The 338,740-nt window shown below is 72.6% G+C and carries 308 protein-coding genes, 8 tRNA genes, 1 rRNA gene and 2 pseudogenes; 214 read left to right on the top strand and 105 right to left on the bottom strand.

Annotation, left to right across the window (positions count from 1 at the left end; translation table 11 throughout):
• The first annotated feature begins 130 nt into the window (after nucleotides 1–130).
• The 3 genes and pseudogenes from rrf (at nucleotide 131) to IE248_RS24100 (ending at nucleotide 2,503) form a co-directional block, all read left to right on the top strand.
• Nucleotides 131–247 (top strand): 5S ribosomal RNA (gene rrf / locus IE248_RS24110).
• Between the two features lie 171 nt (nucleotides 248–418).
• A pseudogene (locus IE248_RS37510) lies at nucleotides 419–1,444 on the top strand (hypothetical protein); the annotation flags it as partial.
• 231 nt (nucleotides 1,445–1,675) lie between these two features.
• A complete protein-coding gene (locus tag IE248_RS24100; protein WP_194552804.1) occupies nucleotides 1,676–2,503 on the top strand; it encodes a tetratricopeptide repeat protein in 828 nt (275 codons plus the stop codon).
• 69 nt (nucleotides 2,504–2,572) lie between these two features.
• On the opposite strand, the gene IE248_RS24095 is transcribed toward IE248_RS24100, so the two are convergent.
• Complete coding sequence (locus tag IE248_RS24095) at nucleotides 2,573–3,844, bottom strand: DUF1015 family protein (protein WP_073797209.1); 1,272 nt, start codon at nucleotides 3,842–3,844, stop codon at nucleotides 2,573–2,575.
• 88 nt (nucleotides 3,845–3,932) lie between these two features.
• On the opposite strand from IE248_RS24095, the gene IE248_RS24090 reads away from it, so the two are divergent.
• From IE248_RS24090 to IE248_RS24075, 4 genes are all read left to right on the top strand, one after another.
• Complete coding sequence (locus IE248_RS24090) at nucleotides 3,933–4,973, top strand: HAD hydrolase-like protein (protein WP_190031630.1); 1,041 nt, start codon at nucleotides 3,933–3,935, stop codon at nucleotides 4,971–4,973.
• Between the two features lie 71 nt (nucleotides 4,974–5,044).
• Entirely contained in the window at nucleotides 5,045–6,094 is a 1,050-nt protein-coding gene (locus IE248_RS24085; protein ID WP_190031629.1) for a FecCD family ABC transporter permease, read from the top strand.
• 2 nt (nucleotides 6,095–6,096) lie between these two features.
• Nucleotides 6,097–7,161, top strand: coding sequence for a FecCD family ABC transporter permease (locus IE248_RS24080; protein ID WP_047960968.1), 1,065 nt, complete (start codon nucleotides 6,097–6,099; stop codon nucleotides 7,159–7,161).
• Entirely contained in the window at nucleotides 7,158–8,024 is an 867-nt protein-coding gene (locus IE248_RS24075) for an ABC transporter ATP-binding protein (RefSeq protein ID WP_073797206.1), read from the top strand. Before IE248_RS24080 ends, IE248_RS24075 begins: the two co-directional genes overlap by 4 nt.
• Nucleotides 8,025–8,073: 49 nt before the next feature.
• On the opposite strand, the gene IE248_RS24070 is transcribed toward IE248_RS24075, so the two are convergent.
• The gene (locus tag IE248_RS24070) at nucleotides 8,074–8,421 is read right to left on the bottom strand and encodes an SCP2 sterol-binding domain-containing protein (RefSeq protein WP_037799459.1); all 348 of its coding nucleotides are present in this window, start codon (nucleotides 8,419–8,421) and stop codon (nucleotides 8,074–8,076) included.
• Nucleotides 8,422–8,485: 64 nt separating this feature from the next.
• On the opposite strand from IE248_RS24070, the gene IE248_RS24065 reads away from it, so the two are divergent.
• From IE248_RS24065 to recN, 4 genes are all read left to right on the top strand, one after another.
• The gene (locus IE248_RS24065; RefSeq protein WP_190031628.1) at nucleotides 8,486–8,755 is read left to right on the top strand and encodes a hypothetical protein; all 270 of its coding nucleotides are present in this window, start codon (nucleotides 8,486–8,488) and stop codon (nucleotides 8,753–8,755) included.
• A gap of 7 nt (nucleotides 8,756–8,762) precedes the next feature.
• A complete protein-coding gene (locus IE248_RS24060; protein ID WP_008742731.1) occupies nucleotides 8,763–9,578 on the top strand; it encodes a TlyA family RNA methyltransferase in 816 nt (271 codons plus the stop codon).
• An 8-nt stretch (nucleotides 9,579–9,586) separates the two neighbouring features.
• Nucleotides 9,587–10,528, top strand: a complete 942-nt coding sequence (locus IE248_RS24055; RefSeq protein ID WP_124290154.1) for an NAD kinase — start codon at nucleotides 9,587–9,589, stop codon at nucleotides 10,526–10,528.
• Nucleotides 10,529–10,610: 82 nt separating this feature from the next.
• Nucleotides 10,611–12,338 carry a DNA repair protein RecN gene (recN, locus tag IE248_RS24050; RefSeq protein WP_190031642.1) on the top strand — a complete coding sequence of 576 codons (1,728 nt, stop codon included), beginning with the start codon at nucleotides 10,611–10,613 and terminating at the stop codon, nucleotides 12,336–12,338.
• Nucleotides 12,339–12,362: 24 nt separating this feature from the next.
• On the opposite strand, the gene IE248_RS37505 is transcribed toward recN, so the two are convergent.
• On the bottom strand, nucleotides 12,363–13,373 hold the full coding sequence (locus IE248_RS37505) for an HNH endonuclease signature motif containing protein (protein WP_229895478.1): 1,011 nt from the start codon (nucleotides 13,371–13,373) through the stop codon (nucleotides 12,363–12,365).
• Between the two features lie 206 nt (nucleotides 13,374–13,579).
• Between IE248_RS37505 and IE248_RS24040 the strand changes: the two genes are divergently transcribed.
• The 4 genes from IE248_RS24040 to IE248_RS24025 all read left to right on the top strand — a co-directional run bounded on the left by IE248_RS24040 (nucleotide 13,580) and on the right by IE248_RS24025 (nucleotide 17,674).
• Nucleotides 13,580–14,692, top strand: coding sequence for a glycosyltransferase family 4 protein (locus tag IE248_RS24040; RefSeq protein WP_037797343.1), 1,113 nt, complete (start codon nucleotides 13,580–13,582; stop codon nucleotides 14,690–14,692).
• Between the two features lie 162 nt (nucleotides 14,693–14,854).
• The gene (locus tag IE248_RS24035; RefSeq protein WP_100582328.1) at nucleotides 14,855–15,250 is read left to right on the top strand and encodes a hypothetical protein; all 396 of its coding nucleotides are present in this window, start codon (nucleotides 14,855–14,857) and stop codon (nucleotides 15,248–15,250) included.
• Between the two features lie 8 nt (nucleotides 15,251–15,258).
• The gene (locus tag IE248_RS24030; protein WP_100582329.1) at nucleotides 15,259–17,070 is read left to right on the top strand and encodes an alpha/beta hydrolase; all 1,812 of its coding nucleotides are present in this window, start codon (nucleotides 15,259–15,261) and stop codon (nucleotides 17,068–17,070) included.
• Between the two features lie 43 nt (nucleotides 17,071–17,113).
• Entirely contained in the window at nucleotides 17,114–17,674 is a 561-nt protein-coding gene (locus IE248_RS24025; protein ID WP_008742724.1) for a hypothetical protein, read from the top strand.
• Nucleotides 17,675–17,729: 55 nt separating this feature from the next.
• Here the strand turns inward: IE248_RS24025 and IE248_RS24020 are convergent, their stop codons facing one another.
• From IE248_RS24020 to IE248_RS24010, 3 genes are all read right to left on the bottom strand, one after another.
• The gene (locus IE248_RS24020; protein ID WP_190031627.1) at nucleotides 17,730–19,349 is read right to left on the bottom strand and encodes a PucR family transcriptional regulator; all 1,620 of its coding nucleotides are present in this window, start codon (nucleotides 19,347–19,349) and stop codon (nucleotides 17,730–17,732) included.
• 22 nt (nucleotides 19,350–19,371) lie between these two features.
• The gene (locus tag IE248_RS24015) at nucleotides 19,372–20,754 is read right to left on the bottom strand and encodes an FAD-binding oxidoreductase (protein WP_190031626.1); all 1,383 of its coding nucleotides are present in this window, start codon (nucleotides 20,752–20,754) and stop codon (nucleotides 19,372–19,374) included.
• Nucleotides 20,755–20,863: 109 nt separating this feature from the next.
• Nucleotides 20,864–22,669, bottom strand: coding sequence for a glycoside hydrolase family 15 protein (locus IE248_RS24010; protein WP_008742720.1), 1,806 nt, complete (start codon nucleotides 22,667–22,669; stop codon nucleotides 20,864–20,866).
• A gap of 486 nt (nucleotides 22,670–23,155) precedes the next feature.
• Here IE248_RS24010 and pyrG point away from each other — a divergent pair, with 486 nt between their 5' ends.
• The 13 genes from pyrG to IE248_RS23945 all read left to right on the top strand — a co-directional run bounded on the left by pyrG (nucleotide 23,156) and on the right by IE248_RS23945 (nucleotide 39,141).
• Nucleotides 23,156–24,808, top strand: coding sequence for a CTP synthase (gene pyrG, locus IE248_RS24005; RefSeq protein ID WP_008742719.1), 1,653 nt, complete (start codon nucleotides 23,156–23,158; stop codon nucleotides 24,806–24,808).
• An 86-nt stretch (nucleotides 24,809–24,894) separates the two neighbouring features.
• Nucleotides 24,895–25,527: an NUDIX domain-containing protein gene (locus IE248_RS24000; RefSeq protein WP_073797199.1), complete on the top strand. Its 633-nt coding sequence runs from the start codon at nucleotides 24,895–24,897 to the stop codon at nucleotides 25,525–25,527.
• 56 nt (nucleotides 25,528–25,583) lie between these two features.
• Nucleotides 25,584–27,638, top strand: a complete 2,055-nt coding sequence (locus tag IE248_RS23995) for a tetratricopeptide repeat protein (protein ID WP_100582331.1) — start codon at nucleotides 25,584–25,586, stop codon at nucleotides 27,636–27,638.
• Nucleotides 27,639–27,790: 152 nt separating this feature from the next.
• Complete coding sequence (ald, locus tag IE248_RS23990) at nucleotides 27,791–28,906, top strand: alanine dehydrogenase (protein WP_100582332.1); 1,116 nt, start codon at nucleotides 27,791–27,793, stop codon at nucleotides 28,904–28,906.
• A gap of 459 nt (nucleotides 28,907–29,365) precedes the next feature.
• Entirely contained in the window at nucleotides 29,366–30,403 is a 1,038-nt protein-coding gene (locus tag IE248_RS23985; RefSeq protein WP_229895477.1) for a ParA family protein, read from the top strand.
• Nucleotides 30,388–30,849 carry a hypothetical protein gene (locus tag IE248_RS23980; RefSeq protein WP_063781014.1) on the top strand — a complete coding sequence of 154 codons (462 nt, stop codon included), beginning with the start codon at nucleotides 30,388–30,390 and terminating at the stop codon, nucleotides 30,847–30,849. The genes IE248_RS23985 and IE248_RS23980 overlap by 16 nt, the downstream gene beginning before the upstream one ends.
• 1,703 nt (nucleotides 30,850–32,552) lie before the next feature.
• Nucleotides 32,553–33,413, top strand: coding sequence for a segregation and condensation protein A (locus IE248_RS38695; protein ID WP_417810654.1), 861 nt, complete (start codon nucleotides 32,553–32,555; stop codon nucleotides 33,411–33,413).
• Complete coding sequence (gene scpB, locus IE248_RS23970; RefSeq protein WP_037794354.1) at nucleotides 33,410–34,030, top strand: SMC-Scp complex subunit ScpB; 621 nt, start codon at nucleotides 33,410–33,412, stop codon at nucleotides 34,028–34,030. Before IE248_RS38695 ends, scpB begins: the two co-directional genes overlap by 4 nt.
• Nucleotides 34,030–35,490: a pseudouridine synthase gene (locus tag IE248_RS23965; protein WP_073797196.1), complete on the top strand. Its 1,461-nt coding sequence runs from the start codon at nucleotides 34,030–34,032 to the stop codon at nucleotides 35,488–35,490. The genes scpB and IE248_RS23965 overlap by 1 nt, the downstream gene beginning before the upstream one ends.
• Before the next feature lie 144 nt (nucleotides 35,491–35,634).
• The gene (pnuC, locus tag IE248_RS23960) at nucleotides 35,635–36,255 is read left to right on the top strand and encodes a nicotinamide riboside transporter PnuC (RefSeq protein ID WP_229895475.1); all 621 of its coding nucleotides are present in this window, start codon (nucleotides 35,635–35,637) and stop codon (nucleotides 36,253–36,255) included.
• The gene (locus IE248_RS23955) at nucleotides 36,252–37,346 is read left to right on the top strand and encodes an AAA family ATPase (protein WP_190031624.1); all 1,095 of its coding nucleotides are present in this window, start codon (nucleotides 36,252–36,254) and stop codon (nucleotides 37,344–37,346) included. The genes pnuC and IE248_RS23955 overlap by 4 nt, the downstream gene beginning before the upstream one ends.
• Nucleotides 37,343–38,122 (top strand): NUDIX hydrolase, encoded by a 780-nt coding sequence (locus tag IE248_RS23950; protein WP_190031623.1) that lies wholly within the window; start codon nucleotides 37,343–37,345, stop codon nucleotides 38,120–38,122. Before IE248_RS23955 ends, IE248_RS23950 begins: the two co-directional genes overlap by 4 nt.
• Nucleotides 38,119–39,141: an ADP-ribosylglycohydrolase family protein gene (locus tag IE248_RS23945; protein WP_190031622.1), complete on the top strand. Its 1,023-nt coding sequence runs from the start codon at nucleotides 38,119–38,121 to the stop codon at nucleotides 39,139–39,141. The genes IE248_RS23950 and IE248_RS23945 overlap by 4 nt, the downstream gene beginning before the upstream one ends.
• A gap of 4 nt (nucleotides 39,142–39,145) precedes the next feature.
• On the opposite strand, the gene IE248_RS23940 is transcribed toward IE248_RS23945, so the two are convergent.
• The 3 genes from IE248_RS23940 to IE248_RS23930 form a co-directional block, all read right to left on the bottom strand.
• Nucleotides 39,146–39,856 carry a nucleotidyltransferase domain-containing protein gene (locus IE248_RS23940; RefSeq protein WP_190031621.1) on the bottom strand — a complete coding sequence of 237 codons (711 nt, stop codon included), beginning with the start codon at nucleotides 39,854–39,856 and terminating at the stop codon, nucleotides 39,146–39,148.
• A gap of 42 nt (nucleotides 39,857–39,898) precedes the next feature.
• Nucleotides 39,899–40,357, bottom strand: a complete 459-nt coding sequence (locus IE248_RS23935; RefSeq protein ID WP_073774834.1) for a Rieske (2Fe-2S) protein — start codon at nucleotides 40,355–40,357, stop codon at nucleotides 39,899–39,901.
• Between the two features lie 80 nt (nucleotides 40,358–40,437).
• Nucleotides 40,438–40,779, bottom strand: coding sequence for a DUF952 domain-containing protein (locus tag IE248_RS23930; protein WP_190031620.1), 342 nt, complete (start codon nucleotides 40,777–40,779; stop codon nucleotides 40,438–40,440).
• Between the two features lie 139 nt (nucleotides 40,780–40,918).
• Here IE248_RS23930 and IE248_RS23925 point away from each other — a divergent pair, with 139 nt between their 5' ends.
• The 5 genes and pseudogenes from IE248_RS23925 (at nucleotide 40,919) to der (ending at nucleotide 45,680) form a co-directional block, all read left to right on the top strand.
• A complete protein-coding gene (locus IE248_RS23925; protein ID WP_073797191.1) occupies nucleotides 40,919–41,377 on the top strand; it encodes a YidB family protein in 459 nt (152 codons plus the stop codon).
• 117 nt (nucleotides 41,378–41,494) lie between these two features.
• A pseudogene (locus IE248_RS23920) lies at nucleotides 41,495–42,601 on the top strand (prephenate dehydrogenase); the annotation flags it as partial.
• A 200-nt stretch (nucleotides 42,602–42,801) separates the two neighbouring features.
• Complete coding sequence (cmk, locus tag IE248_RS23915; protein ID WP_008742702.1) at nucleotides 42,802–43,500, top strand: (d)CMP kinase; 699 nt, start codon at nucleotides 42,802–42,804, stop codon at nucleotides 43,498–43,500.
• A gap of 56 nt (nucleotides 43,501–43,556) precedes the next feature.
• Entirely contained in the window at nucleotides 43,557–44,144 is a 588-nt protein-coding gene (locus IE248_RS23910) for a lysophospholipid acyltransferase family protein (protein WP_229895482.1), read from the top strand.
• A 75-nt stretch (nucleotides 44,145–44,219) separates the two neighbouring features.
• Nucleotides 44,220–45,680, top strand: a complete 1,461-nt coding sequence (gene der, locus IE248_RS23905) for a ribosome biogenesis GTPase Der (protein ID WP_008742700.1) — start codon at nucleotides 44,220–44,222, stop codon at nucleotides 45,678–45,680.
• Nucleotides 45,681–45,707: 27 nt separating this feature from the next.
• On the opposite strand, the gene IE248_RS23900 is transcribed toward der, so the two are convergent.
• Nucleotides 45,708–46,178 carry a hypothetical protein gene (locus tag IE248_RS23900; protein WP_008742699.1) on the bottom strand — a complete coding sequence of 157 codons (471 nt, stop codon included), beginning with the start codon at nucleotides 46,176–46,178 and terminating at the stop codon, nucleotides 45,708–45,710.
• Nucleotides 46,179–46,330: 152 nt separating this feature from the next.
• Nucleotides 46,331–47,146: a DUF8842 C-terminal domain-containing protein gene (locus IE248_RS23895; protein ID WP_037794344.1), complete on the bottom strand. Its 816-nt coding sequence runs from the start codon at nucleotides 47,144–47,146 to the stop codon at nucleotides 46,331–46,333.
• A 297-nt stretch (nucleotides 47,147–47,443) separates the two neighbouring features.
• On the opposite strand from IE248_RS23895, the gene IE248_RS23890 reads away from it, so the two are divergent.
• The gene (locus IE248_RS23890) at nucleotides 47,444–48,103 is read left to right on the top strand and encodes a LysM peptidoglycan-binding domain-containing protein (RefSeq protein ID WP_190031619.1); all 660 of its coding nucleotides are present in this window, start codon (nucleotides 47,444–47,446) and stop codon (nucleotides 48,101–48,103) included.
• A 429-nt stretch (nucleotides 48,104–48,532) separates the two neighbouring features.
• Here the strand turns inward: IE248_RS23890 and IE248_RS23885 are convergent, their stop codons facing one another.
• Nucleotides 48,533–49,597 carry a phosphatase PAP2 family protein gene (locus IE248_RS23885; protein ID WP_190031618.1) on the bottom strand — a complete coding sequence of 355 codons (1,065 nt, stop codon included), beginning with the start codon at nucleotides 49,595–49,597 and terminating at the stop codon, nucleotides 48,533–48,535.
• 193 nt (nucleotides 49,598–49,790) lie between these two features.
• Complete coding sequence (locus IE248_RS23880; RefSeq protein WP_373301599.1) at nucleotides 49,791–50,909, bottom strand: putative hexosyltransferase; 1,119 nt, start codon at nucleotides 50,907–50,909, stop codon at nucleotides 49,791–49,793.
• Between the two features lie 281 nt (nucleotides 50,910–51,190).
• On the opposite strand from IE248_RS23880, the gene IE248_RS23875 reads away from it, so the two are divergent.
• Both IE248_RS23875 and IE248_RS23870 read left to right on the top strand, forming a co-directional pair.
• Complete coding sequence (locus IE248_RS23875; protein ID WP_373301596.1) at nucleotides 51,191–52,873, top strand: MFS transporter; 1,683 nt, start codon at nucleotides 51,191–51,193, stop codon at nucleotides 52,871–52,873.
• Between the two features lie 157 nt (nucleotides 52,874–53,030).
• Nucleotides 53,031–54,203: an acyl-CoA dehydrogenase family protein gene (locus tag IE248_RS23870; protein WP_073774814.1), complete on the top strand. Its 1,173-nt coding sequence runs from the start codon at nucleotides 53,031–53,033 to the stop codon at nucleotides 54,201–54,203.
• A 9-nt stretch (nucleotides 54,204–54,212) separates the two neighbouring features.
• On the opposite strand, the gene IE248_RS23865 is transcribed toward IE248_RS23870, so the two are convergent.
• Nucleotides 54,213–54,674, bottom strand: coding sequence for a cell division protein SepF (locus tag IE248_RS23865; RefSeq protein ID WP_008742692.1), 462 nt, complete (start codon nucleotides 54,672–54,674; stop codon nucleotides 54,213–54,215).
• Nucleotides 54,675–54,956: 282 nt separating this feature from the next.
• On the opposite strand from IE248_RS23865, the gene IE248_RS23860 reads away from it, so the two are divergent.
• From IE248_RS23860 to IE248_RS23845, 4 genes are all read left to right on the top strand, one after another.
• Entirely contained in the window at nucleotides 54,957–56,282 is a 1,326-nt protein-coding gene (locus IE248_RS23860) for a DUF5685 family protein (RefSeq protein ID WP_190031616.1), read from the top strand.
• A gap of 77 nt (nucleotides 56,283–56,359) precedes the next feature.
• The gene (locus IE248_RS23855; RefSeq protein WP_190031615.1) at nucleotides 56,360–57,175 is read left to right on the top strand and encodes a DUF1684 domain-containing protein; all 816 of its coding nucleotides are present in this window, start codon (nucleotides 56,360–56,362) and stop codon (nucleotides 57,173–57,175) included.
• Between the two features lie 168 nt (nucleotides 57,176–57,343).
• Nucleotides 57,344–58,240 carry a S1 family peptidase gene (locus IE248_RS23850; RefSeq protein ID WP_008743956.1) on the top strand — a complete coding sequence of 299 codons (897 nt, stop codon included), beginning with the start codon at nucleotides 57,344–57,346 and terminating at the stop codon, nucleotides 58,238–58,240.
• Between the two features lie 110 nt (nucleotides 58,241–58,350).
• Nucleotides 58,351–58,830 carry a hypothetical protein gene (locus IE248_RS23845; RefSeq protein ID WP_037797332.1) on the top strand — a complete coding sequence of 160 codons (480 nt, stop codon included), beginning with the start codon at nucleotides 58,351–58,353 and terminating at the stop codon, nucleotides 58,828–58,830.
• A gap of 55 nt (nucleotides 58,831–58,885) precedes the next feature.
• On the opposite strand, the gene IE248_RS23840 is transcribed toward IE248_RS23845, so the two are convergent.
• The 7 genes from IE248_RS23840 to IE248_RS23810 all read right to left on the bottom strand — a co-directional run bounded on the left by IE248_RS23840 (nucleotide 58,886) and on the right by IE248_RS23810 (nucleotide 69,732).
• Nucleotides 58,886–59,773, bottom strand: coding sequence for a DUF4231 domain-containing protein (locus tag IE248_RS23840; protein ID WP_073797217.1), 888 nt, complete (start codon nucleotides 59,771–59,773; stop codon nucleotides 58,886–58,888).
• 86 nt (nucleotides 59,774–59,859) lie between these two features.
• Entirely contained in the window at nucleotides 59,860–63,840 is a 3,981-nt protein-coding gene (gene fxsT / locus IE248_RS23835; RefSeq protein ID WP_190031614.1) for an FxSxx-COOH system tetratricopeptide repeat protein, read from the bottom strand.
• A complete protein-coding gene (locus tag IE248_RS23830; RefSeq protein ID WP_229895474.1) occupies nucleotides 63,824–65,200 on the bottom strand; it encodes a TIR-like protein FxsC in 1,377 nt (458 codons plus the stop codon). Before IE248_RS23830 ends, fxsT begins: the two co-directional genes overlap by 17 nt.
• An 80-nt stretch (nucleotides 65,201–65,280) precedes the next feature.
• Nucleotides 65,281–66,108, bottom strand: coding sequence for an AAC(3) family N-acetyltransferase (locus IE248_RS23825; protein ID WP_190031613.1), 828 nt, complete (start codon nucleotides 66,106–66,108; stop codon nucleotides 65,281–65,283).
• Nucleotides 66,105–68,429, bottom strand: coding sequence for a radical SAM/SPASM protein FxsBH, inactivated beta-hydroxylase extension form (gene fxsBH / locus IE248_RS23820; RefSeq protein ID WP_190031612.1), 2,325 nt, complete (start codon nucleotides 68,427–68,429; stop codon nucleotides 66,105–66,107). Before fxsBH ends, IE248_RS23825 begins: the two co-directional genes overlap by 4 nt.
• A gap of 28 nt (nucleotides 68,430–68,457) precedes the next feature.
• Nucleotides 68,458–68,622, bottom strand: a complete 165-nt coding sequence (gene fxsA, locus IE248_RS23815; protein WP_229895473.1) for an FxSxx-COOH cyclophane-containing RiPP peptide — start codon at nucleotides 68,620–68,622, stop codon at nucleotides 68,458–68,460.
• 207 nt (nucleotides 68,623–68,829) lie between these two features.
• Entirely contained in the window at nucleotides 68,830–69,732 is a 903-nt protein-coding gene (locus tag IE248_RS23810; protein ID WP_073797183.1) for an alpha/beta fold hydrolase, read from the bottom strand.
• A 169-nt stretch (nucleotides 69,733–69,901) separates the two neighbouring features.
• Between IE248_RS23810 and IE248_RS23805 the strand changes: the two genes are divergently transcribed.
• Entirely contained in the window at nucleotides 69,902–70,312 is a 411-nt protein-coding gene (locus IE248_RS23805; RefSeq protein WP_190031611.1) for a hypothetical protein, read from the top strand.
• Nucleotides 70,313–70,420: 108 nt separating this feature from the next.
• Here the strand turns inward: IE248_RS23805 and IE248_RS23800 are convergent, their stop codons facing one another.
• Nucleotides 70,421–71,026 (bottom strand): TetR/AcrR family transcriptional regulator, encoded by a 606-nt coding sequence (locus tag IE248_RS23800; protein WP_190031610.1) that lies wholly within the window; start codon nucleotides 71,024–71,026, stop codon nucleotides 70,421–70,423.
• Nucleotides 71,027–71,179: 153 nt separating this feature from the next.
• On the opposite strand from IE248_RS23800, the gene IE248_RS23795 reads away from it, so the two are divergent.
• A complete protein-coding gene (locus IE248_RS23795) occupies nucleotides 71,180–72,595 on the top strand; it encodes a purine-cytosine permease family protein (protein ID WP_190031609.1) in 1,416 nt (471 codons plus the stop codon).
• Nucleotides 72,596–72,633: 38 nt separating this feature from the next.
• The gene (locus tag IE248_RS23790) at nucleotides 72,634–74,286 is read left to right on the top strand and encodes an amidohydrolase (protein WP_190031608.1); all 1,653 of its coding nucleotides are present in this window, start codon (nucleotides 72,634–72,636) and stop codon (nucleotides 74,284–74,286) included.
• 109 nt (nucleotides 74,287–74,395) lie between these two features.
• Here IE248_RS23790 and IE248_RS23785 read toward each other — a convergent pair whose 3' ends face one another.
• Nucleotides 74,396–75,478 (bottom strand): YhgE/Pip domain-containing protein, encoded by a 1,083-nt coding sequence (locus IE248_RS23785; protein ID WP_190031607.1) that lies wholly within the window; start codon nucleotides 75,476–75,478, stop codon nucleotides 74,396–74,398.
• Nucleotides 75,479–75,647: 169 nt separating this feature from the next.
• Between IE248_RS23785 and IE248_RS23780 the strand changes: the two genes are divergently transcribed.
• The 3 genes from IE248_RS23780 (at nucleotide 75,648) to IE248_RS23770 (ending at nucleotide 81,270) form a co-directional block, all read left to right on the top strand.
• The gene (locus IE248_RS23780; RefSeq protein ID WP_190031606.1) at nucleotides 75,648–79,118 is read left to right on the top strand and encodes a DNA polymerase III subunit alpha; all 3,471 of its coding nucleotides are present in this window, start codon (nucleotides 75,648–75,650) and stop codon (nucleotides 79,116–79,118) included.
• Nucleotides 79,115–80,155, top strand: coding sequence for a DNA polymerase Y family protein (locus tag IE248_RS23775; protein ID WP_190031605.1), 1,041 nt, complete (start codon nucleotides 79,115–79,117; stop codon nucleotides 80,153–80,155). Before IE248_RS23780 ends, IE248_RS23775 begins: the two co-directional genes overlap by 4 nt.
• Nucleotides 80,156–80,412: 257 nt before the next feature.
• On the top strand, nucleotides 80,413–81,270 hold the full coding sequence (locus IE248_RS23770) for an esterase/lipase family protein (protein ID WP_008744122.1): 858 nt from the start codon (nucleotides 80,413–80,415) through the stop codon (nucleotides 81,268–81,270).
• 47 nt (nucleotides 81,271–81,317) lie between these two features.
• Here the strand turns inward: IE248_RS23770 and IE248_RS23765 are convergent, their stop codons facing one another.
• From IE248_RS23765 to IE248_RS23750, 4 genes are all read right to left on the bottom strand, one after another.
• Complete coding sequence (locus tag IE248_RS23765) at nucleotides 81,318–82,343, bottom strand: lytic polysaccharide monooxygenase (RefSeq protein ID WP_190031604.1); 1,026 nt, start codon at nucleotides 82,341–82,343, stop codon at nucleotides 81,318–81,320.
• A 212-nt stretch (nucleotides 82,344–82,555) separates the two neighbouring features.
• A complete protein-coding gene (locus IE248_RS23760; protein WP_124290019.1) occupies nucleotides 82,556–83,614 on the bottom strand; it encodes a vWA domain-containing protein in 1,059 nt (352 codons plus the stop codon).
• Nucleotides 83,615–83,761: 147 nt separating this feature from the next.
• Nucleotides 83,762–84,118: a hypothetical protein gene (locus tag IE248_RS23755; RefSeq protein ID WP_037797323.1), complete on the bottom strand. Its 357-nt coding sequence runs from the start codon at nucleotides 84,116–84,118 to the stop codon at nucleotides 83,762–83,764.
• A gap of 118 nt (nucleotides 84,119–84,236) precedes the next feature.
• A complete protein-coding gene (locus tag IE248_RS23750; protein ID WP_037797322.1) occupies nucleotides 84,237–84,725 on the bottom strand; it encodes a ribonuclease FAU-1 family protein in 489 nt (162 codons plus the stop codon).
• Nucleotides 84,726–84,831: 106 nt separating this feature from the next.
• Between IE248_RS23750 and IE248_RS23745 the strand changes: the two genes are divergently transcribed.
• Nucleotides 84,832–85,191, top strand: coding sequence for a GntR family transcriptional regulator (locus tag IE248_RS23745; RefSeq protein ID WP_123082368.1), 360 nt, complete (start codon nucleotides 84,832–84,834; stop codon nucleotides 85,189–85,191).
• A gap of 43 nt (nucleotides 85,192–85,234) precedes the next feature.
• On the opposite strand, the gene IE248_RS23740 is transcribed toward IE248_RS23745, so the two are convergent.
• Together IE248_RS23740 and IE248_RS23735 are read right to left on the bottom strand one after the other, a co-directional pair.
• On the bottom strand, nucleotides 85,235–85,777 hold the full coding sequence (locus IE248_RS23740) for a heme-binding beta-barrel domain-containing protein (RefSeq protein WP_073774782.1): 543 nt from the start codon (nucleotides 85,775–85,777) through the stop codon (nucleotides 85,235–85,237).
• Nucleotides 85,778–85,938: 161 nt separating this feature from the next.
• Nucleotides 85,939–87,045 (bottom strand): DUF5925 domain-containing protein, encoded by a 1,107-nt coding sequence (locus IE248_RS23735; protein WP_037797317.1) that lies wholly within the window; start codon nucleotides 87,043–87,045, stop codon nucleotides 85,939–85,941.
• Between the two features lie 200 nt (nucleotides 87,046–87,245).
• Between IE248_RS23735 and IE248_RS23730 the strand changes: the two genes are divergently transcribed.
• Nucleotides 87,246–88,055, top strand: coding sequence for an SGNH/GDSL hydrolase family protein (locus IE248_RS23730; protein WP_373301593.1), 810 nt, complete (start codon nucleotides 87,246–87,248; stop codon nucleotides 88,053–88,055).
• A 41-nt stretch (nucleotides 88,056–88,096) separates the two neighbouring features.
• Here IE248_RS23730 and IE248_RS23725 read toward each other — a convergent pair whose 3' ends face one another.
• A complete protein-coding gene (locus IE248_RS23725; protein ID WP_073797169.1) occupies nucleotides 88,097–89,779 on the bottom strand; it encodes a serine/threonine-protein kinase in 1,683 nt (560 codons plus the stop codon).
• 273 nt (nucleotides 89,780–90,052) lie between these two features.
• Between IE248_RS23725 and IE248_RS23720 the strand changes: the two genes are divergently transcribed.
• Complete coding sequence (locus IE248_RS23720; RefSeq protein ID WP_190031603.1) at nucleotides 90,053–90,322, top strand: hypothetical protein; 270 nt, start codon at nucleotides 90,053–90,055, stop codon at nucleotides 90,320–90,322.
• A gap of 79 nt (nucleotides 90,323–90,401) precedes the next feature.
• Here IE248_RS23720 and IE248_RS23715 read toward each other — a convergent pair whose 3' ends face one another.
• From IE248_RS23715 to IE248_RS23705, 3 genes are all read right to left on the bottom strand, one after another.
• Nucleotides 90,402–91,613 carry a CaiB/BaiF CoA transferase family protein gene (locus IE248_RS23715; protein WP_190031602.1) on the bottom strand — a complete coding sequence of 404 codons (1,212 nt, stop codon included), beginning with the start codon at nucleotides 91,611–91,613 and terminating at the stop codon, nucleotides 90,402–90,404.
• Between the two features lie 85 nt (nucleotides 91,614–91,698).
• Nucleotides 91,699–92,487, bottom strand: a complete 789-nt coding sequence (locus IE248_RS23710; protein ID WP_190031601.1) for an ABC transporter permease — start codon at nucleotides 92,485–92,487, stop codon at nucleotides 91,699–91,701.
• On the bottom strand, nucleotides 92,484–93,503 hold the full coding sequence (locus IE248_RS23705) for an ATP-binding cassette domain-containing protein (RefSeq protein ID WP_190031600.1): 1,020 nt from the start codon (nucleotides 93,501–93,503) through the stop codon (nucleotides 92,484–92,486). Before IE248_RS23705 ends, IE248_RS23710 begins: the two co-directional genes overlap by 4 nt.
• 70 nt (nucleotides 93,504–93,573) lie before the next feature.
• Here IE248_RS23705 and IE248_RS23700 point away from each other — a divergent pair, with 70 nt between their 5' ends.
• Nucleotides 93,574–94,314, top strand: coding sequence for a TetR/AcrR family transcriptional regulator (locus IE248_RS23700; RefSeq protein WP_037797313.1), 741 nt, complete (start codon nucleotides 93,574–93,576; stop codon nucleotides 94,312–94,314).
• Nucleotides 94,315–94,317: 3 nt separating this feature from the next.
• On the opposite strand, the gene IE248_RS23695 is transcribed toward IE248_RS23700, so the two are convergent.
• The gene (locus tag IE248_RS23695; RefSeq protein ID WP_159032070.1) at nucleotides 94,318–95,442 is read right to left on the bottom strand and encodes a type ISP restriction/modification enzyme; all 1,125 of its coding nucleotides are present in this window, start codon (nucleotides 95,440–95,442) and stop codon (nucleotides 94,318–94,320) included.
• A 148-nt stretch (nucleotides 95,443–95,590) separates the two neighbouring features.
• On the opposite strand from IE248_RS23695, the gene IE248_RS23690 reads away from it, so the two are divergent.
• The gene (locus tag IE248_RS23690; RefSeq protein ID WP_164496457.1) at nucleotides 95,591–95,755 is read left to right on the top strand and encodes a hypothetical protein; all 165 of its coding nucleotides are present in this window, start codon (nucleotides 95,591–95,593) and stop codon (nucleotides 95,753–95,755) included.
• An 18-nt stretch (nucleotides 95,756–95,773) separates the two neighbouring features.
• Here IE248_RS23690 and IE248_RS23685 read toward each other — a convergent pair whose 3' ends face one another.
• Nucleotides 95,774–96,523 (bottom strand): GntR family transcriptional regulator, encoded by a 750-nt coding sequence (locus IE248_RS23685; RefSeq protein WP_124290016.1) that lies wholly within the window; start codon nucleotides 96,521–96,523, stop codon nucleotides 95,774–95,776.
• Nucleotides 96,524–96,605: 82 nt separating this feature from the next.
• Nucleotides 96,606–97,919: a homogentisate 1,2-dioxygenase gene (hmgA, locus tag IE248_RS23680; RefSeq protein ID WP_073797163.1), complete on the bottom strand. Its 1,314-nt coding sequence runs from the start codon at nucleotides 97,917–97,919 to the stop codon at nucleotides 96,606–96,608.
• Nucleotides 97,920–99,005: 1,086 nt separating this feature from the next.
• Here hmgA and IE248_RS23675 point away from each other — a divergent pair.
• The 8 genes from IE248_RS23675 (at nucleotide 99,006) to IE248_RS23640 (ending at nucleotide 110,712) form a co-directional block, all read left to right on the top strand.
• A complete protein-coding gene (locus IE248_RS23675; RefSeq protein WP_190031599.1) occupies nucleotides 99,006–101,156 on the top strand; it encodes a right-handed parallel beta-helix repeat-containing protein in 2,151 nt (716 codons plus the stop codon).
• On the top strand, nucleotides 101,153–102,139 hold the full coding sequence (locus tag IE248_RS23670; RefSeq protein ID WP_229895472.1) for a cupredoxin domain-containing protein: 987 nt from the start codon (nucleotides 101,153–101,155) through the stop codon (nucleotides 102,137–102,139). The genes IE248_RS23675 and IE248_RS23670 overlap by 4 nt, the downstream gene beginning before the upstream one ends.
• A gap of 56 nt (nucleotides 102,140–102,195) precedes the next feature.
• The gene (locus IE248_RS23665; protein WP_190031636.1) at nucleotides 102,196–103,491 is read left to right on the top strand and encodes a hypothetical protein; all 1,296 of its coding nucleotides are present in this window, start codon (nucleotides 102,196–102,198) and stop codon (nucleotides 103,489–103,491) included.
• A gap of 35 nt (nucleotides 103,492–103,526) precedes the next feature.
• Nucleotides 103,527–104,147, top strand: a complete 621-nt coding sequence (locus IE248_RS23660; RefSeq protein ID WP_073797161.1) for a TetR/AcrR family transcriptional regulator — start codon at nucleotides 103,527–103,529, stop codon at nucleotides 104,145–104,147.
• 109 nt (nucleotides 104,148–104,256) lie between these two features.
• Entirely contained in the window at nucleotides 104,257–106,455 is a 2,199-nt protein-coding gene (locus IE248_RS23655) for a molybdopterin oxidoreductase family protein (protein WP_190031598.1), read from the top strand.
• 73 nt (nucleotides 106,456–106,528) lie between these two features.
• Entirely contained in the window at nucleotides 106,529–107,983 is a 1,455-nt protein-coding gene (locus tag IE248_RS23650) for a CitMHS family transporter (RefSeq protein ID WP_190031597.1), read from the top strand.
• Between the two features lie 108 nt (nucleotides 107,984–108,091).
• Nucleotides 108,092–109,504 (top strand): aldehyde dehydrogenase family protein, encoded by a 1,413-nt coding sequence (locus IE248_RS23645; protein ID WP_190031596.1) that lies wholly within the window; start codon nucleotides 108,092–108,094, stop codon nucleotides 109,502–109,504.
• A 122-nt stretch (nucleotides 109,505–109,626) separates the two neighbouring features.
• Entirely contained in the window at nucleotides 109,627–110,712 is a 1,086-nt protein-coding gene (locus tag IE248_RS23640) for a zinc-binding dehydrogenase (protein WP_073797157.1), read from the top strand.
• A gap of 30 nt (nucleotides 110,713–110,742) precedes the next feature.
• On the opposite strand, the gene IE248_RS23635 is transcribed toward IE248_RS23640, so the two are convergent.
• Nucleotides 110,743–111,396, bottom strand: a complete 654-nt coding sequence (locus tag IE248_RS23635) for a TetR/AcrR family transcriptional regulator (protein WP_073797156.1) — start codon at nucleotides 111,394–111,396, stop codon at nucleotides 110,743–110,745.
• Between the two features lie 79 nt (nucleotides 111,397–111,475).
• Here IE248_RS23635 and IE248_RS23630 point away from each other — a divergent pair, with 79 nt between their 5' ends.
• The 3 genes from IE248_RS23630 (at nucleotide 111,476) to IE248_RS23620 (ending at nucleotide 113,664) form a co-directional block, all read left to right on the top strand.
• On the top strand, nucleotides 111,476–112,627 hold the full coding sequence (locus tag IE248_RS23630) for an acyl-CoA dehydrogenase family protein (RefSeq protein WP_100582361.1): 1,152 nt from the start codon (nucleotides 111,476–111,478) through the stop codon (nucleotides 112,625–112,627).
• A 100-nt stretch (nucleotides 112,628–112,727) separates the two neighbouring features.
• Nucleotides 112,728–112,940, top strand: coding sequence for a YiaA/YiaB family inner membrane protein (locus IE248_RS23625; RefSeq protein WP_073797154.1), 213 nt, complete (start codon nucleotides 112,728–112,730; stop codon nucleotides 112,938–112,940).
• Between the two features lie 61 nt (nucleotides 112,941–113,001).
• Complete coding sequence (locus tag IE248_RS23620; protein ID WP_073797153.1) at nucleotides 113,002–113,664, top strand: TetR/AcrR family transcriptional regulator; 663 nt, start codon at nucleotides 113,002–113,004, stop codon at nucleotides 113,662–113,664.
• Here the strand turns inward: IE248_RS23620 and IE248_RS23615 are convergent.
• Complete coding sequence (locus tag IE248_RS23615) at nucleotides 113,655–114,116, bottom strand: MaoC family dehydratase (protein ID WP_008743969.1); 462 nt, start codon at nucleotides 114,114–114,116, stop codon at nucleotides 113,655–113,657. The two genes, IE248_RS23620 and IE248_RS23615, sit on opposite strands and share 10 nt — an antisense overlap.
• A gap of 111 nt (nucleotides 114,117–114,227) precedes the next feature.
• Between IE248_RS23615 and soxR the strand changes: the two genes are divergently transcribed.
• Nucleotides 114,228–114,671 carry a redox-sensitive transcriptional activator SoxR gene (soxR, locus tag IE248_RS23610; RefSeq protein ID WP_037797301.1) on the top strand — a complete coding sequence of 148 codons (444 nt, stop codon included), beginning with the start codon at nucleotides 114,228–114,230 and terminating at the stop codon, nucleotides 114,669–114,671.
• On the opposite strand, the gene IE248_RS23605 is transcribed toward soxR, so the two are convergent.
• From IE248_RS23605 to IE248_RS23590, 4 genes are all read right to left on the bottom strand, one after another.
• The gene (locus IE248_RS23605) at nucleotides 114,652–115,440 is read right to left on the bottom strand and encodes a 3-keto-5-aminohexanoate cleavage protein (RefSeq protein ID WP_190031595.1); all 789 of its coding nucleotides are present in this window, start codon (nucleotides 115,438–115,440) and stop codon (nucleotides 114,652–114,654) included. The two genes, soxR and IE248_RS23605, sit on opposite strands and share 20 nt — an antisense overlap.
• Nucleotides 115,437–116,042 (bottom strand): hypothetical protein, encoded by a 606-nt coding sequence (locus tag IE248_RS23600; RefSeq protein WP_190031594.1) that lies wholly within the window; start codon nucleotides 116,040–116,042, stop codon nucleotides 115,437–115,439. The genes IE248_RS23605 and IE248_RS23600 overlap by 4 nt, the downstream gene beginning before the upstream one ends.
• Nucleotides 116,043–116,196: 154 nt before the next feature.
• A complete protein-coding gene (locus IE248_RS23595; RefSeq protein WP_190031593.1) occupies nucleotides 116,197–117,513 on the bottom strand; it encodes a serine-threonine protein kinase in 1,317 nt (438 codons plus the stop codon).
• Between the two features lie 107 nt (nucleotides 117,514–117,620).
• On the bottom strand, nucleotides 117,621–118,934 hold the full coding sequence (locus tag IE248_RS23590) for an exo-beta-N-acetylmuramidase NamZ family protein (RefSeq protein WP_100582363.1): 1,314 nt from the start codon (nucleotides 118,932–118,934) through the stop codon (nucleotides 117,621–117,623).
• A gap of 85 nt (nucleotides 118,935–119,019) precedes the next feature.
• Between IE248_RS23590 and IE248_RS23585 the strand changes: the two genes are divergently transcribed.
• From IE248_RS23585 to IE248_RS23575, 3 genes are all read left to right on the top strand, one after another.
• The gene (locus IE248_RS23585; RefSeq protein ID WP_190031592.1) at nucleotides 119,020–119,793 is read left to right on the top strand and encodes an SDR family oxidoreductase; all 774 of its coding nucleotides are present in this window, start codon (nucleotides 119,020–119,022) and stop codon (nucleotides 119,791–119,793) included.
• A gap of 122 nt (nucleotides 119,794–119,915) precedes the next feature.
• Nucleotides 119,916–121,526, top strand: a complete 1,611-nt coding sequence (locus IE248_RS23580; protein WP_190031635.1) for an AMP-binding protein — start codon at nucleotides 119,916–119,918, stop codon at nucleotides 121,524–121,526.
• Between the two features lie 64 nt (nucleotides 121,527–121,590).
• A complete protein-coding gene (locus tag IE248_RS23575; protein WP_037797295.1) occupies nucleotides 121,591–122,199 on the top strand; it encodes a TetR/AcrR family transcriptional regulator in 609 nt (202 codons plus the stop codon).
• A gap of 133 nt (nucleotides 122,200–122,332) precedes the next feature.
• Here IE248_RS23575 and IE248_RS23570 read toward each other — a convergent pair whose 3' ends face one another.
• From IE248_RS23570 to IE248_RS23535, 8 genes are all read right to left on the bottom strand, one after another.
• The gene (locus tag IE248_RS23570) at nucleotides 122,333–123,532 is read right to left on the bottom strand and encodes a S8 family peptidase (protein WP_037797293.1); all 1,200 of its coding nucleotides are present in this window, start codon (nucleotides 123,530–123,532) and stop codon (nucleotides 122,333–122,335) included.
• A 188-nt stretch (nucleotides 123,533–123,720) separates the two neighbouring features.
• Entirely contained in the window at nucleotides 123,721–124,980 is a 1,260-nt protein-coding gene (locus IE248_RS23565) for an acyl-CoA dehydrogenase family protein (protein ID WP_037797291.1), read from the bottom strand.
• Between the two features lie 9 nt (nucleotides 124,981–124,989).
• Entirely contained in the window at nucleotides 124,990–126,042 is a 1,053-nt protein-coding gene (locus tag IE248_RS23560) for a phosphotransferase family protein (RefSeq protein ID WP_190031591.1), read from the bottom strand.
• A 202-nt stretch (nucleotides 126,043–126,244) separates the two neighbouring features.
• The gene (locus IE248_RS23555) at nucleotides 126,245–127,156 is read right to left on the bottom strand and encodes an MBL fold metallo-hydrolase (RefSeq protein ID WP_190031590.1); all 912 of its coding nucleotides are present in this window, start codon (nucleotides 127,154–127,156) and stop codon (nucleotides 126,245–126,247) included.
• A gap of 85 nt (nucleotides 127,157–127,241) precedes the next feature.
• Entirely contained in the window at nucleotides 127,242–127,538 is a 297-nt protein-coding gene (locus tag IE248_RS23550; RefSeq protein WP_037797286.1) for a hypothetical protein, read from the bottom strand.
• 93 nt (nucleotides 127,539–127,631) lie between these two features.
• Nucleotides 127,632–127,952 (bottom strand): DUF202 domain-containing protein, encoded by a 321-nt coding sequence (locus IE248_RS23545; protein ID WP_100582367.1) that lies wholly within the window; start codon nucleotides 127,950–127,952, stop codon nucleotides 127,632–127,634.
• Nucleotides 127,949–128,347 (bottom strand): YidH family protein, encoded by a 399-nt coding sequence (locus IE248_RS23540; RefSeq protein WP_073774723.1) that lies wholly within the window; start codon nucleotides 128,345–128,347, stop codon nucleotides 127,949–127,951. The genes IE248_RS23545 and IE248_RS23540 overlap by 4 nt, the downstream gene beginning before the upstream one ends.
• Before the next feature lie 9 nt (nucleotides 128,348–128,356).
• Entirely contained in the window at nucleotides 128,357–128,887 is a 531-nt protein-coding gene (locus IE248_RS23535; protein ID WP_190031589.1) for an NUDIX domain-containing protein, read from the bottom strand.
• A 93-nt stretch (nucleotides 128,888–128,980) separates the two neighbouring features.
• On the opposite strand from IE248_RS23535, the gene IE248_RS23530 reads away from it, so the two are divergent.
• A complete protein-coding gene (locus IE248_RS23530; RefSeq protein ID WP_190031588.1) occupies nucleotides 128,981–130,636 on the top strand; it encodes an FAD-binding dehydrogenase in 1,656 nt (551 codons plus the stop codon).
• Nucleotides 130,637–130,703: 67 nt separating this feature from the next.
• On the opposite strand, the gene IE248_RS23525 is transcribed toward IE248_RS23530, so the two are convergent.
• On the bottom strand, nucleotides 130,704–131,135 hold the full coding sequence (locus IE248_RS23525) for an ASCH domain-containing protein (RefSeq protein WP_037797279.1): 432 nt from the start codon (nucleotides 131,133–131,135) through the stop codon (nucleotides 130,704–130,706).
• Nucleotides 131,136–131,357: 222 nt separating this feature from the next.
• Here IE248_RS23525 and IE248_RS23520 point away from each other — a divergent pair, with 222 nt between their 5' ends.
• The 3 genes from IE248_RS23520 (at nucleotide 131,358) to IE248_RS23510 (ending at nucleotide 135,585) form a co-directional block, all read left to right on the top strand.
• Nucleotides 131,358–132,305: a hypothetical protein gene (locus tag IE248_RS23520; protein WP_100582369.1), complete on the top strand. Its 948-nt coding sequence runs from the start codon at nucleotides 131,358–131,360 to the stop codon at nucleotides 132,303–132,305.
• A gap of 76 nt (nucleotides 132,306–132,381) precedes the next feature.
• Nucleotides 132,382–133,926: an APC family permease gene (locus IE248_RS23515; protein WP_073797145.1), complete on the top strand. Its 1,545-nt coding sequence runs from the start codon at nucleotides 132,382–132,384 to the stop codon at nucleotides 133,924–133,926.
• A gap of 219 nt (nucleotides 133,927–134,145) precedes the next feature.
• Nucleotides 134,146–135,585 carry an amino acid permease gene (locus IE248_RS23510; protein ID WP_037797277.1) on the top strand — a complete coding sequence of 480 codons (1,440 nt, stop codon included), beginning with the start codon at nucleotides 134,146–134,148 and terminating at the stop codon, nucleotides 135,583–135,585.
• Between the two features lie 137 nt (nucleotides 135,586–135,722).
• Here the strand turns inward: IE248_RS23510 and IE248_RS23505 are convergent.
• Nucleotides 135,723–135,807, bottom strand: a tRNA-Leu gene (locus tag IE248_RS23505).
• Between the two features lie 164 nt (nucleotides 135,808–135,971).
• Between IE248_RS23505 and IE248_RS23500 the strand changes: the two genes are divergently transcribed.
• The 3 genes from IE248_RS23500 to IE248_RS23490 all read left to right on the top strand — a co-directional run bounded on the left by IE248_RS23500 (nucleotide 135,972) and on the right by IE248_RS23490 (nucleotide 138,552).
• Nucleotides 135,972–137,297, top strand: coding sequence for a M20/M25/M40 family metallo-hydrolase (locus IE248_RS23500; protein ID WP_037797276.1), 1,326 nt, complete (start codon nucleotides 135,972–135,974; stop codon nucleotides 137,295–137,297).
• Nucleotides 137,298–137,427: 130 nt separating this feature from the next.
• Nucleotides 137,428–137,661, top strand: coding sequence for a chaplin ChpH (gene chpH, locus IE248_RS23495; protein ID WP_037797273.1), 234 nt, complete (start codon nucleotides 137,428–137,430; stop codon nucleotides 137,659–137,661).
• Nucleotides 137,662–137,811: 150 nt separating this feature from the next.
• Nucleotides 137,812–138,552, top strand: coding sequence for a chaplin (locus IE248_RS23490; RefSeq protein WP_190031587.1), 741 nt, complete (start codon nucleotides 137,812–137,814; stop codon nucleotides 138,550–138,552).
• A 37-nt stretch (nucleotides 138,553–138,589) separates the two neighbouring features.
• Here IE248_RS23490 and IE248_RS23485 read toward each other — a convergent pair whose 3' ends face one another.
• Nucleotides 138,590–138,778: a DUF5703 family protein gene (locus tag IE248_RS23485; protein ID WP_073774709.1), complete on the bottom strand. Its 189-nt coding sequence runs from the start codon at nucleotides 138,776–138,778 to the stop codon at nucleotides 138,590–138,592.
• Nucleotides 138,779–138,825: 47 nt separating this feature from the next.
• On the opposite strand from IE248_RS23485, the gene IE248_RS23480 reads away from it, so the two are divergent.
• Nucleotides 138,826–139,509, top strand: coding sequence for a hypothetical protein (locus IE248_RS23480; protein WP_190031586.1), 684 nt, complete (start codon nucleotides 138,826–138,828; stop codon nucleotides 139,507–139,509).
• 79 nt (nucleotides 139,510–139,588) lie between these two features.
• Here the strand turns inward: IE248_RS23480 and IE248_RS23475 are convergent, their stop codons facing one another.
• Nucleotides 139,589–141,910 carry a helix-hairpin-helix domain-containing protein gene (locus tag IE248_RS23475; RefSeq protein ID WP_190031585.1) on the bottom strand — a complete coding sequence of 774 codons (2,322 nt, stop codon included), beginning with the start codon at nucleotides 141,908–141,910 and terminating at the stop codon, nucleotides 139,589–139,591.
• The gene (locus tag IE248_RS23470) at nucleotides 141,907–142,899 is read right to left on the bottom strand and encodes an aldo/keto reductase (RefSeq protein ID WP_100582372.1); all 993 of its coding nucleotides are present in this window, start codon (nucleotides 142,897–142,899) and stop codon (nucleotides 141,907–141,909) included. The genes IE248_RS23475 and IE248_RS23470 overlap by 4 nt, the downstream gene beginning before the upstream one ends.
• A gap of 99 nt (nucleotides 142,900–142,998) precedes the next feature.
• On the opposite strand from IE248_RS23470, the gene IE248_RS23465 reads away from it, so the two are divergent.
• Both IE248_RS23465 and IE248_RS23460 read left to right on the top strand, forming a co-directional pair.
• A complete protein-coding gene (locus IE248_RS23465; RefSeq protein ID WP_008741942.1) occupies nucleotides 142,999–144,048 on the top strand; it encodes an LLM class F420-dependent oxidoreductase in 1,050 nt (349 codons plus the stop codon).
• 256 nt (nucleotides 144,049–144,304) lie between these two features.
• Nucleotides 144,305–145,093, top strand: a complete 789-nt coding sequence (locus IE248_RS23460) for a hypothetical protein (protein ID WP_008741940.1) — start codon at nucleotides 144,305–144,307, stop codon at nucleotides 145,091–145,093.
• A gap of 10 nt (nucleotides 145,094–145,103) precedes the next feature.
• Here the strand turns inward: IE248_RS23460 and corA are convergent, their stop codons facing one another.
• Entirely contained in the window at nucleotides 145,104–146,087 is a 984-nt protein-coding gene (gene corA, locus IE248_RS23455) for a magnesium/cobalt transporter CorA (protein WP_008741939.1), read from the bottom strand.
• Between the two features lie 62 nt (nucleotides 146,088–146,149).
• Between corA and IE248_RS23450 the strand changes: the two genes are divergently transcribed.
• The 4 genes from IE248_RS23450 (at nucleotide 146,150) to mshC (ending at nucleotide 149,680) form a co-directional block, all read left to right on the top strand.
• Complete coding sequence (locus IE248_RS23450; RefSeq protein ID WP_008741938.1) at nucleotides 146,150–146,872, top strand: histidine phosphatase family protein; 723 nt, start codon at nucleotides 146,150–146,152, stop codon at nucleotides 146,870–146,872.
• 77 nt (nucleotides 146,873–146,949) lie between these two features.
• Nucleotides 146,950–147,540, top strand: a complete 591-nt coding sequence (locus IE248_RS23445; RefSeq protein ID WP_190031584.1) for a DUF3090 domain-containing protein — start codon at nucleotides 146,950–146,952, stop codon at nucleotides 147,538–147,540.
• Between the two features lie 5 nt (nucleotides 147,541–147,545).
• Nucleotides 147,546–148,340, top strand: coding sequence for an SCO1664 family protein (locus IE248_RS23440; RefSeq protein ID WP_008741936.1), 795 nt, complete (start codon nucleotides 147,546–147,548; stop codon nucleotides 148,338–148,340).
• A 110-nt stretch (nucleotides 148,341–148,450) separates the two neighbouring features.
• Nucleotides 148,451–149,680 (top strand): cysteine--1-D-myo-inosityl 2-amino-2-deoxy-alpha-D-glucopyranoside ligase, encoded by a 1,230-nt coding sequence (mshC, locus tag IE248_RS23435; protein WP_008741935.1) that lies wholly within the window; start codon nucleotides 148,451–148,453, stop codon nucleotides 149,678–149,680.
• 143 nt (nucleotides 149,681–149,823) lie between these two features.
• On the opposite strand, the gene IE248_RS23430 is transcribed toward mshC, so the two are convergent.
• From IE248_RS23430 to IE248_RS23410, 5 genes are all read right to left on the bottom strand, one after another.
• Nucleotides 149,824–150,819 carry a PAC2 family protein gene (locus IE248_RS23430; protein ID WP_073774691.1) on the bottom strand — a complete coding sequence of 332 codons (996 nt, stop codon included), beginning with the start codon at nucleotides 150,817–150,819 and terminating at the stop codon, nucleotides 149,824–149,826.
• A 127-nt stretch (nucleotides 150,820–150,946) separates the two neighbouring features.
• A complete protein-coding gene (locus IE248_RS23425; RefSeq protein WP_008741933.1) occupies nucleotides 150,947–152,554 on the bottom strand; it encodes a glycerol-3-phosphate dehydrogenase/oxidase in 1,608 nt (535 codons plus the stop codon).
• A gap of 40 nt (nucleotides 152,555–152,594) precedes the next feature.
• Nucleotides 152,595–154,121 (bottom strand): glycerol kinase GlpK, encoded by a 1,527-nt coding sequence (gene glpK, locus IE248_RS23420; RefSeq protein ID WP_190031583.1) that lies wholly within the window; start codon nucleotides 154,119–154,121, stop codon nucleotides 152,595–152,597.
• Between the two features lie 79 nt (nucleotides 154,122–154,200).
• Entirely contained in the window at nucleotides 154,201–154,983 is a 783-nt protein-coding gene (locus IE248_RS23415; RefSeq protein ID WP_008741931.1) for an MIP/aquaporin family protein, read from the bottom strand.
• A 314-nt stretch (nucleotides 154,984–155,297) separates the two neighbouring features.
• Complete coding sequence (locus IE248_RS23410; protein ID WP_073796019.1) at nucleotides 155,298–156,065, bottom strand: IclR family transcriptional regulator; 768 nt, start codon at nucleotides 156,063–156,065, stop codon at nucleotides 155,298–155,300.
• Nucleotides 156,066–156,314: 249 nt separating this feature from the next.
• On the opposite strand from IE248_RS23410, the gene metH reads away from it, so the two are divergent.
• The 4 genes from metH (at nucleotide 156,315) to IE248_RS23390 (ending at nucleotide 164,381) form a co-directional block, all read left to right on the top strand.
• Nucleotides 156,315–159,827, top strand: coding sequence for a methionine synthase (gene metH, locus IE248_RS23405; protein WP_190031582.1), 3,513 nt, complete (start codon nucleotides 156,315–156,317; stop codon nucleotides 159,825–159,827).
• A 115-nt stretch (nucleotides 159,828–159,942) separates the two neighbouring features.
• Complete coding sequence (locus IE248_RS23400) at nucleotides 159,943–160,644, top strand: HAD family hydrolase (RefSeq protein ID WP_073796015.1); 702 nt, start codon at nucleotides 159,943–159,945, stop codon at nucleotides 160,642–160,644.
• 479 nt (nucleotides 160,645–161,123) lie between these two features.
• Complete coding sequence (locus tag IE248_RS23395; RefSeq protein WP_190031581.1) at nucleotides 161,124–162,728, top strand: ABC transporter substrate-binding protein; 1,605 nt, start codon at nucleotides 161,124–161,126, stop codon at nucleotides 162,726–162,728.
• A 72-nt stretch (nucleotides 162,729–162,800) separates the two neighbouring features.
• On the top strand, nucleotides 162,801–164,381 hold the full coding sequence (locus IE248_RS23390) for an ABC transporter substrate-binding protein (protein ID WP_190031580.1): 1,581 nt from the start codon (nucleotides 162,801–162,803) through the stop codon (nucleotides 164,379–164,381).
• A 69-nt stretch (nucleotides 164,382–164,450) separates the two neighbouring features.
• Here the strand turns inward: IE248_RS23390 and IE248_RS23385 are convergent, their stop codons facing one another.
• Complete coding sequence (locus IE248_RS23385) at nucleotides 164,451–165,125, bottom strand: response regulator (RefSeq protein WP_008741925.1); 675 nt, start codon at nucleotides 165,123–165,125, stop codon at nucleotides 164,451–164,453.
• Nucleotides 165,126–165,235: 110 nt separating this feature from the next.
• Nucleotides 165,236–166,123, bottom strand: a complete 888-nt coding sequence (locus tag IE248_RS23380) for a RecB family exonuclease (RefSeq protein ID WP_106433364.1) — start codon at nucleotides 166,121–166,123, stop codon at nucleotides 165,236–165,238.
• A 255-nt stretch (nucleotides 166,124–166,378) separates the two neighbouring features.
• On the opposite strand from IE248_RS23380, the gene IE248_RS23375 reads away from it, so the two are divergent.
• The 3 genes from IE248_RS23375 (at nucleotide 166,379) to IE248_RS23365 (ending at nucleotide 169,282) form a co-directional block, all read left to right on the top strand.
• Nucleotides 166,379–167,512, top strand: coding sequence for a site-2 protease family protein (locus tag IE248_RS23375; RefSeq protein WP_100582477.1), 1,134 nt, complete (start codon nucleotides 166,379–166,381; stop codon nucleotides 167,510–167,512).
• A gap of 18 nt (nucleotides 167,513–167,530) precedes the next feature.
• On the top strand, nucleotides 167,531–168,451 hold the full coding sequence (locus IE248_RS23370) for a tRNA (adenine-N1)-methyltransferase (RefSeq protein ID WP_008741922.1): 921 nt from the start codon (nucleotides 167,531–167,533) through the stop codon (nucleotides 168,449–168,451).
• A 297-nt stretch (nucleotides 168,452–168,748) separates the two neighbouring features.
• Complete coding sequence (locus tag IE248_RS23365) at nucleotides 168,749–169,282, top strand: hypothetical protein (protein WP_229895481.1); 534 nt, start codon at nucleotides 168,749–168,751, stop codon at nucleotides 169,280–169,282.
• A gap of 15 nt (nucleotides 169,283–169,297) precedes the next feature.
• On the opposite strand, the gene IE248_RS23360 is transcribed toward IE248_RS23365, so the two are convergent.
• Nucleotides 169,298–169,618 carry a ferredoxin gene (locus IE248_RS23360; RefSeq protein ID WP_037793608.1) on the bottom strand — a complete coding sequence of 107 codons (321 nt, stop codon included), beginning with the start codon at nucleotides 169,616–169,618 and terminating at the stop codon, nucleotides 169,298–169,300.
• Between the two features lie 264 nt (nucleotides 169,619–169,882).
• On the opposite strand from IE248_RS23360, the gene arc reads away from it, so the two are divergent.
• The 6 genes from arc (at nucleotide 169,883) to prcA (ending at nucleotide 176,041) form a co-directional block, all read left to right on the top strand.
• The gene (arc, locus tag IE248_RS23355) at nucleotides 169,883–171,649 is read left to right on the top strand and encodes a proteasome ATPase (RefSeq protein ID WP_008741919.1); all 1,767 of its coding nucleotides are present in this window, start codon (nucleotides 169,883–169,885) and stop codon (nucleotides 171,647–171,649) included.
• 248 nt (nucleotides 171,650–171,897) lie between these two features.
• Nucleotides 171,898–173,409: a depupylase/deamidase Dop gene (gene dop, locus IE248_RS23350; RefSeq protein WP_073774675.1), complete on the top strand. Its 1,512-nt coding sequence runs from the start codon at nucleotides 171,898–171,900 to the stop codon at nucleotides 173,407–173,409.
• Between the two features lie 190 nt (nucleotides 173,410–173,599).
• Nucleotides 173,600–173,812, top strand: a complete 213-nt coding sequence (locus tag IE248_RS23345; RefSeq protein WP_030759619.1) for a ubiquitin-like protein Pup — start codon at nucleotides 173,600–173,602, stop codon at nucleotides 173,810–173,812.
• A gap of 118 nt (nucleotides 173,813–173,930) precedes the next feature.
• On the top strand, nucleotides 173,931–174,443 hold the full coding sequence (locus tag IE248_RS23340; protein WP_190031579.1) for an endonuclease VII domain-containing protein: 513 nt from the start codon (nucleotides 173,931–173,933) through the stop codon (nucleotides 174,441–174,443).
• On the top strand, nucleotides 174,395–175,234 hold the full coding sequence (prcB, locus tag IE248_RS23335) for a proteasome subunit beta (RefSeq protein WP_008741915.1): 840 nt from the start codon (nucleotides 174,395–174,397) through the stop codon (nucleotides 175,232–175,234). The genes IE248_RS23340 and prcB overlap by 49 nt, the downstream gene beginning before the upstream one ends.
• A gap of 45 nt (nucleotides 175,235–175,279) precedes the next feature.
• Nucleotides 175,280–176,041: a proteasome subunit alpha gene (gene prcA, locus IE248_RS23330; RefSeq protein WP_008741914.1), complete on the top strand. Its 762-nt coding sequence runs from the start codon at nucleotides 175,280–175,282 to the stop codon at nucleotides 176,039–176,041.
• A 77-nt stretch (nucleotides 176,042–176,118) separates the two neighbouring features.
• Here prcA and IE248_RS23325 read toward each other — a convergent pair whose 3' ends face one another.
• The gene (locus tag IE248_RS23325) at nucleotides 176,119–177,114 is read right to left on the bottom strand and encodes a LacI family DNA-binding transcriptional regulator (RefSeq protein ID WP_190031578.1); all 996 of its coding nucleotides are present in this window, start codon (nucleotides 177,112–177,114) and stop codon (nucleotides 176,119–176,121) included.
• A gap of 135 nt (nucleotides 177,115–177,249) precedes the next feature.
• On the opposite strand from IE248_RS23325, the gene IE248_RS23320 reads away from it, so the two are divergent.
• The 12 genes from IE248_RS23320 to IE248_RS23265 all read left to right on the top strand — a co-directional run bounded on the left by IE248_RS23320 (nucleotide 177,250) and on the right by IE248_RS23265 (nucleotide 189,714).
• Nucleotides 177,250–178,497 (top strand): MFS transporter, encoded by a 1,248-nt coding sequence (locus IE248_RS23320; RefSeq protein ID WP_037799428.1) that lies wholly within the window; start codon nucleotides 177,250–177,252, stop codon nucleotides 178,495–178,497.
• 177 nt (nucleotides 178,498–178,674) lie between these two features.
• Nucleotides 178,675–180,036: a Pup--protein ligase gene (pafA, locus tag IE248_RS23315; RefSeq protein ID WP_008741910.1), complete on the top strand. Its 1,362-nt coding sequence runs from the start codon at nucleotides 178,675–178,677 to the stop codon at nucleotides 180,034–180,036.
• A gap of 141 nt (nucleotides 180,037–180,177) precedes the next feature.
• Entirely contained in the window at nucleotides 180,178–181,182 is a 1,005-nt protein-coding gene (locus IE248_RS23310) for an FKBP-type peptidyl-prolyl cis-trans isomerase (RefSeq protein ID WP_073774665.1), read from the top strand.
• A gap of 33 nt (nucleotides 181,183–181,215) precedes the next feature.
• Nucleotides 181,216–181,608 (top strand): FKBP-type peptidyl-prolyl cis-trans isomerase, encoded by a 393-nt coding sequence (locus IE248_RS23305; RefSeq protein WP_037793602.1) that lies wholly within the window; start codon nucleotides 181,216–181,218, stop codon nucleotides 181,606–181,608.
• A gap of 138 nt (nucleotides 181,609–181,746) precedes the next feature.
• Complete coding sequence (locus IE248_RS23300; RefSeq protein ID WP_037793599.1) at nucleotides 181,747–182,703, top strand: helix-turn-helix transcriptional regulator; 957 nt, start codon at nucleotides 181,747–181,749, stop codon at nucleotides 182,701–182,703.
• Nucleotides 182,704–182,758: 55 nt separating this feature from the next.
• On the top strand, nucleotides 182,759–183,727 hold the full coding sequence (locus tag IE248_RS23295; protein WP_008741906.1) for a helix-turn-helix transcriptional regulator: 969 nt from the start codon (nucleotides 182,759–182,761) through the stop codon (nucleotides 183,725–183,727).
• A gap of 93 nt (nucleotides 183,728–183,820) precedes the next feature.
• Nucleotides 183,821–184,147, top strand: a complete 327-nt coding sequence (locus tag IE248_RS23290; RefSeq protein ID WP_229895471.1) for a hypothetical protein — start codon at nucleotides 183,821–183,823, stop codon at nucleotides 184,145–184,147.
• A 27-nt stretch (nucleotides 184,148–184,174) separates the two neighbouring features.
• Entirely contained in the window at nucleotides 184,175–184,375 is a 201-nt protein-coding gene (locus IE248_RS23285; RefSeq protein WP_008741904.1) for a hypothetical protein, read from the top strand.
• A gap of 165 nt (nucleotides 184,376–184,540) precedes the next feature.
• The gene (gene tatA / locus IE248_RS23280; protein WP_037793597.1) at nucleotides 184,541–184,834 is read left to right on the top strand and encodes a Sec-independent protein translocase subunit TatA; all 294 of its coding nucleotides are present in this window, start codon (nucleotides 184,541–184,543) and stop codon (nucleotides 184,832–184,834) included.
• Nucleotides 184,835–184,896: 62 nt separating this feature from the next.
• On the top strand, nucleotides 184,897–185,871 hold the full coding sequence (gene tatC / locus IE248_RS23275; RefSeq protein WP_073774661.1) for a twin-arginine translocase subunit TatC: 975 nt from the start codon (nucleotides 184,897–184,899) through the stop codon (nucleotides 185,869–185,871).
• Nucleotides 185,872–185,888: 17 nt separating this feature from the next.
• Nucleotides 185,889–186,809 (top strand): diacylglycerol kinase, encoded by a 921-nt coding sequence (locus IE248_RS23270; RefSeq protein ID WP_190031577.1) that lies wholly within the window; start codon nucleotides 185,889–185,891, stop codon nucleotides 186,807–186,809.
• Between the two features lie 70 nt (nucleotides 186,810–186,879).
• Nucleotides 186,880–189,714, top strand: a complete 2,835-nt coding sequence (locus IE248_RS23265; protein ID WP_037797260.1) for a DEAD/DEAH box helicase — start codon at nucleotides 186,880–186,882, stop codon at nucleotides 189,712–189,714.
• On the opposite strand, the gene IE248_RS23260 is transcribed toward IE248_RS23265, so the two are convergent.
• From IE248_RS23260 to IE248_RS23245, 4 genes are all read right to left on the bottom strand, one after another.
• Complete coding sequence (locus IE248_RS23260; protein ID WP_190031576.1) at nucleotides 189,711–190,685, bottom strand: pseudouridine synthase; 975 nt, start codon at nucleotides 190,683–190,685, stop codon at nucleotides 189,711–189,713. The two genes, IE248_RS23265 and IE248_RS23260, sit on opposite strands and share 4 nt — an antisense overlap.
• Nucleotides 190,686–190,722: 37 nt before the next feature.
• Nucleotides 190,723–192,276 carry a serine hydrolase gene (locus IE248_RS23255; RefSeq protein WP_229895470.1) on the bottom strand — a complete coding sequence of 518 codons (1,554 nt, stop codon included), beginning with the start codon at nucleotides 192,274–192,276 and terminating at the stop codon, nucleotides 190,723–190,725.
• A gap of 118 nt (nucleotides 192,277–192,394) precedes the next feature.
• Entirely contained in the window at nucleotides 192,395–193,228 is an 834-nt protein-coding gene (locus IE248_RS23250; RefSeq protein ID WP_100582381.1) for a siderophore-interacting protein, read from the bottom strand.
• 49 nt (nucleotides 193,229–193,277) lie between these two features.
• Nucleotides 193,278–194,183, bottom strand: a complete 906-nt coding sequence (locus IE248_RS23245; RefSeq protein WP_190031633.1) for a 5'-3' exonuclease — start codon at nucleotides 194,181–194,183, stop codon at nucleotides 193,278–193,280.
• Between the two features lie 157 nt (nucleotides 194,184–194,340).
• On the opposite strand from IE248_RS23245, the gene IE248_RS23240 reads away from it, so the two are divergent.
• Nucleotides 194,341–194,952 carry a helix-turn-helix domain-containing protein gene (locus tag IE248_RS23240; RefSeq protein ID WP_073795993.1) on the top strand — a complete coding sequence of 204 codons (612 nt, stop codon included), beginning with the start codon at nucleotides 194,341–194,343 and terminating at the stop codon, nucleotides 194,950–194,952.
• A gap of 8 nt (nucleotides 194,953–194,960) precedes the next feature.
• A complete protein-coding gene (locus IE248_RS23235; RefSeq protein WP_073795991.1) occupies nucleotides 194,961–195,695 on the top strand; it encodes a helical backbone metal receptor in 735 nt (244 codons plus the stop codon).
• 76 nt (nucleotides 195,696–195,771) lie between these two features.
• On the opposite strand, the gene IE248_RS23230 is transcribed toward IE248_RS23235, so the two are convergent.
• Complete coding sequence (locus IE248_RS23230; RefSeq protein ID WP_190031575.1) at nucleotides 195,772–196,896, bottom strand: TDT family transporter; 1,125 nt, start codon at nucleotides 196,894–196,896, stop codon at nucleotides 195,772–195,774.
• Nucleotides 196,897–196,966: 70 nt separating this feature from the next.
• On the opposite strand from IE248_RS23230, the gene IE248_RS23225 reads away from it, so the two are divergent.
• A complete protein-coding gene (locus IE248_RS23225; RefSeq protein WP_047960519.1) occupies nucleotides 196,967–197,905 on the top strand; it encodes a LysR family transcriptional regulator in 939 nt (312 codons plus the stop codon).
• A 224-nt stretch (nucleotides 197,906–198,129) separates the two neighbouring features.
• Here IE248_RS23225 and IE248_RS23220 read toward each other — a convergent pair whose 3' ends face one another.
• From IE248_RS23220 to IE248_RS23210, 3 genes are all read right to left on the bottom strand, one after another.
• Nucleotides 198,130–198,831, bottom strand: a complete 702-nt coding sequence (locus tag IE248_RS23220) for a gamma-glutamyl-gamma-aminobutyrate hydrolase family protein (RefSeq protein ID WP_190031574.1) — start codon at nucleotides 198,829–198,831, stop codon at nucleotides 198,130–198,132.
• 45 nt (nucleotides 198,832–198,876) lie between these two features.
• Nucleotides 198,877–200,355 carry an ethanolamine permease gene (gene eat / locus IE248_RS23215; RefSeq protein WP_037793589.1) on the bottom strand — a complete coding sequence of 493 codons (1,479 nt, stop codon included), beginning with the start codon at nucleotides 200,353–200,355 and terminating at the stop codon, nucleotides 198,877–198,879.
• 129 nt (nucleotides 200,356–200,484) lie between these two features.
• Complete coding sequence (locus tag IE248_RS23210) at nucleotides 200,485–201,231, bottom strand: FadR/GntR family transcriptional regulator (RefSeq protein WP_073795988.1); 747 nt, start codon at nucleotides 201,229–201,231, stop codon at nucleotides 200,485–200,487.
• A gap of 77 nt (nucleotides 201,232–201,308) precedes the next feature.
• On the opposite strand from IE248_RS23210, the gene IE248_RS23205 reads away from it, so the two are divergent.
• From IE248_RS23205 to IE248_RS23190, 4 genes are all read left to right on the top strand, one after another.
• The gene (locus tag IE248_RS23205; RefSeq protein ID WP_008741886.1) at nucleotides 201,309–202,673 is read left to right on the top strand and encodes a glutamine synthetase family protein; all 1,365 of its coding nucleotides are present in this window, start codon (nucleotides 201,309–201,311) and stop codon (nucleotides 202,671–202,673) included.
• A 64-nt stretch (nucleotides 202,674–202,737) separates the two neighbouring features.
• Complete coding sequence (locus IE248_RS23200) at nucleotides 202,738–204,102, top strand: aldehyde dehydrogenase family protein (protein WP_190031573.1); 1,365 nt, start codon at nucleotides 202,738–202,740, stop codon at nucleotides 204,100–204,102.
• Between the two features lie 5 nt (nucleotides 204,103–204,107).
• Nucleotides 204,108–204,902, top strand: a complete 795-nt coding sequence (locus IE248_RS23195) for a 3-oxoacyl-ACP reductase (RefSeq protein ID WP_073795984.1) — start codon at nucleotides 204,108–204,110, stop codon at nucleotides 204,900–204,902.
• Nucleotides 204,903–205,046: 144 nt separating this feature from the next.
• Nucleotides 205,047–206,351 carry a haloacid dehalogenase-like hydrolase gene (locus tag IE248_RS23190; protein WP_229895469.1) on the top strand — a complete coding sequence of 435 codons (1,305 nt, stop codon included), beginning with the start codon at nucleotides 205,047–205,049 and terminating at the stop codon, nucleotides 206,349–206,351.
• 19 nt (nucleotides 206,352–206,370) lie between these two features.
• On the opposite strand, the gene IE248_RS23185 is transcribed toward IE248_RS23190, so the two are convergent.
• Complete coding sequence (locus IE248_RS23185; protein ID WP_008741882.1) at nucleotides 206,371–207,576, bottom strand: amino acid deaminase/aldolase; 1,206 nt, start codon at nucleotides 207,574–207,576, stop codon at nucleotides 206,371–206,373.
• Nucleotides 207,577–207,803: 227 nt separating this feature from the next.
• Here IE248_RS23185 and IE248_RS23180 point away from each other — a divergent pair, with 227 nt between their 5' ends.
• From IE248_RS23180 to IE248_RS23170, 3 genes are read left to right on the top strand one after another with little or no spacing between them, the layout of a single operon-like run.
• Entirely contained in the window at nucleotides 207,804–208,562 is a 759-nt protein-coding gene (locus IE248_RS23180) for a hypothetical protein (protein WP_190031572.1), read from the top strand.
• Entirely contained in the window at nucleotides 208,559–209,764 is a 1,206-nt protein-coding gene (gene mycP / locus IE248_RS23175; RefSeq protein ID WP_008741880.1) for a type VII secretion-associated serine protease mycosin, read from the top strand. Before IE248_RS23180 ends, mycP begins: the two co-directional genes overlap by 4 nt.
• A 12-nt stretch (nucleotides 209,765–209,776) precedes the next feature.
• On the top strand, nucleotides 209,777–210,523 hold the full coding sequence (locus tag IE248_RS23170; protein ID WP_037797254.1) for an SseB family protein: 747 nt from the start codon (nucleotides 209,777–209,779) through the stop codon (nucleotides 210,521–210,523).
• Nucleotides 210,524–210,620: 97 nt separating this feature from the next.
• Here IE248_RS23170 and IE248_RS23165 read toward each other — a convergent pair whose 3' ends face one another.
• Complete coding sequence (locus IE248_RS23165; RefSeq protein WP_190031571.1) at nucleotides 210,621–211,001, bottom strand: DUF1844 domain-containing protein; 381 nt, start codon at nucleotides 210,999–211,001, stop codon at nucleotides 210,621–210,623.
• A 324-nt stretch (nucleotides 211,002–211,325) separates the two neighbouring features.
• Between IE248_RS23165 and infC the strand changes: the two genes are divergently transcribed.
• The 9 genes from infC to IE248_RS23120 all read left to right on the top strand — a co-directional run bounded on the left by infC (nucleotide 211,326) and on the right by IE248_RS23120 (nucleotide 221,253).
• Nucleotides 211,326–212,057 (top strand): translation initiation factor IF-3, encoded by a 732-nt coding sequence (gene infC, locus IE248_RS23160; RefSeq protein WP_008741877.1) that lies wholly within the window; start codon nucleotides 211,326–211,328, stop codon nucleotides 212,055–212,057.
• A gap of 117 nt (nucleotides 212,058–212,174) precedes the next feature.
• Entirely contained in the window at nucleotides 212,175–212,369 is a 195-nt protein-coding gene (gene rpmI / locus IE248_RS23155; protein ID WP_008741876.1) for a 50S ribosomal protein L35, read from the top strand.
• A 99-nt stretch (nucleotides 212,370–212,468) separates the two neighbouring features.
• Nucleotides 212,469–212,861, top strand: coding sequence for a 50S ribosomal protein L20 (gene rplT, locus IE248_RS23150; RefSeq protein WP_008741875.1), 393 nt, complete (start codon nucleotides 212,469–212,471; stop codon nucleotides 212,859–212,861).
• Between the two features lie 146 nt (nucleotides 212,862–213,007).
• A complete protein-coding gene (locus tag IE248_RS23145; RefSeq protein WP_008741874.1) occupies nucleotides 213,008–213,874 on the top strand; it encodes a TrmH family RNA methyltransferase in 867 nt (288 codons plus the stop codon).
• A gap of 56 nt (nucleotides 213,875–213,930) precedes the next feature.
• Nucleotides 213,931–215,031 (top strand): sensor histidine kinase, encoded by a 1,101-nt coding sequence (locus tag IE248_RS23140; RefSeq protein ID WP_037793586.1) that lies wholly within the window; start codon nucleotides 213,931–213,933, stop codon nucleotides 215,029–215,031.
• A 149-nt stretch (nucleotides 215,032–215,180) separates the two neighbouring features.
• Nucleotides 215,181–216,308, top strand: a complete 1,128-nt coding sequence (gene pheS, locus IE248_RS23135; protein ID WP_008741872.1) for a phenylalanine--tRNA ligase subunit alpha — start codon at nucleotides 215,181–215,183, stop codon at nucleotides 216,306–216,308.
• Nucleotides 216,308–218,836: a phenylalanine--tRNA ligase subunit beta gene (gene pheT, locus IE248_RS23130; RefSeq protein WP_100582389.1), complete on the top strand. Its 2,529-nt coding sequence runs from the start codon at nucleotides 216,308–216,310 to the stop codon at nucleotides 218,834–218,836. The genes pheS and pheT overlap by 1 nt, the downstream gene beginning before the upstream one ends.
• 495 nt (nucleotides 218,837–219,331) lie before the next feature.
• The gene (locus tag IE248_RS23125) at nucleotides 219,332–220,669 is read left to right on the top strand and encodes an NsdA family TPR-like regulatory protein (RefSeq protein WP_073795973.1); all 1,338 of its coding nucleotides are present in this window, start codon (nucleotides 219,332–219,334) and stop codon (nucleotides 220,667–220,669) included.
• Nucleotides 220,670–220,722: 53 nt separating this feature from the next.
• On the top strand, nucleotides 220,723–221,253 hold the full coding sequence (locus IE248_RS23120; protein WP_073795971.1) for an NUDIX hydrolase: 531 nt from the start codon (nucleotides 220,723–220,725) through the stop codon (nucleotides 221,251–221,253).
• Nucleotides 221,254–221,267: 14 nt separating this feature from the next.
• Here IE248_RS23120 and IE248_RS23115 read toward each other — a convergent pair whose 3' ends face one another.
• Nucleotides 221,268–222,161 (bottom strand): 3-hydroxybutyryl-CoA dehydrogenase, encoded by an 894-nt coding sequence (locus IE248_RS23115; RefSeq protein WP_047960517.1) that lies wholly within the window; start codon nucleotides 222,159–222,161, stop codon nucleotides 221,268–221,270.
• A 154-nt stretch (nucleotides 222,162–222,315) separates the two neighbouring features.
• Between IE248_RS23115 and IE248_RS23110 the strand changes: the two genes are divergently transcribed.
• A complete protein-coding gene (locus tag IE248_RS23110) occupies nucleotides 222,316–223,611 on the top strand; it encodes a glycoside hydrolase family 10-like protein (RefSeq protein WP_190031570.1) in 1,296 nt (431 codons plus the stop codon).
• A 1-nt stretch (nucleotide 223,612) separates the two neighbouring features.
• On the opposite strand, the gene IE248_RS23105 is transcribed toward IE248_RS23110, so the two are convergent.
• Nucleotides 223,613–223,810: a DUF1918 domain-containing protein gene (locus tag IE248_RS23105; RefSeq protein WP_037797244.1), complete on the bottom strand. Its 198-nt coding sequence runs from the start codon at nucleotides 223,808–223,810 to the stop codon at nucleotides 223,613–223,615.
• Between the two features lie 61 nt (nucleotides 223,811–223,871).
• Nucleotides 223,872–224,789 (bottom strand): DMT family transporter, encoded by a 918-nt coding sequence (locus IE248_RS23100; protein ID WP_190031569.1) that lies wholly within the window; start codon nucleotides 224,787–224,789, stop codon nucleotides 223,872–223,874.
• Here IE248_RS23100 and IE248_RS23095 point away from each other — a divergent pair.
• Nucleotides 224,788–226,245, top strand: coding sequence for an aminotransferase-like domain-containing protein (locus IE248_RS23095; protein ID WP_190031568.1), 1,458 nt, complete (start codon nucleotides 224,788–224,790; stop codon nucleotides 226,243–226,245). The two genes, IE248_RS23100 and IE248_RS23095, sit on opposite strands and share 2 nt — an antisense overlap.
• Nucleotides 226,246–226,276: 31 nt before the next feature.
• The gene (locus IE248_RS23090; RefSeq protein WP_037799421.1) at nucleotides 226,277–226,852 is read left to right on the top strand and encodes a histidine phosphatase family protein; all 576 of its coding nucleotides are present in this window, start codon (nucleotides 226,277–226,279) and stop codon (nucleotides 226,850–226,852) included.
• A gap of 76 nt (nucleotides 226,853–226,928) precedes the next feature.
• Here the strand turns inward: IE248_RS23090 and IE248_RS23085 are convergent, their stop codons facing one another.
• Nucleotides 226,929–227,384: an SRPBCC family protein gene (locus tag IE248_RS23085; protein WP_190031567.1), complete on the bottom strand. Its 456-nt coding sequence runs from the start codon at nucleotides 227,382–227,384 to the stop codon at nucleotides 226,929–226,931.
• A 185-nt stretch (nucleotides 227,385–227,569) separates the two neighbouring features.
• On the opposite strand from IE248_RS23085, the gene argC reads away from it, so the two are divergent.
• The 6 genes from argC (at nucleotide 227,570) to IE248_RS23055 (ending at nucleotide 233,462) form a co-directional block, all read left to right on the top strand.
• Nucleotides 227,570–228,598: an N-acetyl-gamma-glutamyl-phosphate reductase gene (gene argC / locus IE248_RS23080; protein ID WP_073795966.1), complete on the top strand. Its 1,029-nt coding sequence runs from the start codon at nucleotides 227,570–227,572 to the stop codon at nucleotides 228,596–228,598.
• 91 nt (nucleotides 228,599–228,689) lie between these two features.
• Nucleotides 228,690–229,847: a bifunctional glutamate N-acetyltransferase/amino-acid acetyltransferase ArgJ gene (argJ, locus tag IE248_RS23075; RefSeq protein WP_073795965.1), complete on the top strand. Its 1,158-nt coding sequence runs from the start codon at nucleotides 228,690–228,692 to the stop codon at nucleotides 229,845–229,847.
• A complete protein-coding gene (argB, locus tag IE248_RS23070; RefSeq protein WP_229895468.1) occupies nucleotides 229,844–230,812 on the top strand; it encodes an acetylglutamate kinase in 969 nt (322 codons plus the stop codon). The genes argJ and argB overlap by 4 nt, the downstream gene beginning before the upstream one ends.
• Nucleotides 230,809–232,032, top strand: a complete 1,224-nt coding sequence (locus tag IE248_RS23065; protein WP_073795963.1) for an acetylornithine transaminase — start codon at nucleotides 230,809–230,811, stop codon at nucleotides 232,030–232,032. The genes argB and IE248_RS23065 overlap by 4 nt, the downstream gene beginning before the upstream one ends.
• 7 nt (nucleotides 232,033–232,039) lie before the next feature.
• Nucleotides 232,040–232,576 carry an arginine repressor gene (locus tag IE248_RS23060; protein WP_008743345.1) on the top strand — a complete coding sequence of 179 codons (537 nt, stop codon included), beginning with the start codon at nucleotides 232,040–232,042 and terminating at the stop codon, nucleotides 232,574–232,576.
• A 52-nt stretch (nucleotides 232,577–232,628) separates the two neighbouring features.
• A complete protein-coding gene (locus IE248_RS23055) occupies nucleotides 232,629–233,462 on the top strand; it encodes a hypothetical protein (RefSeq protein WP_190031566.1) in 834 nt (277 codons plus the stop codon).
• On the opposite strand, the gene IE248_RS23050 is transcribed toward IE248_RS23055, so the two are convergent.
• Complete coding sequence (locus tag IE248_RS23050; protein WP_073774907.1) at nucleotides 233,449–234,135, bottom strand: L,D-transpeptidase family protein; 687 nt, start codon at nucleotides 234,133–234,135, stop codon at nucleotides 233,449–233,451. The two genes, IE248_RS23055 and IE248_RS23050, sit on opposite strands and share 14 nt — an antisense overlap.
• Before the next feature lie 68 nt (nucleotides 234,136–234,203).
• Nucleotides 234,204–235,568 carry a hypothetical protein gene (locus tag IE248_RS23045; protein ID WP_190031565.1) on the bottom strand — a complete coding sequence of 455 codons (1,365 nt, stop codon included), beginning with the start codon at nucleotides 235,566–235,568 and terminating at the stop codon, nucleotides 234,204–234,206.
• Between the two features lie 170 nt (nucleotides 235,569–235,738).
• Here IE248_RS23045 and IE248_RS23040 point away from each other — a divergent pair, with 170 nt between their 5' ends.
• From IE248_RS23040 to bla, 3 genes are all read left to right on the top strand, one after another.
• The gene (locus IE248_RS23040; protein ID WP_037797237.1) at nucleotides 235,739–236,932 is read left to right on the top strand and encodes an argininosuccinate synthase; all 1,194 of its coding nucleotides are present in this window, start codon (nucleotides 235,739–235,741) and stop codon (nucleotides 236,930–236,932) included.
• A 105-nt stretch (nucleotides 236,933–237,037) separates the two neighbouring features.
• Entirely contained in the window at nucleotides 237,038–238,468 is a 1,431-nt protein-coding gene (gene argH, locus IE248_RS23035; RefSeq protein ID WP_008743342.1) for an argininosuccinate lyase, read from the top strand.
• A gap of 88 nt (nucleotides 238,469–238,556) precedes the next feature.
• Entirely contained in the window at nucleotides 238,557–239,510 is a 954-nt protein-coding gene (gene bla, locus IE248_RS23030; RefSeq protein WP_229895479.1) for a class A beta-lactamase, read from the top strand.
• A 51-nt stretch (nucleotides 239,511–239,561) separates the two neighbouring features.
• Here bla and IE248_RS23025 read toward each other — a convergent pair whose 3' ends face one another.
• Entirely contained in the window at nucleotides 239,562–240,077 is a 516-nt protein-coding gene (locus IE248_RS23025) for an HAD domain-containing protein (protein ID WP_073795958.1), read from the bottom strand.
• 85 nt (nucleotides 240,078–240,162) lie between these two features.
• On the opposite strand from IE248_RS23025, the gene IE248_RS23020 reads away from it, so the two are divergent.
• From IE248_RS23020 to IE248_RS23010, 3 genes are all read left to right on the top strand, one after another.
• Nucleotides 240,163–240,714: a TetR/AcrR family transcriptional regulator gene (locus IE248_RS23020; RefSeq protein WP_037794935.1), complete on the top strand. Its 552-nt coding sequence runs from the start codon at nucleotides 240,163–240,165 to the stop codon at nucleotides 240,712–240,714.
• A complete protein-coding gene (locus IE248_RS23015) occupies nucleotides 240,711–242,255 on the top strand; it encodes an MFS transporter (RefSeq protein WP_100582396.1) in 1,545 nt (514 codons plus the stop codon). The genes IE248_RS23020 and IE248_RS23015 overlap by 4 nt, the downstream gene beginning before the upstream one ends.
• Nucleotides 242,256–242,333: 78 nt before the next feature.
• Nucleotides 242,334–243,815 carry a membrane-associated oxidoreductase gene (locus IE248_RS23010; RefSeq protein ID WP_190031563.1) on the top strand — a complete coding sequence of 494 codons (1,482 nt, stop codon included), beginning with the start codon at nucleotides 242,334–242,336 and terminating at the stop codon, nucleotides 243,813–243,815.
• A 13-nt stretch (nucleotides 243,816–243,828) separates the two neighbouring features.
• On the opposite strand, the gene IE248_RS23005 is transcribed toward IE248_RS23010, so the two are convergent.
• Nucleotides 243,829–244,458 carry a lysophospholipid acyltransferase family protein gene (locus IE248_RS23005; RefSeq protein WP_037794947.1) on the bottom strand — a complete coding sequence of 210 codons (630 nt, stop codon included), beginning with the start codon at nucleotides 244,456–244,458 and terminating at the stop codon, nucleotides 243,829–243,831.
• Nucleotides 244,459–244,759: 301 nt separating this feature from the next.
• Between IE248_RS23005 and IE248_RS23000 the strand changes: the two genes are divergently transcribed.
• The 3 genes from IE248_RS23000 (at nucleotide 244,760) to IE248_RS22995 (ending at nucleotide 247,062) form a co-directional block, all read left to right on the top strand.
• Nucleotides 244,760–245,920, top strand: coding sequence for a glycerophosphodiester phosphodiesterase (locus IE248_RS23000; RefSeq protein ID WP_190031562.1), 1,161 nt, complete (start codon nucleotides 244,760–244,762; stop codon nucleotides 245,918–245,920).
• A gap of 76 nt (nucleotides 245,921–245,996) precedes the next feature.
• The gene (locus IE248_RS37495; RefSeq protein ID WP_073774597.1) at nucleotides 245,997–246,518 is read left to right on the top strand and encodes a sigma-70 family RNA polymerase sigma factor; all 522 of its coding nucleotides are present in this window, start codon (nucleotides 245,997–245,999) and stop codon (nucleotides 246,516–246,518) included.
• Between the two features lie 37 nt (nucleotides 246,519–246,555).
• Nucleotides 246,556–247,062: a GNAT family N-acetyltransferase gene (locus IE248_RS22995; protein WP_073795952.1), complete on the top strand. Its 507-nt coding sequence runs from the start codon at nucleotides 246,556–246,558 to the stop codon at nucleotides 247,060–247,062.
• A gap of 21 nt (nucleotides 247,063–247,083) precedes the next feature.
• Here the strand turns inward: IE248_RS22995 and IE248_RS22990 are convergent, their stop codons facing one another.
• Both IE248_RS22990 and IE248_RS22985 read right to left on the bottom strand, forming a co-directional pair.
• A complete protein-coding gene (locus IE248_RS22990) occupies nucleotides 247,084–247,533 on the bottom strand; it encodes a hypothetical protein (RefSeq protein WP_047960516.1) in 450 nt (149 codons plus the stop codon).
• A complete protein-coding gene (locus IE248_RS22985) occupies nucleotides 247,505–247,873 on the bottom strand; it encodes a hypothetical protein (protein WP_008743324.1) in 369 nt (122 codons plus the stop codon). Before IE248_RS22985 ends, IE248_RS22990 begins: the two co-directional genes overlap by 29 nt.
• 581 nt (nucleotides 247,874–248,454) lie before the next feature.
• On the opposite strand from IE248_RS22985, the gene IE248_RS22980 reads away from it, so the two are divergent.
• From IE248_RS22980 to IE248_RS22945, 8 genes are all read left to right on the top strand, one after another.
• Complete coding sequence (locus IE248_RS22980; protein WP_190031561.1) at nucleotides 248,455–249,540, top strand: methionine ABC transporter ATP-binding protein; 1,086 nt, start codon at nucleotides 248,455–248,457, stop codon at nucleotides 249,538–249,540.
• Entirely contained in the window at nucleotides 249,537–250,208 is a 672-nt protein-coding gene (locus tag IE248_RS22975; protein WP_008743322.1) for a methionine ABC transporter permease, read from the top strand. Before IE248_RS22980 ends, IE248_RS22975 begins: the two co-directional genes overlap by 4 nt.
• A 135-nt stretch (nucleotides 250,209–250,343) precedes the next feature.
• Nucleotides 250,344–251,210 (top strand): MetQ/NlpA family ABC transporter substrate-binding protein, encoded by an 867-nt coding sequence (locus IE248_RS22970; RefSeq protein ID WP_008743321.1) that lies wholly within the window; start codon nucleotides 250,344–250,346, stop codon nucleotides 251,208–251,210.
• A gap of 275 nt (nucleotides 251,211–251,485) precedes the next feature.
• A complete protein-coding gene (locus IE248_RS22965) occupies nucleotides 251,486–252,181 on the top strand; it encodes a GNAT family N-acetyltransferase (RefSeq protein ID WP_008743320.1) in 696 nt (231 codons plus the stop codon).
• An 89-nt stretch (nucleotides 252,182–252,270) separates the two neighbouring features.
• On the top strand, nucleotides 252,271–253,494 hold the full coding sequence (cbiE, locus tag IE248_RS22960; RefSeq protein WP_037797235.1) for a precorrin-6y C5,15-methyltransferase (decarboxylating) subunit CbiE: 1,224 nt from the start codon (nucleotides 252,271–252,273) through the stop codon (nucleotides 253,492–253,494).
• Nucleotides 253,495–253,763: 269 nt separating this feature from the next.
• The gene (cobT, locus tag IE248_RS22955) at nucleotides 253,764–256,979 is read left to right on the top strand and encodes a nicotinate-nucleotide--dimethylbenzimidazole phosphoribosyltransferase (RefSeq protein ID WP_190031560.1); all 3,216 of its coding nucleotides are present in this window, start codon (nucleotides 253,764–253,766) and stop codon (nucleotides 256,977–256,979) included.
• A 275-nt stretch (nucleotides 256,980–257,254) separates the two neighbouring features.
• A complete protein-coding gene (cobA, locus tag IE248_RS22950; protein WP_073795947.1) occupies nucleotides 257,255–258,463 on the top strand; it encodes a uroporphyrinogen-III C-methyltransferase in 1,209 nt (402 codons plus the stop codon).
• A gap of 58 nt (nucleotides 258,464–258,521) precedes the next feature.
• On the top strand, nucleotides 258,522–259,334 hold the full coding sequence (locus IE248_RS22945) for a TrmH family RNA methyltransferase (protein WP_037797223.1): 813 nt from the start codon (nucleotides 258,522–258,524) through the stop codon (nucleotides 259,332–259,334).
• A 28-nt stretch (nucleotides 259,335–259,362) separates the two neighbouring features.
• On the opposite strand, the gene IE248_RS22940 is transcribed toward IE248_RS22945, so the two are convergent.
• Nucleotides 259,363–260,634: a serine/threonine-protein kinase gene (locus IE248_RS22940; protein ID WP_190031559.1), complete on the bottom strand. Its 1,272-nt coding sequence runs from the start codon at nucleotides 260,632–260,634 to the stop codon at nucleotides 259,363–259,365.
• A 552-nt stretch (nucleotides 260,635–261,186) separates the two neighbouring features.
• Between IE248_RS22940 and IE248_RS22935 the strand changes: the two genes are divergently transcribed.
• The 3 genes from IE248_RS22935 (at nucleotide 261,187) to IE248_RS22925 (ending at nucleotide 262,944) form a co-directional block, all read left to right on the top strand.
• Nucleotides 261,187–261,372: a hypothetical protein gene (locus tag IE248_RS22935; protein WP_037797219.1), complete on the top strand. Its 186-nt coding sequence runs from the start codon at nucleotides 261,187–261,189 to the stop codon at nucleotides 261,370–261,372.
• Nucleotides 261,373–261,607: 235 nt separating this feature from the next.
• Nucleotides 261,608–262,552, top strand: coding sequence for a phosphotransferase (locus IE248_RS22930; protein WP_190031558.1), 945 nt, complete (start codon nucleotides 261,608–261,610; stop codon nucleotides 262,550–262,552).
• 65 nt (nucleotides 262,553–262,617) lie between these two features.
• A complete protein-coding gene (locus IE248_RS22925) occupies nucleotides 262,618–262,944 on the top strand; it encodes a TFIIB-type zinc ribbon-containing protein (protein WP_190031557.1) in 327 nt (108 codons plus the stop codon).
• A gap of 66 nt (nucleotides 262,945–263,010) precedes the next feature.
• On the opposite strand, the gene IE248_RS22920 is transcribed toward IE248_RS22925, so the two are convergent.
• From IE248_RS22920 to IE248_RS22900, 5 genes are all read right to left on the bottom strand, one after another.
• Nucleotides 263,011–263,082, bottom strand: a tRNA-Val gene (locus IE248_RS22920).
• 40 nt (nucleotides 263,083–263,122) lie between these two features.
• Nucleotides 263,123–263,194 (bottom strand) — tRNA-Val (locus tag IE248_RS22915).
• 20 nt (nucleotides 263,195–263,214) lie between these two features.
• Nucleotides 263,215–263,286 (bottom strand) — tRNA-Val (locus IE248_RS22910).
• Between the two features lies 1 nt (nucleotide 263,287).
• Nucleotides 263,288–263,361 (bottom strand) — tRNA-Cys (locus tag IE248_RS22905).
• Between the two features lie 38 nt (nucleotides 263,362–263,399).
• Nucleotides 263,400–263,472: transfer RNA gene (locus IE248_RS22900), tRNA-Gly, on the bottom strand.
• Nucleotides 263,473–263,652: 180 nt separating this feature from the next.
• Between IE248_RS22900 and IE248_RS22895 the strand changes: the two genes are divergently transcribed.
• From IE248_RS22895 to IE248_RS22885, 3 genes are all read left to right on the top strand, one after another.
• The gene (locus IE248_RS22895) at nucleotides 263,653–264,750 is read left to right on the top strand and encodes a chorismate-binding protein (RefSeq protein WP_008740515.1); all 1,098 of its coding nucleotides are present in this window, start codon (nucleotides 263,653–263,655) and stop codon (nucleotides 264,748–264,750) included.
• A complete protein-coding gene (locus tag IE248_RS22890) occupies nucleotides 264,747–265,568 on the top strand; it encodes an aminotransferase class IV (RefSeq protein ID WP_008740514.1) in 822 nt (273 codons plus the stop codon). Before IE248_RS22895 ends, IE248_RS22890 begins: the two co-directional genes overlap by 4 nt.
• Nucleotides 265,569–265,641: 73 nt before the next feature.
• Complete coding sequence (locus IE248_RS22885; RefSeq protein WP_073796029.1) at nucleotides 265,642–266,466, top strand: GNAT family N-acetyltransferase; 825 nt, start codon at nucleotides 265,642–265,644, stop codon at nucleotides 266,464–266,466.
• Nucleotides 266,467–266,476: 10 nt separating this feature from the next.
• On the opposite strand, the gene IE248_RS22880 is transcribed toward IE248_RS22885, so the two are convergent.
• Nucleotides 266,477–266,971, bottom strand: a complete 495-nt coding sequence (locus IE248_RS22880; RefSeq protein ID WP_037792343.1) for a DsbA family protein — start codon at nucleotides 266,969–266,971, stop codon at nucleotides 266,477–266,479.
• Nucleotides 266,972–267,165: 194 nt separating this feature from the next.
• Between IE248_RS22880 and IE248_RS22875 the strand changes: the two genes are divergently transcribed.
• A complete protein-coding gene (locus tag IE248_RS22875) occupies nucleotides 267,166–267,645 on the top strand; it encodes a hypothetical protein (protein ID WP_190031556.1) in 480 nt (159 codons plus the stop codon).
• A gap of 87 nt (nucleotides 267,646–267,732) precedes the next feature.
• On the top strand, nucleotides 267,733–267,906 hold the full coding sequence (locus IE248_RS22870; RefSeq protein WP_008740509.1) for a hypothetical protein: 174 nt from the start codon (nucleotides 267,733–267,735) through the stop codon (nucleotides 267,904–267,906).
• On the opposite strand, the gene IE248_RS22865 is transcribed toward IE248_RS22870, so the two are convergent.
• Entirely contained in the window at nucleotides 267,847–268,467 is a 621-nt protein-coding gene (locus IE248_RS22865; RefSeq protein WP_073795944.1) for a CGNR zinc finger domain-containing protein, read from the bottom strand. The two genes, IE248_RS22870 and IE248_RS22865, sit on opposite strands and share 60 nt — an antisense overlap.
• 210 nt (nucleotides 268,468–268,677) lie before the next feature.
• The gene (locus IE248_RS22860; RefSeq protein WP_030011909.1) at nucleotides 268,678–269,091 is read right to left on the bottom strand and encodes an SsgA family sporulation/cell division regulator; all 414 of its coding nucleotides are present in this window, start codon (nucleotides 269,089–269,091) and stop codon (nucleotides 268,678–268,680) included.
• Between the two features lie 177 nt (nucleotides 269,092–269,268).
• Here IE248_RS22860 and IE248_RS22855 point away from each other — a divergent pair, with 177 nt between their 5' ends.
• Together IE248_RS22855 and IE248_RS22850 are read left to right on the top strand one after the other, a co-directional pair.
• Nucleotides 269,269–269,727: a TIGR02611 family protein gene (locus IE248_RS22855; RefSeq protein ID WP_073774585.1), complete on the top strand. Its 459-nt coding sequence runs from the start codon at nucleotides 269,269–269,271 to the stop codon at nucleotides 269,725–269,727.
• 67 nt (nucleotides 269,728–269,794) lie between these two features.
• Nucleotides 269,795–269,866: transfer RNA gene (locus tag IE248_RS22850), tRNA-Val, on the top strand.
• Nucleotides 269,867–269,959: 93 nt separating this feature from the next.
• Here the strand turns inward: IE248_RS22850 and IE248_RS22845 are convergent.
• Entirely contained in the window at nucleotides 269,960–272,314 is a 2,355-nt protein-coding gene (locus IE248_RS22845; RefSeq protein WP_190031555.1) for an SCO7613 C-terminal domain-containing membrane protein, read from the bottom strand.
• Between the two features lie 141 nt (nucleotides 272,315–272,455).
• Here IE248_RS22845 and IE248_RS22840 point away from each other — a divergent pair.
• Nucleotides 272,456–272,527, top strand: a tRNA-Val gene (locus IE248_RS22840).
• Nucleotides 272,528–272,606: 79 nt separating this feature from the next.
• Here IE248_RS22840 and IE248_RS22835 read toward each other — a convergent pair.
• Nucleotides 272,607–273,332: a 3'-5' exonuclease gene (locus tag IE248_RS22835; RefSeq protein WP_008740499.1), complete on the bottom strand. Its 726-nt coding sequence runs from the start codon at nucleotides 273,330–273,332 to the stop codon at nucleotides 272,607–272,609.
• Between the two features lie 216 nt (nucleotides 273,333–273,548).
• Here IE248_RS22835 and IE248_RS22830 point away from each other — a divergent pair, with 216 nt between their 5' ends.
• Nucleotides 273,549–274,139 (top strand): DUF4365 domain-containing protein, encoded by a 591-nt coding sequence (locus tag IE248_RS22830; RefSeq protein WP_008740498.1) that lies wholly within the window; start codon nucleotides 273,549–273,551, stop codon nucleotides 274,137–274,139.
• Nucleotides 274,139–275,344, top strand: coding sequence for a hypothetical protein (locus IE248_RS22825; RefSeq protein WP_047960515.1), 1,206 nt, complete (start codon nucleotides 274,139–274,141; stop codon nucleotides 275,342–275,344). The genes IE248_RS22830 and IE248_RS22825 overlap by 1 nt, the downstream gene beginning before the upstream one ends.
• A 24-nt stretch (nucleotides 275,345–275,368) precedes the next feature.
• Here IE248_RS22825 and IE248_RS22820 read toward each other — a convergent pair whose 3' ends face one another.
• Nucleotides 275,369–275,851, bottom strand: coding sequence for a GNAT family N-acetyltransferase (locus IE248_RS22820; RefSeq protein WP_073795941.1), 483 nt, complete (start codon nucleotides 275,849–275,851; stop codon nucleotides 275,369–275,371).
• A gap of 159 nt (nucleotides 275,852–276,010) precedes the next feature.
• Here IE248_RS22820 and thrS point away from each other — a divergent pair, with 159 nt between their 5' ends.
• Nucleotides 276,011–277,987, top strand: coding sequence for a threonine--tRNA ligase (gene thrS, locus IE248_RS22815; protein ID WP_008740495.1), 1,977 nt, complete (start codon nucleotides 276,011–276,013; stop codon nucleotides 277,985–277,987).
• Nucleotides 277,988–278,001: 14 nt separating this feature from the next.
• On the opposite strand, the gene IE248_RS22810 is transcribed toward thrS, so the two are convergent.
• The gene (locus IE248_RS22810) at nucleotides 278,002–278,691 is read right to left on the bottom strand and encodes a potassium channel family protein (protein WP_008740494.1); all 690 of its coding nucleotides are present in this window, start codon (nucleotides 278,689–278,691) and stop codon (nucleotides 278,002–278,004) included.
• A gap of 67 nt (nucleotides 278,692–278,758) precedes the next feature.
• Between IE248_RS22810 and IE248_RS22805 the strand changes: the two genes are divergently transcribed.
• On the top strand, nucleotides 278,759–279,319 hold the full coding sequence (locus tag IE248_RS22805) for an HIT family protein (protein WP_008740492.1): 561 nt from the start codon (nucleotides 278,759–278,761) through the stop codon (nucleotides 279,317–279,319).
• A 37-nt stretch (nucleotides 279,320–279,356) separates the two neighbouring features.
• Here the strand turns inward: IE248_RS22805 and IE248_RS22800 are convergent, their stop codons facing one another.
• Together IE248_RS22800 and IE248_RS22795 are read right to left on the bottom strand one after the other, a co-directional pair.
• Nucleotides 279,357–281,021 (bottom strand): AbeC-like domain-containing protein, encoded by a 1,665-nt coding sequence (locus IE248_RS22800; RefSeq protein WP_100582404.1) that lies wholly within the window; start codon nucleotides 281,019–281,021, stop codon nucleotides 279,357–279,359.
• A 141-nt stretch (nucleotides 281,022–281,162) separates the two neighbouring features.
• A complete protein-coding gene (locus tag IE248_RS22795; RefSeq protein ID WP_190031554.1) occupies nucleotides 281,163–283,358 on the bottom strand; it encodes an elongation factor G-like protein EF-G2 in 2,196 nt (731 codons plus the stop codon).
• Nucleotides 283,359–283,630: 272 nt separating this feature from the next.
• Here IE248_RS22795 and pgsA point away from each other — a divergent pair, with 272 nt between their 5' ends.
• The 15 genes from pgsA to IE248_RS22720 all read left to right on the top strand — a co-directional run bounded on the left by pgsA (nucleotide 283,631) and on the right by IE248_RS22720 (nucleotide 299,188).
• Complete coding sequence (gene pgsA, locus IE248_RS22790; RefSeq protein WP_008740487.1) at nucleotides 283,631–284,296, top strand: phosphatidylinositol phosphate synthase; 666 nt, start codon at nucleotides 283,631–283,633, stop codon at nucleotides 284,294–284,296.
• Complete coding sequence (locus IE248_RS22785) at nucleotides 284,296–285,201, top strand: phosphatidylinositol mannoside acyltransferase (RefSeq protein WP_037792338.1); 906 nt, start codon at nucleotides 284,296–284,298, stop codon at nucleotides 285,199–285,201. The genes pgsA and IE248_RS22785 overlap by 1 nt, the downstream gene beginning before the upstream one ends.
• Nucleotides 285,198–286,361: a glycosyltransferase family 4 protein gene (locus IE248_RS22780; protein WP_100582406.1), complete on the top strand. Its 1,164-nt coding sequence runs from the start codon at nucleotides 285,198–285,200 to the stop codon at nucleotides 286,359–286,361. The genes IE248_RS22785 and IE248_RS22780 overlap by 4 nt, the downstream gene beginning before the upstream one ends.
• A 111-nt stretch (nucleotides 286,362–286,472) precedes the next feature.
• A complete protein-coding gene (locus IE248_RS22775; RefSeq protein WP_008740484.1) occupies nucleotides 286,473–287,015 on the top strand; it encodes a LemA family protein in 543 nt (180 codons plus the stop codon).
• Between the two features lie 163 nt (nucleotides 287,016–287,178).
• Nucleotides 287,179–288,096: a pyridoxal 5'-phosphate synthase lyase subunit PdxS gene (gene pdxS, locus IE248_RS22770; RefSeq protein WP_008740483.1), complete on the top strand. Its 918-nt coding sequence runs from the start codon at nucleotides 287,179–287,181 to the stop codon at nucleotides 288,094–288,096.
• 8 nt (nucleotides 288,097–288,104) lie between these two features.
• Nucleotides 288,105–288,695, top strand: a complete 591-nt coding sequence (gene pdxT / locus IE248_RS22765; RefSeq protein ID WP_037792337.1) for a pyridoxal 5'-phosphate synthase glutaminase subunit PdxT — start codon at nucleotides 288,105–288,107, stop codon at nucleotides 288,693–288,695.
• 57 nt (nucleotides 288,696–288,752) lie between these two features.
• Nucleotides 288,753–289,505 (top strand): YebC/PmpR family DNA-binding transcriptional regulator, encoded by a 753-nt coding sequence (locus IE248_RS22760; RefSeq protein ID WP_008740481.1) that lies wholly within the window; start codon nucleotides 288,753–288,755, stop codon nucleotides 289,503–289,505.
• A gap of 103 nt (nucleotides 289,506–289,608) precedes the next feature.
• Nucleotides 289,609–290,139, top strand: coding sequence for a crossover junction endodeoxyribonuclease RuvC (gene ruvC / locus IE248_RS22755; protein ID WP_073795938.1), 531 nt, complete (start codon nucleotides 289,609–289,611; stop codon nucleotides 290,137–290,139).
• Nucleotides 290,136–290,768 carry a Holliday junction branch migration protein RuvA gene (ruvA, locus tag IE248_RS22750; RefSeq protein ID WP_008740479.1) on the top strand — a complete coding sequence of 211 codons (633 nt, stop codon included), beginning with the start codon at nucleotides 290,136–290,138 and terminating at the stop codon, nucleotides 290,766–290,768. Before ruvC ends, ruvA begins: the two co-directional genes overlap by 4 nt.
• Before the next feature lie 486 nt (nucleotides 290,769–291,254).
• Nucleotides 291,255–292,316: a Holliday junction branch migration DNA helicase RuvB gene (gene ruvB / locus IE248_RS22745; protein WP_008740478.1), complete on the top strand. Its 1,062-nt coding sequence runs from the start codon at nucleotides 291,255–291,257 to the stop codon at nucleotides 292,314–292,316.
• Between the two features lie 164 nt (nucleotides 292,317–292,480).
• A complete protein-coding gene (yajC, locus tag IE248_RS22740) occupies nucleotides 292,481–292,960 on the top strand; it encodes a preprotein translocase subunit YajC (RefSeq protein WP_190031553.1) in 480 nt (159 codons plus the stop codon).
• Nucleotides 292,961–293,117: 157 nt separating this feature from the next.
• Entirely contained in the window at nucleotides 293,118–294,920 is a 1,803-nt protein-coding gene (secD, locus tag IE248_RS22735; RefSeq protein WP_100582408.1) for a protein translocase subunit SecD, read from the top strand.
• A 3-nt stretch (nucleotides 294,921–294,923) separates the two neighbouring features.
• Entirely contained in the window at nucleotides 294,924–296,003 is a 1,080-nt protein-coding gene (gene secF / locus IE248_RS22730; RefSeq protein WP_100582409.1) for a protein translocase subunit SecF, read from the top strand.
• Nucleotides 296,004–296,005: 2 nt separating this feature from the next.
• Nucleotides 296,006–296,551: an adenine phosphoribosyltransferase gene (locus IE248_RS22725; RefSeq protein WP_008740474.1), complete on the top strand. Its 546-nt coding sequence runs from the start codon at nucleotides 296,006–296,008 to the stop codon at nucleotides 296,549–296,551.
• Nucleotides 296,552–296,764: 213 nt separating this feature from the next.
• Nucleotides 296,765–299,188 (top strand): RelA/SpoT family protein, encoded by a 2,424-nt coding sequence (locus tag IE248_RS22720; RefSeq protein WP_073795932.1) that lies wholly within the window; start codon nucleotides 296,765–296,767, stop codon nucleotides 299,186–299,188.
• Between the two features lie 99 nt (nucleotides 299,189–299,287).
• On the opposite strand, the gene IE248_RS22715 is transcribed toward IE248_RS22720, so the two are convergent.
• Entirely contained in the window at nucleotides 299,288–300,517 is a 1,230-nt protein-coding gene (locus tag IE248_RS22715) for a DUF349 domain-containing protein (RefSeq protein WP_037792334.1), read from the bottom strand.
• A gap of 191 nt (nucleotides 300,518–300,708) precedes the next feature.
• The gene (locus IE248_RS22710) at nucleotides 300,709–301,455 is read right to left on the bottom strand and encodes a peptidylprolyl isomerase (protein WP_073795931.1); all 747 of its coding nucleotides are present in this window, start codon (nucleotides 301,453–301,455) and stop codon (nucleotides 300,709–300,711) included.
• Nucleotides 301,456–301,619: 164 nt separating this feature from the next.
• On the opposite strand from IE248_RS22710, the gene IE248_RS22705 reads away from it, so the two are divergent.
• The 5 genes from IE248_RS22705 to IE248_RS22685 all read left to right on the top strand — a co-directional run bounded on the left by IE248_RS22705 (nucleotide 301,620) and on the right by IE248_RS22685 (nucleotide 306,555).
• Nucleotides 301,620–302,330, top strand: coding sequence for an MBL fold metallo-hydrolase (locus IE248_RS22705; protein ID WP_008740462.1), 711 nt, complete (start codon nucleotides 301,620–301,622; stop codon nucleotides 302,328–302,330).
• A gap of 10 nt (nucleotides 302,331–302,340) precedes the next feature.
• Nucleotides 302,341–303,600: a histidine--tRNA ligase gene (gene hisS / locus IE248_RS22700; protein WP_073795929.1), complete on the top strand. Its 1,260-nt coding sequence runs from the start codon at nucleotides 302,341–302,343 to the stop codon at nucleotides 303,598–303,600.
• A gap of 173 nt (nucleotides 303,601–303,773) precedes the next feature.
• A complete protein-coding gene (locus IE248_RS22695; RefSeq protein WP_123076997.1) occupies nucleotides 303,774–304,388 on the top strand; it encodes a vitamin K epoxide reductase family protein in 615 nt (204 codons plus the stop codon).
• 41 nt (nucleotides 304,389–304,429) lie between these two features.
• Nucleotides 304,430–305,785, top strand: coding sequence for a replication-associated recombination protein A (locus IE248_RS22690; protein ID WP_008740456.1), 1,356 nt, complete (start codon nucleotides 304,430–304,432; stop codon nucleotides 305,783–305,785).
• Nucleotides 305,786–305,868: 83 nt separating this feature from the next.
• The gene (locus tag IE248_RS22685) at nucleotides 305,869–306,555 is read left to right on the top strand and encodes an HNH endonuclease family protein (RefSeq protein WP_190031552.1); all 687 of its coding nucleotides are present in this window, start codon (nucleotides 305,869–305,871) and stop codon (nucleotides 306,553–306,555) included.
• Here IE248_RS22685 and IE248_RS22680 read toward each other — a convergent pair.
• Nucleotides 306,552–307,166 carry a DUF2470 domain-containing protein gene (locus IE248_RS22680; protein ID WP_308438172.1) on the bottom strand — a complete coding sequence of 205 codons (615 nt, stop codon included), beginning with the start codon at nucleotides 307,164–307,166 and terminating at the stop codon, nucleotides 306,552–306,554. The two genes, IE248_RS22685 and IE248_RS22680, sit on opposite strands and share 4 nt — an antisense overlap.
• Nucleotides 307,167–307,554: 388 nt before the next feature.
• On the opposite strand from IE248_RS22680, the gene rpsD reads away from it, so the two are divergent.
• The gene (gene rpsD / locus IE248_RS22675) at nucleotides 307,555–308,166 is read left to right on the top strand and encodes a 30S ribosomal protein S4 (RefSeq protein WP_008740451.1); all 612 of its coding nucleotides are present in this window, start codon (nucleotides 307,555–307,557) and stop codon (nucleotides 308,164–308,166) included.
• Nucleotides 308,167–308,185: 19 nt separating this feature from the next.
• Here the strand turns inward: rpsD and IE248_RS22670 are convergent, their stop codons facing one another.
• Nucleotides 308,186–310,447 carry an ATP-binding protein gene (locus tag IE248_RS22670; RefSeq protein ID WP_190031550.1) on the bottom strand — a complete coding sequence of 754 codons (2,262 nt, stop codon included), beginning with the start codon at nucleotides 310,445–310,447 and terminating at the stop codon, nucleotides 308,186–308,188.
• Nucleotides 310,448–310,594: 147 nt separating this feature from the next.
• Here IE248_RS22670 and IE248_RS22665 point away from each other — a divergent pair, with 147 nt between their 5' ends.
• The 15 genes from IE248_RS22665 (at nucleotide 310,595) to nusB (ending at nucleotide 324,490) form a co-directional block, all read left to right on the top strand.
• The gene (locus IE248_RS22665; protein WP_037792333.1) at nucleotides 310,595–311,023 is read left to right on the top strand and encodes a DUF948 domain-containing protein; all 429 of its coding nucleotides are present in this window, start codon (nucleotides 310,595–310,597) and stop codon (nucleotides 311,021–311,023) included.
• An 8-nt stretch (nucleotides 311,024–311,031) separates the two neighbouring features.
• Complete coding sequence (locus IE248_RS22660) at nucleotides 311,032–311,373, top strand: DUF6167 family protein (RefSeq protein ID WP_073778945.1); 342 nt, start codon at nucleotides 311,032–311,034, stop codon at nucleotides 311,371–311,373.
• Complete coding sequence (gene alaS / locus IE248_RS22655; protein WP_073795922.1) at nucleotides 311,373–314,042, top strand: alanine--tRNA ligase; 2,670 nt, start codon at nucleotides 311,373–311,375, stop codon at nucleotides 314,040–314,042. Before IE248_RS22660 ends, alaS begins: the two co-directional genes overlap by 1 nt.
• A 2-nt stretch (nucleotides 314,043–314,044) precedes the next feature.
• Nucleotides 314,045–314,515, top strand: a complete 471-nt coding sequence (gene ruvX / locus IE248_RS22650; protein WP_037792326.1) for a Holliday junction resolvase RuvX — start codon at nucleotides 314,045–314,047, stop codon at nucleotides 314,513–314,515.
• Between the two features lie 129 nt (nucleotides 314,516–314,644).
• Nucleotides 314,645–316,456: an endolytic transglycosylase MltG gene (gene mltG, locus IE248_RS22645; RefSeq protein ID WP_190031549.1), complete on the top strand. Its 1,812-nt coding sequence runs from the start codon at nucleotides 314,645–314,647 to the stop codon at nucleotides 316,454–316,456.
• A gap of 6 nt (nucleotides 316,457–316,462) precedes the next feature.
• A complete protein-coding gene (locus IE248_RS22640) occupies nucleotides 316,463–317,287 on the top strand; it encodes a shikimate dehydrogenase (protein WP_190031548.1) in 825 nt (274 codons plus the stop codon).
• Nucleotides 317,288–317,325: 38 nt separating this feature from the next.
• Complete coding sequence (locus IE248_RS22635; protein ID WP_073795916.1) at nucleotides 317,326–317,520, top strand: hypothetical protein; 195 nt, start codon at nucleotides 317,326–317,328, stop codon at nucleotides 317,518–317,520.
• Nucleotides 317,521–317,634: 114 nt separating this feature from the next.
• Nucleotides 317,635–318,819, top strand: coding sequence for a chorismate synthase (gene aroC, locus IE248_RS22630; RefSeq protein ID WP_190031547.1), 1,185 nt, complete (start codon nucleotides 317,635–317,637; stop codon nucleotides 318,817–318,819).
• Nucleotides 318,816–319,334 carry a shikimate kinase gene (locus IE248_RS22625; RefSeq protein WP_008740431.1) on the top strand — a complete coding sequence of 173 codons (519 nt, stop codon included), beginning with the start codon at nucleotides 318,816–318,818 and terminating at the stop codon, nucleotides 319,332–319,334. The genes aroC and IE248_RS22625 overlap by 4 nt, the downstream gene beginning before the upstream one ends.
• Nucleotides 319,331–320,422 carry a 3-dehydroquinate synthase gene (aroB, locus tag IE248_RS22620; RefSeq protein ID WP_008740429.1) on the top strand — a complete coding sequence of 364 codons (1,092 nt, stop codon included), beginning with the start codon at nucleotides 319,331–319,333 and terminating at the stop codon, nucleotides 320,420–320,422. The genes IE248_RS22625 and aroB overlap by 4 nt, the downstream gene beginning before the upstream one ends.
• Entirely contained in the window at nucleotides 320,419–320,859 is a 441-nt protein-coding gene (gene aroQ, locus IE248_RS22615; RefSeq protein ID WP_008740427.1) for a type II 3-dehydroquinate dehydratase, read from the top strand. Before aroB ends, aroQ begins: the two co-directional genes overlap by 4 nt.
• Before the next feature lie 91 nt (nucleotides 320,860–320,950).
• The gene (locus IE248_RS22610) at nucleotides 320,951–321,715 is read left to right on the top strand and encodes an AAA family ATPase (RefSeq protein ID WP_229895467.1); all 765 of its coding nucleotides are present in this window, start codon (nucleotides 320,951–320,953) and stop codon (nucleotides 321,713–321,715) included.
• Nucleotides 321,716–322,320: 605 nt separating this feature from the next.
• A complete protein-coding gene (locus IE248_RS22605) occupies nucleotides 322,321–323,427 on the top strand; it encodes an aminopeptidase P family protein (RefSeq protein WP_008740421.1) in 1,107 nt (368 codons plus the stop codon).
• Nucleotides 323,428–323,486: 59 nt separating this feature from the next.
• Nucleotides 323,487–324,053 (top strand): elongation factor P, encoded by a 567-nt coding sequence (gene efp / locus IE248_RS22600; RefSeq protein ID WP_008740420.1) that lies wholly within the window; start codon nucleotides 323,487–323,489, stop codon nucleotides 324,051–324,053.
• 2 nt (nucleotides 324,054–324,055) lie between these two features.
• Nucleotides 324,056–324,490, top strand: a complete 435-nt coding sequence (gene nusB, locus IE248_RS22595) for a transcription antitermination factor NusB (RefSeq protein WP_008740417.1) — start codon at nucleotides 324,056–324,058, stop codon at nucleotides 324,488–324,490.
• 183 nt (nucleotides 324,491–324,673) lie between these two features.
• Here the strand turns inward: nusB and bldD are convergent, their stop codons facing one another.
• Entirely contained in the window at nucleotides 324,674–325,174 is a 501-nt protein-coding gene (gene bldD, locus IE248_RS22590; protein WP_007263032.1) for a transcriptional regulator BldD, read from the bottom strand.
• Nucleotides 325,175–325,421: 247 nt separating this feature from the next.
• Between bldD and pyrR the strand changes: the two genes are divergently transcribed.
• From pyrR to IE248_RS22525, 13 genes are all read left to right on the top strand, one after another.
• Nucleotides 325,422–326,000, top strand: a complete 579-nt coding sequence (gene pyrR / locus IE248_RS22585) for a bifunctional pyr operon transcriptional regulator/uracil phosphoribosyltransferase PyrR (protein ID WP_008740415.1) — start codon at nucleotides 325,422–325,424, stop codon at nucleotides 325,998–326,000.
• Nucleotides 326,001–326,113: 113 nt separating this feature from the next.
• Nucleotides 326,114–327,106, top strand: a complete 993-nt coding sequence (locus IE248_RS22580) for an aspartate carbamoyltransferase catalytic subunit (protein ID WP_073795910.1) — start codon at nucleotides 326,114–326,116, stop codon at nucleotides 327,104–327,106.
• Between the two features lie 2 nt (nucleotides 327,107–327,108).
• Nucleotides 327,109–328,395, top strand: a complete 1,287-nt coding sequence (locus tag IE248_RS22575; protein WP_008740413.1) for a dihydroorotase — start codon at nucleotides 327,109–327,111, stop codon at nucleotides 328,393–328,395.
• Entirely contained in the window at nucleotides 328,392–328,973 is a 582-nt protein-coding gene (locus IE248_RS22570; protein ID WP_073778923.1) for a PH-like domain-containing protein, read from the top strand. Before IE248_RS22575 ends, IE248_RS22570 begins: the two co-directional genes overlap by 4 nt.
• Nucleotides 328,970–330,112 (top strand): glutamine-hydrolyzing carbamoyl-phosphate synthase small subunit, encoded by a 1,143-nt coding sequence (gene carA / locus IE248_RS22565; RefSeq protein WP_008740411.1) that lies wholly within the window; start codon nucleotides 328,970–328,972, stop codon nucleotides 330,110–330,112. Before IE248_RS22570 ends, carA begins: the two co-directional genes overlap by 4 nt.
• Complete coding sequence (gene carB, locus IE248_RS22560) at nucleotides 330,105–333,413, top strand: carbamoyl-phosphate synthase large subunit (protein ID WP_100582418.1); 3,309 nt, start codon at nucleotides 330,105–330,107, stop codon at nucleotides 333,411–333,413. The genes carA and carB overlap by 8 nt, the downstream gene beginning before the upstream one ends.
• An 83-nt stretch (nucleotides 333,414–333,496) precedes the next feature.
• The gene (locus IE248_RS22555; RefSeq protein WP_037797215.1) at nucleotides 333,497–334,606 is read left to right on the top strand and encodes a quinone-dependent dihydroorotate dehydrogenase; all 1,110 of its coding nucleotides are present in this window, start codon (nucleotides 333,497–333,499) and stop codon (nucleotides 334,604–334,606) included.
• Nucleotides 334,603–335,442: an orotidine-5'-phosphate decarboxylase gene (gene pyrF, locus IE248_RS22550; protein ID WP_037792320.1), complete on the top strand. Its 840-nt coding sequence runs from the start codon at nucleotides 334,603–334,605 to the stop codon at nucleotides 335,440–335,442. The genes IE248_RS22555 and pyrF overlap by 4 nt, the downstream gene beginning before the upstream one ends.
• Before the next feature lie 316 nt (nucleotides 335,443–335,758).
• Complete coding sequence (locus IE248_RS22545; protein WP_008740406.1) at nucleotides 335,759–336,082, top strand: integration host factor; 324 nt, start codon at nucleotides 335,759–335,761, stop codon at nucleotides 336,080–336,082.
• 61 nt (nucleotides 336,083–336,143) lie between these two features.
• Nucleotides 336,144–336,707, top strand: coding sequence for a guanylate kinase (gmk, locus tag IE248_RS22540; RefSeq protein WP_073778917.1), 564 nt, complete (start codon nucleotides 336,144–336,146; stop codon nucleotides 336,705–336,707).
• A 63-nt stretch (nucleotides 336,708–336,770) separates the two neighbouring features.
• Nucleotides 336,771–337,043 (top strand): DNA-directed RNA polymerase subunit omega, encoded by a 273-nt coding sequence (gene rpoZ / locus IE248_RS22535; protein WP_004948662.1) that lies wholly within the window; start codon nucleotides 336,771–336,773, stop codon nucleotides 337,041–337,043.
• A gap of 100 nt (nucleotides 337,044–337,143) precedes the next feature.
• Entirely contained in the window at nucleotides 337,144–338,358 is a 1,215-nt protein-coding gene (coaBC, locus tag IE248_RS22530) for a bifunctional phosphopantothenoylcysteine decarboxylase/phosphopantothenate--cysteine ligase CoaBC (RefSeq protein ID WP_190031546.1), read from the top strand.
• A 194-nt stretch (nucleotides 338,359–338,552) separates the two neighbouring features.
• The coding region (locus IE248_RS22525; protein WP_268254101.1) for an S-adenosylmethionine synthetase N-terminal domain-containing protein at nucleotides 338,553–338,740 on the top strand (188 nt) is incomplete at its 3' end.

Raw genomic sequence — 338,740 nt, 5'->3', positions numbered from 1 at the left:
CTAATAGGCCGAGGGCTTGTCCTCAGTTGCTCGCGTCCACTGTGTTAGTTCTGAAGCAACGAACGGTTGCTGGTTTCTAGAGCTAGAACATAACTACAAAGTGTGCTTGTTCGCTCGAAACCGATAGGGTTTCGGTGGTCATAGCGTTAGGGAAACGCCCGGTTACATTCCGAACCCGGAAGCTAAGCCTTTCAGCGCCGATGGTACTGCAGGGGGGACCCTGTGGGAGAGTAGGACGCCGCCGAACAATCTTTCAAAGGACCCTTGGTCCAGCGTTCAACGCTGGACCAAGGGTCTTTTTGTTTTTCACCTTTTTTACGCCGAAGCGCGGCCATGGGTTGGTTGCGCGAGAATGACTAGCGGTACCCCGAAGACAGGAGTCACACCCATGTCCAACTCTCCCGACGATCGTCCGGAGCGCGAGCCTCGGCGCAACGACGGCGGTGACAGGGGCGGCTTCCGTCGTGACGACCGTGGCGGTGACCGTGGCGGTTTCCGTCGCGACGACCGCGGTGGCCGTCCGACCGGTGGTGGCGGCGGCTTCCGCCGTGACGACCGCGGCGGGCGTCCTGCCGGCAGCGACCGTCCTTCCGGCGGCGGCTTCCGTGGCCGTGACGACCGTGGTGGCGACCGTCCCTCGTACCCCCGTCGTGATGACGACCGTGGCGGCCGTCCCTCCGGTGGCGGCGGCGGTTTCCGCGGTCGCGATGACCGTGGTGGCGACCGTCCCTCGTACCCGCGCCGCGATGACGACCGTGGCGGCCGTCCTTCCGGTGGTGGCGGCGGTTTCCGTCGTGACGACCGTGGTGGGGACCGCCCGAGCTTCCCGCGTCGTGATGACGACCGTGGTGGGTTCCGCGGTGGCCGTGACGAGCGTGGTGGCGACCGTCCGTCCTACCCGCGTCGCGATGACCGTGGTGGCGAGCGTCCTTCGTACCCGCGTCGCGATGACGACCGTGGTGGTCGTCCCTCCGGTGGTGGCGGCGGTTTCCGTGGCCGTGACGAGCGTGGTGGCGACCGTCCGTCGTACCCCCGTCGCGACGACCGTGGTGGGGACCGTCCCTCGTACCCCCGTCGTGATGACGACCGCGGTGGGTTCCGTGGTGGCCGTGATGACCGTGGTGGCGACCGTCCGTCCTACCCGCGTCGCGATGACCGTGGTGGGGACCGTCCGAGCTTCCCGCGTCGTGATGACGACCGTGGTGGGTTCCGCGGTGGCCGTGACGAGCGTGGTGGCGACCGTCCGTCCTACCCGCGTCGTGACGACCGTGGTGGCGAGCGTCCTTCGTACCCCCGTCGTGATGACGACCGTGGTGGATTCCGTGGCGGTCGTGATGACCGTGGTGGCGACCGTCCGTCGTACCCGCGTCGCGATGACCGTGGTGGCGACCGTCCCTCGTACCCCCGTCGTGATGACGACCGCGGTGGGTTCCGCGGTGGCCGCGACGAGCGTGGTGGCGACCGCCCGTCCTACCCCCGTCGTGACGACCGTGGCGGCGACCGTGGTGGGTTCCGTGGCGGTCGTGATGACCGTGGTGGGTACCGCGGTGGGCGTGACGACCGCAGTGGCGACCGTGACTTCCGCGCGGACCGCGACCGGGACCCGGTCAAGCGGCTTCCGATCGACGAGGACGTCACCGGTTTCGAGATCGACGCCGATGTCCGTCAGGAGCTCCTGAGCCTGCCCAAGGGTCTGGCCGAGGAGGTCTCGAAGAACCTGGTCATGGTGGCCCGGCTGATCGACGAGGAGCCCGAGCAGGCGTACGCGTACTCGCGCATCGCCCTGCGGCTGGCCTCCCGTGTCGCCGCCGTCCGCGAGGCCGCCGGCTTCGCCGCGTACGCGACGCAGAAGTACAGCGAGGCGCTCGCCGAGTTCCGCGCCGCCAAGCGCATGACCGGTTCCGTCGAGCTGTGGCCCGTCATGGCCGACTGCGAGCGCGGCCTCGGCCGTCCGGAGCGGGCGCTGACCATGGCCGGCGAGCCCGAGGTCGCGAAGCTGGACAAGGCCGGCCAGGTCGAGATGCGTCTCGTCGCCGCCGGTGCCCGGCGCGACCTGGGTCAGCTCGACGCCGCGATCGTGACCCTGCAGAGCCCGGAGCTGGCCTCCAGCTCCGTCCAGCCGTGGACCGCGCGCCTGCGCTACGCCTACGCCGACGCCCTGCTGGCGGCCGGTCGTGAGGACGAGGCGCGCGAGTGGTTCGGCAAGACCCTCGAAGCGGACAAGGACGGCGCGACCGACGCCTCCGACCGGCTCGCCGAGCTGGACGGTGTCGAGTTCGTCGACGCGATGCACGAGGACGAGGCCGACGAGGTCGACGAGGACGACGACGAGGCGGACGCCGCCGAGGTCGCCGCCGCCGAGCGGGCCTCGGACCAGGCCGAGTACTACGACGAGGACGACGAGGAGTACGAGCCCCTCGACGAGGGCTCCGAGGCCGACATCGACGTGACCGACGAGGTCGTCGCCGACCTCGACGACGACCGGGCCGACGACAAGGCCTAGTCCGCGCCTGCCTGAACGAAAGGGCGGCACCCCCTCCGGGGGGTGCCGCCCTTTCGTGTTTTCCGGGTCTCAGTCGATGCTGCGCAGGACCAGCCCGGTGGCTGGTTTTGGTCCGAAGGAGGTCGACTTCCGGGGCATGGTGACGCCCTGGCGGGCCAGGTCGCGGACCACGGCCTCCCGTACGGGGTGGAGCAGCACCGCCGTACCGCCGTGGCGTTCGGCCATGGCGACCGTGGCTTCCGCGTCGTGGATGTAGGCGATGTGCTCGGGGGCGTCCGGGACGTGCCACAGCGTGTCGAGCAGCGTCGCGTGGAGCACGGTGGCGTCCAGCCGGCGCCAGGCCTCGGGGCGGTCGCGGCGGACGGTGCGCTCGATCAGGGCCGGGTCGGGGTCGGTGACCAGGTGGAAGGTGCCGTCGCCGGTCAGCAGGAAGGCGTTGCCGCGCTCGACGGCGTCCGAGAGGACCTCCAGGGCGAGCGGGAGCGGGCCGTCTACGGGGCGGACCTGGAAGGAGCCGTCGAGCGCGGCGAGGGCCTCGGCGAGCGGCAGGCGGCGCAGCATCCGGTGGATGGCGCGGACCTGGAGCGGGTAGCGGGCGGTGTCGACGAGCAGGACAAGGCCGAAGTCCCAGCCGGTGGGGGACTGGTGCTCCTCCTGGAGGCGCAGGTACGTCGCCCAGCGGTGGTGGCCGTCGGCGATGAGGGCCTGACGGTGGCCGAGGTCCGAGGTGACGGCGGCCAGGTCGGCGGGGTCGGTGATGGCCCAGAGGCGGTGGCGGAAGCCGTCCTCGGTGGTGGTGGAGAACAGCGGCGGCCGCTGGGCGGTGCGCTCGACGACCGCGGCGGTGCCCTGGTCGGGTCCGTCGCCGAGGTAGGTGAGCAGCAGGGGTTCGAGGTTGGCGGAGGTGGCCCGCATCAGGCCGGCGCGGTCGGTGACCACGTCGGGCATGACGTCCTCGTGGGGCAGGACGATGCCGGCGGCGGCGTCGGACAGGGCCAGGGCGCCGACCACGCCGCGCTGGAGGAGGCCGGCCCTGCGCTGCTCGTACACGTAGAGGGCGGGCTCGGCGTCGGCGCTGAGGACGCCCTCGGCGAGCCAGTCGCGGAGGGTGCGGGCGGCTTGGTCGTTGCGCGCCGCCGGGGTGTCGGCCTGGGGGAGGATCAGGCGGACGATGTTGTGCGGGTCCGCGGATTCGAGGTAGTCGACTCCGTCGGGGCGCACGACCACGTCGTACGGCGGGGAGGTGACGGCCGCGAGGCTGCCCACACGCTCCGGTACATAGCGCAGTCCGGGGAAGGGGATCAGCCGCAGCCCGTGCTCCGCAGGGTCAGAAGTGGTCATTGGTGCATCGTAAGACGCCTCTCGGCATGCGGGATGATCGGGGGAGTACGGAAATGAGACAAGATCGACTGTATGAGGAGAGGGCTCGATGACCTCGCAGAGCAGGACCCGTCCCGGGGGCAGTGAGCGCAGTCTGCACCGGGCGTACGACACGGCTCTCCTCGACCTCGACGGGGTCGTGTACGCGGGCGGGGAGGCCATCGCGCACGCGGTGGACTCGCTGGTGGCGGCCCGGGCGGACGGGATGCACCTGGCGTACGTCACGAACAACGCGCTGCGGACCCCGGACGCGGTGGCCGCGCACCTGACGGAGCTGGGCGTCCCGAGCGAGGCCGGTGAGGTGATCACCTCGGCGCAGGCGGTGTCGCGGATGATCGCGGAGCAGGTGCCGGCGGGCTCGAAGGTGCTGCTGATCGGCGGGGAGGGGCTGCGGGTCGCGCTGCGCGAGCGCGGGCTCGTGCCGGTGGAGTCGGCCGACGAGGAGGGCCTCGCGGCGGTGGTGCAGGGGTACGGGGGGCCCGAACTGGCGTGGGCGCGGCTCGCGGAGGCCTCGTACGCGGTCAACCGCGGGGTGCCCTGGTTCGCCTCGAACACGGACCTGACGATTCCGTCGGCCCGCGGGATCGCGCCGGGGAACGGGGCGGCGGTGGAGGTCGTACGGATCGCCACGGGCGCGGAGCCGCGGGTGGCGGGGAAGCCGCAGCCGCCGATGCACCGGGAGACGGTGCTGCGGACCGGGGCGGAGCGGCCGCTGGTGGTGGGGGACCGGCTGGACACCGACATCGAGGGCGCCTTCAACGGGGAGGTGGATTCCCTGCTGGTGCTGACCGGGGTGACGGACGCGGAGCAGCTGCTGCGCGCCGAGCCGAGGCACCGGCCGACGTACGTGGACCGGGACCTGCGCGGGCTGCTCACGGGTCAGCCGGAGGTCGAGGGCGAGGCCGACGGGGCCGGGTTCCGCTGCGGGGGCTGGACGGCGGTCGCGGCGGACGGGGCGCTGGAGCTGCGCGGGGAGGGCGGGGATCCGCTGGACGGGCTCCGGGCGCTGTGCGCGGCGGCCTGGACGCAGGCCGGGGACGGCTCGTGCGGTCTGGACGCGGGCGAGGTGCTGGGCCGGCTGGCACTTTAGGCCGGGTGGCCGGGTGGTGACTACCCATCCGGGGGATCTTGCGGATGGCAGGGTAGGCTAACCTAACTTCCGTGTTGGTCGAGAGTCCCCCAGAACAGAGCGCGGCGTCCCAAGCCGCTGCCACCCGGTCACGCCACGGCGCGCGCGCCGTCGGCCTGCTGGCCGCCCTCGCGGTGCTGGCCCTGATCGCGGTGGCGAGCGTCGCCGTGGGCGCCAAGCAGATGCCGCTCGACGAGGTCTGGCACGGCCTCTTCCACTACTCGGGAACCACCTCCGACGTGGTGGTGCGGGACCTGCGGGTGCCGCGCACCATCCTCGGGCTGCTGGTCGGGCTCGGCCTCGGCCTGTCCGGCGCGGTGATGCAGGCGCTGACCCGCAACCCGCTGGCCGAGCCCGGCATCCTCGGCGTCAACGCGGGCGCCGCGGCCGCCGTCGTGTCGGCGATCAGCTTCCTCGGGGCGAACTCCCTGAGCGAGTTCGTCTGGTGGGCGTTCCTCGGCGCCGGGGTCGTCTCCGTCGTCGTGTACGTCCTCGGCGGCAGCCGCAGCGCCACCCCGGTCCGGCTGGCCCTCGCGGGTACGGCTGCCAGTGCTGCCCTGGTCGGCTACATCAACGCCGTCCAGCTGATGGACAGCAAGGCGCTGGACAAGCTCCGCTTCTGGACGGTCGGTTCGCTGGCCTCGGCCACCATGGACACCGTCACGCAGGTGGCCCCGTTCCTGCTGGTCGGCGCGGTCCTCGCGCTGGCGCTCGGCCGGCCGCTCAACGCGATGGCCATGGGCGACGACACCGCCCGGGCGCTCGGGGCCAACCTGACGCGGACCCGGATCGGCGCCATGGTCGCCATCACCCTGCTGTGCGGGGCGGCCACCGCCGCGTGCGGGCCGATCGTGTTCATCGGCCTGATGATCCCGCACCTCGTACGGTTCTTCACCGGCCCGGACATGCGCTGGGTGCTCGCCTACTCGGCGGTCCTGTCGCCCGGGCTGCTGCTCGGCGCCGACGTCGTCGGACGGATCGTCACCCGGCCCGCCGAACTTCAGGTCGGCATCGTCACCGCCCTCATCGGCGGCCCCGTCTTCATCTACCTGGTTCGGCGCAAGAGGATGGCCCAGCTGTGACCGTGCCCACGAAACTCCGGGCGGGCCGGCCCGCCGGGCCCCGGCCGCTGCGGATCCCCGGCGGGATCTCCCTGCGTCTGGAACGCCGCGCGCTCGCGGTCGGGCTGCTGCTCGCCGTCACGGCGCTCGCGCTGGCCGTCGTACTCATCGGGACCGGCGACTTCCAGATAGCCCCGGCGGACGTCGTGCAGACCCTGCTGGGCAACGGCACCCCCGCCAACGACTTCATCGTCAACGACCTGCGGCTGCCGCGCGTCCTGGTCGCGCTGCTCGTCGGCGCCTCGCTCGGGATGTCCGGCGCCGTCTTCCAGTCCGTCTCGCGCAACCCGCTCGGCTCCCCGGACCTGCTCGGCTTCGGGTACGGGTCGGCGGTCGGCGCGCTCGTCGTCATCATCGTGTTCAAGGGCGGCGCCACCGAGGTGGCGCTCGGGGCCCTGGTCGGCGGCCTGATCGCCGGCCTCGCCGTGTACCTGCTCGCGTACAAGCGGGGCATCAACGGCTACCGGCTGGTGCTCGTCGGCATCGGCGCCTCCGCGATGCTCGTCGCGGTGATCCAGTACCTCCTGACGAAGGCCCAGCTCGTCGAGGCCACCCGGGCGATGGTCTGGCTGACCGGCTCGCTGGCCGGCCGGGACTGGGGGCAGGTGTGGCCGCTGCTGGCGGCCTGCGCCGTGCTCTTCCCGCTGGTCCTCGGCCAGGGCCGGGCCCTGCGGATGATGGAGATGGGCGACGACGCCGCGCACGCCCTGGGCGTGCGGGTGGAGCGGACCAGGCTGCTGCTGATGGTGGCGGGGATCCTGCTGACCACGGCGGCGAGCGCCGCGGCCGGGCCGATCAGCTTCGTCGCGCTGGCCGCGCCGCAGCTGGCCCGGCGGCTGACCCGCTCGCCCGGGGCGGGGCTGCTGACCGCGGCCCTGATGGGCGCCGTCCTGCTGATGCTGTCCGACTGGGCCTCACAGCGGGCCTTCGGCGCCGACCAGCTTCCGGTGGGCGTGGTGACGGGGCTCGTCGGCGGTGTGTACCTGCTGTGGCTGCTCGTCACCGAGCGCAAGGCGGGACGGATATGAGCGCGACCGTGAGCGGGGCGGCATCGGCCGCCGGGCTCGTCAACCCTAGGAGTACCCAAGTGCAGCGGCTGACCGCGGAGAACGTGACCCTCGGCTACGACCAGCGGGTCATCGCCGAGAACCTCTCGGTGGAGATACCCGACAACTCCTTCACGGTGATCGTCGGCCCCAACGCGTGCGGCAAGTCCACGCTGCTGCGCGCCCTGTCGCGGATGCTGAAGCCGTCCGCCGGCCGGGTGCTGCTGGACGGGCAGGCCATCGGGTCGCTGCCCGCGAAGAAGGTCGCCAAGACCCTCGGGCTGCTCCCGCAGTCCTCGATCGCCCCGGACGGCATCACCGTCTCCGACCTGGTCTCGCGCGGCCGCTACCCGCACCAGGGGCTGCTGCGCCAGTGGTCGCAGGAGGACGAGCGGATCGTCCACGAGTCGATGGCGTCCACCGGGGTCGCCGAACTCGCCGACCGGGCCGTGGACGAGCTGTCGGGCGGGCAGCGCCAGCGCGTGTGGATCGCGATGGCGCTCGCCCAGCAGACGCCGCTGCTGCTGCTCGACGAGCCCACGACCTACCTGGACATCCAGCACCAGCTGGACGTGCTGGACCTGTGCGCCGAGCTGCACGAGAACCAGGGCCGGACCCTGGTCGCCGTCCTGCACGACCTCAACCACGCCGCCCGCTACGCCACGCACCTGATCGCGCTGCGGGGCGGCGAGGTCATCGCCGAGGGGCCGCCGGCCGAGGTGGTCACGGCGGAACTGGTGGAGAAGGTGTTCGGGCTGCGCTGCCAGGTCATCGACGACCCCGAGACGGGGACCCCGCTGGTGATCCCGGCGGCCCGGCAGGCCCGGGCGAGGACCTCCGCCTAAGAGGTCTGCGAGGTTTGCGGGGCCTGCGGGGTCTGCGCGGCCTGCGGGATCAGAGCAGGCTCTTGAGCCGCAGCAGGTCGCGGAAGCCGGCCTCCAGCCTGACCCGGCCGGAGGCCCAGGCCTTGGCGAACTTCAGCTCGCCCGCCACCATCGCCACCAGGTCGTCGCCCGTCATCGCCAGCCGGATCTCGGCCTTGGCGGCGGGCGGGCCGGGCGCGACCGCGTCGACCCGGATCCGGCCGCCTTCGAGGCGGCCGGTGAAGGTCTGGTCGAGGTCGGTGATGTGGCAGCTCAGGGAGCGGTCGAGCGCGGCCGCGCCGCGCACGTCGCCGTCGGCCCGCGCCAGGTTGCCGGAGAGTTGGTCGAGTGCTTCGCGGCACTCCTCGATCGTAGCCATCGTGATCACGACCGTACCGCAGAGCCGTGTGTGGTCGCGGCGCGCTACGGGGTAGCGTCGGGGCATGACCGACGAAGTGCCCGCCTCCGCTCCGGACGTCCCCGAGGGGCCCGAGGACCTCGCGGCGCCCGCGGCGCCCGCGCCGCTGGGCCTCGTACGCACCCCCACCGGCCACGCCGGGGTGGACGCGCGCCTGGAGCGGCTGGCCGACGCCGACCACCTCACGGCGGACGGGCACGTCGAGGTGTACGAGGATGTGCACGGGGGACTGCGCGACGCGCTGACCGCGCTGGACGCACCGCCCGTCCCCGGACCGTACGAAAACAGGAGCTGAACCGAACGTGGCAGGAGTGGCACGACGCCGCCTGGACGCCGAACTGGTACGCCGCAGCATGGCCCGCTCGCGCGAGCACGCGGCCCAGCTGATCGCCGCGGGCCGGGTGACCGTCGGCGGCGCCACCGCGACCAAGCCGGCCACCCAGGTCGAGACCAGCGCGGCCCTCGTGGTCCTCAAGGACGACAGCGACCCCGACTACGTCTCGCGCGGCGGCCACAAGCTGGCGGGCGCCCTCGCGGCCTTCCGGCCGCAGGGGCTCGTCGTCGAGGGCCGCCGGGCGCTGGACGCCGGGGCCTCGACGGGCGGCTTCACCGACGTGCTGCTGCGCGCGGGCGTGGCCCACGTCGTCGCCGTCGACGTCGGCTACGGACAGCTCGCCTGGTCGCTGCAGAGCGACGAGCGGGTCACCGTCAAGGACCGCACGAACGTCCGCGAACTCACCGTGGAGCTGATCGACGGGGTACCGGCCGACCTGGTCGTCGGAGACCTGTCCTTCATCTCCATCGGGCTCGTCCTGCCCGCACTGGTGCGCTGCTGCGCCCCGGACGCCGACCTGGTGCTGATGGTCAAGCCGCAGTTCGAGGTCGGCAAGGAGCGTCTGGGCAGCGGCGGAGTGGTCCGCAGCCCCGAGCTTCGGGCCGAGGCCGTACGGGACGTCGCGGCGCAGGCGTGGAAGTCGGGACTGGGCGTGGCCGGGGTGACGGCGAGTCCGCTGCCGGGGCCCTCGGGCAACGTCGAGTACTTTCTGTGGCTTAGGGCGGGGGCACCGGCGCTCGACCCGGCGGAAGTTGACCGTGCAGTGGCGGAGGGGCCTCAGTGACAGATTCTGTGGGGGAACGGGCTTCAGAGGAACGAGCTCCGGAGGCGGGGGCCGCGGAGGGCCGAACCGTCTTCCTGCTCGCGCACACCGGGCGGCCGGCGGCCATCCGGAGCGCCGAGCTGGTCGTACGGGGCCTGCTGCGCAGCGGGCTGGGGGTGCGGGTCCTGCGGTACGAGGCCGCGGACCTGCCGCTGCCGCCCGAGGTGGAGCTCGTCGACGAGTGCACGCCCGAGGTGTTCGACGGCTGTGAGCTGCTGATCGTGCTGGGCGGGGACGGCACCCTGCTGCGCGGCGCGGAGTTCGCGCGCGGCTCGGGGGTGCCGATGCTCGGCGTCAACCTGGGCCGGGTGGGGTTCCTCGCCGAGGCGGAGCGGGACGACCTGGACAAGGTCGTCGACCGGGTGGTGACGCGCGAGTACGAGGTCGAGGAGCGGATGACGCTCGACGTGATCGTGCGGACCAACGGGGACGTCGTCCACCAGGACTGGGCGCTGAACGAGGCGGCCGTCCAGAAGGTGTCCCCGGAGCGGATGCTGGAGGTGGTCCTGGAGGTCGACGGGCGCCCGGTGTCCGGGTTCGGCTGTGACGGGATCGTCTGCGCCACGCCGACGGGCTCGACGGCGTACGCCTTCTCGGCGGGCGGGCCGGTGGTCTGGCCGGAGGTGGAGGCGCTGCTGATGGTTCCGATCAGCGCGCACGCGCTGTTCGCGAAGCCGCTGGTGACCTCGCCGGACTCGGTGCTGGCGGTGGAGGTGCAGACCGGCACCCCGCACGGGGTGCTGTGGTGCGACGGGCGGCGGACGCTGGAGCTGCCGTCGGGCGCGCGGGTGGAGGTCCGCCGGGGCGCGGTGCCGGTACGGCTCGCCCGGCTGCACCACGCCTCCTTCACGGACCGGCTCGTCGCGAAGTTCGCGCTGCCCGTGTCGGGGTGGCGCGGGGCACCGCATTAGCACATCCGTTCGGGAAACTCTCCAAGGGTGACGTCACATGGCACCGGTGAAACCTCGGTATCGTCGTCCCGTGCTTGAGGAGATGCGGATACGGTCGCTGGGTGTCATCGACGACGCGGTGGTCGAGCTGTCGCCCGGTTTCACCGCGGTGACCGGCGAGACCGGCGCGGGCAAGACCATGGTCGTCACCAGCCTCGGGCTGCTGCTCGGCGGCCGCGCCGACCCGGCCCTGGTGCGGATCGGCGCGAAGGCGGCCGTCGTGGAGGGCCGCCTCGTCATGCGCCCCGACGCGGCCGCCGCCGTACGCGCCGAGGAAGCCGGGGCCGAGCTTGACGACGGCGCCCTGCTGATCAGCCGGACGGTGTCCGCCGAGGGGCGCTCGCGCGCCCACGTCGGCGGCCGCTCCGTGCCCGTCGGGCTGCTCGCCGAACTCGCCGACGACCTGGTCGCCGTCCACGGGCAGACCGACCAGCAGGGGCTGCTGCGGCCCGCCCGGCAGCGCCAGGCCCTCGACCGGTACGCCGGGAACGCCGTCGCCGTCCCCCTGGAGAAGTACGCGGGCGCCTACAGGCGGCTGCGCGCGGTCGCCGCCGAACTGGAGGAGATCACCACCCGGGCCCGGGAGCGGGCCCAGGAGGCGGACCTGCTGCGCTTCGGGCTGGAGGAGATCGCGGCCGTGGAGCCGCTGGCCGGCGAGGACACCGAACTCGCGGCCGAGGCCGAACGGCTCGGGCACGCGGAGGGGCTGGCCTCGGCGGCGCAGCTCGCGCACGCGGCCCTGGCCGGCAATCCGGAGGACCCCGAGGGCATCGACGCGAACACCCTGGTCGCGGGCGCCCACCGGGCCCTGGAATCCGTACGCTCCCACGACCCGGCCCTCGGCGCTCTCGCCGAGCGGATCGGGGAGCTGGGCATCCTGCTCGGCGACGTGGCCGGGGAGCTGGCCGGGTACGCCGACGACCTGGACGCCGATCCGCTGCGGCTCGCCGCGGTGGAGGAGCGCCGGGCGGCGCTGACGCAGCTGACCCGCAAGTACGGCGATTCGATCGACTCCGTACTGGAGTGGGCCCAGCAGGGTTCGGCGCGGCTGCTGGAACTCGACGGCGACGACGGGCGGATCACCGAACTCACCGCCGAGCGCGACGGGCTGCGCGAGGAACTCTCCCAGCTGGCGCAGGCGTTGACCGACGCCCGGGTGGAGGCGGCCGCACGGTTCGCGTCCGCCGTGACGCAGGAGCTGGCCTCGCTGGCGATGCCGCACGCGCGGGTCACCTTCGACATCCGCCAGACCGAGTCCGCCGAGGGCGCCGAAAGCGTCGAGGTCGGCGGCCGCGACGTGGCGTACGGCCCCTCGGGCGCCGACGAGGTCGAACTGCTGCTGGCCCCGCACCCGGGTGCCCAGCCGCGGCCGATCGCCAAGGGCGCCTCGGGCGGTGAGCTCTCCCGGGTGATGCTGGCGGTGGAGGTCGTCTTCGCGGGCTCCGACCCGGTGCCGACGTACCTCTTCGACGAGGTCGACGCGGGCGTCGGCGGCAAGGCGGCGGTCGAGGTCGGGCGGCGGCTCGCGAAGCTGGCCAAGTCGGCGCAGGTCGTGGTCGTCACGCACCTCCCACAGGTGGCCGCGTTCGCCGACCGGCAGCTCCTCGTGGAGAAGACCGTCGACGGGGCCGTGACCCGAAGCGGCGTCACCGTCCTGGAGGGCGAGGACCGCATCCGCGAACTCTCCCGCATGCTGGCCGGCCAGGAGGACTCGGAAACCGCCCGCGCCCACGCCGAAGAACTCCTCGCGGCGGCCCGCGCGGACGCGTGACCGAGCCCCGGCCCCCGGTAGGCGTCAGTCGGGGGCCGTACCGGTGCTGCGCTTGCGGGCGATGTCGTACGCCCAGGCGTGCGTGGACACCTTCTTGTCCACCGAGAAGTGGCGGCCCGTGGCGGCGTCGAGCACCACGTGGAACTCCTCCATGAGCCGGGGCCAGTCCGCCCGTGCGAAATCCTCGTCGGACCAGCCGTACAGTCGCCGCAGCTCGTCCTTGACCTCGGCGAAGAACGTCCGGACCGGGCGCGCGGGCCTGCCCACCCGGACGCCGGCCGCGCTCAGGCGCGCCTGCTGCTCCTCGGTGGCCCGCAGCCACTTGGACCCGCTGTCCCGCAGCTCGGCGTAGTCGACCCAGGCCCAGAAGCTCTCCGCGTCGGCCACGTCGGGCGCCTCCCGGTGGTGGTCGGCGCACAGCAGCGCGAAGTTCCGTACGTCCATGGACCCGCCGAGCGAGGCGGGAACGACGTGGGCGCGCTCGACGGGAGTGGCCCAGCAGACGAGACAGCAGGCCTCCTCCATGCCGAGGTACTCGGCTATGGCCTTGACACTGGGCGCGGACCTGCGCTCGGCCGGTTCGTGCTCGCGCGGCCGCAGGGGCAGCGCGCCGTGGTCGTAGCCGTACCCGCCGCTGCCGTCGGCCGGGGGACCGATCACCAGCGACTCGGGGAGGTCGTCGCTCTGGTTCGGGTTTTCCACGTGGATCAGCGGGGTCCGGGCCTCGGTGAGGAACGGCAGCAGGTAGCCGAGGGTGAACTCCTGCATCAGCTCCCAGGCGTCGTCGTCGTAGCCGCCCGCCGAATTGCGGTGTCCCTGTACGTCGAGGAAGAGGATGCGGGGCACCCCCGGGTGCTGCCGCCGGACTTCCCGGACGAGCTGGAAGATGCGCTGCGCGGCGCGCTCGAAGTCCTCGTACACCGCCATGTCGTGGTAGATCGCGATCGGTTTCGCGGCTCCGCTCCGGCGGGGGTGCCGCTGCTTCTTCCTGCCCATCCGCCCGTATCCGCCCTCGTGGTAGTCGCCGGACCGCATTCGCCGACGGCAAGGATCTCAGGGGCCTCTGACAGGGCCTCTGACAGGGCGTCGGGGTGGGTCGGGGTAGTCCTTGTGGGTGAGGCTGGGGGGCGTCTCGCGGTATCTCGTACGGGATACGCACCCGTATGGTCCCGGAACGCGCGTGCGGACTGGCATTCTGGGCGTCGTCTCTGCCTCCCTCACCCACCCAGGAGCTTCGGCCCGTGAGCAGCTCCCCGGTCCCGGTACCCGCCCAGGCCCCGCCGTACGGGCGGACGCCGCTGCGCACCGTGCAAGTGCTCGACGGCGCCGGCGCGGGCAGTGGTACGCACGTGCGCTCGCTCGCGACCGGGCTCGCCGCGCGCGGGGTGCGGGTCACGGTGTGCGCCCCCGTCGAGGCGGAGGGGGAGTACGACTTCACCGGCGCCGGGGCCTCGTTCGCGCCGGACGCGGTGAGCGCGCTGCGGGCGGCGTGCGCCGGGGCGGACGTGGTGCACGCGCACGGCGTACGGGCCGGGCTGCGGGCCTCGCTGGCGCTGCGCGGGCACCGGGCGCCGCTGGTGGTGTCCTGGCACGGCGCCCCGGAGGCCGGGGGCGCGCTGGGGCGGCTGAGCCGGCTGCTGGAGCGGCGGGTGGCGCGGGCGGCGGCGGTGGTCCTGGGGTCCTCGTCGGACCAGGTGGACCTGGCGCGGCTGCGCGGTGCGCGGGACGCTCGGCTCGCGGCGGTGGCCGCCCCGGGGCCGGCGGCGGCCACCGCCGCGGATCCGGGGAAGGCACGGGCGGAACTCGGGGCGGTGGAGCGGCCGCTGGTGATCGCGGTCGGCGGTCTGGTGCCGCGGCGGGGCTACTCCGTACTGCTGGACGCGGCGCGGGAGTGGCGGGGACTGGACCCGGTACCGCTGCTGGTGATCGCGGGGGAGGGGCCGCAGCGGGAGGAACTGGCCCGGCGGATCGAGCTGGAGGCGCTGCCGGTGCGGCTTCTGGGCCGGCGCCGGGACGCGGCGGAGCTCCTCGCGGCGGCGGACGTCGCGGTGCTGACGAGCCGCTGGGAGGGCCGCTCGCTGCTCGCGCAGGAGGCGCTGCGGGCCGGGGTGGCGCTGGTGGCCACGGCGGTGGGCGGGGTACCCGAGCTGGTCGGGGACGCGGCGGTGCTGGTGCCGTACGGGGACCGGGGCGCGCTGGCCGCGGCGGTCGCCGGGCTGCTCGGTGACCCGGCCCGGCGCGCCGAACTCGCCGCGGCGGGCCGGGCGCAGGCGGCGACCTGGCCGTCGGAGGACGACACGGTGGCGCAGGTCCTGGCGGTCTACGACGAGCTGATGGAACGCCGGCCCCGCTGACGCTCCCCCGGGGCCGGAGCCACCTCCTGGCGTCCCCGGGAACGTCCTTGCGTAGGGTTGCCCCCGGGAATCCTGTGACGGGTACATGCAAGGGGGAACCGGGTGGGTTCGTTCGAGGAGGAATGGGCGCGTCTGAGGGGCGGCCCTTCGGGTGAGCCCGGCATGCGGCTCGCCAGCGTCCCCGCCGCGGACGGCGGCGGTGGCGGTGGTGGTGGCGGGGACGCTGACGTGCAGTCCACCAGGCCCGCGTGGACGGCGGCGGGCACCGCGGTCGGCGGCCTGGCCGGCGACGTGAAGAAGGCGCTGACCGGTCTCGAAACCGGCCAGACGGGCCTCGCCGCCAAGGGCGCGGTGGAGAGCGCGGGCGCGCAGTCCGAGGTGTACGCGAGCTGGAAGACGTACCTGGAGGCGCTCTCCGGCCGGTGCACCGCCCTGCAGGGCAAGCTGGAGCGGGCGGGCAACGATCTGTTCCTGACCGACGACAACCTCAACGGCCTCTTCACCGAGCTGGCGAAGCAGTACCAGGACACCCCGGCCACCGGCGGTCAGGAAAGGTGACCTGAGCCATGGACATCGAGGCACTGAAGACCTTCAAGCCGCACGAGTTCGAGGAAGCGGCGACCGGGTACCGCTCGGCCAGTGACATGGCGAGCCAGGCCAAGGACGCGCTGGAGCAGCGGATCACGGCCCAGATGCAGAAGGCCCTCAAGGGCAAGGCGCTCGACGCCGCGGTCACCCAGCTGCGCGAGGTGGCGAAGGACTTCCACTACGTCCAGGTCGAGTGCGGCCTGGTGGGCACCGCCCTGAACGCCTTCGCGGCCGACGTGCGCCCCGCGCAGAAGAAGCTGGAGCAGGCGCTGTCGGAGGCCGCCGAGCGGAAGTTCACGGTGGGCGCCGACGGTTCGGTGTCCTATCCGGCGGCGGGCGAGAACCCCGGCGGTTCGCCGCCCGGGCCCGGCTCGGCGAGCGGCACCCTGTCCGAGCAGGCCCGTGCGATCCAGCGGCAGGCGGGCAACTTCGACCCGAACCCGAACTACGCGCTCGCCCAGGACATCGCCAACCGCATCGCGGAGGCGGTGCGGGAGGCCACCGAGGCGGACCAGAAGTGGGCGCCGCAGCTGCGGGCGCTCAAGGCGGACGACGACCTGGTCGTCTCCGACGAGGACTGGGCGGACGTCGCGAAGGACGCGCAGGGCGTCAGCGGGGCGGGCCGGCACTACCTGGACTCGCTGCCGCAGCCCCCGAAGGACGGCAGCCCGCAGGCCAACGCGGACTGGTGGAAGGGGCTCGACGCGGACCAGCGCGCGGCATGGGTCTCGCTCCGCCCGGACGCCGTCGGCGGACTCGACGGCCTGCCCGCCACGACCCGCGACGAGGCCAACCGCGCAGTCTTCGACGAGAAGCGGGGCACGTACCGGACGACGCTGAACGGCATCCCCAAGCCGCCCGCCAACGAGTGGACGTGGATCACCGCCGGCATGTACCCCTCCAAGGTGCACACCGACGAGTGGATGGAGTGGGACAAGAAGTACGGCGACGAGTACCGGCACCTGGAGACCTCCCTCCACGGGATGGAGAGCATCCAGAAGCGGTTCGACTCGACGGGGCTGAACGACCTGCCCGAGGCGTACCTGCTCGGCTTCAGCCCGGAGGGCAACGGCCGCGCGATCGTCGCCAACGGCAACCCGGACACGGCCGTCCACCAGGCCGTCTACGTACCGGGCACGACCTCGAACCTGGGGAGCATCGGCGGGGACATCGGGCGCATGGAGAACGTCTGGCGCACGGCCACCGACGCGGCGGACGGCAAGCCGGTCTCCACGATCACCTGGCTCGGCTACGACGCCCCGCAGGACATCGTCAAGGACTCGCCGTTCAGCCACTACGCCAACGACGGGGCCCCGGCCTTCAACCGGTTCATGGACGGCCTCGACGCCTCGCACACCGGCGACTCGGAGCCGCACCGCACTGCGATCGGCCACTCGTACGGGACGACCCTCATCGGATCGGCGGCCCGGCAGGGCGACCTGAACGCGGACGACATCATCACCGCGGGCAGCCCGGGCGTCCAGGTGCCGAAGGCGGAACAGCTGGACGTGCCCAAGGGACACGTCTGGAACCAGGAGGCCGACGGCGACCCGGTACCGGACATCGGCCGCTTCGGACACGGCGGCACCGACTGGGACGGTCCGTGGCGGATCCCCAGCGACGAGGTGTTCGGGGCGAACCAGATGACTACCGGCAGCAACGTCTCCGGCCACAGCGAATACTGGAAGGAGGGGTCCGAGAGCCTGCGCAACCAGGGGCAGGTCGTGGCGGGCCACGGAGAGAACGTGACCCTGAAGCCGCCTCCGAACCACTGGGATCACATGAGGTGAGGCTTTCCCGCTCCCCGGTCCGACCGACGATTGAGACCCCGATTTGAAGATCAAACCGGGCGCCCCGGCGCTCCTCGTGTCCCTGGCCCTCATCACCCTCACTGGATGCGGCATGAACGACTCCTCCGGCTCCGCCACCCCCTCCGGCTCCGCCGACTCGGCCGAAGCCCCCCTCGTGGGCACCAGCACCTCGCGCGACGCGGCCGACGCCGTGGAGAAGGCGTCGAGCGAGCTCTACGACCTGATCGGGGTCAAGGGGAAGGGCTCCGAGAGCCGTTCCGGCGTGATGGAGTGCGAGGGCAAGGACCCGGCCACGTACTTCAAGGTCTTCCACCCGTGGAGCTTCTACCCGGCCTCGGCCGACCAGCTCGACGAGGCGATGGAGCGGCTCAAGAGCGAACTGCCCAAGCACGGCTGGAAGGTCGTCCGCTACGAGCCGGACACGAGCCAGGCCAAGAACCTGGTCCTCACCGCGGACAACACCGAGAAGAAGTACGGCGTCAGCGTCGTCCAGATGAAGAAGAACGATCCGCCGAAGCTGAGCCTGACCGTCGTCTCCGGCTGCTACCGGGTTCCCGAGGGCAAGGAAGTCGACAGGTTCTGACCCGGGCGCTCTGACCCGGGCGGCTCTGCGCCCGGGAGCTCCTGCCCGGGCGGCGTCAGGAAGCCGTGTGGCGGCGGGCGCGCAGCGCGAGGCTCAGGGAGAGGACCGTCTCCGGGTCGTCGAGGTCCGTACCCAGCAGCTCCGCGATGCGGGCCAGCCGGTTGTACAGCGTCTGGCGGTTCAGATGGAGCTCGCGCGCCGTCTCCGCCTTGCGGCCCGCATGGGCCAGGTACGTCTCCAGGGTCGGGAGCAGCGGCGGCCGCGAGGTGGTGTCGTGCACCCGGAGCGGGCCGATCGCGCGGTCCACGAACGCCGCCAGGTCGGGATGCTCCCGCAGCCGCCACAGCAGCAGGTCGATGTCCAGGCGCCGCGCGTCGTACCAGGGCCGGGCCGGCAGGCCGTGGGCGGCCGTCGCCGTCTCGGCGGCGTGGCGCAGCCCCGCGGAGGCCGCCGCCCAGCCGCCGGCGACGCCGACCACCACCGCCGGCGGGGCGGCGGCCCGGTCCAGGCCGGCCCGCTCCACGCCCGCCCGCAGCGCCGCCGCGACCCGGTCCGCGACCGCCGTGCGCTCCGATTCCGCGCGGAGCGAGACCAGCAGCGGGACCCGGCCCTCCACCGGGCGGACCCCGAGCAGGACGGGGACCCCGACCGAGGAGAGCTCCTCCAGGACCGCGCGGGCCAGGACGGCCCAGTTGCCCGACGGCCCGAGGTCCGAGGACAGCCGCATGACCACCGGCAGGAGCGGCCCGGAGCCCGGTTTGAAGCCCAGGACGCGTGCCTGCGCCGGTGCGTCCTCGGCCGAGATGCGGCCCTCCGCCAGGTCCGTGAGGAAGTCCCCGCGCCCGCGCGCCGCCAGCTCGTCCTCCTGCCGCGCCTGCATCAGTACGACGGCCAGCACCCCCGCCGTCCGCTCCGCCGCCATCCGGTGCACCGGCTGCAGCGGCGCCGAGACCCCGACCAGGACGACCCGCGCCCGGACCGATCCCGTGCCGTGCCCCCCGCCGGGGACGTCGATGACCACCGTGTTGGCAGACGGCTCCGCCTCGCGCTGGCCCCGCAGGCCCTCCCACACCTGGAGCGGGTCCGCGGCGGCCTCCCCGGAGACCGGGCCGGCCCCGTACAGCAGCTGCCCGTCGGGGGTCTCCAGGAACACCGGGTTCGCGGTGAAGTCCGCCAGGACGCGCAGCACCTGCGGGATGCCGCCGCCGCCCAGCAGGGCCTCCGTACAGCGCCGGTGGACCTCCTCGGCGCGCTGGAGCAGCGCGTAGTGGTGGTTGACGATCTCGGTGTGGACCTCCTCCGTCACCGCCACGAAGGGGACTTCCCGGTGCAGCTGGACCAGCGGCAGCCCCGCGGCCCGTGCCGTCTCGACGAGGGTCGCCGGGAGCCGGGTGAAGCGCGGGCCCAGCTCGACGACCAGCGCGGCGATCCCCCGGTCCGCGAGACGGCGTACGAAGGCGCGCTGTTCGGCGGGCCGGGTGCCGAGGCCGAGGCCGGTGGTCAGCAGCAGCTCGCCGCCCTTGAGGAGGGAGGCGATGTTGGGGACCTCGCCCGCGTGCACCCAGCGCACGGTCCGGCCGAGGCGGTCGGCGCAGGCCACCACCTCGGGCAGGCCGCCGCGCAGTCCCGGCAGTTCCAGCGCCCGCTGAACGGTGATGCCGCCCTGATTGTCCATGTCGCGGGACGCTACCAGGGGGTCAGGCCGGGATGATGTTGTGGTTGTAGCGGAACACGTTGTCCGGGTCGTACTCCCGCTTCACCGCGGCCAGCCTGGCCAGGTTGTCCGAGCCGAGCCCCGCGACCACCCGCTCGGGGCCCTCGTCGCCGGTGAAGTTCAGGTACACCGCGCCGGTGCTCCAGGGCTGGACGTCGGTCCGGGTGTCGCGGACCCACTGGATGGCGCGGGCGTCGTCCGCCGGGTCCTCCCAGATCCCGAACGGGTGCACGGCCCAGGGCGCCCCGCGGTACGGGACCGGCCACTCGGAGGGGCCCGCCGCGATCGCGCCGCCCTGCGGGAACAGGACGTGCTGGCAGCCCGAGGGCACCGGCATGGAGTCGGCCCGGGCGCAGAACACGTCGAGCAGTTCGTCCGGGGCCTCGTTCAGGTACTCGGCGGACCAGTAGTTGCGCAGGTCGGGCGGGTCGTCGAACTGGCACTGGAAGTCCGCGTACGGCAGGGCCGTGACCATCTCCACCTCGTGCGGGACCGCCAGCAGCGGCGCTGCGAGCGCGCGCACCTCCTCCTCGGGCCCGGTGTACGTGAGGAGGGCGCCGGCGAGCAGGCTGCCGACCAGGTGCGGCGGGATGAACTCCGCGGGCGGCCCGGTCAGGTAGAGGACCCCGCCACCGGCCTCGTCCGGACCGGAGGCGATGATGTCGCGGTACGCGCGGGTCAGCGCCGGCCCGTGCTCGGGCAGGGCCATCACCATGGCCACCGAGAACACCGGCAGGTCGTGCAGCCGCAGCGTCAGCGAGGTGGCGACGCCGAAGTTCCCGCCGCCGCCGTGCAGGGCCCAGAACAGCTCGGGGTTCTCCTCCGCCGTCGCCTCGATCACCTGCCCGTCGGCGGTCACCAGCTCGACGCCCAGCAGATTGTCCACGGCCAGCCCGAACTTGCGGTCCACCCAGCCGGAGCCGCCGCCGAGCACGTAACCGCCCAGGCCCGTGGTGGAGGCCCGGCCGCCGGTCGTCGCGAGGCCGTACGGCTGGCAGGCCCGGTCCAGGTGGCTCATCGTGGCGCCGCCCTGGGCCCGTACCGCCTTCGCCGCCGGATGGACCGTCACCTCGTGCATCCGGCGCAGGTCCACGACCACCCCGCCGTCGTTGAGGGACATCCCGGCGACACTGTGCCCGCCGCCGCGCACCGCGACGCGCAGGTCCAGCTCCCGGGCGAAGCGCACGGTGGTGGCCACGTCCGAGACGCTCTCGCACTGGGCGATGACGGCGGGTCTGCGGTCGATCATCGCGTTGAAGAGCGCGCGGGCCTCGTCGTAGCCCGGATCGTCCGCGGTGAACACGGCACCGGACAGATCCTCGCGGAGCGCGGCGAGCGCCGTGCCCGCCTTGGAGAGGGGAGCCATGGTGTGCCCCTCCTTCCGGAGGACGGCAGGACCATTCCAGCGTAGGCGGCGCCGGTTGCGGCGGCGCGGCGGGCCGGGGGCGGCCCATCGCGCCGCCCCCCACCGGCCGTCAGCCCCCGTACGCTCCGCTGGCCGTCAGGCGCAGGGCCGTGTCGATCAGGGGGACGTGGCTGAACGCCTGCGGGAAGTTGCCGACCTGGCGCTGGAGGCGCGGGTCCCACTCCTCGGCCAGCAGCCCGAGGTCGTTGCGCAGGGCCAGCAGGCGCTCGAACAGCCGGCGGGCCTCGTCGACCCGGCCGATCATCGCGAGGTCGTCGGCCATCCAGAACGAGCACGCCAGGAAGGCCCCCTCGTCGCCCGCGAGGCCGTCGACGCCGGCCTCCTCGCCGGAGGTCGGGTAGCGCAGGATGAAGCCGTCGGGCGTGGACAGCTCCCGCTGGATCGCCTCGATGGTGCCGATGACCCGCTTGTCGTCCGGCGGCAGGAAGCCCATCTGGGGGATGAGCAGCAGCGAGGCGTCGAGCTCCTTCGACCCGTACGACTGGGTGAAGGTGTTGCGCTCCTTGTCGTAGCCCTTCTCGCAGACGTCCTCGTGGATCTCGTCGCGCAGTTCGCGCCACCGCTCCAGCGGGCCGTCCGCGTCGCCGCTCTCGATCAGCTTGATCGTGCGGTCCACGGCCACCCAGGCCATCACCTTCGAGTGCACGAAGTGCCGGCGCGGGCCGCGCACCTCCCAGATGCCCTCGTCGGGCTGGTCCCAGTGGGTCTCCAGGTAGCGGATCAGCTTGAGCTGGAGCAGCGAGGCGTAGTCGTTGCGGGCCAGGCCCGTCATGTGGCCCAGGTGCAGGGCCTCGGTGACCTCGCCGTACACGTCGAGCTGGAGCTGGCCGGCGGCGCCGTTGCCGACGCGGACCGGCCGGGAGTTCTCGTACCCCGGCAGCCAGTCGAGTTCGGTCTCGCCGAGTTCGCGCTCGCCGGCGATGCCGTACATGATCTGCAGGTTCTCCGGGTCCCCGGCCACCGCGCGCAGCAGCCACTCGCGCCAGGCGCGGGCCTCCTCGCGGTAGCCGGTGCGCAGCAGCGAGGACAGGGTGATCGCCGCGTCCCGCAGCCAGGTGTAGCGGTAGTCCCAGTTGCGGACGCCGCCGATCTCCTCCGGGAGGGAGGTGGTCGGCGCGGCGACGATCCCGCCCGTCGGGGCGTACGTGAGCGCCTTGAGGGTGATCAGGGAGCGGATCACCGCCTCCCGGTAGGGCCCGTGGTACGTGCACTGCTCGACCCACTCGCGCCAGAACTCGGCGGTGGCCTCCAGCGCCGCCTCGGCGTCGGGGGACTCCGGGGCGTTGCGGTGCGAGGGCTGCCAGCTGATGCAGAACGCGCGCCGGTCGCCGGGGCCGACGGTGAAGTCGGAGTACGTCGTCAGGTCCTCGCCGTACGTCTGCGCGTCGGTGTCCAGCCAGACCGAGTCGGGGCCGGCGACGGCGACCGTGCGCCCGTCGGCCTTGTGCACCCAGGGCACGACCCGGCCGTAGCTGAAGCGCATGCGCAGCGCCGAGCGCATCCGCACGCGCCCGCTGACGCCCTCCACGATGCGGATGAGCTGCGGAGCGTGGTCCTCGCGGGGCGGCATGAAATCGATCACCCGGACCGTGCCGCGGGGGGTGTCCCACTCCGATTCCAGCACCAGCGAGTCACCGCGGTAGCTGCGCCGGCTCGCCGCCGGCGCCTCACCACCGGAGGGGAACGACGGGCCGATCCGCCAGAACCCGTGGTCCTCGGTGCCGAGAATGCCCGCGAAGACGGCATGGGAATCGAAACGTGGCAGACACAACCAGTCCACCGATCCGTCCCGGCAGACCAGCGCGGCTGTCTGCATGTCCCCGATCAGTGCGTAATCCTCGATGCGCCCGGACACGTTGCATCTCCAGTCGAACGGCCACGTCCGCCCCGAAGGGCGCTTGCAATGCGCGGTTGCGCGGTCTCCCGTGTGGAGAAACCCCCGCATCGAGCCATGATTCCTTAAGCCGGCGGGGTCGCGCCGTCTGCCGGACTGCTCGGGGGGCGATGTGCAGCGATTATCCGAGCAGGATATGACGGCACCCTAAGTGATCTCCGTAAGCCCGCGAACAATGTGGCTGGGCCGAACGGGTGACCCTGCGGATGACCAGGCAGGACGCTCCCGCCGGGCCTGTCGCGAAGCGGCCCGGCAGCGTGGCCGGAGGCGGACCCGTCCGGGCGCTGATAGGCTGGTACCCCGTGGACCGGTGGTCTGCCTGTGCGAATCAGGAGCCCCGAAACCGCAGCTTCGGCGCCCCCTGAGACCTGGGAACACCCCTCCGGATCGATGGTGGCCGGCGCCGGACGCACCTCACTTCGCGACCACGGGAGCCCCCTCTTGGCGATGCCGCCCAAATCTCTGACGACCAAGCACATCTTCGTCACCGGGGGTGTCGCTTCCTCCCTCGGCAAGGGCCTGACGGCCTCCAGCCTGGGTGCGCTGCTGAAGGCGCGCGGCCTGCGGGTCACGATGCAGAAGCTCGACCCGTACCTGAACGTCGACCCGGGCACGATGAACCCGTTCCAGCACGGTGAGGTGTTCGTCACCAACGACGGCGCCGAGACCGACCTGGACATCGGCCACTACGAGCGCTTCCTCGACGTCGACCTCGACGGCTCGGCCAACGTCACCACCGGCCAGGTCTACTCGCAGGTCATCGCCAAGGAGCGGCGCGGCGAGTACCTCGGTGACACCGTGCAGGTCATCCCGCACATCACCAACGAGATCAAGCACCGCATCCGGCGCATGGCGACCGAGGACGTCGACGTCGTCATCACCGAGGTCGGCGGCACCGTCGGCGACATCGAGTCGCTGCCGTTCCTGGAGACCGTCCGCCAGGTCCGCCACGAGGTCGGCCGCGACAACGTCTTCGTCGTGCACATCTCGCTGCTGCCCTACATCGGACCCTCCGGCGAGCTGAAGACCAAGCCGACCCAGCACTCGGTCGCGGCACTGCGCAACATCGGCATCCAGCCCGACGCCATCGTGCTGCGCGCCGACCGCGAGGTCCCGACCTCCATCAAGCGCAAGATCTCGCTGATGTGCGACGTCGACGAGGCGGCCGTCGTCGCGGCCATCGACGCCAAGTCGATCTACGACATCCCCAAGGTGCTGCACACCGAGGGCCTGGACGCGTACGTCGTGCGCAAGCTCGACCTGCCGTTCCGCGACGTGGACTGGAGGGTCTGGGAGGACCTGCTGGACCGGGTCCACAACCCCGACCACGAGGTCAAGGTCGCGCTCGTCGGCAAGTACATCGACCTGCCCGACGCGTACCTGTCGGTGACCGAGGCGCTGCGCGCCGGCGGCTTCGCCAACAAGGCCCGCGTCCAGATCAAGTGGGTCACCTCCGACGACTGCAAGACCCCGGCCGGCGCCGCCGCGGTGCTCGGCGACGTGGACGCGATCTGCGTGCCCGGCGGCTTCGGCGACCGCGGTGTCAACGGCAAGGTCGGCGCGATCACCTACGCCCGCGAGAACAAGATCCCGCTGCTCGGCCTGTGCCTGGGCCTGCAGTGCGTGGTCATCGAGGCCGCGCGCAACCTGGCGGGCATCGAGGACGCGAACTCCACCGAGTTCGACGCCTCCACCCCCCACCCGGTGATCTCGACCATGGAGGAGCAGCTGGCCTTCGTCGAGGGCGCGGGCGACCTGGGCGGCACCATGCGGCTCGGCATGTACCCGGCGAAGCTCGCCGAGGGCTCGATCGTCCGCGAGGTCTACGGCGACCAGGCGTACGTGGACGAGCGCCACCGCCACCGCTACGAGGTCAACAACGCCTACCGCGGCGAGCTGGAGAAGAAGGCGGGCATCGTCTTCTCCGGCACCTCCCCGGACAACAAGCTCGTCGAGTACGTCGAGTACCCGCGCGAGGTGCACCCCTACCTGGTGGCCACCCAGGCCCACCCGGAGCTGCGCTCGCGCCCGACCCGCCCGCACCCGCTGTTCGCGGGTCTGGTGAAGGCGGCCGTGGAGCGTCAGCAGGCGGCCAAGTAGCCTGCCGGGCCCGAACGCATAACGTAGGCAGCCGGGGTACGGAGTTCCGTACCCCGGCTGTCGCGCGTTGTGGAGGACTACGGGGCATGAACATCAAGGACACGCCGGAATCCTGGGAGACCGTGTCGACGCGGCGCCCGTTCGAGGGCGCGAAGACGTCGGTGAACTCCGACATGGTCCGGATGCCGGACGGGTCCACCGTCCGCCGCGACTACCAGGTGCACCCCGGCTCGGTGTGCGTGCTGGCGCTGGACGCGGCCGGGCGGGTGCTGGTGCTCAGCCAGTACCGGCACCCGGTGGGCCGCCGGCTCTGGGAGCTGCCGGCCGGGCTGCTGGACGTACCGGGGGAGAACCCGCTGCACGGAGCGCAGCGGGAGCTGTTCGAGGAGGCGTACGTCAAGGCCGACGACTGGCGGGTGCTCACCGACTACTACGCCTCGCCCGGCGGCTCGGACGAGGCGATCCGGGTCTTCCTCGCCCGGGGCGTCTCGGAGGCGGAGGGGGAGCGGTACGCGGAGTCCGGCTCGGAGGAGGCGGACATGCAGGTGGACTGGGTGCCGCTGGAAGAGCTCGTACGGGGCGTCCTCGCGGGCGAGCTGGGCAACTCCGGGCTGGTGGTGGGCGTACTGTCGCTCGCCGCCGCGCTGGCGGCCGAGGGCGGCGCCGACGCGCTGCGCCCGGCCACGGCCCCCTGGCCGGCCCGCCCGTACGAGGCCTGAGCCGTACGGGGCACCCCGGACGGCGTGGTGTGACCATCGGCTGATCCGATCGGGCGATGTGCCCGCCGCGCTCCACACGGGTCGTCGCTCTGCGTGAACTACGCTCGCAACCCGAAGGCAGGGAGAGGAGCGGATCCGTGACGGATTTCGTCGGGCGGCGGCGTGAGCTCAAGGAGCTTCGCGAGGACATCGCCCGGACCGGGCTCGACACCCTCTCCGGCCGGAAGGCGAAGGCGCCCCGCGCGCGGGTCCTGCTCGTCGCCGGACGCCCCGGTTCCGGCCGGACCGCGCTCGCCGAGGCGTTCGTCCGCGAGGTCGGCGCCGACTACCCCGACGGAGTCCTGCGCACCCGCCTCACCACCCCCGGCGGGGAGACCGTCGCCACGGAGCGGGCCCTGCGCGGCCTGCTCGAAACGCTCGGACGGCCCACCCCGCCCGGCGCCTCCGAGGACGAGCTCAGCTCCGCCCTGCGCACCGCCCTCGCCGACCGCAAGGCGATCCTGCTCGTCGACGACGCCGCGGACCCCTTCCAGGTCGACGCCCTGCTCCCCGACACGCCCGAGTGCCTGGTCGTCGTCACCGCCGAAGGACCCCTCACCGGGATTCCGGATGTCCGCCCCTGCACCCTCGGCGGGCTCGACACCACCTCCGCCGTGGCGATGCTCGCGCGCCGGATGGGGGACACCCGCGTCACCGTCGACCCGCGCGCCGCCGAGGGCCTCGCCGAGGAGTGCGGGGGCCAGCCCGCCGCGCTGGCCCTGGTCGGGGGCTGGCTCGCCGCCCACCCCAAGGCCGCCGTCGCCGACGTGGCCAAGCAGCTCCACGAGATGCCGCCGGGCATCAACGGCCCGCTCGGCCGGGCGTTCCGGCTCGTCTACGAATCCCTGCCGCAGCCCGCGCAGCGCACCCTGCGGCTGCTTCCGCTCGCGCCCGCCGGCGTCCTCGACTCGCACACCGCCTCCGCCCTCGCCGGCTGCTCCGTGAACGCCGCCCAGTCCACCCTGGAGGACTTCGCCGGGCTGGGACTCGTCCGGCAGGGAGAGGGCGGCCTGTTCCAGCTGCCCGGCTGCCTCACCCCGTTCCTGCGGGCCCTGCTGGAGGCCAAGGAACGCCCCGCCGAGGTCCAGCTGGCCCGGGCGCGGATGCTGGAGCGCACCGTCCGGCTGCTGCACTCCTGCCGGGCGATGGCCACCGAGGAGGAGGACCCGGGCATCGGCGGTCCCGAGAAGCTGGGCGGGCTGCCCCGCGCCCTGCGCTTCCCCGACCGGCGGGCCGCCGCGACCTGGCTGGACACCCGGCTGCCCGCGCTGTCGGCGGCCGCGTCCCTCGCGGTCGCGGACGGCGAGCTGGACACCCTGGCCCGCCGGCTGGTCGCCGCCCTCGTACGGGCCCTCGCCGAGCACCGCGGCACCGCCGCCGCCGCGCCCGAGCTGTACGGGCTGCACCGGCTGGTCCTGGACGTGGCCGAGCGCCGGAACCTGCACCGGGAGCAGGCCGCCGCGCTGCTGAACCTGGCCGACCTGGACGCCGAGACCGGCCGGACCCAGGAGGCGCTGGAGCGCTACCGGGCCGCGCTGGACGCGGGACGGGCGGCGAACGATCCGTACGCCACCGGCCGCGCGATGGAATCCGTAGGCGGCGCCTACCAGGAGCTCCGTGACTGGCACCGGGCCTCCGACTGGTTCGGCCGGGCCCTGTCCCACGCCCTCGCGCGGGGGGAGCGCGCGGACGAGGCCAGGCTGTACGGGCGGCTCGGCAACGTGCACACGTACGCGGGCCGCTACGGGGACGCGCTGCGCAGCTGGCGCACGGCCGCCGCGGGCTACCGGAAGCTGACCGATGTGCCCGGCCAGGCCAAGGCGTTGAGCGAGATGGCGCGGGTGCAGGAGTACGCCGGGCGGCCCGAGGAATCGCTGCACACCTGCCGCGAGGCGGTGGACCTCGCGCGCCGGGCCGGGGACCTGCGACTTCAGGCCGCGCTGGAGGTCCGGCTGGCCGACACGCTGGACCGGCTCGGCGATCCCGCGGCGGCCAGGCTGCACCGGTCCACGGCTGACAGATTGCTGGGAGACGACCCCGCAGCCTGCGAAATCCGCAGTGATTCCGACTGAAGTTATTTGTTTGCAAGGCTAGACAGCGCGTCGTCCTTCATTAGACTGGCTTCACCACGACAACCCGTGGTGCATCCCGTTGCGCGTTCTTGTGGGCGGGTATGTATGTAAGTGCCCTGAAAAATCCCCTGAGCCAAGGACCGTGATCGACGATGAAGGTCGGCATCCCCCGCGAGGTCAAGAACAACGAGTTCCGGGTCGCCATCACGCCCGCCGGCGTGCATGAGCTGGTCCGGGGCGGCCACCAGGTCTTCGTCGAGCAGAACGCCGGCGTGGGCTCCTCGATCACGGACGCCGAGTACGTCTCGGCCGGCGCCGAGATCCTCGGTACCGCCGATGAGGTCTGGGCCACCGCGGACCTGCTCCTCAAGGTCAAGGAGCCCATCGCGGAGGAGTACCACCGCCTCCGCAAGGACCAGACGCTCTTCACGTACCTGCACCTCGCGGCCTCCCGCGAGTGCACGGACGCCCTCCTGGCGTCCGGCACCACCGCCATCGCCTACGAGACGGTCGAGCTCGCCAACCGCGCGCTCCCGCTGCTCGCCCCGATGTCCGAGGTCGCGGGCCGCCTGGCCCCGCAGGTCGGCGCCTACCACCTGATGCGCTCGGCCGGCGGCCGTGGCGTCCTCCCCGGCGGCGTGCCCGGCACCCACGCGGGCGAGTGCGTGGTCATCGGCGGCGGCGTCTCCGGCTGGAACGCCGCGCAGATCGCCATCGGCATGGGCTTCCACGTGACCCTGCTGGACCGCGACATCAACAAGCTCCGCGAGGCCGACAAGGTCTTCGGCACGAAGATCAAGACGATCGTCTCCAACGCCTTCGAGCTGGAGAAGGCCGTCATCGAGGCCGACCTCGTCATCGGCGCGGTGCTGATCCCGGGTGCGAAGGCCCCGAAGCTGGTCACCAACGAGCTCGTCGCCAAGATGAAGCCCGGAAGTGTCCTTGTCGACATTGCGATCGACCAGGGCGGCTGCTTCGAGGACTCCCGTCCGACCACCCACGCCGAGCCGACCTTCATGGTCCACAACTCGGTCTTCTACTGCGTCGCCAACATGCCGGGCGCGGTGCCGAACACCTCCACCTACGCCCTGACGAACGCGACCCTGCCGTACATCGTGCAGCTCGCGAACCTCGGCTGGGCCGAGGCGCTGCGCCGTGACCCGGCGCTCGCCCTGGGTCTCAACACCCATGACGGCCAGGTCGTTTACGGCCCGGTCGCCGAGGCCCACGGCATGCCGACCCTTGAGCTGGGCACGCTGCTCGGCTGATCAGCCGGACCTCGTCAACGACTGACGTCAATCTCACGTCTCCGGCCGGACCTTGCCCGCAAGGTCCGGCCGGACGCGTTTGCGGAGGACCCGTCCGTACCGCTCAACTCGCCTCGAACGTAACCCTTTAACCCTTTCGCGCACCCGCGAAACTTCGCGGTGACAGCCCGCACGCCCTTGACAGAGTGGTGTTCGGTTGCCGACACAACGCGTCGGGTCCGGTGGATTGTGTTGCCGCTGGGCGGTGACACGCCATAGAGTCGCCAACCGTCGGCATGGTGCCACGCTGACCTATCGATAAGTGTCCTGGTCACGTCCGAGGAGGTAAGACGACTTGTGAATGAGTCGACATTTACTCCTGGAGGTGGTCGAGCAGGGACGCCTGAGCGGGGCCAGAGCCCAGCCGGGCTCGAAGCTGTCGGCTCCGTCGCAGTACGCACCTTCGCAAACCACCAGCACATGACGACGCCCCAAAAGAGCATGGACGGCCTAGACGTGAACTCCAGGGCCGGCGACCTGAGCGGCGAAAAGCCCGTGGGTTTCGCCGACTACGAAAACGTGCCCGAAGGGCACTTCTACGACCCGGACGCGGAGTACGAGCCCGACCCCGAGTACGCGGCCACCCTCGCCCCCGACGCTGCCCGCCAGCGCCGTGAGCGGATCGGCCCGACCGGACGGCCGCTGCCGTACTTCCCGATCCCGGGTCCGCTGACCGACCACGGTCCGGCGAAGATCATCGCGATGTGCAACCAGAAGGGCGGCGTGGGAAAGACCACGTCGACCATCAACCTGGGCGCCGCACTCGCCGAGTACGGGCGGCGCGTGCTGCTCGTCGACTTCGACCCACAGGGCGCGCTGTCCGTGGGCCTCGGGGTCAACCCGATGGAACTCGACCTGACGGTCTACAACCTGCTCATGGAGCGGGGCATGTCGGCCGACGAGGTGCTGCTCAAGACGGCCGTTCCGAACATGGACCTGCTGCCGAGCAACATCGACCTGTCCGCCGCCGAAGTGCAGCTGGTCAGTGAGGTCGCGCGCGAGTCGACGCTCCAGCGGGCCCTGAAGCCCCTGATGGCCGACTACGACTACATCGTGATCGACTGTCAGCCCTCGCTCGGTCTGCTGACCGTGAACGCCCTGACGGCGGCTCACAAGGTCATCGTCCCGCTGGAGTGCGAGTTCTTCGCGCTGCGCGGTGTGGCGCTGCTCACCGAGACGATCGAGAAGGTGCAGGAGCGGCTCAACCCCGAGCTGGAACTCGACGGCATCCTCGCCACGATGTACGACTCCCGTACGGTGCACAGCCGTGAGGTGCTGGCGCGCGTCGTCGAGGCCTTCGACGACCACGTCTACCACACGGTCATCGGCCGTACGGTGCGCTTCCCGGAGACCACGGTCGCCGGTGAGCCGATCACCACGTACGCGTCCAACTCGGTCGGTGCCGCCGCCTATCGCCAGCTGGCCAGGGAGGTGCTCGCGCGGTGTCCCGCCGAGTGAGTCTGCCCGGGGCCGACGAACTGTTCCGTACGACCGGGGGGATGGCACTCCAGTCGTCCTCGCCGAGGCGGGACGAACCGGCGGCCGGCGAGCAGGGGCCGGGACCGGGGCAGGCGGCGGGGCAGGCGGAGCCGGCGGTGGGCTCACCGCGACGCCCGCAGGAAGGTTCTGTCAGCCCGGAGTCCCGGCGGGGCAACGGCGGCGGGCAGGGCCGGGGCGCGAACCGGCGGCCGAGCGGGCGTGAACGGCACGACGAGAAGATCACGGTCTACGTCTCCGCCGAGGAGCTCATGGACCTGGAACACGCGCGGCTGGTGCTGCGCGGGGAGCACGGGCTGGCGGTCGACCGGGGCCGCATCGTGCGCGAGGCGGTGGCGGTCGTCCTGGCCGACCTGGAGTCCCGCGGCGACGCGAGCATCCTGGTCCGCCGCCTCCGCGGCCGCTAACCCCCGCCCGCCCCCGGCACCCGACCGCCGCCCCCGACCCGGGACACCCGGCCCAGGCCCCCGGCCCACCCGGTTCTGGCCCCCGACGCGCGTCCGGTCCCGGCTCAGGGCCCCGGCCCGGCCCCGGCTCGGGACACCCGACCCGCGCCCGGTTCTGCCTCAGGCCCCCGGCTGGCGCCCGTCTCAGGCCCCCGGCCCGTGCCCGGTCCCGGCTCCGGGTCCCCAGCTCGTGCCCGGTCCCGGCCCGCCCGGCTCTGCCTCCCGGCCCGTGCCCGGTCTCGGCTCCAGACGCCCGGCTGGCGCCCGGCCAGCGTCCGGTCTCGGATCCGGGCCACGGCCCGTGCCCGGTTCCGGTTCCGGTTCAGGGATGGATCCCGGTCCGTGCCCGGTTCAGAGCCCCCGTTCGCGCCCGGTTCTGGCTTTACTGCCCCGGCCCGCGTCCGGTCCCCGCTCACTGCCCGAGTCCGGTTCCGGCCCCCGGCTGGCGCCCGGTCTCGGCTTCGGCCCCCGGCCCGGTTCCGGCTCAGGATCCCGGCCCGCGCCTGGTTCTGGGTTCAGGGCCCCCGGCGAGCGTCCGGTCCCCGGCTCACTGCCAGCGTCCGGTTCCTGCTCAGGCCCCCCGGTCCGCCCCCCGGTCTCGGCGTGGCCCCGGCCCGCGGCCGGTTGGCTCAGGATCCCGGTCCGGCTCAGGTTCTGGCCCGCCCTGCGTCCGGTCCCGGCTCAGGACCCCGGCTCGCGTTCGGTTTCTGCTCAGGCCCTTGGGCCGCGTCCGGGTCCGGCTTAGGGGTCCTGGGCTCTGCCGCTTGCAGGCGCCACGGGGCTGTGTCCGCCCCGTGGGGGCCTTGAGGGCACGGTCCTCGACCCGTGGTCGTCCCGGCTGCCGCAGGCCCGCCTGTGCCGGCTCAGCCACTTCTGCGCCCCGCCGCCCCTTGGGGGCGTGCTCGGCATGCTCTGCCGATCCCTTCCGGCGGCTGTGCCGGTCACGGCTCTGGGGCGCTGCACCGCCGCCTTGTCCGGGTTCGGGCGTGCGGGTCTCGTGCCGGGTGCGGGTTTCCGCCGGGCGATGCGGGTGTGCGGGCGGGCCGGGCTTTAGGGTGCTCGTGGCGGCGGGGACTGCCCCTGGCCGCCCCGTCCGGACGCGAGTCGTGGCCGGCCGACCGGACGCCCCTTCCGCACCACCCTGGATCGCGATGCCCACTTCCGCCGAACCCGGCCGCCCGAACCGCCGCCGCCCGCTGGGCCGAGGCCCGGGTGCGGCCGCCCCCCAAGGTGCGGCCGAGCAGGAGGCTCTCCCCGATCCCGCCCTTTCCCGAAACCGGGGGGAGACCCCCGGCCCCCCTCCCGCCCCCGACGCGGAGGCGGACGCGGCTGCCGCCGCACCCGCACCGGCGCCCGCCGGCGCGGCCGGTGCGCCGGAGCGCGCCACTGTTACCGGACCGGGAGATGCCGCACCGAGGCCCGTGGACGGGGTCTCGGACCTGGCCCTGCGGGCGCCTGGGGCGGCACCAGGGCCGGGGGATGCCGCACCGGAGCCCGTGGGCGGGGGTTCGGACGAGGCTCTGCGGGCGCCGGGGCGGGCACCTGGGCCGGAGGGGACGCCCGCGTCGGCTGTCGCACCGGGGCCTGTGGATGGAGGCTCGGATGTGGCCTCGGGGGCTGCCGGACCGGGGCCCGTGGGCGGGGGCTCGGATGGGGTCTCGGGGGTGTCGGCGGGGGGTGTGGCCGCGGCGGGGCACGGGGAGGCGGGGTCGCGGGGGCGGGGTGGGTTTACGCTGCGGCTGGACAACTTCGAGGGGCCGTTCGATCTGCTGCTGCAGCTGATCTCGCGGCACAAGCTCGACGTCACCGAGGTCGCGCTGTCGAAGGTGACCGACGAGTTCATGGCGTACATCCGGGCCATGGGCCCCGACTGGGATCTCGACCAGACCACCGAGTTCCTCGTGGTCGCCGCCACCCTGCTCGATCTGAAGGCCGCGCGGCTGCTGCCCGTCGCCGAGGTCGAGGACGAGGCCGACCTCGCGCTGCTGGAGGCCCGGGACCTGCTCTTCGCGCGGCTGCTCCAGTACAAGGCGTACAAGCGGGTCGCCGAGATCTTCCAGGGCCGCGCCGAGGACGAGTCCCGCCGCTACCCCCGCACCGTCGGGCTGGAGCCGCACCTCGCCGGGCTGCTGCCCGACGTCGTCATCAGCATCGGCGCCGAGGGCTTCGCCCGGCTCGCCGTCCGGGCGATGCAGCCCAAGGCGAAACCGCAGGTCTACGTGGACCACATCCACGCCCCCCTCGTCAGCGTGCGCGAACAGGCCGGGTTCGTCGTCGCCCTGCTCAGGGCCCGGGGGGAGGCGACCTTCCAGGAACTCACCGAGGACGCCCCCGACACCCTGACCGTCGTCGCGCGCTTCCTGGCCCTTCTGGAGCTCTACCGGGAGAAGGCCGTCGTCCTGGACCAGGAAGAGGCTCTGAGGACGCTCACGGTGCGCTGGAGCGGCGGGGACGGGGACGGGGACGCGGGAGGGCCGCCGGGCGTGAGCGACGAGTTCGATCGGATCGTGGAGGTCAAGGAATGAGCGACGTGTCCGAGCTGGCGCTGAAGCCGGCCCTGGAGGCCGTCCTCATGGTCGTGGACGAGCCCGCGACCGAGGAACACCTGGCCAAGGTGCTGGAGCGGACCCCGAGGGAGGTCGCGGGCGCGCTGCGCGAGCTCGCCGACGACTACGCCGTCCAAGGCCGCGGGTTCGAGCTGCGGCTGGTCGCCGGGGGCTGGCGGTTCTACAGCCGCGCCGCCTACGCGTCGGCCGTGGAGGCCTTCGTACTGGACGGGCAGCAGGCCCGTCTGACGCAGGCCGCGCTGGAGACGCTGGCGGTCGTCGCGTACCGCCAGCCGGTCAGCCGGTCGAGGGTCTCGGCGGTGCGCGGAGTCAACTGCGACGGGGTCATGCGGACCCTCCTGCAGCGGGGTCTGGTGGCCGAGGCGGGGACGGAACCTGAAACAGGTGCGATCCTGTACAGGACGACGAACTACTTTCTGGAGCGGATGGGCCTGCGCGGCCTGGACGAGCTCCCGGAGCTCGCGCCCTTCCTCCCCGAGGCGGACGCGATCGAAGCCGAGACGCAAGAGGGTGTTCCGTCGTTCGATCCGGACTCTCCGGATACCGATGAAGACGACAAGACGACGGAACTTTGATGCGAAGCAGCGGCAACGGCAACGGTGGCAACAGGAACAGCGGCGGCGGTGGCGGCGGCGGGCGTGGTAACGCCCGCGGCGGCAGCTCCAGCGGCGGCGGGGGCGGCTACCGCGGTGGCGGCTCCGGCGGCGGCAGCGGCTCGGGAGGCGGCTCCCGCGGCGGCAGCTCCGGCGGCTACCAGGGCGGCGGCTCCCGCGGCGGCAGCTCCTCGCGTGGTGGCAGCTCCGGCGGCTACCAGGGCGGCAGCTCCTCCCGCGGCAGCGGCTCCGGCGGTTACCAGGGCGGCGGCTCGCGCGGCGGCAGCTCCGGCGGCTACCAGGGCGGCAGCGGTGGCGGTTACCAGGGCGGCGGTTACCAGGGTGGCGGCTCCGACCGCGACCGCGAGCCCGCTCCCCGCATCCGCAACCCCCGCCCCGAGGAGCGTCGCTACGACGTCGGCCCCGAGGGCGAGCGCAACGGCCGCGGCGGCGCCAAGGCCGGCGGCGGCGGTGCCCGCGGCGCGGCCGACGGCAACCGCGGCGGTGCCCGCGGTGACGCGGCGCGCGGCGGTGCCAAGGGCGGCCCCAAGACCTCCAAGACCCCCGGCATCGGCGGGGCCGGCGGCCCGCGCCGCGGTCCCGGCAGCCGCAGCGGCCAGTCCCGGCCGCGCGAGCTGGACGCGCGGATCGAGGAGCGCGTGCGCGACCGATACGCCGACAAGCCCGTGATCAAGACCCCGAAGACCTTCCCGGGCGCCGAGGAGGAGGGAGAGCGCCTGCAGAAGGTGCTCGCCCGTGCCGGCATGGGCTCGCGCCGCGCGTGCGAGGAGCTCATCGAGCAGGCCCGTGTCGAGGTCAACGGCGAGATCGTGCTGGAGCAGGGCAAGCGCGTCCAGCCGAAGGACGAGATCAAGGTGGACGGCCTGACCGTCGCCACCCAGTCGTACCTGTTCTTCGCGCTGAACAAGCCGGCCGGTGTCGTCTCCACGATGGAGGACCCCGACGGCCGCCAGTGCCTCGGCGACTACGTCACCAACCGTGAGACGCGTCTCTTCCACGTCGGCCGGCTCGACACCGAGACCGAGGGCATCATCCTGCTCACCAACCACGGTGAGCTGGCCCACCGCCTCACGCACCCCAAGTACGGCGTGAAGAAGACGTACGTCGCGGCCATCACCGGCCCGCTGCCCCGCGAGATCGGCAAGCGCCTCAAGGACGGCATCGAGCTGGAGGACGGCTACGCCCGCGCCGACCACTTCCGCGTCGTCGACCAGGTCGGCAAGAACTACCTGGTCGAGGTGACCCTCCACGAGGGCCGCAAGCACATCGTCCGCCGCATGATGGCGGAGGCCGGCTTCCCGGTCGAGAAGCTCGTCCGGACCTCCTTCGGTCCGATCGAGCTGGGCGACCAGAAGTCGGGCTGGCTGCGCCGCCTGACCAACACCGAGGTCGGCATGCTCATGCGCGAGGTCGGCCTGTAGTCGTCCGGCCGCCGGCGCGAGAGCGTCCGGCCGCCACGAGAAACCCGCGGTGCCTTCGGGCACCGCGGGTTTTTTCGCTTGTCCGGACCCCGATCACTGTTTATAGTCAGGGTGACTATTAAAGGGATGAGGGAGGGGCCCGGCATGAGCTGGACCATGAGCTGGACCGAGGTGCTCGGCTTCGCCACCGGCGCCCTGTGCGTATGGCTGGTCGCCCGGCAGCACGTCGCCAACTGGCCGATCGGCATCGCCAACAACGTCTTCTTCATCGTGCTCTTCGCCCAGTCCGGCCTGTACGCCGACGCCGGACTCCAGATCGTCTTCATCGCCCTCGCCGCGTACGGCTGGTGGTCCTGGACCCACGGGGGTGGACCGGGAAGCACCGAGGCCCTGCCGGTGCGCCGCACCACGCGCACCGAATGGGCCGCGCTCGCCGCGGCGGGGGCGGTGGGGGTGCTCGGCCTGACCCTCCTGCTGGACGCGGCCACCGATTCCAGCGTCCCGTTCTGGGACGCCCTGACCACCGGGCTCTCGCTGGCCGCCACCTACGGACAGTGCCGCAAGCTCGTCGAGTCCTGGTGGCTGTGGATCGCCGCCGACCTCGTCTACGTCCCGCTCTACGCCTACAAGGGGCTCTACCTGACCTCCGCCCTGTACGTCGGCTTCCTCGCGCTCTGCGTCGTCGGACTGCTCGGCTGGCGGCGCGCGCTGCCCGCGCCGGGGACCCGTACCGGTGGTGCGCAGACGGTGGGGGCGAGGGCATGAGGCGCTTCGGGCATGGGCTGGTGCTGGGCAAGTTCTACCCGCCGCACGCCGGGCACCACCACCTCGTACGGACCGCCCAGGACCAGTGCGAGCGGCTCACCGTACTGGTGTGCGCGGCCTCGGTGGAGTCGGTGCCGCTCGCGGACCGGGTCGCCTGGATGCGCGAGGCGCACCCCGGGGCGGAGGTCGTCGGCGCGGTGGACGACATCCCCGTCGACCTGTACGACCCGGCCGTCTGGGAGGCCCACATGGCGGTCTTCCGGGGCGCGGTCCCCGGCCGCGTCGACGCCGTGTTCACCTCGGAGGAGTACGGCGGCGAACTCGCCCGCCGGTTCGGGGCCGAGGAGGTCCTCGTGGACCGGGAGCGCACCCTGTTCCCCGTCTCCGGTACGGCGGTCCGCGCCGACCCCGTCGCGGCCTGGGAGTTCCTGGGGCCCGCGGTACGGGCGGCCCTGACCCGGCGGATCGTCGTACTCGGCGCCGAGTCCACCGGCACCACGACGCTGTCGCGGGCGCTGGCCGGGCACTACCGCTCCCGCGGCGGGGTCTGGGCGAAGACGGGCTGGGTCGCCGAGTACGGGCGCCGGTACAGCGAGGAGAAGCTGGCGGCGGCCCGCGCGGCGGACCCGGCGGCGTCCTGGCCGGACGTCTCCTTCACCTCGGAGGAGTTCCCCGTCATCGCGCGCCGCCAGGACGCGGACGAGGAGCGGGCGGCCCGCCTCGGCTCGCCGGTGCTGTTCTGCGACACGGACTCCTTCGCCACCGGGATCTGGCACGAGCGGTACATGGACGGCCGCAACGCGGAGGTCGAGCGGATCGCCGCCGGCAGGCTGCGGGACCTCTACCTGCTGACCGACCACGCCGACGTGCCGTTCGAGGACGACGGGCTGCGCGACGGGCCCCAGCTGCGGCCCTGGATGACCGGCCGGTTCCGGGAGGAACTGGAGCGGACCGGGCGCCGTTTCCTGGTCGTGGCCGGGGACCGGGAGGCGCGGCTGGCCCGGGCCGTCGCCGCGGTCGACGAACTGCTCGGCGAGGGCTGGCACTTCGCGGACCCGCTGCCCGAGAACGTCCGGGTGCAGGCCTCGTGACCGCCGGATACGATCCGCACGCCTTCGAGCCGTTCGCGGTGACCGTCGACCTCGCCGTCTTCACCGTCCGCGCCGGCGCCCTGCACGTGCTGCTGATCCGGCGCGGGCAGGAGCCGTACGCGGGCACCTGGGCGCTGCCCGGCGGTTTCGTGCTGCCCCGGGAGTCCGCCGAGACGGCCGCCCGGCGGGAACTCGCCGAGGAGACCGGGCTGGCGCCGGGCGTGGTCGCCGCCCTGCACCTGGAGCAGCTGCGCACCTACAGCGATCCGGACCGCGACCCCCGGATGCGGGTGGTCTCGGTGGCCTTCACCGCGCTGGTCCCGGACATGCCCGAGCCGGCCGCCGGGGGCGGCGGAGACGCCGACCGGGCCCGCTGGGTACCGGTGGGCGAGGCGGCCGCCCCGGGCGCGGACCCGGGCCCGGGCTCGGACCCCGGCGTCGGATCCGGGCTGGCCTTCGACCACGCCGTGATCCTCGCCGACGCGCGGGAACGGGTCGGCTCGAAGCTCGAATACACCTGCCTGGCCAGCGCCTTCTGCCCGCCCGAGTTCACCCTCGGCGAGCTCCAGGCCGTCTACGAGACCGTCTGGGACACCGCCCTGGACCGCCCCAACTTCCGCCGCAAGGTCCTGGCCACGCCCGGCTTCGTCGAGGCCGTGCCGGGAGCCGCCCGGCTCACCGGCGGTCGCGGCAAACCGGCCGCGCTGTACCGGCCGGGACCGGCGACCACCCTGCACCCGCCCCTGCTCCGACCCTCGGAAGGACCCACGCGATGACGAAGAAGGCGGCCAAGCGAGCCGCGACGGGCGCGCTGATCGGCCTGGCCCTGGGCGACGCCCTGGGCTTCCCCACGGAGTTCCACGACGTGCCGACGATCCTGGCCAAGACCGGCCCCTGGCGGGAGATGGGCCTGCCCCGCCCGGCGATCGTCACCGACGACACCCAGATGACGCTGGCCCTGGCGCGCGGCATACGCACGGCAGCCGACCGCGGCCGGGTGGGCCCGCTGCGCCTGGCCCGGCCGGTCCGGGAGGAGTTCGTCGACTGGTACCACTCCCCGGAGAACAACCGGGCCCCGGGCAACACCTGCCTGAAGGCCTGCCACCTGCTCGACCAGCCGGAGCGCGACTGGCGGGACGCCAGCCAGATCGGCTCCAAGGGCTGCGGCGCGAACATGCGGGTGGCGCCGGTGGGCCTGGTCCCCGGCTGGACGGAGGAGGAGCGGGCCGGCGCCGCCCAGCTCCAGTCGGCCCTCACCCACGGCCACCCGACGGCGCTCGCCGCCTCGGACCTCACGGCCCGCGCGGTGTACTTGCTGGCCGAGGGCACGGAGGTGACGGGTCTGGTGGGTCTGCTGCGCTCGTACGCGCTGGAGAACCGCACCCGCTACCACGAGCGGTGGCTCGGCGACCTCTGGATGCGCACCGCCTCCGACGCCTCGGCGGAGTCCTTCATCGCGCGGGGCTGGGACGAGTGCCTGGCCGTCCTGGACCGCCTCGCGGCGGCCCTGCGCGACCCCTCGCCGGAGACCGACCCCTGCCTGACCACCGGCGACGGCTGGATCGCCGAGGAGGCCTTCGCCACGGCCCTGCACTGTTTCCTGCTCTTCCCGCAGGAGCCGCTGCTCGCCCTGCGCCGGGCCGCCTGCACGCGCGGCGACTCGGACTCCCTCGCCTGCCTCGCCGGCGCCTTCGCGGGTGCCCACCTCGGCGCGGACGTCTGGCCCCGCGACTGGGAGGGCCGGATCGAATACCGCTCCGAACTCCTCACCTTCGGCGCCCTCTGGGACGCGTGAGGGCCTAGGAGGCGACCGAGGCGGCCGCCGAGGCGCTGCGGGCGCGGTGGAGGAAGTCCGCCACGCGGGCGTGGTCCGGGGACTCCGGGAGCGGGGTGGTGGAGAGGGCCGCCTCGGTCTCCTGCGAGAGGCGGGCCATCCAGGAGTCGACCTCGGCCCAGGACAGCTCGCCGCGCCTGACCGCGAGGAGGCGGTCGCGGTGCGGGCCGGCGCCGATGGTCAGCCGGCCCGTGCGCAGCAGGTCGCGGCAGGACAGCAGCAGCCGCAACAGGTGCATGGCGTGCTTCCAGCGCGGGGCGCCGTGGATGCGGACGTCCGCGACGAGTCTGGTGTGCTGCGATGCCGCATACCGGCTGAAGCTGGTGTGGGCCCGGCGGGAGAGGAACGCCCCGCGCAGGGAGAGGAGTTCCTCGCCCACCGGGGTCACCCGCTCCACGAGCGGGGAGTGCAGGCACTCCAGGATGTTCGGGTTGGCGCGCAGGGCGAGCTCGCAGAAGCGTTCCAGCTCCCAGGAGAACTGCTCCTCCCGCGGCCCCTCCACATGCGTCGGCGGCTTCTCGAACCGCCAGAACAGCGGCGTGGGGGCGAGGTAGACACCGCGCCGGTCGGTGTCGCTCGCCTCCGTCGCCAGGCCGAACGCCCGCGAGCCCATCACGCACGCGTACACCGTGTGGTCGCGCACCAGTTCCAGGGATTCGGGCGTCAGTTCGTTCATCGGGGGAGCGTAGCCAGAGCGCCGCCCGCCCCGCGAGGGGATTCAGGCGAGCTGGATCTCGCCGGCCGGGGTCACGTTGATCTTCTTCTCCGCGAGCGGGCGGGTCGACGGTCCCTTGACCACCGCGCCGTCGGTGACCTTGAACTCGCTGCCGTGGCAGGGGCAGTCGATGGTGCCGTTCTCGACCTTGTTCACGAGGCAGCCCTGGTGCGGGCAGACCGCCGTGAAGCAGCGGTAGGACCCGGCCGTCGGCTGGGTCACCACCAGCTTCTGCTCCTTGAGGACGGTCCCGCCGCCGACCGGGACGTCCGCCGTCTTCAGCAGCGCCTTCCCGGCGGCCGGGGCGGAGCCCTGCTCGCTCGCGGGCGGCTGCGGGGCCGGGCTGCCCGTCGCGGGCGCGGCCTTGTCCTCGCTGCCGCACGCGGTGAGGGCGCCGCCCGCCAGCGCGGCCGCTCCTGCCGCCAGAACCGTACGCCGGGCCGTGCGGTTGGGGTCGCTCATGACATCTCCTCGCTCATTGCCGGGATGGCGAGAGGCATCCTGGCAAGTGGCGGGCCCCATCAGAAGCCCGCCACACCGATTCAGGGCCCCGGCTGCCACGGCGCCAGTTCCGCCGGACCGCCAGGGGTACGTACCACCTGCCACACGCGGCTCACCGCGTCCCGGTTCAACGGGCCGTGGACATGCGGGTAACGGTCTCCGGATTCACCCTCACGGCGGACCTCCGACGTCAGCGCAGACTCGTCGAGTTCCACCGCGAGCAAGGTTCCCGGCGTCTCGCGGTAGTGGGTCCCGGCGATCGCGAGGACGGTCTCGGGATCCGCCGAACAGTGCACGAAACCCTGCGATTCCAGCGAGGACGGCGCGTACGGGAGGTCGGGCTCGGCGGTCCAGTCGGAGAGCGGGACGATGTGGAAGAACATGCCGAACGTTCTACCGCAGCGCCGGGCCGGCCGGCCCGCGCCAGGTGGCGGCGGTGTCCGGTCCGGGTGACATTGTCCGTGTCTCGAAGCCGGGGTGTACAGGGTTGTGCGGCCCGGCCCCTCTTCGAAAGGCGTGACCATGGCGGGAAATGACCTGGGCTCTCTGCTGGGCGGCCTCCTCGGCGGCAGCGGTGGCAGCGGCGGCGGAAGCGGCCAGGGCGGCGGCGGCAACATCCTCGGCGCGCTCCTCGGCGCCCTCATGGGCGGCGGCGGTGCGGGCGGCGGCGCCCAGGCGGCCGGAGGCGGCGGGAGCAACCCGCTCGGCGGACTGATGGACATGCTGACCAAGTCGGGCCTGACCGACCAGGCGCAGTCGTGGATCGGCAAGGGCGACAACCAGCCCGTCTCCGGCGCGCAGATCGCCGAGGCCCTGCCGGACGCGACCCTCCAGAAGGTGGCCGAGCAGACCGGCGTCAGCCCCCAGGAGGCCGCCGACCAGATCGCGCGGTCGCTGCCGACGGCCGTCGACAAGCTGAGCCCGGAAGGGCAGCTGCCGTCGGGATCGCTGGAGGACATCATCCGGCAGCAGAACCTCTAGCCGGTCCCCGGCCGGCATCCGGCCGGTCTGCGGGGCCCGGCGGCCGTCCGAGGGGCGGTCGCCGGGCCCCCGTCCCGTACGGGCTGGCTACCCTGAGTCAGGACTGCCCGTACGCGATCAACCCTGGAGCGCCCCGTGAGAACCGCCGTCGTCATCGGAACCGGACTGATCGGCACCTCCGCGGCGCTCGCCCTGACCGCCCGCGGGATCGCCGTCCACCTCGCCGACCACGACCCCTCCCAGGCCCGGACGGCCGCCTCCCTCGGCGCCGGTACGGACGACACCCCGGAAGGCAAGGTCGACCTGGCGATCGTCGCCGTACCTCCGGCGCACGTCGCTGCGGCGCTGGCCGACGCGATCGGCCGGGACCTGGCGCGGGCGTACGTGGACGTGGCGAGCGTCAAGGGCGGCCCGCGGCGGGAGCTGGAGGCGCTCGGCGTGGACGTCACCGCGTACATCGGGACGCACCCGATGGCCGGCAAGGAGCGCTCGGGGCCGCTGGCGGCGACGGCGGACCTCTTCGAGGGGCGGCCGTGGGTGCTGACGCCGACCCGGGACACCGACCACGAGGTGCTCAACCTGGCGCTGGAACTGGTGGCGCTCTGCAAGGCCGTACCGGTGGTGATGGACGCCGACGCCCACGACCGGGCGGTGGCGCTGGTCTCGCACACCCCGCAGCTGGTGTCGAGCATGGTCGCGGCGCGGCTGGAGGAGGCCGACGAGACGGCGGTCCGGCTGTGCGGGCAGGGGATCCGGGACGTGACGCGGATCGCGGCGTCCGATCCGCGGATGTGGGTGGAGATCCTCTCGGCGAACCCGGGACCGGTGGCGGACGTCCTGTCCGGGATCGCGGCCGACCTCTCGGAGACGGTGGAGGCGCTGCGGGGGCTCCAGTCGGCGGACGAGGCCAAGCGGCGCGGCGGCGCGGCGGGGATCGAGGACGTCCTGCGGCGCGGCAACGCGGGGCGGGTACGGGTGCCGGGCAAGCACGGGGCGGCGCCGATGGCGTACGAAACGGTCGGGGTGTTCATCAGCGACCAGCCGGGCGAGCTGGCGCGGATCTTCGCGGACGCGGGCCGGGCCGGGGTGAACATCGAGGACGTGCGGATCGAGCACGCGACGGGACAGCAGGCCGGTCTGGTGCAGCTGATGGTGGACCCGCGGGCCGTTCCCGGCCTCACGGCCGAACTCCGCGACCGCGGCTGGGCCCTGCGCCAGCAGTGACCCCCGGGGGGGCCGCCCCCCGGACCCCGGCCCCCCGCCTCGCACCCCTGCCGGTCCGGCGGGGCCGGGCGGGGGCGGGACGGGGGCCGGACGGGGCGGGAACGGGGGCGGGGCCGGGAGGTGCGCGGGGCCGGTAACCTTGGAGAGGGGCGCTTTGGCGCGCCCGGACACGTACGCGCAACCAGGAAGGTGCCCGCACCGTGGAAACCGCAGCTCCGTCCGCCGTGATCGTCGCCATCGACGGTCCCTCCGGCACGGGCAAGTCCAGCACCTCCAAGGCCGTGGCCGCCAAGCTCGGGCTGCGCTACCTGGACACCGGTGCCCAGTACCGGGCCATCACCTGGTGGATGATCACCAACGGCGTCGACACCGAGGACCCGCACGCGATCGCGGTCGCCGCGGGCAAGCCCGCCATCGTCTCCGGCACCGACCCCTGCGCGCCCACCATCACCGTCGACGGACTGGACGCCTCCGGGCCGATCCGGACCAAGGAGGTCACCTCCAAGGTCAGCGCCGTCAGCGCCGTCCCCGAGGTCCGCACCCGGATCACCGAGCTGCAGCGCACCATCGCCGCCGACGCGGACGGCGGGATCGTCGTCGAGGGCCGGGACATCGGCACCACCGTCCTGCCCGACGCCGACCTCAAGGTCTTCCTCACCGCCTCCGCCGAGGCCCGCGCCGCCCGGCGCAGCGGCGAGCTGAAGGGCAAGGAGGCCACCGACCTGGCGGCCACCAAGGAAGCCCTGATCAAGCGGGACGCGGCCGACTCCGGCCGCAAGACCTCCCCGCTGGCCAAGGCCGGCGACGCCGTCGAGGTCGACACCACCGAGCTCACCCTCGACCAGGTCATCGAGTGCGTCGTGACCCTCGTCGAGGAGAAGCGGGCGGGGCGCAAGTGAGCGAAACGCCCTCCCTCAAGGGTGCGGCGGTCGGCCGGCGGATCGGGATCGGCCTCATGTACGGGCTGTGGAGACCGCGCGTGCTGGGGGCCTGGAAGGTGCCGGCCTCCGGCCCCGTCATCCTGGCCGTGAACCACGCGCACAACATAGACGGCCCCATGCTCATGGGCACGGCCCCCCGGCCGCTGCACTTCCTGATCAAGAAAGAGGCCTTCATAGGCCCGCTCGGTCCCTTCCTGGAGGGGATCGGGCAGGTGAAGGTCGACCGGTCCGGCACCGACCGCACCGCGATCACCCGGGCGCTCGGCGTACTGGAACAGGGCGGGGCCCTGGGGATCTTCCCCGAGGGCACCCGGGGCGAGGGAGACTTCGCCTCGCTCCGCGCCGGGCTCGCGTACTTCGCGGTCCGCGGCGCGGCGCCCATCGTGCCGGTCGCCGTGCTCGGCAGCACCGACCGCCGGGGCCGGCTCGTCAAGGGCCTGCCGCCGCTGAGGAGCCGGGTCGACGTCGTCTTCGGCGACGCCTTCGACGCGGGGGACGGCAGTGGCCGCCGTACCCGTACCGCGCTGGACGAGGCCACCGTACGCATCCAGGACCGGCTGACCGCCCACCTGGCCGACGCCAAGCGCCTCACCGGGCGCTGAGCGAGACTTGACCTAGTAGTGGAACCGCGCTGCGCGGGTGCCACCGATCACCACGAACGACGAGGAACGGACTTCATGAACGACCAGCACGACCACGGAGCGCTTGGCGATGCCGAGTACGCGGAGTTCATGGAGCTCGCCGCGGAGGAAGGCTTTGACGTCGAGGACGTCGAAGGCGCGATCTCGGAGGCCGGCCACGGGCCGCTCCCCGTACTCGCCGTCGTCGGCCGCCCGAACGTCGGCAAGTCGACCCTGGTGAACCGGATCATCGGCCGCCGCGAGGCGGTCGTCGAGGACAAGCCGGGCGTCACCCGCGACCGCGTCACCTACGAGGCCGAATGGGCCGGCCGCCGCTTCAAGGTCGTCGACACCGGCGGCTGGGAGCAGGACGTCCTCGGCATCGACGCCTCCGTCGCCGCCCAGGCCGAGTACGCCATCGAGGCCGCCGACGCGGTCGTCTTCGTCGTGGACGCCAAGGTCGGCGCCACCGACACCGACGAGGCCGTCGTCAAGCTGCTGCGCCGGGCCGGCAAGCCCGTCGTGCTGTGCGCCAACAAAGTCGACGGCCAGAGCGGCGAGGCCGACGCGGCCTCCCTGTGGTCGCTGGGCCTCGGCCAGCCGCACCCGGTCTCCTCGCTGCACGGCCGCGGTACGGGCGACATGCTCGACGCCGTGCTCGAAGCGCTGCCGGAGGCCCCCGAGCAGACCTTCGGCGGCGCCGCCCTCGGCGGCCCGCGCCGCATCGCCCTCATCGGGCGCCCGAACGTCGGCAAGTCCTCGCTCCTGAACAAGGTCGCGAAGGAGGACCGGGTCGTCGTCAACGAGCTGGCCGGCACCACCCGCGACCCGGTCGACGAGCTCATCGAGCTCGGTGGCGTGACCTGGAAGTTCGTGGACACCGCGGGCATCCGCAAGAAGGTCCACCTCCAGCAGGGCGCCGACTACTACGCCTCCCTGCGCACCGCCGCCGCGGTCGAGAAGGCGGAGGTCGCGGTCATCCTGATCGACACCACCGAGACGATCAGCGTCCAGGACCAGCGCATCATCACCATGGCCGTCGAGGCCGGCCGCGCGATCGTGATCGCCTACAACAAGTGGGACGAGCTCGACGAGGAGCGCCGCTACTACCTCGAGCGCGAGATCGAGACCGAGATGCAGCAGGTCGCCTGGGCGCCCCGGGTGAACGTCTCGGCGCTCACCGGCCGCCACATGGAGAAGCTGGTCCCGGCGATCGAGACGGCGCTGGCGGGCTGGGAGACGCGCGTCCCCACCGGCCGGCTGAACGCCTTCCTCGGCGAGGTCGTCGCCGCGCACCCGCACCCGATCCGCGGCGGCAAGCAGCCCCGCATCCTGTTCGGTACCCAGGCGGGCAGCAAGCCGCCGCGGTTCGTCCTCTTCGCCTCCGGCTTCCTGGAGCACGGCTACCGGCGCTTCATCGAGCGCCGCCTGCGCGAGGAGTTCGGCTTCGAGGGCACCCCGATCCACATCTCGGTGCGGGTGCGCGAGAAGCGCGGTGCCCAGCACAAGAAGAAGTAGGGCGTACGCGGTGACGCCGGGCCGGGGTCAGTAGCCCCGGCGCGGAGCGGGCGGCAGGGCCGCCGGGACGTGGTGCGTCCCGGTCTGGTGCTGCCGCCCGTTGCCGTATCCGGCGGCGGGCGCCGGGGCGGTGTGCTGCGCGGTGACGCTCTGGCCCGCGTACGAGTAGGCGGGCTGCGGGACGTACGAGGGCTGCCAGGCCTCCGTCTGCTGCCACGCGGGGCTCCAGCCGGAGCCGCTGAGGCTGCCGCCGCCGTACGGGGATTCGCCGTGGGAGGCGTAGTGGGCGCCCCCGTACGAGAAGGCCGTGAAGCCGAGGTCCTCCTCGCCCGTACGGTCACCCGGCAGGGTCCGGAAGGCGCGCAGGTACTCCGAGTACAGGGTGTCGAAGATCGGGGTGTGCGAGGCGGCCGGAGCGCTCTGCCGGTCCCGTGCGGGGCGCAGCGGGGTGACGGTGCTCGGGTGGTACGGGGCGCGGGGTGGGTCGTATGGATGCACGTATCAGCCAACGAAAACGGCGCCCTGCGGATGCGGGCGCCGGGGGAGAAAACGCAGATCGCCGGGGGTGCGCGGGACGGACCGCGCAACCCCCGGCGCACGCCGTCCGGCGCCCTCGGCGGGGGCGGACGGCAGTTCGGGGCGGAGGGGGATCAGGCGCCCGGCGTACCGGCCAGGGGCATCGAGGCGGCGACGAGCTTGCCGTCGGCGGCGGCCTTGTCGAGGGCGTCGCGCAGCAGGTCCTCGCGGGGCTGCTGGCCGATGGAGCCGACCGGGGCGGCGTAGATGAGCACGCGCTGGGTCTTGTTGACGGCGGCTCGCCAGCCGTCGGTGACCGACAGGGCCTGGTGCGCCTGCCACCAGGCGACCTGACCGCCGCCGTCGGCGCCGGGCTGGAGCACGGCGTGCAGCTGGCCGGCGGCGAGCAGCACGGACCAGCCGCCCAGCGGCGAGGGGAGCTGGGCCGTGTCGGTGACCGGGATGAAGCCCTGCTCGATCAGGAGCGGCAGGAAGTCGTCGCCGGGGCCCGTGGTGCCGGGGCGGGCGATCGGCGCGGTCGGCTCGACCACGAGCGCGGGGTGCAGCTCGCCGCCGATCAGGACCAGGCCGCTGGTGATGCCGAGGACGGCCTGGCCGCCGGGGACGTTCTGCGGCGAGTCGGAGGGGGCCGCGGGGCCGGCGGGGGCCGGGCCGTCGCCGGTGATGCTGCGGACCGCGCCCTGGAGCTGCTCCTCGGAGACGGAGACGACCTGCGAGGGGATGCAGGTGGCGTGGGCGAACGCGAGGACGGCGGTCTCCTCCCCGACGAACAGCACCGTGCTGGTGGGGTCGTTCTCGGGGTCCCCGGGGGTGCGGCAGGAGGTGCAGTCGTAACTGCCCGGCGCGTCGGGGCCGACGAGCAGCCTGTCGGCTTCTTCGTCACCGATCTCGGCACGAACCTCATCACTGACGTCGAGCATGCGCGGCACGGGGTGGCTCCTCGGACTAGGCGTGCGGGGGCCGGGCGGTTCCCGGCTCGCCGGGCTCAACGGGGGATCGGCGGGTGGGGTCACGCCGATTGAGGGAACGGAATCGAACCTGGCACCCGCAGGAGTGAACGGTCGGACCGCACCTTCGTTTCCGTGCCAAGTGTTGTTTGGTTGTGCGCAGTTGGTGGCCGGTGCTGGCCGTTTCGGGTGGGGTGGCGGGTCGGCCGTCCGGGTGGGCCGCAGGGACGCGCCGCGTGGCGGGCCGGGGGGCCGGCGGGGGCCGCGTAGCGTGGCGCGGTGCCCGATCTGCGCTTCCGGCTCCGCCCGCGCCCCCACCGGGTCCGGCGGGCCGTGTCGGCGGCCGCGCTGGCCCTCGTACTCCCCTGGACCGTGGCGGAGCCCTCCGCGGCTTCGGCCCCGCCGCCACCGGCGCCCGGGCCCGCGGCGGCGCACCCCGGCTCGCCGGGGGTGATCGGGACCGGCCCCGGGGACTGCGGGCCGGGCGGTGAGTGGCCCTGGGACTGCGTGGCCGACTGCGAGAGCAGCGGGCGGTGGTCGGTCAACACCGGGAACGGGTTCTACGGGGGGCTGCAGTTCTGGCAGCGGACGTGGGAGGAACACGGGGGACTGGCCTTCGCTCCCCGGGCCGATCTGGCGACCCGGGCGCAGCAGATCGCGGTGGCCGAGGAGCTGCTGGGCACGCAGGGGTGGGAGGCGTGGCCGGTGTGTTCGAAGCGGTACGGGCTGGCGGGGCGGATGCACGTGGTGCGGGCCGGGGACTCGCTGGACTCGATTGCCCGGCTGCGCCGGGTACGGGGCGGCTGGTGGGCCCTGTACGAGATGAACCGCCCCGTGGTCGGCCCCCGGCCGCAGGCCCTGACGGCGGGCACCCTGCTGACCCTGCCCCCTGCCGACGACCCGGCGCGTCCGGCCCCGGCCCCGGCCCCGGCTCCGTAGGGGACCCCGGCGCGCCGCGCCGGGGCGGGGAATCCGGTGCCCGAAGGTGAAGGAGATGTAAGGAATCTGAGGGGGATTCGCCTGGTCTGAACCAGCGCGTCCGGCAATACTCCACGGTAATTAAATGGCACCGGGCGGGAATTCGAAACCACCGGTACGGCGGGCGTGTCGCGCCCTCCGAAACAATTGCCGGGGCACCTTTGCAGACGGAGTGGGGCGAACGCGCCTCTGTCAAAGAACTGTCGACATTCCGTGACCCAAGCGTGACCCGGGACGGGCGAACGCCCCGGCGTCACGCTGACGACTTGGCCAAATGGACGACCGCGCCCCAAATGCCCGCGGCGGGCCGGTCGGTGACCGGCCCGCCGCGAGGGTGGGCTGTGTGCGGCGCGGGGGAGTCGTGCGTACCGCCCCCGCGGGCCGGGCGGCTCAGCCGCCGGCGACCGGGCGGGCCGAGGTCCCCCGGGCGGCGGCTCCGGCCCGCTCGGTGTGCGCCGGGCGGCGGCTGCCGGCCGGGGTGACCGGGGTCCGCTCGGAGCGGATGACGTGCGGCCGTGGCAGGTGCGCGGCGGGCCGGACGGTGACCGGCGAGTGCCCCGCCCCGGCGGTGGCGGCCGGCGCGGGCTGGGCCGCCGGGGCGAGGGGCCCGACGGGACGGCGGCGCTGCCACTTCCCGCCCGCGGAGAGCAGCGGGGTGAGCGCGGCCGCGACCGGCTCGGGCACCAGCCCGGCCTCCACGCGGCGGCGCATCCGCTCGCGGACCTCGAACACGTAGGCCTCGATCCGGGCGATGAGCGGCTCGAACCAGGGCAGCGCCAGCAGGATCAGCAGGCCGGCGGACCAGCCGAGCAGCACGTCGCTGACCCAGTGGGTGCCCAGGTAGACGGTGGTGGCGCCGACGCTGAGCGAGACGACCGCGGAGACCACGGACAGCACCCGCCGGGTGACCGTGGTGGAGGCCAGATAGGCCAGGATCCCCCAGGTCACGACGGCGTTGGCGGTGTGGCCGGAGGGGAATATATCGCCGCCCGCGAAGAGCTCGGCCGAGCCGATCTCCCGGGCGTAGTGCGGGCCGAGCCGGCCGAGGCCGAGCTTGACGGCGCCGACGGTGATGTTGAGGAGCAGCAGTGACACGCCGAGGGTGATCAGCGGGCGCAGGGTGTGCTGCCGCCAGGAGCGCCAGCCGAGCCAGGCCGCGACCATGACGGCGGTGGGCCCGCGCTGGCCGAGCACGACGAGGTAGTCGAGGAAGGCGTGCAGCTGGGGCCACTGCTCGTAGGGCCGGAAGAACATGATCTGCCAGTCCAGCCGGACCAGCCAGGAGGTGGTCAGGACGGCCACCACGATGGCGAGGTAGAAGGCCAGGGTCGACCCCAGGAGCACGACGCGGTGCCGGCTCATCCGCGGCGTTTGCAGATGAGCCGGTCGCTCTGGTTCCCGGTCGAGCCGGGCGAACGCCCGGTCCAGACGGGTCAGGAAATGTTCGGTACGCACTGAATCGACGTTACCGCGCGGCGATGCTCGGCCCGTGCGAATCACGCGCTTTGTGATGACCATGTGATGTGGAGTTGGTCTCACGCGGGAGTTAATTCCCTTTATCGCGGCATTCGTTGGAGCCGCCTTGATCCATCGTCCGTACATTGTTTCTCATGCTTACCTGAACTTTATTTCGGCAGGCGGGATTTCCTTACGGGGGTCCCGACCCGTTCAGCCAGAACGCCCCGTACACCGCCGAGGCCGCGGCCACCGCCCCCAGGACCGCGGCCGCCCGCCCGGTCCGCCACCGCGCCAGCGCCACCGCGACCGGGAACATCAGCGGGAACGCCGGCAGCAGCAGCCGGGGCTTGGAACCGAAGTACCCCGAGGCGCAGAGCGCGAGCGCGACCACGATCCCGCAGTACACGAGGAGCGCGGCCGGCTGCCGCTGCCGTACGCACAGCGCGTACAGCCACAGCACCAGCGCGACCCCCGCGATCAGCCCGACACCGGCGAGGAAGGCGGAGGAGGCGAGGCGCGCCCCGATGAAGCGGGCGAAGGCCCAGCCCCCGTCGAAGCCGTTGCCCCAGCCGCCCTGTACGTCTAGGTACCCGAGCAGCCCGCCACCGGTGCGGGCCCCGACCCACAGCACGTACGCCGCCGCCCCCAGCGGGGCCAGCAGCACTCCGGCCGGCATCCGCCAGGACCGCTCCCCGCCCCGCCAGGCGAGGACGGCGGCCACCCACACCGCCGCCACCACCGCCGCGCCGACCGGGCGGGTCAGCCCGGCCCCGGCCGCGAGGAGGCCCGCCGTCAGCCAGTGCCCGCGCAGGGCCCCGTACAGCGCCCAGGCGGCCAGCGCGGTGAACAGCGATTCGCTGTACGCCATCGACTGCACGATGCCGACGGGCAGCGCGGCCCAGGCCGCCACCGCGAGCACCCCGGCCCGGCGGCCGTAGGAGAGGTCGGCGACCGCGAAGATCCCCCAGGCCGCCGCGAGGCCCGCGACCACCGAGACCACCAGGCCCGCCGAGCCGTACGACAGTCCGGTCGGCGCCGCGACCAGCCGCTCCAGCCAGGGCAGCAGCGGGAAGAACGCCAGGTTCGAGTGGACGGCCCCGCTCGGCAGGACCACCTCGTACCCGTACCCCTCGGCCGCGATCCGCGCGTACCAGAGGGAGTCCCAGCGCGCCGAGAGCAGCGTGTGCGGGCTGCTGCCGGCCACCGCCCCCCACACCCCGAGGGCGGCGAGCCCGAGCAGCCGGACCGCCGCGAAGACGGCCAGTGCGGGCGCGGCCCGGCGAAATCCAAGATCTTTCACAGGGACGATTATCGGTGGCCCTTCCAGGGCGGAACGGACGCAACCACGGGCCGTGAGCGGTCGTGTACACGGGGGGAGGGGCGGGCCCGGGGCGAGTGGCGCACGCCACACGGCGACCGCCGTCGGGATGAGAGCTTGACCACGTGAGGCGCTCACGAACTCGCGTACGCTGACCGTTCACTCGCACGTCGACGCCGGACCCCGTAGGACGCCGCACCGCGCACCACCCACAGCGGCTCCGCAAGACGCTGGTCCACCGAGTACGAGGGCTCACCCCGGGAGGTACATGCATGTCGGAGACGAACGCGGCCGGCCACAGGTCCGTCGGCAGCGCCGACGGCCACCCGGCCCCTTCTCTCCGGCAGCGGATGAGCGCTGCCTCCGGCGGCGCCAACCGCTGGTTCGTCCTCGCCGTCCTCTGCGTCAGCCTCGTCCTCGTCGCGCTCGACGCGACGATCCTGCACGTGGCCGTCCCCTCCGTCACCGAGGACCTGCGCCCCGGCCCGATGGAACTCCTCTGGATCGTCGACGCCTACCCGCTGGTCTGCGCCGCGCTGCTGATCCTGTTCGGCACCCTCGGGGACCGGGTGGGCCGCCGCCGGATCCTGCTCCTCGGCTACGGGCTCTTCGGCGTCGCCTCCGCGATCGCCGCCCTCGCCGACAGCGCGCAGGTGCTGATCGCGGCCCGCGCCCTGCTCGGCATCGGCGGCGCGATGATCATGCCCGCCACGCTGTCGATACTGCGCCAGGTCTTCCCCGACCGGCGCGAGCGGGCACTCGCCATCGGCATATGGACGGCCGTAGCCGCCGTCGGGGCCGCCAGCGGGCCCGTACTCGGCGGCTTCCTCGTCGAGCACTTCTGGTGGGGCTCCGTCTTCCTCATCAACATCCCGCTCATGGCGCTGATCCTGCCGCTGGGCCGCTGGCTGCTGCCCGAGTCGAAGGGCTCCTGCGACGGCCCGTGGGACGTGCTCGGCGCGTTCATGGCCGCCGCCGGCGTGCTCGGCGCGGTCCTCGGGATCAAGCGGATCGGGGCTGAGCGGCACCTCGCCGACGCCGGGGCGCTGGTCCCGCTGCTGCTCGGGGCGACGCTGCTGGTGCTGTTCGTCCGGCGGCAGCGGCGGCGCACGCACCCGCTGATCGACATGCGGCTGTTCTCGCGGGCCGCCTTCTCGACGTCCGTCGGCTGCATCGTGCTCGCCATGCTGGCCCTGGTCGGACTGGAGCTCATAGCCGTCCAGTACCTCCAGCTGGTGCTGCGGCTGAGCCCGCTGGAGACGGGGCTGCGGCTGCTGCCGCTCACCTTCGCCGCCATGGCCGCCGGCGCCACCGGCTCGTACACGCTCGCCCGGATCGGGCCGCGCACGATGGTGTCCGGCGGCTTCGTGCTGACGGCCCTCGCGGTGCTGCTGCTGACGCTGATGGGGCAGCAGGACCGGCCGGCGCTGCTCACCGTGGGGTTCATCCTGCTCGGCTTCGGCCTCCAGACCACGCTGTTCGCGGCCTACGAGTCGATGCTGAGCGAGGCCCCGGCGGCCACGGCGGGCGGTGCGGCCTCGATCGGCGAGACCTCGTACCAGCTGGGCGCGGGCATGGGCATCGCGCTGCTCGGCAGCGTCATGAACGCGGCGTACGCGCCGGGGCTCGTGGGGGTGCCGGGGGTTTCGGAACGGGACGCGGCGGGTGCGGCCCACTCGCTCGGCGAGGCCTACCAGATCGCGGCGCAGCTCGGCGGCCCCGCCGGGGCGGCCCTGCACGCGGCGGCGCGGCACGCGTTCGTCCACGGGCTGCACGTGACGCTGCTGGTCAGCGCGGGTCTGCTGCTGGCGGGGGCGGTGATGGCGCTGAAGCTGCCGAAGGTCATGGAGTGCGGGGGCGAGGCCTCCGGCGGTGACGGTGCCGAGGCCGAGGCGTGGGTGCCGGCGCAGACCGCCGGTGAGCCGTGCCCGGCTTCCTCGGGGCGAGTGGCCTGAGCGCCGCCGCCGGGGCTCCGCCCCGGATCCCGCGCCTCACACGCCGGCGGGGCTGGATTCGGGTGGGGGTTGATCGGGGGAGGGGCGGCGTCTAGCGTCGGGCGGGCGGTGCCAGACTTGCACTGCTAGGTAACGACTCAGGCCGCCGGGAGGCCCCGTGTCACCGTTCCTGCCCACCGATCCGCTCGGCCTCGACGAGCTCCTCACCGACGAGGACCGCGCCGTGCGCGACACCGTCCGCGGCTGGGCCGCCGACCGGGTGCTGCCGCACATCGCCGAGTGGTACGAGAACGGCGAACTCCCCGGCATCCGGGACCTCGCCCGCGAGCTCGGCTCGATCGGCGCGCTCGGGATGTCCCTCACGGGCTACGGCTGCGCCGGCGCCAGCGCCGTGCAGTACGGCCTGGCCTGCCTGGAGCTGGAGGCCGCCGACTCCGGGATCCGCTCGCTGGTCTCCGTCCAGGGCTCCCTCGCGATGTACGCGATCTGGAAGTACGGCTCCGAGGAGCAGAAGCAGCGCTGGCTCCCCGGCATGGCGGCCGGTGAACTGATCGGCTGCTTCGGCCTGACCGAGCCCGACGTCGGCTCCGACCCGGCGGCGATGCGCACGTACGCGAAGCGCGACGGCACCGACTGGGTGCTGACCGGCCGCAAGATGTGGATCACCAACGGAAGCGTCGCGGCGGTCGCCGTCGTCTGGGCGCAGACCGACGAGGGCATCCGCGGGTTCGCCGTGCCGACCGACAGCGCCGGCTTCTCCGCGCCGGAGATCAAGCACAAGTGGTCGCTGCGCGCCTCGGTGACCAGCGAGCTGGTGATGGACGACGTACGGCTGCCCGCCGACGCGGTGCTCCCCGGTGTCACCGGGCTGAAGGGGCCGCTCGGCTGTCTCAGCCACGCGCGGTACGGGATCATCTGGGGATCCATGGGCGCGGCGCGCGCCAGTTTCGAGTCCGCGCTCGACTACGCGAGGACGCGGGAGCAGTTCGGGAAGCCGATCGGCGGCTTCCAGCTCACCCAGGCCAAGCTGGCGGACATGGCGCTGGAGCTCCACAAGGGGATCCTGCTCGCCCACCACCTGGGACGGCGGATGGACGCGGGCACGCTGCGGCCCGAACAGATCAGTTTCGGCAAGCTCAACAACGTCCGCGAGGCCATCGAGATCTGCCGTACCGCGCGGACCGTCCTGGGAGCCAACGGGATCTCGCTCGAATACCCCGTCATGCGGCACGCCACCAACCTCGAATCGGTCCTCACCTACGAGGGCACCGTCGAGATGCACCAATTGGTGCTGGGCAAGGCGCTCACCGGGCTCGACGCCTTCCGGTGAGGGCCCGGCTCAGCTCTGGTTGAAGAAGTCGCGCGAGCGGCCGGCGGGCTCGCCGCTCACGATCTGGGTGTCGGCCGGGGTCAGCAGGAAGACCCTGGTCGCCACCCGCTCGATCGAGCCGCGCAGGCCGAAAGTCAGACCGGCGGCGAAGTCGACGACGCGCTTGGCGTCACCCGGGTCCATCGACGACAGGTTGACGATGACCGGAACGCCCTCGCGGAACAGCTCGCCGATGCCGCGCGCGTCACGGAAACCGTCCGGGGTGACGGTCGCGATCCGCCGGCCCTGCTCGACCGCCGACTCGGAGGCCACCTTGACCCGGGGGTCGGTGACCCACTGGTCGCCGGGGCCGGAGACCGACCCGCCGTGCTGCCGCTCCACCGCCTCCGCGTAGTCGTCGTCGTAGTACCGATCGTCGTCGCTGTCCTCCACGAGACCCAACCAGGCACTCGCCTTGCGCACCGAACCCATGGACGCCTCCCTTCACCGCGGTCAGTCTTCTTCTCTCAGCTGCCCCTATGGTCGTCCATGATGCTGACAACGCGCCAAGTGGATAGCCGCCGCGCAGGGGTTTCGTGACGGTACTGGTGCAGAACATCCGTTGCACGGCCGAGGTTCCCGGCGGCTACCGCTGCTGACTGAGTGAAAATACGACCGCCGCCGCCGTGCGGGTGAGCGGTGCGGGCGTACGGGTGAACGAACCGGCTGGATACGATGCCCCGCACGTACGCGTATGACACACGGGGGAACGCATTGTTCGGCATCGTCAGGCCCTGCACGCACCGCCTGGGCGAGCGTTTCAAGACAGAGTGGATGGCCCATCTCTGCGGTCTCTGCCTGGCACTTCGCGGTGACCACGGGCAATTCGCCCGGATCGTCACCAACTATGACGGGCTGCTGGTCTCCGTTCTGACGGAGGCTCAGTCCGGTCCCGCTCCCGGCGCCCGGCGCACCGCCGGGCCCTGCCCGCTGCGCGGGATGCGCACCGCCCCCGTGGCCAACGGCGAGGGGGCCCGGCTCGCGGCCGCCGTCTCGCTGGTGCTGGCCTCCGCGAAGGTGCGGGACCACGTGGCCGACCGGGACGGGCTGTTGGCCCGGGCCCCGATCGCCGCCGCCGCGCGCAAGGTGGCCCGGGGCTGGGACCGGGCCGGCGCCCGTACCGGGGCCTCGCTCGGCTTCGACACGGCGGTGCTGGTGGACGCCGTCGACCGGCAGGGCGGCATCGAGACCCTGGCAGGGCCCGGCACCCCCGTGCTCGTGGTGACCGAGCCGACGGAGACCGCGACGGCCGCCGCCTTCGCGCATACCGCGGTCCTCGCGGGACGGCCAGGCAACGCCGCCCCGCTCGCCGAGGCGGGCCGCTACTTCGGGCGGCTCGCGCACCTGCTCGACGCCGTCGAGGACCAGGCCGCCGACGCCGCGGCGGGCGCCTGGAACCCGCTCACGGCCACCGGGACCTCCCTCGCCGAGGCGCGCCGGCTGTGTGACGACGCCCTGCGGGGCATCCGGCTGGCGCTGCGCGAGGTGGAGTTCGCGGACGCGGGGCTGGCGCACCGGCTGCTCGTCCACGAGCTGCGGACCTCGGTGGACCGGGCCTTCGGGACCAGCGCCTGCGGGCACACCGTCACGGACTCGGCAGGGGGTTACGGCGCCCCGCCCCAGGGCTACGGCGCCCCCGGCGCGGGCACGGGCGCCGGTCCGTACGGCGGCGCCCAGGGGCCCTACGGTCACCAGCCCTACGGCCCCGCCGCCCCGCTCGCCCCCGGCGGCCCGGGGCTGCCGCCGCCCATGGGCCCGGGCGGTCCCGGTGGCTCCGGCGGGCACGGCGGTGGCGGGCTGCCGCCGCAGAAGCCGCGCCGCGGGCTGCTCGCCGGCTGCGCCGTCGCCCTCGGGCTCTTCTGCACCTGCCAGCTCTGCTGCACCGATCACGACGGCCCGTGGTCCCGCAAGAAGCGGGACCCGTGGTGCGACGCGTGCAGCGACTGCGGCGATCCCGGCTGCGGCGGCTGTGACGGCTGCTGCAACTGTGACGGCTGCTGCTGTGACGGCTGCGACGGGTGCGACTGCGGCTGTAGCTGAGGCCCTCTCAGATTCCGCGCGCCCGGACGGCGTACGGGGTGGTTCCCGTCCGGGCGGGCGTGGAAGGCTTGAGCGGCATGAACGATGACGCGCACGACCCGCACGCCGCCTGGCGGACCTGGCACGAGCACCGGGTGGCCACCGTGTCCGCCCCCTACGGCCCCCTCGCGCTGACCGGAACCTTCTGGCTCGCCGACTTCCCGGACGGTCGAATTCCGGCCGCTCCGGGGAACTGGCGCGCCGCCGGTGACGCGATGGAGCTCTCGGCGGCCCCCTCGGACGGCATCGCCCTCGACGGGAAGCCCTTCGCCGGAGAGGCCATACTCGCCGCCGACGAGGGTCCGCCCGCGCGGTCCCGGCTCACCGCCGGGGAGGCGCGGCTCGTCGTGCTGCGCCGTGAAGGGGAGTGGGCGGTACGGGTCTTCGACCCCGGCTCCCCGGCGCGGGCCGCCTTCGCCGGCATCGAGGCCACCCCGTACGACCCGGACTTCAGGCTGCCGGGCCGGTTCCGCCCGTACGGCGAGGACCGGACCGTGCGGGTGGAGAACGTCGACGGACGGGCGCGCGGACTGGACCTCGGCGGCGAGCTGAGCTTCGTCCACGCGGGCGCCGAACACACCCTCCAGATGGCCGTGGACGAGGACGACGGCAGTCTCTGGGCCGTCTTCGGCGATGCCACCGGCGGCCGCTCCAGCTACCGCTTCCGGTTCCTGAGGCCCGGCGTCCCCGATGCCGGGGGCGCGGTCGACGTCGACTTCAACCGGGCCGTGCTGCCGCCCTGTGCCTTCGCCGACCACTTCATCTGCCCGTTCCCGCCGCCCGGGAACACCCTGCCCTTCGAGGTCGCGGCGGGCGAGCGACGGCTGAAAGACGCCCTTGCGACCGGTAACTGACGCCAGGACACTCCCGACAGTGCTTGTCGAGGGCTGGCCAGGAAATTGTCAGGGGCGCGTCAGGAGCACGACCCGAGCCCATGCGCCCGCCGTGCCCCCGACCGCGCCTCACGGGCTCCGGCACCCCCACGTTCGCCGGGCCCCCGATCCCTCCCGGGAGGACGAGAAGTGAGGATCAAGCGCATCACCCGTACCAGGCTGCTCGCGGTGGCCACCGGCCTGGCCGCCGCCGCGGCCCTCGCCGCGCCCACCGCGGCGAGCGCGGACGGCCCCCGCGACGGCCAGGACCCCGGATTCAGCGCCGCCCGGCTCGCCTCGGCCGGCGCCTCCGTCCTGCGCGCCGACGTCGGCGGCACCGCCTGGCACACCGACCCCGCCACCGGAACCCTCGTGGTCTCCGCCGACTCCACCGTCAGCGAGGCGTCCCTCGCGAAGATCAGACGCGAGGCCGGGGCCGACGCCGCCGCCCTGCGCATCGAGCGCATCCCCGGCAAGCTGACCAAGCTCGTCTCCGGCGGCGACGCCATCTACGCGACCAGCTGGCGCTGCTCCCTCGGCTTCAACGTACGCAGCGGCAGCACCTACTACGCGCTGACCGCCGGGCACTGCACCGACGGCGCGGGCACCTGGTGGAGCGACTCCGCCCGCACCGCCGTCGTCGGCAGCACCGTCGGATCCAGCTTCCCGACCAATGACTACGGCCTCGTCAAGTACGCGAGCAACACACCGGTGCCGCCCGGCACCGTCGGCAGCCAGGACATCACCAGCGCCGTCGACCCCACCCTCAACATGTCCGTCAGCCGCCGCGGCTCCACCACCGGGATCCACAGCGGCACCGTCACCGGCCTCAACGCCACCGTCAACTACGGCGGCGGCGACATCGTCTACGGCATGATCCGCACCAACGTCTGCGCCGAACCCGGAGACAGCGGCGGCCCGCTCTACTCCGGCGCCCGCGCGGTCGGCCTGACCTCGGGCGGCAGCGGCAACTGCTCCTCGGGCGGGACCACCTTCTTCCAGCCCGTCGTCGAAGCCCTGAGCGCCTACGGAGTCAGCGTCTACTGACCGGGCACCGCGCGGGCGTCCGCTCCGCGCGCCCCCGTCGCACCCCTGGACGTCCTCCCGCCTTCTGGGAGGATGTCCAGGGCGTCCGTGTCCAGGGGGGCAGGTTCCGTATGAAACGCATCGGCGTGACCGGACACCGGTCGATTCCCGACGAGGCGCTCGGCCATGTGCGGGACGGTCTGCGGGCCGTACTGCGGGAGCACGAGGGACCGCTGGAAGCCCTCTCCAGCCTGGCCGAGGGAGCGGACCAGCTCTTCGCCGCGATCGCACTCGAATGCGGCGCCGACCTCACCGTGGTCATCCCCAGCGGGGACTACGAGGACCGCTTCGAGGACCCCGGGGCCCTGGCCGGCTACCGGCGGCTCAAGGGGCGCGCCTCCCAGGAGATCCGGCTGGCCTTCGCCCGCTCCACGGACGAGGCCTACTACGCCGCCGGCACCTACATCGCCGACTCCTGCGACCGGCTCGTCGCCGTCTGGGACGGCCTGCCCGCCCGCGGCCACGGCGGCACCGCCGAGATCGTCGCCTACGCGCGCGCCCTCGGCAAGCCGGTCACCGTCGTCTGGCGCGAGGGCGCGGCCCGCGACTGAGCCACGCCCGTCCGCCGCCGCCCCGGCAGCCGTCGGCCCCCGGGCCGCCGGGCCGTCAGCTGCTGTGCCGGGCCAGCCAGTCCGTGTGCTGGGGCGAGACGTAGCGCTCCGTCTCGTACACCGCGGTCGGCCACGAGACCTCGGTGATCGTCGTCTGCATCACGACCATCATCGCCGCCAGGTCCTGCTCGATCAGGGTGTGCGCCTCGATCAGCGGATGGTGGCGCCGCACCTCGTTCCAGGCGATCGCGGCCGCCGCCGCCGAACTCAGCAGCCCCGGCACCCCCGCGTCCACCCACAGCCCCGACAGGGCGAGCAGCAGGCCCAGGCAGGTCAGCAGCACGATCGTCCACGACCACAGCGACGTGGCCCGCCGCGACACCTCCGTCTTGCGCCGGTACCAGTCGCGCTGCTCGATCAGCCGGTCCCGTACGTACGTCTCGCGCCGCGCCTGGTAGCCCATCCCGCGCAGCCGCTCCATCGCACCGGTGACCTCCCCGCCCTCCGGGACCAGGCCCGCCGTCCGCGGATCCTCCCAGCCCATCTTGCGGAGCTCGTCCAGCCCCTTCTCCAGCCGCGTCCGGTACGTGGCCCGCGGGTCCGCGACCTCGCTGCCGAACGGCGCCCCGTGCACGGCGTACCGCCAGGCCAGGGACTTGATGAACTCGGCCGCGCTGCGGTTGAGCTGCCACTGCGGGCGGGCCCGCCGCCTGGTCGCCCGTACGCCCACGACCAGCACCCCCGCGTACGCGAGCGCGCTCAGCGCCGCGAACACGCGCGGCGGGCCCGCCGCGGACGCCGAGGTCAAGGTGGCCGCCCCGGCGGCCGCCACGAGCAGCAGCAACTGGGCGCGCGTGGCCTGGACGGACTCCCGCTGCCGGGAGATCGCCGCCCGGTCGGTGTGGTGGAAGAGGGCCGGCAGGTCCTCATGTCGAAAGGTCATGCTGTCGGTCACAGCGAACCCCCCAGTCTGCTGTCGGGTGGATGCGGGCGGCGGGGCTCCTCGTCGCCCCGCCGCCCGCGGTCGGATCACACCGCCAGCGGCTCCAGGTCACGGTGGACCCGTCGCTCGTCGCGGGCGTATCGGGTCAGGCCGTGGTCCTCGCCCAGCAGCCGCGTCAGTTCCGCGACGGCGTCCGCGCGGACCCGGGCCGCCTCCTCCTTGCGGCCCATCGCGTCCAGGCTGACCGCCATGTTGGAGGCGCTCGCCAGGGTCTCCGGGTGATGCGCCCCGAGCGCCTCGCGCAGCCGCGTCACCGCCGCCCGCTCCAGCTCCAGGGAGCCCTCGGGATCACCCTGGTCGGCCAGGGCGTTGGCCAGGTTCAGGTGGGCGAAGATGGTGTGCGGGTGGTGGTCGCCCAGTACCTCCTGCATGTACCCGATGGTCTGCCGCAGCATCGTCTCGGCCGTCTCCGCCGCCCCCGTGCCCCAGTGGAAGACCGCCAGGTTGTTCACCGCGGCCAGGGTGTACGGGTGCCGCTCGCCCGGCACCGTCACGTACTCGTCCACCACCTCCTGCGCCAGGTCCCGCGCCCCGCCCGGGTCCCCGGTCGCGAACAGGTCCGCCGCCAGGTTCAGCTCGCAGGCCAGCAGGTCCGGATTGACCGAGGTGTACTTGGCCCGGTAGCGGTTGCGGGTCGCCGTGGTCAGCCGCAGCGCGTCCTCCAGGTCGCCCGCCCGCCGCAGCGAGACCGCCAGGTTCTTCGCCGCCGACAGCGTCCCCGGGAAGGCCCGGCCCAGCTGCCGCTTGTAGATCTCGTACGTCCGGCTCAGCAACTGCACCGAATCGTCGTACCGGCCGACCTCGCGCAGGTCGCGCGCCAGGTTCTGCGCCGAGGACAGGGTGTACGGATGGTCCGGGCCCAGCACCTCGGTCCGCCGGTCGAAGACCTCCTGGTCGATCTCCCGGGCCCGCGCGTACTGCCCGACCATCCGCAGGTTCAGCGCCAGGTTGTTCGCGGCGGCCAGGGTGCGCGGGTGCGCCTCGTGGAAGATCTGGCCGAAGCCCTCGTGCGCCGCCTTCGCCAGGTCCATCGCCTCCCCGTACCGGCCGAGCGCGCCCAGGTCCATCGCCAGACCGCTGGTGGTCATGTACGTGTGCGGGTGCGAGGGGCCGAGCGCGGCGCGCTGCCGCTCCAGCGTGACCTCGTCCAGCTCCTTCGCCTCCACGAACCGGCCCTGCGAGCGCAGGATGTTGGAGAGGTGGAAGCGCAGGTACAGGTACTGGAGGTCGTCGTTGCCGAGGGTCTCCTTCCAGGTCTCGCGCAGCTCCTCGCCCAGCGCGTACGCGGCCTTGAAGTCACCGCGCTTCCACAGGTAGCGGACCCGGTCGATCATCAGCCGGCGGGTCTCCGGCTCCCGGCAGAACCGGGCCTCGGAGGGCGACAGGTGCGGCCAGATCGTGTTGAACCGCGGCCAGGTCTCCGGATTGTCTATGGGCTCGTCGTCGTCCGGCCGGGCTCCCGCCAGGATCCGGTGCACCGCGTGCCGGGCCTCGCGCTGCTCCTCCTCGGACAGCTGCGCCCGGATCACCGCCTGCACCAGCCGGTGCACCTGGATGCTGTTGCCGACCTGGTCCACCTTGGCCATGGCGAACCGGCCGATCTCCCGGATCACCCGGCCCAGCACCAGCTTCTCCTGGAGCGAGGAGTCGTACGGCTTGAGCGCGTCGATCATCTCCTTGCTGTAGAGGAGGTTCGCCGAGATCGGCTCCGGCGCGAAGAACGCGCACAGCTGGAGCAGCCGGACCGCGGCGGGGGAGCGGGACTGGAGCCGCTCGATCGACACGTTCCAGGTCGCCGCCACCGGCTCCGGGTACCCGGGCGGCTGGTTCAGCCCCAGCACGCGGGCGGCCTGCTGGGCCAGTTGCTCCAGGTACTCCGACACCGGCGTCGCCGTCTCCGCGATCCAGGCGCCCGCCTGCTCGACCGCGAGCGGCAGGTCGCCCACGGCTACGGCCACCTGCTCCGCGTCGTCCTTGGTCAGCCCGGGGGCCCGGCGCTGGAGGTGCTCGATGGACTCCTCGCGCAGGAACACGTCCACCGGGAGCGCGTCCCCGTACTGCGACCAGGACTGGTTGCGGGAGGTCACCAGCACGTGGCCCGGGCCGCCCGGCGGGAAGAACCGCTTGAGCGCCTCGGGATCGTCGGCGTTGTCGAAGACCAGCAGCCACCGCGAGGTGGGAACCCCGCGCCGCAGCAGGTCGATCGCCTCCTGCGAGGCCGCCGACATGTCCTCGCCGGTCTGCGCGCCCAGCCGTACGGCCAGCTCCGCGAGGGCCGCGACCACGTCGTCGGTCTGCTCCGAGGAGATCCACCACACCAGGTCGTAGTCCGCCATGAACCGGTGGACGTACTCCAGCGCCACCTGGGTCTTGCCGACGCCGCCGAGCCCGTACAGGGTCTGCGGCTGCGGCAGCACCACGGCCATGCCGCCGCCGAGCTGGTCGCGCATCCGCTCCAGCACGATGCTGCGGCCGGTGAACCCCGGGTTGCGGGGCGGGGCGTTCCAGATCTTCGGCACCGTCCCGGGGAACCGGGGCCCGGGGTGCGAGGCGCTGGCGACGCTGTCCGGCAGCGCCATGGGCCGCTCGACCGCGCGCAGCAGGGCGGTGGTGGCGTGCACCTCGTCGAGTCGGAAGAGGTCCACCGGGTTCCGGTCGATGTACGGCGTGGACAGGCGTACGTCGCCCACCCGCAGCGGCACCAGCTGCCGCCGGCCCCCGGTCGGGTCCTCGGCGGCCGCCCGCTCCCAGACGTTCACCGCCCGCGCCGACTTGAGGTAGGCGCTGGAGAGCAGCACCACGGTCCGGGCGGCGGTGTCGATGCTGAGGCCCGCGCCCAGGGTGTCGCCGGGGGCGGTGCCCGGGGGCCGCTCGGCGGAGACGTCCTTGGGGACGACGCGGAAACCGGCCCGGGTGAGCACCGACTCGATCCAGTCGGCCCACATCCGGTTCTCGGCGACGTAGGAGAGGAACAGGTCGGCGGGCAGTGCCGGGCGCCGCCGGGTGAACGCGTCGCGGATCCGCAGCCGGACCTCCTCCCGGATGGCCGGCATGGAGGTGGTCCCGCCCTCGGTGACCACGGCGGTGAGCCGCTCGAAGGCGGACAGCAGCGAGTTGGTCAGCCCGGCCTCGTCGCCGAAGGTGGCCAGGGTCTCCTCGTAGGCGTAGTACGGCCGGTACGGGATCTCCACCGCGCCCCAGTACGAGGTCAGCTCGTCCCCCACCAGGCCGCTCGGGAAGCGGTCGAACTTGATCCGGGCCAGGGCGCGGCCCGCGTCGGCCTTCTCCTTCTCGCCCTCGTCGATGCGCATCGGGACCGGGTAGATCTTGATGCCGCGGTCGCCGAACCGCTCGTCGATCTGGCGGGCGACGGCGGCGGCGCCGTCGATGGACTGGTCGGAGAGGGTGAAGCAGTCCACGAGGACGTCCGGGAGGTGCACGGTGCAGATGTCGGCGATGTCGGAGAGGCCCGTGCGGCTGTCGATCAGGACGTAGTCGTAGTTCCGCTTCATGTCCGCGCGCAAGGCGTCGAAGAAGAGGCCGCCGCCGAGGCGGTCGTAGAAGTTGTCCCAGTCGAAGGTGGAGACGGTCGCCGAGTACTCGCGGTTCTGCCGGCCCGCTGAGACGAAGTCGAGGGTGCCGCCGTCGGGGAACTCCCAGCCCAGTGTTTCGGGGGTGAGGGACACCGCGTGCGGCTGGATCCGCGCGTAGTCCTTGTGCCAGTCGTCGGCGCGCCGCGCCGGGCTGGTCGCGGCCCAGGCGTACTCGCTGATCAGGTCGATGACCCCGGTGGTGGCCCCGAGCGTGGAGGGGTCCAGGAAGGGGTGGAAGAACCGGTGCAGGCCGGGGGCCTCCAGGTCCCAGTCCACGGCGAGCACCCGCTTGCCGTTGGCGGCGAGGATCCAGGCGGTGTTGGCCAGGGCCATGGTGCGGCCCGTACCGCCCTTGTACGAGTAGAAGGTGACGATGCGTCCGTCACGGCCGCTGCTGTCACGACTCGCTGTCATCCGTGTCCCCCCGGTCGGTGTCGTAGTCGGCTGTGGCATCGCGTTCGCGGTGGCCGGGGCCGGTGGCGCCGTTCCCGGCCGCGTCGGGCGGGAAGGGGGCCCGGGGCGGCGGCGCGGGCGGCCCGTTCATCCCCATCGGGCCGAGCAGTCTCGGGCGTTCGGTGGGGGTGCCGCCGGCCGGCGGGTACACCTGGGCGTGCCTGAGGAACTGCTGGGCGGCCGCCTCCACGACCTGCGGCAGGATCTGCCCGAGGGTCTCCATGTTGGCCACCCCGTTGGCGGCGGCCCGGCAGGCGGCGCGGCCCTGGCTCATCTTGACGGGCATGGTGTCCTCCAGCCGGTGCGCCAGCTCGTTCTCCCTGGCGCGGCTCTGGTGGTCGTAGCGGTTCCACGGCACCACCACGTTGATCCAGGGCCGGGACTCCTGGTCGAAGGCGGCCAGCCGCTGGCGGCGCTGCTCGTCGTCCACCGCCCACCGGTCGATGAGCAGGATCTCGGGCCGGGTCGGCGGCTGTTTGCCGTCGAAGTGGCCCGCCTCGTCGTCGAAGGAGCTCATGGTGGTGCGGTAGTTGAGGTTGCGCACCAGGTCCTCGGCGACGTAGGCGATGGGCCGCTGCGAGGTCGGGTGGTACGGGTTCCAGTCCAGCGCGCTCTCCCCGTAGTACTCGGGGCTGCGGCCCTCCGGCAGGTCGTGGCGGGAGGCCGCCGCCACGGTGACGTGGAGGGTGCGGGCCGGTCCGCTCGGCGTCCCGAAGGCGCTCGGCACCACCCGGTAGTCCACCGGGCGCACCGATTCGAGGCGGACGCTCTCGGCGACCCGGACGATGCGCTTGGCCAGTTCGTACACGGCCCGCTCGTACTGCTCGGCGTAGCCGCGCAGTTTGATCAGCCCGTACAGGCCGTCGGTGACGTAGCGCTCCCCGAAGGTGTTGTGGTTGAACTGCAACCGCTCGGCGGGTCCCGGCAGTTGGGAGGGCGGCACCGGCACCCACAGGGCGGGCACGATGGCCTCGGCCGGCTGGTTGCTGATCGCGCCGTGCTGGATGGCGCGCTGCGCGAAGGCGAACCACTCCTTCCCGCACATCTCGCTGGCGAAGTACCGGGGCGAGAACAGGGGTACGAAGACCCGGCAGGTGGCGAGCGCCTGCGCGAGCCGTTCCGACCAGCCCTCGCCGCTGCGTATCTCCCGGTCCATGAAACCCGCGTCGGATCCGGCGGGCAGGTCGGTCAGGGCCATGACGTGGCTGCAGAGATCGCGATAGAGGCGCTCGACCCACATGTCGGGGTCGGGCCCCCCGGCACCGAATCTCGGCGTATGCGCATAACTGAGAAAAAAATAAGGCTGTACTGATGCGGGCACACGACCCCCGTCCCGAAGATGCCGAGCGAAGAAACATCATTCCGGAGCTGCTTCGCCACATCCCCTCATGGTTCAGTCAATCAGCATCTGTTTTCGGTCATCCAGTCCACCGCGTGATCGACGGCATCCGGGAGGGAGAAGAGCATGGCCGATACCCCTCCCACCCGCCCCCTGCGCACCCGGGATTCCGGGAACGCCCCGCCGATCTCCGCGAAATCGCCGTCATCCAGCACGACGTCCTCGTACGCGGTCCATCCTTCCCCCCGCTGAGCTCCCGGAACGTTCACCTTCACCACACACTCGTACATGCGCAAGGGGGGCTTCGGCATTCGATACTCCGCGAGATGGAAAGCGGTGCAGACCGCAAATCCCACATTGATCATGAGTACCTGGCCACCCTCCCAGCACAGCTTTCCCAGAGGCGACTCCTCCCCCAGATGACTTTCGAGCCGGTGCCCCGCGCACAGCCGTTCCGCGTCTTTCCCGAGCGCCGCGAAAGAGGTCTGCGGATGCCCGCTGCGCGCCGCCCCGGGGGTCGTACGGACGGTTTCCGCGAAGGCGCCCATCCCCTGGCTCGGGGTGCGCGCCGGGTCGAAGGCGGGCATCCGCTCGCGGAAGGCCCGTACCCCGTCCTCGGTCAGACCGGCGATCCTCGCCAGGTGGGCGCCGGAGGTGGTGGAGTTCTCCGGGGTGAACGCCGGCACCAGCAGGGTGCCGTGCGGCCCGAGGACCCCGGTGAGCGCGTCGCGCAGGGCGGTGGCCCGCAGGCCGGTGCCGCCGAGGGAGGCGTGCACGAGGAGCCGCGCCCGGGGGCGTACGCCGAGCAGGCGCAACTGGACGGCGAGCGAGAGGACCCCGGCCGGGGTCTCGGCGGGCGGTGGGGCCGCGGGCGGCGCCGGGGGAGTCATGCGCCGACCCCCTTGAGCTCCCAGCGGAGTTCCTCCACCAGCCGCTTGCCGGTGCTGGTCAGCTCGGCCGCCCCGGACAGCCGGTCCAGGGCCCGGTGGATCCGGTCCGCCCCGCCCGGCTCCGCCGCCGCGGTGGCCCGCCGGTACGCCTCCACCGCCACCCGCTCGTGTACGTCGGCCAGCAGCCGGGACACCGGAACCGGCCGCTCCCGCCACGGCGAGGGGTGCTGCCAGGCCCCGTCGAGCGCGTACAGGTCCGTCACCTCGGTCAGCGCCCGCAGCCGGGCCCGCCGCCGCCCCGTCAGCAGCGCGAGCGCCGTCTCCCGCACGCCCGCCGCGTACGGCACCCCGAGCGCCCCCGGCCCGTGCCGCCCGGCCTCGCCCCAGACCGCCGAGCGCGGGCCGCCCGCGAGCGGGGTCAGCGTCGTCAGCCCCGCCCGCGCGGCCCGGGCGAACTCCGGGACCGTCTCGTGCAGCAGCGCCCAGGCCCGGTCCAGCCTGGTCCGCCACTCCTCGGCCTCGCCGGCCCCGAGCCGCAGCCGGGGCGGCCGGGCGAAGCAGTTGCGGTACGGGTCGAGGTCCTCCAGCGCCACCGGCGGCGCCGGCGTACCCGGTGCACCGGGCGCACCCGGCGCCGCGTCCGGCGGCCCGGGCGGCCAGGTCCGTACGGGCAGCCAGCGGGCGTCCCCGGCGCCGGGCCCGAAGCGGTGCTCGGCGCGGCCGTCCCGTACGGCGTACCCCTCGCCGGTGGCGCGCAGCGCGGCCCGGCCGTCGGTGCCGGGCGCCCCGAGCCGCAGCAGCCCCAGCGTCGGCAGGTACACCTCGCCGTCCCGGTACGCCACCTCGGCCGGCAGCTCCAGCCCGCCGCGCAGCACGGCCGAGGCGGTCAGCGCGGCCAGCCTGCGCGCGGCCTCCCGGGCCGGGTCCTCGCGCTCCGCGCCGCCGCTCCGGCGTTCCCGGACGGCGTCCAGGGCCGCCAGCACCCAGGTCCGGGTGAACGGGTGGTCCACCACCGCGTCCACCGCGACCGCGGCCTCCTCCCGGCCGGCCCCGGCGCGCTCCTCCACCTCGGCCAGCAGCTCCCAGGCCCGCTCCCAGCCGGCGTGGCCCGCCAGGTCCTCGTGCAGCCGGGCCAGCAGCACCCGGGTCAGTTCCTCCTGGGACCGGGCGAGCGCGGCGGGGTCGGCGAGCTGCGGCGCGCTCTCGCGCGGCGCGGTGCGGGCCTGCACCCCGTCGACCAGTTCGCGCAGGTCGGCGCAGTACACGGAGGGGTTGTCGAAGCCGTTGTCCGCGCGGTAGCGGTGCGTGTAGAGGCCGCCGCCGCACGAGCGTACGACGGGGCAGCGGCGGCACGAGTCGCTGACCCCGGCCAGGCCCAGCTGCCGCGCCCGTACCCCCGGGTGGGCCGCGACCTGGTCGAACGCGTGGTCGAAGACGTTGAACCCGGTGGCCGCGGCCCCGTCGAAGGCGCTCTTCAGGGAGTCCACCTGCTCCAGCGTCCCGTCCGTCTCGACCACGACGAGGTCGGTCGGGGCGAGGCCCAGGGACTCGGTCAGGCTGGGCCCGCCGCGCAGGGTGGAGAGCAGGGACTCGAAGAGCCGTACGGGCACCGGTCGCTCGCGCCGCTCCCAGTGGTCGAAGACCCGCAGCAGCCAGCGCGCGTACGCGTCGGGGGCGCCGTCGGGCCGGGCCGGCGGGGTCTCCCAGGTGGCGTGCGGGAGCAGGAAGTCCACCCGGGGCGGCTCCAGCTCGACGAGGGCGTCCAGGACGGCGACGGGGTCGTTGGCCACGTCCACCGTGCAGAGCAGGCCCTGGTAGAGGTGGCGGTAGGGCTCCGAACGGAGCAGCGCGACGGCGGCGAGGACCAGGGGGTGGCTGGTGCGGCCGTCCGCGAAGCGGCGGTGCCGGTCGTTGGCGGCGCGGTCGCCGTCGAGGGAGACGCCGACCCGGACGCCGAATTCGGCGAAGAGGTCGAGATACCGGGGGCCGAGCTGAAGTCCGTTGGTGTGGACGCGCAGATCGAGTTCCGCGATTCCGGCGAGCGCCCGGGTGAATTCCTCGCAGACGAACCGGAGCCGGGCGGTCCCGGCCAACAGGGGTTCCCCTCCGTGGAGAATCACCGTGACGGAGGGGAGCGCATGGTCACGGGCATGCTCGGCGAGTCGTGACGCGGTGTGGGTGACGACCTCGGGGGAGATCACTTTGGGCCGGCCTCGCCAGCTCTGATCTGCGTGTTCGTAGACGTAGCAATGATCACAAGCAAGATCGCATCTGCTGTGAACTTTCAGGACGATCTCGCGAAAAGCGATCAGGCCGGTCATTCCGCCAGTCTAGAGCCGTACTTCCGGGTCAGAGCGCGGAGTTGAAGATCGGCGCCTGGACCGAACGGCCGGATTCCGTCGGCAGCACGCGGCCGAGCGTCGTGGTGGCGGAGGCACTGCGGACGTCGATCCGGGCGAGCGGGATCCGACGGGCCTTGACCGTGCTGGTCGGGGGGGTTGCGGAAGTGTTCACGACACCGTCCTCGGGGAAGCCATGTGGAATGGGCATGTGAATGGCACCAGCGGCATGCTGGTGTCAAGCGTGGACTTTACTCGCCCGCACCCCATTGGCAACCGGGACATGACGCCTGGTCAAGCGTTCTAAGAGAAGCTCCGGGCATTTCCGCGGCGCCGTATTCGGCCGTTCGCCTGAAGGCAAGATCCATTTCCCTAACGCCCCTCAGGCGGGCTGCTGTTCGCCGAGGGGCGGGGCGGGCAGCGGACGCAGCAGCCAGGTCAGTACGTCGGGCAGCGCGCGCAGCGCCGCGAAGTGCGCGGCGTGGGGGTCGATGGTGGTGGTCGCCCCCGGGATCCGGCGGCCCAGCCAGCGGGAGTGGCCGACGGGGGAGAACACGTCCAGTTCCCCGTGCCAGATCAGGACGGGGGTGCGGATGTCGGCGGGATCGAAGCCCCAGGGGCCGCTGAACGCGAGGACGTCGTCGATCCACCCCCACGCCGAGGTGCGCAGCCCCTCCCGGTAGTTCCGCAGCAGCATCGACCGCAGCCCCGAGTCCGAGACGATCATGCGGTCGTTCGCGGTCAGCTCCCGGCGCAGCTCGTCCAGCAGCCGCCCGGGGTCCTTGCGGATGCCGTCGGCGCGCGGGATCAGCCGGGCCGCGAGCTCCTCGGGGTCGGTGGAGGCGGTGGTGTACTCCCGTACGTTCGAGGCGGCCATTCCGGCGAACCAGTCCAGGTCCTCCGCGTCCCGGGGGGCGAGCGGGACCAGGGCGGCGGTCCGGGTGACCCGGTCCGGGAGCAGGGCGGCGCAGGCCAGGGCGCCGGGGGCGCCGCCGGAGCGGCCCGCCACGGCGAAGGTGTCCAGGCCGAGGGCGTCGGCGATCGAGGCCACGTCCTGGGCCACGTCGGCGACGGTGCGGCCCGGGTGGCGCTCGGAGCCGCCGTAACCGGGCCGGTCGTAGGCGATGAGCTGGGTCCGGCGCTGGTAGAGGACCATGCCCCGGGGGGCGGGGCCGAGCCGGCTGCCGGGCATGCCGTGGAGCAGGAAGACCGGCTTGCCCTCCGGGTCGCCCCAGCGCTCCACCGTCAGAGCGCGTCCGTCCGCGGCGCGCACCTGATCGCGCACGCGCTCCCTCCCTCACGGTCGACACGGGTCGTCACGGTGATTGTGCGCGCCGGGGGGAGGAGCGCGGTAGGGCGCGTTCACCGCGGAGTTCCGGCGTGAGCCGGTACTCAGGGGGCAGGTGAGTACCTGTGCTCTCCCCCGGGGCGGGGGTGGGCGGGAGGGTTGTGTCATGCGCCGGAAACCACTGAAGTCCGCTCTCTTGCTGCTGTCGCTGGCTCTCGTGCCGGTCGCGGCGTGGGCCGCCTGGCTGGGCTGGGACCAGCACCGCGACGTGCACCCCGACGGCTCGGTCACCGGGCCGTACGAGGCCTGGCAGGTGATCGGGCTGGTGCTGACCGTGGCGGTACCGGTGTGGTGGGCCGCGTCCCGGCGCCTGTTCGCGGGCGCCGTGCTCGCCACCACCGCCGGGCTGACGTTCGCCGCCGCCTACGACTGGTCGGACGACTCCAGCGGCCTGTTCGTGATCGGCGTGGGCCTGGTCGCGCTGGGGAGCCTCATCGGCACCTCGGCCCTCTGCGCCGTGGCCACCTCCGTGACCCGAGACCGCCGCCCGGCATCCCCGAGCCGGCCCGAAGCCTGACCCCGGCCCCGCCCGGGCCCGGGCGGGCGTGCCGCACGTGTGCCTGGGCCGTCCTTGTCGCGGGGGTGCCCGCTGCGCCCCGCCTTTCCGGCGCGGGCGCTTTCGGCGTCAGGGGCAGGGGACCAGCAGGGCCGCCGCCGTGCGGGCGCGGGCCAGGGCCTCGGTGCGGTCCGCGCCGCGCTGGCCCAGCACCACCCGGGTGCTCAGCCCGTCCAGCAGGGCGAGCAGCTCGGACGCCCGCGCGCCGACGTCCAGGGCGGCGTCGAAGCGGCCCTGGTCCACGCCCTTGGCCAGCAGGGCCTCCAGATCGCGCTGCCAGCCGCCGTCGATGTCCTGCTGGGCCGTGCGCAGTTGCTCGTTGGAGGGCGTACGGGCCCACAGCTCGATCCACAGCGTCCAGCGCGGGTCGCGGGGGCCGCGCGGCAGGTACAGCTGGAGGAACAGGTCGAGTTTGCGGTGGGCGGTGACCCGCCGGCCCAGCAGTTCGGTGCGCTCGGCGGTCAGCCGGTCCTCGCTCCAGCGCAGCGCCTCCAGCAGCAGCCGGTCCTTGCTGCCGAAGTAGTACAGGATGTGGCCGCCGCTGGTGCCGAGCCGCTCGGCCAGCGCCGACATGGTCAGTGCCGCCAGCCCGTCCTCGGCGATCGCCGCCATGGCCTCTTCCAGCATCCGCTCCTGGGCGATCTGCCCGTCGCGCCGCCGTGCCGCTCCCGCCACCGGTCCGCCTTCCTGATCTTCCTGTCCCGACCTTATCCCGGACAGGGTCTTGACGGGCCCCGGGTCGGCGGCGCATCTTGAATGCCATTCAAGAACTTAGAACGCCATTCAAGATCCCGTGAGGGCTTGGATCCAAGGTCAGGGGCACGGCCGATGACACAGCAGGAGACGGCGCGGCAGGAGACGACGGCCGACGTCGACGAGGTGTTCCGCGTCGAGACGCACGGCATCGACCCCATCCCCGACGCCGAGCGGCACGGCAGCGCCAAGGACCTCTTCTGGCTCTGGTTCGGCTCCAACCTCACCTTCACCTACGTGATCAACGGCGCCCTCGCCGTCGCCTTCGGGCTCTCCTTCCTCCAGGCCACCGCCGTCGTCGTGATCAGCGGGCTCGCCTTCTTCGCCGTCAGCGCCGCCGGACTCGGCGGCATCCGCACCGGCACCGCCACCCTGGTCATCTCCCGCGCGGCGTTCGGCGTCCGCGGCAACTTCCCGGCCGGCGTCCTCAACTGGGTGGTGAGCATCGGCTACACCATCGTCAACACCGTCGTCGGCACCCTGGCGCTGGAGGTGTTCCTCACCGGACTCGGCCTCGGCGACGGCGGCAACCCCACCCGGGCCGTCGCCCTGCTGATCACCCTCGCGCTGACCTTCGCCGTCGCCATGTGGGGCCACGCCACCGTGCAGTTCGCCGAACGCTGGATGGCCTACCTCCTCGCCGTCGGCTTCGGCGCGCTGCTGGTCTTCGTCCTGCCCGGCGCCGAGACCGGCGCCCCCGCGACCGCCGCGCCCGGCCTGTCCGGCTGGAGCCTCGCCTTCGTCGTCATGCTGGCCGGCCCCTTCTCGTACCTGCCGATGCCCGCCGACTACACCCGCTACCTGCCCCGGACCACCTCGCTGAAGTCGATCACCTGGAGCGGCGCCCTCGGCGGCTTCCTCTCCTCCGTGGCCCTCGGCGTCGCCGGCGTCGCGGCCGCCACCCAGACCGACATGACCGACGCCGTCGCGGGCGCCGAGGGCCTGCTGCCCGGCTGGTTCCAGCCGGTCTTCCTCGCCCTCGTCCTCGGCGGCTCCGTCACCAACTCGATCATCACGCTCTACTCCTCCAGCCTGAACCTCCAGGTCCTCGGCATCCCGTGGAGCCGCTCCCGGGCCATCGTGATCAGCGCCGCCGTGACCGCCGCCGGATCGCTCGCCGCGCTGTTCCTCACCGACTTCACCAGCGCCCTGCTCTCCTTCCTCTCCCTGCTGATCATCGTGTTCGCGCCCTGGGGCGGCGTCTTCCTCGCCGACATGCTGCTGCGCCGCTGCCACTACGACGCCGACGCGCTGCACGCCGGGCGCGCGGGCGGCTACTGGTACCGGGCCGGCTACCACCCGGCCGGGCTGGCCGCGCTGCTCGCCGGCATGGCCTTCGCCGCCCTGACCTGCGACTCCGAGCTGTGGACCGGGCCGCTGGTGGCGCCGCTCGGAGGCGCGGACCTCACGCTGGGCGGTTCGGTCGTCGCAGGACTCGTCTACTGGGCCCTGGCCCGCCGCCGGGTCACCGCGTACGCGCCCGCCGTCTGATCTCCCGTATCCCCTCTGTCGCACAGGAGTACCGCCCCATGTCCAGCCCCCGCCCCGCCGACCTGCTGCTCACCGGAGCCCGGATCCACACCGTCGACCCCGCGCTCCCCGAGGCCGAGGCCCTCGCCGTGCGCGACGGCCTGATCGTCTGGGTCGGCCCGGACTCCGGCGCCGCCGCCTGGGCCGGCCCCGACACCGAGCGGATCGACGCGGGCGGCCGGCTGGTGCTGCCCGGGTTCGTCGACGCCCACAACCACGTCCGGCTCGGCTCCGACGACGCCTGCGTCCAGCTGGCCGGGGTCCGCACCCTGGAGGGCATCCACGAGCGGATCCTGGCCTGGCGGAAGGCCAACCCCGGCGCCGAGTGGATCGAGGCCGAGGCCTTCGACTACTCGGCGATACCCGGCGGCCGGATGCCCGCCGCCGCCGACCTCGACCCGGTCACCGGGGACACCCCGGCGATCGTGCTCTCGTACGACGTCCACACGGCGTGGCTGAACACGGCCGCGATGCGGCGGCTGGGGGTCTCCAGGGACCGCACCGACCTGCCCTTCGGGACGGCGGCCGTCGATCCGGAGACGGGCGAACCCACCGGTTTCGTCAAGGACTTCGCGATCAAGGGGCTGTCCCGGGACGGCCACCGCGCCCTGCGCGACCTCGGCGTGCCGTGGGCCTCGCCCGACCGGCAGTACGGGCGGCTCGTCAAGAGCCTCGACGACGCGATCGGCTTCGGCATCACGACGGTGGTGGAGCCGCAGAACTCCCTGGACGACCTGGAACTCTTCGAGCGGGCCCGGGCGGAGGGGCGGCTGAGGTCGAGGATCGTCGCGGCGCTGTTCCACCCGCGCGGCACGGGCGACGCGGACCTCGACGCATTCGCCGACGCGGCGCGGCGGTTCGCCGGCGACCGGCTGCGGGTGGGCCCGCTGAAGCTGTACATCGACGACGTGGTCGAGCCGCGGACGGCGGCGCTGCTGGAGCCCTACACCGGGTGCGGGGCGCACCGCGGCGAGACCTTCTACCCGGCGGAGGAGTTCGCCGGACTGCTGGCGAAGCTGGACGCGCGGGGCTTCCAGTGCTTCGTCCACGCGACGGGTGACCGGGGGATCCGCACCGTGCTGGACGCGGTGGAGCACGCGCGGGCGGTCAACGGCCCGCGCGACGCGCGGCACCAGGTGGTGCACGTGGAGTGCCTCGACCCGGCGGACGTGCCGCGCTTCCCGGAGCTGGGAGTGGTGGCCTGCATGCAGCCGAGGCACTGCGCGCCGGAGATCGCGGGGCCGGGACAGGACTGGGCGCGGAACGTGGGCGAGGACCGCTGGCACAAGGCGTGGCCGATGCGGAGCCTGCACGGGGCGGGGGCGGTGCTGGCGTTCTCCAGCGACTGGAACGTCGCCGAGATGGACCCGATGATCGGCATCTACACGGCGGTGACGCGGCGTCCGCTGGGCGGCGGGCCGGCCTGGCAGCCGGGCGAGACGGTGGACGTGGCGACGGCGGTGCACGGCTACACGATGGGCTCGGCCTACGCCAACTTCCTGGAGGAGGAGCGGGGTTCGCTGACGGTGGGGAAGGCGGCGGACTTCGTGGTCCTGTCCCGGGACATCTTCGCGGTGCCGGTGGAATCCATCCCGGGCACGGTCGCGCAGACGGTGGTGGTGGCGGGCGAGGTGGTCCACCGCGCGCCCTGACCCCCTGCGCGCACCCTCCCCCCCCCCGGCGCCCTGACCCCCCGCCCTCCCGGCTCCATCCGCCCGGCCCCGCCCTTCCGGGGGTGGGGCCGTGGCTCGTGAAGGGGGATCACACCCCCGGGTGTTCCCCGGCGGGTGCCGCGCCGGGTTCGGGGCGCGGCGCGGCCGCGCGGTCCCGGCGCCAGAGCGTGCAGGCGACGGTGGCGACCGCGCCCAGGACCGCCCAGCCGGCCAGGACGAGGAAGGAGCCGAGCGCGTCGTTGCCCCGGAAGTACGCGATCGAGCGCGCGGCGTACGTACCCGCGCCCGGCGGCAGCGCGGGCCCGATGGCCTTCCAGAACGGCGGCAGCAGCGGGTACGGGTAGGCGCCGCCCGCGCTCGGGTTGCCGAAGACGACCACCACCAGGATCGCCAGGCCGATGCCGACCACCCCCGCCAGGCCCTGGAAGGCCAGGGTGATCGCGCCGACCGAGAAGACGACCAGGGTGCCGAGGCCCCACAGGGCCGCGACGCTGCCGGGCAGCGCGCCGAGGACCGGCCCCGCGATCACCGTGCCGAGGAGTCCGGCGACGACCGCGTACGCGAGCAGCACGCCGAGCCGGATGAGGGCGCGGTGGGGGTTGGCGGGCCGGGCCCCGGCGCTGATCGCGAGGATCGCGGCGCACAGGTAGCCGCCCACGCACCAGCCGACCACCAGGTAGAACGCGCTCAGGGCGCGCGCGTCCCCCGGGGCCGCCGGAACCACGTCGGTGATGCGCAGGTCGCGGCCCTGGGACTGCTCGACCCGGCTGACGACCGCGGCGAGGGCCTGGGAGAGCGAGGCCCCGCCGCCGCTGGCGACGAGCAGCCGGTCGGTGGTGCCGGCGGGGTCGATGATCAGCGCGCCGTCCACCTCGCGGTTCCCGATCTGTGCGCGCGCCGCCGCCTCGTTCTGGACGGTGTGGGCGTCGAGGGGCTTGCCGGGGAGGGCGTCGAGCTGTTCCACGGAACGCGCGGCGGCCGCCGGGGCCGGGGCGGTCACGGCGAGGGGGATCTCGCTCGGTTCGGGGTCGTGGAAGGCGCCCACGTAGGAGGCGATGAAGGCGAGCTGGAGCGCCAGCACGCCGAGGACCAGCAGGGCGGCCCGGGTGGTGACGGCGTCCTTGAGTTCGGCGAGGAATCCGGCGGGCGGGGCGTCGGTGGGCTGGGTCATGTCTCACACGCTCGGCGTACGGCGCGGCAGCCGCAGCAGGGGCGGTCCGAACGGCTGAGTGCCCCCGCTGCGACTCGAACAGGTGTTTCGCACGGGTATTCGAATTGCTCTATGGTGGAGACGGGACGAAAGAGTGTTGGGGGGTACCGAGCGAAGCAGGAGGCGGCGGGTGCCTGGTTTTACGCATCTGCACACCGTTTCGGGGTTCTCCATGCGCTACGGAGGCTCCCACCCGGAACGACTGGCGCAGCGCGCCGCCGAGCGCGGCATGGACGCCCTCGCCCTGACCGACCGGGACACCCTCGCGGGCGCGGTGCGGTTCGCGAAGGCGTGCGGCCCGGCCGGCATCCGGCCCCTGTTCGGCGTCGACCTGGCCGTACCGCCCGCGGTGTCCCCCCGTACGGGCGCGGGTACGGGCGCCGGCACCGGCCCGGAGGTCTCCCACCGCCGCCGTACCCCCGTCAAAGGCGGGGCCTTCGTCGACGAGTCCGCCCCCCGCGCCGTGTTCCTGGCCCGCGACGGGGCGGCCGGCTGGGCCGAGCTGTGCCGGATGGTCACCGCCGCCCACGCCGGCCCCGGCCCGCAGCCCGTGCTCCCCTGGGAGGCCCTGCGCGGCGAAGGCGTGCTCGTGCTGCTCGGCCCCGGATCCGAGGTGGGGCGGGCGCTCGCCGCCGGCCGCCCCGACCGGGCGGCCCGGCTGCTCGCGCCCTGGCGGGAGATCTACGGCGACGCCCTGCGCCTGGAGGCCGTCCACCACGGCCGCACCGGAACCGGCCCCGGCTCGCTGCGCCTGGCCGCCCGCACCGTCGGCTTCGCCGCCGAGCAGGGCGTCCCGGCCGTGCTGACCAACGCCGTCCGCTACGCCGACCCCGGCCAGGGCCCGGTCGCCGACATCCTCGACGCAGCCCGCCGGCTGGTCCCCGTAGACCCACGCAAGCCCCTGGACAGCGGTGAACGCTGGCTCAAGGACCCGGCGGCCATGGCCGCGGCCGCCGACCGGATCGCCCAGGCGGCCGGCCTGCGCCCCGCCGACGCGCGCCGGCTGCTCGCGGAGACCCGCCGCAGCGCCGAAGCCTGCGCGGTGGACCCCGAGGACGACCTCGGCATCGGCTCCGTCCACTTCCCCGAGGCCCGCCTCGTCGGCGCCGGGCACCGCACCGCCCAGCGGGTACTGGCCTCCCGCGCCTGTGCCGGCATGGTGCTGCGCGGCTACGCCGGCGAGCGCGCGTACTGGGAGCGGATGCACCAGGAGCTCGATGTCATCGCCTACCACGGCTTCGCCTCGTACTTCCTGACGGTTGCCCAGGTCGTGGACGACGTAAGGGCGATGGGGATCCGGGTGGCCGCGCGCGGCTCCGGAGCCGGCTCGCTCGTCAACCACCTGCTCGGCATCGCGCACGCCGACCCCGTCGCGCAGGGCCTGCTGATGGAGCGCTTCCTGTCCAAGCGCCGCCACGTCCTGCCCGACATCGACATCGACGTGGAGTCCGCCCGCAGGCTGGAGGTCTACCGGCGCATCATCGACCGCTTCGGCACCGAGCGCGTCGCCACCGTCGCCATGCCCGAGACCTACCGCGTCCGGCACGCCATCCGCGACGTGGGCGCCGCCCTGTCCATGGATCCGGCCGAGACCGACCGGCTCGCCAAGGCGTTCCCGCACATCCGGGCCCGCGACGCCCGCGCCGCGCTCGCCGAGCTCCCCGAGCTGCGCGACGTGCGCGGACGGGAACGCGGGCGGCTGTGGGAGCTCGTCGAGGCACTGGACGCGCTGCCGCGCGGGATCGCCATGCACCCGTGCGGGGTGCTGCTCTCCGACGCCTCGCTGCTCGCCCGTACCCCCGTGGTGCCCACCAGCGGCGAGGGGTTCCCCATGTCCCAGTTCGACAAGGACGACGTGGAGGACCTCGGGCTGCTCAAGCTCGACGTGCTGGGCGTACGGATGCAGTCCGCGATGGCCCACGCGGTCGCCGAACTCCGGCGCGCCACGGGGGAGGAGCTCGACCTCGACGACCCGGCGCAGGTGCCCCCGGGTGACGGGGCGACGTACGAGCTGATCCGCTCCGCCGAGACGCTGGGCTGCTTCCAGATCGAATCGCCGGGCCAGCGCGATCTGGTGGGGCGGCTCCAGCCGTCGACCTTCCACGACCTGGTCGTCGACATCTCGCTGTTCCGGCCGGGGCCGGTGGCCGCCGACATGGTGCGGCCGTTCATCGAGGCACGGCACGGGAGGGCCCCCGTCCGCTTCCCGCACGAGGACCTGGCGGACGCGCTGCGCGAGACGTACGGGGTGGTGGTCTTCCACGAGCAGATCATCGAGATCGTGCACGTCATGACCGGCTGTGGCCGGGACGAGGCCGACCGGGTGCGGCGCGGGCTGTCCGACCCGGAGTCGCAGGGCCGGATCAAGGTCTGGTTCGCGGCGACGGCCGCCGGGCGCGGCTACTCGCCCGAGGTGATCGGCCGTACCTGGGAGATCGTGGAGGCCTTCGGCTCGTACGGGTTCTGCAAGGCGCACGCGGTGGCCTTCGCCGTGCCCACGTACCAGTCGGCCTGGCTGAAGGCCCACCACCCGGCGGCCTTCTACGCCGGGCTGCTCACCCACGACCCGGGCATGTACCCCAAGCGGCTGCTGCTGGCGGACGCGCGGCGGCGGGGCGTGCCGGTGCTGCCGCTGGACGTGAACCGGTCGGCGGTCGCCCACCGTATCGAACTGGTGTCCGATGTGCCCCCGCTGTGGGGGCTGCGGCTCGCCCTGGCCGACGTCCACGGGATCAGCGAGGCGGAGGCGGGCCGGATCGAGTCCGGGCAGCCGTACGCCTCCCTGCGCGACTTCTGGGACCGGGCGCACCCGGGGCGGCCGGTCGCCGAACGGCTCGCGCAGGTGGGCGCGTTGGACGCCTTCGGCGCCAACCGGCGCGACCTGCTGCTCCACTTGACCGAACTGCACGGCGCGCAGCGTGCGGCGGGCGCCCGGGGTTCCGGTCAACTTCCCTTGGGAGGCGGGAAGTCCACGGCTGCCGTCGGGCTGCCGGACCTGACCGACGCCGAGCGGCTCAGCGCCGAGCTGGGCGTCCTCGGCATGGACGCCTCGCGGCACCTGATGGGCGACCACCACGCCTTCCTGGCCGAGCTGGGCGTGGTCCCGGCGCGCCGGCTGCGGGAGACCGAGCACGGGCAGACGGTCCTGGTCGCGGGCGCCAAGGCGGCCACCCAGACGCCGCCGATCCGGTCCGGGAGGAGGGTCATCTTCACGACCCTGGACGACGGGACCGGCCTGGTCGACCTGGCCTTCTTCGACGACAGCCACGAGGCGTGCGCGCACACCGTCTTCCACTCCTTCCTGCTGCTGGTGCGGGGAGTGGTGCAGCGGCGCGGTCCGCAGAGCCTGAGCGTGGTCGGCGCGGCGGCCTGGAACCTGGCCGAGCTGGTGGAACTGCGGGCGTCGGGCGGCGTGGACGCGGTGGCGGCCCGCCTGTCGGAGCCGATGCCCGGCCCCGGCCCCCGGCCCGCTGACAGCGGCCGACGGATCCACCTGCCGACGGGATATGAGATGAACCCGTGGTCCGACCTCCAGCCCCCGGGCACCCCCGCCGCGACGGGCCGCAAGCTGTGGCACTCCAGCCCGGGGAGCGCGGGATGACACGGCCGACTGCCGCGGGGGCTGCGGCCCGGGCCGGGGCCGGGGTGGTCGGCGGCTTCCTGCACCTGCGGTGCGCCCCGGCGTTGTCCGGGGAGGGGTACCGGGCGGTGCTGGAACTGCTGCGGGAGTTTTCGCCGCTGGTCCAGGCCCTGCCGCCGCGGGCCGCCCTCGTTCAGGTCCGGGGTGCCCAGCGGTACTTCGGGGTGGACGCCGAACGCATCGCGGAGGTGATCCGGCTGCGCGCGGTGGCCCGGCTCGGCACGGACGTCCGGATCGGCGTCGCCGGTACCTGGGCGGTCGCCGCGATGGTCTCCGCGCGGATCCCCGGCCCCGGCGGCGTCCTGGCCGTGCCCGGGGAGCGGGTGGCGGAGTTCCTCGGGCCGCTGCCGGTGGAGGAGCTGTACGGACTCGGCTCCCGCCAGGCCGAGGCGCTGCGCGGGTACGGGCTGCACACCGTCGGGGCGCTGACCGAGGTCCCGCCCGGGGTCGTCGAGCGGATCCTGGGCCGCCGGGCCGGCCGGGTGGTCGTCGAGCGCGCCCGGGGCATCGACCCGCGCCCGGTCACCCCGAGGGACCTGCCCTCCTCGGCGGCCGTCCGGAGCCGGTTCGCCCGGGAGGAGCTGGACGGCCCGTACGCCCGGGCCGAGCTGCTCGGCCTGGTCGTCCTGCTGGGCGCGACCCTGCGCGGCCGCCGTCAGGCCGCCCGGGCCCTGACCCTGACCCTGCGGTTCGCGGGCGGCACCCGCTGGGAGAAGACCCGGCGGCTGCCCGAGCCGTCCGCGCACGACGAGGACCTGCGGACCCTGGCGTACCGCCTGATGGACGCGGCCGGGCTGCAGCGGGCCCGGCTGACCGGGATGGTGCTCCGCGCGGAGGACCTGACCGGTGCCGAACGGGCGGCCCGGCAGCTCACGCTGGATCCGGTCCGGGAGGCCCGCCTGACGGTGGAGGCGGCCGTCGACCGCGCCAACGCCCGCTTCGGCCCGGGCACGGTCCGCCCGGCCGCCACGTTCCGCCGGGCACCGGCGGCCGCGTGAGCGGAGCGGGGACGTCAACTCCGTTGTCCCGCACGCCACTTCGCCGGGCGGCCGGGGGCTCCGTACCGCCGTCTCCGGTGCCGAGGGGGATTGTCCCGGGGTGGTACGGGGCCTGGCGTCCCCGACACGCATTTTTTACTGACGCGTAACTTCCAAGTTTTGCTACCCGCCCGTAATTTAGCCACAGCAGCACCCCTTGTGATCCGGATCACGGGATGAACCCCCACGTATGTCCCTGACCGCAAGGAGAACAATCGATGCTGCCCTGGCGACGCCTGCTCCGCCCGCTGGCCGTCCTCTCCCTCGCCGCCGCGCTCGTCGTCCCCACCGGCGCCGCGCATGCCGCCTCCGCCCCGAGCAGTGGCTGGAACAACTGGTCCTGCAAGCCGTCCGCCGCCCACCCCCGCCCCGTCGTCCTCGTGCACGGCACCTTGGGGAACTCGGTGGACAACTGGCTCGGTTTCGCGCCCTACCTCGTCCACCGGGGGTACTGCGTCTACTCCCTCGACTACGGCCAACTGCCGGGCGTGCCCCTCTTCCACGGGCTCGGGCCCATCGACAAGTCGGCCGGCCAGCTGGACGTCTTCGTCGACAAGGTGCTCGCCTCCACCGGAGCCGCGAAGACCGACATCGTCGGGCACTCCCAGGGCGGCATGATGCCGAACTACTACCTGAAGTTCCTCGGCGGAGCGCCCAAGGTCAACGCCCTGATCGGGTTCGCCCCCGACAACCACGGCACCACCCTGAGCGGACTCACCCAGCTGCTCCCGTACTTCCCCGGCGCCGAGGACCTGATCAGCGCGTCGACCCCGGGGCTCGCCGACCAGATCGCCGGATCAGCCTTCGTCACCAAGCTGAACGCGGGCGGCGACACCGTGCCCGGCGTGAAGTACACGGTGATCGCGACCAGGTACGACGAAGTGGTCACCCCGTACCGGAGCGCCTTCCTCAGCGGCTCGAACGTACACAATGTCGTCCTCCAGGACCTGTGCGCCCTGGACATCTCCGAGCACGTGACCATCGCCCTGACCGACCGGATCGCCTGGCACGAGGCCCTCAACGCCCTCGACCCCGCCCACGCCGAACGGACCACCTGCGCCTCGGTCTTCAGCTGAAGCCGAAGCCGGCGAGGCGCAGGCGGCCGCCGATAACGCCCCCTCGGTCAGCGGCCGCCCCGGCCCGTCGTCGTCGCACGGCGACGGGCCAGCCCGAACAGCACGATGGCACCGACACCCAGCGTCCCGGCCCCGGCGATCGCGATCATCGGGGTGACGCCGCTGCCACCCGTCTCGGCGAGGTTGCCGGACCGCGCCGGGGCCTCGGACGGCGCTTCGGCGAGCGGGGACGGCGCCGACTCCCCGTTCGTCTTGGGGTCGTTGTCGCCGTGCCCGCCGTGCTCCACGGAGGACTTGCCCGTCCCGGCGGCGATCTGCTGCTCGGTCGGCGCCTTGGCGGTGGGCGCGGCTGACGCCTCGGCCGACGGCGCGGCGCTCGCCTTCGCGCTGGGCTTGGCACTCGGCGCGACGACACCCCCGCTACCGGTGCCCCCGCTGTCCTTCCCGAACACCACGTCGGAACAGGTGTAGAAGGCCTCGGGGCTGTCCGACCGCTGCCAGATGCTGTAGATCAGGTGCCGGCCGGACTTCTTCGGGACGGTCCCCTTGAACACGTAGTCCCCGTTCTGCATGCCCGGGTCGGTGACCTTGGCGAACGGCGCGGGCTCCAGGTCCGACCACTTCAGCGGCTTGGACGGGTCATAGCCGTCCTTCGTCACGTACAGCTCGAACGAGCCCTTGTGCGGGGCGGTGCCCTTGTAGCGGAAGGTGTGTTCCCCGGCCTTCATCGGGCTCGACGGCCAGTCGCCGCGGGCGAGGTCGAGCCCCCGGTACTTGTCGTTCCCGGCGGAACACAGCTTCCCGTCCGGGATCAACGCCTTGTGCTTGCCGGCCGCGTTGGCGATGTTGACCGCGTTCCAGTCGTAGAAGGCCTGGGCGCCGCTCGCCTTGACGGCCTCCTTGCAGGCGGCCGACTTCGGCGACTCCGGCCCCTCCGCGTAGCACGCCGCGACCCGGCTGACCGGGTCCGTCATCGACCCGTGCGCGACCGCCGGCACGGCGGCGTACGCGGCCACCGCGAGCGGGGCGAGGCCAACGGCGGCGATTCGGGTCACGGTACGGCGTGCGGGCATGGGTGGATCTCCTCACAGACGGAATCGGACTGCGCGGCGCCGCCCTCACGGGTCCCGGCGCCACCTCCAGCCCTCCCTGGCCCGGCCAAACTAACCGCCCCCCACCCCCTCCCAGCCGCGTTCCCGCCCCCCGCCCCGATCCTTAGGCTCCCCTTAAGCCAGGGACAAGCACCACCTCAGAAAACGCATCCCACCACCTGCTCGGCGGGGGTTCAGAGCATGATGAGCAGGCGGGTCTTCGGCTTGAGCTTCCTGTTGACCGAGCGGCTCTGGACGTAGACCTCCAGGGCGGGGTTGTGGCCCGCCTTCACGGAGACGGTGCCCTGGATGCCCGCGCCGAACAGGAGGCTGCGCGCCGCGTCGCCGGTGTAGGCGCGGTCGGTGTCCTTCTCGACCACGATGACTTCCTTGTCGGGCTGGATCTGGACCCGGGTGCCCAACTGGTAGTAGCACGCGCCGCGCGCGTAGGTGACATCCGGCTGCGCGTCGACGAAGGGGCGGATCGCGACCTCCGCGTCGACCTCCAGCAGGCGGTACTTGTCGGCCGGGACCGGTTCGAGGTTCGCGCGGACCTGGTCGACGGACAGGTCCTGGCCGACCGCGAACAGGCTCTTCGTACCGCGCACGCCCTTCTCGCGGCCGCGCAGGAAGCTGGTGGCGGCGGCGCGCACGGTGCCTATCGCCTCCTCGACGCCCTCCTTGGAATCCGCGTCCCAGATGGCGATGTTCCCGGCGGGGAAGCCGTAGTTCTGGGCGGTGCGCTTCGCCAGGGAGTTCGGGACGAGGATCGCGGAGGTCCAGTGCTCCGGGAGCGCGCCCATCTTCGCCGCGATCTTGTCGAGCCAGGGGCCCAGGACGGTCATGTCGCCGTCGTGCCGCCTGTCGCCGCCGGAGGCGTTCTCCTCGCCGTCCGTCACCACGATCTGGAGGAAGCTGTGCTCGCCGTACTCCTCCCAGATGTGGCCCAGGTCCTCCAGCGACTTCAGCGATGCCTCGATGAGGGCGGTGGCGCCGTTGTTGACCTTGTACAGGCCCCGCATGGACGGCAGGTGCTTCACGTCCATGTCCCAGACCAGGTTCTCCACCCTGTGGTCGAAGGAGTAGAGGCTGATCCGGGTCTCGTGGCCGAGGCTGTCCGACTCGGCCTTCAGGCCCGCCACGAACTCGTCCACGACACGGATGAGTTGGCTCTGGTGCTGGTGCATGGAACCCGAACTGTCCACTACCAGCGCGACGTGGTTCACCTTGTGCTGGATCTTGTTGGTGGACATGGTTGTGCTCCTTCTCCGCAGCTCCCCGAGTGATGTCTCCACACTAGGAGGGGGCACTGACAACGCCGTTGGCCCCGCCGTCGTCATGACGGCGGGGCCAACGGGGTGCTGTGGAGCGCAGTCGCGGTCGCCGCGGGGCGGAGCCGCTCAGGAACCTTCCCGGCCCCGGGAGCCGGCCTCGGCCATGGCCTCGGCCTCGGATTCGGCCATGGCGATCGCGACGCCGAAGGCCTGTGCGATGTGACCCGCGGCGGACATGACGCGCGCGGTACCCACGACCGGAGCGATCGCGACCAGCACGTCCTGCAGTTTCTCCACCGTCATGTCGGCCTTGATCGCGGGATCCATGTGGGCCAGGTACGAGATCGCCGGTGCGTCCATCGCGACGAGCGCGGCGATGCGGGTGATGATCAGCGTCTCCCGGTCCATGGTGCAGTGCTCGATGGAGTCCAGGGTCATCGCGGCGAGCGTCTCAAGGACAGGTGCGTCAGAGGCAGTGGCCATGTGCGGACCGCCTTACGGTGCGGATGCGGAGCCGGCGCGCGCGACGCACCGGCACATTGCCCCTTCACCGTAAGGGCGCCCCGGGCCCCGCGCACGTCCTGGCTCCGGGCGCCGCCGGTCAGCCGAGGAGCGCGGGGAGGCCGGCGGGGGTGCGGGCCTGTTCGTCGAGGGCGACGAGGGCGGCCAGGGCCGCCGCCGCGGCCGCCGGGTCGGTCTCCGGGAGGCCGCTCGCCGCGAACTCGTCCTCGTCGAGACGGATCACGGTCGCGCCGTCCGCCGAGACCCAGAGGTCGAGGTCCAGGTCCTCCACGAGGATCCCGTCCTCGGCCACCACCGTCGGGCGGGTGATGTCGCAGTACCAGCCCTTGAGGACGCCCCCGCCGGTGCGGACCTCCTTGATCGCGTACCAGCGGCTGCGCCAGAAGTGCTCGGTGAACACGTCGCCCGGCTCGAAGCGCACGAAGCCGAAGTCCCGTACGCCCTCGGCCGCCCAGGGCGCGCGGACCGTGACCCGGTCGCCGGTGTCGGCGAGCAGCTCGGCCGGGTAGCGGATCTTGGTGCGGCCGGCCTTCGTGAGGGTGACGGGAATGGTGCGGGATGCGGTCATGCGACCGACCGTAGGCCGGGCGGCGCCCGGGCGCCCGCGAATTTCGCGGGGGCCGCGGCCGATGGGGGAGAATCGGGGCGTGACCTCGACGAACCTGAACATCCGGATGGACGGCTCGGCGGGCGCCGCCGCCCCGTACGAACAGCTGCGCACACAGATCGCGGAGGCGGCGCGGGCGGGGCGGCTGCCGGTGGGGTACAAGCTCCCGACGGTACGGGGGCTCGCGGAGGAACTGGGCCTGGCGGCGAACACGGTCGCCAAGGCGTACCGGGCCCTGGAGGGCGACGGGGTGATCGAGACGCGCGGGCGCAACGGCACCTTCGTCGCGGCGGCGGGCGACTCCGCCGCCCGGGAGGCGGCCGCCGCCGCGCAGGCCTACGCGGAGCGGGCGCGGCGGCTGGGGCTCAGCTTCGAGGAGGCCACGGCGGCCGCCCTCGACGGCCTGCGGGCGCGGTACGGGAAGTAGGCAGCGGGAAGCGGGAAGCCAGGAAACAGCCCCCGCCCTCGCGTCAGTCCTCGTGCCGGCGCAGTTCCGCCTTCAGGTGGTGGGTCATGGGCACTCCCATCGCCGCCATGTCCTGGGTGATCGTCAGCTCCCCGTCGCGGACGGTGTACCGGCGCCGCATGCCGGTGACCTCCTTGGCGCGGGGCGTGCGCGCCACGTGGTCCGTCGCGATCTCGATCTCCGTACCGGACACCCGGCCGACGTACGTCTCCACGATGCCGGTGGGGTGGGCGAGGGTGACCTCCACCGAGGCGTCGGGCATGATCCGCCACCACCCGGACTCCCGGCCCGACGGGCGCAGGACGGTGCCCGACTCGTCGATCAGCCACGCGCGCGACTCGTAGCGCAGGAACGGCCTGCCGTCGTGGCTGAAGGTGATCTCCTGCTCGTACCGGAAGCCCTGCTCCAGGGTCGGGTACTCGCCCCGCCCGCGGCCGTGCCAGCGCCCCAGCAGGGGCAGCACCGGCCGGAGCTGCGGGTGCGGTTCGGGGCCTTCGCCGAGGACGTGGCTGTCGGGGTACGGGTTCTGCTGCGCCGGTTCGGGCACGGTGGACTCTCCAGGTTCGGCGGGGCGGGGCGGTGCGCGGTGGCGCGCGGGGCCGGCCGGGCGGCCGGACGGGGCCTTCGCCCGTGGCCCATTGTCGTCGCCGTGCCCGGCGGGACCCGCGGGACCTGCGGGACGTCACCCCCGCCGCTCCACGCGCCCTCCTACAAGTACAGCCCCGCCTCGCTCGGCTGACCCTGCGGCGGCAGCAGGGCCGCAGGCCCCGTACCGCGCCGCAGCGCGAAGAGTTCGGCCAGGGTGGCGCCCTCGCGGGAGACGCCCTCGTCGGTGCCGAGCCAGTCCACCGCCTCGCCGTGCGTCAGCCGGCCCACCTCGATCCGCGCCAGGCAGCGGCCGGGCCGGACCACCGCCGGGTGGAGGCGCTCCAGGTCCTCGTTGGTCGTGACCCCGACCAGGACGTTGCGGCCCTGCCCCAGGAGTCCGTCCGTCAGGTTGAGCAGCCGGGACAGCGCCTGCCCGGCGGTGTGCCGGGCCTCGCCGCGGATCAGCTCGTCGCAGTCCTCCAGCAGCAGCAGCCGCCAGCGCCCCTTGGAGGTGCCCTCGTCCTCGCCGATCGCGATGTCCATCAGGTAGCCGACGTCGTTGAAGAGCCGCTCCGGGTCCAGTACGCAGTCCACCTGGCACCAGTCCCGCCACGACCGGGCCAGCGTGCGCAGGGCGGAGGTCTTCCCCGTCCCCGGCGGCCCGTGCAGCAGCAGCAGCCGGCCCGCGATGTCGTCCGGGGTGACCTTCATCAGCCGGTCCATCGCCCCGGCCACCGGCGCGGTGTAGTTGGGCCGCACCTCCGCCCAGGTCCCGGCCGCGATCTGGCGGGTCGTCCGGTACGGGCCGCGGCGCGGGGAGACGTACCAGAAGCCCATCGTCACGTTCTCCGGCTGCGGTTCGGGCTCGTCCTGCACCCCGTCCGTGGCCCGGCCGAGCACACCGGAGGCGAGTTCGTCGCTGACCGCCGTCACCGTGACGTCCGCGCCGCGGCTCCAGCGCGAGACCAGCATCGTCCAGCCCTCGCCCTCGGCGAGCGTGGCGCTGCGGTCGCTGTCGCGCGCCGAGCGCAGCACGGTGGCGTCGGGCGGCAGCAGGGTCGCTTCCGGTTTCACCCGCTCGATCGTCACGCTGTGCGAGTACGGCTGCTCGCCGGACGCGAACCGGCCGAGGAACAGCGCGTCGACGACATCCGAGGGCGAATCGCTGTCATCGACGTTGAGCCGGATCGGCAGCGCGTGGTGCGGGTCGTCCGCGGTGGCTGACATGGCGCCCATGATCCGGCACCAACTGTCCTCATGCACCCGTGTTTCGCTGGATCGGGTGCCCAAGTTCCCTCTTGAAACACCGTCGGAGTGAAGATTCCGGCCACAACTCCACCCCGAATATTCTTGGCATGAACGCTTCCGGCCAAGCGCGGCTGCTTGTACCACGGACTCAGGAGTAACCCCCACAAGGAGCCGCACACATGAGCTTGAACATGCCGCGCCTCGCCGCCCTGACCTCCTCCCTGTTACTCGCCGCCTCCGCCGCCCTGTTCGGTGCCGGCCAGGCCTCCGCCGCCCAGGCCGACTTCGGCTACGTCGCCCTCGGCGACTCCTACTCCTCCGGCGTCGGCGCCGGCAACTACGACAGCGGGAGCGGCGACTGCAAGCGCACCAGCCGCGCCTACCCGGCCCTGTGGGCCGCCGCGCACTCCCCGCAGAGCTTCTCCTTCACCGCCTGCTCGGGCGCCCGTACGGGTGACGTCCTCTCCGGGCAGCTCGGCCCGCTGAACTCCGGCACCGACCTGGTCAGCATCACCATCGGCGGCAACGACGCCGGATTCTCCGACGTCATGACGACGTGCGTGCTCCAGTCCGAATCCACCTGCGTGGGCCGCGTCAACCAGGCCAAGGGCTACGTGGACTCCACCCTCCCCGGCAAGCTCGACCAGGTCTACGACGCCATCCACAACCGCGCGCCCGGCGCCCGGGTCGTCGTCATCGGCTATCCCCGGTTCTACAAGCTGAACGGCACCTGCGTCACCGGCCTGACCGAGGGCGAACGCTCCGCCATCAACGGCGCCGCCGACTACCTCAACGCCGCCATCGCCAAACGCGCCGCCGACCACGGCTTCACCTTCGCCTCGGTCGCCGGCGCCTTCACCGGTCACGAGATCTGCTCCGGCAGCGCGTGGCTGCACAGCGTCAACTGGCTCAACATCGGGGAGTCCTACCACCCGACCGCGGCCGGGCAGTCCGGCGGCTACCTGCCGGTGTTCACCAGCGCGGCCTGACGCGCGCCGGACCGTAGGCCGGCCCGGGGCGCCGGGCCGGCCTACGGGCTGGTCTCCGGTTCCGGGCTCGGCGCCCCGCCGCCGGAGGCGCTCGGCTCCGGTGAACCGCTCGCGCCGGGGGAGGAGGCCCCGCCCGTCGGGGTCTCCTCCTCGCACGTCACGGAGAACTCCAGCCAGTCCGACACCGCCCGCTCGGGCGCCCGTACCTCCAGCCGGACCGCGTCCTCGAAGGTGCCGCCGGCGCGGCGGGCCGGCTCGGTGTGCTCCAGCTGCCGGCTCCTGGGCCCGCCCTCCTCGAAGGTGACGGACTGCCAGCCCGGCCCGGAGGCGACCCCGGAGCGCGCCGCCCAGCGGTACTCCAGCACGACCGGGAGCCGGGTGACCTCGACGGTGGCCGCGAAGGCCGGGGCCTGCGCGGCGGGCGGCGGGCAGCCGCCGCGGTAGTCGTCGCGCACGCTGCGGACGTACAGCGCGACCTGCTGCGCGGACCCGCTCCCGGACGCGGAAGCCGACGCCGACGCGGAGACGGACGCCGACTCCGACGGCGCGCCGGACGCGGTGTCCGACGGGGACCGCGAGGGGCTCTCCGCGGCGGACCGCGAGCTGCCGGCCCCGTCCGTCGAGGTGCCGCCCCCGCCGCCCCGGCCGCTGAACAGCAGCCACCCCAGCAGCGCCAGTACCAGCAGCAGCACCACGATCCCGACGGTCAGCAGCACCCCGGCCCGCCCCTGGCCCCGCGGCCCGGCGGCGGGCGGCGCGGGGAACGGGGGCGCGGGCACCGGTTCCGTGGGCCCGCCGTAGACCGCGCCGCGCGGCGTCCCGTACGGGTCCCGGCCCTCCGGGTGGCGGGCGACGGCGGTCGGCGAGTCCGGACCGGACACCGCCCCGCCCAGGGTCCGTACGTCCCCGCCCGCGCCGATGATCCGCAGCATCCGGGACGCCTCCGCCGCGGACAGCCGCTCGGCCGGGTCCTTGCGCAGCAGCCCCTCCAGTACGGGCTCCAGCGGCCCGGCGCGGCGCGGCGGCGGCAGTTCCTCGTCCACCACCGCGCGCAGCGTGGACAGCGGGGTGTCCTGCCGGAAGGGGGACACCCCCTCCACGGCCTGGTACAGCATCACCCCCAGCGACCACAGGTCCGACTCGGGACCCGGATCGCGGCCCAACGCCCGCTCCGGCGCCGTGAATTCGGGGGAGCCGATCACCTCGCCGGTCATCGTGATCGCCGAGGAGCCCTCCAGGCTCGCGATCCCGAAATCGCTGAGCACCACCCGGCCGTCATTGGCGACCAGGACGTTGGCGGGCTTGACGTCCCGGTGCAGCACCCCCGCCTCGTGCGCCGAGCGCAGCGCCGCCAGCACCTGCTCCCCGAAGTGCGCGGCGCGCTGCGGGGTGAGCGGCCCCTCGGCCTCCAGTACGTCGGCCAGCGAGAGCCCGCGCACCAGCTCCATCACGATCCAGGGCCGGCCGTCCTCGGTGGCCACGTCGTACACCGTGACCACCCCGCGGTGCGAGACCCGGGCGGCCGCCCAGGCCTCGCGCTCCAGGCGCCGGTACATCCGGGTCACCTCGGCCTGATCCAGTCCGGCGGGCGCGCGGACCTCCTTGACGGCGACCTCCCGGCCCAGGACCTCGTCCCGGGCCCGCCACACGATGCCCATGCCGCCGCGGCCCAGCGGGCCCAGCAACCGGTACCGGCCGGCGATGACACGCCCGCCGCCAGCCATGTCTTCCGTCACGCGAGACCCCCATGTGTGCCACCGGGCGATCACTCCAAGTTAGCGCAGAGCGGGCTTTTCGGCCCGCAGGACGGCACGGTTCGCCGCACCCGTCCCCAGAGGGCCCGATTTGTGCGGAGAGTGACGAATGACTCCACTGAGTAATCGTCAACTCCCCGTATAAGCAGGGGTAATTCACACCACCGGGATACCCGAGCGCGACGCGGGGACGATAGGGTTAACCTGCCCGGGCCGGGTGCCCTCGTACGGGTGGGGAGAGACATGGAACAGATAGCAATGCGCAGTAGGCCGCCTCGCGTGCCTGCCATCACCTGCGGCAGCAGCGCGACCAGCTCGCGCCTCGACCGCCATCTCGCCGTGCTGGGCGGCCCCGCCGTCCCGCACCACGAGGCGGCCGAGGCGACCCTGCTGATGCGCGAGCTCACTTCCCGCGACCACACGCACGTGCTGCGGAGCCGGAGCGCGCGCGTCGCGCTCTTCGCGCCGCTGCGCCGGCTGCGGCGCACGCTCTTCGGCGGCCGCCGCTCGTAACTGCCCCCGCAGCGCGGCCGGTTCGCCGGCTACGCCCGCACCCGGCCCCTCGTTCGCGCACCCTGGGGTATCCCCGGCCTCAGGCGACCACACCGTCCCGGCGCAGTGCTGTGATCTGCGCGCCCGTCATCCCCAGGGCGCGCAGCAGGGCCTCCGTGTGCTCACCGAGCGCGGGCACGGCGCCCATGACCGGCTCCGCGCCGCCCGGCAGCCCGATCGGCGGCAGCAGCGCGCGCAGCGGTCCGGCCGGTGAGCCCACCTCCCGCCAGCGGTCCCGGGCCGCCAGCTGCGGATGCTCCGCCAGCCGGGCCACCGAGTTCAGCCGTGCGCAGGCGATCCCCGCCGCCTCCAGCCGCGCCACCGCCTCGTCCGCGTCCAGCCGGCCCAGTGCCCCGGCCACCACCGCGTCGGTCTCCTTCCGGCCCCGGGTGCGCGCCGCGTTCGTCGCGTACTCCGGATCCAGCGCCAACTCCGGCCGCTCCAGCACCTGTTCGGCCAGGCGCCGCCACTCCCGGTCGTTCTGCACCGACAGCAGCACCCGGTCCCCGTCCGCCGTGGGGTAGGCGTCGTACGGGGCGATGACGGCGTGCGCGAGGCCCGTGCGCGCGGGCTGCTCCCCGCCGTGCATCGTGTGGTGCAGCGGGTGCCCCATCCACTCGGCGAGCGCGTCCAGCATCGACACCTCCACGCGGCCGCCGCGCCCGGTGACCCCGCGGCGCAGCAGGGCGGCGAGCACCCCCGAGAAGGCGTACATGGCCGCCGCGATATCGGCGGCCGGGATCCCCGCCTTGACGGGCTGCTCCGGGGTGCCGGTCACCGAGACCAGCCCCGCCTCGCACTGCACGAGCATGTCGTAGGCGCGCTTGTGGGCGTACGGGCCCTCGGCTCCGTACCCGGAGATGTCCACGGCGACCAGCCTCGGGTAACGGGCGCACAGCGCCGCCGAGTCCAGCCCGAGGCGGGTGGCGGCGCCCTGCGCGAGGTTCTGCACGAACACGTCGGCGCCGTCGAGCAGCCCGTGCAGGACCGCGAGGCCGCGCGGGTCCTTCAGGTCGAGGGCGATCGACTCCTTGCCGCGGTTGCACCACACGAAGTGCGAGGCGAGGCCCTGCGCGGCGGTGTCGTAGGCGCGGGCGAAGTCGCCGCCGTCGGGGCGCTCGACCTTGACGACCCGGGCGCCGAGGTCGGCGAGCTGGCGGGTGGCGAAGGGGGCGGATACGGCCTGTTCGACGGCGATGACGGTGACTCCGTCGAGGGGCAGCGGCTCTGCGGGGTGCGTGTCAGGGATCATGACAGCCTCCCTACCTGCTCGGACCCCGCCCTGTCACCAGGCGGGGCCCCGAAACCCGCCACCGCGCCCGCGGCTCCTCGCGTGGCTAGCCCCGGCCGCGCGCGAACCGGCGCGTGGCCAGCGGGACGAACACCAGCAGCAGGGCGAGCGACCAGGCGACCGACCCGGCCACCGGATGCGCCGCCGGCCAGGCCGCGCCCGCCGCCGCCTCGGCGCCCGCGTTCCCGCAGAGCTCCCGTACCGCCGTTGCGACCGCGCTGATCGGGTTCCACTCGGCGACCGCCCGCAGCCACGAAGGCATCCCCGCCGTCGGGAGGTACGCGCTCGACAGGAGCGGCAGTACGAACGTCGCGCTGCCGAGCTGCCCGGCCGCCTCCTCGCTCGCGCTGATCAGGCCCAGGTACGTCCCGACCCAGGCCATCGCGAACCGGAAGAGCAGCAGTACGCCGAAGGCGCCGAGCGCCCCCGCCCACCCGCTCTCGACGCGCCAGCCCATCGCCAGGCCCACCAGCATCAGCGGGATGGTGCCGGCCGCCGTGGTCAGCAGATCGGCCGCGGTCTGCCCGAGCGGCACCGCGGCCCGGCTCATCGGCAGCGTCCGGAACCGGTCCGTCACCCCGCGGTGCGCGTCCTGCGCGGCGGTGAACATGCCGGTCATCAGCCCGCCCGCGGCGGTCGCGGCCAGCAGCCCGGGCACCAGGAACTCGCGGTACTCCGCGCCCGGCATGGCGAGCGCGGAGCCGAACACGTAGCCGAAGAACAGCAGCATGGTGATCGGCATCGTCTGGGTGAGGACCAGCAGCGCCGGGGCGTGCCGGGCCTTCTGCAGCTGACGGGTGAGGACGGCGCCGCCGTCCGACAGCAGGGTGCTCATGCGGCGTGCTCCTTGCGCGTGGCCTGGGTGGCCTGGGTGGCCTGGGCGGCCTGGGCGGTCGGTGTGACGGGGGTGGCCGGGGCCGTTCCGGTGAGGCGCAGGAACACCTCGTCGAGGGTGGGCTGCCGCAGGCTCGCGTCCGTCACCGGGACCCCGGCGGCGTCGAGCGCGCGGACGATGCCGGGCAGGGTGAGTCCGGCGTCGGAGACGGTGACGCCGACCGTGCGCCGCTCCTCGTCCAGCGCGGGCCGCCCGCCCGTGAGCCGGTCGAGCACGGCGGCCGCGCGCGGGAGGGCCTCGGCGGCGTCGACCGTGACCTCGGCGCGGGAGCCGATCCGGGCCTTGAGGCCGGCCGGGGTCCCGGTGGCGATCGCCCGGCCCCCGTCGATGACCACGATGTCGTCGGCGAGCCGGTCGGCCTCCTCCAGGTACTGGGTCGTGAGCAGTACGGTGGCGCCCTCGTCGGCCAGCGTCCGTACCGCCGCCCAGATCTGCTCGCGCGCCGCCGGATCGAGGCCGGTGGTCGGCTCGTCGAGGAACAGCACCCGGGGGCGGGTGATCAGCCCGGCGGCCAGGTCCAGGCGCCGCCGGGTCCCGCCCGACCAGGTGGCGGTCACCCGCCCCGCGACCTCCGTCAGCCCGAAGCGCTCCAGGAGTTCCTCGGTGCGGGCCCGCCCGGCACGCCCGCGCAGTCCGGCGAGCCGGGCGAAGAGCCGCAGGTTCTCCCGGCCGGTCAGGTCGCCGTCCACGGAGGCGTACTGGCCGGTGACCCCGATGGCCCGGCGTACGGCGGCGGGCTCGCGGGTGACGTCGTGGCCGGCCACGCGGGCGCGGCCGGCGGTGGGCCCGGTGAGGGTGGTGAGGATCCGTACGGCGGTGGTCTTGCCCGCGCCGTTCGGGCCGAGGAGACCGCAGACCGTGCCCTCCGGGACCGCGAGATCCAGCCCGCGCAGGGCGTGTACCTCCCCGTAGTTCTTCTCCAGACCCTCACTAAGTACAGCGTACGTAGTTGTCATGTGCGGAACCCTACCTGACTCCGTACGGTGTACGTAACTAGGATGGTGGGGATGGACGAGGTGATGAGCGATGACACCCAGCGGCCGCTCCGCTGAACCCGAAGTGATCTGGGCCCGCCCGCAGCGCGCGGGCCGCGGCCCCCGCCCCGCGCACAGCCGCGACTCGATCGCGGCCGAGGCGGTGCGGATCGCCGACGCCGAGGGGATCGAGGCCGTCTCCATGCGCCGCGTGGCGACCGGGATCGGCGCCGGGACGATGTCCCTGTACAACTACGTGCCGCGCAAGGAGGACCTGTACGAGCTGATGGTCGACGCGGTCAGCGGGGAGTACGAGTTCACCCCGCCCAGCGGCGACTGGCGGGCCGATCTGCTGGCCCTCGCGCACCGCACGCGCGAGCTGATGCACCGGCACCCCTGGCTGCCCCGGCTGCTCAGCCCCGTGTACGGGTTCGGCCCCAACGCCCTGCGCTACCTGGAGCACTGCCTCGCCTGCCTGGCGCCCCTCGGCGTCCCGGGCGGCGAGAAGCTGGAGCTCGTCGCCGCCGTCAACGGCTCGGTCGCGACCTTCGTCGCCGCCGAACTGGCCCTGGCCGAGCGGGCCCGGTCCCTGCCCTGGAGCGAGGCCGCCGAACAGGGCGTACGGACGGCCTGGCTGGGCTCGCGGCTGGCGACGGGGGAGTACCCGCTGCTGGCGGCCGCGCTCACCGGCGGACACCCGGTGGCGGAGGCGGAGGCCGACATGGACGCCGTGTTCGACCGCTCGGTCTCCCGGCTGCTCGGGGCGTGGGAGCAGCCGGCGCACACGCCCTAGGGCTCACAGCAGCGCGAACTGGCCGCCCGGTCCCTCCTCGTGATGGTCCAGGACCGACGCCGGCCGCCGGGCCCAGCGCGGCGCCGGCAGCACCCCGGCGGCCCCCAGCGCCTCGGCGGTCAGCGGCGGACCGGCCTCGAACGCGGCCCGCTCCGGCGCCAGATCGGCCAGCAGGGCCAGGGTCGTGACCAGCGCCAGCAGCTCCGAGGTCCAGGCCTGCGGCCACTCGGCGGGGCCCAGTGCCTCCAGCCCGTCGGCACCGGGCGCGCGGTGCGCCTGCCGGGCGGCGAACCAGGCCTCCAGCACCCGGGTCCCGTTCGCCTCGTACTCCCAGGCGCCGGCCGGGACGGGGGAGACGGCCCCGCTCCCCAGGCTCAGCGTCTGCGTCTGCGGGTCGTACGCGAGCTCGCGCGGCCAGGCCGGCAGCGCGGAGCGGACGTAGGGCCTGCGGCCACCGGGCAGCCGGGGCGGCTCGCCGCCGCGCGCCCCGCGCAACTGGACGGTGAGCAGGCGGTGCCCCAGCTCCAGGCCCGCCCGCCAGCGCCCGGGATCCGCCGCGAGCGGCACCTCGTACCCGCGCGGCCCGGGGCGGCCCGCGGCGAGGATCCAGCACAGCACGTCCTCCGGGGTGACCCAGCCCCCGTACCGCTCGCCGAGCAGCGGCAGCAGCCCGGGCGCGAGATTGGGCTCGGCGCCGCCGGGGCGCCGGTGCAGGGGGCGGATCCGGGCGGGCCGGCCCACCGGGAGGTGCGCGGTGACCAGCAGCTCCGGGGTCTCGACGGCGAACAGCTGGTGCTCGTCCCGGACCCGCCAGAGCTCGGGGCGGGCCAGGTCGATGAGCCGCTGGTCGGGGAGCAGCCACTGCTCGTCGAAGGGCTCGCGCAGTACCCGTACGGGTTCGGGGAACGCGCCGGGGGCGTCGGCGAACCGGGCCGTGGAGCCGGCCCGCAGCCCGGGCAGCGCGGCCGCGCCGGCGGTCGGCGTACGGGTCCTCGTGGGGCGGAACAGCCGGTCCCGGTCGGGGCCCGCCGCGCCGGTCAGGGCCGTCCAGCGGGCCCGCAGCATCGCCGGGTCGGGCGCCGCCACCCAGTCCCGGCCCAGGCGCAGCGCGCCCACGGACCACGGCATCAGGTCGTCCAGCGTCAGGCTCGGCGGAGTGGGGTCAGCGCTCACCCGGCCGATGGTAGCGACGGGACCCGGCGGCCGGGCCCTGTCCAGGCCGAAGCGTTACGCTCCATAGAGAGGGGTATGCCCCGGTACGCGTGAGGAGCCGGTCATGAGTCAGTACGACGAATACACCACTCCGTCCCAGGCCGAGGGCGAGCGGCTCGACGAGGACATGGACGAGACCCAGAAGACGCAACGGCACCCGGCGACGATGCGGACCACGCCCTCGCAGGCGGAGGGCGAACGCCGCACGGACGAGGACGAGAAGGCCTGATCTTCGACCGATGGCCGGTCAGTGCGCGTCGACCGTCACCGTGAAGGAGAACCGGTCGCCGCGGTACCGGATCCGCGCCACGTCCACCACCCGGCCGCCCTCGTCGTACGTCACGCCCGTGTAATGCAGGATCGGGCTGAGCAGCGGCACCTGGAGCAGCTCGGCCGTCACCGGGTCGGCGAGCCGCGCCTCGACGGTGTCGGTGATCCGGCTGATCTTCACGCCCACGATGTCCCGAATCACCTTGGTCATCGGCCAGCGCGCCAGATCGGCCAGGTCGATGGCCTGCGCCAGCTCCGGGCGCACCGCGTTCTCCGCCCAGTTGGTCGGCTCGCCGCTCTCGCTGTCGTGGCGCAGCCGCCGGTACGTGACCACCTCGGGCGCGTCCGGGAAGTGCTCCAGCAGCTCCCCGGACACCGCCGTCGTCTCCTGGCCGAGGACCGTCGTCCGGTCGCCCGACTGCTGGGCGACGATCGCGTCGACCGAACCCAGCAGCCGGACGGGAGCGCCGCGCATCGCTCCCGGTTCGATGAACGTGCCCCGCCGCCGGTGCCGGCTGATCAGCCCCTCGCCCTCCAGCTCCTTGAGCGCCTGCCGCATGGTCAGCACGCTCACCCCGTAGTGCTCGGCCAGCTGCTCCTCGGTGGGCAGGCGCAGCGAGGCGTCCGGGGTGCGCCCCAGTATCGAGGCGCGCAGCGACTGTGACACCTGGTACCAGAGCGGCAGCTTCCGGTTCAGTACCAGGGAGTCGGGGGCGAAGGCGGTCACGGGTCGTTCTCCGTACGGATGGACGTCGGCGGGGCGGGCGGGGTGGGGTCCGGTGCGGGTCCGGTGGCGTGCTCAGCGCATGTTAGGCCCGGAAGTGGCGCTCCAGACCCTGCCAGACGTCGTCGTACGCGCGCTGCAGGTGGTCCGCGCCGGCCGCCTGGGCGGTGGCGGTGATCGGCCAGCGGGTCTCGAACATGAAGGCCAGGCCGTCGTCGATCTTCTGCGGCTTCAGCTCGGCGGCGCTCGCCTTGTCGAAGGTCTCCCGGTCTGGGCCGTGCGCCGACATCATGTTGTGCAGCGAGCCGCCGCCCGGGACGAACCCCTCCGCCTTGGCGTCGTAGGCGCCCTCGATCAGGCCCATGTACTCGCTCATGACGTTCCGGTGGAAGTACGGCGGGCGGAAGGTGTCCTCGCCGACGAGCCAGCGCGGGGCGAAGACCACGAAGTCCACGCCCGCCAGACCCGCCGTGTCGGAGGGCGAGGTCAGCACGGTGAAGATCGACGGGTCCGGGTGGTCGTAGCTGATCGAGCCGATGACGTTGAACTTGCGCAGGTCGTACACGTACGGCGCGTGGGTGCCGTGCCAGGCGACGACGTCGAGCGGGGAGTGGTCGTAGGTCGCGGACCAGAGGTTGCCGCAGAACTTGTTGACCACCTCGGTCGGGCGCTCGCTGTCCTCGTACGCGGCCACCGGGGCCCGGAAGTCCCGCGCGGCGGCGAGGCCGTTGGCGCCGATCGGGCCCAGGTCGGGCAGCTCGAAGGGGCGGCCGTAGTTCTCGCAGACGTACCCGCGGGCGTCGTCGTCGAGGAGCTCCACGCGGAAGCGGACGCCGCGCGGGATCAGGGCGACCTCGCCGGGGCGGGCGGCGAGCAGGCCGAGCTCGGTGCGCAGCAGCAGCGCGCCGCGCTCGGGGACGATCAGCAGCTCGCCGTCCGAGTCGCTGAACACCCGGTCGGTCATCGAGGCGTTGGCGGCGTAGAGGTGGATCGCCATGCCGGCGCGCTGGGCGGCGTCGCCGTTGCCGCCGAGGGTCCAGAGGCCGGCGAGGAAGTCCGTGCCGGGGGCCGGGTCGGGCAGCGGGTTCCAGCGGAGCCGGTTCGGGTCCGCCGGGGCCTCGGTGAACGGCGCGGAGCGCAGGGCGCCGTTGTCGATGCGGGTGAACGGCGGGTGCGCGGCCGACGGGCGGATCCGGTAGAGCCAGGAGCGGCGGTTGTGGCGCCGCGGCTCGGTGAAGGCGCTGCCGCTGAGCTGCTCGGCGTAGAGGCCGAGGGGAGAGCGCTGGGGGGAGTTCCGGCCCACCGGGAGCGCGCCGGGGACGGCCTCCGAGCTGTGCTCGTTGCCGAAGCCGGTGAGGTATTCCAGCGCCTCCGCCGTCTTCCTGGCCTGCTCGCTCATCGCTGCTCCCGCTCTGTCGAAGGAATCCTATGCCTGACAGTAGGATTCCCAGCCCCACCCGTCAACGCCCCTTTCCCCCGACACCCCGCCCCTCAGCCAGCTGCCGCGCCCGCCCGCCCTGGTCGCCCACCCCGCTCGGCCGTCCCGCTCGGCCGACCTGCCAGGCCCGCCCGCCTCGGCCGCCGCGCTCGGCTGTCCCGCCGGGCCCGCCCGCCTCGGCCGCCGCGCTCGGCTGTCCCGCCGGGCCCGTCCCCCTCAGCTGCCGCGCTCGGCCGACCTGCCAGGCCCGCCCCCTCGCCCGCCCCGTCGGCTGCCGAGTTCGGCCGGCCCGGTCGGCCGCCCTGCTCCTCTGCTCCGCTCAGTCGCCTCGGCCAGCCGACCCGTTCGGTCGCTCCGCTCGGCCGCCCTCGTCGGCTGCCCTTGTCGGCTGCCCCTCGGTCGTCCTGCTCGGTCGGCCACTCCGTACGCCCGACCCGCTCGGTCGTCATCGTTGGTCGTTCCGCTGGGCAGCCGTTCTCGGTCGCCCAGGGCGGCCCTTCCGCTCGGCCACCCTCGTTGGCTGCCCAGCTCGGTCGCCCCGGTCAGTCGACCCACCCGGTCGCCTTGGTCGGCCGTTCCGCTTGACCGCTTCGGTCAGTCGACCCGCTAGGTCGTCCTGGTCGCACGCTCCGCTCGGGCGCCGTCCTCGGGTGCCCTGGTTGGCTGCCCTCGTCGACTGCCCCGGTTGGCCGTTCCGCTCGGCTGCCCTGGGCGACTGCCCAGCTCAGTCGCCCGGGTAGCCGACCCGCTCGGTCACCCTGGTCGGCAGCTCCGGCCGGCTCCTTCGCTCGGGCGTTTCGGTCAGCCGACCTGCTCGGTCGTGCTCGTCGGTCGCTTCGGTCAGTCGACCCGCTGGGTCGCCCTGGTTGGCCGGCCTTGTCGGTTGGCTCGGTCGGTCGGTCCGCTTGGTCGTCCTGGTCGGCCGCTCCGGCCGGGGTTTCTGGCCGGGATCCCTCTCCGGCCGCCCGGCGTCGGCACCGGCATCCGCGGTATTTCGTGCTGCGAGGGGGGATCCGAAAAGATGAACATTGCTCTACTCTCACGCGCATGTCGTGGACCCGCAGGTTCCCTGCCGTGCCGGCGGCGCTCCTCGCCGCCCTCGCCGCCCTCCTCGCCTTCCTGTCCCTGCTCGTCGCCGCGCCCCCCGCCAGCGCCCACGAGGAGCGGCCCGTCGCGCTCCCGGACGGCTCCGGATCGGTCCCGCGCCACCGCGACGCCGAGCCCGACCTGGTCGTCTGCAAGACCGACCGGCCCGCCTTCGAGCGCCGCGTCGCCGGCTTCCCCGAGGAGCTGAAGCAGCGCAACCTCGCCCTCTTCGAGCGCTGCGAGAAGAACGGCTACCGGCACCTCCAGGAGGCCGTCGACGCCGTGGACCGGCCGGGGATGAACATCGCGATCCTCCCCGGCCTGTACGAGGAGGAGCCCTCGCTCCCCAAGCCGACCGGGGAGTGCGCCGCACTGAAGGCGCCCAACTCCGCGCTCGGCTACCAGATCCTCAGCTACGAGCAGCAGCTCGCTTGCCGCCACAACCAGAACCTCGTGGCCATCCTCGGCAAGACCGACCTACAGATCGAAGGCACCGGCGCCTCCCGGCTCGACGTGGTCATCGACGCCAAGTACCAGAAGCTGAACGCCATCCGCGCCGACAAGTCCAACGGCATCTACTTCCGCAACTTCACCGCGCAGCGCACCACCTTCAACTCGCTGTACGTGCTCGCCGGCGACGGCTTCGTCATCGACGACGTGCTGACCCGCTGGAACGACGAGTACGGGTTCCTGACCTTCGCCAGCGACCACGGCCTCTACAAGAACTGCGAGTCCTACGGCAACGGCGACTCCGGCATCTACCCCGGCAGCGCCTCGAACATCAACGACGGCCGCGGCTACGAGGTCCCGCGCTACTCCATCGAGATCACCGGCTGCCGCAGCCACCACAACATGGTCGGCTACTCCGGCACCGCGGGCGACTCGGTGTGGGTGCACGACAGCGAGTTCGACCAGAACATGGGCGGCGCCTCGATGGACAGCGCCTTCCCCGGACACCCCGGACTCCCGCAGAACCACGCCAAGTTCGAGCGGAACCTGATCCACGACAACAACCAGGACTACTACCCCTTCGTCGCCGACGGCACCTGCGCCAAGCCGCCCATCGAGCGCGGCTACGAGCAGGGCGTGGTCTGCCCGCAGATCTCGATGCCGCCGGGCACCGGCATCATCACCGCGGGCGGCAACTGGAACCTGTACGAGAACAACTGGGTGTACGGGCACCGGCGCGCCGGGTTCTTCCTCAGCGCCGTCCCCGCCTTCATCCGCGGCGAGGAGGACTGGGGCAAGCAGACCGACACCTCCCACCACAACCGCTACGCCGGGAACGTGCTGGGCAAGGACAAGTCCGGCGCGTCCCGCCCCAACGGCATGGACGTGTGGTGGGACGGCCAGGGCCGCGCTAACTGCTGGCAGGACGGCCCCGACGGCTCCACCCCGGGCACCGTCCCGCAGTGCGGCGACCGCCGGGGTGCGGTGTCCGGCGCCTCCGCCCGCCTGGTGGGCGAGCCGGTGAAGCTCGCCCAGCTGCTGGTCTGCGCCGACTACAACGTCCAGGCGCGCAAACTCCCGGCGGGCTGCGACTGGTACGGCGCGCGTGGCGCGGCGCGGGTGGAGACCCAGCTCGCGGCGGCCGTCGCGGCGGTACTGCTGCTGGTCGGCGGGGTGCTGTGGTGGCGCCGGCTGCGCGGGTCCCGGCTGGGCACGGCCGCGTCCCTGCTGGGCCTGGCGGGGCTGGTCCTGGACGTGGCCGGCTCCACGATGCCGCTGACCGCCACCCCCGTCCCGGCGCTCGCGCTGCTGCTGACGGGCCTGTGGTGGACGGGCGTCGGCCTGGCCCTGCGCCCCGACCGCCCGTGGTTCGCCCGTCTGACCCTGCTGCTGGGCGGGCTGACCCTGCTGGACGCCTTCGACAAGGCCGTCCTGATGATCCCGTGGATCCCCGTCGGCCCGGCCTGGATACGGGGCCTGGTCGCCGTGCTCTGGGTGCTGTGGGCCGTGATCGCCTCGGCCCGGCCGGGCGCCCCGGCCCGCCCCGGCGGCCCGGGCGGCGACCCCGACGGTGACCGGGCCCCCGCCCCGGACGGTCCCGCCCCGGCGCTGAGCACGGCCGCCACCCCCGAACCCCCGGCCACCGCGGGAGACCCCCGATGACCCACGACCCCGCCCACCCCTCTGGCCCCGCCGCCCCCGTTGACTCCGCCGGCGGCCGCACCTGGTGCGATGCCTGCGGTACGCCGCCCCGCGCGGCCCACGGGCCCCGCCGGACCCTGCGCACCGCTGCCCTGGTCGCCGTCCTCCTGCTCCTGGCGGGCGGCGCCGCGACGGGCTGCGGCGGCAGGGCGACCACCCACCACAAACCCGGCACCAGCCACGAGCAGGCCTCCGGCAGCGTGGGCACCCTGCTCGAAACCGACGACGGGGCGGGCCACCGGCTCCGCGAGGTCCCGGCCGAGGGCGCGCCGGAGGTACGGGTCAGCGCCCGCCCCGACACCGAGGACGGCTGGAACCTGCAACTGACGGTGCGGAACTTCCGCTTCACCCCGGACAGCACCGGCGGCGCCGCCCTCCCGGGCGCGGGCCACGCCCACCTGGAGCTGGACGGACGCAAGCTGGCCCGGCTGTACGGCCCCTGGTTCCACCTGCCCGCCGCGCAGGTTCCCGAGGGCGCGCACACCCTGACCGTCCGCCTCTACGCGGACGACCACACCGCCTGGGCGGTCGCCGGCAAGCCCGTCGAGGCCGCCGTCCCCCTCGCCGGAGGCCCCCCGGGACAGGGCGCGGGCGCCCACACCCACGCACCCGCCCCGGCGGCCTCGTCCCCGCCTGCCTCGTCCCCGCCGGGCGGGGCCCCGCCCGGCGAGAGCCCGCAGGCCGACCGCACGGTCACGATCGCGATCCGGGGCGGCAAGGTCACCCCCGCCCCGGGCCGCACCGAGCTGCGGCGCGGGGAACGCGTGGCGCTCCGCGTCACCAGCGACCGCACGGACACCCTGCACGTCCACGGCTACGACAAGGAACTCGCCCTGCCGGCAGGGCAGGAGGCCACCCTGACCCTGACGGCCGACCGCACAGGCCTCTTCGAGGTCGAGACCCATGAGTCCGGCCTCGTCCTGACCCAGCTCCTCGTCCGGTGACCCCGGCCGGGCCGGGGCCCGCCCCCGGCGCGGGCGCCGGCGGCATCGGCCAGGGCGTGGTCCTTCACCCGGCCGATCCGCTCACCGCCCTCGCGCACGGGATCGGGTCCCAGCACGATCTGCCCATCTCTCCCTTCTACGCCTTCGCGGGTGCCTTCGCCGCGCTGTTCGTCTCCTTCCTCGCCCTGGGTCTGCTCTGGTCCACCTCCCGATTCCGCGGCGACCGCTCCGGCCTCGCCCTGCCCGCCGGGCTCCAGCGGGTGGCAGACGCGCCTGCCACCCGCACTGCCCTGCGCGGGCTCGGCCTCGCGGCCGCGCTCGCCGTCCTGCTCTGCCTCCTCCTCGGTCCCGACGACCCCGCCCGCAACCCCGCTCCCGGCGCCGTCTACGTCCTGCTCTGGGTCGGTCTCGTGCCCGCCTCCCTCCTCCTCGGCCCCGTCTGGCGCCTACTCAGCCCGCTCCGCGCCCTGCACCGCCTGCTCTCCGGGGTCTGGCGCCCCGCGGCCCGCCCCCTGCCCGCCCGGCTCGGCCAATGGCCCGCCGCGGTCGGGCTGTTCGGCTTCACCTGGCTCGAACTCGTCTCTCCTGATCCCGCATCCACCACCACCCTCCTGATCGCCCTCGGCGTCTACGCCGCCGCCCAACTCCTGCTCGCCGCCCGCTTCGGCGAGCGCTGGTTCGCCGACGGAGACGCCTTCGAGGCCTACTCCGCCCTCCTCGCCCGGCTCTCCCCCCTCGGCCGCCGCGACGACGGCCGCCTGGTCCTCCGCAACCCCTTCCACGGACTCGACGCGACGCCCGAGCGGCCCGGACTCGTCGCCACCGTCTGCGTCCTGCTCGGATCCACCGCGTACGACGGCTTCTCCGACAACCCCGCCTGGATCAACTCGATACAGACCTCCCCCCTCGGCCGCACCCCCGCGGCCACGCTCGGACTCCTCGGCGCCATCGCCCTCGTCGCCGCCCTGTACTGCCTGTGCGCGGCGGCCACCCGCCTCGTCTGCGGCCCGCACCCCGGCCCGCTGACCGCCTTCGCGCACTCACTCGTGCCGATCGCGCTCGGCTATCTCATCGCCCATTACTTCTCCCTTTTCGTCACCGAAGGACCACGCACAGTAATCATGGCACTCGGCACTGACAACGCCCCAGAACCCTTGTCCCCACTGGGTCCCGGGGCTCTGGCCACCCTCCAGGTCGCCGCCGTCGTCACGGGTCACGTACTGGGAGTCATCGCCGCCCACGACCGTTCCGTGCGCCTCTTCCCGCCCGCCAGGGCCGTGGCCGGCCAGCTCCCGCTGCTGGCGCTCATGATCACGTACACCATCGGGGGGATCGGCCTCCTGCTGAATTGAGACCGCCGCCGAACCGCGCGGCCGGGAGCGGCATGATGGACCCCGTGCCCCCAGCCCACCCCCTGCGCCGGACCCCGATCCAGCAGCGCAGCGCCGACCGGCTCGCCCGGATCCTCGACGCCTGCGCCGAGCTCCTGGACGAGACCGGGTACGAGAACCTGAGCACCCGGGCGGTCGCGGCGCGCGCCGGAGTGCCCATCGGCTCGGTCTACCGCTTCTTCGGGAACAAGCGGGCCATGGCCCTCGCGCTCGCCCACCGCAACCTCGACCGCTACGCCGACGGCATCGAGAGCCGGCTCGCCGAGCTCCCGGCCACCGAATGGCGGCCCGTCGTGGACGTCGTACTGGACGAGTACCTGGTCATGAAACGGGGCGTGCCCGGCTTCGCCCTCATCGACTTCGGGGTGCCCGCACCCCCCGCCGAGGGCCCCGGCGCCGACCCCAACCACCTGGTCGCCTGCCGGCTCACCGAACTGCTCACCGCGCACCTCGGCCTCGTCGCGGACCCGGCGCTGGCCCGGGCCGTCCTCGTCGCCGTCGAGGCCACCGACGCGCTGACCAAGCTGGCCTTCCGGGTCGATCCGGCCGGGGATCCCGACATCGTCGCCGAGACCCGCGCGATGATGCACGCCTACCTGGCGCGCGTCCTGGACTGACCGGACTTTCCCGCAGACCCTCCCCTCAGGCCTCCCCGCCGTGCCTACCGGTCGGTATGCTCGGGAACGCCGCGTGCCCGTGTCGCATTCCGCCTCCCCGGGAGGGCCCATGCCCCGCACCGCCCTGCGCGTCTGTCCCCTCTGCGAAGCCACCTGCGGCCTCACCCTCACCATCGAGGGCTCCACCGTCACCGGGGCCCGGGGCGATCGCGACGACGTCTTCAGCCGCGGCTTCATCTGCCCCAAGGGCGCCGCCTTCGGCGCCGTCGACGGGGACCCCGACCGGCTGCGCACCCCCCTCGTCCGCCGAGCCGGCCGGCTCCGGGAAGCCACCTGGGAGGAGGCGTACGCGGCCGTCGCCGCCGCGGTCCCCGCCCTGCTCCGGGAGTACGGCCCCCAGTCCGTCGGCGTCGTCCTGGGCAACCCGAACACCCACACCATGGCCGGCGCCCTCTACCCGCCGCTGCTCCTCAAGGCCCTCGGCACCCGCAACCTGTTCACCGCGAGCACCCTGGACCAGATGCCCAAGCACGTCTCCAGCGGCCTGCTCTTCGGCGACCCCTTCGCCATCCCGGTGCCCGACCTCGACCGCACCGACTTCCTGCTGCTCCTCGGCGCCAACCCGGTCGAGTCCAACGGCTCCCTGTGCACGGCCCCCGACTTCCCCGGCCGGCTGCGGGCCCTGCGCGCACGCGGCGGCACCCTGGTGGTGGTCGACCCGCGCCGCACCCGCACCGCCCGGCTCGCCGACCGGCACCTCGCGCCGCGCCCGGGCAGCGACGCGCTCCTGCTCGCCGCCCTCGCCCACACCCTGCTCGACGAGAAACTCACCGACCCGGACCGGCTGACGCGGTGGACCGAGGGCCTCGGGGAACTCGGCCCCGCCCTCGACCGTTTCACCCCCGAGGCCGTAGCCCCCGCCTGCGACCTCAGCGCCGCCGAGATCCGCGCCCTCGCCCGCGAGCTCGCCGCCGCGCCGACCGCCGCCGTCTACGGGCGGATCGGCAGCTGCACCACCGAGTACGGGACGCTCGCCAGCTGGCTGGTCGACGTACTGAACATCCTCACCGGCAACCTCGACCGGCCGGGCGGAGCCCTCTTCCCGCTCTCCGCCACCGACCACGCACCCCGGCCGGCCGGCCCCGGCAAGGGGTTCGCCCTCGGCCGCTGGCACAGCCGGGTCAGCGGCCACCCCGAGGCCAAGAGCGAACTCCCCACCGCCGCCCTGGCCGAGGAGATCGAGACCCCGGGGGAGGGGCGGATCCGCGCCCTGATCGCGATCGCGGCGAACCCCGTGCTGTCCGCCCCCGACGGACAGCGGCTCGACGCCGCCCTCGCCGGCCTGGACTTCATGGTCAGCGTGGACCCCTACCTGAACGAGACCGCGCGCCACGCCCATGTCGTCCTGCCCCCGCCGCCGCCCGCGCAGAGCGCCCACTTCGACTTCGCCTTCAACGCCTTCGCCGTCCGCAACCAGGCCCGCTACTCCCCGCCCGCCGTCCCCTTGGAGGAAGGGCGGATGGACGAGTGCGAGATCCACGCGCGCCTGATCCTCGCCGTGTCCGGGCAGCACGGCGCCCCGCCCGAGACCGTCGACGACCGCGTCATCGCCGACACCCTCACCCGGGCCGCCACCGATCCCCACTCACCGCTGTTCGGCGAGGACCCGCGGCTGCGGGCCCGCACGCTGTCCGGCCGCACCGGCCCGGAGCGGCGGCTCGACATGATGCTCCGCCTCGGACCGTACGACCTGACCCTCGAAGAGCTCGGGCAGCACCCGCACGGCATCGACCTGGGCCCGCTGCGGCCCCGGCTCCCCGGCGTGCTGAAAACGCGCAGCGGCAGGATCGAGCTGCTGCCGGAGCCGATCGCGGCCGAACTCCCCAGGCTGCGCGCGGCGCTCGCCGAACGCCCCGCCGCCCTGGTGCTCGTGGGCCGCCGCCATCTGCGCTCCAACAACAGCTGGTTGCACAACGTCCCGGCTCTCATCGGAGGTTCCAACCGCTGCACCCTCCAGGTCCACCCGGAGGACGCCGGCCGGCTCGGTCTCGCCGACGGCGGCCGGGCCCGGGTCACCTCGGACGGCGGCAGCCTGGAGGTGCCCGTCGAGGTCACCGAGGCGGTCCGCCGCGGCGTCGTGAGCCTCCCGCACGGCTGGGGCCACGACCGCGCCGGCTCCCGGCTCTCGGTGGCCTCCGCGGAGCCCGGCGCCAACGTCAACCAGCTCCTCGACGGCACCCGGCTCGACCCGCTCTCCGGCACGGCGGTGCTCAACGGATTCCCCGTCGAACTGGCGCCCCTGCCCTGAGCTGGGGTTTTGCTCGTATTGCTCACGCCTTGACGTCTTGTTGGCGCCAGGACGCGGCCCCTACGTTCCCCCCATGCTGACCTTCCTCGGCTTCGCCATGATCGCCACTTTCCTGGTCCTGATCATGCTGAAGAAAATGTCGCCCATCGCGGCGCTCGTCCTCATCCCCGCGCTGTTCTGCGTGTTCGCCGGAAAGGGCGCCCACCTCGGCGACTACGTCATCGACGGCGTCGGCAAACTCGCGCCGACCGCCGCCATGCTCATGTTCGCCATCGTCTACTTCGGCGTGATGATCGACGTCGGACTCTTCGACCCGATCGTCAAAGGCATCCTGCGCTTCTGCAAGGCCGACCCCATGCGGGTCGTGGTCGGCACGGCGGTCCTCGCCGCGATCGTCTCCCTCGACGGCGACGGCTCCACCACCTTCATGATCACCGTTTCGGCCATGTACCCGCTCTACAAGCGGCTCGGCCTGAGCCTGGTGGTCATGACGGGCGTCGCCGCCACCGCCAACGGCGTCATGAACACCCTGCCCTGGGGCGGCCCCACGGCCCGGGCCGCCACCGCGCTCAAGCTCGACGCCGCCGACATCTTCGTCCCGATGATCCCTGCGCTCGCCGTCGGCCTGCTCAGCGTGTTCGTCCTCGCGTACGTCCTCGGCCTCAGGGAGCGCCGCCGCGTCGGCACGCTCGTCCTGCCCTCCGGGGACGACGAGGAGCCCGAGCTGGTCACCGTGGGGACCGGGACCGGGACCGGGACCGGGGCCGGGACCGCGGCTGGGGAGGGGACCGCAGTCGCGACCGCGGCCGGGGCCGGGGCCGGTACGGGCGTGCCCTCGGCCGGCTCCGGAGCGCCGGCCTCCGGAGGGGACGCGGGGGAGGAGGGCTTCCAGGGGCTCGACCCGCAGCGCGCCACCCTCCGCCCCCGCCTGTACTGGTTCAACGCGGGCCTGACCGTCGCCCTGCTCACCGCGATGATCATGGAGCTGCTGCCCATCCCGGTGCTCTTCCTGCTCGGCGCGGCCCTCGCCCTCACCGTCAACTTCCCCCACATGCCCGACCAGAAGGCCCGCATAGCCGCCCACGCCGACAACGTCCTGAACGTCGCCGGCATGGTCTTCGCCGCCGCCGTCTTCACCGGGGTCCTCAGCGGCACCGGCATGGTCAAGCACATGGCCGACTGGCTGGTCGGCGCCATCCCCGAGGGCATGGGCCCGCACATGGCCCTGGTCACCGGCCTGCTCAGCCTGCCGCTCACCTACTTCATGTCCAACGACGGCTTCTACTTCGGCGTGCTGCCGGTGCTCGCCGAGGCCGGCGCCGCGCACGGCGTCTCCCCGCTGGAGATCGCCCGCGCCTCCCTCGTCGGCCAGGCCCTGCACATGTCCAGCCCGCTGGTTCCCGCCGTGTACGTCCTCGTCGGCATGGCCAAGGTCGAGTTCGGCGACCACACCCGCTTCACGGTGAAGTGGGCGGCCCTCACCTGCCTCGTCGTCCTCGCGGCAGGGATGGTTTTCGGCATCATCTGACCGCCGCCGCCCCTGGCGCACCCAAAACTACCGACGCTAGTTTGTAGGGTGGTGGAGCGGCTTCTACCAGGTCGGTCAATGCGCTCGCGCGTGCTCGGGAGGAATGCGATGAAGGCTCACGACGGGATGTACATCGGCGGGGAGTGGCGCCCCGCCGCCGGACGCGAGCGGATCGAGGTCGTGAACCCGGCCGACGAGCAGGTCATAGGCGGGGTGCCGGCCGGCACCGCCGAGGACGTGGACCAGGCCGTACGCGCCGCCCGGGCGGCCTTCCCTGGCTGGGCGGCGACCCCGCCGGCCGAGCGGGCCGCCTTCATCGGAGCCCTCCGCGACGTGCTGATCGCCCGCAGGACCGAGATCGCCGAGACCATCACCGCCGAGCTCGGCTCCCCGCTGGGCTTCTCGGAGAAGGTCCACGCCGGGGCGCCGATCGCGGTGGCCGCCTCCTTCGCCGAACTGGCGGCCTCGTACAGCTTCGAGGAGCGGCTCGGGAACTCCACCGTGCTGCTGGAGCCGGTCGGCGTGGTCGGGGCCATCACCCCCTGGAACTACCCGCTGCACCAGGTCGTTGCAAAGGTGGCGCCCGCTCTCGCCGCCGGATGCACCCTCGTCCTCAAGCCCGCCGAGGACACCCCGCTGACCGCACAGCTCTTCGCCGAAGCCGTGCACGAGGCGGGCATCCCGGCCGGTGTCTTCAACCTGGTGACCGGTACCGGCCCGGTCGCCGGTCAGGCGCTGGCCGCGCACGAGGGAGTCGACCTCGTCTCCTTCACCGGCTCCACCGCCGTCGGCAGGCAGATCGGCGCCACCGCGGGCGCCGCGGTCAAGCGCGTCGCCCTGGAGCTGGGCGGAAAATCGGCCAATGTCATCCTGCCCGGGGCCGACCTGGCCAAGGCCGTCGCGGCGGGCGTGGGCCACGTCATGAACAACACCGGCCAGAGCTGCAACGCGCTCACCCGGATGCTCGTCCACCGGGACCAGTACGAGGAGGCCGTCTCGCTCGCGGCCGCCGCCGTCGCCGCGTACCCCGCCGGCGACCCGCTCGACGCGGCCACCCGCATCGGCCCCGTCATCAACGCCAAGCAGCGCGACCGGGTGCGCGGCTACATCGTCAAGGGCATCGAGGAAGGCGCGCGCCTGGTCGCGGGCGGCCCCGACGCGCCGCGCGAACGCGGGTACTTCATCGCCCCGACCGTGTTCGCCGACGTCACGCCCGAGATGACCATCGCGCAGGAGGAGATCTTCGGCCCGGTGATCTCGATCCTCCGCTACGAGGACGAGGACGACGCCCTGCGCATCGCCAACGGCACGGTGTACGGGCTGGGCGGCGCCGTCTGGGCGGCGGACCAGGAGACCGCCGTCGCGTTCGCCCGCCGTATGGACACCGGCCAGGTCGACATCAACGGCGGCCGCTTCAACCCGCTCGCGCCCTTCGGCGGCTACAAGCAGTCGGGCGTCGGCCGCGAGCTGGGCCCGCACGGTCTGGCGGAGTACCTCCAGACCAAGTCGCTCCAGTTCTGACCCATCGGCCGCCGCCGGCCGCCGGGTCTGACCCGTCCCGGCCCGGCCCCGCACCGTACGGCCCGCATCACCCCCGCACCGCCCCGCACCACCCGACCCCAGCGAACACGGAGACGACGACCATGGTCCGCGCCGCGATACTGCCCGCCGTCGGAGCCCCGCTGGAGGTAAGGGAGATCCTGCTGCCCGAGCCCGGCCCCGGGCAGGTCCGGGTGCGGCTCGCCGCGGCCGGGGTCTGCCACTCCGACCTCTCCCTCACCAACGGCACCATGCGGGTCCCCGTCCCCGCCGTCCTCGGCCACGAGGGAGCGGGCACGGTCCTCTCCGTCGGGGAGGGCGTCACCCATGTCGCTCCCGGCGACGCGGTGGTGCTCAACTGGGCCCCGTCCTGCGGGGAGTGCCACCACTGCCGGATCGGCGAGGTCTGGCTCTGCGCCAAGGCCCTCGCCGGGGTCGGCGCCGTCTACGCCCACGACGCCGAGGGCACGGAGCTGCACCCCGGGCTGAACGTGGCCGCGTTCGCCGAGGAGACGGTCGTCGCGGCCAACTGCGTGCTGCCCGCGCCCGCCGGGATCCCGCTGGCCGAGGCCGCCCTCCTCGGCTGCGCCGTCCTGACGGGCTACGGGGCCGTGCACCACAGCGCGCAGGTCCGCCCCGGCGAGTCGGTGGCCGTCTTCGGCGTCGGCGGCGTCGGCCTGGCCGCCATCCAGGCCGCCCGGATCGCCCAGGCGGGCCCGATCGTTGCCGTCGACGTCTCCCCGGCGAAGGAGGAACTGGCGCGGGCGGCCGGAGCCACCGCGTTCGTCCTCGCCTCCGACACCACCGCCAAGGAGATCCGGGCGCTCACCGCCGGCCAGGGCGTGGACGTGGCCGTCGAGTGCGTCGGCCGGGCGGACACCATCCGCACGGCCTGGGAGTCCAGCCGCCGTGGCGGGCGCACCACGGTCGTCGGCATCGGCGGCAAGGAACAGCAGGTCACCTTCCACGCGCTGGAGATCTTCCACTTCGCCCGCACCCTCACGGGCTGCGTGTACGGCAACAGCGACCCCGCGCGCGACCTCCCGGTGATCGCGGACCACGTCCGCGCGGGCCGTTTCGACCTCGGCGCCATGGTCACCGACCGCATCACCCTCGAAGGCATTCCGGCCGCCTTCGACGCGATGCTCGCCGGCAAGGGCGGCCGGTCGCTGGTCGTCTTCCAGCCCTAGAAAGCCCCCGGGGGGCCGCCGCAGGCCGGGTCAGGGCCGGGGCAGCGCCGCGTACTGGAGGGCCAGTCCGTCGAGCAGGGCCGCCAGCCCCGTCTCGAACGCGCCCTCGTCCACCTCGCGCTGGCGCTCCGCCAGCAGGTGGGCCCGGCCCAGGTGCGGATAGTCCGCCGGGTCGTAGGCCGCCTCGTCGTCCACGAAACCCCGGGCGAAGGAGGCCACCGCCGACCCCAGGATGAAGTACCGCATCAGCGCGCCGATCCGGGTGGCCTGGGCGGGCGGCCACCCCGCCGCCGTCATCGCACCGAACACCGCGTCCGCCACCCGCAGGCCCGCCGGGCGCCGGCCCGGGCCGCGCGCGAGCACCGGCACGATGTTCGGATGGTCGGACAGGGCGCCGCGGTAGGAGTGCGCCCAGTCGTGCAGCGCGGCCCGCCACCCCCGGCCGTCGGCCGCGTCGAACATCGACAAGTCGACCCGGGCGCTCACCGCGTCCGCCACCGCGTCCAGGATCTCGTCCTTGGTGCGGAAGTGGTTGTACAGCGACGGTCCGCTGACCCCCAGCGCGGCCGCCAGCCGCCGCGTCGACACGGCCTCCAGTCCTTCGGCGTCCACCAGCGTGCCCGCCGCTTCGACGATGAGGTCTCTGCTGAGGAGGGGCTTGCGCGGTCTGGCCATGCGCCACATAGTAGGGCCTGCCCGCCATAAACTACCGGCGCTAGTTAACCCCGCTGTTGACCCCGCGCCGGACCCCCGGAGGTGCCCGGTGAACCTGGAGCTGAGCGAGGAGCAGGAGGCCGTACGCCGGCTCGCCCGCGCGTTCACCGAGCGCGAGGTCGTCCCGTACGCCGCCGACTGGGACCGCGCGGAGAGCGTGGACCGGGCCATCGTGAAGAAGCTCGGCGCCCTCGGCTTCCTCGGCCTGACCGTCCCCGAGGAGTACGGCGGCTCCGGCGGCGACCACCTCGCGTACGTCCTGGTCACCGAGGAGCTCGGCCGCGGCGACTCCGCCGTGCGCGGCATCGTCTCCGTCTCCCTGGGCCTGGTCGCCAAGACCATCGCCGCCTGGGGCACCGAGGAGCAGAAGCGCGCGTGGCTGCCGCGCCTGTGCTCCGGCGACGCGCTCGGCTGCTTCGGCCTGACCGAACCCGGCACCGGCTCCGACGCGGGCAACCTCGACACCCGCGCCGTGCGCGACGGGGACGCGTACCTCCTCAGCGGCAGCAAGATGTTCATCACCAACGGCACCTGGGCCGATGTGGTCCTCCTCTTCGCCCGTACCAACGACGAGCCCGGCCACCGCGGGGTCTCCGCCTTCCTGGTCCCCACCGACAGCCCCGGCCTGACCCGCCGCGAGATCCACGGCAAGCTCGGCCTGCGCGGCCAGGCCACCGCCGAACTCGTCCTCGACGGCGTCCGCGTGCCCGCCTCAGCGATGCTCGGCCCGGAGGGCAAGGGGTTCTCCGTCGCCATGTCGGCCCTCGCCAAGGGCCGGATGTCGGTCGCCGCCGGCTGCGTCGGCATCGCTCAGGCGGCGCTCGACGCGGCCGTCTCGTACGCCGCCCAGCGCGAGCAGTTCGGCAAGCCCATCGCCCACCACCAGCTGGTCCAGGAGCTGATCGCCGACATCTCGGTCGACGTGGACGCCGCCCGGCTGCTGACCTGGCGCGTCGCCGACCTCATCGACCGGGGCCTGCCCTTCGCCACGGAGTCCTCCACCGCCAAGCTCTTCGCCTCCGAGGCCGCCGTGCGCGCCGCGAGCAACGCCCTCCAGGTGCACGGCGGATACGGCTACATCGACGAGTACCCGGCCGGAAAGCTGCTGCGCGACGCCCGGGTGATGACCCTGTACGAGGGCACCAGCCAGATCCAGAAGCTGCTCATCGGCCGCGCCCGTACCGGCGTCTCCGCCTTCTGAGACCCGGGTGCGGAACGCGGACCGCGGCCCGCGCGCCTGAGTACGTACCCGAGTACCCGCGCGGATGTGACCGGGGCCACCCCCGCCGGATGCTGGACCCATGAACGAGACACCGGTCAAGCAGCAGAACACGGGGGCGTACTACGGTCAGGCCGTCGCCTCCTTCGGCATCGCCGGCGCGGCGGTCGCCATCGGGATCTACCGGCTGGAGACGGACGGCTGGGTCCGCGCCTTCCTCGGCGTCGGGGTGCTGTACCTGACCACCTCGGCCTTCACCCTCGCCAAGGTGATCCGTGATCGGCAAGAACGCTAAGCGCTTGCTCACCCTCCGGTAGGGTGTTCCTTTCCTACACGGCGAAGAGGGTGAGCTAGCGATGGAGAGCGCGGCGGAGACCGGCGGCTATCAGCCGTGGTCCGAGGTCACCCCCGACGCGGCCCGGCGGCTGCTCGTCGCGGCCGTCGACGCCTTCGCGGAGCGCGGATACCACGCGACCACCACACGTGACATCGCCGGACGGGCGGGCATGAGCCCGGCCGCGCTGTACATCCACTACAAGACCAAGGAAGAGCTGCTCCACCGGATCAGCCGGATCGGCCACGACAAGGCGCTGGAGATCCTGGAGACGGCCGCCGCCGGCTCGGGCGGCGCGGCCGAGCGGCTCGACGCGGCCGTCCGCTCCTTCGTGGGGTGGCACGCGGCCCACCACACCACCGCGCGGGTGGTCCAGTACGAGCTCGACGCCCTCGCTCCGGAACACCGCGCCGAGATCGTGGCGCTGCGCCGCCGGAGCGACGCCGCCGTACGCCACATCCTGGCCGACGGCGTGGGCACCGGGGAGTTCGACGTCCCCGACCTGCCCGGCACCACCCTCGCCGTGCTCTCGCTCTGCATCGACGTCGCCCGCTGGTTCAGCGTGGAGGGACGGCGCACGCCCGACGAGGTCGGAGCGCTCTACGCCGACCTCGTGCTCCGCATGGTGGGCGCCCGCCCCGTCGGCAGCATGGCGGACGCCCCCGCCGGCGGAGCTCAGAAGTAGTAGCGGGACACCGACTCCGCCACGCACACCGGCTTCGCGGCGCCCTCGCACTCGACGGTGACGGTGGCCGCGACCTGGACGCCGCCGCCCGCCTCCGTCACCTCCGTGATCACCGCGGTGGCCCGCAGTCGAGACCCGACCGGTACCGGAGCCGGGAAACGCACCTTGTTCACCCCGTAGTTGATGCCCATCTTCATGCCCTCGACCCGCATGATCTGCGGTACCAGGCTGGGCAGCAGCGACAGCGTCAGATAGCCGTGCGCGATGGTGGAGCCGAAGGGTCCGGCGGCCGCCCGCTCCGGGTCCACGTGGATCCACTGGTGGTCGCCGGTGGCGTCCGCGAAGAGGTCGATCCGCTTCTGGTCCACCTCCAGCCACCCGCTGGGGCCGAGCGGTGCGCCGACCCCCGCGCTCAGCTCGTCGGCGGACGTGAAGATCCTCGGCTCGACCATGCGTCGTCTCCCTCTCCCGGACGAATAAGCGCTTGCTCAGCGCCTGCTCAGCATGGTGGGGCCACATGTATCTGTCAACGGATTCCCGGCCCTCCGACTACGCTCGGCCGGGTGCCGCAGATTCCCGAAAAAATCCACGAACTCACCGTCGGCCAGCTCTCCGCGCGCAGCGGCGTGGCCGTCTCCGCGCTCCACTTCTACGAGGCCAAGGGCCTGATCGCCAGCCGCCGCACCTCCGGCAACCAGCGCCGCTACAGCCGCGACGCGCTGCGCCGGGTGGCCTTCGTGCGCGCCGCGCAACGCGTCGGGATCCCACTCGCCAGCATCCGCGACGCCCTCGCCCAACTGCCGGAGGAGCGCACGCCCAACCGCGAGGACTGGGCCCGGCTCTCCCAGGCCTGGCGCGCCGAACTCGACCAGCGCATCACCCAACTCGGGCGCCTGCGCGACCATTTGACGGACTGCATCGGCTGCGGCTGCCTCTCGCTGGAGAACTGCGCGCTGTCCAACCCGGACGACGTCTTCGGTGAACGCCTCACCGGCTCCCGGCTGTAGCGGCGCCGGCCGGCGCCGCGGTGGCGGCCAGTTCCGCCACGGCCGCCGCCACCAGCTCGGCGTTGGAGCGGGCCGGCCGCCCGTCCGGCAGGTGCCGTACGTCCCCCAGGCCGATCCGCGCGCCCGCGCCGCACCGGGCGGCCAGCCGCAGCACCGGCCAGGCGGCGGCCTCCCGCCCGAACAGCAGCACCGGCACCGGCGGCAGCCAGCGCAACCCCGCCACCAGCGCCGGATCGGCCGCCGCCGGCTCCGCCACCAGCCGCACCCGCCCGTGATCGGGAGCCGGCCAGGCCAGGAACCGCGCCAGCGGCTCCACCCCGGCCGCCTCGCCCCCGGCCGTCTGGGGGCTGCCGGTCCCGCTGCCCAGGGGGACCACCGCGTCCACCGCCACACCCCGGTCCAGAAGGGCTCCCGCCAGTTCCTCCGCTCCGGGCTCCCCGAAGTGCACCGCCGCCCGGTCGGGCAGCACCCCCCAGGAGCGGACCCGCTCCAGCCGCCCGGCCGGATCCGGCTCGGCCCCGACCCCCGCCGGCACCACGACCGGCACGCCTGTTCCCGCGCCCCGCAGCGCCTCCAGCAGCGGACCCACCACGCGGGGCGACAGGCTCTCCCGCCCGCACGGGGTCCTCGGGTGGACCAGCAGCTCCCCGGCCCCGGCGGCGACCGCCGCCAGCGCGGCCTCCACGAGATCCTCCGGGGACATCGGCACGGCCGCACCCTCGGCCGCGCCCCGCGAGCCGTTCAACGACACCTGGAGCGGAGGCCTCATGCGGCCCCCGCCGAAGGAGTGTGCGTCAGCGCATCGGCCAGCGCCGGTCTGGGCACCACGATCCCGCAGCCCCCGCACAGCGGCCCGTCCCACGCCCAGGCCCCGGCCGTGGCGGCCCACCGCCCGCGCCCCGCGCCCGGCGCCGGCCAGCGCAGCTCCCGCTCCCCGCAGACCGGGCACGCCGTCCCCGGCTCCGACTCCAACGCCTGCACCAGCCGCCGCAGCACCTCGCCCAGCGCCCCGTCCGGCCGCACCCCCGGATCGGCGCAGCGCACCACCGCGTCCCCGGTGCCGCCCCACGCCCAGTCGGGCCGGCGCAGCCCGTCGTGCTTCTCTCGCCTGCGCCGCGCCGCGAACTGGCGCTCGTACTCCAGCCAGACGGCCCGCGCCTCCTCCAGCTCCTCCAGCGCCGCGACCAGCCGCAGCGGATCGGCGCCCCGGTCCTCGGGGGCGATCCCGTGCCGGTCGCACAGATGCCACCACGTCGCCCGGTGCCCGTACGGAGCGAACCGCTCCAGGCAACGGCGCAGCGAGTGGCGCCGCAAGGCACGGTCGTTCCGCGCGTCACGCACCTGGTACGCCAGACTCCGGAAACCCGCCATCACACCTTCACCTCCGCCATGCCACGCCTACGCCCGCACCGCGGCGTCGTACTACGTCGAACGACGCCACACGCTCCGACGTGCCCAACATGCCCGGCAAGATGTGGGCGCATGCGGGGGCGGTCGAGGCGTACGGGTGGCATATGGCCGGAACTCACCGCCCCATGCGCCCCGCGGCAACCACGACCCGGGCCAGTTCCTCGTGGCAGACGTCACTGTGCGCCCCCGAGGGGGCACCGCCGCGGCGGACCACGGAGCCCGCGTCCACGCTGACGCACCCGCTGCCGGGCAGGCCCGCCCGCAGCACCTCGGCGAGGTCCAGGCGCGGCGCGCCCGCCACCGCCTGCACCCCGTCGTGCCCGATCGCGCCCCACCGCTCGTCGAAGCCGAACAGACCGGCCGAATCCCGCGCCATCCGCGAGGCCAGCGGATAGAAGAGCTTCAGCGAGGTGTCGTACGGGGAGTGGCAGGCCACCACCGGGCCGTCCACCCGCCGCTGGAGGCCGCTCAGGGCGCCGCCCCGGCCCTTGTCGTGCGGCAGGCGGTCGGCGAAGGCGTAGTGGGAGAAGGCGCCCTGGAGCAGGGTCAGCGACTTCACGTACCGGGCCCCCTCCGGCACCGCGCGCAGGGCGAACGAGACCACCCGGCCGCCGAAACTGTGGCCGATCAGGTGGATCCGCAGGCCGGGGCGGCGGCCCGCGAGCCCCGTCAGCACGGGGCCGAGCCCGCGTTCGCCGATGACGCCGGCCCGCTTCTTCATCTCGTAGTACGTAGCCTGCCGCAGCACCTCCTTCGCCCCGCCCCACAGGGCGCGCAGGGCGCCGCCCGCCGCGAATCCCGGGTCACCGGCGGGGCCGCCGGCCGAGGCCAGCGCCTCGGCGAAGGCGCGGAACACGCTCAGCGCGTCCTCGGCGAACATCGCCGGCACCCCGACGCCGAGACCGCTGCCGCCGGCGACGGCGCCGACGCCGTCCACCGCGTCCACCCCCGCCAGTTCCCGCACCAGGGCCCCGAATTCGATGAGCGCCGCCTCCGACTCGGGCCGCTCCTCCAGCAGTTCGGCGACCCGGTCCAGCTCCGCCTCCCGCCCGGGCCAGAACGCGCCGAGCGCCCGCCGGGTCGCCGGGTCCAGCGCCGCCCCGTAGCCGGGCTCGGCGAGGGCTCCCCGGTCGTCGAAGTCCGGGATCGGCTCGTCCGAGAACCGGATCGAGGGCCAGACGACCCCCACGTATCCCAGCCGTACCGCAGGCCCCACCAGCTCCGGGAAGGGGGCGAAGAACCGGTCGAAGAGCCGGGTGGCGGTGGAGCGGTCGCTGTTCCAGCCGTGTGCGAAGACCACCAGGTCGGTGGCGTCGATCCGGGCGACCGCCTCCCGCGTGCCCCCGTCCACGTCCCCCTCGGCGTCGAACGTCAGCTCCTCATAAGGCCTGACCCCGACCCCGACCCCGACCCCGACACCGATGTCCGCCATGACGTCCCCCTCCACGCCGTGCCTCCGGTGCGGTCAGCATCCCGCTGCCGCGCCCGCCCTGCCAGCCCCGTGACGTGACCGGTGACGAGACCGCCGCGGTGAACGCGTCACGGGTAGAGGAGGTACCGCTCGCGCACCGCCGCGAAACGTTCCAGCCCCGCCGCCCAGTCGCCCGCGATCTCCTCCACCCCCGCCCCCGCGTCCACGAGGGTGCGCACCCGGTCCGATCCGGTCAGCCGGTCGATCCAGTGGTCCGCGCGCCAGGCGAAGCCGCTCCAGACGCGCCGCGCGGTGACCAGCAGCCCGATCCCCGCCCGCACCGGATCGAAGGCCGCCCGGTCGTGAACGAGCAGCCGGACCCCGCCGCACGGCTTCCCCGTGAACTTGGAGAAGGCCGGGGTGAAGTACGCCTCCCGGAACCACACCCCCGGCAGCTCCAGCGCGTTCGCCGCCTCCGCCCAGCGCCGGTCCAGGCCCTCCGCGCCCAGCACCTCGAAGGGAGTGGTCGTACCCCGGCCCTCCGACAGGTTCGTGCCCTCGAACAGGCAGGTGCCGGCGTACGCGAGGGCCGTGTCCGGCGTCGGCACGTTCGGGCTCGGCGGCACCCACGGCAGGCCGGTGGCGCCGAAGTGGAGCTCCCGCCGCCAGCCGGTCATCCGTACCGTCCGCAGCGCGACCGGGTTCGCGGCCAGGAACTCGCCGTTGAAGAGCAGGGCCAGCTCCGCCGCCGTCATCCCGTGCGCGAGCGCGATCGGCTCCCGGCCCACGAAGCTCGCGTACGGCCGCTCCAGCACCGGACCGGCCGCGCGCCGGCCGCCCACCGGGTTGGGGCGGTCCAGGACCACCACCGCCTTGCCGGCGAGCGCGGCCGCGCGCATGCAGTCGTAGAGGGTCCAGATGTAGGTGTAGAAGCGCGCCCCGACGTCCTGGATGTCGAAGACGACCGTGTCGATCCCGGCCGCGGTGAACACGTCCGCGAGCTGCTGCCCGCTCTTGCCGTACGTGTCGTGCACCGGCAGGCCGGTTGCCGGATCGCGCCCGGCGCCCTCCGATCCGCCGGCCTGCGCCGTCCCCCGGAACCCGTGTTCCGGGCCGAACACCGCGACCAGGTCCACCCGCTCGTCCGCGTGCAGTACGTCGACCAGGTGCCGGGCGTCGGCCGTGATCCCGGTGGGGTTGGTGACCACCCCGATCCGCTGTCCGGCCAGTGCGCCGTACCCGTCGGCGGCGAGCCGCTCGAACCCGGTCCGCACCCGGCCGGCATCCGGAGCCGTGGCTACCGGGGCCGCGGTCACGGGGGCGATCGCCGGGGCCGCGGCCCCGGTGCCGGCGGCTGCCGGGCCGGCGGAAGTAGCCCCGATCGACCCCAGGGCCCCCGAGGTTCCCGCCAGTCCCAGCAATCCCCGTCGCGACAGAGTCATCCCGCCACGCTAGGGCGCAGCCCTCTTCCGCCCCGACATACCGACTGGTTAGTCTGCCCGGGAATCCGGCAGCAGCCCCCGAGAGGTGATCCCCGTGAGCGCGTACCAGGACCAGCGAGTCGTCGTCACCGGAGCGGGCGGCGGTATCGGCGCCGCCCTCGCGCGGCGCTTCGCCGCCGAGGGGGCCACCGTCGTGGTCAACGACCTCGACCCCGCCAAGGCCGCCTCCGTCGCCGGTGACATCGGAGCCCGCGCGATCGCCGTGCCCGGTGACGCCTCCGCGATCGTCGGGGAGGCCCGCGAGGCCCTCGGCGGCCGGGTGGACGTCTACTGCGCCAACGCCGGACTCGCCTCGGGCGGCGACGCGTTCGCCGACGAGGCCGTGTGGGAGGCGGCCTGGGACGTCAACGTCATGGCCCATGTCCGCGCCGCCCGCGCGCTGCTGCCGGACTGGCTGGAGCGGGGGAGCGGCCGCTTCGTGTCCACCGTCTCCGCCGCCGGGCTGCTGACCATGATCGGGGCCGCGCCGTACAGTGTCACCAAGCACGGTGCCCTCGCCTTCGCGGAATGGCTCTCGCTGACCTACCGCCACCGGGGCGTCCAGGTCCACGCGATCTGCCCGCAGGGGGTGCGCACCGACATGCTGACCGCCGCGGGCTCGGCGGGCGACCTCGTCCTGGCGCCGACCGCGATCGAGCCGGAAGCGGTCGCGGACGCGCTGTTCGACGGCATGGAGAAGGGCCGGTTCTTGATCCTCCCGCACCCCGAGGTCGCGGACTTCTACGCCGCCCGCGCGACCGACCCGGACCGCTGGCTCAGCGGCATGAACCGCCTCCAGCGCACCTGGGAGACCCCGTGACCGACCTTGCCCCCGAGGCCGGGGCCGAGGCCGAGGCCGAGGCCGAAGCCGGGGCCGGGGCCGCCGACGCGCCGTCCCGGTACGGGGCGAAGCCCTGGCTCGGGCGGCTCAGCCCCGCCCAGCTGGCCCCCGTCGCACCCCCGCCCAGCGTGCTGGACGCCTTCCGGGCCGCCGCCGCCCGGGCCCCCGAGCGCACCGCGCTGGCCTACTTCGACGGCCGGATCGGCTACGCCGAGGCCGACGCCCTCTCCGACTCCGTCGCCGGACACCTGGCCGGGCGGGGGATCGGCCGGGGCGACCGGGTCGCGGTCATGCTCCAGAACACCCCGCACTTCGCGCTCGCCGTGCTCGGCGCGTGGAAGGCCGGGGCGGTGGTCGTCCCGCTCAACCCGATGTACAAATCAGCCGAAGTGGGGCACATCCTGCGCGACTCCGGGGCCGTCGCGCTGGTCTGCGAGGCCCGCGCCTGGGGCGGGTACCTGCGCGAGGCCGCGTACGGGACCGCCCTGCGGACCACGCTGACCGCCTCCGACCTGGACTTCCAGAGCCGCAACGACATACGCGTCCTCGCGCTCGGGCAGCCGGGCCGGCCCGCCGACGCCGACTCCGATGTCGACGACCTCGTCACGGTGGCCCGGCGCGGCCACCCGGCCCCGCCGGACCCGGGCCTCACCGCCGCCGACACCGCCCTCATCAGCTACACCTCCGGGACCTCCGGCACCCCCAAGGGCGCCATGAACCCCCACGGGGCGCTCACCCACAACGCCCTGCGGCAGGTCACCGGCCACCCCATCCCCGAGGGCGCGCGCTACTTCGCCCTCGCCCCGCTCTTCCACATCACCGGGATGGTCTGCGAGCTCGCCGCCTGCTTCACCAACGCCGGCACCCTCGTCCTGGCCCACCGCTTCGACGCGGGCGTCGTCCTCGACGCCTTCCTCGAACACCGCCCCGACTACGCCGTCGGCCCGGCGACCGCGTTCATGGCCCTCGCCGCCCACCCGGACGTCACCCCGGACCACTTCGCCTCGTTCCGGGTGCTCTCCAGCGGCGGCGCCCCGCTCCCGCCCGCCCTCGTGGAACGGCTGCGCACCGCCTTCGGCTTCTACCTGCGGGGCGGATACGGCCTCACCGAGTCCACCGCCGCCTGCGCCACCGTGCCCGCGCACCGCGAGGCACCCGTCGACCCGGTCTCCGGCACCCTCTCCGTCGGGGTCCCGGGCGCCGACACCGTCGTCCGCGTCCTCGACGAGCACGGCGCCGAGCTGCCCTTCGGCGAGACCGGCGAGATCGTCGTCCGCGGCCCCCAGGTCGTGCCCGGCTACTGGGGGCTGCCCGCCGAGACCGCGCTGACCTTCCCGGACGGCGAACTGCGCACCGGGGACGTCGGGTTCATGGACGCCGACGGCTGGCTCTACGTCGTCGACCGCAAGAAGGACATGATCAACGCGTCGGGCTTCAAGGTCTGGCCGCGCGAGGTCGAGGACGTCCTCTACACCCACCCCGCCGTCCGCGAGGCGGCCGTCGTCGGGGTCCCCGACCCCTACCGCGGGGAGAGCGTGAAGGCGTACGTCAGCCTGCGCCCCGGGGCCCACGCCGAGCCGGCGGAGCTGTCCGCGTACTGCGCCGAGCGCATCGCCGCGTACAAATACCCGCGACAGGTGGAGATCCTGCCTGTTCTGCCGAAGACGACCAGTGGCAAGATCCTGCGACGGGAACTGCGCGAGCGCGGCTGAAAACAGCCGGACGCCCGCGCGGGTCGCCGTACAGGCGAGGGATCAGACAAGGAAGGTGAGCGCCATGGCCGCCAGGACCACCACGGAGACCGAAGGCACGCACGAGGCCCCGGTACCGCAGCGGCTGCTCGCCGTCGCCACCAGGCTTTTCGCCGAGCGCGGGTACGACCGCACCTCCGTGCAGGAGATCGTCGAGGCGGCCGGAGTGACGAAGGGCGCGCTGTACCACTACTTCGGGTCCAAGGACGACCTGCTGCACGAGGTGTACGCGCGGATGCTGCGGCTCCAGCAGCAGCGGCTGGACGCGGTGGCCGATTCCGGCGCCCCCGTCGAGGAGCGGCTGCGGGCCGCGGCCGCCGACGTGGTCGTGACCACCATCGAGAACCTCGACGACGCGGCGATCTTCTTCCGCTCGATGCACCAGCTGAGCCCGGAGAAGTTCAAGCAGGTGCGGGCGGAGCGCCGGCGCTACCACGAGCGCTTCCGCGCGCTGGTCGAGGAGGGCCAGAAGGCCGGGGTGTTCTCCACGGCCACCCCGGCGGACCTGGTGGTGGACTACCACTTCGGCTCCGTCCACCACCTGTCCACCTGGTACCGCGCCGACGGCCCCCTCACCCCCCAGCAGGTCGCCGACCACCTCGCCGACCTGCTGCTCCGCGCCCTGCGCCCCTGAGAGGGTCACCGGGACCGCGACGGCGGCCGCGGCGGCGACCCGCGGCCACAACGGCCCGCCCCCCGTCCGCCCCTGGTGGGGGCGTGCGGGGGGCGGGCCGAGCGGGCCGACGTGGGGAGGAGCTACATCGGGGTTACGGGGCGACCTTCAGGAGCTTGTTCACCGTGCCCGCCGACGGGTTGGTCACCGCGCCCGAGGTCGCCGCCGCCGTGAGGGCGGACGCGGCCTGCGCCGGGGTCGCGGACGGGTGCCCGGCCAGGTAGACGGCCGCGGCGCCCGCAACGTGCGGAGTGGCCATGGAGGTGCCGGAGATGGTCTTCGTGCCGGTGTCACTGTCGTTCCAGTCGGACGTGATGTCCGAGCCCGGCGCGTACAGGTCCACCACCGAACCGAAGTTGGAGAACGAGGACTGCTCGTCGTCGATGGTGCTCGACGCCACCGTGATGGCCTCCGGAACCCGGGACGGGGAGCCCTCGCCGGCGTCCTTCGAGTCGTTGCCCGCCGCGACGGCGAAGGTGACGCCCGAGGCGATCGCCCGCTTCACCGCCTCGTCGAGCGCCTCGTCCACACCGCCGCCCAGGCTCATGTTGGCCACCGAGGGTCCCGAGTGGTTCTTGGTGACCCAGTCGATCCCGGCGACCACCTGCTCCGTGGAGCCCGAGCCGTTGTCGTCCAGCACCCGCACCGCGACCAGCTTCGCCTTCTTGGCGACGCCGTGCGAGGTCCCCGCGATGGTGCCGGCCACGTGCGTGCCGTGGCCGTTGCCGTCGTCGGCGTTGTCGTCGTTGTCCACCGCGTCGAAGCCGGACGTCGCGCGGCCCCCGAAGTCCTTGTGGGTCACGCGTATGCCGGTGTCGATGACGTACGCCGTGACACCCTCACCGGCGCTGTCGGGGTAGTCGTACTTCTTGTCGCCCGCCGTGGCCGTCTGGTCGATCCGGTCCAGGCCCCACGAGGGCGGGTTTTCCTGGGTGGCGTTGATGCTGAACTTCTTGTTCTGCACGACCTTGCCGACGGCCGGGTCGGCCGCCAGCCGCTTGGCCTGGGCCTCGCTCATCCCGGAGGCCGAGAACCCGTTGACCCCGGAGGAATAGCTGCGCTGCAGCTCGCCGCCGTACTTGTTGGCGAGCTTTTCCTTGTTCGCGGATGCGTCGAGGATGACGACGTAACTACCGCTGATGGCGCCGGGTGCGCCCAGTCCGTACACCGTGCCTTCGGCCGGTGTGGCGGCTCCCGCCAACGGGGTGGCGATGAAGGCCATGGCGGCCGCGGCGGCGACACCTGTGCCGATCGTCGCGTACCGGAAACCGCGGGAGCGCTTGTGAGTTGCCATGTGGAGAGTTCTCCTCGTGTTGACGTGTGGGGCGTCAAGCTTCTGGAGAACCCTGTTCCGATTGACAGGCGCAAATCAAGAACGTACCGGGGGTTCGGGCTCGTTCAACAAGGTTTCTTGAAAGGCTCCCCGCATCGCCTTCACCGCGCACACCTGTTCGCCCGAACTCCCGCACGATTCCTACACGTTCACCGGAGCCCCGCGTACTTCTTCAGTTCCCGGTGGGCCAGCGAGCGCTGGTGCACCTCGTCCGGTCCGTCCGCGAGCCTCAACGTCCGCGCCGCCGCCCACAGTTCGGCCAGCGGGAAGTCCTGGCTCACACCGCCCGCGCCGTGCAGCTGCACCGCCTGGTCGAGGATCCCCACCACCGCCCGCGGCGTCGCGATCTTGATCGCCTGGATCTCGGTGTGCGCGCCCCGGTTGCCGACGGTGTCCATCAGCCAGGCCGTCTTCAGCACCAGCAGCCGCAGCTGCTCCACCGTGACCCTGGCGTCCGCGATCCAGTTCTGTACGACGCCCTGCGCGGCCAGCTCCTTGCCGAACGCCGTACGGCCGATCGCGCGCCGGCACATCAGCTCGATCGCCCGCTCCGCCATGCCGATCAGCCGCATGCAGTGGTGGATCCGGCCCGGGCCGAGCCGCGCCTGGGCGATGGCGAAGCCGGCGCCCTCCTCGCCGATCAGGTTCGCCGCCGGGACCCGGGCCCCGTCGAAGACCACCTCGGCGTGGCCTCCGTGTTCGTGGTCCTCGAACCCGTACACCGTCATCGCCCGGCGCACCTCGACGCCCGGGGTGTCCCGGGGCACCAGGATCATCGACTGCTGGCGGCGCGGATCGGCGCCCTCCGGGTCGGTCTTGCCCATCACGATGAAGACCTTGCAGTCCGGGTTCATCGCCCCGGAGATGAACCACTTGCGGCCGGTGACCACGTACGCGTCCCCGTCGGCCGAACGCTCCACGCGGGTCTCGATGTTCGTCGCGTCCGAGGAGGCCACCTCCGGCTCGGTCATCGCGAACGCTGAGCGGATCTCCCCCGCCAGCAGCGGCTCCAGCCACTGCTTCTTCTGCTCCTCGCTGCCGAACTGTGCGAGCAGCTCCATGTTCCCGGTGTCCGGGGCCGCGCAGTTCGTCGCCATCGGCGCCAGGTGCGGGCTGCGGCCGGTGATCTCGGCGAGCGGGGCGTACTGGAGGTTGGTCAGCCCCGCGCCGGGCCCCGAGCCCTGCCCCGCGCCGGGCGAGCCGTGCTCGTCCACGAAGAACAGGTTCCACAGGCCCTGGCGGCGCGCCTCGGCCTTCAGTTCACCGAAGACGGCCGGGGTGTCCCAGGGCGAGGCCAGCCGCGCGCGCTGCTCGGCGGCCACGGGTTCCGCCGGGTACACGTACTCGTCCATGAACGCGAGCAGCCGCTCGCGGAGTTCCTCGGTCCGGGCGTCGAATGCGAAGTCCATGGGTGTGTCTCAGCCTTCCTGGAGTTCGTTGAGGGTGCTCAGGCCGTGCTCGATGAAGACCGGGACCAGCTCGCCGATCCGGTCGAAGCCCGCGCCCACCGTCTGCCCGAGCGTGTAGCGGTAGTGGATGCCTTCGAGGATCACCGCGAGCTTGAACCAGGCGAAGGCCGTGTACCAGGCGATCGCCCCGGTGTCCCGCCCCGAGCGGGCGGCGTAGCGCTCGATCAGCTCGGCCGGCGCCGGGTGGCCGGGCGCCGCGCTCGTCGTGCTGACCGGGGAATCGGTCAGGCCCAGGTCCGAGCTGTACATCACCAGCAGTCCGAGGTCGGTCAGCGGATCGCCGAGCGTGGACATCTCCCAGTCCAGCACCGCCCGGATCGTGTCGTCCGGGCCGCCGATCAGCACGTTGTCGAGCCGGAAGTCCCCGTGCACCACCGTCGGGGCGGGGGAGTGCGGCAGGGTCCGGCCGAGCGCGCCGTGCAGTTCGTCGATCCCGGCCAGCTCACGGCCGCGCGAGGCCGCGAGCTGCTTGCCCCAGCGCCGCAGCTGCCGGTCGAGGAAGCCCTCCGGCCGGCCGAAGCCGCCGAGGCCGACCGCCTCCGGATCCACCGCGTGCAGCTCGACCAGGGTGTCGACGAGGCCCAGCACCGCCCGCCGGGTCCGCTCCGGGCCGATGGCGGCCAGCTCGCCGGCCGTCCGGTACGGCGTCCCGGTCACGTACTCCATGACGTAGAACGGCGCGCCGAGCACCGACTCGTCCTCGCACAGCAGGAGCGGTCGCGGCACGGGTACCGCGGTGCCGTGCAGGGCGGCGATGACCCGGTGCTCGCGCCGCATGTCGTGCGCGGTGGCCAGGACATGGCCCAGGGGCGGGCGGCGCACCACCCAGCGGGAGGCGCCGTCGGTGACCTCGTACGTGAGGTTCGACCGCCCGCCCTCGATCAGCCGGCCGGTCAGTGCCCCGGTGACGAGCCCCGGCCGGGCGGTGTCGAGGTACTCGCGCAGCCGCTCCGGGTCGAGGCCGCGGGGGCCGGCCGGGCCGGGCTCTGTTGCTGGGGTCATGGGCGCGCCTCCGTGCGGAGTTGACGATGACGGAACGGACGGAAGCCATCATGCCGACCAGTCGGTATGTCGTCCAGAGGGTTCGGCCGGAAGAGTTCCGGAGCCCCGCGGCGGGCGCGCCGCGGGAGTCCGGCCCGGACGCGCGGGGACCAGGCGTGATGCTTCGGGCGTCCTGCTCGGGCGTCTTGCTCGGGCGCGGGGCTCAGGCGTGGCAGAGGATCGGCGTCCCGCCGTTCATCACCGTCATGTCCTTCAGCACCGCCGCGATGTCCAGAGGGGCCCCCTCCGGCTCCCCGGCCAGCTCCGCGTACGCCCGGTGCAGGTTCGCCACCAGGCGCTCGCTCTCCCGCCAGGCCGCGAACTCGCCGAGCTCCGCCCGCCGGGCCACCTCCAGCGGGGTCAGGCCCTCCGCCCGGCCCTCCCCGGCCAGCTCGGCCACGTACCGCAGGTAGCGCTCGGTGGACTCGTAGGCCGAGGGGTCGGTCAGCGGCCCGTGCCCCGGTACGACGGTCTCCGCGCCGAGCGAGCGCAGCAGCTCCAGCGCCCGCAGCGACCCGGACAGCGAGCCCATCGCCAGGAACGGCGTGCCCCCGGCGAAGATCAGGTCCCCCGTGAACACGATCCGCCGCTCGGGAAGCCACACCACGGAGTCCCCGGTGGTGTGCGCGACGCCCGGGTGGACGACCCGTACCTCGGTGTCCCCCAGGTGCAGGGTCGTGCGGTCGCTGTACGTCAGATCGGGCGGGGTGATCTCCACGGCGCCGAAGTCGTTGGCGGGCCAGATCATCTCCAGCTGGTGCCCGGCGGCGAGCTGCTCGGACCGCGCGTTGTCGTGGCCGAGGATCAGCGCCCCGGGGGCGAACACGCCGTTGCCGTAGGTGTGGTCGCCGTGGTGATGGGTATTGACCACCGTGCGCGGCAGCGGCACCCCGGCCGCCAGCACCGCGTCACGCAGCGCCAGCGCCCGGCGCTCGGTGGCGGCCGTGTCGATGAGCAGCGTCCGGCCGCCGTCGCTCACGAAGCCGGCGTTGTTGAGGCACCAGCCGCCGTCCGGCTGGACGTAGGCGTACACCCCGGCGGCGGGCTGGACGACGTAGGGTTCTTCGGCGGTCATGTGCGCTCTCCCCGGCTCGCTGTGACAGGCAGTCGGCATCCTGTCAGCCCTCGCGACGCCGGGGGGAGTGCGGGGTCGCGATTCCTCAGTGGTCGTCGTAGTGACCGTCGTGTTCCGCGTGCCGGTGGCCGTCGTGCACGTAGTCCACGTGGTCGCCGTGCGGGACCGCTTCGTGCCCGCAGCCCGGGCGGTGGGCGTGGTCGTGGTCTTCGTGGGCGGTGTGGCCCGAGGGCTCGCACTCGTCCCAGTGCCCGGAGTGCTCCCGGTGCAGGTGGCCGTCGTGCGCGTAGTCGACGTGGTCGCCGTGGTCGACCTCGGTGTGGCCACAGCCGGGGCCGTGGGTGTGCTCGTGCGTGGGGTGCTCGTGGTGCAAGGTCGTCATGCGGCCGAGGCTAGTGCGGATTGCCCCGGATCGCCCGTTCTGTTCCTCAGTGGCGCGGGCACGCGCGACAAGGCGGACCATCACATCAGCGGTTCAGAGGATCACCGCCACCGCGAACGCCGCCAGCGCCACCGTGCACCCCACCACCGCCAGCGCCGCGCGCGGCGCCAGCCCCGGCGGCCGCTCCGCCGCCAGCTCCCGGATCCGCCGGTGCGCCGCCCACAGGAACGCCACCCAGAGCAGCGCGATCACCGCCGCCCCGCCCACCTCCGACGGCGAGCCCGACCCGCGCAGGGCCTGGCGCAGCGCCAGTACCGCCACCACCGAGCACGCCAGCGTCGTACGCCGCCACGCGAGCCGGGTCCGCTCCGGCTGGAGCCCGGCATCGCGCGCCGCCGCCCCGGAGGTGCTCACCGCCCCGTCGTCCAGCCGAGCAGGACGACCACCATCATCGCCACCGCGACCAGCCCCACCCCCAGGCTCAGCAGCACCGGGAACCGCGACGGCGGCAGGTCCTCGCCCCGCCGCATCGCCCGCTCGCACCGCACCCAGTGGTTCACCGCCCGCAGTGCACAGGCCGCGCCCACCGCGAGCAGCGCGAGCGACATCCCGACCCGCACGCCCCAGCGCAGGTCCGGCAGGAACTGGTCGACGGCGAAACCGCCGCCCACCAGCGCCAGCGCCGTCCTGATCCAGGCCAGGAAGGTGCGCTCGTTGGCGAGCGAGAACCGGTAGTCGGGAGTCTCGCCCTCGTCCCGCAGCAGCCGCGGCGCGAACCAGAGCCGCACGTCCTTGACGAAGTCGATCACCTGATCAATCTACTGGCGGGACTCCCGGTACGCGCGCAGCCGCCGGTACGCCTCCAGCCCGTCCGGCACCCACGGCCACTCTCCGCCGGCCACCCGCGCCGCCAGCTCCTCCTCCGTGAGCCACGCGTGCCACGCCACCTCCGACACCTGCGGGGACACCGGCATCTCGCACCGCACCTCGTGCACGTACGACCACCAGGCCCCGCCCGGCCCCTCGTAGAGGAACTTCAGCAGCGGCTCCGGCTGTCCCAGCCCCGACACCCCCAGCTCCTCCTCGGCCTCGCGCAGTGCGGCCTCGGCGTACTCCTCGCCCGCGCCCAGCACCCCGCCCACGAACATGTCGTAGGCCGAGGGGAACACCAGCTTCGACGCCGTCCGCCGGTGTACGAAGATCCGCCCCTCGGCGTTCCTGGCGAGCACGAACACGCACCGGTGGAGCAGCCCGCGGGCGTACACCTCCCCGCGCGGGGCCTGCCCCGTCACCCGGTCGTCCCGGTCCACCACGTCCAGTACTTCATCAGCGGCACTCACGGCGGTCATCCAACCACGCGGCCCTCCCGTCGCCGCTGTTGACTGGTTACCGCTCCGTAGCAAAGGATCTGCCCCACCACAGCGACCGGAGGACGGGTTCCCATGACGTACGACGCAGACGTGACCGTGATCGGGGCCGGGCTGGCGGGCCTCGTGGCCACCGCCGAGCTCGTCGACGCGGGGCGCAAGGTCATCCTGCTCGACCAGGAACCCGAACAGTCCCTCGGCGGCCAGGCCCACTGGTCCTTCGGAGGCCTCTTCTTCGTCGGCTCGCCCGAACAGCGCCGGATGCGGATCAAGGACAGCCGCGAACTCGCCCTCCAGGACTGGTACGGGACCGCCGGCTTCGACCGCGAGGAGGACGCCTGGCCCCGCCGCTGGGCCGAGGCCTACGTGGACTTCGCGGCCGGCGAGAAGCGGCCCTGGCTGCACGCCCAGGGCGTCCGCTTCTTCCCCGTCGTCGGCTGGGCGGAGCGCGGCGGCTACGACGCCAACGGGCACGGGAACTCCGTCCCCCGCTTCCACATCACCTGGGGCACCGGCCCCGGCCTGGTCGAACCCTTCGAACGCCGGGTCCGTGCCGGAGTGGCCCGCGGCCTGGTCCAGCTCCGCTTCCGCCACCGGGTCACCGGCCTCGGACGCACCGCCGGCGCCCTGGACACCGTGACGGGCGAGGTCCTCGCCCCCTCCGACGCCGTACGGGGTACCGCGAGCGGCCGCGAGAGCACCGGGGAGTTCTCCCTCCGGGCCCAGGCGGTGATCGTCACCAGCGGCGGCATCGGAGGCAACCACGACCTGGTGCGAAAGCAGTGGCCCGCCCGCCTCGGCACCCCGCCGGACCGGCTGCTCTCCGGGGTCCCGGCGCACGTCGACGGCCTGATGCTGGGCATCGCGGAGGAGGCGGGCGCCAGCCACATCAACAAGGACCGGATGTGGCACTACACCGAGGGCATCGGGAACTGGGACCCGATCTGGGCCAAGCACGGCATCCGCATCCTGCCCGGGCCGTCCTCGCTGTGGCTGGACGCGACCGGGAAGCGGCTGCCCGTACCGCTGTTCCCAGGGTTCGACACCCTCGGCACCCTCGACCACATCATGAAGACGGGCCACGACCACACCTGGTTCGTGCTCAACCAGCGCGTCATAGGCAAGGAGTTCGGCCTCTCGGGCTCGGAGCAGAACCCGGACCTCACCGGGAAGTCCGTCCGCGACGTCATCGACCGCGCGCGGCAGGCGGTGCCCGGGCCGGTCAAGGCGTTCATGGACAAGGGCGCGGACTTCGTCGTCGAACGGAACCTGGCGGCGCTGGTGCGCGGCATGAACGCGGTCACCGGCGAGGACCTCCTCGACGAGGCCACCGTCCGCGGCGAGATCGTGGCCCGGGACCGGGCGATCGCCAACCCCTTCACCAAGGACCTCCAGGTGACGGCCATCCACGGCGCCCGCAAGTACCTCGGCGACCGGCTGATCCGCACCGCCGCGCCGCACCGGATCCTGGACCCGAAGGCGGGCCCGCTGATCGCCGTCCGGCTCTCGATCCTGACCCGCAAGTCGCTCGGCGGGCTGGAGACCGACCTCTCCTCCCGGGTCCTCACCGGTTCCGGCGACCCGCTGCCGGGCCTGTACGCGGCGGGCGAGGCGGCCGGCTTCGGCGGCGGCGGGGTGCACGGCTACCGCGCGCTGGAGGGCACCTTCCTCGGCGGCTGCATCTTCTCCGGCCGCGCGGCCGGCCGGGCCGCCGCCGCGGCGGTCTCCTAGCCGGGCCGGGGGCCGCCGGGGCCCCTGCGGGCCGGGCCGGGGCCCCGGGTCCGCGGGGGCGGTACGGCTAGGACGCCGGGAGCCGGGTGAGCACCCGGAACCGTTCCATCACCACGAGCGTGTCGTCGTCCACCGTGTACTCCGGGTCGCCCAGCGCCTCGCGGATCGGCGCGCTGTGCCAGAACCCCTCGTGCGAGGTACGCCATTCGGCCACTGACGCGTACCCCTCGCCCTCGTCCAGCGCGTGCCGCAGATCCACCTCCGCGAGCCGCACCACCCGTACGTCCGTCACCTCCACCACCGCCACCGCCCGCTCCGCCGAATCCAGCAGGAGGCTGCGCTCACCCGGCACCGGCAGCGGTTCGCCCTCGGCCTCGTATTCGGGGAACAGCCCCGTCGTCGCGGTCTTCGCGCCGCTCAGCACCGCCGCCACCAGCTGGTCGCGCAGCGGTCCGGGGAAGCCGAGCAGGTACGGAGGGAGATCTTCGTAGGTGGTCATCCGTCGACCTTACGACGGACGCCCGCCCGCCCCCGCGAGGACCCCGCGCCTCGCAGCGGGTCCCAACTCACCCCCTCGGAAGACCAGTTGAAACACGCCACCCAGTGGCCTGGACCTTGACTCGGAGCTGTGCGTACCGCTTTGCTGTGCGTGATCATCCGGATGCGCTCGTCCGCCTGATCCCCTTGCCCGCCCGCGCCCGCGTCCTGGAGGGAACCCGCGGTGTCCCCGCCCCCGCCGCCCCTTCCGCGCGCCCGCAAGCGGGACGCGCAGCTCTTCGACTCCGCCCTCTGTGACACCGAACTGGTCGACGTCCGAAGCCAGTTCACCCAGGGCCGGTGGTCCAAGGCCCGCGCCCTCCTCGTCGCCACCGCGGACGACTGGGACCGCCGCGGGCACCGCGTCGTCGCCCTCGCCGAAACCCCCGCCGCCACCGCATGGTCCCGCGAATGGCTGCTCGCCGAACCCGACAGCGTCGACGCCGCCACCCTGCTCGCCTGCGCCACCGTCTTCGGCGCCCTGCGCGGCAAGGGCGCCCCCGAGGCCGCCGAGGACGCCTGCCGCCGCGCCGCCGCCCTGCTCCCCGCCGACCCCACCCCCTGGCTCGGCCTGCTCCTGCTCTCCCGCGCCTTCGGCTCCGAGGAGGAGTTCAGCCGCCACTTCGACCAGGTCCGGGCCCGCCACCGGGAGCACCACCACGCCCACCACCTGATGGTCGCCAAGCTGGCCGAACGCGCCCCCGCCGCCGGACACGACCCGCTCCACGAGGTCTACGACTTCGCCGCCTGGGCCGCCGAGGAGTCCCCGGCCGACTCCCCGCTCGCCGTGCTCCCCGTCATCGCGCACGCCGAGCGCTACCGCGTGCTCGCCGCGACCCACGGCCACACCTTCGAGAGCGCCGGCCAGCACTGGTCCGGCCGTCGCGCCCGACAGGTGCTGCGCTCCGCCTTCGACTGGTGGCTGGAGTGGGAGCGCGAGGACCACCCCCGCAACCGGGTCGACCTCAACTTCCTCGCCCACGCCAAACTCTGCGAGGGCCGGCCCGCCGAGGCCGCCGCCCTGTTCCACCGCATCGGGCGCCACGCCACCCGCGCCCCCTGGTCCTATCCGGACCTCGACCCGCACAAGGCCTTCCTCGCCGCGCGCAACGCCGCGCTCGGCTCCGCCTAGCCCCCGGCGCCACTCCGCCGCCGCCGCGCCAGCCCCGCCCGCCCCCGCAACCACCGCCCCGCGAAAGGACGCCGCCATGCCGACGGCCAGATCCACCACGGCCTCGAACCCGGCCGAGATACGCACGTACAAGGGCGAGGACCGGGCCCTGCGCGCGGGCCGCCTCGGCACCGCCGGCCTGCTGCTCTCCGTACTGGCCGCCAGCGCGCCCCTCATGGTCGTCGCCGGGGTCATGCCGACCACCTTCGGCGTCATGGGCATCGTCGGCCAGCCCCTGCTCTTCGTCATCCTGGGCGCCGTCCTCGCCCTGTTCAGCATCGGCTACGCCGAGATGAGCCGGCACGTCCACAACGCCGGCGCCTTCTACGCCTACATCGCGCGCGGCCTCGGCCCCACCGCCGGCGCCGCCGCCTCCGTCGTCGCCCTCGTCGCGTACAGCGCCATGCAGGCCGGCGTCTACGGCATCCTCGGCTTCGAGATCTCCGGCCTCCTCGCCACCTACCTGAACGCGGAGCTCGCCTGGTGGATCCCCGCCCTGCTCGCGGTCGCCGCCACCGGCGCCCTCGGCTGGCTGAAGATCGACCTCAACGCCAAGGTGCTCGGCGTCCTCCTCCTCATCGAGTGCGCCCTCGTCGTCATCTTCGACCTCGCCGCCCTGGCCAAGCCCGGCGCCGAAGGCCTCTCCCTGCACGCCTTCAACCCCGACACCCTCGGCGGCGCCGGCCTCGGCACCGCCCTGTGCTTCTGCATCGCCGCCTTCGTCGGCTTCGAGCAGTCCCCGGTCTACGCCGAGGAGACCAGCAAGCCGCACATCGTCGTCTCCCGCGTGATGTTCCTCGCCGTCGGCTTCGTCGCCCTCTTCTTCGCGCTCAGCGCCTGGGCCCTGACCGTCGCCACCGGACCCTCCGAGGTGGTCGAGACCGCCGCGGACGCCGGACCCGGCCTGCTGTTCCAGCTCACCGAGAACCGCCTCGGCACGACCTTCACCGACGTCCTGCACGTGCTCTTCGTCACGGGCATGTTCGCCGCCATGATCAGCTTCCACAACGTCGTCGCCCGCTACGCCTTCGCCATGGGCCGCGAGGGGCTGCTCCCGGCCGCCTTCGGCCGCACCAACCCCGGCACCGGCGCCCCCGGCACCGGCTCGCTCCTGCAGACCGGCATCGCCGCCGTCGTCGTCCTCGCCTTCGCCCTCACCGACGACCTGCCGGCCGGCGACCCCACCGCGCCCGTCCTGCACCTGTTCACCTGGATGGGCAGCGTCGGCGCCCTCGGTGTGACGCTCCTCATGGCCACCGCCTCCTTCGCGGTCATCGCCTTCTTCGTCCGCCGCGGCACCGCCGGCGCCCAGGTCTGGCGGCTCGTCGCGGCCGGCCTCTCCGGCCTCGCCCTCGTCGGCATCGCCGTCTACACCGTCAAGGACTTCGGCGTCCTCATCGGCGCCGAGGAGGGCTCCGCGCTCAGCTGGGTGCTCCCCGCGATCATCGCCGCCGCGGCCGTCGCCGGCCTCGTGAGCGGCCTCCTGCTGCGCCGCCGCAACCCGGCGGCACACGGCCGCATCGGCCTTGGGAACGAGGCGTTCCGCCTGGATCAGGCCGCCGGATCCGACCCGGCCGAATAGCCCGCAGCGCCACGCATTCCAGCTTCCCCGAGGCCCCCGGCACCCGTTTCCATGGTCGCCGGGGGCTTCCGCATGCGCGGCCCGGGTTTTGGCGAGGGGCGGGCCTCATGGTCTCCTGGGGCATAAAAACCACCGGAACGCGACACAGGGGACACCACCGAGCGCCCCTGAGCGGCGGTCCGCGACCTGCCTGTCCCACCCACGAAGGCGAAGCCCTACATGAGTGACCGCACCTTGACCGAGGCCGCCGCCCCGGCGTCTTCCCGCCATGTCGACGCCGGCGACGAGGGTTACAGCAAGGACCTCAAGTCCCGCCACATCAACATGATCGCGATCGGCGGAGCGATAGGCACCGGCCTGTTCCTCGGAGCCGGCGGCCGCCTCGCCGGAGCCGGCCCGTCCCTCGCGATCGCCTACGCGGTGTGCGGCGTCTTCGCCTTCTTCGTCGTCCGGGCCCTCGGCGAGCTCGTCCTGTACCGCCCCTCCTCCGGCGCCTTCGTCTCGTACGCGCGCGAGTTCATGGGGGAGAAGGGCGCCTACACGGCCGGCTGGCTGTACTTCCTCAACTGGTCCACGACCACCGTGGCCGACATCACCGCCGCCGCGACGTACGCCCACTTCTGGTCGATGTTCACCGACGTCCCCCAGTGGGTCCTCGCGTTCATCGCCCTCGCCGTCGTCCTCACCGCGAACCTGATCTCGGTGAAGTACTTCGGCGAGATGGAGTTCTGGTTCTCCCTGGTCAAGGTCGCCGCCCTCACGATCTTCCTGATCGTCGGCATCTACCTGGTGGCCACCAGCCACGACATCGGCGGCAACACCCCGGGCCTGGCCAACATCACCGACAACGGCGGGCTCTTCCCCTCCGGCGTCCTGCCGATGCTCCTGGTGATCCAGGGCGTGGTCTTCGCGTACGCCTCCGTCGAGCTGTGCGGCGTCGCCGCCGGTGAGACCGAGAACCCCGAGAAGATCATGCCGAAGGCGATCAACTCGATCATGTGGCGCGTGGGCATCTTCTACGTCGGCTCGGTCGTCCTGCTGGCCCTGCTGCTCCCGTACACCTCGTACTCCGGGGACCAGAGCCCCTTCGTCACCGTCTTCGACAAGCTCGGCGTCCCCGGCGCCGCCGGCGTCATGAACCTGGTCGTCCTGACCGCCGCGCTCTCCTCGCTGAACTCGGGCCTCTACTCCACGGGCCGCATCCTGCGCTCCATGGCCGTGTCCGGCTCCGCCCCGAAGTTCACCGGCGTCATGAACAAGGGCAAGGTCCCCTACGGCGGCGTCCTGTTCACCGCCGCCTTCGGCATCGCCGGAGTCGGCCTGAACTACTTCATGCCGAAGGACGCCTTCGAAATCGTCCTGAACTTCGCCTCGCTCGGCATCCTCGGCACCTGGGCGATGGTCATGCTCTGCTCGCTCCACTTCTGGCGCCGCGCGCAGCAGGGCACCCTGGAACGCCCGTCCTACCGGCTGCCCTGGGCCCCGTACACGCAGATCGTCACGCTGGTGTTCCTCGTGACGGTCCTGGTCCTGATGTGGTGCGACGGCGGGGTCGGCCGCACCACCGTCCTCTTCGTCCCGGTCATCGGCGCCGCCCTCGTCGGAGGCTGGTTCCTGGTCCGCGGCCGCGTCGCGGAGATCGCCGCCTCGCGCCGCTGACCCCGTCGGCGGTCAGCGAGAAAGGGCCCCCGGGCTCGGGATCCGTCCCGAGCCCGGGGGCCCTTTCGCTGCCCCGGCCGCCCGGGCTGGGGGCACAACGAAGAAGGACCCCGCCGGAGCGGGGTCCTTCTCTTCTGTGTCCGAGGGGGGACTTGAACCCCCACGCCCGATAAAGGGCACTAGCACCTCAAGCTAGCGCGTCTGCCATTCCGCCACCCGGACAAGGTGTCTGTCTCGCGGCCCTTGGCCGTTCCGACGTGGAAAACATTACCAAACATTCCGGGGCCCCGATCACACCCCCCATCGGCCGGGGATCGTCCTTGGGGAGAGCGGCCCGGAGCGGGAGGATGGGAGGAGTCCGGTACCGATCAGTGGGAGGAAGCAGCGTGAGCGAGACGAGCGCGGGCAGGACCGTTTCCGGCGAGGACGAGGTGGTCGACCTCTGCCGGGACCTCATCCGGATCGACACCAGCAACTACGGCGACCATTCCGGGCCCGGCGAGCGGAAGGCGGCCGAGTGGGTCGCCGAGCAGCTCGCCGAGGTCGGCCTGGAGCCGCAGATCTTCGAGTCGCACAAGGGGCGCGCCTCGACCATCGCGCGCATCGAGGGCGAGGACCCCTCGCGGCCCGCGCTGCTCATCCACGGGCACACCGACGTGGTCCCGGCCAACGCGGCGGACTGGACGTACGACCCGTTCGCGGGCGAGATCGCCGACGGGTGCCTGTGGGGCCGCGGCGCGGTCGACATGAAGGACATGGACGCGATGACGCTCGCCGTCGTGCGCGACCGGATGCGCAGCGGCCGCAAGCCCCCGCGGGACATCGTGCTGGCCTTCCTCGCCGACGAGGAGGCGGGCGGCATCCACGGGGCCCGCTACCTCGTGGACAAGCACCCCGGGCTGTTCGAGGGCGTGACCGAGGCGATCGGCGAGGTCGGCGGCTTCTCGTTCACCGTCAACGAGAACCTGCGGCTCTACCTCGTCGAGACCGCCCAGAAGGGCATGCACTGGATGCGGCTCACGGTGGAGGGCACCGCGGGCCACGGGTCGATGACGAACAACGACAACGCGATCACCGAGCTCTGCGAGGCCGTCGGCCGGCTCGGCCGCCACACCTGGCCGGTGCGGGTGACCAAGACCGTACGGTCCTTCCTCGACGAGCTCTCGGACGCCCTCGGGACCCCCCTCGACCCCGACGACATGGACGCCACGCTCGCCAAGCTGGGCGGCATCGCCAAGATGGTCGGCGCCACCCTGCGCAACTCGGCCGCGCCGACGATGCTGGGGGCCGGCTACAAGGTCAACGTCATCCCCGGCCAGGCCACGGCGCACGTGGACGGCCGTTTCCTGCCGGGCTACGAGGAGGAGTTCTTCGCCGACCTCGACCGGATCCTCGGCCCGCGCGTGAAGCGCGAGGACGTCCACGGGGACCGGGCGCTGGAGACGGACTTCGACGGCAGGCTCGTGGACGCCATGCAGGGCGCCCTCAAGGCCGAGGATCCGATCGCGCGCGCCGTCCCGTACATGCTCTCGGGCGGTACGGACGCGAAGTCCTTCGACGACCTCGGGATCCGCTGCTTCGGCTTCGCGCCGCTGCGGCTGCCCCCGGAGCTCGACTTCGCCGGGATGTTCCACGGTGTGGACGAGCGCGTTCCGTTGGACGGGCTGAAGTTCGGCGTGCGCGTGCTCGACCGATTCATTGACAACGCCTGAGATTCGGGTGGGTGTGCGGATTCCACTGAGAAGAGTGAATGCGCTCATACGCTCGTAGCCCTGGTGATCCCTCCTCGTTACAGGTGGTGCGGTCCGCGGCTGGGACCGCACTTGCCTACTAGGAGGAACAATGCTCAAGAAGGTTGTCGCCGCTGCGGCTGCCACCGGTGGTCTGCTGCTCGCTGGTGCGGGCCTGGCTTCCGCCGACGCGGGTGCCCAGGGTGCGGCCATCGGCTCCCCCGGTGTGCTGTCCGGCAACGTCGTTCAGGTCCCGGTCCACATCCCGGTCAACGTCTGCGGCAACACCGTGAACGTCATCGGTCTGCTGAACCCGGCCTTCGGCAACACCTGCGTCAACGCCTGACGCATCTGAAGTTCTGGCCCCGGAACGCATTCCAGCGTTCCGGGGCCGCCGGGCTTTCAGGCCCGGAATCCGATCTTTTCGGCGTGCGCAGCGGGGGAGCCGGTACGGCCGGTACGCCGACCGAACGACCACATCAGGGGACGAGTACAGATGCGACAGGTCACCAGGAAGACGCTGGTCACGATGGCGGCGGCGGGTGGTGTTCTCGCCCTGGGCGGGGGCTACGCACACGCCGACTCCGGCGCGGCGGCGTCAGGACGCGCCGCGAACTCTCCGGGCCTACTGTCCGGCAACCACGTGCAGGCGCCCGTCGACGTGCCGGTGAACGCCTGCGGGAACACGGTCACGGTGGTGGGAGGGCTGAACCCGGCCTTCGGCAACCGCTGCGCGAACACCGCCCAGCCGACGAGGCCGGACAGGCCGAACCCTCCGGGGAACCCCGGTACCCCCGGGAACCCCAGTACTCCCGGGAACCCCGGGACCCCGGCCCAGCCCGATGAGCCGGACGAGCCCTGCGACGACGATGAGCCCGGCCAGCCGGGGAACCCCGGTACACCGGGACACCCCGGCCACCCGGGACACCCCGGTCACCCCGGTCACCCGGGGAACCCCGGCACACCCGGCACACCCGGCACCCCGGGCACCCCCGGAAACCCCGGCACGCCCGGTACCCCCGAAACCCCGGGTACCCCCGGAAACCCCGGCACTCCGGGGCAGCCGGGCACGCCGGGCACGCCTGGCACTCCGAGCACGCCGGTCACCCCCGCGCCCCCCGGCCAGTCGCTGGCGGCCACCGGCGCCGGTGACGTCCTCAGCGCGGGCGTACCGCTCGCCGGCGGCCTGCTGCTCGGCGGCGCCGTGCTCTACCGGCGGGCGCGCAACGCGGCCTGACCGGCTCGTACGACGCGGGCCCCGCCCGGGGCCCGCGTCACCAGGTGGCGCGTACCTGGCGGATGATCCGGCGGCGCAGCCGCACCCGGCGGCTGCCGTCCCGGTGCAGGCTCAGCCGGTCGAGTTCCCAGTTCCCGTACTCGGCATGATCGGTCAGCAGGCGGGTCGCCTCCTTGCGAGGAACCCCGCGCGGCACGTACACGTCGACAAATTCGTATTCCGGCATCGCATCTATTGTGCAAGCAGAGCCCTGCTACGGATAGCGTCTGCTCTATGTCTGATGCCGCTCTGCCCACTGTTGCCGAGGTACGCGCCGCCGCCGAGGCGGTCAAGGCCGCGCTCGACCGTCACCTCGCCGCGGTCGAGAGCAGGACCGGGGAGGAGGACCCGGCCGTCTACGCGGCGTTCAACGAACTCGCCGCCGCCGCCGAGGAGTACGACGAGCTCCTCTACGACCGGTACGACGAGGTCACCCCGTTCGAGATCCCCACGCCCGAGGACCCCGTCCCGTACACCGGGCCCGCCGAGCCCGCCTCCTTCAGCGTGCTCATCCGCCGCGACTACGCCGTCGTGGAACCGCAGCGGCTGATCGCCCAGGCCGAGCGCCTCATCGCGCTCGACCGTGACGCCGACCTCGATGAGGACGCCGGTTCCGCCGGGGCGCTCGGGGTGCTCTTCGGGGAGTACGAGCCCGATGAAATCGCCTCCCGGTACAAGGAGTTCGGTCTGGAGGAGGGCGATTCCACGCTCTGGATCGCGACGTCTGAGGAGGTCGCGGAACCGGGGGAGTGGCTCAACTCCCCCTTCGGGCACACCGATCCGCAGGACGTCCTGCACCGCTTCGACGTGAGCTCCGTCTTCGACGAGGAGTCGGAGGACTACGAGGACGACGAGGCGGCCGATGAAGAGGACGAGGAGGACGACGAGCCCGTGGAACCCGGTCTCGCCCCCGCCTAGGCCCTCTTCGAGGTCCGTCGGCCCCGGCCGACGGCCGACCACGCAGCGGCCCCCGCCCACCGGGCGGGGGCCGCTCGCGTCACTCCCCGGGCTTTTCCCGCGCCGCCTCGGCGAGGGCGCTCAGCAGGCCCGTGAGCCGGGTCGTGCGCGGCTTCGGCGGCACCTGCGCGACGGCGTGCGCCAGCGCCTGGTCCACGCCGTGCACGACGGACAGGTGCCGCTCGGCCCGCCCGAACGCGGTGTAGACCCAGTCCCGCGACAGCGCCTGCGCCGCGTCCCCCGGCAGGACGACGACCACCGCCGGCCAGCGCGCGCCGACCGCCTGGTGCGCGGTCACGGCCCAGCCGTGCCGGACCTGCGACTCCACCCGGTCCTTCGGTACGACGATCCGCGCGCCGCCGCCGTCCAGGTGCAGCCCCCGCGCGTCGGCCGACACCACGGTCGCCGGGACCGCCCGCCCGGGCGACGGTACGTGGACCACCCGGTCCCCCGGGTCGAAGCCGCCGAACCGGCCCGGGCCGGGGTTCAGCCGCTCCTTGAGGGCGGTGTTCAGGGCGCGGGTCCCGGCGGAACCGCCGTGGCCCGGGGTGATGACCTGGACGCTGTCCGCCGGGATCCTGAAGGCGCGCGGCACCGACTCGGCCACCAGCTGCACGGTGCGGTGCACGGCCTCCCCGGCGTCGCGCACCGGGACGATGACGACCTCCTTGCCGGGCGCGTCGACCTGGTTCAGCTCCCCGATCCCGATGCCGGAGACGAGCTCGCCGACCGGGCCGGGGTCGGGGACGCGGGAGACCACCTGGGGGCAGGCGCGGGCGGCCAGGACATCGGCGAACACCCGCCCCGGCCCCGCGGACCCGAGGACTCCGGGGTCTCCGGAGAGCACCAGGCGGGCCCCGTCGGGGACGGACTCGACCAGTGCGGCCGCGGTCTCCACGTCGAGCTGCGGGGCGTCCAGGACGATGAGCAGGTCCAGCGCGAACCGTCCGTCGGCGTCGCGGCCGGGGCCCTCGGTGCCGGCGAGCAGCCCGGCCGTGGTGACGGTGTCGGGGGCGGGGGCGTGCGCCGCCAGGCAGACACGCAGGCCGAGCTCCCGGGCGGCCGCCGCCAGGGCCCGCGGCTCGGCGCGGGCGGCCTCGCCGCCGGTGTGGGTGACCAGGCCGTGGCCCGCGGCGGCCCGGATCAGCTCGGAGCCGCCGCCCCAGTCCGCCGGGGTGTCGAAGCCGCCCGCCAGCCGGGCGAGGCCGTCGGCCAGGCTCTCCTCGGCCAGGGCGTACCCCTCCAGGCCCACGAGCACCCGTACGGGCCCCGTGTCTTCCCCGGCCTCCTCGCCCTCTTCCGCCTCTTCGGCTTCCGCTTCCTCGCCCTCGTTGAAGACGAGTACGGCGCCGTCGCCGATGGCCCGTTCCAGGGCCTCGGCCGGTGCCGGTACGCCGTACTGCGCGAGGGCGGACTCCAGGGTGGGCGCCTCCAGGGCGGTGTGCCCCTTGAGCGCGGCCTGCTCCAGCAGCCAGCCGACGAGGGCGGCGGCGCGGCGTTCGTCGGCGGGACCGGCCTCGGGGCCGAGCAGGGCGCGGGCGAACCCGTCCGCCTGGGCGGGGCGGACCGCGGCGACGGCGAGGAGCCGCCAGGGGTCTTCGGCGAGCAGGTCGGCGGCGTCCTCGCCGAGGGCGGTCGCGGCGGCGCCGGCCAGGGCCGCGGGGGCCCCGCCGCGCGTGAGCACGGCCTCCACGGAGGCGACGGCGTCCGGCGTGGGCCCGGCGGCGGGCTCCGGGTTCCGGGGCGGCGGGGGAGCGGTGGCGGCGACGGCCTTGCGGGGCGCGGCCGGTGCGTCGTCGAAGTAGAGGGCGGGCGGCTTCTCGCCGCCCTCCACGGCCCGTACGGCGGCCAGCAGGTCGGCGGCCTTGCCGCTGAGCTTGCCGCCGGCCTCGACGGGCGCCTGCCGCTCCGCCTTGCGGCGGGCGATGCGCTCGCGCTCGACCTTCTGCGCGGCCAGCTCGGCCGCCGCCTCGCTGACCGCGGGCGTCTCGCTCCCTGCGGGGCTCTCCCCCACCCCGCCCCTTCCCGAAACCGGGGGCTCCGCCCCCGGCCCCCCATCCCCGACTTCGCCGGAGTCCGCGGGCGCCGGGCCGGCGTCCCCGGCCTCGCCGGCCGCCGGTACGGCGTCGGGCTCGGGTTCCGGCTCGCCGTCCCCGGCCTCCTCGCCGGAGTCGGCCGCCGGTGCGGGGTCGGGCTCCGCATCCGGGGTCGCGTCCTCGCCGGGGGCGCTGGGGGTGGGTTCCGCTTCCGGGGATCCGGTGTCGGCTGGGCCGGAGGCGGTGTGGTCCGGGGACGGGGCGGACGGACCCGGGGTGGGGGTGGTCGGGTCGGCCGCGGAAGCGTCCGGTCGGTCCGTGCTCACAGCGTGCTCCAGTCCTGATCGGGGTAGCGGTGCACCGGCGCCGAAACGTCGTCCAGCGCCTGGCAGATCTCCTCCGGAAGACTAAGCGCCTCCACCGACAGCGCCGCCCCGAGCTGCGCCGACGTCCGCGCGCCGACGACCGGCGCGACCACCCCCGGCCGGTCGCGGATCCACGCGAGCGCGACCTGGAGCGGGGTCACGGCCAGGCCCTGCGCGGCTGTCGCCACCGCGTCCACGATCCGGCCCGCCGCCTCGTCCAGGTACGGGTCCACGAACGCGGACAGGGTCGGCGACGCGGCCCGGGAGTCCACCGGGGTGCCGTCGCGGTACTTGCCCGTCAGGACCCCCCGCCCCAGCGGGGAGGAGGGCAGCAGCCCGACGCCGAGGTCCAGCGCCGCCGGCAGCACCTCCCGCTCCACGCCCCGCTGGAGCAGGGAGTATTCCATCTGGGTCGACGCCAGCCGGGTCCGTACCCCGGGCGCCGCGAGCTGCCAGGTCGCCGCCTTCGCCAGCTGCCAGCCGCTGAACCCGGCCACCCCCGCGTACCGCGCCCGCCCGCTGCTCACCGCCAGGTCCACCGCCTGGAGGGTCTCCTCCAGCGGGGTCGCCGGATCGAAGGCGTGGACCTGCCACAGGTCCACGTGGTCCGTGCCGAGGCGGGCCAGCGAGTCGTCCAGCGCGGCCAGCAGGTGACCCCGGGAGCAGTCGACGCGGCGGTCCGGATCCCGTACCGAGCCGGACTTCGTCGCGATCACCAGGTCGCGGCGCGGCACCAGGCCGTCCATCAGCTGCCCGAGGACGTATTCGGCCTCCCCGCCCCCGTACACGTCGGCGGTGTCGACGAGCGTGCCGCCCGCCTCCCAGAAGGCCTTCATCTGCTCGGCGGCGCCCGCCTCGTCCGGTCCGCCCGCGGAACGGCCCCAGGTCAGGGTGCCGAGGCCGATCCGGGACACGCGCAGGCCGGTGCGGCCGAGATGCCTCTGCTCCATGAGCGCTGAGACTACTGGGGCGCTGACGGAACGGACCTTGGCGCGCTACAGTCCCCGAAACGAACGTTACTGATCGGTAAACCGGTAAGGGGACGACACATGCGGCTCGGCATCAATCTCGGTTACTGGGGTGCGGGCATGGACGCCGACAACCTCGCTGTCGCCCAGGAGGCCGACCGCCTCGGATACGACGTCTGCTGGGCCGCCGAGGCCTACGGCTCGGACGCCGCCACCGTCCTCGCCTGGGTCGCCGCCCAGACCGAGCGCATCGACGTCGGCTCCGCGATCTTCCAGATCCCGGCCCGCCAGCCGGCGATGACGGCCATGACCGCCGCCACCCTCGACTCCCTCACCAAGGGCCGCTTCCGCCTCGGGCTCGGCGTCTCCGGACCGCAGGTCTCCGAGGGCTGGTACGGCGTGAAGTTCGACAAGCCGCTCGCGCGGACCCGTGAGTACGTGGAGATCGTCCGCAAGGCCATGAGCCGCGAGCGGCTCTCGTACGACGGACAGCACTGGACCCTGCCGCTGCCCGGCGGCCCCGGCAAGCCGATCAAGCTCACCGTGCACCCGGAGCGCGAGCACATCCCGCTCTACATCGCCGCCATCGGGCCCAAGAACCTGGAGCAGACCGGCGAGATCGCCGACGGCGCCCTGCTGATCTTCCCCTCCGCCGCGCACCTGGAGGAGACCGCGCTGCGGCACATCCGCGCGGGCCGGGAGAAGGCCGGGCTGTCCATGGACGGCTTCGACGTCTGCCCGACCGTCCCGCTGGCCGTCGGCGACGACGTCACGGCGCTCGCGGACACCTTCCGCCCGTACACCGCCCTGTACGTCGGCGGCATGGGCAGCCCCAAGCAGAACTTCTACAACCAGCTCGCCCAGCGCATGGGGTACGAGAAGGAGGCCGCCGAGATCCAGAGCAAGTACCTGGGCGGCGACAAGGCGGGTGCGGCCCAGGCCGTCCCGCACTCCCTCATCGACTCGACCACCCTGCTCGGCTCGGTCGAGCGGATCGCCGACGGGATGCGGGCCTACGCCGAGGCGGGGGTCACCACCCTCACCCTGGCCCCGGCCGGGTTCACCCTCGACGAGCGGCTCACCGCGCTGCGTGCCGGCACGGAGGCCCTGGAGCGGGCCGGCCTGGCGTAGGGGCCCGCGAGGCATATGGGCCGGCGCGGCACAGGGGCCGGCCCCGCCGCGAGGCGGCTCAAGGGGGCGGTCCGAGGAGAGGTTCTGCGGCCGTGGTGGGGGCTCGGGGGTCTTCCCCGCCACGGCCGTCACAGCCAACAACGCCCGGGGCGTCCGCAGGGTTACGCCTCCGGCGCCGTCCCTTCGGTTCGTTCATTCGGCCGAGTAGTGCGACGTATCGGTTGCCCGTCCGGTAAATCAGCATTTGACTCGGTTCATGCTCTCTGCCCGCAGCCTGTTCCAGGAGATCGTCGACGACGACGACGCCTTCCAGCTGTTCTGCTCCATCGCCGCCAGCGGGGAGTCCCAGGGCGGCTGGGAAAACGGCCGGATCGCGGCGCTGGTCCCGGCGGCCATGCGCGAACTCGGGCCCAAGATCGTCCGGCACGGCGCCGACGAGGACAAGCACGGCCGGATCTTCAACGCCCTGCTCCGCAAGCGCGGCCTGGAACCCGTACCGGTGCCGCCCGAGACCGACTACACGATGCTGCTGGAGCGGCGCGGCATCGGCCTCGCGCACGACAAGCTGCGCCGCGAGGAACCCCTGACCGAGCGGGACATCGTCGTCTACCTCGCGCACAGCCGGGTCACCGAACAGCGGGCCGCCGACCAGATGGAGATGCTGGTCAGGTGCTTCGGGGACCACCCGGAACTCGGCAACGCCATCCGCATGATCAGCGATGACGAGGACAACCACCTCGCGTACTGCCACGAGGAGCTGCTGCGGCTCGCCCGCGAGGGACACGGCCGGACGATCCAGCGGGTGCTGCGCGAGAGCGCGCTCACCGAGATCGGCATCTACCGGGACGTCAGCCTCGCCGTCATGCGTCACATGGGACGGCTGCTGGGCTGGCCCGCGCCGAAGGCCGCCCTGCTCGCCGCCGGCATCCGCGGGATGTACGCCTACGAGCGGTTCAGCGGCTGGCACCGCATGGTCGACCTGCGGATGCCCGAGCGGCGCGACGCCCTCGGCGGCGTGGCGACGGCAGCGCCCGGATTCGCCTGACCGGCCGGCGCTACAGCCAGCCCCGGCTCTTGAACATCCGGTGCAGGCCGAGGCACGCGCCCGCCATCAGCAGGATGACGCCCGGGTAGCCCCACGCCTGCCGCAGCTCCGGCATGTGGTCGAAGTTCATCCCGTAGATCCCCGCGACCATCGTCGGCACGGCCGCCATCGCCGCCCACGCCGAGATCTTGCGCATGTCGTCGTTCTGCCGGACCCCCATCTGCGCCAGGTGCGCGGCCAGCGCGTCCGACAGCAGCCGGTCCAGGCCCTCGATGTACTCGTTCGCCTTGGTCAGGTGGTCGGCCACGTCCCGGAAGAACGGCCTCGCGTGGTCGTGCACGAACGGCACGTTCCCGAAGGCCAGCCGGTCCATCGGCAGCAGCAGCGGGGTCGTGGCGCGCCGGAACTCCAGCACCTGCCGCTTGAAGGCGTAGATCCGCGCGGCGGTGTTCTTGGTGTCGGCGGCGTTCGGGGCGAAGACCTCCGCCTCCAGCTCCTCCAGATCCGCCTGGAGCTCGGCGGCGACGTCGATGTAGTGGTCCACCACCGCGTCCGACACCGCGTACAGCACCGCCGTCGGCCCGTGCCGCAGCACGTTCGGCTCGTGCTCCAGGCGCCGGCGTACGGCGCTCAGCGCGGCCCCCTCGCCGTGCCGGACCGTGACCACGAAGGAGTCCCCGATGAACACCATCAGCTCGCCGGCGGTCACCGTGTCCCGGTCCTCGTCGTAGGACACGGGCTTGAGCACGACGAAGAGGGAGTCGTCGTAGACCTCCAGCTTCGGGCGCTGGTGCGCGGTCAGCGCGTCCTCCACCGCCAGCGGGTGCAGTCCGAACTCCTGGCTGACGTGCTCGAATTCCTTCTCCGTCGGCTCGTGCATGCCGATCCAGAGGAAGGCGTCGCCCGTCGCCCGCGCCTCGTCCAGGGCGTCCGAGAAATCCTCGGGAGCGTTCGAGCGACGGCCGTCCCGGTACATCGCGCAGTCCACAATCACCTGGGCATTGTTCCCTGCCCCGGGCCCACCCGCACACCCGTGCCACCGCTTAGGGTGGATCCATGGCCACGCTGATCCTCGTACGACACGGGCGGTCCACCGCCAACACCGCAGGGCTGCTCGCCGGATGGACCCCGGGAGTGGCGCTCGACGAGCGCGGCGCCGAGCAGGCCGCGGCGCTGCCCGACCGGCTCGCCGGGGTACCGCTCGCCGCCGCCGTCACCAGCCCCCTCCAGCGCTGCGGGGAGACCCTCGCGCCGCTGCTCGCCGCCCGCCCCGGACTGGAGCTGCACACGGACGAGCGCATCGGGGAATGCCACTACGGCGAGTGGTCGGGCCGCAAACTCTCCGAGCTCTCCGACGAACCGCTGATGAAGATCGTCCAGCAGCACCCGTCGGCCGCCGCCTTCCCCGGTGGCGAGTCCATGCGCGCCATGCAGGCCCGCGCGGTCGACTCCGTACGGGAGTGGAACGCGCGGATCGAGGAGGAGCACGGCGCCGACGCGCTCTTCCTGATGTGCTCGCACGGGGACATCATCAAGTCCCTTGTCGCGGACGCCCTGGGCATGCACCTGGACCTCTTCCAGCGGATCCACGTCGACCCCTGCTCGGTGACCGTGATCCGCTACACGCCCAGCCGCCCGTTCGTGCTCCGCCTCGGCGACACCGGGGACTTCGCCGGCTTCGTACCCCGCGACGAGCCGCCCGCCGCCGGTCCGGCCGCCGACAAAGCCGCCGAAGACGGGGGGATCGCGGTCGTGGGAGGCGGTGCGGGCGCGGTGTGATCGAACGGCGCAGTAGGGTGGACGGGCCCACGCAAGTGCGCAGCCCCGCCCTCGCCGCCGAGACTTGGAGACTGGACGTGCCCCGTCAGGTGTTCCTCTACGACCCGCCGGACCGCTTCGTGGCCGGTACGGTCGGTCTGCCGGGGCGCCGTACGTTCTTCCTGCAGGCGTCCTCGGGCCCCCGGGTCACCAGCGTCTCCCTGGAGAAGACCCAGGTGGCGGCGCTGGCCGAGCGGATGGACGAGCTGCTGGACGAGGTCGTGCGGCGGACCGGCGGCAACGCCCCGGTGCCCGCGCTGGCCTCCACCGAGGCCGCCGACACCGCGCCGCTCGACGTGCCCGTCGAGGAGGAGTTCCGCGTCGGCACCATGGCCCTCGCCTGGGACGGCGAGGAACAGCGGATGATCGTCGAGGCACAGGCCCTCGTCGAGGTCGACGCCGAATCGGAGAAGGACCTCGCCGAGGCCGAGGAGCGGCTGCTCCAGGACGAGGAGAACGGCCCGCCGATGCTGCGGGTGCGCCTCTCCGGCGCCCAGGCCCGCGCCTTCGCCAAGCGGGCCCTGGACGTGGTCAACGCCGGCCGGCCGCCGTGCCCGCTGTGCAGCCTCCCGCTGGACCCCGAGGGGCACGTGTGTCCGCGCCAGAACGGGTACCGGCGCCAGGCGTGAGCCCCGTGACCCCGATCGAGGAGCTGCTCACCCGAGGTGAGCTCACCGTACGCGGACGCATCCGCGAGGCGTCCAACGCGGTACTGCTGTGCAGTGTCACGTACGAGGGCGTCAGCGCCGACTGCGTCTACAAGCCGGTCAAGGGCGAGCGGCCGCTCTGGGACTTCCCCGACGGCAACCTCGCCCAGCGCGAGCGCGCCGCCTACCTCGTCTCCGAGGCCACCGGATGGGGCCTGGTCCCCGCCACCGTGCTGCGCGACGGCCCGTACGGCGAGGGCATGGTCCAGCACTGGATCGAGGCGGGCGAGACCCCCGAGGACGGACTCCTCGCGCTCGTCGAGGGCGAGGAGGCGGACGACGGCTGGAAGCCGGTCGCCTTCGCCGAGGTCGGCGAGGGCCGCACCGCCCTCCTCGTCCACGCCGACGACCCCCGGCTGCGCCGGCTCGCCGTCCTCGACGCGGTGATCAACAACGGCGACCGCAAGGGCGGCCACCTGCTGCCCGCGCCCGACGGACGCCTCTACGCCATCGACCACGGAGTGACCTTCCACACCGAGGACAAGCTGCGCACCCTCCTGTGGGGGTGGGCGGGGGAGCCGCTGACCGACGAGGCCCGCGAGGTGCTGGCCTCGCTGGACGCCCGGCTGGCCGACGGGGAGCCCCTCGCCACCCGGCTGGCCGAACTGATCACCCCCGTCGAGCTGGCCGCCGTACGGGGCCGGGTGGCACAGCTGCTGCGCACGGGAGTGCACCCGCGGCCCTCCGGTCAGTGGCCCGCCATTCCCTGGCCGCCGGTCTGAACCGGCCGGGCGCCACAGGCACAGAACCGGCAGGACCGCAAGGCATTGCATCACGCCAACAGCGCAGGTCCGGTTCGTTTTAGGAACACCCGTCCGGTTAGGCTCGACACATGCATGCCTGGCCCGCTTCCGAGGTCCCCGCCCTTCCTGGCAAGGGCCGCGACCTCAAGATCCACGACACCGCGACCCAGGGGACGATCACCCTCGCCCCCGGTCCCGTCGCCCGTATCTACGTCTGCGGCATCACCCCGTACGACGCGACCCACATCGGTCACGCGGCGACCTACAACGCGTTCGACCTCGTGCAGCGCGTGTGGCTCGACACCAAGCGGCAGGTCCACTACGTCCAGAACGTCACGGACGTCGACGACCCGCTCCTTGAGCGGGCGCTGCGCGACGGCCAGGACTGGACCGAGCTCGCCGAGCGCGAGACCTCCCTGTTCCGCGAGGACATGACCGCCCTGCGGATGCTGCCGCCGCAGCACTACATCGGCGCCGTCGAGGCCATACCGGGCATCGTGCCGCTGGTGGAGCGGCTGCGCGACGCCGGCGCGGCGTACGAGCTGGACGGCGACATCTACTTCTCCGTCGAATCCGACCCGAACTTCGGCCAGGTCTCCCACCTGGACGCGCAGGCGATGCGGCTGCTCTCCGCGGAGCGGGGCGGCGACCCCGACCGGGCCGGGAAGAAGAACCCCCTCGACCCGATGCTGTGGATGGCCGCCCGCCCGGGCGAGCCGAGCTGGGACGGCGCATCGCTGGGCCGCGGCCGGCCCGGCTGGCACATCGAGTGCGTCGCCATCGCCCTGGACCACCTCGGCATGGGCTTCGACATCCAGGGCGGCGGATCCGACCTGGCGTTCCCGCACCACGAGATGGGCGCCTCGCACGCACAGGTCCTGACGGGCGAGTTCCCGATGGCCAAGGCGTACGTCCACGCGGGCATGGTCGCGCTGCACGGCGAGAAGATGTCGAAGTCGAAGGGCAACCTGGTCTTCGTCTCGGCGCTGCGGCGGGCGGGCGTCGACCCGGCCGCGATCCGGCTCGCGCTGCTCTCGCACCACTACCGCGCCGACTGGGAGTGGACCGACGAGGTCCTCGCCGAGGCCGTGGCCCGGCTGGAGCGCTGGCGCGCGGCCGTGTCCCGCCCGGACGGCCTCCCGGCGGACGCCCTCGTCGAGGAGATCCGCGAGGCGCTGGCCAACGATCTGGACGCGCCCGGGGCGCTGGCCGCCGTGGACCGCTGGGTGGACGCCCAGAACGCCTCGGACGGCGATGACGAGTCGGCCCCCGGCCTGGTCTCGCGCGCCGTTGACGCCCTGCTGGGTGTGGCCCTGTAGCCGCCCGCGGGCCGTGTTCCGGGGGCGTTGCCCCCGGACCTCCGGGCCTGAAACGCCGGCGGGGCTGAGAGATCAGCCCCGCCGGCGTTCGCGCCTCCGGGTGCGGGGCGCAGCCCCACGGGACGGCGAGAGACCACGCCCCGTCAGGACTCCGGCGGGGTGTCCGGCTCGTCCGGCTCCGGGCTCTCGCCCGACGGCCCCGGTTCGGGGTCCGGCCGGCGCTTCGGGGGCCGGGGCAGGCCCCCCGAGGTGTCGCGCAGGTACGAACCGTCACCCGGCTCCGTCGAGGACGGCCCGGCCGGGTCCCGGCGCCGCAGGTACCGCTCGAACTCCCGGGCGATCGCGTCGCCCGAGGCCTCCGGCAGATCCGCGGTGTCCCGCGCCTCCTCCAGCGTCTGGACGTACTCCGCCACCTCGCTGTCCTCGGCGGCCAGTTGGTCGACGCCCACCTGCCACGCCCGCGCGTCCTCCGGGAGTTCGCCCAGCGGGATCCGGATGTCGATCAGGTCCTCCAGCCGGTTCAGCAGCGCCAGCGTCGCCTTCGGGTTCGGCGGCTGCGACACGTAGTGCGGCACCGCCGCCCACAGCGACACCGCCGGAACCCCCGCGTGCGTACAGGCCTCCTGGAGCACCCCCACGATGCCCGTGGGCCCCTCGTAGCGGGTCTCCTCCAGGTCCATCGTCCGCGCCAGATCCGCGTCCGAGGTCACCCCGCTCACCGGAACCGGACGCGTGTGCGGGGTGTCCCCGAGCAGCGCGCCCAGGATGACCACCATCTCCACGCCCAGCTCGTGCGCGAACCCGAGGAGCTCGTTGCAGAACGACCGCCAGCGCATGGAGGGTTCGATGCCCCGCACCAGCACCAGGTCACGCGGCTTGGCCCCGCCGATGCGCACCACCGACAGCCGGGTCGTCGGCCAGGTGATCTTCCGTACCCCGTTGTCCAGCCACACCGTCGGCCGGTTGACCTGGAAATCGTAGTAGTCCTCGGCGTCCAGAGCCGCGAAGACCTCGCCCTTCCACTCCCGGTCCAGGTGCGCGACCGCACCGGAGGCCGCGTCACCCGCGTCGTTCCAGCCCTCGAACGCGGCCACCATGACCGGGTCGATCAGCTCGGGCACGCCCTCAAGCTCGATCACCCAGGTCTCCTTCCGAAGTTCCCTTGTGTACGTGGGTCAGCCTAAGCCTTGGGACGACACCAGCCACAGCCCACGACAGAGGGGCGGTTCCCCTCGGAACCGCCCCTCTTCCCCACCTGCGTGAGAGCTATGCCTTGTCGCCCAGCATCTTCTCGACCCGGCCGCGCACATCGGCGTCGTCCAGGCCCCGGATCGTCACCGTCGTACGGCGGCGCAGCACGTCGTCGACCGTCTCGGCCCACTCGTTGTCACGGGCGTAGGCGACCTGCGCCCAGATCTCGGGACCGTCCGGGTGGATCCGCTCGGCCAGCGCCGGGTCCTCGTTCGCGAGGCGCGCGATGTCGAAGGCCAGCGAGCCGTAGTGGGAGGCCAGGTGACGGGCGGTCAGCGGGTCCATCCGGGAGCCCGGCTCGCGGTCCACCAGCAGGCGGTGGGCCACGGCGTTCGGGTTGGCGACACCGGGCAGCGCGATCCGGCGCACGAGGGACTTCACCGGCTCCATGTCCTCGGTCAGCGGGCTGCCGGGGAGCTTGGCCAGCTTGTCCATGACCACGCGGCCGATGTGGCGGTACGTCGTCCACTTGCCGCCGGCCACCGACAGCATGCCGCCGGCGCCCTCGGAGACGACCGTCTCGCGCTTGGCCTTCTCGACGCCGCCGGGGCCGCCGGGCAGCACCCGCAGGCCGGCGAAGGCGTACGTCATCAGCGAGCGGTCCAGGTCGGCGTCCTTCACCGAGAAGGCGGCCTCGTCCAGGATCTGCTGGATGTCGGCCTCGGTGGCGCGCACGTCCGCCGGGTCGCCCTCGTACACCTCGTCGGTGGTGCCGAGCAGCAGCTGGTCCTCCCACGGGAGGGCGAAGGTGATGCGGTACTTGTCGATCGGGGTGGCCATGGCGGCCTTCCACGGCGACTTGCGCTTCATGACGATGTGCGCGCCCTTGGACAGGCGGATCGACGGCATCGAGTGCTTGTCTTCCATGCGCCGCAGGTGGTCCACCCACGGGCCGGTGGCGTTGAGCACGACGCGCGCGTCGATCCCGAACTCGGTGCCGTCGAGGCGGTCCTTGAGCTCGGCACCGCTGACCCGGCCCCGCGTGGTGCGCAGACCGGTGACCTCGGCGTGGTTGAGGACGACCGCGCCCGACTCGACGGCCGCGCGGACCGTCATGACGGCGACGCGGGAGTCGTTCATCTGGTGGTCGTAGTAGACCGCGACGGCCTTGAGGTTGTCCGTCTTCAGACCGGGGTTGTCGGCGACGGCACGGGCCGGGGATATGACCTTGCCCATGCCGTCGCCGAAGGCCGAGAGGGCGGAGTAGGCGAAGACGCCCGCGCCCAGCTTGGCCGCGCCCACCGGACCGCCCTTGTAGACGGGCAGGTAGAAGGTGAGCGGGTTGACCAGGTGCGGGGCCACGTCCTTGGCCAGCACCCGGCGCTCGTGGTGGTTCTCCGCGACCAGCTTGACCGCGCCGGTCTGCAGGTAGCGCAGACCGCCGTGGACGAGCTTGGAGGAGGCCGAGGAGGTGGCGCCGGCGAAGTCGCCGGCGTCCACCATGGCAACCCGCAGACCCGACTGCGCGGCGTGCCAGGCCACCGAGGTGCCCAGGATTCCACCGCCGATGACCAGCAGGTCGTACGTGGCCTTCGCCAGCTGCTCGCGGGTCTCGGATCGGCTCGCGTTGGCACCGGCGGTCGGGTGCGTACCCAGTGCGGGAACGCTCTGCAGGCTGCTCATATCTCTCTTAGCTCCTCGTCGATTGACTCAGCTGGTGTGGTCAGCTGGCGTCTTCGTCGTCGATCCAGCCCATGGACCGCTCGACGGCCTTGAGCCAGTTCTTGTACTCGCGGTCCCGCTGTTCGGCGGGCATCCGCGGGGTCCACTCCGCCGCGCGGCGCCAGTTGGCGCGCAGGGCGTCGGTGTCGGGCCAGAAGCCGACGGCCAGGCCGGCGGCGTAGGCGGCGCCGAGGCAGGTGGTCTCCGCGACCATGGGACGGACCACGGGGGCGTCCACGAAGTCGGAGAGGGTCTGCATCAGCAGGTTGTTGGAGGTCATGCCGCCGTCGACCTTGAGGGCGGCGAGGTCGACGCCCGAGTCCTTGGTCATGGCGTCGGTGATCTCACGGGTCTGCCAGGCGGTGGCCTCCAGGACGGCACGGGCGATGTGCGCCTTGGTGACGTACCGGGTGAGGCCGGCGATCACACCGCGGGCGTCGGAGCGCCAGTACGGGGCGAACAGGCCGGAGAAGGCCGGCACGAAGTAGGCGCCGCCGTTGTCCTCGACCGAGGACGCGAGGGTCTCGATCTCGGCCGCGGTCTTGATCATGCCCATCTGGTCGCGCATCCACTGGACGAGCGAGCCGGTGACGGCGATGGAGCCCTCCAGCGCGTAGACCGGCTGCTGGTCGCCGATCTTGTAGCCGACCGTGGTCAGCAGGCCGCTGTAGGAGTTGATGACCTTGTCGCCGGTGTTCATGAGCATGAACGTGCCGGTGCCGTAGGTGGACTTGGCCTCGCCCTCGGCGAAACAGGTCTGGCCGAAGAGGGCGGCCTGCTGGTCACCGAGCGCCGAGGCGACCGGGACACCGGCGAGGACGCCGTCCTTGACGTGGCCGTAGACCTCGGCGGAGGACTTGATCTCGGGGAGGATGTCCAGCGGCACCTCCATGGACTCCGCGATCTTGGCGTCCCACTCCAGGGAGTGCAGGTTCATCAGCATGGTGCGCGAGGCGTTGGTGACGTCCGTGACGTGCACACCGCCCTGGGCGCCACCGGTGAGGTTCCAGATGACCCAGGAGTCCATGGTGCCGAAGAGGATGTCGCCGGCGGCGGCGCGCTCGCGCAGGCCCTCGACGTTGTCGAGCAGCCAGCGGGCCTTCGGGCCGGCGAAGTAGCTCGCCAGCGGCAGGCCCGTCTCGCGGCGGAAGCGGTCCTGGCCGACGTTGCGGCCGAGCTCCTTGCACAGGGCGTCGGTGCGCGTGTCCTGCCACACCAGCGCGTTGTGCACCGGCTCACCGGTGTTCTTGTCCCACAGGACGGTGGTCTCGCGCTGGTTGGTGATGCCGACCGCCTTGACGTCGGCGGCGGTGATCTCGGCCTTGGCGATGGCGCCGGCGACGACCTCCTGGACGTTGGTCCAGATCTCGGTGGCGTTGTGCTCGACCCAGCCCGGCTTCGGGAAGATCTGCTCGTGCTCCTTCTGGTCGACGGCGACGATGCGGCCGTCGCGGTCGAAGACGATGCAGCGGGAGGAGGTGGTGCCCTGGTCGATCGCGGCGATGAAGGGGCCGGTGCTGTGCGTCATGGTGGCTGCTCCTGGCAGGGTCTCTAAGTAGGCGGAATCAGGACTGCGGTGCGGATCTTGCGATACGAGCCGATGCTGATCAGGCGAACGCGATGTTGTACAGACCGCCGGCGATGACGGCACCGACGAGCGGGCCGACGACCGGGATCCAGGAGTATCCCCAGTCCGAGCCGCCCTTGTTGGGCAGCGGCAGCAGGGCGTGGACGATGCGCGGACCGAGGTCGCGGACCGGGTTGATGGCGTAGCCGGTCGGACCGCCGAGCGAGAGGCCGATGCCGACTACCACGAAGGAGGTGATCAGGACGCCGATGACGCCGAGGCCCTTGCCGCCGTCCTGGAGGCCCTGGGTGAGGATCGCCAGTACCAGGACGGCGGTGCCTATGATCTCGGTCGCGAGGTTCTGGACGACGTTGCGGATCTCGGGGCCGGTGGAGAAGACGCCGAGCACCGGGCCGGCCTGGTCGTGCGGGTGCGGGTCCTCCGGGCCGAGCTTGGCGTCACGGATGTGCTCCGGGTCCGACAGGTGCGCCAGGAACTGGCCGTAGTAGGTGACCCACATCAGGACGGCGCCGAGCATGGCGCCGAGGAGCTGACCGGCGAAGTACACCGGTACGTCGCTCCAGTCGCTGTTCTTGATGGCGAGGCCGACGGTGACCGCCGGGTTGAGGTGCGCACCGGAGAGCGGCGCGGACACGTAGGCGGCGATCAGTACGGCGAAACCCCAGCCGAAGGTGATCGCGAGCCAGCCCGCGTTCCGGGCCTTGGAGCTCTTCAGCGTGACGGCGGCGCAGACGCCACCACCGAGCAGGGTGAGCAGGGCGGTACCGATGGTCTCGCCGATGAAGATGTCGGAGCTGGACACCCGCGACTCCTTTGTCTTACGTCCAGGGGTGGGCGGACACCGGGTCCCTCCGGTGGTCCACGCACTCGGTGAGTGCTGCACCGGTCCTTGGCCTTGCCACAGCCTAACGCGTATTGCCGGTAGCTGTTCGACAATGCCGACCGATGAACGGCAGTTTTCATCCCGGGTGAAGAACGCGTCAAGGGTTGACCAGGTCAAAAGCCGGATCGTTACCACACGGTACGATCGCCCAAAATCGGCCATCCCATGATCAGAAAATGGCGAAATGCACCCCATTGGCGCATGGATCGGCCAGGGGTGCACTCAAAGCAAGGTCAGAACCGGCCCGCGCCAAGGTCGCGCGAAACCGACCGGGCGCAGTCCCGGACCGAGGCCACCAGGGCCGGCCGGGGCTCGCCGGACTCCCCGCAGACCCGCTCCACGGCCCCCGCGACGGCGACCGCGCCGACGGGCATCCGGCGCCGGTCGTATATGGGCGCCGCCACCGAGGCGATGCCGTCCCAGGTCTCCTCGACGTCCGAGGCCCAGCCGCGGGCCCGGGTCAGGTCCAGCACTTCCTCGAAACCGGCGGGGTCCGTGACCGTACGGGGGGTGAACGCCTCGCGCTCCGCCTCCACGGCCTCCGTGTGGGCCACCGGGTCGAAGGCCGACAGCACCTTGCCCAGGGCCGTGGAGTGCAGCGGCTGCATGGCCCCCACCTCCAGCACCTGGCGGCTGTCGTCGGGCCGGAACACGTGGTGCATGATCAGCACCCCGCTCTTGTGCAGCACGCCCACGTACACGCTCTCGCCGCTCGCCCGGGCCAGGTCGTCCGTCCACACCAGGGCACGGGCCCGCAGCTCGTGCACGTCCAGATAGCTGTTGCCCAGGCGCAGCAGCTCCGCGCCCAGCTGGTAGCGGCCGGAGGCGGGGTCCTGCTCCACGAAGCCCTCGGCCTGAAGGGTGCGCAGGATCCCGTGCGCGGTGCCCTTGGCGAGGCCCAGGGCGCCCGCCACGTCCGAGAGTCCCAGCCGGCGCTCGCCGCCCGCCAGGAGCCGCAGCATCGCAGCGGCTCGTTCGAGCGACTGGATGTTCCGTGCCATCGTGCAGCCTCCTGCTGACGTAGTTCGACAATGCTGAACAGTATCGGTCGATGTCGACCTCGCGCACGAAGTGCCGCTCTTCAGGACAGCCGGTTTCGGCCATGCCGGGAAGACCCCACGCCCAGAATGCAGTCCGCCACGTGGGACACCTCCACCGGGGCCGTTGCCGCGCGGTTACCCTGACCGCGTGCACCCTGGACACAGAAGGGGTGTAAAGCCGACAGCCGTCGCATTCCAGGGAGCTCAGTCATGGCCTCGTTGCCGAACCTGCCCACCGACCCGCAGAACCGGGCCGATGCCCTCCGAGAGGCGCTCGCGACCCGCGTGGTCGTCGCCGACGGAGCCATGGGAACGATGCTCCAGGCGCAGGACCCCACCCTTGAGGACTTCCAGAACCTCGAAGGCTGCAACGAGGTCCTCAACGTCACCCGCCCCGACATCGTGCGCTCCGTCCACGAGGAGTACTTCTCGGTCGGCGTGGACTGCGTCGAGACCAACACCTTCGGTGCCAACTTCGCCGCCCTCGCCGAGTACGACATCCCCGAGCGCAACTTCGAGCTCTCGGAATCCGGCGCCCGCATCGCCCGCGAGGTCGCCGACGAGTTCACCGCCGCCACCGGGCAGCAGCGCTGGGTCCTCGGCTCGATGGGCCCCGGCACCAAGCTCCCCACCCTCGGCCACATCGAGTACGCGACCATCCGCGACGCCTACCAGACCAACGCCGAGGGCCTGATCTCCGGCGGCGCCGACGCGCTGCTCGTCGAGACCACCCAGGACCTCCTCCAGACCAAGTCCTCCATCATCGGCGCCCGGCGCGCCATGGAGGCCCTCGGCGTCAGCGTGCCGCTGATCTGCTCGGTCACCGTCGAGACCACCGGCACCATGCTGCTGGGCTCCGAGATCGGCGCGGCCCTCACCTCGCTGGAGCCGCTGGGCATCGACATGATCGGGCTGAACTGCGCCACCGGCCCCGCGGAGATGAGCGAGCACCTGCGCTACCTCGCCCGCAACTCCCGGATCCCGCTGTCCTGCATGCCGAACGCGGGCCTGCCCGTCCTCGGCAAGAACGGCGCGCACTACCCGCTGTCCGCGAGCGAGCTCGCCGACGCCCAGGAGACCTTCGTCCGCGAGTACGGCCTGTCCCTGGTCGGCGGCTGCTGCGGCACCACCCCGGAGCACCTGCGCCAGGTCGTCGAGCGGGTCCGCGACCTGAGCCCCGTCACCCGGGTGCCGCAACCGGAGCCCGGCGCTTCCTCCCTCTACCAGACGGTGCCGTTCCGGCAGGACACCTCGTACATGGCGATCGGCGAGCGGACCAACGCCAACGGGTCCAAGAAGTTCCGCGAGGCCATGCTGGAGGCCCGCTGGGACGACTGCGTGGAGATGGCCCGCGACCAGATCCGCGAGGGCGCGCACATGCTCGACCTGTGCGTGGACTACGTGGGCCGCGACGGCGTCGCCGACATGCGCGAGCTGGCCGGCCGGTTCGCGACCGCCTCGACGCTGCCGATCGTGCTGGACTCCACCGAGGTTCCCGTCATCCAGGCGGGCCTGGAGAAGCTCGGCGGCCGCGCCGTCATCAACTCCGTCAACTACGAGGACGGCGACGGCCCGGAGTCCCGCTTCGCCAAGGTCACCCGACTGGCGCAGGAGCACGGCGCCGCGCTGATCGCCCTCACCATCGACGAGGAGGGCCAGGCCCGCAGTGCCGAACACAAGGTCGCCATCGCCGAACGGCTCATCGACGACCTGACGGGGAACTGGGGCATCCACGAGTCGGACATCCTCATCGACACCCTGACCTTCACCATCTGCACCGGCCAGGAGGAGTCCCGAAAGGACGGCATCGCCACGATCGAGGCGATCCGCGAGCTCAAGCGCCGCCACCCGGACGTCCAGACCACCCTCGGCCTCTCGAACATCTCCTTCGGCCTGAACCCGGCCGCGCGCGTACTGCTGAACTCCGTCTTCCTCGACGAGTGCGTCAAGGCCGGCCTGGACTCCGCGATCGTCCACGCCAGCAAGATCCTCCCCATCGCCCGCTTCGACGAGGAGCAGGTGGGCACAGCCCTCGACCTGATCTACGACCGGCGGGCGGAGGGCTACGACCCGCTCCAGAAGCTGATGGCCCTCTTCGAGGGCGTCAACACCAAGTCGCTGAAGGCCGGCCGCGCCGAGGAGCTCCTCGCGCTGCCCCTGGACGAGCGGCTCCAGCGCCGGATCATCGACGGCGAGAAGAACGGCCTGGAAGCGGACCTCGACGAGGCGCTCCAGACCCGCCCGGCCCTCGACATCGTCAACGACACCCTCCTGGAGGGCATGAAGGTCGTCGGCGAGCTCTTCGGCTCCGGCCAGATGCAGCTCCCCTTCGTCCTCCAGTCCGCCGAGGTCATGAAGACGGCCGTCGCCTACCTCGAACCGCACATGGAGAAGACCGACGACGAGGGCAAGGGCACCATCGTGCTCGCCACCGTCCGCGGCGACGTCCACGACATCGGCAAGAACCTCGTCGACATCATCCTCACCAACAACGGCTACAACGTCGTGAACATCGGCATCAAGCAGCCGGTGTCCGCGATCCTCGAAGCCGCCGAGGAACACAAGGCCGACGTCATCGGCATGTCCGGGCTCCTCGTGAAGTCGACCGTGATCATGAAGGAGAACCTGGAGGAGCTCAACCAGCGCAAGCTGGCCGCCGACTACCCGGTGATCCTCGGCGGCGCCGCCCTCACCCGCGCCTACGTCGAACAGGACCTCCACGAGATCTACGAGGGCGAGGTCCGCTACGCCCGCGACGCCTTCGAGGGCCTGCGGCTCATGGACGCCCTCATCGCCGTCAAGCGCGGCGTCCCCGGCGCCACGCTCCCCGAGCTCAAGCAGCGCCGCGTCGCCAAGCGCGACACCTCCGCCCTCCAGGTGGAGGAGGAGCAGGAGCCGGGCGGCCGCTCCGACGTCTCCGTCGACAACCCGGTCCCCACCCCGCCGTTCTGGGGCACCCGCGTCGTCAAGGGCATCCCGCTCAAGGACTACGCCTCCTGGCTCGACGAGGGCGCCCTCTTCAAGGGCCAGTGGGGCCTCAAGCAGGCCCGCGCCGGCGGCGCCACGTACGAGGAGCTCGTCGAGAACGAGGGCCGGCCGCGGCTGCGCGGCCTGCTCGACAAGCTGCACACCGAGAACCTGCTCGAAGCGGCCGTCGTCTACGGCTACTTCCCCTGCGTCTCCAAGGGCGAGGACCTGATCATCCTCGACGACTCCGGGAACGAGCGGACCCGCTTCACCTTCCCGCGCCAGCGCCGCGGCCGCCGCCTGTGCCTCGCGGACTTCTTCCGCCCGGAGGAGTCCGGCGAGACCGACGTGGTCGGCCTCCAGGTGGTGACCGTCGGGTCGAAGATCGGCGAGGCCACCGCCAAGCTGTTCGAGTCCGACTCCTACCGCGACTACCTGGAGCTGCACGGCCTGTCCGTCCAGCTCGCCGAGGCCATGGCCGAGTACTGGCACGCCCGCGTCCGCGCCGAACTCGGCTTCGGCGGCGAGGACCCGGCCGCGGTCGAGGACATGTTCGACCTCAAGTACCGCGGCGCCCGCTTCTCCCTCGGCTACGGCGCCTGCCCCGACCTGGAGGACCGCGCCAAGATCGCCGACCTCCTCCAGCCGGAGCGGATCGGCGTCCACCTCTCCGAGGAGTTCCAGCTCCACCCGGAGCAGTCCACCGACGCGATCGTCATCCACCACCCCGAAGCGAAGTATTTCAACGCACGCTGACGCGGACCGACGTACACTTGTCGGTCCCATACAGGCCGGTCGCCTGTTCCCCGGGGGAATGCCCATGGGGAAGAGGTGACCGGCCTTCTCGTCCCCTCAGAGAGGTGTGTGCCGGATGACCAGCACCGTTCCCGCCCCCGTCGCCCGCACGGCCGACGGACATGCCCTCCAGGCGGTGCTGCTGGACATGGACGGCACCCTCGTCGACACCGAGGGTTTCTGGTGGGAGATCGAGGTGGACGTCTTCGGCGAGCTCGGCCACCGCCTCGACGAGGCCTGGCGCGACGTGGTCGTCGGCGGCCCCATGACCCGCAGCGCCGCCTTCCTCATCGAGTCCACCGGCGCCGCCATCACCCTGATGGAGCTGAGCGTCCTGCTCAACGAGCGCTTCGAGGCGCGCATCGCCGACCAGGTCCCGCTCATGCCCGGCGCCGAGCGCCTGCTGGCCGAGCTGGCCCGGCACAACGTGCCCACCGCCCTCGTCTCCGCCTCGCACCGCCGGGTCATCGACCGGGTGCTGCGCGCCCTCGGCCCCGAGCGGTTCGCGCTGAGTGTCGCCGGCGACGAGGTGCCCCGCACCAAGCCGCACCCCGACCCGTACCTGATCGCAGCCCGCACCCTCGGCGCGCACCCCTCGCGGTGCGCCGTCATCGAGGACACCGCCACCGGAGTCGCCGCCGCCGAGGCCGCCGGCTGCCGGGTCGTGGCCGTGCCCTCGGTCGGCGTGATCCCGCCCGCCCCGGGCCGTACGGTCGTCCGCTCGCTGGAGGACGTGGACCTGACCTTCCTGCGCTCCCTCATCACTCCGATGAACTGACCGCACACGCTCCGTACCGAACGGAACCTGCATAAAAACACGCCCGGCGGAAGAATCTTCCGTACTACGCCCCGGAGGCTGAAATTCCACCTCCGCCGGGCCGATTGACCCAGGTGACCTTGGTCACGCGCGAAGCCCCCGACGGACCTGTCAGGACCCCCCGGGGGCTTCCTTTGTGTCCGGATTGATCAGCTACTGACCCCATCTGCGGACACCCCGGGATGAACAGGCAGTCCCCGCCCATCACCGTGCGATTACGCCCCAACTCGGCGCAGTTCCAGCCATCCCGTTCAGGGCCACTAGTGTCAATCCGGGCACCGCGCCGCACCTCAGCAGTCCCGGACACACACCACCGTGCCGGGATCGCGTGGACCGATCGTCACAACACCGGCCCGATCGTTCCGCCCTGAACGGGCGACCGTCGCGAAGTGCCCTTTACGCCGCTTTGAGCAAGTGCCGGTATAGGGAGTACTTCCAGCATGAACCGCAAGACCATGGTGCTGACGGCCGCGGCCGGACTGCTCACCCCCGCGCTGGCCGCCTGCGGCACCGCGACCGGCGGAGGAGCGGGCTCCGGAGCGATCGTCGTCGGGACCACCGACCGGTTCGAGGCCGCCGACTACGCTCCCGCCCCGTTCGACCCGGCCTACGCCTACGACGCCGGAGCCTGGAACGTACTGCGCCAGACCGTCCAGACGCTGATGCACACCCCGCGCGGCGGCGGCCAGCCCGTCCCCGAAGCGGCCTCCGACTGCCGCTTCACCGACACCGGCAACGAAAGCTACCGCTGCGTCCTGCGCCCCGGTCTGAAGTTCGCCAGCGGCGAGCCCCTCACCGCCAAGGACGTCAAGTACTCCATCGACCGCGTCATCGCGATCAAGGACGAGAACGGCCCCTCCTCGCTGCTCTCCACCCTCGACACCGTCGAGGTCAAGGGCGCCGACACCGTCGTCTTCCACCTGAAGACCCCGGACGCGACCTTCCCGTACAAGCTCGCCACCCCCGCCGCGGGCATCGTCAGCGAGAAGGACTACGACGCCAAGAAGCTCCGCGAGGGCTTCGGCATCGACGGCTCCGGCCCGTACACCATGAAGGCCGAAGTCAAGGAAGGCCGCCTCGTCCGCGCCGTCTTCACCAAGAACCCGAACTACAAGGGCGACATCAAGCTGCAGAACGACAAGGTCGAACTGCGCACCTTCGAGGACTCCGCCGCCATGGGCAAGGCCCTCGCCGCCGGATCCATCCACATGGTCTCCCGCACCCTGTCGCCCGCCCAGATCACCGAGCTCTCCGCCAAGCCCCCCAAGGGCGTCAAGCTCACCCCGCTGCCCGGCCTGGAGATCCGCTACATCGGCTTCAACACCGAAGCCCCGGTCGTCAAGGACAAGGCGGTGCGCCAGGCCCTCGCCGCCGCCGTCGACCGCAACGCCGTCATCTCCAAGGTCTACGGCAAGTCCGCGCAGCCCCTGTACTCCCTGGTCCCCGCCAGCGTGAACGGCCACGTCAACTCGTTCTTCAACAAGTACGGCGAGGCCAACACCGCCAAGGCCGCCGCCCTGCTGAAGGACGCCGGGATCAAGACCCCGGTCAAGCTGACCCTGAACTACACCTCCGACCACTACGGCGACGGCACCGCCGCCGAGTTCGAGGCCCTCAAGACCCAGCTGAACTCCACCCAGCTCTTCGACATCACCGTCCAGGGCAAGGAATGGTCCGAATTCCGCCCCGCCCAGAAGAAGGGCGACTACGCCGCCTACGGGCTCGGCTGGTTCCCCGACTACCCGGACGCCGACAACTTCCTCGCCCCGTTCCTGGAGCAGGACAACTTCCTGGGCACGCCGTACGCCAACACCACGGTGCGCACCAAGCTCATCCCCGAATCCCGTCGCGCGGCCGACCGCGGTGTCGCCGCCGGCGCGATCTCGGAGATGCAGGACATCGTCGCCGAAGACGTGCCCGTCCTGCCCCTGTGGCAGGGCAAGCAGTACGTCGCCGCACGCGACGGGATCACCGGAGTGGAGTGGTCGGTCAACGCCATCTCCGACCTCCAGCTGTGGGAACTCGGCCGTGGCGTAAGCGGCTGAGACCGGTAACAACCCGGCAGCGGATGTCGCGGGCCGGCGCAACGAAACAGTTCGACTGTGAAGGACGTTCGCGTGATGAGACGTAACCAGTGGTTGGCGGCCCCGCTCGGCGCAGCCACCGCCGCCGCGCTGCTCAGCGGTTGCGGTTCGCAGGATGGCACGGCCGCGGGCGGCGGCAAGGGCGTGGTCATGGGCATATCCGACAAGGTCAAGGCCACCGACCCCGCGTCGGGCTACGACCCCGGTTCGTGGCTGCTCTTCAACAACGTCTTCCAGTCCCTGCTGAGCTTCCCCAAGGGCGGCACGACGCCGGAGCCCGACGCCGCGCAGTCCTGCAACTTCGAGGGCGGCGAGAGCAAGACGTACAAGTGCGTCCTGCGCTCGGACCTGAAGTTCAGCAACGGCAACAGCCTGACCTCGAAGGACGTCAAGTACTCCTTCGAGCGCACGCTGAAGATCAACGACGAGAACGGCCCCGCCGTCATGCTCTCGTCGATCGCCAGCATCGACGCCCCCGACGACAAGACCGTCGTCTTCCACCTCAAGACGTCCGACGCGACCTTCCCCAGCAAGATCGCCTCGGGTGCCGGCTCCATCGTCGACCACACCGAGTACCCGGCCGACAAGCTCCGCTCCGACGGCAAGGCCACCGGCTCCGGCGTCTACAAGCTCGACTCGATCAACGACAAGAGCGCCAACTTCTCGGTCAACGACTCGTACTCCGGCAAGGCCAAGCCGAAGAACAACGGCGTGACCATGAAGTTCTTCACCGACGACCAGGCCGCCCTGAAGAAGGTCCTGGAAAGCGGCGACGTCGACTTCGCCTACCGCGGCCTCGCCGCCAAGGACATCGCCGACCTCTCCAACAAGACCGGCGACCAGAAGATCGAGGTCATCCAGGGCACCGGAGCCGAGGTCCAGCACCTCGTCTTCAACATGAACGACCCGGTCGCCGGAAAGCTCCCCATCCGCAAGGCCATGGCCTACCTCGTGGACCGCGAGGCCCTCGTCCAGGGCGTCTACCAGGGCACCGCGACCTCCCTGTACTCGATCATCCCGGCCGGCATCGCCTCGCACAACACCGCCTTCTTCGACCGCTACGGCGGCACCCCGCAGCCCGAGAAGGCCAAGGCCGTACTGCGCGCGGCCAACATCAAGGACAAGGTCAAGCTGACCCTGCACTCGACGCCCACCCGCTACGGCCCGGCCATGGACCAGGAGTTCCAGGCCATCGCCAAGATGCTCAACGACAGCGGCCTCTTCGAGGCCGACGTCCAGTCGGTGCCCTTCGACCAGTACGAGAAGGACATCAAGGCCGGCAAGTACGGCGTCTACGCGCTCGGCTGGGTCCCCGACTACCCGGACGCCGACAACTTCACGCAGCCGTTCTTCGGCCCGAACAGCGTCCTCGGCAACAACTACGACAACAAGGAGATCAGCGGGACCATCATCCCGTCGACCTCCGCCAAGTCCGACCGCACCGCCGCGACCGTCGACTACGGCCGCCTCCAGGACATCGTCGCCGACGAGATCCCGATCCTCCCGCTCTGGCAGGGCAAGCAGTACGCCGTCACCCGCCCGAACGTGACCGGCCTCCAGTGGTCCCTGGACGCCTCCACCGTCTTCCGCTTCTGGGAGATCGCCAAGGGCTGACCCGCCCGGCACCCGCCAATGAAAACGGGCCGGCAGCGCCACCACGCGGCTGCCGGCCCGTTCTCGCGTCTACTGACCCGCCCCCGGACGGACCAGACCGCTCTCGTACGCATACACGGCCGCCTGCACGCGGTCGCGCAGCCCCAGCTTCGTCAGCACGTGCCCCACATGCGTCTTCACCGTGGTCTCGCTGACGAAGAGGTCCGCCGCGATCTCCGCGTTCGACAACCCCCGGGCCACCAGCTTCAGCACCTCGACCTCGCGCTCCGTCAGCGTCCCCAGCGTGTTCGGAACACTGTCCTCACCCGACGGCAGGTGCCCCGCGTACTTGTCCAGCAGCCGCCGCGTGATGCTCGGCGCCAGCATCGCCTCTCCCGCGGCCACCACCCGGATCGCCTGCACCAGCTCATTGGCCGGCGCGTCCTTCAGCAGGAACCCGCTCGCCCCCGCCCGCAGCGCCTCCACCACGTACTCGTCCAGATCGAACGTGGTCAGCACCAGCACCTTCGCCGGCCCGTCCCGCCCCGGCCCCGTGATCTGCCGGGTCGCCTCCACCCCGTCCATCCGCGGCATCCGGATGTCCATCAGCACCACATCGGGCTGCAACGCCCGCACCTGGTCCAGCGCCTGCAGACCGTCCCCGGCCTCACCGACCACCGCCAGGTCCTGTTCCGCCTCCAGAATCATCCGGAAACCGGTGCGCAGCAGCGGCTGGTCGTCGACCAGAAGGACGCGGATCGCCACGGGTCATACCTCGTATTCGTCGGACGGCTTCGAAGACCCGCCCATTCTGCCCTGGCCGGACCACCGAGAACCCGCCGGGAGCACCCCCGCGCCGCCCCCGGCACCACCCGCTAGGCCGGCTCCACCGGCTCGGGACGCGGAGAGATCACCAGCGGGTACACCGGCGGAGTCCCCCCGAACTCCGGACACACCGCCCGATGATCACACCAGCCGCACAGCTTCGTCGGCCGCGGCCGCCAGTCACCCGTCTCCGTCGCCTCCCGGATCGCGTCCCACAGCGCCAGCAGCTTGCGCTCCACCCGCTCCAGATCCGCCACCACCGGGTCGTACGTCACCACGTCCCCACTGCCCAGGTACACCAGCTGGAGCCGGCGCGGCACGACCCCCTTCAGCCGCCACACCACCAGCGCGTAGAACTTCATCTGGAACAACGCGCCCTCGGCGTACTCCGGCCGCGGCGCCTTGCCCGTCTTGTAGTCGACGATCCGCACCTCACCCGACGGCGCCACATCCACCCGGTCGATGATCCCGCGCAACCGCAGCCCCGACTCCAGCTCCGTCTCCACGAAGAACTCCCGCTCCACCGGCTCCAGCCGCGTCGGGTCCTCCAACGTGAACCAGCGGTCCACCAGCGCCTCGGCCTCCGTCAGCCACCGCGCCAGCCCCGCCCCCTCGTCACCCTCCGGGAACAGCTCCGACAGCTCCGGCTTCGCCTCCAGCAGCCGGTCCCACTGCCCCGGGATCAACGCCTTCGCCCGCGGCGCCGTCCGCTCCTCGGCCGGATGATCGAAAAGCCGCTCCAGCACCGCATGCACCAACGTGCCCCGCGTCGCCGCCGCACTCGGCTTCTCCGGCAGCTTGTCGATCACCCGGAACCGGTACAGCAACGGGCACCGCATGAAATCACCCGCCCGCGAAGGAGACAGCGAAGAGGGCCGGGCAGCACTCACCGCAACGTCCGCAGCGGCGGCGGCAACGGGACCGGGGGGCGTCGTCATACCCAAAACAGTACGACCCATCACCGACAGCCCGTGCGTACCATCGACGCCGACCCCCCTCGCACTGCATGATCGGAGCATCACACCGCGCCACCACACGACCCCGTTCCGCACCCCGACCGCGCGGGAACCACAATGGGAACCACCGACGGAACCGACCCGCCGGACAGCACCGAACGAAGGACAGCCGTGGCAGACACCGACCAGACCGGCGAGCGCGCCAACCGCCGCTCCGACCCGGGCGGCGGACTCCTCATGGGCCGCCCCTTCGGCGTGCCCGTCTACGTCTCGCCCAGCTGGTTCCTCGTCGCCGCCCTCATCACCTGGGTCTTCGGCGACCAGCTCGACCGGATCCTGCCCGACCTCGGCCCCGTCCGCTACCTCGTCTCCCTCTTCTTCGCCGTCGCCTTCTACGCCTCCGTCCTCGTCCACGAACTCGCGCACACCGTCGCCGCCCTCCGCTTCAAACTCCCCGTGCGCCGCATCCAGCTCCAGTTCTTCGGCGGAGTCTCCGAGATCGAGAAGGAATCCGAGACCCCCGGCCGCGAATTCGTCCTCGCCTTCGTCGGCCCCCTCCTCTCCCTCGCCCTCGCCGGACTCTTCTACCTCGGCATGAAGGCCGTCGACCCCGCCACCGTCCCCGGCGTCCTCCTCGCCGGCCTGATGATCTCCAACCTCCTCGTCGCCGCCTTCAACCTCCTCCCCGGCCTCCCCCTCGACGGCGGCCGCATGCTCCGCGCCGTCATCTGGGGCATCACCGGCAAACCCATGACCGGCACCGTCGCCGCCGCCTGGGTCGGCCGAGGCCTCGCCGTCGCCGTCCTCCTCGGACTGCCCCTGCTCACCCACACCGGCACCCTCGGCAACCGCAGCAGCGAAATCGGCGGCATGAACACCGTCATGGACGCCCTCCTCGCCGCGATCCTCGCCGGCATCATCTGGACCGGCGCCGGCAACAGCCTCCGCATGGCCCGGCTGCGCGAACACCTCCCCGAACTCCGGGCCCGCGCCCTCACCCGGCGCGCCATCCCCGTCGAGAACGCCACCCCGCTCTCCGAAGCCCTCCGCCGCGCCAACGAAGCCGGCGCCCGCGCCCTCGTCGTCGTCGACGGACACGGTGACCCCACCGCCATCGTCCGCGAGAGCGCCATCGCCTCAGTCCCCGAACACCGCCGCCCCTGGGTCGCCGTCAGCACCCTCGCCCAGGACCTCACCGACGGCATGAAGGTTTCAGCGGAACTCACCGGCGAAGAACTCCTCGAACACCTCCGCGCCACCCCCGCCAGCGAATACCTCGTCGTCGAAACCGGCGGCAAGATCTACGGCGTCCTGTCCACCCTCGACGTCGAAAAGGCCTTCGTGAAGGCCATGGCGCGGCCCCAGTCCTGAAGCCAATACACTGGTCACATGTCCGAACCGACCGGTGCCGCCCGCCGACGCGGGCCCTTCGAGGTCGGGGACCAGGTTCAGCTCACCGACCCCAAGGGCCGCCACTACACGTTCACGCTCGAAGCCGGGAAGAATTTCCACACCCACAAGGGTTCCTTCCCGCACGACGAGCTGATCGGTGCTCCCGAGGGCAGTGTTGTCCGTACCACGGGCAACGTCGCGTACCTCGCGCTGCGTCCCCTGCTCCCCGACTATGTCCTGTCCATGCCCCGCGGTGCCGCCGTGGTCTACCCCAAGGACGCGGGCCAGATCCTGGCCTTCGCCGACATCTTCCCCGGCGCCCGCGTCGTGGAAGCAGGTGTGGGCTCCGGCTCCCTGAGCAGCTTCCTGCTGCGCGCCATCGGCGACCAGGGCATGCTCCACAGCTACGAGCGCCGCGCGGACTTCGCCGAGATCGCCACGGCCAACGTCGAGCGCTACTTCGGCGGCCCCCACCCCGCGTGGCAGCTGACCGTCGGCGACCTCCAGGACAACCTGTCCGACACGGACGTCGACCGCGTGATCCTCGACATGCTCGCCCCCTGGGAGTGCCTGGAGGCCGTCTCCAAGGCCCTGGTCCCCGGCGGCATCCTGTGCTGCTACGTGGCCACCACCACCCAGCTCGCCCGCACCGTCGAATCCATCCGCGAGTTCGGCTGCTACGCCGAGCCGCAGCCCTGGGAATCGATGATCCGCAACTGGCACGTCGAGGGCCTGGCCGTCCGCCCGGACCACCGGATGATCGGTCACACCGGCTTCCTCGTCACCGCCCGCCGCCTCGCGGACGGCGTCGAGCCCCCGATGCGCCGCCGCCGCCCCGCCAAGGGCGCCTACGGCGAGGACTACGACGGACCCGGCAGCCAGTCCGGCGGCTCCGCCGCCTCCGGCGACCGGGGCTGACCCCACCCGCCGAGCCCACCCGGGCAACCAACACGCAGGCGCTGCGGCGCAGTTCCCCGGACCGACCGGGAACTGCGCCACAGCGCCTTTTCGTTGCCTCCGGGCCAGCGCGCACCCAGGCCGGACCCAGCCGTTCCACCTCCGTGTGAGGTGTGGCACGATGCTGGCTCCCCGTCACCCTTCGCACAGGAGACACCCCGCGTGCCGCACAGCCCCGCCGCCGAGCTCGCGCCGACGTTGGAAACCCTGGCGCACCACCACACCCGCGCCGTCCACTGGCTCGCCACCGCATCCGCCATGGCCGCCGTCATAGCCGCCGCGGGCCTCCTCCAGCCCTCCGCCGGCGCCGCCACCGGACCCGAGGAAACCACCCGGACCTCCGCGGGCACCCCAGCGGATCCCGCCGAGGACCCCCGGGCCACCGCCCCCGACGCGCGGGCGCTCACGTACCCCCTCGACTGCAACGGCGCCCCGCAGATCGTCACCGACACCGCCCAGGGCGACCTCGACGGCGACGGCCGCCCCGAGACCGTCGCCGCCGTCCGCTGCGACGCCGGCTCCGGGACCCCGCCCCACGCGCTCTACGTGGTGACCCGCGACCGGGGCGAGGGCGCCCGGCCCCGCGTCGTCGCCACCCTCCTCGACACCGCCCGGCGACAGACCGTCAGCGACCTCACCGTCCGCGACGGGGCCGTCACCGCGAGCCTCCTCGGCTACTCCTCGCCGGACATACCGCGCTTCAGCCCCGACACGAAACACCTCGCCAAGTGGCGCTGGAGCGACGGGAAATTCCGCCAGGAGCTGACGGACTCGGCCCCCACACGGGTTTGAAGCGTCACAAGGCCATTACTCGGCGTCGGGACCGAAGACCTCGACCCTGTCCGAAACGCGCCTTACGTGAATACAGTCACCCGGGCATTCCTTGGCGGAGTCCACCACGTCCTGGAGCAGCGTCAGAGGAACCGGAGTGGTCGCCCCCGCCTCCACCAGAAGCTCGTCCTCGGGGCTCTTCACATAGGCCAGACCATCGATGTCCAGCTCGAACACCTCCGGGGCGTACTGCACGCAGATGCCGTCCCCGGTGCAGAGGTCCTGGTCGATCCAGACCTCAAGCGGCTCACCGGTCCCACCGGCGCCGCCCGTGGGAGCCTCCTGCTGCACGGTCATATCTCCTGCCGTTCCCTGCGCTGAGTGACCCGTCCCGGCCGCGACTCAAGGCAAGTCGCACGAGCGCTGACGGGTGTTGAACAGTTCGACCTTACAACCGCCTGCTTTCCGATGTTGATGGGTGGGTATTTCCTTGGCGTGAGGGAGTACGCAAGGGTGAAGATCGGACACACCTCTACCGTCTTTGTGATCTAGGGGTTTCAATCACCACCAGCCCAGGTAGGGTCAGGAAGCGTCCAGCTCCCCTTGGAGGAGGTGAGGACCGTGGCAGCCCACGACGACGACATCAACCGCGGCATCCGGCCCGGGCGAGGGTCTGAGGACCCCGCTGGCCAGGTTGCCTATCTCGAGCAGGAAATCGCCGTCCTGCGACGCAAGCTCGCCGACTCTCCGCGACACACGAGGATTCTCGAAGAGCGGATCGTCGAGCTCCAGACGAATCTGGCCGGCGTCTCCGCGCAAAACGAACGACTGGCGAATACCCTCCGTGAGGCCCGCGACCAGATCGTGGCCCTCAAGGAAGAAGTCGACCGGCTCGCACAGCCGCCGGCCGGTTTCGGTGTCTTTCTTCAGGCGAACGAGGACGGCACCGTCGACATCTTCACCGGCGGCCGAAAGCTCCGCGTGAACGTCAGCCCCAGCGTCGAGCCGGAAGACCTCCGGCGCGGCCAGGAGGTCATGCTCAACGAAGCGCTCAACGTGGTCGAGGCCATGGAGTACGAGCGGGCCGGGGACATCGTCACCCTCAAGGAAATCCTTGAAGACGGCGAGCGCGCCCTGGTCGTCGGGCACACCGACGAGGAAAGGGTGGTGAGGCTCGCCGAGCCGCTCCTGGACATCACCATCCGCCCCGGCGACGCCCTGCTGCTCGAACCCCGCTCCGGCTACGTCTACGAAGTGGTCCCCAAGAGCGAGGTCGAGGAACTCGTCCTCGAAGAGGTCCCGGACATCGACTACGACAAGATCGGCGGCCTGGGCGACCAGATCGAGCTGATCCGCGACGCCGTCGAGCTCCCCTACCTCTACCCCGACCTCTTCAAGGAACACGAACTGCGGCCCCCGAAGGGCATCCTGCTCTACGGCCCGCCCGGATGCGGCAAGACGCTCATCGCCAAGGCCGTCGCCAACTCCCTTGCCAAGAAGGTCGCCGAGGTCACCGGCCAGCCCGCCGGGAAGTCCTACTTCCTGAACATCAAGGGCCCCGAACTCCTCAACAAGTACGTCGGCGAGACCGAGCGCCACATCCGCCTCGTCTTCCAGCGCGCCCGGGAGAAGGCCAGCGAGGGCACCCCCGTCATCGTCTTCTTCGACGAGATGGAATCCCTCTTCCGCACCCGCGGATCCGGAGTCAGCTCGGACGTGGAGAACACCATCGTCCCCCAGCTGCTCGCCGAGATCGACGGCGTGGAAGGCCTGGAGAACGTCATCGTCATCGGCGCCTCCAACCGCGAGGACATGATCGACCCGGCCATCCTGCGCCCCGGCCGGCTCGACGTGAAGATCAAGATCGAGCGCCCGGACGCCGAGGCGGCGAAGGACATCTTCGCCAAGTACCTCAAGGCCTCGCTGCCCCTCCACTCGGACGACCTGTCCGAACACCAGGGCTCCACGGCCGGCACCGTCCACAGCATGATCCAGACGGTCGTCGAGCAGATGTACGCCGAAACCGAGGAAAACCGCTTCCTCGAGGTCACGTACGCCAACGGCGACAAGGAAGTCCTCTACTTCAAGGACTTCAACTCGGGCGCGATGATCCAGAACATCGTCGACCGTGCCAAGAAGATGGCCATCAAGGCCTTCCTCGAACACAACCAGAAGGGCCTGCGCGTCTCCCACCTCCTCCAGGCTTGCGTGGACGAGTTCAAGGAGAACGAGGACCTGCCCAACACCACCAACCCCGACGACTGGGCCCGAATCTCCGGAAAGAAGGGCGAGCGGATCGTATTCATCCGAACCCTCGTCACCGGAAAGCAAGGCGCAGACACCGGACGCTCCATCGACACGGTGGCAAACACCGGTCAGTACCTCTGACAAAGCGGGGCGGCTGCGGATGCCCTCACAGGGCACCCGCAGCCGACTGCTTTACCGACCGCATTTCAGCCGGAGACGGGAAAAGTCAATGACTGAAATGATCTCCCCACCAGCGCGGAGTGGTTCTAGGCTCTTCCGTACCGCCGGTCGCGCAGTGCGGGGACGGGCACCGCACAGCACGCACCGGAGCACCAGCGGTACTTGAGCGCCGCTCCCGAACGGGAGCGCCGCCGGGCAAGGAGGGCCGCATGACCGTACGGCGAGTAATGGGGATCGAGACGGAGTACGGGATCTCCGTCCCCGGGCACCCGAACGCCAATGCCATGCTCACCTCGTCCCAGATCGTCAACGCCTACGCGGCGGCGATGCACCGGGCGCGACGCGCCCGCTGGGACTTCGAGGAGGAGAATCCGCTGCGGGACGCCCGCGGCTTCGACCTCGCCCGCGAGGCCGCCGACAACAGCCAGCTCACCGACGAGGACATCGGCCTCGCCAACGTCATCCTCACCAACGGCGCACGGCTCTACGTCGACCACGCGCACCCCGAGTACAGCTCGCCGGAGATCACCAATCCGCTCGACGCCGTGCTCTGGGACAAGGCCGGCGAACGGATCATGGCCGAGGCGGCCGTCCGCGCCGCCCAGCTGCCCGGCGCCCAGCCGATCCACCTCTACAAGAACAACACCGACAACAAGGGCGCCTCCTACGGCACGCACGAGAACTACCTGATGAAGCGGGAAACCCCCTTCTCGGAGATCGTGCGCCACCTGACCCCCTTCTTCGTCTCGCGCCAGGTCGTCACCGGAGCGGGCCGCATCGGCATCGGACAGGACGGACGCGAGCACGGCTTCCAGATCAGCCAGCGCGCCGACTACTTCGAGGTCGAGGTCGGCCTGGAGACCACCCTCAAGCGCCCCATCATCAACACCCGCGACGAACCCCACTCCGACGCCGAGAAGTACCGCCGGCTCCACGTGATCATCGGCGACGCCAACCTCTCCGAGATCTCGACGTACCTGAAGCTCGGCACGACGGCGCTGGTCCTCTCCATGATCGAAGACCAGTTCATCAGCGTGGACCTCGCCGTGGACCAGCCGGTGCGCACCCTGCACCAGGTCTCCCACGACCCCGACCTGCACCACCTGATCACGCTCCGCAGCGGTCGCACGCTGACCGCCGTACAACTCCAGATGGAGTACTTCGAGCTGGCCAGGAAGTACGTGGACGAGCGCTTCGGGGCCGACGCGGACGACCAGACCAAGGACGTCCTCGCCCGGTGGGAGGACGTGCTGGGCCGGCTGGAGAGCGACCCGATGAGCCTTTCGGGGGAGCTGGACTGGATCGCGAAGCGGGAGATCCTGGAGGGCTACCGCCGGCGGGACGGCCTGGACTGGGACGCGGCGCGGCTGCACCTGGTCGACCTCCAGTACGCGGACGTACGGCCCGAGAAGGGGCTGTACAACCGTCTGGTGGCCCGCGGCAAGATGAAGCGGCTGGTGGACGAGGCGGCGGTCGAGCGGGCCGTGAGCAAGCCTCCGGAGGACACAAGGGCGTACTTCCGGGGCCGGTGCCTGGAGCAGTACGCGGACGACGTGGCGGCGGCCTCGTGGGACTCGGTGATCTTCGACCTCCCGGGCCGCGACTCGCTCCAGCGGGTGCCGACGCTGGAGCCGCTGCGGGGCACCCGCAACCACGTGAAGGAGCTCCTGGACCGCTGCCGCACGGCGGAGGACCTGGTCCGGGTCCTGTCCGGAAACTGAGCCCATTCCGAATCCCGGGCGGGGGCTGAAAAGGCCCCGGTCCGGGAATCATGAAGACACCCGCGTTGTGAAAGTGCGGGGACGAATGCCGGACCCTCCTTGTAGGGTCCGGCGTAGGGTCTGATCTTGGGAGATCCCGAACCCGGGGTCTCTCGACATGAGCGTGCGAACCGAGCGGGGTGAGGTAGACATGGCGACCAAGGACACCGGCGGCGGACAGCAGAAGGCGACGCGCTCGACCGAGGAGGTCGAGGAGACGACCGCCGAGGCGAGCTCCGACCTCAAGGAACGACAGGAAAAGCTCTCCGACGACGTCGACTCCGTCCTCGATGAAATCGATGATGTGCTCGAGGAAAACGCCGAGGATTTCGTGCGCTCCTTCGTTCAGAAGGGTGGCGAGTGATTCTGCCTTCGAATCGAAGGTGATAGCTCGCTGGGGAGGGTGAGTGTCGGGGGCGGAGAAGCAGTGTCCGCGATGTGGCTTACTCAAGCCGCTTGAGGCGTTCGCCTCAAACAAGGCCATGCGTGACGGCCTGCAGTGCTACTGCAGGCCGTGCGCAGCCGAATATCACCAGCAGCGCCAGAAAGCCAAGGGGAAGAATGTGCGTCCCCGTGTCGAAGCCCCCGCAGGGCACAAGTACTGCCGGCGGTGCGGGGAGATTAAACCTCACACCGAATGGGATCGGAACAAGACGGCGTCGGACGGCTTGTCGACATGCTGCAAGGCGTGCCGGGCCATCGAAAGCCGGGTGGGACATCTCAAGCGCGCGTACGGCATGACAGAAGCTGAGCGGGACGAAATGATTGCAGCTCAGGGCGGGCTTTGTTGTATCTGCCTGAAGGCTCCGGCCGTGCATGTGGATCATTGCCACGAGACGGGTATGGTCCGAGGCGTACTGTGCTTCAACTGCAACTCGGCCATCGGCAAGTTGGGAGACGATCCCGACACTCTGCGTCGGGCCATCTCATACCTGGAGGGACACGCGTGGAAGCCAACAATCGTGGCACAGGGCGTCTACCGGCAGCCTTCCTGACGCCGGGGTCCTCGTCCTTCATGGACTTCCTCGGGGCGCACTCGCCCGAGCTACTGCCGGGGAACCGGAAGCTGCCCGAGGGTGTCATCGAGGCGCCGCACGGGACGACCATCGTCGCCACCACCTTCCCCGGCGGGGTCGTGCTCGCCGGTGACCGGCGGGCGACCATGGGGAACATGATCGCGCAGCGGGACATCGAGAAGGTGTTCCCCGCCGACGAGTACTCCGCGGTGGGAATCGCCGGTACGGCCGGCCTGGCCGTGGAGATGGTGAAGCTGTTCCAGCTGGAGCTGGAGCACTTCGAGAAGGTGGAGGGGGCGACGCTGAGCCTGGAGGGCAAGGCGAACCGGCTGTCCACCATGATCCGGAGCAATCTCGGGATGGCGATGCAGGGGCTGGCGGTCGTGCCGCTGTTCGCCGGCTGGGACGAGGGCAAGGAGAAGGGCCGGATCTTCTCCTACGACGTGACCGGCGGCCGCTCCGAGGAGCACGGCTTCGCCGCCACCGGTTCCGGCTCGATCTTCGCGCGCGGCTCCATGAAGAAGCTCTACCGTCCCGACCTGACGGAGGAGCAGGCCACCACCCTGGTCGTGCAGGCGCTGTACGACGCGGCCGACGACGACTCGGCGACCGGTGGCCCGGACCTCTACCGCCACATCTACCCGATCGTCACCGTCATTACGGACGAGGGATTCCGCAGGCTCAGCGACGAGGAGTCGCAGGAGCTCGCCCGGACGGTCACCAACCGTCGCCTGGAGCAGCCGGACGGCCCGCGCGCCGCCCTGCTCTGACCATCCGTCGCCCTGTAGGCCCCAGAAGAAAGGGACGGACAGCCGGTGTCGACTCCGTTCTACGTCTCACCCCAGCAGGCCATGGCCGACCGGGCGGAATACGCCCGGAAGGGCATCGCCCGCGGTCGCAGCCTTGTCGTGCTGCAGTATGCCGACGGCATCGTGTTCGTCGGCGAGAACCCGTCCCGCGCCCTGCACAAGTTCAGCGAGATCTACGACCGGATCGGCTTCGCGGCCGCCGGCAAGTACAACGAGTACGAGAACCTGCGGATCGGTGGTGTGCGCTACGCGGATCTGCGCGGATACACCTACGACCGTGACGATGTGACGGCCCGTGGGCTGGCGAACGTGTACGCGCAGACGCTGGGCACGATCTTCTCCAGCGCGGGCGAGAAGCCGTACGAGGTGGAGCTGGTGGTGGCGGAGGTCGGTACGACCGCCGCGGGTGACCAGATCTACCGGCTGCCGCACGACGGTTCGATCGTGGACGAGCACGGCTCGGTCGCGGTGGGCGGGAACGCGGAGCAGATCAGTACGTTCCTTGATCAGCGGCACCAGGACGGGATGACCCTGTCCGAGGCGCTGAAGCTGGCGGTGCAGGCGCTGTCGAGCCAGGCGAACGGTGCGGACAAGGCGATTCCGGCGGAGCGGCTGGAGGTCGCGGTGCTGGACCGGACGCGGGCGCAGCAGCGGAAGTTCAAGCGGATCCGTGGGCGGCAGCTGGCGCGGTTGCTGGAGGCGGATGTTCCGGCGGCGGCTCAGGCGGATGCCGTGTCGAATGACGAAGAGCCCGAGGATTCCGAGTAGGTCGTCGTACGGGGAGTGCCCCGGCCTGTCCCTGTGGGGGCGGGTCGGGGCCTTTTCGCGTTTTGGGGGGCCGGGTCTCAGGCGGGTGCGGGGCCGGTGGAGTCGCGGACGACGAGGTGGACGGGGATGTCGGGGGCGGTCCAGGGGGTGCCGTCGAGGACGGAGAGGAGGGCGGTCATGCCCTGTTCTCCGACGCGTTCGGCGGGGAGGTGGACGGTGGTGAGTTCGGGGTCGACGGCGGTGGCGAGGGCGAGGTCGTCGAAGCCGGTGACGGAGAGGTCTTCGGGGATGCGCAGGCCGAGGCGGCGGGCGGCCTTGCAGGCGCCGGCGGCGAGGATGTCGTCGTCGCAGACGATGGCGGTGGGGCGGTCGTGGGGGACCGTCAGGGCCCTCTCGGTGGCCGTACGGGCGCCGTCCACGGTGAGGGTGGACCGGGTGGTGCGCAGTTCGGCGTGGGGGCCGAGGAGGGCTGCCAGGGCTTCGGCGCGGATGTCGAAGGTCCAGGTGTCGACGGCGGAGGCGAGGTGGAGGACGCGTCGGTGGCCGAGGCCGAGGAGGTGTTCGGCGGTCTGGCGCATGCCGTCGGCCATGGCGAGGTTGACGTGGGCGGCGGCGCGGCCGGCGGTGGGGTCGCTGTCGAGCATGACGAGGGGGAGGCCGGCGCCGCCGATGGCGTCGAGGGCGCCTGCGGCCATGGAGGAGGCGATGACTCCGTCGAGGGCGGCGCGGGCGGAGGCGAAGGGGTCGCGGGCGGGGCCGGTGCCGTCGGGGGAGGGGTAGAGGACGACGCCGAAGCCGTGTTCGGCGGCGATGCGGGCGGCGCCGGTGTAGACGCGGGCGAAGAATTCGTTGGTGAGGGCGGGGACGACGAGGAGGGCGGTGCGGGTGCTGCCGAGGCGGAGGTTGCGGGCGGCGAGGTTGGGGCGGTAGCCGAGGCGGGTGGCGGCTTCGCGGACGAGGGCGGCGGTGCGTTCGGAGACGCGGCCGCGCCATTTGTCGCCGAGGACGAGGGAGACGGTGGCCTGGGAGACTCCGGCGGCGGTGGCGACGTCGCGGCTGGTGGGTCTCGTCACAGGGGGCTCCTGAAGTGCGAGGTCGCGGGGTGGGGCGGGGTGTGCGGGGTGGACCCCCGTGTTGCGGACATGGTACGTATGACGAGTCAAGTTATACGTATTACCCCGGTGGGATCCGGGCAGAAGGGGGCGGACATGGCCGCGGGATACGCGGAACTGCTCAGGACCCGGCACGCCGCGAGGCTGCTGGTGGGCACGCTGATCGGCCGGCTGCCGAACGGCACCGCGCCGATCGCGATCGTGCTGTTCACTCGGGCCGAGGGCGGCAGCTACAGCCTCGCGGGGGCGCTGGCCGCCGCGTACGGGGTGGCCAACGCGGTGGGTCAGCCGCTGCTGGGGCGGGCCGTGGACCTGTACGGGCAGCCGCGGGTGCAGCTGCCGGCGGCGCTGGTCTCGGCGCTGGGCATGGTGTGGCTGGCGCTGTCGGGCACCGGGTCGGTCGCGGTGGCGTACGCGGCCGTGGTGATCGCGGGGCTGTTCACGCCGCCGCTGGAGGGCGGGCTGCGGGCGCTGTGGCCGAGCGTGCTGGGCGGCCGTGAGGAGCGGGTGCACCAGGCGTACGCGATGGACGCGGTGGCGCAGGAGGTCATGTTCACGGTGGGCCCGCTGCTGGTGACGCTGTTCGTCGCGGTGTGGTCGCCGGCCGGGGCGCTGCTGGCGCTGAACGCGATCGGGGTGCTGGGCGCGCTGTCGGTGGTGGTTTCGGAGCCTTCGCGGGCGTGGCGGTCGGCGCCGCGCGAGGCGCACTGGCTGGGGGCGCTGCGTTCGCGGGGTCTGCTGGCGCTGCTGGGGGCGTTCTTCTTCGTGGGGACGGCGCTGGGTTCGATCACGGTGGCGGGGGTGGCGTACGCCGATGACCACGGGGGTCAGGCGGTGTACGGGTGGCTGATGGCGGCGCTGGGTCTGGGCGCGCTGGTCGGCGGTGTGGCGTACGGCGCCCGGCAGTGGGCGGGGGCGCCGGAGCGGCGGCTGCGGCTGCTGGTGGCGTTGCTGGCGGTGTGTTATCTGCCGCTGATGCTGGTGCCGGGGCCGGTGGCGATGACGGCGCTGGCGGCGCTGGCGGGGGTGTTCCTGGCTCCGGCGATCGCGTGCGCGTTCATCGTGGTGGACCGGCACGCTCCGGCGGGCACGGTGACGGAGGCGTTCTCCTGGCTGGTGACGTTCTTCGGGGTGGGTGCGGCGATCGGTACGGCGGCTGCGGGGCCCGCGGTGGAACTGGGCGGTACGGCGGCGGGCTTCGGGGTGGCGAGTGTCGGCGGGGCGGCGGCGCTGCTGGTCCTGATGGCCACTCAGCGGGTGCTGGCGGTGGCGGCCGCGGGGCGGGCGGTGGCGGGTTCCGGTGCGGCGCCCGCGCCGGCGGATGTCCCCGCGGGTCAGGGCTGAGGCGGGGGAGGGGTTTTCGGCGGGGGGCCGGCCGGGTATGCACAGGTGTCGAACCGTGCGTGTCGCGGCGGCTTTCCGGTGCTGTTCCGGCGGGTTCTCGCCTGCTCGTGGGGAATCTGATCGAACCGCGCCCGCGAACCCGGTTTCAGAAGAGGGCAGAAGGCGTAATGTTCAGTCATGGACCGCCGCATTTTCGGGCTGGAGAACGAGTACGGCGTCACGTGCACGTTCAGGGGACAGCGCCGACTGTCTCCTGACGAAGTGGCGCGCTACCTCTTCCGCCGTGTTGTGTCATGGGGCCGCAGCAGCAATGTCTTCCTGCGGAACGGCGCCCGCCTCTACCTCGACGTGGGTTCGCATCCGGAATACGCGACACCGGAATGCGACAACCTGACCGAACTGGTCACTCACGACAAGGCCGGCGAGCGCATTCTCGAAGGCCTGCTCGTCGACGCCGAACGCCGCCTGCACGAGGAGGGAATCGCGGGCGACGTCTACCTCTTCAAGAACAACACCGACTCGGCGGGCAATTCGTACGGCTGCCACGAGAACTACCTCGTGGCGCGGCACGGAGAATTCTCCCGCCTGGCGGACATCCTCATTCCGTTCCTTGTCACGCGGCAGCTGATCTGCGGCGCGGGCAAGGTGCTGCAGACTCCGCGGGGCGCGGTCTACTGCGTCAGCCAGCGGGCGGAGCACATCTGGGAGGGCGTCAGCTCGGCGACGACCCGGTCCCGGCCGATCATCAACACGCGGGACGAGCCGCATGCGGACGCGGAGCGCTACCGGCGTCTGCACGTGATCGTCGGCGACTCGAACATGTCCGAGACGACCATGCTGCTGAAGGTCGGTGCCACCGACCTGGTGCTGCGCATGATCGAGGCGGGCACGGTGATGCGGGACCTGACCCTGGAGAACCCGATCCGGGCGATCCGTGAGGTCAGTCACGACATCACGGGCCAGCGCAAGGTGCGTCTCGCCAGTGGCCGGGAGGCCTCGGCGCTGGAGATCCAGCGGGAGTACTACGACAAGGCGGTGGACTTCGCCGAGCGCCGGGGCATCCGTACGGGTGTCGTGGACCAGGTGCTGGAGCTGTGGGGCCGTACCCTCGACTCGATCGAGTCGGAGGACCTGGACCGGATCGGCACGGAGATCGACTGGGTCATGAAGTACCAGCTGATCGAGCGGTACCGGGCCAAGCACGACATGACGATGTCGAATCCGCGGGTCGCCCAGATAGACCTCGCCTATCACGACATCCACCGCCGGCGCGGTCTGTACTACCTGCTGGAGCGCAAGGGGCAGGCGGCGCGGATCTGCAACGACCTGAAGATCTTCGAGGGCAAATCGGTGCCCCCGCAGACGACCCGGGCGCGGTTGCGCGGTGACTTCATCCGCCGGGCGCAGGAGCAGCGCCGGGACTTCACGGTGGACTGGGTGCACCTGAAGCTGAATGACCAGGCGCAGCGCACGGTGCTGTGCAAGGACCCGTTCCGGTCGGTGGACGACCGGGTGGAGAAGCTCATCGCCGGCATGTGATGCCGCGTCGGGCCGTGGTGTGGAAGGGCCCCGTGCACGGTGGTGTACGGGGCTTTTCGCACGCCACGGCCTTGTCGGTGAGGGGGTTGGCCGTAGAGTGGGCCGCTAGGACGGACCATTCCAGCGACCCTGAGGACCACTGTGCGACGCCGACTTGCTGCCGCGCTCATCGTGCCGGCTCTGATGCTCACCGCGGCCTGCGGAGGGGGCGACGACTCCGGGAAGAAGAAGGACGCGTCCCCGTCGGCCAGCCCCTCCCAGCCCGACGTGCCGAAGGCGGTCGCGTCCGCCGACCCGATGCCGACGGTGAAGGGCGAGGTGGGCCAGAAGGCGGAGATCACCGCGCCGAAGGGCGAGCCGAGCGGCAAGTTCGTGGTGAACACGCTCAAGGAGGGCACGGGCCCCGAGGTCAAGAAGGACGATCTCGTCGTCACGAAGTACACGGGCAAGATCTGGAAGGACGGCAAGGAGCTGGCCGGGTCCTACGACAAGGACGGCTCGCCGCTCGTCGTCCCGGCCGGTTCGCCGACGATCGTCCCGATGTTCAGCGAGGCGGTGCTGGGCAAGAAGATCGGCAGCCGGGTGCTGGTCGTCGCGCCGCCGGCGGCCGCGTTCGGTGCGCAGGGCCAGCCGCAGCTGGGTGTCGGCCCGACCGACAACCTGATCTTCGTCCTGGACCTGGACTCGGTCATGCCGAAGAAGGCCGAGGGCACGCAGGCGCCGATCCCGTCGGAGCTGCCGCAGGTGAAGGCGGACAAGGACGAGGCCGCCACGATCACGGTCCCGAAGAACGACCCTCCGAAGGAGCTGGTCGACAAGGTCCTGATCGAGGGCAAGGGCCCGGAGGTCAAGAACGGCCAGACCGTGTACATGCAGTACAGCGGCGCGGCGTGGGCGCCGAACCAGGGCAAGGACGCGGCGAAGCTGTTCGACACGTCCTGGAAGACCGGCGCCCCGTTCTCGACGAAGATCGGTGAGGGTCAGGTCATCGAGGGTTGGGACAAGGGCCTGGTGGGCAAGAAGGTCGGCAGCCGCGTGCTGCTGGTGATCCCGCCGGGGCAGGCGTACAAGGACCAGGCCAAGGGTGAGGACCTGCCGGCCAACTCCACCCTGGTGTTCGTCGTCGACATCGTCGGAGCAGTGTAAGACTGTTCCGTTCCACTTGACCGGTTCGTACGTATGAGGAGCAGTTCCGTGAGCGACAAGCTCGAAAAGCCCGAGATCGACTTCCCCGAGGGCCCGGTTCCCGCCGACCTCGTGATCGAGGACATCTGGCTGGGCGACGGCGCCGAGGCCAAGGCCGGTTCCAAGGTCTCCGTCCACTACGTGGGCGTGGCCTTCTCCACCGGCGAGGAGTTCGACGCCTCCTGGAACCGCGGCTCCGCGCTGCAGTTCCAGCTCGGTGTCGGCCAGGTCATCGCCGGCTGGGACAAGGGTGTCCAGGGCATGAAGGTCGGCGGCCGCCGCAAGCTGACGATCCCCGCGCACCTCGCCTACGGCGACCGCGGCGCGGGCAACGCGATCGCCCCGGGCGAGACGCTGATCTTCGTCTGCGACCTGATGGCGGCCTGACCGTCGCGCTGTGACAGCCGTGGGGCCCCTGCCGTGAGGCGGGGGCCCTCGCTTTTGTCCCCGACCGCCGGGGCGGTACGGTCAACGGTCACGAGTGTGTCCATTCGGGTGTACGTCGAGAAGGGCGGAAGGGCGTCGATGGCGATTGCCAAGGCCGAGCGGCTGATGAATCTGGCGCTGTGTCTGCTGGGGACCCGCCGGCCGCTCAGCAAGCGGGAGCTGCGCGGCTCCATCGAGGCCTACCTGGAAGCCGGCAACGACGAGTCCTTCAACCGCATGTTCGAGCGGGACAAGGACGACCTGCGCGAACTGGGCCTGGTCATCGAGACGGTGGAGAACCTGGACGGCGAGACCGGCTACCTGGCGCGCCGGGACAGCAACCGGCTGCCGCCCGTCTCGCTGGACGCCGAGGAGGCCGCGGCCCTGGGGCTGGCGGCCAAGGTCTGGCAGCAGGCCCGGCTGGCGGGCGCGGCCAGCGGCGCCCTGCAGAAGCTGCGCGCGGGCGGGATGCCGGAGGCGGGGGACCCGTACGAGGGCCAGCACAGTGCCATCGAGCCGCGCATCCCGGTCCACGAGGCGGCGTTCGAGCCGCTGATGCTGGCCTGCCGGGACCGCCGGCCAGTGGTGTTCGACTACCGCAAGTCCACGGCCGCGCGGCCGGAGGCGCGGCAGGTCGAGCCGTGGGCGCTGGAGTGCTGGCGCGGCCACTGGTACCTGGCCGGGTTCGACCGCGACCGCGGGGCGGAGCGGGTGTTCCGGCTCTCCCGGATCACCGGCAAGGTCCGCTCGCGGGCGGCGAAGTACACCGCCGAGGTCCCGGACGTGGTGACCGTACGGGAGACCGTGGCGAGCTGGGCCGGGGAGGGCGCGGACCGCTCCGCGCTGATCCGGCTGCGCGCCGGGGCGGGGTACCCGCTGCGGGCCAAGGCCACCGCCGTGCGCGAGTGCGGGGACGGCTGGGACGAGCTGGAGATCCCGTACGGGCACGGGCTGGACGCCTGGCTGGTGGAGTTCGGGCCGGACGTGGTGGTCCTGGAGCCGGCCGGTCTGCGGGCGGACGTGGTCGACCGGCTGCGCGCCGTCGCCAAGGGCTGACCCGACCGACCGCGCAAGATCCGTTAGTTACGCCCTGAGGGGGAGACGTACCAGCATGGCCGCGAACGCCATTGACCAGACCCGCCGGATGCTGTCCTTGGTGACCTATCTGCGCGAGCGGCCCGGGGCGCACGTCGCCGACGTGGCGCGCGCCTTCGGGATCACCGAGGACGAGCTGATCTCGGACCTCGACGTGCTGCCCATGTGCGGGACCAGCTTCCGCGGCGGTGACCTGCTCGACATCGACACCGACGGGGAGCGCATCTGGTGGCGCAACCCCGACGCCTCGGGGGAGTCCACCGCGGAGCCGCTGCGGCTGGCGGCCGACGAGGCGACCGCGCTGCTGGTGGCCGCCCGCGCGGTGGCGACGCTGCCCGGGCTGCGCGAGAGCGACCGGGACGCGCTGCTGCGGGCGACCGCGAAGCTGGAGGCGGCCGCCGGGGAGGCGGCCGGGGCCAGCTCCCGGCTGTCGGTGACCTTCGAGGCCGAGGGCGGGGTCTTCGCGGACGTGGACCGGGCCATCTCGGAGCGGCGGCGGCTGTGGCTGCGCTACTACTCGCCCGCGCGCGACGAGCTCACCGAGCGCACCGTCGACCCGATCCGGCTGTTCACCGTGGGTCACACGTACCTGGAGGGGTGGTGCCACCTCTCCGAGGCGCGGCGCACCTTCCGCCTGGACCGGGTGGCTGAAATCCGGCTGCTCGACGAGCGGGCCGAGCCGCCCGCGATCGAGCCGCGCGACCTGTCCGAGGGGCTGGTCCAGCCGGCCGCCGAGGACCCGGAGGTCGTGGTCGAGGTGGGCCCCGGCGGCCGCTGGGTCGCCGAGTACTACCCCCACGACAGCGCGGAGGAGCTCGCGGAGGGCGGCCTGCGGATCACGCTGCGCAGCCCGGACCCGGCCTCGCTGCGCCGGCTCGCGCTGCGGCTGGGCCGGGAGGGGCGGATCGTGGCGCCGGTGGAGCTGGCGGACGCTGCCCGGCAGGCGGCGCGCGAGGCGCTCGCCGGGTACGGGGAACAGGTCTGAGCCCTTGCCGTGGGCGGCCGCCGGCCGCGCGGCGGGGCGGACACGAAGAGCTGGGCTGGTTACGGAGAGCTGGGCCGAGGGGAGCGCCGAGTGATGTCGCCGACGGACGGGACGCCGGGGCTGACGGCCGCCAGGGGGGCGGCCGGCAGCGGGACCGCGGACCGGGGTGCGGCCGGCCGGGGCGCGGCCGGTGCGGGGCAGCCGGCGGGGCCCGTCACCTTCAAGGCGGGCTGTCCCGACTGCCGGGGCCGCTTCGAGCTCGCGGCGGGCGCGCTGCGCCTGGTGATCGGCGGCAGCAGGCGCACCACGTTCTACTCCTTCACCTGTCCCGAGTGCGGGGTGGCTGTCCGGAAACCGGCGGGTGAGCGGATCGTGGAACTGCTGACCGGTGGCGGCGTGAGCACCCTGCGCAGCGTCTGAGGGGGCCGGTGGCCTAGGCTCGGTCCCATGCTCTGGCCGATGCTCGCAATTGCCCTCGGGTTCCTGGGGGTCGCCGTCCTCTCCGTCCTGGCCCTGCGGGTCTGGCTGGAGGTGCGGAGGCTGTCCGGACAGGTCGCCGACGCCAGCCGCCGGATCACCGACGCCTCCGGTGACCTGGAGCGCGCCGCGGCCGATCTGGCGCGGGCGGGCAACGCCGTACGACCGTAGAAACCGCAAGGCCGGGGCCGTACGCTCGAACCCCTGCGGTACCCGAGGGGATTGCCGGACGTTAACCCCTGGGGGTTACGATCCTTTGCAAGGCGGTCACAGGATCACCATCCCCGGCCGCCGCCGCCTCCACAACCAGCCGTTTCGGTGAGAAGGAAGACACACATGATCGGCAATCTGAAGCCCCTTGAGATCCTTCTGATCATCGCTGTCATCGTGCTGCTGTTCGGCGCCAAGAAGCTCCCCGAGATGGCCCGCTCCCTGGGCAAGTCGGCGCGCATCCTCAAGAGCGAGGCCAAGGCGATGAAGAAGGACGGCGAGGCGGAGGACGCCGCCGCCGCTCCGGTCGCCGACCAGGCCCCGCAGCAGCCCGTCGCCCCGCGCACCATCCAGGCCGCGCCCGGTGACGTGACCAGCTCGCGGCCCGTCAGCGAGCCGAACCGCACCACCCAGGGCTGACCCCGGCCCGGCCACACGGCCGAGGTCACGCCAGTCATCTGCAACGAGACAAGGGACGTGGGTTGCTCAAGTCTGCCCGCAAGCAGGGGAAGCAGGACCAGAAGGTCCAGAAGGTGAAGGACGCCGAAGGGCGTATGCCTCTGGTCGAACACCTGCGTGAGCTGCGTAACCGCCTGCTGAAGTCGGTCCTGGCGATCGTGGTGATCACCGTCGTCGCGGCCTACTACTACAGGCCGATCATCGACTTCCTGCTGGAGCCGATGCTCTCCTCGGTCGGCTGTACCCCCGGCGCGACCCTCCAGCGCAACGGCGCGCCCTGCGCCGAGATGACGACGAACGGCCTGACCGCGCCCTTCTCCATCGCGCTCAAGGTCGGACTCTCCGCGGGCGTCGTGTTCTCCGCCCCGGTCTGGCTGTACCAGCTGTGGGCCTTCGCCGCCCCCGGCCTGCACAAGAACGAGAAGAAGTACGCGCTGAGCTTCGTCGCGGTCGGCGCTCCGCTGTTCCTCGCCGGCGCGGTGCTCGCGTACAAGATCCTGCCGCAGACCGCGGAGATCCTCCTCGGCTTCACCCCCGACCACGTCAAGAACCTGCTCCCGGTCGACGACTACCTCGACCTGGTCACGCGCATGGTCGTGGTCTTCGGCCTCGCGTTCGAGCTGCCGCTGATGCTGGTCCTGCTGAACTTCACGGGAGTGCTCAGCGCCAAGCGGCTGGGCAGCTGGTGGCGGGCCATGGTCCTCGGCATCACGATCTTCGCGGCCTTCGCCACCCCGACCGGCGACCCGCTCACCATGCTGACGCTGGCCTCCCCGATCGTCGCCCTGTACTTCCTGGCCCTCGGGATCTGTCTGCTCAACGACCGCCGTCGCAGCCGTGCCAACCCCGACGCCGGTCTCGACGACGACGAGGCCTCCGACCTGGACCTCACCCCCGCGCCGATCGGCGGCGTCGAATCCGTACCGGCCCCGAACGCGCTGCCCGGACAGGACGACGGCGGGCGCCAGCGGATCAACGGTTACGACGACGCGACCTGACCGGTAGATTCCGGCGGGTGAGCGCTGAGATCACCCTCTTCGTCAATCCCACCGCGGGACGCGGCCGGGGCGCGCGGGTCGCGCAGCCGGCCGCTTCCGCGCTCCGGGCCGCCGGCTTCTGCGTGCGGACCGTCTCCGGCGCGGACGCCGGGGACGCGCTGGCCCAGCTGCGCACCGCCGTCCGCGAGGGGACCGGCGCGGTGCTCGCCGTCGGCGGCGACGGGATGGTCTCCCTCGCCCTCCAGGCCCTCGCGGGCACGCTGGTGCCGCTCGGCGTGATCGCCGTGGGCACCGGGAACGACTTCGCGCGGGCCATGGGGCTGCCCGTACGGGATCCCGAGCAGGCCGGGCGGCTGGCCGGCGAGGCCCTCAAGGAGGGCCGGATCCGGGAGATCGACCTGGGCCGCGTCAACCGGGCCGAGGGGGCCGAGGGGACCGGCTCCGGGACCTGGTACGGGACGGTGCTGTGCTCCGGCTTCGACTCGCGCGTCAACGACCGGGGCAACCGGATGCGGCTGCCCGCGGGGCGCTTCAAGTACGACCTCGCCATGATCGCGGAGCTGGCCGCCTTCCGCCCCTTCCCGTACCGGATCACCCTGGACGACGGCCCCGTCATCGAGACCGAGGCCACGCTGGTGGCGGTGGGCAACGGATCCTCGTACGGCGGCGGCATGCGCATCTGCGCGGACGCGGTGCCCGACGACGGGCTCTTCGACATCACGGTGGTCGGCGACTGCACCCGCGCCACCCTCCTGCGGGTGTTCCCGCGCGTCTACCGGGGCACCCACCTCAGCCACCCGAAGGTGACCGTCCACCGGGCCCGGAAGGTGACGCTGGAGGCGGCCGGGAGCACCGCCTACGCGGACGGCGAGCCGATGGGGCCGCTGCCCGTGACCGCCGAGTGCGTACCCGCCGCCCTGAGGCTTCTGATGCCCTGATTCGGGGTAAAGGCCTCCTGAATAAAGATCGCGACTGTTGTCAGAGGCGGCGGGTAGGCTCGACTACAAGATGACCGAAGAACTCTCACCCGCCGAGCGGTACGCCGCTGCCCGGATCCGCGCCGCGGAAGAGGCCTCTGCCCTGGCCCCCTTCCGCGAGATGTACGAATTCGACCTGGACCCGTACCAGGTCGAGGCCTGCAAGGCACTGGAGGCCGGCAAGGGCGTGCTGGTCGCCGCCCCGACGGGCTCGGGCAAGACCATCGTCGGCGAGTTCGCCGTGCACCTGGCGCTCGCGCAGGGCCGCAAGTGCTTCTACACGACGCCGATCAAGGCCCTGTCGAACCAGAAGTTCGCCGACCTCGTCAAGCGCTACGGCGCCGACAAGGTGGGCCTGCTGACCGGCGACAACAGCGTCAACGGGGACGCGCCCGTGGTCGTCATGACCACCGAGGTGCTCCGCAACATGCTGTACGCGGGCTCCCAGGCGCTGCGCGGCCTCGGCTACGTCGTGATGGACGAGGTGCACTACCTCTCCGACCGCTTCCGCGGCGCCGTCTGGGAGGAAGTGATCATCCACCTCCCCGAGTCGGTGACCCTGGTGTCCCTCTCGGCCACCGTGTCCAACGCGGAGGAGTTCGGCGACTGGCTGGACACCGTCCGCGGCGACACCGACGTGATCGTCTCCGAGGAGCGGCCCGTACCGCTGTGGCAGCACGTCATGGCCGGCCGGCGGGTGTACGACCTCTTCGAGGAGGAGTCCGACCACGGCGGCCGCGGCTCCGCGCGCCGGGAGGTCAACCCCGATCTGCTGCGCATGGCGCGCGAGGAGAACAGCCGCACGTACAACCCGAAGGACCGGCGGCGCGGCAAGATGGTCCGCGAGGCCGACCGCGAGCGCGAGCGGCGCTCGCGCAGCCGGATCTGGACGCCGAGCCGTCCCGAGGTGATCGCCCGCCTCGACAACGACGACCTGCTGCCCGCCATCAACTTCATCTTCAGCCGCGCCGGTTGCGAGGCCGCCGTCCAGCAGTGCCTGTACGCGGGCCTGCGGCTCAACAACGAGGAAGCGCGCCTGAAGGTGCGCGGCATCGTAGAGGAGCGGACCGCCTCCATCCCCACCGAGGACCTGCACGTCCTCGGGTACTACGAATGGCTCGAAGGCCTGGAGCGGGGCATCGCCGCGCACCACGCCGGCATGCTGCCGACCTTCAAGGAGGTCGTGGAGGAGCTCTTCGTCCGGGGCCTGGTCAAGGCCGTGTTCGCGACCGAGACGCTGGCGCTCGGCATCAACATGCCCGCGCGCACGGTGATCCTGGAGAAGCTGGTCAAGTGGAACGGCGAGCAGCACGCCGACATCACCCCCGGCGAGTACACGCAGCTGACCGGCCGGGCCGGGCGGCGCGGCATCGACGTCGAGGGCCACGCGGTGGTCCTGTGGCAGCGCGGCATGGACCCGGTGGGTCTGGCCGGGCTCGCCGGTACCCGTACGTATCCGCTGCGCTCCAGCTTCAAGCCCTCGTACAACATGGCCGTCAACCTGGTCCAGATGTTCGGGCGGCACCGTTCGCGCGAGCTGCTGGAGACCTCCTTCGCGCAGTTCCAGGCCGACCGCTCGGTCGTCGGGATCTCCAAGCAGGTGCAGCGCAACGAGGAGGGCCTGGAGGGCTACGAGCAGGGCATGACCTGCCACCTCGGGGACTTCGCTGAGTACGCGCGGCTGCGCCGCGACCTCAAGGACCGCGAGACCGATCTGGCGAAGCAGGGCGCGGCGCAGCGCCGGGCGCAGGCGGCCGGTTCGCTGGAGCGGCTCAAGCCGGGCGACATCATCCACGTGCCGACCGGCAAGTTCGCCGGGCTGGCGCTGGTGCTGGATCCGGGCATGCCGGCGGGGCGGGTCAACGGGCACCGCGGCCAGGAGTACACCGAGGGCCCGCGCCCGCTGGTGCTCACCGCGGAGCGGCAGGTCAAGCGGCTCGCCGCGATCGACTTCCCGGTTCCGGTCGAGGCCATCGAGCGGATGCGGATCCCCAAGACCTTCAACCAGCGCTCGCCGCAGTCGCGCCGGGACCTGGCGTCCCAACTGCGCGCCAAGGCCGGGCACATAGCGCCGGACCGGCACAAGCGCGGCAGGGCGGCCGCGGCCGACGACCGTGAGATCGCCAGGCTGCGGGCCGAGCTGCGGGCGCACCCCTGCCACGGGTGCGACGAGCGCGAGGACCACGCCCGCTGGGCGGAGCGCTACCACCGCCTCAAGCGGGACACCCAGCAGCTGGAGCGGCGCATCGAGGGCCGGACGAACACCATCGCCCGCACCTTCGACCGGATCCACGCGCTGCTCACCGAGCTCGACTACCTGCGCGAGGACGAGGTCACCGAGCACGGCAAGCGGCTCGCCCGGCTGTACGGGGAGCTCGACCTGCTGGCGTCGGAGTGCCTGCGCGAGCGGGTCTGGGAGGGCCTGAGCCCGGCCGAACTGGCCTCCTGCGTCTCGGCGTTGGTGTTCGAGGCGCGGCAGTCCGACGACGCGGCCGCGCCGAAGGTGCCGAACGGGGCCGCGAAGGTGGCGCTGGGCGAGATGGTCCGGATCTGGGGCCGCCTCGACGCGCTGGAGGAGGAGCACCGCATCAACCAGGCGGAGGGCGTGGGCCAGCGCGAGCCGGACCTCGGCTTCGCGTGGGCGGCGTACCAGTGGGCCTCCGACAAGGGCCTGGACGAGGTGCTGCGCGAGGCGGAGATGCCGGCCGGTGACTTCGTGCGCTGGTGCAAGCAGGTCATCGACGTACTCGGGCAGATCGCCGCGGCCGCGCCGCCGTCCTCGACGGGCAGCACGGTCGCGAAGAACGCCCGCAAGGCCGTCGACTCGCTGCTGCGCGGTGTGGTGGCCTACAGCTCCGTCGGCTAGGCCGTCCCTTCCGGCCGGGGGCCGGCGTCCCAGGCGGTGGGGTCTTCCCACGCCTCCAGGGTGCGCCGGCTCTCCAGGCGGTGGGCGATCCCGGTGACCGGGTCGGTGAACTCCAGGACCCGGGCGAGCAGTTGCAGCGGCCGGCGGTAGTCCAGCGGGTCCGGGTCGGTGACCTTCGGGTAGACGGGGTCCCCGAGGATGGGCAGCCCCAGGCTGTTCATGTGCACCCGCAGCTGGTGGGTGCGGCCGGTGTGCGGGGTCAGCCGGTAGCGGCCCGTGTCCCCCTTCGACTCGGCGAGTTCGACCAGCGTCTCGGCGTTCGGCTCGCCGCCCGGGATCTCGGCCGCCGCGATGACGCCGCGGGTCTTCTCGATCCGGCTGTGCAGGGTGCGCGGGAGGGCGAGCGCCGGATCCAGCGGCGCGAGGGCCTCGTACTGCTTCCCGACCCGCCGGTTCTGGAAGAGCAGCTGGTACGCGCCGCGGTCCTCGGGGCGGATGCTGAACATGACCAGGCCGGCCGTCAGCCGGTCGAGCCGGTGCGCGGGGCTGAGGGCGGGCAGATCCAGCTCGTCGCGGAGCCGGGCCAGCGCGGTCTGGGTGACGTGGCTGCCGCGCGGGGTCGTCGCCAGGAAGTGCGGCTTGTCCGCGACGAGGAGGTGCTCGTCGCGGTAGACGACGCCGATGGGGAAGGGCACCGCCGGCTCGGGCGGCATGTCCCGGTGGAACCACAGGTAGCTGCCCGGCTCGTACGGGTCCTCCGGGCGCAGCACGCGGCCTCCCACCCCGAGGACCCGGCCGGCGCGGAGCAGGCCGGGCATGGTCTCGGCGCCGCGGGTGCCGGCGTAGCGGTCGGTGAGGTAGGCGCCGAGGTCCGGCCAGAGCCCGTCCGGGTCGGAGGGCAGCCGCAGCCGGACCGGGTCGATGCCGGCGACCTGGGGGAGCGGCGCGGGGGGTAGGGGTCTGCGTCTCATCGGGGTCCAGCGTAGGCGCCCCGGCGGGGGCGGCTTCCTACTGCCGGGTGAAGGTGCCCAGGTGGTTCGCGTCCAGGTACTCGACGCGGACCGTGCCGTCGGCGAAGGTGACGCCGGTGCGGCCGACCGCGTTCTCGCCGGCGGTCTCGAAGCTGAAGACGTCGCCGTCGTAGTGGGTGAGGGGGAACTTCAGGGGCTTGGGGCCGAGGGAGAGGGTCAGGCCGCTGCCGTCCGGGTTCGCCGCCACGGTGAGCTTGCCGTAGTACGGGTTGTCGTACGTTCCGGTGTACGCCGAGTCGTTCCTCGCGGGCTTGGCGCCCGCGGGCGGGTGCGCGTAGTCGGTGGGGGAGCGGCCCGCGTCGAGTGCCTGCGCGTACAGCGCCGAGGCGACCGCGAGCCAGTCGGTGGAGGCCCGGCCGTGCTCGGCGACGTCGAAGAAGTCGAGGGCGACGGCGTCGGCGAGGCCGACGGGGGCGCCGTTGGTGAGGACGATGATGCCGAGCTGTTCCAGGGGGAGCATCGTGACGTTGGTGTTGGCGCCGAGTTCGAAGGCCCCGGAGTGGCTCAGGCGGAGGCGGCCGGCGTCGTCGTAGGAGACGTTCCAGCCGAGCCCGTAGAAGCCGGTGTGCTCGCCGGTGGCGGTGGTGGGCGGCTGCGAGAGGATCTGCGGCTGGTGGGTGCGGTCGAGGGTGCCGGCGGGGACGATGCGCTTGCCGTCGAGGACGCCGTTGCCGAGCTGGAGCCGCAGCCAGCGCGACATGTCGCGGGCGGTGGAACTGACGCCGCCGGCGGGCGACTGGGCGTCGGGGTCGCGGACGTAGCGGGGGCTCCAGGTGCCGTCGGGGTTCTTCACGTGGGTGGCGGCGTGGTCGGGGGCGTCGCGGAACGCGGAGAACTCGGTGCTGGTGCGGGTCATGCCGGCGGGCTTGAAGAGGGTGTCCGCGGACAGCTTCTGCCAGCTGGTGCCCCGGGCGGCGGCGATGGCCTCGGCGGCGGCGGTGAAGCCGAAGTTGGTGTACGCGTAGCTGATGCGGAACGGGTCGAGGGGCTCCAGGCGGAGGTGGTCGAGGATGTACGACTGGTCGTAGCCGAGGTCTTCGAGGAGGTCCCCGGCGTGGTCGGGGAGGCCGCTGCGGTGGGAGAAGAGGTCGGCGGTGGCGACGTGGTCGCTGACCCAGGGGTCCTTCAGCGCGAAGCCGGGGAGGGGGACGTGCTTGTCCCAGTCGGCGGGGTCGGAAAGGGTGCCGGCGACGACGGTGGAGGAGACGGGCTTGGAGAGCGAGGCGATCTGGAAGACGGTGTCGGGGTCGACCTTGCCGCTCTCACCGGTCCTTCGGAGGCCGAAGCCCTTGAGGTAGAGGACCTTGTCGTTGTGGACGACGGCCACGGAGGCGCCGGGGACGCCGGTCGTCCGCATCATGGCGGCGACGGTGCCGTCGAGGCGGGCCACGGCCTTCTCGACGGCGGCGTCGGTGATCTGGGGCCGCGGGGGTGGGGGCGGGGTGGGGGCGGCGGTCGTCGTCGCCGTTGCCGTCCCGGCGGCCAGCGCGACGAGCACCCCGGTGGCGGTGAGCACGCGCGGCGTACGCATGCCGCCATTGTCCTGCCGGACGCCGCACCCCGCCCCCCGAACGCCGACGCGGCCCTGCCCCGCCCCCCGCGCCTCAATCGCCGGCGGGGCTGGGTTCGGCCGCCGCCGGACCGCCAGGTCAGGCGGCGCGTTCTTGTTCGGCTTCTACCGTGGCGTTCCAGTCGCGCTTGATCGCGCGCCAGCCCTCGTCGGTTTCGCCCAGGCGCCAGTAGCCCGAGATCGACAGGCGTTCGCGGGGGACGCCGCGTTCCATGCGGAGGTGGCGGCGGAGGTCCTTCACGAAGCCCGCCTCGCCGTGGACGAAGGCGTGGACGTCCTTCGAGGGGAACTCCAGCGAGGTGATCGCCTCCACCAGGGCCTCGCCGACCGGGCGCCCGGCGCGGTGGAGCCAGACCGGGACGACCCCGTCCGGCGTGGCGACCTTCTGCTCGTCCTGCGGGCCCTCGACCTCCACGAACGCCCGCACGTCCGCGCCGACCGGCATCCGCTCCATCGCCGCGGCGATCGCCGGCAGGGCGCTCTCGTCGCCGACCAGGAGGTGCCAGCCCGCCGTCGGGTCCGGGGCGTACGCGCCGCCCGGGCCGAGGAAACGTACCGTCTCGCCCGGCTGGACCCGCGCGGCCCAGGGGCCGGCCAGGCCCTCGTCCCCGTGGACCACGAAGTCGAGGGTCAGCTCGTGGTGCGCGGCGTCCCACGCCCGCACGGTGTACGCGCGCTGGCGCGGCCACTCGTCGCGCGGGTGGGAGGAACGAATCGCCTCCAGGTCCCAGGGAGAGGCGTACGTGACGCCCTCCGGCGGGAACAGGAGCTTGATGTAGTGGTCGGTGAACTCGCCCGCGTCGAAATCGGCCAGTCCGTCACCGCCCAGCACCACGCGCACCATGTGCGGTGTCAGCCGCTCGGTGCGTACTACGACGGCTGTGCCGACCGTGCGGGCGCGTCCTTCTGCCACGGCGTCTCCCCTGACTCCATTGGTACTTAGGATTACCTAAGTTAGCACCTCAGGGAAGTAGCGCGCTGCTCAGACGCGACACCGCTCCGCCCAACCCCCACCGGTGCGCCAGCGCGTCCACGAGATCGGGCTGCGCCGCGACCCTCGGCAGAGCGGGGTCGAAATCCGGAAGCGGAACGTCCGAAGCGACCTTGACGACCTTCGGCGCCACGGCCAGATACGGCCGCGATTCGTCCAGCCGCTTACGCTGCGTAGCCGTCAGCCGGGACCGCGGGTCGTCGATCGCCGCGATGATTCCGGCCAGGTTCCCGTACGCGTCGAGCAGCTTCGCCGCCGTCTTCTCGCCGATCCCGGGAACCCCGGGCAGGCCGTCGCTCGGGTCCCCGCGCAGCAGCGCCAGATCCGCGTACCCGGGGCCGTCCACCCCGTACTTCTCGCGCAGCCACGCCTCGTCCGTCACCTGGAGCGTGCCCACCCCCTTGAGCGGGTACAGCACGCGCCGCTCCCGGGCGTCGTCGACCAGCTGGTAGAGGTCCCGGTCGCCGGTGACGATGTCCACCGGGCCGCTCGCGCGGTCCGTCAGCGTGCCGATCACGTCGTCCGCCTCGTATCCGGCGACCCCCACCCGCGCGATCCCGAACGCGTCCAGCGCCGCCTCGATGATGGGCACCTGCGGGGCCAGGGTGTCGGGGGTGTCCTCCAGGTCGGGGCCGGTCTCCGTCTCCACCGCGACCCGGTGGGCCTTGTACGAGGGGATCAGCTCCACCCGCCACTGCGGCCTCCAGTCGGCGTCCATGCACGCCACCAGATCGTCCGGGCGGTGGTCCTGGACCAGTCGCCCGATGAAGTCGAGCAGCCCGCGCACGGCGTTGACGGGGGTGCCGTCCGGGGCCTTCACGGAGTCCGGCACACCGAAGTACGCGCGGTAGTAGAGGGAGGCGGTGTCAAGGAGCATCAGGCGTCGTGTCGTCACGGTGACGATGATGCCGCAGCCGCACCACGAGGCGCTGACTCCGGCCAGCGAGGCCGAGCGCGCGAAACCGGAGGCGGTTGCTGCGTATGGTGCTTACAGCAGACCTACGTGCGACGGACAAGGGGAGGGCAGCCCCGAGATGAACGACAGGGACGGCGCGGACGACAAGGAGCGGGACAAGGACGCGAAAGAACCGCTCCGGGTGGGTGTCGCCGTGCGCAAGCGGCGGCGCGCCCTCCACCTGACGCTCGCCGCGGTGTCGGCGCGCAGCGGTCTTTCGGTGCCCTTCCTGAGCCAGATAGAGAACGAGCGGGCCCGGCCGAGCATGCGTTCCCTGGAGCGGGTCGCCGACGCCCTGGAGACCACGGCCGTCGAGCTGCTGGCCGCCTCCGACACCGCGCGCACGGTGGACCTCGTACGCGCCGGGGACGACTCCGGGCTCGAACCCGTTCCCGGTGTCCGTCCCCTCGTACGGGGGCACCACCAGCTGCACGCACTGGAGTTCACCGGGGACCAGGACGCCGGCCGCGAGTACCAGCACCGCAACGACGAGCTGATGTACGTGGTCTCGGGCGCCTGCCAGGTGGAGGCCGAGGGGCGCGCGTACCGGCTGGAGAGCGGGGACGCGCTGTTCCTGTCGGGCGGCGTACGGCACCGCTGGCGGGCCGTCACCGAGGACACCCGGTTCCTGGTCGTGGCGGTCGGCGAGCACATCCACGCGACCTCCGAGCCGCCCTCGCCGGGGCAGTGAGCCGGCCGGTGCGGCCCGACCGGAAGAGAGTCGTCTCGCTGGTCCCGTCGCTGACGGAGGCGGTGGCGGTGAGTGCGCCCGGGCTGCTGGTCGGGGTCACCGACTGGTGCACGCACCCCGCGCCGGAGCTGGCGGGGGTGGCGCGGATCGGGGGCACGAAGAATCCCGACGTACGGGCGATCGCGGAGCTGCGCCCCGACCTGGTGATCGCCAATGAGGAGGAGAACCGGGCCCCGGACCTCGCGCAGCTGCGGGCGGCCGGGGTGGAGGTGCTGGTCACCGAGGTACGGGGACTGCCGCAGGCGCTGCGCGAGCTGGACCGGGTACTGGTGGGGGCCCTGGGGCTGGCGCGGCCGGGGTGGCTGGCGGACGCGGAGAGCGCGTGGGCCCGGGTGGAACCGGATGCGGAGCGGCGGGCGTTCGTGCCGATCTGGCGGCGCCCCTGGATGGTGCTCGGCCGGGACACCTTCGCCGGGGACCTGCTGGCGCGGCTGGGCGTGCGCAACGTCTACGCCGGGCACGCGGAGCGGTACCCGAAGGTGGCGGTGGCGGAGCTGGCGGCGGCGGGCTGCGATCTGGTGGTGCTGCCGGACGAGCCGTACCGCTTCACGGCCGAGGACGGGCCGGAGGCCTTCCCGGGACTCCCGGCGGCGCTGGTCAGCGGCCGGCACCTGACCTGGTACGGCCCCTCGCTCGCGCAGGCCCCGGCGGTGCTGTCGCGGGCCCTGCGGGAGGCGGGCTGAGGCAGGCCCGCGCCCGGCACCCCCGTAGGAGCCCGGGGCGCGCGGGCCGGTGGTGCGGTGGGGCGGCGGGGCGCGCTCAGCGCGGGGCGGCGAGGAGGCGGCCGGAGGCGAGGCCGCGCAGGGTGTGGGCCGCGGCCAGCAGCCAGGCGGTGACCAGGGCCAGGAACAGGGCGGCGGCCAGCCAGGCGAAGGCCGTCAGGCCGGTGTGGCGGGCCAGTGCGGCGGCGCCGGTGACACAGGTGCCGACGGGGAAGGTCAGCGCCCACCAGGTCATCGCGAACCCCATGCCCCGGCGGGCGGCCCGCACCAGCATCGCGGCGGACAGCGCCAGCCACAGCAGCGCGAAGCCCATCACGGGCACCCCGTAGACGACCGCGAAGGCGCCGAACGCACCGGCGTACGGGGCCCCGATCGACTGCGGGGCCATGTCGGCGAGCTGGTTCACGGCGGTGGTGGACTGGCCGAGCGGCCCCAGCACCAGGAACAGGGCGGGGGTCAGGGCCAGCGGCAGCGGACCGCTCACGATCAGCCGGCCGAAGACCAGGGGCAGCATGAGCAGGGTGGCCAGCAGGCTGATGCCGAACATGGCGTAGCAGGCGAGCAGCAGCGCCTCGCGGGGCTGGCCGGCGGGCAGGTGGGGTATCAGCAGCGGGCCCACGGCGGCGGAGACCATGGGGGCGACCACGGGGAGCAGCCACACCGGGGTGGCCTGGTGCGGCTCGACCTTGTGCCGGACCACCATCAGGTACGGGACGGCGACGGCTATGAGCAGCCCGGTCGCGGTGCCGGCGGTGAACAGGACGGTGTCGGCGGCGACGGCCGGGCCGGTGCCGATCAGGTCCTTGCCGACGGTGAGGGTGCCGGCGCCGACGGCCAGCAGCGCCATCGAGAGACAGCCGTAGAAGGGGGCGACGGCGGGGTCGAGGAGATGGGCGCGGGCCTGGTCGCGGTGGTGGACCCAGTGCCCGGCGCGGGCGGTCAGTAGGACGGCGAGGGCGGCGGCGGACAGCGCCCAGAACAGCTGGCAGGCCACGCGCTGGCCGGGCAGCTGGTACGGGAGGCTCGCGCCGGCGTTCGCGATGATCGCCGTGCCCATGACGGCGGCGTACCAGTTGGGGCCGAGGTGCCGGAGCGCGGGAGCCTTGTGGGCCAGGGGCGCGGGGGCGGTGGCGGAGCGGGGTAGCGCGAGGGTGGTGGCCATGGAGCCAGCGTCCCGCCGGAGCGGGCGGGGCGGCAGAGGTCACCTTCATATGAGGGCATAAACTGCATTTATGGGTAATGAGGAGTGGGTGCCGCTCGCGCACCGCGTGCCGGACCTCGGCGCGCTGGAGCTGCTGCTGGCGGTGGCGCGCGTCGGCAGTCTGAGCGCGGCCGCCCGCCGGCTGGGGATCACCCAGCCCGCCGCGAGCAGCCGGATCCGGGCGATGGAGACCCGGCTGGGCGTCGCGCTGGTGGACCGCTCCCCGCGGGGATCGACGCTGACGGCGGACGGTGCGCTGGTCACGGACTGGGCCCGGCGGGTGGTGGAGGCGGCCGAGGCGTTCGATGCGGGGGCGCAGGCGCTGCGCGGGCGGCGGGACTCGCGGCTACGGGTGGCGGCCAGCATGACGATCGCGGAGTACCTGCTGCCGGGGTGGCTGATCGCGCTGCGGGGGCAGCGGCCGGACACGGCGGTGTCCCTGCACGCAGGGAACTCGGCGGTGGTCGCGCAGCGGGTGCTGGCCCACGAGGCGGACCTGGGGTTCGTGGAGGGGCTCTCCGTGCCGGAGGGTCTGGACTCGGTGGTGATCGCGCAGGACCGGCTGGTGGTCGCGGTGGCGCCGGGGCACCCGTGGGCGCGGCGCTCGCGGGGCGTGGTGGCGGCGGAGCTGGCGGCGACCCCGCTGATCCTGCGGGAGCGGGGGTCGGGGACGCGGCAGGTGCTGGACGCTGCGCTGGCGGGGAGCGGGGGGCTGGCGGAGCCGCTGCTGGAGCTGGCGTCGACCACGGCGGTGAAGGCGGCCGCGCTGAGCGGGGCCGGGCCGTGTGTCCTGTCGGAGCTGGCGGTGGGGGTCGAGCTGGCGGGGCGGCGGCTGGTGGAGGTCCCGGTGTCGGGGGCGGCCGGGCTCGGCCGGGCCCTACGGGCGGTGTGGCCCGGGGGGACGCGGCCGGCCGGGCCGGCGCGGGACCTGCTCTCGCTGACGCGGGGCCAGCCCCCGGGCGCCGCCTGACCGGCTGTCGCCGGGGCCCGTCCGGGCGGTGCGCGTTGCCGGGTGCGGCGCCGTCGCCGGGGGCCAGCCCCCGGACCCCCGCGCCTCAAACGCCGGCGGGGCTGAGGTGGGTGCCGGCCCCGGACCCCCGCGCTCAAACGCCGGCGGGGCTGGGGGTGCCGGCCCCGCACCCCCGTGCCTCAGGCGGCGCTGAAGGGGGTGCCGGCGGTCTGAGGTGGTTGGGGTTAGGCCGGGGTCAGGGTGTAGGCGCAGGCTTCGATGAGGGAGGCCATTACGCGGGTGTCGTTGTCGCGTTCCGGGTGCCATTGGACGCCCAGGACCCAGCGGTCCGGGTCGGGGAGTTCGACGGCCTCCACCGTGCCGTCCAGGGCGTGGGCCGAGACCACCAGGTCGCGGCCCACCCGGTCCACCGCCTGGTGGTGGTACGTCGGGACCTGCGCCTCCTCCGGGACCAGCCGCGCGTACCGCGTGCCCGGCACGGGGCGGACCGGGTGCCAGGACATGACGCCCGGGGTGTCGACGTGGCCGTCGATGTGCTGGTGCAGCGTGCCGCCCAGGGCCACGTTCAGGGCCTGCATGCCCCGGCAGATGCCCAGCAGCGGCATCCGCGCTTCGAGCGCGGCGTTGATCAGCGCCAGCTCCCAGTGGTCGCGGACCGTGGCGGCCGCGCCCGTACGGGGGTCGCGCGCGGCTCCGTAGTGGACCGGGTCCACGTCGGGGCCGCCCGCGATGACCAGGCCGTCCACCCGGCTCAGCACCTCCGCCGCCCTGCCGGGCTCGTCCGGCGGGAGCAGCACGGCCGCGCCGCCCGCCGCCTGGACGAGTTCGTGGTACCCGGCGGGGGCGAGGGCGGCGGGGAGGTCCCACACCCCGAAGCGGGTGGATTCCTCCACATAGGTGGAGATGCCGATGAGCGGCCTGGGCACGGTTTCTACCTCCGGGAGCGGATGCGGTCGGACGGGGCAAGGATTTCAGTCGCGGGAGAGTTCCGCCTCGGCTTCCGCGAGGGCCGCGAACTCCTCCTCGGGCGCCGAGGCCACCAGGTGGTGGCGGCTGTAGAGCGCGAAGTAGGCGAGGGCGACGGCGTACACGGCCAGCGCGATGAACGCCGCGTCCTTGTCCACCAGGAAGGTGGCGACCAGGGCCGAGAGGGCGAGCACGAAGGCCACCGAGGAGGTCGCGATGCCGCCCGGGGTGCGGTACGGGCGCTCCAGCCCGGGCTCGCGCTTGCGGAGCACGATGTGCGAGAGGGCCATCAGGGCGTACGAGATGGTCGCGCCGAACACCGCGATGTTCAGCATGCGCGGGCCGTTGCCGGTGGCCGCGGCGAGGGCGAAGCCGATCGCGCCGGGGATCAGCAGACCGAGGTACGGGGCCTTGCGCTTCGAGGTGAGGGACAGGAAGCGCGGCAGGTAGCCGGCCCGGGACAGGGCGAACAGCTGGCGCGATCCGGCGAAGATCAGGGAGAAGAACGAGGCCACCAGCCCGGCGAGACCGGCGTAGTTGACGAAGGTCTTCAGCCAGGACAGGTCCGGGTTGCCCTCCAGCGCGACGACGAGCGGGTTGCCCGCGTCCTTGATGGCGTCGGCGCCGCGGGCGCCGGTCGAGGCCAGGAAGGTGATGAGGGCGAGCAGGACCAGGATGCCCATGGAGATCGACAGGGCCCGCGGCATCGAGCGCACCGGGTCCTTGGCCTCCTCCGCCGCGAGCGGGACGCCCTCGACGCCGAGGAAGAACCACATGCCGAAGGGGAAGGCCGCCCAGATGCCGAGCACGCCCAGCGGCAGCCAGGAACTCGATCCGGCGGCGGTGGTGTCCACGGCGATGTTGTCGAGGTTCGAGGCGTCGAACTCGGTGAAGGCGCCCAGCGCGAAGACGATCAGCGCGATCACGGCGATCGCGGTGACGACGAGGGAGAAGCGCAGGGCCTCGCCGACGCCCCACAGGTGGATGCCTATGAACACCGCGAAGCAGGCGAGGTAGACGGGCCAGCCGGAGGTGAGGCCGAAGAGGTTGAGGGATTCGACGTAGTCGCCGATGAAGATGGCGATCGCGGCGGGGGCAAGGATGTACTCGATGAGGATCGCGGTGCCGGTGAGGAAGCCGCCCCAGGTGCCGAGCGCCCGCCGGGCGAAGCCGTAGCCGCCGCCGGCCGTCGGCAGGATCGCGGACAGCTCCGCGAGGGAGAACACGAGACACGCGTACATCGCGCCCATCAGGGCGGTGGCGATGGCGAGGCCGCCGAAGCCGCCCTGCGCGAGGCCGACGTTCCAGCCGGAGAAGTCGCCGGAGACGACGTACGCGACGCCGAGACCGGTCAGGAGCAGCCAGCCGGCGCTGCCGCGGCGCAGCGTGCGCCGCTCCAGGTACCCGTCATGGCTGTCGCCACCCTGGGGGGAAGTGGTGGGTTCGGGCACGGCTGTCAGCCGTGCCTCGATGTCGTCGGCCATGGTGCGCTCCTACCTGAGGGCAATGGTTGTGAGGCGTACCTTTGCGTCAGCGGAGTGGAACGCGCAAGACCCCTGCGTTAAAGAGCGGTTACGAAACCCTCCCGGCGCGGGAGAGAGCGAACCGGCCCATCAGGCCAGAAACCCCCTCAACAGGGCCGCCGTGCCGCAGCAGTGCTCGCGCATCGTCTCGCGCGCGGCGCCGGCGTCCCGCTCCAGGACCGCCCCGACCAGCGTGGTGTGCTGCTGCTGGGAGTGCTCCAGGTTGCGCACCAGCAGCGGGATGCAGTCCAGCAGGTCGTTCACCCCGGCCCGGACGGCCGCGTACTGGGCGGTCAGGGACGCGGAACCGGCGAGCTCGCACAGCGTGAGGTGGAACAGCGTGTCCTGGCGGCGGTAGTCGGCGAGCGGGGCGTCGTGGGTGGCGGCGAGGGCCGCGAGCAGCCGTTCGGAGCCCTCCGCGGTCAGCCCCTGGGAGGCGCAGAGGCCGGCCGCGCCCACCTCCAGGACCTCGCGGAACCGCAGGACGTCCTCGATGTCCACGCCCGCGACCCGCCGCCGCAGCTCCTCCTCGGCCCCGCCCACCGGGGTGTCCGGGCGCGGCAGTACGAACGTCCCGCCGTAGCGGCCGCGCCGGGATTCCACCAGGCCCTGGTCCTGGAGCACCTTCAGCACCTCGCGCAGCGTGACCCGGCTGATCCCCATCCGCTCGGCCAGTTCGCGCTCCGGCGGCAGCCGTTCCCCACCGGGCACCAGGCCCAGCCGGACCACCTGGAGGATCTGCTCCAGCGCCTCCTCGAAACCGTTGCCCGCCCGCACCTGTCGCAGCACGGGATTCAGCCGCGCGATCGCGCCGCCTTCGCTCGCCGTGTCGGTCATCTCGGCTCCTCCCCTTCCCAAGCAATGGTTCTATTCAATACCTTAGGCGCACTCGGCTCACCGAAGGAGAGATTCCAGTGGTAGACCGCAAGCCGCCGCTCGCGCCCGAGGAGCTCCGTGCCCTCGTCGCCAGCGGTGAGATCGACACAGTGGTCCTGGCCTTCCCCGACATGCAGGGACGCCTCCAGGGCAAGCGGTTCGCCGCACAGTTCTTCCTCGACGAGGTCCTCGCGCACGGCACCGAGGGCTGCAACTACCTCCTCGCCGTCGACACCGACATGAACACGGTCGACGGATACGAGATGTCCTCCTGGGACCGGGGCTACGGCGACTTCGCCATGCACCCCGACCTCGCCACCCTGCGCCGCGTTCCCTGGAACCCGGGCAGCGCCTTCCTGATGGCCGACCTGGCCTGGAACGACGGCACGCCCGTCGTCGCGGCCCCCCGCCAGATCCTGCGCCGCCAGCTGGACCGGCTCGCCGAGCAGGGCTACACCGCGATGGTCGGGACCGAGCTGGAGTTCATGGTGTTCCAGGACACCTACGAACAGGCCTGGAACAGCAACTACCGCGGCCTGACCCCGGCCAACCAGTACAACATCGACTACTCCGTCCTCGGCACCGGCCGCGTCGAGCCGCTGCTGCGCCGCATCCGCAACGAGATGCAGGCCGCGGGCCTGACCGTCGAGTCCGCGAAGGGCGAGTGCAACCTCGGGCAGCACGAGATCGCCTTCCGCTACGACGAGGCGCTGACCACCTGCGACCAGCACGCCGTCTACAAGACGGGGGCCAAGGAGATCGCCTCCCAGGAAGGCGTCTCGCTCACCTTCATGGCCAAGTTCGACGAGCGCGAGGGCAACTCCTGTCATATCCACCTCTCCCTCGGTGACGCCGACGGGCACAACGCGATGGCCGGTGACGGACCGGGCGGAATGTCCCCGGTGATGCGGCACTTCCTGGCCGGCCAGCTGGCCGCGCTGCGCGACTTCTCCCTTCTCTACGCCCCGAACATCAACTCGTACAAGCGTTTCCGGCCGGGATCCTTCGCGCCGACCGCCGTTGCCTGGGGCGTGGACAACCGGACCTGTGCGCTCCGAGTCGTCGGCCACGGCCGCTCGATGCGCTTCGAGAACCGCCTCCCCGGCGGCGACGTCAACCCCTACCTCGCCGTCGCCGGCCTGGTCGCGGCCGGGCTCTACGGCATCGAGCACCGGCTGGAGCTGCCCGACGCCTGCGCGGGCAACGCCTACACCGCCGACTTCGCCCACGTCCCGACGACCCTGCGCGAGGCCGCCGAGCTCTGGGAGAACAGCGAGATCGCCAAGGCCGCCTTCGGCCCCGAGGTGGTCGCCCACTACAAGAACATGGCGCGCGTGGAACTCGACGCCTACGACTCCGCGGTGACCGACTGGGAGCTGCGCCGCTCCTTCGAACGCCTGTAACCGGGCCCACGGCGCCCACCGCACCACCGGAAACCCCCGAACCGCACACCTGAGAGGCCACCACGTGTCCGATGCGCTGGACGTCTTGAACCCGGCCACCGAGGAAATCGTCGCCGTCGTCCCGGCCGCCACACGGGACGACGTCGACGCCGCCGTCGCCCGAGCCGCCGCTGCCCAGCGCGGCTGGGCGGCGGCCGCCCCCGCCGACCGGGCCAGGCTGCTGCGCCGCTTCGCCGCGGTGGTCGACGGACACATCGAGGAACTGGCCCAGCTGGAGGTCCGGGAGGCCGGACACACCGTCGGCAACGCCCGCTGGGAAGCCGGCAACGTACGTGACCTGCTGGACTTCGCCGCCGGGGGAGTGGAGAGGCTCTCCGGCCGCCAGATCCCGGTGGCCGGGGGCATCGACGTCACCTTCCTCGAACCCCTCGGCGTCATCGGCGTGATCGCCCCGTGGAACTTCCCCATGCCGATCGCCGCGTGGGGCCTGGCCCCCGCACTCGCCGCGGGCAACGCCGTCATCCTCAAGCCCGCCGAGACAACCCCGCTCACCGCGCTGCGCCTCGCCGAACTCGCCCTCGAAGCCGGGATCCCCGAGCACCTCTTCCAGGTGCTCCCCGGCCGCGGCGACGTCACCGGCGACGCGCTCGTCGAGCACCCGGGCGTCGCGAAGATCGTGTTCACCGGCTCCACCCGGGTCGGCAAGCAGATCATGGCCAAGTGCGCCGACCGGGTGAAGAGGGTCACCCTCGAACTCGGCGGCAAGAGCCCCAACATCGTCTTCGCGGACGCCGACCTGGAGGCCGCCGCCGCGGCGGCCCCCATGGCCTTCCTCGACAACACCGGCCAGGACTGCTGCGCCCGTACCCGGATCCTCGTCCAGCGCTCGGTGTACGACCGGTTCCTGGAGCTGGTCGCGCCCGGGATCGAGGGCGTCGTCGTCGGAGACCCGGCGGACGAGAAGACCCAGATGGGGCCGCTGATCTCACGGTCGCAACTGGACCGGGTGCGGTCGTACGTCACCGACGACCTCACCGCGATCCGCGGCAGCGCCCCCGGGGGCCGCGGCTTCTGGCACCCCCCGACCCTCGTCACCGGCGTCGCCCCCACCGCGCCCGTGGCGGTCGAGGAGGTCTTCGGCCCGGTCGCCGTCGTCCTGCCCTTCGAGGACGAGGAGGAGGCCGTACGCCTGGCCAACGCCACCGAGTACGGGCTCTCCGGCTCCCTGTGGACCCGCGACGTCGGCCGCGCGCTGCGCGTCTCGCGCGCCGTCGCCGCGGGCAACCTGTCCGTCAACTCCCACAGCAGCGTCCGCTACTGGACCCCCTTCGGCGGCTACAAGCAGTCCGGGCTCGGCCGCGAGCTCGGACCGGACGCCCTCACCGCTTTCACCGAGACCAAGAACGTCTTCATCAGCACGGAGGCCTGAAACACATGACCACTGCGTCCCACGAAGAGATCGTCTGCCGCCGCTTGGTCGGCCGTACCGCCGTCATCACCGGAGCCGGCAGCGGCATCGGTCTCGCCACCGCCCGCCGGCTCGCCTCCGAAGGCGCCAACGTGGTCTGCGCGGACATCGACGAGAGCGCCGGCAAGGCCGCCGCCGAGGAAGTGGGCGGCCTGTTCGTCAAGGTCGACGTCACCAGCCCCGAGGAGGTCGAGGCCCTGTTCAAGACCGCCTTCGACACCTACGGCTCGGTCGACATCGCCTTCAACAACGCGGGCATCTCGCCCCCGGACGACGACTCGATCCTGACCACCGGCCTGGAGGCCTGGAAGCGCGTCCAGGACGTCAACCTCACCTCCGTCTACCTGTGCTGCAAGGCCGCCCTGCCCTACATGCAGCGTCAGGGCCGCGGCTCGATCATCAACACCGCCTCGTTCGTGGCCATCATGGGCGCCGCGACCTCGCAGATCTCCTACACCGCCTCCAAGGGCGGCGTGCTCGCCATGTCCCGCGAGCTCGGCGTCCAGTTCGCCCGCGAGGGCATCCGCGTCAACGCCCTGTGCCCGGGACCCGTCAACACCCCGCTGCTGCAGGAGCTGTTCGCCAAGGACCCGGAGCGGGCCGCCCGCCGCCTCGTCCACATCCCGCTGGGCCGGTTCGCCGAGCCCACCGAGATCGCCGCCGCCGTGGCCTTCCTCGCCAGCGACGACTCCTCCTTCATCAACGCCACCGATTTCCTCGTCGACGGCGGCATCTCCGGGGCGTACGTCACCCCGCTGTAGCCGGACCCACGGGCGGGCGCCGGGGCTCCCCCCCCCGGCGTTCACCCGTACTCCACCCACCCGACAGCCGGGCGTCGCGCGACGCCCGGCTGTCGGGTTTACCGTCCGAGATGATCTTCATAAGAAAAGGGAGCGTTCACCTCAGTGACCCCACGTAGCACCGCACGACGGCTCCAGTCCGTCGGCGCCGCCGCCGCGATCACCGCCGCACTCGTCGCCACCGCGCCCGCCGCCCAGGCCGCCCGCCCCGGCGGCCACTGCGTCACCCCGAAGCTCGCGGCCGGCTGGTACGGGGACAACCAGGCCCGCCTCCAGCAGCTGATCGACCAGTACGGCCGCTGCGCCCCGTACCGGCCGAGCCGCGAGAAGCCCGTCGCCGTCTTCGACTGGGACAACACCGTCGTCAAGAACGACGTCGGCGACGCCACCATGTTCTGGCTGCTGCGGGGCGGGAAGATCCGCCAGCCCGCCGCCGGCGACTGGGCCACCACCAGCCGCTTCCTCACCCCGGCCGCCACCGCGGCGCTCGCCGACGCCTGCGGCGCGCTCGCCCGCCCCGGCGCCCCGCTGCCCACCGGGACCCCCGAGGGCGCCGGCTGCGCCGACGAGATCAACGCCGTCTACGGGAGCGCCACGACCCGCGGCGGGGCCGCCGCCTTCGCGGGCTGGGACCGGCGCACGACCGAACCCGGCTACGCCTGGCTCCCGCAGCTGATGCAGGGCTGGACCGCGCGCGAGGTCCGCGGCTTCGCGGCCGCCGCCCGCGCCGAGAACCTGGCGGCGCCGGTCGGCGCCACACAGCAGGTCGGCAGCGCCAAAGTCACCGGCTGGGTCCGCTACTACGACCAGCAGCGGGACCTCGTCAAGAGCCTGCAGAAGGCCGGCTTCGACGTGTGGATCAGCTCGGCCTCGCCGCAGCCGGTCGTCGAGGTGTGGGCCGAGGGCGTCGGCATCGACGCCGGCCACGTCATCGGCATCCGCAACGTCACCTCCCGAGGCGGGAAGTTCACCCCGCACCTGGAGGGCTGCGGATCGGTGCGGGACGGCGCCGACACGATGATCACGTACGTCGACGGCAAGCGCTGCTGGATCAACAAGGAGATCTTCGGCGTCCGCGGCGCCGCCGCCGAGAAGGTCCAGCCGGCCGCGCGCCGGCAGGTGTTCGCCGCGGGCGACTCCGACACCGACATCTCGTTCCTGCGGGACGCGACCGCGCTGCGGCTCGTGGTCAACCGGAACAAGAACGAGCTGATGTGCCGCGCCTACGACAACAGCGACGGCAAGTGGATCGTGAACCCCATGTTCATCGAGCCGAAGAAGCGCAAGGCCACGCCCTACCCCTGCGCGACGAGCGGGTACGTGGACCACGACGGCACGCCGGGCCCCGTCCGCCGGGGTGACACCAGCGTCATCCCCGACCAGACGGACACGGTGTACGCGGCCTCCTAGCTCCCGCAGGCCCCTCCTCTCAGAGGAAGGTGCGGCCCTCGCCCCGGTAGGTCGCGGCGGTGGCCGTCACCCGGTCGCCCTCGACCAGGTGCAACGCGTCGAACCGCTCGCACAGTTCCCCCGCCTTCGCGTGCCGGAACCAGACCCGGTCGCCGATCAGCAGATCGTCGGCCGGGCCGCCGAGCAGCGGGGTCTGCACCTCGCCGGCGCCCTCCTGCGGGTCGTAGCGCAGCCCCTGCGGAAGGTACGGGACCGGCAGCCGGTCGGCCCCGGCCGCACCGGAGGCGGGGTAGCCGCCACCCAGCACCGTGACCACGCCGACCCCGGGCCGGCGGACCACCGGCAGCGCGAACAGCGCGGCGGGACGGCCCCGGAACGAGGTGTAGTTGTCGAACAGGCGCGGTACGAAGAGCCCCGAACCGGCGGCGATCTCCGTGACGGCTTCCTCGGCGGCGGTCTGCTGGACGCTGCCGGTGCCGCCGCCGTTGACGAACTCCAGGTCCGGGACCACGGAGCGCACGGCCCGGACGGCCTCGGCCCGGCGGCCCGCGAGTTCCTTGCGGGCGGCGGCCTGCATGAGGCGGATGACCCGCGAGCGCAGCGGCCGCCCCGCGAGGGCGTCCCCGACCCCCGCGACATGGCCCTCGTAGCCCATGACCCCGACGACCCGGAAGCCCGGCCGGGCGGAGACGGCGCGCGCCAGGTCCGCGAGCTGGGCGGGCTCGCGCAGCGGCGAACGCAGGGCGCCGACGCGCAGCTTGCCGCCGAGGAGCCGGAGCGCGGTGTCGAGCTCCAGACAGACCCGGATCTCCTGGGCGCCGCCGCCGCGGGAGCGGTCGATCAGCTCCAGCTGGGCCGGATCGTCGACCATCACGGTGACGGCGGCGGCCAGTTTGGGGTCCCCGGCGAGCTCGGCGAACCCGGCGCGGTCGGCGGAGGGATAGGCGAGCAGCACGTCCTCGAACCCGGAGCGGGCGAGCCACAGGCTCTCGGCGAGGGTGTACGACATGATCCCGGCGAACCCGGGCCGGGCCAGGACCCGTTCCAGGAGCGCACGGCACCGGACGGACTTGCTGGCCACGCGGACCGGCTTCCCGCCGGCCCGGCGCACGAGGTCGTCGGCGTTGGCGTCGAAGGCGTCGAGGTCGACGATGGCCAGCGGCGCGTCGAGGTGGGCGGTGGCCCGGTCGTACCGGGCCCGGTCGCCTCCGGCGGGGGGTGTCATGGCGGCAGCTTGCCAGACCCCTTTACCGGTGGGTAGGCCCCGAACCCGGCCGTCTCACCCCTCGGCCCCGTCGTCGGCCGCCCTCCCGGAAGCCGCCGCCCGCACCCCGCCCGCGCCCCGCTCGCCACCGCCACCCCGGCGGCGGCGGGACCGCCGGAGCGGACGAACCAGGGGCGGACGTAGAGTACGGGGGGCCGCAGCGGACGAACGGGGGGCTGAGCCGCCGCATGACGACGTCGACACCGCAGAGCGAATTCCCCGCGGAAGCCGTGCCCCGCCCCGCCCCCCGACGCCTGACGGCCGCCGTCCTGTGCGCACTGCTCGGAGCCGGACTCCTCGGCGGAGCCGGGATCACCGGCTGGCGGGAACACCAAGCCGCGCACCGCCCGCTGACCGCCGACGCCGCCTACCGCAAGGCCGGTTCGCTCTGGCGGGCCACCCCCGTGGACACCCTCTTCCCGCCCGTCCTCGCCGGCGCAGCCGCCGGACCCGGCGGCTCCGACCGCACCTGGACCCGGGTGGCCCTCGCCCCCGACGCCGACTGCGCGGCCGCGCTGGCCCCCGAGTGGCAGGACCTGCTCACCGAGACCGGCGCCGGCTGCACCCGCGTGCTCCGCGCCACCTACACCGACGCCACCCGCAGCTCCCTGATCGCCGTCGGCCTGGTCTTCACCCCCGCCGACGCCACCGCCATGGCCGGCCTGCGCGAGCGCCTCACCGCCCCGCCCGCCTACGGGTTCACCGACCCGCAGCGCGCGGCCTGGACCGCGACGGTCCTCCCCGAGGCCCCCGTCGTCGTCTACGCCGTCTCCGCCTTCGCGGACGGCCGCCCCCTGGACAAGCCGCTCCCCGCCGGGGACCTCCTGAAGAAGGACGCCACCGGAGCCGTCGCCCGCGCCGGCCTCGGCCACGAGGCGCAGGCCGTCGCCGACCGGACGGGACGCGCCGTACAGGCCCTCGCCACCGCGCCGGAGCCCCCGAAATGAACCGACCCCGCCCCGCCGGCAGGACCCGTCACCCGGCCGTCGCCCTCCTGCTCGCCGCCCTCCTGCTCACCGCGGCCGCCGCGCCCCCGGCCGCCGCGGCCGACACCGTCGACGCCATACGCGACCGCCAGTGGGGCCTGCTCGCCCTGCGCGCCGAGGAGGCCTGGGGCACCACCCAGGGCGACGGGGTCACCGTCGCCGTCCTCGACACCGGGGTCGACGACACCCACCCCGACCTCGCCGGGCAGGTCCTGGGCGGCGCCGACCTCATCGGCATGGGCGCCGGCCGCGGCGACCGGGCCTGGGCCCGCCACGGCACCGCCATGGCCGGCATCATCGCCGGGCACGGCCACGGGGCCAACCGCAGCCAGGGCGTCCTCGGCATCGCCCCCCAGGCGAAGATCCTCCCGGTCCGGGTGATCCTCGAAGAGGGCGACCCCGGCCGCGCCAAGGCCCGCGAGAGCAAGGGCGGCGCCCTCGCCGAGGGCATCCGCTGGGCCGCCGACCACGGCGCCGACGTGATCAGCATGTCCCTCGGCGACGACAGCGAGTCCGCGCACCACGAGGCCGCCGAGGACGAGGCCGTCCAGTACGCCCTCGCCAAGGGCGTCGTCGTCGTGGCCTCCGCCGGCAACAGCGGCAAACAGGGCGACCCCGTCTCCTACCCGGCCGCCTACCCCGGGGTCATCGCCGTCGCCGCCGTCGACCGCCGCGGCCGCAAGGCCGCCTTCTCCACCCGCAACTGGTACGCCACCGTCAGCGCCCCCGGCGTCGACGTGGTCATCGCCGACCCCGACCGCTCCTACTACGAGGGCTGGGGCACCAGCGCCGCCGCGGCCTTCGTCTCCGGCTCCGTCGCCCTGGTCAAGGCCGCCCACCCCGGGCTGTCCCCGGCCCAGGTCAAGAAACTGCTGGAGGACACCGCCTCCGACACCCCGCCCGGCGGCCGCGACGACTCCCGGGGCCACGGGATGGCGGATCCCGTCGCCGCGATCCAGGCCGCGGAGGGACTGCGCCCGGAGCGGCCGGTGCCCTCGCCCGTCGCGGCCGGCCGGCCCTACTTCGGCCCCGGTCCCGAGCCCGCCCGGGCCCCCGGGCGCGGCGACCGGTTCGCGGCCGTGGGGGCGGCCGCCGCCGGGGTGGCGCTGCTCGCGCTGGCCCTCGTACTGGCCCGGCGGCCGCGGCGGCCCGGGCCGGGATAGGGTCGGGTAACTGTGGCGAACAAAAACATCCCCGACCCCGGCTTCTCCGACGACGACGGCTCCGCCGACCCCCGGCTGAGCGCGGCCCTGGCCGCCTGGGCCGAGGACAGGGCCCACGAGCCCGAGGTGCTGGCGGCGCTGGCGGACGCCCGCCTGCTGGTGCCCGTCGTCGCGGTCCTCGGCGAGGTGGAGACCGACCCGGAGACCGGGCTCAAGCGCGAGAAGACCAGCGACATGGCCGTCCCCACCCTCCAGGCAGGGGACCGTCGGGCGCTGCCCGCCTTCACCTCCATCGCCTCGCTCGCGCTCTGGGACCCGGCGGCCCGGCCGGTGGCCGTCCCGCTGCACCAGGCCCTCAAGGCCGCCGCGCACGAGAAGGCCGACACCGTGGTCCTCGACCTGGCGGGCCCGGTCAGCTACGAACTCACCGGCGCCGCCCTGCGCGCCCTCGCCGAGGGCCGTACGGACGCCGGCCCGCTGGCCGATCCCGCGGTGCGGGAGGCCGTACGGGCCGCCGTGGCCGGGGAGCCCGCCGTACTCCGCGCCCACCTGGGCCCCGGCGGCGCCGACGCCGACGGCACCCTCGCCATCGCGCTGGCCGGTGACGCCGCAGCCGCCCAGGCGGCGGCCCGCCGGGTCGCCGAGGCGCTGGCCGGCGACGCGACCCTGCGCGGACGCCTGGTGCGCGGGCTGAACCTGGCGCTGCTGCCGGCGCAGGCACCGAACCCGCCCGGCGAGCCCCTGTACACGCGCCCGTAAGGGCGGCCGGAACGAGGAGGAGGCCGGGGCTTCAGGCCCCGGCCTCCTCCTCGTTCCGCCCCCGCGCGCGTACGGCCGCGCGCGGGGGCGGGGACGGCTACGCGTACACCGGGCCCGTGAACTTCTCGCCCGGACCCTGGCCCGGCTCGTCCGGGACGACGGAGGCCTCGCGGAAGGCGAGCTGCAGCGACTTCAGGCCGTCGCGCAGGGGGGCCGCGTGGAAGGAGCTGATCTCGGTGGCGCTCGCGGTGATCAGGCCGGCCAGCGCCTGGATCAGCTTGCGGGCCTCGTCGAGGTCCTTGTGCTCGGAGTCCGGCTTGTCGAGCCCCAGGTTGACCGCGGCGGCGCTCATCAGGTGCACGGCCACCGTGGTGATGACCTCGACGGCGGGCACGTCCGCGATGTCGCGGGTCATGGAGTCGAAGTCGGGGGCCGGGGCGGAATCGGTGGAGTCAAGGGGAAACGTCGCGTCAGTCATGTGTCCCACGATATGCCGTGCGGCGGCCTTGCAACGCGGGTGCTAGTATGTACTTCGACCGGCCGGACACCTGTGTGCCCGGCCCACAAGTGGAGGCTCCGATCTCCCACCTGACTGCCCTCACGGGCGGCGGGTCATCCGGTCAGGCGGTGTCCATCGTTCCGTACGGACGATGGGAAGCTGCCCGAGTTTGCGCCCCGCGGTTCGCATGCGGAGGTGCTCCGGTTGTGTTGGAGCCCCTGCCTGTGCCCGGCGGGGCATTTTTGTTTTCCCCGCCGCGGTCGGTCTGACGGAAAAACGTCAGCGGCTGTCTGCCAGACAGCCGTGTGGTGCTACCGAGGAGGATCCATCAGCACCGAGCCCCGCATCAACGATCGGATTCGTGTCCCTGAGGTGCGACTCGTCGGTCCCAGCGGCGAGCAGGTGGGCATCGTCCCGCTTGCGAAGGCGCTTGAGCTCGCGCAGGAGTACGACCTGGACCTGGTCGAGGTCGCGGCGTCCGCACGCCCGCCGGTCTGCAAGCTCATGGACTACGGCAAGTTCAAGTACGAGTCGGCCATGAAGGCCCGTGAGGCGCGCAAGAACCAGGCGCACACGGTCATCAAGGAAATGAAGCTCCGGCCGAAGATCGACCCGCACGACTATGACACCAAGAAGGGTCACGTCGTTCGGTTCCTCAAGCAGGGCGACAAGGTCAAGATCACGATCATGTTCCGTGGTCGCGAGCAGTCCCGGCCGGAACTCGGCTACCGACTGCTGCAGCGTCTCGCCTCGGACGTCGAGGACCTCGGGTTCATCGAGTCGAACCCGAAGCAGGACGGCCGAAACATGATCATGGTTCTCGGTCCGCACAAGAAGAAGACCGAGGCGATGGCCGAAGCCCGCGAGGCGCAGGCCGCCCGCAAGGCCGAGCGCCAGGGTGTTTCCGCCACCGACGAGGAGGCTCCTTCCGAGGACGCCACCGTCGAGGCGGACAGCGCCACCGACGAGGCTGCCGCCTCTGCCGAGGTTGCCGAGGACGTCGAGGCACCGACCTCTCACGAGGCATCTGCCTAGGCCTGATCCAGGGACAGCCCGTCCCGGGTCACCGACACAACATGACGCTCCCGCGTGCCCGGTCCGCCCAGCGGACCGGACCGGCGGGAGCGCCACCGACGAGGAGATAACGGCGCTATGCCGAAGAACAAGACGCACAGCGGTACCAAGAAGCGCTTCAAGGTGACCGGCTCCGGCAAGATCCTGCGCGAGCGCGCCGGCAAGCGCCACCTGCTCGAGCACAAGTCGTCCAAGCTGACGCGTCGCCTCACCGGCAACGCCGAGATGGCCCCGGGCGACGCCGCGAAGATCAAGAAGCTTCTCGGCATCTGACGTCTCCGCTCCCTCCCGGGAGCGGGACGGCATGACCGGGACCCCATCGAATTTCGGGCCGTGTGAAGACACCCACGGCCCCGCTACAAGGAGTAAAAAGTGGCACGCGTCAAGCGGGCAGTAAACGCCCACAAGAAGCGCCGGGCGATCCTCGAGGCTGCCTCCGGCTACCGCGGTCAGCGTTCGCGCCTGTACCGCAAGGCCAAGGAGCAGGTCACCCACTCGCTGGTCTACAACTTCAACGACCGCAAGAAGCGCAAGGGCGACTTCCGTCAGCTGTGGATCCAGCGCATCAACGCCGCTGCCCGCCAGAACGGCATGACCTACAACCGCCTCATCCAGGGTCTGAAGGCCGCCAACATCGAGGTGGACCGCAAGATCCTCGCGGAGCTGGCCGTCAACGACGCCAACGCGTTCGCCGCGCTCGTCGAGGTCGCGCAGAAGGCGCTCCCGGCCGACGTGAACGCCCCGAAGGCCCCCGCCGCCGCCTAAGCGATCCGCTACGCGCAGCGAGCCTCACTGGCTTCAGCCCGGACCCGCAGGCCCTGTGCCTGCGGGTCCGTGCGTTGTCGACGACCCGCCGGGTCGATGAACCACCCGTTTTCACCCGCAGTACGTACGGAAGCGAGCCGACCGCCATGGGTACCCCCGCCCCCGCCGAGCTGATCTCCCCCCGGTCCCCCCGGGTGGCCGCCGCCAGGCGACTGGCGCGACGCAACTTCCGCACCAAGGAGCGCCGCTTCATCGCCGAAGGTCCGCAGGCGGTCCGCGAGGCCGTGGAGCACCGGGGCGCCGGGGGCGCCTCGACCCTGATCGAGCTGTTCGCAACCGCCGAGGCCGCCGAGCGCTACCACGACATCGTCGAGGCCGCACTGGCCGCCGGGGCGCGCGTCCACTACGCCTGCGACGAGGTGCTCGCCGAGGTCTCCCAGACGGTCACGCCGCAGGGCCTGGTCGGCGTCTGCCACTTCCTCGACTCGCCCTTCGAGGACATCCTGGCCGCCCGGCCGAAGCTGGTCGCCGTCCTCGCGCACGTCCGCGACCCCGGCAACGCCGGCACCGTACTGCGCTGCGCGGACGCCGCCGGCGCCGACGCGGTGGTGCTGACCGACGCCTCCGTGGACCTGTACAACCCGAAGTCTGTACGGGCCTCCGTGGGCTCCCTCTTCCACCTGCCGGTCGCGGTCGGCGTTCCGGTCGAGCAGGCCGTCGAGGGGCTGCGGGCCGCGGGCGTACGGATCCTCGCCGCAGACGGGGCCGGCGAGGACGACCTGGACGCCGAGCTCGACGCGGGCACCATGGGCACCCCCTCGGCCTGGGTCTTCGGCAACGAGGCGTGGGGCCTGCCGGAGGAGACCCGGGCGCTGGCGGACGCCGTCGTACGGGTCCCGATCCACGGCAAGGCGGAGAGCCTGAACCTCGCCACGGCCGCCGCCGTGTGCCTCTACGCCTCCGCGCGTGCACAGCGGGCTCCCGGAGGGTGCCGCTCTGTGACCCCCAGCTAGTAATGTGGCGGCCCGGGGGGCCCACTGCGCTACTCGGAGATGTGGGGTACGGGGACATGACCGTCGGTACGAACAGCTCGCCCGCGGCCGTCGACGCGGCCCCGGCCGCGTTCTCCGGGCTCGGGATGGATCCGGACGACCTGCCCGACGGGCTCGTCATCGCCGACGACGCCGGCCGGGTCATCTGCTTCAACTCCGCCGCCGCCCGGATCACCGCCCTGAAGGCGGGGGACGCCCTCGGCGACCTGATCGACCGGGCGCTGCCGCTGGAGGACCTCGAAGGCCGCCGCTGGTGGACGCTGACCGACCCGTACGGGGGACTGGCCACCCGGCGCGGCCAGCCCGAGCGGAACCTGCTGCTCCCCGGCGGCCGCGAGGTGCTCGTCTCCGCCCGCTACGTGCGCACCCACCCGACCGGGCCGCTGCGCCGCCTCGTGGTCACCCTGCGGGGCACCGAGGCCCGGCGCCGCACCGAGCGCAGCCATGCCGAGCTGATCGCGACCGTCGCGCACGAGCTGCGCTCCCCGCTGACCTCCGTCAAGGGCTTCACGGCGACGCTGCTCGCCAAGTGGGAGCGGTTCACCGACGACCAGAAGCGGCTGATGCTGGAGACCGTCGACGCCGACGCGGGCCGCGTCACCCGGCTGATCGCCGAGCTCCTCGACATCTCCCGCATCGACTCCGGGCGGCTGGAGGTGCGCCGCCAGCCCGTCGACCTCGCGACCGCCGTCGGCCGGCACGTCCAGGCGCTGACCGCGAACGGCCAGTCCCCCGACCGGTTCCTCGTCCGCGTCAGCCGGCCGCTCCCCGATTGCTGGGCCGATCCCGACAAGATCGACCAGATCCTCGGCAACCTCCTGGAAAATGCAGTGCGGCACGGCGACGGAACGGTCACCATCGACGTGTCGCCGCATGAGAAGGGAACCGCCGTCACCGTGACCGACGAAGGCCCCGGGATCCCCGAGGAGTCGATGGCCCGCGTCTTCACCCGCTTCTGGCGGGGGAGCAAGCGCGGCGGCACCGGCCTGGGCCTGTACATCGTCAAGGGCATCGTGGAGGCCCACGGCGGCACCATCACGGTGGGCCGCGGGCACAGCGGCGGCGCCGAGTTCCGATTTATCCTGCCCGTCGCCGCCCCGGCCTATCTCACGCAGTAACCCTGCGCGGGGTCTCGCCAGGTGGCCCACGGGCTCCCTCCACCCCCAGCGACCTTTAGACTCGTCCTTTGGCACCTTTGTGTCCTTGTCCGATCAGGTCGATCGAGTCGTCGGGGACCACCAGCCAGCCATCGGAAGTACGGGAAGAGATGTCGGCACCGAACAAGTCGTACGACCCTGTCGAGGTCGAGGCACTGAAACCGGAAGAGATCGAGCGCATGCGGGACGAGGCGCTCGCCGCCTTCGCGTCCGCCGGTGACCTCGACGAACTCCGCGAGGCGAAGACCGCGCACATGGGCGACCGCTCGCCCCTGGCGCTCGCCAACCGGGAGATCGGCGCCCTGCCGCCCCAGGCCAAGGCCGAGGCGGGCAAGCGCGTCGGACAGGCCCGCGGCGCCGTGAACAAGGCCTTCGGGGCCCGCACGGTCGAGCTCGAAGCCGAGCGCGACGAGCGGGTGCTGGTCGAGGAGGCCGTGGACGTCACGCTGCCCCACGACCGCGTCCCGGCGGGCGCCCGGCACCCCCTGACCACGCTGATGGACCGCATCGCGGACATCTTCGTGGGCATGGGCTACGAGGTCGCGGAGGGCCCCGAGGTCGAGGCGGAGTGGTTCAACTTCGACGCCCTCAACTTCACGCCCGACCACCCGGCGCGCCAGATGCAGGACACCTTCTTCGTCCGGGGCCCCGAGGGCACCGAGGGCGACGAGTCCGGCGTCGTGCTGCGCACCCACACCTCCCCGGTGCAGGCGCGCTCGCTGCTGGAGCGCAAGCCCCCCGTCTACATCGTGTGCCCGGGGCGGGTGTACCGCACCGACGAGCTCGACGCGACGCACACCCCGGTCTTCCACCAGGTCGAGCTGCTCGCCGTGGACGAGGGCCTGACCATGGCGGACCTGCGCGGCACCATCGACCACATGGTCAAGGAGCTGTTCGGGGAAGAGACCACCACGCGGCTGCGCCCGCACTTCTTCCCCTTCACCGAGCCGTCCGCCGAGATGGACATGCAGTGCTACGTGTGCCGCGGCGCGTCGGTGGGCAACCCCGACCGCCCCTGCCGTACCTGCTCCAGCGAGGGCTGGATCGAGCTCGGCGGCTGCGGCATGGTCAACCCCAAGGTGCTCATCGCCTGCGGTGTGGACCCGGAGAAGTACAGCGGGTTCGCCTTCGGGTTCGGCATCGAGCGGATGCTGATGTTCCGCCACAACGTCGAAGACATGCGAGACATGGTCGAGGGTGACATCCGTTTCACCCGGCCGTTCGGGATGGAGATCTGATGCGGGTCCCGCTTTCCTGGCTGCGGGAGTACGTCGACCTCCCCGCCGGTGAGACCGGTCGCGACGTCGCGGCCAAGCTCGTCGACGCCGGCCTTGAGGTCGAGACGGTCGAGCAGCTCGGCGGCGGGCTCACCGGCCCGCTCGTCGTCGGTCAGGTCCTGACGATCGAGGAGCTGGAGGGCTTCCGCAAGCCGATCCGCTTCTGCACGGTCGACGTCGGCCGGGCCAACGGCACCGGCGAGCCGCAGGAGATCGTCTGCGGCGCCCGGAACTTCTCCGTCGGCGACAAGGTCGTCGTGGTCCTGCCCGGCGCGGTGCTCCCCGGCGACTTCGCGATCGCCTCGCGCAAGACGTACGGCAAGACCTCGCACGGCATGATCTGCTCCGGCGAGGAGCTCGGCATGGGCGACGACGGCACGCACGGCATCATCGTGCTGCCGCCGGAGCACGAGGTGGGCACCGACGCGATCGAGCTGCTCCAGCTCGTCGACGAGGTCCTCGACATCGACATCACCCCGGACCGCGGCTACTGCATGTCCCTGCGCGGTGTCGCCCGCGAGGCGGCGACCGCGTACGGCCTGCCGCTGCGCGACCCGGCGCTGCTCGACGTGCCCGCGCCGAACTCGTACGGCTACCTCGTCAAGGTCGAGGACCCGGCCGGCTGCGACCGCTTCACCGCGCGCACCGTCACCGGCCTCGACCCCGAGGCGCGCTCCCCGATCTGGCTCACGCGCCGCCTGCAGAAGGCGGGCATGCGCCCGATCTCGCTCGCCGTCGACGTCACCAACTACGTGATGCTCGAACTCGGCCAGCCGCTGCACGCCTACGACCGCTCGCGGCTCGACGGCGCCATCGGCGTCCGCCGCGCCGAGCAGGGCGAGGAGTTCACCACGCTGGACGGCGTCAAGCGCATCCTCGACGCCGAGGACCTGGTGATCACCGACAGCAGCGGCCCGATCGGGCTCGCCGGTGTCATGGGCGGCGCCAACACCGAGATCGCCGACTCCGTCACCGACCCGGAGACCGGCCAGGTCACCGGGACCACGGACGTCGTCATCGAGGCCGCGCACTTCGACTCCGTGTCGATCTCGCGCACCGCCCGCCGCCTGAAGCTGTCCTCCGAGGCGTCCAAGCGCTTCGAGCGGGGCGTCGACCCGCTGGCCGCCGCCGCGGCCGCGCAGCGGACCGTCGACCTGCTCGTCCTGCTCGCGGGCGGCACCGCCGAGGCCGGCGTCACCGAGCTCATCGCGCCGGGCGCCCCGCGCACCATCGCGATGAGCGCGAACCACCCCGACCGGGTCGCGGGCATGGAGTACGGCCGCGAGACCGTCGTCCGCCGCCTCCAGGAGATCGGCTGCGACGTCTACGGGCAGGACGAGCTCGTCGTCACCGTCCCGTCGTGGCGGCCCGACCTCGCCGAGCCCAACGACCTCGCCGAGGAGGTCATCCGGCTGGAGGGCTACGCGAACCTCCCGTCCACCCTCCCGCAGGTCCCCTCCGGCCGCGGTCTGACCGCCCGGCAGCAGCTGCACCGCCGGGTCGGCCGCGCGCTGGCCGGCGCGGGCTACGTCGAGGCGCTGAGCTACCCGTTCCTGGGCGAGGGCGTCTTCGACCAGCTCCAGCTGTCCGCGCACGACGCCACCCGTCAGGTGGTCAGGCTCGTCAACCCGATCTCCGACGAGGAGCCGGCGCTGCGCACCACGCTGCTGCCGGGTCTGCTCGGCGCGCTGCGCCGCAACGACAGCCGGGGCAGCCACGACCTCGCGCTCTTCGAGACCGGTTCGGTCTTCCGGGCCGGCAGCCAGCCGGGCGTCGCCGTACGGCTGCCCGCCGACCGCCGTCCCACGGACGAGGAGATCGCCACCCTCGACGCCGCCCTGCCGGCGCAGCCGCGGTACGCCGCGGTCGTGCTGGCCGGTGCGCGCGAGCAGGCCGGCTGGTGGGGCAAGGGCCGTCCGGCCGACTGGGCGGACGCCGTCCAGGCGGCGCGCTCGCTGGCCGTCGAGGCCGGCGCCGAGCTCGTGGTGCGCCAGGGCCAGTACGGTCCGTGGCACCCGGGCCGGTGCGCCGAGCTGCTCGTCACCCTGGACGGGGTGGAGACGGTCATCGGTCACGCCGGTGAGCTGCACCCGCGCGTCGTCAAGGCGATGGGCCTGCCGGCCCGCACCAGCGCCATGGAGCTCGACCTGGACCGCCTCGCGGCGGCCGGCGGCGAGCCCGTGCGGGCGCCCCGGATCTCCACCTTCCCGGTGGCGACCCAGGACGTCGCGCTGATCGTCGACACGACGGTCGCGGCTACCGCGGTGGAGGCCGCGCTGCGCGCGGGCGCGGGCGAACTGCTGGAGTCGCTGCGGCTGTTCGACGTGTTCACCGGCGAGCAGGTGGGCGAGGGCAAGAAGTCCCTCGCGTACGCGCTGCGCTTCCGCGCGGCCGACCGCACGCTGACGGCCGAGGAGTCCACGGCCGCGCGCGACGCGGCGGTGGCGCTGGCGGGCGAGCGGACCGGGGCGGTGCTCCGGGGCGCGTAGCCCGTCGCGGTACGACCGCACGCAAGGCCTGTTGAGGGGCGCATCCGGAACACCGGGTGCGCCCCTCACTCGTGGGGGTGAGCCGCGTGGCACCGGCGGGCGGCTCGCCGACGATGTCGCCCTGCCGGTGCTCCGCGACGGCCGGTGGCGCGCGGCCCCGGCCACGCGCACCGGGCCCGGTGGGAGGGCCCGGCGCGCGTCCGGCCGGCCCTGCCGGGGCCCGGCGACCAACCGGGCGCCGGCGGAGCCGGGACGCGCCGCCCGCCTGCCATGGAGTGTCGGGCAGACAGCAGGACGGGCGGCGCGGTGACGGGTCGTCGCACTGTACGAGGGGGAGCCGACGACCCGGGCCGCCTCTTGAGGAGGCCCTTAAGTGAAGCGCCCCGGGGCACCTCCGCGCGAGGGTGCGCATCGCATTTATGCGCGTACTGCATTCGCACCCCGTGTGAACCGCGCACCCACTAGCCTGAATCCCACGAGCCCTTGGAGGGGCCCATGCAGCCGAACACCCTGCTCGACGCCCTTCTCGCCGAGGCGGGCATGTCCCACGCCGGACTTGCCGCGCACGTCAACCAGGCGGGCCGTACCCGCGGACTCGCGCTGCGCTACGAACACACCGCGGTCTCCCGCTGGTTGAAGGGGCAGCGCCCGCGCGGCCAGGTCCCGGACCTGATCTGCGAGGTCCTCGGCGGCCGCCTCGGCCGGTCCGTCGGCCTGGAGGACGCCGGGCTCGGCCTCCCCGGCCCGCCGTCCCCGCACACCACCCCGCTCAGCGGGTTCGTCGACCGGGCCGCCGCCCTGTGGCGCGCCGACGAGCAGGGCCGGATCCGGCTCCTGACGGCCGAGGCGGTCACCGGCACGCCCGCCGTCATCCCGGTCTGGGAGTGGGAGAACCCGCCCGAGGACATCGACGTGTCCCGGGAGGGCGCGACCCGGGTCGGGCCCGAGCACATCGAGATCCTGCGGGCGGCCCGCGCGCACTACGAGCTGATGTACCGCCGGGCCGGCGGCGTGGCCACCCGGGACCGCATCGTCCGCTTCCTGGGCAGCGAGACGGCCCCCCTGCTGCGCGGCAGCTACCCGGACGCCCTCGGCCGCCGCCTGCACCGCGCCGCCGGATCCCTGGTGGCGGTGGCGGGCATCTGCGCGTACGACTCGGACGCCCACGGGCTGGCGCAGCGCTACTTCCACCAGGCCCTGCGGCTCGCCAAGGCCAGCGGGGACCGGGGACTGGGGGCGTACGTCATCGCGCTGCTCGTCAACCAGTCGCTGTACCTGCGGGAGCACCGCCAGGGCGTCGCCTTCGCCGAGGCCGCCCTGCGCGCCGCGGGCCGCCACACCACCCCCGCCCTCGCCGCCGACCTGTACGCGATGCAGGCCAAGGCGTACGCCCAACTCGGCGACACCCGGGCGGCGCTGGAGTGCATCCGGCAGGCCGAGGCGGCAGCCGAGCGGATCCGGCCGGGTACGGAGCCCGACGAGACGGGGTACGTCCAGCCCGGGCTGGTCAACGTACAGGTGGCCCAGGCGCTGCTCAGCCTCGGGGACCTGGCCGCGGCCCACGAGCAGGCGGCCGCCGCCGTGGACACACCGGCGCACGATCGAGGGCGAGTCCACCGGCTGGCGATGCTGTGCGAGGTCCAGCTGCGCCAGGGAGAGGCCGACCGGGCGGTGGTGGCCGCCGCCGAAATGGCCGAGCGGGCCAAGGGGATGGAATCACTCCGGCTGCGGGAGCGGCTTCGGGAGGTCCGCGAACAGCTGCTGACCAGTGGTTGTTCCGGAGCGGAGGAAACCGCCCAACTCATCGACGGGGCGCTGCGCGTTCCCCTGTGACGGTCCGAGCTGCTGCCATGTTGCCACCTACTCGAACGGAAGGTGGCACAACCGTGCAGTGGACGAACCTGAGCGAGCAGACCGTGTACAAGAACCGCTGGTTCGATGTGAACCTCGCGGATGTGGAACTCCCCGACGGGCGGCACCTGGACCACTTCGTGATCCGGCTGCGGCCGGTCGCCGTCGCCACGGCCGTCAACGGGGCCAACGAGGTGCTGCTGCTGTGGCGCCACCGGTTCATCACCGACAGCTGGGGCTGGGAGCTTCCGGCGGGGGTCGTCGAGGACGGCGAGTGCGTCGAGGCGGCCGCCGCGCGCGAGATGGAGGAGGAGTCGGGCTGGCGGCCCGGCCCGCTCCACCACCTGATGACCGTGGAGCCCTCCAACGGGCTCACCGATGCCCGCCACCACCTCTACTGGGCGGAGGGGGCCACGTACACCGGCCACCCCGAGGACGACTTCGAGTCCTCGCGCCGCGAGTGGGTCCCGCTCAAACTGGTGCCGGACATGATCGCCCGCGGCGAGGTCCCGGCCGCCAACATGGCGGCCGGGCTCCTGCTGCTCCACCATCTGAGGCTGGGGTAGCGGCTGCCGCGGGATCAGTCGTACGGGTAGAAACCCGAGCCGGTCTTGCGGCCGAGGCGGCCCGCGTCGACCATCCGCTGGAGCAGCGGGGGAGCGGCGTACAGCGGCTCCTTGTACTCGGCGTACATCGAGTCGGCGATGGAGGCGATGGTGTCCAGGCCGATCAGGTCGGACAGCTTGAGCGGGCCCATCGGGTGGGCGCAGCCCAGCTCCATGCCGTTGTCGATGTCCTCGCGGCTGGCGATGCCGGACTCGAACATCCGGATCGCGGACAGCAGGTACGGGACCAGGAGCGCGTTGACGACGAACCCGGACCGGTCCTGGGCGCGGACGGCGTGCTTGCCCAGCACGTCCCGCACCAGGGCCTCGGCCCGCTTGACCGTCTCCTCGCCCGTGGTCAGCGCCGGGATCAGCTCGACGAGCTTCTGCACCGGGGCCGGGTTGAAGAAGTGGATGCCGATGACCTGGTCCGGCCGCGAGGTCGCGACGGCCAGCTTCACCAGCGGGATCGAGGAGGTGTTGGAGGCGAGGATCGCGTCCGGACGGGTGATGACCTGGTCGAGGACCTGGAAGATCTCCGTCTTGACCTGCTCGTTCTCGACGACGGCCTCGATGACGAGGTCGCGGTCGGCGAACTCGCCGAGGTCGGTGGTGAAAGTGAGGCGGGCCAGGGTGGCGTCCCGCTCCTCCTCGCTGATCTTGCCGCGTTCGGCGGCCTTCATCAGGGAGTTGTGCAGCCGGGTGCGCCCGAGTTCCAGGGCCTCGCCGGTGGTCTCGGCGACCTTCACCTCAAGACCGCTGCGGGCGCACACCTCCGCGATGCCCGCGCCCATCTGGCCACAGCCCACTACGCCGACGCGTGCGATGTCGGTAGGGAGGTCCGTCACATCGTGCCTTTCGCTGCTCATCCATCGCGGGTCCCCCGTGCTCGACAGTGGTCACTGCTTTCCGGCGCCCGCCACGCCCCACGACGTTACCCCCGACCTTGACCGGCGTGGCGGGCCGGGGCGGGCATGCTGGGCGCACGCAGGGCAATGTCACCGAGCGGAGTGGAGTCCTCACATGGAGTACATCGGGCGGCGGGGGCTGCTGGCGGGAGCGGCGGGGGCGCTGGGCGTCGCGGCGACGGCCGGGGCGGCGGGCGCGGCGGCCCCGGCGGCCGCAACGGAACGGGCGGGTGCGGCGGACCGGGCGGGCGCGGCCGGCCGGGCGGGGACGGCGGAGCGGGCGGCCACCGCCGAGTTCCGGGGGATGTGGATCGCCTCCGTCCAGAACGTGGACTGGCCCTCCCGGGCCGGGCTGTCCGCCGCCGAGCAGCGCTCCGGGCTGATCTCCCTCCTCGACACCGCCGTCAGGCGCCGGCTGAACGCGGTGATCCTCCAGGTCCGGCCGGCCGCCGACGCGATGTGGCCGGGGGCGCGGGAGCCCTGGTCCCAGTGGCTGACGGGCGTGCAGGGCGGCGATCCCGGCTGGGACCCGCTCGGCACCGCCGTCGCCGAGGCGCACGCCCGAGGGCTGGAACTGCACGCCTGGTTCAACCCGTACCGGGTGGCCCAGCACACGGACCTCGACCGGCTGGTCGCGAGCCACCCGGCCCGTCGCAACCCCGACTGGGTCGTCCAGTACGGCGGCAAGACCTACTACAACCCGGGCCTGCCGGAGGTGCGGAAGTTCGTCCAGGAGGCCATGCTCGACGCCGTCTCCCGCTACGCGGTGGACGGGGTCCACTGGGACGACTACTTCTACCCGTACCCCGTCGAGGACGAGCACTTCGACGACGACGACGCCTACGAGGAGTACGGCGGCGCCTTCGGCTCCCGGGCGGACTGGCGCCGCGACAACATCGACACCCTGGTCAAGGAGATGTCGGACCGGCTGAAGAAGATCCGGCCGGCCGCGCGGTTCGGCGTCAGCCCCTTCGCGATCTGGCGCAACGACGACGTGGACCCGCAGGGCTCGCCGACGCGGGCGGGCGTCGCGACCTACGACGACCTGTACGCGGACACCCGCAAGTGGGTCAGGCAGGGCTGGATCGACTACATCGTGCCGCAGGCCTACTGGCAGCTCGGCCACCCGACCGCCGACTACGCGGACATCGTGCCCTGGTGGGCGCGCACGGTCGCGGGCACCGGCGTACGGCTCTACGTCGGCGAGGCGCTCTACCGCTGTGACGCGGAGAGCGCCACGGCTGCCTGGCGCGACCCGGCGGAGCTGTCGCGGCACGTCACCTTCGCCAAGGGGTACGCCGAGGTCCGCGGCCACGCCTACTTCTCGGCGAAGCAGGTGGCCGCGGACCCCAACGGAGCGATGGCCAGGGTGGTCGCTGACCACTACCCGACGGCGGTGGCGCCGCGCTGAGTCAGTGCGCGGGCTCCGACGGGTGCTTGACGACGCAGTCGGGGCCGGGGGACATGACGGCTTCGTGGCCGTCCTGGAAACGGACCCGGTAGGGAGGGGTCCCGTTCTCGCCGAGTACCTGGGTGATCTCGCCGACCTTGTCGTGCTGGCCAACGATCCTGCCGTGCTGCACCAGCTGGTCGCCCTCGGTCGCACGCATGGTGACCTCCTTGATGGCGGTCCGATCCGATCCGGTGTTAGCAGTTTAGGGCGGATCGCGGCTATTTGACCCGCTGGGTGACGGCGATGCAGACCAGTACCGCGCAGGCGGCGAGCGGCGCCGCCGGCGACAGCCGCTCGCCCAGCAGTGCCACCGACCACACCAGGGTCAGCAGCGGCTGGGCGAGCTGGAGCTGGCTCGCCCGGGCCGGGCCGATCTCGGCCATCCCGCGGTACCAGACGTACAGGCCGAGGAAGGTGGAACCGGCCGCCGCCCAGACCAGACCGGCGAGCCCGTGGCCGGTCAGGTGGACCGGCTCGTACGCGAGCCCGAGCGCGGAACCGGCCGCGCTGAGCGGCAGGCACAGCACCAGCGCCCAGCCGATCACCTGCCAGCCGGGCAGGTGGCGGGCCAGGCGCCCGCCTTCGGTGTATCCGGCCGCGCACACCAGCAGGGCCGCGAAGAGGAAGCCGTCGCCGGCGGAGACGGCGCCGCCGCTCTGGGCGAGGGTGAAGCCGAGCACGACGGCGGCTCCGGCGACGGCCGCCGCCCAGAACCGGCGCGGCGGCCGCACCCCGGTGCGCAGCGCCGCCAGGGCGGCCGTGGTCAGCGGGAGCAGGCCGACCACCACGGCGGCGTGCGAGGTGGTCGAGGTCCGCAGGGCGAGGGTGGTGAGCAGCGGGAAGCCGACGACCACCCCGCCGGCGACGACGGCCAGCCCCGCCCAGTGCTCCCGGCCGGGCAGCGGTACCCGCCCGGCCAGCAGGCATCCGCCCGCGATGAGCGCGGCGAGCACGCTGCGCAGGGAGACCAGGGACCAGGGGCCGAAGCTCTCCAGGCCCCAGGCGGTGGCGGGGAAGGTCAGGGAGAAGGCGACGACGCCGAGCGCGGCGAGGGCGGTCCCGGAGCTCCCGCGACTGCCCGCCCGCCCTCGAACCGCTATCGGGCTGGGACGAGTAGCGCTATTCTGTGCTGTCATGTACGAGCGTAGCAGTGTCGCGGAACTGGCAGAATCCCTGCGGGCGGAGCTGAACCGCTACTCGGTGGGTGGAAAGCTGCCGTCCAGCCGGGCCCTCGTGGACCGCTACCGAGTCAGCCCGGTCACCGTCTCCCGGGCCCTGGCCCAGCTCGCCGCGGAGGGGCTGGTGATCACCCGGCCCGGCGCCGGCGTGTACCGGGCCCAGCCCCGTACGGAGACCGGCGCGCCCGGGGACACCTCCTGGCAGGAGGTCGCCCTGAGCGCGGAGGGCGCGGGCGAGGTGGTGCCCCGCTCCGTGGACGCCTCCGGGGTGCTGGTCTGCCTGACCGAACCGCCGGCCGGGGTGATCGGCCTCAACAGCGGCTACCTGCACCCCTCCATCCAGCCGGAGCGGGCGATGGCCGCCGCGCTGGCCCGGGCCGGGCGCCGCCCCGGCGCCTGGGGGCGGCCGCCCATGGAGGGGCTGGCGGAGCTGCGCGACTGGTTCGCCCGGGAGATCGGCGGGGCCGCCCAGGCCGCCGACGTCCTGGTCACCGCGGGCGGGCAGAGCGCGCTGACCACCGCGCTGCGGGCGCTGGCCCCGCCCGGGGCGCCGGTCCTCGTGGAGTCCCCGACCTACCCCGGACTGCTCGCCATCGCCCGCGCCTCCGGCTGCCGGCCCGTGCCCGTACCGGTCGACGCCGACGGGGTCCGGCCGGAGCTGCTGGCGGCCGCCTTCGAGGCGACCGGCGCGCGGGTGTTCGTGTGCCAGCCGCTGTTCCAGAACCCGACCGGCGCGGTGCTGTCCGCCGGGCGGCGGGGCGAGGTGCTGCGGATCGCGCGCGCCGCCGGGGCGTTCGTGATCGAGGACGACTACGCCCGGGCCCTGGCCCACGAGGACGCCGGGCCGCTGCCCGCGACCCTGGCCGCCGAGGACCGCGACGGGGTCGTCGTACACGTCCGCTCGCTGACCAAGGCCACCTCGCCCAGCCTGCGGGTGGGCGCGCTGGCCGCCCGGGGCCCGGTGCTGGAGCGGCTGCGCGCGATCCAGGTCGTGGACAGCTTCTTCGTCCCCCGGCCGCTCCAGGAGGCCGCGCTCGAACTGGTCGGCGCGCCCGCCTGGCCCCGTCATCTGCGGGCCGTCGCCGCCGAGTTGCGCTACCGCCGGGACGTGCTCGCGGACGCGCTGCGGCGGCGGCTGCCCGGGGTGGAGCTGCCGCACCGGCCGACCGGCGGGTACCAGCTGTGGACCCGGCTCGGCGAGGGCGGCGACGACGCGGCCTTCGCGGCGGCGGCCCTGCGCGCCGGGGTGGCGGTCGCGCCCGGGCGGCCGTACTTCTGCGCGGAACCTCCGGGTCCGTACGTACGGCTCAGCTTCGCCGGGGTCTCGGGCGCGGCGGAGCTGGCCGAGGCCGTGGAGCGGCTCCGGGGTGCGGCGGAGGCGCTGCCGGGCGGCGGGGCGGGTCCGGACGCTTGACCCCGCGCCGCCGGCGGCCCACCATCACCGCATGCACGTTCGGGTCTCGCTGGTCGCGGCAGCGCGTGGTACCCCGCTGCTCGCCGAGCGCTTCGACGACGACCGCCCGCTGGACGGGGCCGGCTGGCGCGCGGTGGAATCCGCCGCGCGGGGCCTCGTGCCGCTGGGCGCCGCCGAGCTCCGCTACTGCTCGCCGACCCCGCGCAGCCGGGCCACCGGGCAGGCGCTCGGATACGCCCCGCTCGCCCAGCCGGCGCTGCGCGACTGCGACATGGGGCGCTGGCGGGGGCTGACCCTGGGTGAGGTGGCCGCCCGCGAGCCCGGGGCGGTGGAGCTGTGGCTGAGCGACCCGCTGGCCGCCCCGCACGGCGGGGAATCCCTGCTGGCCTTCATCTCCCGGATCGGCGGCTGGCTCGACACCCGGCCCGCGGACGACGGCGGGGCGATCGTGGCGGTGGCCGAGCCGGCGGTGGTCCGGGCGGCCCTGGTCTACGCGCTGGGGGCGCCCCCGCTGACGTACTGGAACGTGGACGTCCGGCCCCTGTCCACGATCACCCTGACGGGCTGGTCCGGCCGCTGGCACCTGTCCTTGCAGGCGCCCGCCTGAGGCCTCCGCAGGCCTCGCCGCCGGAGCCCGGCGGACGCCTTCCCGGCCCGGCCCGGCCTCCCCGGTGCGAACGGCCTCACCCGACCCGGGAGTTCCCGGCGTGCTCGCGCACCGCGATCCGGGCCAGCTTCGTCAGCATCATGCCGTTGCGGACGGCGACGACGTAGTCCACGGGCAGCCCGTGCATCCGGGTGCCGGGGCCCCGCAGGGGGTGCCAGTCGAGGGTGAAGAGGGTGCTCCCGCCCCAGGGCTCCAGCCGCATGGCGATGCGCGCCGCGCCGAACGGCTCGGCCTTCGCCTCCAGCTCCAGGCGCCGCTCCGGCTCGCAGACGCGGACCACGCACGTGTCGTCCAGGGTCAGCGGCCCGGCCCCGACCCGGACCTTCAGCCGGGCCCCCACGGCCGGCCAGTGCGGGTCGGCGGCGAGGACCTGCCGGGTCCCCGTGACCCACTCCCCGTACCGCCGGCCGTCGGCCAGCAGCCGCCACACCTCGGCGGGCGGGCTCAGGATCAGCCGACGGTTCCGTGCCACGCGGATCACACTCCTTCACAGGGCGGGGCGGCCCCCGGCGCCCCGACGCCGGACCACCCCGCCGCCCCCAGCCTCCCGCCGCCCACCCGCCCGCGCAGTCCGGCAGGCCCAAACGGGCCCCTCGGCAGTGCGTTGCATAAACGTGCGTAGGTACGTATAGTCATGCCATCGACGAGGAGGGTCCGATGGTGGTTCGTGCAGCGGTGGCCGGGGCGAGCGGGTACGCGGGCGGTGAGGTACTGCGCCTGCTGCTCTCGCACCCCGAGGTGGAGATCGGCGCGCTGACCGCGAACTCCAACGCCGGGCAGCCCCTCGGTCCGCTCCAGCCGCACCTCGTCCCGCTCGCCGGCCGCACCCTGGAGGCGACCACCGCCGAGGTGCTCTCGGGACATGATGTCGTGTTCCTCGCCCTGCCGCACGGTCAGTCCGCCGCCGTCGCCGCCCAGCTCGGCGACGAGGTCCTCGTCGTCGACATGGGCGCCGACCACCGCCTCAAGGACTCCGCCGACTGGGACAGGTTCTACGGCGCCCCGCACGCCGGGACCTGGCCCTACGGCCTGCCCGAGCTCCCGGGCGCCCGCGCCGCGCTGGCCGGGTCCAAGCGGATCGCCGTCCCCGGCTGCTATCCCACCGCCGTCTCGCTCGCCCTCTTCCCGGCGTACGGGGCGCGGCTCGCCGAGCCCGAGGCCGTGATCGTCGCCGCCTCCGGCACCTCCGGCGCGGGCAAGGCGCCCAAGGCGAACCTGCTGGGCTCCGAGGTGATGGGCTCCATGACCCCGTACGGCGTCGGCGGCGGCCACCGCCACATCCCGGAGATGATCCAGAACCTGAGCCCGCTGGCGGGACAGCGCGTCAGCGTGTCGTTCACCCCGACCCTCGCGCCGATGCCCCGCGGCATCCTCGCCACCTGCTCCGCGAAGGCCCGCCCGGGCACCACGGCCGAATCGGTGCGCGCCGCGTACGAGAAGGCGTACGCCGACGAGCCGTTCGTCCACCTGCTGCCCGAGGGCCAGTGGCCCGCCACGGCGTCGGTCTACGGTTCCAACGCCGTTCAGATCCAGGTCGCCTACGACGAGGCCGCCGGGCGCATCATCGCCATCAGCGCCATCGACAACCTCACCAAGGGCACCGCCGGCGGCGCCGTCCAGAGCATGAACATCGCCCTGGGCCTCCACGAGGGCCTGGGCCTTTCGACGATCGGAGTCGCTCCGTGAGCGACGCAGGCGCAGCCACCGGGCTGCGGGCAACGACGACGGCCGCGGGTGCGCGCAGCGCGGGCGGAGAAGCGAACGAGGAGGAGACGCAGTGAGTGTCACGGCAGCACAGGGGTTCACGGCGGCGGGCATCGCCGCCGGGATCAAGGCGAACGGCAACCCGGACCTGGCCCTCGTGGTCAACAACGGGCCGCGTCTGGCCGCCGCGGGCGTCTTCACCTCCAACCGCGTCAAGGCCGCGCCGGTCCACTGGTCCGAGCAGGTCCTGCGCGGCGGCATCGTCAGCGCGGTGGTCCTCAACTCCGGCGGTGCCAACGCCTGCACCGGCCCCAAGGGCTTCCAGGACACCCACGCCACCGCCGAGAAGGTCGCCGAGGCCCTCGGCGGCGAGCACAACGCCGGCGAGGTCGCCGTCGCCTCCACGGGCCTGATCGGCGTCCTGCTCCCCATGGACAAGCTGCTCCCCGGCATCGACACCGCGGTCGCCGCGCTCACCGCCGACGGCGGCGAGGACGCCGCCGTCGCCATCAAGACCACCGACACCGTGCACAAGACGGCCACCGTGTCCGAGGGCGGCTGGACCGTCGGCGGCATGGCCAAGGGCGCGGGCATGCTCGCCCCCGGCCTGGCCACCATGCTGGTCGTCCTGACCACCGACGCCGACCTGGACAGCGCCACCCTCGACCGGGCGCTGCGCTCCGCCACCCGCACCACCTTCGACCGGGTCGACTCCGACGGCTGCATGTCCACCAACGACACGGTGCTGCTGCTCGCCTCCGGAGCCTCCGGCGAGGTCCCCGCGTACGAGGCCTTCGCGGAGGCCGTGCGCACGGTCTGCGACGACCTCGCCCGCCAGCTGATCGGCGACGCCGAGGGCGCCAGCAAGGACATCCGCATCGAGGTCATCGGCGCGGCCGACGAGGACGACGCGGTCGAGGTCGGCCGGTCCATCGCCCGGAACAACCTGCTCAAGTGCGCCATCCACGGCGAGGACCCGAACTGGGGCCGGGTGCTCTCCGCCATCGGCACGACCAAGGCCGCCTTCGACCCGGACCGTCTGAACGTCGCCATCAACGGCGTCTGGGTCTGCAAGAACGGTTCGGTGGGCGAGGACCGCGACCTGGTCTCGATGAAGGGCCGCGAGGTCCGCATCACCGCCGACCTGGCCACCGGCGGCGAGTCCGCCGTCATCTGGGCCAACGACCTGACCGCCGAGTACGTCCACGAGAACAGCGCGTACTCGTCATGAGCGATCACAGCGAACACGTCGAACACGGCGACCAGGGCGGCAAGGCCGGGCAGCCCGGCACCACCGCCCGCAAGCACACCGCGCTCCCCAAGGCGCAGATCCTCATCGAGGCCCTGCCCTGGCTCACCCGCCACAACGGCAAGGTCGTCGTCATCAAGTTCGGCGGCAACGCCATGATCGACGAGGACCTCAAGGCGGCCTTCGCCCAGGACGTGGTCTTCCTGCGCCAGGCCGGCCTCAAGCCGGTCGTCGTGCACGGCGGCGGCCCGCAGATCAACGCCCAGCTGGACAAGCAGGGCCTGGTCAGCGAGTTCAAGGCGGGCCTGCGGGTCACCACCCCGGAGGCGATGGACATCGTACGGATGGTCCTGGCGGGCCAGGTCCAGCGCGAGCTGGTCGGGCTGCTCAACCAGCACGGGCCGCTCGCCGTCGGCATGACGGGCGAGGACGCCCACACCATCACCGCCACCAAGCACACCCCGGAGATCGGCGGAGAGCGCGTCGACATCGGCCGGGTCGGCGAGATCACCGCCATCGACACCGGCGCGATCGAGGCGCTGCTGGCGGACGGCCGGATCCCGGTCATCTCCTCCATCGCGCGCAGCGCCGACGACCACCACGTGTACAACGTCAACGCGGACACGGCGGCCGCGGCGCTCGCCGCCGCCCTCGGCGCCGAGACGCTGATGGTCCTCACCGACGTCGAGGGCCTGTACGCGGACTGGCCCAGCAGTGACGAGGTCATCAGCCGTCTCACCGTCAGCGAGCTGGAGAAACTGCTGCCGGAGCTGTCCAGCGGCATGGCGCCCAAGATGGAGGGCTGCCTGCACGCCGTGCGCAACGGCGTGACGACCGCCCGCGTGATCGACGGCCGGGTCCAGCACTCGATCCTGCTGGAGATCTTCACGGACGAGGGAATCGGCACGATGGTCGTGCCCGACGCACTGGGAGGGGAACCCGCATGACCGGCAACCAGGAATTCGCCGCCCGCTGGCAGGGCGCCCTGACCAACAACTACGGCACGCCCGCGCTGGCCCTCGTACGCGGCGAAGGCGCCCAGGTCTGGGACGCCGACGGCCGGCAGTACACCGACTTCGTCGGCGGCATCGCGGTCAACGCCCTCGGCCACGCCCACCCGGCGATCGTCTCCGCCGTGACGCGGCAGATCACCACCCTCGGCCACGTCTCCAACCTGTACGCCTCCGAGCCCGTCCTCGCGCTCGGCGAGCGGCTGCTCCAGCTCTTCGGCCGCCCCGGCCGGGTCTTCTTCTGCAACTCGGGCGCCGAGGCCGTCGAGGCCGCCTTCAAGATCGGCCGGCTGACCGGGCGGAGCCACATGGTCGCCACCGACGGCGGCTTCCACGGCCGGACCATGGGCGCCCTCGCGCTCACCGGCCAGCCCGCGAAGCAGGGGCCGTTCCTGCCGCTGCCCGGCGACGTCACGCACGTCCCGTACGGAGACGCGGAGGCCCTGCGGGCCGCCGTCACCGAGGAGACGGCCCTCGTGGTCATCGAGCCGGTCCAGGGCGAGAACGGCGTCGTCGTACCGCCCGCCGGATATCTGACGGCCGCCCGCGAGATCACCCGGGCCACCGGCACCCTCCTCGTCCTCGACGAGGTCCAGACCGGCATCGGGCGCTGCGGCCAGTGGTTCGAGCACCAGGCCCACGAGGGCGTCGAGCCCGACCTCGTCACCCTCGCCAAGGGGCTCGGCGGCGGGCTGCCGATCGGCGCCGTCGCCGCCTTCGGGCCGGCCGCGGACCTGCTCCGGCCCGGCCAGCACGGCACCACCTTCGGCGGGAACCCGGTCGCCTGCGCCGCCGGCCTCGCCGTGATCGACACCATCGCCGCCGACGGGCTGCTCGACCAGGTCAAGGCGCGGGGCGAGCGGCTGCGCTCCGGAATCGAGGCCTCCGGAAGTGGGCTCGTCTCCCATGTCCGCGGTGCGGGCCTTCTGCTGGGTATCGTGCTGACCGAGCCCCTCGCACCTCAGGTGCAGCAGGCGGCTCAGGACGCCGGCTTCCTGGTCAACGCGCCCGCCCCCGACGTCGTACGGCTGATGCCCCCGTACGTCCTCACCGAGGCCGAGGCGGACGCGTTCGTCCGGGCGCTGCCCGGCATCCTGGAGGCGGCCAGGAGCGCTGCCGAGAACGCGGCCAACGGGGACGGAGCAACCGGGGAATGAGACGACGATGAGTCAGGCGCAGGAACACGAGCAGAACGGCCCGTCCGTCCCGCAGACCCGCACCGCCCGCCACCGCCGGATCGTGGACATCCTCAACCGGCAGCCGGTCCGCTCCCAGAGCCAGCTGGCGAAACTGCTCGCCGACGACGGCCTGAGCGTCACCCAGGCGACGCTCAGCCGCGACCTCGACGAGCTGGGCGCGGTGAAGATCCGCAACACCGGCGGCGAGCTGATCTACGCGGTCCCCAGCGAGGGCGGCTTCCGCACCCCGCAGGCCCCGCTCGGCGAGTCGGCGAAGGAGGAGCGCATGCGGCGCCTCTCCGGGGAGCTGCTGATCTCGGCGGAGGCCTCCGCGAACCTCGTGGTCCTGCGCACCCCGCCCGGCGCGGCCCAGTTCCTCGCCTCGGCGATCGACCAGGCCGAACTCCGGGCGATCCTCGGCACCATCGCGGGCGACGACACCCTGATGCTGATCAGCCGCGACCCGGTCGGCGGCCAGGCCCTGGCCGACCACCTGCTGAGGCTGGCCCAGAAGGAGGGCTGAGCGCGCCGATAAGCGGTGTACCCCGCCCGGTGCCGCGCCCTACGCTCGGCATGTGCATGCCTACGCCCTCGCCAGTGTCGCCGTGCCCGTCACAGCGGCGCTGTACGGGCTGACCGGCTTGCTCCGGCGGCGCACCGCGGCGCGGCAGCGGCGCGCCCTCGACCGGTGGGCGGCCGTCCTGGCCGATCCGTACCAGGCGGTCATGGGCCGCTGGTGGCCGTACGACACGACCCAGGCGGCCGCCGCGCGCCTGGTCCTCGACGGGCTCGTCACCGTCAACCACCGCGGCAGCCTGAGCCCTTCCCCGGCGGTCTCGGACCCCGCACGGGTCCCCGGCCACCCCGTGCCGGAGGCCCTGCTGGCCGCCCTGCTGCGCCGGACCGCCCCCGCGACCCTCGGCAACGTCGAGGCGCGGGACGCCGGATTCGCGGCGGCCCTCGCGGAGTTGCGGGCGGCCCGCCCGGCCCTCCTCAAGGTCCGCGAGCCCGGCCGCCCGGTGATGGCCGGGCTGTACCTGGTCATGGCCGAGATGCTCTTCTGCGTCTTCGGCCTGATGGCGCTGCGGCCCGCGGGCGATGCCGAATGGGCGGCCGCCTGGGCCGCCTGGACCGCGCTGATCGCCCAGGTGATCTGGTTCCCCGTCCACAACCGGTCCCGCGGGACCGGCTGGACGGCCGACGCCGACATCGCGCGGGACGTGAGCCTGACCCACCCGGCGCTCACCGCGCTGGAGGCCCGCGATCCGGAGGCCCTGCGGCGGCTGGGCGTGAGCCGCACGCGCATCCGGCGCGGCCGCAACCGGGGCCGCCCGCGCCGCCGGGCGCCCGCCGAGGGCGGCGAGAGCGCCGAGAGCGCCGAGAGCGGCGAGGTCCTCAGTAGCGGGTGACCGCCAGCGCCCCGGACTCCGTGCCGATCGCGATGTGCGGGCGGCGGCGCGGGTCGGCCCAGCGCAGCACGGCCCGCATGGCCGGCTCCGGCACGGACACGCAGCCGGCCGTCGCGCCCTTGCCGTTGACGTGCAGGAAGATGCCCGCGCCCCGGCCCCGTACCGGGCGCTCGTAGTTGAAGGCGATCAGCAGGGCGTGCGCGTACTGCCTCTCGTACGTCACCAGGTGCTCGGCCTCGCCCGGGGCGCAGTCGGCCGGCAGCGGCTCCACCCAACGGTTGTAGCTGCCCGACGCGTTGTCCTGGCACCACCACGAACGGTCCGTCACCCGCCGGTAGGGGTAGTCCGTCCCGGCCGGCGCCGACCGGATCCCGAAGGCGAACGGCAGCGCGTACAGCCCGGCCGGAGTGGTGTTCGTGCCCTGCGTGCGGGTCGCGCCCTCGGTGAGCCCGTTCGCGCCGAAGCGGGCCTCGGCGGTGCCCGCCTTGTACCAGCGCCCCGCCCGCCGGTCCCACCAGGTCAGGCGCCCGGTCGTGGACCCGGGGGCGGGGGCGACGGCGGTGATGAGCTGACTTCCGCCGCCGGTGTCGGCGAGGCGCTCCGGCAGCGGGCCGCGGCCGTGGGGGAGCAGGGAGGCGACGATCAGCGAGCCGGTGACGAGAGCGGTACGCAGCACGCGTCAGACGGTACGGGGAGACCGGGCGCCGGCGCGGGCAGGCCGCCGCGTTCCGGCCGCGAACGTCACCCGCCCGGTCCCAGCGCGAGCGCGCGCAGCGACGGGTCCGGGTCCCGGGCCAGCGCGCGGGAGGCCCGCAGCGCGGCCGCCCCGCCCCGGGCGCGCAGCAGCCGGAACGCGGCCCGGCGGGTGTGGGCGGGCCGGTCGGCGCCGAGCCGGGCCTCCAGCGGGGCGGCGTCCAGCCGTACGGCCGAGGACAACAGGCACAGCGCGGCCTCGCGGGCCACCGACGCCGAGAGGTCGTCCAGCAGCGGCAGCAGCCGCTCGACGTCCACCGGCCCCTCCAGCGGGCGCAGCCCGGCCAGCGCCGCCGCCCGGACCGCCCCGGCGGGGTGGTCCAGGAGCGCGCGCAGCAGCGGCGCGTCCGCGCGCCCGGCGCACTCGGCGAAGCCGGTCACGGCGTACGGGAAGACCCGCTCCGGGTCCTCGATCAGCTCGCGGCAGAGCGCGTACGGGTCGCCCCCGGCCTGTTTGACCGCCCAGCGCGCGCAGGCCCGTACGAGGGCCGAGCGGTCGGTGAGGTGCCGCGCGGCCTCCGCGGCCCGGCCGGCCCGGCGCAGGGCGGTGACCCCGCAGGCGCGGACCATCGGGACGTGTCCGCCGAGCAGGGTGTCGACCGCCTCGTCATCGGGCCCGCCGTCCGGCCCGTCGGCGGCCATCGCGGCCATCGCCGCCTCCGCCCACAGCCGGCTCGTCAGCGGATCGGACTCCACGGCGGCCCGCCGGGCGAGCTCCCGTACGCCGAACTGCCCGGATTCGAGGGTGAGCCGGGCGGCGTACCGCCGGACCTGCAGGTCCCCGCTGCGCCGCAGCCAGGCCATGACGGTGTCGGGCACCTCGCCGGTCAGGGTGCGCGCGGGCCGCGCGGGGCGCCCCCAGCGCGCGGGGCGCGCCGGGCGGGCCCACGGGGCGAGGACCGGCTCCTGCGCGCGCAGCGCGGTGTCGAACAGCTCCAGCGCCCAGCTCCCCTGCTCGCGCCGGCCCAGCCTCAGGACGAGCGGCACGAGGGAGGTCAGGGTCCGCCCGGGGTCGGCGGCGAGCGCCCCGGCGAGGACCTGCCGGGCGAGGTCACGCACCGCCGGGACCCAGTCGGCGCACCGGATCGCCACGAGCGGCAGCGGCGCCTTCGGATCCCGCAGCGCGGCCTCGCGGACGTGCCCGTCGGGGTCGCAGAGCCGGGTTTCGAGCCGGGTGCCGGGCGGGGGCGGGTACGAGCGGGAGTGGACGCGCCGGACCTCCTCGTCGAAGGCCGTCCAGGCCCCCGGCAGGTCGGGCGGGCGCACCCCGCCGAAGCCGGCGCGCGCGCCGCCCAGCAGCGCCCGCGCCGCGGCGCGCCCGCTCTCCGTCTCCGAACGCATCGCGGCGCCCATGTGTCCTCCCCGTGTCCCCAGGTCTGCGGGGGCCGAGCCTAGACGGCGGCCGGTGAGGCCCGCCTCTCATATTCGGCCTGCTCACAGGGGGTGGCGGGGCGTCGATTGACGAAACATACGGAGTAGTGCATAGTTATGCCTGTCGTTGAATGCACCGTAAGGAGAAACCCGTGACCGAGCGCGTCGTACTCGCCTACTCGGGCGGCCTGGACACCTCCGTCGCCATCGGCTGGATCGCCGAGGAGACGGGCGCCGAGGTCATCGCCGTCGCCGTGGACGTCGGCCAGGGCGGCGAGGACCTGGACGTCATCCGCAAGCGCGCGCTCGCCTGCGGTGCCGTCGAGGCCGAGGTCGCGGACGCCAAGGACGAATTCGCCAACGAGTACTGCCTCCCGGCGATCAAGGCGAACGCCCTCTACATGGACCGCTACCCGCTGGTCTCGGCCCTGTCGCGGCCGACCATCGTCAAGCACCTGGTCGCCGCCGCCAACAAGCACGGCGCCTCGATCGTGGCCCACGGCTGCACCGGCAAGGGCAACGACCAGGTCCGCTTCGAGGCCGGCATCGCCGCCCTCGGCCCCGACCTCAAGTGCATCGCCCCGGTCCGGGACTACGCGATGACCCGCGACAAGGCGATCGCCTTCTGCGAGGCGAAGAACCTCCCGATCGCGACCACCAAGAAGTCCCCGTACTCCATCGACCAGAACGTCTTCGGGCGCGCCGTCGAGACGGGCTTCCTGGAGGACATCTGGAACGCGCCGATCGAGGACATCTACGAGTACACCTCCAACCCCGCCGAGGCGCGCGAGGCCGACGAGGTCGTCATCTCCTTCAAGGAGGGCGTCCCGGTCGCCATCGACGGCAAGCCCGTCACCGTGCTCCAGGCGATCCAGCAGCTCAACGAGCGGGCCGGCGCCCAGGGCATCGGCCGGATCGACATGGTCGAGGACCGCCTCGTCGGCATCAAGTCCCGCGAGGTGTACGAGGCTCCGGGCGCGATCGCGCTGATCACCGCCCACCAGGAGCTGGAGAACGTCACCGTCGAGCGCGAGCTCGCCCGCTACAAGCGGCAGGTCGAGCAGCGCTGGGGCGAGATGGTCTACGACGGCCTGTGGTTCTCCCCGCTCAAGCGCGCCCTGGACGGCTTCATCAACGAGGCCAACCAGCACGTCACGGGTGACATCCGGATGACCCTGCACGGCGGCCGCGCCGTCGTCACCGGCCGGAAGTCGGACGAGTCGCTCTACGACTTCAACCTCGCGACCTACGACTCGGGCGACACCTTCGACCAGTCCAAGGCCCAGGGCTTCATCGAGATCTTCGGCCTCTCCTCGAAGATCGCGGCCCGGCGCGACCTCGCCTGACCCACCAGCAGTACGTGACCGCCTCCCCGTTTCCTCCGCGGCGGGGAGGCTGTTTCACATCCAGAAGCAGCCGTACAGGCCATGCAGTCTTGAGGAGCAGTAGCTGTGAGCAGCAACAACGGTGGTGACGTCCGGCTCTGGGGCGGCCGGTTCGCCGACGGCCCTTCGGAGGCGCTGGCCCTGCTGTCGGCGTCCGTCCACTTCGACTGGCGTCTCGCGCCCTACGACATCGCCGGCTCCCGCGCCCACGCCCGGGTGCTCGCCAAGGCGGGCCTGCTCACGGCCGACGAGCTCGACCGCATGATCGCGGGCCTGGACCGGCTCGAAGCCGATGTCGCCGACGGCTCCTTCACCGGCACCATCGCCGACGAGGACGTGCACACCGCCCTGGAGCGCGGCCTGCTGGAGCGGCTCGGCGCCGACCTCGGCGGCAAGCTGCGCGCCGGCCGGTCCCGCAACGACCAGGTCGCCACCCTCTTCCGGATGTACCTGCGCGACCACGCCCGGATCATCGGCGGCCTGATCGCCGACCTCCAGGACGCGCTGGTCCACCTCGCCGACACCCACGCCGACGTGGCCATGCCGGGCCGGACCCACCTCCAGCACGCGCAGCCGGTGCTCTTCGCCCACCACGTACTGGCCCACGTACAGGCCCTGTCCCGGGACGCGGAGCGGCTGCGGCAGTGGGACACCCGGACCGCGGTCTCCCCGTACGGCTCGGGGGCGCTCGCCGGTTCCTCGCTCGGGCTGGACCCGGAGGCGGTCGCGGCCGAACTGGGCTTCGAGCGCGGCTCGGTCGGCAACTCGATCGACGGCACGGCCTCCCGTGACTTCGTCGCCGAGTTCGCCTTCATCACCGCGATGATCGGGATCAACCTGTCCCGGATCGCGGAGGAGATCATCATCTGGAACACGAAGGAGTTCTCCTTCGTGACGCTGCACGACGCCTTCTCGACCGGGTCGTCGATCATGCCGCAGAAGAAGAACCCGGACATCGCGGAGCTGGCGCGCGGCAAGTCGGGCCGCCTCATCGGCAACCTGACGGGCCTGCTGGCCACGCTGAAGGCGCTGCCGCTGGCCTACAACCGGGACCTCCAGGAGGACAAGGAGCCGGTCTTCGACTCCTGCGACACCCTCGAAGTCCTGCTCCCGGCCTTCACCGGCATGATGGCCACCCTCACGGTCAACCGGGCGCGGATGGAGGAGCTGGCTCCGGCGGGCTTCTCCCTCGCCACGGACATCGCCGAGTGGCTGGTCAAGCAGGGCGTGCCGTTCCGCGTCGCGCACGAGGTGGCCGGCGAGTGCGTCAAGGAGTGCGAGGCCCTCGGCATCGAGCTCGACGAGCTGACCGACGAGCAGTTCGCGAAGATCTCCGCGCACCTGACGCCGGAGGTCCGCAGCGTCCTCAACGTGCCCGGCGCGCTGGCCTCCCGCAAGGGCCGCGGCGGCACCGCCCCCTCCGCGGTCGCGCTCCAGCTCACCGAGCTGAAGGCCGACCTGGTGATCCAGCACGCCTGGGCCACGCACAAGCAGTAGCACCGCTCCCGCTCCTCTTCGTTCGCATATTCGTTCGCGTCCGAAGGGAACCATCCGTCCCGTGATGGGCGTGTTGTCTCGTGTCGTGATCACGAACGAGGAGGAGCAGGCAGTGGAATCCGCAGGAGCACAACCCTCCCGCCGTACGTTGCTGACCCTGGGCGCGGGAGCCGCGCTGGCCGTCGGCCTGACCGCAGTCCCGGCGGGCGGTGCGTACGCGGCCGAACCGCTGACCGGAGCGCTGGCCGCGGCGCTCGGGGAGCTGGAGCGGGAGCACTCAGCCCGGCTGGGCGTCTTCGCCCGGAACACCGCCACGGGCCGCACCGTCGCCTACCGCGCGGACGAGCGCTTCCCGATGTGCTCGGTGTTCAAGACCCTGGCGGCCGCGGCCGTACTGCGGGACCTCGACCGGGACGGGGAGTTCCTCGCCCGGCGCATCCGGTACACCGCGGAGGAAGCCGAGAAGTCGGGCTACGCCGTGGTCACCGGGAGGCCCGAGAACGTCGCGAACGGCATGACGGTCGAGGCGCTGTGCGCCGCCGCCGTCAGCGAGAGCGACAACATGGCGGCGAACCTGCTGCTGCGCGAGCTGGGCGGCCCGCGGGCGATCACCCGCTTCAGCCGTTCCCTCGGGGACCGGATCACCGGGCTGGAGCGGTGGGAGCCGGAGCTGAACTCGGCGGAGCCCTGGCGCACCACCGACACCACCAGCCCCCGCGCCATAGGGACGTCCTACGGGCGCCTCCTGGTCGGCGACGCCCTCGACCCCCGGGACCGCGAGCGGCTGACCGGGTGGCTGCTCGCGAACACCACCAACGGCGAGCGCTTCCGCGCGGGGCTCGGGCCCGACTGGATCCTCGCGGACAAGACCGGCGGCGGCAACGAGTACGGCGTGACCAACGACGTCGGTGTCGTCCGGGCTCCCGACGGGCCGCCGATCGTGATGTCCGTGCTCTCCACCAAGCCCGGATCCCCCGAGGGCCCCCGCGACAACCCCCTGGTCGCGAAGACCGCGGCCCTCCTGGCGCAGGCCCTCACCTGACCCCGCCCGGGCGCCGGCGGGACCCCCGCCGGCGCCCGGCCGGGCCCGCCGCTACGCCGCCCAAGCGGCCAGCGCGTCGAAGTCCGCGCGGAGCAGTCCGATCCGCTCGTCGACGCGCAGCAGCAGCGCCCGCGCCGGGTGGCGCTGGTCGACGTACTCGCGGTCCAGGTCCGTGATGTCGTCGTCGATCCAGGCGAACGGGCGCCCGCCCGCGTACTCCAGCACGTACTGCGTCTTCCAGAAGGTGCCGCGCGGCGCCCGGCCGTGCATCTGCGGCCAGTCGATGAAGGGGAGCCGGGGCAGCCCGAGCGGCGGGGCTATCCAGTCGTTGGCCTCGTCCTTCCAGGTGGTGGCCCAGACCAGTTCGTACGCCTCCGCCAGCGCGAGCAGCTCCGCTCCGTGGTCCGGGTTGAGCCAGACCCGTAGCGGTTTCGCGCTCTCGGCCCCCGTCCAGCCCGTGGGCCGCATCCGGTGGGTGGTGTAGCCCTCGGGACGCCGCTGCGCCTTGGCCGCATACGGGTTCAGCGGGCCGTCGACATCGATCAGCAGCAGGGGTTTGCGGTTCATCACAGAAGGATTCCTTTCGCCGCCCGAGGGGGCAGCTCATTTATTCGATGAGACGGAGATGTCTCATTCGGGTTATGCTTGTCTCATGGCCATGGATCGTGACCAGGTGCTGCGCGATGCGGCCGCCCTGCTCTCCCGCAAATCGACCGCAACGATGGACGAGGTCGCCCGCGCCGCCGGAATCGGGCGCGCGACCCTCCACCGGCACTTCGCCGGGCGCGACGCCCTCGTGCGCGCCCTGGAGGAACTTGGCATCCGGGAGTTCGAGGTGGCGTTCGACAACGCCCGCCTCGACGAGGGGACGGCGGTGGACGGGCTCCGGCGGCTCGTCGCGGAAGCCGAGCCGAACGCCGAGCTGCTGGCCTTCCTCGTCACCGAGAACCAGCTCTTCGAGGGCGACCAGGTCCACGAGGGATGGGCCCGGCTCGACGCCCGGGTCAGCGCGCTCTTCCGGCGCGGCCAGGAAGAGGGGCACATCAGGATCGACCTGAGCCCCGCCTGGCTCACCGAGGCCCTCTACGGCCTCATCGGCACCTGTGCCTGGGCCGTCATGGACGGCCGGGTCGCCGCCAAGGACTTTCAGTACATGATCATCGAGCTGCTGCTCGGTGGCGCACGACGGAGCGTGGAGAAATGAGCCGTACCGAACAGCTGAACCGTCAGACGGGGGTGGAGGAGAAGAGCCGCGGGCGCTGGCTCGCGCTCTCCGTGCTCGTGCTGGCCGTGCTGCTGGTCGCGGTCGACGCCACCGTACTCGGCCTCGCCACGCCCGCCCTCAGCGAGGACCTCAAGCCGTCCGGCACCCAGCTGCTGTGGATCGGCGACATCTACTCCTTCGTCATCGCCGGCCTGCTCGTCTCCATGGGCTCCCTCGGCGACCGGATAGGCCGCAAGAAGCTGCTGCTCGCCGGCGCGACCGCCTTCGGCGCCGTGTCCGTCCTCAACGCCTACGCGACCAGCCCCGAGATGATGATCCTGGCCCGCGCCCTGCTCGGCGTGGCCGGTGCGACCCTGATGCCGTCCACCCTCGCGCTGATCCGCAACATCTTCCACGACCCCAAGGAGCGCAGCCTCGCCATCGGCATCTGGGGCGCCACCGCATCGGCCGGCGCGGCCGTCGGCCCCGTGGTCGGCGGAGCGCTGCTCCAGCACTTCTGGTGGGGTTCGGTCTTCCTCATCAACCTGCCCGTCATGATCGTCCTGGTCGTCGTCGGCAGCAAGCTGCTGCCCGAGTCCAAGAACCCCGTCGCCGGGCCCTGGGACCTGGTCAGCGTCGGCCTCTCGCTCGTCGGCGTCATCGCCGTCGTCTACGCCGTCAAGGAAGTCGCCACCCACGGCCTGACCTGGGAGGTCGCGGCCACCGCCACCCTCGGCGCCGGCGCGCTGTACGCCTTCGTGCGCCGCCAGTTCCGGCTCGCCTCGCCCCTGCTCGACATGCGGCTCTTCAAGCACCGCGGCTTCTCCGGCGCGGTCCTCGCCGACCTGCTCACCGTGTTCGGGCTGTCCGGACTGGTCTTCTTCCTCTCCCAGTTCCTCCAGCTCGTCCAGGGCCGCGAGCCGCTGGAGGCCGGCCTCGCCGAACTGCCCGCCGCCATCGGCGCGGTGGTCACCGGTCTGGTCGCCGGCCGGTACGCCCGCCGGTACTCGGTGCGGTCCATCGTGACCGGTGGCCTCGCGGCCATCGGCCTCGCGCTCGGCGCGCTCACCCTGATCCACAAGGAGAGCGGCTACCCGCTGCTCGGCGCGGCCCTGCTGGTCGTCGGCCTCGGCGCCGGCTTCTCCTTCACGGTGACCGCCGACGTGATCCTCTCCAGCGTGCCCAAGGAGCAGGCCGGTTCGGCCTCCGCCGTCTCCGAGACGGCGTACGAGCTCGGCGCCGCCCTCGGCATCGCACTGCTCGGCTCCGTCGTCACCGGCGTCTACCAGGGCTTCACCGCCCCGGCCGGGGTGCCGGCCGCCGTGGCCGACGCCGCGCACGAGTCGCTGGGCGGCGCCGTCGAGGCCGCCAGGCTGGTGGACCCGGCGACCGCGCAGACCATGGTGCACGCCGCCCAGGAGTCCTTCGTGGACGGGCTCCGGTTCGCCTCCGGCGTCGGCGCCGCCGTCCTGCTGGCCACCGCCGTGGCCGCATGGTTCCTGCTGAAGGGCCAGAAGCTCCAGGACGGCATCGAGCACTGATCCCGGCGATTTTCAGCCAAGAGGATGTGTCCTGTAAGGAGTTGACAGTCCGTTGACCCGCGGGACACCATCCCGGCGATGGAGATCACCGACCTGACCCCGGCCGAGCGCCGCGTATGGGACGCCTTCCCGCTCGGCGAGCGGGTCGACTTCCGGGCCGACCCCGACGAGGACGTCTCGGCCGGGGCCGGCTGGGAGTCCGGGCGCACCCTGCGCGCCGAGGTGCTCGCGGCGCTGCTGCTGCGCGGGGACACCCCCGCCGTACGGGGCCGGGTGGCCGGGCTCAACGTCAAGGGCGCCCGGATCACCGGGAAACTCGACCTGAAGTACGCGGTCGTCGAGCATGCCGTCCGGCTGCGCGGCTGCTGGTTCGAGCGCAAACCCCTCCTCTACGGGGCCCGGCTGCGCGCCCTCGTCCTGTCGGACTCCGTCCTGCCCGGCCTGACCGCCGCCACCGTCAGCGTGGACATCTCCCTGCGGCTGTCCTGCTGCCGCATCACCGGGCCCGTCCGGCTCCAGGGCGCCCGGATAGCGGGCGGCCTCTTCCTCCAGCGGGCCGTCATAGGCGACCCGGGTGCGCCCGAGGAGGCCGCCGAGCCCGCGCTCCAGTTCAACCACGCCGACATCGGCACCGACGTCATCGCCATGGACCTCACCGTCCACGGGCAGACCCGTGTCAACGGCGCCACCGTCGGCGGTCAGGTCAACCTCGACGGCGCCCGCCTGCACGCCCCCGGCGGGATCGCCCTGCACGCCGAGACCCTCATCATCGGCACCGACCTGCGCGCCCGGGGCCTCCAGGCCCGCGGCATGGTCAACCTCACCGGCGCCCGCGTGCCCGGCCAGGCCTACTTCGCCTACGCCCGGCTGATCAACCCCGGCGGGACCGCCCTGCGCGCCTCCAGCTGCGTCATCGGCGAGATGTGGCTGCGCCGCTGCGACCCCGTCGAGGGCGACGTGAACCTGCGGCGCTCCCAGTTCGACATGCTGCACGTCTCGCCGCAGAGCTGGCCCGAGCGGATCCGCATCGACGGCCTGACCTACCGCACCCTCGCCCCGCACCTCCCCGCCGAGCAGCGGCTGCCCGCCCTGGAGCGCGAGGAGTCGGGCTACCTCCCGTACGCCTACGAGCAGCTCGCGGGCGCCTACCGCACGGCCGGGGACGAGGCGGCCGCGCGGACCGTCCAGCTCGCCAAACTGCGCCGGCACCGGCGCACGCTGCCCCGGCACGCCCGGCTCTGGGGCCTGCTCCAGGACGCCACCGTCGGCTACGGCTTCCGGCCGCTGCGCGCGGCGGGCTGGCTGCTGGCGCTGCTGACGACGGGAGCCATCGCGTACGGGATCCACCCGCCGCGGGCGCTCAAGACCGGGGAGGCCCCGGACTTCAACGCGGTGTTCTACACGCTCGACCTGCTGGTCCCGATCATCGGTTTCGGGCAGGAGGCCGCCTTCGCGCCGGCCGGCTGGTACCAGTGGCTGTCGTACCTGCTGATCGTGACCGGCTGGGTCCTCGCCACGACGGCCGCGGCGGGCGTCAGCCGGTCACTGCAACGGCAGTAGGCCCCGGCCGGGGTCAGGCCGCCTTCGCCTTGGTGGCGTACATGTCCACGTACTCCTGGCCCGAGAGCCGCATGACCTCGGCCATCACCGAGTCGGTGACGGCGCGCAGCACGTAGCGGTCGCGGTCCATGCCCTCGTAGCGGGAGAACTCCATCGGCTCGCCGAAGCGGACGGTGACCCGGCCCGGGCGCGGCATGCCCGCGCCGCCCGGCTGGAGCTTGTCGGTGCCGATCATCGCGAACGGGACCACGGGGGCGCCCGTCATCAGGGTGAGGCGGGCGATGCCGGTACGGCCGCGGTAGAGGCGGCCGTCGGGGGAGCGGGTGCCCTCCGGGTAGATGCCGAAGATCCGGCCCTCTTCGAGGATCCGGCGGCCGGTCATCAGGGCCGCGACCCCGCCGTTGGCCCCGTCGCGGTCGACGGGGATCATGCCGGAGCCCGTGAAGAACCACGCCATCAGGCGGCCCTTGAAGCCCTTGCCCGTGACGTACTCGTCCTTGCCGATGAAGTGGACCGTACGGTCGCAGACCAGCGGAAGGATCATGGAGTCGATGAAGGTGAGGTGGTTGCCCGCCAGAATCACCGGACCGTCCCCCGGAATGTTCTCTACGCCCTCCACACGGGTGCGGAACATCATGCGCATGACCGGTCCGACAGTGGCCTTGATGAGCGCGGTACGGAACAACGTGAGCCCTCCGGCATCGAATGCGGTGCGCACCACACGGCGGTGGCGCAGGTGAGGACGATACTCGCGGGTCCGGGCTGATCGCACATCGGGTTCACGCGGTGGATACCAAGTGTTGACGCGTTGACACACGTTTGCGCCATGTTCCCCTCCGGCCCACACGACGGACACGGGCCGGTGCCTACGATCGCCAGGCCGAATCGGGCCGCGGGCCCCGGAGACCCCGGGCCCGGGCCCTCCAGAGCGAGGAGTGGCACTCATGACGCAGGGTGGGGCAGCGCGGCGCACGGTCCTGGGGGCGGCGGTCCTGGCGGCCACGGGCGCGATCGCCACGGGCGCGGCGGGATCCGCCGCGGCGGCCGGGAGCGGCCGCGACGGCGCCGGCGGCTACCGGGACCTTCCCGTGCCGACCGTGATCGGCCACCGGGGCTCCAGCGGGTACCGGCCCGAGCACACCCTCGGCTCCTACCAGCTCGCGCTCGACCTCGGCGCCGACGTGGTGGAGCAGGACCTGGTGCCCACCAAGGACGGCCACCTGGTGTGCCGCCACGAGAACGAGATCGGGGGCACCACCGATGTCGCCGACCACCCCGCCTTCGCCTCCCGGCGCACCACCAAGTCGGTCGACGGCGTTTCCGTCACCGGATGGTTCACCGAGGACTTCACGCTCGCCGAGCTGAAGACCCTGCGCGCGAAGGAACGCATCCCCGCCGTCCGCCAGCGCAACACGCTGTACGACGGCCGCTGGGCGGTGCCCACCTTCGAGGAGGTGCTGCGCTGGGCGGAGCGCGAGGGCAAGCGGCGCGGCAAGCGGGTCTGGCTGCACGTGGAGACCAAGCACCCCACCTACTTCCGCTCCCTCGGCCTCGCCCTGGAGGAGCCGCTCGCCCGGCTGCTGCGCCGCTACGGGCGCGACGGACGGGGCGCCGCCGTCTTCCTCCAGTCCTTCGAGCCGTCCAGCATCCAGCGGCTGTCGCGGCTGGTGTCCGCGCCGCGGGTGGTGCTGCTGTCCGCCGCGAACACCCGCCCCTGGGACTTCGAGGTGGCCAAGGACCCGCGTACGGTCGCCGACCTGGTCAAGCCCGAGGGCCTGAAGTGGATCGCCTCCTTCGCCCAGGGCATCGGCCCCACCCTCGACCTGATCGTGCCGCGCGACGCGGACGGCAGGCTGGGCACCCCGACCACGCTGGTCGAGGACGCCCACGCCCGCTCCCTGGTGCTGCACCCCTATACGGCGCGCAACGAGAACAGCTTCCTGCCGGCCGAGTACCGCAAGGGAACGGATCCGGCCGCGTACGGCGACGCCTTCGGCGCCTTCCAGCGGTACTTCGAACTCGGGATCGACGGGATCTTCACCGACAACCCCGACACCGGGCTGCTCGCCGCCGAGGCCTTCCGCCCGGGCCGCGGCGTCAACTGATAAGCGGAATATCCCGTTCGGGTGGGGCGTGCGCCGTGGCGAAACCGCGGGGCGCACCCCGCGCGTCCCGCCCGGCATGGACCTGCTGAACGACCCCGACCTCCTGGACCAACTGGGCCCGCTGCTCTCCGCCGAGGCGGCCGCGGAAGCCCCCGCGGCCGGTGTGGAGGCGGCCGACCTGGAACAAGCCGTCTGGGTCAGGCTGCTGGAGAGCGGCCCCGCCCCCGCCGAGCCCGTGCGCTGGCTGCGCCGGGCGGTGCGCGCCGAGGCCCGGGTCGCAAGGCGCCGGGCCAGGCGCGAGGTTCCGTACGGCCGGCGCACCCACCTCGCGGACGGCGCGGCCGAGCCGGAGGACGCCCTCATGAACGGGGAGGAAAGGAAGGTAATCCGATCGGCCGTCGCCCGGTTGCCCGGACGGTGTCCGGAACTCATAGGGGCACTTCTTTCGCCCAGGGACTTGACTTACCGTGAAATCGCAGGGGAGTTGGGTATCTCACAAGGAAGTTTGGGGCCGGTCCGTTCCCGTTGCCTGGGATGTCTGCGCAGAATGCTGGCTGCAGAGGTTGCGGCTCCTGGCCTGCGGGGAAAGGAGCGGTAGACCAACGGGCTACCAGGTGAGCTGGAGGCATGCGCACATGGGCATGAGCGTGACGATTTCTGCGGCGGCCGCCGAGGACGTTGAGCAGATCTTCAAACTGCAGTACCTGGCGTTCCAGCGGGAGGCCGAGCTCTACGGCAACTACCGCATCCAGCCGCTCACCCAGACCCTGGACTCCCTCAAGAGCGAGCTGGAGACGGACACCGTGCTCGTGGCCCGGCTCGGGGACGAGGTCGTCGGCACCGTCCGCGGCAACGTGGACGAGGACGGCACCGCCAAGATCGCCAAGCTGTGCGTGCACCCCCGCCTCCAGCGTCACGGACTCGGCGGCCGGCTGCTGCGCGCGGTGGAAGCGGCCCTCCAGGGCGACGGCGGCACCACCCGCTTCCGGCTGCACACCGGCCACAAGAGCGAGTCCAACCTGCGGCTCTACCGCAAGGCGGGCTACACCCAGGTCGGCGGCCGCACCGCCTCCGACGGCGTGCAGCTGGTGATCCTGGAGAAGGAAGCCAAGAGCGCCAGCGACTTCGCGGTCAGCGCCTGACCCGTCGGCGCCCCGCCCCGGTCAGCGCTTCGTACGCAGCCAGAGCATCCCGGTGATCGGCAGGATCACCGGGATGAAGAGGTACCCCATCCCGAAGTCCGACCACACGGTCGCGTCCGGGAAGGCCTCGGGCCGCACCAGCGTCCAGGTGCCCACGGTCAGTACGCCGGTCAGCTCGGCGGCGCAGCAGATCCGCGCCGCCTTGCGGGCCGTCTCCCCGCCGCGCACCAGCGAGTACGTGATGAAGGCGTATACGAGCGCGGCGATGCCGCTCAGCGCGTACGGCAGCGGGGCACGGTCGAACTCGGTGGAGATCTGGTAGGCCGAGCGCGAGACCGCGCCGACCGTGATCACCCCGTACACCCAGACCAGCAGCAGCCCCGGTCCCGAGACCAGGCGCTCGCGCGCGGGGGCCGCTCCGGCCGCGTCGTCCATCTGTGTGTCAGGCACCGGGGGTTCCCCAAATGTCATAGAGGCGTACTTCGAGCACGGCGAGGACGACCGCGCCGGCGGCCACGGTCAGCGAACCCCACTTGGTCCGCTCGGTGAGCGACAGCAGTCCGGCGGCCGGGACCGCCGCGAACGCCCCGACCAGGTAGGCCACGAAGATCACCGTGCCCTCGTCGGGCTTGCCGCCCTGCGCCAGCTTGACGAGTCCCACCACCAGCTGGGCCAGCACCAGCACGGTCACGACCGCCATGCCGATGAAGTGCCAGTCCTTGGTCGGCTGGTCCCGCCAGGCGGCGAGGCCGCACCAGGCGGCGAGGGCGAGTGCGGTCACACCGATGGCGACCGTCAGGGCGTCGAGCATGCAGCGAGCGTATTACGGGCCGCGCCCCGCTCCGTCCCCGCCCCCGCGCCCCCGCGGCAGCCGGCGCCGGGCGCCGTGGCCTTGGCCACAACCGATGCCCCCGCACCCGGGCCGGCGGGCCGCTCCACGCGGCCCCCGCGAGTGGTGTCCGCGCAGGTCAGCGGGGCGATCGGGATCCGGTACGGACGGCCCGCGCGGGCCCCTCCTGTCCGGAATGCGGTTGGATCGCGTCCGCTATTCGGACAGCGTTGATCGGTGAAGGGGGAGTTCTGCTTTACTGGGGCCCATGACCACGACGAGCAGCCGCACCCTTGCGACCGAGGCGACGATGACGCCCGGTGCTCGTTGTATGTGTCGAATGTGCGCCTTCTGAGGGCCCCTCTTCTCGCAGTCTCGCGCCCCGAAGCGAGACCGGCCGAGCCCGTCCGCGCCGCCGCCCCGAAGCAGCACCGGATCGCTCCTGCCCCGCGTACGCGCCGTCAGCGTCGTTTTCTGACGATCTGACCCGTATCGCGTCACCAGATGTTTGCCCCGTGCCCGGCACCCGCTTGCGCCGAGCACTCGACAGCGACGGAATTCCTGTGATCACCACATCGGGCCTCACGAAGGTCTACCAGTCCCGTGGCCGCGAGGTCACCGCCCTGGACGGCGTCGATCTCCACGTCCGCGAGGGCGAGGTCTACGGCGTCATCGGCCAGAGCGGCGCCGGCAAGTCCTCCCTGATCCGCTGCGTGAACCTGCTGGAACGCCCCACCACCGGCACCGTCACCGTCGACGGCGTGGACCTCACCGCCCTCGCCGGCCGCGGCCGCCGCGCCGGCAAGGAGCTCCGCGAGGCCCGCAGCCGCATCGGCATGGTCTTCCAGCACTTCAACCTGCTCTCCTCGCGCACCGTGCAGGACAACATCGAGCTGCCCCTGGAGATCCTCGGGATCTCCGGCCGCGATCGCTCCCGCAAGGCCGCCGAACTCCTCGACCTCGTGGGCCTGGCCGACAAGGCCAAGGCCTACCCCGCCCAGCTCTCCGGCGGCCAGAAGCAGCGCGTCGGCATCGCCCGCGCCCTGGCCGGCGACCCCAAGGTGCTGCTCTCCGACGAGGCCACCAGCGCCCTCGACCCGGAGACCACCCGCTCCATCCTCCAGCTGCTGCGCGACCTCAACCGGGAACTCGGCCTGACGGTCCTGCTCATCACGCACGAGATGGACGTGGTCAAGGCCGTCTGCGACTCCGCCGCCCTGATGAAGAACGGCCGGATCGTCGAATCCGGCACCGTCGCCGAACTCCTCGCCACCCCCGGCTCCGAGCTCGCCGGTGAACTCTTCCCCGTCAGCGGCGCCGCCACCGGGCCCGACCACACCGTCGTCGACGTCACCTTCCACGGCGACGCCGCCACCCGGCCGGTCATCTCCCAGCTGGCGCGGACGTACAACATCGACATCTCGATCCTCGGCGCCGCGATGGACACCGTCGCCGGCCGCCAGATCGGCCGGATGCGCATCGAGCTGCCGGGCCGCTACGAGGACAACGTCGTCCCCGTGGGGTTCCTGCGCGAGCAGGGCCTCCAGGTCGACATCGTCGACGAGGACGCCGAAGCCGCCGCCGATCCCGCAACCGCAGAAGACGCCGACGCCGAGCTCGCCCAGCTCGTCAAGGATGGTGCCCAGTGACCTGGTCCGAGATGCAGCCCCTGCTCACCCAGGGCACGTACGACACCCTCTACATGGTGCTGTGGTCCACCCTGGTGACCGTCATCGGCGGACTGCCGGTCGGCATCCTGCTCGTCCTGACCGACAAGGGCGGCCTGCTGCAGAACCAGCCGCTCAACAAGGTCCTCGGCGTGATAGTGAACCTCGGCCGCTCGCTGCCGTTCATCATCCTGCTGATCGCCCTGATCCCGGTGACCACCGCCGTCGTCGGCACCTTCATCGGCCCCACCGCGATGATCGTCCCGCTCGCCATCGGCGCCATCCCCTTCTTCGCCCGCCTCGTCGAGACGGCGGTCCGCGAAGTGGACCCCGGCCTGATCGAGGCCGTCGAGTCCATGGGCGGCGGCGTCCCCACCCTGGTCGGCAAGGTGCTGCTGCCGCAGGCCCTGCCCTCGCTGATCGCCGGCGTGACCACCACCCTGATCACGCTGATCGGCTACTCGGCCATGGCCGGCGCGGTCGGCGGCGAGGGCCTCGGCTCCAAGGCCATCACCTACGGCTTCCAGCGCTTCGAGACCGGGTTCATGCTCGCGACCGTCGTGATCCTGGTCGCCCTCGTCACGGTGGTCCAGCTGATCGGCGACGGCGTGGTCCGCTTCCTCGCCCGCCGCGGCGGGCGCACCGCCTGAGGCACCCGGCCCCGGACCACGGGCCGCACGGACTTTCCCCACCCCAGAAAAGCCCGCACTTGTCGTGCTTGGGCCTCCACCCGCAAGAACCGCGCACGATCTGCGCACTTGCACCCGCAATGAAAGGCACTCTTCGTGCGTAAGAACATCAAGCTCACCGCCCTCGCCGCCACCGCCTCCGCGCTCGCCCTCGGCCTCACCGCCTGCGGCAGCTCCTCGGACCCGTCCTCCTCCAAGGCCGACGGCGGCAAGACCGACGCGAGCAAGCCGCTCGTCATAGCGGCCTCCCCGAGCCCGCACGCCGACATCCTGAACTTCGTCAAGGACAAGCTCGCGGCGAAGGAAGGCCTCAAGCTGGAGGTGAAGGAGTTCACGGACTACGTCCTGCCCAACACCGCCACCGAGCAGGGCCAGGTCGACGGCAACTACTTCCAGCACAAGCCGTACCTCGACGACTTCAACAAGAAGAACGGCACGCACATCGTGCCCGTCGCCAACGTGCACCTGGAACCGCTCGGCCTCTACTCCAAGAAGGTCAAGGCCATCGGCGACATCAAGCCCGGCCAGACCATCGCCGTCCCGAACGACACCACCAACGAGGGCCGCGCGCTCCAGCTGCTCGCCTCGAACAACCTGATCACCCTCAAGGAGGGTGTCGGCACCGGCGCCAAGCTGTCCGACATCACCGACAAGAAGGGCCTGGAGTTCAAGGAGCTGGAGGCCGCGACCGTCCCGCGCGCCCTCGGTGACGTGGACGCCGCGATCATCAACGGCAACTACGCCCTCGAAGCCAAGCTCGCGCCCGCCAAGGACGCGCTCGTCCTGGAGAAGGCCGAGGGCAACCCGTACGCCAACTTCCTCGCGGTGAAGGCCGGCAACGAGAAGGACCCGCGCATCGAGAAGCTCGCCAAGCTCCTGAGCTCCGACGAGGTCAAGAAGTTCATCGAGGAGAAGTACCAGGGCTCGGTCATCCCGGCCTTCGGTGCCCCCACCGCCTCCTGACGTCCCACCGTCTCCTGACGCCCCGCCACTTCCTGACGGCCCGCCGCCTTCCGGCGCGAAGGCCGCCCGGAAACACGGGTACTTCGGCCCCGCACGCCCTCGTGGCGGGCGGGGCCGAGCCGTGCCCGCCGCCGGACAACCCCGCCCATGCACATCCCGCGGCCGATGCTGCATGCTGTGGTTTACGACCCGCACGAACGGTCCCGCACGAACGGTCCCGCACCGCGGTCGCATCGCAACACGGTCGCACCACGGTCTCAGGCATGGAGCTGCGCATGACAACCACCTTCCCGGACGTCACCATCAGCACGGACCGGCTGGTGCTGCGCCCCTTCGAGGAAGACGACGTCACCGCGCTCGCCGAGATGATGAACGACGAGCAGGTCACCGCCTGGACCTCCTGCCCGCACCCCTACACCCGCGCCGACGCCCACGCCTGGGCCACCCGCGACTCCCACGCCGAACGCGGCGAGGGCCGCGGCATCGCCTTCGCCGTCACCGAGTTCCTCACCCAGCGCCTCGTCGGCATCGTCCACCTCCAGAACACCAACTGGCACACCCGCGTCACCGAGGTCGGCTACGTCACCGCCCCCTGGGCCCGCGGCGAGGGCTACGCCAGCGAATCCGTACTCGCCGTCGCCCAGTGGCTCTTCCGCGCCCAGCGCTTCGAACGCCTGGAACTGCGCACCGCCGCCGACAACACCGCCTCCCAGCAAGTGGCCCAGAAGATCGGCTGCATCAGCGAGGGCGTCCTGCGCAACGCGTGGATAGTGCGCACCCAGACCCCCGACGGCTCCTGGAGCGACACCCGGACCGACCTCATCGTCTGGAGCCTGGTCCCCGAGGACCTCGAAGACACCGACGAATTCTCGGACGGCTCCTCCGGCAGCTTCTCCGACGGCTACGACGGATACGGCTTCGGCCGCCGGGCCGACGCGCACGGGTACGCCGTCTCGACGGACTGGCACTGACCCGATGACCAGGTAGTCTCACCGTAAACCCGCACCCTCCGCGCCTGCCCCCACATCCGTGCTGCCCCCACCTCTGGAGACTGACGACGATGGCCGACCGGGTCACGGTGATCGGCTGGGACGGCTCCCCCCTGACCTCGGCCGCCCGGTCCGCGCTCTCCGCCGCCACGCTGGTGGCCGGCGCCGCGCACCACCTCGCACTGCCCGAAGTCCCGCCCACCGCCGAACGCATCCGCCTCGGCAGCGTGGGCCTCGCCGCCCGCCGCATCGCAGGCCACCGCGGCACCGCCGTCGTCCTCGCCGACGGCGACCCCGGCTTCTTCGGCGTCGTCCGCATCCTGCGCGCCCCGGAGCACGGCCTCGAAGTCGAGGTCGTCCCCGCCGTCTCCTCCGTCGCCGCCGCCTTCGCCCGCGCCGGAATGCCCTGGGACGACGCCCAGGTCGTCGTCGCCCACCCCCGCACCCTGCGCCGCGCCGTCAACGTCATCCGCGCCCACGGCAAGGTCGCCGTACTCACCTCGCCCGGCGCCGGCCCCGCCGAACTCGCCCTGCTGCTCGACGGGGTCCACCGCACCTTCGTGATCTGCGAGGAACTCGGCACCGCCAACGAACAGGTCAGCGTCCTCACCTCCGACAAGGCCGCCGACCACACCTGGCGCGACCCCAACGTCGTCATCGTCATCGGCGGCGGCGCAGCCGCCCAGACCACCGCCGGCGGCGCCACCGCCGAGCCCGCCTGGCTGCTCGGCCAGACCCCCGGCCAGAGCGGCCCGCGCGGCTGGGCCCGCCCGCACGCCGACGCCACCGGGGAGGGGGAGTCCGCCCCGCTGCGCGCCGCCCAACTCGCCCGCCTCGGCCCGCGCACCGGCGACCTCGTCTGGGACATCGGAGCCGGCCGCGGCGCCCTCGCCGTGGACGCCGCCGCGCTCGGCGCCGCCGTCATCGCCGTCGACGCCGACCCGCAGGCCTGCGACCTCGTGAGCGCCGCCGCCCGCGAGCGCGGCGTACAGGTCCAGGTCGTCACCGGACGCGCGCCGCACGTCCTGGAGAACCTCCCCGAACCGGACGTCGTCCGCGTCGGCGGCGGCGGGGCCGAGGTCGTCGAGGCCGTCGCCGAACGCCGCCCCGAACGGATCGTCAGCCACGCCCTGTCACGCGCCGAAGCGGAAGCCATCGGCCGTGTACTGGCCGCCCACGGGTACGCCGTCGAGTGCGCGTTCCTCCAGTCCGTGGGCCTCGACCCCCGCACCTGGGCCGAACAGGACCGTTCCGTCGTGTTCCTGCTGTCCGCCGAACGCCCCGTGAACCGCTAGCGCGAGGGCCGGGGTAGGCTGGCCGATCGTCGTACTGCCCTGGACGTCCGGGCACGACGGCAACGGAGGCGGTACGCGGGTGCGCGACGTGGCGCAGTCCACAGCGGACCGCCCCGGTAATGGCCGCCATTGCGGCTGACGAGCGCGACAATGCTTACTGGTTGTCGTGCGGGCGTGCGTGAGGCGTTCGCGTCGCGCGGCATCCCCGCTCGTTGGTCACGTGGGCGCCGGGCGATCGAAGAGGCAACACCGATGGGCGAGGGGTACGCATGACTGACACCGGCCAGGTCCCGGGCGAGGGGCTCCCGGACAACGCGGGCATGGTGGATCAGCAGGGCATCCCCGCTCCGGTCCAGGCCCACGCACCGGCTCCGCACCCGTCGGCGACCCCCGCTGCCGCGTCCGTTCCCGCTCCCTCGGCTCCCGCGGGCTACGCCTTCCAGGACCTCATGGACCTCCCCGCCGAGGCCGAGGACGAGGAACTGCTGCTGATGCCGAGCGGACAGGGCGCCTGGAGCGACCCGCAGCCGGTCCCGCCGGTGCCGGACTTCCCCGTGGAGCCCGTCTACACCGAGTACCCCGAGGCGCCCGCGGCCTACGCCCAGCACCCCGGCTCCGCCGATCAGTCCTTCCCCGAGGCGCCCGCGGGCTACCCCGCGCCCTCGTTCCCCGAGCCCGCCTTCACCGAGTCCGCGTACAGCACCGGCGCCCACGAGGCGGGCGGCCGGGACTCCGGCGCGCTCGACCTCGGCGGCCTGGTGGTCCCGCCGCCCGCCGCCCCGGTGGCGCCCGCGGCTCCGGTGGCCCAGCCGCGCCGCCCCCTGCACATGGGCCCGCCCGTGCCGGAGGCCGGCGGGCTCGTACGGTCCCTCGCGGACCGGGGTCCGGCCGCCCAGCCGATGGCGGCCGCCGCCGCGGCGGCGCAGGTTCCGGTGCGCCACGCCGGGCCGCCGACCACCGGCCCCGAGTACCTGGACGTCCCGCGCGCGGAGGCCGTCGCCGAGCCGGCCCCGGCCGCGCCGCAGCTGAGCGAGATCCCGCCGCAGGCCGGCGCGCCGTGGGCGGCGCAGCCCGAGCAGCCGGCCGCCGAGCAGCCGGTCGCCGAGCAGCCGGTCGCCGAGGCGGCCCCCGCCGCCGCGCCCGAGCCGGAGCCTCAGCCGGAGCCCGTGGCCGAGGTGGCGCCCGCACCCGCACCCGAGCCCGAGCCCGAGGTCATCGCGGAGCCGGCGGAGGTTCCGGCCGTGGCCGAGGCCCCGGTCGCCGTCGCCGTCGCCGTTCCGGAGCCGGTCGCGGCCGCGGAGCCCGCGCCCGAGCCGGCGGAGCCGGTCGAGCCGGTGGTCCCGCAGCCCGAGCCGGTCGTCGAGGCCGCTCCCGAGGCCGTCGTACCGGTCGCCGAGCCCGTGGCCCCGGCCCCGGAGCCCGAGCCGGAGCCGGTCGCCGAGGCCGCCGCCGAGGCCCCCGCCGAGGTCGTCCCGGAGCCGGTGGCCGTGACCGTCGTACCCGAGCCGGAGCCCGAGGCCGAGCAGCCGGCCGCGGAAACGGTTCCGGCGGCGGAGCCCGCCGCGGCTGCCGCGGTCGTGGAGCCCGAGGCCGAGCCCGAACCGGTCGGCGACGCCGTCGCGGAGCCGGTCGCGGCCGAGCCCGTGGCCGAGCCCGAGGCCGCCGCCTCCGTGGAGCCGGAGCCGGAGACCGCCCCCGAGGCCGAACCCGTCCAGGCCCCCCAGCCCGTTCAGCCCGTCGAGCCTTCCGCCGGCGAGCCGGCCCCCGCGTACGCCGACGCCGAGCGCGAGGCCGTCCTGCGCGTCATGCGCGAGCGCCGCGACATCCGCAAGGGCTTCCGCACCGACCCGATCCCGCACGAGGTGCTGCTCCGCGTCCTGGAGGCGGCCCACACCGCCCCCAGCGTGGGCCACTCCCAGCCCTGGGACTTCGTCGTCATCCGCTCGGCCGAGACCCGCCGGACGATGCACGAGCTCGCCCAGCGCCAGCGCGAGGCCTACGCCAAGTCGCTACCCAAGGGCCGGGCGAAGCAGTTCAAGGAACTCAAGATCGAGGCCATCCTCGACACCCCGGTGAACATCGTCGTCACCGCCGACCCGACCCGCGGCGGCCGCCACACCCTGGGCCGGCACACCCAGCCGCAGATGGCCCCGTACTCCTCGGCCCTCGCCGTCGAGAACCTGTGGCTCGCCGCCCGCGCCGAAGGCCTCGGCGTCGGCTGGGTCAGCTTCTTCGACGAGCGCGAGATGGTCCGCGAACTCGGCCTGCCGGAGCACCTGGAGGTCGTCGCGTACCTGTGCGTCGGCTACGTCGACGAGTTCCCGGAGGAGCCCGAGCTCGCGCAGGCCGGCTGGTCCAAGCGCCGCCCGCTGTCCTGGGTCGTCCACGAGGAGACCTACGGCCGCCGCGCGCTGCCCGGCGAGGAGCCGCACGACCTGCTCTCCGAGACGGTCGCCAGCATCCGCCCCCTCGACGCGAAGGCGCTGGGCGAGGCCTGGGAGCGCCAGAAGCGCATGACCAAGCCCGCCGGTGCGCTCGGCATGCTCGAAATCATCTCGGCGCAGCTCAGCGGTCTGTCGCGGGTCTGTCCGCCGCCGATCCCGGAGCCCGCCGCGGTCGCGATCTTCGCGGGTGACCACGGGGTGCACGCGCAGGGGGTCACGCCCTGGCCCCAGGAGGTCACCACGCAGATGGTGGCCAACTTCCTGGGCGGCGGTGCGGTCTGCAACGCGTTCGCCAACCAGGTCGGCGCGGAGGTCTGCGTGATCGACGTCGGCGTCGCCGGGGACCTCCCGGCCACGCCGGGGCTGCTCCCGCGCAAGGTCCGTCCGGGCACGGCCGACCTGTCCGTCGGCGCCGCGATGACCCGCGAGGAAGCCGTCGCGGCGATCGAGGTGGGCATCGAGACGGCCCGCGACCTGGTGGCGGCCGGCAACAAGGCGCTGCTCACGGGTGAGATGGGCATCGCGAACACCACGGTGTCGGCGGCCCTGATCGCGGTCTTCACGGGCGTCGACCCGGCGGAGGTCACCGGGCGCGGTACGGGCATCAACGACGAGACGCACGCCCGCAAGGTCGAGGTCGTCCGCCGGGCCCTGGAGCTGCACCAGCCCGACCCGGCGGACCCGATCGGCGTCCTCGCGGCCATCGGCGGTCTGGAGCACGCGGCGATCGTCGGCCTCCTGCTGGGCGGAGCGTCGCTCCGTACGCCGGTCATCCTGGACGGCGTGAGCGCCGGCGCGGCCGCCCTCGTGGCTCGCGCCATCGCTCCGGAGTCGCTGTCGGCCTGCATCGCCGGTCACCGCAGCGCGGAGCCGGGGCACGTCGCCGCGCTGAACAAGCTCGGCCTGCGCCCGCTGGTCGACCTCGACCTCCGCCTCGGCGAGGGCACGGGGGCGCTCCTGGCCCTTCCGCTGGTGCAGAGCGCGGCCCGCGCGATGCACGAGGTGGCCACCTTCGACTCCGCCGGCGTCACGGAGAAGTAGCCCCGCGCCACGTCCCGCGTTCGCCGCCCTCGCCCCTACCGGGGCGGGGCGGCGCACCTCAAGGCCCCCGGGGCTCCGCCCCGGACCCGCGCCCCACACGCCGGCGCGGCTGGACGTGCCCGCCGCGCCGTGGCCGGGCGGGGGGCCGGGGTGGGGCCGGGGGTGGGGGTCGTATCGTGGACCCGGACGGGCGAAACCGCACGTCACACCCGACAAGCCGCTCCAGCGCAGCAGCGGCCCAGCAGATCACCGCCGCATCAGGAGCCGCAACCGCCATGGCACACCCGGCATACCCCGTAGGACTCCGTCTGGCCGGCCGCCGCGTCGTCGTCATCGGCGGCGGCCAGGTCGCCCAGCGTCGGCTGCCCGCGCTCGTCGCGGCCGGCGCCGACGTGCTGCTGATCTCCCCCTCCGCCACCCCCTCCGTGGACGTCATGGCCGAGACCGGCGAGATCCGCTGGGAACGCCGCCGCTACCAGGACGGGGACCTGGACGGCGCCTGGTACGCGCTGATCGCCACCCGGGACCGCGCGTCCAACGACGCCGTCTCCGCCGAGGCCGAGCGCCGCCGCGTCTGGTGCGTCCGCGCCGACGACGCCGAGGCCGCCACCGCCTGGACCCCGGCCACCGGCCGCGTCGACGGCGTCACCGTGGCCGTGCTGAGCGGCAACGACCCGCGTCGTTCCGCCGCCGTCCGCGACGCCGTCGTGGAGGGGCTGCGCGACGGCTCCCTCACGGCCGCCCGCCCGCACACCCCCGGTGTCGCCCTCGTCGGCGGCGGTCCCGGCGACCCGGACCTGATCACCGTCCGCGGCCGCCGTCTCCTCGCCGAGGCCGACGTCGTCATCGCCGACCGGCTCGGCCCCCGCGACCTCCTCGACGAGCTCCCGCCGCACGTCGAGGTCATCGACGCCGCGAAGATCCCGTACGGCCGGTTCATGGCCCAGGAGGCCATCAACAACGCCCTGATCGAGCACGCCAAGGCCGGCAAGGCCGTGGTCCGGCTCAAGGGCGGGGACCCGTACGTCTTCGGCCGCGGCATGGAGGAGCTCCAGGCCCTCGCCGAGGCCGGGATCGCCTGCACCGTCGTGCCCGGCATCTCCAGCTCCATCTCCGTCCCCGGCGCCGCCGGCATCCCGGTCACCCACCGGGGCGTGGCGCACGAGTTCACCGTCGTCAGCGGGCACGTCGGCCCCGACGACCCGCGCTCGCTCGTGGACTGGGCCGCCCTCGCCCGGCTCACCGGGACCCTGGTGATCCTGATGGGCGTCGACAAGATCGGCGTGATCGCCGAGGCCCTGGTCCGGCACGGCCGCTCCGCCGACACCCCCGTCGCGGTCGTCCAGGAGGGCACCACGGCCGCCCAGCGCCGCGTGGACGCCACCCTCGCCACGGTCGGCGAGACCGTCCGCGCGCGGGAGGTCCGTCCGCCCGCCGTCATCGTCATCGGCGAGGTCGTCCGGGTCGGGACCCCGGACGCCTGAACCACCAGCACCCGCCAGGGCCGTTGGCACCGCACCCAGGACAAGGCAGTATCACCCTGTGGCTGATCTCATCACCATCGAAGACCCCGACGACCCGCGCCTGCGCGACTACACGGGCCTGACCGACGTCGAACTCCGGCGCCGGCGCGAGCCCGCGGAAGGCCTTTTCATCGCCGAGGGCGAGAAGGTCATCAGACGGGCCAAGGACGCCGGGTACGAGATGCGCTCGATGCTGCTCTCCGCCAAGTGGGTCGACGTCATGCGTGACGTCATCGACGAGCTCCCGGCTCCGGTCTACGCCGTCAGCCCGGACCTCGCCGAACGCGTCACCGGCTACCACGTGCACCGCGGCGCCCTCGCCTCGATGCAGCGCAAGCCGCTGCCGACGGCGGAGGAACTGCTCGCCACCACCCGCCGCGTGGCCATCATGGAAGCGGTCAACGACCACACCAACATCGGGGCCATCTTCCGCAGCGCCGCCGCCCTCGGCATGGACGCGGTGCTGCTGTCGCCCGACTGCGCGGACCCGCTGTACCGCCGCTCGGTGAAGGTGTCGATGGGCGCGGTCTTCTCCGTCCCGTACGCCCGCCTGGAGACCTGGCCCAAGGGCCTGGACTCGGTCCGCGAGGCCGGCTTCAGGCTGCTCGCCCTCACCCCGCACCAGAAGGCCTCGCCCATCGACGAGGCCGCCCCGCAGACCCTGGAGCGGGTCGCGCTGATGCTGGGCGCGGAGGGCGACGGGCTGTCCACGCAGGCGCTGGTCGCCGCCGACGAGTGGGTACGGATCCCCATGGCGCACGGGGTGGACTCGCTGAACGTGGGTGCGGCCGCCGCCGTCGCCTTCTACGCGGTGGCGAGCGGCCGCCCGTAGGAGCGAGCGGGCCCCGGGCCCGCCCCTCTCACAGCTTCTGGGCGGCGGCGATCCCCAGGGCGACGATCAGCGTCACCACGATGAACACGATCAGCCGCTGCCGCATCAGCCGCGGGTCGGGCCGCGAGGGCCGCCGCCCCGTGCCCGTCGTACGGGGGCCGGGCCGGCCGCCGGTACGTCCCGAGGTCGGCCGGGAGGACGGGCCGCCACCGGCGGCGCCGGAGTGCTGGGCGGAGGACTGCCGCGAGGACGAGGGCCGCGCGTGCGGTCCGCTGTGCGACCCGTGGCCCTGCCCCTGTTCCTGCCTCTGTCCCTGCCTCTGTCCCTGACCGTGCCCCTGGCCCTGCGGCCGGGGCGCGGGGGTGCCGGCCGTACGGCGCTCCGTGGTGCGCTGTTCCTCGTACGGCGGCTCGGCGAGCCGGCCCGTCGGCCGCTCCGCGCGGGCCCGCTGCGCGGGCGGGCGCCCGTCGGACACCCCGTGCGCCTCGCGCGCCGCGATCTCCTTGAGCCGCATCGACAGCTGGAGGGTGGTCGGCCGCTCCTCGGGATCCTTGGCCAGGCAGGCCCGTACGAGGGGCGCGAGCGCGTCCGGGACGCCGACCAGGTGCGGCTCCTCGTGCACCACGCGGTACAGCATGACCTCGGAACTGCCGTGCCCGAAGGGCGAGTCGGCGGTCGCCGCGTACGCGAGGGTGGCGCCGAGCGCGAAGACGTCCGTGGCGGGGGTGACGGCGGCGCCGCGCACCTGCTCGGGCGCGAGGAACCCGGGGGAGCCGACGGCGGTGCCCACGTGGGTGAGGGTGCTCGCGCCGGTGGCCCAGGCGATCCCGAAGTCGATGATCCGGGGGCCCTTGGGGGAGAGCAGGATGTTGGAGGGCTTGAGGTCCCGGTGCACGACCCCCGCCTCGTGCACGGCGACCAGCCCCTCGGAGAGCGCGGCGCCGACGGCGGCGATCTGCGCGGCCGTCAGCGGGCCCTCCTCGGCGACCTTGTCGTGCAGGGACGGGCCGGGCACGTACTGGGTGGCGAACCAGGGCCGCTCGGCCTCCAGGTCGGCGGCCACCAGGCGCGCGGTGCACCCGCCGCGGATCCGCCGGGCGGCGGACACCTCGCGCGCGAACCGCGAGCGGAACTCCTGGTCCTCGGCCAGGTCGGGCCGGATCACCTTCAGGGCGACGCGCTGGCCGCGCCGGTCCGAGCCCAGGTAGACCACGCCCATCCCGCCGGCGCCGAGCCGGCGGTGCAGTCTGAACGAGCCGACGACACGCGGGTCCTCCCGCCGGAGCCGCATCATCGCCATGTCCACCCCGCTGACCGGTCGTCCTGTTGACTCGGCACAGCTTACGGACCATCCGCCACCAGCGCTCAGAGGCCGCGCCCTCGCCGGGGGATTCGATCGTAGTTGCGTCACAGCCCACTTGGGGGTTTCGCGCACCCCCGGCCCACCGCCGCGCGGCAGCCGCCGGAAGGCTCCAAAGGCCCCGCGCCCCAAGGGGATTGGCGGGTCCGGGGGCCGGTCCGGATGACACCGGCGGTCCGTGCGGCCCGTCAACCCTGATTGATCTTGCGAACACCCGGCGGGAGGACACGTGTGTGCGGGGAGTGACTGAAGTGAGCGAAGTCACTACCCTCCGGTCATCCCCTCCGGGAAGACCCTCATCACGGGGGAGCCGTCTCCACCCAGGGGAGTACACGAGGAGCGGCCTCGTCATCCTCCTGGAGGCCCGCCAAAGGGTACGAGGGCATGAGGCCAGGGGCCTTCCCGATGCCTAGTGTTGAAGACAAGCGGCGGGTGGCGCACTCGTCCCCCGAGGTCACGAGCCCGCCGCTGCCAAACGACAGGGAGAGGACCATGGCGGACATCGCACGGCAGGGACGCAAGGCATTCGCGTTCAACGGCCATGAGTCCGGCACGCGCCACCCGCTGGTGGCCGCGGCCATGGTGCTCCCCCTGGCCGCCCTCCTGCTCTTCCTCTTCGGAGGCTTCGACCAGGTGGCGGCACAGGCGTCGTCCGTGGGTGTGATGCTGGGGCGCTGAGCGGCGCACCAGACCCGGGAGAGCGGCCCGGGTCAGTCATCGGCCCGTCGAACCCCGTGGGGACGGGGGCGCGGCGGACGGCAGGTGAAGGGTGCTGCCCGTACGACTGGGGAGTCGGACGGGCAGCACCCTTTTTCGCGTTCCGCGTGCCCGCCCGCGCCCCCGGCGCGTTCCGTAATCTGACTGCGGACCCCGAGGCCACGGACGGAACGGAACGGAGGAGCGCGGAGCCGCGATGACCCAGCAGACCCTCCCCGCCGCGCTCGCGGCCTACGCGGCCCCCTCCGGCCGCCCCGCCCCGTACGAGCTCCTCGCCGACCGGGACGACGGCACCGTCGTCCGCTGCGGCGGTTCCGTCGCCAAGGCGCACGCCGAGGACACCGACCGGGACGGCCTCGCCGTCCGGATGCGGATCGCCTCGGCCCGGGCGCTGTCCCAGGTGCTGCTCCAGCCCCTGCGCGCCGAGGTCGGGCACGTCCAGGGCCGCCCGGTGTCCCTGTGGCCCTACGGCGCGCCCGTGGACCCGCACCGCCCCGAGGACGCCCCCTGGGAGCCGACGGCCCGGCTGCTGGCGGCCCTGCACCAGGTACCGCTGCGCCGGCTCCCCGGCCCGGTCCCGCCGATGCGCGGCCCGGCCAAGGTCGCCCGCGCCCTGCGCCGCCTCGCGGCCGCCCCCGACACCGGTACGCGGGCCGAGGCCGGGGCGGTACGGGCCGCCGCGCGGACGCTGCCCGCCTGGGCGCGGGGCGAGGCCCCGGCGCCCGCCGGCGGGGTGCTGTGCCACGGGGACCTGCACCTGGGGCAGTTGGTCCGCTTCCCCGTCCCCGAGGGGTCCTGGCGGCTCATCGACGTGGACGACCTCGGCGTCGGCGCCCCCGCCTGGGACCTGGCACGCCCCGCCGCCTGGTACGCGGCCGGGCTGGTCGACGCGCGGACCTGGCTGCGGTTCCTCGACGCCTACCGGGACGCCGGCGGGCCCGGTGCCGGACCGCCCGGCTGTGACCCGTGGCCGGAACTCGATCTGGCGGCGCGCGCGCTCACCGTACAGACGGCTGCCCTCGCACTGGCCAAGGCGGCGCGGGAGGAGCGCCGACTGGAGGACGTGGAGCGCCTGATGGTGGACGCCTGTGTCCGAATCGCCACCCTCCCGCCCCACTTGGAGCCCGCCTCCGCGTCGTAGGGTGAGCGGCACGCCACCGGGCACGCGTCCGGTGCCGACGCACACGGCGAGGAGTTGATCAGGTCATGCAGTGTCCGAAGTGTCACGCGATGATGCACACGTACAACCGCAACGGCGTCCAGATAGAGCAGTGCAGCGGCTGTCGCGGCATCTTCCTCGACTACGGCGAGCTGGAGGCGCTGACCCGCCTGGAGTCGCAGTACACCGCCCAGTACGGCCAGGTGCCGCCGCCCGCCGCGCCGCCGGCCCCGTACCCGGGCCAGCACGCCCCCGCCCCCGCCTGGGGAGCCCCGCAGCACGGCCACGGCCACGGCCACGGCCACGGCCACGGTCACCACGGCCACCACGGCCACCACAAGGGCGGCTTCGGCCGGATGCTGTTCTCCTCCTGAACCCCGCTCCGAGCCCGACAACGCGAAAGCCCCGGCCGTCGAGACGGCCGGGGCTTCCGGATCTTGTGCGCGATACTGGGATTGAACCAGTGACCTCTTCCGTGTCAGGGAAGCGCTCTCCCGCTGAGCTAATCGCGCGGGACCACGGTCAAAGACCGCAGGTGGTGCGTGTACTGCGTGCGCGATACTGGGATTGAACCAGTGACCTCTTCCGTGTCAGGGAAGCGCTCTCCCGCTGAGCTAATCGCGCGGGTGGTCCTCGCGGACCAGTGGACGATACTGGGATTGAACCAGTGACCTCTTCCGTGTCAGGGAAGCGCTCTCCCGCTGAGCTAATCGTCCTTGGAGGTGGAGACGGGATTTGAACCCGTGTAGACGGCTTTGCAGGCCGTTGCCTCGCCTCTCGGCCACTCCACCCGGAGCTGCAGGGGTTCTCGGGAAGATCCCCCACTTCGAGCGGACGACGAGACTCGAACTCGCGACATCCACCTTGGCAAGGTGGTGCTCTACCAACTGAGCTACGTCCGCAGGTCACCGTGTTCGCTCCGGGGTTTTCCCCCTTCGCTCCCTGGCGACGTGTTGAACTCTAGCGGATTCCCGGGCCAGCTCAAAAACGCGTTTCCGCAGCGTGCTGCCGCCCGATCACCGGCGGTCACCCGACCGTCACCTCCCCGGCGCCGCGCCGTCACCGGTCATAGACTCGCAGCCGTGCACGACCTGCTTCCTCTGGCCCGCTTCGGCGGCCTCCTCGCGACCGACCTCCGAGACGTCACCAGCGACCCCTCGGCCCTCGACTCCTCCGGGTTCTGGGCCGTGACCGCCGACTTCGAAGGCGGTCTGGTCTGCGCGCGCTTCGGTGACGTGCGCCCCGACCCGGTGCCCGCGCCGGTGCCCGGCGCCTGGCGCGGCCCCCGCGCCGACCGGTGGACCTCCTCGCTCGACCGGGAGGCGTACGTCGCGGGCGTCCGCCGCATCCGCGAGCACATAGCCGCGGGCGAGGTCTACCAGGCCAACCTCTGCCGGGTGATGTCCGCGCCGCTGCCGCAGCCGGCCGCCGCCGACGTGGACGCCCTCACCGCCCTGCTCGCGCGCGGCAACCCGGCTCCGTACGCAGGAACGATTCGGCTCCCCGCCCACGGCGTCGAGATCGCCACCGCCTCGCCCGAGCTGTACCTGCGCCGCGCCGGCCGCCACATCGAGTCCGGCCCCATCAAGGGCACCGGACGCACCGCCGCGGACCTGCTCCCCAAGGACCACGCCGAGAACGTGATGATCGTGGACCTCGTCCGCAACGACCTCGGCCGGGTCTGCGCCACCGGCACCGTCACCGTCCCCGAACTGTGCGCCGTCGAGGAGCACCCGGGCCTGGTCCACCTCGTCTCCACCGTCAGCGGCGAACTCGCCGACGGAGCCGGCTGGCCCCGTCTGCTCGCGGCGACCTTCCCGCCCGGCTCCGTCACCGGCGCCCCCAAGTCCTCCGCCCTGCGGATCATCCAGGCCCTGGAGACGGCCCCCCGCGGCCCCTACTGCGGCGGCATCGGCTGGGTCGACGCCGACCGCGGCACCGCCGAGCTCGCCGTCGGCATCCGCACCTTCTGGATCGACCGCGCGGCCCCCGGCGGCCCCCGCCTCTGCTTCGGCACCGGCGCCGGGATCACCTGGGGCTCCGACCCCGACCGCGAATGGGCGGAAACCGAACTCAAGGCCGCCCGGCTGCTCGGGGTAGCGTCGGCCTCCGGTACCCAAGCGGCCCCGGGTGCGCCCGGGGCCCGTGAAGCGAGTGGAAGTGGAGGGACCGTACGGTGAGGATCTGGCTCGACGGAGCACTGCGGGACGCCGACGACGCGAAGGTGTCCGTGCTCGACCACGGGCTGACCGTGGGCGACGGCGTCTTCGAGACGCTCAAGGCGCAGGACGGGAAGCTCTTCGCGCTGACCCGCCACCTGGACCGGCTGACCCGCTCGGCCCGCGGCCTCGGCCTGCCCGACCCCGACCTCGACGAGGTCCGCCGCGCCTGCGCGGCCGTCCTGGAGGCCAACCCGGTCCCGCTCGGCCGGCTCCGCATCACCTACACCGGCGGCCTGTCCCCGCTCGGCTCCGACCGGGGCGACACCGGCCCCACCCTGGTGGTCGCCGTCGGGGAGACCTCCCGCCGCCCCGACACCACCGCCGTGATCACGGTGCCCTGGGTCCGCAACGAGCGCTCCGCGCTGACCGGCCTCAAGACCACCTCGTACGCGGAGAACGTGGTCGCGCTGGCCGAGGCGGGCCGCGCGGGCGCCTCCGAGGCCCTGTTCGCCAACACCGTCGGGCGGCTCTGCGAGGGCACCGGCTCCAACGTGTTCGTCGTCCTCGACGGGGAACTGCACACCCCGCCCGTCGCCTCCGGCTGCCTCGCGGGCATCACCCGCGCCCTGGCCGTCGAATGGACCGGCGCCAAGGAGACCGACCTGCCCTTCGACGCCCTGGAGCGGGCCGAGGAGATCTTCCTGACCTCCACCCTGCGCGACGTCCAGGCGGTCCACCGGGTCGACGGGCGGACCCTCGCCCCCGTGCCCGGCCCCGTCACCGCGAAGGCCATGCGCGTCTTCGACGAGCGGGCCGCCTCCGACATCGACCCCTGACCGACGCGCGAGCGGACGGCGGCGGCCCGACAGGGGCTGTCGCCCGGGCCGCGGGGCGGGTAGAAATCGAATGATGACCACCACCCTGCGGCCGAGCGCGCCGCTTCAGCAGAGCACCGACGGGGCCCGCTCGCGCCCGTACGAGGTCCGCGTCAACAGCAGGCGCGTCGGCGCCCTGCTGATCGCCTCCGACACCCCCTTCGGGCCGACGGTCGGCGAGATCCGCGACCTGTCCATCGACGAACCGGACCGGCGGCGCGGGCGCGCCACCGTCGCGGCGCTCGCCGCCGAGGAGGTGCTGCGCGGCTGGGGCTGCCGCCGGGTCCGCGTCCGGGTGCCGGCCGGGTCGGCGGGCGGGCTGCGGATGGCCGCCGCCCTCGGGTACACCGAGGACGGCCGCAACATGGCCAAGGAACTCCCCGCCGGGCCGCCCGCCCTCTCCGAGGGGGTACGGGGCCGCCCCATGACCCCGGCCGAGTTCGAGGCCTGGGAGGCCACGGCCCGCGAGGAGTACGCCGAGACCTGGGCCGGCCGGGGAATGTCCCCGCAGGCCGCGCGGGCGAAGTCGGCGGCCGACCACGACACCCTGCTGCCGCGGGGCCTGGCCACTCCCGGGGTCACCCTGCAGGTCCTGGAGGCGGCCGGCGCACCCGTCGGCCACGTCTGGGTCTCCTCGCAGACCGACCGCGCGTACGTCTTCGACGTCGAGGTCCGCGCCGGGCACCGGGGCCGCGGGTACGGCCGCGACCTGATGCTGCTCGCCGAGCGCGCCGCCCTCGCCGGCGGCCACCGCGTCCTCGCGCTCCACGTCTTCGCCGACAACACCCCGGCCCGGCGGCTGTACGAGTCCCTCGGCTACCGCCCGACCGACCTCAACTTCGCGAAGGACCTGATCTGAGGGGGCGGGGCTATCCGGCCAGCAGCCGGTCGGCGATCTCCTCGATCCGGGCGCGCAGGCCCTCCTGGCTCTTGCCGCCGTCCAGGCGCTGCCCGTCGATCACGTACGTCGGGGTGCCCGTCACACCGATCGCCTTGCCCTCGGCCTGGTCGGCGTCCACGATCAGGATGTGCCGGCCGTCGATCAGCGCGGTGTCGAACTCCTCGACGTCCAGACCCAGTTCACGCGCCACGTCCAGCAGCACCGGCTCGCCTCGCTCGGCGAGCTCGGCGGTGCGCGCCAGCACGGCCTCCGTGTAGGGCCACGCCTGACCCTGCTCCAGGGCCTCCTCGGCGGCCTGCGCGGCCGCGAACGCGTGCTTGTGCTTCTCCAGCGGGAAGTGGCGCAGCCGGATGTCCAGCCGGTCGCCGTAGCGGGCCCGCAGGGCCCGTACGTCGTCGAGGGCGCTGTGGCAGTCCGGGCACTGGAGTTCGCACCAGACGTCGAGGATCACGGAATCGGTCATACGGACAGTCTCCCAGCCGGCCCCGGTGCCCGGCGCACCGCACCGACCGGGACCTGGGGAGGAGGCGGACCCCCGAGATGTCCCGGAGATCGGGCCGCACCGCGCGGCGGGCGTGGCCCCTGCGGTGGCGACCGGTGCAGGATGGAAGGGACGGATCGCCCAGCCCGACCACAGGCCACCCCCTGGAGGACCGCATGCTCGCCGAGACGATATGTGCCGCGGTGTCCGCGGCGGGCCTGGGGATCGCCGCGCTGACGGCCTACCGCAGGCGCTTCCTGACCGCCGCGCGGATCACCGCGTACGCGCTGGTGCCGATCGGCCTGGTGCTGACCGGCGTCGTGGAGTGGGTGTCCGGGACGGTCTTCGACCCGAGCGTCTGGATCGGCTTCGGGCTGCTGGGCGTCTCCTGGCTGCTGTTCATGACCACCCGGGCGGTCGAGCGCCGGAGCCTCGGCGGGGCCGGGAAGCCGGCGAAGGAGCCCAGGGCGGCCAAGGCCCCCAAGGCGTCCGGGGCCGCGAAGGGCGTCCCCGTACGGGACGCCGTCGCGCCGGCCGCCTCGGCGCCCTCGCTGGGCGCCGGATCCCGGCAGGCGCCCGAGGCGGGCCGCGCCCCCGCCACTCCCGCGGATGACTTCTCGGACATCGAAGCGATTCTGAAGAAGCACGGAATGTGACGGTTGCGCCGGATCTGACGAACTCCCGCGTAGATCTTGGCGTGTTGAGGAGCGGGCGGCGGCGCGCTGCGCCATCATCGGCCCGACATGCTCGACACATCGCAGGGTGAGCCGCCGGTTCCCGCGCCGGCCACCGCATCCGTCGCCGAGGAGCCGCGAGGCTGCCTCTTCGCGCTCTCCCAGCCACCCCTGATGATCTTCCTAGCGGTGATCGGCACCCTGCTGCTGCTCGCCGCCGTCCACGATCTCTTCCTGCTCTGAACCGTGCGCGTCGGCCTCCTTGCGCCGCGCCCGGTACGCCGCCACGTGCAGCCGGTTCCCACAGGTCCGGCTGTCGCAGTAGCGCCGCGAGCGGTTGCGGGAGAGGTCCACGAAGGCGCGCCGGCAGTCCGGGGCCTCGCAGCGGCGCAGCCGCTCCTCCTCGCCCGAGACCACGATGAAGGCCAGCGCCATGCCGCCGTCCGCCGCCAGGTGGTCGCCCACCGAGGCGCCGGGCGCGAAGTAGTGCACGTGCCAGTCGTAGCCGTCGTGGTCGGTCAGCTGCGGGGTGGTGCCGGCCGTGGCGACCAGCTCATTGATCAGTGCGGAGGCCGCACGGGAGTTCGGGGCCGCGAAGACCTGGGCGAACTTGCCGCGCACCGTCCGGACGCCGGCGAGGTCGCGGACGCCGAGTTCGCCGACGTCGCTGATCGCGTACTCCTGGACGAAGCCGCGCAGCGAGCTGAGGTCCGACAGGCCGTCCGGCTGGTCCGGCTCGGCCGCGGTGTTCACCAGCGCGACGACGACGTCGAGCGCGCGACGGGTGTCGTGGGGGATCTGCACGGGTCGCTCCCTGAGGGCCGGGCCTGCGGCGACGGCCTGCCGCCGCCGCTGGTGGCCGACTCTAGCGGGTTCCCCCCAAAGCGCACGGGCGCCATCCTCGCGGGTGGCTCCCGCGAGGACAGCGCCGGCACAGCCGTATGTGGTTGTCCGCGCCGCACCGTCGCCCCGAGTCGGACGGTGTCGCGCGGTCAGGCACTCGTCGGAGCTGGCTCAGCTTTCGGCCAGGATGTGGGAGAGCTCCTTGTCGAGGTCGAAGTGCCGGTGCTCGGTCCCGGGTGGGACCGCGGCGTCCGTCCGCTTGAGGAACGATTCGAGTGCTCGGGCGGGGGCTTCGAGCAGCGCTTCTCCCTCCGGTGAGCTCAGGGCGATGCAGACGACCCCCTGACCGTGGCTGCGGGACGGCCAGACGCGGACGTCGCCGGTACCGGTGGGCCGGTGGAGACCCTCAGCGAGGAGGTCGCGGGCGAATACCCATTCGACCGTCTCCTCGGCGCCGGTGTGGAAGGTGGCGTGCACGGCGTAGGGGTCGGCCGTGTCATACCGCAGGCCCGCGGGAACAGGCAGTGAGGACTCGCTCGACACAACGAGGCGCAGGTGCAGCTCGCAGCTGACCGTGGTGTTCATAAGCGCCAGGGCCTTTCGCTCAGTGTGCGCTCGGGGATTCGCACGTCGGCGAAATCGACATGCCACCTACGGTGCCGTTGTAAACCCCTCTGACCGTTTTGCGGACCCTTGGGTCCCTCGGACGGCGGATCCAAAGCGGCATTCACGTGTGCTTCCGGCTCCGGTAGATTCGGGCGCATGAATACGGGGAGTGACCACGGAACCCACGAGTCCGCACCGGCCGGACCGGACGGCGCGACCGCCGGGCCCGACGCGCAGGAGGCGCCGCACGTCTCCAAGGCGCCTGCCTTCATCAAGGCCAACCGCAGCCTGCACCTGAGCTGGCAGGTCGGCGTCTTCGTCGTCGGCCTGGCCGTCATCGGAGCCGGCATCGCCATGCTGGTCCTGCCCGGCCCGGGCTGGGTGGCGATCTTCGCCGGCCTGGCGATCTGGGCGACCGAGTTCGCCTGGGCCCACCTCGTGCTGCGCTGGACGAAGCGCAAGGTCAGCGAGGCCGCGCAGAAGGCCCTGGACCCCAAGGTCCGCCGCCGCAACATCATCCTGACCAGCGTGGGCCTCGCCATCGCGGGCGCGCTGATCGGCTTCTACCTGTGGAAGTACGGCCTGACCCTGCCGTGGAACCTCAAGGACCAGTGATCGGCCGGGGCCGTCCGGGCATGGTCAAAGAGCACCGCTGACATGCGGTAATGTTTGCGGTGCGTCCGGGCGATTAGCTCAGTGGGAGAGCACTTCGTTCACACCGAAGGGGTCACTGGTTCGAACCCAGTATCGCCCACCCGGACCAGAGGCCCGGAGACTCTTTGAGTCTCCGGGCCTCTGTCGTTTCCCGGGGCCCAGGCAGCCCCGCCCCGACCCGCCCGGGCCCCGGTCAGTGCAGGCGGCCGAGGGCCGAGCGCAGCCGCCGGGCGTCCCGGAGCCGCTTCTCGTACGTGGCCCCCACCGCGAGCAGCAGCAGACCCGCCAGGGCCGGCGGCAGCCAGCGGGGCAGCGCGTCGACGACCTGGACCACGTACGGGGCCAGCTCGTGCAGGGCCACCGCCGCGAGCGTGCCGCCGCCCAGCAGGAGCGGGGCCCGCAGCCGGTGGTGCGCCCCCGCCAGGGTCAGCCCGAGCGCGGCCGCCCCCAGCAGCAGCGGCCGCGGCCAGTGCGGGTCGCCCCAGGCGGCGGCCAGGCTCGGCAGCAGCGTCACCGCCAGCCCCGGGCCGTACGCCGTCCAGGACGAGGCCGCCGGGTCCCGGCGGTGGCGCAGGAACCCCACCGCCAGCGCGGGCAGCGTCACCGGCAGCGTGTACGCCTCCGCCGTGCCCACCCCGGCCGAGGCCAGCCGGACCCAGGCCGCCGCCACGAACAGGACCCCGGCCGCCCAGCCCAGCGCGCGCCGGTCCGCCCGGACCGCCGAGCCCGCGCAGACGACACCGGCCAGCGCCAGGGCCAGGGCCAGCACCGGGGCGTCCCCGCAGGCCAGGGCCAGGGCGAGGACCCCGGCCGCGCCCGCCGCGGCCTCGGCGGCGAGCCGCTGCGCGCCGAGCCTCGGCCCGGCCGCTGTCACGGCCGCGGGGACCGCCAGCACCGGCAGCGCCCACCAGGGCGCCGCCAGGTCCGTCAGCGCGCTCAGGGCCACCACCAGGGCCGTCGCGTACCCGACGGCGAGCGCCGCCGCCCCCGAGCGGGCCCAGCGTGGAGCGGGCCCGTACGCCGCTCCCGCCGCACAGCCCGCGCCCAGCAGGCCGAGCACCGCGAAGGTGGCCGCGCGGCCGTCCAGCGCCGCCAGGGACACGTTCCCGGCCCCGAGGAGCGCGACCGCCCCGGCCGCGATCGCGGTGGGCCGGTCCGGGGAGCGCAGCGCGAGGAGCCCGGCGGCCGCCGTCACCGCGAGCTGCGCGGCGAGCACCGCCGCCACCGGGAGCCCGAGCGGCAGCGGCGCCGTGAACAGCCCGCCCCACCCGAGGGCCACTGCCGCCGCCGCTGGCTCCGGGCGGCCCGGCAGCACCCGGGACAGCCACCGGGCCGCCCCGGCCGCCAGCAGCAGCGCGACCGGCGCGGCCACGCCCGGCTGCGCCAGGGGGACGCCCGCGGCCGGGGTCGTGGCCGCCCAGACCTCGTCGAGGACCCGGAGCCGGGCCGCCAGCGCCGTCACCGCCGCCGCGCAGCCCCACAGCGCGGCCAGGCCGGCGATGCCCGCTCCGGCCCGGGCGAGCCCGAGGCGAACCGGCTCCGGGAGCGCTGTCACCCGTACCGCCGCGAGCAGCGGCAGCGCCAGCGCGAGATGGGTGACCACCGCCCAGCCCGGAGCCAGCTCCGGCCGGGCCGTCCCGCCGAGCGCCGCGACCGCGGCGAGCCCGCCCGCCGTGGCCGCCGGCCAGGCACCCGGGATCCGCCAGGCCGCCGCGACACCGAGCGCGGCCACCGCCGCCAGGAGCGCCGCCGGAGCCGCCGCGTCCGCCGCCGAGGCCGCCACCGCCGACTCCGACAGCCCGATCAGCAGCGCGCCCGCGCCCAGCGCCGCCGCCGGGATCCACGCCGCCCGCGCCGGCCACCGCGCCGGGACCGACGCCGCCAGGGCCAGGTCCAGCGCGGCCGTCGCCAGCAGCGCCCAGCCCAGCTCCGCCGGGCCCGCGTCCGCGGCCAGCGCGGCCAGGGGGAGCGGGAGCTGCGCCGTCAGCAGCGCCGCCGGGAGCGGGATCCGCAGCGCGGGCAGCGCCCGCCCGTACCCGGCCCAGGCCGCCGCCAGCACCGCGGCCGCCCCGGCCGCGTAGGCGGTGGCAGCGTCGGCGTCGGCGGCCGGCATGCCGACCGCGAACAGGGCGTACGCGTCCAGCACCGTCAGCAGCAGGCCGACGGCCGCGACCGACTCGGCCGTGGACCGCAGCCCGCGGCGCAGCAGCGGCGCGGGCGTGACCAGTGCGGCGGCCGTCACCACCGCGAGGACCGCCGAGCGGCCGCCGATCCCGAGGGAGCCCCAGCTGATCAGCGTGAACGCGAGCGCGGCCACGGCGAGCAGCACGGCGCCGAGGGTCAGCAGCAGGTTCTGCGCGCCCGGCGCGGAGGCCTCCTTCGGGCGCCCGGGAGCCGCCGCGGCGGCCGGGGCGCCCCAGACCAGGGGGGCCGGCTGCCGCAGCAGCCAGTCCCGCCGCGCGAGCAAGTACAGGCGCCGGGCGTCGAGTTGGCCCAGCTCGCGATCGATGAGCGCCAGCTCGTCGGCCGGCGGCAGAGGGGTGTTCATGGTGGGGAGTGTGGCGCCGGTCACGGCATCGGCACATGGGCGCGGCTACTCATCTCGCCGCTGAGTACCCACCCCGGCGGACGCGGCGCCGCAAGCGGTTTGAACCGACCCGCAGGCTCTTGTATTGTTCAACCCGTTCCCGGGCGATTAGCTCAGCGGGAGAGCACTTCGTTCACACCGAAGGGGTCACTGGTTCGATCCCAGTATCGCCCACCGGGACAGGCCGGTCCGTCTGATGACGGACCGGCCTTCCGCATTCCCGGCCCCGGTCGGCCGCGTCGCCCCCGCGCGACTACGCCGCCGCCGGCAGCTCCGGTCGCAGCGGCCAGTGCGGATCCACCGGCTCCGGCGTCCCCTGGCGCGCGAACCACGCCTGGAGCCCGCGCGCCTGCGCCGCGTGCCACACCGTCTGCAGCGTGTGCAGTTCGCCCGGCGTCAGCCGCTCCAGCCGCGCCGCGAACCGGCGCCCGACCGCCCGCACCAGCTCCAGCGAGGCCAGTGCGTCCGCCGCCGCGTCGTGCGCGTCCTCCAGCTCTATCCCGTAGTGCGCGCACAGGTCCGTCAGGGTCCGGCGCCCCTTGCGGTAGCGGTCCAGGTGCTTGTCCAGCACCCGAGGATCCAGCACCGTCAGCGGCCGGTTGTCCAGGTACCGGGCCAGCGAGGACGCCCGGTGCCTGCGCAACTCCCGGTCCAGCAGCGTCAGGTCGAACGGCGCGTTCATCACCACCACCGGCCGCCCCGCCACCAGCTGCTCGCCGAGCGCGCGGGCTATCTCCTCCACCACCGGCGCGGGCCAGCGCCCGTTGCGCTGGAGGTGGTCATCGGTCAGACCGTGCACTTCCGTGGCCCCCGGGGGAACCGGGATGCCGGGATTGACCAGCCAGCGGGTGGAGCGGACCCGGCCGCCCGCGCACTCCTGCACGATGAGCGCGGCGGACACGATCCTGTCCTGCTCCACGTCCACCCCGGTGGTCTCGGTGTCGAATGCGGCCAGCGGCCCCTCGTACCAGCGCGTCATGGTGAACTCCTCGTCCCCGATCGGCAGATGGGGCGCACCCATGACGCGCCACCCTTGCCCGATTCGGTGATACCCGGGCTGTTTGCGCTGTACGCCGTTTGCGGGCAGCCGGGTACGGAGACAACTTCCCTGGGGGACCGCACACATGACCGGTCGTCACCCCACCCACCACTCCACCCTCATTCGGCAGAGCCCGGAAGGCATGGGGAGCCGGCCATGGCGCTCGCGCAGCCCGAACCGGGCGGGGTGCTGGCGGGACGGATCGATCCGCGGCCCGACGCGCGGACCGGACCGCTGCGCGGCACACTCGCCACCACCGCCTGCATGGAGACCCTCCAGGTGGGCTATCTGCACGCCGTCGCTGCCGCGGCCGGCTGCTCGCTGTCCCAGCCCTTCCCGGACAACGGCATCGACTGGCACGTCAGCCACGGCGCACCCGAACACGTCGTCGACGACGAGGTCACCATCAAGGTGCAGCTGAAGGCGACGTACCAGGTACCGCCCAGACCGGCCGGGCCCACCTTCGGCTTCACCCTGGACAACGAGCACCTGGTGAAGCTCGCCCGGAGCCCGGTCGCCGTGCACAAGATCCTGGTCGTGATGCTCGTGCCCAGGGAGCGCGACCAGTGGCTGTCCGCCGGGCACGACCGGCTCGACCTGCGCCACTGCTGCTACTGGACCAACCTCGCCGGACACCCCGTCACCGGCCGCCGCCGGACCACCGTACGGATCCCGACCACGCGGATCTTCGACGACCGGGCGCTGTGCGAGATCATGACCCGGGTCGGGTCGGGAGGGACACCTTGATGAACTGGCACTCACCGCACCTGGAGCCGCTGTCGTCCCCGGAGTTCACCGCGGGCACCCCGGATCCGGCCCTCGTCGATCCGGCGGTGCTGGGCGCGCTGCTGCACCGGCACGGCTGGCTGCGGCGCGGCGGGGCCGCCGGACGCTACGGCCGCTGGAGCCCGCCCGGCCACGGCGGCACCAGCCTGCTCGTCCCCGAGACCCGGGCCTTCCCCGACTGCGCGGACCTGCTGGAGGAGGCGCTCGGCGCCCTCGCGCGCAGCGCCCTGCCGTCGGCGCGGGAGGTGCTGTACGGGCTGAGCGTGCCGAGCGACGAGATCCGGTGGGAGCGGGAGATACCGGAGGGCCCCCACGGCTTCCGGGCCGAGGCCGACTGGACGGTGCAGGAACAGCTGCGCTCGGCGGCCCGGCACCTGCTGCTGGCCGGGGCCCTGGCGGACCGGGCCCGCGCCGGGTACTACGGGGCGCGGCACCGGGCGCAGGCCGAACGGGCCCTGGAGGGGGTGCTGGTGGGACCGGCGCCGGGCGGGCGGCGGCTGACGGCGTACGTCCCGGTGGACGGCGGCCGGGGCACGATGACCCGGCTCCACCACGCGCTGCACGCGGCGCGGGAGGCGGTGGACTACCAGCGGGCCACCGGCGGCATGGAGGCCTTCGACGCGGCGGTGGGGGCGGGGGTCAGCCGGGAGCTCGCGGACGCGCTGATCGCGCTGGTCCGGGGCTCGGAGGGGGCCCGGGTCGCGCTGGCGTGGGCGCCGGCGGCCGGGGTCCCGGCGGGGTGCGCGGCGCGGCCGGAGCCGGTGGAGTTCTCCCCGGGCGACCTGCCCGTGCTGCGGGAGGCCGCCGCGCGCTACACCCGGGCGGAACCCGCCGTCCCGGTCCGGATCGCCGGCGCCGTGGTCCGGATGCGGCGCAAGGCCGCCGGGGGAGGGGGGACGGTCCGGCTGCGGGTGCTGGCGGGAGCGGAGGTCCCCTACGTCAGGGCCGCGCTGGACGAGGAGTCGTACCGCATCGCGGGCCACGCCCACCTGGTGGGCCTGCCGGTCCGGGTCAGCGGCCGGCTCCAGCGCCGGGGCGGCTTCCGCCGGCTCTCCGACGCGACGGACGTGACCCCCGTACCGCTGGACGAGGTGGAGCGGGACCGGCTGATGAAGTCGCTCGACGCCGCCTTCGACCCCGCCGACGCGCTGCCGGACGACGAGTAGGGCGCCGGGCCCGGCGGCCGGGGCTCAGCCGTGGCGGCGGAAGGAGGCCATGGTCAGGCCCGGGACGGGGGAGAAGTCGGCGCCGCGGACGAAGCCGAGGCGTTCGTACAGGGTCACCGCGGGGGCGTTGGCCGCGCCGGTGGTGACCTCCACGACGCGCCCCGCGAAGAGCTCCGTCAGCGCGTGGCGCAGCAGCAGGGAGGCGATCCCCCGGCGGAACCGGGCCGGGTCCACGCACAGCCGGTCCAGGCGGACCGGCTCCCCGGGCGGGGTCTCCTCCCAGGCCAGGAACCCGGCAACGGCGCCTTCGGAGCCCTCGGAGCTCATGGCCCCCAGCCAGCGCAGCGGCCGCGCCCGCAGGTCCGCGAGGCTCTCGCCGAGCGCGGGGATGCCGTCGAAGCCGATCAGCTCCGCCTCCACCGCGTACGCGGCCAGGCCGATCCGGTGGACGGCCCGGGCGGTCCGGTCGTCGGTCAGGTCCAGCGGGCGGACGGGCGGGGTCGGCACGGGAGGGGTCCCTTCGCGGGTTCGTGGGGGAGCGGCGCGGGGCCCACGGTAGCCAGCGCGGGCGGGGCGGCCGTAACCGTTTAGCGGCGCGGCCGCTCGGCTCGGTACGATTCAGGCGCGCAGTGTTCGCTCGCGCACCCCCTGAGTCAGGAGAGACCGGTGTCAGACGTCCGTGTGATCATCCAACGCGATTCCGAGCGGGACGAGCGCGTGGTGGCCACGGGCACTACGGCGGCGGAGCTCTTCGCCGGCGAGCGCACCATCGTCGCCGCGCGCATCGCCGGAGAGCTGAAGGACCTCGCGTACGAGGTGCGGGACGGCGAGACCGTCGAGCCGGTGGAGATCTCCTCCGAGGACGGCCTGAACATCCTGCGCCACTCGACCGCGCACGTCATGGCGCAGGCCGTGCAGGAGCTGTTCCCCGAGGCCAAGCTGGGCATCGGCCCGCCGGTCCAGAACGGCTTCTACTACGACTTCGACGTCGAGAAGCCCTTCACCCCCGATGACCTCAAGGCCATCGAGAAGAAGATGCAGGAGATCCAGAAGCGCGGCCAGCGCTTCGCCCGCCGCGTCGTCACCGACGAGGCGGCCCGCGAGGAGCTCGCCGGCGAGCCGTACAAGCTGGAGCTCATCGGCATCAAGGGTTCGGCCTCGACCGACGACGGCGCGAACGTCGAGGTGGGCGGCGGCGAGCTGACCATCTACGACAACCTCGACGCGAAGACCGGCGAGCTGTGCTGGAAGGACCTCTGCCGCGGTCCCCACCTGCCCACCACCCGCAACATCCCCGCGTTCAAGCTGATGCGCAACGCGGCCGCCTACTGGCGCGGCAGCGAGAAGAACCCGATGCTCCAGCGCATCTACGGCACCGCGTGGCCGTCGAAGGACGAGCTGAAGGCCCACCTCGACTTCCTCGCCGAGGCCGAGAAGCGCGACCACCGCAAGCTCGGCAACGAGCTCGACCTCTTCTCCGTCCCGGACGAGATCGGCTCCGGCCTCGCCGTCTTCCACCCGCGCGGCGGCATCATCCGCCGGACCATGGAGGACTACTCGCGCCGCCGGCACGAGGAGGAGGGCTACGAGTTCGTCTACACCCCGCACGCCACCAAGGGCGCCCTCTTCGAGAAGAGCGGCCACCTGGACTGGTACGCGGAGGGCATGTACCCCCCCATGCAGCTCGACGGTGGTACCGACTACTACCTCAAGCCCATGAACTGCCCGATGCACAACCTGATCTTCGACGCGCGCGGCCGCTCCTACCGCGAACTGCCGCTGCGCCTGTTCGAGTTCGGCACGGTGTACCGGTACGAGAAGTCGGGCGTCGTCCACGGCCTGACCCGCGCCCGCGGCTTCACCCAGGACGACGCGCACATCTACTGCACCCGTGAGCAGATGGCCGAGGAGCTCGACCGCACCCTCACCTTCGTGCTGAACCTGCTCCGCGACTACGGTCTGACCGACTTCTACCTGGAGCTGTCGACCAAGGACCCGGAGAAGTTCGTCGGCTCGGACGAGGCGTGGGAGGAGGCCACCGCCGTCCTCGCGCAGGTCGCCGAGAAGCAGGGCCTCCCGCTGGTCCCGGACCCGGGCGGCGCCGCCTTCTACGGTCCGAAGATCTCGGTGCAGTGCAAGGACGCCATCGGCCGTACCTGGCAGATGTCGACCGTCCAGCTGGACTTCAACCTGCCGGAGCGCTTCAACCTGGAGTACACCGCGCCCGACGGCTCCCGTCAGCGCCCGGTGATGATCCACCGCGCCCTGTTCGGCTCCATCGAGCGGTTCTTCGCGGTGCTGCTGGAGCACTACGCGGGCGCCATGCCGCCGTGGCTGGCCCCGGTCCAGGCGGTCGGCATCCCGATCGGTGACGGGCACGTCGAGTACCTGCAGGAGTTCGCCGCCGAGGCGAAGAAGCAGGGCCTGCGGGTCGAGGTGGACGCCTCCTCCGACCGGATGCAGAAGAAGATCAGGAACCACCAGAAGCTCAAGGTCCCGTTCATGATCATCGTCGGTGACGAGGACATGGCCGCGGGCACCGTCTCCTTCCGCTACCGCGACGGTTCGCAGGAGAACGGCATCGCCAAGGACGAGGCCCTGGCCAAGCTGGCCAAGGTCGTCGCGGACCGCGTCCAGGTCTGAGCTAAGCGGTCGGGTCAGTGAGGAGCCCCCGGGGACGGTGCGTCCCCCGGGGGCTCCTCCTCGTCGTCCCGGCGGAAGATCTGGATCAGCCAGGACGAGAAGGAACCCGTCACCGCCCCCAGCAGACCCAGACCGAACATCATCAGGGCGGTCGCGATCAGCCGCCCCGACACGGTCACGGGGGCCACGTCCCCGTAGCCGACCGTCGTCAGCGTCTGGACCACGCACCACAGCGAGTCCCCGAACGTCTGGATCGGGGAGTGCGGGTCCCGCCGCTCGGAGTCGAACAGGCCCAGCGAGCCGGAGAAGCCGAGCAGCAGCGACGAGAGGCCGGCGTACGTGATCACGCGCGGGTACAGGCTGCGGTGCGGGCGGTCCCGCCGCTTGGCCATGACCGCGTCGTGGACCTTGACCATGCGCAGCGCCCGCAGCGTCGGCAGGATGACGATCACCGTGTCCAGCCAGTGGCGGCGGACGAACCGCAGCGGCCGCTGGCGGCTCAGGACCAGCCGCACCACGTAGTCCACGATGAAGCAGAGCCAGGTCAGGGCGACGGTGATCGCGGCGATGTCGCGCCACAGGGAATGGGCGTGGGCGAGCACGCGGACCGCGTACCCGGCGAGGAACACCAGTGAGAGGTAGAAGAGCGGGATCTCGGTGCGGCGTTCCCAGGCGACGTCGCGGCCCTCGGCTTCTGCGTGCATGGACCCAGCATCGCGGCCCCGCCACCCGTCTTCGCCCCGACGACACGCCCAGCGGGGGCAAGGTCATATGCTGCATGCCATGACGACTGAGCCGGAGCAGCAGATCGGTGTGGGCACGCAGGACGCGTTCCAGCGTCTGTGGACGCCCCACCGGATGGCCTACATCCAGGGGGAGAACAAGCCGACCGGTCCGGAGGCCGGCGACGGCTGTCCCTTCTGCGGGATCCCCGACATGTCCGATGAGGACGGCCTGGTCGTCGCCCGGGGCAAGCACGTCTACGCGGTGCTGAACCTGTACCCGTACAACGGCGGACACCTGATGGTCGTCCCGTACCGGCACGTCGCCGACTACACCGAGCTGGACGGGCCGGAGACGGCCGAGCTGGCGGACCTCACCAAGCGGGCCATGACCGCGCTGCGCAAGGCCTCGGGGGCGCACGGCTTCAACATCGGCATGAACCAGGGCGCGGCCGCCGGCGCCGGCATCGCCGCGCACCTGCACCAGCACATCGTGCCGCGCTGGGGCGGGGACACGAACTTCATGCCGGTCGTCGGCCACACCAAGGTGCTCCCGCAACTCCTCGCGGACACCCGCCAGATGCTGGCCGACGCCTGGCCCGTCGGCTAGTACCCGTACGCCCCGTCGGCGCGTACGGGACCGCTCGTCACTCGTACACGTCCGCCTTGCGCGGCGAGGGCTCCTGGATGATGCCGCTCATGATCGAGGAGCGGTTGGTGAAGCGCTCGGTGTCGCAGCCGTTCTCCTCCAGGACCCGGAACGCGGCCGCGTGCACCGCGCGCAGCACCGGGGCGACCGTACGCAGGGCGTCGTCCGCCATGAAGCGGTGGCGCCACATCGAGCCGGCCCAGACGTGCCGCAGGCCGAAGGGCTCCGGCAGCGCCAGCTTGCCGCCGAGGAATTCGAGGAGCGGCGGGTACCAGGTCAGCGGGGCGCGCGCGGTCACCCGCACCACCTCCATGGTGTCGACCAGCGGCAGCGGGCGCTCCACGGTCTCCCAGAACCGGATGGACTTGGGGACCTCGACCGTCGGCGTCTTGGGCTTCGTGGTGAACAGCCCGTGCACCGGGCCGAGCGCGTGCGCGGTGACGTCCACCCGCAGCGTCTTGTAGAGCACGGTGACCGTCACCAGCATGTTGATGACCAGCTGTCCGTCCCACAGCGGGTACTGGATGCCCAGGTAGTGCCGGTCGCCGGCGCTGAACTGCTGCTCGTTGCAGATCCGGGTGATCTCGTGCGGCTTCACGACGAAGGTGTCGACGCCCTCGCCGGAGGGCCGCGCCACCTCCGTCGCGCCCTCGCCGATCGGCGTGACGATCCAGTGCTTGATGGAGGCGGCCGGGAACCCGCCGGTGTGCAGCGGGCCCCGCTCCAGCTTGCGCAGCTCGGTGTCCACCGCCCGTATGACGTCCCAGCTGCGGAACGGGTGGATCTCGGCGCCCTCGGTCTTGGGGGCCAGCTCCTCGGCCATCTGCCAGCTGCCCCAGCGCGTGCCCATGCCCAGGATGCCCTTGGGGCCGGCGTAGAACACGGAGTTGCTGCGGTCCTCGGCGGTGAGCTTGGCGAGGGAGTGGCGCAGGTCCTCGCGGGCCTTCTCGTCCGGGTTGCCGGGCACCGCCTCCGGGATCTTGGCGGCCACCCCGCCGCCCGACAGCAGGCCCTCCCAGCGGGAGCGCAGGTCGACGGCGGTGGCCTGGCAGATCCGGCGGGCGAAGAACCAGCCCAGCGCCGGAGCGATGATCATGGCGCGCAGGTAGATGCCCAGGAAGCCGGTGAAGGGCAGCCGGAACATCAGCACGGCCACGATCAGCGCGAAGCCGACGAGCAGCACCGTGCCGAGCCAGGAGGCGCGCTTGCCCGTCCCGGAGGCCAGGGTCTTGCGGAGCTGGAACAGGCCCAGCCACAGCAGCAGTCCGGGCAGGAAGACCACCCCGCACACGAGCATGATCAGCCGCAGCTTGCGGTCCCGTACCTTGCGGATGCGGGAGGCGGCCAGGCAGTGCTCGACGACGGTCTGCGGGTCGGCCCCGAAGGACTGGATGAGCGGCTTGCGGCCCGGCCCCAGGGTCCGGGCCTCCACGGCGCGGCAGAAGGCCTCGCCGAGGCTGGGTTCGAGGAGCGAGAGCTTCCCGGCTTTCACCGTCGACTTGTGGAGATCGCTGTCGGCGCCGAGGATGGCCTCCAGCTTGGTGTCCTTGCCGCCGTCCCGGTACGCGGCGGAGGCCAGCGCGTTGGTCGCCGCCGTCTGCCCGCCGTTGCCCTGGAGCGGAATCTGCGCGCCGGGCCTGAAGTCGAATCCGTCGTCCGCCACCGCTGCCCCCATCGCTGTGCGTCTGTGCTCCTGCGCCGCGCCGAAGAGCCTATCGGCGCGGCTTGCCCCATGGTCATGGGACAGGGAAATACCGCCCACCGCAAGCTGGTTGGGTGGGCGGCTTCCGGTGTGCTATGTCAACTAGGTCCCCTTCTCCGTCTGTTCGCGCATCTTGTCCGCCAGCTGCGGCGGCATGGGTTCGTGGCGGGCGTACGAGCGGCCGAAGCGGCCCGTGCCGTGCGATACGGAGCGCAGCTCCAGGGCGTACCGGCCGATCTCGATCTCGGGGATCTCGGCGCGCACCCTGGTCCGGCCGGGGCCGGCCTGCTCGGTGCCGACGACGCGGCCGCGGCGGCCGGCGAGGTCGCTCATGACGGGGCCGACGTACTCGTCGGGGACGGTCACGTCGAGCTCGGCCACCGGTTCGAGGAGGTGGATCCGGGCCTCCGCGGCCGCCTCCCGCAGGGCGAGGGCGCCGGCCGTCTGGAAGGCGGCGTCGGAGGAGTCCACCGAGTGCGCCTTGCCGTCGAGCAGCGTGACGCGCACGTCGACCAGCGGGTAGCCGGCGGCGAGCCCGCGGGCGGCCTGGGCCCTGATGCCCTTCTCCACGGAGGGGATGAACTGGCGGGGCACGGAGCCGCCGACGACCTTGTCGACGAACTCGACGCCGCTGCCGGGCGGGAGCGGCTCGACCTCGATCTCGCAGACGGCGAACTGGCCGTGCCCGCCGGACTGCTTGACGTGGCGGCCGCGGCCGGAGGCCTTGGCGCCGAAGGTCTCGCGCAGGCTGACCCGGTGCGGCACGGCGTCGACCTGGACCCCGTACCGGGTGCGCAGCCGTTCGAGGGCGACGTCCTGGTGGGCCTCGCCGAGGGACCACAGGACGACCTGGTGGGTGTGCGGGTTCTGCTCCAGCCGCATGGTGGGGTCCTCGGCGACGAGCCGGGCCAGGCCCTGGGAGAGCTTGTCCTCGTCGGCCTTGCTGTGGGCCTCGATGGCGAGGGGGAGCAGCGGGTCGGGCATCGGCCAGGGCTCCATGAGGAGGGGCCGGTCCTTGGCGGAGAGGGTGTCGCCGGTCTCGGCGCGGGTGAGTTTGGCCACGCAGGCGAGGTCCCCGGCGATGGCCCGGTTGAGGGTGCGCTGCTGTTTGCCGAAGGGGGAGGACAGGGCGCCGACGCGCTCGTCCAGATCGTGGTCCTCGTGGCCCCGGTCGGTCAGCCCGTGCCCGCTGACGTGCACGGTCTCCTCGGGGCGCAGGGTGCCGGAGAAGACGCGGACCAGGGAGACCCGGCCGACGTAGGGGTCGGAGGAGGTCTTGACGACCTCGGCGACCAGCGGCCCGTCGGGATCGCAGGTGGCGTCGGGCCGGGCGGAGCCGTCCGGGGCGGTGACGGCGACGGCGGACCGTTCCAGGGGGGTGGGGAACCCGCCGGTGATCAGTTCGAGGAGTTCGACGGTGCCGAGGCCCTGGCGGGAGCCCTCGGCGGCGGGGGCGGCCATCAGGACGGGGTGGAAGGTGCCGCGGGCGACCGCGCGCTCCAGGTCGTCCACGAGGGTCTTCAGGTCGATGTCCTCGCCGCCCAGGTAGCGGTCCATCAGGCCCTCGTCCTCGCTCTCGGCGATGATCCCCTCGATGAGGCGGGCGCGCGCGTCGGAGATGAGGGCGAGTTCGCCGGGCTCCGGGTCGCGTTCGACGCGTTCGCCGGAGGTGTAGTCGTGGACGCGCCGCGAGAGCAGGCCGAGGAGGCCGGCGACGGGGGCGTGGCCGTCGTGCCCGGCCGGCCCGTACAGGGGCAGGTAGAGCGGGATCACGCGGTCGGGGTCCTCGGCGCCGAAGATCTCGCCGCAGACGCTGGTCATCTGGGCGTAGTCGGCGCGGGCTGCCTCCAAATGGGTGACGACGATCGCCCGGGGCATGCCCACGGCCTCGCACTCGTCCCAGACCATGCGGGTCGCGCCGTCGATGCCGTCGGCGGCCGAGACGACGAAGAGGGCCGCGTCCGCGGCGCGCAGACCGGCCCTGAGCTCACCGACGAAGTCGGCGTATCCGGGGGTGTCCAGGATGTTGATCTTGATCCCGCCCCATTCGACGGGGACGAGGGAGAGCTGGATGGAACGCTGGCGGCGGTGTTCGATCTCGTCGTAGTCGGAGACGGTCCCGCCGTCCTCGACCCGGCCCGCCCGGCCCACCGCGCCCGCGGTCAAGGCCAGGGCTTCGACCAGGGTGGTCTTACCGGCTCCGCTGTGGCCGACCAGCACGACGTTCCGTATCGAGGAGGGGCGGTCGGCCGTCAGTGCCCTGCCGGCGGCCCCGGCTTGGTGTGAGGTGGCTCCCATGATGCTCGTACCTCCCGGTTGGGACGGTGAGGGGGATGTCCAGGTGCGGAAGAAGTCGTTCCGCAGAAACGCGGCCCTTCGAGCTTTGCACTGCCGTCACACTCCGTCCATACGTCGTACCGGGGGCTGTCCGGAGAGTGACGTGGGCACGGCGCGCGGATTGTCCGGCACGAACCGGTGGGTGCGCGGCACCGGGCGCCCGGGGCGCTGGCTACGATGGGCCAGCCGGTGGCCGATGTGGCCGTGCGGCCCAGCGACCCTCCGGGAAGGCCATGCTGAACAAGTACGCGCGTGCATTCTTCACGCGTGTTCTCACGCCATTCGCCGCTTTTCTGCTCCGGCGGGGGGTGAGCCCGGACGCGGTCACCCTGATCGGCACGGCCGGAGTGGTGGCGGGCGCGCTGGTCTTCTTCCCCCGAGGCGAGTTCTTCTGGGGCACGATCACCATCACCCTGTTCGTGTTCTCCGACCTCGTGGACGGGAACATGGCCCGCCAGGCCGGTGTCTCCAGCCGGTGGGGCGCCTTCCTCGACTCCACCCTCGACCGGGTCGCGGACGCGGCGATCTTCGGCGGCCTGGCGCTCTGGTACGCGGGCAACGGGAACGACAACGTGCTGTGCGCGGTCGCGATCTTCTGCCTGGCCAGCGGCCAGGTGGTCTCGTACACCAAGGCGCGCGGCGAATCGATTGGCCTGCCGGTGGCCGTCAACGGGCTCATCGAGCGCGCCGAACGCCTGGTGATCTCGCTGGTCGCGGCCGGCCTGTCCGGACTGCAGACCTTCGGCGTGCCCTCCTGGATCGGGGTGCTGCTGCCGATCGCGCTGTGGATCGTCGCCGTGGGCTCGCTGGTCACCCTGATCCAGCGGGTGGTCACCGTACGCCGCGAGGCCGCCGAGGCCGACGCCGCCGCCGCGGTCGCCGAAGGCGGCGCCGCCTGATGGGGACGGCGCGGGAGAAGCTGGTAGACGGCCTGTACGGGCTCGGCTGGGCCGGGGTCAAGAAGCTCCCCGAGCCCGCGGCGGTGGCCCTGGGCCGGCGCATCGCGGACTTCACGTGGAAGCGGCGCGGCAAGAGCGTGCTGCGCCTGGAGTCGAACCTGGCCCGGGTGGTGCCGGACGCCTCGCCGGAGCGGCTGCGCGCGCTGTCGCAGGCCGGGATGCGCTCGTACATGCGGTACTGGATGGAGTCCTTCCGGCTGCCGACCATGGAAACCAGCCGCTTCGGCCGGGACGTCCGGATGCAGGACGAGGACATCCTGCGCGAGGCCCTCGCCTCCGGCCGCGGGGTCGTCGTGGCGCTGCCGCACCTGGCCAACTGGGACCTCGCCGGCGCCTGGGCCGTCGGCCACCTCGGCGTGCCCTTCACCACGGTCGCCGAGCGGCTCAAGCCCGAGACCCTCTTCGACCGCTTCGTGGCCTACCGCGAGAGCCTCGGCATGGAGGTCCTGCCGCACACCGGCGGCGCCGCCTTCGGCACCCTCGCCCGCCGGCTCCGCTCCGGCGGGCTGGTCTGCCTCGTGGCGGACCGCGACCTGTCGGCCTCCGGCGTGGAAGTGGACTTCTTCGGCTCCGCCGCGCGGATGCCGGCCGGCCCGGCCCTGCTGGCGCAGCAGACGGGGGCGGTACTGCTCCCGGCGACCCTGTACTACGGGGACACGCCCAAAATGTACGGCCGGATCCACCCCGAGGTGACGGTGCCGCAGACCGGCACCCGGACCGAGAAGACCGCCGCCATGACCCAGGCGCTCGCGGACGCCTTCGCGTCGGGCATCTCCGAGCACCCGGAGGACTGGCACATGCTGCAGCGGCTGTGGCTGGACGACCTGGAGGAGCGCGCGCTGTGAAGATCGGCATCGTGTGCCCCTACTCCTGGGACGTACCGGGCGGGGTCCAGTTCCACATCCGTGACCTCGCCGAGCACCTGATCCGCCTCGGCCACGAGGTCTCGGTGCTCGCCCCGGCCGACGACGAGACGCCGCTGCCCCCGTACGTGGTCTCGGCCGGGCGGGCGGTGCCGGTGCCGTACAACGGGTCGGTGGCCCGCCTGAACTTCGGGTTCCTCTCGGCGGCCCGGGTGCGGCGCTGGCTGCACGACGGGGTCTTCGACGTGATCCACATCCACGAACCGGCCTCGCCCTCGCTGGGGCTGCTGTCCTGCTGGGCGGCGCAGGGGCCGATCGTGGCCACCTTCCACACCTCGAACCCGCGCTCCCGGGCCATGATCGCGGCGTACCCGATCCTGCAGCCCGCGCTGGAGAAGATCAGCGCGCGGATCGCGGTGAGCGAGTACGCGCGGCGCACCCTGGTCGAGCACCTCGGCGGCGACGCGGTCGTGATCCCCAACGGCGTCGACGTGGACTTCTTCGCCTCCGCCGAGCCCAAGGAGGAGTGGGGCGCAAGCACGCTCGGCTTCATCGGCCGCATCGACGAGCCGAGGAAGGGCCTGCCCGTACTGATGGCGGCCTTCCCGCGGATCGTCGAGGAGTGCCCGGACGTACGGCTCCTCGTGGCGGGCCGCGGCGACGAGGAGGAGGCGGTGGCCTCCCTCCCGGCCGACCTGCGCTCCCGCGTCGAGTTCCTCGGCATGGTCTCCGACGAGGACAAGGCGAGGCTGCTGCGCAGCGTCGACGTGTACGTCGCGCCCAACACCGGCGGCGAGAGCTTCGGGATCATCCTCGTCGAGGCCCTGTCGGCGGGCGCCGCCGTGCTCGCCTCCGACCTGGACGCGTTCGCGCAGGTCCTGGACCAGGGCGCGGCGGGCGAGCTCTTCGCCAACGAGGACGCGGGCGCCCTGGCCGAGGCCGCCGTACGGCTGCTGCGCGATCCGGCGCGGCGGGCGGAACTGAGCGCGCGCGGCTCCGCGCACGTGCGCCGCTTCGACTGGTCGACCGTGGGCGCGGACATCCTGGCCGTCTACGAGACGGTCACGGACGGCGCGGCGGCGGTGGCCACCGACGAGCGGGTTCCGCTGCGGACCCGGTGGGGGCTCTCCCGGGAGACGTGACCTCCCGGCGGGGCCGGGGGAGGTGGGGCGGCCGGCAGTCCGGCAGCCCGGCGGTCCGCGAGGCCGGGCGCCGGGACCTGACCGGCGCGTTCGCGGGTAGAGTCGCGGCCCGTGATCGAAACCCTTGTCTGGATCGCCCTGGCGCTCGGCGTCATCGGGGTCTACCTCAGCTGGACCGCCGGACGGCTCGACCGGCTCCACACCCGCATGGACGCCGCCCGCGCCGCCCTCGACGCCCAGCTCGTCCGGCGGGCTTCCGTGGTGCTGGAGGTGGCGACGTCCGGAGTGCTGGACCCCGCCTCCTCGCTCGTGCTGTACGAGGCCGCCCACGCCGCCCGCCAGGCCGAGGAGGACCACCGCGAGGTCGCCGAGAGCGAACTCAGCCAGGCGCTGCGCGCGGTGTTCGCCGACGCCGACCAGGTCGAGGCCGTCAAGGCGGCTCCCGGGGGCGAGGAGGCCGCGGAGGAACTGGCGGCGGCCGTCCGCCGGGTGCCGATGGCCCGCAGGTTCCACAACGACGCCGTGCGCGCCGCCCGCGCGCTGCGCCGGCACCGCAAGGTCCGCTGGTTCAGGCTGGCGGGACACGCGCCGTTCCCGCTCGCCTTCGAGATGGACGACGAACCCCCCGCGGACCTCGCCGACCGCCCGGCCTGATCCGGAGGGCAGGCCCTGGGTTCCGCTCCGCGAGTTGTACCGAAAGGCCAACTTGGAAGGAGCCACCGGCTCCTTATTGGCCCTTGCAGTGGACTGGTCGATGACGGTTTGCTCAGCCCGGTAAAACCCGCAGCACCCGTCTTCCTTCGAGTGAGGTCAACCCGTGAGCACGCTTCCCTCCACCCCGCAGTCCGCTGAGTCCGCGATCGGCACCTCCCGCGTCAAGCGCGGCATGGCCGAGCAGCTCAAGGGCGGCGTGATCATGGACGTGGTCAACGCCGAGCAGGCGAAGATCGCCGAGGACGCCGGCGCCGTGGCCGTCATGGCCCTGGAGCGGGTCCCCGCGGACATCCGCAAGGACGGCGGCGTCGCGCGCATGTCCGACCCCAACATGATCGAAGAGATCATCGAGGCCGTCTCGATCCCGGTCATGGCCAAGTCCCGCATCGGCCACTTCGTCGAGGCCCAGGTCCTCCAGTCCCTCGGCGTCGACTACATCGACGAGTCCGAGGTCCTGACCCCGGCCGACGAGGTCAACCACTCCGACAAGTGGGCGTTCACCACCCCCTTCGTCTGCGGCGCCACCAACCTCGGCGAGGCCCTGCGCCGCATCGCCGAGGGCGCGGCCATGATCCGCTCGAAGGGCGAGGCCGGCACCGGCAACGTCGTCGAGGCGGTCCGCCACCTGCGTCAGATCAAGAACGAGATCGCCCGCCTGCGCGGCTACGACAACAACGAGCTGTTCGCCGCCGCCAAGGAGCTGCGCGCGCCGTACGAGCTCGTCAAGGAGGTCGCCGAGCTCGGCAAGCTCCCGGTCGTGCTGTTCTCCGCCGGTGGCGTCGCCACCCCGGCCGACGCCGCCCTGATGCGCCAGCTCGGCGCCGAGGGCGTCTTCGTCGGCTCCGGCATCTTCAAGTCCGGCGACCCGGCCAAGCGCGCCGCCGCCATCGTGAAGGCCACCACCTTCTACGACGACCCGAAGATCATCGCGGACGCCTCCCGCAACCTGGGCGAGGCCATGGTCGGCATCAACTGCGACACCCTGCCCGAGGCCGAGCGCTACGCCAACCGCGGCTGGTAGTCACTGCCATGACCAACCCCGTGATTGGTGTCCTGGCCCTCCAGGGCGACGTACGGGAGCACCTGATCGCCCTGGCCGCGGCGGACGCCGTGGCCAGGCCGGTCCGGCGTCCCGACGAGCTCGCCGAGGTCGACGCCCTGGTGATCCCCGGCGGCGAGTCGACGACCATGTCGAAGCTCGCCGTGCTGTTCGGCATGCTGGAGCCGCTGCGCGAGCGCGTGAAGGCCGGCATGCCGGTCTACGGCACCTGCGCCGGCATGATCATGCTCGCCGACAAGCTGCTCGACGGCCGTGAGGACCAGGAGACCCTGGGCGGCATCGACATGATCGTGCGCCGCAACGCCTTCGGCCGTCAGAACGAGTCCTTCGAGGCGAAGATCGACTTCGCGGGCATAGAAGGCGGCCCCGTCGAGGGCGTCTTCATCCGTGCCCCGTGGGTCGAATCGGTCGGCGCCCCGGTCGAGGTGCTCGCCACGTACGACGGGCACACGGTCGCCGTGCGCCAGGGCAACGTCCTCGCGACCTCGTTCCACCCGGAGCTGACCGGGGACGACCGCGTCCACGCGTACTTCGTCGACATGGTGCGCGCCGGGCTGTGACGGCGTCCCGGTAGGATCTGAGGCGAACACTGTTGGTGACGCGAAGGAGACAGGCAGATGTCCGGCCACTCTAAATGGGCTACGACGAAGCACAAGAAGGCCGTGGTTGACGCCAAGCGCGGCAAGCTCTTCGCGAAGCTGATCAAGAACATCGAGGTCGCGGCCCGTATGGGCGGTGCCGACATCGATGGCAACCCGACCCTCTTCGACGCCATCCAGAAGGCCAAGAAGAGCTCGGTCCCGAACAAGAACATCGACTCCGCGGTCAAGCGCGGCGGCGGCCTCGAAGCCGGCGGCGCCGACTACGAGACGATCATGTACGAGGGTTACGGCCCCAACGGCGTCGCGGTGCTCATCGAGTGCCTCACCGACAACCGCAACCGCGCCGCCTCCGACGTCCGCGTCGCCATGACCCGCAACGGCGGCTCGATGGCCGACCCGGGCTCGGTCTCGTACCTGTTCAACCGCAAGGGCGTCGTGCTCCTGCCCAAGGGCGAGCTCTCCGAGGACGACGTCCTGGAGACGGTGCTGGAGGCGGGCGCCGAAGAGGTCAACGACCTCGGCGAGAGCTTCGAGATCATCAGCGAGGCCACCGACATGGTCGCCGTCCGCACGGCCCTCCAGGAGGCCGGCATCGACTACGACTCGGCCGACTCCAACTTCCTGCCGACCATGCAGGTCGAGCTGGACGAGGAGGGCGCGCGCAAGATCTTCAAGCTGATCGACGCGCTGGAGGACAGCGACGACGTGCAGAACGTCTTCGCCAACTTCGACGTCTCGGACGAGGTCATGGAGAAGGTCGACGCCTGATCGGGCATCAGCGGCGGGCCGGCGGGGACACACCCCGCCGGCCCGCCGCTTTGTCAGTGCCAGCGGCTAGCCTGCACGCACTGGCGAGCGAAGGAGGGGCGGGGTGCGAGTTCTCGGCGTGGACCCGGGGCTGACCCGGTGCGGTGTCGGCGTGGTCGAGGGCGTCGCCGGCCGCCCGCTGACGATGATCGGCGTGGGGGTCGTCCGGACCCCCGCGGACGCGGAGCTGGGCAACCGGCTCGTCGCGATCGAGCGGGGCATAGAGGAATGGCTCGATGAGCACCGTCCCGAAGTCGTCGCCGTGGAGCGGGTGTTCAGCCAGCACAACGTCAGCACGGTGATGGGCACCGCCCAGGCCAGTGCCGTCGCCATGCTGTGCGCCGCGCGGCGCGGCATCCCGGTCGCGCTGCACACCCCGAGCGAGGTCAAGGCCGCCGTCACCGGATCCGGCCGGGCCGACAAGGCGCAGGTCGGGGCGATGGTCACCCGGCTGCTGCGGCTCGCCGCCCCGCCGAAGCCGGCCGACGCCGCCGATGCGCTCGCGCTCGCCATCTGCCACATCTGGCGGGCTCCCGCCCAGAACCGCCTCCAGCAGGCGGTCGCCCTGCACGCCTCGAAAGGCCGCCCCTCATGATCGCTTTCGTCAGCGGCCCGGTCGCCGCGCTCGCCCCCACCCTGGCCGTGATCGAGGTCGGGGGAGTGGGCATGGCCGTGCAGTGCACGCCGAACACCATCGCGGCCCTGCGCGTCGGGGAGCCGGCCCGGCTGGCGACCTCCCTGGTCGTACGGGAGGACTCGCTCACGCTGTACGGCTTCGCGGACGACGACGAGCGGCAGGTCTTCGAGCTGCTCCAGACGGCGAGCGGGGTCGGGCCGCGGCTGGCCCAGGCGATGCTGGGCGTACACAGCCCGGACGCGCTGCGACTGGCCGTCGAGTCGGGGGACGAGCGGGCCCTGACGGCGGTGCCGGGCATCGGCAAGAAGGGCGCGCAGAAGCTGCTGCTGGAGCTGAAGGGCAAGCTGGGCGCTCCGCTGGGGTCGAGCGGCCTGGTCGGCGCGCAGCGCGCGGCCGCGGCCGGCCCCGCGCCCTGGACCGAGCAGCTGTCCGCCGCGTTGATCGGCCTGGGGTACGCGTCCAGGGACGCGGAGGAGGCGGTCTCGGCGGTGACGCCGCAGGCCGAGGCGGCCATTGCCGCCGGTGGCTCGGCGCCGGTGCCCCAGCTCTTGCGAGCGGCCCTCCAATCCCTGAACCGCACCCGCTGACGGTGCGCTCCGCGGGCGTCCGGCCCCGGCGGTCCCGGCCCGCTCCCGACGCCGCTGCCCGGCCCGGCGTCCGGGACCGGACCACTGCCGCTGCGAGGGTCCGGTGCCGGACCGGCGCCGGTGCGGGGCGGTGCCGCTGCGCGGGGCTTGCCCCACCCCGCCCTTCTCCCGTTCACCGGGCTCTGCCCGGGCCCGCGCCTCAAACGCCGGCGGGGCTGCAAGTGCCGGCCGGTGGGACCCGGCAACCGCCGGTACCCGCCGATCAGGCCCCGGCACGGGCCGCTGGGGACCGGGCCTGGTCGGGGGACCGGGGGCTCCGGACCGGAGGTGGGTTCGGGCCGCCCTTGGGCCGGAGGGGGGGCCGGACCGCCCCCGGGCGGAGAAGGGGCGCGGGCTCGGGGGGCTTGAGCAGGGGGGCGGGGGACCCCGGGCGGGGAGAAGGCAGCGTTGGTGAACATCCGCGAAGCGAGAAGGCAGACTGACAGCGTGAACTGGGACGACGAGAGCGACGACCGGATCGTGGCGGCGGCGGCGGACGGGGAGGACACCGCCGTCGAGGCGGCCCTGCGCCCCAAGGACCTCGGCGAGTTCGTCGGGCAGGAGAAGGTCCGCCAGCAGCTGGACCTCGTCCTGAAGGCGGCCCGGCAGCGCGGGGCCACCGCCGATCACGTGCTGCTCTCCGGCGCCCCGGGCCTCGGCAAGACCACCCTCTCCATGATCATCGCCGCCGAGATGGGCGCGCCGATCCGGATCACCTCCGGCCCCGCCATCCAGCACGCCGGCGATCTCGCCGCGATCCTCTCCTCCCTCCAGGAGGGCGAGGTGCTCTTCCTCGACGAGATCCACCGCATGTCCCGGCCCGCCGAGGAGATGCTCTACATGGCGATGGAGGACTTCCGCGTCGATGTGATCGTCGGAAAGGGGCCCGGGGCCACGGCCATCCCCCTGGAGCTGCCGCCCTTCACCCTCGTGGGGGCGACGACCCGCGCCGGGCTGCTGCCGCCGCCCCTGCGGGACCGCTTCGGCTTCACCGGCCACATGGAGTTCTACGCCCCCGAGGAGCTGGAGCGCGTCATCCACCGCTCCGCCCGCCTCCTCGACGTGGAGATCGACACCGCCGGCGCCGCCGAGATCGCCGGCCGTTCCCGCGGCACCCCCCGCATCGCCAACCGGCTGCTGCGCCGCGTCCGCGACTACGCCCAGGTCAAGGCCGACGGGGTGATCACGCGCGAGGTGGCCGGTACCGCCCTCCAGGTGTACGAGGTGGACGCGCGCGGCCTCGACCGCCTCGACCGGGCCGTGCTGGAGGCACTGCTCAAGCTGTTCGGCGGCGGCCCCGTCGGGCTGTCCACGCTCGCCGTGGCCGTGGGGGAGGAGCGGGAGACCGTGGAGGAGGTCGCGGAGCCCTTCCTGGTACGGGAGGGACTGCTCGCCCGTACCCCCCGGGGGCGTGTCGCGACCCCCGCCGCATGGGTTCACCTGGGGCTCGTCCCGCCGCAGCCCGGCGGCGGCGGATCAAGCGGACAACAGGGCTTGTTCGGGGCCTGACGGCGCGGAGGTTCGCCCGGTCAGGAACTGCGGTGCCATGCTGGGCGTTGTTCCATCGGTGCGGACTCGCCTAGACTCCGCCGATGCCGACCCTTCGGGTCGGCGTGCCCACCCCCGTAGAAAAAGGCCGTCTCCCGTGCGGTCGTGCGAAGGATCTCCGTCCCGTGAATCTCGTGACACTCCTCCCGTTCATCGTGCTCATCGGGGCGATGTTCCTGATGACCCGCTCCGCGAAGAAGAAGCAGCAGGCGGCCGCGCAGATGCGCGACCACATGACGCCCGGCACCGGGGTCCGCACCATCGGCGGCATGTACGCCACGGTGAAGGAGATCGGTGACGACACGGTCACCCTCGAAGTGGCCCCCGGCGTCCACGCGATCTTCGCGAAGAACGCCATCGGTGCCGTCCTCGACGACGAGGAGTACAACCGCATCGTCCACGGCCAGGCCGCTGATCTGACGATCGACACGCCGGTCGTCCCGGACGACGCCTCCTCGCTCACCCAGTCCGAGACCGAGGGCGACGCCCCGAAGCTGGACATGGGCAAGAAGGACGCGCCCCAGGCCGATGAGCCCCAGGCCGACGCGCCCAAGGGCGACGAGCCCAAGGACGGCAAGGCCGACGGCGAGGCCGGAGCCAAGTAGCAGTAGGCGGCACGGATCGCGGCGGCGCCTGACCGGCGGCCGCCGCGGTGCCTGCCGGTGACCCGTTTCTGCGGGGGGCAGGGGTCCCCACCACACATTTCTTGGCCGTCCGCGCGCTGACCCGGCGCGGGACGGTTGGACAGGGAGATACGACAAGGTGGCAGCACCGAAGAAGGGCCGGCGGCCCACGGGGGCTCAGGGGAGGCCGGGGCGCGCCCTGGCCATCATCCTGATCGCGATGGTGGCGCTCACCGCGGGGATGTTCCTCACGAAGCAGACGACCCCCCGTCTCGGCATCGACCTCGCGGGCGGTACGAGCATCACGCTCAAGGCCAAGAGCGAGCCCGGCAAGCCGGACGCGATCAACCCGACGAACATGAACACCGCCGTCGGGATCATCGAGCGCCGTGTCAACGGTCTCGGTGTGACGGAGGCCGAGGTCCAGACGCAGGGCAAGGACCACATCATCGTGAACATCCCCAAGGGGATGAACGAGCAGCAGGCGCGCGAGCAGGTCGGTACCACCGCCCAGCTCTACTTCCGCCCGGTGCTCGCGTTCACGAGCGGTGAACCGGCCGCCCCCAACGCCTCGCCCAGCGGATCGCCCAGTGGATCGCCCAGCGCCTCCCCGAGCGGCTCCGGCGCCCCCAAGGCCGGGGACGGCAAGAAGGCCAGCCCCTCCGCCACCCCGTCGTCCAGCGCCACTTCTCAGGGCCGCGCGCTCAGTGAGGCCCTCAAGGCCCCGGGCAGCCCCACTCCCTCGCCCTCCGCGAGCGAGTCGAAGAAGGCAGACGACAACAAGGCTCCGACCCCGTCCGCGACGCCGTCGCCCGACGCCGCCGCCTCCGCGCTCCAGGCCAAGTTCGCCGCCCTGGACTGCACGGACGAGAAGCAGCGCGCCACCGCGGCCCAGGGCGTCAAGCCCGAGGACCCGATGGTCGCCTGCGGCCAGCGCGGCGACACCTGGGGCAAGTGGGTGCTCGGTCCCGCCGCGGTCAACGGCCAGGACGTCGACGACGCCAAGGGCCAGATCGACCAGCAGTCCGGTCAGTGGATCGTCACCATGCAGTTCACCGACAAGGGCGCCGACAAGTTCGCCAAGATCACCGGTGACCTCGCGGCCAAGCAGCCCCCGCAGAACCAGTTCGCGATCGTGCTCGACGGCCAGGTCATCTCCGACCCGTCCGTGAGCCAGGCGCTGACCGGCGGCAACGCCCAGATCTCGGGCGGCTTCACCCAGCAGTCCGCGCAGGACCTGGGCAACATGCTCTCGTACGGCGCCCTGCCGCTGTCCTTCCAGGAAGACAGCGTCACCACCGTCACCGCCGCCCTCGGCGGCGAGCAGCTGAAGGCCGGCCTGATCGCCGGTGCGATCGGCCTGCTCCTCGTCGTGATCTACCTGCTCGTGTACTACCGCGGCCTGGCGTTCATCGCGATCGTCTCGCTGCTGGTGTCCGCGATCCTGACCTACACGATCATGGCGCTGCTGGGCAAGGGCATCGGTTTCGCGCTGAACCTGCCGGCCGTCTGCGGCGCGATCGTCGCCATCGGCATCACGGCCGACTCGTTCATCGTGTACTTCGAACGCATCCGTGACGAGATCCGCGAGGGCCGCACCCTGCGTCCGGCCGTCGAGCGCGCCTGGCCGCGGGCCCGGCGTACGATCCTGGTGTCCGACTTCGTGTCGTTCCTGGCCGCCGCGGTGCTGTTCATCGTGACCGTCGGCAAGGTGCAGGGCTTCGCCTTCACGCTGGGCCTCACCACCCTGCTCGACGTGGTCGTGGTGTTCCTGTTCACCAAGCCCGTCATGACGCTGCTGGCCCGTACGAAGTTCTTCTCCAGCGGCCACCCGTGGTCCGGGCTGGACCCGAAGCGGCTCGGCGCGAAGCCGCCGCTGCGCCGGTCCCGTCGCACCGGTTCCGGTACCGTCTCCGCCCCCGTCGACGCAAAGGAGGCGTGAGAGATGTCGAAGCTGGGAGATCTCGGCGCCAAGCTGTACCGCGGTGAGGTCGGATACGACTTCGTCGGCAAGCGTTTTCTCTGGTACGGCGTTTCCATCCTGATCACCATCACGGCGATCGTGGCCCTGGCCGTTCAGGGCCTCAACATGGGCATCGAGTTCAAGGGCGGTGCCGTCTTCACCACCCCGAAGACGGCCGTCTCCGTCGCCAAGGCGACCGAGGACGCGGAGAAGGCCTCGGGCCACGACGCGATCGTCCAGGAACTCGGCACCGGCGGCCTGCGCATCCAGATCACCGGTCTGGACACCGCCTCCGCGGCCGACGTGAAGAAGCAGCTCGCCAGTGACCTCAAGGTCGACCAGGCCGGCATCAACGCCGACCTCGTCGGTCCCAGCTGGGGCGAGCAGATCGCCAACAAGGCCTGGACCGGCCTCGGCGTCTTCATGATCCTCGTGGTGATCTACCTCGCCATCGCCTTCGAATGGCGGATGGCGGTCGCCGCGCTGATCGCGCTGATCCACGACCTCACCATCACCGTCGGCGTGTACGCGCTGGTCGGCTTCGAGGTCACCCCGGGCACCGTGATCGGTCTGCTCACGATCCTCGGTTACTCCCTCTACGACACCGTCGTCGTCTTCGACGGTCTCAAGGAGGGGTCGAAGGACATCACCAAGCAGACCCGCTACACCTTCAGCGAGATCGCCAACCGCAGCATCAACGGGACGCTGGTCCGCTCGATCAACACGACCGTCGTGGCGCTGCTCCCGGTCGGCGCGCTGCTGTTCATCGGCGGCGGCTTCCTGGGCGCGGGCATGCTCAACGACATCTCGCTGTCGCTGTTCGTCGGCCTCGCGGCCGGTGCGTACTCCTCGATCTTCATCGCGACCCCGCTGGTCGTGGACCTGAAGGAGCGCGAGCCGGGCATGAAGGCGCTGAAGAAGCGGGTGCTCGCGAAGCGCGAGGCCGCGGCCGCCAGGGGCGAGTCCCCGGAGGAGGGCTACGGCTCCGACGCCGAGGGCGACGGCGAGGGCGGCCCGCAGATCGTCGCGCAGACGCAGGGACGCGCGGGGCGGCGGCGGTGAGCGTGATCTCCGAGCAGGCGCGGGAGCTGCTGCTCAGCCGCATCAAGGACGTTGCCGACTACCCGAAGCCGGGCGTGATGTTCAAGGACATCACCCCGCTGTTGGCCGACCCGAAGGCGTTCGCCGCGCTGACGGACGTACTGGTGGAACTGGCCGCGCGGTACGGCGCGACGAAGATCGTCGGGCTGGAGGCGCGCGGGTTCATCCTGGCGGCCCCGGTCGCCGTGCAGGCGGGCATCGGCTTCGTGCCGGTGCGCAAGGCCGGGAAGCTGCCGGGGGCGACCCTGGCGCAGTCCTACGAGCTGGAGTACGGGACCGCGGAGATCGAGGTCCACGCGGAGGACCTGGCGGCGGGTGACCGGGTGATGGTCATCGACGACGTCCTGGCCACCGGCGGCACGGCGGAGGCATCGCTCTCCCTCATCCGGCGGGCCGGGGCGGAGGTCGCCGGTGTGGCGGTCCTGATGGAGCTGTCGTTCCTGCCAGGCCGGGAGAAGCTGTCCGGGGCGCTCGCCGGCGCCCCGCTGGACGCGCTGATCGTGGTCTGAGGGCCTGCGGCCCTTCACGAGGCGGCGGGCGCCCGGGATTCCCCGGGTGCCCGCCGTTCGGCGTATCCGGCCCGGGTCCCGCCCGGTGCCGGGCCGGACCGAGCCTCGGCGAACGAGGGGGCGGATCCCTCGCTACGATGGGTTGTCCGGACCGGACACGGGTACCGGATCCTCCCCCACACTTCGTCCGGGGGGACCCCCTGAGGAGCGCTCTTGCCAGACGAGGTCCAGCCAATCTCCGCCGCGCAGCCCGACCCGCAGGCCGAGCCCGCCAAGGCGGCCCCGGCCACGCCCCCGCCGGCGCCGCCGGTCAAGCCCGCGCCGCTGAAGCCCGCCGGGTCCTCCAACCGGGTGCGCGCCCGCCTCGCCCGCCTCGGAGTGCAGCGTTCCAACCCGTACAACCCGGTACTGGAACCGCTGCTCCGCATCGTCCGCGGCAACGACCCGAAGATCGAGACGGCGACGCTGCGCCAGATCGAGCAGGCGTACCAGGTCGCCGAGCGCTGGCACCGGGGACAGAAGCGCAAGAGCGGCGACCCGTACATCACCCACCCGCTCGCCGTCACCACGATCCTCGCCGAGCTCGGCATGGACCCCGCGACGCTGATGGCGGGCCTGCTGCACGACACCGTCGAGGACACCGAGTACGGCCTGGAACAGCTGCGCCGCGACTTCGGCGACGCCGTGGCCCTGCTCGTCGACGGCGTCACCAAGCTCGACCGGGTCAAGTTCGGCGAGGCCGCGCAGGCCGAAACCGTGCGCAAGATGGTCGTCGCGATGGCCAAGGACCCCCGGGTCCTCGTCATCAAGCTCGCCGACCGCCTGCACAACATGCGCACCATGCGTTACCTCAAGCGGGAGAAGCAGGAGAAGAAGGCCCGCGAGACCCTGGAGATCTACGCGCCCCTGGCCCACCGCCTGGGCATGAACACGATCAAGTGGGAACTCGAAGACCTCTCCTTCGCGATCCTCTACCCGAAGATGTACGACGAGATCGTCCGCCTGGTCGCCGAGCGCGCCCCCAAGCGCGACGAGTACCTCGCCGTCGTCACGGACGAGGTCCAGACCGACCTGCGGGCGGCCCGGATCAAGGCCACCGTCACCGGACGGCCCAAGCACTACTACAGCGTCTACCAGAAGATGATCGTGCGGGGCCGCGACTTCGCGGAGATCTACGACCTGGTCGGCATCCGCGTCCTCGTCGACACCGTCCGCGACTGCTACGCCGCCCTCGGCACCGTGCACGCGCGATGGAACCCGGTCCCCGGCCGGTTCAAGGACTACATCGCGATGCCCAAGTTCAACATGTACCAGTCGCTGCACACGACGGTCATCGGACCCAGCGGCAAGCCGGTCGAACTCCAGATCCGCACCTTCGACATGCACCGCCGCGCCGAGTACGGCATCGCAGCGCACTGGAAGTACAAGCAGCAGACCGTCGCCGGCACCTCCAAGGTCCGCACCGACGTCCCGCAGGCCGCCAAGGGCAGCGCCGGCCAGGACACCGTCAACGACATGGCCTGGCTGCGGCAGCTGCTCGACTGGCAGAAGGAGACCGAGGACCCGGGCGAGTTCCTCGACTCGCTGCGCTTCGACCTCTCCCGCAACGAGGTCTTCGTCTTCACGCCCAAGGGCGACGTCATAGCGCTCCCGGCCGGGGCCACCCCCGTGGACTTCGCGTTCGCCGTCCACACCGAGGTCGGCTACCGGACCATAGGGGCGCGGGTCAACGGGCGGCTCGTGCCGCTCGAATCGACCCTCGACAACGGGGACCTCGTCGAGGTCTTCACCTCCAAGGCCGAAGGCGCGGGCCCCTCCCGCGACTGGCTCGGCTTCGTCAAGTCCCCGCGCGCCCGCAACAAGATCCGCGCCTGGTTCTCCAAGGAACGCCGCGACGAGGCCATCGAGCAGGGCAAGGACTCCATCGCGCGGGCCATGCGCAAGCAGAACCTGCCGATCCAGCGCATCCTGACCGGCGACTCGCTCGTCACCCTCGCCCACGAGATGCGCTACCCCGACATCTCCTCGCTGTACGCGGCGATCGGCGAGGGACACGTCTCGGCGCAGGCCGTCGTACAGAAGCTCGTCCAGGCCCTCGGCGGCGAGGAAGCCGCCAACGAGGACATCGAGGAGAGCGTCCCGCCGTCCCGCAGCCGCAACAAGCGGCGCAGCAACGCCGACCCGGGCGTGGTCGTCAAGGGCGTCGACGACGTCTGGGTCAAGCTGGCCCGCTGCTGCACCCCGGTACCCGGCGACCCGATCATCGGGTTCGTCACGCGCGGCAGTGGAGTATCGGTTCACCGCGCCGACTGCGTCAACGTGGACTCCCTCTCCCAGCAGCCCGAGCGGATGCTGGAGGTCGAGTGGGCGCCCACCCAGTCCTCCGTGTTCCTCGTCGCCATCCAGGTCGAGGCGCTGGACCGGTCCCGGCTGCTGTCGGACGTCACCCGGGTCCTGTCGGACCAGCACGTGAACATCCTGTCGGCGGCCGTCCAGACCTCCCGCGACCGGGTCGCCACCTCCCGGTTCACCTTCGAGATGGGCGACCCCAAGCACCTGGGACACGTCCTGAAGGCCGTCCGGGGCGTCGAGGGCGTCTACGACGTCTACCGCGTCACCTCGGCCCGCCGGCCGTAACCCGCGCGAGTACGGCGAGAGGGGCCCGGTACGGACATCCGTACCGGGCCCCTCTCGCCGTACTCGCCCGGGCGGCTGAAAGCCGCCGCCCGGACCGCGTCAGCCGCCGAACTCCTCAAGACCCTTGAGCGCCTGGTCCAGCAGCGCCTGCCGGCCCTCCAGCTCGCGCGCCAGCTTGTCGGCCTTCGCGTTGTTGCCCGCCGCGCGCGCCGCGTCGATCTGCTGGCGCAGCTTGTCCACGGCCGCCTGCAGCTGACCCGTCAGACCGGCCGCACGGGCCCGCGCCTCCGGGTTCGTACGGCGCCACTCGCCTTCCTCGGCCTCCTGGATCGCCCGCTCCACCGCGTGCATCCGGCCCTCGACCTTGGGACGCGCGTCCCGCGGCACGTGGCCGACGGCCTCCCAGCGCTCGTTGAGCGAGCGGAACGCGGCACGGGCCGCCTTCAGGTCCGTGATCGGGACGAGCTTCTCGGCCTCGTCGGCCAGCTCCTCCTTCACCTTCAGGTTCTCGGTCTGCTCGGCGTCACGCTCGGCGAAGACCTCGCCGCGCGCCGCGAAGAACACGTCCTGCGCACCGCGGAAACGGTTCCACAGGTCGTCCTCGGACTCGCGCTGAGCACGGCCCGCCGCCTTCCAGTCCGCCATCAGCTCGCGGTAGCGGGCCGCCGTCGGACCCCAGTCCGTCGACTTCGACAGCGCCTCGGCCTCCGCGACCAGCTTCTCCTTCGCCTTGCGGGCGTCCTCGCGCTGCGCGTCCAGCGAGGCGAAGTGCGCCTTGCGGCGCTTGGAGAAGGCCGAGCGGGCGTGCGAGAAGCGGTGCCACAGCTCGTCGTCCGACTTGCGGTCGAGACGCGGCAGCCCCTTCCAGATGTCCACCAGGGCCCGCAGCCGCTCACCGGCGCTGCGCCACTGGTCGCTCTGCGCCAGCTGCTCGGCCTCCGCGACCAGCTCGTCCTTGGCCGCACGGGCCTCGTCCGTCTGCTTGGCCTTCTGCGCCTTGCGCTCCTCGCGGCGCGAGTCGACCGTCGCCACCAGCTTGTCCAGCCGGACCCGCAGCGCGCCGAGGTCGCCCACGGCGTGGTGCTCGTCCACCTGCGTGCGCAGGTGGTCGATCGCGGTCTGGGCGTCCTTGGCGGACAGGTCGGTGGTCCGCACCCGCCGCTCAAGGAGGCCGATCTCGACTACCAGGCCCTCGTACTTGCGCTCGAAGTAGGCCAGGGCCTCCTCAGGGGTGCCTGCCTGCCACGAGCCGACGACCTGCTCGCCCTCGGCCGTACGCACGTACACGGTGCCCGTCTCGTCGACACGGCCCCACGGGTCGCTGCTCACAGCGCCTCCTCCACCTGATGCCTTGCGAGGGGTTCACCCCCTGGGCATCGTCCACAGTTTCCTGGGGCGGGCCGCGCCCGCCCTGCACAACGCCAACATAGGCGACCGCCGGGCCGGCTGTCCGCATCCCGCACGACGGAATATCGCCGTACGGGATGCGGGCCGGCCGGGCCCGGCGGCGCCGTGCCCCGTCAGTCCTTGCCGACGGTGGCCTTCTCGATCGTCACGGTGTTCTTCGGGGCGCCGTCCGTGGCCCCGTCGGCCGTTCCCGCCTTGGCGATCCCCTCCACCACCTTCAGGCCCGCGGCGTCCATCGTCCCGAAGGGCGTGTAGCCGGGAGGCAGCTGGGTGTCCTTGTAGACGAGGAAGAACTGGCTGCCGCCCGAATTGGGCTGCCCGGTGTTGGCCATCGCCACCGTGCCCGCCGGGTACACCACCTTGCCCGTCTCGTTCGGCTTGCCCAGCGAGTCCAGGTTCTCGTCCTTGATGGTGTAGCCGGGGCCGCCGCTGCCGGTGCCCTCCGGGTCGCCGCACTGGAGGACGAAGATGCCGTCGGTGGTCAGCCGGTGGCACTTGGTGCCGTCGAAGAACTTCTTGTCGGCCAGCGACTTGAACGAGTTCACCGTCTCCGGCGTCTTCGCCGCGTCCATCGAGACCTTGATCGCGCCCGAGTTCGTCGTCAGGCCGAGGGTGTACTTCGCGCTCTTGTCGATCGCCATCGCGGGCGGCCCCGAAGGCTCCGACGCCTTCTTCTTCCCGTCCGAGTCGAAGACGCCGCCCACGACGAGGCCGACGACCGTCGCGACCACCACGGCCGCGGCCGCGCCGATCAGCGCCGTACGCCGCCGGGCCTTCCGCCGGGCCTCCGCGCGGCGCTTCTGCTGGCGCTCGTACTTCTCCCTGGCGAGCTGTCGCCGTCGCTGATCGCTCGTGACCACCGGGTCGTCTCCTTGTGCGTCTCTGGTACCGCTGTCCGGGCTCGGTTAGGCCGTACCGTATATGGGTTCGCTGTGTAATGAGCGCCGCCGGTAGGCTCTGAACAGCAACATTGCGATCCGCGGCCGCAGCCGCGGCTCCCGCCGGACGACGATTGAGGACGAACGTGCTGATTGCCGGGTTCCCCGCAGGCGCTTGGGGCACCAACTGCTACGTGGTCGCCCCCGCCGCCGGTGAGGAGTGCGTCATCATCGACCCGGGCCACCAGGCCACCCAGGGTGTCGAGGAGACGCTGAGGAAGCACCGGCTCAAGCCCGTCGCGGTCGTCCTCACCCACGGCCACATCGATCATGTCGCCTCGGTGGTCCCCGTGTGCGGAGCACACGACGTACCGGCCTGGATCCACCCCGCGGACCGCTACATGATGAGCGACCCGGAGAAGGCCCTCGGCCGCTCCATCGGGATGCCCCTCATGGGCGAGCTGACCGTGGGGGAGCCGGACGACGTCCGCGAGCTGACCGACGGCAGCAGCCTGAAATTGGCCGGAATGGAATTCTCGGTGGCGCACGCGCCCGGCCATACGAAGGGGTCGGTGACCTTCAGGATGCCCGAGGCGGCCGACATCCCGTCGGTCTTCTTCTCGGGCGACCTGCTCTTCGCCGGCTCCATCGGACGCACCGACCTGCCCGGCGGCTCCCACGCCGAGATGCTCCGGTCGCTGGCCCGCGTGTGCCTGCCGCTGGACGACTCGACCGTCGTGCTGTCCGGACACGGTTCCCAGACCACCATCGGCCGCGAGCGCGCGACCAACCCGTACCTGCGGGACGTCGCGGCCGGGCTCGGAGACGGCACCGCCGCTCCACGACGAGGAATGTGACGAGAGTTTCGTGAGCACCTTCAAGGCCCCCAAGGGCACGTACGACCTCATCCCGCCGTACTCGGCGAAGTACCTGGCCGTCCGCGACGCCATCTCCGGCCCGCTGCGCCTGTCCGGCTACGGGTACGTCGAGACCCCCGGCTTCGAGGACGTCGACCTGTTCGCCCGCGGCGTCGGCGAGTCCACCGACATCGTGACGAAGGAGATGTACACCCTCACCACCAAGGGCGGGGCCAACCTCGCCCTGCGCCCCGAGGGCACCGCCTCCGTGCTGCGCGCGGCGCTGGAGGCCAACCTGCACAAGGCCGGCGGCCTGCCGGTCAAGCTCTGGTACTCCGGCTCGTACTACCGCTACGAGCGCCCGCAGAAGGGCCGCTACCGCCACTTCTCGCAGGTCGGAGCCGAGGCGATCGGCGCCGAGGACCCCGCGCTGGACGCCGAGCTGATCATCCTGGCCGACCAGGCGTACCGCACCCTGGGCCTGCGCAACTTCCGGATCCTGCTGAACTCGCTGGGCGACCAGGAGTGCCGCCCGGTGTACCGGGAGGCGCTCCAGACGTTCCTGCGCGGCCTCGACCTCGACGAGGAGACCGTCCGCCGGGCCGAGATCAACCCGCTGCGCGTCCTCGACGACAAGCGGCCCGAGGTGCAGAAGCAGCTGGCCGGCGCCCCCATGCTGCGCGCCTACCTGTGCGACGCGTGCAAGGCGTACCACGAGGAGGTGCGGGCGCTGATCACGGCGGCAGGCGTCACCTTCGAGGACGACGAGAAGCTGGTGCGCGGGCTGGACTACTACACCCGCACCACCTTCGAGTTCGTCCACGACGGCCTGGGCTCGCAGTCGGCGGTCGGCGGCGGCGGCCGCTACGACGGCCTCTCCGAGATGATCGGCGGACCGGCGCTCCCGTCGGTCGGCTGGGCGCTCGGCGTCGACCGTACGGTCCTGGCCCTTGAGGCCGAGGGCGTCGAGCTGGACATCCCCGCCGCGACCTCGGTGTTCGCGGTGGCGCTGGGCGAGGCCAAGCCGGTGCTGTTCGGGCTGGTCACGGAGCTCCGCAAGAGCGGGATCGCGGCGGACATCTCGTACGGGGGCAAGGGCCTCAAGGGTGCGATGAAGGACGCCAACCGGTCGGGCGCGCGGTTCGCCGTCGTCGCGGGCGACCGCGACCTCGCCGAGGGCGTGGTCCAGCTGAAGGACATGGAGTCCGGGGAGCAGTCCCCGGTCGCGCTCGCCGAGGTGGCCGAGGTGCTGCGGGCCAAGCTGGCCTGATCCGCTCCGGCCGCCGGCCGTCTTCGGGCGGGGCGGGGTGATTCCGTCGTACGGATCCCCTGCCCCGCCCTTACTTATGTCCACCGAACTTATGTCCACCGAACGGCCGGCACACAGGCAGGTGCGGCACAATGTCCGGGGCTTGATCACCTGGCAGATGTGGAGCGGGCGGTATGACGACGAAGAGTGCTGAGGCGCAGACCGCCCCGCGGACCGTCGGGGGCAGCCGCGCCCTGGCGCTGCTGCTGGTGATCACGGGAGCCGCGGGCCTGCTCGCGGCCTGGGTGATCACGATCGACAAGTTCAAGCTGCTGGAGGACCCGAACTTCACCCCGGGCTGCAGCCTGAACCCCATCGTCTCCTGCGGCAACATCATGAAGAGCGACCAGGCGGCCGTGTTCGGTTTCCCGAACCCGATGCTGGGCCTCGTCGCCTACGGGATCGTGATCTGCGTCGGCATGAGCCTGCTGGCGGGCGCGCGGTTCCGTCCCTGGTACTGGCTGACCCTGAACGTGGGCACCCTCTTCGGCGTCGTCTTCTGCGCCTGGCTGATGTACCAGTCCCTGTACAACATCAACTCGCTGTGCCTGTGGTGCTGCCTGGCCTGGGTCGCCACGATCTTCATGTTCTGGTACGTCACCGCGCACAACGTGCGGGAGCGGCTGCTGCCGGCCCCCGGCTGGCTGCGCGGCTTCCTCGACGAGTTCACCTGGGTGCTGCCCGTCCTGCACGTCGGGATCATCGGCATGCTGATCCTGACCCGCTGGTGGGACTTCTGGACCTCCTGAGCCGCGGCGGCGCTGTCGGTGGGCTCGCTTAGGCTTCCTGTGTGGAACCAGACCTGTTCACCGCCGCCGCCGAAGAACGCCGGGAGAAGGACCCCACGAGCGCACCGCTCGCCGCCCGGATGCGCCCCCGCACCCTGGACGAGGTCGTCGGCCAGCAACACCTGCTGAAGCCCGGATCGCCGCTGCGCCGGCTCGTCGGGGAGGGCGCGGGCGGCCCCGCCGGGGCCTCCTCGGTGATCCTGTGGGGCCCCCCGGGCATCGGCAAGACCACCCTCGCGTACGTGGTGAGCCAGGCGACGCAGAAGCGGTTCGTGGAGCTCTCGGCCATCACCGCGGGCGTGAAGGAGGTACGCGCCGTCATCGAGGGCGCGAAGCGGGCGGCCGGCGGGTACGGCAAGGAGACCGTCCTCTTCCTGGACGAGATCCACCGCTTCAGCAAGGCGCAGCAGGACTCGCTGCTGCCGGCCGTCGAGAACCGGTGGGTCACGCTGATCGCGGCGACCACCGAGAACCCGTACTTCTCGATCATCTCGCCGCTGCTGTCCCGCTCGCTGCTGCTCACGCTGGAATCCCTGACGGACGAGGACCTGAGCGCGCTGATGCGGCGCGCCCTGGAGGAGGAGCGCGGGCTCGGCGGGGCGGTGACCCTGCCGGCGGACGCGGAGGCGCACCTGCTGCGGATCGCGGGCGGTGACGCGCGGCGGGCGCTGACGGCGCTGGAGGCGGGGGCCGGATCGGCGATCGCCAAGGGGGAGGCGGAGATCAGCCTCCAGACGCTGGAGGAGGCGGTCGACCGGGCGGCGGTCACCTACGACCGGGACGGCGACCAGCACTACGACGTGGCGAGCGCGCTGATCAAGTCGATCCGGGGCTCCGACGTGGACGCGGCGCTGCACTACCTGGCGCGGATGATCGAGGCGGGGGAGGACCCCCGGTTCATCGCGCGGCGCCTGATGATCTCGGCCAGCGAGGACATCGGGCTCGCGGACCCGACGGCCCTGCCGATCGCCGTCGCGGCGGCGCAGGCGGTGGCGATGATCGGCTTCCCCGAGGCGGCGCTGACCCTGTCGCACGCGACGATCGCCCTGGCGCTCGCCCCGAAGTCGAACACGGCGACGACCGCGATCGGCGCGGCCCTGGCCGACGTCCGGGCGGGACTGGCCGGGGCCGTGCCGACGCACCTGCGGGACGGGCACTACAAGGGAGCGGCCAAGCTGGGACACGCGGTGGGCTACGTGTACCCGCACGACGTGCCGGGCGGCATCGCCGCGCAGCAGTACGCGCCGGACGAGATCCACGGGAAGCGCTACTACGAGCCGACGCGGTACGGCGCGGAGGCGCGGTACGCGGACGTCGTCGAAAAGGTCCGCGAGCGGCTGCGCACCGACCACCCCTGACGGGCCGGCACTGGGCGCGGGCTCAGGCTCCGCCGGCGGCGTGGGGGCCGGGGAAGGGCCGGTCCCGGGCCTAGGGTCCTGGCATGGGACGCAGGGCTTCGCTCATCGCCGTGGCGGCGGCGCTGTTGATCGGCGGGTGTCATCACGGGAACCCCGGGCCGCCCGCGGGGAGCGCGCTCCCGCTCGTCGGGCCCGGGTTTCCGCCGGGGGCGGCGGCCGCCGAGGCCCAGCTGGCTCGGCTCAAGGTCGAGCGGGGCAGGAACTGGCAGACGTACAAGCGCGAGAACTTCGGCCGTTACTGGTCCGACGAGACCGATGCCACCGGCGGCCGCAACGGCTGCGACACCCGGGACGACGTCCTGCGCCGGGACCTGAAGGAGCTCCGCGAGGGCGACCGGAACCGCTGCGTCGTCATCTCGGGCGTGCTGGACGACCCGTACACCGGCAAGCGGCTGCCCTACTCCTACCGCCGCGCCTCGCAGATCGAGACCGACCACGTCGTCGCCCTCGGAGCGGCCTGGCGGGCCGGGGCGTACGCCTGGACGCCGCAGCGCAGGCTGGAGTACGCGAACGACCTCGACGTGCTCCTCGCCGTCGACAAACGGACCAACCAGGACAAGGGCAGCAGGACCGCCGACAAGTGGAAGCCGCCGCTGAGGACGTACTGGTGCGAGTACGCCCGCCGCTACACCGGGATCAAGGCGAGGTACGGGCTGTCCGTCACCGCGCCCGAGAAGGCCGCGCTCGGCGCGATGCTGGCCACCTGCTAGTCGGCCGCCCGGTCGCCGGCCCGGTCGCCGGCCCTGTCGTCCGCAGGGTTCTCCGCCGGGTCCTCAGTCCGCTCGCCGGCCGCCGCGAACAGCCGCCGCATCGCCTGCCGCAGCCCGCAGGCGTCGGCCACCGGGTCCGGGAAGTCGAAGCGGGCGTCGAACGACGAGACGCCGCCGCCCGTGAAGCGGACCCGCAGGCCGAAGCGGTCCAGGGCCAGCGGTACCGCCGCCATCCCGTCGGCCTCGCGCGATCCGAGCAGCCCGCACAGGTCGGCGACGCGGTCCGCGTGCGCGGACGCCAGGTGCTGGAGCACCTCCGTCTCGTGGTGCACCAGCGGGTCCGGCTCGGCCGCCGCCAGGTCCTCGGGGTCGACGTGGTCGGTGCCCCACAGGTCGTCCACCGAGATCTCGCCGACCTCCAGGCGGAGCAGGACGTAGGAGGCGCCGCCGTGCACCCCCAGCAGTTCGCCCACCGGGTGCCGCTCCGCCATCAGCGCCGCACACACCGCGCGGTCGTCCCCGCGCACCCGCGTCAGCCACCCGGCCAGCCACGCGCGGCCTCGGATACGATGGGGCACGGACACCGGCGCCACATCCGTGATCTCGATCACGGCCGTGAGGTCGTCGTCCTGGGCGTAAGCGGCTGCCCTGGCAGCCGCGGATTCCCCTGGAACAAGGAGAATCACGTCCCCGTCCGGGGTGACGGTCCGCGCGGCCACCACCCCTGTCCCGAACTCGCCCTGGTCGAAAGCACCCGGCAGCGTGAGGGATACTGAGGCGTTGGACTCTACGAGGGTTCGTACGCGTTCGGCTCCGGTGAGCTGCCGAACGCCTTCCCTGGGACGCGGCTGACCTTGCTTATCGTCGTCGAAAGCGGATTCCGTTTCGTTGGAACCCGAACTTCGGCGCGCACTGGGCAGGGGGATCCCATGTGGTCGAGACATTACGTCCTCCTCGCTAAGGTAAGCCTCACCTAACTTACATGGAGGTAGGTTCCACGTGAACCAGAAGCGACCCAAGGTCAAGAAGTCGCGTGCCCTCGGCATTGCGCTGACCCCGAAGGCCGTCAAGTACTTCGAGGCCCGCCCCTACCCGCCGGGCGAGCACGGCCGTGGCCGCAAGCAGAACTCGGACTACAAGGTTCGTCTGCTCGAGAAGCAGCGTCTGCGCGCCCAGTACGACATCTCTGAGCGTCAGATGGCTCGCGCCTACGACCGCGCCAAGAAGGCCGAAGGCAAGACGGGCGAGGCGCTTGTCGTCGAGCTCGAGCGTCGCCTCGACGCCCTGGTTCTGCGTTCGGGCATCGCCCGCACCATCTACCAGGCCCGCCAGATGGTCGTTCACGGCCACATCGAGGTCAACGGTGACAAGGTCGACAAGCCGTCGTTCCGTGTCCGCCCGGACGACGTCATCACCGTTCGCGAGCGCAGCCGCGAGAAGGTTCCGTTCCAGGTTGCCCGTGAGGGTGGCTACGCAGGCGAGGGCGAGACCCCCCGTTACCTGCAGGTCAACCTGAAGGCCCTGGCCTTCCGCCTGGACCGCGACCCGAACCGCAAGGAAATTCCGGTCATCTGCGACGAGCAGCTCGTCGTCGAGTACTACGCCCGCTGATCCATCTGCGGACGTAGCCTCACAGGCTGGTCAGCCCGCCGGTTCCCCCTCGGGGGAGCCGGCGGGTTTCCTGCTTCCCGGGTACCCCGCCGCCCGCCCGCCCGGCCGCCGTACGGGGCCTCGGGAGCGGGGGCACCGGCTTCGGCTCCGGACCCCGCAGCGCCCGCTCCACCAGCTCGTCCAGCGCCAGCGCGCGGCCGTGCCCGGCGCAGGCCGCGTACCGCTCCGCGCCCAGCAGCTCACCCGCCCGCTCCTGGCACATCAGCCGCGGCGCGTTGAAGTACCCCGAGCCGAACAGCCGCAGGCCCACCCCGTCCCACATCGGCTCCGCCGCGCCCTGGAGCACCGCCGCCTCGGCCGGTTCGCCCTCGGTGACCGTGACCAGCGCGAGCAGCTCCACCGCCAGCACCAGCCCCACCAGGTCCCGGAAGGCGTGGTTGATCGCCACGCACTCGGCCAGCAGCCGCCGCGCCTCCCCGGTGCCGCCCGCGTCCAGGGCCGCGTACGCCAGTACGTACAGGGCGTACGCCTTCGTCCAGCGCTCCCCCCGCTCCTCGCAGATGTCCCGGACCTCCCGGCACAGCGAGAGCGCGCCCGCGAGATCGCCCTGGAAGGCCAGCGCCATGGCCAGCTCGACCTGGCACATCAGCACGTTGCTGTTCAGCTCCCCTGCTTCCCGGTAGCGCTCCAGCGCCGAGCCCAGCAGCTCCCCGGCCCGCGCCATGTCGTCCGAGACCAGCGCCAGGCAGCCCAGCCGGTGCACCGCGTACGCCGCCGCGACCGGGTTCTCCGTCCGCGCGGCCCCGTCCCGGCATTCGTACAGGGCGCTCATCGAGGCCACCGTGTCGCCTTGGAGGGCCGCCACGTAGCCCAGCACCCAGAGCGCCTTCAGCCGCGAGCCCTCGTACCCCGCCTGCGGGAGGTTCTCCAGCGCCCGGTCCAGCCAGTGCCGGCCCTCGGTCAGCCGCCCGCAGCCCGCCCAGTAGAACCACAGGGTCCCCGCCAGGTACTGGCCGAGGTGGACCTCCTCCGGATCCTCCAGGCAGCACTCCAGGGCGAGCCGCAGGTTCGCCAGCTCCGCCTCCATCAGCGCGGCCACCTCGTGCTGGCGCGGGCTGAACCAGTCCAGCTCGCACCAGGTCGCCAGCCCCGTGTACCAGTCCCGGTGGCGCCGCCGCAGCCGCGCCGCGTCCCCCAGCGACTCCAGCCAGCCCGCCCCGTAGAGCCGTACGGTCTCCAGCATCCGGTAGCGGACCCCCGCCCCCGTCTCCACCCGGCACAGCAGCGACTGCGCGAGCAGCTCCCCGACCAGGTCCAGTACCGACTCCACCGGCAGGTCCGGGCCCGAGCACACGTACTCGGCGGCGTCGAGGTCGAACTGCCCGGCGAACACCGACAGCCGGGCCCACAGCAGCCGCTCCGGCGCCGTGCACAGCTCGTGGCTCCAGCCGATCGCCGTGCGCAGCGCCCGGTGCCGGGGCAGCGCCCCGCGCGTCCCGCCCGTGAGCAGCGCGAACCGGTCCTCCAGCCGGGCCAGCAGCTGCGCCGGGGACAGCGCCCGCAGCCGGCCGGCCGCCAGCTCCAGCGCGAGGGGGAGCCCGTCCAGCCGGGCGCAGAGCTCGGCCAGCACCGGCCGGCCGGCCTCCGTGACCGTGAAGCCCGGATCGGCGGCCGCCGCCCGCGCGCACAGCAGGGCCAGGGCCTCCTCCGGGTCCGGCGGGGCCAGCGGGAACGTCTGCTCCCCGTCGAGCGCGAGCGGACGCCGCCCGGCGGCGAGCACCCGCAGGCCGGGAGAGCGGACCAGCAGCTCCCGTACCAGGGCGGCGGTCTCCTCCACCAGCTGTTCGAACCCGTCCAGGACGAGCAGCATCCGCCGCCCGGCCAGGTGCTCGGCCAGTACGGTCCGGGGCGGGCGGGTGGTGTGGTCGGTCAGCCCGAGGGCCTCCGCGAGCGTCAGCTCCAGTAGCTCCGGATCCCGTACGGAGGCCAGTTCGGCCAGCCACACGCCGTCGCAGTAGCGTTCCTGCGGCTCCTCCCGCAGCCCCTCCGGCGCGCCGTCCGAGGGCTCCGCCGCCCGCTCCGCCGCCCGCTCGGCCTCGCGCCGGGCCGCCGCCAGGACCAGCCGGGACTTGCCGACCCCACCCACACCGGTCACGGTGACCAGCCGCGAGGACTCCAGCAGCCGCGCCAGCTCGCCCAGTTCGCGACCCCGCCCGACGAGGCCGCTCAGCTCTGAGGGAAGATTGCCCCGGGTGTTCGTGTGAAGGGGTCGCTGTCGCATGGGACACGGAGGGTACTGGTCCGAATGCGCCGCGTACAACGCGAGGGGCCCGGCACCGGAATTCCGGTACGGCGGCGGATCTCCGGCGCGATAGGGTCGGAGGACGACTTTTTCGCGTACTGATCGATGTGCAGGGAGCGGTGCAACGTGTCCGGTGGAGAGGTGGCCGGGATCCTCGTGGCCGTCTTCTGGGCGATCCTGGTCTCTTTCCTCGCCGTGGTGCTGGTGAGACTGGCCCAGGTGCTCAAAGCGACCACCAAGCTGGTGGCCGACGTGACCGATCAGGCCGTCCCGCTGCTGGCCGACGCCTCCACGACCGTCCGCTCCGCGCGCACGCAGCTCGACCGCGTCGACGCGATCGCGAGCGACGTCCAGGAAGTGACCTCGAACGCCTCCGCGCTGTCCTCCACCGTGGCCTCCGCCTTCGGCGGCCCGCTGGTCAAGGTCGCGGCCTTCGGCTACGGAGTCCGCAAGGCGCTGGGCAAGACCGACGAAGCTCCGCAGAAGACCACCCGGCGCACCGTGATCGTCGGCCGTACGGTGCCGGCCGCCCGGCGCCGGAAGCAGAAGGGCTGAGACCTCCGATGTTCCGCCGAGCCTTCTGGTTCACCGCAGGCGCCGCCGCCGGCGTGTGGGCCACCACCAAGGTCAACCGCCAGCTCAAGAAGCTGACGCCGGAGAGCCTCGCCGCGCAGGCCGCGGACAAGGCCGTCGAGGCGGGTCACCGCCTCAAGGATTTCGCCCTCGACGTCAAGGCGGGAATGACGCAGCGCGAGGACGAGCTGAACGATGCACTGGGACTCCACCAGGACCCAGACCGGCCCGACAACGTCACCGCCCTCCCCGGGCCGCGGCGGACGCGGGCCATCCAGAACGACAAGACCACCCACATGAAGTTTTCGTACGACCGGAATGAGGACCACTGATGGAGTCGGCTGAAATCCGCCGCCGCTGGCTGAGCTTCTTCGAGGAGCGCGGTCACGCCGTTGTCCCTTCGGCGTCGCTCATCGCGGACGACCCGACTCTGCTGCTGGTCAACGCGGGCATGGTCCCCTTCAAGCCGTACTTCCTCGGCGAGACCAAGCCCCCGGCCCCCCGCGCCACCAGCGTGCAGAAGTGCGTCCGTACGCCGGACATCGAAGAGGTCGGCAAGACCACCCGCCACGGCACGTTCTTCCAGATGTGCGGCAACTTCTCCTTCGGGGACTACTTCAAGGAAGGCGCCATCAAGTACGCCTGGGAGCTGCTCACCAGCTCCGTGGCGGACGGCGGCTACGGCCTTGAGCCCGAGAAGCTCTGGATCACCGTCTACCTCGACGACGACGAGGCCGAGACGATCTGGCGCGAGAAGATCGGCGTTCCCGCCGAGCGCATCCAGCGCCTGGGCAAGAAGGACAACTTCTGGTCCATGGGCGTCCCCGGCCCCTGCGGCCCGTGCTCCGAGATCAACTACGACCGCGGCCCCGACTTCGGCGTCGAGGGCGGCCCGGCCGTCAACGACGAGCGCTACGTGGAGATCTGGAACCTGGTCTTCATGCAGTACGAGCGCGGCGCCGGCGACGGGAAGGAAGACTTCCCGATCCTCGGTGACCTGCCGTCGAAGAACATCGACACCGGTCTCGGCCTCGAACGCCTCGCGATGATCCTGCAGGGCGTGCAGAACATGTACGAGACCGACACCCTGCGCGTGGTCATGGACAAGGCCACCGAGCTGACCGGCGTGCAGTACGGCGCCGCCCAGGGTACCGACGTCTCGATGCGCGTGGTCGCCGACCACATCCGCACCTCCGTCATGCTCATCGGCGACGGCGTCACCCCCGGCAACGAGGGCCGCGGCTACGTGCTGCGCCGCATCATGCGCCGCGCCATCCGCAACATGCGCCTCATGGGCGCCACCGGCCCCGTGGTCCAGGACCTGGTCGACGTCGTGATCAACACGATGGGGCAGCAGTACCCGGAGCTGGTCACCGACCGCAAGCGCATCGAGACGGTCGCGCTCGCCGAAGAGGCCGCCTTCCTCAAGGCCGTCAAGGGCGGCACCAACATCCTCGACACCGCCGTGTCCGAGACCAAGGCCGCCGGCGGCACCGTCCTCTCCGGCGACAAGGCGTTCCTGCTCCACGACACCTGGGGCTTCCCGATCGACCTCACCCTGGAGATGGCCGCCGAGCAGGGCCTCTCCGTGGACGAGCCCGGCTTCCGCCGCCTGATGCAGGAGCAGCGCGACCGCGCCAAGGCCGACGCCAAGGCCAAGAAGACCGGTCACGCGGACATGTCCGCCTACCGGGAGATCGCCGACGGCTCCGGGGCCACCGAGTTCACCGGCTACGCCACCACCCAGGGCGAGTCCACCATCGTCGGCCTCCTGGTCAACGGCGTCTCCGCGCCCGCCGCCTCCGAGGGCGACGAGGTCGAGGTCGTCCTCGACCGCACCCCCTTCTACGCCGAGGGCGGCGGCCAGCTCGCCGACCAGGGCCGCATCAAGCTCGACTCGGGCGCCGTCATCGTCGTCCGCGACGTACAGCAGCCGGTCCCGGGCGTCTCCGTGCACAAGGGCTCCGTCCAGGTCGGCGAGGTGACGGTGGGCGCCTCCGCGTACGCCGCCATCGACGTGAGCCGCCGCCGGGCCATCGCCCGCGCCCACTCGGCCACGCACCTGACGCATCAGGCGCTGCGCGACGCCCTCGGCCCGACGGCCGCCCAGGCCGGTTCCGAGAACTCGCCCGGCCGTTTCCGCTTCGACTTCGGCTCGCCGAACGCCGTCCCCGGCACGGTCCTCACCGACGTCGAGCAGAAGATCAACGACGTGCTCTCCCGCGAGCTCGACGTCACGGCCGAGATCATGAGCATCGACGAGGCGAAGAAGCAGGGCGCCATCGCGGAGTTCGGCGAGAAGTACGGCGAGCGCGTGCGCGTCGTGACCATCGGCGACTTCTCCAAGGAGCTGTGCGGCGGCACCCACGTCGGCAACACCGCCCAGCTGGGTCTGGTGAAGCTGCTCGGCGAGTCCTCCATCGGCTCCGGCGTGCGCCGCGTCGAGGCCCTGGTCGGCGTGGACGCGTACAACTTCCTCGCCAAGGAGCACACGGTCGTCGCCCAGCTCCAGGAGCTGGTCAAGGGACGTCCGGAGGAGCTGCCGGAGAAGATCGCCTCTATGCTCGGCAAGCTGAAGGACGCCGAGAAGGAGATCGAGAAGTTCCGCGCGGAGAAGGTCCTCCAGGCCGCCGCCGGTCTCGCCGCGGGCGCCCAGGACATCCGTGGTGTCGCCCTCGTCGTCGGCAGCGTCCCGGACGGCACCGGCGCCGACGACCTGCGCAAGCTCGTCCTCGACGTCCGCGGTCGCATCCAGGGTGACCGCCCGGCCGTCGTGGCCCTGTTCACCACGGCGAACGACCGCCCGCTGACCGTCATCGCCACCAACGAGGCCGCCCGCGAGCGCGGTCTCAAGGCCGGCGACCTGGTCCGTACCGCCGCCAAGACCCTCGGTGGCGGCGGTGGCGGCAAGCCGGACGTGGCCCAGGGCGGTGGCCAGAACCCGGCCGCGATCCCCGACGCCATCGCCGCGGTCGAGCGCCTCGTCGTCGAGACGGTCTGACGATGACTCTGCGCCGTGGCCGCCGGCTCGCCATCGACGTCGGGGACGCCCGGATCGGGGTCGCTTCCTGCGATCCCGACGGGGTCCTCGCCACACCGGTGGAAACCGTGCCGGGCCGGGACGTCCCGTTCGCCCACCGGCGGCTGCGGCAGCTCGTCGAGGAGTACGAGCCCCTCGAAGTCGTGGTCGGCCTCCCCCGCTCGCTCAGCGGGCGGGAGGGGCCGGCCGCGGTCAAGGTACGTGCCTTCGCGGGTGAACTCGCCAAGGGCATCAAGCCGGTGACGGTCCGTCTCGTGGACGAGCGGATGACCACGGTCACCGCCGCCCAGGGGCTGCGTGCGTCCGGGAAGAACGCCAAGAAGGGGCGGTCGGTCATCGACCAGGCCGCCGCCGTGGTGATCCTTCAGAACGCTCTTGAGACCGAACGGGTATCAGGTAATCCGCCCGGCGAGTGCGTCGAAGTGGTTGTCTGATCGCGATACGGTAACGTTCCGCGCGATGAGACGGCATTCGAACAGCCGTCGCCCACCACCAAAGAGGCGGTACCGGGTGTCGCGGAAAGAACGTAACCGTGGCCTTCGTCTCGCGGCGCTAGGGGATCGATGACTGAGTATGGCCGGGGCCGCGGCTCCGAACCGTGGCCCCCCGAGGACCCGCTGTACGGCGACCAGGGGTGGAACGGGCACGAGACCCAGCAGGGTCAGATGCCCCAGGGCGGTGGCCCCCAGCAGCGGTATCCGCAGGAGCCGCAGTACCAGGAGCCCCAGTACCAGCAGCAGCCGCCGTACCCGCAGCCGCAGCAGGTCCCGCACGATCCGTACGCCCAGCAGCCGCAGCACCAGCCGTATCCGCAGCAGCCGCAGCAGCAGTACCCCGGGCAGCAGCAGGGCTATGCCCCGCAGCAGTACCAGGACCCCCAGTACCAGCAGCGGAACCAGCAGCCGCAGCAGCCGCAGCAGCAGCCGCAGCCGACGTACGCCGGCCAGGTCTGGGACACGGGCCAGAGCCCGCAGGTCACCACGCCGGCCGATCCGTACGTGGCGGTCGACCCGTACACCCAGCAGCCCGTCGGCGGCTACACGGGCGAGGCCCCCGACCTGTACAGCACCCCCGAGGCCTATCCGCCGCCGCAGCCCCCGAACCAGCGCCACCTGGCGCCGGAGCCGGAGGCCGAGGAGTGGCAGGAGGACGCCGAGGAGGCGAAGGACGAGGAGGAGCCCGGCTCCTTCTTCTCCGACCGCGACGAGGACGACGACGATCCCGACGGGGCGGGCGGCGGCGGCCGCCGCCCGGGCCGTTCGAAGGGCAAGGGCGGGGACAAGCCCAAGAAGCGCAGCGGCATGGCCTGCCTGATCGCCGCCGTGGTGATCGTCGGCGTGGTCGGCGGCGGCGGGTACTACGGCTACACCTACCTCAAGGCACGCTTCGGCGCCCCCGCGGACTACGCGGGCGCCGGCCTCGACGAGACCGTGGACGTGGAGATCCCCCCGGGCGCGGGCCTGTTCAAGATGGGCACGATCCTCCAGGAGAACGGGGTCGTCGCCAGCGCCCAGGCGTTCGTCAACGCCGCCGGGCTCCACCCCAAGGGCAAGGCCATCCAGCCGGGCGTCTACCCGCTCAAGAAGAAGATGTCGGCCGCGGCCGCCGTCGAGCTGATGACCGACCCCAGCAAGCTGAACGTCATCACCATCGCCGAGGGCATGCGCAACGCCACGGTGTACGAGGCGATCGACAGGAAGCTCGGCCAGCCCCAGGGCACGACCGCCGAGGTCGCCCAGCGGGAGGTCAAGAACCTCGGACTGCCGGCCTGGGCGAACAGCAACCCGAAGATCATGGACCCCCTCGAAGGCTTCCTGTACCCGGCGCGCTACGACCTCACCAAGTCGAGCAGCCCCCAGTCCCTGCTCAAGCAGATGGTCAAGAACGCGAGCGACAAGTACGCGGAGCTGGGCGTCGAGGGCAAGGCCAAGGAGCTGGGCCTGGAGAATCCGCTCCAGGTGGTCACGGTCGCCAGCCTCGTCAACGCCGAGGGCAAGAACCACGACGACTTCCGGAAGATGTCCGAGGTGGTCTACAACCGCCTCAAGAAGACCAACGACGTCACCAACCAGAAGATCGAGTTCGACTCGACGTACAACTACGCCAAGGGCCAGAGCGAGATCAACTTCAACCTCAAGGAAGCCCAGGCGTTCAACAACCCCTACAACACGCACTTCATCAAGGGTCTGCCCGCCGGCCCGATCGGGAACCCGGGCATGGACGCGCTGACGGCTACGCTCAGCCCGGACCACGGCGGCTGGATGTTCTTCGTGTCGGTCGACGGCAACAAGACGACCTTCACCAAGACCTACGACGAGCACCTCAAGCTCGTCGCCGAGTTCCAGGCGCGGCAGAAGCAGAAGAACGGCGGGTAGCGGTACATGTCACACATAAGGGCCGCGGTGCTGGGTTCGCCCATCGAGCATTCCCTCTCACCGGTTCTGCACCGCGCCGCCTACCAGGAGCTCGGCCTCGCCGACTGGTCGTACGACCGGTTCGAGATCGACGAGGCCGCGCTCCCGGAGTTCATGGCGGGCCTCGGCGACGGGTGGGCCGGGCTCTCCCTGACGATGCCGCTCAAGCGGGCGATCATCCCGCTGCTCGACGGCATCAGTGACACCGCCGCCTCGGTCGAGGCGGTCAACACGGTCGTCTTCACCGAGGACGGCCGCCGCCTCGGCGACAACACCGACATCCCCGGCATCGTCTCCGCGCTGCACGAGCGCGGCGTGGAGAAGGTGCCGTCCGCCGCCATCCTCGGCGCGGGCGCCACCGCCTCCTCGGCGCTGGCCGCGCTCTCGCGGATCTGCACCGGCGAGGTCACGGCGTACGTCCGCTCGCGCGCCCGCGCCGACGAGATGCGGCAGTGGGGCGAGCGCCTCGGCGTCGCCGTCCGTACCGCCGACTGGTCGCTGGCGGCCGAGGCGCTGGCCGAGCCGCTGGTGATCGCGACCACCCCGGCCGGGACCACGGACGCCCTGGCCGCCTCCGTACCGGACGGCGCGGGGACCTTGTTCGACGTCCTGTACGACCCCTGGCCGACGGCCCTCGCGGCGGCCTGGTCCGAGCGCGGCGGCAAGCTCATCGGCGGCCTGGACCTCCTCGTCCACCAGGCCGTCCTCCAGGTCGAGCGGATGACCGGGCGGCCCCGGGCGCCCCTGGCCGCCATGCGTGCGGCCGGAGAGGCCGCGCTCCGCTCCCGTTAGGCTTCTCACCCGCGTGTTCGGGAGCGAGGGGGGACGGCGTGGAGACGGCGGAATCGAGCCAGATACTGGCCGGGCGGTGGGACATCGCGGGCGGGGTGTTCCGTTTCATCGGGGCCCTGGTCAGCGACGTGCTGCCCGGCTGGGCGAAGTGGACCATCGGGGGACTGCTGGCCTTCGCGGTGCTCTGGGAGGCCGGGAACCGGCTGCGGCGGCGCCGGTCCACCGTCCGATAGCTGGACCGGAGCGCGGTCCCGGCCGCCGGACATGGGAGGATCAAGTACGGCGGGTCCGGGCCGCGCACCCGGTCGCGCCGTCGCAGTAGCCAGGCGCGAGCATGAGGAGCATCGTTGAGCAGGTTGCGTTGGCTGACCGCCGGAGAGTCCCACGGACCGGCGCTGGTGGCGACGCTGGAGGGCCTTCCCGCCGGCGTCCCGGTCACCACCGAGCTGGTGGCTGACCACCTGGCCCGGCGCCGGCTCGGCTATGGCCGCGGTGCCCGGATGAAGTTCGAGCAGGACGAGATCACCTTCCTCGGCGGCGTCCGCCACGGCCTGTCCCAGGGCTCCCCGGTCGCGGTCATGATCGGCAACACCGAGTGGCCGAAGTGGGAGACCGTGATGTCGGCCGACCCGGTCGACCCCTCGCTGCTCAAGGACACGGGCCGCAACGCCCCGCTGACGCGCCCGCGGCCCGGTCACGCCGACCTCGCCGGCATGCAGAAGTACGGCTTCGACGAGGCCCGCCCGATCCTGGAGCGCGCCAGCGCCCGCGAGACGGCCGCGCGCGTCGCCCTCGGCGCCATCGCCCGCTCCTTCATCAAGGAGGTCGCGGGCATCGAGATCGTCTCGCACGTGGTCGAACTGGCCACCGCGAAGGCCCCGTACGGCGTCTACCCCACCCCCGCCGACGTCGAGAAGCTCGACGCCGACCCGGTGCGCTGCCTCGACGCCGACGCGTCGAAGGCGATGGTCGCGGAGATCGACCAGGCCCACAAGGACGGCGACACCCTCGGCGGCGTGGTCGAGGTCCTCGCCTACGGCGTCCCGGTCGGCCTCGGCTCGCACGTCCACTGGGACCGGCGTCTCGACGCGCGCCTCGCGGCCGCCCTCATGGGCATCCAGGCGATCAAGGGCGTCGAGGTCGGCGACGGCTTCGAGCTGGCCCGCGTCCCCGGTTCGCAGGCGCACGACGAGATCGTCTCCACCCCCGAGGGCATCCGGCGGACCTCCGGCCGCTCCGGCGGTACCGAGGGCGGTCTGACCACCGGTGAACTGCTGCGCGTGCGCGCCGCGATGAAGCCCATCGCGACCGTGCCGAAGGCCCTCGCGACGGTGGACGTCGCGACCGGCGAGGCGGCTGCCGCCCACCACCAGCGCTCCGACGTCTGCGCCGTCCCGGCCGCCGGCATCGTCGCCGAGGCCATGGTCGCCCTCGTCCTGGCCGACGCCGTCGTCGAGAAGTTCGGCGGCGACTCGGTCGAGGAGACCCGCCGCAACGTCCGCTCCTACCTCGAACACCTGCGCATCCGGTGAACCGCGGCCCACTGATCGTCCTGGTCGGCCCCATGGGGTCCGGCAAGTCCACGGTGGGAGAACTCCTCGCCGAACGGCTCGGCGTCCCCTACCGGGACACCGACGCCGACATCGTCACGGCCACCGGCCGGGAGATCTCCGACCTCTTCATCGACGAGGGCGAGCCGCACTTCCGTGAGCTGGAGCGCCGGGCCGTCGCGGCCGCCGTCGCCGAGCACACCGGAGTGCTCTCCCTCGGCGGCGGCGCCGTCCTCGACGGGGGCACGCGCGAGCTGCTCGCCGGGCTGCCCGTCGCGTACCTGTCGATGGACGTGGAGGAAGCCGTCCGGCGCGTCGGCTTGGGCGCCGCGCGCCCGCTGCTCGCCGTCAACCCGCGCCGCCAGTGGCGCGAGCTGATGGAGGCCCGCCGCCACCTGTACACCGAAGTCGCGCGCGTCGTGGTGGCCACCGACGAACGCACCCCCGAAGAGGTCGCCCAGGCGGTCCTCGACGCTCTGGAGTTGAAGGACGTATGACAGACCAGGTGACGCGCATCCAGGTCGGCGCGAGCGCCGGACACGAGGCGTACGACGTGCTGGTCGGCCGGCAGCTGCTCGGCGAGCTGGGCAGCCTGATCGGCACGAAGGCCCAGCGGGTCGCCGTGATCCACCCCGAGGCGCTGGCCTCGACCGGTGAGGCGCTGCGGGACGACCTGGCCGACCAGGGCTACGAGGCCGTGGCCATCCAGGTGCCGAACGCCGAGGAAGCCAAGACCATCGAGGTCGCGGCGTACTGCTGGAAGGCGCTCGGGCAGTCCGGGTTCACCCGTACCGATGTGATCGTCGGTGTGGGCGGCGGGGCGACCACCGACCTGGCGGGCTTCGTCGCGGCGTCCTGGCTGCGCGGGGTGCGCTGGATCGCCGTCCCGACGACCGTGCTGGCCATGGTGGACGCGGCGGTCGGCGGGAAGACCGGCATCAACACCGCCGAGGGCAAGAACCTCGTCGGCGCCTTCCACCCGCCGGCGGGCGTGCTCTGCGACCTCGCGGCCCTCGACTCGCTGCCGGTCAACGACTACGTCAGCGGCCTCGCCGAGATCATCAAGGCGGGCTTCATCGCCGACCCGGCGATCCTCGACCTGATCGAGGCCGACCCGGCGGCGGCCCGTACGCCCGAGGGCCCGCACACGGCCGAGCTCATCGTGCGGTCCATCCAGGTCAAGGCCGACGTGGTCTCCAGCGACCTCAAGGAGTCGGGCCTGCGCGAGGTCCTCAACTACGGCCACACCCTCGCGCACGCCATCGAGAAGAACGAGCGCTACAAGTGGCGGCACGGCGCGGCCGTCTCCGTCGGCATGGTCTTCGCGGCCGAACTCGGCCGGCTGGCCGGCCGGCTCGACGACGCGACCGCAGACCGCCACCGCGAGATCCTCGCCGCCGTCGGGCTGCCGCTGACCTACCGCGGCGACCAGTGGCCCAAGCTGCTCCAGACCATGCAGGTCGACAAGAAGTCCCGCGGCAACCTGCTGCGCTTCATCGTCCTCGACGGCCTGGGCAAGCCCACCGTGCTGGAGGGCCCGGACCCGGCGCACCTGATCGCCGCGTACGGCGAGGTGTCGGCGTGAGCCGCAGGGTCCTCGTCCTGAACGGCCCGAACCTGGGCCGGCTCGGGTCCCGCGAGCCCGACGTGTACGGGGCCACCTCGTACGCCGGGCTGGTGGAGAGCTGCCGCACGCTGGGCGAGGAGCTCGGCTTCGACGTCGAGGTCCGCGAGACCAACGACGAGGGCGAGCTGGTCCGGTGGCTTCACGAGGCGGCGGACGGCAAGATCCCGGTCGTGATCAACCCGGGCGCGTTCACGCACTACTCGTACGCCATGCGGGACGCGGCGGCGCAGCGCACCGCGCCGCTGATCGAGGTGCACATCTCGAACCCGTACGCCCGCGAGGAGTTCCGGCACACCTCGGTCATCGCCGCGGTGGCGACCGGGACGGTGGCCGGGTTCGGCCTCGGCTCGTACCGGCTGGCGCTGCGCGCGCTGGCGGAGGAAGTCTCCGCCTGACGACGCTCCCCGGCCGCCGGTGGGCGGTCGGGGGCGCGCGGTCATATAACGTTCTCGCATCAGTACCTGGAACGAGACGGAGTGGCAGCGGATGCAGCAAGAAGTCGGGGACGGGGGAGCGGGCTGGGGCCAGCAGCCCGGACAGCAGCCTCCGGTGACGCCCCCGCCGCAGCCGCCGATACCGCCGGCGCAGGGGTGGCCGACACCGCCGCCGGCGCCGGTCCCGGTCCCGTTCCCCGGGCAGGAGCCGACGGGGCACATCCCGCTGCCGCCGGTGGCCCCCGTGGCGCCGGGCACCGGCGGGGCGACGCTCGCGGTGCTGCTGATCGGCCCGGCCGGCGCGGGGAAGACCACCGTGGCCCGGCACTGGGCCAGCACCCGGCCGGTCCCGACCGCGCACGTGAGCCTGGACGACGTCCGGGAGTGGGTCTGCTCCGGCTTCGCGGACCCGCAGGCGGGCTGGAACGACCACTCCGAGGCGCAGTACCGCCTCGCCCGCCGCACCTGCGGGTTCGCCGCCCGCAACTACCTCGCCAACGGGATCTCCTGCATCCTCGACGACGCGGTCTTCCCGGACCGGCCGGTGGTGGGCCTGGGCGGCTGGAAACGGCATGTGGGCCCGCACCTGCTGCCGGTCGTGCTGCTGCCGGGGCTGGAGATCGTCCTGGAGCGGAACGCGGAGCGGTCCGGGAACCGGCGGCTGTCCGACGAGGAGGTCGCGCGGATCCACGGCCGCATGGCGGGCTGGTACGGCTCGGGCCTGCCGATCATCGACAACTCGCACCTCGACGTCGAAGCGACGGCCCGCGCCCTCGACGAAACCCTGGCCCGCGCCATCACGGCCCCCGCCTTCTAGCCTCTCCGGCTGTTACGCGGCCTCCCACCCCGGGCAGCCCCTTCCAGCCCCGCCGGGGCAATCCCCGCCCCGGCCGGGCCAATCCCCGCCCCGGCCGGGCAATCCCGGCCCCGCCGGGCAATCTCAGCCCGCCAGGGCAATTCCAGCCTCGCCGGCACAACCAGCCCCGCCGGCGTTTGAGGCGCGGGTCCGGGCGGAGCCGGGTTCCCTGGGGCTCCGCCCCAGACCCCGCGCCTCAAACGCCGGCGAGGCTGGATGTGCCGGGCATCGGGGCTGGATGTGCCGGGCACCGAGGTCGGATGTGCCCGTCGGCGGGGCTGGGTGTGCCGGGCATCGGGGCTGGATGTGCCGGGCATCGGGGCTGGATGTGCCGGGCATCGGGGCTGGGTGTGCCGGGCACCGAGGTCGGATGTGCCCGTCGGCGGGGCTGGGTGTGCCGGGCACCGGGGTTGGATGTGCCCGTCGGCGGGGCTGGACGTGCCGGGCGCCATGGGCCGGATGTGCCCGCCGGCGGGGTTGGGTGTGACGGGCGCCGGACAGGCGCGGGGCATCGGACGGCGGCGCTCGTCAGGCCGGATGGGCGAGGCGCTCGTAGGCTCGGAGTCATGTCAGACGTGTACGCGACCCGCAGGGGCCTGCTTCGCGACCGTTGTGCCGCAGCGGGCAACGCCGCCGCGCTGATCACGCGGCCGGCGAACGTCCGGTACCTCGCCGGGGCGTCCCCGCCCGGTGCCGCGCTGCTGGTCGGGCCCTCCGACGACATGCTGTTCTGCTCCCACACCCCCACCGGCGAGGCCGACGAGGGCCGCCTCGACGAGCACCTGCGGGTGTCGGTGCTCTCCGCCCCCGGCGCGGATCCCGCCGTCGCCGCAGGAGACATGGCCGCCGTCGTACGGGCCGACTCCCTCGCCGTCGAGGAGCACCACCTCACGGTCGCCCGCCACCGCGCCCTCCGTTCCGTCGCGCCGGGGCTCCGCCTCGCCGACCTCGGCCTCTCGGTCGAGCAGCAGCGCCTCGTCAAGGACGAGGAGGAGATCTCCTGCCTCCGCATCGCCGCCGAGATCGCCGACCAGGCCCTCGGGGAGCTGCTGGAGTCGATCCTCGTCGGCCGGACGGAACGGCACCTCGCGCTGGAGCTGGAGCGCCGTCTCGTCGACCACGGCGCCGACGGCCCCGCCTTCCCGACCTCCGTCGGCACCGGCCCGAACTCCGGCCGCTCCCGGCACCGGCCTTCCGACCGCCGGGTCGAGGAGGGGGACTTCCTCACCGTCTGCCTCGGCGCCAACTACCGCGGCTACCGCTGTGAGATCGGGCGTACCTTCGTCATCGGCACCAGCCCGGCCGACTGGCAGATCGAGCTCTACGATCTTGTTTTCGCCGCTCAACGGGCAGGCCGCGAGGCCCTCGTACCGGGTGCCGCGTACCGCGAGGTCGACCACGCGGCCCGCTCCGTACTGGACTCCGCGGGGCACGGTGAAGCCCTCTCCCCGTGGACCGGACACGGTGTCGGACTCGAAATCGACGAGGACCCGCAGCTTGCACCTACGGCAATGGGTAAACTGGACGCTTGCGTGCCGGTCACCGTCGAACCGGGGGTTCACCTCCCCGGCCGGGGAGGTGTCCGGATCGATGACACGCTCGTCGTACGCCCCGAGGCGGACGGCGGTCCCGAGCTACTCACCATTACGACCAAGGAGCTGCTCGCGCTCTAGCCCGCTTCGCCGGGCTGTGCGCGCACCCGTGGTCTTCCAGTGCAGGAGATTCCGCAACCGTGGCTTCCACGAACGACCTCAAGAACGGCATGGTGCTCAAGCTCGACGGTGACCAGCTCTGGTCCGTCGTCGAGTTCCAGCACGTCAAGCCCGGCAAGGGCCCGGCCTTCGTGCGCACCAAGCTCAAGCACGTGCTCTCCGGCAAGGTCGTCGACAAGACGTTCAACGCCGGCACGAAGGTCGAGACGGCCACCATCGACCGCCGTGACATGCAGTTCTCGTACATGGACGGCGAGTACTTCGTGTTCATGGACATGCAGACCTTCGACCAGCTGATGGTCAGCAAGAAGGCTGTCGGCGACGCCGCCAACTTCCTCATCGAGGGCTTCACCGCCTCCGTCGCCCAGCACGAGGGCGAGGTGCTCTACGTCGAGCTCCCGGCCGCCGTCGAGCTCGTCATCGAGCACACCGACCCGGGCGTCCAGGGCGACCGCTCCACCGGTGGCACGAAGCCGGCCAAGCTGGAGACCGGTCACGAGATCCAGGTCCCGCTCTTCGTCAACACCGGCGAGAAGGTCAAGGTCGACACCCGCACCAGCGACTACCTCGGCCGGGTGAACAGCTAACCGTGGCTGCCCGGAGCAACGCGCGCAAGCGCGCTTTCCAGATCCTGTTCGAGGCCGACCAGCGCGGGGTGCCCGTGCGCGACGTCCTCGCGGACTGGATCCGCCACGCGCGGTCGGACGACCGGCAGCCGCCGGTCAGCGCCTTCACGATGGATCTCGTCGAGGGTTACGCCGACAAGGTGAACCGCATCGATGATCTGATCATCACGTACGCCGTGGACTGGGACCTCGACCGCATGCCGGTCGTGGACCGGAACATCGTGCGCCTCGGTGCCTACGAGCTGATCTGGGTGGACGACACCCCGGACGCCGTGGCCATCGACGAGGCCGTCCAGCTGGCCAAGGAGTTCTCGACGGACGAGTCGCCCTCGTTCGTGAACGGGCTGCTGGCCCGTTTCAAGGACCTGAAGCCGAGCCTGCGCCGCAGCGAGAGCTGACCGCGCCGCCAGTCACCGGTACCACGCCATACGGAAGGGCCCGCAGCGCACGCGCTGCGGGCCCTTCCGTATGGAGCCGGCATCCGGCCCGCGCCGCCCACAAAGAAACCGGCGGGTGCCGGGAAGCCCTCTCAGGCCTCCCGGCACCCGCCGGTAACGTTTCTGCTGGTCCCGCCGCAGGGACTAGATGTCCTCGTGGGCCACGGCGCGGCGCGCGTCCGCATCCAGTACGCCCCAGCTGATGAGCTGCTCGGTCAGGACCGAGGGCGACTGGTCGTAGATCACGGCCAGGGTGCGCAGGTCGTCCTGTCGGATCGACAGCACCTTGCCGTTGTAGTCCCCGCGCTGGCTCTGGATCGTGGCCGCATAACGCTGGAGGGGGCCGGCCTTCTCGGCGGGGACGCCCGCCAGGCGCTCCAGGTCGAGGCGCAGCTTCGGCGGCGGCTCGGCCGCTCCGCCAGGGGTCGTACCCGGCAGCAGCTCCTGCACCGGAACCCCGTAGAAGTCCGCCAGCTCGGCAAGGCGCTGGACGGTCACGGCGCGGTCCCCGCGCTCGTAAGAACCGACCACCACGGCCTTCCAACGGCCCTGGGACTTCTCCTCGACACCGTGGAGGGAAAGGCCCTGCTGGGTGCGGATGGCGCGGAGCTTGGCCCCGAGCTGTTTGGCGTATTCGCTGGACATAACGCTCCCGGACGCTGTGACGCTGTGACTACATGGACTGCATGCGGCTCAGCCGCGCGGCTGGTAACTCACTGTGAGGTTACGCAGCGTTACTTGGATGCGTCAAGCCGAATGGTCTTGATCGCCCCGCGAGAGGGGTTCCCGGCCGACCCCCTTGCGGGCCGCGCGATCGCCCCTGCTACCGTGGACGGCGTACATCAGACGTCCTTTAAGGTCCGTCCCGTGAGGCGGAGAAGGAGGTCCATCCATGGACACCCAGCAGCACAGCACCGATGACATGCGCCCCGTACTCGAAGCGCAGGACATCGCGCGGGTCCTCACCCGCATCGCCCACGAGATCGTCGAACGCGCCAAGGGCGCCGACGACGTGGTGCTCCTCGGCATTCCCACCCGCGGTGTCTACCTCGCCCGCCGGCTGGCCGCCAAGCTCGAAGAGATCACCGGCACCAAGATCCCCGTCGGCTCCCTCGACATCACCATGTACCGCGACGACCTGCGCATGAAGCCCGCCCGCGCGATCGGCCGCACCGAGATCCCCGGCGACGACATCGACGGCCGCCTCGTGGTCCTCATCGACGACGTGCTCTTCTCCGGCCGCACCATCCGCGCCGCCCTCGACGCGCTCGGCGACCTCGGCCGCCCCCGCGCCGTGCAGCTCGCTGTCCTCGTCGACCGCGGCCACCGCGAACTGCCGATCCGCGCCGACTACGTCGGCAAGAACCTCCCGACCTCGCTCCGGGAGACCGTGAAGGTCCAGCTCCAGGAGGAGGACGGCCGCGACGCCGTACTGCTCGGCCAGCGGACCGTCCAGGCAGCAGGGCTCTAGCCCGCCGCGCGCCCGGCCCCCGCGCGGGGACCGCGGCGACGCCTGCCCAGCACCGCCCTGCCCGCCGTACCGGGCACCCTCAGCCTGCCCTCCCGACTTACGGAGCCATCCAGATGAAGCGCCACCTCATCTCGGCCGCCGACCTCACCCGCGACGACGCCGTCCTGATCCTCGACACCGCCGAGGAAATGGCCCGCGTCGCGGACCGGCCGATCAAGAAGCTGCCCACCCTGCGCGGGCTCACGGTCGTCAACCTCTTCTTCGAGGACTCGACCCGCACCCGGATCTCCTTCGAGGCGGCCGCCAAGCGGCTCTCCGCCGACGTCATCAACTTCTCCGCCAAGGGCTCCTCCGTTTCCAAGGGCGAATCCCTGAAGGACACCGCGCTGACCCTGGAGGCCATGGGCGCCGACGCGGTCGTCATCCGCCACCACGCCTCCGGCGCCCCCTACCGGCTCGCGACCTCCGGATGGATCGACTCCGCCGTCGTCAACGCCGGCGACGGCACCCACGAGCACCCCACCCAGGCCCTGCTGGACGCCTTCACCATGCGCCGCCGCCTCGTCGGCCGCGACGCCGGCCTCGGCAAGGACCTCGGCGGCCGCCGCATCACCATCGTCGGCGACGTCCTGCACAGCCGGGTGGCCCGCTCCAATGTGCAGCTCCTGCACACCCTGGGCGCCGAGGTCACCGTCGTGGCCCCGCCCACGCTGGTCCCGATCGGCGTCGAGAGCTGGCCCTGCGAGGTCTCGTACAACCTCGACGAGGTGCTGCCGAAGTCCGATGCGGTGATGATGCTGCGTGTGCAGCGCGAACGCATGAACGCCGCCTTCTTCCCGACCGAGCGCGAGTACTCCCGCCGGTACGGGCTCGACGGCGACCGCATGGCGAAGATGCCCGAGCACGCCATCGTGATGCACCCCGGCCCGATGAACCGCGGCATGGAGATCACCGCCGAGGTCGCCGACTCCGACCGCTGCACGGCCGTCGAGCAGGTCGCCAACGGCGTCTCCACCCGGATGGCCGTCCTGTACCTGCTGCTCGGAGGCTCCGAGCCCGCCGTCACCACCACCCCCGCCGCCGCGCGCACCGAGGAGAGCAAGTAACCATGAGCAAGATCCTGATCCGTGGCGCGAAGGTACTCGGCGGCGAAGCGCAGGACGTCCTGATCGACGGCGAGACCATCGCCGCCGTGGGCACGGGCCTGGACGCCGAGGGCGCGACCGTCATCGAGGCCGCCGGCCAGACGCTCCTCCCCGGTCTCGTCGACCTGCACACCCACCTGCGCGAGCCCGGCCGCGAGGACTCCGAGACCGTCCTGACCGGCACCCGCGCCGCCGCCTCCGGCGGCTACACCGCCGTCTTCGCCATGGCGAACACCTTCCCGGTCGCCGACACCGCCGGCGTCGTCGAGCAGGTCTGGCGCCTCGGCAAGGAATCCGGCTACTGCGACGTCCAGCCCATCGGCGCCGTCACCGTCGGTCTGGAGGGCAAGCAGCTCTCCGAACTCGGCGCGATGCACGAGTCCGCCGCCCGCGTCACCGTCTTCTCCGACGACGGCAAGTGCGTCGACGACGCCGTGATCATGCGCCGCGCCCTGGAATACGTGAAGGCCTTCGGCGGCGTCGTCGCCCAGCACGCCCAGGAGCCCCGCCTCACCGAGGGCGCCCAGATGAACGAGGGCATCGTCTCCGCCGAGCTCGGCCTCGGCGGCTGGCCCGCCGTGGCCGAGGAGTCGATCATCGCCCGCGACGTGCTCCTCGCCGAGCACGTCGGCTCCCGCGTGCACATCTGCCACCTCTCCACCGCCGGCTCCGTCGAGATCGTCCGCTGGGCCAAGTCCCGCGGCATCGACGTCACCGCCGAGGTCACCCCGCACCACCTCCTCCTCACCGACGAGCTCGTCCGCTCGTACAACGCGGTGTACAAGGTCAACCCGCCGCTGCGCACCGAGCGCGACGTGACGGCCCTGCGCGAGGCGCTCGCCGACGGCACCATCGACATCGTCGCCACCGACCACGCCCCGCACCCGCACGAGGACAAGGACTGCGAGTGGGCCGCGGCCGCCATGGGCATGGTGGGCCTGGAGACCGCGCTCTCCGTCGTCCAGCAGACGATGGTCGAGACCGGACTGCTCGACTGGGCGGGCGTCGCCGAGCGGATGTCCTTCGCCCCGGCCCGGATCGGCGGCCTGGACAACCACGGCCGCCCCGTCTCGGTGGGTGAACCCGCGAACCTGACCCTGGTCGACACCTCGTACCGTGGTGTCGTGGACCCCGCACAGTTCGCTTCCCGCAGCCGCAACACGCCCTACGAGGGCCGCGAGCTGCCGGGACGCGTCACTCACACCTTCCTGCGGGGCCGGGCAACGGTCGTGGACGGGACGCTGGCGTGACACCTGCAGTAATCCAACTGGCCGCCGAGGCCGCCGAACGACAGTCGGCGGAGGTGACGGACTGGGGCGCCCGCATCTCGTGGGTCGTCGGTCTGCTCGTCTTCATCGCGTTCGTGTACTGGCTGATGCGGCAGGGCTGGAAATGGCGCGGCGCCCTGCAGAGCGATCTGCCGGAGCTGCCCGCCGCCCCGAGCGGTCTTCCCGAGCACCGGCTGGCCCTGACCGGCCGGTACCACGGGTCCACCACCGCCGGGCAATGGCTCGACCGGATCGTCGCCCACGGTCTGGGCCTGCGCAGCCGGGTCGAGCTCACGCTCACCGACGCGGGCCTCGACGTGGTCCGTCCGGGGGCCAACGACTTCTTCGTACCGGCCGCGCAGCTGCGCGGCGCCCGCCTCGACAAGGGAATCGCGGGCAAGGTACTCACCGAGGGCGGTCTGCTCGTCGTCACATGGGCGCACGGCGACAAGCTGATCGACTCCGGATTCCGCTCCGACCGCGCGGCCGAGCACGCCGCCTGGGTCGAGGCGATCAACCACATGAACTCATCCATCACGACGGAAGGCGCCGAACGATGACGACCTCCACCAGGGGAGCAGCCAAAGCTCCCGCCGTACTCGTCCTGGAGGACGGCCGGATCTTCCGAGGCCGTGCCTACGGCGCTGTGGGGGAAACCTTCGGCGAGGCCGTGTTCTCCACCGGAATGACCGGCTACCAGGAGACCCTGACCGACCCGTCGTACCACCGCCAGGTCGTCGTCATGACGGCCCCGCACGTGGGCAACACCGGGGTCAACGACGAGGACCCCGAGTCCTCGCGCATCTGGGTCTCCGGCTACGTCGTGCGCGACCCCGCGCGCGTCCCCTCCAACTGGCGCTCCCGGCGCTCGCTGGACGAGGAGCTGGTCAAGCAGGGCGTCGTCGGCATCTCCGGCGTCGACACCCGCGCCCTGACCCGCCACCTGCGCGAGCGCGGCGCCATGCGCGTCGGCATCTTCTCCGGCGCGGCGATCGCCGAGGACGAGGCCCTGCTGGCCCGCGTCCAGGGCGCCCCGCAGATGAAGGGCGCCAACCTCTCCGCCGAGGTCGCCACCAAGGAGGCGTACGTCGTCCCCGCGATCGGCGAGAAGCGCTTCACCGTCGCCGCCGTGGACCTCGGCATCAAGGGCATGACCCCGCACCGGATGGCCGAGCGCGGCATCGAGGTGCACGTGCTCCCCGCCACCGCCACCGTCGAGGACGTGTACGCGGTCAACCCCGACGGCGTGTTCTTCTCCAACGGCCCGGGCGACCCGGCCACCGCCGACGGCCCCGTCGCCGTCATGCAGGGCGTCCTCGCCCGCAAGACGCCGCTCTTCGGCATCTGCTTCGGCAACCAGATCCTGGGCCGCGCGCTCGGCTTCGGCACGTACAAGCTGAAGTACGGCCACCGCGGCATCAACCAGCCGGTGCAGGACCGCACCACCGGCAAGGTCGAGATCACCGCGCACAACCACGGCTTCGCCGTCGACGCGCCCCTCGACAAGGTCTCGGACACCGCCTACGGGCGCGCCGAGGTCTCCCACGTCTGCCTGAACGACCAGGTCGTCGAAGGCCTCCAGCTGCTCGACCAGCCGGCCTTCTCCGTCCAGTACCACCCCGAGGCGGCCGCCGGCCCGCACGACGCCGCGTACCTCTTCGACCGTTTCGTGAATCTGATGGAGGCCGAGCGTGCCTAAGCGCACCGATATCCAGTCCGTCCTGGTCATCGGCTCCGGCCCGATCGTCATCGGCCAGGCCGCGGAGTTCGACTACTCCGGCACCCAGGCCTGCCGCATCCTCAAGGCCGAGGGCCTGCGGGTCATCCTGGTCAACTCCAACCCCGCGACGATCATGACCGACCCGGAGATCGCCGACGCCACGTACGTCGAGCCGATCACCCCCGAGTTCGTCGAGAAGATCATCGCGAAGGAGCGCCCCGACGCGCTGCTCCCCACCCTCGGCGGCCAGACCGCGCTCAACACCGCCATCTCCATGCACGAGCAGGGCGTGCTGGAGAAGTACGGCGTCGAGCTCATCGGCGCCAACGTCGAGGCCATCAACAAGGGCGAGGACCGCGACCTCTTCAAGGGCGTCGTCGAGGCCGTCAAGGCCAAGATCGGCTACGGCGAGTCCGCCCGCTCGGTCATCTGCCACACGATGGACGACGTCATCAAGGGCGTCGACACCCTCGGCGGCTACCCCGTCGTCGTGCGCCCCTCCTTCACCATGGGCGGCGCCGGCTCCGGCTTCGCCCACGACGAGGAAGAGCTGCGCCGCATCGCCGGCCAGGGCCTCACGCTCTCCCCGACCACCGAGGTGCTCCTGGAGGAGTCCATCCTCGGCTGGAAGGAGTACGAGCTGGAGCTGATGCGCGACACCAAGGACAACGTCGTCGTCGTCTGTTCCATCGAGAACTTCGACCCGATGGGCGTCCACACCGGTGACTCCATCACCGTCGCCCCGGCCATGACGCTCACCGACCGCGAGTACCAGCGGCTGCGCGACATCGGCATCGCGATCATCCGCGAGGTCGGCGTCGACACCGGCGGCTGCAACATCCAGTTCGCGATCGATCCGGCCGACGGCCGCGTCATCGTCATCGAGATGAACCCGCGCGTCTCGCGCTCCTCGGCGCTCGCCTCGAAGGCCACCGGCTTCCCGATCGCCAAGATCGCCGCCAAGCTGGCCATCGGCTACACCCTCGACGAGGTCCCCAACGACATCACCGAGAAGACGCCGGCCTCCTTCGAGCCGTCCCTCGACTACGTCGTCGTCAAGGCCCCGCGCTTCGCCTTCGAGAAGTTCCCGCTGGCCGACGCCACCCTCACCACCACGATGAAGTCCGTGGGCGAGGCCATGGCCATCGGCCGCAACTTCACCGAGGCCCTCCAGAAGGCCCTGCGGTCCCTGGAGAAGAAGGGCTCGCAGTTCACCTTCGTCGGAGACCCCGGGGACAAGGCCGAGCTGCTGGCCACCGCGGTCCGCCCGACCGACGGCCGCATCAACACCGTCATGCAGGCCATCCGCGCCGGCGCCACCCAGGAAGAGGTCTTCGAGTACACGAAGATCGACCCCTGGTTCGTCGACCAGCTCTTCCTGATCAAGGAGATCGCCGACGAGCTCGCCGCCGCCGAGAAGCTCGACCCCGAGCTCCTCGCCGAGGCCAAGCGGCACGGCTTCTCCGACGCCCAGATCGCCGAGATCCGCGGCCTGCGCGAGGACGTCGTCCGCGAGGTCCGCCACGCCCTCGGCGTCCGCCCGGTCTACAAGACGGTCGACACCTGCGCCGCCGAGTTCGCCGCGAAGACCCCGTACTTCTACTCCTCGTACGACGAGGAGTCCGAGGTCGCGCCCCGCACCAAGCCCGCGGTGATCATCCTGGGCTCCGGCCCGAACCGCATCGGCCAGGGCATCGAGTTCGACTACTCCTGCGTCCACGCCTCCTTCGCCCTCAGCGACGCCGGCTACGAGACCGTGATGGTCAACTGCAACCCGGAGACCGTCTCGACGGACTACGACACCTCCGACCGCCTGTACTTCGAGCCGCTGACGCTCGAAGACGTGCTGGAGATCGTCCACGCCGAGTCGCTGGCCGGCCCCATCGCCGGTGTCGTCGTCCAGCTCGGCGGCCAGACCCCCCTCGGTCTCGCCCAGGCGCTCAAGGACAACGGCGTCCCCGTCGTCGGCACCTCGCCCGAGGCCATCCACGCCGCCGAGGACCGCGGCGCCTTCGGCCAGGTCCTCGCCGACGCCGGCCTGCCGGCCCCCAAGCACGGCACCGCCACCACCTTCGCGGGCGCCAAGGCCATCGCCGACGAGATCGGCTACCCGGTCCTGGTCCGCCCCTCGTACGTGCTCGGCGGCCGCGGCATGGAGATCGTCTACGACGAGGACCGGCTGTCCTCGTACATCGCGGAGTCCACCGAGATCTCCCCGACCCGCCCCGTGCTGGTCGACCGCTTCCTCGACGACGCGATCGAGATCGACGTCGACGCCCTCTACGACGGCACCGAGCTCTACCTCGGCGGCGTCATGGAGCACATCGAGGAAGCCGGCATCCACTCCGGCGACTCCGCCTGCGCCCTGCCCCCGATCACCCTCGGCGGCTACGACATCAAGCGCCTGCGCGCCTCCACCGAGGCCATCGCCAAGGGCGTCGGCGTCCGCGGCCTGATCAACATCCAGTTCGCGATGGCGGGCGACATCCTCTACGTCCTGGAGGCCAACCCGCGCGCCTCCCGGACGGTCCCCTTCACCTCGAAGGCGACCGCTGTCCCGCTCGCGAAGGCCGCCGCCCGCATCTCGCTCGGCACCACCATCGCCGAGCTGCGCGAAGAGGGCATGCTGCCCAAGACCGGCGACGGCGGCACCCTGCCGCTCGACGCGCCGATCTCCGTCAAGGAAGCCGTCATGCCCTGGTCGCGCTTCCGCGACATCCAGGGCCGCGGCGTGGACACCGTCCTCGGCCCGGAGATGCGCTCCACCGGCGAGGTCATGGGCATCGACACCGTCTTCGGCACGGCGTACGCCAAGTCGCAGGCCGGTGCCTACGGCCCGCTGCCCACCAAGGGCCGCGCGTTCATCTCCGTCGCCAACCGCGACAAGCGCTCGATGATCTTCCCGGCGCGCGAGCTCGTCGCCCACGGCTTCGAGCTGATGGCCACCTCCGGCACCGCCGAGGTCCTGCGCCGCAACGGCATCAACGCCACCGTCGTGCGCAAGCTCAGCGAGGGCGAGGGCCCCGACGGCGAGAAGACCATCGTCCAGCTCATCCACGACGGCCAGGTCGACCTGATCGTCAACACCCCGTACGGCACCGGCGGCCGCCTCGACGGCTACGAGATCCGTACCGCGGCCGTGGCGCGCAGCGTCCCCTGCCTGACCACGGTCCAGGCGCTCGCCGCCGCCGTCCAGGGCATCGACGCGCTCAACCGCGGCGACGTGGGCGTCCGCTCGCTCCAGGAGCACGCGGAACACCTGACCGCGGCCCGCGACTAGCAGCCCGTACGAGGAGGGGGACACGGACGCGCGACGCGCGTCGGTGTCCCCCTCGTCATGAGCGCACAAGGGATCTTCTCGACATGTACGAACTGTTCTTCAACCTGGTCTTCAAGCGGATGGACCCGGAGCGGGCCCACTACGCGGCCTTCCGCTGGATCCGCGGCGCGGCCCGCACCCCCGTGCTGCGCACCTTCGTGGCGGCGGCCCTCGCCCCCCGGTACGAGGAGCTGCGCACCGAGGCCCTCGGGCTGCGGATGCACGGCCCCTTCGGGCTCGCGGCCGGCTTCGACAAGAACGCCGTCGCGATCGACGGCATGGCGATGCTCGGCTTCGACCACGTCGAGATCGGCACGGTCACCGCGCAGGCCCAGCCGGGCAACCCGAAGAAGCGGCTGTTCCGGCTCGTGCCGGACCGCGCGCTGATCAACCGCATGGGATTCAACAACGAGGGTTCCGAGGCCGTGGCGGCCCGTCTGGCGGCCCGCAAGGCCGTCTTCAAGACGGTCGTGGGCGTCAACATCGGCAAGACCAAGGTCGTGCCCGAGGAGGAGGCCGTGGGGGACTACGTCGCCTCCACGGAGCGGCTGGCCCGCCACGCCGACTACCTCGTGGTCAACGTCTCCTCGCCGAACACCCCGGGCCTGCGCAACCTCCAGGCCACCGAGTCGCTGCGGCCGCTGCTGACGGCCGTCCGCGAGGCCGCCGACCGCACCGTCACGGACCGCCGGGTCCCGCTGCTCGTCAAGATCGCGCCGGACCTCGCCGACGAGGACGTCGACGCCGTCGCGGACCTCGCCCTGGAGCTGGGCCTGGACGGCATCATCGCGACCAACACCACCATCGCCCGCGAGGGCCTGGGGCTGAAGTCCGACCCCTCGCTCGTCAAGGAGACCGGCGGGCTCTCCGGAGCGCCGGTCAAGGAGCGCTCCCTGGAGGTCCTGAGGCGCCTGTACGCCCGCGTGGGGGACCGCCTGGTCCTCGTGGGCGTCGGGGGCGTCGAGAACGCCGAGGACGCCTGGCAGCGGATCCTGGCCGGCGCGAGCCTGGTCCAGGGCTACAGCGCCTTCATCTACGAGGGCCCGTTCTACGCCCGCGCGATCCACAAGGGCCTGGCCGCGCGCCTGGCCGACAGCCCGTACGCGACCCTCGCCGAAGCGGTGGGCGCCGAGACCCGAAAGGCCGCGCAGTGACCGTGACCCCGTTCGGCACCCGCCTCCGCGAGGCGATGGACTCCCGTGGCCCGCTCTGCGTGGGCATCGACCCGCACGCGGCCCTGCTGGCCTCCTGGGGCCTCAGCGACGACATCGCGGGGCTGGAGGCCTTCTCCCGCACGGTCGTCGAGGCCCTGGCGCAGGAGGTCGCGGTGTTCAAGCCACAGGCCGCCTTCTTCGAGCGGTTCGGATCGCGCGGCATCGCCGTGCTGGAGCGGACCGTCGCCGACGCCCGCGCGGCGGGCGCGCTCGTCGTGATGGACGCCAAGCGCGGCGACATCGGCTCGACCATGGCCGCGTACGCCGAGACGTTCCTGTCGCCCTCCTCGCCGCTGTTCTCGGACGCCCTGACGGTCTCCCCGTACCTGGGCTACGGCTCGCTCGCCCCGGCCGTGGAGCTGGCGCGCGAGTCCGGCGCGGGCCTGTTCGTCCTCGCCCTCACCTCCAACCCGGAGGGCGCCGAGGTCCAGCGCGCCGTACGGGAGGACGGACGCTCGATCGGCGCGACGATGCTGGCGCACCTCGCGGCGGAGAACGAGGGCGCCGTTCCGATGGGCTCCTTCGGGGCCGTGGTCGGCGCCACGCTCGGCGACCTGTCCTCCTTCGACCTGGACATCAACGGCCCGCTGCTGGCCCCCGGCATCGGCGCCCAGGGCGCCACTGCGGCCGATCTGCCGGCGGTCTTCGGCGCGGCCGTGCGCAACGTCGTCCCGAACGTCTCGCGGGGCGTCCTGAAGCACGGTCCGGACGCGGCCGCGCTCCGCGCGTCGGCCGCCGGCTTCGCCGAGGAGATCCGCAAGGCCGTTTCGGCCTGATCGGAGTGCCGATCCGCTCCTCCGGAGGAGCCTCCGGAGGCCTCTCCGGAGGAGCGTGTCGCACCTCTTGACGAAATTCGAACGTCTTTCACCGGACAAAACCGGGGTGATTTGTCCGTGATGTACGGTTCAGTGGAGGCTGACCAGGACTTTTCGTCCGTTCTCGCTGACTGGAGCGGCCTTGGACGCTAGTCTCCGAGCAGAGTGAACGAGCAGCGAGCGATTATCGGCGCTGTTCGGGGGCTCGCCCGGTGTGGTGCCTTCGGGCTCCCCACCGGTCCGTATCCGACAGTTCGACATCCGAGGTGACGTAGGCGTGGCTCTTCCGCCCCTTACCCCTGAACAGCGCGCAGCCGCGCTCGAAAAGGCCGCCGCGGCTCGCCGGGAGCGGGCCGAGGTGAAGAATCGACTCAAGCACTCCGGCGCTTCGCTCCAAGAGGTCATCAAGACGGGCCAGGAGAACGACGTCATCGGCAAGATGAAGGTCTCCGCCCTGCTGGAGTCTCTGCCCGGCGTGGGCAAGGTCCGCGCCAAGCAGATCATGGAGCGCCTCGGCATCTCCGAATCCCGGCGTGTCCGAGGTCTCGGCTCCAATCAGATCGCCTCTCTGGAGCGTGAGTTCGGCACTCCCGCCGGCTGACGCGTCGCCTGAAGTTCTCCCGGCGTTCTCAGGCAGTCCCGAGAAGCTGGATAATCGCTCTATGGCAGCAGAGGTTCGTCCGCGGCTGACCGTGCTCTCCGGCCCTTCGGGTGTCGGCAAGAGCACGGTCGTCGCGCATATGCGCAAGGTCCACCCGGAGGTATGGCTCTCGGTGTCGGCCACCACCCGCAAGCCGCGGCCCGGTGAGCGACACGGAGTCCACTACTTCTTCGTCAACGACGACGAGTTCGACAAGCTGATCGCCAACGGCGAGCTGCTGGAGTGGGCCGAGTTCGCGGGCAACCGCTACGGCACTCCGCGCGGCGCGGTGCTGGAGCGCCTGGACAACGGCGAGCCGGTCCTGCTGGAGATCGACCTCCAGGGCGCCCGGCTCGTCCGCGAGTCGATGCCCGAGGCCCAGCTCGTCTTCCTGGCGCCGCCGAGCTGGGACGAGCTGGTCCGCCGGCTCACCGGCCGGGGCACCGAATCACCGGAGGTCATCCAGCGCCGTCTGGAGTCCGCCAAGGTCGAACTCGCTGCCGAGTCCGAGTTCGACACCACCCTGGTCAACACCTCCGTCGAGGACGTGGCGCGCGAGCTGCTAGCCTTGATGGAAGTTGTCTGATCGTTGATCGTTGTTCATTTCGGTCAATGCTTGATCATTCACCCATTCTTCGGAAGGTAGAGCGTGTCCTCTTCCATCACCGCGCCCGAGGGCATCATCAACCCGCCGATCGACGAGCTGCTCGAGGCCACGGACTCGAAGTACAGCCTCGTGATCTACGCGGCCAAGCGTGCGCGTCAGATCAACGCGTACTACTCGCAGCTCGGTGAGGGCCTGCTTGAGTACGTCGGCCCGCTGGTGGACACCCACGTCCACGAGAAGCCGCTCTCGATCGCGCTGCGCGAGATCAACGCGGGTCTGCTGACCTCCGAGGCCATCGAGGCCCCGGCCCAGTAAGGCACCGAGAAATCCTTTCACCACAGGCCCGGCAGAACATCTGCCGGGCCTGTGGTGTGTCATAGACACGTACGACGATCAGTGAGAGAGGGCGTGTGCGGTGGGTAAGCCGAAGGTCGTGCTCGGAGTCAGCGGCGGCATCGCCGCCTACAAGGCGTGCGAGCTGCTGCGCCGGCTCACCGAGTCCGGGCACGAGGTACGGGTGGTCCCCACGGCGGCGTCCCTGAACTTCGTGGGCGAGGCCACCTGGGCCGCGCTGTCCGGGAACCCGGCCGGCACCCAGGTGTGGGAGACCGTCCACGAGGTCCCGCACGTCCGCATCGGGCAGGGCGCCGACCTCGTCGTCGTCGCCCCGGCCACCGCCGACATGCTGGCCAAGGCCGCCCACGGACTGGCCGACGACCTCCTCACCAACACCCTGCTCACCGCCCGCTGCCCGGTGGTCTTCGCGCCCGCGATGCACACCGAGATGTGGGAGCATCCCGCCACCCAGGAGAACGTGGCCACGCTGCGCCGCCGGGGCGCCGTCGTCATCGAGCCCGCCGTCGGCCGGCTGACCGGCAAGGACACCGGCAAGGGGCGGCTGCCCGACCCCGAGGAGATCTACGAGGTCTGCCGCAGGGTCCTCGCGCGCGGCGCGGCCGGGCCCGACCTGGCCGGCCGCCACGTCGTGATCAGCGCGGGCGGCACCCGGGAGCCGCTCGACCCCGTCCGCTTCCTCGGCAACCGCTCCTCCGGCAAGCAGGGCTACGCCCTGGCCCGCACCGCCGCCGCCCGCGGCGCCCGGGTCACGCTGGTGGCAGCCAACACCGCGCTGCCCGACCCCGCCGGGGTGGACGTCGTACGGGTGGGGACGGCCCTCCAGCTGCGGGAGGCGGTGCTGGGGGCGGCCGGCGACGCGGACGCCGTGGTGATGGCGGCGGCCGTGGCCGACTTCCGGCCCGCCGTCTACGCCGACGGCAAGATCAAGAAGAAGGACGGCCAGGAGCCGGCCCCGGTGAACCTTGTGAGAAATCCGGACATCCTTGCGGAGATCTCGGCCGAACGGGCGAGGGAGGGCCAGATCGTCGTCGGATTCGCCGCCGAGACGGACGACGTCCTGGCGAACGGGCGGACCAAACTCGCCCGCAAGGGATGTGATCTTCTCGTGGTCAATGAGGTCGGCGAGACCAAGACCTTCGGTTCCGAGGAGAACGAAGCGGTCATCCTGGCATCCGACGGGACCGAGACGCCGGTCGCCCATGGTCCGAAGGAAGCCCTGGCGGACGCCATTTGGGATCGGGTCGCCGCGCGACTCGCCCGCCGAACCGCCTGAGTGGCGCCCTTCTCCCCGGCAATTCCGTGCGTCAGAATGGAGTGCCGCAGGTCACACGTCTCCCACAAGGCGAGACGGGTGGTCCGGCAAACGGTGCGGACCGATAAACTGCACCCGGAACGTGATCGGGCGCAGCCTCCGATGTGGTTCCGCCAAATGATCAGCCAGCAGCCGCTGCAACCCCAGGGAGCGATGTGTCCCGCCGCCTGTTCACCTCGGAGTCCGTGACCGAGGGCCACCCCGACAAGATCGCTGACCAGATCAGCGACACGATCCTCGACGCGCTCCTCACCGAGGACCCCACCTCTCGCGTGGCCGTGGAGACCCTCATCACCACCGGTCTCGTGCACATCGCGGGCGAGGTGACGACGAAGGCGTACGC

The organism is Streptomyces goshikiensis (genome assembly GCF_014650555.1).
GTDB classification, from domain to species: domain Bacteria; phylum Actinomycetota; class Actinomycetes; order Streptomycetales; family Streptomycetaceae; genus Streptomyces; species Streptomyces goshikiensis.
The sequence above is the reverse complement of the archived record's forward strand: the minus strand, read 5'-3'. Positions and strand labels throughout refer to the sequence as shown.

Coding starts and splice junctions, on each gene's coding strand:
- IE248_RS24095 (WP_073797209.1), bottom strand. CDS start 3,844: ATGACCACTTCTGACCCTGCGGAGCACGGGCTGCGGCTGATCCCCTTC.
- IE248_RS24090 (WP_190031630.1), top strand. CDS start 3,933: ATGACCTCGCAGAGCAGGACCCGTCCCGGGGGCAGTGAGCGCAGTCTG.
- IE248_RS24075 (WP_073797206.1), top strand. CDS start 7,158: ATGAGCGCGACCGTGAGCGGGGCGGCATCGGCCGCCGGGCTCGTCAAC.
- IE248_RS24070 (WP_037799459.1), bottom strand. CDS start 8,421: ATGGCTACGATCGAGGAGTGCCGCGAAGCACTCGACCAACTCTCCGGC.
- IE248_RS24065 (WP_190031628.1), top strand. CDS start 8,486: ATGACCGACGAAGTGCCCGCCTCCGCTCCGGACGTCCCCGAGGGGCCC.
- recN (WP_190031642.1), top strand. CDS start 10,611: ATGCGGATACGGTCGCTGGGTGTCATCGACGACGCGGTGGTCGAGCTG.
- IE248_RS37505 (WP_229895478.1), bottom strand. CDS start 13,373: ATGCGGTCCGGCGACTACCACGAGGGCGGATACGGGCGGATGGGCAGG.
- IE248_RS24035 (WP_100582328.1), top strand. CDS start 14,855: ATGCGGCTCGCCAGCGTCCCCGCCGCGGACGGCGGCGGTGGCGGTGGT.
- IE248_RS24030 (WP_100582329.1), top strand. CDS start 15,259: ATGGACATCGAGGCACTGAAGACCTTCAAGCCGCACGAGTTCGAGGAA.
- IE248_RS24020 (WP_190031627.1), bottom strand. CDS start 19,349: ATGGACAATCAGGGCGGCATCACCGTTCAGCGGGCGCTGGAACTGCCG.
- IE248_RS24015 (WP_190031626.1), bottom strand. CDS start 20,754: ATGGCTCCCCTCTCCAAGGCGGGCACGGCGCTCGCCGCGCTCCGCGAG.
- pyrG (WP_008742719.1), top strand. CDS start 23,156: ATGCCGCCCAAATCTCTGACGACCAAGCACATCTTCGTCACCGGGGGT.
- IE248_RS24000 (WP_073797199.1), top strand. CDS start 24,895: ATGAACATCAAGGACACGCCGGAATCCTGGGAGACCGTGTCGACGCGG.
- IE248_RS23995 (WP_100582331.1), top strand. CDS start 25,584: ATGTGCCCGCCGCGCTCCACACGGGTCGTCGCTCTGCGTGAACTACGC.
- ald (WP_100582332.1), top strand. CDS start 27,791: ATGAAGGTCGGCATCCCCCGCGAGGTCAAGAACAACGAGTTCCGGGTC.
- IE248_RS23985 (WP_229895477.1), top strand. CDS start 29,366: ATGACGACGCCCCAAAAGAGCATGGACGGCCTAGACGTGAACTCCAGG.
- scpB (WP_037794354.1), top strand. CDS start 33,410: ATGAGCGACGTGTCCGAGCTGGCGCTGAAGCCGGCCCTGGAGGCCGTC.
- IE248_RS23965 (WP_073797196.1), top strand. CDS start 34,030: ATGCGAAGCAGCGGCAACGGCAACGGTGGCAACAGGAACAGCGGCGGC.
- pnuC (WP_229895475.1), top strand. CDS start 35,635: ATGAGCTGGACCATGAGCTGGACCGAGGTGCTCGGCTTCGCCACCGGC.
- IE248_RS23955 (WP_190031624.1), top strand. CDS start 36,252: ATGAGGCGCTTCGGGCATGGGCTGGTGCTGGGCAAGTTCTACCCGCCG.
- IE248_RS23945 (WP_190031622.1), top strand. CDS start 38,119: ATGACGAAGAAGGCGGCCAAGCGAGCCGCGACGGGCGCGCTGATCGGC.
- IE248_RS23940 (WP_190031621.1), bottom strand. CDS start 39,856: ATGAACGAACTGACGCCCGAATCCCTGGAACTGGTGCGCGACCACACG.
- IE248_RS23935 (WP_073774834.1), bottom strand. CDS start 40,357: ATGAGCGACCCCAACCGCACGGCCCGGCGTACGGTTCTGGCGGCAGGA.
- IE248_RS23930 (WP_190031620.1), bottom strand. CDS start 40,779: ATGTTCTTCCACATCGTCCCGCTCTCCGACTGGACCGCCGAGCCCGAC.
- IE248_RS23925 (WP_073797191.1), top strand. CDS start 40,919: ATGGCGGGAAATGACCTGGGCTCTCTGCTGGGCGGCCTCCTCGGCGGC.
- IE248_RS23910 (WP_229895482.1), top strand. CDS start 43,557: ATGTACGGGCTGTGGAGACCGCGCGTGCTGGGGGCCTGGAAGGTGCCG.
- der (WP_008742700.1), top strand. CDS start 44,220: ATGAACGACCAGCACGACCACGGAGCGCTTGGCGATGCCGAGTACGCG.
- IE248_RS23875 (WP_373301596.1), top strand. CDS start 51,191: ATGTCGGAGACGAACGCGGCCGGCCACAGGTCCGTCGGCAGCGCCGAC.
- IE248_RS23865 (WP_008742692.1), bottom strand. CDS start 54,674: ATGGGTTCGGTGCGCAAGGCGAGTGCCTGGTTGGGTCTCGTGGAGGAC.
- IE248_RS23855 (WP_190031615.1), top strand. CDS start 56,360: ATGAACGATGACGCGCACGACCCGCACGCCGCCTGGCGGACCTGGCAC.
- IE248_RS23845 (WP_037797332.1), top strand. CDS start 58,351: ATGAAACGCATCGGCGTGACCGGACACCGGTCGATTCCCGACGAGGCG.
- IE248_RS23840 (WP_073797217.1), bottom strand. CDS start 59,773: ATGACCTTTCGACATGAGGACCTGCCGGCCCTCTTCCACCACACCGAC.
- fxsT (WP_190031614.1), bottom strand. CDS start 63,840: ATGACAGCGAGTCGTGACAGCAGCGGCCGTGACGGACGCATCGTCACC.
- IE248_RS23825 (WP_190031613.1), bottom strand. CDS start 66,108: ATGACTCCCCCGGCGCCGCCCGCGGCCCCACCGCCCGCCGAGACCCCG.
- fxsBH (WP_190031612.1), bottom strand. CDS start 68,429: ATGACCGGCCTGATCGCTTTTCGCGAGATCGTCCTGAAAGTTCACAGC.
- IE248_RS23805 (WP_190031611.1), top strand. CDS start 69,902: ATGCGCCGGAAACCACTGAAGTCCGCTCTCTTGCTGCTGTCGCTGGCT.
- IE248_RS23795 (WP_190031609.1), top strand. CDS start 71,180: ATGACACAGCAGGAGACGGCGCGGCAGGAGACGACGGCCGACGTCGAC.
- IE248_RS23790 (WP_190031608.1), top strand. CDS start 72,634: ATGTCCAGCCCCCGCCCCGCCGACCTGCTGCTCACCGGAGCCCGGATC.
- IE248_RS23785 (WP_190031607.1), bottom strand. CDS start 75,478: ATGACCCAGCCCACCGACGCCCCGCCCGCCGGATTCCTCGCCGAACTC.
- IE248_RS23775 (WP_190031605.1), top strand. CDS start 79,115: ATGACACGGCCGACTGCCGCGGGGGCTGCGGCCCGGGCCGGGGCCGGG.
- IE248_RS23770 (WP_008744122.1), top strand. CDS start 80,413: ATGCTGCCCTGGCGACGCCTGCTCCGCCCGCTGGCCGTCCTCTCCCTC.
- IE248_RS23765 (WP_190031604.1), bottom strand. CDS start 82,343: ATGCCCGCACGCCGTACCGTGACCCGAATCGCCGCCGTTGGCCTCGCC.
- IE248_RS23760 (WP_124290019.1), bottom strand. CDS start 83,614: ATGTCCACCAACAAGATCCAGCACAAGGTGAACCACGTCGCGCTGGTA.
- IE248_RS23755 (WP_037797323.1), bottom strand. CDS start 84,118: ATGGCCACTGCCTCTGACGCACCTGTCCTTGAGACGCTCGCCGCGATG.
- IE248_RS23750 (WP_037797322.1), bottom strand. CDS start 84,725: ATGACCGCATCCCGCACCATTCCCGTCACCCTCACGAAGGCCGGCCGC.
- IE248_RS23745 (WP_123082368.1), top strand. CDS start 84,832: ATGGACGGCTCGGCGGGCGCCGCCGCCCCGTACGAACAGCTGCGCACA.
- IE248_RS23735 (WP_037797317.1), bottom strand. CDS start 87,045: ATGTCAGCCACCGCGGACGACCCGCACCACGCGCTGCCGATCCGGCTC.
- IE248_RS23730 (WP_373301593.1), top strand. CDS start 87,246: ATGAGCTTGAACATGCCGCGCCTCGCCGCCCTGACCTCCTCCCTGTTA.
- IE248_RS23725 (WP_073797169.1), bottom strand. CDS start 89,779: ATGGCTGGCGGCGGGCGTGTCATCGCCGGCCGGTACCGGTTGCTGGGC.
- IE248_RS23720 (WP_190031603.1), top strand. CDS start 90,053: ATGGAACAGATAGCAATGCGCAGTAGGCCGCCTCGCGTGCCTGCCATC.
- IE248_RS23715 (WP_190031602.1), bottom strand. CDS start 91,613: ATGATCCCTGACACGCACCCCGCAGAGCCGCTGCCCCTCGACGGAGTC.
- IE248_RS23710 (WP_190031601.1), bottom strand. CDS start 92,487: ATGAGCACCCTGCTGTCGGACGGCGGCGCCGTCCTCACCCGTCAGCTG.
- IE248_RS23705 (WP_190031600.1), bottom strand. CDS start 93,503: ATGACAACTACGTACGCTGTACTTAGTGAGGGTCTGGAGAAGAACTAC.
- IE248_RS23700 (WP_037797313.1), top strand. CDS start 93,574: ATGACACCCAGCGGCCGCTCCGCTGAACCCGAAGTGATCTGGGCCCGC.
- IE248_RS23695 (WP_159032070.1), bottom strand. CDS start 95,442: ATGCCGTGGTCCGTGGGCGCGCTGCGCCTGGGCCGGGACTGGGTGGCG.
- IE248_RS23690 (WP_164496457.1), top strand. CDS start 95,591: ATGAGTCAGTACGACGAATACACCACTCCGTCCCAGGCCGAGGGCGAG.
- hmgA (WP_073797163.1), bottom strand. CDS start 97,919: ATGAGCGAGCAGGCCAGGAAGACGGCGGAGGCGCTGGAATACCTCACC.
- IE248_RS23675 (WP_190031599.1), top strand. CDS start 99,006: ATGTCGTGGACCCGCAGGTTCCCTGCCGTGCCGGCGGCGCTCCTCGCC.
- IE248_RS23670 (WP_229895472.1), top strand. CDS start 101,153: ATGACCCACGACCCCGCCCACCCCTCTGGCCCCGCCGCCCCCGTTGAC.
- IE248_RS23660 (WP_073797161.1), top strand. CDS start 103,527: ATGGACCCCGTGCCCCCAGCCCACCCCCTGCGCCGGACCCCGATCCAG.
- IE248_RS23655 (WP_190031598.1), top strand. CDS start 104,257: ATGCCCCGCACCGCCCTGCGCGTCTGTCCCCTCTGCGAAGCCACCTGC.
- IE248_RS23650 (WP_190031597.1), top strand. CDS start 106,529: ATGCTGACCTTCCTCGGCTTCGCCATGATCGCCACTTTCCTGGTCCTG.
- IE248_RS23645 (WP_190031596.1), top strand. CDS start 108,092: ATGAAGGCTCACGACGGGATGTACATCGGCGGGGAGTGGCGCCCCGCC.
- IE248_RS23640 (WP_073797157.1), top strand. CDS start 109,627: ATGGTCCGCGCCGCGATACTGCCCGCCGTCGGAGCCCCGCTGGAGGTA.
- IE248_RS23635 (WP_073797156.1), bottom strand. CDS start 111,396: ATGTGGCGCATGGCCAGACCGCGCAAGCCCCTCCTCAGCAGAGACCTC.
- IE248_RS23625 (WP_073797154.1), top strand. CDS start 112,728: ATGAACGAGACACCGGTCAAGCAGCAGAACACGGGGGCGTACTACGGT.
- IE248_RS23620 (WP_073797153.1), top strand. CDS start 113,002: ATGGAGAGCGCGGCGGAGACCGGCGGCTATCAGCCGTGGTCCGAGGTC.
- IE248_RS23615 (WP_008743969.1), bottom strand. CDS start 114,116: ATGGTCGAGCCGAGGATCTTCACGTCCGCCGACGAGCTGAGCGCGGGG.
- IE248_RS23605 (WP_190031595.1), bottom strand. CDS start 115,440: ATGAGGCCTCCGCTCCAGGTGTCGTTGAACGGCTCGCGGGGCGCGGCC.
- IE248_RS23600 (WP_190031594.1), bottom strand. CDS start 116,042: ATGGCGGGTTTCCGGAGTCTGGCGTACCAGGTGCGTGACGCGCGGAAC.
- IE248_RS23595 (WP_190031593.1), bottom strand. CDS start 117,513: ATGGCGGACATCGGTGTCGGGGTCGGGGTCGGGGTCGGGGTCAGGCCT.
- IE248_RS23590 (WP_100582363.1), bottom strand. CDS start 118,934: ATGACTCTGTCGCGACGGGGATTGCTGGGACTGGCGGGAACCTCGGGG.
- IE248_RS23575 (WP_037797295.1), top strand. CDS start 121,591: ATGGCCGCCAGGACCACCACGGAGACCGAAGGCACGCACGAGGCCCCG.
- IE248_RS23570 (WP_037797293.1), bottom strand. CDS start 123,532: ATGGCAACTCACAAGCGCTCCCGCGGTTTCCGGTACGCGACGATCGGC.
- IE248_RS23565 (WP_037797291.1), bottom strand. CDS start 124,980: ATGGACTTCGCATTCGACGCCCGGACCGAGGAACTCCGCGAGCGGCTG.
- IE248_RS23560 (WP_190031591.1), bottom strand. CDS start 126,042: ATGACCCCAGCAACAGAGCCCGGCCCGGCCGGCCCCCGCGGCCTCGAC.
- IE248_RS23555 (WP_190031590.1), bottom strand. CDS start 127,156: ATGACCGCCGAAGAACCCTACGTCGTCCAGCCCGCCGCCGGGGTGTAC.
- IE248_RS23550 (WP_037797286.1), bottom strand. CDS start 127,538: ATGACGACCTTGCACCACGAGCACCCCACGCACGAGCACACCCACGGC.
- IE248_RS23535 (WP_190031589.1), bottom strand. CDS start 128,887: ATGACCGCCGTGAGTGCCGCTGATGAAGTACTGGACGTGGTGGACCGG.
- IE248_RS23530 (WP_190031588.1), top strand. CDS start 128,981: ATGACGTACGACGCAGACGTGACCGTGATCGGGGCCGGGCTGGCGGGC.
- IE248_RS23525 (WP_037797279.1), bottom strand. CDS start 131,135: ATGACCACCTACGAAGATCTCCCTCCGTACCTGCTCGGCTTCCCCGGA.
- IE248_RS23515 (WP_073797145.1), top strand. CDS start 132,382: ATGCCGACGGCCAGATCCACCACGGCCTCGAACCCGGCCGAGATACGC.
- IE248_RS23510 (WP_037797277.1), top strand. CDS start 134,146: ATGAGTGACCGCACCTTGACCGAGGCCGCCGCCCCGGCGTCTTCCCGC.
- chpH (WP_037797273.1), top strand. CDS start 137,428: ATGCTCAAGAAGGTTGTCGCCGCTGCGGCTGCCACCGGTGGTCTGCTG.
- IE248_RS23490 (WP_190031587.1), top strand. CDS start 137,812: ATGCGACAGGTCACCAGGAAGACGCTGGTCACGATGGCGGCGGCGGGT.
- IE248_RS23485 (WP_073774709.1), bottom strand. CDS start 138,778: ATGCCGGAATACGAATTTGTCGACGTGTACGTGCCGCGCGGGGTTCCT.
- IE248_RS23480 (WP_190031586.1), top strand. CDS start 138,826: ATGTCTGATGCCGCTCTGCCCACTGTTGCCGAGGTACGCGCCGCCGCC.
- IE248_RS23470 (WP_100582372.1), bottom strand. CDS start 142,899: ATGGAGCAGAGGCATCTCGGCCGCACCGGCCTGCGCGTGTCCCGGATC.
- IE248_RS23465 (WP_008741942.1), top strand. CDS start 142,999: ATGCGGCTCGGCATCAATCTCGGTTACTGGGGTGCGGGCATGGACGCC.
- IE248_RS23460 (WP_008741940.1), top strand. CDS start 144,305: ATGCTCTCTGCCCGCAGCCTGTTCCAGGAGATCGTCGACGACGACGAC.
- IE248_RS23450 (WP_008741938.1), top strand. CDS start 146,150: ATGGCCACGCTGATCCTCGTACGACACGGGCGGTCCACCGCCAACACC.
- mshC (WP_008741935.1), top strand. CDS start 148,451: ATGCATGCCTGGCCCGCTTCCGAGGTCCCCGCCCTTCCTGGCAAGGGC.
- IE248_RS23425 (WP_008741933.1), bottom strand. CDS start 152,554: ATGAGCAGCCTGCAGAGCGTTCCCGCACTGGGTACGCACCCGACCGCC.
- glpK (WP_190031583.1), bottom strand. CDS start 154,121: ATGACGCACAGCACCGGCCCCTTCATCGCCGCGATCGACCAGGGCACC.
- IE248_RS23410 (WP_073796019.1), bottom strand. CDS start 156,065: ATGGCACGGAACATCCAGTCGCTCGAACGAGCCGCTGCGATGCTGCGG.
- metH (WP_190031582.1), top strand. CDS start 156,315: ATGGCCTCGTTGCCGAACCTGCCCACCGACCCGCAGAACCGGGCCGAT.
- IE248_RS23400 (WP_073796015.1), top strand. CDS start 159,943: ATGACCAGCACCGTTCCCGCCCCCGTCGCCCGCACGGCCGACGGACAT.
- IE248_RS23395 (WP_190031581.1), top strand. CDS start 161,124: ATGAACCGCAAGACCATGGTGCTGACGGCCGCGGCCGGACTGCTCACC.
- IE248_RS23380 (WP_106433364.1), bottom strand. CDS start 166,123: ATGACGACGCCCCCCGGTCCCGTTGCCGCCGCCGCTGCGGACGTTGCG.
- IE248_RS23375 (WP_100582477.1), top strand. CDS start 166,379: ATGGGCCGCCCCTTCGGCGTGCCCGTCTACGTCTCGCCCAGCTGGTTC.
- IE248_RS23370 (WP_008741922.1), top strand. CDS start 167,531: ATGTCCGAACCGACCGGTGCCGCCCGCCGACGCGGGCCCTTCGAGGTC.
- IE248_RS23365 (WP_229895481.1), top strand. CDS start 168,749: ATGGCCGCCGTCATAGCCGCCGCGGGCCTCCTCCAGCCCTCCGCCGGC.
- IE248_RS23360 (WP_037793608.1), bottom strand. CDS start 169,618: ATGACCGTGCAGCAGGAGGCTCCCACGGGCGGCGCCGGTGGGACCGGT.
- dop (WP_073774675.1), top strand. CDS start 171,898: ATGACCGTACGGCGAGTAATGGGGATCGAGACGGAGTACGGGATCTCC.
- IE248_RS23345 (WP_030759619.1), top strand. CDS start 173,600: ATGGCGACCAAGGACACCGGCGGCGGACAGCAGAAGGCGACGCGCTCG.
- IE248_RS23340 (WP_190031579.1), top strand. CDS start 173,931: ATGCGTGACGGCCTGCAGTGCTACTGCAGGCCGTGCGCAGCCGAATAT.
- IE248_RS23320 (WP_037799428.1), top strand. CDS start 177,250: ATGGCCGCGGGATACGCGGAACTGCTCAGGACCCGGCACGCCGCGAGG.
- pafA (WP_008741910.1), top strand. CDS start 178,675: ATGGACCGCCGCATTTTCGGGCTGGAGAACGAGTACGGCGTCACGTGC.
- IE248_RS23305 (WP_037793602.1), top strand. CDS start 181,216: ATGAGGAGCAGTTCCGTGAGCGACAAGCTCGAAAAGCCCGAGATCGAC.
- IE248_RS23300 (WP_037793599.1), top strand. CDS start 181,747: ATGGCGATTGCCAAGGCCGAGCGGCTGATGAATCTGGCGCTGTGTCTG.
- IE248_RS23295 (WP_008741906.1), top strand. CDS start 182,759: ATGGCCGCGAACGCCATTGACCAGACCCGCCGGATGCTGTCCTTGGTG.
- IE248_RS23290 (WP_229895471.1), top strand. CDS start 183,821: ATGTCGCCGACGGACGGGACGCCGGGGCTGACGGCCGCCAGGGGGGCG.
- IE248_RS23285 (WP_008741904.1), top strand. CDS start 184,175: ATGCTCTGGCCGATGCTCGCAATTGCCCTCGGGTTCCTGGGGGTCGCC.
- tatA (WP_037793597.1), top strand. CDS start 184,541: ATGATCGGCAATCTGAAGCCCCTTGAGATCCTTCTGATCATCGCTGTC.
- IE248_RS23265 (WP_037797260.1), top strand. CDS start 186,880: ATGACCGAAGAACTCTCACCCGCCGAGCGGTACGCCGCTGCCCGGATC.
- IE248_RS23260 (WP_190031576.1), bottom strand. CDS start 190,685: ATGAGACGCAGACCCCTACCCCCCGCGCCGCTCCCCCAGGTCGCCGGC.
- IE248_RS23255 (WP_229895470.1), bottom strand. CDS start 192,276: ATGCGTACGCCGCGCGTGCTCACCGCCACCGGGGTGCTCGTCGCGCTG.
- IE248_RS23245 (WP_190031633.1), bottom strand. CDS start 194,183: ATGCTCCTTGACACCGCCTCCCTCTACTACCGCGCGTACTTCGGTGTG.
- IE248_RS23240 (WP_073795993.1), top strand. CDS start 194,341: ATGAACGACAGGGACGGCGCGGACGACAAGGAGCGGGACAAGGACGCG.
- IE248_RS23230 (WP_190031575.1), bottom strand. CDS start 196,896: ATGGCCACCACCCTCGCGCTACCCCGCTCCGCCACCGCCCCCGCGCCC.
- IE248_RS23225 (WP_047960519.1), top strand. CDS start 196,967: ATGGGTAATGAGGAGTGGGTGCCGCTCGCGCACCGCGTGCCGGACCTC.
- eat (WP_037793589.1), bottom strand. CDS start 200,355: ATGGCCGACGACATCGAGGCACGGCTGACAGCCGTGCCCGAACCCACC.
- IE248_RS23210 (WP_073795988.1), bottom strand. CDS start 201,231: ATGACCGACACGGCGAGCGAAGGCGGCGCGATCGCGCGGCTGAATCCC.
- IE248_RS23195 (WP_073795984.1), top strand. CDS start 204,108: ATGACCACTGCGTCCCACGAAGAGATCGTCTGCCGCCGCTTGGTCGGC.
- IE248_RS23185 (WP_008741882.1), bottom strand. CDS start 207,576: ATGACACCCCCCGCCGGAGGCGACCGGGCCCGGTACGACCGGGCCACC.
- IE248_RS23180 (WP_190031572.1), top strand. CDS start 207,804: ATGACGACGTCGACACCGCAGAGCGAATTCCCCGCGGAAGCCGTGCCC.
- mycP (WP_008741880.1), top strand. CDS start 208,559: ATGAACCGACCCCGCCCCGCCGGCAGGACCCGTCACCCGGCCGTCGCC.
- IE248_RS23165 (WP_190031571.1), bottom strand. CDS start 211,001: ATGACTGACGCGACGTTTCCCCTTGACTCCACCGATTCCGCCCCGGCC.
- rpmI (WP_008741876.1), top strand. CDS start 212,175: ATGCCGAAGAACAAGACGCACAGCGGTACCAAGAAGCGCTTCAAGGTG.
- IE248_RS23145 (WP_008741874.1), top strand. CDS start 213,008: ATGGGTACCCCCGCCCCCGCCGAGCTGATCTCCCCCCGGTCCCCCCGG.
- IE248_RS23140 (WP_037793586.1), top strand. CDS start 213,931: ATGACCGTCGGTACGAACAGCTCGCCCGCGGCCGTCGACGCGGCCCCG.
- pheS (WP_008741872.1), top strand. CDS start 215,181: ATGTCGGCACCGAACAAGTCGTACGACCCTGTCGAGGTCGAGGCACTG.
- pheT (WP_100582389.1), top strand. CDS start 216,308: ATGCGGGTCCCGCTTTCCTGGCTGCGGGAGTACGTCGACCTCCCCGCC.
- IE248_RS23125 (WP_073795973.1), top strand. CDS start 219,332: ATGCAGCCGAACACCCTGCTCGACGCCCTTCTCGCCGAGGCGGGCATG.
- IE248_RS23115 (WP_047960517.1), bottom strand. CDS start 222,161: ATGAGCAGCGAAAGGCACGATGTGACGGACCTCCCTACCGACATCGCA.
- IE248_RS23110 (WP_190031570.1), top strand. CDS start 222,316: ATGGAGTACATCGGGCGGCGGGGGCTGCTGGCGGGAGCGGCGGGGGCG.
- IE248_RS23105 (WP_037797244.1), bottom strand. CDS start 223,810: ATGCGTGCGACCGAGGGCGACCAGCTGGTGCAGCACGGCAGGATCGTT.
- IE248_RS23095 (WP_190031568.1), top strand. CDS start 224,788: ATGTACGAGCGTAGCAGTGTCGCGGAACTGGCAGAATCCCTGCGGGCG.
- IE248_RS23100 (WP_190031569.1), bottom strand. CDS start 224,789: ATGACAGCACAGAATAGCGCTACTCGTCCCAGCCCGATAGCGGTTCGA.
- IE248_RS23090 (WP_037799421.1), top strand. CDS start 226,277: ATGCACGTTCGGGTCTCGCTGGTCGCGGCAGCGCGTGGTACCCCGCTG.
- argC (WP_073795966.1), top strand. CDS start 227,570: ATGGTGGTTCGTGCAGCGGTGGCCGGGGCGAGCGGGTACGCGGGCGGT.
- argB (WP_229895468.1), top strand. CDS start 229,844: ATGAGCGATCACAGCGAACACGTCGAACACGGCGACCAGGGCGGCAAG.
- IE248_RS23065 (WP_073795963.1), top strand. CDS start 230,809: ATGACCGGCAACCAGGAATTCGCCGCCCGCTGGCAGGGCGCCCTGACC.
- IE248_RS23060 (WP_008743345.1), top strand. CDS start 232,040: ATGAGTCAGGCGCAGGAACACGAGCAGAACGGCCCGTCCGTCCCGCAG.
- IE248_RS23045 (WP_190031565.1), bottom strand. CDS start 235,568: ATGGGCGCCGCGATGCGTTCGGAGACGGAGAGCGGGCGCGCCGCGGCG.
- IE248_RS23025 (WP_073795958.1), bottom strand. CDS start 240,077: ATGAACCGCAAACCCCTGCTGCTGATCGATGTCGACGGCCCGCTGAAC.
- IE248_RS23020 (WP_037794935.1), top strand. CDS start 240,163: ATGGCCATGGATCGTGACCAGGTGCTGCGCGATGCGGCCGCCCTGCTC.
- IE248_RS23015 (WP_100582396.1), top strand. CDS start 240,711: ATGAGCCGTACCGAACAGCTGAACCGTCAGACGGGGGTGGAGGAGAAG.
- IE248_RS23010 (WP_190031563.1), top strand. CDS start 242,334: ATGGAGATCACCGACCTGACCCCGGCCGAGCGCCGCGTATGGGACGCC.
- IE248_RS23005 (WP_037794947.1), bottom strand. CDS start 244,458: ATGCGCATGATGTTCCGCACCCGTGTGGAGGGCGTAGAGAACATTCCG.
- IE248_RS23000 (WP_190031562.1), top strand. CDS start 244,760: ATGACGCAGGGTGGGGCAGCGCGGCGCACGGTCCTGGGGGCGGCGGTC.
- IE248_RS37495 (WP_073774597.1), top strand. CDS start 245,997: ATGGACCTGCTGAACGACCCCGACCTCCTGGACCAACTGGGCCCGCTG.
- IE248_RS22995 (WP_073795952.1), top strand. CDS start 246,556: ATGGGCATGAGCGTGACGATTTCTGCGGCGGCCGCCGAGGACGTTGAG.
- IE248_RS22990 (WP_047960516.1), bottom strand. CDS start 247,533: ATGACATTTGGGGAACCCCCGGTGCCTGACACACAGATGGACGACGCG.
- IE248_RS22985 (WP_008743324.1), bottom strand. CDS start 247,873: ATGCTCGACGCCCTGACGGTCGCCATCGGTGTGACCGCACTCGCCCTC.
- IE248_RS22965 (WP_008743320.1), top strand. CDS start 251,486: ATGACAACCACCTTCCCGGACGTCACCATCAGCACGGACCGGCTGGTG.
- cbiE (WP_037797235.1), top strand. CDS start 252,271: ATGGCCGACCGGGTCACGGTGATCGGCTGGGACGGCTCCCCCCTGACC.
- cobT (WP_190031560.1), top strand. CDS start 253,764: ATGACTGACACCGGCCAGGTCCCGGGCGAGGGGCTCCCGGACAACGCG.
- cobA (WP_073795947.1), top strand. CDS start 257,255: ATGGCACACCCGGCATACCCCGTAGGACTCCGTCTGGCCGGCCGCCGC.
- IE248_RS22940 (WP_190031559.1), bottom strand. CDS start 260,634: ATGGCGATGATGCGGCTCCGGCGGGAGGACCCGCGTGTCGTCGGCTCG.
- IE248_RS22935 (WP_037797219.1), top strand. CDS start 261,187: ATGGCGGACATCGCACGGCAGGGACGCAAGGCATTCGCGTTCAACGGC.
- IE248_RS22930 (WP_190031558.1), top strand. CDS start 261,608: ATGACCCAGCAGACCCTCCCCGCCGCGCTCGCGGCCTACGCGGCCCCC.
- IE248_RS22925 (WP_190031557.1), top strand. CDS start 262,618: ATGCAGTGTCCGAAGTGTCACGCGATGATGCACACGTACAACCGCAAC.
- IE248_RS22885 (WP_073796029.1), top strand. CDS start 265,642: ATGACCACCACCCTGCGGCCGAGCGCGCCGCTTCAGCAGAGCACCGAC.
- IE248_RS22880 (WP_037792343.1), bottom strand. CDS start 266,971: ATGACCGATTCCGTGATCCTCGACGTCTGGTGCGAACTCCAGTGCCCG.
- IE248_RS22875 (WP_190031556.1), top strand. CDS start 267,166: ATGCTCGCCGAGACGATATGTGCCGCGGTGTCCGCGGCGGGCCTGGGG.
- IE248_RS22870 (WP_008740509.1), top strand. CDS start 267,733: ATGCTCGACACATCGCAGGGTGAGCCGCCGGTTCCCGCGCCGGCCACC.
- IE248_RS22860 (WP_030011909.1), bottom strand. CDS start 269,091: ATGAACACCACGGTCAGCTGCGAGCTGCACCTGCGCCTCGTTGTGTCG.
- IE248_RS22855 (WP_073774585.1), top strand. CDS start 269,269: ATGAATACGGGGAGTGACCACGGAACCCACGAGTCCGCACCGGCCGGA.
- IE248_RS22845 (WP_190031555.1), bottom strand. CDS start 272,314: ATGAACACCCCTCTGCCGCCGGCCGACGAGCTGGCGCTCATCGATCGC.
- IE248_RS22835 (WP_008740499.1), bottom strand. CDS start 273,332: ATGACGCGCTGGTACGAGGGGCCGCTGGCCGCATTCGACACCGAGACC.
- IE248_RS22830 (WP_008740498.1), top strand. CDS start 273,549: ATGGCGCTCGCGCAGCCCGAACCGGGCGGGGTGCTGGCGGGACGGATC.
- IE248_RS22825 (WP_047960515.1), top strand. CDS start 274,139: ATGAACTGGCACTCACCGCACCTGGAGCCGCTGTCGTCCCCGGAGTTC.
- IE248_RS22810 (WP_008740494.1), bottom strand. CDS start 278,691: ATGCACGCAGAAGCCGAGGGCCGCGACGTCGCCTGGGAACGCCGCACC.
- IE248_RS22805 (WP_008740492.1), top strand. CDS start 278,759: ATGCTGCATGCCATGACGACTGAGCCGGAGCAGCAGATCGGTGTGGGC.
- IE248_RS22795 (WP_190031554.1), bottom strand. CDS start 283,358: ATGGGAGCCACCTCACACCAAGCCGGGGCCGCCGGCAGGGCACTGACG.
- pgsA (WP_008740487.1), top strand. CDS start 283,631: ATGCTGAACAAGTACGCGCGTGCATTCTTCACGCGTGTTCTCACGCCA.
- IE248_RS22785 (WP_037792338.1), top strand. CDS start 284,296: ATGGGGACGGCGCGGGAGAAGCTGGTAGACGGCCTGTACGGGCTCGGC.
- pdxT (WP_037792337.1), top strand. CDS start 288,105: ATGACCAACCCCGTGATTGGTGTCCTGGCCCTCCAGGGCGACGTACGG.
- IE248_RS22760 (WP_008740481.1), top strand. CDS start 288,753: ATGTCCGGCCACTCTAAATGGGCTACGACGAAGCACAAGAAGGCCGTG.
- ruvA (WP_008740479.1), top strand. CDS start 290,136: ATGATCGCTTTCGTCAGCGGCCCGGTCGCCGCGCTCGCCCCCACCCTG.
- secF (WP_100582409.1), top strand. CDS start 294,924: ATGTCGAAGCTGGGAGATCTCGGCGCCAAGCTGTACCGCGGTGAGGTC.
- IE248_RS22695 (WP_123076997.1), top strand. CDS start 303,774: ATGACGACGAAGAGTGCTGAGGCGCAGACCGCCCCGCGGACCGTCGGG.
- IE248_RS22685 (WP_190031552.1), top strand. CDS start 305,869: ATGGGACGCAGGGCTTCGCTCATCGCCGTGGCGGCGGCGCTGTTGATC.
- IE248_RS22670 (WP_190031550.1), bottom strand. CDS start 310,447: ATGCGACAGCGACCCCTTCACACGAACACCCGGGGCAATCTTCCCTCA.
- IE248_RS22660 (WP_073778945.1), top strand. CDS start 311,032: ATGTTCCGCCGAGCCTTCTGGTTCACCGCAGGCGCCGCCGCCGGCGTG.
- alaS (WP_073795922.1), top strand. CDS start 311,373: ATGGAGTCGGCTGAAATCCGCCGCCGCTGGCTGAGCTTCTTCGAGGAG.
- ruvX (WP_037792326.1), top strand. CDS start 314,045: ATGACTCTGCGCCGTGGCCGCCGGCTCGCCATCGACGTCGGGGACGCC.
- mltG (WP_190031549.1), top strand. CDS start 314,645: ATGACTGAGTATGGCCGGGGCCGCGGCTCCGAACCGTGGCCCCCCGAG.
- IE248_RS22640 (WP_190031548.1), top strand. CDS start 316,463: ATGTCACACATAAGGGCCGCGGTGCTGGGTTCGCCCATCGAGCATTCC.
- aroB (WP_008740429.1), top strand. CDS start 319,331: ATGACAGACCAGGTGACGCGCATCCAGGTCGGCGCGAGCGCCGGACAC.
- IE248_RS22610 (WP_229895467.1), top strand. CDS start 320,951: ATGCAGCAAGAAGTCGGGGACGGGGGAGCGGGCTGGGGCCAGCAGCCC.
- IE248_RS22605 (WP_008740421.1), top strand. CDS start 322,321: ATGTCAGACGTGTACGCGACCCGCAGGGGCCTGCTTCGCGACCGTTGT.
- bldD (WP_007263032.1), bottom strand. CDS start 325,174: ATGTCCAGCGAATACGCCAAACAGCTCGGGGCCAAGCTCCGCGCCATC.
- pyrR (WP_008740415.1), top strand. CDS start 325,422: ATGGACACCCAGCAGCACAGCACCGATGACATGCGCCCCGTACTCGAA.
- IE248_RS22580 (WP_073795910.1), top strand. CDS start 326,114: ATGAAGCGCCACCTCATCTCGGCCGCCGACCTCACCCGCGACGACGCC.
- IE248_RS22575 (WP_008740413.1), top strand. CDS start 327,109: ATGAGCAAGATCCTGATCCGTGGCGCGAAGGTACTCGGCGGCGAAGCG.
- carA (WP_008740411.1), top strand. CDS start 328,970: ATGACGACCTCCACCAGGGGAGCAGCCAAAGCTCCCGCCGTACTCGTC.
- IE248_RS22555 (WP_037797215.1), top strand. CDS start 333,497: ATGTACGAACTGTTCTTCAACCTGGTCTTCAAGCGGATGGACCCGGAG.
- gmk (WP_073778917.1), top strand. CDS start 336,144: ATGGCAGCAGAGGTTCGTCCGCGGCTGACCGTGCTCTCCGGCCCTTCG.